Genomic DNA, 449,219 nt, shown 5'->3' with positions numbered 1-449,219 from the left:
CCAACCTGCTCACCGATGAGATTATTCAGACGGTGGCAGCTTCGCGGCGCTTTATGCCCCACTTCCACCTGCCGCTGCAAAGCGGGTCCGATAAGATTCTGGGTCTCATGCGTCGCCGCTACCGCCGGGCCCTCTACGCCGAGCGCGTGGCTCGCATCCGGGAGCTGATGCCTCACGCTGGTATCGGGGTCGACGTAATAGTGGGCTTTCCGGGCGAAACGGCGAGCGACTTTCAGGAAACATATAGCTTCCTGAATGAACTACCCGTCAGCTACCTGCACGTTTTTCCGTACTCGGAGCGGCCCAATACGCTGGCGCCCACCCTACCCGGCCGGGTGCCCGAGCGCGTGCGCACCGAGCGCACCACCCAGCTGCGCGGCCTCTCGGAAAAGAAAAAGCGTTTTTTTTACGAGCAGCACGTTGGCTTCGAAACCGAAGTATTGTTTGAAGATGATAGTACCGACGGCCGGGTGGAAGGCTACACGCCCAACTACATCCGGGTGGCGGCCAAATACGACCCGCTGCTGGTGGGTGAAATCCGGGCGCTCCGCCTCACCCAGGTCAACGCCCTGGGACTGATGGAGGCGGAGGAAGTAGGGCTGCTTGTCTGAACTGCTAAATCCGCGGTTCAGACAGCCCGTTGCAGCACGGCCACGAGCTGCTGCATAAGGGCTTGCTGCTCCAGCAAATGCTGATTGCGCTGCTCGGCCAGCGCCAACTGGTGCTGGAGGTGCTGGGTTTGCAGCGCCACCGCGAGGTAGTTGGCATCGGGCGAGGAAGGAGCAGCCGCACTAGCCAGCGCGGGAGCAGGCTGCACTGAGGCTCGCAATGGCTCGGACCGCTCAATAGGTACCGGCGTAGCAGCGACTACGGTCGGCGGTGCTGACGGGCTCACAACCGGCGCAACGGGTACTACCGGCACCTCTGCTACCGGCGCGGCAAATAAGCCAGCTATCGGTGGCATAACCACCGGGGTGGCTGGCGCCAGCGTCTCCTGTCCACTCATCATAGGTCCCTGGCCAAGCAGCAGCCAGTCTTTCGACACATTTGGGTAAGTTTCAAATACCTTACACAGCAGGTCGTAGCCGGGCTTATTCCGCTCATCTACCAAGTGTTGGATAACGGTGGCCGTCTTGTCTAGCGACTGCGCAAAGGCGTTTTTACTCAGCCCCAAATGCTGAATAAGTTGGGTAAAGCGTTGGCCGATGGATGCAGGAGCGGACATTTGCACAAATGAAAGGTTGCGCAAATGTATAAGCTTATCTGGTATCCCGCCTTCGCGAAGCAAGCCCGGCAACAGCCTGCCGCAATATTTCCCGGGGTTTTAAATCGGCGTAAGCAAACAAATAGTCGTCGGCCGGTGCCAGGTATCGGCCAGCAGCGAATATTTTACTACCTGAATATTACTCATACCGCAGGCTGTCAATCGGGTCGAGGGCTGCCGCTTTGCCCGCCGGGTACGAACCGGCCAGCAGGCCCACCGTTACGCAGATTGTCAGCCCCACTCCTACCCATAGCCAGGGCACCAGAAACGACTTGCTGCCCGCCAGCACAGCCACGCCATTGCCGGCCCCGATGCCCAGCATTATCCCCAGTGTGCCGCCCATTACGCAGATAACGATGGCCTCAATCAGGAATTGCAGGCGTATCTGGCGCGCCGTGGCTCCCAAGGCTTTGCGAATGCCGATTTCGCGGGTGCGCTCCGTTACCGACACCAGCATGATATTCATGAGCGCGATGCTGGCTCCGAGCAGCGCCAGAAAAGCTATCAGGCCACCGGCCAGGCGCATATTGCCGCTCAGCGAATCGAGGGTGCCGCTCAGCGAATCGGGGCTTTCAATCTCGAAGGAGTCTTCCTGCCCCAGGCGGTCGTTGCGCACGGCCCGCATCACGCCCGTGGCCTGGCTTTGCAAAAAGCCCAGGGAGCCCGCGCTGGGCGTGGCCGTTTTGATATCGTAGGTGAGCGCCCCGGTGCGGGGCAGCTGGTTGCCGGTTTCGAGCGGCACCAGCAGCAGGCGGTCGGCCCCGGAGCCGCCCATCGTGCTGCCGCTTTTTTCGAGCTGGCCCACCACCTGAAAGCGCTTGCCCAGCGCGTACACGTATTTGCCCACCGGGTTTACCTGCGGAAAGAGCTTGTCTTTCATTTCCTGGCCGATAATGGCCACGTTGGCCCCGGTATTCAGCTCCGACGGTGAAAAGGTGCGGCCCTGGGTGAGTGCGTAGCTCTGGATGCGCAGGTAGTTTTCATCGCCGGCAATCACCTGCATATTGGGGTTGGTTTTTTGGCCGTTGGCTTTGATTTCGGTGGCCCCGCTGATAAAGGCCGACAAGCCCACAATGGTACCGGGCTCGCGGCGGGTCAGCTCCTTTTTATAGAGCGTGGCCTGCAGGTAGCTGAGCGCTGGGTACTGCTTGCCCTGCACGCCGCCGCGCCGGAACCGATTACCATAGCCTTTAGCCTTGATTTCGAAGGCGTTGGCCCCGAGGCTGGCAAAGGTGTCGCCCAAGGAGTTGCGCATAGCGTCGATGGCCGTGAGAATGCCCACCAGCGCCATCAGCCCGATGCTCACGATGAGCGCCGTGAGGATGGTGCGCAGCAGATTGCCGGAGATAGAGCGCAGCGCCTCACGGATATTTTCCAGAAAAGTCATGGGATTGGGGTGAAAATGGCCAGCGATGTGAGAATGTGCGAAATTTTAATGGAAAGCTGAGCATGTAACCGTCATTTTCACATTTTACCCGTTTTTCACATTTCCCCATCAGAAAACCCGTACCTTGAACTACGGTTGCCACCGCCCCGTTTGGCGGTTAGCTCCTTAGTTAGCCCTCAAAAGTATGTTGCTGAAGCGTCTTGCCCTCTTGCTCGTGCTGCTGGCCCCGGCCCTGGCAGCCCGTGCCAACCACATTTTCATCCCAATGGATAACACCCAGAAAGAGCACCTCAAGGCTTACGGCCTGTGCTACTGGGCGTTGAGTAAGCAGATTGAGATTGACTGGCTGCTGAATTACCGGGGCGGCTCCTTCGCCTGCGAATCGCAGCCCAGCCTGGAAAATGAGTTGAACGTGCGCGGCATCACCTTCCAGGTTATCTCGGAGGCGCAGTACACCGGCATCCTGACCCAGATAGCCGACCCCAACGCCAATATGGATGTGATGAAGCTGGAGAAAGTACCCAAAATAGCAGTGTATACACCCAAAGGCAAGCAGCCCTGGGATGATGCCGTGACGATGGTGCTCACCTACGCCGAGATTCCGTACGACAAGATTTACGACGACGAGGTGCTCTCGGGCGTGCTGCCCAAGTACGACTGGCTGCACCTGCACCACGAGGATTTTACGGGCGAGTACGGCAAGTTTTACGCTGCCTACCGCTACGCGCCCTGGTACCAGCAGCAGGTGCGCGAGGCCGAGGCCGCTGCCAAGCGCAACAACTTCAAGAAAGTGAGCGAGATGAAGGCCGCCGAGGCCGTGAAGATGCAGGAGTTTATTGCCGGCGGCGGCTTTATGTTTGCCATGTGCTCGGCCACCGATAGCTACGATATTGCCCTGGCCGGCCTGGGCGTTGACATGGTGGCCGAGATGTACGACGGCGACCCGGCCGACCCCAATGCCCAGAGCAAGCTCAACTTCAACCGCACGCTGGCGTTCCAGAATTTTCAGCTCAAAACCAACCCGTTTGAGTACGAATACTCTAACATCGACATGCAGCCCAACGAGCGCGGCCTGTACGAGCAGAATGACTATTTTCAGCTCTTTACCTTCTCGGCCAAGTACGACCCGGTGCCGACCATGCTGACCCAGGACCACGAGAAAACCATCCACGGCTTCATGGGGCAGACGACGGCGTTCCGCAAAAGCCTCATCAAGCCCGATGTCATCATTATGGGCGAAACCAAGCAGGACGGCGAGGTACGCTACATGCACGGCACCCTCGGCAAAGGCACCTGGACGTTTTACGGCGGCCACGACCCCGAAGACTACCAGCACCTGGTGGGCGAAGAGCCCACCGACCTCTCGCTACACCCCAACTCGCCCGGCTACCGGCTGATTTTGAACAACGTACTGTTTCCGGCGGCCAAGAAAAAGAAGCAAAAAACCTAAGCGCAGGGTTACGCAGAGGGGGCAGAGTTTCGCAGAGTTTAGATGAACTACTCTGCGAAACTCTGCCCCTCTGCGTAACCCTGCGCTTATCCTTTAGCAGTCAGCGTAATATAGGGAATAATACATTCTTCCAGCGATACGCCACCGTGCTGGAACGTGTCCTTGTAGTAATTCACGTAGTAATTATAGTTATTCGGATAGGCGAAGAAATAGTCGCCGAGCGTGAACACATAAGCGGTGCTCACATTTTCGCGGGGCAGGAAAATGCTCTCCGGCTTGCGCACCACATAAATGTCGCGGCTTTCGTCGAAGCCCAGGTTGCGGCCGTGCTTGTAGCGCAGATTGGTGTTGGTATTGCGGTCGCCCACAATCTTATACGGGCGCTTTACCCGAATAGTACCGTGGTCGGTGGTGATGATGAGCTTGCCTTTTTTCTCGGCAATGGTTTGCAGCATCTCATACAGCGGCGAGTGCAGAAACCACGAGCGGGTGAGGCTGCGGTAGGCACTTTCATCGGCAGCGAGCTCGCGAATCATGGCCATATCGGTGCGGGCGTGCGAGAGCATGTCCACGAAGTTATAGACAATAACGTTGAGCTTATAGTTATTGTGCAGGTTGGCCATTTTACCCAGCAAGTCCTTGCCGGCCTGCAGGTTGGTTACCTTATTGTAGCTATGCTTGGCTTTCTGGTTGTTGCGCTGGAAGTTGATTTCCATGAACTCAGCCTCGTGCAGGTTTTTGCCTTCCTCGTCCTCGTCCCACACCCATAGGTTGGGGTATTTTTTCTGCACTTCACCGGGCATCATACCGGCAAATATAGAATTCCTTGCATATGCTGTCGTAGTAGGCAAGATGCTGTAGTACAGCTCTTCCGAATCGACGGTAAACAGCTCGGCGATAATTGGCTCCAGAATTTTCCACTGGTCGTAGCGCAGGTTGTCGATGAGCACGAAGTACACGGGCGTCTCGCCGGTCTGCTTCATCAGCGGGAAAACTTTCTCCTTGAAGAGCTGGTGCGACATGAGCGGCGCATCCTTGTCGCGGCCATTCACCCAGTCCTCGTAATTCTCAATAATGAAGCGGCCGAAGTAGTTGTTGGCCTCGTCCTTCTGCATGTTGAAGACTTCGGCCATGCTCTTGCCCTCGGTTTCGTTGATTTCCAACTCCCAGTACACGAGCTTTTTATACACATCGACCCACTCCGAAGGCGAGAGTCGGTCTGAAAGCTGCATCCCGAGCTGGCGAAAATCGCGCTGGTAGCCGGTATTGGTCGCCTCCGTTATTAAGCGCTTATTGTCCAGCACTTTCTTTACTGAAAGCAGAATCTGATTTGGGTTAACGGGCTTGATGAGGTAATCGGCGATTTTGGCCCCGATGGCCCCTTCCATAATATGCTCTTCCTCGCTTTTAGTAATCATCACGACGGGCACCGTGGGGCGCACCACCTTGATTTCGTTGAGGGTTTCGAGGCCGGTGAGGCCTGGCATGTTTTCGTCGAGAAATACTAGGTCGTAGGTATTTTCCTGCACTTCTTCCAGGGCATCGGCCCCGGAGTTGACGGGGGTAACGTCGTAGCCCTTCTCCTTTAAAAAGAGGATGTGCGGCTTCAGCAGGTCAATTTCGTCGTCGGCCCAAAGAATGGAGTAGCGTTGCATAGGCAAGGGCGCCGGGCGCTGGCGCGGCGGGAGGAAAGTAAATGGTAACAGTGGTAACGAACACGGCTGCTCCAATAGTATGCTGGAGGGCAGGGTCGCCGTAGCTTTACCGGAAAACCGGCGTTTAGGTTCGTACAAAGGCAAGTTAGTCGGCCGGTGGGCTGCAATCGTCGGCCAATCTGGCCGCACGAGCGTAGCTAAGCTCGAGCTTAGCGCTCTTACTATGAACAAGAAGAAGATTTTCAACGACCCGGTATATGGGTTCGTCACGGTGCCCACCGAGCTGCTGTTCGACCTTATTGAGCATCCGTACTTTCAGCGGCTGCGGCGCATTCAGCAGCTGGGGCTTACCAACTTTGTGTATCCGGGGGCGCTGCACACGCGCTTTCACCACGCGCTGGGGGCCATGCACCTGATGCAGCTGGCCCTGCGCACGCTAAAGGATAAGGGCGTGAAAATATCGGCGGCCGAGGGCGAAGCGGCCCAGATTGCCATTCTGCTGCACGACATTGGCCACGGGCCGCTGTCGCACGCCCTGGAAACGGCAATTTTTCAGGATATTCCGCACGAGCAGCTGTCACTCTACCTGATGGAGCGGCTCAACGAGCAGTTTCTGGGTAAGCTGAGCCTGGCAATGCAAATGTTTCAGGGCAGCTACGGGCGCGAGTTTTTTCATCAACTGGTTAGCTCGCAGCTCGATATGGACCGGCTCGACTACCTCAACCGCGACTCGTTCTACACCGGCGTGGCCGAGGGCCGGCCGGGTGCCGACCGTCTTATCAAGATGCTGCAAGTAGTAAACGAGCGCCTGGTGCTGGAAGAGAAAGCCGTGTACTCGGTCGAGAATTTTCTGGTGAGCCGCCGGCTGATGTACTGGCAAGTATATCTGCACAAAGCCGTTACGAGCGCCGAGCAAATGGTAATCCGCACCATGCAGCGGGCCCGCGACCTGGCGCGGGCCGGGGTAGCCGTGCCGGGCAGCAGCTGCCTTACCTACTTTCTGGGCCGCGCCGTTACGCTGGCCGAGTTTGAGCAGGATGCCAGCATTCTGGGCCGCTTTGTGCAACTCGACGACGTGGACATCTGGGCGGCCATCAAGGCCTGGGCCAGCCACGAGGACAAGGTGCTGAGCTTTCTGGCTCAAAGCCTGCTCAACCGCCAGCTCTTCAAAATCGTTATCAGCCCCGAGCCATATGACGATGATTTTCAGCTCGGTATTCTGGAGCTGATAACCGAGCACTTTAGCCTGCCCCCGCCGAGGCGCGCCAGCTAATGATAACCGGCCGCCTCAGCAACACCGCTTACGACCCAGCGAGCAACGAAACTATCAACATCCTGACCAAGCTCGGCAAAGTGGTCGATGTGATTGAAGCATCGGATTTACCTAATATTCGGGCCTTGAGCCAGAAAGTGCAGAAGTACTATATCTGCTACCCGAAGGAGATTTTGTAGGCACAAGAAGTTAGCAGGCTGCTTTTCGAAACAAACGTTATGCTGCGCTTGCCGAAGTATCTTGGTTGCTTCATCCATCGAACCTGCCAAGATGCTTCGGCAAGCGCAGCATGACGTTTGTTTATTAGTACGGGTAACTGCTCAATAAACCTTCCGTCTTCTACTTCTGCACGAATTTCTTGCGCAGCTCGGTTATCTGCTCCTTGAATTTCTTGTCCGAGTCGATGAGGTCGGACACCGTCTGCACCGAGTGGATGACCGTGGCGTGGTCGCGCCCCCGAAGTGGTAACCAATGGTTTTGAGCGAGTGACTGGTGTGCTCCTTGGTGAAGTACATGGCCACCTGCCGGGCCGTCACTATCTCTTTCTTGCGGGTTTTCTCTTTCAGCAAGCCCACTGCCACCCCGAAGTAGTCGGCCACGGTTTTCTGGATAAAATCGACATTGACCTCGGCTTCAACCTCCTCAATAATGTGGCGTAGCGCCTGCTTGGCCATTTCGAGGTCGATGTCACGGCGCGTCAACACGCTCTGGGCCAGCAAGGTAGTGAGTACGCCTTCCAGCTCACGCACGTTGGTAGGCACCGAATGGGCCAGGTACTCGACCACCTGCGGCGCGATTTCCATGCCGTCCTGCTGGGCCTTGTTCTGGATAATGGCGATGCGCGTCTCAAAGTCGGGGCTTTGCACGTCGGCCGTGAGGCCCCACTTAAAGCGCGACAACAGGCGGTCTTCCAGCCCGCTCAGCTCGCGTGGGGGGCGGTCGGAGGTCATCACAATTTGCCGGCCGCCCTGGTGCAAGTGGTTGAAGATGTGGAAGAACATCTCCTGCGTTTTGCCTTTATTGGCCAAAAACTGCACGTCGTCGAGAATAAGCACATCGACGAGCAGGTAGAAATTGGCAAAGTCCTGCACGGCATTGCGCTGCAGGCTTTCGATAAACTGGTTGGTAAACTTCTCGGCCGACACGTAGAGCACGAATTTCTCGGTATTCGTGGCCTTGATGTGGTTGCCGATGGCCTGCACGAGGTGCGTTTTGCCCAGGCCCACGCCACCGTACACCATCAGGGGATTGAAGGCGGTGGTACCGGGCTTGTTGGCCACGGCGAGCCCCGCTGAGCGCGCCAGTCGGTTGCAGTCGCCCTCCACGTAGTTCTCAAACGTGTAGGTAGTATTGAGCTGCGACGGCACAATGTTGCGGTCCATCGTTTTGGTCGCGTCAAAGGGGTTGCGCAGCGTGGTAGCCGCCAGCTGCGCTGCCGTGGCCGTGCCGCCACCGGGCACGAAGTGCCGGGTTGGCGGGGCCGAGCGGCTGGGTTGAATACCGCCGGGCGCGGTGCCGTAGTTGGGGCTGGGCCGGCCTTCCGGGGCGGGCGGGCCGTGGGCGGCCTTGCGAGCGGGCGGCAGGTGCATGGCTTTGGGCGGGGCCTGCGCGTTGCCCTGGTCTACTACCACGCTGTATTCAAGGCGGCCCTCAGGGCCCAGCTCCTGGTAGATGGCGCGCTTTAGCTCCTCTACGTAATGCTCTTCGAGAAACTCGTAGAAATAAACGCTGGGAACCTGAATAGTAAGCACCCGGCCTTGCAGCTCGACCGGCACCACGGGCTCAAACCACGTCCGGAAACTTTGCTCGCCCACCTCAGCGCGGATAACGCGCAGGCAACTGGCCCAGACGGTGCGGAAATCCTGCGACATGAGGTGAGAAAAAGCGAAACCAGACGAACGCCCGATGGCGAAAAAAAACCCTCCAAGTCGGGCCGGCTTAGTACCGGCCCGACTTGGGGGGACAAATTTGCGCATAAACCAGCAGACAAAAAAGCCGGCAAATGCTTGCTTATATCGGACGGCTAGCAGGTAGCGCTTACGGGTAGTACCAGCGCCCCGGTAGCCCGCACCGGTTGAGCTCCGCGCCGCAGCTCGTAATCAATACGGCCGAGGTTAATTCCGGACCAGCCCACCTGGTTTATAAGCGTTATGTGGCCATTGGGGCCGGTAATGGGCTCGGGAGCGGGCATAAAGGTGTGGGTGTGGCCGCCCAGAATGAGGTCGATGCCGCCCACCTGAGCCGCCAGCTTGCGGTCGTCAAGTTTTTCGCTCTCGTACTTATAGCCGAGGTGCGAGAGGCAGATAACCATGTCGCAGCGCTCGTGCTGGCGCAGCTGCTGCACCTGGGCTTTGGCCACGGCAACGGGGTCGAGGTACTGGGTGGTGCCGAAGTTTTTATCGGCCACCAGCCCTTTCAGCTCAATGCCCAGGCCAAACACGCCAATGCGGGCGCCGGCTTTCTCAAATACCTTGTAGGGCGCGAAGCGGCCAGCCAGCGGCGTGCCGCTGAAATCGTAGTTGGCAATGAGGAAAGGGAAGCCCGCGTTGGGCAGCTGCTTCTGCAAGCCCTCCAGGCCGTTGTCAAAATCGTGGTTGCCGAAGGTGGAGGCGTCGTACTTCATCCGGCTCATCAGCTTGTATTCCAGCTCGCCCAGAAAGAAGTTGAAATACGGCGTGCCCTGCCAGATGTCGCCCGAGTCGAGCAGCAGCACGTTGGGCTCCTGCCGGCGCACGCTGTCGATGAGCGCCTCGCGCCGGGCCATGCCGCCCAGTCCGGCCCACTGCGGGGCATTATCGGGAAAGGGTTCGATACGCGAGTGCATATCGTTGGTATGCAATATAACGAGCCGGGCGGGGCCGCTGGCGGCTTCCGCTACCAGGCTGGGGCCCAGCAGGCTCAGGCCCGCCGTGCTGAGCAAAGATTTCTGAAGAAAGTCGCGACGAATCATAACTCAGTTAGCAGTTGGCAATAAATGAATGCGCAGGCAACAAGCCGTAAGTATGCCAGGTGCAACAACTACCCCTGGCGAATCGCTCACTGTTAATTGCTTTTTACTCTTCCTTCGATAGTGGCCGTGACGGGCTGCCCGGCTTTGGTCAGCGCCCGAATATGGTCGGCAATGCAGGTGCGCAGCAACAGGCCGGTGTGGCGCAGGGTAGCCGCCTTCAGAAAGCTCATGTTGTCGCCGCCGCCGGCCAGGTAGTCCGAAACGGCAATAGTATACGTCTTATTCGGGTCAAACGGCTGGCCACCAATACGGATATCCTGGGGCTTCTTGTCGGGGCTCACGGTGTACGTAGCGCCCGAAACGGCCATTTTAATGGCCGCGGAATAGTCGAACAGCTGCTGCACCACCGGGCCGGGCGCATCGAGCACTACCAGCTCGTTCTCAAAAGGCATCAGCTCAAACACGTTGCCAAGTGTAATGGGCCCGGCGGGCAGCGGGGTGCGCATCCCGCCGTTGGTCATCACGCCCAGGTCAATCGTTTCGCCCTTGAAATACTGGCTGGCGGCGGTGCGCTGCAAGTCGGCCACGAAATTTACTAGGGTATTCTCGCCCGCATTTTTGGTAAGCGCTACCGGAGCCGAGCCTACTACTTCCTGCATCTGGCTGAGCACCTTATCGTGGTAGGGCTTGATGTAGTCGGCCGCACCGGCATCGGGCGCGATGCTATTGCCTATGGGCTGGCTGGTGCTGGGAGCCAGGTGGGCCGTAGCCTGGAGCGGGGCCCGCTGGCAAGCCGGGGCGAGCAGCATCCCACTGACGACCAGCAGTCCACGGCCGAAGACGAAGCGAAGAAAGAAAGACATGTGTTTTGTAGGCGCCGCCCCACCGTGGGGCTACCGGCTCGTTTGTTTGGTTAGGCTAAAGGAGAATTGTGCGTAGAGGTGAGTAACGCGACTGCTGATATTGTTAGAATTTATCCAGCCCGTGTCTGCTTCGTAGCGGACCAGCACCGCCGCCGGGTGGTTTTTGACCAGGTCGAATTCCAGACCCAGGCCACCGACCAACCCCTCCTGAAAGTGTCGGTAGTCGTCGCCGAGGTAGCTGGCAGTCCCGACACCCGACGTGGTAGCGGTGGTTTGCAGTCGCAGCGCATAGCCCAGCGTGCCGCCCAGCTCCAGGAACGGACGAACCAGGGCGGCGCGTTTCAACGTGTAGCGCAGCAGCACCGGCAGCTTCAGGTAACTAAAATCAGCCTGGTAGTTGGCGTTATACACGTAGCCATTCCCCGAGCTGGAGGCGTAGCTATTCGTCCCCGTATAGTGCTGCGTTTGATAGAGCAGCTCTAGCTCCAGCGTTAGTTGGCGGCTCAGGCTCGTCAGGGGCAGACCCAGTGCCAGCCCGCCGGTTAGCCCGCTGCTACTGCCAAAATCAACGTTGTAATTACTCACATCGCTGGAAGTACGCATCGTCGCGTTTTGATACCCTAGCACCAGCCCAAGCTGCGCTCTCAGCTTAGCAGCAGTCGCTCGAATGGAGTAAGCATCGCCCGGCTGACCTTGGCACTTATTGTAAGCCGCCACGGCCTGCGCCAAGGCAACGACAGTGTAGGGCAGCCGTGGCAGCAGCACCTGGGCTTGTAAGCAACCAGCCAGCGCCTGCGCCAGCGTTTGGCGGTAGATGCTCTTTGTTTCTTCGTATTTGCGCTTAAAACCATTTTCTTCCAGCTCCACCTGCTCCTGCTTTTGCACCAATTCGGTCAGCGGGAAGCTTGCCGTGGCAATGTAGTAGTGCGCAGCATCATCGCGCCAGCTATAAAAGCTAGCCGGGCCACTGACTTCCACCTGCATAAAAGCCGTGGGCGCGCTGCCGGCCGCCGCGCCGGGCAGGGCCAGGGCACGGTAGTGTAGCCCGGCGGCCGGGATTCCGTAGGCCCGCAACTGCGCCGGCCCGTAAGTGGTTACCTCAGCCGTGGGCGCGGGCCGGAACCGGCACTGCCGCCCGGCCAGGCGCAGGTCGCGCAAATCCACCTCGCCGCGCACCGTGTCGCCCGCGGGCCGCACCAGGTAGCCGGGCCGGAAGCTGCCCTGCGCCCGGCCGGTCAGCGGCCGCCCGGCGGTGAGTAACAAGAAAAAAAGAAGCAGGTAGCGAAGGGGCATAAGCATGGCGCTTGCTGGGAAACAGCTCCACAAAAATACGGGTAGAAATAACGTAGCAGCTCGGGAGCTACCGCCGTGGCCCCGGTGGCCGGGCGCGGGCGGGCCGAGCGATGACCGTTGGCTACGGTATCTTGCGGGCCGCTCAGCACCCGGCCGGCCGGTTCCGGGGCTCCCTATTCGTTATGCCCGACGCCTCTCCTTCTCCCACCTCGCCCGTTTCTTTTTCCGAGTTTGCCCCCGTCAGCACCGCTCAGTGGCAGGCGCAACTAACCCGCGAGCTGAAAGGCACCGACCCGGCCAGCCTGCGCTGGACGCTACCCGATGGCCTGGTAGCCGAGCCCTTTTACCACCGCGAGGCCCTGACGGCGCTGGGTGGGCCCCCGCCTCCGCTGCCGCCCCGCCCCGCCCCCTGCCGCAACGTGATAGCGCTGTCCGTACCGACCGGTGCCGATGGCCGCCTGCAAATTGAGCAGGGAGCCGATGCGCTGGCCCGCGGGGCCGATGGCCTGCATTTCGTAGTGAAGGGCGACCCCATGACCTTCGCCGTGGCCGAGCTGGCCGAGCGCTTGCCGCTGGCCAGCACCTGGCTGGGCTTTACGGTGCTCCAGGGTCCCGAGCAGCTGCTCGAAAGACTGAGCCTGGCCAGCAACGGGCAGCCGCTTCAGGGGTTTTTGCGCTTTACGCCACCAGCCGGGCCCGAGGGGGCCGAGCTGCCGATGTACCGGAGTACCCTGCGCGCCTGCCTGCTGCGCGCCCAAAGCTGGCCGGCATTTGCAGTGCTCTCCGTCAACGGGGCGTACTTTGGCAACAGAGGGGGCACGCTTACCCAGCAGCTGGCTTACAGCCTCAACACCGCCGTAACGCTACTGACCGAGCTACCCGATGAGGCCAGCGGCATTTCGGTGGCGCTGGTGGCGCGGGCCATTCACCTCGATTTTGCCGTGGGGCCAAGCTACTTTCCCGAAATTGCGCGGCTGCGGGCAGCCCGGCGGCTGTGGAGTACGCTGCTCCACGCCTTTGGCCTGCCCGCCACGGGAGCGGCCACGCTGCCCATTCATGCTACTACCTCAACCTGGGCGCAAACGACCCTCGACCCGCACACCAACCTGCTGCGACACACCACGGAAGCTATGAGCGCCTTGCTCGGCGGGGCCGACACGATTCAGGTGGCAGCCTTCGATTGCCTCTACCAGGCTCCCAACGAGTTTAGCGCCCGCCTGGCCCGCAACCTGCCGGTTATCCTGCGCCAGGAAGCTCACCTCGACTGGGTAGCCGACCCGGCGGCCGGCTCCTACTTTATCGAAACACTGACCGACGAGCTGGCCCGTGCCGCCTGGCTGGAGTTTCAGTCGCTTGAAGCACAAGGCGGTATGCTTGAGGCCCGCAGTCGGGCCCTCGAAGCCGTGAGCCAGGCCGGACTGGAAAAGTTTAAGCGGATTGCCGCCGGCCAGGATGTGGTGGTTGGGACCAACCGGTTTCAGAATCCTCAGGAAAAGTTTGAGTACCAGCCCAAGCAGCTGCTACGCTCGCGCGAGTTCGATACCACTCGGGCGACGTATCCGAGTGAGGTGCTACGCCTCGCTACGGCCCTACACTTCGAGCGACGTGCCAACCAGGATAAGCTGGCGGCCCTTGTGCTGCTGGGTGGTATTCAGGTAAACGAAGATATTGCAGCCGCCTTTCGGCAGATGCTGCACCCCCATGAGCAGCCAGCTACCAGCCCAGCCACCGCGCTGACTATTGACCCCGATTCTTACTCCGTATTATTTTCAACACCCGAGGAAGCTACGCTTATGTACGCCAGCCCCACCCAGTTTGAGCACCTGGCACGGGTGGTGCAGCAGGTGGCAGCAGGCCATGTCTTTGAGATTCCCTCGCTGGTCACCTCCGACCTGGCTACCCTGCTCGAAGCCGTGCGGGTCTTCAACTTCAAGGAATTTGTGGTCGAAGGCCACCGTACCGAGGAGGTGCTGGCCCGGCTGCAAGGCCGGTAGATTTTCGAGTAATTATGAATATTTTTTGACCAATAAGCACTTACCTCTGTGTTCAAACAAAAAGTTCTGAAAACCCCAATTAAGGATTTTCAGCTTGGAAATAATCTGGATGGTTACAGAAGAGATAAGCCACTAACCAAAGAGGATATAAAAGTCATTATTCAAGACAAACCTATTCAATTTATTATTGCTGATGTTGGGCATGAATTAGAAATAATTTCTAGCGACCAATGCTTTAATTTTTGGAAATATGAGGTTAAAAAGCACTTAGCAGACGCGTCAAAGCGTAATCGTCTGGAAGATTATCCTGATGAGTATCTTTATTTCGCCAGCAAATGGATAGCAGAGGATTCAAGTCCTATTATTTTGCTTGAGAAGCAGCATTAACTGAGCTGAATCTTTTCGGATAACCTATATTTAACATGCGCCCCGACTTTTCCACTATTCCCTACGATGCCGCCAGCCTGCCTGCGCCAGCCAAGCCCGCCGACTATCCTAATGCTGGCCCGGCCGTGTACACTGCCGCCGACGCCGCCCACCTGCCGCACCTGGGCTTCGGGGCGGGCATTGCGCCCTTCCTGCGCGGGCCCTACGCCAGCATGTACGTGCGCTCGCCCTGGACCGTGCGCCAGTACGCGGGTTTCTCCACGGCCGAAGAGTCTAACGCCTTTTACCGGCGCAACCTGGCCGGCGGGCAAAAGGGCCTGAGCGTGGCCTTTGACCTGGCTACGCACCGGGGCTACGACTCGGACCACCCCCGCGTGGTGGGCGACGTGGGCAAGGCCGGCGTGGCCATCGACTCGGTGGAGGATATGAAAATCCTGTTCGACCAGATTCCGCTGGGCGAAATGTCGGTGAGCATGACCATGAACGGGGCCGTGCTGCCGGTGCTGGCCTTCTTCATCGTGGCGGCCGAGGAGCAGGGCGTACCGGCCGAGAAGCTAACGGGCACCATTCAGAATGATATTCTGAAGGAGTTTATGGTGCGCAACACCTACATCTACCCGCCCGCGCCGAGCATGCGGCTCATTGCCGACATCTTCGCCTACACGGCGGCGCACATGCCGAAATTCAATAGCATTAGTATATCCGGTTATCACATGCACGAAGCCGGCGCCACCGCCGAGCTGGAGCTGGCCTATACCCTGGCCGACGGCTTGCAGTACGTGCGCGCCGGCCTGGCGGCGGGGCTGAAGATTGACGATTTTGCGCCGCGCCTCTCCTTTTTCTGGGGCATCGGCATGAACCATTTTCTGGAAATTGCCAAGCTGCGCGCCGGCCGCCTGCTCTGGGCCAAACTCCTCAAGCAGTTCGACTCCAAGAGCGAGAAAAGCCTGGCCCTGCGCACCCACTGCCAGACCTCGGGCTACTCCCTCACGGCCCAGGACCCGTTTAATAACGTGGCCCGCACTACTGTGGAGGCGATGGCCGCCGCGCTCGGCGGCACCCAGAGCCTGCACACCAATGCCCTGGACGAGGCCCTGGCTTTGCCCACCGATTTCTCGGCCCGCATCGCCCGCAACACCCAGCTCTACCTGCAGCACGAAACCGACATCACCAAAGTAGTGGACCCCTGGGGCGGCTCGTACTACGTGGAAAGCCTCACCGCCGACCTCGCCAACCAGGCCTGGGCGCTGATGGAGGAGGTGGAAGCCCTCGGCGGCATGGCCGCCGCCATCGAAACCGGCCTGCCCAAGCTCCGCATCGAGGAAGCCGCCGCCCGCAAGCAGTCGCGCATCGACACCGGCCAGGAAGTGATTGTGGGCGTGAACAAATACCCGGCGCCCGAAGGCGAGGCGCCCATCGATGTGCTGCAAATCGACAACGACGCGGTGCGCGAAAGCCAGGTAGCACGACTGCAAAAAATCCGCGCCGAGCGCGATAACGACGCTGTGCAGGCGGCGCTGGCGGCCCTCACGCAAGCTGCAAAAAGTGCCCCTGCGGTAGCAAGCGAAACTCCCGAAACAACTCAAAACTTACTCGCTCTGGCCGTGACTGCCGCCCGCGCCCGCGCCACCCTCGGCGAAATCTCCGACGCGCTCGAAGCAGCCTGGGGCCGCCACCAGGCCACCACCCGCACCGTGCAGGGCATCTACCAGCAAGGCATGACCGACAACGCCGACTTTGCCCAGGCCCGCCAGGCGGCCGAAGACTTCGCCGCCCGCGAGGGCCGCCGCCCCCGTATGCTGGTGGCCAAAATGGGCCAGGACGGCCACGACCGCGGCGCCAAAATCATCGCCACCTCCTTCGCCGACGTAGGCTTCGACGTAGACCTGGCGCCCCTCTTCCAAACTCCCGCCGAAGTAGCCCGCCAAGCCGTAGACAACGATGTGCACGTGGTGGGCGTGAGCAGCCTGGCCGCCGGCCACAACACGCTGCTGCCCCAGCTCATCCGGGAGCTGGCCGGCGAGGGCCGCCACGATATCCTCGTCATCGCCGGCGGCGTCATCCCGCCGCAGGATTACCAGCAGCTCTACGACGCGGGCGTGGCCGGGATATATGGGCCGGGCACGGTGATAGCCAAGGCTGCGCTAGAGATTTTGGGTAAGCTGGGGGCGTAATTAATTATGCAATCAAAGCATGTATAATTCAGTAATTATTGCGAGTAGTTTCCTATTGGGTTTAAGTGCTTGTAATTCTCAGAGAAATGAGAAGCCAAAGCCTCACTTTCAAATTAGAATTTCCGGAACTGGACTAGCTAATTTAAAGTCAGAAATATTTTCAAAGGGCAAACAAAAGTTTCTAATGTTTGGTGACCCAGCTCAGTTTATGTTTTTCAAAAATACGGATAGTATTTACTATCTGTTCCCACTTGGGGAAAAAAGCATATCTCAGCGCTTAGACACTACTAATATCGGATTAAATGAACAAATGACTTTTACTGTTCGGTTGTCTACTAATCATTTAGCAAACCACCCAAAATTAACTACAAAAACGATATTGCGTGTTGCATTGCTAGCCAATGGCAAAGTAGTACGTTCCGTGCATATCCCTACTGCGACTAATATCAGCAAAAACTCGACTACTCAAGATTCAACGGCAACTTTTACATTTAACTCAGGGGACATTTAATTTTAATTTGCAACTTATGAGTTAAGTATATAGTCAACAAGACCTTTCCTACTTGGCAGGCTTTTTTACCCCCTATACTGACGCGAGTTTAGGCGCAGCCGTAACTCGCGCCAGCGTAGGAAAGCCCTACTCCCGTGCATGAGGGAATAGGGCCTTACCAGCCGCCCAGCGGGCAAATTGCAATGGGGTTAGTCGCGGATTTTGGTGTGTCCTTCCATGGTATGCTCCAGGTTGAGGTCGTTGGCAGGCTCTTTTTTAAAGAAACTGCTGGCCTGGTCGCCGGCCGGGCCTTTGGCAATGGTAATACCACCATCGACCATGTAGAGAGCGCCCGTTACGTACGAGGCTTCGTCGGAGGCCAGGAACAGGTACACGTTGGCCACTTCTTCCGCTGTGCCGCGGCGGCCGGTGAGGACGGCCTGTTTGTTGGTTTTCTCCATTTTGCTGTCCATCGGGCCGGTTTCCTTGTGGGTCCAGGCCGTATCGATAGGGCCAGGACCCACGATGTTGCAGCGAACTCCAAACTCAGCCTGCTCGGCAGCGAGGCCCTTGGTGAAGGCAATGTTAAAGGCCTTGGTGCCGCCGTAGGCCGCATTTTGAGGAATGCCCAGCACCCCGGCTTCCGAGCCGGCCGTCACGATGTTGCCGTGCGTCTTTTGCAGCTCGGGCAGGGCGGCCTTCGACATCATAAACACCGTGCGGTTGTTGTGCCACAGCATGTAGTCAAAGGCCTCTTCGGAGTAGTCGGTCAGGTAGTTCGTTTCCACGAATACGCCGGCGTTGTTGATGAGAATATCCAGCTTACCAAACTCCTGCACGGCCAGCTTTACGCAGCCCTGGGCGGTGGCGTATTTGCCTAAGTCGCCTTCAAAAGCTACGGCGCGGCCGCCGGCTTTCACAATTTCGTCGGCCACCTTCTGCACCGGGTCTTCGGGCAGGCCGGCCACTACCACGGCGGCACCTTCCTTCGCAAATTTCTTGCTGATGGCCTCGCCAATACCGGTGCCGCCACCGGTCACAATAGCTACTTTTCCTTGCAGTCTGTTGCTCATAAGATAGTTTTTTCAAAAGATGACATACTGAACAGGCGCTAGATATATAGTCCAGGCCGGATGAAAGCCTTTTGGCGAGGCTTTTCCTACGCCCCTGCTCCTCAAGAGTTGCTACGGTTGGGCTTAGCAATTGCCAGGTGTACCCTTTGTAGCCTGCCCTCAAAACCAGACTTTAGCTCGTTTAGAGTCAAAGTATTATTTCCTGACTGACTAACTCATGGACCTTCAACTCACCAATAAAACTGCCCTCATCACGGGCTCGACGGGCGGCATTGGGCTGGCCATTGCCCAGCGTCTGGCGGCCGAAGGCGCGGCCGTTATCCTCACCGGCCGCACCGCTGCACGCATTGCCGAGGCCAAACAGGCCATTCTGAGCCGCACGCCGGGCGCCACGGTCAGCGGCGTGGCCGTCGATTTTGAGAAAGCCGACGAAGTAGAGAACCTCCTCCGGCAGGTACCTACGGTGGATATTCTCATCAACAACATCGGCATTTTTGAGCCCCGGCCGTTTGTCGAAATCACCGATGCCGAGTGGCTGCGCTTTTTTGAGGTGAACGTGCTGAGCGGGGTGCGGCTGGCGCGGCAGTACTTCCCGCTGATGCTCAAGCAGGGCTGGGGCGCATCTTGTTCATTTCGAGCGAGTCGGCCATCCAGACGCCGAGCGAGATGATACACTACGGCATGACCAAAACCGCCCAGCTGGCCGTGGCGCGCGGCCTGGCCGAGCTTACCAAAGGGACTCAGGTAACGGTGAACTCACTGCTGCCCGGCCCACGGCCTCGGAGGGAGTGGAGGAGTTTCTGAAGAAGATGGCTGGCACGGGAAAAACCCGCGAAGAGGCTGAGCACGAGTTTTTCCGCGATGCCCGGCCCTCGTCGCTGCTTCAGCGCTTTATCACGGTAGATGAGATTGCCAGCACGGCGGCTTACCTGGTGAGTCCGCTGGCGGCAGCTACTTCGGGTGCTTCGGTGCGCGCCGATGGCGGGCTGCTACGGCAGATTTAGCGCGGCTGGTAAAGCAGTGTCGCGTGGGCTTTGCGAGGCCGCGCGTGGGAAGGGTTGGCTCTTTCCACGCGCGGCCTCGCAAAGCCCACGCGACGAGAATTTTAGCTGGCAGCTGACTGAGCTACTGTTCCCTATTAAATAACATAGTATTTATTTAATATTTCATTGGTCTTAGCCTTCCTGCTCTTCGCCGCCGAGCAGCTTCCAGGCTACTTCGTTGCCTTGCTGGCCGGCGAGGTGCAGGGCGGTGAGGCCGCGCACGTCTTTGCGGGAGGCATCGGCCCCGGCTTCGAGCAAAATCTTTACCAGCTCATTTCGCCCAAAAAGCGTGGCAAACATGAGGGCCGTACCGCCGTTGCCGTTGGTGAGGTTGAGGTCGGCCCCGTGCTCAATGAGCAGGCGGGCGATGTCGGCGTAGCCCTTGAAGGCCACGCCCATTAGGGCCGAGTTGCCGCTGGCATCCTGCAGGTTGATATCGGCGCCGGCGTCCAGCAGCACTTTGGCTGCTTCGAGATGGTCGTCGTAAGTGGCCAGAATAAGAGCCGAATGGCCTTTGCCATTCTGGGCGTTGATGGCAACCTGCGGCTCTTGCAGCAGCTGCCTGAGCTGCGCTACATCGCCCCGGCGAGCGGCATCATACAGCAGGTCGGTGGGTTGAGTGGAAGTAAAAGACATGGTTTTTGAGGGTGATAGAGCCGGTAGGACAACCCAAAGCCGACGGATGTTTGATGAAAAAGCCAGCGTAGCCCACAGCAACAGGCTGTCCGACCTACGCCGACTCCTGGCCAGATGAGAGCTTGGTTTAATATATTATTTATTAAATATTACGAATGAGTGCGGCGTAAAACCGGACTACCTGCTGGTAAGCGGCCGGGCGCAGGCGCTCGTTGGTGCCGTGCAGGCTTTCGATGGCAGCCTGGTCCATTAATACGGGCATGAAGCGGTAGGTAGCCTGCGGGCAAAGCGCGGCGTAGGCGCGGGCATCGGTAGCCCCAACCACCACGTACGGGGCCACCAGCGCCTGCGGAAACACGCTTTTGATAGTGCGGTGCAGCGTTTGAAAGGCGGCATTGTCGGTGCCCGACACAGGCGAAGCGGCGCGCCCCTCGCCCAGCGCACTTACCTTGATTTCGGGGTCGCTGATAAGCTCCTTCACGCGGCGAATAACCGCGCCGACCGAGTCGCCGGGCAGCAGGCGAAAGTTGACGGTGGCTGTGGCCCGATGGGCAGCACGTTGTCTTTATCGCCGCCTCTGAATATAGTAGGCGCCGTGGTGGTGCGCAACGCCGCGTTGCCGGAAGGTGTCGCGGCCAGCGAGTTTTTTATCAGCGACCCAAACAGCCACTGATTGGCAAATACCAGCCGCTTGCCGAAGGGTACGGCCGAAGCCAGGTAGTCCAGTAGGCCGCTAACGCCGCCATCGAGGCGAGCCGGAAAGGGCTGGGCTTCGAGCCGGGCCACGGCCGCCGCCACCCGGCCCACGCTGGTGAGGGCCGGCGGCATCGACGAGTGCCCGCCCTGGCCGGTGGCCGACAGCTCCAGGCTGAGGTAGCCCTTCTCGCTCACGCCCACCAGCGCCACCGGCCGGGTGAGGCCGGCCACGCCGTCGGCTTTCACGAGGCCGCCTTCGTCAAGCACCAGCTCGAGCTGTGGATGCTGCTTTTGCAGCACGGCGGCCAGGGCGGCGGCTCCGCGCCGGCCCTGGGTTTCCTCATCGTGGCCGAAAGCCAGCAGCACCGTGCGCCGGGGCCGGAAGCCGGCCCGCAGGAGCGCCTCCACCGCTTCGAGCTGGCCCACGACGTTGAGCTTGTCATCGAGAGCACCGCGGCCGTAGAGGTAGCCGCCGGCCTGCTGCCCGGCAAAAGGCGGGCGCGTCCACTGGCTGTCTGTACCGGGCAGCACGGGCACTACGTCCTGGTGCGCCAGCAGCAGCAGCGGCTTCAGAGTCGGGTCGGTGCCGGGCCATTCGTAGAGCAGGCCGTAGCGGTTGACTTTTTGCAGCTTCAGCTGCTGATGCACCAACGGAAACGTGCGCCGCAAATAAGCCTGCAGCTGGCCGAAGGGCAATGTATCGGTTTCGCTATATAATGTGCGCGACACGGTAGCAAACCGCAGCGCGCCGGCCAGGTGAGCCACCGCCGAATCGGGCGATACGGCCACGGCCGGAGCGGCCGGCACGGGGGCAAGCTGGTGGTTGGGCAGGCGCAGGGTATTAACGAGCAGAACTGCCAGCAGCCCCAGCAAGGCACAAAGCAGAAACAGGAGAAAGCGACGCATAGGTCCGCAAGTTGCACCCAAAGCGCGTGTAGTAGCGCCCGCTAAAGCCAGGCACGCCAGTACTCGCGCCCTTACGCATTAGCACCTAAGCCAGCAGTCGCTTTACCCAAGCACTGATGCCAGGTAGCCGGGCCAGGCGCGTGCCCAGGTTCATGAGCCAGGGCCGGGTGCCCAGTAAGCGCATCAGCCGGTAGCTGTGGGCCAGCTGGGGCCCGAGCTGGCGTTGCAGCTGCTCGTCGTACTGGTGCATGAAGGCAGCGCTAAAGTCGTTTTGGGCTACGCAGGCCGCCGCCTGGGTAGCCGCCAGGATGCCGCTGCGAATGGCCAGGTCGATGCCGTGGCCCTGCAGGGGGTCGATAAGCGAGGCCGCGTCGCCGCACAGCATAAAGCGCGCCCCGCTAGCCGGGCGCTGCCGCCCGCCCCCATAGGCAGCCCAAACCCGCGTATCGGCCCCAGCTGCCGCGCCGCCCGGAAGCGGCCGGCCAGGGCCGGGTGGGTGGCCAGGTTTTCCAGCAGCAGCTTTTTAAGGTCAATTTTATGCCTCGAAACCAGCTCAGACAGCATGCCCAGGCCCACGTTGCAGCGCCCCTCGCCCACCGGAAACAGCCAGAGGTAGCCCGCCAGGTGGCTGCGGCTGAAGAAAAACTCGGTAGTGCCGGCCTCGGTGTCGGCCACATTTTCAAAGTAGGCGCGCACGCCGGCGCTGTGGTGAGCGCGGGCCAGGCGAGGCTCGGGCAGCAGCCGGCGGCCTACGGCCGAGTTAGCACCGTCGCAGCCTATCACCACCCGGCACGTGATGTCGGCCCCGCCGGCCAGCTGTAGGCGGGCGTAGTCGGGCAGTATACTCAGTTCTTTCAGCGTCGCGTTTTCGAGCACCACCGCATCGGTATGCTGCCGCACCAGCTGTAGCAGCGCTGCATCGAAGTGCAGCCGGGGGCTGTTAAAGGTTCGCAGCTTCCAGTGCAGGTAAAAGCTATGGCCACCGGGCGCCACCAGCCGGCTGCGGCGCACCTCGTCGCGGGGCGCAAGCTGCCACAGGGCAGCCACGTAGGCCGGGTCGAGCTGGCCCAGGGCCTTGAGCGCGTGGCCCGGAATAGCATCGCCGCAGATTTTATCGCGCGGAAAAGTGGCTTTATCCAGCAGCGCCACCCGCAGGCCGAAGCCGCGCAACGCCAGCGCGCACGCGGCTCCGGCGGGCCCGGCCCCCACAATGGCAACGTCGTACTCGGGAAAAGCTAAGGCGGAGCTACTGGACGTGGGCACGAAGTAAAGGTAGGCGATGCCCCGTTAATCAACTTTTTTACCTTGGCAGGTACACCCTTTTACCTGGTGTACTGCGTATAGTTTTTACCTCACCTTTGCCCCGGCCGACACCCCGATTAGCTGCCCCCGGCCGTTATGCCTGCGTATGGACGAATTCACCCCCGCCAACTATGGGCTCTCGGCGCCCCCGAAGCCAACCCTACCGCCGAAACCGATAACTCGCTGCCGCGGGCGGTGCTGCGGCCCGGCACGCACTTTCTGCTCGATGGCACCTGGCGCTTTGCCCTCGACTCGGCCGATATTGGCCTCACCGAAGAGTGGGCCCAGGGCTATGACTACACCTTTACCGCGCAGTGGCCGGGCTCCATTGAGGCCCACATTGCCCAGGCCCACGCCTCCGACAACCCGGCCGGCTGGCAGGATAAAGTTGTAGCCTGGTACGAGCGCGAGTTTCCGCTGCCCGAAGTGGCCGAGGACCGTCCGCGCTCGCTTATTCAGCTCACCTTCGGGGCCTGTGGCTACGAAACGCGGGTGTGGCTGAACGGGCACCTGCTGCGCACTATTGAGGGCGAAGAGGTGCACTACGGCGAGTACACTTCCTTTACCTACGAGCTGCCCGAAGACTTACTGCACCTCGTAAACCGCCTCACGGTGCGCATTGCCGATACGATGGATGCCGAAACAACCCGCGGCAAGCAGGAGTCGCACGTCTATAAGCGCGGGGGCATCTGGTACCAGACCTATACCGGGGCGGTGCGCTCGGTATGGCTCGAGTCGGTTGAGCGCAACCGCCTGCGCTCGCGGGTGGGCGTGGTAAGCGTGGTGGAAGACAAGCTGGTGCGCTTCAACCTGAGCCTGCGGATTCACGATGCCGGGCCGTACACCGTGCGCCTGCAGGTGTTCGAGCCCGACGCTGCGCCCGGCGAAGCGCCGCTGGCCAGCTCCGATTTTGCCATGGACCTGGCCGAGGGCCAGCACGAGCAGCGCCTCGTAGTGGAAGTACCCACTGCCGAGGTATGGTGCCCCGAGAACCCGCATCGCTACCGCCTGGTGGCCCAGCTTATCGACCAGACCGGCTACTCGGCCCAGATTGAGGCTCGCTTCGGGCTACGTAAGATTGAGGCCCGCGGCCGCAAGGTGTACCTCAACAACGAGCCGGTGTACCTCGATGGCATTCTGTACCAGCCCGGCACGGCCACCTTTGCCGAGATGCAGCGCCACATGCACGCCATGAAAGCCCTGGGCTGCAACCTGGTGCGGGTCCACATTGCCGGCATCGACCCCCGGATATATAACCTGGCCGATGAGTTGGGCTTGCTATTGTGGGTAGAAGTGCCCTCGCCCCATAGCTCTACCCCGCGCAGCCGCCAGAACCACCACGCCGAGCTGCTGCGCATGCTCACCCTGATAGAAACCCATCCCAGTATCATCATCTGGAGCCTGTATAACGAAGACTGGGGCTGCCAGGACATTGCCACCAATCCCGAAACCCGGCAGTACATCACCGAAACCTACCACTACATGCAAATTGCCCACCCGCAGTTTCTGGTAGTTGATAACGATGGCTGGCACCACATTTCCTATACCGGCCGCCTGAAGTCGGACCTGCTCACGGCCCACCTCTACACCCCCGACCTGGGCCGCTGGCGCGAGCTGCTCGACCGCCTTATCAACGGCGAGCTGGTGGGCACGGCCGCTTTTCCGCTGGTGGTCGGCGACCCGTTCTTCTACCGCCGCCAGGTTCCGCTGCTGGTAAGTGAGTGGGGCGGCTTTGGCTTTTCGGACTACGGCGGACCGGCCGACGCGGAGGCCCGCACCAACAGCATTCGGGCTTTCAAAGAAGAGCTGCGCAAGCGGCCCATTGCGGGCGACGTGTACACCCAGGCTACCAACATCGAAGACGAGCGCAACGGGCTGATTGGCTTTCACTCGGGCGAGCTGGAGGTACCGGCGGGGCTGCTCGACTCGCGCGGACCGGACCGGGGCTGCGCAGGGCCGGCGTAGACTCCGAACTCGAAGCTAAGAAGAACTCATTACTTGTTTAAATACAATTTAATCTAGCATTTAGCCAAGTAGAATCAATATTTTTCTTATAAATTTATAATAGCCGTGCAGCGTATATTTGTTGATTACGAACTGATTGGCAACTATATTTTGAATGGTGGACTTCTACAATACCACGATATTTGCAGCACAGGCGGTTAGTCCATTGAGTCAATCAGTCTCTACCGAAGAGCAGATAGCAGCCCTGCAACAAGCCTTGGCCAAAACCCAGGAAGCGCTGCATCAGGCCGAGCAGCGACTTAGCGAGCAGAATGCTACCTACTACGAAATCTTCAACCATCTTAAAGTAGAGATAGCCGTATTCGACGCCGACCACCGCTACTTGTTTGTAAATCAGCTGTGCTTTAGCGACCCTGAGCTACGCAAGTGGATTATCGGCAAGAACGATGTGGAGTATTGTGCCTACCGCCAACGGCCACCAGAGCTAGCCGCCCAGCGGCAGCTTCTCTTCCGGCAGGCTGTAGAGTCGCGTACGAGCGTAATGTGGGAAGAATCCCTACCCTCGCCGAAGGGGCAGCGCCAGCTAAGACGACAGTTTGTCCCGGTTTTTGGGCCCGATGGCGCGCTGCGCATGATGGTGGGCACTGGCCTCGACATCACTGCCCGCCGCGAGGCTGAGCATAAGCTGAGCGAGCAGCGCGAATTTTACGAGTTCATATTCGACCAGTTGCCCTGCGACATCGGGGTGTTCGACGCCGAGTTTCGCTACTTGTACGTGAACGCTGCGGGCATTAAAAATCCAGAGACCCGGGAGTGGGTTATCGGCAAAGACAACTTCGAGTACTGTGCCCGGTACAACCACCCGATGGCCCTGGCGGAAGGCCGCCACGCTCGCATGCGCCAGGCAGCAGAAGAGCGGCGGCTCGTCACGTTCGAGGAGACTTTTGTGCGTCCTACCGGCACGCGCCACCAATACCGCTGCCTGCAACCCGTGTTTAACCCCGACGGCACGCTAAACGTCATTGTGGCCTATGGCCTCGACATCACCGACCGGGTAGTGACCGAGCAGCAGCTGCGCCATGCCAAGCTGGCGGCCGAGTCGGCGGTGCGAGCCCGGGAGCTTTTTATGGCCAACATGAGCCACGAGATTCGGACCCCGATGAACGCCATTCTGGGTATGGGGCAGCTGCTGGCCAAAACCCCGCTCAACCCGGAGCAGGACAGCTACCGGCACGCCATCACGACCTCGGCCGAGCATTTACTGGTCATTATCAACGACATTCTGGACCTGTCGAAGCTGGAGGCGGGCAAGATGGTACTCGAGCAGGTAGGCTTTGAGCCGGTCCAGCTGCTGGCCGAAATTCAGCAAACCCTGCATTACAAGGCCGTCGAGAAAGGCTTGTGCCTGCAAACCTCGGTGGCGCCTGCTGTGCCTACCGTGCTGCTCGGCGATCCTTACCGCATTCGCCAGGTGCTGCTGAATCTGGCGGGCAATGCCATTAAGTTTACGGAAAGAGGCGGGGTGAGTATTGCCTGCGAGTATGTGAGCGGCACCACCGACGAGCCGGGGCAAACGGTGTTTCGGGTGAAGGACACCGGCATCGGCATCGAGCCGGTGTTTGTCAAGCATATCTTCAACGAGTTTAGCCAGGAAGACACTTCCGTGACGCGCAAGTTTGGGGGTACGGGCCTGGGACTGAGTATCAGCCGCAACCTGTTGCAGCTGATGGGCAGCGACATAGAGCTGGAAAGTGAAAAGAATAAGGGCACTCAGATGCAGTTTACCCTGCGCCTGCCAGTAGGCACTGCACAAGACCTCACGCCTACCGATGTGCTGCCGCCCGACAGCCCCATTCGCAAGGATTTGCGCAATAAGCGGGTACTGCTGGTAGAAGATAACCGCTTTAATAGGCAGATTGCCAAAACGTTTCTTAGCCACGCGCACATGCACGTCACCGAGGCCGAACACGGCGCCGAAGCCGTAGAGCTGGCCCAGGAGCAGGTTTTCGACCTCGTATTGATGGACATCCAGATGCCTGTGATGGACGGCTACGCGGCAACGGCCCTGCTACGCCTGCAGTTGGGCCTGAGCACCCCCATTGTGGCCCTCACGGCTAACGCCATCAAGGGTGAGCGCGAGAAATGCCTGGCCGCTGGTATGGATGGCTACCTGGCCAAGCCATTTAAAGAAGAAGAACTTCTCAAAATGGTGAGTGAGTGGGTATTGCAGCAGCCGCAGCCCAATTCGGCAGCAGCCGAGCCAGCCCCAAGCGTTGCACCTGATGGGGCACCAGTTGGAGGCAAGCGCTACGCGGTAGATGAGCTGCTGGAAATCGGGCAGGACGACCTCGAGTTTGTTGCCTTTATGCTGAAGACCTTTGCCGAGAGCTGCGAGGAGGCCGTGCAAAGCCTGAACCAAGGGATGCTGGACGAAGATATAACCCTACTGAAAACGACTGCCCACACCCTGCACCCCAGCCTGGTGCACCTGCGGGCACTGCACCTCGTGCCGCCCGTACTGGCGCTGGACAAGTGGGCCGGGCCCTTTCAGGCCGATACCCTACAGCCGCTGGTCGAAAAAATAAGCCTGCTGCTGACCGAGGTAGTAGCCGAGATAAGACACGATATGCAGGCATAAGCGCCCCAAAAACAGTTACTAATTTCGGGTGACCGCCTTTATGGGCCTCGGCAAAACGGTGCTAAATCTGGTCGCGGCTTCCCATCTTCATAGGTACGAGGCATGATTGAAACCCCTACCCGCCTCGCCGGGTTATCTTTGCAGCTACGTCCCCTGCGACGCAACTGCATATGCCCGAGATAACGATAGAAGCCGTCCGCCACGCCCTGAGCTTCGTGGAAGAGCCTGACCTGGGCCAGGATTTGATTACGCTCAATATGGTAGAAGACATCCGCGTCGAGGGGCGCGTGGTGTCGTTCACCGTGGTGCTCACCACGCCCGCCTGTCCGCTCAAGCAGCTCATCCACGATGCCTGCGAGCGGGCCGTGCACACCATGGTAGACAAAGACGCTGAGGTAGTTATCATGATGACCTCGCGCGTGACGACCATGCGCAACAACAACACCATTCTGCCCGGCGTGAAGAATATCATCGCCGTAGCTTCGGGCAAGGGCGGCGTGGGCAAAAGCACCGTGGCCGCTAACCTGGCCGTAGCGCTCGCGGCAATGGGCGCCAAAGTAGGCCTGGTCGACGCCGACATCTCGGGGCCGAGCATGCCCACCATGTTTGGGGTCGAAGATGCCCGGCCGCACGTGTTTCAGGGCGAAAACGGGAAGAACCTGATTCAGCCTATCGTCAAATATGGCGTGAAGCTGATGAGCATCGGCTTCCTGGCCCCGAGCGAAAACGCCATTGTGTGGCGCGGCCCTATGGCCTCGTCGGCCCTGAAGCAGTTTATTACGGAGGTCGACTGGGGCGAGCTGGATTACCTGCTGCTCGATTTGCCACCCGGCACGTCCGATATTCACCTTACCCTGGTGCAAACTGTGCCCGTGACCGGCGCTATCATCGTAACCACGCCGCAGCCCGTGGCGCTCATGGATGCCCAAAAGGGCTTGCAGATGTTCCGCCAGCCGCAAATCAACGTGCCGGTGCTGGGCATTATCGAAAACATGGCGTGGTTTACGCCCGCCGAGCTGCCCGACAACAAATACTACATTTTTGGACAGGGCGGCGGGCAGCGCCTGGCCGACAAGCACGAGGTGCCGCTGCTGGGCCAGCTGCCGCTGATTCAGGCGGTGCGCGAAGCCGGCGATGCCGGCCGGCCGGCCGTGCTGGCCGATGTGAATTCGCCGGAAGCCGGCACCTTCCGCGACCTGGCCGAGAGCCTGGCCCGGCAGGTAAGCATCCGCAACAACGTAGTGCCTAAAACCACTGTTGTCACAATGAACAGGTAGTAGAAAGCAGTGAACAATCGACGGTCTATTGACGGTTGAGTGTTTACTATCGGCTGCCTGCAAAGCTGCTCACTGCTTACTTGTTAACTGCTAACTGAAATGGAATCTGTTCTGTCCCGCGTTGAGCAAGCTCTGGATACGCTGCGGCCTTATCTGGCCACCGACGGTGGCAACGTGCGCGTGGCCGGTATTACGGAGGCCGGCGTACTGCAGCTGGAGTGGGAAGGCTCCTGCGGGGCCTGCCCCATGTCGCCGATGACCCGCGCCGGCCTCGAAGACACCGTGCGGCGCGCCGTGCCCGAAATTACGGCCGTGGAAGCCCGCTAGCTGCTGCCCGAACGTTTGTAATCGTTTGGCGCGCTGACATTACCAAGCACCCGACTGGCCCGAACGAGTAGTCTGGCCGCGGCACTGGTCTTTGTAAGCTCGGCGCGCCAAACGTTTTTTTTGTTATTTGCCAGCTACTTCCACCTGCCTTCCCCGCTATGCCCGCTTTGCCTGCCAATGACCCCAGCCTGCGCTCCTGGATTGATATTCGGCCGGGTGATGACTTTCCGATTCAGAATCTGCCTTTTGGGGTGATGGAAACGCCCGAATGGGGGCCGCGCGTGGCGGTGGCTATCGGGGCTATGCCCTCGATTTGTACGCTTGCGCCCAGCGCGGCTATTTCGAAACCATTGCCAATGATATACCCGCGTTGGGCAAAGCGCTGCCCAAGGTGTTTCGGCGGCGCTCGCTCAACGCTTTTTTGCGGCTGGGCCGGCCGGTGTGGCAAGCCGTGCGCGAGCGCGTAAGCGAGCTGCTTCGCCACGACAACCCTGCCCTGCGCGACGACGAAGAGGCCATTCGCGACTGCCTGCGCCGCCAGCGCGACGTAGCCATGCTGCGCCCAGTAAAGCCGACCAGCTACGTCGACTTTTATTCGAGCCTGGAGCACGCCACCAACGTGGGCAAGATGTTTCGGCCCGATAACCCGCTGCTGCCCAACTGGCGGCACCTGCCCATCGCTTACCACGGCCGCGCCAACTCTATCGTGGCAAGCGGCACCAACATTCGGCGGCCGCAGGGGCAGTACCGCGTGCCGGGCCAGGATGCCCCGGTTTTTGGCCCCACTCAGCAGCTCGACTTTGAGCTGGAAACGGCTTTCATCGTGGGGCAGGGCACAAACCTGGGTGATACACTACCGATTGAATATTCAGAAAATAATATATTTGGGCTGGTTTTGTTTAACGACTGGAGCGCCCGCGATATTCAGAGCTGGGAATACCAGCCGCTGGGGCCGTTTTTGGGCAAAAATTTCGCCAGCAGCGTGTCGCCCTGGGTGGTCACGCTCGATGCGCTGGCGCCCTTTCGGGTAGCGGGCCCGGCGCAGGAGCCCCTGCCCCTGCCCTACCTGCAAGGCGTGGGCGAGCAGCATTTCGACATTCAGCTCGAAGTGCTGCTCCAGCCAGCGGGCTCTGCTGAAGCCCCGTTCGTCATCAGCCACACCAATATGAAGTACTTGTATTGGAGCATAGCGCAGCAGCTCACCCACCAGGCCAGCAACGGCTGCCCGGTGGAGGCCGGCGATATCTATGCGTCCGGCACTATCAGCGGCCCCACGCCCGGCTCGTTGGGCTCGCTGCTGGAGCTGACGCAGCGCGGCACCCAGCCGCTGGCCCTGCCGGGCGGCTTGCAGCTTGGCTTTTTGCGCGATGGTGATACGGTTATCCTGCGCGGCTATGCCGAGCTCGAGGGCCTGCGCATCGGCCTTGGCGAAGTGCGCGGCACAGTGCTGCCAGCGGGAACGTTTTAATTAGGCCCGACGCCAAATCCTTTGTCATTGCGAGCGCAGCGCGGCAATCGCCCTAAAACGATGCCTGCACTACTCGTTTTGGGTAATTGTTTCGCATCGAATATTCTGATTGCGAAGCTGTTTAGGAAGTCAGTCAAAAGCCTTCCTGAGCGTCAGGCGCATCTGGCGTCCGCTTGTCGAAGCCTGACAACCTGTATTGTTTTTTGACTTCCTAAACAGCTTCTATTTCACATCGGGTAGTTTACTTCCGCCCAGCCACTATCTCATCTACTACCAGCGGGTCGAGCAGCGTGGTTGTATCGCCCAGATTCGAGGTTTCGCCTTCGGCTACCTTGCGCAGAATGCGGCGCATGATTTTACCCGAGCGGGTTTTGGGTAAGCCGCTTACCAGCTGAATTTTATCGGGCCTGGCGATACGGCCTATCTGCGCCACAACTGCTTCGATAATACTGGCCTCGGCACGTTGAATGTCGAGGTCGGTGGTGGGCACGCCGTGCTGGCAAATAACGTAGGCGTAGATGCCCTGGCCTTTTACGTCGTGCGGGTAGCCCACTACGGCGCTCTCCACCACAAACTCGCTTTCGTTGATAGCATTTTCGATTTCAGCGGTGCCGAAGCGGTGGCCGCTCACGTTTATCACGTCGTCGACGCGGCCGATGATGCGGTAGAGGCCGTTTTCGTCGCGCCGGGCGCCGTCGCCGGTGAAGTAATAGCCCGGATAAGGCTGAAAATACGTCTGACGGGCGCGCTCGTGGTCGCCCCAGGTAGTGCGAATCACGCCTGGCCAGCTCGCCTTGATGGCCAGGTAGCCTTCCTGGTTGTTGCCTGCTATCTCGGTACCCTCCTGATTTAACAAAACGGGTTGCACGCCGGGCAGCGGCAAGCCAGCGCGGGCGGGCACGCTGGGCGTGATGCCAGCCAGCGCCGAAATCATAATGCCGCCGGTTTCGGTCTGCCACCAGGTATCCACGATGGGACAGCGGCCTTTGCCTACGTGCTGGTAGTACCAGTGCCAGGCCTCCTCATTTATGGGCTCGCCCACCGAGCCCAGAATGCGCAGGCTGCTAAGCGAGTAAGCCAGTACGTGGTCGAGGGGTGCGGCCATGAGCGAGCGGATGGCCGTGGGCGCGGTATAAAAAATGGTGACGTGGTGCTTATCAATCACTTCCCAGAAGCGGCCCGGCGAGGGAAAGGTGGGCACGCCCTCGAACAGCAGGGTGGTGCTGCCGGCCAGCAGCGGCCCGTACAAGCCATAGGTATGGCCCGTTACCCAGCCAATATCAGCCGTACACCAGTACACGTCGTTCTCTTCGACCTGAAATACGTTGCGGAAGGTATAATCAGCCCACACCATGTAGCCGGCCTGGGTGTGCACCACGCCCTTGGGCTTGCCGGTGCTGCCGCTGGTGTAGAGAATAAACAGCGGGTCTTCGGCCGCCATCACTTCAGCGGGGCACTCCTTTTCAACCTCTTTTACCTCGTCGTGGTACCATACGTCGCGCCCTTGCTGCCACTGCACGGGCCAGCCGGTATGCTCCACCACAATAACCCGCCGCACCGAGGGGCAGCTTTGCAGCGCCTCGTCGACCACACTCTTGACGGGAATCTGCTTGGCGCCCCGGTTCAGGCCATCGGCAGTAAGCACGAAGGCCGCCTCGGCATCGTTGACGCGGTCGGCAATGGCCGTGGCCGAGAAGCCGGCAAATATCACTCCGTGTACCGCCCCAATGCGGGCGCAAGCCAGCACGGCAATGGCCAGCGCGGGTATCATGGGCAGGTAGAGCACCACGCGGTCACCCTTCTGCACCCCATTTTTCTTCAGCACATTGGCAAACTGGCACACCTGCTCGTGCAGTTCGCGGTAGGTCAGGCGCAGGTGGCGGGTTTTGGGGTCGTTGGGCTCGAAGATGATGGCCAGCTTGTTGGCGCGCTGCGCCAGGTGGCGGTCGAGGCAGTTCTCGGTGAGGTTGAGCGTGGCCCCGGCATACCAGGTGCTGGTGCCGGCCGGCGAAAACTCACCGCCACGCACGGAATCCCACTTTTTGCGCCAGGTAAACGGCTCGGCCGCCGCGGCCCAGAAGGCATCGGGGTCTTCAACAGATTGCCGGTAATCGGTGTAATATTCTTCGAGCGTGCGGGTGCGAATGGCAGACATATTCTTTGAGTTGGGAATTAGAAATGTAGAATTTTGAATCAGGAATCAGGAATTGATACTTCTCTACTCCTCCCGCTGTAGCAGCTCGCGCACTTTCTGCATCAGCTGGCGGGTGCTGAAAGGTTTGGGAATATACATATCGGCGCCGGCCTCGTAGCCCAGCTGCACGTCGGCGGGGTGGCTTTTGGCCGAGAGGAAGATGACCTTGGTAGCGGCCCGGTCGGGGAGCTGGCGCAGCTGGCGACACACCTGGTAGCCGTCCACGTCGGGCATCATCACGTCGAGCAGTACCAGGTCGTAGGGCGTCTGGCCGATGGCGGCCAGCGCCTCGGTGCCGTTGCGGGCAATGCCGACCTGGTAGCCATTCTTACGCATCAGAAACTCGAGCGACATCACAATATTGGGCTCATCGTCAACCAGAAGGATATGCGGAGGCTTCATAGCGGTTAGCGTAGTTGGCTTGAAATAAACGGGGCCGCCGGCTCGGCTACCAGCGGCAGTTCCACGAAAAAGCGTGCGCCCTGGCCGGGCGTGCTCTCGACCCAGAGGCGGCCCCGGTGCAGCTCGACAATCTTTTTGCTGATGGCCAGGCCCAGCCCCGTGCCGGCGGGCTTGCGCATGGTTTGGTTGCGGGCCTGAAAAAACTTGTCGAAAATGAGGTGCTGCTCGGGCAGCGCGATGCCACAGCCGTTGTCTTCCACGCACAGCAGCAGGGCATCGGCAGCGGGCCAGGCCAGCACCGCGATGCGGCCGGTGCCGTCGGCCGGACTAGCCTTCACGGCGTTCGAGAGCAGATTGATGAGCACCTGCATGAGGCGGTCGCGGTCGGCGGGCAGCGCGGGCAGCGCAGCCGGCACGTCGAGGCGCAGCTCGATGCCGCGCTCGCGGGCCAGCTGCTCCACAGCCTCGGCAGCTTCCTGCACCAGCTCGGCCAGCGCCAGCGGCGCACGGTTCAGGGTAGCCTGGCCGCTTTCGTAGCGCTCCAAATCGAGCACCAGCGTGATGAGGCGCGTCAGGCGCTCGGCCTCGCGGCCGATGGTGTGCTGAAAGCGCTGGCGCTCGTCGGCCTCCAGCTCGGGGTTGTCGGCCAGAATCTCGGCCAGCGCCCGGATGCTGGTGAGCGGCGTGCGCAGCTCGTGGGTAACGGTATAGAGAAACTCGTCTTTCTGCTGGTCGAGCACCTGGAGCTGGTCATAAGCCTGGCGCAGCTCGTCGGTGAGGCGCTGGAGCTGACGGCTTTGCTTTTGCAGCTGGCGGTTGGCTTCAAGCAGCAGCTGGCTTTCCCGCAAAATGCCCACCACGTTATCGTAGCTGATTTCTTCGGCCCCGCCACCGAAGCCAGCAGCAGGCGGGCCGAGGCGGGGCCGAGGGTACCGGCCAGCAGCTTTTCGGCGTAGAGCAGCAGGCGCGGGTCGGCGGCGGTGAGGCGGGCAGCTGGTAAGCCAGACAGCTCACTCTCAAATGCCAGCGCATCGGGGAAGCGCCCGGCGAAGGCGCGCAACGCCTGGTTGGTGCGCTTTTTCCCCAGAAAGCCCAGCAGCAGGGTGCGCACGTCGGGCAGCGGCGCCGGTCCCGGCCAGCCGGTTACTTCCTCAGCCAGGCTGCGGCGGGCAAATACGTCCACGAACACGTCGGCCTGGCGCAGCTCCAGCGCGGTGGGCGGCACGGCGAGCGACAAGCCCACGTAGCCGCCGATGTTGAAAAACCAGCTCCAGAACAGGCCGTGCGAGAGGTAGTCGAGCCCCGAGAGCCCGAACAGCGCGCCCGGCCGCAGCCAGCTCAGCCCGCCGACGCCGTTGGTCAGCAGCGAGGCGGGCAGCCGCCCCGGCCCCACCAGCGTGGGCACTACCAGCGTAAAAAACCACACTGCAAAGCCCGCCAGCAGCCCCAGCGTGGCTCCGCGCCGGGTGCCGCCCTTCCAGTACAAGCCGCCCAGCACCACGGGCATGAACTGCGCCACCGCCGCAAACGACACCAGCCCGGTATTGACCAGCGGCAGCTGCCGGCCCACAATGAGGTAGTAGCCGTAGGCCAGCGCCAGCACCAGCACCACTGCCAGCCGGCGGCTTTGCAGAGCAATGCGGCTGAGGTAGGCAAACCAGCGCCGCTGCGCCTCGGGCCGCACGGCCGGCACCCGCACCAGCCAGGGCATGAGCAGGTGGTTGCTGAGCATCACGCTCAAGGCCACGGTTTCGACGATTATCATGCTGCTGGCCGCCGAGAGGCCGCCCAGGTACGTGAGCAGCGCGAGCCACGAATGGCCGGCCGCCAGCGGCAGCGCCAGCACGAAGGTGTCGGCGTCGAGGCCGCGCCCGCCCAGCTTTAGCAAGCCACCAAAAGCAATGGGTAATACAAATATATTTATTATTAATAAATATAATGGAAACAGCCACATGGCCTTTCGCAGGTGGTCTTCGTCGACGTTTTCCACCACGGCCACCTGAAACTGGCGCGGCAGCAGCAGCACCGCCGACATGCTGAGGATGAGCAGCGTGAGCCACTCGGCGCTGCCCGTGCCCGCGCCGTGCAGGGTAAACAGCTGCCGCAGCGCCGGCACCGCCGCCGCCTGGTCGAAGAGGTCGGCCAGGCCGCCAAACAGGTAGTACGTTACGAATAAACCTACCAGCAGGAAGGCCAGCAGCTTTACCAGGCTTTCCAGGGCCACGGCCAGCACAATGCCCTCATGGCGCTCGGTGGCCTCCACCGAGCGCACCCCAAACAGCATGGTGAACACGGCCAGCGTAGCAGCCGTGAACAGCGCCGGGCCGTTGGCGTGGCCCCCGCCCCCACCCGTAAGCACCACGTAAGAGCTGGCAATAGCCTTGATTTGCAGGGCGATGTAGGGCACTATGCCCAACACGCACACCACCGTGGCCAGCGCGCCCAGCGCCGCGCTCTTGCCATAACGGGCCGAGATGAAGTCGGCAATGGAGGTGAGCCGCTGCTGCCGGCACACCCGGATGATTTTGCGCAGCACCAGCCACCAGGCCGGGGCAAGCAACCCCGGCCCCAGATAAATTCCTACGTAGCTCAGCCCCTGGTGGGCCGCCCGTCCCACCGAGCCGTAGTAGGCCCAGGCCGTGCAGTACACGGCCATACTCAGGGCGTACGCGTACGGATTGGCCACCAGGCTCTTACGGGCCGCCGACCGCCGCTCGGCGGTGTAGGCAACCCCGAAGAGTAAGGCCAGGTAGCCAAACGAAAAGAACAAGACCAGAAACTTGTTCACGAACTAACCAATTAATGAATAAAGTATGAATTTTGCGCAAGAAACCGCAGAAAAGTAGAACAGCTATTAAAACCTTTCACTCATTCTCCCACTCACCCATTGCCGCGCCGGGCCAGCCAGCTGGTGAGGGCGATAAGCAGCCCCCAGGCCAGCAGCACGTAGAGGTAAACGAGCGGAATACCTGCCAGCCGCCTGCTCTGGTCGAATACGCCCAGCAGCGGATAGGTGAGCAGCAGCGTAAACAGCAGCGCTACGAACAGCAGCCGCTGGCCGCGCTGGTCGGCCCGCGCCGCCGGGTCGGGAGAAAGGGTCTTGCGGCTCATGGGATAAGAGAAAGGAATAGCTGTTCGCTTAAAAACCCGCCGGACAAGCTGCCTGACGGGTTTTTAGATAGAAATCAGGCTGTTATCAGCTTCAGCTGTCCATCAGCTTCAGCTGTCCATCAGCTTCACGTTGCGGGTATCCTTCATCAGGGCCATGCCCACGAAGAAGCACAGGAGGGCGATGGTAACCGGGTAAACAAGCCCGAGCAGGCTGCTGTGCTCCTTCGCAAAGGTGCCGGCCGGCTGGGCCGTGGCCCACACGCCAATCCAGGTAGCTACCAACGGCACGAAGCCGCCAAATACGCCATTGCCAATGTGGTAGGGCAGCGAAAGGGAGGTGTAGCGCACGCTGGTCGGGAACAGCTCGACGAGGTAGGCGGCGATGGGACCGTACACCATCGTCACGAACAGCACCAGGATGAAGGTGAGTAGCGTAATCATGGGCACGTTGGGCGCGAGGGCTTTCATTACGGCGGGCACGGCCTTGCCGGCGGCGTCCACGGTGGCGGGGGTTATTTCGCTGAGCGGCCCGGCGTAGGCCTTGATACCGTAGAAAAGCGGAATAGTGAACAGCGCGCCGCAAATCATGCCCGTCATGATGATGCGCTTGCGGCCGATGCGGTCGGAGAGCGAGCCGAAGTACACGAACAGCGGCGTGGCCAGCACCATCGCAATTACCAGCGCCGTGCTGGAATCCATGAGGTCCATTTTCAGGGTAGCATTCATGAACGAGTAGGCGAAAAACTGGCTCGTGTAGAAGATGACGCCCTGGCCCATCGTGACGCCGAAAAGAGCGATGAGCACCAGGCGACGGTTCACCGGGTTCACAAACGAGTCGCGCAGCGGGCTCTTACTGGTGGTGCCGGTGGCCTTAGCCTTGGCAAACAGCGGCGACTCGTGCAGCTTCTTGCGGATGTAGTACGAGGCCACGACCAGGAAGCCCGAGAGCAGGAACGGCACGCGCCAGCCCCACTCCTTGAAGGCCGCTTCGCCCATGGCCTTGCGGGCTATCACAATCACCAGGATACTGAGAATAAGGCCGCCAGTGGCCGTAATCTGGATGAAGCTGGTGTAGTAGCCGCGCTTGCTGTCGGGGGCATACTCGGCCACGTAGGTGGCCGCACCGCCGTACTCGCCGCCCAGGGCCAGGCCCTGCAGCAGGCGCAGCACCACCACAATGAGCGGTGCCACGATGCCAATCTTGTCGTAGCTCGGGATGAGGCCGGTGATGAAAGTAGCCCCGCCCATAATCAGCAGCGTAACCAGGAAGGTGTACTTGCGCCCCACCATGTCGCCGATGCGCCCAAACACCACGGCGCCAAACGGCCGCACCACGAAGCCTACGCCAAATACCGCCAGAATACCCAGCAGGGTCTCCTCCGGCTTGCCCTTCGAGCCAAACAGCACCGGCCCGATAATAGCCGCCAGCGACCCAAATATATAGAAATCGTACCATTCAATAACCGTACCCACCGACGAGGCCGTGATGACCTGCCAGATGGTTTTGGTATCGACCTGGTTGTTATCATGCGCCGCCGGCGCATCCACGGCCGCACCATAGGCGGCGGGGTTCAGGCTTTGTTCCATGATGAAGGCTGGGAAATAGTGGCGAATGCGCTTGCGGGCGTTGTTTACAGGTAGACCTGGGTTTGCAGCGTTACCTCGGGGCGGTAGCGAATGCTGTTGACCGTGGCGGCGCCGTTATTGGCGGGCAGGAAGGTCTGGTCGCTGAAGTCGGGGCGGGCGCGGTAGTTGATGGTAATCTTGGCGTTGTGCCCGTCGAGGTAGAGGTTCAGGCCCGCGTCGTACACGTTCACGCCTTTGATGCTGCCATCGGTATCGAGCAGGCCATTGAGGCTATTGTGCAGATACGCCACGTAGGGCTGGAGCTTCATCTTGGGCCCGAGCAGGTTTTTGGGCAGCAGCACCCCGAGCTGCGTGTAGTAGCTCTGGCCGGTGCCGATGAGCGGCACGGCGTTGCCAACCAGGCCGGCCGAGGTAGTCGCGCCCGCCGCCAGGCCGTTGCCGGGGTTCATCAGGCCCACGTTGCGCACGTAGTTGGGCCCGAAGTTGTAGTTGTAATACACGCCGTATAACGTGACGGCCGTTTTAGAGGTCGTATCAATCGGCGCGTCGTAGAACACATCCACCCCGTAGAGGCGCACGTCGTGGGTGGTCGTGGTCGAGAACGGGTCGGCCGGAGCCGTGGTCGGGTACGCCGCCGGCCGCGAGTACGTGCCGCTGGGATTGTAGTGGAAGCCCGCCCCAATGTTGAGCACTTTCTTGGTGCCCAGGTAAGTGCCCGTCTGATAAGGCAGCAGGTTGGATTCTTTGTCGAAGAACTCGTAGTCGAAGTACCCCTGGTATATCTTATTGGTATTGCGGGGGTTGAAGGCCGCCACGTTGGTACGCAGCCCGGCCGGCGTGGCCGTAGGGGCCGCCAGGTTGCTCACAAACGGGTCGTCGATGGCCAGGCGGTAGTCGAAGCCTCCGATGCGGCCCTTGGCATATGCCCCATAAAGAAGCCGAACTGGTCGGTCTGGTCCAGGGTCGGGTAGTTGACGATGGGCAGGTCATACGTCATGATGTTTAGGGTACTGGCCTGCGTCATGCGCGAAATACCGACCTGGTAGTTGAGGCCCGCCCCCACGCTCAGGTACTTGTTGACGCGAAACTCGCCCGTAGCATTGTGCACGTAAAACGGCGCCCGCTTGGCCGGGCCATTGGGGTCGTTGGGCTCGCCCCCGCTGATGGTCGTCTGGTTTTCCATACCCATATCGAGCAGCAGCAGAAACCGGGGGTTCAGCTGGGCCAGCATAATGAGGCGGGTGCGCCGCAGCCCAAATGCCACCTGGTCGGATTTTGGCAGGCCGTCGCGCAGGGTATTGGAGTTGTTCTCGTTGTACTGCGCCCAGAACTGCGTCCAGGCAATAAAGCGCAGGTACTTCGAGCCATCGGCCGAAATATTCAACTTCATACCGGCCCCGTACGGCACCGATTTGTCGGGGGTGGGTGCCGACGGCGGCGGGGCGGGCGTGGCCGGCGGCGGGGGTGTGCCGGCTGCCGGCGGCGTAACCTGGGCGTGGACAGTGCCGGCTAGCAGCAGGCTGCCAAGAGCAAAGGCGTAGCGGGTGTTGGGCATGAATGAAAACTGACTAATGAAAAGAGAGCCGATTGCCCACCACCGGGTCCGGACGCAGGCAGTTCGGTCCGGCTAAGTAGCAGCCCGAACCGGCCGCCTGGTACCAGCGTGCAGTAGTTTTGCTAACTCACTATAGCTCGCCGGCCACTACCGCAGCGCGGTGGGCGGCCATTAGCGCGCGGCTGCTACGCTGCCCCGAAGCCCGCGCGCCGGGTTACGGGCGCTTCCAGCCATCGCCGCCGGGCGCCCAGCGCGCCAAAAAAGCCTCGCTCGCCCCAGCCAGACCAGTAGCGATAGCAAGTGAGCAAACCTATATCTGTTTAGCGACAAAGGCGGGCCAGCGGTACCTGAGGCCGCGGGCGGCCCCGCGCTACCCCGCCCGGAAGCGCTCCCAGCGTATCATCATGTATTTATCGCCCAGCTCGGTGACGACCAGCCCGGCGCTTTTCAGGTTCTCGGGCTTCTGAAAGAATTCGGCCAGCTCTTTTTGGTTGAGAATCTTGTACGTGGGGTGATAGTCGGTCTGGCGCGGGGCTTTCACGCCGTACTTCTTCACCCAGTTCATCACGCTGACGTGGCTCACGCCGAGCAGGCGCTCAATCTCGCGGTAGCTCACGCCCTCAATGTAGAGCTGCAAGGCCTTTACCACATAGTAGGGGTTTACCTCGCGCCCTACCTTGGCCACGGTGTAGTGATAGCCGCAGCTCTTGCACCGAAACCGCTGGCGCTCATTGATTACGCCGCTCTTGGTGGCTTCCTTCGAGTCGCACTTGGGGCAGGCGGGGGTAGTCATAGTGCAGAAGCTAGTTGTACCAACGGGTTCGCGGTCAGTTGGCGGCTCAAGGTATAGCTGATTAGCTGCAATCCGGGCGGGCTATTCCAAAATGAGTTGCCCCAGCGCCTCGACGGCCAAACCCAGGCAGCGCATATCGAGCCTGGACGATTGATAACCAGCCAGGTACCAGCCGCAAGAGAAAAAGCGTGTGTCTCATGCTGCTAAAGCTAGGTAGCTTTGGCGCCTTAACCCCACCCCGCTCCATGCCCGCCCCGCCTACCGCACCATTGCCCCGGCCGACCTTTCAGCCGCCGATTTTTACCAGTACCTTATCGGCGCGGTGGCGCCCCGGCCCATTGCGTTTGCCAGCACCATCTCGGCCGCGGGGCAGGTCAATCTGAGTCCGTTCAGCTTTTTCAACGTCATGAGCATGGACCCGCCCGTTCTGGTGTTTTCGCCCACCAGCCGGGGGCGCGACAACTCGCACAAGGATACCCTGCTAAACGTGCGCGCCGTGCCCGAGGTGGTGATTAATCTCTGCGACTACCCATTGGTAGAGCAGCTGTCGCTGGCCAGCGCCGAGTACCCGGCCGGGGTCAACGAGTTTGCCAAGGCCGGCCTCACCGAAGCGCCGTCGGACCGGGTGCGGCCGCCGCGCGTGGCCGAGTGCCCGGTGGCCTTCGAGTGCGTGGTGGAGCAGATTATCGCGCTCGGCGCCGGCCCCGGCCACGGCAACCTAGTGATTTGCCGCGTGGTGCAGGCCCACGTGCGCGAGGATATTCTGCTCGAAGGCCGGCCCGGCATCGACCCGCATAAGTACGAGGCCGTATCGCGCCTGGGTGGGGACTGGTACAGCCGCCTGCGCCCCGAAAACCTGTTTACCGTGGGCCGCCCCAACCGCCACCTGGGCATAGGCTTCGATGAGCTGCCCGAGCACATCCGCCACAGCGACCTGCTTACCGGCAACGACCTGGCCAAGCTCGCCAACGTGGAGCGCGCCGCCCTGCCCACGCCCGCCCAAATCGAGGAAATCAAAACCGAGCCGATGGTAGCGTATTTGCTCAACAAGTACCGTAGCGATACTGCCGAGCAGCAAAAGCAGCTGACCCTGCTGGCCCGGCAGTGGCTGGAAGAAGGCCGCGTGGCCGAGGCGTGGCGGGTGCTGCTGGGCTACTAATTTATTAATTCATCTTGAACACTTCACAGATTATTTTTTTCGTTGGAATTATCTGTAAAGTGAAAAGGCCTGCAATTTTCCAAGTAATATTTCCTACCTAAATCAGTGATATAAATTCTGAGCTGTTTTTCTGTATGATTAGCATTTGTCCAATCTTTTGCCTGCTTCTTAACGAGCTCAAAAGAAAAGCGAATATTTATTCTTACTTCATCACCGTTAAAAATAAGCCCTTCATAGGCCGAGAAATAATTTTGCTCAAACAGCCAGTTTAATCTTTGACTCAATTGAGTATAAATAGCCTCTTCTGATAACTGCGGCTGTCGCTGACTCAAAACAGAAACCAAATCCCACATTGGGGAATAATCTGTTTCTATTTCGTCTAGTATCCAGCAATCTACTAGCAAAACATTGTGGCTCATACTATACGCACAGCTACAGTTCCATTATCCCCTAATTCCGCACCGCAATCAGCAGCCCCAGTTCCTTGTACCGCATATTAAATTTCTTGGCAATGGCCGCATTCGTGAGCGAGCCTTTGTAGACGTACACGCCCGAGCGGAAATGCTCATTGGTAAACAGCGCCTCGTTGATGCCGCCGTGCTGGCTGATGTCTTGCAGGATGGGCGTGAAGATGTTGCTGAGCGCGTTGGTGGCGGTGCGGGGCACGCGGGAGGCAATGTTGGGCACGCAGTAGTGCACTACATCGTATTTTCTGAATACTGGCTTGCTGTGGCTGGTCAGCTCGCTGGTTTCGAAGCAGCCGCCCTGGTCGATGCTGATATCGATGATGATGGAACCCGGCGCCATGCTCGACACCATACTTTCGGGCACCATAAACGGAATGCGCCCTTCTTCCACGGCCAGCGCCCCAATAACCACATCGGCCCGCCGAATCTGCTGGCTCAGGGCAAAGGTATCGAGGGTGCTGGTGTAGAGCTGCGAGCCCAGGTTGTGCTTGAGGCGGCGCAGCTTATACAAGTGATTATCAAACACTTTTACCTCAGCTCCCAGGCCCAGCGCGGCGCGGGCGGCGTACTCGGCTACCGTGCCCGCGCCCAGGATGACGACCTGCGACGGCGGCACCCCCGTGATACCGCCCAGAATAATGCCTTTGCCCTCGTTGGAGCGGGCCAGGTACTCGGCGGCTACGAGCATTACCGTTGAGCCGGCGATTTCGCTCATGGCGCGCACGACGGGCCGGGCACCGCTGGGGTCTTTTATCAGCTCGAAGCCAATGGCGTTGACCTTTTTACGAGCCAGGGCATTGATAAATTCGGGCGTCATGGTACCCATTTGCAGGGCCGAGATGAGCGTTTGGCCGGGGCGCATCAGCTCAATCTCATCCATCATGGGCGGGGCCACTTTCAGGATAATATCGGCCTTATAAACTTCCTCGGTCGAGTAGGCAATGGTAGCGCCCGCCTCCGAATAGTCGTGGTCGGAAAACTTGCTGGGCTCGCCGGCCCCGCTTTCCAGCATTACTTCGTGGCCTTCGCTGATGAGGTGTACTACGGCTTCGGGCGTGAGCCCCAGCCGGTTTTCCTGCAAGGATATCTCCTTGGGCAGGCCAATGAAAAGCTTGCGCTTGCGCGTGTCCACGGCCAGCATCGACTCCTGGGTGAAGTAGGCGCGGCTCGTCGCCAAAGCGCCAAAGCCGGAGGGTAGCTGTTCGGCCATAACTTAATTTCAGTGGGCAGTGCGCAATGAATAGTGAGCAGCTTCTGGCTGCCAAATAGTCATTGTACACTGCTCACTGCTCACTGATAATTGATAATTGTCTTGATTCCGGGCCGGTTACCGACAGCTCCACGAGCAGCCGCTGCGAAGGCAACAGCCCCGTGACGCGGCTGGGCCATTCTATCAGGCAAAGATACCCCGAATCGAAGTACTCGGCTGCGCCCAGCCGGGCAGCTTCTTCTTCGGAGTCAACCCGATAAAAGTCGAAGTGGTAGATGGGCTGCCCACGGCCGTCACGGTATTCGTTGACGAGGGCGAAGGTGGGGCTGCTCACGTCGTCGTGCACGCCCAGCTCGGCGCACAGGGCGCGGATGAGCGTCGTTTTGCCCGCCCCCATCTCGCCCGCGAAGGCCACGATGGTCTGGCCCGATGCAGCAAGGGCCGCGGCGAGCTGCCGGGCGGCCGTGGGCACGGCCGCCAGCGCTGGTATTTCGAGGGTAAGAGAAGACATTTTTGCTTTATTTCCCGGTTGGTCGTCCTGCTGACGAAGGAAGCACGACGTTTTTTCGTAGCGCGCAAGGCATTTTTTAATGCATGCGGTCGTCGCGCACCGGCAGGTTTACGACAATCTCCCTTCGAGCCTGAGCAATTCCTGCAATCGGGCATCTACTTCGGCCGGGTCGCAGTATTCTTTGGCCAGGTCGACGTAGCTCACGAAGTGGCCCGCTTCGCTGGCCATCAGCTCATAATAAAACTGGCTAAGCTCAGGGTCACGGTCTTGCAGGTGCAGCCACAGCAGCTTAAAGCGCTCGCAGGAGCGCGCCTCGATAAGCGCCGACACCAGCAGCTGGTCGAGCAGCTGGCGCTCGCGCGGGCCACCCTTGCGGATGTGCGCCATGAGCTGCACCACGTACTCGTCGCGGCGCGGGCGGCCCAGCGGCAGGCTGCGCTTGCGCAGCTCCTGCACCACGCGCTCAAAATGGCTCCATTCTTCGGCTACCAGCAGGGTAAGCTCGTCAACCAGTCGCTCTTTTTCGGGGTAATGCACAATGAGCGAGATGCCGGTGCTGGCCGCCTTCTGCTCGCAATAGGCGTGGTCAACCAGGATTTCTTCGAGATTCTTACTGGCCAAATCTACCCAGCGCGGGTCGGTGTTGAGCTTGAGCTTAAGAATGGTTTTCTCTTTCATAACTGAGTAGCTACCCGTTTATTTAACCCTGAGCGATAAGCCGGCCAAGCGCGGCCGGCATTTAGCTAAAAAATCGCCACCGTACCCCAAACTGGAAACGGCGCGGATAGCCCGTGTAGTAAGGCGTGGTAAAATAGCCATTAGCGCCCAAGCCCTGGTTGAGGTAGGCCACTTTTATAAAGATGGAGGCGGAGCTGATATCGGCCGCCACAAAGGCATTGGCCACCGCATAGCCGCCCAGCTTAAACTGGTCCTGCACGTAAAACTGCTGGGTGCTGGGCGAGTAGCCGTAGCCCCGAAACTCCGACTGGTAATACACCTCGCCGCCCACCTGCGCAAACAAAGCGTGCCCGAACACCCGGCGCTGGTAATATACCCGCGACTCGGTAACGAAGGCCGGAATGCGTAGCCCCGCCGTGCGCGACGTTGCGGTGTCGCCGCCGGCGCCGTGCGTGTAGGTGGCCTGGTTATCGAAGTACACATTACCTACCCGGAAGCGGTGGCGCGCAAACGCGATAAGCAGCTGCTTGCTGGTGCTAAGCTGAGCCGGGACTCCCTGCTGGTTATAATATACCAAATTGTTAATATTAACCACGGCCGCGCTTAGCTCGATACGGTGGTCGGCCAGGAACGGCAGGCGCTGCTGCAGGCGCACGGTGAGCTGCTGGGTGGTTGTATTGGCGAAGGCCGCCGCCGTGTTGTCTGAGAGGTTATTCCACTGGTAGTGATTGCCGAAAAAGACCCGTTGGGTAAGGGTGGGCGAGTACGAATTGACCAGCGCCTCGGCCGATAAAGGACCGGTGCGGATGCGCCCGCGCAGCCAGTATTCGGCCCGTTGCCCACTACTTTTACCGCGCCATTGTCGAGCGGCAGATACTCGCCCGCTACCTCAATGGCGTAAATGGTGTGGTAGTTGAATGAGGCCGTGCCCCCAGAAAAAGCTGCCCGTAGTAGCGCGGCTTCACATTGAGGGTGTCGTTGGGCGAGTTGCCCACGGCTACGAGGCGTGGGTTGGTACCCGACCGGCCCACCGGCGTGCTTTTCTCTTCCAGCCAGGCATTGCGGTAGCGGCCATACACGTTGTACTCGATGCGCTCGGTGCGGCCGAGCAGGCCGAAGGTGTTTTCAATTTGCCGGTAAGTGGCGCGGTCGTTGGTAGCCGTGGGGTTGCGCAGGGCATTATCATAAAATAGCAGATTACCACTCCCGTCGCGCGGCAAAGCAGTATCGGTATAGCCATTGTACTGCCGCCGGATATCGAATACATGATAGGCGGTGAAGCCCTTAGTGAGTAGCCGATAAGTCTGGAGCAGGTGCACAGCGTCGCGGTCGTCGATGTTGTTGGCTGCCGTCAGGTACACCTGCTCGTTGCCGTAGTTGAAGAGTGAGTCAATAACCCCTCCCATCTTTTTTATACGGGCCTGCTCGGCCGCCGAGGGCTGGATACCGCCCTGCTCCCGCGTAGCCTGGCGGCTGGCCGAGTAGTTGGCCAGCAGGTGATAGCGACCACTCTCGTTTTGGTAGCGACCGAATATAGTAAAATTATTATGTTCTACCTGGGCGCTGGCGGCGCTGGTGGCCAGTATCTGGTTGGAGGCAATGCGTTCGTAATCAACCCCGATGCTGAAGTTCTTTTTCAGCGAGCGCGTGTAGCTTAGCTCGAATACCTGCTCGCCTGCCGAGCCCTGCACGTAGCGAAAAAAGGAATAGGGCGAGCGGCTGTCGTAGTACGGCACCTCGCTGGCTTCGCGCACGTTGCGGTCAAACACGTTGCGTCCGAAGCGGGCCCCGAGCTGTAGATTGGGCTGGTACAGCAGCGGCCGCGAAGCCGAGCCAAACACGCCCAGGTCTTGCTGAAACGTTGTATCGTGCGTCCAGAACCGCGCCTGCGGCCACTGCGTAAGCGTAGTATCGAGGGGCGTGCCGCCCACCGAGTCGCGCCGCACTTCGGCCTCGTAGATGACGCGGGTAGTCTTGGGGCCATAAACCGCTTTGGTCGAGTCGTCGACAATCTGGGCACGGCCGGCCAGGGTACTGGCCAGCACCAGCGTGAGCAGCAGCGTGAGCCAGCGGACTACGGCGAAGGAAGAAGAAACCATGTACAGAAAAAACACGCGGGGAGTAAGCCGGCGCCCCAGGCTCAACGCGTAAAGATACTAGGGCTGGGCGGGCGTCGTAGCGGCAGCCACCACGGCGGCCAGCCGGGCCGCGCCCGCGCCCAGCAACGCTACGCGCACCGGAATCGTGTAGAAGCGCAGCGCCCACCCGGCCGGCCGGCCCACAAACCTGGGGCCGTGCGCTCGCTTAGGCGGGTAGCGTCTTTTTCGGTGGTGAAAACAGGCCAGCCGGGCTGCCAGTACTTTTGCAGCGCCGCCAGGTCGGCTGGCTGAAACGCGTGGTGGTCGGGCAGGGCTTCGTGGTGCATAATGGTGTACCCCTGGCTTTCGAGGTAGCTGCGCAAAGGGCCGGGCTGGGCAATACCCGTGAGCAGCAGCGCCGGGCCGGGCCCGGGCGGCGGGCCCGGCTCCGCGCCCACCCATTCTGCCCCGACTTCTACCAATTCGGTAGCCAGCGGCACTGGCGCGGCGTAAGCATAGCTCGAAAACAAGATAACTGCCCTGGCCGGGCATAGCGCCGCACCTGAGCCTCGGCGGCAGCCTGGTCGTGGGCCGATAAGCCGGGCGGGCATTTGGTCAGGATAACGACATCGGCGCGGGCGGCCCCGGCGCGGGCTTCGCGCAAGCGGCCGGCGGGCAGCACAAAATCGGTGTAGAAAGGCCGGGCCAGCTCGGTGAGCAGAATATTGAGCGTGGGCCGCACGCGGCGGTGCTGGTACGCGTCGTCGAGCACCACGCAGGTCAGCTCGGGGTGGTGTTGGCGCAGCAGGTCGAGCCCCAGCTGGCGGTTTTCGGCCACCGCCACCGGCACGCGCTGGTGGTTGAACTCCTGGAAATACTGGCAGGGCTCATCCCCTATCGTGGCGGCTGAGTCGGCAAGCGTAGCCAGGCGCGGGCCTTTGGTCTGGCGGCCGTAGCCCCGGCTCAGAATAGCCGGCTGCTGGCCCTGACGCAGCAGCTCCTGCACCAGCCAGGCAACGTGGGGCGTTTTGCCGGTGCCGCCCACCCGCAGGTTGCCCACGCTGAGCAGCGGCACCCAGCCGGCGGCCGAGTGCTTGTAGCCGTGGTCGTAGAGCCAGTTGCGCCCGGCCAGCACGGCAGCGTATAGCCAAGAGAGCGGAAGAAGCAGCCAAGCCAGCCAGGAGGTAAGCATAGGGCAAAGGTCGGGCCGGCCACCGACCTTTGCCCTATGCCCGACTTCGCCACCCGCCTGCTTCAGCTATTTTCCACTTTTCCGCTGCCCGCCACTCCGCTGCCACTAGGTGTAGAAGCCCGCAGCTCTTACCAGGAGCCGGAGGTGCAGGACCTTATGCGGCGGTTTGCCCAGCGCTTTTACCGCGCTAATCACCAGCGCGTTGGCATTTTCGGCATCAATCCCGGCCGCTTCGGAGGCGGCCGAACCGGCATCTCGTTTACCGACCCGGTCGCGCTTAGCGATAGCTGCGGCATCACGCACAACCTTCCGCAAAAGCGCCGCGAGCTGTCGAGCGAGTTCGTGTATAACTTTATTGCGGAGCTGGGCGGCCCGGCCGGGTTTTACGACCACTTTTTCCTCAGCGCAGTGTACCCGCTGGAGCTGACGCGCGAAGGCAAAAACTACAATTATTACGATGCGCCGGCTATCATTAAAGCCCTGTGGCCCGACATGCTGCGCTCGCTTACCAGCCAGGCCGAGCGGCTAAACCTCCGCCGCGACGTGGCCGTAAGCCTGGGCCGCCGCAACGGCGAATTTCTGCAAAAGCTTAATAACGAGCTGGGTTTATTTGAGCGCATTGAAATTCTTGACCACCCGCGCTTTCTGATGCAGTACCGCCGCAAGCGGCTGGCCGAAAATGTGGCCAGGTATGTAGAAGTGCTGGGAAGTCTTGTTAGATAATTAATTATATCAAAACTATTATATTTATCAATTACTAGCTACCCCTTCCCTGCCTTCCGCTTTCGTGAGCTTGTTAACTGTTATTTGCTAAATGATAACTGTAAGAGACCTGGCCCGCCTGCTCGAAACCACGGCGCCCCTGGCCCACCAGGAAAGCTACGATAATGCCGGCCTGCAATGCGGCCTGCTCACGGCCGGAATCACCGGCGTACTCATTGCCCTCGACTGCACGCCGGCCGTGGTGGCCGAAGCGGCGCGGCGCGGCTGCAACGTGGTGCTATGCCACCACCCGGTCATTTTTCGGCCGCTCAGGCGCCTTACCGGCCAGGGCCTGGTAGAGCAAACCATTATGGCCGCGCTCAAGGCCGACGTAGCCATCTACGCGGCCCACACCAACCTCGACAACGTGCGCCAGGGCGTTAATGCCCGACTGGCCCAAAAGCTGGGGCTGGTCAACACCCGTATTCTGGCACCCAAAACCGGCACGCTGGGCCGACTCATCACGTACGTGCCCGACCAGGCCGATGCCGATGGCCAGCAGTTGTCAGACAAAGTATTGCAGGCATTATATACTGCCGGAGCGGGCCAGGTCGGCAATTACCGCGAGTGCAGCTTCCAAACGCCGGGCCTGGGCACCTTTACGCCGGGGCCGGCTCCCGCCCCACCATCGGCACCGAAAACGAGCCCGCCTCCGTAGCCGAAACCAAGGTTGAGGTGCTGCTGCCCCTGCACCGCCAAGCGGCCGTGCTGGCCGCACTGCGCCAAGCCCATCCGTATGAAGAAGTAGCCTACGAGCTGATAAAGCTCGAGAACGAGCACCAGGATGTGGGCGCGGGCCTGGTGGGCCACTTGCCTAAGGCGCTGAGTCCGCTCGATTTTCGCCAGCATCTGAAGGCCGTGCTGGGCGTGCCCGTGGTGAAGCACACGGCATTTGACAAACCCATTAAAAAAGTGGCGCTGTGCGGCGGCGCGGGCAGCTTCCTGACCGGCGCAGCCGTGGCGGCCGGCGCCGATGCCTACGTGACGGCCGATGTGAAATACCACGAGTTTTTTGCGCCCGAGGGCCGGCTGCTGCTCTGCGATGTGGGGCACTTTGAGAGCGAGCAATTTACGGGTGAGCTATTCCGCGATTTGCTGCTGGCAGCGTTCGGTCGTACTTTTGCGGTCTTATTCGCTGAAACCTCCACGAATCCCGTTCAGTATGACTGCTAATTCCGCCGCCGTGGTAAATCCGGCCGACGCGCCTATTTCCGCCAAGCTCGAAGCTTTACTCAACCTGCAACGCATTGATTCGCAGCTCGATGAGATTCGCCGTGTACGAGGCGACCTGCCCGAAGAAGTACGCGACCTCGAAGATGAGATTGCCGGTTACGAAGCCCGCGTAAAGCGCTTCGACGAAGAAATCAGCGGCCTGCAGGACCAGATTAAGCAGCGCAAAGCTGCTACGAAAGAGGCCGAAGGCCTCATCAAGCGCTACGAAGAGCAGCAAACCAACGTCCGCAACAACCGCGAGTACGAGGCTATTGCCAAAGAAGTAGAGCTGCAGCGCCTCGAAATCCAGATTTCGGACAAGAAAATCAAGGAGGCCCAGTACCTCATCGAGCAGCGCAACACCGAAGCCAACGTGACGCGCCTGCGCCTTGAGGAGCGCCGCAAAGACCTCGACACCAAGAAAAGCGAGCTCGACACCATCGTGGCCGAGAACGAAGCCGAAGAAAAGCAGCTCGTTGCGGAGCGCGAAACGGCTATTCAGCCCGTAGAAGCCCGCCTGCTGACAGCCTACGACCGCATTCGGGGCAACATGCGCAACCGCCTGGCGGTAGTGCTGGTGCGCCGCGATGCCTGCGGCGGCTGCTTCAACACGGTGCCCCCACAACGCCAGGCCGACATTATCTCGCACAAGAAAATCATCGTGTGCGAGCACTGCGGCCGCATTCTGGCCGATGTGGAAGGCCGGGCCGCGGTCAATGCCTAAGCTCTAGCTTGTATTTCAAAGAAAAGGAACGACTCCGGTCGTTCCTTTTTTTATCGCCCTTACATTTTGACGGAAATTACTGCCGAGATACGCCGTAGACTTCGCCAGGGCGCGTGGAGCGTAGTAGTGAGCCTGTTGGCCACTACGGCCGGCCTCAGTGCGCCACCTGGCGCCACCTGCCAGGCACTGGCCCCGCAGCCGCTACCCGATGCCGTACTAGCCCCGGAAACGCTTTCGCCCGCCGCCCGCCACGCCTACGCCGAGCTGCTGAAGCTGAAAGTGACCACCTGCCGCCAGTTGCTGGCGGCCGAGCCGGCCCGCGCCCCCGGCACGCTGCTGGTAGCCGACTGCGCTGATTTTGTAGAGCTTCTTATCAGCCAGGATGCCGGGCGCTACGAGGCCACGGTGGTGGCCCAGGACGCACGCCTGGCCATGCTGGCGCAAGCACCGGCCGGCGCCCTGCGCGACTACGCGCAGGCCGAAATCAGGCTACACCAGGCGTTGGCCCAGGTGGTGTTTCACCACGAGGTGCGCGGCGCCTGGAACCTGCGCCAGACTGCCCAGCTGGTGCAAGCGGCCGCGCAGCGCTACCCTACGTACCTACCTATTCGCAAAACCCTGGGACTATGCCAGTTTGGTATTGGCTCGCTGCCGGAGGGCTACCACTGGTTTTTGCGGCTGCTCGGCCTTAGCGGAGGCGTGGAGCAAGGCTTGCAAAACCTGGGCCGGGCGGCGGCGCAACCCCACGATTTCCAGCCCGAAAGCCAGATTTTGCTCGCGCTTATTCGGGAAGCATATTATAAAAAAGGTAATGAGAGCCTGTCATTAGTGCTAAGGCTGGCAAGCGAGCAGGCTGATAACTTACTCTTTAGCTACTTGGTTATCAGCCTGCAAAAGCGTCAGCACCACGGCGAACAGGCGCTGGCGGCCTACCGAACCCGGCCTACCGGCGCAGCCTACCTACCCCTGGCCTACCTGCACCACCTGGCCGCCGACCTACTGCTTTATCGCGGCGACTATGCCAGCTCCATCGCCGAAAACCAGCAGTTTCTGCACGAGTACCGGGGTGAATATTACCGCAAGGATGCGGCTTTTAAGCTTTACCTGGCCGCCTGGCTGGGTGGTGCTCCCGCGGCCGCGGCCGAACGGTATCGCCAGCAAATTAACCAGGTCGGGCCGCTTACTATTGAGGAAGATATCTACGCCCAGCGCTTTTACCACGACGCCCAGCTGCTCAACCCCGTGCTGACCCGCGCCCGGCTGCAAACCGATGGCGGCTACTATAACCAGGCACTGAGCACCTTGCAGCTATTTCACCCCACGCCCGCCACGCCCGTGCGCGACCAGCTTGAAGCGCCTTACCGCCGCGCCCGCGTGTGGGAAGGCCTGGGCCGCCTCGATTCGGCCCGGGCCGACTACCAGCTCACCCTGCGCCGGTCGGCCGCGCTGGGCGACCCCGCTTACTACTTCGCGCCGCAGTCCGCTTTGCAGCTCGGCTACCTGGCGCAGGCAGCCGGCCAGCTGTCAGCGGCCAAAGCCTATTTTGAGCAGGCGATGGCCTACCCCAGGCACGAATACAAAAACAGCACCGACCAGAAAGCCAAACTGGCTCTACGGGGGTTATAGTGGAAGCTTTATGTTGACCGTCCCACTCGCCAGCCTGCCCGCCGACTTCCGCGCCCGCGCCTTGCAGTGGGCGGCGCAGTTTCCACATTGTGCTTATTATGAGCCCAATAACCTACAGGCTTCGGCGGCTGGCACGTTTACGCGGCTGCTGGCGGTGGCTCCGGCGGCCCCCGGCGCGCCTACCTCCCTGGCCGAGTTGACGGCTTATCTGGACGGACCACCGCACCTGCCGCCACGCTGCGGCTTTTTAACATACGATATTAAAAATGAGATTGAAGCGCTACACAGTCACAATTTTTCCGGACTTAATTGGCCGGCGCTTCATTTCTTTTTGCCCGAAACCTGCTTGTACTGGCAGCCCGACAGCCTGCTGATTCAGGGCGCAGTGACTGACGTGCTGGCCGCGATTCTGGCTACCGAAGTGCCCTAGCCGCGCTGCCGGCCGTGCCGCCGCTACGCCCCCGAATGCCCCGCACCGACTACCTGCAAGCCGTGGCGCATGTGCGCGAGGACATCCTGAATGGCGAGGTTTATGAATTAAATCTGTGCCAGGAGTTTTACGCCGAAAACGTGCAGCTCGACCCGGTCGCCACTTTTTGGCGGCTCAATGAGGCCTCGCCGGCTCCCTACGCGGGCTTTTTGCGCTACCACGACCATTATTTGCTATGCGCGTCGCCTGAGCTATTCCTGGAGCATTACGAGCCCGCCATTATTCAGTCGCAGCCCATTAAAGGCACCCGGCGCCGCGGTGCCACGCCGGCCGATGATGAGCAGCAGCGCCTCACCCTGCTGCACGACGAAAAGGAGCGCGCCGAAAACCTGATGATAGTGGACCTCGTGCGCAACGACCTAGCCCGCGTGGCACGCACCGGCACCGTCGAAGTGACCGAACTCTTTGGCACCTACGGCTTTAAACAGGTTTGGCAATTGATTTCGACCGTGTCGGCTGAGCTACGGCCGGGCGTGGACCTGGCCGACATTCTGCGCGCTACTTTTCCGATGGGCTCGATGACGGGCGCGCCCAAAATCAGGGCCATGCAGCTTATTGAATATTACGAAGCCAGTCGGCGCGGACTCTACAGCGGCAGCTTCGGCTTTGTGTGGCCCGATGCCGAATTCGAGTTCAACGTCGTGATTCGCAGCCTGCAATACCGCGCCGATACCGGCTACCTCAGCCTGCAAGTCGGCTCGGCCATCACGTATGACTCCGTGCCGGAGCACGAATACCAGGAATGCCTGCTGAAAGCGCAGGGCGTGCTCGAAGCGCTGCAAACCAGCCTCAGCGGGACGTAAGTCCGGGCCAGGAACTAACCGCCACCTGCCATTCTGTCATTTTTTGTATCTTTGTTACCTGCCCCGCACCCGGCCGGGGCATCTTGCCTGCTATGTCTCAACCGCTCATTACGTTAGATTTTCTTGCTACTGCACCCGCACCCGACGCGTCGGCCCTGCCCACCGAGGTGCGCGTGAGCGCCGCCACCCGCACCGGCGCGGGCCGCAAGCTCTACATCGAGAGCTACGGCTGCCAGATGAACTTCTCGGATTCTGAAATCGTGTCCAGCATCCTGGCGGCGGAAGGCTTCGATACCACCGAAGACCTGGCTGCGGCCGACCTGGTGCTGCTCAATACCTGCTCCATCCGCGAGAAGGCCGAGCAGACGGTGCGCATGCGCCTCACCCAAATCAACTCGCATAAAAAGCGCCGGCCGGGCATGCTCGTGGGCGTGCTGGGCTGCATGGCCGAGCGCCTCAAAAGCCGTTTTTTGGAAGAAGAGAAAATCGTGGACCTCGTAGTGGGCCCCGACGCCTACCGGGACCTTCCCCAGCTCATTGCGCAGGTTGATGGGGGCCACAAGGCCGTCAACGTGCTGCTCAGCCGGGAAGAAACCTACGCCGACATCACGCCCGTGCGCCTCAACTCGAACGGCGTGTCGGCCTTTATTAGCATCATGCGCGGCTGCGACAATATGTGCTCGTTTTGCGTGGTGCCCTTCACGCGGGGCCGCGAGCGCAGCCGCGATGCCCACAGCATCGTGCAGGAAGCCCGCGACCTGGTGGCCGCTGGCTACAAGGAAGTTACCCTGCTCGGCCAGAACGTGGACAGCTACAAGTGGGCCAGCACCGATGGGCAGGAGCGCGTCAACTTTGCCCAGTTGCTGGAGCGCGTAGCGCTCGTGAGCCCGCAGCTGCGGGTGCGCTTTTCGACCTCGCACCCCAAGGATATTACCGACGAGGTGCTGCACACGATGGCGCGCCACGACAACATCTGCAAGTACCTGCATCTGCCCGCCCAGAGCGGCAACTCGCGCGTGCTGGCACTGATGAACCGGACCTACGACCGGGCCTGGTACGAGGAGCGCGTGGCGGCCGTGCGCCGCATCCTGGGCGACGACTGTGCCATCTCGACGGATATGATTGCCGGCTTCTGCTCCGAGACGGAAGAAGAGCATCAGGACACGCTGAGCCTTATCGACCATGTTCAATATGACATGGCTTATATGTTCTTTTATTCGGAGCGCCCTGGCACGCTGGCCGCCCGCAAGCTCGCCGATGACGTGCCGCTGGAAACCAAAAAACGCCGCCTTCAGGAAATAATCGACCGCCAGCAGGCGCACAGCCGTGCCCGCTACGAGCGCGGGGTCGGCCGCGTGCATCAGGTACTGGTCGAGAATTTCTCCAAGCGCTCGAAAGACGACCTCAGCGGCCGCAACAGCCAGAATCAGGTAGTAATTTTTCCGAAGCAAAATTTCCAGAAAGGCGACTACGTTAACGTACTGGTACACACTAACACCGGCGGCTCGCTACTGGGCGAGGCAGTACAAATCAGCTAACCTCTCTCCGTATGGATGTTAAATCTGACTTGCTGCCGGTGGGTGGCTTGGTCGCTTTTTAGTCATCCGCTTGGTATGGCGCCTGAATTTTCCTAAGAAATAAACTTCATGGACTGAGCTTATCAGGCTTAGTCTGGCTAATGACAAATCAAGAAATCCAATCCATCAAGCAGCGTTTCGGCATCATTGGTAATGCGTCGGCGCTGAACTACGCCATTCAGGTAGCCGCGCAGGTCGCGCCGACTGACATGACCGTGCTCATTACCGGCGAAAGCGGGTCGGGCAAGGAGTCGTTTTCTAAGATTATCCACGCCCTGTCGCCGCGCAAGCACGGGCAGTTTATCGCCATCAACTGCGGCGCCATTCCGGAAGGCACCATCGACTCGGAGCTGTTTGGACACGAAAAAGGCGCGTTCACGGGGCCAATGAAGCTCGCAAGGGCTATTTTGAAGTGACCGACGGCGGCACCATCTTTCTGGATGAGATTGCCGAAATGCCGCTGGGCACCCAGGCCCGCCTGCTGCGCGTGCTCGAAAATGGCGAGTTTATCCGGGTGGGCTCCAGCAAGGTGCAGAAAACCGATGTGCGCGTAGTAGCCGCCACCAACGTGAATCTGCTCGACCGGGTGCAGGCCGGCAAATTCCGCGAAGACTTGTACTATCGCCTTAACACAGTGCCGATTACGGTACCTCCGCTGCGCGAGCGCGGCGATGATATCTACCTGCTGTTCCGCAAGTTCACGGCTGACTTTTCGGAGAAACATAGAGTAAAACCTATATCTCTCACGCCCGACGCGGTCCGACTGCTCACGCGGTTTCGGTTTCCGGGCAACATTCGCCAACTCAAGAACCTGGCCGAGCAGATTTCGGTGCTGGAGTTGGAGCGTGAAGTTGATGCTGCCCGCCTGACTACCTATTTGCCGGCTGTCCAAACGTCGCTGTTGCCGGCCCTGCTGCCCGGCCACGGCACCGGCAATGACTTTAGTTCTTATTCGGAGCGCGATATTCTGTACCGGCTGCTGTTCGACATGCGCCGCGACATGACCGACCTCAAAAAAGTGGTGCTGGAGCTGGCCACCGGCAACCGCCCCGCCACTACTGATACCCAGGAGCTGCTGCGGCAGAACAGCCATTTATTCAACAACTTAAATGAGCCTGCGCCCTATCCGGCCCGGATGGCGCCACCGAAAACAACGGCTATTACCTGCCCGCCAGCCCGGCTGCGCCGCTGCGGGTAGATGTAAGCTCGGTCAGTAACTATGCCGACGAGGACGATACCGACCAGACGGAAGACATCTCGCACGAAACCGAGGAAGAGACCTTGTCGCTCGATGCAATTGAGAAAGAGATGATTCTCAAGGCCTTGAAAAAGCATCACAACAAGCGCAAATATGCTGCCCAAGACCTGGGCATCTCGGAGCGCACCCTCTACCGCAAGCTCAAGCAATATGACCTGGAATCGGCTTAAAACCACCCGTCGCCAGGCACTGAGCCTGCTGGCGCTGCCCTTGCTCCTGCTGAGCGGCTGCGGCGTGTATTCATTCAACGGCACCAACATCGACCCGGCGGTTAAGACGCTCTCCATTCAGACCTTCCAGAATACCGCGCCCAATGCGCCGGCGTATCTGTCTCAGCGCTTTACCGAAGATATTAAGGACTATTTTCAGCGTAATACCACCCTTAAGCTGGTGCCGCGCGATGGCGACCTACAATTTGAAGGTACTATTGTGGCCTACGACTTTGCCCCGGCGGCCATTCAGCAGGCCGGCGGACTGCCCAGCGCAGGTGCCAACCGCCTCACCATTCAGGTGCAGCTTCGCTTTACTAACACCAAGAATAATAAGCAGGACTTCGAGCAGACTTTCCAGAGCCAGCGCGATTTCGCTTCTACGCAGGATATTGCGTCCATAAACAACGATTTGGCATCGGTTCGCGAAATCACTCGCAATATTATCAGCGATATGTTCAACAAGTCGGTGGCCAACTGGTAGCGCTTAGCCCAGCTTATACTACTGAATACCAGCTACTGACTACCAAATACACTACTCCGCTCCCTCCTTCTCCCCGCATGACCCGCGCCTCGCTTTTACAGCTTCTAACCCATCCTTCGACTCTCAACGGGGCCGATACGCGTGCGTTGGAGCAGTTGGCTGAGGCCTTCCCCTACTGCCAAACGGCTCACCTGCTGCTGGCCAAAGCGGCGCACGACCAGAGCTCTATGCTGGCCGGCCAGCGCCTGCGCCGGGCCGCCACCTATGCCGCCGACCGCACGCACCTGCGCCAGCTGATAGAGCAGCCCGCCCCCTCAATAGCAGTAGCGGAGCCGGCACTTGCCGAAATACAGGCTCCACTCGCCATGCCCGAGCGGGTGGCAGCAGCGCCTGCGCCTGAGGAGGCCCCGGTCCTTACGCTTACTGCCCCGGAGAACGAGACTCTTACCGGGCAACCGCTCCTCGTCGCAGCGCCAACCGACCAGCCCGACCAGGTAATCGGGGAAGTAGCACCGGCTGCCTTACCCGAAGTAATAGCTGCTGAGCTACTGCCTGAGGCAGAGGAAGAGCTGCCGGCTCAGGCTCCGCCCATTCGCCCGCCGGCCGGGGCGCAGGTAGCCCGTTACGAGTTTGGGCTGGCCGATGAAGAACCGGCCGAGCTACTGGCTTACCGCCTGCCGGATCCAGTCGAGCCAGCTGGTATAAGTGCTGCTGCCACTGTGGCGGCCACTCCTGCGCTGCCTGCGTATAGTGGTGTGCCCGATGTAGGCTATGCCCCCACCGAGGGGAGCCAGCTGGGATTCTGCCTGGTGGCTCCCCTCCCCACTGACTTACTGCCCAGCGCCAGCCTGCCGCCCACTGGCGAGTTTTTTGAGCCCGATGGCCTTCTGCTGGCACACCTGGCAGCCCATCAGCTCCCAACGCTACCTAAGCCCAGCTCCCTCGACCTGATTAACAGCTTCTTGCAGCGCGCGCCGGCCCCGCAACGGCGCCGCGTAGCGCCGCTGCCCTCGGCTCCCGAGCCCGATGCCCAGGCCGACCTCTCGGTGCGCAGCACCCGCGCGGAGCCCGACCTGGCATCCGAAAGCCTGGCTAAAATATTGGCCCGCCAGGGAAAAAATGACCGCGCTATTGCAGTTTATGAGCGCCTCATGGTGAAACACCCAGAAAAAATGGCGTACTTTGCAGCCCAAATTGAATCTTTGCGCCCGTCGGCGTAGCTTTTACTTTTTTCCATGTACCTCGCGTTAGTCATTTTCATTCTGCTCGTGTGCTTCCTACTGGCCTTGGTAGTATTAGCTCAAAATCCTCAGGGCGGCGGCCTTAGCAGCCAGTTTGGTGCGAGCGGCACCGCCAACCTCATGGGCGTCAAGCGTACCGGCGACTTGCTGGAAAAACTAACCTGGGGCTTCGCCGTGGGCCTGATTGTATTATCGCTGGCTACCCACATGGTTGGCGGCGGCAGCAACGGCCCTATCCAGAGCGTCAACCAGCAGGCTGCCAAGAGAGCAGTTGTGCCAGTAGCCCCGGCTGCCCCGGCTTCGGCCCCTGGCGCGGGAGCACCGGCTGCCCAGCAGCCAGCCGCGCCGATAACGGCCCCACAGTCGGCCAAATAAGCAACTTTTAGTATATTTCCTCTCTAAGCCAGTGGCTCCGTTTCAGACGGGGTCACTGGCTTTTTGCTTGGTCGGCGGGCCGTTGGCCGGGCTGGTCTGCCAATCCGGCTAGTTGTGGCGCACATTCTGTCAGGTTTGGGCGGTTGGCACATTTCGTGTCAATCGCCGCAGCAGAAGTTCCGACTTCTTATTTATCCAAAACATCCATTTCCCTTTTCAACCAATGGCACTGAGCATTAAACCGCTGGCCGACCGCGTGGTCATTAAAGCCGCCGCCGCCGAAGCCACCACCAAGTCTGGCATCATCATCCCCGATACTGCCAAGGAGAAGCCCCAGCGTGGCGAAGTAGTAGCCGTAGGCGAAGGTCGCACTGCCGACAGCGGCAGTCTCATTAAGCCCCAGGTGAAAACCGGCGACCAGGTATTGTACGGCAAGTGGACCGGCACAGAAATTACCCTGGACGGCGAGGACTACCTCATCATGCAGGAGAAGGACATTCTGGCCGTTCTTTAAAGTTGAGGTGCTAAATGTGGCTAACTAGAAAGATGTACGGTTTTTACTAACTCTTACATTTCGCACAGCAGCCCATTTATCACATTTCAAAGCTTAACATCTTATTAACCTATCACTTAACCACCTAATGGCTAAGAACATTCAATTTGACACCGAAGGCCGCGACCGCTTGAAGCGCGGCGTGGATAAACTGGCGAACGCCGTTAAAGTAACGCTCGGGCCGAAAGGCCGCAACGTTATCATCGACAAGAAGTTCGGCGCGCCTTCTATCACCAAGGACGGCGTAACCGTAGCCAAGGAAATCGAGCTGCGCGACCCCATCGAGAACATGGGCGCCCAGCTGGTGAAGGAAGTAGCCAGCAAAACGGCCGACCAGGCCGGCGACGGCACCACTACGGCTACCGTACTGGCCCAGGCTATCTACACCGCCGGCTCGAAGAACGTGGCCGCCGGTGCTAACCCGATGGACCTCAAGCGCGGTATCGACAAGGCTGTGCAGGCCGTAGTGGCCAACCTGAAGGCCCAGTCGAAGCCGATTGCCAACAGCGCGGAGATTGCGCAGGTGGGTACCATCTCGGCCAACAACGACGCGGAAATCGGCAAGATGATTGCCGACGCGATGGATAAGGTTGGTAAAGAAGGTGTTATTACGGTTGAAGAAGCCCGGGGCACCGAAACCGAAGTAAAAACGGTTGAAGGCATGCAGTTCGACCGCGGCTACCTCTCGCCTTATTTCGTGACCAACCCCGAGAAGATGGAGACGGAGTTCGAGAACCCCTACATCCTCATCTACGACAAGAAGGTCAGCACCATGAAGGAGCTGCTGCCCGTGCTGGAGCAAGTGCTTCAGACTGGCAAGCCGCTGCTCATCATCTCGGAAGACGTGGATGGTGAGGCGCTGGCTACGCTGGTAGTAAACAAGCTGCGCGGCTCGCTGAAAATCGCGGCCGTGAAGGCTCCCGGCTTCGGCGACCGCCGCAAGGCCATGCTCGAAGACATCGCCACCCTCACGGGCGGTACGGTGATTTCGGAAGAGCGCGGCTACAAGCTGGAGAACGCTACCCTGGACTACCTCGGCACGGCGGAGAAAATCATCATCGACAAAGACAACACCACGATTGTCAACGGGAAAGGCCAGAAAGAAGATATCACCGCTCGCGTGAATCAGATTAAGGCCCAGATGGAAACTACCACCTCGGACTACGACAAGGAGAAGCTGCAAGAGCGCCTGGCCAAGCTGAGCGGTGGCGTTGCCATCCTCTACATCGGTGCCAGCACTGAGGTAGAAATGAAGGAGAAGAAAGACCGCGTGGACGATGCCCTGCACGCGACCCGCGCCGCCGTTGAGGAAGGCGTAGTACCCGGCGGTGGCGTGGCCCTGGTGCGCGCCATTGAGGCCCTCGACGCAGTGGTTACCCTGAACGGCGACGAGCGGACCGGCGTTAACATCATCCGCACGGCCCTGGAAGCTCCCCTGCGTACTATTGTGCAGAACGCCGGTGGCGAAGGCTCGGTAGTGGTGCAGAAGGTGCGCGATGGCAAAGGCGACTTTGGCTACAATGCCCGCGAGGACCGCTACGAAAACCTGACGGCCGCTGGTATCATCGACCCGACCAAAGTAACCCGCCTGGCGCTCGAGAACGCCGCTTCCATCGCCGGCCTGCTGCTGACGACCGAAGCCGTTATCTCGGACGAGCCCGAGCCTAAAGAAGCTGCTGGTGGCCACGGCGACGGTGGCATGGGCGGAATGGGTGGCATGGGCGGCATGATGTAGACCGCAGATTGAACGAATTTCGCAGATACGTCGGCTACGCAGACTGACTTTTGCTTTCGGTTCGTTTGAGATAGAAAAAGCCCCACCGGACGATGTCCGGCGGGGCTTTTTTATGCACTAGCGCGAAGCTACTCCGTCGTACTACTGGGCAGCGGGCGCCGGATAATTGCGGGCGTCCATCATCTTGGCCAGGCGACCGCTGAGCAGGAACAGAATGGCGGCGGCAACGGCAGCCGACACCACAAATACCATAAAGAAGTCGTAGAGATTCGTGATGTGAAAGCCCAGCACCGACGGCGCAGGGGCGGTCGATTTGGGGTCGGGATACAGGCTGCTCATGTAGCCGGCCAGGTAGTTGGCCGCCGCGTTGGCCAAGAACCACACGGCCATCAGCAGGGAGGCAAATTTGACCGGGGCCAGCTTATTGACCAGCGACAAGCCGATGGGCGACAGACACAGCTCGCCGGCCGAGTGCAGGAAGTACAGCATTACCAGGAAAAACATGCTCACCTTCACGCCGGGCTGGAGGTTGTGCACCCCGAAGCACATTACCAGGTAGCCAGCGGCCAACAGCGCCAAACCCATTGCCATTTTGACGGGCGAGGCCGGCTCGGCGCCGCGCTTACCCAGCGCAACCCAAACCATCGCCATGAGTGGCGCACCGGCCACGACGAAAATAGCATTCAGGTTTTGGAATATACTGGCCGGCAGGGTAACACCGAAGATAGTCCGGTTCATCTGCTCATCGGCGAAGAACGTGAGCGAGGCCGGTGCCTGCTCAAAGGCTGCCCAGAAAAATACGACGAAAAACGACACGATAAAGATGACCATGATGCCCTGGACGTCGGCTCCACTGAGTGATTTATCACTGAATATCATGAAGATAATCGCAACAAGAGCAATGCCAAGCAGCGGGGCAATAGTCGGGAACATGGCGGTATCAAGCCATAGAATACCCAGCACCAGCGCCAGTAGCACCGGCAGCAACGCATAAATTCCCTTCACTCCGCCCGAGTTAACCGGCGTGAGGCCCACCTGCTCGCCTTCGGGCGTGTGCAGGTATTTGCCTTTGCCCCAATTGAAAACGGCGGTACCGAGCAGCATGGCAATCCCGCAGGCCAAGAAGGCCCAGCGAAAGTCGCCGGGGTGTCCCGTATCACCTACCAGGCTGGTAATAGTATTGCCGATAAACGAACCCAGGTTGATGCCCATGTAGAAGATGGTGTAGGCCGCATCCTTACGGGTATCGGTGGTCGAGTAGAGCGAGCCTACCATGCTGGAGATATTAGGCTTAAAGAAGCCATTGCCCACAATCATGGTGCCCAGGCCAGCGTAAAGCAGCCAGTGACTAAGCTGATGCGTGCTGGCGGGCCCGTAGTTGCTGGCCGAAAAAAACAGCGTAAACTGCCCAATCGCCATCATCAGGCCGCCCACCGTTATGGAGCGCCGGTTGCCCCAGTAGCGGTCCGAGATAAAGCCGCCGATGAGCGGCGTGAGGTACACCAGGCTGGTATAGCCACCGTAGAACTTCGACGCGAACGCCTTGTCCATCATCATGGCTTTGGTGAGGAAGAGCACCAGCACGGCGCGCATGCCGTAGTAGCTGAAGCGCTCCCACATTTCGGTGGCAAACAGGAGGTAGAGGCCGCGCGGGTGGCTGCCCGAGGCCGTTTGGGGCGGTTGCGGGCGCAGGCTGGCGGTAGCAGGTTGCATGCAGAGAACGAAGAGGTAAAAGAAAAAGAAACGTAAATACCCTTTCCACACCGGGCGGGGGGTGGGTAAAGCTAAGAAAACTTTGGGTAATAGAGGAGCAAAGGCAGAGGCTTAACATATAGATTTCACTATATTAAGCCTTTCTCCACGGCCACAAACTCAATAGCTTTTGGCAGATATTGTGGGTGGGCATGATTGCCTAAAAACTGCTTTTTCTTTTAAGCAGACCAGTTTTTGAGCTTAAAAACTGACCGGACCCGGCCAGCCGCAAACGATTGCAGCGAAAATTCGCCAGAGCCCTTGTACATTTGTAGTACCATTCCACACTGTTCCCACCCACTTTTTGTTTCTCTGTTTCATGGCTGACCAAAAAGCAGTCGCTGCCCGCCTGGCCCCCTTAGGTTTTGTGCAGGCTCCGGCCCAGGCCCATCTCAACCTTACTCCCGCCGCGCTGGTGGAGCACGCGCTGCGCCGCCAGGAAGGCACACTTACCGATACCGGCGCGCTGATGGCCGACACTGGCCAGTTTACGGGCCGCTCGCCCAAAGACCGGTTTGTGGTAAAGGATGCCAACACCGCCGGCAGCGTGTGGTGGGGCGACATCAATATCGCCTTCGACCCCGCCCGCTTTGAGCAGCTGCACCAGAAAATGGTGGCTTACCTCGCCGATAAGGAAGTATTTGTGCGTGAAGCCTACGCCGGGGCCAATCCCGACTATCAGCTTAAGCTGCGCGTAGTAAATGAGCTGGCCTGGCACAACCTCTTCTGCTACAACATGTTTCTGCGGCCGGCGGCTGATGCCGACACGTCGTGGACGCCCGACTTCAGCATCATTTGTGCCCCCGGCTTTGAGGCCGACCCGGCCGTGGATGGCACCCGCCAGAAAAACTTCGCCATCATCGACTTCACCCGCAAGATGATTCTCATCGGCGGCACGGGCTATGCCGGCGAAATGAAAAAAGGCATATTCGGCGTATTGAATTATCTGTTGCCCCACGAGCACAACACGCTGGCCATGCACTGCTCGGCCAATGTGGGCCAGGACGGCGACACGGCCATTTTCTTTGGCCTCTCGGGCACTGGCAAAACGACTCTTTCGGCCGACCCGAACCGGGGACTTATCGGCGACGACGAGCACGGCTGGACGCCCGAGGCCGGCATCTTCAACTTCGAGGGCGGCTGCTACGCCAAGGTTATCGACCTGAGCCGCGCCAAGGAGCCCGAAATCTGGGATGCCATCCGCTTCGGCTCCATCGTGGAAAATACGCGGTTTCTGCCCGGCACGCACACGGTAGACTACGCCAATAAGTCGGTAACGGAGAACACGCGCACGGCCTATCCTATCCACTTCATTCCCAACTGTGTAGAGCCATCGGTAGGCAGCTCCCCGAAGAATATCTTCTTCCTTACGGCGGATGCTTTTGGGGTACTGCCGCCCATCAGCAAGCTTAGCAAGAGCCACGCCATGTACCACTTTATGTCGGGCTACACGGCAAAGGTAGCCGGCACCGAAATGGGCGTCACGGAGCCGCAAACCACGTTCTCGGCCTGTTTCGGGCAGGTATTTCTGCCGCTGCACCCTACCAAGTATGCCGAGATGCTGGGCCAGAAAATGGACGAGCATCCCGACATCAATGTGTGGCTGGTGAATACGGGCTGGACCGGCGGCAGCTACGGCGTAGGCCACCGCATGAAGCTGGGCTACACCCGGACCATGATTACGGCCGCCCTCGGCGGGGTGCTCAACGAGGTGAACTTCAAGAAGCATCCCATTTTTGGGGTGGAAGTGCCTGGGGCTGTGCCCGGCGTACCAAGCGAGATACTGGACCCGCGCAATACCTGGGCCGATAAAGAGGCCTACGACCAAACCGCTACGGAGCTGGCCGATAAGTTTGTTAAAAACTTTGAAAAATACGCCGACTTCGCCAACGCCGAGATTATGGCCGGCGCGCCCAAAGTTGCAGTAGTAGCTTAGCTGAGACAAGCAGCTAAAAAGGCTCCGCTGGCAATTGCTGGCGGAGCCTTTTTCAGTAAAAATTTACCAGGCAGTAGGCCAATGGGTCCTGATTTTAGCGCTCTTGCAGGAAGGATTCCAACCCAGGCTATTTCTCAGAGGTGGCTTTGGCAGGCTTGCCAGCCAGCTCACTCAGGTAGTGCTGCACCACCAGGGTAATGGAGGCGTACGACTCTTCGAGGCGAGCCAGGGCATCCTGGGGCGACATCCAGCGCACTTCCTCAATGTATTCCTCCGTTTGAGGCCGCATTACCGAGTCGTCGAGGCATTTCATCACGTACCAGCTCGTTTTTTTCAGCATTTTATTGCCTTTGTACGCATACGAGTGCCAGGTGCTGGGCAGCTTTTCGCCCAGCTCTACCTTGATATTGCACTCTTCCTCTACTTCCCGGATGGCACCGAGGGCCACATCCTCATCGCTTTTGAGCTTTCCTTTGGGCAGGTCCCATTTACCGAGGCGGTAAATCATGAGAACCTGTCCATCTTTCACTACCAGGCCACCGGCGGCCTTCGCAATCTTAAACTGGTCTTTGAGATGCAGAATAAGATTTTTCTTTTTGCGGGCGAGCATAGTGAGCGAATCCAGCTTTTTCAGCTTTTTCACTTCCATCAGCCGGAGCAGGCGGTCGAGAAAGGCCGGCGTGGCATCGCGCACCAGCACATCGCCTACCAAATCCTTGCTGGTGAAATCCTGGTCAGCCGCAAGCACGAGGTCATATTTATGCTTGTACACCTTGTCGCTGAGTTTTTTAATAATCAGCGGCACATCGTTGATGAAAACGTTCATCGGAAATTTCGAAAAGAAAAGAGTCTGCAATGGAATTATCCCCTTGCCAGTACCTGCCGCATACGGCTGGTAGCGCCGCAAGATACGGGGCCGCCGGTTTTTTGCCACACTAGCCAGCGGCGTTGCATCTTTGCCGCCGCTATGACGCGCATCGCCCTCCTCTCCGATACCCACGGCTATTTCGACGAGCGCCTGGCGCACCACCTGCGCGGTGCCAACGAGATATGGCACGCCGGCGATTTTGGCTCCTCAGAGCTGGTTTTGCAGCTGGCAGGGCTGGCCCCGGTATTTCGGGGCGTGTATGGCAACATCGACGGCACCGACGTGCGCTGCACTGAGCCGCTGGTGCAGGACTTCGCGGTAGAGGGCCTGCGGGTGCTCATGACGCACATTGGGGGCTACCCTGGGCACTATGCCCCGGCCGCGCGGCAGCTGCTGGCTCAGGCGCGGCCGGGGCTATTCGTATGCGGCCACTCGCATATTCTGCGTGTAATGCCCGACCCCAAGCTGCATCTGCTGACGCTGAACCCCGGCGCGGCGGGCCGGCACGGCTTTCATAAGGTGCGCACTATGTTGCGTTTCGGCATCGACCGGGGTAAGGTGGTGGAGATGCAGGCCATCGAACTGGGCCCGCGCACGGCGATAGCAGATACAGGCGTACGCTAAAAAGGCGTCCGGCCACAGAGCCGGACGCCTTTTTACTTACTTAGCCAGTAGCAGCCTACAGCGCGATTTCGGGCTTGGGATGCTCACCTTCCTGACCGTCGTTATTCACTGGCTTGGTTTCAGCCTCGGCAGCATCAAAACCTTCACCGCCGGTCTGGTTGGCTTCCGTAGCCTGATTTTCTTCGGGAGTTTTGCTTTCCAGCGCGTGCTTGGCACCTTCCACGAGGTTGTGGGCGGCTTCCTGTACGGCATCGGTGGCCTTTTCTACCAGGCTGCTGTGCGCTACGGCATCAACGGCATCGCTGGCTACGTGCTTTACTTTATCAGCAGCAGCGGAGGCGGCGTGGGCTACTTTGCTAAAGATGCCTTCCTCTTGCGCGGCCGCCTTATCTTTTTTGTTAGCCACTGAGGCATCGCTTTGGGCAGCCTCGTTTGGGGCAGCATGGCCAAAGCGCGATTTGAGCTCGTCCAAATCCACGTTTTTCAGCACGGGCGTACGCAGCAAGTTCTTGATTTTGCGCACTTCATTGTTGGCACGGGCAATGTTTTTGCGGTGCTTGCGCTTCAGACGGGTAACGGACATGATTTCCGGGGAAATGAGAGTTCTGGCAAATGAGGTGCAAAAATAAGGCTTTACTTTTGGAATTCCAAACCCTTTGCTTAATCCCTTGGCTTTAGCTCCTTCCCCCCTGCCGATTATCGACCTGCGCTCCGATACTGTGACGCGCCCTACCCCCGCCATGCTCGCTGCTATGCAGGCCGCCGTAGTCGGCGACGACGTGTACGAGGAAGACCCCACCGTGCGCGCGCTGGAAGAACCCCTGGCCGCCCGCTTCGGTATGGAAGCCGGCCTGTTCTGCCCTTCGGGCACCATGACCAACCAGCTGGCTATCATGGCCCACTGCGCGCCCGTTTCGGAGGTAATCTGCGAAGCCACGGCCCATGTGTACTTATGGGAAGTGGGCGGTATTATGCACCACGCCCGCGCCTCGGTGGCGCTGCTGCCCGGCGACCGGGGCCGTCTCACAGCCAGCCAGATAGCCGGGGCCATTCGCCCGGCTGGCAATATACACTACCCTACCACCCGGCTGGTGTGCCTCGAAAACACTCACAACCGCGGCGGTGGTAGCTGCTACGCCTGGAGCGACCTCGAAGAAATCGCGGCGTTTACCAAGGCAAACAAGCTGGCGCTGCACCTCGACGGCGCGCGCATCTTTAACGCGCTGGTAGCTACCGGCCAGCGCAGCGAAGACTACGGGCGGCTGTTCGACTCCATCTCGGTGTGCCTGAGCAAGGGGCTGGGCGCGCCGGTAGGCTCGGTGCTGCTGGGCTCGCAGGAGTTTATCAACGGCTGCAAGCGGCTGCGCAAATTATTTGGCGGTGGCTGGCGGCAGGCGGGCTACCTGGCAGCTGCCGGGCTCTATGCCCTGGAAAACAACGTGGCCCGGCTGGCTGATGACCACCGCCGCGCCGCGCAGCTGGCGGAGGCGCTACGCCCCCTGCCCTACGTGGCTGAAATTCTGGAGCCCGAAACCAACCTCGTTATTTTTCGCCTCGATGAAACCCGGCTGACCGTAGCTGATTTCCTGGCTCGCCTCGAAAGCCAGGGCATCAAGGCCAGCGGCTTTGGCGGGAGCTGGGTGCGCTTTGTGACCCACCTCGACGTGAGCCAGGAGCTGCTGGACCGGGTTATCGCGGCTTTGCCGGGGCTGGCTGGTTAGCCGGCTTTTATCAATCGTCCGGGGCTGCTTGCGTGCTCGCAGGCAGCTCCTACGTTTTTCTAATGGATTTATATAACGCCTTTTCTCTGCTGCTGGTGCTGGCAGCGGCTTTTGCCTACCTCAATCACCGCTTTCTTAAACTCCCTCCCGCCATCGGGTTGATGGTCTTAGGTTTGGTAGCCTCACTCGCGCTGGTGGGGCTGGCCCGACTGGGTGTTACGCCAGTGCTGGACCTGGCTCATGTGGTAGGCAAAATAGACTTCAGCGCCCTCGTGATGCAGGTGATGCTGGGGTTCCTGCTTTTCGCCGGCGCCATCCACGTCGATACCCGGCGGCTGGGGCGGCTGCGCTGGTCGGTGGGCACGCTGGCGCTTCTGGGTACCCCCCTGAGCACGGGGCTGGTGGGTGGGGCCATGTACTGGCTGCTGTCCTGGCTCGGGCTGCCTACGTCGCTGGTGTACTGCCTGCTGTTTGGGGCGCTCATCTCGCCCACCGACCCCGTGGCCGTGCTCAGCATTCTGACCAAAGCCAACATCGAGAAAGACCTGGAAATTAAGATTGTGGGCGAGTCGCTGTTCAACGACGGCGTGGGCGTGGTTCTGTTTGTGGTGCTGCTGGAAATGGCGCAGCCAGGCTCGCAGACTGTTACCATCGGTCATACACTACGCATTTTTACTCAGGAAGCGCTGGGCGGCGTAGCGCTGGGCACGGCGCTGGGGCTAGGCGCTGCCTGGCTGCTGCGCAGCATCAATAATTACCAGGTGGAGGTACTGATAACGCTGGCCTTGGTAGCCGGGGGCACGGCGCTGGCTCACTGCCTGCACACCTCGGGGCCGCTGGCGATGGTGATGGCCGGGCTACTGGTGGGCCACTTCAGCCGCCTGAGCCCGGTATGCTCAGATGAGTCGCAGGATTACGTGAATAAATTCTGGGAGCTGGTCGATGAGGTGCTCAATGCCGTGCTGTTTGTGCTGGTGGGCCTGCAGGCGCTGGTGCTACCCATTACGGGCCGCATAATTGGGGCAGGCGTGGCGGCCATTGGGGTGGTGCTGGCGGCGCGCCTGCTATCCGTATGGCTGCCGCTGGTGGGGCTGGGGCGCAGCGGCTTGTTTACGCCCTCGCAGCGGAGCGTGCCCATACTGACCTGGGGCGGGCTGCGCGGCGGGCTGTCGGTGGCGCTGGCGCTGAGCCTGCCAACTTCGGCGCCTCGCGAGCTGCTGGTGGGCATCACTTACGTTATTGTGGTATTTTCCATTATCGGGCAGGGGCTGACGATTGAGCCGCTGGTACGCTGGCTGGGGGTGAGCCGGCCGGCGGGGGCGCCCACCACGACCGGGTCGGAGTAGCGCTTTCAAGTCAGTTACGTATATAGTCAGGATGAATTTCTTCGTAATCGGCGACGTCCACGGCTGCCTGCACACGCTGCGGGAACTGCTCACGCACTGGCGGCCGGCGGAAGAAACCCTGGTGCAGCTCGGCGACCTCGTGGACCGCGGCAACTACTCGCCCGAAACCGTGGCGCTCTGCCGCCAGCTCAGTCAGGATTTTTCCGATAAAACGGTATTTCTGCAAGGCAACCACGACTGGGGCCTGGCCGCGCACCTGGGGCCCGACGGCCCCTACCGGGCCTGGCTGGGCTGGGGCGGCCGCGCTACCTTGAGGCAATACCAGCGACACCGCACCTGGCTGGCTGGGCACGCCGCCTGGCTGAGCCAGCGCCCGCTGTATTGGCGCAACGACCATCTCTTTTTCTCCCACGCCGGCATTGCCGACGTGCCCGACCCACTGGACCCTACCAGCAACGACGGCGTGCTGTGGCGGCGCGGCCCGTTACGCAACACTGGTTGCTTGCAGGTTGTTGGCCACACGCCCACCGCCAGCCACCGGCCCGAGCGCGACGAAACGGCCAACGCCATTTACCTCGACACCGGCGCAGCCGACGGCCATTTTCTCACCGCTCTGCGCCTGAGCGAAACCGGCGAGGTACTCGAAACTGTTGCTATTCACACCGCGCCAGAAGATATTTAGTCGTTTGGCAAAATTCAGTAGCGGCTAGCCTATCGTTGGCTGGCTATTGCACAATCTTATGTCTGACTCCACTTCTGAACCCCACTGGCACGCCGCCGCACTGGCCCACCTGCGCCAGGCCGACCCGATTCTGGCCCAGACCATTGCCCGCGTGGCCGGCCCGGTGCGCCCCGCCGCCCACGAAGACCTGTATCTGGCGCTGCTGCGCGCCATCGTAAGCCAGCAGATTTCGACCAAAGCAGCGGCGGCCATCTGGCGGCGCTTTACGGCGCTTTTTAGGCCCGACGGCTACCCCGAGCCGCGCGAGGTGCTGCGCCTGGAGGAGGATGAGCTGCGGGAAGCCGGCTTGTCGCGCCAAAAAATCGGCTACCTCAAGGCCATTGCCGACTACCAGGAGCGCGGCCTGCTCGACTACGAGCAGCTGAGCCAGCTCGACGAGGAAGCCTTCACGGCCCACCTCACCGCCATCAAAGGCGTGGGCCGGTGGACGGCCCAGATGCTGCAAATGTTTGCCCTCGACCAGCCCGATGTATTCAGCGAAGGCGACCTGGGCCTGCAAAACGCCATGCGCAAATGGTATAACCTGGAAGAAACCGGCCGGGCGCTGCAAAAGAAAATGCTGCTGCTGGCTGAGCCCTGGCGCCCCTACCGCTCACTGGCCTGCAAGTACCTGTGGAAGTCGCTCGACCCTACGCCACCCATCAACGCCGATTTGGGCTGGGAGTAACGTAGCGTAGACTCTGCGAGTCCGCGCGTTGCTTCGTTGAACAACGTTCCCACGCGCGGACTCGCAGAGTCCACGCTACGGCCGCCTATCTTTGGCTTTACGTTAAAGTTACCCCAACCTCTCCGACCTTTCCAATGGCCGACCCCCACGTAGCCGCCCACCCCACCCTCTCCAAAACCGAGCTGCTTGCCGCCAAAAACCAGGAAGCCCTGCTCGGCGGCGGCCAGGCCCGCATAGATGCCCAGCACAAAAAAGGCAAGCTCACCGCCCGCGAACGCATTGACCTGCTGCTCGATGAAGGCTCGTTCGAGGAAATCGGCAAGTTTGTAATGCACCGTGCCAAAGACTTTGGCCTCGATAAGGAATATTACCTCGGCGACGGCGTAGTGACCGGCTACGGCACCGTGCACGGCCGCTTGGTGTACGTTTTCTCGCAGGATTTCACGGTGTTTGGCGGCTCGCTGAGCGAAACGCACGCCGAAAAAATCGTCAAAATCATGGACCTGGCGATGAAGAACGGCGCACCGGTAATTGGCCTCAACGACTCGGGCGGTGCCCGCATCCAGGAGGGCGTGGTAAGCCTCGGCGGCTACGCCGACATCTTCTACAAGAATACGCTGGCTAGCGGCGTGGTGCCGCAGCTCTCGGCCATTATGGGGCCGTGCGCGGGCGGCGCGGTGTACTCGCCGGCCATTACGGACTTCATTCTGATGGTCGAAAACACGAGCTATATGTTCGTGACCGGCCCCAACGTGGTGAAGACCGTGACCCACGAAAATGTGACGAGCGAAGAGCTCGGCGGGGCCAGCACGCACTCGGCCAAGAGCGGCGTTACGCACTTCACGGCGCCTAATGAGGTAGCCATTATTCAGCAGCTCAAGCAATTGCTGAGCTACATGCCCCAGAACTGCGAGGAAACCGCGCCCGCCGTGGCTTATTCGCCGCAAGGCGATGAGAGCCGCCCGGCGCTTGATACACTCATTCCCGATAACGCCAACCAGCCCTACGACATCCGCGAGGTAATTGAGGGCCTGATTGATGCCGGCTCGTTCATGGAGGTGCACCAGAACTTCGCCGAGAACATCGTGGTGGGCTTCGCGCGGCTGGCCGGCCGCAGCATCGGCATCGTGGGCAACCAGCCGGCCGTGCTGGCCGGCGTGCTTGATATCAACGCCAGCACCAAAGCGGCGCGCTTCGTGCGCTTCTGCGACTCGTTTAATATCCCGCTGCTCGTGCTCGAAGATGTGCCCGGCTTTCTGCCCGGCACCGACCAGGAGTGGCGCGGCATCATCACCAACGGCGCCAAGCTGCTCTACGCCTTCTGCGAGGCTACCGTGCCGCGCATCACCGTCATTACCCGCAAGGCTTACGGCGGGGCGTACGATGTAATGAACAGCAAGCACATCGGGGCCGACCTCAACTTCGCCTGGCCCACCGCTGAAATTGCCGTGATGGGCGCCAAGGGCGCGGCCGAAATTATCTTCAAGCGCGAAATCGCGGCAGCCGAAGACCCTGAAGCCAAGCTCCAGGAAAAGGTAGACGAGTACCAGCAGAAATTCGCCACGCCTTACCGCGCCGCGCACCGGGGCTTCGTAGACGAAGTAATTATGCCTTCGCAAACCCGGCAGAAATTAATTCGCGCCTTTAAAATGCTGGAAAATAAAGTGGATACGCTGCCGCGCAAAAAGCACGGCAACATTCCGCTGTAATTCCTTCTTTAACGCAAAGTTTCGCGAAGTTGGGCGCGAAGTTTTGTAAAGCCGGCTTTTCCAGACTTCGCGCCCAACTTTGCGAAACTTTGCGTTAAATTCATCAATAGCTATGCGTCCCGAGTCCATTGCCTTTCTTGAGAAGTATCTGAATAACTCCTCCCCCACCGGCTTCGAGAAAGAAGGCCAGAAACTGTGGCTGGAGTACATTAAGCCCTACATCGATGAGTATTTTGTCGATACGTACGGCACGGTAGTCGGCGTAATTAATCCCGACGCGAAATACAAAGTCGTCATCGAGGCGCACGCCGATGAGATATCGTATTTCGTGAATTATATCACCAAGGAAGGCTACCTGTATCTGCGTCGCAATGGGGGCTCCGATGCGCTGGTGGCACCGAGCAAGCGGGTAAATATTTACGGCGAAAAAGGGATTGTAAAAGGCGTATTTGGGTGGCCTGCCATTCACGTGCGCAAGGTGGAGCAGGACAAGGCCCCAACCATTGAAACTATCTTCCTCGACTGCGGCGCCAGCAGTGCCGATGAGGTAGAGGAAATGGGTATCCACGTCGGCTCGGTGGTCACGTTCGAAGACGAGTTTACCGTGCTCAACGATAAGTACTACGTGGGCCGCGCGCTGGATAACCGCGTGGGCGGCTTCATGATAGCCGAAGTAGCCCGGATGCTGAAAGAGAATGGTAAAAAGCTGCCCTTCGGCCTCTACATCGTGAATGCGGTGCAGGAGGAAATTGGCCTGCGCGGGGCCGAGATGGTAGCGCATCGCATTAATCCCGACGTGGCGATAATTACGGACGTGACGCACGATACGCAGTCGCCGATGTACGAGAAGAAAACCAGCGGCGATATTTTCTGCGGTAAAGGCCCGGTTATCACCTACGGCCCGGCGGTGCAGAATAATCTGCGCGATTTGATTATTACCACCGCCAAGGAAACCGATATTCCATTTCAGCGCGCCGCCGCTACCCGCGCCACCGGCACCGATACCGATGCGTTTGCCTACTCGGGCTCGGGCGTAGCGTCGGCGCTTATCTCGCTGCCGCTGAAATACATGCACACCACCGTCGAAACAGTGCACCGCGATGATGTGGACAACGTGACACGCCTTATTTACGAAACGCTGCTGCGGATTGAGGACGGCCACGATTTTCGGTATTTCAGCTAATTCTCACTAGCGTTTATAGTTCCTAACAGCACGTCATGCTGGTTTAAATACTCCGGTGACGGTTTTTATTTACTCGCATGGCTTACAATTCGCATCAGCGATTGCGCACTGTAGTTGACCAAATGGGCAGGGAGGTACAGTATCCTTATCCCCGTTGCGCATTGTCTCGCTGGTGCCTTCCCAAACCGAGTTATTATTTGACTTGGGATTACAGAAGCAGGCGGCAGGCGTAACCAAGTTTTGTATTTACCCGCCATCTGCCCGCCACTCGGCCAGCGTAATCGGCGGCACCAAGAATTTTGATTTCGCTAAAATCAAGGCGGCTCAGCCAGATTTAATTATTGGCAATAAGGAAGAGAATTACCAAGAAGGCATTAATCAGCTAGCCCTTTCGTATCCGGTCTGGATGAGTAACGTGACAGATTTACCAGAGGCGCTTGATATGATTCGCCGCATCGGAGACATCACGGATAAATCCCGGCTTGCCGACCCACTTGCCTCCGCTATCGAACATTCGTTTGACAAGCTTAGGCCGGCTACCACATTGCTGCCAGCGGCCTATTTTATTTGGCGCAAACCTTATATGGTAGCGGCCAGCGACACATTTATCGACGCTATGCTGCGCCGGGCAGGCTTCTCCAATGCTTTTACGCACTTAGGCCGCTACCCCGAAGTGACGCCCGAGCAGCTAGCTAAAGCGGCGCCGACGCACATTTTTTTATCATCCGAGCCTTACCCGTTCAGCGAAAAGCACGTGGCTGAGTTTCAAACTATTTGTCCGGCCGCAAAAATTCAAGTTGTGGATGGGGAGCTTTTTAGCTGGTACGGCAGCCGACTGTTAGGGTCAGCAGCTTATTTTCAAACGCTGCAACCCGTGCGCAGCCCGGAATAAGCAGGCGCGCAATACCTTGCGGCGGCAACTCATTCCTACCCACTATGGACCAGCGCATCATCAATCTCTTCGACGAGTACACCCACCGCCCACTCTCGCGCAAGGAGTTTCTGGACCGCCTGCTGGTGCTGGCGGGCAGCGCGGCCCTGGCTACCACGGCCCTTTCGGTGCTGGAGCCTGGCTATGCCCGGGCGGCGACCATCTCGCCCCTGGCCGAAGATTTAGTGGAAGAAACTGTGACCTGGCCCGGCGACGGCGCTACCGTGAGCGGCTACCTGGTGCAGCCTAAGGGCAGGAAAAAGCGCGGCGCAGTAGTGGTAATTCACGAAAACCGGGGCCTCACGCCGCACATCAAAGATGTAACCCGGCGGGTGGCGCAGGCGGGCTACCTAGCGCTGGGCGTCGATGCGCTGTCGGTGGCGGGCGGTACGCCCACCGATGAGGACAAGGGCCGCGAATTAATCGGGCAGCTCGACCCGCAGAAAAACCTCCATAACTACCTCGCCGCCCTCACCTACCTGCGCGCCCGGTCCGAATGCAACGGCCGCACCGGCTGCGTAGGCTTCTGCTGGGGCGGCGGGCTGGCCAACCAGCTCGCGGTGCAAAACCCCAGGCTCAACGCCGCCGTAGCCTACTATGGCCAGCAGCCCAAGGCCGAAGACGTGCCCCAGATAAAAGCTAACGTGATGCTACACTACGCCGGCCTCGACGAGCGCATCGACGCCGGCATCCCGGCCTACGAAGCGGCCCTGAAAGCCGCGCACACTCCCTACGAGCTATTTGTGTACCAAGGCGTTAACCACGCGTTTAATAACGATACCTCACCGGCTCGCTACAATGCCGAGGCGGCTAAACTGGCCTGGGAGCGTACGTTACGGCTGTTTAAGGAAAAGCTGGGGTAAGGATAAAATTTGCATTCAGTGTCATTCAAGTTAATAGGGATATTTTAATAAAATATCCCTATACTTTACTATTATCCTCAAGGACTCAGTATTTTTTGATGACGGAATTTCTCTCCTTGATTTTGCACTTTGTGTTAATAGCTGGCTAATCAAAGTAAAAACTGGTTTATTATCTGATTTTGATTATTCATCAGACAAGTACACAGAAAACCCGGTTTTGCACCTTACAAAAATTGACAAGCATCATTATGAAATAAAGTCTGCATGGGCTGCAAATTATCCTGAAACGATTCTCGGTCCAGGCGAAATAACTCACTGCTTTGAATCATTTTTACGAGAACTTGACAGCCATATTCAACAGGCGTATGGGATTGCCATTGCCGATATGCGTTTTTTTGAGGCCCGTTAAAACCTCTTCTATTACAGCAACTTATCCGGCGTAATCGGCAGTTCTCTTATCCGCGTACCAGTAGCGTGGTACACCGCATTCGCAATAGCCGCGCTCACACCCACAATACCGATTTCGCCCAACCCTTTGGCACCCATCGGGTCGAGGTAGGTATCAGGCTGGTCGATGAAAAGCACGTCGATAGTGAGAGGCACATCGGCATTGACGGGCACATGATAGTTAGCCAGGTCGTGGTTGGTGATGCGGCCGAAGCGGTGGTCGAGCACAGCGTCTTCCATCAGCGCCAGCCCAATTGCCCAGGTGAGGGCACCGTATACCTGGCTGCGGGCAGTTTGGTGGTTCATAATGCGGCCCGCGTCGATGGCCGACACGATGCGGCTCATGCGCACCTCGCGGGTGTGGGCATTTACGCGCACCTCCACGAAAGTGGCGCAGAATGACTTGCCCGACTTCTCCCCTTTTTCCGGCACCTCGGGCGACTCGTGCGTGACTTCGAGCGCCGGCTGGCCGGCCTGGCGCAGCACGTCGCCATACACGCGGCTGGTGCCGGGGTGGCCGGCCAGGTACACTGTGCCGCCCTCCGCCACCAGGTCAGTAAGTTTAGCCTTGGCAAAGGGCGAGTCCGGCACACTAAACGCCAGATTAAGGAGCTGCTGCTTCAGCGCCACGCAGGTGTCGTGCACGGCCGCGCCAACCGAGGCCACGGTGTGCGAGCCGAACTGGCCCGGCGCCTCGGGGTAAGCTGCGTCGCCCAGCTCAAAGCGAATATTTTCGGGGGCCACGCCGCTGGCATCGGCGGCAATCTGGGTCATGACGGTGGCCGTGCCGGGGCCGACATCGGCCGTGGCACTCTGCACCAGCAGGGTACCATCGGGCAGCAGGCGGGCGCGGGCACTGGCCTTAGCCCGCGAGGCGTGGTAGATGCCCATCGCCAGGCCCTGACCCACCAGCCAGTCGCCGTCGCGGGTAGCGGCGGGCGCGGGGTTGCGCTTATTCCAGCCAAATTTTTCGGCGCCCTGGGCGTAGCACTCGCGCAGGTAGTTGCTGCTCCATGGCTTGTCGCCCTCAGGGTCTACCTCGGCAAAGTTTTTCAGGCGCAACGCCAGCGGGTCCATCTTCAGGGCGCAGGCCAGCTCATCCATCGCCGATTCGAGGGCGAACGAGCCGGTAGTCTCGCCAGGGCCGCGCGCCCAGGCGGGCGTGCTCATATCCAGCGGCACAAGGTGATACGTCAGCTCGGCATTGGGCAGCGGTAGCCCGACTTGGTGGGATGCAGAATGCGCTCGGTAAACTGCTCGTAGCGCGAAGTGGCCCCAAACGCCTCGTGCGACATGCCCACCAGCGTGCCATCGGCCTGCGCGCCCAGCGCTACCCGCTGCACCGAGCGCGGCCGGTAGCCCACCATGTTGAATTCCTGCTCGCGCTGGTTCACCACCTTCACCGGGCGGCCCACCACCTTCGCGCCGATGATTGCGGCCATCTCGGGCGGCCAGATGCGCGACGCGCCCCCAAATGCCCCGCCTACGAACGGCGAATGTACCTGCACGCTTTCCTTGGGCAGAGCCCAGAGCTTCATCAGGTCCTTTTGGGCCAGCGAGGGCGCCTGGGTTTTGTTCCAGACCGCCAGCTTATTACCCTGCCACTCGGCAATGGCGGCGTGCATCTCCATCGGGTTGTGCACCTGCAGCGGCGTCTGGTACTCGTGCGCTACTTGCACCGGGGCCGTTTTGTAGGCCTGGGGCTGGCCGCGGGTATAGTCCTTTTCCTTTTTGGGCTTGTAGCTGCTGGCTAAGCCCTTGGTGATATCAGTTTGCGGGGCGGTGTGCTCGTACTGCACGCGTACCAGCGCGGCAGCGTGCTGCGCCTGCTCCAGCGTACCCGCGATGGCCAGGGCTACCGGCTGGTTGCTGTAGTGAATTTCAGCGTCGAAAAACACCCGGAACTGCTGGCCCTCCACCCGCTCATCGGGCTGCGGATTTTCGTAGCCGGGCACTTTGGGCGAGTTCAGGTGCGACACGATGGCCAGTACGCCGGGGGCTTTGACCGCTTCGGCAGTATCGAGGTGCGTGATGCGGCCGGCGGCGATAGTGCTGGTAACCAGCACCCCGTGCACGCAGCCCGGCACTAAGTGCTCGGCGGCGTAACGAGCCTGGCCGGTAACTTTCTGACGGCCGTCGACGCGGCGGTGGGGTTGCCCAATCTGAGGAGTAGCAGACATAGTTTTACGCAAAGGCGGGCTACATCTACGCTATTTCAGACGGGGTGTTCGCCTGAGCTTACCTGGTGGTTGAGTTAAATTAACTTATAATATAAAAAATTTATATAAATAATTTATTAATAAAACTTTTATTCAAGTTAAAGGAGATGAACGTCATGCTTCGGCAAGCTCAGCATGACGTTCGTTTTTAATTTTCTAAAGTGCTTAATTGTAAGCAGGTAATCAAAAAACACAATTACAGCTGCCGGAAGCGGACTTCGAATGCCTCAATCTGCGTTTCGCTGCCCAGCACCAGGATAACATCGCCCGGCTCCAGGTTGTAATTCGCGTCCGGGCTCACGAGCAGGGCCCCGTTGTGCTGGCGCAGGCCGATAACCGTGGCACCGGTCAGCGAGCGGATATCCAGCTCGCGGATGCTGCGCCCGCGCAAATCCTGGCGCATCTGCTCATAGCTCAATTCTTCGAGGCGCAGCTTGTCGGCGCTCAGGCCCGAAATCATATCCAGAAACCGGATTACTTCGGGGCGCACCACCAGGTCGGCCATCTGCGAGCCGCCAATCTCGTCGGGCATCACCACCGAGTTGGCGCCAGCCGCAATCAGCTTGCGCTCCGACACTTTATGCGAAGCGCGGGCAATGATGTTGAGGCGCGGATTGAGTGCCCGCGCCGACAGCGCCACCGACATATTATCCGAGTCGTTGGGCAGCGCCGCGATGATGGCCGAGGCCCGCGCCACGCCGGCCTGCTCCAGCACGGGGTCCATGGTGGCATCGCCCAGCACCGAGAATATTTTGCCGCCGGCCACGCCGTCGCCGTCCACATCGACGCCGTTGCGGCCTTCGGTCAGCTCTTTTAGCAGCTGCTCGTTCAGCTCAATAACTACTACCCGCACGCTGTTGAGCAGCAGGCGCTGGTAAGCCTTGCGCCCGTTGCTGCCAAAGCCGCAGATAATAACGTGGCCGCTGAAGCGCTTGATTTCCTGGTCAGTACGGTACATATTGAATAATCGGCGCAGCTCCCCATCAAAGATAAACGTCGTGATTACCGAAACGAAGTAGGCAACGACTAGTAGGTTGTAGAGGATGTAGCAGCCCGTAAAGATGCGGCCAGCTTCCGAGAGCGGGCGCAGTTGCTCGTAGCCACCCGGCGAAACGGTAATCACGCTCATGTAGAACGCGTCGGCCATGTTAAAGTGCTCGATGCCCATGAAGCCAGCCAGGCCGATAAACAGGCTGGCCAGCGTCAGGGCAGCGGCGTATTTCAGACGAGTTAACTGGATGCGTTGTAGCATAAGCGGGAATAGCGGCCGTCTCCGATACTCCCGGAGACGACAAAAAATAAGCCCGACGAAGTTCGGGCTTATTTCTTCAGTTTCGCGCGCTCGCTACTGCGGCTTCACGGCAGCGGGCAGCGGCTTGCGGGGCAGCTTCTGGTCGCGCATGGCGGCATTGTACACGAAGGAGGCCACTACCACCGAGGCCTGCTTGAGGTCGTCGGGCACGAGGCGGTCGTAGGTATCCTGGTTGGAGTGGTGAGTACGGGAGAAGTAGTCGAGGCCATCCTGGATAAACTGAAAGCCCGGCAAGCCTACGGCGTCGAAGGAGATATGGTCGGTGCTGCCGGTGTTGCGCAAGGTTACGGTGCTGGCGCCCATATCAGCGAACGGCTGAAGCCAGGCGGTGAAAATCGGCTTCACGGCCTCGTTGCTCTGCGCGTAGATGCCCGGATTTTACCGCCGCCGTTATCGAGGTTAAAATACGCGGCCAGCTTCTCGTGGTCGGGCTTGAGCACCATGGTGGCCGGGTCGGCAAAGTGGTTTTTCACATAGTTGCGCGAGCCGTGCAGCCCCTCCTCCTCCTCACCCCAGAGCGCAACGCGAATGGTGCGGCGCGGCTTCAGGCCCGTAGCCTTCAGAATGCGCACGGCCTCCAGCATCACGGCGCAGCCGGCGGCATTGTCGGTGGCCCCGGTGGCGGCGTGCCACGAGTCGAGGTGGCCGCCGAGCATGACCACCTCGCTTTTGAGCTTTTTATCGGTTCCCGGAATTTCGGCCACTACGTTGTAGCCTTTCAAATCCTGGGTCTGGAAATGGGTTTTGGTTTCCATCTCAACTTCTACCGGCACGCCGGCATCCACGAGGCGAATCAGCCGCAGCTGGTCTTCGCTCGACATTTCCAGCTCGGGCAGCACGGGCTTGGCGTCGGCGGCATAGGGCGCGCCATTAGTGGTGAACACCGTACCATCGGAGCCCCGGCCGGGGCTGAGCACAGCAGCCGCCCCCTCAGCCAGCAGCATATCGCCCAGCTTCTGGCGAAGCTCGCGGGCGGCGAGCATGGCAGCGCGGCGGGCTTCAGGGTTAGCTTCGGCGGGGCGATTAGCGGCGGTAGGCGCGCCACCCGCAGGCGCGTCGGCCATTTTCTGCAACTCATCGGCGGTGAGGCGCTTGGCATCGGGCTCGAAGTTGGGCTGGGGCGGCGTGGCCACGGGCAGCAGCACAATTTTATCGCGCAGCTGGCCTTTATACTTCTCAAGGTCGGCTTCGGCCTTTACGTTTACATAAGCCACCTGCTTGCGCAGGCTGCCGCCGGTGCCGGGCGTCCAGGCCTTGGGCACGCCAATCATGGCGTGGTAGTACGGGGCCGTCATGGCCACGTAGCTCTTGTCGATGTCCCAGCCCCGGCCAAAGTCGCCCCAGGCTTCCACGTTGGCATTGGCCAGGCCGTAGTCGGTAAGGCGCTTCTTGGCCCAGGCGTTGGCGCGGGCCAGGCCTTCGGAGCCGGCTAGCCGCGGGCCGCATACGTCGGTCAGGTAAAAGGCCGTTTCCATCACCTTGGAGCGGTTTAGGCCTTCATCCTTGATTTTAGCCAGCGCGGCAGGGTCCGTTTTTTCGGGCGTTTGGGCCAGGGTAGGCGATACCAGTGCGCCGACTGCTACCAGCGTGAGCAGAAATTTTTGCATCCGAATGAGAATAGGGGTGAAGAAACAAGCTGAGACAACGTGTATAGACACGGCCTCCTACCTCAGCGTTGCGCCCAGCTTAGCCGCCGGCCGGCCGGGCTTCAGCTAAGCCCGGCTATAACCACCTGTCAACTACCGTCGTTAAGAAAAGCCCTTTCCACTTGTTTAAAAGCACTTTTACTATGGCAGAAACCCCAAAATACGCGCTCATTACGGGCGCTACCAGCGGCATTGGCCGCGAGCTGGCCAAGCTTTTCGCCCAGGATAAATACAACCTCGTCATCGTGGCCCGCCGCCAGGACGAGCTCGCGCAAACTGCCAATGAGCTAACGCAGCAGTACGGCGTCGAGGTCACGACCATAGCCAAAGACCTGTTTCAGCGCCAGGGTCCATTTGAGGTGTACGACGAAGTCAAAGCCAAGAGCATCCAGATTGAGGCCTTGGTGAATGACGCCGGCCAGGGCCAGTATGGGGAATTTACGACCACCGACATCAACCGCGAGCTTGATATTATTCAGCTCAATATCGGTGCCTACGTTACCCTCACCAAGCTATATCTGCAGGAAATGATAGCCCGCAAAAGCGGTAAAATCCTGCAGGTATCAAGCCTGGGGGCCGAGATTCCGGGGCCGCTGCAAGCAGTATACCACGGCACCAAGGCGTTTATTACGTCCTTCACTGAGGCGGTGTGTGAAGAAACCAAGAATAACGGCGTCACTATCACGATTTTAGAGCCGGGTGTCACCGACACCGACTTCTTTCACAAAGCCGATATGGAGCGCGCCAAACTGGTGGCTGAAGGCCCGAAAGCTGACCCCGCCACCGTGGCAAAAGATGGCTACGAAGCGCTGCTGGCTGGCCAGGACAAGGTTATCTCGGGCTTTATGAATAAGGTGCAGGGTCTTATCGGCAACGTGCTGCCTGATAAGGTCGTAGCGGCCATTCTGCACAAAGAAGCCGAGCCGGTAGACGGCAACGAAAGCGCCAGATAACCAGCGTCGACCCTACCTGAAACACACAAGCCCGACCACACTGGCTTGTCTTTACCCAAATCTCGTAGAGAAAGCGCCAGCCGATAGGCCGGCGCTTTTTTAGTGCTCTTCCGGGGCAACAGGGCGGCCAGCCGTACGCCTTCGGCTAAGTAGCGCAGGCTCACCAGCCCGAGCCAGAGCGTCTGCCAGCCTGGCGGTCCATCGCCGGTTCGGCCCAGGTGCCCACCCAGTCCAGCCAGGGCGTAGAATACCTCCCGCACGGTTCGAATGGGCCGCGTGCGCTGGCTGCGCAAGACCCGTAAATAGCTGGCTGATAGACCTGACGACTCAGCTGGTGCATCGGGTTGCTGGCGGCTATGCTCGCGCAGGTCCACTAGCGCCAGCGCCACCACGCTCAGCAAGGCCACCGCCGCAAACAGGCGTGGGGCGGTGTGCAGTTGCAAGCGCTCGGCACCCAGGCCCGTTTTCAGGGCTTTATGAAAGTCCTCGATGAGCCAGCGGCTGGCGTACTGTCGAGCCCGTTCCTGTGCTTGGGGGAAGCTGCTTATCACGTCGTCACACAGTAGGAGCCACTCCAGCTTACCGCCCGGCTCCCACACCCGTACTACGCTGGCAGCCACCGGTTCCCCTTTGCCCGTACTAGCGCCCGGCCGTTGGGGAGCGCGTAGCGCCAACACGGCACTGTAACTCACCTGCAGGCGCACCTGCCGGGCCGCTTGGCCCGGACGAGCACGCAAGGCCAGTTCCAGTTGCCCGGCACTAGGCTGCGCCCGGGCCACGGCAAAGAGCGTCGGCGGTGGCGCCTCAGATGGGGCGACCAAGCCCCGGTCTTGGGCGGCCCGGACTACAAAGCCCAGCCCCTGCTGTCGGCATTGGCGCAGATGCTCGTAAATATCCGCGCCGCGGTCCGCCACCACGACCCAGCGCCCAGCCGCCGGCGGTGAGCCAACCGCGCGCAGGCTGCGCGCCCACAGCGCGGACTCGCGCACCCGCCCCTGCCGGGGCCGGCTGCCGCCGTGGGGGTGCGCCTTCTCGGCCGCTGGCCGGGCCTGGCGCACGTAAAACTGCTGGTCGAGCAGCCCCAGCAAGGGCAGCGGTGGGCGCACCGCCCCCGCCGGTAGGTCGCTGGCTGGCCAACTGGCGGCCACCAACGAGTGCAGCAGTACGCCCTGCTCCCCGCTGGCCCCCGCCCCCACTGGTCCCAGGCCCGCCCGGCGGGCCGTGGCGGGGGCCCAGCGTAACTGGGTCGTGTCCTCGACCAGCAAATAGGTGCCGGCCTGCTGCAACTGCTGCTGAACTAATTGGCGGTGTGGCTCTTGCAGGATGTCGGGTGTGACGGCTGCCCCGCCCAGCAACTGGTAGGCGGCCTTGCTAGCGTAGGCCGACCCGGCCCCCAACTGCGGGATACTGGCCCCAGGCTGGCGGGCCCAGCCAGCTACTAGCGTACAGACGCGCCGCTGGCGGCGCACATCACCGAGCTGTACGGTCCCAAAATGCGTGCTGGCCCATTGCTGGGCATCACAAAATTGCTGAGAAATGCGCATCCCACGCCAACGCGTAGGGCACTAAAAAAGCGCCGGCCTACCGGCCGGCGCTTTCTCTACGAGATTTGGGTAAGGACAAGCCACACTGGCCGGGCTTGTGTGTACTAGCGAGAAACTATTCTACGCCTCCTTTTCGGACTCAGTCGACTTGGTAATCGCGTCCACAATAGCCTCCGAGATGCCGGTGCTACTGAAGCCACCGTCGTGCATCAGGTTTTGCATGGTCACGTAGCGCGTGAGGTCCGAAAACAGCGATACGCAGTAGTCGGCGCAGGCTTCGGCGGGCGCGTTGCCGAGCGGGGCCATGCGGTCGGCATACTCATAAAAGGCGTTGAAGCCGCTGATGCCGGTGCCGGCCGTAGTCTTGGTGGGCGACTGCGAGATGGTGTTCACGCGCACCTTTTTGAGGTGACCCAGACGCTGGCCGTAGCTGCGGGCAATGCTTTCGAGCACCGCCTTGGCCTGTGACATGTCGGTGTAGTCGAGGAATGCGCGCTGGGCGGCGATGTAGCTGAGCGCCACCACGCTGCCCCATTCGTTGAAGGCATCCTGCTTTTCGGCCACGGCCAGCATCTTGTGCAGCGACAGCGCTGATACGTCGAGCGTCTGCTGGAAGAATTTGTAGTCGAGGTCGCCGTAGCTCTTGTTCTTGCGAATGTTGGCGCTCATGCCAATCGAGTGCAGCAGGAAGTCGATTTTACCGCCAAAGTGACTTTGCGCCTCGGTAAAGAGCGTGCCCAGCTCCTCCACCGAAGTGGCATCGGCCGGGATAATCGGGGCGTCAATCTCGGCGGCCAGCACCTTGATTTCGCCCATGCGCATGGCCAGCGGCGCGTTGGTGAGCACAATGCGGGCACCTTCGGCGTGCGCCTTCTGGGCCACTTTCCAGGCAATGGATTGGGAATTGAGGGCGCCGGAAATGATGCCGACTTTGCCGGCGAGGAGGTTACTGGACATGAGGAATAGTCAGGTTAGCGCACAAAAGTAACGAAAATGTGAGGCTGTGCCCCTACCCAGCCACTGCCTCGCCGCGCAGCGCCAGCAGCTCGCGGGCGCTTTGCAGGGCGTTTTCGCTGGGCTTGGCGCCGGCAATCATGTGCGCGATTTCCTTGATGCGGTCTTCGGGCGAAAGCTGGCGGATACGGCTCACCGTACGGTCGGCGCGGTCTTCCTTGTACACGAAGTAGTGCGTGTCGCCGGCCGCCGCCATCTGCGGCAGGTGCGAGATGGCCACCAGCTGGTGCTTGTGGGCCATCTGCTGCATCATCCGGCCCACCTTCACCGCAATCTCACCGCTGATGCCGGTATCGATTTCGTCGAAGACTATCGTGGGCAGGGCCGTCTTGTCGGCCAGCATGTACTTGATGCACAGCATCAGGCGCGAAAACTCACCACCCGACGCGGCCTTGCTCAGGGTTTGCGGCTGGGCGCCTTTGTTTGCTGTAAATAGAATATTTACTATATCTGAGCCGCTGGCCGCCAGCGGGCCGGTTTTGTGCTCCACCACAATGCGGGCGTGCGGCATCCCGAGGTCGGCGAGCAGGGCGCTCAGCTCCTTTTCGAACTTCGGAAACGCCTTGCGGCGACTTTCCGAGAGCCGGGCCGCCTGGGTGGTCGCCTGCTTCAGCGCCGCGTCCGAGTCTTTGCGCAGGCGGGTTATTTCCTTGTCGAGATTCAGCACCGAGCCGACTTTCTGGCGCAGAGTTTCGCGGGTTTCGAGCAGGCCGGGCACGTCACGGCGCTGGTGCTTGCGCTGCAGGTTGTAGAGCACGGTGAGGCGGGCCTGCAATTCCTCGGCGCGGGCGGGGTCGCCCTCGGTGCGGCGCTCGGCAGTTTCTACCTCGTCGGCAATGTCGTGCAGCTCAATCAGGCAGCTTTCGAGGCGCTGGCGCAGCTCGCGAAACTGCTCGGAGTAGCCACTCACCTGCCCCAGCAGCGTCGAGGCGTCCTTCATGGTGCCGGTGGCGCAGGTTTCGCTGTCGCGCAGGCCATGCAGGGCCTGGCTGAGCTTGTACTTGATTTCCTCGGCGTGTTCCAGCTGCTTTACCTCCTGCTCCAGCGCGTCCTGGTCTTCTTTGTCGAGGCCGGCCTCTTCCAGCTCACTTAGCAGAAAGCTGTTGTAGTCCAACTCTTTACTAGCCTGCACCGACTGGTCTTCGAGGGCCTTGAGGTCGGTTTCGAGCTTGCGGTACTGGCGGTAGGCGTTGCCGTACTGCGTGCGCGTGGGCACCAGATTGGCGTAGAGGTCGAGCAGGTTGAGCTGAAACACGGCATCGCCCAGCAGCAGCGTATCGTGCTGCGAGTGAATATCCATGAGGTTGGCGCCAATCTTACGCAGGGCGTCCAGGGTCACGGGCGTGTCGTTGACAAAAGCCCGCGACTTGCCCGACGGGCTGATTTCGCGCCGCAGAATGCACTGCGTATCATAGTCCAGGTCTTCCGACTCGAATATATCCTGAAGTTGATAGTTCGTGATATCAAACTGGCCCTCAATCACGCACTTACGCTCGGTATTGAAGAGCATGCGCGAGTCGGCCCGGTTGCCCAGCAGCAGCCCGATGGCCCCGAGCATAATGGATTTGCCGGCCCCGGTTTCACCGGTAATAATATTGAGCAGCGGCGAAGGCCGCAGCTCCAGCTGCTCAATGAGCGCGTAATTCTGAATGCGTAAATCGACTAACATTTCTTCGACTCCTTGAATAACCGCAGTCATTGCGAGCAGAGTGCAGCAATGACAAACCAGCCCCCTTTATTGCTTAATAACTGTCTGATACTTAGCTAAATTTCCCGGGTCCACATCGGTGAGTAGCGCCACAAGCTGCTGCTTCTGCTGCGCATCGGTGCTGGTACGAAAGATATTGGTAATCTCATCAGCTTTGGCATCGAAGAAGGCCCGCAAAAACAACGTATTGGGGCGCACTGAATTGGCTTTCTGAATACCCGTGAGGGCAGCCATAATGGACGTGCGCGCCTCCTCAGGCTTCTCGATAAAAATATCCATTCCCTGCCGATAGTAAGCGTAGAGGCCGGTCCGGAAGGCTTCAAGCTGCGGGTCGGTCAGGTTATTGAGCAGCCAGTAGCGGTTGCGCGGACTAGCATCGGTCCACCCAGCATCCGACTCGCTGGTCAGCGTCTGGGTTGCTGAATACTGCAAAATAGTCCGCGCCTGGTCGTAATACGGTGTGCCGCCGAGCCGGGCAAAGGTATCCTGGTCGGTGCCGATAACTATGTAAGCATAAAAGGCCAGCAGCGACGACAGGTTATTGACGAAGTTACTGGGTGCAAAATCGAGCGGCGTCTGGGGCGTATAGTTAAAATTAAAACTACGGTCGTTGATATTCAGCAGGTTAGTTTCGTATCCAGTGCCATAAACCGGTCGCGTAGCAATGAGGCGCATGGTGGCTTGGTACGAGCCATTCTGCGGAACCGCCGTGATGCCTACAAAAACGCGCAGCTTAATGCGCTCCTCGGGCCGGTAAGTCTGGCGGGTCCAGGTGCGCGTGTTGAGGAAGGCAGTCATGTCCTTCTGCAGCTGCTGCACGAGCGTGGGGTCCGTAATTGTCACATTTTCCAGCGACACGGCCACCTGGGCGTTCAGCTCCTGCGCCTGGGCGGGGCGGGCCAGCATAGCCGTAGCCAGCAATCCGAACAGAAAGAATACTTTACGCATATACAGCGGTAAAACGAGTCAGAATAAGCGCTACCAGCGTGCGGGCCAGCTCGGTTTTGGCTTGTAGCTCAAAGCTACGCACCTCGCCGGCCCGGTCGAGCACGGTCACTTTATTAGTGTCGTGCCCAAAGCCAGCTCCGGCATCACGCAGGGAATTGAGTACTACCAGGTCGAAGTTTTTGCGGTGCAGCTTATCCTGGGCATGCGCCAGCTCGTTGGTAGTTTCCAACGCAAAACCGACTGCAAATTGTTCAGCCCGCTTGGTTTGACCGAGGGTAGCGGCAATGTCCACGTTTTTTACCAGCGTCAGCGTTAAGGTATCGCCGGCTTTCTTAATCTTTTCGGCGGCCACTGTCGCCGGTCGGTAGTCGGCCACGGCAGCGGCAAATACCCAGATATCGGCCAGCGGTGCGGCGGCCGCAGCCGCCTCATACATCTGGTGGGCCGTTTCGACGCGCAAGGTCGTTATCAGCGGGTTGGCTGGCGCGGGTAGCGCCGTTGGCCCGCTGATGAGCGTGACGGCCGCCCCGGTCGCGGCAAACGCTTCGGCCAGCGCGTAGCCCATTTTGCCCGTCGAGCGGTTGCCCAGAAAGCGCACCGGGTCCAGCGGTTCGTAGGTGGGGCCAGCGGTGAGGAGAACGCGCATCATATTCTATTAATTTTCACAATAGAACGTCATGCTTCGGCAAGCTTAGCATGACGTTCTATTTTTTATCCACAAAGAACTTCTCCAGCTCTGCCACCATCTGCTCGGGCTCCAGCATGCGGCCAGGGCCGCTGAGGCCGCTGGCCAGCTCCCCGCTGGGCGAGTCAAAGACGTGGTTGCCAAACGAGCGCAGGCGCTGGATATTCTGCGTCACGGCCGGGTGGGCGTACATGTCGAGGTCCATTGCCGGAGCCAGAAATACCGGGCAGCGGGCCGACAGGTACACGGCACTTAGCAGATTAGGACACAAGCCGTTAGCCAGCTGGCCGAGCGTGTTGGCACTGGCCGGGGCAATCAGGTAGGCATCGGCCCACAGGCCCAGCTCAACGTGGTTGTGCCACTGCCCGCTGGCCGCATCACGCAAAAAGCCCGTCAGGACGGGCTTTTTGGAGAGGGTACCTAAGGTAAGCGGCGTCACAAATGCGGCGGCAGCTTCGGTGAGAATAACCTGCACCTCGGCGCCGGCCTGCACCAGCAGGCGCACCAGCGGCGCGGCTTTGTAAGCGGCAATGCTGCCGCTTACGCCCAGCAGAATATGCCGTTTTTGCAATATTGATGGCACGCGGCTACCGGGTGATTGTTGGGGAGCAGTCATCAGACAAAACGGTTAACAATCGGCAAGCAACGGCCACCAGGCCACCTAGAACAGCTCGCGGGGAATAATTACCGGCGCGGCCTCGGGGGTTTCGTAGTGCAGCTCACCGGCGATAAACTCTTCGATAGCCTGGCTGGTAGGCTTGGGCTGACGCTCGTACTGCTTGCTGATTTCAATCTGCTCGCGGTTTTCGAATACTTCTTCGAGGTTATCGACGGTGGTCGCAAACTCGGCCAGGCGGTCGGCCAGCTCTTCTTTCAGCTTCACCGACAGCTGGTTGGCGCGCTTCGAGATGATGGAAATGGCCTCGTAGACGTTGTTTTTGTCGGTCGTGATGTCGGCCAGGTTGCGGGTGATGATGGAGGCGGAGGCGGGAGCTTTCATGAGAAATTACACTTCGTTAGAATAGATACTGAGTTGTTGGCTAGTGGCCCCGGCGGCCACCCCGGCCGCCCGACGACTGCGAGCGGGGCGCGGGGGCCGTGGCATTTACCTGCTCCACGGCGGCCTGCGCGGCAGCCTGGGCTTCGGGAATAGCTTTGAGGCGCTCCAGCTCGGCGCGGCTGTCGTCGTACATGGTTTGAGCCGTGCGCAGGTTTTTGCTCTGCGGATAGGTGTCGATGAAGTGCTGATAGAACGAGACGGCATCCAGGTAGCGCTCACGCTGCTTCGCTTCGATACTTTCCCTGGCCCAGGCATACTGGGCCGACAAGCGAATAAAGTCGGCCTGCTCGCCGTAAGCCGAGCCCGGAAACTGCGTCTCGAAGTTGCCGAGCGCCGTTACGGCTGCCTGGTTGTAGCGCAGCGCATAATACAGCTTGGCGCTCTGAAACGCCTTGTTTTCGAGCTTTTTCTGCAGCTCCTGCGACATGCTTTCCGCTTCCAGCCGGAACTGGCTGGTCGGATAAGTATTCAGGAAATCCTGAATAGTCTCGAGCGCCGTTACCGTGTTGGTTTGGTCGAGCTCGTAGCTGGGCGAGTCGCGAAACAGCGACTTGGCCCGCAAAAAGGAAGCCTCCTCGACCTGCGATGAGTTAGGGTACGTATCGATAAACTGCTTGAAGTAGTAGGCGCTCAATACGTAGTTGCGCTGCTTATAATTCGTGTTAGCGAAGTAAAACTGCGTTTTTTCAGCTTCCGGCCGGCCTTTAAGCAGCGGAATGAGCTCCTCAAGCAGCGCGCCCGAGCGGAAAAAGTCGCCACTATCGTAATACTTAATGGCAGCCTCGTACTTCTGGTTCACAGTGCCGCTTTTGAGTAGCTTCTGATAGCCCGTGCACGACCCCAGCGCAAGGGTGCCGGTGAGCAAGGCGGCGGTAATCAAACGAGAGAATTGCATACAAAGGGCAAAGGTACAAGTAAAACGACGCCCAAACCGCAGGTAGTTCCGCTACGGGCCCGCGAGGCGAGGAGCCCGAAACTTAGCGGGGGTTGCAGGCACAACGGGCCGTGCGGGCGCAGTCGGCTTTATTGGCGCGGTTTTGGGCCGGGCGGCGGGTCTGGAATGCGTTTTACCCCTGGCTTTTGAGCGGGTTTTTGACGCTTTCGACTTTGGCTTAGCTTTCGGCTTGCGGGTGAGGTCGGCGGCGAAATGCTTGCCGAAGACCACGCGGCGCGTAGGCCGCTCGGTTACCCGCCAGCGGTAGCCTTTCAGCTGCTTCACGTCATCTTTCAGCTCGTGCACGGGCGTGTAGCTGGCTTCAGGGTTGGTGAGCCAGGTAAGCTGCTTGATTTTATTATCAACAAAGCGCAGCCGCATGCTGGCCGACACCGACTTATTCATCCCGCTCAGCACGGTATCACCGTCGAGGGTAAAATACAGGCTTTCCGCATTACCCAGCACATCGATACGCGCCATCTGGCCCCGCCGGAAATACGCCACCATGTTGCGCCCCTTCACCTGGTTATGGTCCTGCACGGTGTCTTCCTGCACGGCAAAGGCATTGGAAAACAGGTTGGCCCGGTCGAGCTGCCCGCGCCGGAAGCGCAGATTCATCGAGTCGGACGTGAGCTGGTTGCGGGCCTGCCACACCACCGGGTCGCGGTTGAGGTAAATGATACTGTCCTGACGGTCGTAGGTGAGTGAGTCGCAGCGGCCCTGCATCTTACCCCGGAAAATCTGCACTTTGGGCCAGGCGTACAGAATGGGCCGCTGCACGGCGCGGCCCGGCCGGGTTTCGACGCTCAGCAGCGTATCAGCGGCCATATAGAGCGTGTCCTTGCCCGAGATGTTGCGCACCACCGGCCGCGAGCCAAAGAGCTTGGTGCGGCCCAGCGCCCGCCAGTAGCGGCCCTGGTCGCCGCGCAGCACCAGGTTGTCTTTCTTGGAAATAAGCGAGACGTGCCCCGTGGCAATGCCATAGAGCTTTACCTGGTCGTACACCAGCTGGTCGCCGCCGAGCAGGTAGCCGGGCGTGTCAATCTTGGCGTTGCGGGCAAAGTTAGATACGCGGGTGGTGGTATTGTACGTGCCTTTTTCGGCGTACAGGTCGCCCTGGGGGCTTTTAATGCGCGTCGGCCCATCGAAATAGGCAATCTTGGTAATGGTATTAAAAGTCAGCGTGTCGTTGCGCAGGTCGGTGGGCTGGCCCTGCTCATCGAGTGAAATCAGGTGCACGTCGCGCTTAAAAACAAATACTTTGCTATTAGTATCGTAAAAGCCCTGCTGGCTATCCAGGGTATTCTTCGGGTCCACGATGTGGCCGCCCACGGTGTAGAAAGCCGTTTTGCGGGTGAGGTCGTAGTCGAGCGCCGTAGTAGTGAGCGTCATGCGCGGGTCGTGCATCGTCACAACCTGGCCGGTCATGCGGGCCGTGCGCTTGTTGCCATCATAAAAGCCGTGGTCGCCGGTGATGGTCATGGTATCGCTCTGCACAATGCGCACATTGCTAAACGCCTCTATTTCATTGCGCTCCAGGTATTGGTAAGCCGAGTCGCAGTACAGAAAAACGTCCTGCTGCTTAAAGCTCACGTTGCCAATCAGCTTGCGGATTTTTACGCCGTTGAAGTCGCCGCCGCGCAGCTCGCGGGTGCCGGGCAGCAGCTCGACGGGTGCCCCTTTAACGGGCTGCGGGCGCGAACCAGGGCCAGCAGGAGTGGGCGGAGCGGCCGGGCGGTTTTGGGCCTGCAGCGCCCCAGCGGCAGCAGGAGCAGAATAGCTATGAGAAAACGGAGAAGCGGCATTCGGCCCAAAGTTACGGCGACGGGGCCGGGGCTAACGCGCATCTTTGCAATGTAGTGCTCCTCCCTCCTAATTTATGATGCTCGACCAGGTTCGCCAGTTTATCAGCCAGAACGCTCTTTTTAACCCCGAAACCGATACCGTGCTCGTCGCCGTGAGCGGCGGCCTCGACTCGGTGGTGCTGCTCGATGTGCTGCACCGGCTGGGTATGGAGCTGGCCGTGGCGCACTGCCACTTCGGCCTGCGGGGCGAAGAGGCCGACGCCGACGAGCAGTTTGTGCGCAAGCTGGCCAAGCAGTACGAAGTACCCTACTTCGCCGAGTTTTTTCAAACCAAAGCCTTTGCCGAGCGCGAAGGCATCTCGACCCAGATGGCCGCCCGGCTGCTGCGCTACCGCTGGTTTGAGCAGGTGCGGGCTACCAATGGCTACGCCGCGGTTGCCACCGCCCACCACCGCCGCGATGCCGCCGAAACCATGCTGCTCAACCTGACGCACGGCACCGGCCTGGCGGGCCTGCACGGCATCCGGGCCAAAAATGGCTACGTGGTGCGCCCGCTCCTGCCCTGCGCAAAGGACGACCTCTACGATTACCTGGTCGAGAACCGCCTTATCTGGCGCGAGGATGCCAGCAACGACAGCCCCGTGTACCAGCGCAACCGCCTGCGCCAGCAGGTGCTGCCCGTGCTGCGCGAAATCAACCCCAACCTCGACAACACGCTGGCCGCCACCGCCGAGCGCGTGGGCGGGGCCGAGGAAATCGTGCGGCGCTACGTTGAAGCACTGGCCGCCGAGGCGAGGCGAGACGAAGACGACGCGGTTTATCTCGACCTGGCCCCACTCACTGCCGCCGCTGCGCCGGCTTTGGTGCTGCACGAGCTGCTGCGCGAGTTTGGCTTTGCCTGGCCGGTGGTGAAGGAAATAGTGGCCGCCTTCGATGGGCCAGCCGGCCGGCAGTTCGACTCGCCCACGCACCGCCTGGTAAAGGACCGTGGTCGGCTCGTTATCACGCCGCGCCGCCTGGCGCAGTACGGTACGTTCCAGTTAGCTGAAGACCAGGAAGACTTATTGGCCGACGGCCTGCGCCTGCGCGCCACCAGGCACGATGGCGCAGGCTACGAGATTCCGCGCTCGCGCAGCACGGCCGCGCTGGATATGGATAAGCTAAAATTTCCGCTCACCCTGCGGCGCTGGCAGGAGGGCGACTGGTTTATGCCGCTGGGCATGAAAGGCAAAAAGCACCTGAGCGATTTTCTCATCGACCAGAAAGTACCGCTTAATCTCAAAGAGGAAGTGCGCGTGCTCACTTCGGCCGATGGCAAAATCTGCTGGGTGGTGGGCTGCCGCGTGGATGAGCGCTTTAAGGTAGAGAAAGCCACCATGCGCGTGCTGGCCGTGCAGCGGTTGTAGCCTGCACAAAACCAGACTTGCGAGCGGACCAAGTATATTTAAAATAATTTTTTTAATATATAAATTCTCAACTGCCAGCCGGAACTTCCTAAGCAGCAAAGCAATTGCTTGGCGTGTGCCTGCGGCTTTATTGGAAAAAGCTCCCTTTCGCGCCCTATCTTGCCCAAGATTAAGTGGGTTAGCTAAACTTTTAGCTACCTATAAACCAGCCCTCTTTCTTCTTTCTACAACTGGCTATGTCTCTTACCATTACCAACCTTTCCAAAACCTACGCCAACGGCACGCAGGCGCTGCGAGGCGTAAACCTGACGATTCCCACCGGCATGTTTGGCCTGCTCGGGCCCAATGGGGCGGGCAAAAGCTCCCTGATGCGCACCATCGCCACCTTGCAGGACGCCGATACGGGCAGCATTATGCTCGATAATATCGACGTGCTGCGCGATAAGGAGGCAGTGCGCCGGGTGCTGGGCTACCTGCCCCAGGAGTTTGGAGTATACCCCAAGGTGAGCGCCGAAGAGCTGCTCGACCATTTCGCGACCCTCAAAGGCATTGCCAACGGCCGCGAGCGCAAGGAGATGGTAGCAGCGCTACTGCACCAGACCAACCTCTACGACGTGCGCAAAAAGCACGTGGGCGGCTATTCGGGGGCATGAAGCAGCGCTTCGGTATTGCGCAGGCGCTGCTGGGCAATCCGCGCCTCATTATCGTGGATGAGCCCACGGCCGGCCTCGACCCCGCCGAGCGCAACCGCTTCCACAACCTGCTGAGCGAGATTGGCGAGAACATTATCGTTATTCTCAGTACCCACATTGTCAGTGATGTGAGCGACCTGTGCCGCAGCATGGCCATTATCAACAAGGGCGAAGTGCTGCTCACCGGCGACCCGCAAACGGTGATGAACGCGCTGCACGGTAAAATCTGGAAAAAGCTTATCGAGAAAGCCGAGCTCCCCAGCTTGCAGGCCAATCAGCGCGTGATAAGCTCGCGCCTGTTTGCGGGCAAAACGGTGGTACACGTGCTGGCCGACAGCGCACCGGGCGCGGGTTTGAGCAAGTCAGCCCCGACCTGGAAGACGTGTACTTTTCAGAAATTAAGAATTCAGAATTAGCAATTAAAAATTAAGGCCGCGCCAGCTTGACTACCTGCTAGTTAAGTCAATTTTTAATTCATAGTTTTTAATTCCAAGAACCATGTTCCTGCCTATACTCCTTTTTGAACTGAAGTACCGGTTGCGGCGGCCAGCCACCTGGATTTACTTTTTGCTGTTGGCGCTGCTCGCGGGCCTGCTCGTGACGGCGGCCGGCGGCGGCTTTGGCACCGGCGTGGGCGTGAGCCTGGGCGGCGACGGGCAGGCCGTAAAAATCAACGCGCCGTTTTCGGTCACCATCGTGCTGGGAGTGCTCAGCACGTTTGGTGTCATCGTGGCTTCGTCGCTGATGGCCAACCCTGTGTACCGCGACTTTGAGTACCGCACGCACCCGCTGTTCTACACCACTCCCATCACCAAGGCCGGCTACCTGGGCGGGCGGTTTGTGGGCTCTTTTCTGATTGCGGCGCTGGTATTTCTGGGCTTGGGGCTGGGCGCGGCGGTGGCGGGCGCAATGCCCTGGGTCGAGGCCGACCGCTTTCTGGCGCATACGCCGCCCGGTACGTATCTGTGGCCCTACCTGATTATTATCCTGCCCAACCTGCTGTTTAGCGGGCTATTTTCTTCACCACGGCCACGCTCACGCGCAATATTCTGAGCACCTACATCGGGTCGGTGGTGCTGTTGGTGGGCTACCTCATTGCCAGCTCATACCTCTCCGACCTCAAGAATGAGCATTTGGCGGCTACGCTTGATGCCTTTGGCCTCGGGGCCGTGGAGCTGACGACCCGCTACTGGACGGCCGCCGATAAAAATACGCGCCTGCTACCGCTCAGCTCGTTTGTGCTGCTCAACCGGGCCGTGTGGCTGGCGGTGGGGGTAGGCCTGCTCGCGTTTTGCTACGCCCGGTTCAGGTTCTCAGCTTTTGCTTCGGACAAAGCCCCCGGAAAGCGCAAAAATGCAGCGGCGACCGTGCTTGACGACGATACTGTAGTGCCAGCACTTGCCACGTTGCGGCTACCCCGCGTGGCGCAGGTGTTTACCACCTCTATGCACCTGCAGCAGTGGTGGAGCCTCACCAAGCTGGAATTTCGGGGCATCGTGCGGAACGTGTATTTCGCTGCCATTGTAGGGGCGGGCGTCATTTTTCTGCTTGCCACCTCCTCGCAGATTGGTAAAACCTTCGACACTACGACCTACCCCGTCACGGGTGAAGCAGTGAGCGTGCTCAGCGGCACATTCTTCCTGTTCCTGCTGATAATCATCATCTACTACAGCGGCGAGCTGGTGTGGCGCGAGCGCGAGGCCGGCGTGGCCCAGATTACCGATGCCGTGCCGGTGCCTACCTGGGTGCCGTTTATGAGCAAGCTGGCCGCCCTGGGCCTGGTGCAGGTGGTGCTGCTGATGGTGGTGCTGCTGTGCGGGCTGCTGGTGCAAACGGTGAAAGGGTATTTCCACTACGAAATCGGGCTGTACATCCAGGCGTTGTTTGGCCTGATGCTACCCTATTTGCTGCTGCTATGCGTGCTGGCCATGCTGGTGCAGGTGCTCGTGAACAACAAGTACCTGGGCTTCTTCGTGATGATATTATATTACTTAATCAATATATTTCGCGGGCAACTGGGCTTTACCCACCGGCTGCTGGCCTATGGCGGGGCACCCAGCGCGCCGCACTCCGACATGAACGGATACGGCCACTTCATGCCTGCTTTCTGGTGGACAAAGCTGTACTGGGTGGGCTGGGCTATTCTCTTTGTGCTGCTGGCCAATCTGCTTTGGGTGCGCGGCACCGACTCGAGCGGCCGCTGGGCCGAAGCGCGCCGACGCTGGGGCAGCAGCAGCACGCTGGCCGCTTTGGTGGGGCTAGTAATTGCCATCGGCACGGGCAGCTTTATTTACTATAACACCAATATTCTCAATCAGTACCGCACGCCCAAGCAGCAGGAAAAACTGCAAGTGCAGTACGAGCGCCAGTACCGTCGCCTCAAGGACGTGGCGCAGCCCCGCATCGTGGCCGTAGACCTGAATACCGACATCTTCCCAAGCACTAGGCGAGTGCATTTTCAGGGGCAGTTTATGCTGGTGAACAAGCACCCACGGCCCCTCGATACGGTGATTGTGAGTTTGCCCGCCGAGCAGCACCCGCGGCTGCGCCAGCTGGCCCTGGGCCAGCCCGGCACGGCCAGCCTGGTGCTGAATGACACGACCTCAGGTATCCGTCTGTACCGGCTGGCCAGGCCGCTGGCACCCGGCGACTCGCTACCGCTCACCATGAGCATCGACTACCGCGAGCTGGGTTTTCCAAACAGCGACTCGAACACCGACATCGTGTACAATGGCAGCTTCATCAGCTCCAATTACCTGCCCAGCCTGGGCTACCGCGAGAACGCCGAGCTGACCAACGACCAGACCCGCAAAAGCTACGGCCTCAAGCCGCGCCCGCGCATGGCACCGGTCAATAATTTGAAGGCCCGGCAGAATACATACATCAGCCAGGATGCGGACTGGATTCGGTTCCGCATTACGGTAAGTACCGAGGCCGACCAGACGGCCATCGCGCCGGGCTACCTGCAGAATGAATGGACGAAGGATGGCCGCCGCTATTTCACCTATGCCATGGACCGGCCGATGCTGAATTTCTACACCTTCCTCTCGGCCAGGTACCAGGAATACAAGGCCAACTGGGTTGATTCAGTGGGCCACCGCACCATCCCGATTACCATCTACTACCAGCCGGGCCACACCTACAACCTGGCCCGTATGGCAGCCGGTGCCCAGGCCGCGCTGGCATATTGCTCCAAGAACTTCTCACCCTACCAGCACCAGCAGGTGCGCATCCTGGAATTTCCGAACTACCAGCAGTTTGCCCAGAGCTTCGCCAATACGATTCCGTTTTCGGAGGCGATTGGCTTCATTGCCAAGGTTGACCCCAAAGACCCTGAAGACCTTGACTATCCGTTCTACGTGACGGCCCACGAGGTGGCGCACCAGTGGTGGGCGCACCAGGTAATCGGGGCAACGTGCAGGGTAGCACGCTCATGGTTGAGTCGATGGCGGAGTATTCGGCCTTCATGGTACTCAAGCACACGTTTGGCTACTACACCATGCAGAAATTCCTGAAAATTGACCAGCGGCGCTACCTGCAGGGCCGCGCCTTCGAGCGGAAGAAGGAGGTGCCGCTGGCCCTGGTCGAGAATCAGCAATACATTCACTACGGCAAGGGCTCGGTGGTGATGTACGCCTTGCAGGACTACATGGGCGAGCAAAAGCTCAATGCGGCCCTGCACGACTACGTGCACGCCGTGGCCTTCCAGGGCCCGCCCTACACCAACTCGACCGAGTTTATCAGCTACATCCGCCGGGCGGCACCCGACTCGCTTCAGCAGTTTATCACGGACAACTTCGACCGCATCACGCTTTACGAAAACCGTGTGACCGATGCCTCAGCTAAAAAGCTGCCCGATGGCCGCTACCAGGTCAACTTCACGGTGAAGAGCCAGAAGTTTTACGCCGACAGCACCGGCAACCAGCGGCCGGCCCCGAGCATGACTACATGCCCGTGGCCATTTTTCCCGCGCCGGGTCCCAGCAAGCAGCCCCTGCCGCCCCTACTGCTCATCAAGCGTCGCCTCGTGGCCGGCAACAACAAGCTGCAATTCGTGGTGGCCCAAAAGCCGGCCTCCGTGGCCGTAGACCCTTACCACGAGCTGATAGACCGGAACCTGGACGATAATACGAAAGAGGTGAAGCTGTAAGCGGTTCGGGCGCGGGCAACGTGCTCCTACCAATTTGGGCGTACTTTTACCGCGCCAGACTTGCTGGCACCGTTCCCTCCTACCCTTCATTTATTCTCATGAAAGTTACCGTAGTTGGGGCTGGCAATGTGGGCGCAACCTGCGCCGACGTGCTCGCCACCCGTGAAATTGCCAACGAAGTTGTACTGGTTGACATCAAGGAAGGCATTGCCGAAGGCAAAGCCCTCGATATCTGGCAGAAAGCGCCCATCATTGGGTACGATACCCGCACCGTAGGCGTTACCAACGACTACGCCCGCACCGCCGGCTCGGAAGTGGTAGTCATTACCTCGGGCCTGCCCCGCAAGCCCGGCATGAGCCGCGACGACCTGATTGCGACTAACGCCGGCATCGTAAAATCGGTAACCGAGCAGGTGGTGAAATATTCACCCAACGCTATTATTATCGTCGTATCGAACCCGCTCGACGTGATGACCTACCAGGCGCACCTCACCGCCAAGCTGCCCCGCGAAAAGGTGTTCGGCATGGCCGGTATCCTCGACACGGCCCGCTACCGCGCCTTCCTGGCCGAGGCCCTGAACGTGAGCCCCAAAGATATTCAGGCGGTGCTGATGGGCGGCCACGGCGACACCATGGTGCCGCTGCCCCGCTACACCACCGTGGGCGGTATTCCGGTTACGGAGCTGATTTCCAAAGACAAGCTGGACGCCATTGTGCAGCGCACCGCCGTAGGCGGCGGCGAGCTGGTAAAGCTCATGGGCACTTCGGCCTGGTACGCGCCTGGCGCGGCGGCCGCCCAAATGGTAGAAGCCATCGTGCGCGACCAGCGCCGGGTGTTCCCGGTGTGCCTCGAGCTGCAAGGCGAGTACGGCATCAACGGCGTGTACCTCGGCGCCCCGGTTATCCTGGGCAAAAACGGCGTGGAGCGCGTGATTGAATTGCAGCTCAACGACGAAGAGAAGGCAATGCTCGAAACCTCGCGCGGCCACGTGAAAGAGGTAATGGATGCGCTGGACAAGATGAGCGCTGCCCCGGCCGCGTAGGTTTGCCAGTAGTTTTTAACTGAGTGTGAAAAGCGGGTGGCCCGGGCCGCCCGCTTTTTTCGTTTTACCCCGCCCCCATGTCCGCCACCCTGCTCATCCAAACGGCCTTTATTGGCGACGTTATCCTGGCCACGGCGCTGGTTGAGTACCTGGCGCAGCACGAGCCGGGCCGGCCGCTCGATGTACTGGTGCGGCGCGGCAATGAAGGCTTGCTGGCTGGCAATCCGCACATTCGTCGCGTATTAATCTGGGATAAGAAAACCAGCAAGTACCCTAATCTGCTGCGCCTACTTAATCAGATTCGGCGGGAGAAATACGGCCGTGTGGTGACGCTGCAGCGCTTTGCCAGCACGGGGTTTCTCACGGCGTTTTCGGGCGCGGCCGAGCAGGTAGGCTTTGCCGAGAACCCATTCAGTCGGTTTTTCACGCGGCGCGTGCCGCACGTTATCGGCGATGGCACGCACGAGGTAACGCGCAACCTTTTTTTACTTAAAAATGAAAAATTAAAAATTAAAAATACGCGTGCTGAGTCAACAGAAAATGTAGGCTCAACACTCATTTTTAATTCTAAGCCTAAGCTCTACCCCACGCCCGCCGATGAGGCCGCCGCTGCAGCCTACGCAGCCGTGGGCGAATACCTCTGCCTGGCGCCCACTTCGGTATGGTTTACCAAGCAATACCCGGAGGAAAAGTGGCTGGAATTACTGGCCGCCCTGCCCGCCGATTTGCCGGTATACCTGCTCGGCGGCCCACCCGATACGGCGGCCTGCGAGCGGCTGGCGCAGGCCGCCAACCGACCGGGCGTGGTCAATCTATCAGGAAAATTATCCCTATTGGCTTCGGCGGCGCTGATGCGTGGGGCGGTGCTGAACTACGTGAACGACTCGGCCCCCCTCCACTTGTGCTCGGCCGTGGATGCGCCGGTGTGCGCTATTTTCTGCTCTACGGTGCCGGTGTTCGGGTTTGGGCCGCTGAGCACGTTTTCGCGCATTGTGGAGCATCCGGGGCCGCTGGCCTGCCGGCCGTGCGGGCTGCATGGGCACGCCCGCTGTCCGCTGGGTCATTTTCGCTGCGCACTGGAGATTGAAACGCCGCAACTGCTGGCGGCGCTGGCCGAGGCGCGCGCCTGGCGAATGAGGTAAAGCCCGCTAAGCCAGCAGCTCCCAGATGGCCCGCACGCTGAGGCTACCCATTATGAGTACCACCAGCCAGCCGGCGGCCAGCATCCAGCGCGGGTGGCGGTAGCTGCCCATGAGGCGGGGACTAGCGGCGGCTACGAGCACAATGGCGAGGGCTATGGGCAGTATCAGCCCGTTGATGGCGCCGGCAAAAATGAGCAGCTGAGTAGGCTTGCCAACCAGCACGAATATACTGGTTGACAACACGATAAACACCGAAATGCAGGCCCGCTCGTAGCGCTCGAATACGGGGTGAAACGTCTTGAAAAATGACACCGACGTGTAGGCGGCGCCCACCACGGAGGAAATGGCCGCGCTCCACAATATTATGCCGAATATGCGGAAGCCCACCTCGCCCGCCGCCGACCGGAACACCCCCGCCGCCGGGTTGTCGGCTTGCAGCACGGCCCCGTGGCTCAGCACCCCCACAATGGCCAGGAAGAGCACAAACCGCATAATGGTGGAAATAACGATGCCGCTGACGGCGCTGCGCGTCACTTCGGCCTGGCTACCAATGCCTTTTATACCGGCATCGAGCAGGCGGTGGGCGCCCGAAAACGTGATGTAGCCGCCCACCGTGCCGCCCACAATGGTGACAATGGCCGCCGCGCTTACCTTGGCCGGCAGCAGCGTGTGGTGCAGCGCCTGCAGCAGCGGCGGGTGCGCGCTGAAGGCAATTCCCAGCGTGAGCAGAATCTTAATCGTACCCAGAATCTTGGTAAAGCCGTCGAGCATCCTGCCGACTTCGCGCACCCAGAACAGCAGCAGCGCCACCCCGCAGCTGATAAGAGCGCCCTGCTCGTACGAGAGGCCGGTGAGCACATTCAGGCCCAGTCCGCAGCCGGCGATATTGCCGATATTGAAGGCGAAGCCGCCCAGAATAACCATACCCGCCAGGAAGTAGCCCAGCCCCGGCAGCAGGCGGTTGGCCAGGTCCTGCGCCCGCAACCCGCTCACCGTGAGTACGCGCCAGGTATTGAGCTGCGCGCCCACATCGAGCAGCACCGACACCAGAATAACAAACCCAAAGCTGGTGAGCAGCTGCTGGGTAAACACGGTAGTCTGGGTCAGAAAGCCGGGGCCGATGGACGAGTTGGCCATCAGAAAAGCAGCGCCCAGACTGGCTCCGCCGAGCGTACGAAACTTCAGCTTCATCGGGCGCTGGGCGCAACGGCGGGGGTAGCGCGCACCTCGATATTGGCCTGGGCCAGCGCCGTGCGCAGCTGCCGGGCAAAGTCCAGGGCGTGGGCCCCGTCGCCGTGCAGGCACACGGTATCGGCCCGGATGGCCACTTCCGGCCCCTGCTGGGTGCGCACCCAGCCGCCCTGCACCATGCGCAGCACCTGGGCAATGGCCGCGTCGGCGCTGGTAATGAGGGCGTCGGGCTGGCGGCGCGGCGTAAGTGTGCCGTCGCCCTGGTAGGTGCGGTCGGCAAATACCTCGTGCGCGGTTTTGAGGCCGATTTTTTCGCCAGCTTTGGTCAGCTCGGAGCCGGCCAGGCCGTAGAGCGTCAGCTCAGGCTGCACTTTATAAATGGCTTCGGCGATGCTCTCGGCTAACTTGGCATTGGTAGCGGCCATGTTGTAGAGCGCGCCGTGGGGCTTGAGGTGGTGCAGCTGGCCACCTTCGGCCCGCACCACGGCGGCCAGCGCCCCGAGCTGGTACACCGTCATATCGAAGGCTTCCTGGGGCGAAATGTCCAGGTTGCGGCGGCCAAAGCCTACCAGGTCGGGCAGGCCGGGGTGCGCGCCGATGGCCACGCCGTGGCGCAGGGCCAGCTGCACGGTCTGGCGCATCACGCCGGGGTCGCCGGCATGAAACCCGCAGGCGACGTTGGCAGAGGTGATAAGCGGCATTATTTCGGCGTCCTGGCCCAGCGTCCAGGCCCCGAAGCTTTCGCCCATATCACAGTTTAAATCGACAGAAGGCATGGTTACGCTAGGGGAAGATTACTATTCGGACTCGATGAGAAAGGGAGGCATAATATATTATTTATACTATATTATCCTCAGCTGAATGGCGCTGCTCAAGGCCCGCAGCCGCTGCTGCTGCGCAAGATACAGCGCCTGCGCCTCGGCGAGGGTAATTACCTGAAAGCGCAGGTGGATGCCGGGCAGCGCCTGCGCCAGGCGGCCCAAATCGGCCGAGATAACCTGGACCAGGCGTGGGTAGCCGCCGGTGGTCTGGCAATCGGCCAGCAGCACAATGGGCTGGCCCCCGGCCGGCACCTGCACCGTGCCAAACGTGACGGCGCTCGACAGCAGCTCGGCGGCGGTGTGCCGGGTGAGGGCCGGCCCACTCAGGCGGCAGCCCATGCGGTCAGTTTCAGTAGTTACGCCGAAAGTCTGCGCCCAGAAATTTTGCTGACTTTCGGGGGTAAACTGCTCATATTCCGGTCCGGGCAGCGCCCGCACCAGCAGCGCATCGGTAGGTTGGGCTCGGGGCTGGGCGGCATCGGCCCACCAGCTTGCTGCCGCCCAGCCACGGGGGTTTGCTGGCCGCAGCGCCGCAAACAGGTGCGCGCCGGTGGCCGACCACTCTCCTACCGGCAGCTCATCTCCGGCCCGCAAGGCCCGGCCCTGGAAACCACCCAGCGCGGCCCGCAGATACGTAGCGCGACTGCCCAGCACCATTGGCACGGCCACGCCGCCGGCTACGGCCAGATACGCCCGGCCACCCCGCGGCGGCGCATCAAATGTCAGGACCGTACCGGCCCGCACGGCCACCGGCCGGCTGGTGGGCACCGGCTGGCCGTTGATGCGGGCGGCCAGTTCGGCCCCGGTAAGGGCCAGCAACGCGTCCGTGTCAAAGCGCAGCGTGGGGCCGCGCAGCGTGCATTCGAGGCCGGCGGCAGTTTCGGGGTTGCCCACCAGCAGGTTGGCGGTGCATAGCGCCACGGCATCGAGCGCGCCGCTTACTACCAGCCCAGCCTGCTGGTAGCCAAACCGGCCCTGGTCCTGCACAGTGGTGAGCAACCCAGGTTTCAGCACGCTGATGCTCATGAGGCCAGCCGCTGAAACTCGGCCTCTGAAATAGATACAAAGCGCAGCCGCTGGCCCGCTTTCAATAAGCTGGGCTGGGCGCGGCCGGCATCGAACAGCCGCAGCGGCGTGCGCCCGATGAGCTGCCAGCCACCCGGCGTGGGCAGCGAATAGATGCCCGTTTGCATACCGGCAATGCCGACCGCGCCGGCCGGCACCAGCGGCCGGGGCTGGGCGCGGCGCGGGGTAGCCAGCTGCGCATCGAGCCCGCCGAGGTAGGGAAAGCCGGGCGCGAAACCAACCATGTACACCAGGTACTCGGCCTGGGCATGGAGGGCAATCACCTCTTCAGCTGTTACTTGCGCGTGCTGCGCCACCACCTCCAAATCGGGCCCGAACTCGCCGCCGTAGCAAACCGGTATTTCCACGAGCGCGCCGGGCGCATACTCGATGGCAGCAGCCCGGGCAGCCGGCAATAGGGCTTGCAGGCAGCTAGCTACCTGCTCGTAAGGTGGCAAATCACCGGCCTGCTGCAGCGCCCGACAATCGTAATACACCGTAAGCGTAGTGAAGGCCGGCACGTACTCGCGCAGGCCGGGTAGCGGGTGCTGGTCGAGCAGCCGGGCGAAGGCCTGAATGAGGCGGTGGGTAGCCGGGTCGATAGCCTGGCCGAGCTCCAGCACCAGGGCCGCGTCGCCGAGCGGATACATACGTAGGGGGCTGCGAGGTCAGGCATGCCGATAGCCGCTTAGTTTTGGGAATTATTCTTTAGCTGTTCTGCTAGTCAATGCCGGTTCACTTCCGTAAATATGGGGCGCTAAGCGGCCTGCTGCTCGCGGCCGCCTGCCAGCGGGCCGCCTACCCTACCACCAGCGCGCCGCCCGTAGTGCCCGGCGTGGCCCGCGAGCTGGCCGAGTTTCGCAAGCAAACCATCAGCCGCGTGCGGTATGAGGTGGAGCTGACGGTGCCCGCCGATAAAGCCGCCCCGGTGCGGGCGCAGGAAGCAGTGCAGTTTAATCTGCTGCATACCCACGCGCCCGTGCAGCTCGATTTTAAAGGCACCGCCGGCCAGCTGCACAGTCTCACTATTAATGGCCAGCCGGCCGCCATCGACTACCGGCAGGAACACCTGGTGCTGCCCGCCGCCGCGCTGCGCGCCGGCCACAACGTGGTACACATCGGCCTGGATGCCGGTGACTTATCGTTGAATCGCAATGCCGACTACCTCTACACGCTGCTCGTGCCCGACCGCGCCCGCACGGTGCTGCCGGTATTCGACCAGCCCAATCTGAAGGCGACTTTTACGCTGTCGCTCACCGTGCCGGCCGCCTGGCAGGCCGTAGCCAATGGGCCGCTGCACGACTCGATTCGCGTCGACGGGCAGAAAACCTACCATTTCCTGCCTTCCGACTCCATCAGCACCTATTTGTTTTCGTTTGCCGCCGGCCGGTTTACGCCGGTGCAGCGCCAGGTGGCGGGGCGCCCGATGAATTTCTATCACCGCGAAACGGACACGACCAAAATCCGGCTCAGCGTGCCCGTTATTTTTAAGCTGCACGGCGAGGCGCTGGCCTTTCTGGAAAATTACACCGGCCTCGCCTTTCCGTTTCAGAAGTTCGACTTTACGGCTATCCCCGACTTCCAGTACGGCGGCATGGAGCACGTCGGCAACATCGACTACAAAGCTTCTTCGCTGTTTCTGGATGAAGGCGCGACCAAGGACCAGCTGCTGGCCCGCCAGAATCTCATCGGCCACGAAACGGCCCACATGTGGTTTGGCGACCTCGTGACCATGCAGTGGTTCAACGACGTGTGGATGAAGGAGGTGTTTGCCAATTTCATGGCCGACAAGATGAACCCCGAGGCCTCGGCCGGCCCGGCGCAGCTGCTCAAGTTTGTCACCGACCACTACCCCACCGCCTACGCCGTGGACCGCACCGCAGGGGCCAACCCCATTCGGCAGCCGCTCGAAAACCTCCAGGATGCCGGCTCGCTCTACGGGAATATTATTTACCACAAAGCCCCTATTATGATGCGCCAGCTGGAGCGCCTGATGGGCGAAAAGCCGTTTCAGGAAGGCGTGCGTGAGTACCTCAAAAAGTACGCCCACGGCAACGCTACCTGGCCCGACCTCATCACTATTCTCGACGCCCACACGCCCGCCGACCTGCAAGCCTGGAACCAGGTGTGGGTAAACCAGCCCGGCCGGCCGGTGTTCGACTACGAGCTGACGCCCCAAGGAGGCCAGCCTACGCAGCTCGTTATCCGGCAGCACGCCGAAGATGGCTCAGACCGCCTCTGGCCCCAGCAGTTTGAGGTGTCGCTGATATACCCCGGCGGCCCCGTCGAGCTAACGGTAAATATGACGCAGCGCGCGGTGAGCCTGCCGCTGCCCGCCGGCCGGCCCGCTCCCAGCTACGTGCTGCTCAACTCGCAGGGGCTGGGCTACGGCGTGTTTCCGGTGGCCCCGCAGGCGGCCGATAACCTGGCCACGCTCACCGACCCGGTGGCCCGCGCCAGCACCTATATCGCGCTTTATGAGAATATGCTCAATGGCCGGGGCTACGCGCCGCGCCCACTACTCGACCGCTACCTCGCCCAAACCGCGCACGAAACCAACGACCTCAATATCAAGCTCCTCACCGGGCAGCTGAGCGATATTTACTGGAAATTCCTGAAGCCCGCCCAGCGCACGGCCCTGGCCCCGGCGATGGAAAAGGCGCTGTGGCAGGCCATGCTGCAGCAGACGCGGCCCGGCGAGCAGAAGCTGTATTTCAAGGCTTACCAGAGCATCGCGCTGACTCCGGAAGCCCAGGCGCGGCTCTACGACATCTGGCAGCGCCAGAAAGCGCCCGGCCTGGTGAAGCTCACGGAAGACGACTACACCGCGCTGGCCCTGGCGCTGGCCGTGCGCGACTACGCCGCCCCTCAACCCATTCTGACGCAGCAGCTGGCCCGCATTACCAACGTAGACCGCCGCCAGCGGCTGGAGTTTTTACTGCCGGCTCTCTCGCCCGACGTGGCCACGCGCGACGCCTTTTTTGCCTCGCTGAAGCAGGAGAAAAACCGCGAGAAGGAAGCCTGGGTGCAGAGCGCCCTCGGCTACCTGCACCACCCGCTGCGGGCGGCTACCTCAGAAAAATACCTGCCCGAAAGCCTGAATCTATTGGCCGAAATTCAGCTGACGGGCGATATATTTTTCCCGGCCGGCTGGCTCCAGAGCACCCTGGGCTACTACCAGACGCCCACGGCGGCCCGTACCGTGCGCGAGTTTCTGGCCGCGCACCCTGCTTATAATCGGCAGCTGCGGGCCAAGCTTTTGCAGGCGGCCGACGACCTGTTTCGGGCCGAAAAGCTGGCCATGTAGCGTGGACTCTGCGAGTCCGCGCGTGGTATTCACCTGAACGTTCTCACGCGCGGACTCGCAGAGTCCACGCTACGGGCGCGAACTTTGTTGCTTTCGTCGGTTACTAGCTACAATGTCTGATTACCATCAATTCGAATATCCCAACGGCATCCGGCTCTTGCACAAGGAGGTGCCGCACACCAAAATTGCGCACTGCGGCTTTTTGCTCGACATCGGCTCGCGCGATGAGCAGGTTCACCAACAGGGCCTGGCGCATTTCTGGGAGCACATGGCCTTCAAGGGCACGCACAAGCGCAAGTCGTTTCACATCCTCAACCGCCTCGAAACGGTGGGCGGCGAGCTGAATGCCTACACCACCAAGGAGAAAATCTGCTTCTACGCCACGCTGCTCAGCACCCATTTTGAGCGCGCTTTTGAATTACTTACCGACCTGACGTTCAACTCGATATTTCCCGAAAAGGAAGTAGAGAAAGAGCGCGGCGTGATTCTGGAGGAGATGAGCATGTACCAGGATGCGCCCGAAGATGCCATTATCGACGACTTCGACGCCGTTATCTACGGGCAGCACCCGCTGGGCATCAATATCCTGGGCACCCGCGAGAGTGTGAGCGGCTTTCAAACCGCTGATTTTCACACTTTCTACGATGAGAATGTGCGCACCGACCGGCTGGTATTCAGCTCCGTTAGCAACCTGTCCTTTAAAGAAGTGAAGCGGCTGGCCGACCGCTTTCTGGCGCCCATTCCGGCCCGGCTGGGGCCGCGCGAGCGCCTGCCCTTTGCGGGCTACGTGCGCCACGACCGCACCGAGCAGCGACCCATCTCGCAGGCCCACTGCCTGGTAGGCGGCCCCGCCTACCCACTCACCGACGAGCGCCGGGTGCCGTTTTTTATGCTCAATAATATCCTGGGTGGCCCCGGCATGAACTCGCGCCTCAACCTGGCCGTGCGCGAAAAATATGGCTTGGTCTATACTATCGACAGCAGCTATTCGCCCTACACCGACACCGGCTTATTTGGCATCTACTTCGGCACCGAGGCCAAGCAGCTCAGCCGCACCCTGGGCCTGGTGCAGAAAGAGCTGAAGCTACTGCGAGAGAAGGAATTGACTACCAGTCAGCTGCACGTAGCCAAAAACCAGCTCATGGGCCAGCTCGCCATGAGTGAGGAAAGCAACTCGGGCCTGATGCAGCTGCTGGGCAAAAGCACCCTCGACCTAGGCCGCGTAGAGCCGCTGAGCGAGATTTTCGAGCGTATCGAGCGCGTCTCCTCCACCGAGCTGCGCGAGCTGGCCAACGAGGTGCTGGCCGAGGCCAACCTGAGCATTTTGCAGTACGTGCCGGAGAAATAGCCATGGCGGCTATTCCAACTTTCGGCCACATAGGCCTGGCGCGACCGGGTGACTTATTTGCCTCGCGCCTCGACTTATCGCTACGTGGGCAGCACCGACCGCCGCGGGCCGGCGTGTGCGCCACTGTTGCACACGGCGCTGAAAGTATCATTTTGGCCGACCAATATGAGGATGATGAAATCCACGACGACTACTTCTGGTACGCGGGGCACGGTGGGCGCGATACCAAAACCGGCCGCCAGGTAGCCGACCAGGACCTCAACCACCGCAACCAGGCGCTGATGCGCAGCCAAGACACCGGGCGGCCCATCCGGGTTTTCCGGCGTATCGACGCGGCCCCGGCGGGCGGGCAGTTTCGCTACGAAGGCTTGTTTTATATAGTGAATTTTGAATATAAAGCGGGCAAGTCCGGGTTTGGGGTATACCGCTTTCGGCTAGAGCCGTGGCGGGCCAAGACAGACAACTAAGCAATGACCGACGACGCTATTCAGGACTACGCCAACGCCCACTCGGAGCCCGAGCCGCCGCTGCTGCACGCGCTCTGGCGCGAAACCCACTTGCAGCTGCTGATGCCGCGCATGGCCACCGGCCACTGGCAGGGCCGGCTGCTGAGTATGCTTTCGCACCTGCTGAAGCCCCGGCGGGTGCTGGAAATCGGCACCTTTACGGGCTACGCGACGCTGTGCCTGGCCGAAGGCTTACCTGCTGATGGCCAGCTGCATACCATTGAGATTAATCCTGAGCGTGAAAGCCGCATCCGGCGCTACGTGGCGGCTGCGGGGCTCACCGAGCGCGTGCAGCTGCACATTGGCGATGCGGCCGATGTTTTGGCGGGCTTGGTCGGCGAAGTGTGGGACTTAGTCTTTATTGACGCAGACAAGCTCCATAACAGCCGGTACTTTGAGCTGGTGGTCAACCAGCTGCGGCCGGGCGGGCTGCTCATCGTGGACAATGTGCTGTGGGGCGGCAAGGCATTAGCCGATTATCCGCTCAAAGCCAACGACCATGATACCCGCGCCGTACGTGCTTTTAATGAGCAAGTACAGCAGGACCCGCGCGTAGTGCCGCTGCTGCTGCCCGTGCGCGATGGCCTGCTGCTGCTGCGCAAAAAGTGAGCCGCCGCTTTTGCAGGCGCAGCCTGGTTAAAACAACCAAAAACGACAATAAAAAGCAAGTACTTATGCGTTTTTTACTTTTAACCGGGTTAATTTGGCTAGCGGCCTTTAGTGCCTTCGCGCAAAGTGCGGTGCGAGGCAAAGTGCTCGATGCCAAAGACCAAAGCCCGCTAATCGGAGCCAACGCGGTACTTATTCACCTGCCCGATTCGGTCCGTATCGGCTCGGCGGTAAATGCCGATGGCAGCTTTCAGATTGAAAACGTAACTCCCGGCCGCTATATATTCCTGGCTTCTTTCATTGGCTACCAGGAGCAGCGCCAGCCCGTAACGGTGCCGGCAGGCGGTGCGCCCGTAGAGCTGGGTACCATTGCAATGCAGGCCGGGGGCGTCGCCCTCAAAACGGTAGTGGTAACCGGCCAGGATGTGCAGGCCGTGCAGCACGGCGACACGACCAGCCTCAACGCCAAAGCGTTTAAGACAAACCCCGATGCCACGGCCGGCGACCTCATCACCAAGATGCCGGGCATCTCGGTCGATGCTACGGGCAAAACCCAGGCCCAGGGCGAGCAGGTGCAGCAGGTGCTCGTCGACGGCAAGCCCTTTTTCGGTACCGACCCCGACGCGGTGCTCAAAAACCTGCCCGCCGATGCCATCGACCGCGTCGAGATTTTCGACCAGCAGAGCGAGCAGAGTCGCTTTTCGGGCTTTAACGACGGCAACACTCAAAAGACGCTCAACATCATTACCAAGCCCTCCTTTCGGAACGGACAGTTTGGACGGGCAGTGGCGGGCGCGGGCCCTGACCGCTACCAGGCCAGCCTGAACCTCAACGACTTTCACGGCGACCGGCGCATGACGGTGCTGGCCCAGAGCAACAACGTAAACCAGCAGAACTTCGGCACCGACGACCTGCTGGGCGTGATTGGCAACTCGGCGGGCGGGGGCGGAGGCCGGGGCGGCGGAGGCGGAGGGGGCGGCGGAGGCTCCAGCGTCGGCAACTTTCTGGTGAGCCAGAACGGCGGTATCAGCACAACCACGGCGGGCGGCCTCAACTATTCGAATACCTGGGCTAAGAAAACAGAGCTAACGGGCAGCTACTTTTTCAACCATTCTAATAATACCCTCAACAGCACCACTTTGCGGCAGTTTGTGGGAGCCAACACGACCTACAACGAAACCTCGCTTTCGGGCAGCACCAACATCAACCACCGCGCCAATATCCGCCTCGACCAGAAAATCGACTCGATGACCTCGGTGCTGTTCCGGCCCCGGCTGTCGTGGCAGCAAAACGATGCCAGCAAAACCCTGAACGGCGTCACGTCCCTCAATGGCCTGACGCAGAGTCAGATTAACACGCTATATCAGTCGAATAACCAGGGTACCAACCCGGCCGGCGACCTGCTGCTGCGCCGGCGGCTGGGCCACCGTGCCGGGCGCACGCTCTCGCTCAGCCTCAACGGCTCGTACAACGCCCGCACCGGCACGTCTATTCTGAATACCACCAGCGTTGATACTACCAAAAGCCACTCCAGCGCCAACCTCAACCAACAGGCGCTGCTGAAGCAGCACAGCAATAGTATCGCGGGCAACCTGGCTTATACCGAGCCAGTGGGCAAGCACGCGCAGCTGCAGGCCAACTACGCCCTGAGCTACGCGCCAAATAACTCGGACAAGCGCACCTACGACTTTAATCCCGGCGACCGGCAGTACTCGCGGCTCGATACGGCACTAAGCAATGTATTCAATAATTACTATCTTACCCAGGGTGGCGGCCTGAGCTACCGCTACAATACGCGCAAGCTGCAGGCCTCGGTGGGCGCCAGCGCGCAGGTAGCGCGCCTGGAGGGCGACCAGACCTTTCCGCGGCCCGGCCCGGTTAACTATACTTTCTGGAACGTATTGCCCCAGGCCAACCTGATGTGGCGGCCCGACCGCTCGCACAACCTGCGCCTGTTTTACCGCACCAGCACCAACGCGCCGAGCCTGAACCAGCTGCAGGCTGTAGTCAACAACTCCAATCCCTTGCAGCTGACCATCGGTAATCCGGAGCTGCACCAGGAATATAACCACAGCTTTGTGGCCCGCTATACGTCGGCACGCGCCGACAAAAACAGTAACTTCTTTGCCTTTTTGTCGGGCAGCTATACCCAAAATCCCATCTCAAACCGCACGATTGTAGCGGCTCGCGACACCACGGTAGTGGTGCGCAATGGTACCGATGCCGGCCAGTCCCTGCGCCTACCCGCCGGCGGGCAGCTCACCCAGTCGACCAACCTGCAGCAGGAATACACGGTGCGGGCCGTGGCCAACTACGGCCGCCCGCTCGCGGTTATCAAGTCCAACATCAATGCCACGCTGGGGGCTACGCTCAGTCAGAACCCCGGCATTGTCAATAATGCCCTGAACTACGCCCGCACCCCGGCCCTGACCGGCGGCCTGGTGCTGAGCAGCAACGTGAGCCCGAAGCTGGACTTTACGCTCTCGTCGAACTCGACTCAGAGCTACGTGCGTAATACCCTCAGCAAGCAGCTTGATAACAGCTACTTCAACCAACTAACGCGCTTTAAGCTGAGCTGGATAGTGGGGCCGGGCATCTCGTTTCAGACTGATGTGGCCCATCAGCTCTACCGCGGCCTGAGCAGCAGCTACAACCAGAACTACGTGCTCTGGAACGCCTCTATCGGCAAGAAGGTATTTCCGGGCCAGCGCGGCGAAATCAAGCTCTACGCCTTCGATATTCTCAAGCAAAACCGCGCCATTCAGCGCAACGTGACGGAGGCGTATTACGAAGACGTGCAAACCACCGTGCTCCAGCAATATTTCATGCTGATGTTTACCTATAACATTCGCTCGGCCAACATGACGGCCCTGCCCACCGCGCCCGAAGAGCGGGGCGGCGGGCGGCGCGGCGGCTTTGAGGGCCGGCCCGGTGGCGGCCAGGGGGGCGGTCAGGGCGGCCCGCCCGGTGGCTTCGGCGGCCCGCCCGGCGGCTAGCCTTGGCGCTCGTTTTGCGTAATAAGGGAAGTTGGGGTGGCCGTGCGGGCTGCTACAGCCGCGTCGGCCGCCCTTTCACCTTCTCACTTTTTCCCCTAACTTGCCAGCTGTAGTTGAGAGGGAGCGTTGACTGACTTTACGTTATGAGAAAAATCTTACCCGTCTTGCTGCTGGGGCTGGCCAGCCGCCCGGCGCTGGCACTACCGGGCACCAGTGCGCCTATAGTACCCGCCACGCTCGACGTGGCGGGCCTGCACCTGACGCTCGACGCCGATGCCCGGCAGCTGATACAAGCCAAAGTGAATAGCCTGTGCCGCCACACCGCCTCGTTTGAGGCCCGCGTGGCACTGGCCGAGTCGGCTTTTCCGCTCATCGAGCAAGTGCTGGCTGAGGAAGGGATTCCGGCCGACTTCCGCTACCTCGTGCTGCAGGAGAGTGCACTGCAAGGCAACGCCGAAAGCGCCCACGGGGCCGTGGGCTACTGGCAGCTGAAGCGCGAAACGGCGCTGGGCCTGGGCCTGACCGTGAACAGCACCATTGACGAGCGCCGCCACCTGATAGCCAGCACCCGCGCCGCCGCCCGCTACCTCAATCGCAACAATGCCACGCTCCACAACTGGGCCAATGCGCTGCTCAGCTATAATACCGGCCTGGGCGGCGTGCGCCCCTTCACCCGGCCCGGCGACGCCGACGCTACCGAGCTGGCTTTCACCAGCCAGACCAATCAGTACCTGCTCGATTTTATAGCCCAGAAAGTAGCCTTTGAGCCGGCCTGTGCTCAGCAAACAGTGCCCTTCGTACCCTGGCGCGAGGTGCCCGCTGCCCCTGGCCAGAGCCTGGCCCAGCAAGCCGCGGCCCTCTCGGCCGACCCGGCCGCCGTGGCCCGGCTCAACCCCTGGCTGCTGACTGGCACCGTGCCGCAGGATGGCCGCCCGTACACCCTGCTGGTACCCTTGGCCACCGGCCCGCTCCTGGCGGTCAGTGCGGCCCCGACCCTACCCGCGGCGGCGCTTCCCGCCCCTACCTATCTGCGCATCAATGGGCTGAAAGCCTTGCTGGCCCAGCCCGGCGAATCGGCCGCGGCGCTGGCTCAGCGCGGCGGTGCCAGCCTGAGCTTTTTTCAGAAAGTAAACGAGCTGGCTGCCAACGAGGCCCCCGTTCCGGGTGAGCCGTACTTTTTTCAGCGAAAGAAGGAAGCATCCGAAGAAGATTACCACGTAGTGGCTCCCGGCCAGACGCTGGCCGCCGTGGCCCAGCACTACGGCGTGCTGCGCCGGTCGCTGCGCTTTTTCAATCGCCTGCCTACTGATGAGGCGGTGCGGCCGGGCCTCGTGCTCTGGCTCAGCCACGCCCGGCCCCGTACTATTGCCGCTGAGTACCAGCCGGTACCCTGTACGCGGCAGGTGGCAGCACGGCCCGCGCCCGAGCCGGAAGCCACTGCGCCCCAGCCCTACAACCCGGCCGACGACGAGGAGCTGGCAAGTATTAATGAGCTACCCACCGAAGTACCAGGGCCGCCCGTACAGCCGCTGCCTACCCAGCGCCCGGCCATACTGAGCGAAGGCTTACCCAGCCCCGACCCAGCGATAGCAATGGTGCGCCTGCCCACGTCGGCGGTTTTGCGTCCGGTGCCGGCCGCCGACTTCAGCCACCCTTACCTGGTAGCGCCCGGCGAAACTCTGTATGCGCTGGCCCGGCGCGTGGGTGTGCGCCCGGCCGAGCTGGCAGCCTGGAACAACCTTTCGCCCTCGACGCCCCTGCGCGCCGGCCAGCTGCTGCGCCTGAGCCCACCCGCTACCGAGCCCGAACCGACGGCCAGCAACGTCTCCAGCGGCGCTTATACCGTAGCGGCCGGCGACACCTTTTACAGCATTTCCCGGCGCTATGGCTGCACCGTGGCCCAGCTGCTGGCGCATAATGAGCGGGCTACGCCCACGCTGCGCGTAGGCGAAACGCTGCGGGTACCCATGCTATAGAAAATTCACTATATCAAAAGAGCCAGCTCATCAGGGATGAGCTGGCTCTTTTGATAGGCACAAGCTATTTGGAAGGTTATAAACCTGGCCAGGCTCGCAAGTCAGATGCGCGCTTAATCTTTTAGTGGATACCTTAGAATGGATACAGCCAAAAACCGTGGAGCATCAACGCGAGGTGATACTCCACTCAATTAGGTCAGTACCAGAATTTTCCCTAATCTAAGCTTAGCCCGGTTTACCAGGAGGAGATTACAATTGATTAAGTGCCACCGCCCGGTAGGCTGCGGCCCGGCCCACGGCGGCCTTCAGGTCGTCTTGCAGCGCGCGGCTGCTCAGGTGGTGCGGGTGCAGGTCGAGCAGGGTGCCATCTTCGGCAATGAGCACGGCGTCGGGCAGTCGCTCGATACTATAGGCCTGGCGGAGCGCCTGGTTGCGGCCGGGCAGCACGTAAGCTTGCGTTCCGGCCAGCGCCGGGCTGGCGCAGGCCACTGTTTGCTGCCAGCTGGTGGGCGAGTCGTCGAGCGCGGCCATTAGCACCACAATGGGCTGGCCGGCCAGGGCAGCCGTTAGCTCTTTCAGATAAGGCAGCTCACGCTGACCGGCCGGGTAGCGGCTATCCCAGAACATGAGGTACACCAGCTTACCCCGAAAGTCACTCAGGGAGAGCTCTTTGCCATCTACGGTACGCATAACCACGGGCGGGGCTGCGCTCCCGATAGCAAACGACTGGTGGTCGGCCAGGTCGGAACGCAGCTGCGCCACCCAGCCGGCTGGGGCCTGGGCCGTAGTCGCATAGGTCGTAAGCATGGCCTGGGCGTGGGCAACGTGGCCCTGCCGAATGGTTTCGAGCACGATGCGGCCTAGCACAACCGGGCGCGCGGCGGCGTGCAAAAGGTTATCACCCAAGCGGTAGCAAGTCGGAAAGTAGTCGGGGCTACTGGGCTGGTGCCCCGTGGCCCGCGCCTGGTAATGCACGTAGTCGAGCAAAAAATCCTGATAGTGCGCGTTGGTTACGGCCTGCTCATTGCCCGGCAGCAGGCCAGGCTCCTGCAAAAAAGTATAGTAACCGGGCGACAAATCGAGGCGCGGCTGGTCGGCTACGGTTTGCTCGCGCAGGTCGGCATACGTGAGGCGGTCCTCGGCGTAGGTATAGGTAATATCTGCTTCGGCATAGGCCTCAAAAGCGGGCGTAAACCGGCCGCGCCGGCTAGCTTGCTTCAACAAGTCCTGCTCATGGCTGCGCCGGTAATCCAGAAAAGAGAGGAACCCTTTTTCAGCCAGCTTTATATTCTCCGGCAACACCTGGTAATCGTCGTTGTTGAGAAAGCGCCGGCTCAGCTCCTGCAAGTAGTTGTTGGCCGCTGCGGCCGGGCGGTGCGCTGCGCCGTCGGCCGAGTCAAACTTACCGGTAGCGGCCAGGTCTTCAGCATTGCCGTGCAGCTCCAAGGCATCACCCGGCTCCAGAAAAACCGGTATTTCCTCGTCGCCGTAGCTAAGCTGGGCCAGCGTGGGGAGGGCCACCGGCACTGAAAGGCTAAAATCGCCATTGGGCTCGAGGTGCACCGCCCGCTGCTGCTCGTGGGTAGCCAGGGGCTGGCTCCACCAGGTCAGCAGCAGCTTTTCGGAGCCCGTATTGGTGAGGTGGCCGTGCAGCTCGGCGGTAGTTTGGGCAGCTACCGGGGCAGCCAGCAAGGTCAGGCCTGTCAGCCAGAGTGTTAGTGCTTTCATTAAGAAGAATGAGTAAGAGAAGCAACTACGGAGCGACGCCACTCGCTACCGCTTCCGACTACGTCATTCGGAGCGTAGACGTTCCCTTCGCCCGCGTATTTCCAAAATTGTCGCCAGCTTTGCAGCCGCAATTCACCCTTATCGGCCCCATGTCGCAGCACAAAGAAGTTAAGCTCGTTACCACCCATCAGATGCTTGCTATGAAGCAGCGGGGCGAAAAAATCTCCATGCTTACGGCCTATGACTACTCAATGGCCCAGATTCTGGACGGGGCGGGCGTAGATGTGCTGCTCGTCGGCGACTCGGCCTCCAACGTGATGGCGGGCCACGAAACCACTCTGCCTATCACCCTAGACCAGATGATATACCACGCCCAGAGCGTGGTACGGGCCGTAAAACGTGCTTTTGTGGTGGTCGATATGCCTTTTGGCTCGTATCAGGGCAACTCGTCGGAGGCACTGCGCTCGGCCATCCGCATTATGAAGGAAAGCGGTGGCCACGGCATAAAGCTCGAAGGCGGGGCCGAGATTAAAGATAGCATTATTAGAATATTAACGGCTGGTATTCCCGTTATGGGCCACCTCGGCCTCACGCCCCAGAGCATCTATAAATTCGGCACCTACAACGTGCGCGCCAAAGAAGATGCCGAAGCCCAGAAGCTGATTGAGGACGCCCACCTGCTCCAGGAAATCGGCTGCTTCGGCCTGGTACTCGAAAAAATACCCGCCGCGTTGGCCAAGCGCGTGGCCGAAGAGCTGACCATCCCGGTTATCGGCATCGGAGCCGGCCCCGATGTTGATGGCCAGGTGCTGGTAGTACACGATGTATTGGGCATCACCAAAGAATTCAAGCCCCGCTTCCTGCGGCGCTACGCCGAGCTGCACGATATCATGACGGAGGCCGTGCAGCACTACGTAGCTGACGTGAAGAGCCGCGAGTTTCCGAGCAAAGAGGAAGGGTATTAATGGCGAACCCAAAGTTTGGCTAAGATTCCCTGTCACGGGGAGCCAGCCAAACCATCCGTCGCTTATCCTTACCTTCGCTGGTAGCAAGCCAATCGTTTGGGTTATTGAATCCACAAGCCCGCGCCACCGCGGGTAGGCCGCTGGTTATCCTTTAGCGAACCGAATTACCTTTTCCGCAGCCCGCGCTGCGGCTTCTTTGCTGCGTGAATCGTCCGAACCTGTGGGCCGAAGGCCGGGAAATTATTTTTGAAGACAATCACCTGCTGGTGATTAATAAGCCGGCCGGCATTCTGGTGCAGGGCGACGAAACCGGCGACGAGCCGCTCTCCAACAAAGCAGCTGAGTACTTGAAATTCAAGTACAAAAAGCCTGGCGCGGCCTTCATCGGCGTGGCTCACCGCATCGACCGGCCGGTGTCGGGCATTGTGGTGCTGGCCAAAACGAGCAAAGCCCTGAGCCGCCTGAACGAGATGTTTCGCGACAGCCAGATGAAAAAAACCTACTGGGCGCTCACCGGCAAGCCCCCGGTGCCCGAGCAGGGCACCCTTATTCACTGGCTGGTGAAAGACCCCATGCGCAATGTCACCAAAGCCTACCCGGAGCGCCACGGCCAGGGCCAGCGCTCCGAGCTGAGCTACCAGCTGCTGGGCCCGGCCGCCAACCGCTACCTGCTGCAGGTGAACCCCATAACCGGCCGCCCGCACCAGATTCGGGTGCAGTTGGCCACCGGCCTGGGTACGCCCATCGTGGGCGACGTAAAATATGGTTTTCTGAATCCTTTGCCCGATGTGAGCATTGCGCTGCATGCCCGGCAGCTCGAAATTCAGCACCCGGTTACGAAAGAGGCAATGAAATTTGTGGCTCCCCTGCCCGACGCCCCGCACTGGGATGCGGCCCGGGCTTTTTACAGATAAGCCGGTAGCATACCGGCAAAAACAGCTGGCCCGCGTAATGGTCACCTGTCAACTTCAGGACCGTGTAACATTAGGGCATTGTGACGCATTTGGGCAATTTCGGTTAACCAACGGCCGTAATTTTGCCTTATTGATGAACTATGCCCACTGGAATAGATTGTGCGGGCGGCGTTAAGCTCACTCCATAAGTATTATACCGAATGGTTATTCTGGTTTTCTTCGTTGCCCACTACTACCTGTCGCTGTTTACCCAGACGTTTTACCTGCATCGCTACGCGGCGCATAAAATGTTCACGATGAACAAGTTCTGGGAGCGGTTTTTTTACCTATTCACTTATATCTGCCAGGGTAGCTCGTTTTTGTCGCCGCGTGCCTACGCGCTGCTGCACCGCATGCACCACGCCTACTCCGATACTGAGCTGGACCCGCACTCACCGCACTTCTCAAACAATGCGTTTGACATGATGTGGAAGACCAAGAATATTTACAACGACGTCGTAAACCACAAAAATGAGCTGGCTGAGCGCTTTGAAGGCGACATTCCGCAGTGGAAAGCGCTGGAGGCCTTTGGCGGCACGGCCATTTCGCGCCTCGGCTGGGGCACGGCTTACGTGCTGTTTTACATCAACTTTGCTACGGCCTGGTGGCAATACCTGCTGCTGCCGATTCACTTTCTGATGGGTCCGATTCACGGTGCCATCGTGAACTGGGGCGGCCACAAGTACGGCTACCAGAACTTCGATAACCATGATAAATCGAAGAATACGCTGGCGCTGGACTTTCTGGCCTTTGGTGAGCTGTTTCAGAACAACCACCACAAGCTGCCCATGCGCGTCAACTTCGGCGTGAAGTGGTGGGAGTTTGACCCCACCTACGTGGCTATCTGGACGCTTGATAAGGCCCGTATTATCAAGATTAAGCGCCGCAACGTGCAGCCCAAGCAGCGCGTCAAAAAGCTGGCGCAGGCTGCGTAAATTTCGCTAAACAAACAAGTAAAAGGCTGAAGTATCCCTTCGGCCTTTTTTATTGCGCTGACTCTCCGTACCTTTGCGGCCCCAAACAGGGAAATTATCCCTCACCCAGACGCACGAGCTGCGTCGCACAACCCCAAGGTTTATGGCAGTTAAAATCCGCCTCGCCCGCCGTGGCCGCAAAAAGGCCGCGACTTACGACATTGTAGTAGCTGATGCCCGCGCACCGCGCGATGGCCGCTTCGTTGAGAAGCTTGGTACCTACAACCCCAATACCAACCCCGCTACTATCGTTTACGACGCTGACCGGGCCTTTTACTGGGTGATGAACGGGGCCCAGCCCACCGAAACGGTACGGGCTATGCTGGCCTACCGCGGCGTACTGCTGCGTCGTCACCTTCAGCTTGGCGTTACTAAAGGCGCGCTGACCCAGGAAGTTGCCGACCAGCGCTACCAGGACTGGCTGAGCGAGAAAGACGCGAAAATCGAAGCCAAGAAAACCGGCCTCACCGACACCAAGGCCGAAGCCCGCAAGCAGCAGCTTGCCGCCGAAACTAAAGTGAAAGAGGCTCGGGCTACTGCGCTGGCCGCCAAGCAGGCTGCTGCGCTGGCTGCCGCTACCCCGCCGCTCCGGCTGAGGCAGCCGCAACCGAAGGCACCACGGAAACCGCCGAAACTTCGGCTGAAGCCGCTGCTTAAGCTGGCAGTGTAAGCTGTTAAAAAAGAACGTCATGTTGCGTAAGCGCAGCATGACGTTCTTTTTTAACAGCTTATTAATCAGCCATTTCACTAACTTTACTTATTGCTACGCATGACGCTCGACGAATGCTTTGAACTCGGCTTCATCGTGAAGCCCCACGGCCTCAAAGGCCAGCTGGTGACGCAGCTTGATGTAGACGACGCCGCTACGTACGACAAGCTGAAGACCGTGTACCTGGCCCTGCCCGCCGCGCCGGCCCGTCTAACGGCCTACCAGGTAGAGCGGGTAAATCCGCAGGGGGGCCTGCGTGTGCTGCTCAAGCTGCGCGGCATCGAGCGCATAGAGGAAGCCGAACCCTTGCGTGGTGGCAAGCTCTGGCTGCCGCTGAGCGAGCTGCCTAAGCTGGAAGGGGCGCAGTTTTATTTCCACGACGTTATTGGCTTTCAGGTAATTGATGCCACCGAAGGGCCACTGGGCATAGTGGAGAACTTCTACGAGCTGCCCCAGCAGGATGTATTAGCCATGCGCTATAAAGGCCAGGAAGTGCTGCTGCCGGTAGTGGATGAGCTGGTAAGCCACGCCGACATGGCAGCCAAGCAGCTGTTTGTGAACATGCCCGAAGGCTTGCTGGATATTTACATGAACCCCGGCGCGCATAAAAACCCCAACGAGGAGTAAGGCCGACTGTGCGCCGGCCAAGTAAGCCTTTAGCCTTTAGGGAAAACGGCCACAAAATCTGTGAAATTCGTTAAAATTCGTGCTACTCAGTGATTCGGTTCGATATTCTTACCTGCCAGCCGGCCCTGCTCGAAAGTCCGTTTGCGCATTCCATCGTGAAGCGGGCGCAGGACAAGGGACTAGCCGACATTCGGGTGCACGACCTGCGCGACTACGCCATCAACAAGCACGGCCAGCTCGACGACTACGTGTTTGGCGGCGGCGCGGGCATGGTGCTGCGCGTAGAGCCCATTGCCGCCTGGCTTGACGAGCTGCAAGCCCAGCGGCCCTACGATGCCATCATCTACCTCACGCCCGACGGCGAGACGCTGCGGCAGCCCCTGGCCAACCGCTTATCGCTGCTGGGCAATGTTATCCTGCTCTGCGGCCATTACAAAGGCGTTGACCAACGCATTCGCGACCACTACGTTACCCACGAAATCAGCCTCGGCGATTTCGTGATGAGCGGCGGCGAGCTGGGGGCAGCCGTGCTCGTCGATGCCGTGGTAAGGCTGCTGCCGGGCGTGCTGGGCAACGAAGAATCGGCCCTTTCCGACTCGTTTCAGGACGACCTGCTGGCCCGCCCGTGTACACCCGCCCGGCCGAGTGGCGCGGGCTGGCTGTGCCGGAAATCCTGCTTTCGGGCAACACGCCCAAGATTGAGGAGTGGCGGCACGAGCAGGCGCTGGCCCGCACCCAGGCGCGGCGGCCCGATTTGCTGAAAGAGTAGCTTGCCAAGAGCATGACGCTCTTTTAAGCTGATTACTACGGCTCACACTTGCATTTCTGCGCTTAATTTTCTATCTTTGCGCTCCGTTTCGCAAAATACCAATCCAGTAGGCAGCGGCGCTGTCTCTTCGTAATTCTTTTTTTCGCCATGAGCGTACTACTCGACTTCATCAATGCCGAAGGCCAGGAGCGCCGCGCCAGCTTTCCCAAGTTTGCTGCCGGTGACACCATTATCGTGCACGTAAAAATCCGCGAGGGCAACAAGGAGCGCATTCAGCAGTTCCAGGGCGTGGTTCTGCAGCGTCGTAACCCCAGCAGCAACGGCGAAACCTTCACCGTTCGCAAGATTTCCAACCAGATTGGTACCGAGCGTATCTTCCCGCTGCTGTCGCCCAACATCGACAAAATCGAAGTAATCCGTCGCGGCAAAGTACGTCGCGCTCGGCTGTTCTACCTGCGTGGCCTGTCGGGCAAAGCTGCTCGTATCAAAGAGCGTCGTCGCGACGTCGAGAAGGTAGCTGCCTAAGCTACGCTTTCCTCGCAAGCTATATAGCCGGTCTTCCTTCTGGAAGGCCGGCTTTTTTTGTGTTGTCTGGCCCGGCTCGCCCGGCAACGTTATCGGCAACGATTGCGCAGAAAAGTGTAGTGAGACCACGGCTTACCGAGTAGGTTTACGGGTGGCTAGCCGCAATTGAGCCTTCGCTGAAGCAGCGGCGCCGCTATTCTCTCGCTCCTATTCTGCACATGAATTCCCGTTTTTTATCCGTAGCGGCAGCCCTGGGCCTGCTCTCGCTGCTATGTTTGACGCTGCTTTCATTTATACCGGCCGCCCCCGCCAAAACAAGAGTGTATCTGATTGGCGACTCCACTATGGCCATCAAGCAGGTAAAGGCCTATCCCGAAACCGGTTGGGGAATGCCCTTCACGGTCTTTTTCGACGAAAGCGTAACCGTGGACAACCGGGCGCAGAATGGGCGCAGCACAAAAACGTTTTTGGCCGAGAACCGCTGGCAGCCCGTGGCCAGCGAGTTGCGTGAGGGCGACTACGTGTTCATCCAGTTTGGCCACAACGACGAGGTGCCGACCAAAGCCAGCTACACGCCGGAAGCTGATTTTACCGCCAACCTGAAGCGCTTTGTAGCCGAAACCCGCAGCCGCAAGGCGCAGCCGGTGCTGCTGACGCCGGTGGCCCGCCGCAAATTTGACGCAGCCGGCAAAGTTGAGGAAACCCACGCCGCCTACGCCGAGTTGGTGCGGGGCGTAGCCCGCGAAACGAATACGCCGCTTATCGACCTCGATGCGCGGAGCCAGGTGCTGCTGCAACAGTTCGGACCCGAAAATTCGAAGCTGCTATTCAATTACCTAGCGCCCGGTGAGCACCCCAACTACCCCGACGGCCGCGAAGACAATACGCACTTCAGCGAGCTGGGCGCTCGCCGCATGGCCGAGCTGGTGCTGGCCGATATCCGGGCCCTCAAGCTGGGCCTGGCCGAGCGCATCGTGCAGGGCACCGTGAAGCAAGCCGTCGACCCGCAAGCCCGTTAATTTATATATTTATAATATATGAAATTTAATATATTAAGCTCGTTTTTTAACAAGGCGGCTCCGCTGGCTTTATTCGGCTTGCTGGCGTTTGTGGCGGCCCCCGGCCCCTCATAAGACCAAGCTCTACCTGATTGGCGACTCCACGATGGCCAATAAAATCAGGGCTACGTTTCCGGAAACGGGCTGGGGAATGCCCTTCGGTACTTTTTTCGACAGCACGGTAGTCGTGGACAACCGCGCCCAAAATGGCCGCAGCACGCGCACCTTCCTGGCCGAAAACCGCTGGCAGCCGGTAGTGGAGGCATTACAACCCGGTGATTACGTGTTCATTCAGTTCGGACACAACGACGAGTCGCAGGACAAGCCCGACCGCTACACCACACCTGAAGACTACCGCCGCAACCTGGCGAAGTTTGTGACTGAGGCCCGCAGCAAAAAAGCCAACCCGATTCTGCTCACGCCGGTTTCGCGGCGGTATTTCGACAAGCAAGGGCACATCAAGGAAACGCACGTCGTGTACTCGGCCGCTACCATGGCAGTGGCCAAAGAGCTTAACGTGACGCTGGTAGACATGGACAAGCTGAGCCGGGACATGCTGCAGAAGTTAGGCGATGAGAACTCCAAGCTGCTGTTTATGCAGCTCGCCCCGGCGACCATCCCAACTACCCCCTGGGCCGCAACGATAACACCCACTTCAACGAGCTGGGAGCCCGCAAGATGGCCCAGCTGGTGGTAGCCGACCTGAAAGCCCAGCATGTGCCGCTGGCCGAAGAGCACCTGGCCCGACCCTTACCCAAAAATGCCGTTGCCACCCCAGCAGCGCCAACTCTCAGCCCACGACTCCCTAAATGAAAACGTTTTTTTTGCTGGCTGGCTTTGGCCTGAGTACAATTGCTGTCCGGGCCCAGTCTACGGGCCCACTTGTAGTGGCGGCCGATGGCAGCGGGCAGTTTCGCACCGTGCAGGCAGCCATAGATGCCGCTCCCAGCCAGTCGGCGGCGCCGGTTGTCATCCAGCTCAAAAAAGGCACTTACCACGAAAAGGTAGCTGTGCCGAGCCTGAAAACGCACCTCGTGCTGCGGGGCGACGACGCGGCTGGTACCATTATCACGTATGACGACCACGTGGGCATCAAGGACCTGACCACGCCGGCCTCGTACTCAGTATTGGTGCAGGCCAACGACTTTACGGCCGAAAACGTGACGTTTGAGAACACGGCCGGCTACAAGGCCGGGCAAGCCGTGGCCCTGAACGTGGAAGGCGACCGGGCCATTTTTCGGCACTGCCGCCTGGTGGGCAACCAGGATGTGCTGCTGCTGGCTACCGGCGGCAGCCGGCAATACTACCGCGACTGCTACATTGAGGGAACAACCGATTTTATTTTCGGGGCCAGCACCGGCGTGTTCGACCACTGCGTGATAAAGAGCAAGAAAAACTCGTTTGTGACGGCCGCTTCTACCCCGGCTGAGCAGCCGTACGGACTGGTATTCCTGAATTGCAAGCTAGTAGCCGACACCGCATTGGCTAAAAAAGTATACCTGGGCCGGCCCTGGCGGCCCAATGCCAAAGTAGTCTATATCAACTGCGAGCTGGGCAGCCACATTGTACCCGCCGGCTGGGACAACTGGAAAAATGCAGAGAACGAGAAAACTGCCTATTTTGCTGAGTATCACTCCACCGGCCCGGGGGCCCGGCCCGGCGCCCGTGTGCCGTGGTCGCACCAGCTCACAGCCAAGGAGGCCAAAGAATATAGCCTGAAGAATATTTTCAGCGGTATGGAGCCCTGGGTGGTGAAGAAGTAAGAATCTCCTTAGCTATCCTGCAACAGATGGTACCTTTGGATGGTCATTGCTTCTCTTCCCAATCCCTCCTACCCTATGCGTATTTCCCGGCTGGCCGACCAGCTAAGCGGCTCCGAAATTATTCGAATTGGCAATGCCGTGAGCGAACAGATTCGCCAGGGCGCAGCCATCTGCAACCTAACCATTGGCGATTTTGACCCCGCGCTGTTTCCGATTCCGGCCGGACTGCGTGAGGGCATAATGGCCGCTTATCAGGCGGGCCAGACCAACTACCCGCCGGCCGCCGGCACCGCCGACCTGCGCCAGGCCGCCGCCGATTTTCTGAAAACCCGCCTGGGCCTGAGCTATTCGCCGGCCGATGAGCTGCTGGTGGCCGGTGGCTCGCGCCCGCTCATCTACGCGGCTTATCTGGCCCTGGTAGACCCCGGTGACCGCGTAGTATTTCCGGTGCCATCGTGGAATAACAACCATTACTGCCACCTGTCGGGGCCGTGCAGGTAGCTGTGCCCACGCAGCCGGAGCACGATTTTATGCCCACGGCCGCCGAGCTGGCTCCGCAGCTGAAGGGCGCCACGCTGCTGGCTTTGTGCTCGCCGCTCAACCCCACGGGCACGGTGTTTACCAAGGAGGTTCTGGAGGAGATATGCGACCTGGTACTGGCTGAGAACCAGCGCCGCGGTCCGGATGAGAAGCCGCTCTATATTTTATACGACCAGATTTACTGGCTCCTGACCTTCGGGCAGACCCAGCATTTCGACCCGGTAAGCCTGCGCCCGGCCCTGCGCGACTACGTGGTATACATCGACGGCATTTCGAAGTGCTTTGCGGCTACCGGCGTGCGCGTAGGCTACTCATTCGGCCCCAAGCTGATTATTGAAAAGATGAAATCGCTGCTGGGCCACATCGGGGCCTGGGCGCCGAAGGCTGAGCAGGTAGCCACGGCGGCTTTCCTGCCCGAGACGGCGGCCGTCGACAGCTACCTGGCCGAGCTGAAAGGCGGCTTGCAAGCCAGCCTGGAGGCCGGCTATCATGGCCTGAAGGCCCTGCGTGCGCAAGGCTACCCGGTAGATGCCATTGCCCCGGCTGGCGCTATCTACCTCACCGCCAAGGTGGACGCACTGGGCCGCACCACGGCCACTGGCGAGGTACTGGCTACTACCAAAGAGATAACCTCCTACCTGCTCACCGAGGCCCAGCTAGCCGTAGTGCCATTCAGCGCCTTCGGTGCCGATGCCTCAGAGCCCTGGTTCCGGCTGTCGGTAGGGGCCGAGTCGCAGGATTCTATCCAGGCCGCACTGCCACGCTTGCAGGCCGCGTTGGATAAGCTTAAATAAGCCTCCCGGGCAGCGGAAATAAAAAAGCAGTTTCGGCAGGTGAAAGAACAAGTTGTTCTTTCACCTGCCGAAACTGCTTTTTGTAGGCAAAAAGTTGCGTTACCTATTCATCCGTAGCGGGTACTAGGGGCGTTTTAACGCCCGATTCGAACGGCATGCCCGCATCCTTGAGCTTGCCTTTACTACCGAGCACCAGGGCAATGGTAGCGGCCAGGCTGCTGGCCGCCACTACCCCGGCAACTACCGGATGCAGCGTGGCCCGGGTGTAGAGGCTGGTTTTCATTACGTGGCCGGGGTGATTGCCACGGACGCTGGCATGCGGGCCGTTGGGGCGGTGCAGCGAGCCGACCGGGTCCTGCGCCCGGGTTCCTGCCTGCTTTTGCTGGGCCACGCCGGTTTTGGCGTTCATCCAGTCGAGGGCACCCGGCGCAAACTTATTGATGGTGCTCAGCAGCTTGCCACCGCCCCCACGTAGATGTCGCGCACCGGGTGCGTAGCGGCGTGCAGAATCGCATTGGCTACTTCCTCCGGCGCATAAACCGGCGCGGGCAGCTTGGGCTTTTCCGACATGTAGTTGCGGGCGTGTTCCGGAAAGGGCGTATTGATGGCCGATGGCTTGATGAGCGTGACCGAGATGGGCGCTTTCTCATCGGCCATTTCGATGCGCAGAGCATCGGTAAACCCTTTCACGGCGTGCTTGCTGGAAGCGTACATTCCCTGGATAGGCACCGACACGTCGGACACCTCGCTGCCCAGGTTGATGAGCGCTCCGCCGTGCTTTTTGAGGAATTTAATAGCTTCGAGCGAGCCATTAACAATACCCCAGAAATTAGTATCATACAGGCGCTTAAAGTCTTCTAGGCTGCCTTGCTCCAGGCGGCCCCACATGCCCACGCCGGCATTGTTGACCCACGTATCGAAGCCCCCGAAATGAGCGCGGGCGGCTTCGGCTATGCGGCGCACGGAGGCCGGGTCGGCCACGTCGGCGGCCACGGTGGCTACGTGGCCGCCCAGCGACTGCGCCACCAGGTCGAGGTCGGTTTGGGAGCGGGCGGCGAGCACAAGGCGAGCCCCGGCCTTGGCAGCGGCACGGGCGGTAGCGAGGCCAATACCACTGGTGGCCCCGGTAATCACAATGACCTGTTGGTCGAGTGGCTTGAGTTTGATGGACATGCTGGAAAAGGAAGAGTAGAATTAAGACGGCTAGCCCCGCAAGGCGCAGGTACTGTACGAGCGCAGCCGCGAATAGATATGCTGAGCTTGAGCCGACGGGGCGCGCCTACCTTTGCCCCTCTATTCCTAACCCTACTTAATGGCGGATTCTTTTTCTCAAAAAACCCTGGCCCTGCTGGGCTCTACGGGCTCCATTGGCACGCAGGCGCTGGAGGTGGTACGCGAGCAGCAAGGCCGCTTTCGGGTGGCGGTGCTCACGGCCGGGCGGCAGTGGCAGCTGCTGGTGCAGCAGGCGCAGGAGTTCAGGCCGGCGGTAGTAGTTATCGGCGAGGAGTTTTACCGGGAGGTAAAAGCCGCCCTGGCCGGCCAGCCCGAAACCCAGGTGCTGGCCGGCGCGGCGGCCCTGGCCGAAGTGGTGCAGCGCCCCGAAGTAGACGTGGTGCTGACCGCCCTCGTTGGCTACGCGGGCCTGGTGCCTACGGTGGCCGCCATCCGGGCCGGCAAGGACATTGCCCTGGCCAACAAGGAAACGCTGGTGGTAGCCGGCGAGCTGATTACCAGCCTGGTGCAGCAGCACGGCGTGCAGCTGCTGCCCGTCGACTCGGAGCACTCGGCCATTTTTCAGTGCCTGGTGGGCGAGGCGCACAACCCCGTTGAGAAGATTATCCTGACGGCCTCGGGCGGACCATTCAGGGGCCGCAAAGCATCGGATTTATCCTATATTACAAAAGCCCAGGCGCTGAAGCATCCGAACTGGACGATGGGCGCCAAAATTACTATCGACTCGGCCACGCTCATGAACAAGGGCCTGGAAGTGATAGAAGCCAAATGGCTGTTTGGACTGCGCAACGAGCAGATTGACGTGGTGGTGCATCCGCAAAGCATTGTGCACTCGCTGGTGCAGTTTGAGGATGGCTCGCTGAAAGCGCAGCTGGGCCTGCCCGATATGAAGCTGCCCATTCAGTATGCGCTGGGCTACCCCGAGCGGCTGCGCAATGACTTTCCCCGGTTTTCGTTTCTGAACTACCCTACCCTCACCTTTGAGCCTCCCGACCAGGCCACGTTCCGGCACCTGCCGCTGGCCTTTGAGGCCATGCGGCGCGGCGGCACGGCCGCCTGCGTGCTCAATGCGGCTAATGAAGTGGCCGTAGCCGCTTTTTTGCAGGATAAGGTAAGCTTTCCGGGGATGGCCGAGGTAGTGGCCGAGTGCCTGCAACGGGTGCCGTATCTTGCAAGCCCAACTTTGGCCGACTATGCCGCTACTGACGCGGAAGCACGCCGGATTGCTTTTTCACTACTTAAAGATTAAGAAGTAAACCCTGAAAACTGCGTGCAAAGGGCAAGCTGCTCCCGCCCTTGCACGCAGTTTCAACGGTTGATTTATAATTTATAATTTTTAATTCTTTTCTTCTCCTTTGGAAATTCTCGTTATGATTGGCCAGCTGCTGCTAGGCCTCTCGCTACTGGTTGGCTTGCACGAATTTGGGCACTTTGCCTTCGCCAAGCTTTTTAAGATTCGGGTCATTAAGTTTTACATCTTTTTCGACTTTCTGTTTCCGCTGCCGCACGTCTGGAACTTCAGCTTGTTTAAGCGCAAGGTGGGCGAGACGGAGTATGGCATCGGCTGGTTTCCGCTGGGCGGCTACGTGGCCATCCACGGCATGGTAGATGAAACGCAGGATGCCGACGCCCTGGCCGGCCCCCCACAGCCCGACGAGTTTCGGAGCAAGCCCGCCTGGCAGCGGCTGCTGGTGATGCTGGGCGGCATTATTATGAACGTGCTTACGGGCATCGTCATTTTCTCGGCCCTCACTTACAAGCTCGGCGAAAGCTACCTGCCCGCCTCCGAGGCCCGCTACGGCGTGGTAACTACCAAGCTGGGCCGCGACATCGGCTTTCGCGACGGCGACCAGATTGTAAAAATCAACGGGCGGCCGTTTACCGAGTTCAACCAGGTGTACGACCCCAACGTGCTGCTCGGCAGCGAGAGCTACTACACCGTGGAGCGTAATGGCCAGCTGCTCGACCTGCCCAAGTTGCCCAAAACGTTTTTTGACCAGCTCAACAAGCAGGGCGACAGCCTCTTTGTGGAAGCGCGCTCGCCCTTCACGCTGGCCGAGGTGGTGCCCGGCAACCCCGCCGCCAAGGCCGGCATCAAGGTTGGCGACCGCATTACCCAGATTGGGGCTACGCCCATTCGCTACTACGACGAGTTGCTGCGCACGCTGCCCCGCTACAAGGGCCAGACTATTCCTATTACCGTAAGCCGGGCCGGCCAGACGCTGGCGCTGCCCGTAGCCGTCAGTGCGGCCGGCAAAATCGGAGTGCGCCCCAAGCCGGAGCTGAATTTCAGCACCCGCTACTATAGCCTGGGCCAGTCGGTGCCCCAGGGCACCAAGCAGGCCTTCAGCGTTATTACGCTGCAAGCCAAGGCTTTTGGCAAAATCCTGAAACGCGAGGCTTCGGCTTCGGAAAGCCTGGGTGGCCCCGTCGAAATTGCCCAGCAGTTTGGTGGCGTCTGGAACTGGCCGCACTTCTGGACCTTGGTCGGTACGCTGAGCATGGTGCTGGCCTTCATGAACCTGCTGCCCATTCCGGCCCTCGATGGCGGGCACGTATTATTCCTGCTCTACGAGATGATTCTGCGCCGCAAGCCGTCGGAGAAATTCCTGGAGAATGCCCAGCGCGTAGGCACGGTGCTGATTCTGGCGCTCATGGCGTATGTTATTGTGATTAAGCAGGTAATGAAGCTGTTTTAGGTAAGCCTCATTGCTTTTGGCAGTTGTCCTTGCAAGCTTTACGCTCGCAAGGACAACTGTTTTTCAGACCTTATCTGGCCAGATTCTCACCACCCTTATGCGCCGCCTTCCTCTGCTTCTCAGCCTGCTGCTCGGCCTGCCGGGCCTAGCGGGCACCCGCCATGCCTATCACACAAGCATTCTGGAGCTGCGCCTTAACCCCGAAAAGCAACAGGTAGAGCTGGCGCTGAAAGTCTTCACCGACGATTTCGCGCGGGCGCTTTCGCAGGGCCGGCCCAAGGCGGTAGACTTGCAGCAGCCCAGCGCGCTCCCCGTGGCCGAGCTGTACCTGCATCAGCATCTCAAGCTGAGTATTCCGGCTGCGCCCCGCCACCCCCGCCTGCCGCTCGACGTGCAGTTTATGGGCCTGCAAGCCGAAAAAGATGCGTATTGGCTCTACGCTAAGGTACCCCTGCCGCACCCCACGAAGGAGCTGCTCATTCAGCAGGAGATGCTGCTGGAGCTGTTCTCCGACCAGATGAATATCGTAAATGCGGAAGGCAACGGCAAGAAAATCAGCGCCCTACTTCGCAACGGGCACGAGGAGGAGGTGCTGAATTTTTAGAGTAAGTTCACTACCCCTTACTACTAACCTCCAGCCACTCACAGAATGGTCCGAGCGTGCGCAGGGCGGCTAGAATGTGCCCTTGGAAGTCAGCGGTACTGAGCTGGCGTACCTCCACATCGGGTAGCTGGCAGGATAGCAGAAACTGCTTGTGGCGCAGCCAGTCAGCCTCGGGGTGCGCAGCTTCGTAGCCGGGCGGCATCTTTTTTAGCTGCTCGCCGGCTAGGCCCTGCGGGAAGAACAGCCGGGCCGCTGGCGCGGCCAGCAGCGCGTGCAGGCCATCGGCTGCGTAATCAATCTCCTGGCGGATGGCCGCTACCTGCTCTTTGGTGGGCTCGTAGAGGCCGCCAGCCACGAGCGTCTGGCCGTGGGGCCCAATCTGCACGTAGCGACCAGGGCCGCCACCCTTTTTGCCACCCGCTGCGAAATAGGCCGAGAAGTGCGTTTTATACGGCACTTTTACTTTTGAAAAACGCACGTCGCGATATATTCTGAAAACACACTTCTTGGCATCCAGGCCGGCCAAAGCGGGCTCGTTGGCGGTCAGCTCACGCAGCCAGTAGGCTACGTCCTGCTCAAAGTCAACGCGTAAGCGGTCGTAGGTAGCTTTGTGGTCCTGAAACCAGGCGCGCTCGTTGTGGCGGGCCAGTTTTTCGAGAAAATCGAGGAGAGCAGCGGGATTCATGACTTAAAGATGCACCCTACAGGGGCTGACGAAGTGCCTTCGGGGCGAGCCAGGCTTGGTACTGTGTCTGGCTCGGCTGGCTGCCCGGCACGGTTTTTTCGTTCAGCCAGCTAAGTATCAACCCTCTGTTTTGCTCATGAACCGGCTGTTTTTCATCTTTCCGGCTTTTCTGTTTTTCATTCAGGCTGCGCGCGCCCAGCGGCCTACCGACCTTTGGTACTTTGGCCGCCAGGCCGGCTTGAGCTTTGCCAGCGGCACCCCTACTCCGCTGCTCGATGGTGCCATGACCACCTACGAGGGCTGCGCCACCGCCACTACCAGGCGCGGCGAGTTGCTCTTTTATACCGATGGCCAGACGGTGTGGAACCGCCAGCACCAGCCCATGCCCAGCGGCCGCCACCTTATGGGGTCGGGCAGCAGCACGCAGTCGGCCCTCATCGTACCAGACCCCGGCTCGGGCAATATTTTCTATATCTTTACCGTGGCCCCGCAGGGAGCCCCCGATGGCCTGCGCTACTCGGTAGTAGACATGACCCGCGACAACGGCCTCGGCGATGTGCCCCGCGCCAACCTGTTGCTCGTGACCCCGGTAGCCGAGAAGCTCACGGCCGTGCGCCACCCCAACGGCCACGACGTGTGGGTGCTGGCTCACCGCTGGAACTCCAATGCCTTTGTGGCCTACCTGGTGACGGCCGATGGCGTAGCCGGTAAGCCCGTGATGAGCAACGTGGGCAGCCTAAACGCCGGCCCCGGCCGCAACGCCATCGGGGCGCTCAAGTTTTCGCCCGATGGTACCAGGCTGGCCGCCGCCATCTGGCGCGAAAGCAACCGGTTTGAGGTGTACGACTTTGACCGCAATACCGGCAAGGTGAGCAATGCGCGCAGTTTCGGGCCCTACGCCGAGGCCTACGGTGTGGAGTTTTCGCCCGATGGCAGCAAGCTCTATGGCACCTGCAACGGCAACACCATGAGCAAAACTCCCAGCGTGAGTGAAACCCAGATAATTCAGATAGACCTCAAAACCAAGGCAGTGGTACCGGTAGGCCATTCCTCCAACCATAAAATCGGGGCGTTGCAGCGGGGGCCCGACGGCAAAATATACGTAGCCCGCGAAGACAACTCCTTTCTCGGCGTTATTGCCAGCCCCAATGTGAGCGGCCCGGCCTGCGGCTACGTCGACGATGGCCTCAAGCTGGGTGGGCGGCGCAGCAAGCTCGGGCTACCTGGCTTCGTGGTAGAGCCCTAGCCGCCCGCGGCCCGGCCAGCATCAAACAACCGCCCCGGCGGAACCCAATCCAGGCGGGTGTCATTATCTGGCTTACCGGCTTACTTTTGTCTAAAATCCGCTTATGAGAAATTCTTTTTCCGTGTCCCGTTTATTCATCCTGGCCTTTCTGGCACTGGCAGGCCTGCTCACTACCGCCTGCAAAAAGGATGCTGCCCCGGCCGATTACTCGGCCGCCGACAATGCCACCATTCAGAAGTACATAGCCGACAAGGCTATACCGAATGCCCAGCACCAGGCATCGGGCCTGTACTTTGTACCCGTAACCACAAACCCCACCGCAGCCAAGGTGGCGGTTGGCCAGACCGTGTCGGTGCTCTATACCGGCACCCTGCTCGATGGTACCGTCTTCGATGCGTCTTCCCAGAATGGTAATCTGCCCGTTACGTTCGTAGTGGGCAGCGGCCAGGTAATTCCCGGCTTCGATGAGGGCATTTCGCTGATGCGCATCGGCGAGAAAGCTACGCTGCTTATCCCCTCGGGCCTGGCCTACGGCTCGGCCGGGCGTGCTCCCAATATTCCGCCGAACTCCATTGTGCGCTTCGATGTAGAAGTAGTAGACTACGCCCCTATCGACGACGCACTCATCACGAAGTACATCGCCGATAATAAGATAACCAACGCACAGAAGCAGCCTTCGGGCCTGTATTTTGTGCCTACTACCACAAACCCCACCGGCACCCCGGCCACCGCAGGCAAAACGGCCTCGGTGCTCTACACGGGCATGCTGCTGAACGGAACCGTGTTTGATGCCTCCTCCCAGCACGGCAACACGCCCATCACGTTTGTAATTGGCAAAGGGCAGGTAATACCCGGCTTCGACGAAGGTATCTCCTTGATGCACAAGGGCGAAAAAGCCACGCTGCTTATCCCCTCGGGCCTGGCATATGGCCCCAGCGGCGCGGGTACCAGCGTACCGTCCAATACGGTCCTGCGCTTCGATGTGGAGCTGGTTGATGTGAACTAAGCTCGGCCGCCCTAAGCTGCCGGATAACTCAACGCCCCGCCGCTAGGAAGAAGCATTACGGCTTCCCTGGCGGCGGGGTGTTGAGTTATCCGGCAGTACCAGCTGAGACAGAAGGAGCGCTAGATTTGCTTAATTTTTATTTTTATAATATATCAATAGGTTATTTCTTACCAATCTTAAAACGCAGGAAGCCGAGGGCCAGGGAGGCGTACGGGTTGCTATCGGAGAAATAGCCCATTACGCTGCGGGTGCTGATACCCGCCTCCCACACCGGCGTCACGAGGGTGACGCCCAACGGCACATTCAGGTTATAGCCCGCGCCGCCGCTTACGCCAGTGCTCAGGCGCACCCAGCGAACGGGCTTGAAATCGAGGCCGGCTCCAATGAAGGTAGCCGGCAGGTTGCCAGCCACTTGGTTGAGGGGTACCGTTACGTCGAGGCCGGCCTCAAACAGCTCGGAGATGCGAACACCGCCGCCCAGCCGCAACTTGGTGGGCAGGCTGGCTTTGTGCTCCTGGGCTGCCTGGTAGGTAAAAAGCGTTTTTCCGGAATCGCCAAACTGGTTGACGATGCTCTTTACTACATCATACGTAGCCGTGCCACTATATTGCGGAAATGCCAGGTTCTGGTCAGTGGCCGTTACCACGTTGCCGGTCCAGCTCATCGAGCCAATATCGGTAATGGAAGCACCCAGCCGCACAACCTTGCCTATTTCAGTGGCCAGCCCCAGGTCGAAGCCGTTACCATGCCCCACCGGCTGCAAACCAGCGCCAGACTGATAGTTAAAGTTCGGGCTGCTGGCCAGGCTGCCGTAATTAATATTGAATACCGGCGAAAGCGATGAATAGGCCGACAGGCTGCCGCCCGTAATGCGCACATCGGCAATGCCCACGCCCTGAATGTAGCGGTAGCCCGCCCCGGCCGTGACTTTGATAACGCCCGGCACATCAAACACTTCGAGCCCGTAGCCGATGTTAAACTCGTTGGTAAGCGCCAGCTGCATCTGGGTGCCATCGAGGGCCGCTGAAAGCAGTGGCGGCGTGCTTTTGGCCGTGCCGTCGGCGGCGTAATACTGCTGCACAATGGCCGCGTTGCGGCCATTTATAATAAGGTCGGCGCTGTTTTGGTTGAGCGCTACGTGGCCGCTCAGCCGCTGATGCACCGATACGGCCAGGCCGCCCAGGCCCGCCGGCAGCGCTACGGCGAGCCCGAAAGCAGTAGCATCAGCGTTGATATTCAGCGCATTATTACTATTGAGATTAGCTACCAGCGACGTACGCTCGGTGGCCGTAAGCGCATCGCCGGAGTGTAGAATCAGCTTCTTGAATTGCGCGTTGGTGAGCGACTGCGAACCGGCCCCCACTCCTACCTCCCCGATAGTAAAGGCAATCAGGCTGTTGCCCTGACGGCCCAGGTTGGCCGGGTTGATACCCAATGACTGATAATCGAGGGCAAACGTGTTGGCCACGCCACCCGGCCGGTGGCCGAGAAGTTGCTTAGCTCGTTTTGAGCCAGCGCCGGCAAGGTGCTCAGCAGCCCGAGCGTAGCAAGCAGAGGGGAAAGGTGCTTCATAGATGGCAGCGGGATTGGGTAAAAAGGAAGCTGGAGCAGCAGCGTAGCGGCTGAATAGTAGCGCCAGGTGTGAACAAAAATACAGGTTCTGCCAGCCATTCGGTCTCAACGGGGAGTCTGGCTAACTACTTTCACCGCCTCCTGCTCCGTTTGACAATGCAGCGCTGGCACCGGGCCCGGTGCGTATTTTGCAGTCGTGCCTGCTCCTCCTCTTTCCCTTGCCGATTATGCTCAGGGCCTGCTGGCTGGGCAGCGCGGCGCCCTGGCTCGCGCCATCACCTTAGTAGAAAGCACCTTACCTGCTCACCAGCTGCTGGCTCAGCAGGTGCTGCAGGCGGTGCTGCCGCACACGGGCGCGGCCCTGCGGCTGGGCATTACCGGCGTGCCGGGTGTGGGCAAAAGTACCTTTATCGAAGCGCTGGGACTGTATCTGGTCGAAAAACTGGGTAAGAAGCTGGCCGTACTGGCCGTTGACCCCAGCTCGCCGCGCGGGGCGGCAGCATCCTGGGAGACAAGACCCGGATGCCGCAGTTGGCGGCGCACCCGCGGGCATTTATCCGGCCCTCGCCGGCCAGCGGCAGCCTCGGCGGCGTGGCCCGCGCTACCCGCGAGGCGCTGCTGCTGTGCGAGGCAGCGGGCTACGACGTCATTTTTGTCGAAACCGTGGGCGTGGGCCAGAGTGAGGTAGCCGTGCATGGCATGGTCGATTTCTTTTTGCTGCTACTGCTGGCCGGGGCCGGCGACGAGCTGCAGGGCGTGAAGCGCGGCATCATGGAAATGGCCGACGCGCTGCTCATTACCAAGGCCGACCACGGCAATGAGCAGGCCGCCCGCCGCGCCGCCCGCGACTACGAGGGAGCATTGCACCTGTTTCCGCCCGCCGCCTCGGGCTGGGCCGTGCCAGTGCGCACCTGCTCGGCTCTCAGCGGCGAGGGCCTGCCCGAAGCCTGGGAAGTGATAACCCAGTACGCGGCCCACACCCAGGCCAGCGGCTACTGGCAGCAGCGCCGCGCCCAGCAGCAGCTGCAGTGGCTGGAAGAAGCGGTGCGCCAGGCGCTGGAAGCGCAGTTTTACGGGCGGGTCGGCGTGCAGAGCGCACTGCCTGACGTGCGCGATGCGGTGGCTAGCGGGCAGCTCACGCCGTGGGCGGCGGCGGGCCAGCTGCTGAGTAACTCCGTTTAATGTTCGGCTGATGCTTACTCAAAATCACCAATCAATCGAACGTCTCCGTACACAGCAGTAAATATGTTTTGCTGAATATTAGTACCTACTCTCCCAATCCCGCCAGATTGCGACTGGTAATAAGGCATATAGGAGGTTGATAATAAGTATGTTCCTGTAGCATCCTGACCGTATAACTCAAGTCCGTATCCCACGCCCGTGTAGCCTAGCTTGGTGCCAAAGGGGTAATAATTCAGGGCCGGGAAATCTACCAACAGCTTACCAGGCACGGTGAAAACATAGGGAAGGCTAGCCGACGTCAGCCCTGTTACTTTCTGGCTTTCATAGACGATAGGGGCATTAAAGCTGGGATTAGCCAGCGACTGCATCGGATAATTCGCATGATTTTCGCCTACCCGCAGTACAACCCAGTATGTTGGATTAACTAGGTTGTGCATTGGCGAGCCTACCCGGTCAGATAGGTCCACGATAGCTACCTGCTTTATTACCCGGTCCAGCACCCGTATTTGCTTGCTTACCGTAGCAGTCTGTTTGTTAGCATTTTGCACCGTTAAGGTCAAGGTATAGGTGCCCGGCTTGGTATAGTAAAAACTTGGATTTGAGGTCGTCCGAAGGCTATCGTTTCCATAATCCCAGCGGTAGCCTACGGCATTCACCGACTGGTCGGTGAGGTATACATTATCGTAGGTCGCCACAGTCAGCACATCCGAGGCTGTATTGTCAGCAAAAGCAAATTTAGCCACAGGACCGGGCTGGCTGGGAGCAGGGTCTTTTTGGCAAGCGGCCAAGCCAAGAAGCAACAGCACGGAAATAGCATAACGGGCGCTCATAATCAATCCATTGAATGATACACGCACGCCATCCTCCGTTGGGCAGCTAGTGTACAGCGTTCGAATGTACAGCTTCAAACGTGACTAACCAATTAACTATTCATATTATTTCCCCGCCAGCTCGCTCAAATACACCTCCAGCATAGTATAGCCAGCGGGGCTGGCGGTGGCGCGGTCAGCAGCGTTCCGAGGGTTGAGCTTGTGGGCCGTTTCCCAGGCGTCGGGCATGCCATCGTGGTCGGTGTCGAGGGGTGCGGGAGCCTGCTTCAGCAAGGGCCAGGCGTTGCGCGAAACCGCGTAGGGCGTGCCGTGCGGGTAGCCACCCTGCACGTCGATGATGCGGCCGGTGCGGGTGCGCACCTCGCGCACCATACGCTGGTCGAGGGTATCGCGCAGAGGACGCACGGCGCCCGCGCCTTTCAGCACGCTTTCGTAGGCTTCGGCGGCCGTTTGGGTAGCTATAGGGCCGAAGTTGAACGGCGTTGTGACTTTGGAAAGGGCCGTATCGGCGCGGGTTCCGCCGTTCATGTCCACGCCGCGCCAGTTGTTGCGCGTTACTTCGGCACTGGCTTCCTGGTAGTTGCCGGCCAGGTAAAACTTCCCGTAGGGCAAGGGATTGTTGCCTTTATCAACTTTGTACGGATTGAGCACGCGGGTACGCACGGCTTCCTTGGTGCTGGGGCCGGGCTTATAATAGTTATTTACTATATTATAGTTTCCTCCTTCGCCGGCATACACGTTGTTTTCACCCCAGTCGTAGATGACGTTGTTGCGGAAGTCGCAGTTTTCGTAGCCGGCCGCGTGGGTGTAGCGGCTGCCATTAAAGCGCGGCGTGCGGCTGTTGCAGTGCACAAACAGGTTGTGGTGCATGCTGGCGTGCTGCCCGCCCCAGATGCCGCCGAAGCCGTGGTGCTCGAAGTCGGTATCGCCCTTCTCGTAGTGGTACGAGTAGTTGAGCGGCGGCCCGATAAGGTTCCAGCTCAGCGTGGTGCTGTCGCCCTCATACACCGAAAAAGCCTCGTCGGTACTCCAGCTCATGGAGCAGTGGTCGATGACGAGGCGGTGGTTGCGCAGGCCGCCGAAGGCATCGTCGCCACCCGCGCCATCCACAAAGCCCTGGTTCTGGTTTTTATCGCCCAGCCGAAACCGCATGAAGCGGACAATCACGTTCGTGGCTTTTATCTGCACCGTGTAATCGGCTAGGCAGATGCCCCCTCCTGGGGCCGTTTGGCCCGCAATGGTCGTGTTGGATTTGCTGATGGTGAGCGGCGAGAGCAAGTGGATAGTGCCCGATACCCGGAATACAATGGTGCGGCTCGGGGCCTTGGCTTCGCTCAGCTCCACAGCGTAGCGCAGGCTGCCGGGCTTGTTATCATCAAGCAGATTGGTAACTTCGAGCACCGTGGTGGGCACCGCGGCCGTGCCGCGCCCGCCCGTGGTGAAGCGCCCCGCCCCTTCGGCCCCTGGGAAAGCCAGCGGCGGGGCGGCCACGCCCGGCCCGCTCAGGCGCACGGCCCAGCTAGTGGCCATAGTGGCAAATAACAACCCATGGCGAAGCCCGAAGCCAATCAGCATAATCAAAGACAACAAAAAGTGGGGCTAAGGGCAGGCAACCTACCCGAAGGCCACAAATATGAGTAGCTGCACCGGGGCTCCCGGCGCGGGCGTGTTACTTTCTTTGCGCAATCGTTGTCGGCAACGTTGCCAGCGGCGGTGCGGGCGCGGCGCATTCTTTTACTATGGCTGATTCTACTTCTACCCCGGCGGCCGGCCCCCTGGCCGGCCCGAGCTTTACGCTGACTCTGGTAGCGCTGGCCGGCTACGTCGATGCGGTGAGCTACCTACGCTTTCAGGGGTTGTTCGTGTCGTTTATGAGCGGCAACACAACGTCGCTGGGCGTGGCCATTGCGCAGCAAAACGCGGCCAAAGCCGGCGAGTTGGCCGGTGTGGTGGGTTTATTCGTAGGGGGCGTGCTGCTGGGCACGCTGCTGCACTACCGCGCCGGCCGCTGGGGCAATACGTGTATTTTACTGCTGACTGCGGCCCTACTGCTGCTTGCCCATACCGGGCCGGCCGCTACTATTGCGGGCCTCACCCTGGGCATGGGCACGCTCAATGCCTCGGTGCATCAGGTGGGGCGCACCAAGGTCAGTCTCACGTTTGTGACGGGCACGCTGGTGCGCATGGGGACCGGCCTGGCCGACTGGCTGAGCGGGCGCGCGCCGGCGCAGGACTGGCTCTGGCCCGGCACGCTCTGGCTGGCTTTTCTGACCGGGGCGCTGAGCGGAGCCGCTACGCTGCGGCACCAACCCACGCGGGTACTGCTTGTGGCCGCCAGCCTAAGCCTGGCGCTGGCCCTGGTAGCGCGCCGCACGCGGGGCATCACGTAGGTTTATCGCATAACGAATGGCGAACCCTTGCTACCCGCGCCGGGACCGCACCGTGAGGTAGTCGAGGTAATATAAAATCTTCACCGACACGTTGTTATTATGCGCGGTATTTATAGTACTGGCCAGGTTGTCGAAGTAAAGCGGCGTGGCTTCGCTGCCCAGGATGCTGGTGCCACCCGCATTTTTCCACACCAGGCTCACCTGCGAGCCGGGCGCAAACCACCACACAAACGCCGCGTCGATATTGAAGGCGTTGAAGCTGGTGTCGTGGTTGCGGAAGTAGCCGGGCAGGTTCTCCTCCCCGCCGTTGGGGCTCAGGCGGGCGAAGCTCAGGTAATGCACGCTGCTGATGTAGTGCCGGGCGCGGAACGTGAGCGAGATGCGGTTGGTGAAGGTGTAGTTGGCGGCTAGCGTGTTGGTGTACGTCACCACCCGGCGGCGGCCCAGCAGCACGTCGGGCGTCAGGAGCGCGCTATAAAACTGGTCTATGGGCTGCGTCAAATCGAAGCCGTCGTTTACGTAGCCCATCTGGTTCACCTTCAAAGCATAATCGAAGGTATAGCGAAAATTTAATTTATCACTGACGCGGTAGCGCGGACTCAGGGTAAGGCCGTAGGCCAGGCGGCGGGGGCGCTCCACGCGGTTGTCGAGCGCGTAGGGCCGAATGCCGGCGTTAATATCGTAGGCCAGCTTTTTGCGGTAGTCCGACGATACAAACGCGCCCAGGTTCACGCTGCTCGGCACCCACACGTAGTACCCGCCCAGCGGCGCGGTGCGCGGCTCGTAAAAGTCGCGCCGCAAGGGGTCCACGTTCACATTGAAGCCGGTAGTCAGAAAGCTCTTGGTAAAGGTGGTGTTGGCACTGCCGTAGAAGCCGGTATTCTGATAGAGTAAGGGCTTGAATAAGAAGGAGTGATAAATGCCGGCCGAGGTATAGAGGTTGTTGACTTTCCAGAAGGGCTGGTACTTGTTGTAGCTCGCATTTACCGACTGCGACACGTTGTTATTGCCAAACAAGATGCCCAAATCGTTGGGGTTGTAGGTATCCGACTCGATGCCGTGGTCGACGTACCAGGTAAAGTTACCCGAGATTTTGCCGTAGTTGAGGTAGTATTTGTAGCCATTCTGGTCGTCAATCGGCGCCTCCGAATTCAGCGCCAGGCCGTGGCGCTGCGAGTAGTTGAGCTGACCGCTGAAGGCATGCTGGTTTTTCTTATCGACGAGCCGAAACAGGCCGGCCGTGACGTTGGCGTTATATGTCTGGCCGCCGCGCGTCACGTTGGTATTGATGAGCGACACGTACGAGTTGTGCGGCAGGCTCTGGTCGAGCACCACGATGTTGTAGTTGGTCAGCGGCTGGGTCAAAATCTGGCGCTGGCGGCCGCTAAGCGAGTCCTGCACCGTGGCGTAGCTGGCCGCCGACACGGCATTGAACACACCGATACCCAGGCCTTTACTGGTGCGCCCCGATACTTTGGTGGCATTGAGCAGGCGCGTTACCCCAGGGTTTTGGTATACAAATTCTCCCTTAGCCAAAAGCCCACCCTGCGCCTGGAGCACCGACACGTCGGCAAAGCCCATGGGTTGCGCGCCTATCCGGCGCGAGTAAAACAGCCCGCCCTTGTTAAAGAGCTCGGTGCCTTCGGTGAAAAAAGGCCGGTTTTCCGGGTATTGCACCTCAAAGGGCGAGAGGTTCAGCACCTGGTTGTCGCTGATAGTCTGGCCAAAATCGGGTATCAGCGTAGCGTCGAGCGTAAAGCTTTCGTTGATGCCCCATTTCAGGTCGGCGCCGCCGTTGAAGCTGGTAGTTGCGTTTTGCTTACCCAGCTCATTATAAGGATAATGATTGACGTAGGCGCTCACGTAGGGGGTGAGCGAGAGGCGCAGCGGCGGGTGCAGGTTTTCAAGATTAGTCAGCTCACCCCACTGGTTTACGAAGCCATCGACGGCCGGATTGATAGGATTCCAGGTAAACTGTTGGTTATCCCGCTTGCGCTGCCGCATAAACTGCAGGCCCCAGGTTTGCACCGGCGCCTGGGCAAAGCGGATGGCCGAGTATGGAATCCGGATTTCCACGCTCCAGCCCTTGCCGTCGGGCAGCGGGGCTACGCGGCTGTCCCACACGGCGTTCCAGGCGCCATCTTCGCCGTTGGCGGGCGAGTAGCGGGTGTCCATCTGCACGCCGGTACTCATTACGAAGAAGCCATACCCGTTGAGGTGGTCGCGGTAAGGGTCGAGAAAGATGGCGAAGAAATCGGTATTTCCGACGTTATCGCGCTGCGTCAGCTCGCGCCTGATGCTATCGGGGCTGGCCTCTATCATCTTGGCGCCCACGTACATCGCGGCATCATCGTAGAGTATGCGTACTTCGGTAGGCAGGCGCTCGGCGTGGCCGGGGTGCGGCCGGTACTCGGTAAACCGGCCCGCCACCGGGGCGGCCTGCCAGGCGGCCTCGTCGAGCAGGCCATCGAGCTTAATTGGAGCAGCTATGCGCTGGGCAGCTACCTGCCGGCGAACCCGAGCCGGCGCATTGGCCGGAAGCGACTGAGCAGCCAATGGCTCAGCAGTACCTAGCAATAAAAAACTCAGCAACAGCCATAAAACCCGTCGAAGAGCTAAAGCAGAAAACATGGCAGACAGGTGAAGAAAGGGTGTAGTGAGCCATAGACACCGGCCGAAGCGCTAGCGTTGTCTGAGTCACCCAGTATTTTTTGGCTCTTTGGGCTACGGCTGCTTTCTGAAAAACACGTCGCCACTCACCGATTCGAGCTTCACGAGCGGACCCGAGCCGCTGCCGTAGCTGCCGTGCAGCTCGTAGCCCACGTAGCTGTGCGCTTTCAGGTTACTGAACGTCACGGCCGGGTCGGCATACACCTCACCCGTAATGCTCTTCAGGCTGAGGTCGGCGCCCTGGGCCGGCGGCCAGCTCAGGTCTACATTGCCGCTTACGGTAATGGCTTCTACGGCACTGCTGCTCAGGTTATTCAGCTTTACATCGCCACTCACGCTACGTACCGCAATGGGGCCGGCCAGGCTGCTGAGCAGGAGGTCGCCGCTCACTGTTTTGGCGGTGAGCGCCCCGCTGAGGCCACTCACGTCGATGTCGCCGGTAAGGGTCGTGATACGCAGGGCCGTACCCACGGGCAAGGTTACCTCGTAGTCGATTTTCAGGCAATAGCTGTACTCACCCTGGTGGTAGCTGATGCTGGGCCGCAGCCCACCGGTTTTGCCCGAGCGGGTGTAGTCGCCGTGTACGCCTCCCGAAGAATTGGTGCGGCTGCCTTCCTGGCAGTCGCCGGTGTACTGGGTTTGGCGCAGCTTTTCTTCGTCGAGCTTTTCGACTACTGCCAGCTCCGGGCCCGCAGTTTCAGTAGTCAGGCGGTAGAGGTCGTTCTGCTGATTGTCGTTGATGCTCACCCTGGCGTGTATGCTCAAGCCTGCGCCCGGCCGCACCCGGATGGTATGGGCATATTTCAGGTCCAGCAGCACGCGTTGGCCGGCGGTCAGGTTAGCAGTTTGGGTTACGAGGCGCTGGGCCAGTACCGGGGCCAGACTGCTTAGCAGTAGCAGGGCGGCAAGTAAAAAACGGGGCATAAGACAGCTAAATCAAGGAGTGAGAAGATGGTAAGCAAGCAGCAGGCAGCACACACGGCTCCTACTTGGCTTTGCGCACGAAAATGTCGCCGCTGATACTCTTCAGCGAGAAGGTGGCGCCGCCGCCATTGGCGCGGCCTTCCACCGTTTGGCCGCCCACGTGGCGCAGGCCGTTGCCTCCGCTCAGGTTAAGGTCGAAGTCAGTATAGATTTCTCCCGATATAGAGCGCATCGACAGGCTCACTTTCGAGCTGGCGGGCAGTGTCACGTCCACGTCGCCACTCACCGACGAGATGGCGCTGGGCTGGCTGGGCGTGGCGCTGAACTGCACCTTAATGTCGCCGCTCACGGTATTGGCCACAATGGGGCCACTCACATTCAGCAGCCGTAAATCACCCGATTGCAGGCTGATTTCGATGCGGCCGGCCAAATCGCGCATGGTCAGGTCGTCGGCCCCGCCCCAGCCGCCCTGCGCAAAGGAAATGTCGGTCTGGCGCGGGAGGCGCACGGTGTAGTGGCCTTCGCTACGCCCCGTTTTCGAGATGCGAATGGTATTGTCGGCCCCGGCGGTCACCGCCAGGCCCAGGCGGGTATTGTCGCTACCGCCGTTATAGATAGGCCGCAATCCATTAGCCAGGGCAGGCGGTGCCTCAAAATGGCCCGAGCCGTGAATCAGCACCTCGTCGCCGTCATAGCCCTCTACTGTCACGTCGCTGCCGCGCATGTCGAGCACCACCTTGCGGTTGGTCGGGCTACTGAATTTCATTTTGTACTCCTGAGCGCGCAACGACGCGGGCAGGGCCAGGCCGAAGGCCAGCAGCGGAATTAAGGCAAATTTTTTCATGATAGGTAAAAGCGAAAGGAGTGTGAGGCAGGCCGTAAAGCAGCGTGGCACGCCGCTCCCCACCCGCTGCCAAAGCCTGCGCGGTGGGAGTATCCGAATCGGCGTGCCACGCCGATTCGGATAATATTAAAATTATTGAATATTAAATCAACTGCCCTAGCCCGCTTTCAGCCTGCTGCCGCACGGCCGGAAGCACTTCGGGCTGGCGGGCCAGCTCCTCAAGCTGCGGCACGGCGCGCTTTTCGCGCAGGGTCACCAGGGCATCGATGAGGGTAATCTGCACGTTGGGGTCGGTTTGCAGCGGCAGGGCTTCAACCAGCGCCGGCCCTACGCGGGGTCGGCCCGCAGGCGCACCAGCGCCTCGCAGGCGGCCAGCCGCACATTGGGGTTCGGGTCAGTGTCCAGGGTATGAATGAGGGTGAGCACGGCCGGGTCGTTGGGCTCCACTACCATTGCCGGTGCCTGGCTCACCAGCTGCAGGCGCTCGCTGGCCGTAGCCGGCTGCTGCCGCGCCGCCGCCAGCCGCACCGATAAGGTAGCCTGCTGGGGCTGAGCAGCCTGGGTATTCTGTGCCAGCGGCGGGGCCACCGGCCCGCCGCGCAGTAGCAGCCCCAGCACTGCCCCCACTGCCACCAGCGCTACGCTGGCCGCTACGCGCAGCCACTGTTGCGTAGCAGCCAGCACCCGCTGCGGGCCCGGCTTCTCCTCTTGCATGGCGGCGCTTTGCAGCGGCTGGCCGCCCCGTGCGGCCGTCAGCCCGGTCGGCGAAGCTGCGGCCAGCTTCGCCTTTTCCTCGTGCAGCAGGGCCTGAAAATCGTCGCGCATAGTCAGCGGCGGCAGCTCGGCGGGTAGCGCGTCGAGGTCGTTGAAGAGCTGGCGCAGCTCGGCCAGCTCGGCCTGGCAGGCCGGGCACGCGGGCAGATGCGCGGCCAGGTGCGCCGCCTCGGGCGGCAACGGCCGGCCATCGGCCAGGTCGGGCAGCCAGGCCCGCAGCTCAGCACAGGCCGGGTCGGTAAGGTGAGAATCGTTAGAGAAGCTCATTGTTAATTGTTAATTGTTAATTGTTAATTGTTAATTGTTAATTGTTAATTGTTAATTGTTAATTGTTTAGCTTAAATAAATCTTTCTTAGCGCATCCAGGGCTCGGTGGGCTTTGACTCGCGCCGCGCCGGCCGTACAGCCCAGCTGCTCGCTGATTTCGGCGTAGTCGAAGCCCTGGAAGCGGTGCAGCAGCAGCACTTCGCGCTGGGCGGCCGGCAGCAGGCCGAGCGCTTCGTGCAGGGCCTGCTGCTGGTCGGTAGTCACCCGCTGGGCCTGGGCGGCGCGGCCGTGAACAGCGGTTTTTTCCACTTCTTCCAGGTTGGCGGTAGGGCGCTGGCGCTGGTAGTGGTCGGCCCACACGTGGCGGGCCAGCTGATACACCCAGGCCCGAAAGGGTTGGCCCGGCTGGTAGCTGGCGCGGTAGCGCAGCACCCGCACAAATACATTCTGGGTCAGGTCCTGGGCCAGGTCGCGGTCACCGTTGGCCAGGCGGGCCAGGAAGCCAAACAGCGGCCCGTGGTAGCGCTCAAACAGCCCGGTTAGCTGGTCGAGGTCGCCGGCCTGCACCTGGGCCATCAGGGCTTCATCGCTGAGCAAAGTAGCGGTGGCAGGCGGCATGGGGGCGACGTTAAAAAGGTCAAGAAAAGTAGGTTTTGCAGGGAGTACCGGCGAAGCAGCCATTCGTTACAACGTGGTTACAGTTTTTTCAGGAAAACCAGCAATGAGGTGGCTGGCCCATAAAAAAGGGGTCGGTTGCCTGCTATCCAGACAACCGACCCCCTTTTTTATGGACTAATTTACAAGCAGTTAATTCTCGTCAATATTAATGTTGTAGGTTGACGACTTGCCTTTGCCGTCGGCGGGCTGGTTCAGCAGCTTACGGTAGCGCGCTACCTGGGCCGGCGTGAGGGCTTTGCCATTTACCCGACCGCCCTTCTCGTTGAGCTGAAAGGAAAAGCTGCGGTCATTCTGGCCAATCAGGCCGTCGCGGCGCAGCGCCTCGCGTAGCTCACCGGTTTTGGGAGCTGGCGGAGCCGGGGGCGGGGGTGGTGCTTGGGGAGAAAACGGGGCCAGGGGAGCCAGGGGTGCCCGCGGCAGCCGCGGCCCACGGGGCAACCGGCCCGCGGGCCATCCAGCGCCCGTAACTCGGCTTCGTCGGCGGCAATGCGGGCCCGTAGCTCGGCGCGACGCGCATCGGCTTCGGCCCGGTTGGCATCGCGCTCGGCCTGGCGGGCGGCGTCTTCACCTGCCGGCAGGTTGCCCTGCCCGTCGGCCCGCAGGTGGTACAGCTCGCCACGCTTGCGGAACTCGATATGCACGCGCGAGTCAACGTGGCTGGCCGCGGCGCTGTTCAGGTTAAAGTGGAACTCCTTGAACTCACGGCCGTCGTCGGACCACCGCAGCCTGGCGCTGCTTTTATCCAGCTTGCGCAGCTCCTGCTCCATTTGCTGGCGCTGGTCGGCAGTCAGGTCCGGGTTGCGCAGCGTTTCACGCAAACTACGGCGGGCGCTTTCCAAGGCCTGGCGGGCTACGCCATCGGCCGAGAAATTAAAGCTGAACGACTGATTTTCGGGCTGCTCAAGACGTTCTAGCCTCATTGGCCGCTCGATGCGCGTTAGCCCATCGCGCGGGTCGGGCACACGCACTACTTCTACGGTTTTCGCCACTTTGCCGTGCTTGGCTTTCTTGCCAGGGGCGGTGGTTTCGACGGGCTGCCCATCTACCAGCAAGCTTACGACGCGGCCTTTTTTATCTTTTTCCAGCACTACCGTGCTGGCTCCGCGCCGGGGCGGTCCCTGCCGAAACCGATGTGGCCGGTCATCGGCTTGGGCGTCCTGGTCATCGTTAAGCTGCACGCGCACTGTCTTTTCGATGCGCCGAACCGTATCGCCCGGAGCCGGAGGAGCGGGTGGCACAGCTGGCGGAGCGGGTGGCACAGCAACAGTTACTTTGCGGCGGGTGGTGTCGGCAGGGCTGGCCAGGGTGCCCGTGGGCGCAGCTTGTCCTTTGCCCGGCGTGGTAGCATGGTGCTCGGGGCTGGCGGCCAGCACCACGCCCGTGCTCAGGCCCAGCAGCCCTAATATGGTCAGAAAACCAGCTAGTAGCCCCTCGCCTACCGTGGGGGCCTGGGGCCGGCCTAACGCCAGCCGCCGTACCCGCGCCAGCAGTGAGCCCCGCCCCCTACGCCCGTCGCCGCCAGCGCCAGGCGCGGCGCCGCTTCTATTTCCAGCTCGGCCAGGGCCGCCAAGGCACGGGCCACCCGCAGGCGGTCGCCGCCGCAGAGGGCAGCGGCCTGGTCGTCGCAGCAGTTTTCGCGCTCGGCCCGCAGGCAGCTGGCCATAAACCACACCGCCGGATGGTAGAAAAACAGCACCTCGACCACGGCCAGGCCCAGGTTTAGCAAATAGTCGCGCCGCGCTATATGCGCTACTTCATGCGCCAGCAAGGCTTCGAGCAGCGCCGGGCTCAGGCCCGCTACTGCGCCCAGCGGCAGCAGTACCACGGGCCGCAGATGCCCCAGCACCAGCGGGCCGGCCACCCGCGCCGATTCGAGCAGGGCCACCGGCCGGCGTAGGCCGGCCCGGTGGGCCAGCGCCGTCAGGCGCTGCTGCCAGTCGGAGCCCAGGGCCCGCGTACCGGTGCGGCGCAAGCGCCCCGCGTAGAGTAAGCCGCCCAGTAGCCGGCCGCCCATTAAGAGCAAGCCTAGCAGCCAGGCCGCTACCAGCACCGGCAGGTAAGGCTCGCAGCGATGACCAGCCACGCGCAGCCAGGCCGCCGGGGCCAGACGGGCCGGAGCAGCCAGTAGCTGCGAAGCTGCCGCCCCTGACTGCACAGAATATTCATGATAATTAATATTAGACTTATGCAACCGGGGGCCGGCGGGAGCCGCCACCGTGTACGACACTATTGCTGGCTGCACCACCGGCGCTTGCTGGTAGTAAAACCCGAAGGTGCCGGCCACCACGAGCGCCAGCATGGCCAGCGCGCCGGCTGCCACCGTGTAGCGCAGCTCGGCGCGCTGGCGGCGCAGCAGCGGCAGCACGCCGGCCAGCACCAGCGCCAGCACGGCCCCCTGCCACAGCGAGTGCAGCAGCGCGTAGCCCAACGCCCGCACCAGGGCGGGCGATAATACTTCTCTAAGCAGCGGGAGCGTCGTCATGGGGAGTAGCGGTTGACTGGTTAGCATTTTGAATCTCAATATCATTGAGCAGGCGTCGAATCTGGGCCAGCTCATCGGGCGAGGTGCGGCGGTGGCCCAGTGCCTGCATTACCAGCTTCAGAGCCGAGCCGCCGAAGGTGGCTTCCACGAAGCGGTCGAGCAGCAGGCCCTGGGTATCCTGCTCGCGCACGGCCGCCCGGTAAATGTGACTGCGGCCTTCATCGTCGCGCTGTACCAGCCCCTTTTCCAGCATCAACTGCATGATTTTCAGGGTGGTGGTATAGCCAACTTCGCGGTGCTGGCTCAGCTGCTCATTTACGGTGCGCACAGTAGCCGGGCCGTGCTGCCAGAGCACGTGCAGAATCTCCAGCTCGGAGTCCGTAGGTTTGGGGGGCGCTTTCGGCATAGGATAAGGCAAAAAGTTTCGTACGAATAATTTCGTAGACCAAAGATTATATGAGAGACTTCGTACTTGCAAAAGCAATGTACGACAAATTTCGTATAACAAAGCAATACCCTGGTAATCAGCCGTATTATTTTCTTATGGGCCGTGTACTTTCTGCCGCCGTTGTCAGGCGAAAGTGAGCTGCGGGCTTTCCGACGGCTGTCCGCTTGTTACCGGAACGGCTGGCGCACACGACAAGCGGACAGCCAGCGAAAAGCCCGCAGCTCACTTTCGCCCCAATCCGGGAACTGCTCTAGCTGTAAAAAGAAGCGTTCCACTTCGCGCCTGGTTAGTTGCTGCCTTGCTTGCGCGTCAGCGTAACGCGCGCCCGCTGGCAGATGCCACCCACCGGCGGGTTGAATTTTGACACGCTCACCCGCCCCTTGCGTACCTGCGGAAACTCGCTCATCAGGCGGTCGAGGATACGGTGGGCCAGGTGCTCCAGGAGGCGGGCCGGGCGCTGCATCTCTTCGAGCACGAGCCGGTAAAGCACCTCGTAATTAACGGTTTCGGCCAGCTTATCGGAGGCGCCGGCCGCGTGCAGGTCGGTTTTCAGGTACAGGTCGATGCCGTACTTATTACCGATTTTCTGCTCCTCATCATAGTAGCCGTGAAAGGCAAAAAATTCGAGTCCTTCAAGTGCAATCTGGCCCATCTGTCTGAACCGCGGATTTATCGGATTCGTCAGATTAACCGGATTTTGGTGACGAATCCTTTCGCGGCCCTAAAAATAAAGGGCTGCCCGTTGGGCAGCCCTGCTTGCGTCATCAAAAAAAAGAGCTACCGGACTAAAAGCGCACTGACGTCACCAAAATCCGATTTAATCCGATAAATCCGCGGTCTAGATTTCGTCAAAAAACGACTTCTCCCCTATCGGCTCAGGCTGCGCCGCCATGCCGGGATGAGTAGTACGCTCGGGCTGCTGAATTTCGGGGCGGCCGGGGCCGATAGGGCTGATTTCGGGGCGCGCTGGCTCCACATAGGGCGAGGGCGGCGAGGGCACCGTTTCGGGGCCGGGCTGGTCGATGCGCGGCGCGGGCGCAATACCAGGGTTTTCGGCCGGCGCTTGGGGGCGCTCGATATCGGGGCGGGGGCCCGGCCGGGGTCGGGCTGCTGGCCCGGCTTGGGGTTGTAGGCCCCAGGCGCGGCCGCTGCGCGGGGTGCGTCCTGCCCGGCGCGGGCAGCGGGGGCAGCACTTGGGGCAGCAGCGGGTGCCGAAGCAACGGCCACTGCCGAAGGGCGGGAAGAAGCAGTCGTGACGTTCATATCGGAGGCAGGGCTAGGTTCGGGCGCGGCCGCTTCATCGGGCCGCTTTACCTGTACGCTGCCGGCCCGCGAAAGGATAGCCGCCGAGCCATTTTTGGGGCGGGTTCGGGCGCGCTCCACTTTTTCGAGGGCATCGGAGGCCAGGTGGTGCAGGTCACGCACCAGCGCATCGAGCTGCTGCTCAAGGCGCTGGCACTCCTGCCCCAGGCCACCAACCTCCTTCTGCATATCGGCTACGGTGCTGGTGGCGGTCTGGTAGGCTTCTTCCACAATGGCGCGGGCGCGCTGGCGGGCTTCCGCCAGTGTTTGTTCGGCCAGCAGCTGGGCCTCACGGCGGCGCAGGTCGGCATCGCGCTGGGCCTGCTCGGTAATGGAGTTGCCGGTGTCTTCGGCGGTTTTCAGGGTGCGGTAGAGCGAGCTTTCCACCTCGCGCATCTTCTGCACATCCTGCTGGGCATGCTCCAGCTTGAGGCGCAGCTCGCGGTTTTCGTCGCCCATGCGCTCCCACTGCTGCGAAATCATGGTCAGAAACGCCTGCACTTCGTCTTTGTCAACGCCCCGAAAGGATTTTTCAAACGTCTTCTGCCGGATATCGAGGGCGGTAATTTTCATAAATTCAGGGAGCAAATAACAAGGAGCGGGTGATTACGAATACCTAATGAGGGCAGCGCAATAGTAAAAGCGGAACCTCAGCCCGTGCGCCGCGCACAAAAACTGTTCCTACTCACTGCCCACCGCAACCTGCCACACGGCCAGGCTTCGGTCATCGCTGCACGAAACTAGCCGATGCGGGTTGCCCGGCCAAACCAATTTATTGACCGACGTGCCGTGGCCGGCCGTGCGGGCCCGGTCGAGCACCCGCAGCAGAGCCAGACTGGCAGGGTCCCAGAGCTTGATGCTCTTATCGAGCGAGCAGCTGGCCAGGTAGCGCCCATCGCCGCTAAAAGCCAGGTGATTGATAGCGTACATGTGGGCTACTATACTATCGGCCAGCGCGTAATCCTGGGTAGTATCGTAGCGCCGCAGGTGCGCATCGCGGCCGGCCGCCAGCAGGTGGCGGCCATCGGGAGTATAGGTCAGCGTGAAAACGGAATTGGTCGCTTCGGCCAGCGAGGTTTTTATTTCCAGCGAGTCGGGGTCCAGCACGTAAACCTTCCAGTCGGAGCTGCCCACGGCCAGCTCGTGGCGGCCTTCGTGCAGGGCCAGGCAGCGCAGGCTTTTAGCGCTTAGGCGCAGCAGGTGCTCAAGCCGGAAGTCGGACCCGCGCAGCACGGCCAGCGTGCCATCACCCAGGGCGCAGTACAGGCGCTGGCGCGTTTCCGAATATACTATATCGAAGATGGCCACCGGCGGCAGCGCCGTGGCGAAGGCGAGTGTTTTGCTCGGCAGGTCAATAGCCTGCACGCCCTGAAAATTGTGCCCCAGCAGCAGCAGCCCGCGGCCGGGCAGCTCGCACAGGGCATACACCGAATTTTCGACCCGCGCCAGCAGCTCGCCGTCGGCTTCGGGCCGGGCGCTATCCCAGGCCACTACCATGCCATCGGCGCTGCCCGAAAAGATACGGTCGGAGTCGGGCCGGCCGGCCAGCGCGTACACCGCGTCGCGGTGCCCGGCCAGGGTGCCGGAACGGTGCGCGGTGGGGCGAAGCGGCGGAGTAGTAGCGAGCATAACTCCCCAAAGGTCGGGCGCCGCGGCGGTATGCGCTTTAGCCGGGGCCGCCCTACCTTCGCCACTGCTCGTTTCGTTATGCCGCTTCACGCTATTACCGCCCTTGCCGGCGGCGTTCACCTGGGCCTCTGGCACCTCACCGAAGCGCCGGCCGCGCTCTGGCTTCAGCTCACCGATGCCCCGGCCTACGTGCCGCTGCTGCCCGCCCGCGCCGATGGCTTGCGCCAGGCGCAGTGGCTGGCCGGCCGGGTGCTGGTGCAACAGCTGCTGGCGGCTACTGCCACCCCGGTTTTACCGCTGCGCAATGATGCGGCCGGCCGGCCCTTTCTGGCCGGGCCCGGCCGGCCGGCCGCCGTATCGCTATCGCACTCCGGTGAGTGGGTGGCGGCACTGCTGGCTCCGCCCGGTACGGCCGTCGGCATCGATGTAGAAATAGTGCGCGCGAAGGCCCAGCGCATTGCGCGCAAATTCCTAAACCAGCACGAAGTAGCGGCTTTACCTGCTATTTCGATAGCAAGCTCCTGCCCGTCCGAGGCTGCGCTTGAGCTATTCAGCTTGTTGTGGAGCGCCAAGGAAACGCTTTATAAGCTGGCGGGCCGCCGGGGCATTATCTTCCGCGAAAACCTGCTGCTCGACCTGCCGGCTGGGCCCTGGCCGATACCCGGCCTGCTGTCCGCCAGGCTGAGCTTAGCCACGGGCATTTCCCGGCACCAGATTTGTTATCTTCGGCCGGCAGCCGGCTACGTGCTCACGTACTGCTACCAGCTTGCTTCTTCCTAAATCCTTTACCCGGCGCTGGCCCATATCTTCTCTGCTCCTTTCTACCCTCGTCATGTCTTTTTGTAAACTTCCGGCGTTGCTGGCTACTGCCCTGCTGCTGGCTACCGTCACAGTGGGCACCGCCCGCGCTCAGGGAACCGTGGGTGATTTTACGGTGCAAAAAAACGGCGGGGCAGTGCCTCGCTGAGTGCCTACAATGGCCAGAAGGCAGTAGTAGTCATCTTTCTGAACCCGGCCTGCGCCTACACGCGCCTCTACCGGGAGCGCCTGACGGCCCTGCACAGCGCGTATGGCGGCCGGGGCGTGGAGTTTATGTTTGTTAATGTGCCCATCAACCTCGACACGAACGAGGGCGGCGGGGTGGCGCGCTGGCTACTTTCACCGACGATGGCGCCGCCAGCACCGCGCTGGGCGTGAGCAAGACCACCGAGGCCGTGGTGCTCCAGCCCACCGGCTCGGGCTTTGCGGTGCGCTACCGGGGCGCTATCGACGATAACCCCAGGTAGCCAGCGGTGTGCAGCAAGCTTACCTGCACCAGGTACTGGATAACCTGCTGGCCGGCCGGCCGGCCGGCGTAGCCGACAAGCGCGCCGCCGGCTGCCTCATCAAGCGGTAATTCCTATAGAAACCGGGTTATGAGCGCATCGGCCCGGCCGCTGGCTCAATCGGCCGGCGCTAGTTCCAGGCCCAGCGCTTTTACGTCGACCCAGTAAATATCGCCCAGCCCATTGCCGGGGCTAGTAAGCCGGTGGTGCAGCTGGACGGCCGTTTCGGGCTGCGCGGGAGGTGCAAAAGGGAGACTACGGGCGCTGGCAAAGAAAAACGCCTTGCCATCGCGGGTTATTTTAGGCGAAAACTCGATGCTCGACGAGCTAAACGGCATGGGCAGGCGGTGGGCCGGCTGCCACTGGCCGTGGCGGCGATACGCCAGGTAGAGGTCGGCATTGCGCAGGTCGGCCGGGCGGCCCGCCATAAAAATTAGGAACCGCTCCTGCGGGTCAATAAACGGCTCGTATTCGTGCCCCGCCGTATTAATGGCCGGCCCCAGGTTTTCGGCGGCGCCAAAGCCCGTGCCCTGCGGGGCGCAGCGGTAAAAGTCGGAGCCTCCCTGCCCACCCGGCCGCTTCGAGCCAAAATACAATGCCCCTGGTCGGTAAGCGTGGGGTAATACTCATCTGCTGCGCTATTAACCGGGGCGGGCAGATGCTCGGGGCGCCCCAGCCGGTGCGCGTGCGGTGCACGCGCCAGATATCGGTGTCGCGGCGGGCCGAGTCGCCGGCCTGTACCGGCCGGTACGACATAAAATAAAGCGTGCGGCCGTCGCGCGTGAAAAACGGGTCCGCATCCATGTAGCGGCCCGAAAAAGGCGCCACTACCGGGGCAGTCCACTGCCCCTGGCGGCGGTACGAAAAGCACAGCGTCCAAGTGCTCATGTCGGGCGCGCTTTTCAGAAAGCACAGCGTATCGCCGCTCGCCGTGAAGGCCGGGTGCGACTCATACTCGCCGGTGCTGATAACGCCGGGCGCAAAAATCTGCGGCTGCTGGGGCGGCACGGGCTCGCCCGGCAACACCAGTGAGCCTACTCCCAGGCAACTAAGCAGCATAGCGACGCGCCTCATTCAATTACCGGATTACGCAGCCAAAAAGGTTGAGCTGCTCACCTAAAGCTACGGTGCCGCAGGGCTTTAGTGCTAATTTTCGTCGGTATCGGGGCCCAGCTCGTCCTGCTCAAGTAAAATGGCCAGCAGCTGCGACACCTCGGCTGCCTTGGCCGGCTCCTGCAATTTCTCGAAGCCAACCTGCAGGTTGCGCATGCCACGGCGCACGATATCGAGATGAGTGCAAGGCTCGTAAAACGACTCCTGCGAGGTGATGCCGAGCTGGCCCACGTAGTGCTCGATATCTGATTTTGACAATATAACCCCCGGTTGTAGCAGTTGATGTAGAATGGCAGAACGGGCTTATCGTGCTCATCCTTAAACAGCTGGTAGGTAAGTACGAATAAATTGGGCAGGTTTACGCCAAAAACCGGCAGGTTGAGCCGTTGCGCCACAAGCAGGTAGATAACGCCCAGCGACAGCGGGTTGCCGCGCTTGGTTTCGAGCACCCGGTGCAGCATGGAGTTGGCCGGCGAGTGAAAGTGCTGGGTATTAGCCGAAAACTTATGGTTGCGAAAGATGACGTGGTTGAGTATCTGCACCTGGTCGGCGGGGTGCATCTCGGGGCGCAATAACGTCCAGGCCTCGAAGCGCAGCTGCTCAATGGCCCGGTTAAGCGCCTGTAAGTCAGCATCGGGATACTGATACGAATTGAGCAGCCACATGCCTTCGAGCAGGTCGTGCCCGCCCGAGTCGCGCCACACGCGCAGGCGCTGCTGCACCCCCTCAAACTGAAGCTGGTGAATGAGGTCTTCGAGCCGCTGCTGCTGCTGGGGGTCGAGCGTTTCTTCCCACGACTCTTCGAGGAACGGAATAATGGCCTCGCCCAGATTCTGGATTTCTCCCTGAATCTGAGGCGCAATTTCCGGGTCGTCGAGCAGCGAGATAAGGGCTTTGATTTCGTTGGTAGTCATGCAGGCAAATTCAGCCCCTGGCGGGTGGCGGGGCTGAATTTAACACCAAAAAGCACCTTTTTTGTTCAGCTCGCCAGCCCCGGACTTTCTCATCGCCCTAACTCGCCAGTTGATAAGCCGTTAGCGCCCGAGGTTGGTTTTAGCCATTTCGAGCAGCTCGCTGCCGCGGCCGTTCATCAGCGCTTTGAGGGCGTACAGGCCAAAGCCCTCGGCTTGCGCGGCGTCGATGCTGGGCGGCATGCTCAGCTCCTGGCGCTTCACCACGGCATCTATTATTACGGGGCCGTCGTGGGCCAGGGCCTCGCGCAGGGCACTTTCCAGCTGGGCCGGGTCGCTCACGCGCAAGCCTTTGATGCCGGCCGCTTCGGCCAGGCGGCCGAAATCGGGGTTGTCCATACTGGTGCCGTACTCGAGAGTACCGGCCGCTTTCATTTCCAGCTCCACAAAGCCATAGGCGCTGTTATTGAAGATGATAACCTTAACCGGAACCTTTAGTTGCCGCAGGGTCATCAGCTCGCTCAGCAGCATGGTGAAGCCGCCGTCGCCGCACAACGCCACTACCTGCCGGCCCGGAAAAGCCAGCGCCGCTCCAATTGCCTGCGACAAGGCCCCGGCCATGCTGCCGTGCACGAAGGAGCCTACCAGGCGGCGGCGGCCATTCATGTGCAGGTACCGGGCAGCCCAGATAGTGGGCGTACCCACATCGCAGGTAAAAATGGCATCATCGGTAGCCAGCTCGTCGAGCAGGCGGGCTACGTATTGCGGGTGCAGGCTGGTATCGCCGGCCTCGCCGGTGGCCAGCTCGGCCAGGTGCTGCTCATCCTGCTGATGGCGCTGCCGGGCCTCTTTCAGATGCGCATCACTGCTGCGGGCTCGCAGCAGCGGCAGCAGCTGGCGCACCGTCTCGCCCACCGAGCCGTGCAGGCCCACCTCTACGCGGGTGCGGCGGCCCAGGTGCAGCGGCCGGGTATCGACCTGCACCACGCGGGCATCGTCGGGGAAGAACTGGCGGTAGGGAAAATCGGTGCCCAGCATCAGGATACCATCGGCCTCCATCAGGGCGTGGTAGCCGGCGGGCATGCCCAGCAAGCCGGTCAGGCCCACGTCAAACGGATTATTGGGCTCGACGCATTCCTTGCCGCGCAGGGCGTGTACCACGGGCGCCTGCAGTGCCCCGGCTATCTGCAACAGCTCGGCGTGCGAGCCCGCGCAGCCGATGCCGGCCAGAATCGTGACTTTCCCGCAGTCGTTGAGCAGCAGCGCAGCCCTGGCCAGCTGGGTTTCGGCGGGGCGCAGGGCGCTTTCGTGGCCCAGGCTGGGCAGGCGCGGCGCGGGCGCTTCGGCCTTGAGGTGGGCTACGTCGCCCGGAATAACTACCACGCCTACCCCACCCAGCCCCAGCGCTGCCTGAATGGCCGACTCAATAACGCGCACCGCCTGGTCGGGCCCGGCAATCACTTCGCAGTAATGGCTGCACTCCCGAAAAATGCGCTCGGGATGCGTTTCCTGAAAATAGCCACTGCCGATTTCGGCGCTCGGAATCTGGGCGGCGATGGCCAGCACCGGCACGCGCGAGCGATGGCAATCAAATAAGCCATTGAGCAGATGCGTGTTGCCCGGCCCGCACGAGCCGGCGCACACGGCCAGCCCGCCCGTCAGAAACGCTTCGGCCCCGGCCGCAAACGCCCCGGCTTCCTCGTGCCGCACCTGCACAAACTCGATGCCCTCGCGGGTCCGGATAGCATCGGTGATGCCATTGAGCGAATCGCCCACCAGGCCAAACACGCGCTTGACTCCAGCAGCTTGCAGGGTATCGACAAGGATTTCGGAAATGGATTTCTGGGACATAAGATAAGCCTGGCAGGAGCGGTCAAAAGCGGCTTTCAGGCTTACGGACGTGAGCGTCTTTGCGTTCCGACCGTATAGGCAATTCTTCCTACTTCATTTGAAATGCTATGAATCGTTTAGAAGGAAAAACCGCCGTTATCACCGGCGCCGCACGTGGCATCGGCCGTGCCATTGCCGTGGCTTATGCCCGCGAGGGGCCGCCATTATGGGCATCGACCTGGCCGCCGAAGTCAGCCACACCACGGATTACCCGGCCGCCACGCCCGCCGACCTGGCCGAAACCCAGCGCCTGGTAGAGGCCGAAGGTGGTCGGTTCGTTCCGGTTACACTCGATATCCGCAACGTTGAGGCGCTGCGGGCAGCCGCCCGGCAAGCTCAGGAAATATTCGGAAAAATTGATATTCTGGTTGCCAATGCGGGCATCCAGGTGTTTAGGCCGCTGCTGGCCATGACCGACGACCACTGGCACGATGTCATCGACACCAACCTGACCGGCACGGCCAATACCGTGCGCGCTTTTGCCCCGCTCATGGCCGAGCGCAACCAGGGCAGCATTATCGTTACGGCTTCGGGCCAGGGCAAGAAAGGCTTCCGCCACGGCAGCAGCTACGCGGCTTCTAAATGGGGCATTATCGGGTTTATGAAATCGGCCGCCATCGACCTGGGCCAGCACCATATCACGGTAAACGCCCTGGTGCCCGGCCTCATTGCCACGGCCATGACCATGAACGACACCCGCCTGCGCGAGGCGTATCAGGACTACCGCTCCGACCCGCCCGAACACCTTACTACTGAGGAGGTAGCCAAAGTGCGGGGCCAGCGCACCGCCATGCGCCTGCCCTGGCTCGCCCCCGAAGACCTGGCCCCGATGGCGGTATTTCTGGCCTCCGACGAAGCCCGTCACATCAGCGGCGCCAGCTTCGACGTAGATGCCGGCGACAGCGCTCTGTTCACGGCTTAGACTTCACAAAGGCTTCACAAGCAAATAAAAAGCTCCCTGCATTCGCCCTCTGGTCGAGGTTTCGCGTATGGGTTTCTGGTAGTTTTTTAGCGGTCGTCAGGCCACTTTATTTCCCACTTTTTTTTGTATGGCTGCTTCCCAATTTCTCTTCGCCACCGGCATCGAAAACAGTTACCCAACCATTCAGAACGGCAAGGTGCGCCAGGACGAGATGGAAAAATGTGGGCACTACAAGTTCTGGCAAAAGGACTTTGACCTGGTGCAGGAGCTGGGTATTGAAGTGCTGCGCTATGGCCCGCCCATTCATACTACCTGGACGGGACCGGGCAAATACAACTGGGATTTTGCCGATGTGACCTTCAACGACCTGCTGCGGCGCAATATCCTGCCCATCGTGGACTTATGCCACTTTGGGGTGCCCGACTGGCTGGGCAACTTTCAGAATCCTGATTTTCCGGCGCTGTTTGCGCAATATGCCAGCGATTTTGCCAAGCGCTTTCCGTGGGTACAGCTCTACACGCCGGTGAATGAGATGTACATCTGCGCCGAGTTTTCGGCCCTATACGGCTGGTGGAACGAGCAGCTTAGCAGCGATAAGGCATTCGTAACGGCCCTCAAAAACATCGTCAAAGCCAATGTACTGGCCATGCACGCCATTCTGGCGGTGCGGCCCGATGCGCTGTTTATTCAAAGCGAATCATCGGAGTATTTTCATGCTTCTAACCCGCAATCCATTAAGCCGGCAGAAATTCTGAATGCCAAGCGCTTTCTGTCGCTGGACCTGAACTACGGGCGGCGCGTTGATTCCGATATGTATGAGTATCTGCTCGATAACGGCATGACGCGCGACGAGTACCACTTCTTTCTGGATAATAATCTCAAGCACCAGTGCATTATGGGCAACGATTATTACCGGACCAATGAGCACCGCGTGCGGGCCGATGGCAGCACCGTGGCATCAGGCGAAATATATGGCTACCACGTTATTACGACCCAGTACCACGACCGCTACCAGCTGCCGGTGATGCACACCGAAACCAATCTCTGGCAGGGCCCCAACGGCGACGAGGCCGTGTTCTGGCTCTGGAAAGAATGGGCCAACGTGCTGCGCGTGCGCAACGACGGCGTGCCTATCGTAGGCTTTACCTGGTATTCGCTCACCGACCAGGTAGACTGGGATACGGCGCTGCGGGAAAACAGCAATAACAACAACCCCTTGGGCTCTACGACTTAAACCGTAATATCCGGCCCGTGGGCGAAGCCTATAAGAAACTCATCAGCCAGTGGAAAGAAGTGCTGCCTACCCAGACTGCCTGCCTGCAAATGCCCATCATTATGCCGCAGGAGAGCAACGATGCCTGGGCCAAACAGCAGAAAGCGGCGGCCCAGCAAGTGCTGAGTCAGCCGGGCTCTTCCAACGCTAATACGTCGCTGCAAGACCTGCATTAAGCTACATAGCTTGGCCTCCGCGAGCTGGCTCATACTACCGTTTCAATGTACCACCCTCGAACTCTCCGGGTTCGCGTTACATCTCCCCTATTATGCGTTTTCAGGATAAAGTAGTCATCATCACGGGCGGGGCCAGCGGCATCGGCCTGGCCATTGCCAAGCGAATGGGCTCGGAAGGAGCCCGTATTGTGCTGGCCGACATCAACCAGGATAATCTAAACAGCGCCGCGCCTGAAGTAAAAACTGCGGGCGCGCCCGATGTGCTGACCTGCATGTGCAATGTGGCCCAGGAAGACCAGGTAATTGCTACGGTGCAGGCCACACTGGCCAAGTTTGGCCGCCTCGATGTGGTGGTAAATAACGCCGGCCTTATGCAGTTTAAAGCCCTTGATGAGCTCACCGGCGACGACTGGCTGCGGGTGCTGAGCGTCGATTTGCTGGGGCATTTTACTTCACCAAGCAGGCTTTTCTGAATATGAAGCCGGGCGGAAATATTGTGAATGTGGCGAGTATCCATGCCATCGCCACCGAGGCGCTGGTGGCGCCCTACGCGGCGGCCAAAGCTGCCGTGCTCTCGCTTACCCGCTCGTCGGTGATTGAGGGCAAGCCCAAAGGCATCCGCACCAACGTGGTGCTGCCGGGCGCCATCGACACGCCCATGCTCTGGAATAATCCCAACGTAAAATCGGGCGTCGAGAAAATCAACCCCACCGACGTAGGCAAGCCCGAAGACATCGCCGCCGCCGTCGCCTACCTGGCCTCCGACGATGCCGCCTTTGTCGAAGGCGCCGAGGTGCGGGTAGATGGCGGCCGGCTCGACCACTTGTAGTGGCTTGCGCTTATTATATCCACTATTCATTAATAGTGAATTTTTAATAACGAAGAAAGAACGTCATGCTTCGACAAGCTCAGCATGACGTTCTTTCTTTACAACAGTTTGATAAACAAGCAGTAAATCTTGAAGTGTTTTGGGTACGCCAATGCAAGATTAGCGCGGTTTCGGAGTCGCTGGTCAAGTAGCGCGGACTAAAAGTCCGCGCTACTTGACCAGCCTTACCCTGATTCCGAAAACGCTTTAACTGCTTTTACTAGCTTACCCAACCCGGCAAACTGCGCTGGCAGCTTAAAACTCCAGGAATACCGGCCCCGGCCCGGCTTTCGGGACTTTGTAGGTCTTTAAAAAAGCTTTTAATGCGGCCGGGTCGTGCTCAAAGGCCAGCACCTCGGCCGCCAGCTGCCTGATTTTCTGTTCCAGCTGCGCTTTTTGCCGGGCATAGTCATAGTCCATCGCGGCGGGCGTGGGCGTATAATAATAAGGTTTCCCAGTGAAGCCCGACAGGATTTCCTGCTCCCGGAACATGGCTTCGTCCAGCTCGCGGGCCTGCTCTTTCAGCAGCTTATTGTAGTAGCGCAGCTGGTCTTCGGCCAGGTTTTCGAGGTGGGTCTGGTCGATGCGCTGCAATTCGAGCTGGAGCCGAAGCAGCGTCAGCAGCTCGTTGGCTTCGTAGGCGGTCGTCACCTGCTTCATCAGCTCGGTTTTGCGGGCTTTTTCGGTCTCATCGGGTTCGAGGTCGGGGTGCAAAGCCTTCACCAGGTCGCGGTAGAGCGTACGTACGGCCTGGGTAATATTTTGCTCCTCGGCCTGTTTTTTCTCTTCGGCCGCCTGCTGCCTGGGGCTTTTCTTCCGGCTGGCCCGCCGCTCGGCGCGCTCGGCTTCTTGCTGCTCGTAGGCGGCCTGCTCAGTGGCCATTTTCTGGTGCAGGTAAGCCTGAAACTTTTCGGGCGTGCTCACATCGGCATCAGCGTCGAACTCGATGCCAAACTGCCGGCTGAACAGCTGCTTCATCATCTCGGCCGTTTGGGCATCGGCCGCAGCAGCTTCTTCGGGCGTTTCGGGCTCCTCGTACTTATCGAAGATGGGTTGCAGGTCGGGATGGCCCTTTTGCAGCAGGTCGTAGCAGCCATCGAGCAGCAGCGACACGATTTTCGTCCGCTCGCCTTTGGTCAGCTTATACGTGTCGTGGGCGCGGTCGAGCATACGCACCAGGTCGGCCCGCACCTCGTTGTGTCGGGCCTGCAGGGGTCGGTACTCGTTCTGCACGCGCTGGCGCAGCCGGGTCGCCGCTTCCCGAAACTCGGCCACGTCTTTTTCCAGCTTGGAAATGCGCTTGGTGAGGCGGTTGAACTCCTTCTGCGCCTTGGAAAGCGCCGGGTTATCGGCGCTGGTCGTTGGAATGTGTACGAGTTGGGGCTTGGGAGCAGCAGGTTTTTTAGCCATAAGGCAGAAGAGTAAGACAGCTTCAGCGCAAGCAAACTTACGGATAGACTTGCTTTTTTTGCTGATAAAAAGCCTAGTGCCGCGTAGGTTCTTTATTGCTTATAGGCGCGGTACGGACTTGCCGCTGGCGCGGCAGTGGAAGCACAGCCTATACGGTAATTTGGGGTAGTACTGGCTATTACTGGCGCGAGTTTAGCGCAGCGTAACTCGTGCCTTGCTTTCGGGGGAGGCTGTGCCTCCCACAGAACGAGCTAGCCGAACGGCCCCAGCGGCACGGTCCCGCTTTGCCGCTAGCGCGGCAGTGGAGGTGCAACCTCCACTTAATAGTCGGCACGAGTTACGGCTTCGCCTAAACTCGCGCCAGTTAATGGGGATTAAACAAGGCTATTTATTACGTTTTGATTTCTTTCAAAAATAATTTGCTCTTTACCAGCCGCTCAGCATTTTGCGTTGGGCCAATAGTTTGGTAGTAACAGAGTAACGAAGGAATATAAGTACAGAACAATAAAGCAAGTATTTTATTAACCCAATCAGAGGATACCGTACTAATAATTCTACCCTTGCCAGAAAAGAAAAAAGCCCAAAGTAAAAAACAGCACAAGATAGAGCAGTATGCTATAGTGAGGTAATCTGGCTTGATATCTAACTCAACACGCACGTCCTCACCTCCTAGTATTCTTCCTTTAACTGTTGGGTATATAGGACTAAATCTTCCTCCTCCACCGTGTCTTCTCAGCGAAAACTCATTGGCTGAAGTCTGAACTTCGTAAGCCCTGCCTTTAAATATCCAAAATCCAGACTCCAGACTTCTAATACTGTCAATGCTTTCGTAAATAGCCTGAAGCGTCAATGAAGACTTGTATGTTTTGTTTATTCTAAAAAGCATGATGCTTCAGATGAAATAATATTTACTATACTGCTAATCGCACCTAATTAACGCCCACGTTATACGCCTTCTCAATTGGACATCTTTGCGCTTCAGCATTGAACGATACTTGGATAAGTCGCTTCTATATGGCGCGGACGCCGAAACGTATATCCACACGGAGAATTACTGTAAGTGCAGCGTTGTCCTTTGTTAAACAGCAGAGTGCTAGCTCATGACTTGTGCTAGCTCATATATAGCTAATTAATGATAAAAGCGGTTAATCCCTGATTACGCCAAGCTTCTGATAGCTGGCGTAATTTCTTTAACTCATCATCCGATTTGACAGTTATTAGATAGGCTGCCTCTTCTCCTGTGTCTTTGAATACAACTGTTATTTTACCATTACCTGAGAGGGCCGCACGCCTACCAGGTACTACTTGACCGCTATATCCATCTGTATTAACCACAATACTTTTGAGTTTATTTAAAAATATTTCTTGTGGCCCAATCAGTAATAACTGTTCATTCAAAGCAATAACCTCCGCAATCTTTGGGTAGTAAATACCTGCCCATTTTTTAGAAGATAGCAGGCCCAGAACAATCTGTATACTTGTAAAAGCTCCAAGGGTAATCAAAGATAATTTGAATATTGTAAAGTTCTTAACGATTCGTGCACCGAAGATTGTGAACGCAGAAGCACAGTTTATTACTAAACAAGCTGTATCCAGATTTTTAGCCCACTCTTTTTTTTTGGCGCGTGCAGCTAAATAAACAGTAGGTTCCATTTCTCACACCTGAATAACCCCCACGTTATACGCCTTCTCAATCGGCGCATGGTTAGCAGCCGAAATTCCCTCCGAAATAACCTTGCGCGTTTCGAGCGGGTCAATTACCGCATCGACCCACAGCCGGGCCGCCGCGTAGTAAGGCGATAATTGTTCTTCGTAGCGGGCTTTGATGCGGTCGAGCAGTTCCTTTTCGGCTTCGGGGTGATGACTTCCCCTTTGGCTTTCAACGACGCTACCTGGATTTGCAGCAGGGTATTAGCCGCGGCTGCGCCGCTCATTACGGCGAGCTGGGCAGTGGGCCAGGCCACGATGAGGCGCGGGTCGTAGGCCTTGCCGCACATGGCGTAGTTGCCGGCGCCGTAGCTATTACCAACCACGACCGTGAACTTGGGCACCACCGAGTTGGCCATGGCATTTACCATCTTGGCGCCGTCCTTGATAATACCGCCCTGCTCGCTGGCCGAGCCCACCATAAAGCCCGACACGTCGTGTAGAAATACCAGCGGGATGCGCTTCTGGTTACAGTTCATGATGAAGCGGGCCGCCTTGTCGGCCGAGTCGGAGTAGATGACGCCGCCCATCTGCATGCCGGTTTTCTTGCTTTTTACAATCTTGCGTTGGTTGGCCACGATGCCCACGGCCCAGCCGTCGATGCGGGCGAGGCCGCAGAGCAGCGTCTGGCCGTACAGGTCCTTATAGGGCTCAAACTCCGAGTTATCGACCAGCCGATTGATGATTTCCATCATATCGTAGGGCTTGGCGCGGTCGCTGGGCAGCAGGCCGTAGATTTCCTGCTCGGCCAGCCGGGGCGCGGTGGGCGTAGCCCGGCTAAAGCCGGCGCTGGGCTGCGCCCCCATCTTGTCGAAAATGTTGCGGATATGGTCGAGCGCCTCCTCATCAGTGTCGAACTTGTAGTCCGTTACGCCCGACACCTCGGAGTGCATGGCCGCGCCGCCCAGGGCCTCGTTGTCGATAGTTTCGCCGATGGCTGATTTCACCAGGTATGAGCCGGCCAGGAATACCGAGCCCGTGCCGTTTACTATCATGGCCTCGTCGCTCATAATGGGCAGGTAGGCCCCGCCTGCCACGCATGGCCCCATAATGGCCGAAATCTGCACGATGCCCATTGAGGACATCACCGCGTTGTTGCGAAAGATGCGGCCGAAGTGCTCCTTGTCCGGAAAAATCTCGTCCTGCATGGGCAGGTACACGCCCGCCGAATCGACGAGGTAGATAATCGGCAGTTTATTCTCGATGCTGATTTCCTGGGCACGCAGGTTTTTCTTGGCGGTGATGGGAAACCACGCGCCGGCCTTCACCGTGGCGTCGTTGGCCACTACCACGCACTGCCGGCCCTGCACGTAGCCGATGACCACGACCACGCCGCCGCCGGGGCAGCCACCTTCCTCCTTGTACATGCCCTCGCCGGCGAAAGCACCGATTTCGACTTGGGCCGCGCCATTATCTAGTAAATACGCTATACGTTCGCGGGCTGTGAGCTTGCCCTTGGCTTTGTGGGCGGCAATGCGCTTCTCGCCCCGCCGAGGGCCACGCGGGTCAGCTTCTGGCTGAGCTGGAAAGAGAGTTGCTTGAGCTGGTCTTCGTTGCGGTTGAACTCGACGTTCATAAAAGTAAAACTGGGTGGGATGGGGTAGAAAGTGTAGGGAGGCTAAGAATCAGTCGTGGCGCAGAACTTAAAAACCCGCCTTTGCGGGGCGGGTTTCAAAGGTAAAAGGTAAATCGGTGCCCGGCTATTTTACTACGGCCGGCGTCGTGCTCACCTGCTTGGTCTGGGTGGTCACGGTGCCATCGGGAGTCTTGGTGGTTTCCTGCTTGGTCTTATCCTTGCCGCCGCCAAATACCGAGAAGTGGACGTAGCGCTTGGGATTGGCCTTCATGTCAGTAATCAGCGCGTTGGAGCTGGCTGCCGTGGCATTCAGGTTATTATAGAGCGTCGTGTCGTTGATGAGCTTGCCGAGCGAGCCTTTCTGGTCAGTCAGGGCGGTACTCACGCCCTTCAGCGAGGTTTGAGCTTCGGCCAGGGTTTTGTTCAGGTTGCGCAGTGTGGGGCCAACCGGCGCGGTTTTGATGGAGTCCGACAGCTGGGTGAAGTTGTTGGCGATGCGGTCGAGCTTGGCCGTGCTTTTGTTGAGGGCTGCGCTCATGTGAGCCAGGTTGCGGGTAATCTCGTTGATATTGGCCTGGTTGGAGGTAATAAGCTTTTGCAGCGCCTCAGTGCTGGCGCGGGCGCTGAGCAGCGTGCCCTGAATGTTGGTCTGGGCATCCTTGTTGAGAAAGCCGTTGATGTGGGCCAGCGTGGCCCCCACCGTATCGAGCACGGGCAGGGCCTTGGCCTGAAACGCGTCGGCAATACCGATAGCCGTGGTCGTTTGCAGGGTCTCTCCACCATGAAACTGCTTGCTGTTCTTGCCAAGCAGCAACGTAATCGTTTTGGAGCCCAGTAGCGAGCCGCTGAGGCCGGCTTTAGTCGAGTCGCCAAGGGTAATACCCTTTTCCATTTCCAGGGAAGCCCGGATATCATTATTCTTATCGGGCTGAAGCTCCAGGTTCTTTACCTGCCCTACTTTGATACCATTGAGGATAACCGGTGCTCCTACGTTAAGGCCGTCCACATTGGGGTAAATGGCATAGTAGGTGCGGTCGCTGGAGAGCAGGTTGCTGCCCCGCAGAAAGTTGAACCCTACAGCGAGGGCCACCAATGCCACTACGGCCAGGAGGCCCACTTTTATTTCTTTAGACACAGGAAAGTAATATTAATGCGAGAGTACGCCGACGATTAGATGAATTGCCGGGCCTGAATGGTTGCGTGCAGGCCCTTATTTAAGGACCTTAACGGCAAACCCCGGCCGTATGTTAGGCCTGTCGGAAAGCGGAGGCGCATCTTACTCAGCCCGAATACCCTCCAGGTCGCGCTTATACGCCCGAAATGCCTGGTAGATACCGCCCGCAATAGCCTGCTGGCCGGCCCGGTCGTTGAGGTAGCTTTCCTCCTTACGGTCGGTCAGAAAGCCGGCCTCGACGAGCACCGAGGGCATAGTTGACTTCCACAGCACCAGGAAGCCGGCCTGCTTTACGCCCCGCGAGCTGCGCCCCACATCGGTGCGAAACTGGTGGTCGATGCGCTGGGCCAGGCGCAGGGAATTTGTAATATATGCGCTTTGAAAAAGGGAAAAAAGTATGTGCGACTGCGGCGAGCGCGGGTCGAAGCCGTCGTAGCGCTTTTTATAGTCCTTCTCCTGCAGGATTACGGAGTTTTCGCGCTGGGCTACACTTAGATTGGCGTCGGTTTTGTGCAGGCCCATTGTCCAGACCTCCGTGCCGTGCGAGCCTTTGGGCCCGGCATTGCAGTGCACCGAGATGAAGAGGTCGGCGTGGTTACGATTGGCGATAGCCGCCCGCTCGTCAAGCTCCACAAACACGTCGGTTTTGCGGGTGTAGATAACCCGCACATCGGGCTGGCCATCCGAAATCTGGCGGCCCAGGTCTTTGATGATAGCCAGCGCCACGTCAGCCTCGTGGGCATCGGCCCCATTGCAGCCGATGTCTTTGCCGCCGTGGCCGGCATCAAGGACCACCGTGCGCAGGCGGTAGCGGTACGGGCAGCACCGGGGCGGGCCGCCGAGTCGCCGGCCGGCCGGGCCGGCCGCAACGGCGCCCGGGTAGCGAGCGAGTCCTGGGCGTTCAGTACCGGGCACTGCGCACTCAGCAGCATACAGGTCAAAGCAATAATCCGCACGTTGGTCGTTGGGGAAAAAACAGGCCGATGGCAACCCTTTAGAGGGTAATCGGCCTCTTATCTTTGTGTTAAGCCTCAAAAGTAATTCGCTCAGTGGCTTTATTTAATTTGGCTTTTTCCTACGCTGTTTTTCCGGGCCTTTTTTGGCGCCGCTGGGCGCTACCGGGCGCTTTGAGCTTGTGCCTGTGGGTGCTGGGCGGCCTCTCTACGGCCCACGCCCAAACCACTACCGACTCGACCCGCACGCCTAATGCGCGCCGGCCTGGCTCGGTACCGACGCAGCCGGTGCGCAACCTCAACTTCGACCGCAACGCCCCGCAGAGCCCGCCGCCTCCCGGTGTGCAGAACACGGGCCGCCCCGACGTGCCCGACGTGTCGCGCAAGCCGGCCCCGAGCCTGACGCCCGATAGCACGGGCCTGCTCGCCGATACCAGCCGCCGCGCCCGGCGCAGCCGCGACTCGCTCAACCTGGTAGTGCTGCGCCGCCGCAGCCAAGTAGAAACCACGGTAAAATATGCCGCCAAAGACTCGATTCAGTTCGACGTAGCCACCAAGATTGCCCGGCTCTACACCAAATCAACGGTCGATTATGGAAAGATGAGCATTAAGGCTGCCTACATTATCGTCAACTATGGCACCAGCACGGTGCAGGCAATAGGCCGCCGCGACTCGGTAAAAAACAAGATGGAAGACCAGCCGCTGTTTAAAGATGCGGAAGGCACCTATTCGGCGGGCACTATCAACTACAACTTCAAAACCAGGAAGGGGAAGATTGCCGAGGTCGTGACGCAGCAGGGCGAGGGCTATATCCACGCCGAGGTAGTGAAAAAGCTGCCCGACAACGACTTTTTTGGCCTGCACGGGCGCTATACCACCTGCAACCTGGCTCATCCGCACTTCTACATCGAGGCCGGCCGCATGAAGGTGATACCCGGCCAAAAAGTGATTACCGGGCCTTTTCACATGGTAATTGCCGACGTGCCGCTGCCGATAGGGCTGCCGTTTGGCTATTTTCCCACGCCGCACAACGGGCGCGGGTCGGGCTTCATCATCCCCACGTTCGGGCAGGGCGTGCAGCGCGGCTACTCGCTCACGAATGGCGGCTACTACTGGGCTCCCAACGACTACATTGGCCTGCGCGTGACCGGCGACATCTACGCCGGCAACGCCGACCGCTTTGGCGGCTACGGCCTGGCCACCGAGCTTACCTACCGCAAGCGCTATAAATACCAGGGCAGCTTCCGCTTTACCTATGCGCAGCAGCCGGTGTCTCCCATTCTCAACACCTCTACTACGGTGGGCGGCACGGGCTCTGAGGGGCTCTACTCTAATTCCGTTAATACCTTCTGGATAAGCTGGAGCCACTCGCCTACCCCACTGCCGGGCGGGGGCGTATTCTCGGCCAGCGTGCAGGCGGGCAGCAGCTCCTACAACAAGGTAAATACGCTCAATCCGCGGCAGCTGCTATCGGCTACCTTCAACTCAACTATCAGCTACAGCAAAACCTCGCGGCGGCTGCCCATCAACTACTCTATTCAGCTGGCCCAGAGCCAGAACGTGCAAACCGGCGTGATGGACTTTACGCTGCCTTCGCTCAACGTGGGCGTGGCCCGTCAGTATCCGTACCAATGGCTGGGCCTTCAGCCCAGCGGCCGATTTTACGAGCAGTTTGCCATCAGCTACAACCTCGTGGCCCAGAACCGCATCAGCAGCCTGGTGCCGGCCCACACGCTATCGGCCGATGTGCCGCTGCTGGGTGGCAGCACCACCGCCTACAACATTCCGGTGGGCTTTAAAAACATCGGCCAGCTGCTGCGCAATGCCCAGAATGGCTTGCAGCACCAGTTTCAGATTACCCTGCCCTCAGCCACCGTGCTCAGTCGCCACATCCAGATTCAGCCTTCCATCAACTACGGCGAAACCTGGTACCTGCAGAAGCTGCAATACAATTATCTGCCAACTATCCGCGCCGTTAAAGTGGATACCATATCCCCGGCTTTTGAGCGGGCCTACTCCTACTCGGGAAACGTATCGGCTTCTACCAACTTCTATGGCCTGGTGCAGATTAAGGGCGACCACTACATCAAGGCTATTCGCCACAAAGTATCGCCGAGCATCAGCTACTCCTTCTCGCCCGACCTGGCCAAGAACTCGAAGTACGATGCCTTTGTGGGCGGTCAGGGCACTTACGAAAGTCTTTCCTCTGCTTATACCAGCCGCCTGCTCGACCCCCGGCAGTTTTCGCGCTACCAGGGCGTGTATGGGGTGCCCGCCAGCGCCCGCGTAAGCCAGGTGAGCCTGAGCGTGCAGAACCAGATTGAGATGAAGGTGCGCAACAGCCGCGACACGACCGGCACCAACCCCTACAGGAAAGTAAGCCTGGCCGACGGCATCGACCTGAACCTAAGCTACAACTTTGCCGCCGACTCGCTGCGGCTATCGCCGCTCAACCTGGGCTACCGGGTGCAGATTGCCAAGAAGCTTAACGTAGTGGCCAGCAGCTCGTTTTCCTTCTATCAGCGCGACTCCACCGGGCGCACGCTCAACCGCTACCTCTTTGAGCAAAGCAAGGTGCGCCTGGCCCGCCTGCTCAATGCCAACCTGAGCCTGGGCTACCAGTTTAACCCCGCTGCCCGCCCCAAAAGCAAGGCCAATATTCCGCGGGCCGTGGCACCCAGCAACGACCCCGTGCTGGGCTCGCCGCTGCCCCAGGCCATTTATGCCGACTATATAGATTTTGACATTCCCTGGGAAGCCAGCGTGCAGTACACGGCCAGCTACAATACGGCACCGGCCCCCATCAGGCCAGTGCTATATAATAGCATTCCACTATTGTCAGGTCATTCCATCTCGGCCGTCGGTTCTATTAAGCTCACACCCAACCTACGCCTGAGTACTCAGCTTAACTACGACTTAGTACACAACACCTTTGCCTATCCTACTGTCAATTTCTACCGCGACCTGCACTGCTGGCAGGTGTCGGGCATGTGGATACCAGTGGGACTATATCGGGGCTACAACTTCACCATCGCCGCCAAGAGCAGCCTGCTGCAAGACCTGAAGCTGAACCGCAACAAGACGACTCTAAATAGATAATTTTTTAATTATTAATTTTTTAATGGTTAATAGTTAATAGTTAATTTCTTTCAGAGCTATTGAACGAAATTAACCATTAATCATTAACGAATTAACCATTAACGAATTATTTTCCCCCAAACTCAAACACCACTTCGCGCACAAACATGTCGCCGTCGGGGCGCAGGATGGCGAGGTTGCTGATTTCCAGCTCCAGGTTGAACGTCTGGTTATTCAGAAACTGCAATACGGGGCCCAGCAGCTCGGGCGTAGTATCGTGCAGGGCCAGCGAAACATGGGGCAGCCACAGGTCGGGGGCGCTAAACTTGTCGGTGCGCGAGCACAGCGGCGCGGCCACCTGCAGCACGCGGTGGTGCAGCAGGTTGAGGTCGTCGGAGCGTAGTACCGGAATGTGAATCACGGGGTTATCGCCCGGAAACATCCCCAGCCCGGTTGTATGAGCCACAAAGGGCTTGGTGGTGCGCGCAATTTCCTGCAGTGCCGCCTTCAGAATTTCGAGGTCGGCGGGCTCTACAATCTGATACGTCAGGTGCGGCTCGGGCGTGGCCTGCACATCGGTCAGGCCAAACTTCGTTTCCAGGCTTTTGATAAGCGTATTGATGTGGTCGGAAGCTGGAGACGGCAGCAGCGAGGTAATAGCAAGCATAGCGCAAAAAGCGAATCGGAAAAGGAAAAAGCGCGGGAAAGCCGGGGCTACCGGCCTCAAAGCTACTGGGCGTGGCGGAAGTTCGAGTCGGCAGGGGCCAAATAATATATATCATTCACTATACTACACTCTGCAACTAGGGTTATCATAAGTCAGGAATGAGGACGGCTGGCCCCTGTACGGGCAGCGGGGGAAGAGGGTTAAGCCGGAGGCAACCCCAACCGGTAGCTTTTGCGTTAGCAGAGGCTCAGCTTAGTCCCGTGCCTGACTCTTCCCTCTCCCCCGCTGCTACTCACGCGCGCCCCTGGGGCCGCTGGATTTTATTTGCACTGGCACTACTCATAGCGGCCGCCCTGGCTTGGCTCAGGTGGGGCCTCGACCCCTGGCTGCGCCGCAAGCTCGAAAAGCAGGTGGCTACCCAAACCCACGGCCAGTACGCGCTATCCGTGGCCGGCCTCCGCACCCGGCTACTGGCGCGCACGCTGCACCTGCGCGGCGTGGCGCTGCGCCCTGCCACCTCCACCCTGGCTGATACGCTACCGCGCCTCAGCCTGCAGCTCGCCCGCCTCGACCTGAGCGGCGTGAGCTTGCTGGCGGTGCTGCGCCACCAAACCGTTCCTATCGACAGCCTGACGCTTGACTCGCTGCGGGTGCAGGTGGCGGCGCTGGCCCGGCGGCCAGCCCCCATCCTTCCCCACCGCTGTTTCGGCAGCATCCGCTGCGGCTCGGCTACCTGGCGCTGCGCCGGGTGGGCGGCAGCTTTGGGCCGGCAGCCGCCCCGATTGGTCGGCTGGCCACCGCCGATATCAGCGCCCGCGACCTGCTCTTTACCTCGGCCGGGGCGGCCGATACGCAGCGTCTGGCGTTTGCTGCTGCCTGGCAGGCAATGCTGCACGGGCCGGCCGGCCAGCTAGGCGGGCACAGGATTACCGCGCAGCTGATTCATTTTTCGAGCGATAAGCACCTCTTTCAACTTGATTCGCTGTGCATTGCGCCGCCCGCGCCCGGCCAGGGCAAGCCGGGCGCAGTGCGGGTGGCTTTTAGCCTGCCGCGCTTGCAGGTGCTGGGCCTGCAGGCGGCTCACTGGCAGCACCTGCGCCGATTCCGGGCCGACTCGGCGCGGCTGAGCAATCCCAGCCTGACGTTTCGGCCGCCGGCCCAGGCCCCGCCGCCGCTCTGGAAGCTGCTGGCGCCGCTGTTTCGGCAGGCCGACCTCCGGCAGCTTGCCATAGCCAACGGCTACCTGGCCGTGGCCGGCGTGAAGGAGGGCCCGGCCGTGCGGCACGTTTTCGCCCTGGGCCGTAGCATCCGCGTCGATTCGGCTGCCGAGCAGGATGGGTCACGGCGTGTGCTGTACGCCCGCGGCTGGACGGGCCGCACCGGACGCATAACAGCCGTGTTTATGGCCCCGCTCTACCCGGCCAGCATCGGGCATCTATTTTTGAATACCGAGCACCAGGCCCTGCGGCTGACCGATTTAGCCGTGCGCCCCACCCTCACCCCGGCCCAGCTTAATATACGCAGCGGCTACCAGCTTACGCAGCTCACAGCCCACATTGCGGAGCTGAACGGGCAGGGCGTCGATTTTTACCAGCTCTCCGACAACAGCCACCTGCGCGTGGCGCGGGTAGTTGCCGAGCGCCCTTACCTGAAGCTGAGCAGCGACGGGCGCGGGCCGATAAACTCGCAACCTTCTATTCTGACGCCCGAGGCGATGCGAAAGCTACACGCGCACCTTGATGTGCGACGGCTGGACCTGCGCAATGGTACTATCGCGGCTTCTTATCGCAGTCCGCGTACGCCGCTGATAGGCACTTGCACTATAAATCGCCTGAACGCGACGCTGCGCAACGTCAGCAACGACCCACGCCACATGACCATGGCGCAGCCGCTTACAGGCTCGGCTACGGCCTACATTGAAAACCGCTGCCGGGCGCAGGTGCAGCTTACTACGTCGCTGCTCGACCCGCAGGGCCGCCAGCATCTGTGGGGCAGCTTTGGGCCGGCAGCGCTGGCTATCCTCAACCCCATTATGAAGCCCACGCGGCTGATTGAGTTCAAAAGCGGTGATGTGCAGCGCATTACCTTCGACGAGCACCTCGACCGCCAGCACATCACGGGCCAGATGCGGGCAACGTACAGCGGCCTAAAATTTGAGTTTCTGGGCTACAAGCAAGGTGAAGTAAAAAAGACGCTGCTGGGCCGCGTCAAGAGCGGCGTGGTCAACGGTCTGGTTATCCGCGACCAGAACCCGCGCCCCGACGGGCGCTTCGTGGTAGGCCAGCTGACCTCGCGGCGCGAATTGCAGTTTTCAGTGTTCACGGCCTGGCGGCAGGGCTTGCTCAGCGGCTTGCTCAACAGCGCTGGCGTGCCCACCAAGCTGGCACAGAAATACAGCGAGTCGTCGGACAAAGGGCCGCTGCCGGCGCACTAGCAACACCCCTTTCCTGGTCCCCGGGCTTTACTCATCGTCATCCTTGCGCTTGGGGGTGAGTTGCAGAAAAGCGCCGCGCCGGGGCGCGGGCATGGCCGACTGCTCGCCTTTCACCGACTTCCAGACTACTTCATTGAGGTCGAGGTCGGGTACGGCATCTTCGTGCGCAAAATCAAATTTGGCCGACCGCTCGGCGCTGCGGTTCCAGGCAGTGTTGCGGGTATCGAGGGACACCTGGGCAGCTTTGGCCTGGTAAGGAGTCGCGTTGGGCGCAGCCTGGAAGAGGCCGAATAGCGGGCGGGCCGCCGCGTCGTACTGGCTCATGGGCGGCAGGCCCAGCAGCAGCTCGATAGTGCGCATCACGCCGGCCGTGGTGTAGAGCGTGTGGTCTACGGCCTGGCGGCGCACGTAGGGGCCGATGACCAGAGCCGGCGAGCGGTGGGCGTCGATGTGGTCGGGGCCGTTCTGGGCATCATCCTCCAGTACAAAAATGACCGACTCGCCCCAGATACGGCTGTGGGCAATGTGCTCCACGAGCTGCCCCAGCGCCAGGTCGTTGTCGGCTACGGCCGAAACCGGGCTGACCTTGCCCAGCCGCTGCCCGCTGGTGTGGTCGTTGCTGAGCCGGATAGTGCTGAGCTGCGGCACCTTGCCCACGGCCAGCAGCGAGTCGAAGTCCTGTGCCCAGATGCGCACCCGCTCCACGTCTTTTACATCCAGGTCAAAGCCCGGCGACCTGGGGCAAACGTGCCCGCGCAGCGACTTAAGGGGCGTTTTGCCCAGTTCCGCAAACTCGCCGTAGGTGCGGTAGCTGAGGCCTGCGCGCTGGCAGTAGTCCCAGATGAAGCCGTCGCGCGGGTAGGCAATTTTGCGGGTACCCTCGAAGTCGTAGGTGCCCCCGCGCCCGCCGTAGCTGATGGGCCACGACTTCTCCACGTAGTCGGTGGCGTAGGCGGCGGTGCTCCAGTTGTGGCCATCGGCGCTCACCTCGGCATTCACGTAAAAGTTGTCGAGCAGCACAAAGTCGCGGGCCAGGGCGTGGTGGTTGGGCGTCACTTTGCGCGGAAAAATGCAAAGCGAGGAGTCACCCTCGCCTTCGCGCACATCGCCAAAAATCTGGTCGTAAGTCCGGTTTTCTTTGATGATGTAGAAGACGTGCTTGATGGGCGACTTCTCGCCCGCCCGGCGCGGCACGGGGTTGCCGGCCTCGCCGAGCGCCAGCTTTTCACGCTCCTTGGTGAAGGGCGTATTGGCGTACACCTGCTGCGAATAGCTTTTCAGCCGCGCCGCGTCGGGCACCGGAATAAAGGAGAGCGTGCCAATAAACAGGCTGCCGATGTACTGCACCGGCCCATCGGCCAGGCCGTTGCCGAGGTGGTGGCCGCTGCTGTCGGTTTTCTTCACCGGCTGCGGGCCGCCGGGGTTGGCCTGGCTAGAAAAGCCTTTGCCATTGGCTACCAATAGCTTGCTGCCCAGCGTACGCACGCAGGTAGGGTACCAGCCAGTCGGGATAAAGCCCCTGGCCGCGCTGTGACCGGGATGGCTCACGTCGAATACGGCCAGGCAGTTATTATCCGCATTGGCGATATATAACGTTTTCTCATCCGCGGCCAGGGCCAGGCCGTTGGTGGTAGAGCCGGTGAGGCGCGTGGGGTAGAGCGCAGTGGCGATGGTTTCGAGCACCTTCCAGCTCTTCACATCAACCACCGAAACGGAGTTATCGTTGGCATTGGCCACGAATAGGTAGCGCCCGTTGCGGCTCTGAATCAACTCATTGGGGTGGCTGCCAGTGGCCAGCGTAGCCCGGATGCGGCCGGTGGCGCGGTCGTAGGCCAGCAGCTTGTCGCCGCCCCACAGCGTAGCATAAACCGTCTTATTATCTGCCGATAGCAGGCAGCCATAGGCCTCGTAGCCCAGCTTTACGCGCCGCAGGGTGCGCCCGGTTTTCAGGTCGAGCACGTAGAGCGTGCTGTCTTCCTTCGTAACGGTGTAGAGGCGCTGCCCGGCGGCGTCTACGGCAATGCCGGCAGGGCTGATTTTGGCCTTGGGCCAGGCCGGGCCGAGGCGCAGCGTATCGGGCGCGCCGAGCTTGCGGCCAGCCGTAGGATAAGCCAGAATAATATTGTCGTTGCCGCCCGAGGCGTAGAGGCGGTCGCCCTTCGCGCTGAATGCCAAGCCATACCAAGCCTTTCCAATGGGGCGCTCATCGAGCAGCTTTTCAGTGACCGGGTCAACGAGCTGGAGCTTTTGCTTGCCCTGGCCGTTGTTCGTAACGGCCAGCATCTTGCCGCCCGGGGCCAGCTGCATATTCAGCGGCAGGTCGCCGAGGGACAGCGCGGTACCAGCCGGCGTGAGCGACCAGCCATTGGGCAGCAGTATTTTCCGGGCCTGGGGGTCATTGGTGGGCCGCTGAGCCTGGGCCACGCCCGTGAGCAAGGCCAGAGCAGCAAGGAAGAGCACGCGCTTCATAGCAGGAAGGTAAAATTGGCAATGCGCAAAGGTCTGCCCGCCAGGTGACTTCCGGGTTAAGCCATTGTTAAGTGAGCCGGCCGCCGGCCAGCATCGTCCGGCACAAAGCAGACTACAGAAGGTAATGCAAAATATTTAACATATATTATTTTTTAATATTAAAAAGCCTGAAAGCGTAACTGCCATTAGTTCTCAAAATGTGAGTCCGAGCATAGTTGTGGCGGCCGCATCGGTGCGGCGGGCTACTTTGTCTTTGATATAGACCTCGTTGCGGTCTACAAATTCTTTGACTTCGGCCCGCAGGATGACACGGGGCACGGGCAGATAATCGAAGCCCAGCGAGTAGCCCGTGGTGTGCAGGCCGCCCACCCGCGTGGGGGCCAGCACCCCGCTCGGGTCATGGTAGTATTCGACGCGGCCCACCAGGCCGGCGCGCTCCCAGAGGCGGCGGCGTACGATAAGCACCCCGCCCTGCCAGGCGTCGTAGCCGCCCTTGCCATCGAGCTTTTCCTGCCAGCCCGTGTCGTAGGCGGCGGCAATTTTCCACTTTTTGGAAGGGTCGTAGGTGAGGTAAAAATCGTGAAAATAGCGCAGGCGTATGCCCAGCGAGTCGGGCACATTGCGGCCCTCTCCTACAAAAGTGCTGGAGTTGAAGAGTAGCTTGGCACTGGGCCGAAACTGGATTTGGGTGCCCACAGCCTCATTCTGGTTGTGGTCGCGGATAACCTGCCAGCCGTTGACGGCCAGCACCGAAAACAGCCACTTCTTGCCCTTGTCATAGGTGAGCTTGGCCCCGGTCTCGTAGTAGGGGCAGTTATCGGCCATGATGGAGCGCGTCAGGGTGAGGTTATCGCGCGAGTTGGGGCCTTCCAGGCCAATGTGCGAGAGGAAGATACCTGCATCGAGCCACAGGCTTTTAGCCACGCGCACGCCGCCCCAGGCTTCGTAGATATTTTTGAATACGCCCGGCTCGGCGGCGTAGTTGGCATCGGGGTACGTGCCGGTCTGGATGGCAAACGTGCCGCGCACCCGGTCGCTGGTGTAGCGCGCGCCAAGCAGCGCCAGGTTCACGGCAATCTGGTTGTGCAGGTTTTCGGAGTAAATAAAGCCGGGCCGCTGCAAGCTCGCCGGGTTGTTGAAATCATAGCCGTAGTACACGCCCACGTAGCCAAAAAACTCGGGCTTGGGGTCGGCCTTGGCCGTGTCGGCTGCGGCGGCAGCAGTGGGCGCAGCCGCGGTGGCCGTGGGCGCGGCGGGCGGCGCCGTGGTGGTAGTACTGGTAGGCGCCGGCGGAACCGTTTGGGCCAGGCCGGGCAGCAGGAAAGCCGTGCTGAGCAGCGCGGTGGCAAAAACTCGGATAGAAACGGGCATAGGCGCTTATTCGCGGGTGAGGTGTAATTCGGGGCGCTCGGGGATAAGCAGCGGAATATTTTCGATGGTGAGCGAGGAGTTATCCAGCCCAAAGCTTTCCTGCTGGCTGGCTCCCAGCCAGCGCAGCACGCCAGCCAGCCGGGCCACCAGCCGCTGCCAGCTGGTCAGCGACTGCGCGTAGGGCAAGGTGCGGTTCAGAATAACGAACTGGAAATCGCCCACCACGTCCTGGTCGCGCAGCGAGTTGTAGCGCGAGGTGATGTCGACCTCCTTGCTCTGGACCAAATCCGTGACCACCTGCCGGAACATATAGTTAATAGCGTGGTCGACCCGGAAGCCCAGGTGAAACTCAATACGCACCAGGTCGTCGGGCAAGATAGTGTCGACGTGGTAAGTCTTCGTATAAGGCTCATCAGTCGTTACGATGTGGATAAGATAGTACACATCGGCCCGCTTGGGGCTTTTCTGAAAAATGCTGTGCGTAATGCCGCGCTCAATCTGGTTCGGGTCTACCGAATCGGTGAGGTACACGAGGTGAGTGGCAAACTTGGGCACCGACTCATCCCGGCTCAGCTCCTTAAGCAGGGGCAGCCAGTCGGCCAGCGGCACGTATTTGACAAAAGCCTCGCGCAGGCGCTGGCCCTGAATCCAGCTTACCATCACGGCCAGCAGCACCAGGCTCATGAGTACGCTCACGTAGCCGCCTTCGGGAAATTTGCGCAGGTTGGCAATCAGAAACGAGCCTTCGACGGTGAAATACACCAGCAGCAGCAAGCCAATCCAGACCGGGCTAACCCGGCGCAGGTACAAAAAGAAGGCCAGCAGCACCGTGGTCATAAGCATGGTAAAGGTGATGGCCAGGCCGTAAGCCGCTTCCATATTCGAGCTTTCGCGGAAGTGCAGCACCACGCCCACGCAGCCCGCGCACAGCAGCCAGTTGAGCGAGGGCACGTAGGCCTGGCCGCGCAATTCAGTGGGGTACGAAACCTTTACCTTAGGCCAGAAATTGAGCCGTAGCGCCTCAATGATAAGCGTGTACGAGCCCGAAATGAGCGCCTGCGAGGCAATGATGGTAGCCAGCGTGCACAGCCCGATGGCCGGCAGCAGGCCCCAGGCCGGTATCATGGCAAAGAAGGGGTTGCTGTCGCCGAGCGGCTTGCCCATATGCTGGAGCAGCCACGCGCCCTGCCCCAGGTAGTTGAGCACCAGGCATATTTTTACAAACGTCCACGACACGTAGATATTCGGCCGGCCCACGTGGCCCATGTCGGCATACAGCGCCTCGGCCCCGGTGCTGCACAGGAAAATAGAACCCAGCAGCCAGAAGCCACCCGGAATAGTGGCCAGCATGTGCAGGGCGTAGTACGGATTGAAGGCCCGCAAAATGCTCAAATCGTGCAGCATAAACTGCACACCCAGCACGGCTATCATACTGAAGAACAAGAGCATGACCGGCCCGAATAGCTTACCGATTATGGCTGTGCCGAACTGCTGAATGGCAAACAGCCCCACCAGGATAGCCAGCACAATAGGCACCGTATGCAGGTGCGGACGCAGAATCCGCAGCCCCTCAATGGCCGACGATACCGAGATGGGCGGCGTGATGACCCCATCGGCGAGCAGCGCCGCCGCCCCCACGATGGCCGGCAGGTAGAGGTACTTGAAATTGAGCCGTTGCAGCAGGGCATAGAGCGACAAAATGCCGCCCTCACCGTTGTTGTCGGCCCGCATGGCAATGAGCACGTACTTGATGGTCGTGAGTAAGGTAAGCGTCCAGATAATGGCCGATACGGTGCCGAGCACCACGTCTTCGGTCACGGGCCGGCCCTCAAACACGCCCCGCACGGTGTAGAGCGGCGAGGTACCAATGTCGCCGTACACAATGCCGAGGGCGATAAGCGTACCGGCCGCTGAGGCCCCGGCTTTTAACGCCTGGTGACCACCGGGCTCGTCAACGGCCGGCAGAGTAGAAGGAGGAGAAGTTTGCATAGCCAGGCTGCTAGAGTAGTTCGTCAGCGGATGTCCGGCACTTGCCGGCCGAGCTTCCTACGGCCGTTGCTGGCGGAGGTTGACGGCAGAATAGCAACCATCAGTCTGCCGGAACGAACAACCCGGCTCTAACCTGAGGCGCACTGGCCGGCTTAGCTACAGTTCATAACTTGTTCATTTCTGAGCAAAGGCTTGCAAAAAGCTTAAAAAAAATAAGCTTCTTATATATTAGAAAAAGTCGATGCCTTACCTCTGGCTCCGGGTGCGGCAGCTTACTATCCAGTTACTATCCCACCGCTACAGGCGAAAGTTGACGGCGAAGATGAGCCGGTTCTCGTAGTCGCGCAGGTCGGGCACGTAATGGGCCGGCAGGGGCTGGTCGGCATAGCCGCTGGGCGAGGTGGTGCCGCCCGGCCCGGCGAAATAGGGCACGTTGGCCGAGCGGTGCAGGTACTCCACCCGAAAGGTGACGTAGTCGCTCGGCATCACATCGAACGTAGCGGTTGCCTCTTTGGCCGTGAGCTTGCTGGCATCGGTATCGGTGAAGCCGACCACCGACGGGTTGAAGCTGAGGTAGCGCGAGGGATTCTTCACAAAGCCCACGCGGGTAGTCAGGGCCAGCTTATTCTTGGCAAACCAGATGCGGTTGGCCAGCGACGAGCCCACCATGTAGTTGTCGGCCCGCTTTACCTCATTGCCGGCGGCATCGGTACCGCTCTGGAAGCCGTAGTGCGTATTCAGACTAAACGCGGCCTGGGTAATGCCGCGCAGCGGGCCCTTCTTGTCTTTGTGGTAATAGCGCGCCACAATGGAGTTGTCGTGGTGAAAGCGCTGGATATTGGGGTAGGCCGCCCGGCCCACCGCGAGGCTGTCGGGGCCGGGGCGCGAATCATTGCCGTAGTAAAAATTAGCCACCAGCTGGATATTTTCACTGGGCCGGTAGTAGTTCGAGTTGCCCAGCGCCGGGCGGTTATTAAGCGTGTTATAGGTCTGCCAGCCATTCATCAGCCACAGCTCGGTCTTGAAGTTTTTGGCCGGATAAAACTGCGCCCGCGCCCCCTGAAAGTAGAAGGGCGTAAAATCGCAGACCAGCGAGCGCTGGTAGCTCCAGTTTTCCTGGGTCACGTAGCTTTCCAGGCCGATGTAGCTCATGAAAATACCCAGCTCCAGGTTCAGGCCGTAGGCTACGTTGAAGTGGTAGCCGGCCGCCGCCTCGCGGATGTACTTGAGGTTATTGGTGGTGATGCCGGTGCCCACGTTCACGCCGTTGGCCCCGATGGTCGAGCCCGTGTTGCGCCCGCGCAGCACCGAGGCGTCGGTTTCCTGCACCAAGTTCAGCATCGAGCCGGTTTGCAGCCACAGCCGGCCGATAATATTCTTGTAATTGCTCTCGATACCGATGCTGGCCAGCGCCAGCGAAAACTCCTGGGTGCGGCCCGTCACGGCCGAAATCGTCTGGGTATGGTCGAGCGGATTGGCGAAGTTGTAGTTGTAGTAGCCATCCAGAAAAGTGGTGGCCGTGAGCACGGTTTCGCCCGCCTGGTCCTTAAACTGGAGCGGAAAATTCTGCTGGCGGTTCTGGCCATTGACCCAACTCAGGTCCATGCCGGCGAAGGGCACTTTGGCGGTAGCCGTGTCAGTTTTAGTGGGTACCCCTGCCTGAAGGGTAGCCGGGCGGCGGGCAGCAGGTTCGGCAGTCTGAGCCAGGGCTGCCTTACTGGCAAATAGGCCGACCAGGAGGCAGCAGGCAAAGCGGTTATTCATCGGGTGCTGGAATAGTGTAGTGCCCCTATTGCCAATTCCAGCCCTTAATTAAATAATCACTAAATTTTTCCCTATAAAATACTGATTAACAGTATTTTAAATTTATTGGCTACAATACACTTGCTGAAACAGTATTTTTAGTCGGGTCATTTTGACCCGGCCAATGTTCAGAATAGCTTGCTTTAAACTCCGGCACTAATCCCGAACCCGCCGAAATTCTTTCGGCTTCCCACGAGTTTTAAGCAAGTCACCCGGCCGGCGAACTTCATGCTGGCTGCCCGGATAGACCGGGCCGGGCCGTACCTTTGCACCGCCACTGGTATGGAGCGGGCTAGCCGTTTAGCCTACTCTTCCACCGCGTCTTGCTCGCTTACAGTGGCCGCAACCGGCCCCGCCATGATTTCCATTTCAAATCACAGACGTCAAAATACCTTATCACTCTGGAATACAAAAACGATACTCAGTCATCAGTAAGGCTATTTTTATCTTCAGAAGACTGACACAATAGTACAGAAAAATACAAAACAGACTGACTGATGACTGACTAAATTCAGATGAATTGCGTATAAGGTGAACATGTCTAGCACCCCAAAACCGCGCTAATGTCACTTAAAGTCATCACTCGAAACCTAGACAGCAAAGGATTCGAAAACGTATATGTACAGTATGCTCACAATGGGACAAGTAAACGCTTTCCTGTTGGTGAAAATGGCTTAAAAGTCCAGCGTGGTGGCATGGAGGATGGGCGACTTGTAAAGTGCGCAGGGGCAGCCTGGAAAGAGCATAACGCAAGCATCGTTGATGGAAACGAGGCGATTGATACCACGAAGTCCCAACTCACACGCATAATCCGCCGCTACTCGGAGGATAACGGAACGGTACCCACCCCCGAAGTATTAGAAGAACTGTGGAAGGCCCCTAAAAATGCCAAAGGTTCGCCGGGGGCGAAAGTCACTTTCTGGCAGCTATTCAAGGATTACGAGGCCGTACTGAAAGCAAAAGTCAAGAAAGGCACTGACGGACATAAAGATGGCTACAACACGGCACGAGGCTTAAAACCGCTAGGTACCCTACTACTAGAGTTTGAGAGAGCCCACGGAATAAAATTGACGCTTGCCAGCTTCGATTTTGCGCTCATGACCCGGTTCAACGACTTCATGCTTGAACAAGGCCACCTCAACAGTACGACTAAAACCCGCATAGCAAGGCTCAAGGCATTGCTCAATTACTTCGTGCAGATGGGTGTAAGTAAGCATGTTGCGTTTCGAGAGTACAAGCGAGATAAAACCCATAAAGACGCACCTAAGAATCAACGAATAGTAGCTCTAAATGAGCAAGAATTAGCTGAGTGGCTCGCCCTAGAACTTGACTGCAAGCATTTGCGGTACGCCCGAGCCTTGTTCTCGCTAGCTTGCGCTACAGGTTTGCGCTTTTCGGATGTTACCCGCGTTGGCCCTCACTGCATTAATAACGACGCCATCCAAATTGTCACGCGGAAGACAGGGGACACGCTCACAATACCTTTGAATTGGCTGAGTCGCAAGGTACTAGCAGAATACCCGGACGGAATGCGAGCGACGGACCTAGGTAAGTACAACGCTCGCCTTGTGGCACTGGGCGAAATGTGCCCTTCCCTACATAATGCTTTCACTCGCACGGCTTTCAGTGGAAATGCTCGTGTAGTTGACGAAAGTAAAAATCGTAAGTACCAGTACCTTAGTAGCCACGTAGGGCGCAAGACGTTTGTTACCCGGTGCCTTATGGATGGAATTCCAGAATTTAAGATTCGTAGGTGGACAGGCCACAAAAATTTGGAAAGTTTCGCCCGCTACGTAGATAATGAAATCGGGGAGGCCGATATAATGAGCCGTTTCAAATATGTAGAATTACCAAAAATTTCGTAAACGCTTGCCCTACAATATTTTAGGGGGTACCCCACGGGGCGGGGTCGCGGATACACGGCCCCGGAGGGGTACCCTATATTGTTACTATGAGCACCGGGCCGCAGATAACGGTGTCATCATCTTCTACGCTATAAGTATAGCCCGTTGCTTTTGCCAATGCGAGCATACCTAGCTCATTGGGCTCGCCCTCGTGGTCAGCAATAGTATAGGCGACAAATCCGGGACCGCATGCCTGCACGTCGATAAGGTGAGGAGGACAGCCAAGCTCCTCGACCACTCGGCTAGTAACGCGAGCAAAGCCGGTGGGTGTGCTGGGTAATTCAAACCCATCAGGCGAAATATCACGCGGCGGCTGGCCTGGAGCATAAAAAATAACTTTCATAGCGCTTACAACGACAACAAATAACTTCACTGCAACACTGCGCTAGCCTTCACTCTATCCACAAGCTCAGCGAGTTTAGCAGGAGTCCTAATATCGCATTCCCAAATGGTAATATGCTGCCAACCCAAATTTTGGATAGCCTCTTTTGCCTCAGCGTCCCGAGCAACGTTTCTGTCAAACTTACCCTGCCAATATAGGACGTTACTACTAGGAAAAGTAGCGCGTTTACAGTCGGGGTGGCGGTGCCAAAAGCATCCGTGCACAAAGATGGCTATTCGCCGAGAAGGCAAAATGATATCAGGTGAGCCCGGAAGTTGTTTGGCGTTTAACCTATATCGAAGCCCAGCGGCAAAAAGCGCCCTTCGAACTGCCAATTCTGGGGTTGTGTCTTTGGATTTGACGCGAGCCATAACCTCTGACCGTGTCATGGCTTTCTCACCGCCCAGCGGCAACTTCGATTTTGAGGCTAGGGTCCGTTTCAAAACGGTCAATGATTGAGTTGTATCGCTCTATTAGTTCCTCAATTCGGCTATGGCGGCCTGTCCGGTCGAAAAGTCCTCTTTCGTGGATGTTCGCCACAATGAACTGTATGAAGTCAATCACTTCAACACGTTCTTCAATTCCTAGTTCGTTCGCCAAGTCGCTCGCTAGCCCAACCCCGTTGTCAATTGTAACAATCAGGGGCTTACGGTTCGCAGCTAGGTTCTCGCGGCATTTTATGAGCAAGGCTTCGGATGGCCGGGTTGTCACGTGTATGCTGACGTCGCCAATATCGAAGTCCCCAGTTCTGCCGTGCTCTTGGTCATTATTACTAGAACTATTATGAGTTATGGTACCGGCTCCCATAACCATATCTAGTTTAGCCCCAACCAAGTGCTGCATTATAGTGCCCAGATACTTAACCCCGGTGACAAGTCGTTGTCGCTTGACTGCCTGCTCCGTCACATCACGGATGATAGTTTTGATGCTCTGTGAAGCATCAAGACTCAACGTAAAGGGAGTGGCGTCGAAATAGTCCTGTATCTTACCTATCCAGAACTGTTCCACCTCGTCCCAATCAATCGGAGCAAAGCTGCCATAGTCATTGAGAAACTCAACGTAGGCACGCATATTATCAATGCTTCCTCGGCTTGTTCTACCTCCTTCGCTCGACAAAGGGCGGTCGATTCCATAACCAAGCAAAATCTTCTTGAGATTCGGCCCGCCGAGTCCTTTTACTTGGCCGCCTCGGTCGGCTAGAAAGTCGTTGGGGTTGATGGGTACTTCTGCGCCCTGAAAGGCTCTGCTTAATTGCAAGGCAACGCTTAAAGGGCCTTTCGTGTTAAATCTACTTTCTTGGTAGAACCGTTCTAGTGCTTCTCTCATGTTAGTTGGCCATTACAGCTAGTTCAGCCGGGTTTACTTGAGCAACTTGCTCGTTTGCGGCTAGTATGGGCTCGAACAGATTGGCGGCCAGATGTCGCACTACGGGTACTGCTACACCGTCCCCAGCGAGATGGTAAGCATCATTGTAATTTGCTGGCAAGATGTAGTTATCGTCTAGGCCCATAAGCCGTGCCCCCTCTCTAGGCGATAGCAACCTTGATTCGGTGTGGTTTCCTTCAACGATAAGGATTACCTGCCGGGAAGACCCGCCAGAAGGCGTACGCAAACAGCCTGAGATATCGTCAAAGCGCACCTCGGCACGTTGCACCCTGGCACCCTGACCATCTGGCCTCATACGCCGATAGATACCTCCTACCATCCTTTGCCCTGTTTGACGAGCCTGGGCAACTTTCGCTAGATTGACTTGACTCATCATAGCCAATAGGTTCTGTGTTTCCTGCTGGCTGTGCAAGTTTACTCCTTGAGGGTTTTCTTCGATTATATCAATAAAGTTCTCCGGCCGTTGCGGAGGCGCTGGCAAGTTCCACCAAATCCATTGCTCACGCACTCCTGGGGCAAGCCGATTATAGGCGCTTACAATTGATGTAGGATGCCAAGCGGTATTATGGGCCGTATCGCGTAACGCTTGAGGTATGGCTATGTCCTGACGAACCCCAATAATAAACAGTCTTTTGCGCGATTGAGGAACGAACAACTGAGCATCTATGACAAGCGGCCCAAAGCGGTAGCCAAGGCCCGCAAATGCCCCGGCAATTGCAGAGAAGTCCCTGCCCTCATGCGAAGTAATCGCCCCTACTACATTTTCAAATATTACCAGTTTGGGGGCTCGGTTCTCTTGGGCTAACTGGTGCATTAGCGCGATGTATCGCCAAAAAGTGCCCGAGCGTGTCATTACCTCAGCATCGGGCAACCCTAGCCCACCACCGTTACCCGCCAACGATAAGTCCTGGCAGGGCGAGGATGCCCATGCAAGGTCAGCAGCCCCTGGCAGGTCTTGCGTTGTCACATTGGCAATATCGCCAACAAGCAAGTCGTCAGCCCCCCAGTTAGCCGCATAAGTTGCGCCCTTCATTTCATCGAAATCATTGGCGAAAAGGCATTGCCAACCTGGCCCGAGACCAGCGCGAGCCATACCGCCACCGGCAAAAAATTCATAGAACGCAGGCATAACCTCAATAACTTTAAATGCTAATAAATGAGAATACTTTCAGCACTCGCACCATGTAAAACTAAACACTTTAGTGCGGTTTAAGTCAATCCGGCAGTGTGCTGCACACAACAAGAACCCATAACCTTCAATAATGCAAGCCATTGGTTTGTTCGTGCCCCAATTTTTGGATTCCCCTTTTACAAGCACCCGCCGTCACAGCAGTAAGTACCTACACATCTGCCCTTGCAGACGACTTACCCCACACAGCTCGTAGAAGAGCACCCTTGGATAAATAGAACATTTCGACTGTGGACAACTGCGGCATCGTATCCCTGACCATACTTATTAGGATTAGGTCAGGGATACGATGAGCCTGCGGAAGCATATCGATTCGCCCCCATCCGTTCGGGGCCACTTTTCTTTTCAAGTCTGACCAAGCGTTCAGCTTGCGTTCTCGCTACTTGGAAGACATATGTCAATTGAGCACTGTCATAGATGTTGCCATAAGCAACAAATCAGCCCGAGATAGTTTGACGGTGAAGTTGGCTCCCTGCCTCCCCTTCCCACCATAGGGACTAACCATCTACAGCTTTATCAGCTCGTGAACAGGCATTTCTAGGGCCTCTGCTAGCGAAAACAATAGGTCTAGCCCTGTAGATGTAGTACCCTTTTCAATTCGTTGAACTGCTGGCTTAGAGATGTTAGCGATATCGGCTAGGGCCTGCTGACTAAGGTTGCGTTCATCACGCAACCTACGCAGGCGCAGACCGAAGGCAACTAAACCAGCTTTGTTGCGAATCACGCTGCAAGCTGGAAAAGTAAAACAGCACCTTTAGCATACGATTGGATGCCAAATCACACCGCGCTCCATATATTTACCGAGTAAAAAGTCCTCGCTTGCTGCTCTGGTACCAGCCATATAGTTAAGAATTTATTTGTGCTGGCGGAGCAATAGCAGGAACATCTTTGCAAAAGTCACGAGGTCGGGAGCAGCCTAACGAGTCGATTTTGACCCTTAAATGCTTCAAGCTACCACGACTACTTCATAATTCCTTTCTGTTTAACCATGTACCAAAAGTTTAATTTTCTAGTATTGATACTTGTTCTTTTATCTATTCAACAAACCAAGGCGCAGCACGTCTATAAAAGCGGGCTATTTTCTTATAGCATTAATATACCTAAAGGCTATAGAATACGCAGAGCCAATGAATCACTTGACGAGAACAGAAAGCGTACTACCAGCCTAGTAGCAAGCGATAGTGTAGTTAATTTGAATAATTCGACTTATAATGTTACCGACTGGAATCAAGTTATTGTATCAGCAGAATCCTTAGCAATGTTTCCTCGAATGCCTACAATCGATGAGCTTAATGAATCTTCAGTAAAAGATTTAGCTAGCTCGGTGGCAGAGGGCGAAATTGTAAATGAATCTAAAAAGGTTATAGACTTGAACGGACTGAAGGCGCTGGATATACGATGCAAAACAATAGCAGAGGAAGGGAAAATAAGCAATGAGTATTGTATTATAATGCTAATTCAAAACAAAAATGTTTTTCGTATAATAGCAACAGAGCGCTCGCATGTCCCAGCCTCGAAGGCAGAGCGTTCAGGGAACATGGAGCAGGGCATAGAGTGTGTCCACTCTTTCGCTTTCCTTGCTAAGAAAAACTCCCCTACCCTGCCTAAGTCTAGTTCTAAGCAAGTTCTGCGAAGTAAACAGATTAGGATTAGGTAACAATAATTACATGGCAAGTTCAAATCGCCCTTAAGTTCGAATATTATCTAATTGACAAAATAATAACCATACAGCCTGTGCGAAAAATCCTTTACGCTGTACTTGCGCTTATTTTCCTTTATGCGATGGTCAAGGATTTATACACCGGCCGCTCCCCGGAAGCGCTCGCCCACAGAGCCTGTGATTGTTGGTCAGAGCTTAAGTTGATATCCAATACTACCGCAAGGGCGAATAAGGCAGATGAATGCTACCGAGTAACTCAGCAAGCGCAGTCCGACCTTCGGGATATGGGCATTAGCAAGGATTGGAATGACCAGCAAGTGAAGCAGGCAGAAGCCGAATTTGATGCTGTTTACAGCAACTGTACTGGTGATACTGGCAGTCCGGTTTCCTCGTCGGACTCTCAGCCATTACCCGAAGTAGCACACGCGGTGGATACCTCACCTAACGCTGTAGAGACCACTTCGCCCCCGGTTGAGTCTTATTCTGCTCCGCTTCCTCCCCACGAAGACGAGCCTCAAGCAAGCCACACAACGCACGCATTTTCCGACATATTTCCTGAAATAGAACGGGCCAGGATATTTAACGTGTCGATGAATACTACCCAAGCTACCGCTCAATTGGTGCTTCACAGCGACAGTTCTATTGTTGGCGTTATGGTTTATAATGCCAACAGTGTTGACCATTCGGAGCACCGCATAACAGGGCACTACAATTCGGATGGAACAATTTCACTCAATGAGTACACTAGTAGTGAAACTGAAAAAGAGTTGGTTTGCAAACTTGCTCGGAAAGGTGACTGCTTCGAGGGAGACGGTAAAAACCTAATGAATGACGTAGTATCCGTTAGTGTTTGCTTACGCGAATAACGTAGCTATTTCATTCAAGCATAAATTCTAGCACGATAGCCCTATCGTACCCCTGCCCATACTTATTAGGATTAGGTCAGGGGTACGATGAGCCTACCGGAACATCTCTATCCGGGCCTTACGCTCCGGTGTTGGCGCTCCTTGATAATCGAGCGCATACAGCATGAATAGCGCTTTCCATGACCATTCATCTGGCGCTCTCACTTCTTGGCTTATATGTACTAGCTGAGCCCAATCCTGTGCATTGCCACGAGCAACAAACCGTAAAACCGCATTTTTAGCTTCGGCTCGGTTTCGCCAATCGGATGTGTCATCTTGAATGCATTGGGGCCGCCTGACTAGTGACTCGTTAGAGAAATCGGCAAATTCCAGAAGTGTTACGGTTTCGCTCTTGCGGTTACGGTTAGCATCGTAGTAGTATTTGCCTAGTACTCGGAACGTGAACGTATCGCCCACAGCAACGCGGAAGATGTTACCTAGCGCCTGTATATCGTTCAGGTCTGTTATGCTCACAAGGAACTTGCTTAGGTAACGGCTACTCAACCGAACTTCGACCCGCTCCACGAGCTGGCTTAAATCGAACCCATTTTGGGCGTAGTAAGCCGATATGTAGTCTTTGCCCCGGACAGTGATTTCCGGGCTTTTCGGATAGAAAACCACTTGCTTACCACTACCCTTATTTCCCTTTAGGCTATTGCCAAAAATATATTCCGACCCGTTTAAAAGGCTGCATTTTTGCTGGTGACGCAAGGGGCCGTACTTCGCATTTGGATTCATGGCAATGAACGTGGAATGCCGATACAAATCGGACATCGTACGTAATAGCGGCGCGTCCAATTGAAAATCGGATGCTATTTCCAAATAGCTGATGCCCTTTGCAATCAGAGGCAAATTTTCCTGTATTTGGCACCAGTAATTCGCCCAGCCAGGCGCTGTATAAAATACTTCATTTGCGAAGCTTAGACGAATACTTTCGCTTTGCCCATTTTGTCGGCAATCGGTGCTTAAGGTAGCAACATGCCCCCATCAATCCAGATAGCCCAGCTATGCATGTAATACTTTTCAAGCTTGGCAACATACCGCAGTTCAATAGCAGGAGTTACAGCGTAGGTGTTTCCGGCTAGCGGATAGTTTAGGGTAATGTATTTATGATTAAAGGGAATTGCAGACCCGCTAACGAGTTGTAACGTTAGGCGGTCGATAGTGAGAATTGTTTTCAATTTGTGGTAATCGCAAAGGCCGGGAACATGTGAGGAGTTTCCGGCTCATCGGTTATTCAGCCTTTTTAAGGGGCTGCGAAGCCGTGTAAGCTTCTAGGTAAGCGCGGACTATGCTTGATAGTGTTTCATCGCCCTGGTGGGCGATTTGATATGCCCTACTGAGCAAGTGAGCTGGGATGCGGATATGCAAGCGACGATTATTTAATTTCACGGTGTAGGATTTCCCGTAAATAGTGGGCACGAGCAGACGTGCACCCATTTTTGTATCGGCGGCAACTCCAATCCCACGAAATGATGTATTCGCTACGCTTGTGGGCCTCCAATCTGGCCGCTATGACCTATCCCTTGGTTAATCGCCCCGCGTAGAGCATTGCGTTTACTGTCTAGGCTACTTCTGAAGCCATATTTACCGCGTGCTATGGCAGTGTTAAACACTCTATAACGGGCATAATAGTACATTAAAGTACCATTTACCTGTATTAGGGGAGGGTGCAATTATCCTAGAACATCGGTTGCCCGGACACGCAGTAATGGACGCTTATTGGTGTTAGCGTTGATGTTAGTAGCAGGCAGTTCTTTGCTTGCTATCATGCTGTATACCTTTTGTTTATTTACGCCGAGTTGCTCGGCCACTTGCTTTACTGACAACAGTATTTCACCTTGTGGCCCAGTAGCTTTTCGTATCGCCTCTTGGTGGTGTTTAGTACTATCCTCCTCCCGACGCTGCCAATCGGCATCTATTACAAAACCCGCTACAGTCACACTAATGCAGCTAAAAGCATCTGCTAGCTGCTGTAGCTGCTGCCGAGCTACGGCAAAACTGAGCGTTGTGTAATAATGCGCCAGGATGGGAGCCAATTCCTGGGGCTGAATCTTTCCGAGTACGTGTAATGTTTCACGGATGCGCTGTTGGTGGATATCTGTCATGTAGATGAGCCTGCTTGGGCCTTTACTTGCGTTGGTGGGTAGTTTCGAACTGCGGGGTATACACTTGGGGAACGCATTTGTGACCTCCCCCACGATGTTTTTTTGAGCCTGCGCTAACTGGTGCTCGCGGCTAAATATACCCGTATGGGTAATGCGACGAAAACAAATCCACTTTGAACCGCAAAGCGATAAGGACGGGCTGGAGTAGTAAGCAGTACCTTTGTGGCATGAATGCCTAGTGCCGAAAACCTACGTTATAGGCCCTAAATTGACTGAATACTGACTGACCAGGGCGAAAAGCCCTCCTATTGGCTGTAAACGCCTATAAAATGATTTCCATTTCCGACCTCGACTTCCATTTTGGCTCGCGCACCCTCTACGATGGGGCCAGCCTGCACATCAAACCCAAGGATAAAATTGGCCTGGTAGGCCTGAACGGCACCGGCAAATCGACCTTGCTGCGCCTGCTCGTGGGCGAGTACAAGCCCGACGGTGGCTCCATCTCCATGAGCAAAGACGTAAGCCTGGGCTTCCTGAACCAGGACTTGCTGAGCTACGACTCGCACGAGTCTATCCTGGTGGTGGCCATGCAGGCCTTTGCCGAGGCGCTCGAATTGCAGAAGAAAATCGACGAGATTCTGCTCAAGTTTGAAACCGACTATACCGATGACCTGGTCGATAAGCTCGCCAACCTGCAGGAGCGCTTTGAAGCGCTGGGTGGCTACACCATGCAGTCGAAGGCCGAAGAGATTCTCGAAGGCCTGGGTTTCTCGACCGATGACTTGCAGAAGCCGCTCAAGACCTTTTCGGGCGGCTGGCGCATGCGCGTGATGCTGGCCAAAATTCTGCTGCAACAGCCTTCCCTCCTACTGCTCGACGAGCCCACCAACCACCTGGACTTGCCGAGTATCAAGTGGATTGAGAACTACCTGGCGGGCTACGAGGGCGCGGTAATTATTGTGAGCCACGACCGCGAATTCCTAGACGGCACCACTAATACCACCGTGGAGGTGAGCGGCGGCAAGCTGCACCCCTACGCCGGCAACTACTCGTTCTACCAGGAAGAGAAGGTGTTGCGCACCGAGATTCAGCAGGGCGCCTACGACAACCAGCAGGCGGCCATCAAGCAGGCCGAGCGCTTTATCGAGCGCTTTAAGGCCAGCGCCAGCAAGGCCAAGCAGGCCCAGAGCCGCGTGAAGGCGCTCGACAAGCTGGAGCGCATCGAGGCGGTGGCGCCCGACGCGGCCAAGGTAAACTTCAAGTTCACCTTCACGCAGCAGCCCGGCCGCCACATCCTGCGCATGGAGCACGTAGGCAAAAGCTACGGCGACAAGCTCATCTTCCGCGATACGCACGTGCACATCGAGCGGGGCGATAAAATCGCGCTCATCGGGGCCAACGGCAAAGGCAAATCGACGCTGATGCGCCTCGTGGCCGGCGCCGAAACGCCCTCCGCGGGCAAGCACCAGCTGGGCCACAACGTCATTATGGCCTTCTACGCCCAGCACCAGCTCGAAAGCCTGACCATCGACAACGAGATTATTCAGGAAATGAACGAGGCGGGCTCGAAGCGCAACGAGATGGAATTGCGCGGCGTGCTGGGCTCGTTCCTGTTCACGGGCGATGATGTATATAAGAAAATCAAGGTATTGAGCGGCGGCGAGAAAAGCCGCGTGGCGCTGGCCAAAACCCTGATTTCGGAAGCCAACTTCCTGCTGCTCGACGAACCGACCAACCACCTGGATATGCAGTCGGTCAACATCCTGATTCAGGCGTTGGAGCAGTACGAGGGCACGTTTATCGTCATCAGCCACGACCGCTACTTTGTGGAGAACGTGGCCACTAAAATCTGGTACATCGAGGATTTCCAGCTCAAGGAATACCCCGGCACCTACCACGAGTACGAGCAGTGGCAGGACGAGCGCGAGAAAGCCGCCAAAAAAGCCGGCCTCCCCAGCCCCTCGGCCGCCAAGCCCGCCCCCAAGCCGGAGCCTAAAGCCGACCCTACTCCCGCCAAAACGCCCTCGCCCGACCAAAAGAAAGCCCTGCGCGAAATAGCCGAGGTAGAAGCCAGCATCGACAAGCTGGAAAAGGAGCTGGCCATTTACGAAAAGCAATTGGCCGACCCTAAAATCTACCAGAATGCTTCGCAGCTAAAAGATACCACCCTCAAATTTGAGCAAACCAAAAAGGAATTGGCGCGCCAGAACGACCGTTGGGAAATGCTGGCTGAGATGTAATTTGAAAGCCAGGTAAATTGAAAGCCTTTCCAGAAGCAATTGCTTTTGGAAAGGCTTTTTTATCGTCTACAATTTCTGGCCTGCCAATGTAACGGCATTCATCTATTACTGGCTTAATTTTATTGCTATAGTGCAATAGTATTCTTCTAATAATCTATTGCTACTCATCATATTGGCAAATCGCTGTTGCCAGAAGTTTAGTCTATCAGTTTGAACTTGCCTTTACTTGTGAATGCTGTCTACAGCCAAAAAATAAGGAAGCTATATATAACAATAAAAACATTGCCGTTGGAACGATGAAAGCCAAATAATTAAAAAGTTCTATAGGTACTGCGGTCATTCGCCTAACGAGAGGTGAAGCCAATAAAAAGAAGCATATAAAGTCTAGTGCCAACACTTTTGATGTTCTTATTTTATTGCGATTAATACAGGTAATTACTAAGCCAGCAACAGCTAAAAAAGCAAAAAATTGGTCGATATTTCCAAAGTCAAATAAGGTAAACGCCAGCCAACTAAAAAATGGCAGAGCAATCATTTGACCCATCAGCATAATTAGGAGATAAAATAATACTGCAACTGTTATATAGACCTTTTGCTGCGTCAACATCTACTATTCGTTGCTAATACTTTAATAGTCCCATTTTTAGATGAGATAAAATACAGAGCTCACTCAAACCTACAATGCTACCTGCAAATTACTGGCAGCATTTTGATTGTGATTAATCAGAGATGTTGCAAGCAATGACAATTAAGCCATAGTATTGAATATTGACTCCTCCTTCCAGCAAGTGGGTAAAATAGGAGTGGCGCAGCATATATAAAGAAATCGGCCGGCAAATACCTGCGCGCTCGACAGCCAGTGCCGAGCTTAGAGCCTGTCTAGGAAAGCGAAAATTTTCTGGTAAGCGTCTTTCAGCTCATTCGCACTGGGGCTATGCTGGCCTTCGGGCACAAACAGCACTTCATTTTTCTTCGGCTCCTGTTTGAGCAGCGCCACGAATTTTTCAAACGTTACGGGCGGAACCTGGTCGTCCTTACCACCTTGCCAGATAAAAAAGGGTGGGTCGTTTTTATCGAAATACGTGATGGGCTCGAATTTGCGGATGTATTCTTTAGGCGCATAGTCGGTAGTTTCCGGGAAAAGCGCGACGCCGATTGCCTTCATTACCGGCACGTCGTTGCTCATAAACACTTTCTCGACTACGTCCAGGCCATCGACCGGCCCCGAAAAATTAACTACGGCGGCAATTTTAAGGCCGCTGGATAATTTAAGCGGATAAGTCGGGTCGTTGGCCGTTACCGCTACCAGGCTGGCAATGTGCGCCCCGGCCGAAAATCCCGAAACCACTATCTTATCCAGGTTCAGCCGATAAGTTGCGTTATTGGCTTTTAAAAAATTCAGGGCGTACGTTAAATCTTCTGAGGCAATGGGAATACCGCGTTTGATACGATAATTCATATTCACCACATTCAGTCCTTTTTTCAAATACGGCTGAATGTATCTTTCCTCTTTCGACTTGTCGCTCACATAATACCCGCCGCCGTGCAGGAAAACGATGGTCAGGTTTTTATTTCCCAGCTTCTGTGCGTCCTTGGAAAGATAAATGTCCATCGTTTCTTCCTTATCGGTGCCATAGGCTACATCCTTGGTTATTGAATAAGTCGTTGTTAGCTGCTCGGGGGTTTTATCAGCCAGCGAAGCCAGCTTAGGCGTGCAGGCACTTACGGCCAACGAAATAGCGAAGCTGAGAGAGAGGATATTCTTGTTCATGGAAAGGCTATGCGCTGGGTCGTAGAAAGGTAGACCTCAGCCGTTTTCAAGCTACCGGGGCGGGCAGGTACCGGGTGCCACGAATATAAGGGCCGATTCCCTAGCCAGGAGTTGGGCCTGGGCGCCAGCCACCAGCAGGGGCAGCCTGCAGGCGCCCGGCCCGGCAACTGAATGGGCCGTGCGTAACGTTGTAGTATCGTTCAACGGCTCGTGAAGCAACGCTTCGCGCTACTACCTTATGCGTTTTCGTCTTCTTTGCCTTTCGGTGCTGGCTACGGCCTGCGTGCCCCTGGGCACTCCCATCACCAACCCCAACCTGCCTGCCAGCCAGCAGCAGAAACCCGCCGAGTATTACGCTGACCGCACCCTGCGCTACCAGGACTACATCTATGACCCCAGCGTGCGCAGCGTGCAGTGCTACGTACCCACCGGGCAGGCCAACGGCATCTTCAACCCGCCCATTGTGCCCCTGAGCCAGGACCAGCCCGTGACGCTGGAGTTTGACGTGCTGGGCGAGCAGGCGCCGCGCCTCACGGCCAAGCTTATTCACTGCGACCTGAACTGGACGCCCTCCCAGCTCACCGACATGCAGTTTTTGAGCGAGATAAACGAGTTTACGCTCACAAATTACCAGACTTCCGTTAATACCAAGACGCCCTACTACCACTACACCCTGCAGGTGCCCCGCGTAAAAATCAGCGGCAACTACCTGCTGCTGGTGCAGAATCAGGCGGGCGTGCCGCTGGTTTCGCGCCGGATGCTGGTGTATGAAAATCAGGTAGTTGCTACGCTCCAGCAAGGTATTCCGGCCGGCGGCCTGGATGCCCGCTATGCTTATCAGCAGCTCGATTTTATCATCAACTACAGCGCCGTGGAGCTGGTGAACCCGGCCGCCGAGGTGAAGGTGGTGCTGCGCCAGAACTACCGCTGGGACAATGCCCACTACAACCTCGCGCCCACCTTCGTGCGCGATGCCGAGCGCCGGCTCGAATACCAGTATATCAACTACGAGAACGCCTTTCCGGGCCTGAGTGAATATAGGTATTTTGATATGCGTTCACTACAGGCCAACGGCCTGGGGGTGTCACGACTGCTGCGCCAGACCAACCCCGTGCAGGTAGAGTTGATGGAAGAAACGACCCGCAATGGCCTCACCTATAATCAGTACATTGATGCTAACGGTCAGCGCGTATTCGAAAACCGGGAGTATGGCAACGGCGCCTACAACGGCGACTATGCCCAGGTAACGTTCAACCTAAAAGCGCCGCAGCCTGCGCCCGGTCCGGTGTACGTATTCGGGGCCCTCAGCGACTGGCAGCTGCGCGATGAGTTCCGGCTGACGTACGACTCGACGCAGCAGCGCTACACTGGCCGCGCACTACTCAAGCAGGGGTATTACAACTACAGCTATGCCGTGGCCCCCAGGCGGGCAGGCGGCGTGCCCGATGAAGTATACTTCGAAGGCACCCATACCGAAACGGAGAATTTCTACGACCTGCTGGTATACTACCGCCCGCCGGGCACCCGTACCGACCTGCTCATCGCCTACCAGGCCCTCGACCTCAATAAGCGCTAAGCACCGGCTGCCCTCGCCATAAAGCCGTGTTACCCGCAATCCGGGCGGCACGGCTTTTGCGTATATCGTCCCGAATTACTAACAAATGTTAGCCAAATAAATTAGCACTCAAGTACTTAAACCCCGCCTTCTTTAATTAGACTTAATTTCACGCTTTTAGCCTACTAAATCACGGAATATTAGGCTAGATTTTTCTTGCCAAAATTTTTAGCTTAGCAATCTTTTTTGTATCTTTGGCTATGCGTAAGACCCAGCTCCCGACCCCTCTGCCCGTGCAGCAGTTTGCCCGCTGCATCGACGACACTGCCCGCCCCACCGGCTACATTGGTGACTGGCCCCAGGCCGGCCGGGTGTACCCGGTGCGGGTGCTGCCCCATGTGCGCACCGGCAAAAAGCAGGTGCACGTACTAGGCTTTTATGCCGAGCGGCCCTACGGTGCCTTTGCAGCCCACCGCTTTGAGGAAGTAGCTACCCTGTGGATGAACTAGCGCCGTTGCCAAAGACGGCAGCCCGCCCCAGCCAAGTTGTACGCAGGCTTACAAACCGCGCTAAGGCTGAATAGTCAACAATGCTGCGGGTTGATTAACCGGAGTAACAGCAAGAGCCCGCTGCACTAAGTGCAGCGGGCTCTTGCTGTTACAATATCTTACTTTATCTATATTATCACCTGCGCGGCTACGTCGAACGTGGCGGCTGGTGGCTTGGGGTGCATTTCGGCCAGCGCAGCCACTACGATTTCGGCAATGGCCAGGTCACGGGCCCGCTTGTCGTTGGCGGGTATCACATACCACGGGCATTCGGCCGTGGAGGTAGCGGCCAGGGCCTCTTGGTAAGCGACCTGATAGCCCTCCCACAGCTGCCGCTCCTTAAGGTCGCCGGGCTCAAATTTCCAGCGCTTCTTGGGGTTGTCTAGGCGGGCCTGCAGGCGGGTAGCCTGCTCTTCTTTCGATATATGCAGAAAAAACTTCAGTATCCGGGTACCGCTGTGGGTGAGCAGCTGCTCAAAATGGACAATATCCTGGTAGCGCTGTTGCCAGACGAAGGGCTCGACGAGCCCATGCACCCGCGTTACCAGCACGTCTTCGTAGTGTGAGCGGTTGAACACGCCGATGTGCCCCCGCCCCGGCGTACGCTGGTGGATGCGCCACAGAAAATCGTGATTCAGCTCCTCGCTGCTGGGCTGCTTAAATGCCGCTACTTCAACGCCGGCCGGGTTTACGCCCGTGAGCAGTACCCGAATGGCTCCGTCCTTCCCACCCGTGTCCATGGCCTGAAACACCAGCAGCAGGCTACGGTGGTGTTCGGCATAGAGCTTTTCCTGGTAGTCGCTAAGCTGTTCGCGTAGCTCATCCAGGCGCTTATCGACCTTCTTTTTGTGGTCAAATGGCTCATTATTAGCCGGGTCGATATCGGCAAGGCGCAGAGGTTTGCCGGGCTGCACAAGCACGGCGGGCGTAGTAGCGGAGGGGGCAGATGCCATAGAAAAGTGACAAAAAAAACGGCCAATAACAGCCGCCGGTTTATTAAACGAAAAAGCACGTTGGCAACGTTGTATAAATAAGCTGCTGGCTGCCAACAGCCGTTCTTTCTGGCGCTGAATTTGCACTTTCCAGCTGTCTCCATCCTGACTTTTCGCCATGACTAATCTTCCCCGCTTTTTTCGTCGGCTGGCCGTTACGCTCGGGCTGCCGACCCTGCTGCTGGGCACAGTAGCCTTGCCCCCTAATGCCCAGGCCCAGACCCTCGCCACTGACGTGCCGGCCAGCCAGGCCGAAGGCATCATCCGCGAGATTACCGATGCCGTGGGCTTGCAGCCGCGCTTCGAGCTGCGGGCTACTACCCAGGTCGATAATGCGGCCGCCGTGGTGTACGATGGCCGCCGCTACCTGCTTTATAACCCGAAGTTTCTGGCGGCCGTGAACCGGGCCGGCCACACCGATTGGGCCGGCATCAGCATTCTGGCCCACGAAATGGGCCACCATCTCAACGGCCACACCCTGCGCGCCGGGGGCTCGCAGCCGCAGGATGAGCTGGAGGCCGATGAGTTCTCCGGCTTTGTGCTGCGCCGCCTCGGGGCCAGTCTGGCCCAGGCCCAGGCGGCAATGGCCGCCGTGTCGCCCGAGGCGAGCTCGGCTACGCACCCTGGCCGCGCCCCGCGCCTGGCCGCCATCAGCCGGGGCTGGAACCGCGCCACGGCCCAGATTGTGGCCAGCACCCAGGCCGGCACTTCGCAGCCCTCCGCACAGCCTATCGCTATTGCACCCCGTCCGGTGCAGCTCAGCGCCCCGGCCAGCTACGAAGACGCGGCAGAGTCAACTCCTGTGGCCCTGGCCAGCAGCACCAGCGCGGCCCCGGTGCGCGTGGTAGGTCAGCTTACTTTTCGCGACAACCCCGAGGTGCCTTTTTACCTCACCAGCTCGCTGAATGTAGTGCGCCTGGCCGATGAAAGCAGCGCCGCCGAGGATAACGCAGTGCGCGATGCCGAAGTAGTGGGCCACCTGCGCCGCACCGGCAACGCGGCCTTTCCCTTCGTACTCGAAGACGGACAGCAGCGCCCGCTGTTTGTAACTCCCCGCGGCGACGTGTATAACCAGGCCGGCCAGCGCGTAGCCAAGCTGCACGACTAAAATCAGTGAGCAGTTAGTAGTGAGCAGTGAACAATGAGCCTGGCCTCAACTGTTCACTGCTCACTACTAACTGCTCACTGATTTATAATGCCCGAATTACCCGAAGTCGAAACCTATCGCCGCTTTATCGATGAGGTGGCCGTGGGCCAGACGATTACCGGCCTTGAGGTGCGCGACGCCCACGTGCTGGCCGTGCCCGAAGACGAGCTGCGCACCGCCCTGCTGGGCCGTACCATCACGGGCACCGGCCGGCTGGGCAAAAACTGCTTTCTAAAGCTGGATAACAGCCGCCTGCTGGTGCTGCATTTTGGCATGACCGGCGACATTGGCGCCTACCGCGACGAAGCCGACGCCCCGCGCTTTACCCGCGTAGCCTGGCAGCTGAGCGACTCGGGCTTAAATCTCGCGTTTATTGACCCGCGCAAGTTTGGCCGCATCCGGCTGGCCGATAGTGTCGAAGCCTACCAGAAAGCCAAAAAGCTAGGCCCCGACGCGTTGCAAATAACCGCCGCCGAGCTGCACCAGAAGCTCAGCCGCCGCAAGGTGTTTGTAAAGCCGCTGCTGCTCGACCAAAGCCTCACCGCCGGCCTCGGCAACTGGATAGTGGACGAGGTATTATTCCAGGCTAAGATTCACCCGGAGCGCGCTGGCGCCTCACTAGTAGTGACCGAAACCGAGGCCCTGCACGCGGCTATACAAGAGGTACTTAACACTGCTATTCAACACGAAGCCAACTACAAGCATTTCCCGAAGAAATTCCTGATTCATGCCCGCGAATGGGACGACTCGGCCACGCCGGGCAGCGATGCCCATACGTTTTGCCCGCGCCATGCGAGAGTAAAAATTGAGAAATATTATGTCGGCGGGCGAGCCACTTACACCTGCCCAAAATGCCAGCCTGCGCCAGTTTCAATGCATATTACCGAGGCTGCCCCCAAAAATAAAAATGCCTGAACACGCCCCAAATCCGATAATGAGCACTAGCAGCATACTTAAAAGATAAGGCGCTGGCCCCACTTTGTCAGGACCTTGACCAATATGCGTTAAAGCCAGTACCAGATTCACCAGTGCCTGACCCAGATAGATGAAGCCAAACATGAAAAGGGCAGAATCAGCATTAACTTTTGTAGCTAGCCCCAGCACAATAGCGGTAGTCAACAAAATCAACAGATTATTGCGAATAATGCTGTTAAAAGTGGGCTTTTTCATCAGCTGGCAAGGCTACGTTTAATTTGTACATTCTTGGCTATCAACTAAGTAAGTCGCCGCACATACTCCAATCTATTAGTAATAGAACCAGGCCAATAAGCAGGATTATCAAACAACCGTTTCATTCAGGCTTATTAGATGATACGCTATTATTTCCAGCTGTTTTCCATTAGATAATTCCTAGGCGCTCACCGCGTAGCTCTTCCAGCCGCGCCAGCTTTTCCTGGTCGCGGTAAAAAATATTCATCGTTTCGAACGGAATAATTTTCAGGTCCTTGCTCACGATGTGCACGCAGGATTTTTTCACGGCCCGCACGTCGAAATTCCAGGCGTCCATGAATTGCAGAATAATTATCCGGAATAAATTATCGTAGCCCAGATTGGGTGCCGACACCTGCGGCAGGCAGCATAGCAGCTGGTTGATTTCGGGCACTACCGTATCTACCGTATTGGCGGTGCTAAATAATTTCAGCATATGCTGGCGCAGGCGCGGGTCGCGCTCGTACACAATGGTATTGCCCCCGCTCTGGAGCAGGTCGGCGGGGTCGACGTAGCGGGTGAGCGGGAAAACTTCGCCGTCGATTTTGAGCGCGTAGGCCATCGCCAGCGCGTCGGGATTGCAGGGCACGGGCAGCAGGTCGGCGGCCGTGAAAACCGGGCTTTGGTCGATGATGCCCTGGCGCACTTCGGTGAGCGAAAACGAGTCGGTTTCGGGGTTAAAATTGTCGAGCCGGCCAGCGGCCTGCGTGGGCTGAAACGTAACGCCGCGCACGCAGCGCTGCTTCAGCGCGTAGTCGATAATGTCGCCCATCTCATCGTCGTTCAGCCCTTTTTGCAAGGTCACGACCAGGGTGGTGCTGAGGTTGTATTTATTTAGATTAGCAATTGCCTGCTGGCGCACTTCGCGCAGGTCGCGGCCGCGCATGGTGAGCAGCACGTTTTCGCGGAACGAGTCGAACTGCAAATACACCTCGAATGCGCCCGCGTAGGTGGCCAGCCGCGCTACAAACGCCTCATCCTTGGCTAGCCGCACGCCGTTGGTATTCACCATCAGGTGCTTGATAGGCTTGCGCTTGCACATATCCAGAATTTCCCAGAACTGCGGGTGCAGCGTGGGCTCGCCGCCCGAAATCTGTACCACGTCGGGCTCGCCTTCGTTGGCCACTACTAGGTCGAGCATCGCCTCTATTTCTTCGAGCGTGCGGTGGCGGCCGTAGGTGGGGCTGCTTTCGGCGTAGCAGGTGGGGCAGGTGAGGTTGCAGCGGTCCGTCACCTCAATTACGGTGAGGCAGGAATGCTGCTCGTGGTCGGTGCAGAGGCCGCAGTCGTAGGGGCAGCCGTAGTGCGTAGCCATGTTGAAGCGGCGCGGCGTCTCGCTGGGCTTCACGTAGTTGCGGATGCTTTTATAATACTCAATGTCAGTGGCGATGCGCACCTTTTGCCGCCCGTGCTCAGGGCAGCGCTTGAGCATGAACACGTTGCCGTCCTCAAATACAATCTTGGCTTCAATGCGCCTCAGGCACTGCGGGCACAGGCTCAGGGTGAAGTCGTAGTAGATGTAGGGACGTTCGGGCATGATAGATTAGGCAGTGAGATGCTTGGTCAAAAGGCTTTTTTCTTCCTCAGTGAGCTGGTCAGTGCGCAAGTAAATGGTAGCTTTATCAGGCAGTTTTAAGGCATAATAACCTGCTTGAAGTCTGATGCTTTTGAATATTTTAAATTGAATTATTGATTCAGCGTCATCTTCTTGAAATTTTAATCTTCCCTCCTCCACCTGCACTGTAAAATTGAGTAGTTGAAATAGTGTTGGCCGAAGAGCAATAATCAGGAGTGGCTTAAGCGTGTAGTAAATACCATACAAGAAACAGAAGCCTCCGTACGCGACCATTGACCTATGCGCATTGAAGTAAAATTGCACTCCCGTGCCAATTATAAGCGGCCCACCAATCAAGCGCATTATTTTAATCCAAGTTGTCTGGCCTAAGTAATACTCACGCAAAAACAGTCTAATACGTTCTGATTTACTTAGTATTTGCTGTGACATGTCTGTTTTAAAAAGACTTCTTAAGTTGCTAAGTACCAATTGGTAAATAGTTTATGTTAAAAAAGAACGTCATGCTGAACGCAGTGAAGCATCTCTACCGCGTAACCAACTCTAAACGTTGAGATTACTCTCGTGATAGAGATGCTTCGACAAGCTCAGCATGACGTTCTTGATACCCTAAACTAATTAGCGACGGGTACTTACGTCAATTTCTTTTGAATATTTTTCTATTCTTTCCATGCTATTAAAACACTATTACTGTAAAATCAAAATTACGGCGGTGGTCTATTATAGGGTGTTTTCCGTATAAGGCTGATGGTCACAACAATTCATTATTGTGCAAAATGCACCAGCGACCAACTTCGCCGCAACGGTAGCAAGCAAGGGCAGCCGAAATACCAGTGCAAAGCCTGCGGCTACCAAGGGCTGTTCGTGCCGGCTGCTGTTCGCAAAGCTGCCCAATACGCGCAGGTCGATGCCCTATTGCTAGAGCGCAATTCGCAACGCAGCATTGCGCGGGTAACTGGCGTAGCACGCAGGACGATTGCCAAGCGGATAAAAAAAAGCAGTCCTGCCAGCGCCGCCACTGCCTCGCTTGCGGCCTAAAAAGGCGCAGAAAAAACGGTGGGAAGCCCTGGAATTAGATGAGAGGTGGACGTTTGTAGGGTGTAAGAGGCGAAAGGTCTGGCTGTGGCTAGTCGTAGAACGTGCTAGCCGGCGTATTGTCGGCTGGACGTTGGGTAGCCGGGGCGAAGCCCCACTGCGACGCTTGTGGGCAGCCTTGCCACGGCGCTACCGCCGCCCCTGTTGGTAGTTCACGGACCTCTGGAAAGCCTACGCCAAGGTGTTGCCCCGCTGGCAACACCGACCCTGCCCAAAAGGCGAAGGGCAAACTAGCATCGTCGAAGCCCTCAACTGTTCGCTCCGCCAGCGCTGTGGCGTATTGGGGCGAAAGTCCTGTTCTTTCAGCAAGTCGCTCGCTATGCACACGGCGCGCATTAAACTCGTCATTGATAATTATAACCTCACCCTCAAATAGACCACCGCCAAAATTACTAACGTGCTATTATAGAGACAGTAATCCCCGAAATACTTCCGTATCCACCACCGCTACCTTTGGAAACTCAATTGCCCGCAACGGCAGAAAGTCGCGGTCGTGGCTGACGATGCACACGGCATTGGCGGCAATGGCACAGTCCACGAATTTATTGTCGTCGGGGTCGTGTAGCAGGTTGAAGCGAAAGCGCGGCGTAACGCGCTCCAGATTTGCCAGATTTTCCAGCGTCATCATCGTATCATAGAAATACTGGTCGCCCATTTGCCGGGCTATTATCTCACCATATTCCAGTAGAATTTCCGTAGTTACGCACAGCGTAAAACGCTTATCCAGCAGGGCATCAAAAAACCCAGCGATAACGGGAGCGCGGCGAGATGGAAACGAGCAGCACATTGGTATCCAGCACAATCTTGAGCATGGCTTATTGTGGCTGAGGCGGCGAACTACTACGCATTTTGGTGCGTAGAAATTCTTCCATTGTGTCGTCAGTCCATCCTTTTTCTTTCCAAACCTGGTCGGCACGACGGGTCAGCTTTTCGGCAAAATACCGCGCTAGCAAATGCTTAATCTCTACTAAGTCTGCCTCAGGCAAGTCGCGCGAATAAAGTCGTAGCAACTCCAATTGCAGATTGCTGAAGCGGGGCGAAGTTTCGGGAATCGGTTGCATAGCGTTTCTCACTAAATTAAACGGCCTAATGTACTTCCAACGCGGCACTTGCCTCACGAGTGCCCTGCCGCCACCACCCCAAACATAATACCCCAGCCCCGCCACGCAATCCCACTGTATCGCCGTGAGGCCCAGGCCCGGCAGAGATTCAGAGACGCCACCAGCTGGCAGGGAAGCCGCTTGGCCCGCCTTACCGCAAGGCTTGCTGCACTTCATAGGCGGTTATCTGGTGTGGATAATTGGCGTAATAAATATTATCCTCATTGAGGCGATACCCTTTGGCAAGTGCTTGCCCAGCAGTGTGCAGGTACTGGCTTGCCTGCTGTATATTGCCCAGCTTGCGGTAAGTTAAGCCTAGGTAATAATTTGCTTCCGGATGGTTGGTATATTGCTGCAGGCACTGCTTTAAGTATGCTGTAGCCTGCGCGTATTTTTTTAGCTCAAACGCTAAAACGCCTGCATAAAAAAGGGTATTGAAATGCACGTCGCCCTTGCCCGCAGCACCTTTTTGCAGGCGCATATCCTGCTGAAAATCAGCTTCGGCCAAGGCATAGTTTTTTAATTCCAAATTACTTATGCCCTCGAAGAAAGGATACGTATGGTCCATTTCCCGGCCGGCCGGGTTGATGCGTGCCGCACCTTGAAAATCAAGAATTGCTCCTTCGTAATCTTTAGTAAAAATGCACTTAAGAAAACCCCGGTAAGCTAACCAGCGCGGTGGGTCCAGGGCCACGGCTTTGTTTTCCAGCGCAAACGCCTCCTCGTAGCGGCCATCTTTGATGAGTGGCACGGCCTTTTGCTGATACGCCACGGCAATGTTGGGGCAGATAGCAATCAGGCTGTCGCAGTACTGCGTCCAGCGGGGGTCGTTGTAGCTAAACCGCTGCGCACCCCGGTCGATATACCGGGCTATTAGCGTATCCTGATACTGCCGATTGGTGCAATCTGCGGCTGGCTGAAGTTGCTGGCGCACCTGGGCCAGGCTCAGGCGGGCCACGGCCAGCAAGCTAAGGCACCATAGCAACGACTTCCCCATTTTTCATTTTAAAAGTCAGGTAGGCGATATAATTGACTGAACCGGGACTTTTAGCCACCTGCCACTCCGTAAGGGTTTGTAAAAATGCGTAGAGTGCCTCTACTAATTCGGGCTGAAAGACGGTCTGCTGATAGCTGGCATCCGTTTGCAGCACCTGCGTGCGCGGCAGCCGGTGGCCCGCACAGTTGATAATGAAGCGAAACGTGACGTAGCCGGTGCCGGCATACTGCTGTTTTTGTAGCTTTAAAAATGCCTGTGCCTCGCGCAGCAGCGTATCGGAACTCCGTGGATACTTGCCCTCCACGCTGTAGTAGTGCGCGACCAGTGCTTTAGAGCAGGCAGCATTTGAGATACTTGTGGTGTCCATATACTGCTGGCCGGCCACCGTAATGCGTTGACTTATTCCGGGAAAACCAGCCAGCAAAATCACCAGCAAAATCACGTATTTCATCTATTGCCAGCAAGATAGTCCGGTGCTTAGTTGCGCGCAAGAATCGGCAGCTTCCGACCCCATAGCCAAATATAGTATCCCAGCCCCGCTACGCAAGCCCACTGTATCGCCGTGAGGCCCAGGCCCGGCAGCGCCACTGTGGGCTTAAGAAATTCCACCAATAAGCGAAACAGGAGGTACGCGCTCAAAAACAGCTCGAAGCGGCGGCCATTGGGCAGCGGCTGGCGGCGCCCCAGCAGCCAAAGCAGGCAGGCCAGCAGCGCCAGAAACCCGATTTCGTACAAGTTGGTGGGGTGCCGCCGGATGCCGTCGCCAAAATCTATTCCCCAGGGCAGGCGCGTGGCAGTGCCGAAGGTGCCGTCTTCAAGGCCGCTGAAGTGGCAGCCGAGCCGGCCGATGGCCAGCCCCAGCGCCAGCGGAAATACCATGAGGTCGCCGCTGCTGGCCCGGATGCCGAGGCGCTTTTTGGTCAACTCCACCCCTATTAGGCCGCCCAGAAAGCCGCCCACGATGGTTTTGTTAGTGGTGTAATAGAGCCAGCCGCCGGGCGGGTGCAACAGCAACGCCGGGTGCTCAAGCAGGCCCAGCAGACGCGAGCCGACCAGGGCGCCGGTGGCGGCACCCACAAATATCCACTGCCGGCCCTGGTCGCTGATGCGGTCGGCAGTGCGGGCGCGCAGGGCGGTATAGAAGCGGTAGCCCAGCGAGTAGGCCAGCACCTCGCACAGCAGGTGCACAGGCAGATGGAAGTTGCCCCAGGCCAGCTCAACGGGGTAGCGCATGGGGCGCAAGGTATGTCTGAACCGCGGATTTATCGAATTACTCGGATTCGCCGGATTTTGTGGATGATTAGGGTTGTCTGAACGGCGGATTTGTCGGATTACCCGGATTTTGATGACGTGAAAAAGGCCGCCCAAGCGGGCGGCCTTTCGAAGGTGGCGGTGAGAAAGAGCCAATCGTAATCGTCACCAAAATCCGACGAATCCGACGAATCCGCGGTTCAGACAAACTACCGGCCTACCATGGCCATCATGGCTGCGGGGTAGCGGGTGCCGGCGGCGGCACCGGGCGGCAGCAGCTCATCGAGGTGGCGCAGCTCGTCGGGGCTCAGCGTCACAGTAAGCGCGCCGACGTTTTCTTCGAGGTGTTTCACGCGTTTGGTGCCGGGAATGGGCGCCAGGTCGTCGCCCTGGGCTAGCACCCAGGCCAACGCCAATTGACTGGCCGTTACGCCTTTTTGCTGCGCCAGCTCGCGCAAGTGGCTTACCAGGCGCAGGTTTTTGGCGAAGTTCTCACCCTGAAAGCGCGGTGAATGGCGGCGGTAGTCATCGGGCGCAAAGTCTTCGAAGCGCTGAATTTCGCCGGTCAGGAACCCCCGACCCAGCGGTGAATAGGGTACTAATCCTATATGCAGCTCGCGCAGCGTGGGCAGAATCTCCTGCTCCACATCGCGGCTCCACAGGCTGTACTCGGTTTGCAGCGCCGAGATGGGGTGCGTGGCGTGAGCCCGCCGGATAGTGTCGGCACCGGCTTCGCTCAAGCCCAGAAAGCGCACTTTCCCTTCTTCCACGAGCCGGCTCATGGCCCCTACTGTTTCCTCAATGGGTACGGTGGGGTCTACACGGTGCTGATAATACAGGTCGATGTGGTCGGTGCCGAGGCGCTGGAGGCTGCCCTCACAGGCCTGCCGCACATACTCAGGGCGCCCGCTTATGCCGCGCCGGCTGGGGTCGTTGGGGTCGCGCACGATGCCAAACTTGGTAGCCAGCACCACGCGCTGGCGGCGCGTTTTGTCTTCTTTGAAGAAGCGGCCCAGCAGCTCCTCGTTGGTGAAGGGACCATACATGTCGGAGGTATCGAAGAAGTTAACTTCGAGCTCCAGGGCGCGGGCCAGGGTGCGCAGGCTTTCGGCATCGTCGGGCTGGCCGTAGAAATCGGACATGCCCATGCAGCCGAGGCCGAGCGCAGAAACGCTGAGGCCGGAATGGCCTAGTTGGCGGGTTTGCATAGGAAAAAGGGAAAGGACAGGCTAGTAATTGGGGTTTTCGCGGAAGGAGACTCCGCAGCGTAACGTCAGCTATTAACTCGCAAAGTCCCTTTTTGATTTAGCAGCGGGCCGCTTACCTGCGCAGCACCTGGCGGCGCCTACGCCGCCCGAAGCCGCCGGATGCGGCCGTACCTTTGCGGCATGAAAAAACTGCTGCTTTTGCCGCTGGGTGCGGCGCTCGGATTGCTGAGCCTGGGGCTGCCGGGCTGTGGAAACAAAACCGCAACTACGACCGAAGCCGCCGCGCCCGCCCGGCAGGCCCGCGCCCTCGAAGACAGCCTGATGGCCCACCACGAGCAGGCCATGAGCCAGACTGAGCAGCTTTTTGCCCTCAAAGCCCAGCTGCTGGCGGCCAAAGTACCGGCCAACGCGCCGGTCATCAGCAAGATGCAGGCCGCCGACCACGCCATGATGACCTGGATGCACACCTACCAGGCCCCCGACAGCACCGCGCCGGCCCCCAGCGTCTGGCTTACCTGCAAGACCAGCGCAAGCAGCTCACGGGCATTGAGCACCAGCTGCGTACGGCCCTCGATTCGGCCCAGGCAACGCTGCACCGGGCTACCGCGCCCGTAGCACCCGCCGCCAAGCCGGCCCCCACGGCCAGGTAGCGTCGGGCGGGCGGCAGGCGAACGACCGGCCGCCCCGCGCGGTTTACCAAGCAGGGCCGCCCTGGTAGCCTTGCTGTTTTTTACTCCCCTTTGTATGTTCCTCAAACTTCTGCCCCTGGCAACGCTGCTGGCGCTGGCCGGCTGCGGCGCTGATGATACCACCAGCTTTGGTGCCGATGCGCAGTCTGCCAGCACCGCTACCCTACCCTACATCGGCAATTCGGAGCGGCAGGCCGTACCCGGCCACGATTCCGTGACGGTACACGCCACGGTGCCGGCCTTCCGCCTGCACGACCAGGATGGCCGGCTGGTGACCAATCAAACCCTGGCGGGCAAGGTCTATATTACCGATTTCTTCTTCGCCACCTGCCCCGGCATCTGCCCCAAAATGCAGAGCGAGCTGCTGAAAGTATATAAGCAGTACGCCGCTAACCCGAATGTGGTGTTCGTCTCGCACACCATCGACCCTGAGCACGATAGCCTGCCCGTGCTGCGCGATTATGCCCGCCGCCTGGGCGTGGCCTCGCCCACCAGCACCTGGCGCTTTGTGCGCGCCAGCCGCGATACCGCCTACGCCCTGGCCAAAGCTTACTTTACCGGGGCCATGCCCGATGCCCAGGCCCCCGGCGGCATCGCCCACGCCGGCACCTTCGCCCTCGTCGACGACCAGGGCCACGTGCGGGGCCTCTACGATGGCCTCAACCCCCAGGAAACCACTAAGCTGCTCGAAGAGCTGCCCGTGCTGCTGGCCGAAGTAAAGGCCCGACGCAGGACGGCATCTTTGTAATATATTATTTTTATTATATATTACAGATTACAGATTATTGCAAAGCTACTTTTCCCCGCTGTTAGTCAAACGTGTATGTAAGGGTGACCACGAATAACTACCAACGACCAACCGCTTTATGTCTTTCGCTACCCTTACTCCTTTCCTGCTGCTTGGCCTGCTGGCGCTGCCCGGCTGCTTCACCAATAAGGGGCACCAGGGAGAGCGCCTATACGGGCAGCACTGTGCCAGCTGCCACGGCGAGCAGGGCGAGGGCATCGGGCAGCTGGTGCCGCCGCTGGCGGGCTCCGACTACCTGGCCCGGCACCCCGGGCAGCTGGCCTGCATTGTGCGCCAGGGCTTAAAGGGGCCCATCGTGGTAAATGGCGTGGCCTACAACCAGCTGATGCTGGGCGTGCAGGATACGACCACCCACCGCAAGCTCTCGCCGGCCCAGATTACCAACCTGCTGAACTATATCGAAACGCATTGGGGCAACCACCCTGGCCCCGCCGGAGCCCGCACCATTGCGGGCACGGAGACCGAGCTGCACACCTGTGGCGAGCGCTAGGTTACCTTTGTTTCAGGCTTTGCCTGCTGAATTGCCCCTTGTGAGCTGCCGGGACTGGTTTACCCGGCACCCGCTACTGGCAATCGGCCCCTACTACCTACCAACGGACAACGAGCAACTAATTCTTATTTCCCCATGGGTCTCTTTGACTTTCTAAAAAACAAACCTGAATCGGCCCCGGCCACGCCGTCGGCCCCGCCGGCGACGAGGCCGGCGCTGCTGCCAAGACCGGCCCGCGCTATCAGGGCTCCAAGTACGTAGCCCCAATTGAGCCTGCCCCGGTGATGCCGCCCCTGTCGGGGATGCAGGCCCCGCCCCCCGTACCCGAATTCCCGTTTGAGCCGCAAAACGTGCTCGAGCACCTGCTGCTGCTGGCCCCGGTTGATGAGAATGCCCGCCCGGCGTTTTACCAGGCGCTGCTTCAGGAGAATATTCTGATGGTGCTGGCCCCCGACGAGACTATCGGCACCGGCGAAGTGCAGCTAACCGAAGGCCAGCAGATTCAGCTGCAGGTGCTGCAGGATGGCCGCCTGCCCATCTTCACTTCCGAGGCCCGGCTCAGCGATGGCAACATGGACGCCAGCGCCATTGCCTGGGTAGCGATTCCGGGCCAAGCCTTTTTTGGCATGACTCAGGGGCAGGACTGCGTGCTGAATCCTTTCTCGCCCGCCGGCAAGCTGCTGCCCGCCGCCGAGATTCAGGCCCTGCTGTCGGGCCAGCTCACCCAGGGCGGGGGCCTGCCCGCAGATGCGCAGGTAGTGCTCAGCGCCCCCGAGCTGCCCGAGGGCCTGGCCGGGTCACTGACCGAGTTTGGAGCTGGCAATGCCGACATCCGGGCCATTTACGTGGCCCAGATGCAGCTGGCCGGCGACACCAGCCAGCCTCCGCGCCTGCTGCTGGGCTTCGACACCATCAGCCACGACCCCGAGTTTATGCAGCAGCTGGGGCCGGCGCTCGAAGGCCGCACGGGCAGCTTCCAGCACGTCGATTTGATGCTGCTCGACCTGACCTCCGACGAAGGTGTGAATCCGTATTTCCGCCAGCCCGAAGTGCAGCCCCTGTACGTGGCATAAGCTCGCAACCGGTTTTCTAAACCAAGAAGGTCAGGCTGCCTGGGGCAGCCTGACCTTCTTGGTTTATTTTCCAGGGCACCGGCCCGGCTAGACTACTACGGTGGCCTGCTCCTCGGCGGCCTCCTGGCGCTTTAAAAACCTCCTGAATAGCGGCTGCAGCCCTACATAGAGCGCCAGAACTACCGGGATGGCAGCCACAAGCCAAATCATGAGGGCCCCCAGCTCGGCACGCCAGAGCAGGTGCAGTACGTGGCTCCAGCCATTCACCTTTACCATCGTTTTAATCTGGGCCATGCTGAGGTGAGCTACCTCGTGGCCGTGCCCCAGCAGCGTAGCGCCCCAGCGCAGAAAAGGCAGCAGAATAAGGATTTGCACCGGGCTCAGCAGGTGGCACACCAGCTGCATGGCCGCCACGTTGAGCCGCAGCTTTAGGGCTACGGCCGTGCTCACGAGCGTGGTGATGCCAAAGGTGGGTGCCAGCCCGAAAGCCACGCCCAGGCCCGCCGTAAGGGCCAGGCTGCTGGGCTTGAGGCCGGCCTTGAGCAAGCTCATGAAGGGGTCAATCAGGCGGCGCTGAATCCAGGTGCGGGGCGGGGGCTCGGGCAGGGCCCGCACCCCGGTGGCGGAGATGGAAGTAATAGTCATGCGTAACTAGCCCAGGGAATACGTGTTTAGTAGCGCGCCTGCCCGGTGGGCAGCCGTGCTTTCCCGACAGCCGCCCTTTGTACCGAGTCTGGCGCAAAATGTTGTCGGACCAGCAGTAAGTACCTCATGTCCAAGACCTCAACTTTACCTGGCGCTCCTTCGCGCCGCCATTTTCCGTGGTGGCTGGAGCTATGGCTGCTCCTGCGCCGCGCCGCCCGCGAGCTGGCCGCCAACGACCCGCTGCGGCTCGGCGCGGCCACGGCCTTCTTTACGTCGTTTGCGCTGCCGCCCATTCTCATCATTCTGGTGCAGCTGCTGGGCTCGGTGTACTCGGCGCACGGTGCCCGCGTGCTGCTGCTTACCAAGCTGGGCGAGCTGATTGGCAGCACCGCTACCGGCCTAGTGGGCCAGACCGTGCACAACGTGGCTCATGCCAGCCGCAACCGGGTTATTAGCTGGCTGGGCTTTGCGTTTTTAGTTTTTATTGCCACTACGCTCTTTACCATTATTCAGCACTCGCTCAACCAATTGTGGCACGTGCGGCCCCAGCGGCAGCTCAGCCAGGTATCGGTGGCTCTGCGCGAGCGGGTGCGCTCGGCGGGCGTGCTGCTGGCCACGGCGGCGCTGTCGATACTGGCTTTTTCGGCCGATGCGGCGCTGGCCATCTTCGCCGATTTTGTATCCGACTTTGACCCTACGTTTGCCTTTTACGTGCTTTGGGTGCTGAATCTGGTGGTGAGTCTGCTCATCCTGGCGGCGTGGTGTGGCTTCGTGTTCCGCACCCTGAGCGCGGCCAAAGTACCGTGGCCGGCCGTACGCCGCGGGGCCCTGCTCACGGCCGTGCTTATTGAGTTGGGCGAGCGGGTGCTGGGCCAGCTGCTGGTAGCGCGCGACCTCGGCCCCATCTACGGCCCGGCCGCCAGCTCAGTGCTGGTGTTGCTGTTTGTGTTTTACTCGGCCATGATTTTCTACTATGGCGCGGCCTTCACCAAAGCCTATGCCCACCATGTCGGCCTGGATATTCGGCCCAAGAAAACCGCCGTGCGTTACCGCCTGGTGAATGTAGCGGAGCAGCTTACTGGTTAAGTGATTAGTGGCTAACGGTTAACAGCTAGCAGTTCTGAGCGTGGCGAGTCAGCCACCGTAGGTTACCACCCAACGATAACCATCATTAATCATTAACCACTAATCATTAACCATTACTCCCGACCTTTGCCGGATGCAAGCTGACTCTGCCGTTCCGGCCTCTTTTTCTGATTTTAATCTTTCGCCTGAATTACTGCAAGGCCTGGCCGAGCTGAATTTTACCCAGCCTACGCCCGTGCAGGCACTGGTACTTCAGCCCGCGCTCGACGGGCAGGACGTGGCCGGGCAGGCGCCCACCGGCTCGGGCAAAACCGCCGCTTATGGCCTGGCAATTCTGGCTCAGGTAGACCCCGGCGCCAAAGCGGTACAGGCCATCGTGCTGGTGCCGGCCCGCGAGCTGGCGCTGCAAGTGCGCGAGGCGCTTAAAGGCCTGGGCAAATACATCCCCGCCCCCGGCCTGCGCGTGGCCGCACTCTACGGCGGCCACGCCATGCGCGACGAAGTGCAGACCTTGCAGCAGACGCCGCACATAGTAGTGGCTACGCCCGGCCGCCTGCTCGACCACCTCGAAAAGCGCAACATCATCCCTAACCAGCTGAAAGTATTGGTATTGGACGAGGTGGACAAGCTGCTCGACCTGAAGTTTCAGGAGGAAATGGCAACTATCATCAGCCGCCTGCCGCGCCGCCGTCAAACGCTGCTGTTTTCGGCTACCATGCCCGATAAGGTAATGGCGCTGGTGCGCGAATACCTCACCCGCCCCCGCATGCTCACTGCCGCCGGTGGCATCAACGGGGAGATAACCGGCGCGGCCCTGCCCGCTTCGCTTACCCTGCGCGGCCATGTCCTCAATGCCGTGGAGGATAAGCCGGCCGCGCTCTACCACCTGCTTCAGCAGCCCGAGACGGGCCAGACGCTCATCTTTGCCAACACCCGCGACAAGGTGCAGGAGCTGGCGCAGTTTCTGCGCGGCCGGGGTGTGGCGGCCGAGGTGCTGCACGGAAAGCTGCCCCAGCCCGAGCGCGACAAGGCCCTGATGAAGCTGCGTAACAACTCGGCCCAGGCGCTGGTAGCCACCGATGTAGCGGCCCGTGGCCTCGACGTGCCGGCCCTCGACACGGTTATTCAATACGACCTGCCGCACGATGCCGAAACCTTTCAGCACCGGGCCGGCCGCACGGCGCGGGCCGGCGTAGCCGGCACGGCCCACCTGCTGGCCACCCCGCCCGAGCAAGCCCGCGTGCAGGCCTGGCCCAGCGCCCAGGGTGCCCAGTGGAAGCGCCTGGTGCCGCCGCCCATGCCCCCGCCAACGCCGCCAACAAGGTGCCGCGCCCCGAAACAGTGACGCTGCACGTCACGGCCGGCAAAAAGCACAAAGTGAGCGCCCACGACCTCGTCGGCGCCTTCGTGAAAGTCGGCGGGCTTGAGCACCACACGGTGGGCCGCATCGAGGTGTTCGACTTCTATTCCTACGTGGCTGTGCCGCGCAAGCAAGCGGCTGAGCTGATAGAGAAATTGAACGGCGCCAAGATAAAGGGCGTGAAAGTGCGCGTGACGGAGGTGGCTTAAAGCAAGCTTTTTTCTATGCCCATCGTCCGCAAGCCAGGTGACTGCCTGGCTTGCGAGCGATGGGCTTTAGCGCTGCGGCGGCTTCGACATCGAAAAGGGCGCATCTTCTATCCCGATGCCCCGCGCTTTATTGGGCTGGCTGCCCATTTCAAATTCCAGGGTCGCGCCCTGCACCAATTCCCGGTGGCTGAGCCAGTTGCGGGTATATTCCTGACCATTAACAGTCAAGCGGTTGATATAACGGATTTCGGCATTATTGGCGGGCGCACTTAGTACTACATCGTGGCCGCCGGGCAGGTGGAGCGTAGCTTTCGGAAAGAGCGGCGCGCCGAGCACGTACTGGTCGGTGGCGGGGCACACCGGGTAGAAGCCCAGCGCCGAAAACACGTACCAGGCCGAGGTCTGGCCGTTGTCCTCATCGCCGCAATAGCCGTCGGGGTAGGCTGGTACAGGCGATTCAACGCTTCGCGTACCCAGTACTGGGCTTTCCAGGGCTGGCCGGCGTAGTTATAAAGATAAATCAGGTGCTGGGCGGGCTGGTTGCCATGGGCATACTGCCCCATGTGGGCCACCTGCATCTCCCGGATTTCGTGGATAACCTCCCCATAGTAGGAGGCATCGAAAGTAGGCGGCAGGGTAAATACGGTATCGAGGGTAGCCAGAAACTGCTGGCGGCCACCCATCAGGTTCATCAGGCCCTGTACATCGTGAAAGACCGACCAGGTATAGTGCCAGGCATTACCCTCAGTAAAAGCATCGCCCCACTTAAAGGGATTGAAGGGCGTCTGAAAAGTGCCGTTCTGGTTGCGGCCCCGCATCAGGCCTGTCTCTTTGTCGAAGAGCTTGCGGTAGTTCTGGCTGCGCTGCGTATAGAGGGTGATTTCCTTTTGCGGGCGCTTTAATGCCCTGGCCAGCTGCGCAATGGCAAAATCGTCGTACGCATATTCGAGGGTGCGGGCCGCGCTCTCGTTAATTTTGACATCGTAGGGCACGTAGCCGAGCTTGTTGTAATAGTCGACGCCGGCGCGCCCTACCGCCGTGAGCGGCCCGGCGTGGTTAGCATCCTTGATGAGCGCCTCGTAGAGCGTGTTGGCATCGCGGGCATCGGCGGGGCGCACGCCCTTGAGGTAGGCATCGGCCACCACGGCGGCCGAGTTGTTGCCCACCATCACGTTGCGGTAGCCGGGGCTGGCCCATTCGGGCAGCCAGCCGCCCTCGCGGTAGTCGTTGGCGAGGCCGGCCTGCATGTGGGCATTTTCCTCAGGATAAAGCAGATTCAGGAGTGGAAACAAGGCCCGGAACGTGTCCCAAACGCCCGTATCGGTGTAGAGGTAGCCGGGCAGCACCTGCCCGTTGAAGGGGCTGTAGTGCACGGGTTGGCCGGCCGCATCCAGCTCATAAAAGCGGCGCGGGAACAACAGCGCCCGGTACAGGCACGAGTAGAAGGTGCGCTGCTGCTCGGCACTGCCGCCAGCTAGTTCGACCCGGCCCAGCATCTGGTTCCAGGCGGCCTGGCCCTTTTGCTTTACTGTCTCAAAATCATCAGTACCAATCTCCTGGAGGTTGCGCTCGGCCTGCTCGGCGCTGATAAAAGAAGAGGCTACCCGGGCCTGCACCTGCTGGCCCTTTCGCGTGCGAAAGCTTACGGTGGCGCTTACGTGGTCGGCCGTGAGCTCAGCAGCCCCGGCAACGGCGGCCTTCCCATTGAATAGCTGCGCGCTGCGAAAGGGCTGGTCAAACTCTACTACGAAGTAGTTGCGAAAATTGGCGGGCACGCCACCCCGGTTTTTCGTGGTGTAGCCAATGAGGCGGTTCTGGCCCGGCAGCACTTTGATAAACGAGCCTTTATCAAGCGCATCAACGACGACGTATGCGCTGTCGGAGCGCGGAAACGTGAAGCGAAAGCGAACTGCCCGCTCTGTGGGTGTCAGCTCGGTGGTGACATCATAATCAGCCAGATAGACGCTATAATAATAAGGCCGGGCCACTTCAGCCTTATGCGAAAACCAACTGGCGCGCTCCTCTTCGTCTACTTTTAGGCGCCCCGTACCGGGCAACAGGGCAAACTGGCCGTAGTCGTTCATCCAGGGCGAAGGCTGGTGGGTTTGCTTAAAGCCCCGGATTTTGTCGGCTCCGTACTGGTAGGCCCAGCCGTTGCCCATTTTGCCGGTTTGCGGCATCCAGCAGTTCATACCCCAGGGCCGCGCAATGGCCGGGTACGTATTGCCGTTGGAAAACTCGGGCTTCGAGTCGGTGCCCATCAGCGGGTTTACCAGGTCGGCAGGGGTCTGCGCCCGGCCGACCTGGGCAGTTAACAAAACGCCCAGACCGAGCAGCACAAAGAGTTTAAGCATAGAAAGCGGGCATCTGAAACGATTAGCTTGCTCAGGACCGGTGAGCTCGCAGGCCGCGATGACCTGCGCAATACATAGTAAATTTGCTATTTTTTGCCGCTGGTAATTCCCGGCCAGGTATCGGTGCGGAAGGGCACGGCCGGCAAGCCTTCGGTATTGTACAGGTTGCCCGTCGGGTTGTCGGCCCAGTCGTAGCGCACAGCTACGGGGGCCGCCACCTGGCTGCTTTGCACAACTACCTCCGTGCCCGCCAGTCGGGCCGTGGCCCAGTAAAATATATGGTCGGCTCCGGCTACGGCAAATCCTTGCAGGGCGGGGCCACCTTTGGCCAGCAGGCCCGCGCCGGTGTGGGCAAACTTCAGGCGGACGGCCGGGCCGGCGGTGGTCATACCCACGTAAGTGGGGCCGCTGGACACCACTTTTGCGTCGCCGTATACCACATGGCGGGCTGCCAGGGCCAGGCGGCGGCCCACTTCCTGCTTGTTGTGGGGGTGAATGTCGGCCGCGTCGCCGATATCAATGGTGGTGGCCATGCCGGTGCGAGGCAGCCGCAGGGCCAGCGCCTGCGCCTCCCGCAGCTCGGCCCAGTCCGACTCGCTGGGCTGAGGCTGGGTGGGCCGCCAGTTGGCCAGCTGCACAAACAGAAAGGGCAGCTCGGTGCCCCAGTGCTGGCGCCAGTCGGCAATAAGAGCCGGAAAAAGGGTGCGGTACTGCTCGGCCCGCTCCACGTTGCTTTCGCCCTGATACCAGATTACGCCCGTGAGTGCCAGCGGCTGGAGCGGCGCAATCATGCCATTGTAGAGGGCCGTGGGCTGCATTTGGGGGCCACCTGGCAGGGAGGAGTCGGTATGGATGTCGGCAGTTTTATGCATAAAATCGGCAACCCGCGCCTCAAACTCCGGAAAATGCCGGAGGCCTTCGGCGCTAGTCCAGGCCTCGGCGGGCGTGCCGCCCCAGCTGCTCACCACCACCCCCACCGGCACCTGATACCGCTGCCAGAGATTGCGGGCAAAAAAGTAGCTCACTGCCGAAAACTGCGCCACCGTAGCCGGGCTGCATACCTGCCAGCCGCTGCCGCTCACGTCGGCCTGCGGCTGGTAGGCCACGGCCGGGCTCACGGTAAAAAACCGGATGCGCGGCCAGGTAGCCGCCGCTATTTCCTGGTCGGCCTGCTGCACGGGCTGGTAGCCGTTGGGGTTGCTATCCTTCACCTTAAACTGCATATTCGACTGCCCCGAGGCCAGCCACACATCGCCGAGCAGCACATCCGTCAGCTCCAGGGTATTCTGGCCTTTGACCGTGATAGTGTACGGCCCGCCCGCGGGCATAGCCGGCAGCGTGACCTGCCAGCGGCCGGTCGTATCGGGCGCAGTAGCCCGATAGGTCTTCCCCAGAAAGCTGACGCTGACAGCCTCGCCCGGCGCGGCCCAGCCCCAGAGCGGCAGCGGCTGATTGCGCTGCAGCACCATATGGCTGCTCACCAGCGCGGGCAGGCGTACGGTAGCGTGGGCGGCTGATAGGGCCAGGCCGGTCAGGCAGACTATAGCGGCCAGCTTATTACGAAACATAAAAATGGGAACGAAAAAAGTATGGGTGCCGCCGGGACGAAGGTCGGGCCGGTAAGTCAATTAGCTCAGGTAATTTTTAGCAAAAGCCGCTACCAGCCCGCTGGCAAAAGTCTTTTGCCGGGCGGGGCATTCAAAAACGAATACCTTGTGGGCTCGTTTCTGAAACATCCTGCCCATATGGCCATTCCCACCTCCTCCTCTCCCACCCAGCTCGCCAGCGCGGCGGGCGCTGCTACCGAAATTCCGCGCTATACGTCGGCCCTGAGCGCCGTGACGACCTTGTTTTTTCTCTGGGGCTTTATTACCTCGCTCAACGACATTCTCATACCGTATCTGAAAGCCATTTTTCAGTTGTCCTACACCCAGGCCAACCTGATTAACCTGTGCTTTTTCGGAGCATATTTTCTGATGAGCATCCCGGCCGGCAAGCTGGTAGCGCGGGTGGGCTACCAGCGCGGTATGCTGCTGGGCTTTGTGGTAGCGGCCGTGGGGGCCTTTCTTTTTTACCCGGCGGCCGCTCAGCGGGCGTATCCGCTGTTTCTAGGGGCGCTGTTTGTGCTGGCATCGGGCATTACGCTACTGCAAGTGGCCGCCAACCCCTACGTGGCCATTCTGGGGCCGCCGGCTTCGGCTTCGGCCCGCCTCACACTCACGCAGGCATTCAACTCGGTGGGCACCACGCTCGGGCCGGTACTGGGCAGCGCCTTTCTGCTCAGCCGCCTGCCCGCCCTGAATACTGCTACTACGGCAGCCAGCATTGATGTGCGGGCAGTGCAGCTGCCCTACCTGGTAATTGGTAGTATGCTGCTGCTCATCAGCTTGCTGCTGAGCCGGGTAAACTTGCCCCAGCTCATACCGGCCGAAGAGGAAGCGCTGGCCGCCAGCCACCGCCGCGCCTGGCACTACCGCCACCTGATGCTGGGCGTACTAGGCATTTTTGCCTATGTGGGCGCCGAGGTAGCTATCGGCTCGCACCTGGTAAGCTACCTGGCCCTGCCCAGCGTGCTGGGCCTTGCTCCGCAGGCGGCGGGCCAGAAAGTCGCCTTTTACTGGGGGGCAGCCATGGTTGGGCGCTTCGCCGGGGCCTACCTGCTGCAAAAATTCTCTCCTACCAAGCTACTGGCTTTCAACGCGGCGGGTGCTATAGCGCTTATTCTCCTCTCCATCAGCTCGACCGGCGCGCTGGCAATGTGGAGCCTGCTGGCAGTGGGCCTGATGAACTCCCTCATGTTCTCGACCATCTTCACACTGGCCGTAGCTGGCCTGGGCCGGCACACTGAGGAGGCTTCCGGGCTGCTGTGTACTGCTATCGTGGGCGGGGCGCTGGTGCCGGTGCTGTTCGGGGCCGTGGCCGATGGGCCGGGTTTGCGCTGGGCCTTGGTGCTGCCGATGCTCTGCTACCTCTACATCGGCTGGTATGGGCTGCGCGGTAGCCGGCCGGCCGCCGTGGTGGCACCTGCTCCCTTTTTGTACTAAAATAAAGCGAAAGCTAGCCGACTGCCTGCGGACCCGGCACGGCCCCGAGGGGCAAGGAAAGGCCGGTTGCAGCCTCCGGGTTTGCTGAAAGTAGCGCTACCCGTACCTCCTTGCTCGTGGCGCGGCAGCGCAAGTTCCGACGGAACTATTGCGGCGAAAATACGGTCGGGTTCACTAGCGGGCGCACCCGTACTTTTGTAGCCTATGAAGTTTACTGTTGGTCAGATAGCCCAGGTAGTGGGCGGCACCGTAGAGGGCGACGCAAACGCCGCTGTTTCGAGCCTGGCAAAAATTGAAGAAGCCGGCGCGGGCGCGCTGGCCTTCCTGGCAAATGCCAAGTACGAATCCTTTTTGTACACTACGGGTGCTACCGCAGTGATGGTCAGCCCCGAGCTGGTGCTGCGCCAGCCCGTGAGCGCGGCCCTCATCCGGGTGGCCGACCCTTACCTGGCCTTTACCAGGTTGCTTGAATTTTACCAGCAGGCAACCCGCACGGGCCGACGGGGTGTCGAGCAGCCGGCCTTTATGGGCGAGGGCTCTACTATCGGTACCGGGCATTACCGGGGCGCTTTTTCGTATATCGGCGAAGGCTGCGTACTGGGCGACGATGTGCTTATATTCCCCCACGCCTATATTGGCGACCGGGTCACAATTGGCCAGGGCACTGTTATTCATGCCGGGGCCAAGATTTATGCCGATACGGTTATTGGCAGCTACTGTGTAGTAAAGGCCGGGGCAGTAGTGGGCACCGATGGCTTTGGCTTTGCTCCCCAGCCCGACGGCTCCTACAAGGCTATTCCGCAGATTGGCAACGTGGTGCTGGAAGACTTTGTGAGCATCGGGGCCAATGCCACCATCGACTGCGCCACGCTGGGCTCCACGGTAGTGCGGCAGGGCAGTAAAATCGACAACCTCGTGCAGCTGGCCCACAACGTCGAGATTGGCCGCCACACCGTAGTAGCCGCCCAAACGGGCATTGCCGGCTCGGCAAAAGTGGGCGACTACTGCGTACTGGCCGGCCAGGTGGGCATGGCGGGCCACATCTCGCTGGCCAACAAAACAACCGTGACGGCGCAGTCAGGCGTCGGCAAAACGGTGAAGCAGGAAGGTACCATTCTACAGGGCTCTACGGCCTTCGATTTCAAGCAGAACCAACGGGCCCAGGTCACCTTCCGCCGGCTACCCGAGCTCGAACAGCGCGTGGCTCAGCTCGAGAAGGCGCAAAGCACGCCGGAAAAGCTTTAGCTTTGCACCGGCTTAGTTGTCAGTTGCTAGTTGTCAGTTGTTGGCTGCCCGTTGTCGGCAGGGTAAAAAGCGGCGTAAGCAGCCTGTCTTTCAACCCACTGCTTACGCGGCGTATCCCTACCTGATAACTGACAGCTAGCAACTGACAACTCGAAAAATGAACGATAAACAACACACTATCAAGGCGCCCGTAACGGTACGGGGTATTGGTCTGCACACCGGCGCGGAAGCAACCATGACGTTTTGCCCTGCTCCGGTGGGCCACGGCTATAAGTTTCAGCGCGTCGACTTGCCCGGCCAGCCCCTCGTCGATGCCGACGTCGATAACGTGGTAGACCTTTCGCGCGGCACTACCATTGAGCAGAATGGGGCCCGCGTCAATACCGTAGAGCACACCCTGGCCGCCCTGGTCGGCCTGCAGCTCGACAACGTGCTCATTCAGCTCAGCGGCCCCGAGCCCCCCATCATGGATGGCTCGTCGTACGAGTTTATCCGGGCCCTGAACTCGGTAGGCTACGAAGAGCAGAACGCGCTGCGCAACTATTACGAGATTCCGGATACCATCCGCTACATCGACAGCGCCCGCGGCGTGGAGATTGCCGCCCTGCCGCTGGCCGACTACCGCCTCACGGTGATGGTCGACTACAACTCGCCGGTGCTGGGCTCGCAGCACGCCACGCTCACCGACATCGGGCAGTTCAGCGATGAGATTGCCTCGTCGCGCACGTTCTGCTTTCTGCACGAGCTGGAGCAGCTCTACAAATCGAACCTGATTAAGGGCGGCGACCTCTCCAATGCCATTGTGGTGGTAGACCGCGTGGTGGGCGAAGACGAGCTCGACGAGCTGGCCGCCATGCTGGGTAAGCCCAAGGTATCGGTGAAGAAGGAAGGCATCCTCAACAACGTGGACCTGCGCCACAAAAATGAGCCGGCCCGCCACAAGCTGCTCGACCTCGTGGGCGACCTCGCCCTGGTGGGCCGCCCCTTAAAAGGCCAGATTCTGGCCGCCCGCCCCGGCCACGCCGCCAACGTGGCCTTTGCCAAGCGCATCAAAAAGAAGATGCTCGAAGGCAACACCAGCCCCGTGCCGGTGTACGACCCCAGCCGCGAGCCGGTAATGGACATCAACCGCATCATGCAGGTGCTGCCCCACCGCTACCCGTTTCTGCTGCTCGACAAGGTGATTCACCTCGACTCGCAGATGGTGACGGCCGTGAAGAACGTGACCATGAATGAGCCTTTTTTCCAGGGCCATTTTCCGGGTAACCCCGTGATGCCTGGTGTGCTTCAGGTAGAGGCCATGGCCCAGACCGGCGGCATTCTGGTGATGAACACGGTGCCCGACCCCGAAAACTACTGGCAGTACTTTCTGGGCATCGAAAATTGCCGCTTCCGCAAAAAGGTGTTGCCCGGCGATACCATTATCTTCCACTGCCAGCTTACCTCGCCCATCAAGCGCGGCATCGCCAAGATGAAAGGGCAGGCCTTCGTGAATGGCAAAGTGGTAATGGATGCCGAAATGAGCGCCGCCATCGTTCGCAAGGATAACGTGTAGTCATTTAACATTTACCAATTAACATTTAACAGCCGTTCTTTTTGCCTTGCTTTCTGGACGATGTGGAATGTTCTTTCAAAAGTTGTTAATTGTTAACTGTTAATTGTTAATTGAAAAAATGATTTCCCCTCTCGCTCATATCCACCCTGCCGCCCGGCTTGCGCCGGGAGTTACCGTCGAACCGTTTACTACTATTTATGGTGACGTGGAGATTGGCGAAAACACCTGGATTGGGCCAAATGTGACCATCATGGACGGCGCCCGCATCGGGGCCAACTGTCAGATATTTCCGGGTGCTGTCATATCGGGGATACCCAGGATTTGAAATTTGCCGGCGAGATAACCACGGCCCATATCGGCGACTACACGGTGCTGCGCGAGTGCGTGACCGTGAACCGAGGCACCATAGACCGCGGCCGCACGGTGGTGGGCAGCCACTGCCTGTTGCAAGCCTACGTGCATATTGCCCACGATTGCCTGGTGGGCGACCACTGCGTTATCTCCAACGCGACGCAGATGGCGGGCCATGTGCAGGTGGGCGACTGGGCCATTATCGGCGGCACCACGGCTATTCATCAGTTTACAAATATAGGCTCCCACGCATTTATTGCCGGCGGCTCGCTGGTTCGTAAAGACGTGCCGCCTTTCGTAAAAGCTGCCCGCGAGCCGCTGGCCTACGCCGGCGTCAACTCAGTAGGGCTGCGCCGCCGGGGCTTCAGCGAAACCCAGGTAAACTCTATTCATGAGCTGTACCGGGCCTTGTATCTCAGCGGCTTACCCATGACCGATTCGCTGAGCCGCATTGAAGTAGAGCTGCCGCCCTCGCCCGAGCGCGACCAGATAGTGGAGTTTGTGCGGGCCGCCGCGCGCGGCATCATTAAGGGTCCAAGCCGCGGCAGCTTGCCAGAAGAAGGCGCCGAATAATGTATCTCAACGCCCAGGGCCTGGGCCGCCGCTACGGCCGGCAATGGATTTTCCGGCAGCTCAGCTACAACTTCCGCCCTGGCACCGCCACGGCTATTCTCGGCCCCAACGGGGCGGGCAAAAGCACCCTGCTCAGCATTCTGGCCGGGCAGCTCTTGCCTACTGAAGGCCAGGTAGCCTATTCGCTGGCCGGGCAGCCGGTGGCGGCCACCGAAGTGCCGCGCCACCTCGCCTACTGCGCCCCCTACCTGGAGCTGCCCGAAGACTTTACCCTGCTGGAGCTGCTGGCGTTTCATACCCGCCTCAAGCCGCTGCGGCCAGGGCTCACGGTAGCCGGCCTGGTCGACATTATGTACCTGCACAAAGCGCGGCACCAGGCAGTGCGCACGTTTTCGTCGGGGATGAAGCAGCGCCTTAAGCTGGGAATGGCCCTGTACGCGGCGGCTCCGCTGCTGCTGCTCGACGAGCCCACTACCAACCTCGACGCCCAGGGCGCGGCCTGGTATCAGGAGCACGTAGCCCAGGTGCGCGATGCGGGCCGCCTGGTTGTTGTTTCCTCCAACGTACCGGCCGAATACAGCTTTTGTGAAGCCCAGATACGCATCACCGACTTTCAGTAAGGATGGGCGGCTTATTTCTGGGCTATTCCAACGTGCTTAGCTGCCTTATGCCTGCCGCTACCAAACTTATCTGTGCCTCCAGGCCCAGGCGTACCTGGCTGCTGAGCGGGCAGCCGCTTTCAAAAGCGAATACTACCAGGGCGAAGTAGTGGCGATGGCTACTGTCAGCAATGAGCACCCGCTGACGACTCTCACCGTTGGCATCGCGCTCAACATTGCCCTACGCGAGCGTGGCTGCACCGTGCGGGCCACTACTATGCGCCTGCTGTGAAGAAAAACGGCCTCTGCCCGAGCATAAGGTATAGGCCTTTGACGCGTTTAAGGGACTGGAGGCCGTGGTACCACTGCCAGCCACCGGGGTAGAGCTGGCGCTGGCCGACATTTACTGCGTGGGGCCGCTTACTCGCTAAAGTGAGCCGGGGCCAAACTATTGCCAGCAGCCCGCCAACCCATTTCGGTGTTGGCCGTATCTTCGCTCTACGCTTAAAAACCCTTTTACCTCCCCTCTACTGCCCTCTTTGCTATGCGACAGTACGATAACCTTGACGACGACGAGCTCGACGACGAAGATAAGCTCGATACCTTTGCCCGCACTGGCGGCGCTAAAACGCACGGCACCGGCGAAGACCAGCTTTCGGCCAAATACGCCGATTACCTGATGTGGCGCGACACGGGCTCTTCGCACGACGAAGCCCTCGACCTTGCGTCGATGACCGAAGAGGAATTTGCGACCGCCGAAGCGGCCGAAGACCCTGACGGCAGCAGCGGCCTGGCTCCCCTCGACGAGGAGGACGACCTCGACGCCGAAGACGATGATGACCTTTTTGGAAGCTCTCCGCGGGGCCGCAGCCGGGGCGACGACTACGACAGCGACTTTTGATAATAGATAATAGGTAATAAGTAACGGGCAATATATTATGTTTATCATAATATATTGCCCGTTACTTATTACCTATTGCTGATAGAGCCCGTCGCGCTGCGCCCGGTGGAAGCCCCAGCCGTTGGCGGCGCTCATCTGCATCTCAAACAGTACTTTGTGGGTGGCGTAATCGACCTCAATAATCTTGCCGCCCAGGCCATTGCCGTTGGGTACCTGGTAGCCGGGGCAGAACATGATGTGATTGGTAGCCGGCAGAAACTGTACCCGCGATACAATAGCTGAATAGGTATCCTCGCCCCGCTCCTTGCCATACGTCCATACTTGCTGCACAGTGCGCCGAATAGGGTCGATGTGGTACTGCACGGCCCGGCTGTAGTGCTCGGGGCATTGTGGATAAAGTTGCGATTGGTACCGTTATCAAACAGCAGCAGGTCGCCGTTGGGCATCGGCACGGTAGAATGCTGATACCAGTTCCACTCAAAGTCGGGGTGGTTGGCCGAGCCGTTTACCACCGCCGTATCGGTAATGGCCTGGCCGCTGGCATCGAGTGGGGTTAGCAGCAGCTGGCTCAGGTCCTGGCCCTGGTGGTTGAGGCCCCATCCCCGGTGCGGGGCCAGCAGCCACTTTACGTGGTTGTCGTAGGTGAGCTTGACCACTGCCTGGTAGCGGGCCGACACCACAATGGTATTATCAGAAGCATCATAAAACAGCGCATTTACGTGGGCCCAGTCGGTGGGGTCGGGCTCCAGGGCGTGACGGGTTTCATTCAGGCTCTGCTTGAGGTCCCACTCCTGCACTACGCGGTTGGCGTGGCGGTCTATCTCCACGATATAATCTTCGTTGGTGGGGCTGCCGTCGGGGTGGGTGCTGCCCACTTTACTTACTGATACCAGAAAATTGCCATCGGGCTTCTCATACATTTCGTGGTGGAAGGTGTAGCCGGGCAAGCTCCACTGATTTACTATATTGCCCAGGGGCGATACCTCGTACAAGCCACTCGTGTTTTTATCGCCAAAGTAGAAGTTACCATTCTGAAGCCGGGCGATGCCGCAATCGTACGAAAGCTGGTTTAAGACCGGGTGGCTACTGTAGTCGAGCAGCCACCGGATGTCGCCGTAGTTGTCCACGATAAGCGGCACCTGCGGGTTGGAGGCGCTGAAGTTGCTGACCAGCGTAAAATTGCCACCCAGCGGTACGGTTGGCGCAGTAGTTACGGTAATGGCGGTGGGCATAGCGGGCGGTAGCGCGCCCGTGTGGATGGTAAGAGTAGTATCGGCGAGGGCCAGCCCCTGGGCATCGGTCAGCTGCACGTCTACTTTGTTATCGAAGTCGGCATAAAGCCCCAGAATGGGCACCGAATGAGTAGTACCGCTGTCGTCGAACTGCTGCACCACGTCGGAGTCGGCGCCGTGCTTGCCGTGTACTACCAGCCTGGTGCGGCCCGCCACCGGATAGGCAAAGGAAAGCTGCGCCGCCAGGGGCGCATAGCCCGTTGGGTTAACCACTACCGCGCCGGGCGCCAGCGCCAGCTGCGCCGTAATATGGACAGCTGGTTGGGGAGTTACCTCTTCGTGGTGGCAACCAGCCAGCGCTATTGCGCCTATTGCCAGCGTTGCATAATAGAACTTCATGTGCAGAAAAGAATAGTGTTTGGGTAGGTAGTGTGCCCGAAAGCACAGACCGCAAGACACTGGCTTCTCGGCAAAGTTTAATAAGGGTAGTAAGAATATTCTAACACATAGTTTCTTCATGAATAATTGTAGCTGATAATGAGCTAATAATGTTTTTAAGGGTCATTAAATGAATTTTTAATGCATTGGCTAGACTGTCTTATAACGCAAAAAGCGCCTGCGGCACGAGGCCGCAGGCGCTTTCTACTTCATTAATAACTAATAAATATCCTATTTGCCGCCAAATACGCGCTTGAGGATGGCAGTGGACTGCGCGGCCGGGTTCTGACGGATTTTGGCTTCCTGCTGGGCCAGCAGAATAAAGAGGCCATCGACCGTTTCCTTGGTTACGTAGTCGGTGAGGTTGGTGCTGGCGGGCGTCATGAGCGGAATCTTGTTGTAGCGCTCGATGAGCTTGCTGTAGGCCGCGTTGGCCCCTACCTGGTCGAGGCTCTGCACGATGCTGGGGCGCAGCGCCGCGTTGAGGGCCGCCTCCGAGTTTTTGCGCAACAGCTGGGTGGCGGCGTCTTTCTGCGAGCTGGTCACGAGCGAGAGCGCGTCGGTGAGGGTCAGCTGCTGCACGGCGTTCAGAAAGATATCCTTGGCCTGGGGCGCGGCGGCTTCGGCGGCGCGGTTGAGCAGGTTGGTGGCCTGCTCCACGGCCTGCTTTCCCAGGGGCAGGGCGCCGAGCGTGGTAGCCACCAGCTGCGCATCGGGCGGAAACTGAATGCGGATATCGTCGTTCAGGTTAAAGCCATCGGGCTCGGAAGCAAACGCCACGGCTTTGGTAACGCCGGTAGTGAGCGCTTCGCGCAGGCCGCTGGCCGCTTCGGCCTGCGTGAGCGGGGCTACCGGGGCGGCAGCCGGCGTAGCGACGGTCGTCGATTTGGGGGTCGTCGTGGTAGTTTTTTTGGCCGTAGTCGCCTTCGCGGGTGCTTTCTTTACAACCGTTGCTTTCTTGGTAGTCGTTTTCTTGGTAGTTTGGGCCAGGGCCGGCACGGCAGCCAGCAACGCCACCAGAAGGAAGAGGTTTTTCATATTTACCTAAAAAAAGAAAATGCGCGGCCTAAAAAACCAGACGGCCGACGTGGCTGTCCTGCAAGCATCGCGCTGCAAAGTTCTCTACAAAACCCTGCCAAACTATTCAGGCTATCCTCATGTACGTTGAAATAATGACAATCGGCGACGAGCTGCTCTATGGGCAGGTCGTAGATACCAACTCAGCCTTTATGGGCCAGCAGCTCGGCAGCCTGGGGCTGCGCGTGCGCCAGATTACGAGCGTGAGCGACCGCGCCGACGAGATAGTGGCGGCCCTCGACCAAGCCCGGCAGCGGGTGAAGGTCATCCTGACCACCGGTGGCCTCGGCCCCACCAAGGACGACCTCACCAAGCACGTACTGGCCCGCTACTTCGGCCGCGAGCTGGTGCTGCACGAGCCCACCCTGCGCCACGTGGAAGAAATATTCAAACGCTTCAACCGGCCCATGCTCGACGTGAACCGCCAGCAGGCCCTGGTGCCGGCCGGCTGCGAGGTGCTGCCCAACGCCGTGGGCACCGCGCCTGGCATGTGGCTGGAGGATGGCGGCACGGTATTTATCAGTATGCCCGGCGTACCGTTTGAGATGAAAAAGCTGATGACCGACCAGGTGCTACCTCGCCTCCAGGCGAAGTTTCAGCTGGCACCCATCGAGCACGTAGTAATCATGACGGCTGGGCTGGGCGAGTCGTTTCTGGCCGAGAAAATCAAGGACTGGGAGGCCGCCCTGCCGGCCAACGTGAAGCTGGCTTACCTGCCCAGCCTGGGCAGCGTGCGCCTGCGTCTCACCGGCACCGCCGACGATGAGCCGAACCTGCGTGACCGCATGCTAAAGCTACTGCCTGCTCTGCGTGAGCACATTGGCAGCTATATATTCGCCGAAGAAGATATTTCGCTCGAAGTAGCGGTGGGCCGGCTGCTGCAAGCGAAAGGCTGGCAGCTCGGCACCGCCGAAAGCTGCACCGGCGGCGCGGTGGCCCAGCGCATTACCAGCGTACCGGGCAGCTCGGCCTATTTCCGGGGCAGCGTGGTGGCCTATGATAACGACCTGAAAGAAAGCCTGCTGGGCGTGAATGCCGAAACACTGGGCCAGCACGGCGCGGTGAGTGAGCCCACCGTGCGCGAGATGGCCGAGGGTGCCCGCGCCCGCCTGGGCTGCGACGTGGCCCTGGCCACCAGCGGCATTGCCGGCCCCGGCGGCGGCACGCCTCTCAAGCCGGTGGGTACTATCTGTATTGCCTGCGCCACCCCGGCCGGCACCGTGAGCCGGCAGTTCAGCGTCGACCGCGGCCGGCAGACCAACATCGAGTACACCACCCAGGCCGTACTCATCCTGCTGTGGCAGCAGCTGGCCGGGCACCACGAAGCCGCACTGCTGAAGGTGTGATGCTCTTACAAGAACAACTTTAAGAATTTGTCCCAAAACCAGCTCCTCTCGACCTGCATCAGCTTGGTGAGCAGCTTATCGGATGCTGTGGCGAGCTGTTGAATATCGGTTAGCGTGGAATGGAAAGCTTGGTATTCAACATCGGCAGCATCGCCGGGCAGGTTAGCCAATTGGTCGAGCGACCGCTTCATCTGGTCCAATTCGCGGCGCTTTCGAGCCCGGATGATGCAGCGCGTCACTTGCAACATGTCTTTCTCGGCCACAAAAAACTCGCGGCGCTCACCAAGCCGTAGTTCCTTATAAATCAGCCCCCAGTCGAGCAGCTCGCGGACCGTCATGCTGGCATTGCCACGCGAGATGGTGAGCTGGGCCATAATGTCCTCGGTACTGAGCGCCTTCGGGCTTACCAGCAGCAGGGCATGAACCTGCGCCAGGGTTTTGCTCACGCCCCAGCTCGTGGCCGAAACGCCCCAGAGGTGAATAAATTGGGCCTTGGCTTCAGCTAAGCTTGGAGGCGAAGTAGCAGGCGTATCATCAAAAGTCATAGAGTTAACCATCAATGAGATGCATTTCTTTCAACAAGTCTTTCATAGCCGACTCGCAGGTAAAATAGGTAAAGTTAAACCCCTCGTCGAGCAGCCGTTGCGGATAGACTTTGCGACTTTTGAGAATAAGTTCGGTTTCCGTATGCAGCACGAAAGCCCCCACCTCCAGCAGCCACCGGGGCTGGGGCAATTGCAACGGAGGGTGTAGATAATTGGCTATCAGGGAATTAAATTCCCAGTTGGGCAGGGGGTACGGAGCACACACGTTCACAGGCCCGCTTAAGCACTCAGTTTGTGCGATAAACTCAATTGCCCGGCAGAAATCGGCTATATGCAGCCAGCTAATCCATTGCTGGCCCGAGCCTTGTGGCGAGCATAGGCCCCAACGAGCCAGTCGGGCCATCACCGGAAATGCCCCACCGTCAGGCCCCAACACAATTGAAGTACGCAGCGCCACTTTGCGCGTTGCCGGCGTTGGGCACGCTTCCAGCGCTGCCTCCCAAGCCTTGGCCACTGATACCGAAAACCCAGTGCCTATCTGCCCGGCGGCCTCCGTATTAGCAGGTTGGCTACCTACTGTATGAGCATAGATAGTTGCAGTAGAAGAGTTTAGCCAAACCCGCGGAGGCTGCTGGCAGGCGGCAATAGCAGCCCCCAGCACGGTGGTACTGTCGAAGCGGCTAGCCAAAATCTGCTGGCGATTGGCAGGCGTGTAGCGACAATCGACCGTGCGGCCAGCCAAGTTTACCAGCAAATCGGCCCCTTCCAGCTCCTGTGCCCACGGGCCTAGCGTTCGAGCATCCCAGCGAACGTCGCCCACACCAGTACGACTGATACTGATGACCTGGAAGCCAAGCCGTTGGAAATGAACGCCCAAATGACGGCCTAAAAAACCATTGCCGCCCGCGATAACAAGTTTGGGTGTACGCATGAGGTAAGGAAATAGCCGCAGACACCTGAATCAGCGTCTGTATGCCAGATAAAACGGGCCGATATATCATATGTTTCAGAAATAATTGAAAGTTCTTATAAAAATTTGAGGAAGCCCGCCTGCGCGGCAGCTGGCGCGTGCGGCCGCACCTGCACCTCGACCTGACGGTGCGGCAGCTGTGGAGCCCCGTGCGCTCGGCCCGCGACATCCGCCTCGACCTGCAAACGCCCACCGCGCACGTAGCCTCTATCCTGACTACGCCCGTGCAAAGCCTGGCCAGCGGCCTGAGCGTACGCTATTTATTCTAGCGCGGTTTGGAAGTCGCTGGACTGTAGCGCGGACTTTCAGTCCGCCAGTAGGCCGGAGGCGGGCGGACTGAAAGTCCGCGCTACTTGCCCGGCCGTACAATGACTCCGCAATTGCGCTAGGAAGCTATGTGAGTTGGCTGAAAATTGCTGGCAGATGAGGCGTCGGCCAGTGTGCCGATTAATTCGAGCACGGTCGGGTTGTTTTTCAGCTATAGCCCCACCAAGCGGAAGAGGGCAGCTCGGTGCCGTAGGCGCGGCTGCCGCTCACGGCTTCGAACTGCATCAGGTTTTGTTGGCGCAGGGCGGCGATGGTCATGAGCGCAAAGCTGCTATTGCGGGGCAAAGGAGCTGGCCAGCTGCTGAAACACCCTAGCCAGGTCGGGAGCCGCCCCGCGCCGCCCGGGCAAGCCGGGCGGCCAGTCGTCGATGGAATAAAAAATGGCAGACCGGTGTTGCCAGTAGCCCAGCTTACCAGCTTAAATGCGCGGGCTGCCGGACGAGCCACGCAGAAGCCGGCGAGAACGCCGGACGGGCGATTTGCTGAGAAAAAAATTATTTTTAGTAAACAAAACACTGTCCGGCTTCCTTAATCGCAAGCTCGTCAGTGCGCTAATCCGAACCCAAAGTAAGCTGGCTGCCCTTTGCCAGCATCTTTTGCCGGCGCCTCCCAAACCCAGACAGTATTTGCTGGTAATTTGTCCGGCTTTTCAGTTTTTTGGCGAGCGTCCACGATAGCTGCCTGCCCCTATATAGCGAATTTTATTTTTTCAAACCCTAGCTACTCATTTTTTTTGCAATGGCTGAAGACCACAACAAGCACGCTCCCGCATCCAACACCACAGAGCATTTCATGAACGACCCGTCGGCGGCAAAATGTCCGTTTCTGGCGGGCACACTGCCGCAGCAAACGGCCGGAGGCGGCCCCCGCAACCGCGACTGGTGGCCCAACCAGCTGCCGCTCAATATCCTGCGCCAGCAGTCGGCCCTGTCGAACCCAATGGACGCCAGCTTTAGCTACGTGGAGGAGTTTAAGAAGCTGGACCTGAATGCCGTGAAGCAGGACCTGTTTGAGCTGATGACCACCTCGCAGGACTGGTGGCCGGCCGACTACGGCCACTACGGGCCCTTCTTTATTCGTATGGCCTGGCACAGCGCCGGCACCTACCGCATTGCCGACGGCCGCGGGGGCGCGGGGCGGGTATGCAGCGCTTTGCCCCGCTCAACAGCTGGCCCGACAACGCCAACCTCGACAAAGCCCGCCTGCTGCTGTGGCCCATCAAGCAGAAATACGGCGAGCAGATTTCGTGGGCCGACCTCATGATTCTGGCTGGCAACTGCGCCCTTGAGTCAATGGGCCTTAAGCCGTTTGGCTATTCGGGAGGCCGCGCCGACGTATGGGAGCCGATGGAAGACGTGTACTGGGGCTCGGAGCGGGTGTGGCTGGGCGACAAGCGCTACACCGGCGACCGCCAGCTGGAAAACCCGCTGGCCGCCGTGCAGATGGGCCTTATCTACGTGAACCCGGAAGGCCCCAACGGCAACCCGAACCCCCTGGGCTCGGCCCGCGATATCCGCGAAACCTTCGGTCGCATGGCCATGAACGACGAAGAAACGGTGGCCCTGATTGCGGGCGGCCACACCTTCGGCAAAACCCACGGCGCAGCCGACCCCGCCCAGTACATTGCCCACGAGCCCGCCGCAGCGGGCATTGAGCAGCAGGGCAAAGGCTGGCTGAACTCGTACGGCACCGGCAATGCCGATAACACCATCACGAGCGGCCTGGAAGGCGCCTGGACCTCCACACCCACCAAGTGGGGCAATGCCTACTTCGACAACCTCTTCGGCTACGAGTGGGAGCTGACCAAGAGCCCGGCCGGCGCGCACCAGTGGAAGCCTAAAAACAACGGCGGCTCCGGCACCATCCCCGACGCCCACGACCCGAGCAAGTCGCACGCGCCGTTTATGCTGACCTCGGACATCGCCCTGCGCGAAGACCCGATTTATGAGAAAATCTCGCGTCGCTTCCACGCCAACCCCGACGAGTTTGCCGATGCCTTCAGCCGGGCCTGGTTCAAGCTCACGCACCGCGATATGGGTCCGTTGTCGCGCTACGTAGGGCCCGAGGTACCCAGCGAAGTGCTCATCTGGCAAGACCCCATTCCGGCGGCCGACTACGCCCCGATTGACAAAGCCGACATCGTGGCGCTGAAAGCCCGGCTGCTGGCCTGTGGCCTCTCGGGCTCGCAGCTCATTCGCACGGCCTGGGCTTCGGCTTCCACGTTCCGGGGCTCCGACAAGCGCGGCGGAGCCAATGGCGCCCGCATCCGGCTGGCCCCCAGAAATACTGGGATGCCAACAACCCGGCCGAGCTGTCGAACGTGCTCGACGTGCTGGCCGGCATCCAGAACGAGTTTAACGCCGCGCAAAGCGGGGGCAAGCGCGTGTCGCTGGCCGACCTCATTGTGCTGGGCGGTGCCGCTGCCATCGAGCAGGCGGCCAAAGATGGTGGCTACCAAGTGCAGGTGCCCTTCCACCCTGGCCGCACCGACGCCACGCACGAGCAAACCGATGTGCAGTCGTTTGCCGCGCTGGAGCCGCACGCCGACGGCTTCCGCAACTATCTCAGTGCTAACCACGAAGCCTCTCCCGAGGCGATGCTCATCGACCGGGCACAGCTGCTCACCCTTACTGCCCCGAGTTAACGGTGCTGGTGGGCGGCCTGCGGGTGCTGAACACCAACTACGACGGCTCGAACCACGGTGTCTTCACCGACCGGCCGGGCACGCTCAGCAACGACTTCTTCCTGAACCTGCTCGACATGGGCACCACCTGGCAGGCGACCTCCGAGGCCGACCAGGTGTTTGAGGGCCGCGACCGCAAAACCAATGTGGTGAAATGGACCGGCACCCGCGTTGACCTGATTTTCGGCTCCAACTCGGAGCTGCGCGCCATCTCCGAAGTATACGGCACTCACAAAGCCGGCCCGAAATTCGTGCGCGACTTCGTGGCCGCCTGGGCCAAGGTAATGGACGCCGACCGCTTCGACCTGGTGCAAGCGTAAGGCTGAGTAAGCGGGCAACGTCCGGCTGAAGACAACGCCGCTCCGGCAACGGGGCGGCGTTTTTTTATACTTTTTTGGGGCTGTTTAGTCGGCTGAAACAGGATGAGGACCAAGCCCGAATTGGCGACGGGCGAGGACTGCCCCAGGCCCGGCTGCTCAGCTGGCCGGGGCGCAAAGCCCGGCGACTAACGCCGGCTTCAGCGGCGGCCCAGGTACGGGTAATTGCCTTGGCTATTAAACCAGAAGCTGCCACCAAGTGTCCAGCTAAGGCTTTTTACTGCCATAAAGCCAGCTGCTTCATTACAAAACTGCCCCGTACGCCAGGCAGCACATCTGCCCAGGCAGCCGGCCCGGAACGAAGCCTGGCGCTGGCAGCTTGTAAAGGAAGGATGCCCAACTTTTGTGGCAGTTGCCCGCAAACCCACCTGCGAGTTAAGCTGTATTCCACCTGGATTTCCGTTTACCCAACTAACCTTACCCTAATGGCTACCCAGGAAAATTCTTCGGACCAGAACGGACACGATACGTCCGCCAATGCAACCGGCACCTCCGTCAACGGCGGGGGCTCGTCGCAAGACCAGCGCACTGCCAGTGGCGAAACCGCCCAGACCCTGACCACCCGCCAGGGTCATCCCGTTTCCAACAACCAGAACCTGCGCACCGTGGGCAGCCGCGGCCCGGCTACCCTGGAGAACTACCAGTTCATTGAGAAAATCAGCCACTTCGACCGCGAGCGCATCCCCGAGCGTGTGGTGCACGCCCGCGGCGCCGGCGCCCACGGCGTATTTGAGGCCTACGGCACGGTAGGCGGCGAGCCCATTGCGAAATACACCCGTGCCAAGCTGTTCAATACCAAGGGTAAAGAGACGCCGGTGTTCGTGCGCTTCTCGACGGTGGGCCACGGTGGCCACTCGCCCGAAACCCTGCGCGACCCGCGCGGCTTTGCGGTGAAATTCTACACCGAAGACGGCAACTGGGACCTGGTGGGCAACAACCTGAAGGTATTCTTCATCCGTGACGCCATCAAGTTTCCCGACCTGATTCACTCGCAGAAGCCCGACCCGGTGTTTAACCGCCAGACTGGTCAGCGCATCTTCGACTTTATCGCTAACACCCCGGAAGCTATGCACATGGTGAGCTTCCTGTTCTCGCCCTGGGGCATTCCGGCCAACTACCGCCAGATGCAGGGCTCGGGCGTGAACACCTACAAGTGGGTGAACGCGCAGGGCGAAGCCGTGCTGGTGAAATACCACTGGGAGCCCCAGCAGGGCATTAAAAACCTGACCGCCCCCGAAGCCGAAGCTATTCAGGCCAAGAACTTCAACCACGCCACTCAGGACCTATACGACAACATCAAGAAAGGCAATTTCCCAAAATGGGAGCTGTGTGTGCAGATTATGTCGGACGACGAGCACCCCGAGCTGGACTTCGACCCGCTCGACGATACCAAAATCTGGCCCGAAGACAAGTTCCCCTTCCTGCCCGTAGGCATGATGACGCTGAACCGCAACCCCGAAAACTACTTTGCTGAGGTAGAGCAGGTGGCCTTCGGCACCGGCGTACTGGTAGACGGCCTCGATTTCTCGGACGACAAGATGCTACAGGGCCGCACGTTCTCGTATTCGGATACCCAGCGCTACCGCGTGGGCCCCAATTACCTGCAGTTGCCCATCAACGCGCCCAAAAAACATGTGGCCACCAACCAGCGCGACGGCCAGATGACGTACCACGTAGATGCGGCCCCCGGCCAGAACCTGCACGTCAACTACGAGCCCAGCAGCCTGAACGGCCTTAAAGAGTCGCCCGCGCAGGGCCCCGACCACACGCCGAGCTACGCCGCCAAGCTGGTGCGCCAGACTATCGACCGCACCAACAACTTCGGGCAGGCCGGCGACCGCTACCGCAAGCACGAAGACTGGGAGCGCAACGACCTCATCAACAACATGGTGGGTGCGCTGACCGATGCCGAGCCGGTGATTCAGGACAAGATGATTGAGCTGTGCACCAACTGCGACGCCGATTGGGGCCGCCGCCTGGCCGAAGGCATCAAAGCGGCCAAAGCCAACATGCAAGCCGAAGGCAGCAACCAGTACAACGAGCGCGAGGCTACCCAGGCCGTAGCACAGGCTGAGGAAATGGCCCATGACGCCAAGCCCTACTAGTTCCATAAAAAGGAACCAGCAAAAAACGCCACCCCGGCAACGGGTTGGCGTTTTTATTGCGGGCTAAGCTGCGCTCCGCGTACCGCTGCGGGAACTTCCCGCTCCGCTTCTCCCCCACCAAACTCCTCCGCTACAAAGGCCTGCGCGTAGGCTTTTACCTGCTCGCGCACGGCCCGAAACTGCGCCAGTATCTCGTCCTCGCTGCCGGTAGCTTTGGCCGGGTCGGGGAAGTTATGGTGCCGCTTTTTGGCGAGAGATGGAAACACCGGGCACACCTCATTGGCATGGTCGCACACCGTAAGCACGTAGTCGAAAGGCACCTGGGCATACTCCTGCACGTGGTTGCTGGTATGCTGGCTGATGTTTACGCCATCTTCGGCCATCACGCGCACGGCGCGGGGATTGAGGCCGTGGACCTCTACCCCAGCCGAATAGACGCGCGCTTTCTCACCTAGCAATCGCTGGAGGTAGCCGTGCAGCAGCTGGCTGCGGCACGAGTTGCCGGTGCAAAGCACCAATATGTTTTTGGGGTGCGAATTCATTAGGCTCATATTATACAGTAAAAAATTGCTACTTGCCGCCGTACCAGCGCCGGCGCAGCCCGAACGCGACCTTCACCAGCGCGATGAGCGCGGGCACCTCAATCAGCGGGCCGATAACGCCTGCTCGAAGTTGTTGCCGGTGGCCGTGAACCAGGAAAATCCAGCGGGTGAAGCCCCGGTCGAGACCCGACAGCTTTTTATCGGCTACGGCCCCACCGGGCGGCCGGGCTAGCGGGTTAACTCCCATAGTATAAAGGATATATTATACCCCAACCAGCCCGCTACGCCGCTCCAGCAGCAGCGTATCGCGCCACACGCCGGCCAGGCGGCCGATGCGCTCGCGGCGGCCCACCACCCGAAAGCCGGCCGCCTCGTGCAGCCGCACACTGGCCCCATTTTCGGGGAAGATACCGGCCTGCAGCATCCACAGGCCCTGGGCTTCGGCCCCGGCCACGAGGGCGGCCAGCAGCTGCCGGCCCACGCCTTGGCCCCGGGCTTCGGCGGCTACGTACACGCTTACTTCGGCCACACCGGCGTACACGCAGCGGCCCGATACGGAGGTGAGCGCGGCCCAGCCCAGCACCTGGCCCGTTGCTTCGTCGAGCGCCACCAACCGGCTGTGGGCCAGGTGGCTGCTATCCCATTCCTCCCAGGCAGGCGCTTCGGTTTGGAAGGTGGCATGGCCAGTAGCAATACCTTGCTGGTAAATGGCCCGGACCTGCGGCCAGTGCGCGGCAGTCAGCGGCTGCAATAACATAGTATTATTACTATAAGTAAAACCAATTAGCAGCACCCACCGCCCGGCGTGCAGGCCGGCGCTTCGGCCAGTACAAACGGCATGGGCGCGGCCTGGTGTAGCTCGGCCGGGGCGGCCGGCGCAATGCAGCACTGCCCGGCCGCCCCGGCCTGGTCGTATTCGGCCTGGTAGCGCGGGTCGTTGAACTCCGCGTCTTCGTGGAAATAATAGACTTCCCACTCCACGCCGTCGGGGTCGTTGACCCAGAACTTGTCTTGCTTGGCATAGCAGCAGCTGGTGCCCATTTCTTCGCGCTGCACCAATCCTGCCTGGCGGGCGGTGGCGAGGCGCTCGTCCAGCTCCTGCACGGTTTCGACCTGGAAGCCCAGGTGCCCGAAGTTGCTGGCTACCCGCCCCGCGTTCTCCACAAACGAGATAATGAGCGAGGGCTTGTCGAGGACGTACTTGGCGTAGCCGCGCCGGATTTTGGCTGCCGGCTGCCCAAAGAAAGCCGTGTAAAAATTGACCGTAGCGGCCAGGTCAGACACGTACAGCGAGACGTGCATCCGGGGAAAAACAGCGTTATCCATGACGACAAAAGCTTAAGAAGGTGAGAGTTAAGACTAGCAGCCGCAGGCCTCGCCGGGGCCGCACGCCGGGCTGGCAACCGCAGCGGCAAAGAAGCCCGCGAACTGCTGCTGCACCTGCTGCAATAAGCTGGTATTTAGGCAATAACAAACCATTAGTCCGTCGATTTCGCCGCGAATCAAATCCAGCGCTTTCAACTCCTGCAAGTGCTGCGACACGGTAGTGCGCGCGAGGGGCAGCTCAGCGGCGATATCGCCCGAGATGCAGGTTTGCCTGCTGGCCAGCAGCTGAATGATGGCCACCCGCGCCGGGTGTGCCAAGGCCTTGGCTACCCGTGCCAGTTGCTGCTGCTCATCGGTGAAAGGGGCGGTTTTGGCGTATGTCATCGCTACAGAATAATGTATGACGCAAACATACGACATATATTAAAAAAAGTACCCGAGCGCTGAAAACTATTCGTATTATTTCCTTCAATGCTAGCTATGGGGCTGCTTTTTTTCGTGCTGCGAGCTGCTCACTGCCAGGCACTACCAGTTGCAGGCACTGCCGGGCCGCGCAGGCAGCCGGCCGCAGGAACCAGTAGAAAAAACTGCCTCTACTGGTGGGTAAGTGCCTAACAGCCCTAAGCTTTAGGGCTGATAAATTCGATTTGCTTGGGAGGAAAAACCATGCTGACCAAGCTGTTTAGCCTGGCTTGGGTACTGCGAACTTTCTTTTTAATTGGCATCTGCCGATAATCAAACTTAGTTAAAGCAGCTACTTCTTCATCGGCCGTACGATTTCTAAGGTGTGATTCCAGAAAAAAGGTACTAATGACGCTATTCCACTCCGCTTTGGTACTCCAGTAATGTCCGATATAAGGTCTTGCCTCGTGAAGCGGGTAAGTCTCATGCAACGCTACGGATAACGCAAACTGCTCGATGAGCCGCGGGGTAACCTGCTGCTCGCATAGCTCGTCGCAGATGCTCAGCGCTAACTTAATTGCGGCCATATTTTGTGAGGCAGGGATGCCAACCACCCCCGCGTTCCACATAGAAAGCTGCTTATGCATGGTGATACCCCCAAAAGACCGGTCTTTAACCTGCTGCCACATGCGGCGCTCCGTCTTACTGGCAAGGCTACTCAAGGCGCCTTCTACTTCGTGCATGAACGCCACTCCATTAGCCAACTCCTGGCTAAGGTAGCTCAATGAGCCATGCAGAAAAGTATCGGTATCTAAATAGATAATATGCTCTCCCGCATACTGCTGCGCCGTATATTCCAACGCCTTAATCTTAACCCGCCAAAAGAACTTAAATTTCCCTTGCCATTCCTGAAGGGTAGCGGCCGGTATTGCCTGCACGGTTACAATCGATGCCAGGTGCTGATACAAATCAGGGGCATCAGTAATAACTGTAATGCCAGTTAGAAAATGGCTGTTTTTTCTTAAAAATGACAAGATGGAAAAATTAGCCTGGAAATGGTTCTGTATAGTATTACCAAATACTAAGTATAGAAGTCGCATGGCGTAGGAACTTGAATTGTTGCGTTGATAGCACCGAAATTCTGAGGCGGCCGAAAGCAATTGGCACCAAGAAATAAAAACGAAGATAAGCTAAGCTAAAAGGTAGTGAAGCTTGGTTTCGAGCGGGCTACGGGCACCCGAGTCGGAATGCCGCCGCCACGTATTGTCTCAGTGCAGGTACTCAGCTAATCGTCGGGTCGGGGTACAGATTGGCTGGTGCGGACAGCCGGCTCAACCCCGGCAGCCCGCCCGGTACTCGGAGTTGGAATCCGCTCTAGTTTACTCCCTCTTAGTACCTTACGCCTAAAATTATCTTCTATGCAAAAAGGCCGCCTGGAGGCATTCAGCGATGGTGTACTCGCTATTATCCTCACTATCATGGTGCTGGAGATTAAGGTACCGCACGGCGATGATTTCACGGCTCTGAAGCCGCTGCTGCCTATTTGCCTGAGCTACGTGCTGAGCTTTATTTACGTGGGCATTTATTGGAACAACCACCATCACCTGCTTAGCAGCGCCCGGCAGATTAGCGGCGGCGTGCTGTGGGCCAATCTGCACCTGCTGTTCTGGCTCTCGCTCACGCCGTTTGCCACCGGCTGGATGGGGGAAAATCACTTTGCCCCGGCCACGCTGGCCGTGTATGGGGTAGTGCTGCTGGGCTCGGGCATCGCGTATTTTATGCTGCAAAACTGCCTGATTGCCGTCAATGGCCCCGCCTCGCCGCTGGCCCACGCCCTGGGGCACGACTGGAAGGGTAAGGTCTCGCTGGTGCTCTACGGCGCCGGCATCGGCAGCAGCTTTGTGCTGCCCTGGCTGGCCGGGGCCGCCTACGTGGCCGTGGCCCTCATGTGGCTGGTGCCCGACCCGCGCATTGAGCGGGTGCTGCAAGACCACCCGAAACCCGAAGCACAAAACCAGCTATAAGCCTGAATAGGCTGTCGGACGCAGAAATGTGATGTCGGTATGCGACACGTTGTGCTGGTACTGGGGCAGAGCCTTTAGCCTCAGCCATTCGGGGTCGCTGCTGAAGGCTTTCCAGTGCGCCTCACGGTCAGGCATACTGTTGAAAGAAGTCATATACATTAGGTTTGGCATTTTGGAGCCAAAAACTACCTCGCCGTAGAAGATGCCATTAAAGCCCAGGCGGTCGAACAGCCTGATTTCGCCACCGGCGTTAAACATCCGCACTTTGGTGCGGAACAGCTTTTCGCTGGCGCCTTCGTAGCTGCGCAGCTCATATACCCGCTCGCTGGGGGGCGCGTCGAGTTTAGGGGCAGTAAGAGCGGGCATCTCGTCGAAAGCCTTTAGGAAGATGGTTTGCTGCCGCCCATAGGCGGGGCTGGTGTAAGGGGCATTTTCGTAGCTGCCGCCGGCGGCCAGCAGTTTGGGGGCCGTTTCCCGGGCCACGCTTTCCCACTGCTTCAACGATGCAAAGGGCGTGAAAACGTAAATCCTTCTGTCGGCCGCCGTGTCGTTGCCAATCGGCTTAAAAACGCCGATGGTCGGGAGGCCGGCCGCGCGCATAGCTGGCAGGTACTGCTGCCGTAAAAAGCTATCGACCAGCGCTTCCTGCCGGGCAGTTTTCAGGTGGTAGATTTTTAGCTCAAAATAAGCCGGGCGAGGGCCCGCGGAACGGGCCATCACTTTACTACCTGCCAGAAACAAACACAGGGAGGCCAGCACCAACAGAATAAGCTGCTTTTTCATAAGTAGTGCCGAACACCAGCGGCCGGCAGCTAAAAGTAGCATCCAGTACGAAGTAAAGGAAATAATTGATTAACATAGTAAAATAAATATATTTAATAAATATACGTCAGAACACCCCAGCAACTTAAAGAAAATTTACTTTTTGCTATCATTGACAACAAACGTTTGTTAGTTTTGCAACCAGAAGCTTCCCATCCCTCAGCTCTCCGCACTCATGCTTTTTCAACCCGAAATTGAGCGGCTTCCGCTGCCGCAGCTGCGGGCGTTGCAAAACGTCCGCCTTCAGGAGCAGGTCGCTTACCTGGCGGCGCGGGTGCCATTTTACCAGCGCAAGTTTGCCGAGGCGGGTATTAATCCGGCCACGTTCCAGGGGCTGGCAGACTTACCCAAGCTGGGCTTCACTAAGAAAACGGATTTTCGGGACAACTACCCCTTCGGCCTGTTTGCCGTGCCCGAAGCGGAGGTGGCGCGGCTGCATTGCTCCAGCGGTACCACGGGCAAGGCCACGGTGGTAGGCTACACGGCCGGCGACCTGGGTATTTTCGCCGAGGTAGTGGCCCGCTCGCTGGCAGCAGCCGGCTGCCAGCCGGGCATGAAGCTGCAGAATGCCTACGGCTACGGCCTGTTTACGGGCGGCCTGGGCATTCACTACGGTGCCGAGAAGCTGGGGCTGACCGTGATTCCGGTATCGGGCGGCAGCACCGACCGGCAGCTACAGCTTTTGCAGGATTTCCGGCCCGAAATCATCTGCGCTACGCCCTCCTACGCCCAGGTGCTGGCCGAGGAGCTGCAGCGGCGCGGCATAGCCCCGGAAGCCATCAACCTGAAGCTGGCCGTACTCGGCGCCGAGCCCTGGACTGAGGCCATCCGCCAGCAGGTGCAGGCCGGGCTGCACGTAGCGGCCACCAATATATATGGCCTGAGCGAGATACTCGGCCCCGGTATCTCGCAGGAAGACGTGGACGAGCGCGGCACCGGCAGCTACATCTGGGAAGACCATTTTTACCCCGAGGTGGTAGACAAGGACACCGGCGAGCCGGTGGCGGAGGGCGAGCTGGGCGTGCTGGTTTTCAGCACACTCACCAAAAAAGCCATGCCCATTCTGCGCTACTGGACGGGCGACATCACCAACATCTACTACGACCACTCGGTGAAGCGCACCCACGTAAAAATGGGCCCGATTCGGGGCCGCGCCGACGATATGCTCATCATTCGGGGGTGAATTTCTTCCCCACGCAGGTCGAGGATATCATCAGCCAGCTGGCCCACGTCAGCCCCTACTACCAGGTGGTGGCCACCCGGCGCGGCAGCCTCGACGAAGTGGAAGTAAGCGTAGAAGTAGCTGAGCCCCTGCTGCGCGAGCTGGGACTGGCCACCACCCCCCTCACCGCCGAGCACGTGCAGCAGCACGACAGCCTGCGCCAGCTCCAGGGCCTGTTTGCCAAGAAAATAAAGGACAATATCGGCCTCAGCATGCGGGTACAGCTGCTGGGCTGCGGGCAATTGCCGCGCAGCGAGGGCGGCAAGCTGAGCCGGGTGAAGGACTTGCGCGAGCTGAAGTAAAGAATCAGAAAACGTTGGTCATGGAGAGCGCAGCGAAGCATCTCGTTCGCGTCATTGGGTTAGTAACTCTAACGTCAGTTCGCGAGATGCTCCGCTCCGCATGACCAACGAGTATTATAGATTAAGTATTTGTAGATGAGCCGCTTTCATACCTTAAAAATCAAGAGCATCACCCGCGAAACGCCCGATTGCGTGTCGCTGGCCTTCGAGGTGCCGGCCGGGCTGCGCGAAACGTTTCGCTACCTGCCCGGCCAGTACCTGACCCTGCGCCGCGAGCACCAGGGCGAAGACTTACGGCGCAGCTACTCCATTTGCAGCAGTCCGCTGGATGATGAATGGCGGGTGGCCATCAAGAAGGTGCCTGAGGGCCGCTTCTCCACCCTGGCCGTGGAGGGCCTGCACCCCGGCGACACCCTCGACGTGCTGCCGCCGCAGGGCCGCTTCACCCCTGCCCTGCACCCCAGCCACACCAAGCGCTACGCGCTGTTTGCGGCCGGCAGCGGCATCACGCCCCTGCTCAGCATTGCCCGCACAGTGCTGCTGACCGAGCCGGGCAGCCACGTGTATCTGGTGTACGGCAACCGGGGACGCAACTCCATTATTTTCAAGGAACAGATTGAGGGACTGAAGAATAAATTTCTGGGCCGGCTGAGCGTGTTCCACATCCTGAGCCGCGAGCAGGGCGAGAGCGACCTGTTTTTTGGGCGGGTAGACTACGCCAAGACGGCCCAGCTGCTGCGCCAGCTCATCCCGGCCAGTCAGCTCGACGAGGCGTTTATCTGCGGTCCCGAAGAGATGATTCACGGCGTGCAGCAGGCGCTGACGGAGGCCGGCGTCGCGTCGGGGAATATTCACTTTGAGCTATTTGCCTCGGCGGGCAGTGCCACGGCGAAAGCCGCCCCGCGCCGCGCCGCGGGCGAAGACGACCAGAAAAGCCAGGTTACGCTGCGCCTCGACGGCCGCGCTTACCGCCTCGACATGTCGTATTACGGCGATACCGTGCTCGACGCGGCGCTGGCCGCCGGTATCGATGCGCCCTACTCGTGCAAAAACGGGATGTGCAGCACCTGCCTGGCCCGCGTGACGAGCGGCACCACCGCCATGGACGTAAACTATTCGCTCTCAGCCGATGAAATAGCCAAAGGCTATGTCCTGACCTGCCAGGCCCGGCCTACTACGCCGGAGGTCACGGTAGATTTTGACCAGTAGGTACTAGCGCCGCCTTTGCCGGCTGCCGCTGAACGACCAGCTGCGGACTACAAAGTCCGCGCTGCTAGTTACTTTTGTCTTACGCTAAACTAACACTCGTTAGTTTTTGTTATCCGCTCATGGAAACGCTCGCTCCCACCCCCGAAGAACAATTTCAGGCCCGCATCGACGCCGACATCCGCATCGAGCCCAAAGACTGGATGCCTGAGGCGTATCGCAAGACCCTCATCCGGCAGATTTCGCAACACGCGCACTCCGAGCTGGTGGGTATGCTGCCCGAAGGCAACTGGATAACCCGCGCCCCTTCGCTCAAGCGCAAGTCCATTTTGCTGGCCAAGGTGCAGGACGAGGCAGGCCACGGCCTCTACCTCTACAGCGCCGCCGAAACGCTGGGCACCTCGCGCGAGCAGATGCTGGCCGACCTGCACTCGGGCAAGGCCAAGTACAGCAGCATCTTCAACTACCCCACCCTGAGCTGGGCTGATATGGGCTGCGTGGGCTGGCTCGTGGACGGGGCGGCCATCCTGAACCAGGTGCCGCTGTGCCGCACCTCGTACGGCCCGTACGCGCGGGCTATGGTGCGGGTGTGCAAGGAAGAGAGCTTCCACCAGCGCCAGGGCTTTGAGATTATGCAGACGCTGTGCGAGGGCGCGCCGGCTCAGAAGGAGATGGCCCAGGAGGCCCTTAACCGCTGGTGGTGGCCCACGCTGATGATGTTTGGCCCCAAGGATAGCGAGTCGCCCAACACCGAGCAGAGTATGAAGTGGCGCATCAAGCGCTTTACCAACGACGAGCTGCGCCAGAAATTCGTGGACATGATGGTGCCCCAGGCCGAGTTTCTGGGCCTGACCGTGCCCGACGAGAAAGTAAAGTGGAACGAGGAGCGCCAAGCCTACGACTTCGGCGAGGTGAACTGGGAAGAGTTCTGGGCCGTGGTAAAAGGCAACGGCCTCTGCAACCACGAGCGCCTGCAAGCCCGCGTGCAGGCCCACGAGGAAGGCGCCTGGGTACGCGAGGCAGCGCTGGCCCACGCCGGGAAGCGCAAGGCACGCGAAACGGTGGCGGCGTAAGCAGCAACGAACATCGTGCAGCGCGCAGCGAAGCAACCCAACGATTTTTCAGAAAATGAACAACTCCGAATGGCCTCTGTGGGAGGTCTTTATCCGCAGCAAGCAGGGGCTCGACCACAAGCACGTGGGTAGCCTGCACGCCGCCGACGCGGCAATGGCCGTGCAGAACGCCCGCGACGTGTATACCCGCCGCCTCGAAGGCGTAAGCATCTGGGTAGTGGAGTCGAAGCACATCCACGCTTCCAACCCCGATGAGGCGGCCGAGTTTTTCGACCCGGCGGCCGATAAAGTGTACCGGCACCCCACGTTCTACGACGTGCCGGATTCCATTAAACACATGTAAGCCCGCGGGTTATGGCAGCTACTCAGTCTGAAATCCCCACCGCTCCGGCGGCGGCTCCGGCCGCCAACCCGCTGTTTCCGCTCGTGTTGCAGCTGGCCGATACCAGCCTTATCCTCGCGCACCGCCTCTCCGAATGGTGCGGGCACGGCCCCGTGCTGGAGCAGGATTTGGCGCTGGCCAACATTGCCCTCGATTTGCTAGGTGAGGCCCGTAGCTACTACCAGTACGCCGCCGAGCTCGAAGGCCAGGGCCGCACCGAGGATGACCTGGCCTACCTGCGCTCGGCCGTGGAGTACCGCAACCCGCTGCTGGTAGAGCAGCCCAACGGCGACTTTGCGCACACCATCGTCCGGCAGTTCTTGTTTGATAATTTTCACTATCACTTACTTAAAGAGCTACAAAGCGGCCCGGATGCCCGACTGGCCGCCATTGCCGAGAAGTCGGTCAAGGAAGCCGCCTACCACCTCAAGTGGAGCTCCGAATGGCTGATTCGCCTCGGCGACGGTACGCCCGAGAGCCGGCAGCACCTCGATAAAGCTATTGCCACACTCTGGCGCTTCGCCGGCGAGCTGACCACGCCCACCGCGCTCGAAACGAACTTACAGGAACTGGGGCTGCTGCCCGAGTACGCCGCCCTGCTGCCCGCTATGCAGGCGCACGCGGCGCATGTGCTGGCCGAGGCCACCGTGCCCCTGCCCGCCGCGCCCTTCGCGCAGCAGGGCGGCAAGAGCGGCCGCCACTCCGAGCACCTGGGCTACCTGCTGGCCGAGCTGCAATACCTGCAACGCACCTACCCCGGCCTGACGTGGTAACTACCTCCTCCCCAGCGCCTACCGAAGCCCGAATCTGGCAGCTGCTGGAAGAGGTGAGCGACCCCGAAGTGCCCGTACTGAGCATTCTGGACCTGGGCATCGTACGGGCCGTGGCGGTGGACGGCGAGCATATTACCGTTACCATCACCCCGACTTACTCGGGCTGCCCGGCCATGAGCGCCATCGCCACCGACATCCGGCTGCGGCTGCTGGCCGAGGGCTACCGGCAGGTAACTATCCACAACCAGATAAGCCCGGCCTGGACCACCGACTGGATGAGCCAGGCGGGCCGCGCCAAGCTCGAAGCCTACGGCATTGCGCCGCCCATTGATGGCACGGCCAGCGGCCACGTCCTCAACTTATTTGGCCAGGATACCGCCGTACGCTGCCCGCTCTGCAAGTCGGCCCACACGCACCTGGTCAGCCAGTTTGGCTCAACAGCCTGCAAGGCCCTGTATCAGTGCGACGACTGCCGCGAGCCGTTCGATTACTTTAAATGCCACGCTTAGCTCTTTCCATGTCCGACACCGCCCTGCTTTACTCTTTTGCCGACGGCGTGGCCACGCTCACGCTCAATCGCCCCGACGTCTTCAACAGCATCAACAAGCCGCTGGCGCTGGCCTTGCAGCAGCGGCTGCGCGCATGCCAGGCCGATGCCAGCGTACGGGCCGTAGTGCTCACGGGCACGGGCCGCGCCTTCTGCGCCGGGCAGGACCTGGCAGAAATAACCGGGCCGAACGCGCCCGATGTGTCGGAAATTGTGGAGCAGCACTACAACCCGATTATTCTGCTTATTCGGGAGCTGGAAAAGCCCGTCATCGCGGCCGTGAATGGCGTAGCGGCCGGGGCGGGCGCCAACATTGCCCTGGCCTGCGATATCGTGGTGGCCCGGCAGTCGGCCGCGTTCATTCAGGCGTTCAGCAAGATTGGCCTGGTGCCCGACAGCGGCGGCACCTACTTTCTGCCGCGCCTCGTGGGCCTGCAGCGCGCCAGCGCCCTCATGCTGACCGGCGACAAGGTAAGCGGCGCCGAGGCCGTGCAGATGGGCATGATTTACAAGGCGTTTGCTGATGAGACTTTCGACCAGGAAGTACTCGCGCTGGCCCACAAGATGGCCCACCTGCCCACCAAAGGCCTGGCTTACACCAAGCAGCTGCTCAACCACACGTTTGCCAACGACGTGGCCCAGCAGCTGCGTGCCGAGGGCGACTACCAGCTGCGCGCCGGCCACACCGCCGACTACCGCGAGGGCGTAGCCGCCTTCCTGGCCAAGCGTCAGCCCACCTTTACCGGCCAGTAGATTTTAAATGTGGAAGATGTGAGAATGTGGAAGATGTAAAAAATCATCTGCAATCCGCATTTTCTCATTTCTCACCTCTTCGCATCTCCCACATTATCAAAATGACCATTGGAATTATCGGCAGCGGCGCGATGGGCGCGGGCATTGCTCAGGTGGTGGCCACGGCTGGCCACGCGGTGCGCCTGCTCGACCAGAATGCCGCGGCCCTCGAAAAGGCTACGGCTGGCATCGCCGCCAGCCTGCGCAAGCTGGCCGAAAAAGGCAAGCTGACCACCGAAGCGGCCGGGGCGGCCATTGCCCGCCTGCATCCCACGGCCAGCATGGCCGACTTTGCCGACTGCGAGCTGGTTGTGGAAGCCATTGTGGAAGACCTGGCGGTGAAGCAGCAGGTTTTCCGGCAGCTCGAAAATATAGTAAATTCTGAATGTATTCTGGCCACGAATACGTCGTCCCTCTCGGTTACGTCGATTGCGGCGGCCTGCCTGCGGCCGGAGCGCTTCGTGGGCATTCATTTTTTCAACCCGGCCCCGCTCATGCAGCTGGTGGAGGTGATTCCGGCAGTGCAAACCCGCCCCGGACTGGCCGATGACATTAAGGCGCTGGTGGCCAGCTGGGGTAAGCGCCCGGTGCTGGCCCAGGACACGCCCGGCTTTATCGTGAACCGCGTGGCGCGGCCTTTCTACGGCGAGGCCATTCGGATTCTGGAAGAAGGCATTGCCGACATCGCCACTATCGACTGGGCCCTGACCGAGCTGGGCGGCTTCCGCATGGGGCCGTTTGCCCTGATGGACTTTATCGGCCACGACGTCAACTATCGAGTCACGGAGTCGGTGTTCACCGCCTTTTTCTACGACCCGCGCTACCGCCCCTCCTTCACCCAGAAGCGCTTGTTTGAGGCCGGCTACTACGGCCGCAAGGCCGGGCGCGGCTTCTACGACTATGCGCCCGGCGCCGCGCAGCCCACGCCGAACCGCGATGCGGCGCTGGGCCAGCGCATTCTGCACCGGGTACTGGCCATGCTCATCAACGAGGCCGCCGAGGCGCTGCACCTGCGCGTGGCGTCAGCCCCCGACCTGGAGCTGGCCATGACCACCGGCGTGAACTACCCCAAAGGCCTGCTGGCCTGGGCCGACGAGCTGGGGCCGGCCCAGGTGCTGGCTACGCTCGACGACCTCTACCACGACTACCACGACGACCGCTACCGCGCCAGCGTGCTGCTGCGGCGCTTGGCCCGCGAAAACCGGTATTTTCTGACGCATGAGCCCATTCCCGCCGTCCGCTAGCTCAACCGCCGAGGCCGTGAAAGCCCTCATGCTCGGCCAGGACGCCTTCAGCCAGCTGCTGGGCCTGTGCGTGGACGAGGTCGGCCCCGGCTACTGCCGCCTGCATTTCGCAGTGCGGCCCGACATGCTCAACGGCTTCGGGGCCCTGCACGGCGGCGTCACGTTTTCGGCGGCCGATACGGCGTTTGCTTTTGCCTGCAACAGCCACGGCCGCCAGAGCGTGGGGCTCAGCGTAACCGCCGATTACCTCGAAGCCGGCCGGGTGGGCGACGTGCTCACAGTGGAAGCCCGGGAGGTGAGTCTCAAGCATAAAATCGGCGTGTACCAGGTGCGCGTAACCAACCAGCTGGGTGCGGAACTGCTGCTTTTCAAGGGCACGGCCTACCGCACCAGTCACGAAATCCTGCCTAAAACCTCATGAACGAAGCTTATATCATCGACGGCGTGCGCACGCCCATCGGCAACTTTGGCGGCACCCTGGCCGCCGTGCGCCCCGACGACCTGGCCGCCCACACCATCCGCGAGCTGCTCAGGCGCCACCCCGACACTGACCCGGCCGCCGTAGCCGACGTTATCCTGGGCTGCGCCAACCAGGCCGGCGAAGACAACCGCAACGTGGCCCGCATGGCGGCGCTGCTGGCCGGCCTGCCTTATTCTGTACCCGGCGAAACCCTGAACCGCCTGTGCGCCAGTGGCCTGTCGGCAGGTATTGCGGCCGCCCGCGCCATCCGTAGCGGCGATGGCGACCTGTTCGTGGCCGGCGGCGTCGAGAACATGACCCGCGCCCCGTTCGTCATGTCGAAGCCCTCCAAGGCATTCGGCACCGACTCGCAGATGGCCGATTCGAGCTTCGGCTGGCGGTTCATCAACCCCGCCCTACAGGCGCAGTACGGCACCGACGCGATGGGCGAAACCGCGGAGAATCTGGTAGACCAGTACCACATCAGCCGCGAAGACCAGGATAAGTTTGCGCTGGTCTCGCAGCAGAAAGCCGCCGCTGCCCAGCAGCGCGGCCGCTTCGCCGCCGAGATTGCGCCCGTGGCCATTCCGCAGCGCAAGGGCGAGCCGCTGCTGTTTGCTGAGGACGAATTTCTGAAGCCCGATACGTCGCTCACTGGCTTGGCCAAGCTGCGTCCGGCCTTCCGCAAAACCGGCGGCACCGTGACGGCTGGTAACGCCTCGGGCCTCAACGACGGCGCCGCCGCCCTGCTGCTGGCTTCGGAGGAAGGCATCAAGCAGCACAGCCTCACGCCCAAAGCCCGCATCGTGGCAATGGGCGTGGCCGGCGTCGAGCCCCGCATCATGGGCATCGGGCCGGTGCCGGCCAGCCAGCAGGCATTGAAAAAGGCCGGCCTCACCCTAAACGACATCGATATTATTGAGCTCAACGAGGCCTTTGCCGCGCAGTCGCTGGCCTGCATCCGCGCCTTCGGCCTGGCCGACGACGACCCGCGCCTCAACCCCAACGGCGGGGCCATTGCGCTGGGCCACCCGCTCGGTATGAGCGGCGCCCGCCTGCTCAATACCGCTGCCATCGAGCTACACGAGCAGCAGAAGCGCTACGCGCTGGTCACGATGTGCATTGGCGTAGGCCAGGGCTACGCCGTGATTATCGAGCGCGTGTAGCGTGGACGCTGCGAGTCCGCGCGTTTGAACGACTGATTTTTCCTACTCCTACCCCCGCGCGGACTCGCAGCGTCCACGCTACAGGCCCACCCTGCTATGACACCCACCCTCGAAAACTACACCCTTGGCCGCTGGTCGCCCGGCGGCTCCGACCCGCACGAGCTGCGCGATGCCAGCACCGGCGAAGTCATTGCCCTGGCCAATACCGAAGGCTTTGACTTCGAGCAGATTCTGGCCTACGGCCGCCGCGTGGGCAACCCCGCCCTGCGCCGGATGACTTTTCACGAGCGCGGCCGGATGCTCAAGGCGCTGGCTTTTCACTTGCAGGAAAAGAAGGAGATTTTCTACGAGCTGAGCTACCGCTCGGGGCGACGCGCGCCGATTCGTGGATTGACATCGAGGGCGGCATCGGCAACCTGTTTGCCAACGCCTCGCTGCGGCGCAAGTTTCCCGACAAGCCGTTCTACGTGGAGGGTGAGCCGGTGGGCCTCTCCAAGGGCGGCACGTTCATGGCCCAGCACCTGCTGGTGCCCCGCGAGGGCGTGGCCGTGCACATCAACGCCTACAACTTCCCCATCTGGGGGATGCTGGAGAAAATCGCCGTCAACCTACTGGCCGGCATGCCGGCCGTGGTGAAGCCCGCCGTGCCCAGCGCCTACCTCACCGAGGCCGTGGTGCGCGAGATTATCGCCAGCGGCATCCTGCCCGAAGGTGCTTTGCAGCTCGTGGTGGGCTCGGGCCAGGGTATTCTCGACCACGTCACGTACCAGGATGTGGTGACCTTTACCGGCTCGGCGGCTACCGGCGCCCGGCTGCGCGCCCATCCGCGCATTATCAGCGAGGCGGTGCCGTTTACCCTCGAAGCCGACTCGCTCAACGCCGCCGTGCTCGGCCCCGACGCCCAGCCCGGCACGCCCGAGTTTGACCTCTTTATCAAGGAGGTGCGCAAGGAGATGACGGCCAAGTGCGGGCAGAAATGCACCGCCATCCGCCGCGCCATCGTGCCCGCCGAGCTGCTCGAAGACGTGCAGATTGCGTTGGGTAAGGCGCTGGCCCAAACCACCATCGGCCACCCGCAGGCCGAGGGCGTGCGCATGGGCGCGCTGGCTGGCCGCGAGCAGGCCGAGCGCCTGCGCGAGCAGGTACGCAAGCTGGCCAAGAACACCCCCATCGTATACGGTGACCTCGACAACGTCGAAGTTCTGGGTAAAGAGCGCGGGGCCGACGCGGCCAAGGGCGCGTTCATCTCGCCTATCGTACTGCGCAATGACCACCCCTTCCGGCACCTCGACAGCCACGAGCTGGAAGCCTTCGGGCCGGTCGTGACCCTGATGCCCTACCACAACTTGGGCGAGGCCACCCAGCTCGCCAACCTCGGTAAGGGCTCGCTGGTGTGCTCGCTGGCTACCAACGACCCGCGCACAGCCCAGGAGTTTGTGCTGGGCGCGGCCACTCACCACGGCCGTATTCTGGTGCTCAACGGCGAGATGGCCAGGGAGAGCACCGGCCACGGCTCGCCGCTGCCCCAGCTCGTGCACGGCGGCCCCGGCCGGGCCGGCGGCGGCCAGGAGATGGGTGGCATCCGGGGCGTCGAGCACTTCATGCAGCGCGTGGCCCTGCAAGGCTCGCCGAGCATGCTGACGGCCATTACGGAAGTGTACCAGACCGGCGCCAAAACGGTGGAGTACGACAAGCACCCCTTCCAGCGCTACTTTGAGGAGCTGGAAATCGGCGAAACCTACACCACGCATAAGCACACCGTCACGGAGGCCGACATCAGCGCCTTTGCCGGCATTTCGGGCGATAATTTCTACGCCCACGTCGACGCAACCTCACTGGAAGGCACGCTCTTCACCGGCCGCGTGGCCCACGGCTACTACGTGCTCAGCAAGGCAGCCGGCATGTTCGTTGACCCGCGCAAAGGCCCCGTTTTGCTGAACTACGGCCTCGACGAGTGTCGCTTCACCAAGCCCGTGTACCCCGGCACTACCATCGGCGTGACGCTCACGGTGAAGGAGAAAATCGGCCAGGAAAAGCGCGATGAAACCGACATCGCCAAGGGCATCGTGCGCTGGCTCGTGACGGTAAAAGACGAAAACGGCGACACCGTGGCCGTAGCTACCATTCTGACGATGGTAAAGAAGAAAAACCAAGGATAATTTATTCGTATTTCAATTTAAAAAGAACGTCATGCTGAGCTTGCCGAAGCATGATGTTCTTTTTAACAACCTTGTGAAACCTCGCTTTACCTGGCGAAACCTTGCGCTATGAGCAACCTCACCGCCGGCCACGTCACGGCCGCCACCGATGCCGCCGGCATCTCCACCATCACGTTTTTCCACCCCGCTCACAACTCCCTGCCGAGCGCTATTCTGGCCCAGCTAGCCCGCACCATCACCGAAGCTGGCCAGGCTGAAGCCACCAAAGTAATTATCCTGCAAAGCGAGGGCGAGCGCACGTTCTGCGCCGGGGCTAGCTTCGACGAGCTACGCGCCGTGGCCGATGCGGCCCAGGGGCTAGCGTTTTTTTCCGGCTTCGCGCACGTTATCAACGCCTGCCGCACCAGCCCCAAGCTCATTATCGGCCGGGTGCAGGGCAAGGCTGTGGGCGGCGGCGTGGGCCTGGCCGCTGCTACCGACTACTGCCTGGCCACTACCCACGCGGCCGTGAAGCTCAGCGAGCTGGCCGTGGGCATTGGCCCCTTCGTAGTCGGCCCGGCCGTGGAGCGCAAAATCGGTGCCTCTGCCTTCGGCCAGCTGGCCATTGATGCCACGCAGTTTCGCTCGGCCGAGTGGGCCGCCAGCCACGGCCTCTACGCCGAAGTATTGCCCGACCTGGCTAGCCTCGACGCGGCCGTGCAGGCCCTAGCCCAGCGCCTGGCTGCTAGCTCCCCCAATGCCATGCGCGAGCTGAAACAAGTGCTCTGGGCTGGCACCGAGCACTGGGATACCCTGCTCATTGAGCGTGCTGCCATTAGCGGCCGGCTGGTGCTTTCGGAGTTCACGCGGGCGGCTATTGGATGATTAAAACAGTGCCATGCGGCTATATCTTTGGCCCGTTGCACGGTTATTCCACCTCACCTCGGCAAGTCCTTAAAAAGACGAAACCCCGGCTGTTGGACCAACCGGGGTTTCAAAGAAGCAGGTGGTTCAGCACCTAACTTCTTTCTCCAACATGAGAGATAAACGTGCAAAGGCGGATTTTGTGCTTCGGTTCAGCTTCCGCATACCCCCTGAGCTGGCAAAATGGCTCGTGGGGCTTCTAATGAGTGGTGGCGCCCTGTCGGCTGCCATTCATTGGATTAAGTAAGGCAAGGGCCGGGCCGCAAGGTTCGGCCCTTGTTTTATCTTAACTGTGACAAATATACAGGTTGCGGATGGAAATGGTTGTCACAAAAAAGCTTAAGAAGCCAAATTACTAGGCAAGCAGGATTCGCTTTTCGGGCAGTCGTTCTGGGTAGTGGTCGCAAACGATTTCCCGCAGAATCTGCATATCCTTTGGACAGGTATGCGCAAAGCCTTGCCAATTTATTATTCTGACCTCGTCAGGCATTTCAACAAGTCCGGTTATAGAATCTAAAAAGGCATCCCAATTAGCTCCGTAGAAATCCGGAAATTCAAGCTTCTGCTTGAATACTTCGTGTACTGCCTCCTTAGTCTTGCAGCCATCTATGTCAATTATCATAGCTCAAATTATTTTACATAATTATCAATTAATAATCACAGTGCCGTATCCAGCACCTCGTCGCCATCATCAGCCATTGTTTTGGCTAGCTTCTCAATGTTGAGGCTTCTCGCGCTGGCGTCGAAAATCTCGCGGTAGGTGCCGCGCTTTTCGTAAAGCTCGTGGTGGGTGCCGCTTTCCACGGCTTCGCCTTTTTTCATCACGTAGATGCAGTCGGAATCCACAATCTGGGCGAGGCTGTGGGAGATGATGACCACCGTGCGGCCCTGCTTGATGGCGTCGAGGCTGTTCTTGATTTGCTCGGTGGCGATGGCGTCGAGGCTGGCGGTGGGCTCGTCGAGGAAGATGATGGGCGGGTTTTTGAGGAAGAGCCGGGCGATGGCAATGCGCTGCTGCTGGCCACCCAAGAGCTGCTGCGCGTCGCTGAGGTAGCCTTTGGGCAGATCCAGAATCTGGTCGTGGAAGTAGGCCTGGCGGGCGGCGGCTTCAATCTCGGCCTGGGTAGCGTTGAAGTTTCCGTAACGGATATTCTCCTCGATAGTGCCTTTGAAAATATGGTTTTTCTGGAGCACCAGGCCGATTTGCTGGCGCAGGGCGGGCGTGTCGTATTCGCTTAGAGGCTGCCCATCGAGGAACACGCCGCCGTTGTCGGGGCGGTAAAACTCGCAGAGCAGATTGATAATCGTGCTTTTGCCGGCGCCGCTGAGGCCCACTAGGGCCGTGGTTTTGCCGGCTTCGATAGTCAGGCTCACGTCGTGCAGCGCGGCCGTGCCGCTGGGGTAGGTGAAGTTGACATGGCGCAGCTCAAAGCGGCCGTAGAGGTGCGCGGGACGCAGCGGGCCGGGGCGCTCGGTCTGGTCGTCGGCGTCGAGGATAGCGAAAAAGCCCTCGGCGTAGGTCAGGGCCTCGTTCATCTCGTCGTAGATGCGGTGCAGCTGGCGGATGGGCGCCGACACGTTATTGAACAGCAGCACGTGAAACATGATAGCCCCGATACTCATCTGGCCGGCCAGCACGAGGTAGGCGGTGAGCACGATGATGGCTACTACGCCGATTTGCTCGAAAAACGACTTGAGGCCATCGTAGCGGAAGTTGGTTTTGCGGGTTTGGAGTTGCGCATCCTCCAAGCGATTTTGCACAGCAAACTGCTTATGGCTCTCGTAGGCCTCGCGCACGAAGCTCTTTATCACCACAATGCTGTCGATGATGCTGATGAGACCATGATTTTTTTCTTCCCGCAGGCTGCGCAGCATACGGCGGGTGCCGTTGAGGCGGTCGGCCTGCCGGTAGCTCAGCCAGAAGTAGACGGGCAAAATGGACGTAGCTACAAGTCCTACCCATTTGTTGGCTAAAAACATGACGACCAGCGCCACACTGGCATTGGCAAAGAGCGGCAGGATGTCGATGAAAAAGTTCTGAACCAGCTTCATCAGGCTTTCCACCCCCCGGTCAATACGGGTCTGAAGGCGGCCAGTCTGGTTTTCGCCTTCCGAGAAAAACCCCAGCTGGTAGCCCAGGATTTTACTAACGGCGGCTTCGGCCAGCGCCCCGGATACGCTGATGCGAATTTTTTCGCCGTAGTATTTCTGGCCGAAGGTAATGCCGGTGTTTAGCAGCTCTTTAGCCAGCAGCACCGTGCTCACCCAAATCAGCATTTGCCAGCCCTGCGCCAGCCCCAGGCCCTTGTTGAGTAAGCCCTGCACGGTGTCAACGGTGTAGCGCAGCACAAACGGGTTGACCTGGGCGGCCAGCGAGCCCACCAGCGTAAGTAGCAGTGTGCTGACAACCAGGCGGCGGTAAGGCTGCACAAATGGCAGCAGGCGTTGAATAATTTGCCAGAGGCTCATGGAAGACGGGGAGGAGTAGGCCACGACAGAAAGGCTGCTCCGGGCGTGGGGTAGCAGACCTTTTCGGGTCAGTGCTATACGTAAACTCGGCAATTGGCGCAGTTATTGAAACGCTACCCTCAAGCTCACCCTACCTTTTATAGGGCTTGCTTATAGTTTTAACCCTCTTTTTATTATGTCCAAACTCCTTTCTTTGACGGCGGGGGCAGCGCTAGTAGCGCTTGCGACAGCCCCGACAGCCCACGCCCAAACTATCAAATTTGGCCTCAAGGCTGGTGGTAGTCTTTCCAATCTATCCGGCAATCTTACCAACCAGAGCCAGTACAACAACCGCTTAGGCTTTCAGGCCGGCGCCATGCTCAACTTTGGGCTCGCCAACGACATGTTTTCCATTCAGCCCGAAGTGCTGTATTCCCAGAAAGGATTTAAATACGCTGACCAGCAATATACTACGGCGCTTGGCACCTATCACAACACGGGGAGCGTGCGCTACGACTACCTCGACGTGCCGGTGCTCGTGCGGCTCAAAGTCGGCAGCGTATTCTTCGAAGCTGGGCCTCAGTACAGCTACCTGATGAATATCTCGACCGACCGCACCCAAACCTATAATGGCAGCGTGGTTGGGACCGCCGGCTCGGGTACTACCGACCTGAGCAACGTCAACCGCAACGAAATTGGCTACGTCGGCGGCCTGGGCTTTCAATCGAAACAGGGCTTTTTGCTGGGCCTGCGCTACAATGGCGCGTTCACGGACTTTGCCAAAGATGGCTACAGCAACAATGATTTCAAAAATGCCCGCAATTCCGTATTTCAGGCCTATATCGGCTTTCTACTGGGCGGCAAGTAACGCCTGTTCTTAAATAAAGAAATAGCAAAAGCCGCTTGTTCGAACGAACAGGCGGCTTTTTCATAGCTATTTCCGATTTGGCTCCCCGCAGCCAGGAGTTGAGGGCAACACAAGCTGGCCGGCGACTTTACCCGCATTAACACCAGTTCCCACCGCCGGGCACCAGCTTAAAATATTCATCTTTCTGCATATTACAAGCTGGTGCCCGCCGCACAACGGCCTAAGCACGCGCAAGAAATTTTTAAGTCCGGTTTCCCCCTCAAAAAAAGCCCTGACCTTTCGGGGCCAGGGCTTTTTGAGGAATAACGACGAGCGGCAGGAGTGGCTTAGCTATCCGTTTTGGTTTTAATTTTCAGATTGCCATCCTTTTCCTTCATCTTGCCCTCCGGCAGCATCTCAGCTCCGCGCTGGCGGCGGTTAGCTTCCAGGGTTTGCATTTGGGTAAATTGCTCGGGCGTGAGGATAGCTTTAAGCTGGTCTTCGTACTTGCTCCGGTTGGCCTGCATTTGCGTGCGCAGTTGGGCACGGTCGGCGGTACCGGCTTGCATCTGGGCGCGCATAGCCATCATTTCCTGGTCGCGGGCCAATAAGATAGGCTGCACTTTGGCCGACTGGTCGGCACTCAGGCCCAGCTGCTTGGTGAGGCCCTGCATTTGGCGGGCCGCCATTTCTTTGGGGGTGCGTTGAGGACGCCCTTCCTCCTGGGCCGCAGCGGCAGTAGCCGACAGCGCAAATGCCAGTAGGGGCAACAAAAACTTCTTCATAGAAAATTTGCAGAAAAAAAGTGAAAAGCCGGGGCCAGCACCCTTTAGGTTAGATGCCGGCCCGGCCAGATAGTTTAGCGGCGATACTGAGCTTCCCAGCGGGCGCGCTCCTGGGGCGTTACGCGGTGGCCCTGGTCATACCCGTAGTTGTGGCCCTGCTCCCAGTTGCGGCGCTCCTCGCGGGTCACCTGGTGGTTGCGGTCGAAGCCATAATTTTTATTACGGTCGAAATGGTCATTGGCCTGGCGGTTGTCAGCCCGGTCGTTGCGGTGCTGGTCATTGCCGCGAACCTGGCCTTGCTGCATAGCGCGGCGGTCTTGCTGTCCCCGGTTGTCATCGCGGTGAGCATTATCATCGCGATGACCGGGGTCCTGCTGGACGCGGCTATCACGGCCGCGGTCATTAAAAGGAGTAGCGAAAGCGCCGGTGCTAGTAAGCAGCGTGGCAGTAGCCAGGGCGGCAAACAGGAAAGATTTCATGACAAGGAGGAATAGGAAGTGAAAAGAATAAAATGAGCAATCAGGCAGCCGCCGGTGGCCTGAACCCCAGCGGCTGGTTGGTTACAGCTTTGCAAACGAGTAGCCAGAATTATAGTTGGCGCGCCCGCTTTAGGATTCTACTTCTCAAACCCCGACCAACGCCTCAATTGTGCCGCCCGAAACTACTAGCTACGAAACCCACTAAGTAAGTCGGCTGTCTTCACTTTTATCATGTTTCAACGCTACCTTAGTTTATGATGCGCTTCCACCTAAGCTTACGTTCTCGGCCATTCGCTGTCGAAACTAGCTTGCATGGGCGGTGTACATACTGGGTGCCCCTGCTAAAGAACGCCAAGCCGATGGGCGAACGGTTAGATGTGGCAGCAATAGTATTTGGGTAGGTGATGGGCAGTCCTATAACTTTTCTCTGTCAACAAGCTGGCGACCGGCGCGCTGGGTTATCGTCCCTTTTCTGCTTTTTATTTATGCGCAAACTGTGCGCAATGAGCTACGTGCTTCAGCCGCAATTTCGCGAGGAGAAACAATAATTCTTTTGGCAGTTCCAGTCGGTATTTGGCTTATTTACAAGCTAATTGCCAGCAGTTTTGCTACTGATTTTGACGATACTAACTTCTATCTGTATAAGAAGTCAGGCACGGAGCAAATTCCGCTTAGCCAAGTCAATAAAATTAAATTCACTATGTTTCGAGTGGGCTATCAGCATTACTGGAAAATAGGCTACATCGACGCGGCCGACCAGCAACAGTTTGTACGCATACTTCCTGGCGTTCAGCTACAAGCTTTTGAAAATGCAGTGCGTCAGAAAAACCCCAGGGTTGAGGTAAGCAATTGGTCAAGTTCATTCGACCTCGACCAGTAGACTAGCAATCAAGTACCGCTTTAATTGATAATGCCCCCGCCCAGCCCGCCGGTGCGGGGGCGTTTAGCTTCTGCCTACCTTTGCGGCTCCAAACTCCCTCCCACCCCACCCTACGTTTTTAAGACCCCCAGCCCCCGAATTATGGCCCGAGTGGAAATGACGATGCCCAAGATGGGCGAATCCATCATGGAAGGCACCGTGCTGAAATGGCTCAAGCAAGTTGGCGATACCATTGAGCAAGATGAGTCGGTATTAGAAGTAGCTACCGATAAGGTAGATACTGAAGTGCCCGCCCTGTACGCCGGCACGCTGGCCGAAATCCTGGTGCAGGAAGGCCAGGTAGTAGCCGTGGGCGCGCCCATTGCCATTGTCGAGACGGATGCCGCTGCGACCGCGGCTCAAAACACCGACGACCTGGAAGAAGCCAGCGCCAACCCGCCCGTAACTGAGCCCGACCGCGTACCCGCGCTGCCTACCCCGCCGGCGGGCGATGAAAGCGTACCCTACCTGCCGGGCCCTGGCACGCCGGTAGCGGCTCCTGAGCCCGCAGGTGCCCAGCATCCGGTGCAGGAAGGCCGTTTCTACTCACCGCTGGTGCTCAGCATTGCCCGCGAGGAAGGCGTGAGCATGGCCGACCTCGAGCGCCTGCCCGGCACCGGCCAGGAAGGCCGCGTAACTAAAAAAGATATTCTCGACTACGTAGCCAATGGCAAGCAGCCGCTGGTACCGGCAGTTCCGGCGCATGCCGCGCCGGTGGCCCAGCCTGCCCCGGCTGAGCCCAAGGCAGCACCGCAACTCGCGCCTGCTCCTGCTGCTCCCAAGCCACAGGCCGCCAGTGCTACGGCCAAGCCCGCGCCGTCGGTATCGGGCAGCCAGGAGTTGGTGGAGATGGACCGCATGCGCAAGATGATTGCGCAGCGAATGGTCGATTCCAAGCGTATTTCGCCGCACGTTACGAGCTTCGTGGAGGCCGATGTAACCGAGCTGGTGAACTGGCGCAACAAGCACAAGGATGCCTATAAGAAGCGCGAAGGCGAAAATCTCACCTTTACGCCCATCTTCATTCAGGCAGTGGCGCGCGCCATCCAGGACTACCCCAACATCAACGTATCGGTAGACGGCGATTATATAATCAAGAAGCGTGATATTAACATCGGCGTGGCGGTAGCGCTGCCGTCGGGCAACCTCATCGTGCCGGTTATTCACAATGCCGACCAGCTTAACCTCAACGGCCTGAGCAAGAAGGTGAACGACTTGGCCAACCGCGCCCGTCAGAATAAGCTCAAGCCCGAAGACCTCGAAGGCGGCACGTACACGCTCAGTAATGTGGGCTCGTTTGGCAACGTAATGGGCACTCCCATTATCATGCAGCCGCAGGTGGCCATCATGGCCGTGGGAGCCATCAAGAAAAAGCCCGCCGTTATCGAAACGCCCCAGGGCGACCTAATCGGTATCCGACACTTTATGTTCCTGAGTCACAGCTACGACCATCGCGTGGTCGATGGCTCGCTCGGCGGCATGTTTGTGCGCAAGGTGGCCGATTACCTCGAGCAGTTCGACCCCAATACGGCAGTATAATTTAGTAGTCAGCAATCAAAAAAGAACGTCCTGCTCAACTGGCGTCCCCTTGTCGAAGCGGATGCCAGCTGAGCAGGACGTTCTGCGGTAATTACAGCTTACCCAATACGCATGAAAAACATCCTTTTTATCGCTACCCTGGCCATTTCGCTGGGCCTTATCGTCTTTCTCTACCAGCGCCTGCTGTCTACTGAGGCCGCCCTCAAAACGGCCGAGCAGCATTTTGCCGCCTGCCAGCAGGTCACGTTTCAGCTACAGGCCCAGCTGAGCGCCGACGAAAAAAGCGCGGCGGCCCACTCGACCACCGCGCCTTCGGTACTGCGCTAAAATTAGTATTTGTTAGTTGCTTTTCTTCGTTGCTGGTCAATCCGTTAAGCTTAATGAACGACGGAAATCAGCTACCCCCTAAAGAGCCTACATCATCGATTTCTGCCCCAGCAGCATAAAGAGGAAGGCGTACTGCCGGGCCACGTCGTGTAGCGCCTTGAAGCGACCCGATGCCCCGCCGTGGCCGGCATCCATGTCGGTATGCAGCAGCAGCAGGTTGTTATCGGTTTTAGTGGCCCGCAGCTTGGCTACCCACTTCGCGGGCTCGAAGTATTGCACCTGCGAGTCGTGCAAGCCTGTAAGGACCAGCATGTTGGGGTATTTCTGGGCCTTTACGTTGTCGTAGGGCGAGTACGAGAGCATGTAGTCGTAGTACTTTTTATCGGCCGGGTTGCCCCACTGGTCGTACTCGCCGGTGGTGAGCGGAATGCTGGCGTCCGACATGGTCGTAACAACATCCACAAATGGCACTTCGGCGATAACGCCTTTATATAGGTCGGGGCGCATATTCACTATTGCGCCCATCAGCAGGCCGCCGGCGCTGCCGCCCTCGGCAAACAGCTTGGCGGGCGACGTGAATTTGTCCTTGACAAGAAACAGCGAGCAGTCGATAAAATCGGTAAACGAGTTTTTCTTGTGCAGCATGCGGCCATCTTCAAACCACTTGCGGCCCAGCTCCTGCCCGCCCCGGATATTGCACAGCGCGTAGGCAAAGCCGCGGTTGAGCAAACTCAGCCGCGCCGAGGAAAAAGTCGGGTCCATGGAGATGCCGTACGAGCCGTAGGCATATTGCAGCAACGGCCCGGTACCGTCCTTCTTAAAGCCTTTTTTGTACACCACCGTCATCGGAATCGTTTTGCCGTCGCGGGCCGTCACGAAGTAGCGCTCCGTCACGTAGTCCTCCTTGTTAAAGCCACCCAGCACCGGCTGCTCTTTGAGCAGCGTAAGCTTGTGCGTAGCCATGTTGTAGTCGTAGGTAGTGGCAGGCGTGGTAAACGAGGTGTAGGTCAGGCGCAGCGTTGGGGTATCAAACTCGGGGTTGGCCCCGATGTATGTAGTGTACGCCAGCTCACGAAACGGGACAATATGGCCCACCTCGTCCGAGAAGTTGATGACGCGCATCTCGCGCAGTCCTTCGGCCCGCTCGTTGAGTACCAGGTGGTCTTTGAAGAGCTCCATCTGCTCGATGAAAACGTCTTCGCGCTCCGGCACCACGTCTTCCCACTGGCCCTTGCCGGTGTTGGTAAGCGGCGCGGCCATGACCCGAAAGTTGGGAGCCTCCCAGTTGGTAAGAATGTAGAACTGCCCGTTGGCATCCTGCACTTCGTACAGGTGGTCGGGCTCGCGCTTCAGAAACACCCTAAACTCACCGGCCGGCTTGTTGGCCTCCAGATAGAGATACTCCGACGACAGCGAGCTGTGCAGCGTAATGCCGATGTAGCGGCGTGATTTGCTGCGCTCAATGCCCACCCCGAAGGTGTTATCCTTCTCCTCATACACCAGCACATCGTGGCTGGGGTCGGTGCCCAGCGTGTGCCGATACACCTGAAAGGCCAGCAGAGTAGTCACGTCCTTTTTGGCGTAGAAAACCGTCTTGTTGTCGGCAGCCCACACGGCCGAGCCGGCCGTATTGGCAATTTTCTCGGGGTAGAGCTTGCCGGTTTTCAGGTTCTTGAAGCGCAGCGTGTAAAGCCGGCGGCTTACACTGTCGACACCGTAGGCCAGCGTCTGGTTGTCGTCGCTTACTGCGTAGCCGCCAATGGCGAAGTACGACTTGCCCTGGCCCATCTCGTTGCCGTTGAGCATCACTTCCTCGGGCCCCTGCTGGGAGCCCTCCTTGCGGCAGTAGAGCGGGTACTCGCCGCCAGTTTCGTAGCGGGTGTAGTAGTAGTAGCCGTGGTCACGGTAGGGCACCGAGGCATCCTGCTCCTTAATGCGGCCTTTCATCTCGTTGAAAAGCTTCTCCTCCAAAGGCTTAACGGCAGACATTTGCTGCTCAGTGTACGCGTTTTCGCTTTTCAGGTAGTCGAGCACCTGCGGGTTTTCGCGCTCGTTGAGCCAGTAGTAATTATCGGTGCGGGTACCGTTGGGCGAGACGAGCTCTTTGGCTTTAACCGTGGCAATGGGCGGATTGGTCATAGTAGCAGCAGGCGCAGTCTGGGCCTGCGCCGACAATGTCGCCAGACTAATCAGGCAGCTAAGCCAGCATGAGTAACGTGCTTTCATGGACAAGAACATAATTAACTACCTCAAAGAAACGGCTAGAAATTTGATTTTGGTTGATTAAAGTGTTAAAATGCTTATCACGGTAAGTGGGTAAAGTCAACTTACCAGCCCGGCCATCTTGCATAGAATTAAGCTACCAAAGCCACCTATGGCTACCGCACGGCGGACGGCCTGGCGCTACAGCAGGCGGCGAATTGCTTGTCGGTAATTGAATTTATCCGTTAGACCATTGTGCCCGGCTGCGGGTATGATAAGCAACTGCGAGCCAGTAGCGCAAAGAGCCTTCAGCCGCAGGGAAGAGGCATACGGAATAACCTGGTCGCGGTCGCCGTGCACCAGCATCAGCGGGCACTTGAGCCGCGTTACGAACTCATTGGTAGGCAGCGGATAGCGTAGCAGCAAGTTTGGCAGCAACGGCCAAACTGGAATGGTGTGCGCCGCCATATCGGTCATGCTGTAATAAGGTGCATGGAGGAGGAGCAACTTGGGCTGATGCCGGGTTGCCAGCCAAGCGGCCGGGCCGGTGCCCAACGAATAGCCGGCAATCACGACCGTATTTTCGGCATAGCGGCTAGCAACTTGCTGGTAGGCAGCCTCTACATCATTTAGCAATTGGGCCTGGCTCGTAATCGTACCCTGGCTTTTGCCATAGCCACGGTAATCCAGCATAAATACGTCATAGCCAAGCTGCTGATAAACCGGAGCCAGCCGGCCCCAATCAGCCAGCGAGCCTGCATTGCCATGCAGGAAGAAAACTAGCCCTTTCGCCGCATCTGCCTTAAACAGCAGTCCGTTTAAAGGAATGCCATCGGCGGATATTATAGTATATTCTATATATTTACCAGGAAAACCAAACTTATAAGCAGCAGGTAGCCGCTGCGGATAAAAGAGGAGTGTTTCCTGCTTAACGTACAGCCAGGCGCACCCTAACACGTAGAGTATCAGCAACACTCCTGTGCCCCTCAGCAAAAAAAACTTCATCCGCAACGTAGTAACGTCCTTCCTTAAATTGACCGACCAGCCTGTCCGGCGTGCATAATGTCCTGAGCACGCCGGGCAAGCTGGTACGGCGTTGTTACAGCGCTTTCAGTGCCTGCTCCAGGGTCGCAATTTTGGCTTCGGCATCGGCCAGCTTCTGGCGCTCGCGCTCCAGCACGTCGGGCTTGGCATTGGCCACGAACTTCTCGTTGCTCAGCTTCTTAGACACCGAGTCGCGGAAGCCGGTGGCGTAGCCCAGCTCTTTTTCTAGGCGGGCGCGCTCGGCTACGGCATCTACCTGCATGTCGAGCGGCACAAAAAACTCGCTGCTGCCCTGCACGAAGCTGACCGCCCCGGCCGGCGCTTCCTGGGCAAACGATAAGTCGCTGAGGTTGGCCAGCTTGCGCACTAGCGGCTCGTAGGCCAGGATAGCGGCCTGGTCGTCGGTTTTCACCGCCAGTGTCAATTGCTTTACCGGACCAAGGTTTTTCTGGTTGCGCACGTTGCGCACCCCGGCCACGATGGCCAGCGCCTTGTCCATCCCGGCCAGGGTATCGGCGCTGTCGGCGGGGGCGGTCACTTTGGGCCAGTGAGCCACGGTTACGTAGTCTTTGGGGCCGCGCTCGGCCAGCTCGTGCCACAGCTCTTCGGTGATGAAGGGCATGAACGGGTGCAGCAGCTTGAGCAGCGTTTCGAGGAAGCCTACGGTGGCACGCAGCGTTTCGGCATCAATCGGGTGCTGGTAGGCCGGCTTCACCATTTCGAGGTAGAGCGCGCAGAAGTCATCCCACACCAGTTTATACACAGTCAGCAGCGCGTCGCTCATCCGAAACTTGTCGAAGTGCTCGTCGAGCACCGCTACGGCTTCGGCCAGCCTAGCCTCAAACCAACTCACTGCCTGCGCATTAGCAAAGGGCAGCGTGTTATCCACTTCCCAACCTTTCACTAAGCGGAAGGCGTTCCAGAGCTTGTTGTTGAAGTTGCGTCCCTGGTCAATCAGCTTCTGGTCGTAGAACAAGTCATTGCCGGCGGGCGACGAGAACAGCATCCCGGTCCGTACCGCGTCGGCCCCGAAATCACGGATGAGGTCAAGCGGGTCGGGCGAGTTGCCGAGCTGCTTGCTCATTTTCCTGCCCTGCGCATCGCGCACAATACCAGTGAGGTACACGTTTTTGAAAGGCACCTCCCTGCGGTATTCCAAGCCGGCCATAATCATGCGCGCTACCCAGAAGAACAGGATTTCGGGGGCCGTTACGAGGTCGTTGGTCGGGTAGAAGTAGTTGATGTCGGCGTTGTCGGGGTCGTCGAAGCCATCGAACACCGAAATTGGCCAGAGCCACGACGAAAACCAGGTATCGAGCACGTCCTCGTCCTGGCGCAGGTCGCTGGCTTGCAGGTCGTTGTTGCCGGTTTGCTCACGGGCCAGCTGCACGGCTTCGGCTTCATGCTGGGCTACTACAAACGAGCCATCGGGCAGGTAATAGGCCGGAATGCGCTGGCCCCACCACAGTTGGCGCGAGATGCACCAGTCGCGCACGTTCTCCATCCACACCCGGTACATGTTCTTGAACTTAGGCGGGTGCAGCTTGATGGTGTCATTTTCCACCACTTCGAGCGCGGGCTTGGCAAGGTGCTCCATTTTCAGGAACCACTGCAAGCTCAGCTTGGGCTCAATTACGGCCCCGGTGCGCTCCGAGGTCTGCACGATGCTGGCGTACTCCTCGACTTTATCGAGCAGGCCGGCTTCCTGCAAATCCTTCACGATGTTGCGGCGGGCCGCAAACCGGTCCTGGCCCACGTACAACTCGGCCTTTTCGTTCAGCGTGCCGTTATCGTTCAGAATATCAATAACCGGCAGGTTGTGTTTCAGGCCCAACTCGTAGTCATTCAGGTCGTGGGCCGGCGTCACTTTCAGGGCGCCCGTACCGAAGTCCACCGTCACGTACTCATCCTGAATAACCGGAATTTCGCGGCCCAGCAGCGGGATGCGCACGCGCTGCCCGGCCAGGTCGTGGTAGCGCGGGTCGGTGGGGTTCACGGCCACGGCCACGTCGGCCATGATAGTTTCGGGACGCGAGGTAGCCACCGTGAGGAAGCGGCCGGGCTGGCCCACCACTTCGTAGCGCAGGTGGTACATCCTGGCCTGGGTATCCTTAGCAATCACTTCCTCGTCGGAGATAGCGGTGCCGCCCAGCGGGTCCCAGTTCACCATGCGCACGCCCCGGTATATTAGACCTTTCCTATATAAGTCCACGAACACGCGCAGCACGGCCTCGGTCAGCTTGGGCTCCATCGTGAAGCGCGTGCGGCTCCAGTCGCAGGAGGCGCCGAGCTGCTTCAGCTGCTCCAGAATGATGCCGCCGTATTTCTCCTTCCAGGCCCAGGCGTGGGTCAGGAAATCTTCGCGGCTCAGGTCTTTCTTGTTGATTCCCTGCTCCTTGAGCATGGCCACTACCTTGGCCTCGGTAGCGATGCTGGCGTGGTCGGTGCCGGGCACCCAGCAGGCTTCTTTGCCCTGCATCCGGGCGCGGCGCACCAGTACGTCCTGGATGGTATTGTTGAGCATGTGGCCCATATGCAGCACGCCCGTCACGTTGGGCGGCGGAATAACCACGGTGTAGGGCTGCTTGCGGGGGTTGGGTTTGGCTTGGAAAAAGCCCTGCTCCTGCCAGCGCTGGTACCATTTGGCTTCAACGTCGGCGGGCGAGTAAGTTTTGGCGAGGGACATTAGGTCGGGGGTCTGCTACTAGGTGGCAAAAGTACGGCAGCCTAGTAGCTGTTAGTCATGACAGCTGAATTAAGCACTTCGCAGCTTGACCAAATTAAATACAACTTGTTGTTCGAGGTCAGATACTGGCAATACGTCGGAACCGCCTAGTGCTTCAATGAATAAAAGTGCTCCTAGCTGTAGCATACGCCAAGTTCTCTCTCCCGTCTTATCACCTCTTTGCTGTGAGTTTGTAATTTCAGTATCGTACAATAGGCTACCCGTTAAGCGATGCTCTAAGGTTGCTATCTTCTGCAATCGCTCAGTTTCGCTACCAGTTTGGTCAGTATCCCGAATGATATCAGCACATGCCTGTGCTTTCACCGCCTGACCAGCATCCACACGAAGTTTCCACTCTAAAGCTAATGTTAGCTCAACCCATGTCCAGAGGTTGTAGTTGTTCTTAAATGTTATATCATTGAGAAGCTCACACACCTGGAGGCTTAAAGCTGGCTGCTCATGCACATATAAAAGGTAAGCTAAATTTTTTGCCCGTTCTAAAGGGTCAGAGGCAGTGGACTTGAAATTTTTAGCTAGACTTGTTGCTAAACGGGCAATTTTTGGTTGGCCAGACATTTGGGAAGCAACTGCTGCAAATACTGCTCTCTTGGCTTCGATTGGTACTTCCATAAAGAAAAGACTGGTTTTAATTACCGCAAATTAGCGTGTAGGATTCCACTGGCTTATTGCGGATTCGCGCTACGATTAATCTGATGCCCCTCTCCTTCCCCTCACCCACCGCCGCGCGCGACGACCTCGACGGCCTGCTGCTGCTCGGCGGTCAGCCCACCGTCGAAAACCTGGTGGCGGCCTACAGCCAAGGGGTTTTTCCGTGGCCGGTGCCGGGGTGGCCGCTGGCCTGGTTTTGCCCGCCGCGCCGGGGCATTTTGCGGCTGGCTAGCCTGCACGTGGGCCGCAGCCTGGCGCGGGCGCAGCGGCAGTCGCTGTGGCGCATCAGCTTCGACGAAGCCTTTGGGCAGGTCATGCGGGCGTGCCAGGCCCAGCCGCGCCCCGGCCAGGATGGCACCTGGATAACGCCGCAGCTGGTGCGCGGCTATGAAGCGCTTCACGCCGCCGGCCACGCCCACAGCGTGGAGGTATGGGAGGGCGACGAGCTGGTGGGCGGCCTATACGGCGTAGCCGTGCAAGGCGTATTTGCGGGCGAAAGCATGTTTCACCACCGGCCCAATGCCTCGAAGTTGGCGGTGCTAGCGCTAGCCGGGCAGCTGCGAATGCGCGGGGCCAGCTTCGTTGATATTCAGCAGCTGACGCCGCACATGGCGGCACTGGGCGCGGAGGAAGTGTCGCGGGACGAATTTTTGCAAATGCTGTCAGCGGAGCAATCGGCCACCCGCCATCTGTTTTAAACAAGGGTGCCAGGCAGTTACTATTTCGTCTTAAACGATTTCACTAAGAAAACCAGTAGCGGAATAAAAATAATACCTAGTATTACTGGCAGAAACCAAGTGCCAAGGCCATCCGCTTGTTTACATGCAGTTTGAATTGTTCTAAATGTAATTATTCCAAAAATAACGACGATACCACCTTTCAAATACCGAATTAGTCTGGTCGCATTAGTATATTGCTGAGCTGCTTTTTCCTTTGTTATAGCAACTGGATAATTGAAGACATTGGGCGATTTATTTAATATCGTTAATGCGCTAAATAGCACCGTCGCTAGCAACGGCAACACCACAATGGAGCTTTTATCGCCAAGCATGTTTACGTTGCCGGCTCCATTGTAATGGATGGGTACCGACGCCGGTAGCTTGTTGTAATTGGCTAGCAGCAGTATCCAAATTGCGGCCACCGCCAGATAGCCGAGCGCCTCTATTACTTTGTCGGATACGGATAGCTCTAGCTTAATTTTTGGCCGTTCCATAGGTGCTGCGCTTTGTATGTGCGGTATTTAAACCTCTTTTTCAACTAAGCGCCGGTTTTGTGGGGCCGATTACCAGACCTTTAACTGCGAGAAACCTTCGCTTACCAAACCAATAGTGGCCAGTAAGCGAAGGTAATCGATCGAGCTTAGGCTACGCCGCCTTGTGCAGCCACTGCTGCTTCTGGGTCAGGCGCTCGCGGCTTTCGCGGTGGTCGGGGTCGTCTACGCAGCAGTCGACGGGGCACACGGCGGCGCACTGCGGCTCCTCGTGGAAGCCCACGCACTCAGTGCACTTATCGGTCACGATGTAGTAGTACTCGTTGGATACCGGCTTTTGGGGGTCGGTACCGCCGGCCAGCTTGCCATCGATGGTCTGTACTTCTTTCAGGGTGGTGCCATCGGCCCAGCGCCACTGGGCGCCGCCCTCGTAGATGGCCGTATTGGGGCATTCCGGTTCGCAGGCACCACAGTTGATGCACTCGTCGGTTATCATGATGGCCATTGCCGTCGTCTCCTTATGCTAGTGAGTAATTTTGCTTGGTCAAAGCTGCCCGGCTGTACGTAAAAGTGCCGGGCCTGGCTGGTTTGAACCCTCAAAGGTACATTTTCAATGTGGCAAATAGGGAGAATGTGAAAATGCGGGAAATGGCAAATGAGCTAAATACCCCCTTTAGGCCGCTGGCTTTTTCTACATCTCCCACATTTTCACATTCTTCTCATTTTATTTAATGCTGAATCATTCTGCCCGCCTCGCTGCTTTCGCTGCTTTGGGCCGCCGCCTCGCTACTCTTTCCGAAGACGAAATACTGGGCCTGGCCGACCGCGCCCGCAACCAGAATGCCTGGTTCGACCTGCCCAACGTGCGCACCGCCATTGGTGGCGTGGCCCACCTACTCGAAGAGCCCCTACTTACGCGCTGGGCCGGCCGCTACCGCGCCGAGCCCACCACGCCGCGCAAAGTAGGTGTGGTGATGGCCGGCAACATTCCGCTGGTGGGCTTTCACGACCTGCTGTGTGTGCTGCTCAGCGGCCACACGCTGCTGGCCAAGCTCAGTAAGGATGATACCCTGCTCATGCTGTGGATTATCAAGGAGCTGACTGAGATTGAGCCTGCTTTTGCCGAGCGCATTCAGGTAGTGGAGCGGCTCAACGCGGCCGATGCCTTTATCGCTACCGGCTCGGACAATACGGCGCGCTACTTCGAGTTTTATTTCAAGAGCCGGCCGCACATTATCCGGCGCAACCGCACGAGCCTGGCCATCATCACGGGCCACGAAACGGCCGACGAGCTGGCCGCGCTGGGCCCCGATGTGGTGCAGTACTACGGCCTGGGCTGCCGCAACGTGAGCAAGCTCTACGTGCCCGAGGGCTACGACTTCGTGCCCCTGCTCGACGCCTGGCAGCCCTGGCACCAGGTGCTCAACCACCACAAGTACCAGAATAATTACGACTACAACAAGAGCATTATGCTCGTGAACGCCGTGCCGCATTTCGACAACGGCTTTTTGCTGCTCACCGAGAGTGCGGCGCTCGTGTCGCCCATCTCGGTGCTGCATTACAGCTACTACGCCCAGGAAATCGACCTGCTCGACCAGCTCACTGATGTGGCGGCCCAGACGCAGGCCCTCGTGTCGGCGGGCGGGCGATATCCGGGCTCGGTACCATTTGGCCAGGCGCAGTTTCCGGGCGTGGCCGACTACGCCGATGGCATCGACACGATGGAATTTTTAGCGGCCGAATTGTAAACCGAACCGGCTTAAACTTGGTACAATAACGACGCCGCTACCTGGGTAGCTAGGCCTTCCGCTCTATTATTCACCTCCCGCTAGTACTATCTTATGTTTGCCCCCAGCACCGACCAGCCCGTTGAAACCATTGAAAAAGAAACGATTCCAACCCTCCACTTTGCCGCTGAGGATGTCCTGACTGATAAGGCCGCGCGTGAGCGCCGCCGCGTCGATGCCGAACGCGCCTGCGTGCTGGGCAATGCCCACCACGGCAAGCTGGATATTTTCTTTCAAACCGCCGATGGCCAAACCAAGCGCGTCCAAACCGCCGTGTGGGGCGCTCACCCCGAGTACCTGAGCCTGAAAGCCGGCATCACGCTGCCGCTGCGGGCCGTGCTGGGATTCGATTTTTATTAAGTCTGGACCGCGGATTTATCGGATTCGTCGGACTACCCGGATTTTGTGGACGATTCTTATTTGTTTGCTTTAGCTGAAAAGGCCACCCAATTGGGTGGCCTTTCTTACGTCCACAAAATCCGGGTAATCCGATAAATCCGCGGTCTAGACTACACCAAAGCCAGCGTGCGGGCAATCATGCGGTCCATGATATCGCCGGCATTTTTGGCAAACTCACCGGTGGCGCGGTTGGCTACGATAGCGTTGAGGCTAAGCACCTCGTGGCCCAGCAGCTGGCCCAGGGCGTAGTAGCCGGCGGTTTCCATCTCGAAGTTGCTGAGACGGAAGTCACCCTCCGGGCTTTGGTGGCGGAAGCCCTGCAGGCGCGCCATGTAGTCGGGCTGGCGCAGGTCGAGGCGCAGGCGGCGGCCCTGCGGGCCATAAAAGCCGGGGCAGGTCACGGTGTTGCCGATGAGCATATCGCCGGCCAGCTGCTCGCGCAGCAGGTCGGAGCCGCGCACCACGTAGGGGCAAAGGGCAACGCCAGGGTTTGCTGCAAGTCTTTGGCTACCTGGGTTTCGAGGCCGGTTTCCATGAGCGGATAAAACTGCATCAGCGTATCGAGGCCCACGGCATGCTGCGTGGCCAGCATGGAACCCACCGGCACATCGGCCTGCAGGCTACCGCTTGTACCCAGCCGGATAATGCGCAGGCTCAGCCGCTCCTCCACGGGCCGCACCGTGCGGGAGAGAAAGTCGATATTGACGAGCGCATCGAGCTCATTCAGTACAATATCTATATTATCGGTACCCATGCCGGTGCTCAGCACCGTCAGGCGCTTGCCCCGGTAGTAGCCGACGTGGGTTACAAACTCGCGGTGCGTGCCCTCAAACTCGATGGAATCGAAGTGCCGGCTCACCTGCGCCACCCGCGCCGGGTCGCCCACGGTCAGAATGGTATCGGAAATATGGTCGGGCAGCAGATTGAGATGATAAATCGTGCCGTCAGGATTCAGAATAAGCTCGGACTCGGGAATCATGTTTTTAATTAAAAATTAAAAAAGAAGAATTAAAAATGAGCAAAAAAGCCACTGCAATTCGGGTAAAGAAACAGGCGCAATTTTTAATTTCTCATTTCTCATTTTTAATTTTAAAAGAGGCCAGCCCCTGCGCGGGGTGTAGTGGTTGCTGAGTTTGGGATACGTGCCGGTGCCATCGTAGGGGCGCTTGTCGGGGTGCTCGGCGCAGGCTTCGGAGCAGGCGCCGTCGAGGAGCGTACCGCAGCTTTCGCAAAGCGGCAGGTGGGCGTTGCAGTGCGGGTTGGCGCAGTTGATGAGCCGGGCCGAGGGCTGCTGGCAGTGGTGGCAGCGGGCGATAATGCTAGGGTTGACCCGGTTGACATCTACAGCCACGCGGTTATCAAACACGTAGCACTGGCCCTCAAAGTCCTCCCCGCCCGCCTCTATGCCGTATTTGATAATGCCGCCGTGCAGCTGGTACACGTTTTCAAAGCCCTGCTCGAGCAGAAAAGCGGTAGCTTTCTCACACTTCACGCCGCCGGTGCAGTAAGTCAGAATTTTTTTATCCTGAAACTCGCGCAGGCGCTCAACACGCTCGGGAAAGTCACGGAAGTTCTCCATATCCAGCGTCACGGCGTTTTTGAAGCGGCCGAGGTTGTACTCATAATCGGAGCGCACATCTACCACCACCACGTCGTCCTGGTCCTTCAGGGCTTTAAACTCCTGGGGGCTCAGGTGCTGGCCGGTTTTTTCGTAGGGCCGCACGTGGTGCAGGCTGCTGTGCACGATTTCGGGCTTCACCCGAACATGCAGCTTTTGGAATGTATGCCCGGCCGCCTCATCTAGCTTAAATTCCAGCGCGGCAAAGCGCGGGTCGGCTTTCACGGCAGCCATGTAGGCGGCGCAGCTTTCGCGCGTACCCGACACGGTGCCATTCAGCCCTTCGGCGGCCACAATGATGCGCCCGCGCAAATCCAGCGCCAGACACAGCCGATGATGCTCGTCGCGAAACTGCTCGGGGTCGGCGAGCGGGGTATAGCAATAATAAAGAAGGACCTGATACATATTTAGTTAGGAGTTAAATGTTAGGAGTCAGGAGTTAGCCGTTTTGAGAGGAGCTCTAATTTGAAAACTCCTAACTTTTAACTCCTACCCTTTCTCACACTTTCACCGCCGGGTTGCCGAATACCGTTTGGCCAGCGGGCACGTCGGCCACTACCACCGAGCCGGCGCCCACGCGGGCCTTGTCGCCCACTTTTACGCCGGCCACCAGCACGGCTCCCGCGCCCACAAACGCATTGCTGCCCACGCTGGCTCCTACCCCAATCTGGGCGCCGCTACCAAGCTGGGCATAGTCGCCCACGGCAGCGCTGCCTTCGACCACGGCGTTGGGGCCAATGAGCACGCCTTCACCGACCTTGGCAGTGGCCGCGATTACGGCATTGGGACCCACATAATTACCATGCCCCAGCTCGGCGTGTATCGACACGCTGGCCCGCTGATGGATGCTGTTTACGGGCACCACCTCATACTCATCGCGCAGCATCTTGGTGAGGCTGCGGCGGCTGGCCGCATCTTCGGTGGCAACGAACACTTCGCACTTTTTGCCCAGCAGCTTCAGCAGCTCGCCGTCGTCGGTGTTGCCCATTACGGGCACGTCGAGCAGTTCGGTGTTGTGCAGCTTGGGGTCATCATCGAGCAGACAGTAAACTACTACATCGTTTGACAAAAAAGCATCCAAAGCGGCCGTTCCCACGGCCTGAGCGCCGAGAATGATAACAGGGTTTTCCATAAGCAGGCAAAGGTACGACCGGGATAAAGTAAGCCGAAAGGATTGTACCGAAGTCGTTGCCGCGTGGGCCAGCCTGGGGCTCACTCTGCCAGGCCTGCTTTGCTCAGCAGAGCGCGGGCGTAGTCGTTTTGCAGCAGCAGCAGCAGCAGCCAGGGCAGCAGTACGGCCCGGTAGCGGTGCAGGGTGCCCAGGTTGGGAGTACTCAGGCCAATAAAGGCGGCCAGCAGCAGGCAGTACACCACCAGCACCACTACTAACGCAACCGGCAGCCGGCCGACCCGCCCATTCCAGCCGGCGGCAAAGGCGAGCAGCAGCAAGGCCACCAGCGCTACGTTTTCCAGGGCCGCCAGCAGGTACAGCGGCCGGGCCGATTCGCCGAGCCAGGGCCGCACCAGCACCTGCCCCACGGCCTGCGGCGCATGGCGCAACAGGCCCAGGGGCGTGGGCTGCCAATCGGCATATACAAGGTGCGGCCGGCCCTGCGAGGTTAGCACGCCGTGCTGATAGTTTTTATTTACTTCCAGGCTGAAATAGCTTGGCTCCAGGTAGCGGCCGCCCACCAGCATGGCCGTGCTGCCACCAGCGGCAATGAGTAGTAACACGGTGCCGGCCTGCGCCGGCCACCGGCCATTCAGCCAGCCGCGCCCGGTAGCCAGCTGCACCAGCGCCAAGGCCACCAGCCCGCCAAATAGCGGCAGGGCAAAGAAGTAGCGCATCCGGAACAGCACCCACGCAAGCAGCCCACCCAGTACCACGCTGCCGGCCAGCTGCCAGCCGGGCACCGGCCGGCGGCCATACACGCCTGCCAGCACCAGAGCGGCGAGGCCAGCGCTGGCACCGATGAGCACCGTTTCCTTGTTAATACCGGCCGACCACCACAGCACCGAAGGCCACAGCAGCCAGGCCACTAAGCCAGCTCCGCGGGGCGTAGTCGGAAATACCTGGCTCAACACCCGGACCAGCTCCCAGCAGGCTATATAGCAAAAAAAGCTTAAATACAGCGCATTAAGCCATAAGGCTCCGCCAGAGCCCAGATTCAGTAAGCCCAACAGCTTACTAAAGAAGAGCGTATTTGACATGCTGTGCGTGGTCATCACTTCTCCGTGCGCGTGCACGGTCAGGCTTTGCCAGCGCTCAAAGGCGGCTGCCGGGTTGGCCCAGAAATCCGTCGTCAGCCCTTGGGCCCAGTAGCTTACTCCGCGCGCATCAGGCCCCGGCCAGTAGCCGGCAATGGCCGTTAGCACTAGGCGCAGAGCCAAGGTAAGCAGCAGCCAGCGCCGGAGCACGGGTGTACCAGCACGGTACTCGCGCCGCAGCCACCAGCCGGCGAGGGCCAGCAGCAGCACGTTCAGGAGCAGCGCAGTAAGCAGCTTCATCGGTTGATAAGCGACTTAGCCCCGCCGCCAAGCAGCCGCCCGCCAATGGCGCAGTGCAGGCAGCGACGCGGCTGGCAATAGCCTTTATGCATAGCCAGCAGGCCCTGTGAATCAGCCGCGGTGCGGTGCTCAAAGCCGAGATTCTGGTAAAGGTCGGTGTATTGATTGTGCTCGACGGGCAGCTCACTCAGCAGGGCTACGCTGCTTTCGACCAGCGCAGGCTGGCCCACCTGGCGGGCGTAGGCCACCCGCAGGGGCACCACCACGTTGGTAATGAGCAGGGCAATGCTGCTTTTGCCCAGGCCCGGCACCTTGCCCGGCCGGCCGGGCCGAAAATGCGTCTGCCAGTAGGCCGGAGCGGGCGCACTCCCAAAAAATTCTGTGAGAGCGGCTACGCTGCCGGCCGTAAGCAGCGCATCGAACAAGGCCGGGCGGCGGTGCAGCAACCCCACCAGCTGCCCCAGCCGCACGGCCGGGAAGTTGGCGGGCCGCAATCTCAGATAATTCCACTCGTGGGCAGCCAACGCGCTGGGGCCCAAGCTATACTTATGACGCAGAAACTCGTGCTCCTGCCGCAAGTCGGCCAGGTAGTCGTCGCCGGCGGTTGCTTCGTCTCCCACTAAAAAGCCGGCCTGCCCGAATAGCAGCGCCTCCAGCTGCCGGGCATCGTGACGGTGCCGGCGCACTACGGGCAGCGGCACGGCCTTGGCCAGGCGAGCCAGCGGCTCGCTGTTTTTCTGGAAGCCAAAAGCCGCCATCAGGGCATGGTAGGCTGTGGCTTCCCAGTCGTGCTCCAGGTGCGCGTGCAGCTCGGCCAGCATATCGGCTTTTTGCTCTATTCTTTCCAGTAAAGCCCGCTCGGTCATCATAGTGCGCACTACTTGCGGCACCTGGGGCAGCAGCGGGGCGCAGGGCAGCGGGGCCGCAGCGGGGGCCTGTACCAGCGCTTCGTAGCGGCCCAGCAAGTCGGGAGCCAGGCGCGGAGCCAAGGCCAGCGCCGGAATGAGGCTGCCATTGGTGCGGTAGATGTCGGCGTCGGCGGTGTGCACTACGTGCAGTACCACCTGGTCGTACTTGGCATCGGTCTGGTGGCGGTGGCGCTGCCAGTCGGAGGCCCGCAGGTGAATCTCCACGGCGCCGTTCCACTCCACCTCGCCCAGGCGCAGGCGGGCATTCAGGAAATCAGGGCCGGCATCGGCGTTGCGCTGGCCGGGGCGCAGCACCTGGATTTCCTCTCCCGAAGTAGTGCGCAGGTCAGCTTTATCGAAGTACTGGTGCTGCCAGACGTAGTGCAGGAAATCTTCGCGCATAGCGGGCTAATCATAAAAACCGTCTGTCATTGCGAGCAGAGCGACGCAATCGCACCAGAACGAGCCGTTCGGGTTTGTTGTGGTGCGATTGCGTCGCAAGCTCGCAATGACAGACGGTTTTTCCCAGGCTATCCCAGTCCGGAACCTAGCGCAGGTCTACCACCTTCACGCCCTTGTGCGCATTCTTATCAAACGCAAACGTGGTTGCCGATACCGGCACGTTGGGCTTGAAATTCTTGAGGGTGAACGTGGTACGCGTCCCGTTTTTCTTAAACGTCTTCACGCTGTGGATGGCATGGTCGGCCGTGCCCACTACTATTTGCACCTTAAACACGTCGTTCTTCCGGTCTTCCGGCGACAGCTCAATAAGGTCGCTGGTGACACCGGCATCCTTCAAGGATTTTACATAGACATATTTATACCCTTTTTTGTACATATTGTACATTTGGGCCGGCGACATATCCTGGTTCGTGGGGTCCGATTCGGAGATATTCACCTCGTTCTCGTTTTTGAGATAAGTCCAGGTCGTTTTGCCGTCGTTGATGACCTCCTGGCCGCTGGCGGTGAGGTGGTATTTCTGGCCGCTCACGGTTACGTCGCCGGTCAGGTTTTGCTTGAGCTTGGCGGCGGGGTTTTCCAGGGTTTGGGTAAAGCTGGCCTGAAACGACTTGAGCGCCGTGTACTTGGCGCTCACGGCATCGAGAATCTTACCGGCTTTGGGGTCTTGCTGGGCAGCGGCGGGCAGCGCGAGCGAGGCGGCCAGCGCCAGCAGGGAGAAGTGCTTGGTCATAAAAGTAAAAAAAGCCCGGCCGTTTGGCGCCGGACAGAGCCTGATACGCAAAAGCGGGGCCAAAAGACTAACGTAGCGCGGACTCTGTGAGTCCGCGCATTCGCGTAGTATCGTCCGCCTGCTACCCCGCGCGGACTCACAGAGTCCACGCTACTTCACCAGCGTGTTCAGCAGCTGCTCCAGCTGATATTCATCGGGAATGAGCACGGCGCGGGCCTTGCTGCCCTCAAAGGGACCAACAATACCGGCCTGCTGAAGCTGGTCCATAAGGCGGCCCGAGCGGTTGTAGCCCAGCTTCAGCTTGCGCTGAATAAGCGAGGTAGAGCCCTGCTGGTGCAGCACAATGCAGCGGGCAGCTTCAGCAAACATCGAGTCACGGTCGCTGGGGTCCATCTCTTCCTGGCCGCTGCCATCGTCGCCGTCGGCGCCGGCTACTTCGGGCAGCAGGTAGGCATCGGCGTAGCCCTGCTGCTCGCCGATATAGTCGCAGAGGCGGTCGACCTCGGGCGTGTCGATAAAGGCGCACTGCACCCGAATCAGGTCGGAGCCAGCCGAGAACAGCATGTCGCCCTGCCCGATGAGCTGGTCGGCCCCGCCGGTGTCGAGGATGGTACGCGAGTCGATTTTACTGGTCACCTTGAAGGAAATCCGGCAGGGGAAGTTGGCCTTGATGATACCGGTAATAACGTTGACCGACGGGCGCTGGGTAGCCACAATGAGGTGAATACCAATAGCACGGGCCAGCTGGGCCAGGCGGGCAATGGGCGTTTCTACTTCCTTGCCGGCCGTCATCATCAGGTCGGCCAGCTCGTCAATTACCAGCACGATGAAAGGCAGAAAGCGGTGGCCCTTCTTGGGGTTGAGCCGCCGCTCTACAAACTTGAGGTTGTATTCCTTGAGGTTGCGGCAGCCGGCCTCCTTGAGCAGGTCGTAGCGCCGGTCCATCTCCATACAGAGCGAGTTCAGGGTATTGACCACCTTCTTCGTATCCGTGATAATGGCTTCCTCCGTGTCGGGCAGCTTGGCCAGGAAGTGGCGCTCAATCTTGTTGAAGATGCTCAGCTCCACCTTCTTGGGGTCGACCAGCACAAACTTGAGCTGGGCCGGGTGGCGCTTGTAGAGCAGCGAGGCCAGGATGACGTTCAGGCCCACCGACTTGCCCTGGCCCGTGGCCCCGGCCATGAGCAGGTGGGGCATCTTGGCCAGGTCGGCCACAAACACCTCGTTAGTAATAGTGCGGCCGAAGGCCACCGGCAGGTCCATCTCGGTGCGGGCAAACTTCTCGCTGCCCAGCACCGAGCGAATGCTGACCATCTCCTTCTTGGTATTCGGCACCTCAATGCCGATGGTGCCCTTGCCCGGAATGGGGGCGATAATGCGAATGCCTAACGCAGCCAGACTCAGGGCAATGTCATCTTCCAGGCTCTTGATTTTGGAGATGCGTACGCCGGCTTCGGGCACAATCTCGTAGAGCGTCACCGTGGGCCCGATAGTGGCTTTGATGCTGGCAATGGTAATGCCATAATGCCCCAGGGTTTCCACAATGCGGTCCTTATTGGCTTCCAGCTCCTCCTTGGTTACCTGCGCCTTGGCCACGCCGTAGTCGTTGAGCAGCTCCAGCGTCGGAAACTGGTAGCGCGAAAGGTCGAGCGTGGGGTCGTAGTTCACGTCGGGCATTACATCCGCGTCCAGGTCCTCGTCGGCCACGGCGGCGATATCGGCCCCCGCGTTGGGGTCCAGGTCATCGCGGCTCGGCACTGTTAGTTCGAGGGGTTTAACGGTAGCATCGGGCAGCGTCGGGCGGGCAGCCGGCAGCGGGCTATCGGCCAGGTCGGCCATGGAGAGCGGGGTCGGAATGCTGGCTGCAACCGGCGCGGACGCTACCTCCGGCTCGGCCTCGGGCAGCTCAAACGAGAACGAGGGGCCGCTGGCTGCTGAGGCCGCCACCGCGGGTATAACCGGGGCCGTAGTCAGCGGAGCGGTGGCCAGGGCCACCTCCCCCACCGCGCCGGTAAGCGTCGCGCCGGGCAGCGCTTCCGGCTCAGCTTCGGGCATGGCTACTACCTCAAAGCTGGCGGCGGGTGCCGGCGCTTTGAGCGGGCTGGTCCGCGGTGGGGCCGGCTCGAACTCGGGCTCGCGGGTAGGCACGGGTTCCGGGCGGGCGGGCTTAGCGGGGCGTTGGGCCGCGGCTACGGGTGCAACGACTTCCGCCGCGTCAGCTTCGGTGCTCTCTTCGTCTTCCTCCTTATCGCCCAGGCTCAGGTTGAGGCTGGTGACGTTGAAGAAGAACACCACGAACATAATCAGCCCAAACGCCAGCAGCAGCACCGTACCCCAGCCGATGAGCGAGTCAAGCCAGAGCGCCAGCTCATAGCCGCTGCCGCCGCTTAGCCAGTCCAGCCGATGCGCCAAGGCCGGGTCGGTGCCGGGCTGCGCCATCTGCACTACCACGTAGCCCAGCAAGGTACTGACCCACAGCATAGTAAACAAGCCCAAAGCCAGCACATAGCTTACCGAGCCCGCCGCCCGCCGGAACACGATTTTATAGCCCAGAAAGAAGACTATCGGAATCAGCGCGTAGGAAGCCAGGCCAAAGCCCCGGTAAATCAGCTTTTCGGAAAGCCAGGCCCCGAGCAGGCCCAGCCAGTTGCCCGACTCCTGCCCGGCTTCCTTCACCGGCACGGTACCCAGGGCCGCTACTACGCTCTGGTCGGCACGGCCGCTGAGCAGAAAAGAGGTAAAGGCGATGGTCAGATACAGCGAGCCGAGCAGCAGCCCAAACCCGATGAGCAGGTGAAAGCGGCGGTCGTGCAGAATAGCCGTTAGCTGGCTTACGCCCGGCAAAGGACCGCGCGGAGCCGCAACGGCCTGCGCCCGGGCACGGGCGGCCGGGGCCTTGGCCGGGGCAGCGGCCGGAGCCGGACCGGGGGCCGGGCGGGGCATATTGCCCCGCGCCGGACGCGGGCCGCCATTGTCGGCGGGCGGCACCGGGCGGTTGGTGGCAGCGGGGCCACCAGGCGGATTTCGATAATTATTGGTAGCCATGCGCGGGCAAACAGAAAGGTCAAATCTACGCCAGCGAAGCCGTTTTTGACCATGCTGCACTGCGTATGATAAGCTGTACTATAACTACCAGCCTAAAACTTGCGTCTAGTGTCGGCGACACTTTTACCGGCAGCATTCTCCCTCATGACTATCCCTCCCAGCATTGTGCGGCACCCAAACGGCCTAGCCTACTGCATTACCGAATACGTGCCGGCCGAGCACTGGCTACGCACTACCTGGCAAGGCTTCGTGTCACCGGCCGATGCCGAAAAAGGGGCGCTGGCCGCGCTGGAGCCGCTGGGCCTGCAGGCTATCCCGTACCTGCTCAACGATAACAGCCAAATCCAGGGGCCGTGGTTCGATTCGGCGGCCTGGCTGCAGCACGTATGGGCCCCGCAGGCCAATCGGCTGGGCCTACGCTACGTGGCGCACGTAGCCCAGCCCCACACCGAAGGCGACCTGGGTGCCCTGCTCCGGCACGACCCGTTTGCCGGGCAGTTTGAGCTTCAGATATTTTCGACGATGGAGCAGGCCAAAGGCTGGCTGCACGACTGCCAGCGCCGCGATTCGCTTTATCCGGCCTCTACCGCGAGCCAGGGGCCGGGCCAGCCGGCGGAGGTAGCGTAGCCGCCCCTGCCCTGGCGCTGGGCCCGTATAAATGCAAGCGCCAATAGGCCTGCGAGTCGTCGAAAACACCCAGTAGCTGCAACCCGCTTTCCTCGGGGTGCGCCAGGCGCACGGCCGAGAGCACGTAGCGCCCCCCCAGCTGCCGAAAAGCGGCGGTATCGAAAGCCCAGTGCTGCACCTGCCGCACCGCCGGCAGCTTACCAAACAGATAGCTTCGTCCCAGCTCAGCCGACATCACGTAGCAGCGGTTGCCCCAGGCATCGAAGTACGTGGCCAGGGCCGGGCTTTTGGCCAGCTCGCCGGCGATGAGCGGGCGAAAGGCATGCTTGTAAGCCAGCGGGTAAAGCGTCTGGTACGAGTCGAGGGTATAAAAGCCGTTGAGCTGAGCCACGGCCGGAGGCAGCCCCAGGCACACCACCCGGTAAGCGGGCGGGCGCGTTTTATTTTTACTATATATAAAATTCTTAACCTGATAAAATAGCCCCGGCGCCACGAACGCGGCGTACGAAGGGGCATCGGGCCGGGGCCGCCCGGCCAGGGCGCGTACATTATTGGTAAACTCCGGGTTGGCAGCCAGGGCGGGCAGCAGCTGTAGCCCCACCAGCGCCAGGGCCAGCCGGCCCGGCGGCAGGTGCCGCAGGGCCAGCACCAGCACCAAAACCCAGGGCAGCGCCAGCAGAAAATAGAATCGACTAAGTGTAAATGCGTGCAGCAACGGCAGCTGCGCCTGGAGCCGTATCGACAGCTGCGGCAGGAAGGCTGCCAGCAGGCAAAGCGCAGCAATGCCCGCGAGCAGGCCGGCTACCTGCCGGCTCAGCTGCCGGCGCTGCGGTGCGGCCTGCCGCGCCAAGGCAATAGCCACTGCCAGTATAATACCACCCTTGAAAAAGGGGCTGGCGTGGTAGTGCCCCAGCCAGAATAGCTGCCCCGCTTCCCGCAGGCCTACTCCTACGCCCTGGGGCAACAGGCGGGCCAGGTCAAACTCCTGGCGATGGGGAACAAACGATTTGGCAATCAGGGTAGTATAAAAAAGCTGCCACTCTACCAGCACGTAGCTCAGCAGCAGCACCAACAAGCCCCCTGCCCCGCGACGGGTGGCAGCCCCCGCCGCCGGCCCACGCCGGGCCAGGTCGACCAGCAGGGCCACGGCCCACGCCACCGCTATAAACGGCCCCACCAGTACAAACGACGACCACCAGGGCAGCGCCACCAGGACCAGCCAATCGGGCCAGCGAGCCGACCCATCGCGCAGGCGCAGCGCCGTGCGCAGCAGCAGCGGCTGGCCCAGCACACTCAGCCCGAAGATGCTGTAGGCCGGCAGCACCGCCCACAGCAGCGCCACTGCCGCAGCCAGGCTCCGCTGCTCGGGCCGCGGCAGGCCGTAGCCGCGCAGCAGCGCATACATCCCCAGCAAGGCTACTACGCGCACCAGGGCCTCGTGCAGCAGATAGGCGGCCAGCGGCGAGTGGGGCAGCAGGTGAAAAACCAGCACGGTCACACTTAGCCCCGAGCGCAGGGCCTCGCGGGGCAGGCCGTTCATGATGGGCGGCACCAGCGCGCCCGGCCCGTGCGCCAGGGCCAGGTGCAGCTTGGTCAGCAGGTGCACCCACACCACCTCGCCCTCCAGGTTGTCATGCACCAGCACGAAGGTGTGCGGGCCCAGCACGGCCAGCGGCACCAGAAACAGGAAAAGCCCCAGCAAGGCCCAGGTAAGCGGCTTCAGCATGGCCCTAGCTGCGCGGATGAAACTCCGTCATGACCTGCCGCAGGTAGTCGCGGTCGAGGTGAGTGTAGATTTCGGTGGTCGTGATGGAGGCATGGCCCAGCATTTCCTGCACTGCCCGCAGGTCGGCCCCGCCTTCGAGCAGGTGCGTAGCAAAGGAGTGCCGCAGCGTGTGCGGACTAATAGTCTGGCGCAGCCCGGCCAGCTCGGCCAGCTTTTTAATGGTCGTAAACACCGTGATGCGCGAGAGCTGCTTGCCGCGCATACTCAGAAACACAATATCCTCGTTGCCCGGCTGCACCACCAGGTGCTGGCGCACGCCGCCGAGGTAAAAGTGCAGGTGCTTCACAGCTTCGCGCCCAATCGGCACCAGCCGCTCCTTATTACCCTTGCCCAGCACCCGCATAAAGCCCTGCTCAAAATAGAGGTTTGAGAGCTTCAGGTCGCAGAGCTCGCTCACGCGCAGGCCCGAAGAATAGAGCACCTCCAGTACGGCTCGGCTGCGCAGGCCCTCGCTGGTGCTGAGGTCGATAGCGCCAAGCAGATTTTCGATATCGGGATACGAAAGCGTGTCGGGCAGGTGGCGGCCGGCCTTGGGCGACTCCAGCGTATCGGTAGGGTCGATTCTGAGCAGGTCTTCCATGATGAGAAACTCATAGAAGGCCTTGATGCCCGAGAGCGTCCGCGCCTGCGAGGTCGACGATAACCCCAGCTCGGTGAGGGCGGCCAGAAAATCGCGCAGCAGGCGCGTAGTTACTTGCAGCGGGCCAGCCTTGAGCTTTTCCAGCTCCAGCCACTGCTGTAGCTTACGCACGTCGCGCACGTAGGCTTCGACCGAGTTGGGCGAGAGCGATTTTTCGAGGCGCAGGTAGCCGTCAAATTGTTTTATAGCTTGCGGCCAATTCATGGGGAATGCAAAAACGTCGATTCTGGCGAGCGCAGCGCTGCAATCGCCGCAGAACAATTCTGCCCGAACAAGACTACCACAAACGTAGTCGCTCTGCGGCGATTGCCCCGCCGCACGCGCAATGACGGAAATTTTATTAAGTTATATGAATATCTTACTTCTCAACGGCCCTAACCTCAACCTGCTGGGCCGGCGCGAGCCCCACATTTACGGCACACGCTCGTTCGAAGACTTTTTGCCCGAGCTGCAGGCTGATTTTCCCGACCTCACCCTCACCTCGTTTCAGAGCAACCACGAGGGCGCGCTCCTCGACCGCCTGCACGCGGCGGCCGGCTGGGGCGAGGCCGGCACTGAAGCCGCCAGCCAGGCCGTGGTGCTGAACGCCGGCGGCTTTACGCACACCAGCGTGGCGCTCGGCGATGCCGTAGCGGCCGCGGCCGGCGCGGGGCTGCCCGTAATTGAGGTGCATCTGAGCAACCTGGCCGGCCGCGAAGACTTTCGCCACCAAAGCTTTATCGGCAAGCACTGCGTGGGCAGCATCGCCGGCTTCGGGCTCGAAAGCTACCGCCTGGCGCTGCACTACCTGCTTAGCCAGCGGCCGCGGCCGGTGGGCTTCCGTCGGTAGTAGCTGGCGGAACTAAATTGCAAATGGGTTTCTGGCCGGAACTACTTAACCGCTCGGTGCAAGCTAGCGGCGACTGTAAATTTGCCGGAAGTATCTGTCAACATTGAGTTCTTTCTGCGTGCAACACCCGTTACTTTCGGTCCGCTCGGGCCTGCTGCTACTTTTACTGGGGGCCCTACCGCTGCTGGCTGCGGCCCAAAGCACCTGCCTGCTGGTACCCGTGCCCCTGGCCCAGCGCGTGCAGCAAGCCGCCTTGGTAGTAGAGGCCCGCGTCAGCAGCCAGCAGCCCGAGCAGGGCGTCAATGGTCATATCGTAACCCGCAGCACACTCGACGTATTTAAGGTATTCCGGGGGCAGCTGCCCGCCGGGCCTTTGAGCCTGCTTACCGTGGGCGGCACGCTGGGAACCCAGCGCGAAGTTGCCAGCGGCACGCTGCAACTGCAAGCGGGCCAACAGGGCATTTTTATGCTCGAAGCCGACCCGACCCAGCCGGGCGAGCTGCGGGCTTATGCCGGCCCGCAGGGTTTTATCCGGTACGACCTGACTACCCTCACAGCATCGGAGCCATTCGGGCAGTACGACAATATTAGAAATAATCTATATAATGCGATAATCGCCAGCGCCGGCACCACATACCAGGAGCTGCAAGCCAATAGCAGCCTGTCCGGAGCCGCCAGCCAGCGGGCTACCCGCCGCCAGACGAGCGCCCTGCAAGCCGTGGCCCCAACCATCAGCAGCTTTTCGCCGACAGCGGTGACGGCGGGCACGAGCACCAGCACGTCGAGCAGCTCTACGGGCGTGCTCACTATTACGGGCAGCGGCTTCGGGGCCGCGCGTGGCACCGGCTACGTGCAGTTTCCCAACGCCGACGATGGCGGAACAAGCTACACCCAGCCCCTGCCCAGCGACTACCTGAGCTGGACCGACAACCAGATTGTGGTGCGCGTGCCGTCGGAAAGTGCGTCGGGCAACACAGCCGGCACCGGCCAGTTTCAGGTAGCCCTCGACAACACGGGTACGCTGGTGGCCACCAGCCCCAGCGCGCTTACGGTAACTTATGCGCTTATCAACGTTAATTCGAGCGGTACTACCTACCGCGTGCATCTTATCGGTACCGACGGCATGGGCGGCTATACGCTGCAATACGCCAGCAGCTTTCCGGCCGTGGCCAAGCCCGCGTTTGAGCAGGCCCTCACCAGCTGGCACTGCCAGACCGGCATGAACCGCACCATGAGCACTACGCCGGCCCCCAGCGATGTAGCAGCCCGCGACGGCGTGAACGTGGTGCGCTTTGCGGGGAGCGCCGAGCTGGGCACCGGCGTGTTGGGCGTCACGTACTCTTACTACAGTGGCTGCACCGGCAGCAGTACCAACTTTCGGCTCGATGAAACCGACTATTCGTACACGCCCGTGCCCATTCCGGCGAACCCGAATGCCACCCCACCCACCCGGCTTACAACTGGCACTACGACCCGACCACGCAGCCCAGCTTTCAGGAATATGATTTCCCGAGCGTAGCCCTGCACGAGCAGGGCCACGGCGAGCAGCTTACTCACATCATCTCCAGTACGGGGGTTATGAACTACGCCATTGCCAACGGCGAGGCCAAGCGCACGCTGGACGGACCAACTGATATTGCGGGCGGCAAGGACGTTATTGCTTACAGCACCAGTATTGCGCCAGCTCAGCTGTGCACCAGTATGGCCTTCACGCCCAGCACTGCCGGCTGCCCGCTGCCGGTGGTGCTGATGACCTTTACGGCCCACTACCAGCCCGGCCAGGGCACGCTCGTGAACTGGACCACGGCTTCGGAGCAGCAAAGCGCCGCCTTTATCGTAGAGAGCCAGGACGACCAGCCGGGCAGTGCCTGGCAGCCCGTGGTGCGCGTGGCGGCGGCCGGCACTACGCCTAGCCTGCACCAGTACAGTGCCCGCGATGCCCGGCCCCTGGCCGGCACCCGCGCTTACCGCCTGCGCCAGCTCGACCTCGATGGGCACGTAGCTTTTTCGCCGGAGGTGATGGTAGCAGGGGTGGCTACCGAGCTGGTTGCTTATCCAAACCCGGCGGCGGGCACCATTCACCTGAGCGGACCGCTGGCTGCCGGTGCCACGGCGCAGGTACGCCTGCTCGATGCCACGGGCCGCTGCCTGGCTACCCTGCGTGCTCCGGCCGGGCAGGCCGCTTTCGACCTGCCGCTGGCCGGGGTGCCCACCGGCCTTTACCTGCTGGAATGGACGGGCGGCCCCAGCGCCTGCCACCTGCGGCTGGAGGTGACAAAGTAGCCCAGCTCGCACAAAAAGGCATATTCTGCCAACCGTAGCACGCTTTTGCTGCTGCCATTCGTTGCCCAGGGCACTTCGCACCGCTTTTCATCGCCCTACCTTTGCCCCATGGCAACCCTCCCGACTTATACCTTCAATCCCGGTCCTTCGGCAGTGTATCCCGAAGTGCGCCAGTATCTGGCCGATGCCTTTGAGGAAGGCTGGCTATCGGTTCCGCACCGCTCCGAGCGCTTCACGGGCCTGGTGCGCCACTGCCTCGACCAGGCCCGCCTCAAGCTCAATATCCCGCAGGACTATACCATTCTGTTTACCTCGTCGGCTACCGAGTGCTGGGAAATTCTGGCCCAGAGCCTGACCCCACGCCGCTCGTTTCACCTCTACAACGGGTCGTTTGGGCAAAAGTGGTTTGACTATGCCCGTGCCCTGCGGCCCGGCTGCACCGGCCTGCGCTTCGACCTCAACGACGTGCCCGACCCGGCCACCCTGCCCTTCAACGCGGAGGAAACTGACCTGGTTTGCATAACCCAGAACGAAACCAGCACGGCCACCCAGTTGCGCGACAGCTTCATTCTCAATACATTTAACCGCCTTGGCCCCGCACTGCTGGCCGTCGATGCCACGTCGTCGCTGGGCGGCGTAGCGCTTAAATTCATAAAAGCAGATATTTGGTACGCCTCGGTGCAGAAGTGCCTGGGCTTGCCCGCCGGCCTCGGCCTACTAGTGCTCTCGCCGCGCGCCGTGGCCCGCGCCCGCGAGGTGGGCGATAACGCGCACTACAACAGCCTGAACGCGATGGTGAAGCAGATGCTCAACTATCAGACTACCCACACGCCCAATGTGCTGGGCATCTACCTGCTGAGCCGCGTGCTGCAAGCCCGCGATACTATTAAAACCATCGCGCCGCACCTGCATGAGCGCGCCCAGAAGCTCTACGACTACTTCGAACAGGTGCAGCCGCTGGGCCTGCGCCCACTCGTGGAGAACCTCGACGCCCGCTCCACTACCGTTATCGGCCTGCAGGGCCCGGCGGCTCTCGTGGAGGAAGTGAAGCGCCGCGCCCGCGACGAGGCCGGCCTGCACCTGGGCTCGGGCTACGGCGACCACAAGGCCACCAGCCTGCGCATTGCCAACTTCCCGGCCGTGCCCGATGCGGCGTTTGAGGCGCTGGTGCAGTTCTTTGAAGGTATCCGCGCATGATAACGCTGTTTACCGATGGGTCGAGCCGGGGCAATCCCGGCCCCGGCGGCTACGGCACCATCCTGCGCTACGGCCCCACGAAAAGGAGCTGAGCCAGGGCTTCCGCCGCACCACCAACAACCGCATGGAGCTGCTGGCCGTGATTGTGGGCCTGGAAGCCGTAACGCGCCCCGAAATTCCCATCCTAGTCGTGTCCGACTCCAAGTACGTGGTCGATGCTGTGGAAAAAAAGTGGGTGTTCAATTGGGCCCAGAAGCCCGATTTCGGCAAAAAAGCCAACGAGGACCTGTGGCGCCGTTTCCTGCGCGTGTACCAAAACCGGAAGGTTTCCTTCAAGTGGATAAAAGGCCACGCCGGCCACGCCGAAAATGAGCGCTGCGACGTGCTGGCCGTGCAGAGCGCGCTCGGCAAAGGGCTGCTGGTGGATGAGGGGTATGAGGCGCAGGGGTAGCTTTAAAATATTTACATATAACATTAATATTTTTAAATTATCTACCTCTAATGAATACACTCAAGAATACACTGCTGGAATTGCAGTACCAATACAGCAAATTATTTGTAATAAGTATTCCAAGAAGAAGTTTTTATTACGAGATTTCAGACAATCAATTCATTGCTTCTAATACGTCCAGGAATACTCTTATCTCCATTGTTTTCACCGCATTCGCAAGCTTGCTACTGCTATCAGGCATAATCGAGCTTTGTAGCAAACAGGTGAATATTACTACTGATTTTGTAGTAGTATTTTTTCTTGTTCATCCAATTATTGGCCTTCTGGCCTTCAGACAATTTTTATGGCTAGTAAATGGAACGGAGGAATTAATTGTTGAAAATCATCTTATCACATTAAAAAGAAAAGGTACCTTTTGGATTAAATCCAACTCTTACCAGCTTGATAGTATTGATTTTGTCCGAAAGTTAGATTGGAGTAATTTACCACTCTATGATAAAATACAGTTTAATATTCGACTTAATTTATTACTGATTTTCAAAATGACAACAGGTGAAATATCTTTTAATTATCAAGATAAAGAAATATTTTTCTTTAGTAATTTATTAGAAAATGAGAAATTGTTAGTAGTAGACCAGATTGTAAGACTCAAGCATCTTTCACAAAAGGCACTATAACTCTCAAAATTTCTATCACCACTTAGCGCGAGTTTGGCCAGCCAAGAATTATTCATGCAGCCCCGCCTCGAAACGCTTTCTGAAACCCTGCTGGCCGGCCAGCGCCAGTGCCTGTCGCTGCTGGCCGACACGACGGCTACGCTTTGGCGAGATTTCGGGCAGCGGCTGCGGGCGCGGCCGTTTGCCAGTGGCTCCGCGCGGTATTCAGTGCAGGTGTACGACGCGACTTATTTCCGTTCGTTTCGCCCCGAGGCGACCTTTGAGAAGTGGGCCGCCGTGGCCGTGGCCCACCCGCAAGAAGTGCCTGTCGATTTAGAGCTGCTGGTGTTGCCGGCCGGCCGCTACGCCGTATTTGACTATAAAGGCCCCGCCAGCGGCGGCCCTACCGTGTTTCGCTACATCCTGCTGGACTGGCTCCCGGCCTCGGCCTACGAGCTGGACGACCGCCCCCATTTTGAGGTGCTGAGTGCCCACTATCGCCCCGACGACCCGGCTGCCGAGGAAGAAATCTGGATTCCGGTGAAGCCTCGTGCGACGCCCCTTATTTCGAACCTTCCCCTTGGCTAACGACTATTTCCAATTTCAGCAGTTCCGCATCGAGCAAGCTGCCTGTGCCCAGAAGGTGAGCACCGATGCCTGCCTGCTTGGCGCCGTGGCCGACCTTCGCGCAGCCACCCGCGTGCTGGATATTGGCACCGGGACCGGCCTGCTGGCCCTGATGGCCGCCCAGCGGGCGCCCCAGGCCACGATTGAAGCAATCGAGATTGACCCGGCCGCCGCCGCCCAGGCGGCGGCCAACGTGGCGGCCAGCCCCTGGCCCAACCGCGTGGCCGTGCGGCCGCTGAGTCTGGCGGCTTACGCGGCCAGCCAGCCGGCGCCTTTCAGCCATATTATCTGCAACCCGCCGTTTTTTCGGCGCAGCCTGGCCCCGCCCGTAGCGGCCCGCGCCACGGCACGCCACGAAAGCGCGGACTCGCTCCCATTTGGCGAGCTTATCGGCTTCGCGGCAAGCCACCTGCTCCCAGGCGGCTCGCTCACGGTGCTGCTGCCCCCACCCGAGATGCAGCAGTTTGCCGGCGAAGCGCGGGCCGGCGGCCTGGCCGAGCAGGCCCGGCTGACGGTGCGGCACCGGCCGGGCGGGCGCGCTACGCGCTGCATCAGCCAGCTTGGGGCCAATTGCCCGGCCGCAGTGCCCGAGGCAAAGCTGATTATTCAAACAGCCAATGGCACTTATTCGGAAGCCTTTCGGGCGTTGCTGGCGGGGTTTTATCTGGCACTGTAGCGTGGGGCTTCGCCGTTTGCGCTACGCCGTTTTTACGGCGGCCGCGGCTTGCAGACCTAGCTCTGCTATAGCCTGCTCGCGCATGAGGTACTTCTGAATTTTGCCGGTCACCGTCATCGGGAAGCTGTCTACAAACTTCCAGAAGGCCGGGATTTTATTGGTGGCAATGCGGTTTTGGCAGAACGCGGCAATGTCGGTGCCGGAGGCAGTGTGGCCGTCTTTGAGCTTTACCCAGGCCATTACTTCTTCGCCATAGCGCAGGCTGGGCACGCCAATTACCTGCACGTCGGCTACGGCCGGGTGGGTATAGAGAAACTCCTCGACCTCACGCGGGTAGATATTATCGCCTCCTCTCAAAATCAGGTCTTTGATGCGGCCCACAATGTTGAGGTAGCCCTCGGCATCGATGGTGGCCAGGTCGCCGGTGTGCATCCAGCGGGCGCCGTCGATGGCCGCAGCCGTGGCCAGTGGGTTTTCCCAGTAGCCGAGCATCACCGAGTAGCCGCGGGTGCACAGCTCGCCGGGCATGCCACGCGGCACGAGGTGGCCGGTTTCGGGGTCAATTACTTTTACTTCGAGGTGGGGGTGCACGTGGCCCACCGTACTCACGCGCTTATCCAGCGGGTCGTCGATGTAGCTTTGGGCCGATACGGGCGAGGTTTCGGTCATGCCATAGCAAATAGTGACTTGGCGCATGTTCAGGCGGGTTTGCACCTGCTTCATTACCTCCTCGGGGCAGGGCGAGCCGGCCATTACCCCGGTGCGTAGCGAGCTAAAATCGAAGGAGTTAAACTCCGGATGCTCCAGCTCGGCAATGAACATCGTGGGTACCCCGTAGAGCGAAGTGCAGCGTTCGTCCTGCACGGTACGCAGGGCCGCCAGCGCCTCAAATGCCTCCGATGGAATGACCATGCAGGCCCCGTGCGACACGCAGGCCAGGTTGCCAATCACCATGCCAAAGCAATGGTAGAACGGCACCGGAATGCACACCCGGTCGGCTTCGGTATAGCGCAGCGTTTCGCCGATGAAGAAGCCGTTATTCAGAATATTATGGTGCGAGAGCGTAGCTCCCTTCGGGAAGCCGGTGGTGCCGCTGGTATACTGAATATTGATAGGGTCGTCGAACTGCAAGCTGGCTTCGCGGGTGGCCAGCGCCTCGTCGGCGATGGCCGTGCCGCTGGCCAGCAGGGTTTCCCAGTCGTCTTCGAGCACCACGACATGCTCAAGGGCCGGGCACTCGGCACGCACGCTGGCCAGCAGGTGCACGTAGCTGGTTTGGCGAAACTTAGCGGCCAGCAACAGTACTCGGCAGCCCGATTGGTTAAGCGCATGCTTCAGCTCTTCGGCCCGGTAGGCAGGGTTGATATTGACCAGAATAGCCCCCACCCGCGCCGAGCCAAACTGCGTGATAACCCACTCGGCGCGGTTGGGCGCCCATAAGCCCACGCGGTCGCCGGCCGCCACGCCGAGCGCCAGCAGGCCCTTGGCTAGCCGCGTCGTCTGGGCCCACAATTCCTGATAAGTAGCCCGGTAGCTTTGGTGAACCACTACCAGAGCCTCCTGCTCGGGAAAGCGGGCTACCGTGCGCCGAAGGTTTTCACCAATGGTATCGCCCAGCATCGGCGTGGTGCTGGGGCCGCTGAGGTAGGATAGCGCGGGGGAATTCATGGGATATAACAGCTAAAAGGCAGGCCAAGGTAGCGTTTCTAATCTAATCTATTCTGGCCAAAGAAACTGCGCTCCGGCTCAGGCTAAAGCAGTTCCCGTAGCTGCCCCAGCTTTTCGCCGTGCAGGGCGGCCAGCAGGTCGGCTTCGAGGGTGCCAAACTCGGCGGCGAGGTAGTGGCGCTGCACCTGGCCGCCCACCAGCACGGTCGCCTCGTCGGCCACCTCGGTGAGCGTGCTCAGGATGTGCGAGGTGAGCAATATGCCGGTGCCCCGGTCGCGCAGGCGCCGAAGAATTTCCTTGAGCAGCAGGTTGGCTTCGAGGTCGAGGCCGTTGAAAGGCTCATCCAGAATCAGATAAGGAAAGTCCTGCACCAGCACGGCCAGCAGGGCGAGCTTTTTCTTCATGCCGGCCGAGTATTCGTCGGCGTACTGGTTGAGGGGCAGCTCCAGTAGCTGGTTCCAGCCGCGCAGGTCGGGGACGGGCCGGCCGCGGGCCTGCGCGCAAAATTCTACGTATTCGCGCCCCGTCAGGCGCGGGTAGAAGTATGGCTCGTAGGGCACCAGGCCCGTGACCTCGCGCACCAGCCGGGTTGTTTCGGTGGCGCGCACCCGCCCGGCAAAGTCTTTTTCCAGGCCGTAGAGGCAGTTGATGAGCGTGGTTTTGCCCGCGCCGTTCGCCCCCACCAACCCGTGAATAGTGCCCGGCCGCACGGCCAGGCTCACCCCGCGCAGCACCTGATGCCGGCCGTAGGCTTTGCGTAAGTCGCTAATCTCCAGCATCCGGTAGCGGCGATGAGTAGTGGTTGGTTTCCAGCACGGCCCGCAGCCGGCGCTGGCTTTGCCACACCAGCCCGCCGGCTATTGCCAGCAGCAGCGGCGGGTAAGCCGGGTGCCAGGCCCCGAGCAGGCTCACGGCCAGCACCAGCCCCTGCGTGGTGCGAATATGGCTGGCGTTGGGGTAAAACGCATATTTACTGAGTATAAGCAGCGTGAGCAGCAGCAGCCAGAACAGCCCCACCGCCAGCGCCGCGCCCCAGCCCGCCGTTCCGGCCCCCAGCAGCGCCAGGAAGGGCGCGGCCGTGAGCGCCCCGTAGCCCAATCCCAGCGCCAGCCGCCGCCGCAAAAACTGGCGCGGGGTGCGCAGGGCCAGGGCCAGCATCGTGGGCGGCTCGGGGGTGGCGTAGCCGGCGCCCACCACCAGCAGCCAGACCAGCAGGGCCGCCACCGGCACCCCCGGCGCGGCGCGCTGCCAAGTAGCTCCACCCAGCAGCAGCGGCCACAGCCACAAGCCTTTACTGGCGCGCATACCGCCTACCCACTCAAAGGCCTCGCTGCGAAACGGACTGCGCCAGCGGTGCCGCGTGGCGTCGTCGGCGCGCCCGGGCGGAACCCAGGCCACCAACGGCGCCAGCCCCAGCGTCAGTGCGGCCGGCCCCCGGCCCGCCGGGCCAGCAGCCCCAGCACGACAAACATAGATAAAATACCATATTCTACCGCCAGCCAGCGCCGGCAGTCGGGCGCCGCGATGGCCAGAAACCGGGCATCGGCCCGCCGCCGGTGCGCCCCCAGAATGCTGGCCGCCGTGAGCAGCGGCACCAGCCAGCGCCCCACCGGGTGGCCGCCCAGGGTAACCAGCGCCTGGAGCAGGCCCAGCCCCAGCAGCGGCCCCACCAGCACCAGCCGCAGCCAGCCGATTTCGCGCAGCAGCCGGCCCAACAGGCGCAGCCGCAGCCCCAGGTAAGCGTGCAGCGCCAAGCCTCCAGCTACGGGTTCCATACGGCGCTACGCGGGAAATGGCTCCACCAGCGTTTCCTCCTCCGTGAAAGCAATGCCGTAGTCGGTCGCCAGCTCGTCCAGAATGGGCTCGTAAAGGTCAGCAGTGGTCGGAATAACGACGCCCCGGCCCGCAACTTCGCCCCGTGCCAGGCGGCGCACGGCCATGCCCAGGGGCAGGCCCACGGTTTTGGCCATCGCGGTGTGCAGGGCATCGTCGCCCAGCACCACCAGCGAGGACGTAAGCCGCTTGCTTTCAGCCCCCAGCTCAAAGTCAAACCGGTGCTGCATCACTATCATGTCGCGGTCGTGGGGCTCCAGCTGCCATTTCTCGGCCAGCAGGTGTTCCAGCAGCTGCGCGGGCGTGGCATTGGCGCGGCCCACGGGCTTTTGCTCGAAAATACCCAGCCAGACCAGGCGCTCCAGCTCGGGGCCGTGAGGGTCCAGGCCCAGGTAATCGGCGGTGAGCGCGGCCAGCGACTGCCCGGCGGCGGGCCACTGCGGCAGGTAGCCGGCCACCACGTCGTGCCAGGTGCGGGTGGCCGCGTTGTCGAGGCGCACGCCGTCGTCGGTAAGGCCCAGGCGCACCAGCGCGTGCCAGGCGGCGCAGTAGCCCAGCCGCCGCAGCGTGCCGCGCCGGATGCTTGGGATGCCGTCGAGCCCGTATGGCGCGCGGTAGCTGAGCGAGTCGCGGTTGGCATAGCCCTCAAACGTGCCGTGGCCGGGCACGTGAATTTCCTCGGTGCGGGCAAAAAGCTGCTGGTACGGAATGACCCGCAGGTGGTTATCCTGCCAGTACTTGGCCGTGCTTTGGCCGGCCAGCACCACGTTGCGCGGGTTCCAGGTAAACTTGTAGCGCCAGGGGTTGTCGCCCTCCGAGGCGGGGTCGAGCAGCCCGCCGCAGTACGAGGTAAAGGCCGTCAGGCGCCCGCCCTGCGCCCGAATGTGGGCGATGGCCCGCATGGCCGACATATGGTCGAGGCCGGGGTCAAGGCCGCTTTCCATCAGAAAAACCAAACCGGCCGCTGCCGCCGCCGCGTGCAGGGCCTGCACTTCAGGGCTCACGTAGCTGGCCGTGGCCAGGTGGCGGCCAAAATCGAGGCAGGCCTGCGCCACTACCGGGTGCAGAAACGCCGGCAGCATCGAGATAACTACGTCGGCCTCGGCTACCAGCTCGCGCAGCTGCGCCACGTTTTGCGCGTCGCAAGGCACGGCGCGGGCGTACTGCGAGTGCGCGGCCAGCACGGGGCCAGGTGGGCCGGCTGGGCATCGGCCACGGTCAGAAACCAGCGCTCGGCCGGGGCGTGGCGCAGAATATAGGTAATAAGCGATGAAGCCGAGCGGCCGGCCCGAGCAAGAGCAAACGGGTGGGTGGGGTCATGGCGGCAAAAGTACACCGGCCAGGGAAGGCAACGTTTGGCAGCCAGCCCTGGCCGGGCTTTTCACAGCAACTCCAAAATGCCGGATTACTCCCTTTCTTTGTCGCCCCATTTTCAACCCCGCCGCCATGGCTGCCTCCTCCTCTATCGAAGCTCCCTCTACGCTACGCCAGCTTACCCTACGCTACCACGAGCTGACCACCCCCGACCAGCTGACGCCCACCGAGCGCCAGGTATGGGACGCCGCCCGCGCCGCCACGGCCCATTCCTATGCCCCGTACTCGCACTTCCATGTAGGGGCCGCCCTGCTCTTGGCCGATGGCCGCCTCGTGCAGGGAACCAACCAGGAAAATGCGGCGTATCCTTCTGGCCTGTGCGCCGAGCGCACGGCTTTGTTTGGGCTGGCGGGGAGCCGGCCCAGCCCCCCGCCGCTCATTGTGGGCATGTCGGTAGCGGGCCGGCCGGCCACCGGCGATTTCGGCGCCGCCCTGCCCTGCGGGGCCTGCCGCCAGGTGATGCTCGAATACGAGATGCGGCAGGGCCAGCCCATCTGGCTGCTGCTGCCCAGCACTACCGGCACCGTGCTGCGCTTCGAGCGCCTGGTCGATTTGCTACCATTCCATTTTTCTTCGGATGACCTGCCGGTCAGAGCTTAGCGCAAACGCCTTAACTAGCTGGGTCTGGCTAAAGAACGTGCTGCTTCCCGGCGTTCAGCACTGATGTACTTTAAACCAGGTTTTCTTTTTTCCCTTCTCTACTATGTCTCCCCGTCTTATTCTTCAGCTAGCGGCGCTACTCGGCGCCCTCACCGTGGCTATCGGGGCCTTCGGGGCACACGGCCTGCGGCCTATGCTAGAGGCCAATGGCCGCCTCGACACCTTCGAAACGGCCGTGCGCTACCAGTTTTACCACGTGCTGGCGCTGCTGGCGGTGGGCGTGCTGGCCGTGGCCCGGCCCGAGCTGCGCGACCCGCTCGACACCACGGCGGCGCTGTGGCTGGGTGGCATCCTCATTTTCAGCGGGGCGCTCTACGCTATCTGCTTCACGGGCATCACCAGGTTTGGGGCGGTAGCCCCGCTGGGCGGCCTGCTGCTGATTGCCGGCTGGATTCGCCTGCTGCTGGCCGTAAGTAAATTATAAATTTACTATATAGAGCACATAAAAAATACCCCGACCGTAACAGCCGGGGTATTTTTTATGTGGCTTGCACCCAGCGGCGGCTTACTTGCTCGAAGCCGTGGCAGCTTCTTTCACCTCGCCTACCAGCGAAACGGTGGTGCTGCCACCGGCCGAGTTCGAGTCGATAGTCAGCACTTTGGTTTGCATGCCCATCTTGCCAGCCGAGTTGAACTTGGCTGAGATGGTACCGGTTTTGCCGGGCTGCACGGGCTCCTTGGTCCACGAAGGCGTGGTGCAGCCGCAGCTTACGCCGATGTTGGAAATTACGAGCGGCTGGGTGCCGGTGTTCTTGAATTTAAATACGTGGTCGACCACGTCGCCCTGTTTGATGGTACCGAAGTCGTACTTCACCTCCATAAACTCAATCTGGGGGCCAGCCGGCTTGGCGGTGGCTTTGGCAGGCTTGGCAGCCTGGGCGTGGGCAGCAGTGCCCGCAAACGTGAGGCCCAGGGCCAGCAGCAGCATCTTCGTCATGACAGGGTAAAAGTTAAAAAGGGTTGTTGAGAGTAAACAAATTTAAGCGATAAGTTGGCCTTGGCAAATCTACGGCCAAACTAGCGCCGCTAGCTGGAGGCCCGGTGAAGCTACCCCCACAAACCTCCGGGCTAGCTTTTGAATTCCTTAGAATACGGAAATTGCCGCGAAGCCTTCCGCATAATCACCGTAATAATGCTGCCGGTATCGGAGCCCAGGCCACGCCCGAGGCTTTTGTCGTATTTCCACAGCAGCTCGCCCGTTTTCCCATCATGGATATTGATGCTGAGCTTGCCGGTATTGGTCGAGCCGCTGAAACCCACCACCATGGTCATGGCGATAGCCGCGCCGTTGGAGAAGGGCTGCGAGCTTTCAAACGTACCCGAGATAATTCCATCAACCCCCAGCAGCTGGGCTAGCTCTTCCATCGTCATGGTCGGCAGCTTTTCGGCCGTAATGTTATTTTTAGCCAGCAAGGCATTGGTTTTGGCGATATCCTGCACGTCTACCGATATGTCCTTGTCCTGCTTTTGCTTCAGGAAATAGGATTGCAGCGCGCTTTGGACATTCAGTCCTTCGCGCTGCTCCAGCTGGTGCACTCCTTCGGCTCCGCCATTTTTGGCCACTTCATTAGGCCGCAGCGACAAGGTGGCCTTAAAAGGCAGGATGGCTAATACTTTGTGGTCTTTGGCCAGCTCTTTAAACTTGGGACTGGTATAAATCTCACGGGTTTGAGCCGATGCCGCGCCCGCCGTAAGCAGCAGCGCGAAAACTAATAAAAGGTGCTTCATAAAAGTCGCAGAAAAAAGAATGGAATGAAAAGTGAAAGTGCGGCTCGAAAGTACGTGCTCCAGCCGCAATAACTCTACTTCCCAATCACTTATTTATTCAAGTGCCTCAACCTCGCCTTCGGACAGCAGTCGCCGCTGAAAATTGAGCAGAAACAGCCGCTCCGACGCCCGCGTGATGGCCGTGTAAAGCCAGCGCGCAAACTCGCCGCCCACCGGCTCGTCGGGCTTAAGAAAGCCGTGGTCGACAAACACGGCCTGCCACTGGCCGCCCTGGGCCTTGTGGCAGGTGAGAGCGTAGGCAAATTTTATCTGCAAGGCGTTGAGGTACGGGTCTTTGCGCATCTCAGCATTGCGCTCGCTCTTTTTGGTAAGGTGGGCGTAGTCGGCCAGAATCTCCTGGTAAAGCTTCTCGTTCTGGTCGCGCGGCAGCGAGGGGCTTTCGGTATGCAGCGTGTCGAGCAGCAGTTTGACTTCCATCTCGGGCTCGTCGGGGTAGTCGACCAGCCGCACCCGCGCCTGGGCAAAGCGGCAGCCAAACATTTCTTCGCGCCGAACTATCTTCTTGATTTCCAAAAAGTCGCCGTTCGCCAGAAAGCCAATTTCCGACTCCTTGGGCAGCCAGAAATAGTTGTTGCGCACCACCATGATGTAGTCGCCGGCCTCAATCTCCTCCTCCGCCTCAAACAGCGTGCGTCGAATGAGCTGATTATACTGATTGGCGTTGCGATTGGAGCGGCAAATGATAGTCGTGTTCTCGTGCCCGAAGTTGCGGTAGGCCCAGCGCAGGCCGTCTTCCAGCTTGTCGCCGCCCATCTTGAACATGTCCTTGAAGCCCTTGGTATGCAGCTGAATGTTAGGCGCTTCCTGACGCAGCTCCTCACGCAGCTCGGTGGCGTTTACCAGAATGCCGGATGCCTCGGCCTGGCGCATTACCTGACGCAGCTCCACGCCATCGACGCGGGCGCGGAAGCGGTGGGCCAGCAGCTCGGGGTCGAGGGCCGGGCTTAGCAGCTGGCCCACCGGCGGCAGCTGCGCCGTATCGCCGATGAGCAGCAGCCGGTTAGTCGATTTCTCAAACACGAAGCCCATGAGGTCATCGAGCAAGCCATTCTCACCGAAGGCTTTCTCGTCCGAAATCATGGAGGCCTCATCCACGATAAAGAGCGTCTCTTCCTGGCGGTTGGGCTGGCGCTGAAAGCTGAGGCGCTCGCTGGGCGAGCCGCTGGTTTGCCGGTATATTTTCTTGTGAATGGTACTGGCCGGCACACCCGCGTAGGCGCTCATCACCTTGGCGGCGCGGCCGGTGGGCGCCATCAGGGCATAGCGGCGCTGCATGCGGCCCAGCCACTGCACCAGGGCGCTCACCACGGTGGTTTTGCCGGTGCCGGCGTAGCCGCGCAGCACGAACACCTTACGCCCCGGCAGCTGGTCGCGCAAAAACTCGTCGAGCTGCACGAATAACTCGGCCTGGTCGTCGGTCGGCTCAAATGGGAAATAGTCGCGAACGGACGGATATCTAGTAGTGAGCAATGAACAGGGAGCAATGAACAGTTAAAAAATCAGGCGCGGCGCTGGTGCGCAGAATTGCGCACAAAATGCGACATAGCTCTTGGCAGTCTTGATGTAATGATTCAAAAAGCCTAGAGTCCAAGTATCCGGCGGCGTAAAGCAATCGCAACCAATAACTGGTTTCGCGAGCCTCTTTGTAAGCAATGGAAATCTTACTTGTAAAATCGGCTTTTGATATTGCGCCAGTGGCTTCTTCCGAATTTGCTCCGATGGATGTACCAGACCTTACGAGCTGCTTAGAGACAATATACTCTTTTTCCGTCACCTGCAAATGTCGATGCAGCTTCATAATGCGAACCGCAAAGTCAAAAGACTTTTTCAACAAAGGTCTATCCATAAAAATTGCTCACTGTTCACTAGTAGCTTGAGCTTGTGGCGGCTACACGCAAGCCGACGTCGAATAAAAACTGCTCACTGTTCACTACTAACTGCTCACTGTCTACTAACTGCTCACTGTTTCTATCACCGCCATCGTGGCTGAGGCTTTGGCAATCAGCACGTCATCGCACCACACTTCGGCCTCGCAAAAGTGCAGGCGCCGGCCAGCTTTCAACACCCAGCCGATGGCTTTGATGTGCTGGCCCACGCCGGGGTGCAGGTAGCTCACTTTCAGGTCGGACGTAACCACGCCGACGCCTTCGGGCACGAGCGTAATGGAGGCGAAGCCGGCCGCCAGGTCGGCCATCGTAGCTACTAGGCCCCCGTGGGCAAAGCCGCGCTGCTGCTGGTGCTGCTGGCCCAGCGCCAGCTCAGCCTCGACGCGGCCGGGCTCGATGCGGGTGAGGTCGGCCCCGATGAGGTGCATAAAGTACTGGCGCTTCAGCTTTTCGCGGATGCGGGTTGCGAGGTCGGTAACGGAAGTAGATTCAACTGGCTGCATAAGTAGCCCAAAGATACCGGCCTGGCCCGCGTACCGGCATTTAGGCGGCAGTTGGGCAAGCACGGCAAATAGTGATACCCCTACGCAGTAAGTTTGCGTAAAGGCAGCCGGCTATCCGGGTTTTCCTATTCTTTATGTCTGGCACTGCTATTCAAAATAACAGCTCATTACTAACTCCTTACAGTGGCCTGGTGCGGGTGCGGGTAGGCGGCCTGCTGGTTCGCAACGGCGCCATCCTGCTGGCAGCCCACCGGGGTCTGTTGCCCAATAACGCCCCCTTCTGGTCGCCGCCAGGCGGGGGCTGGGCCTTTGGCGAAAGTTTAAAAGAAGCGTTGCAGCGCGAATTTCTGGAAGAAACCGGCTTGCGGGTACGGGTAAACCGGCAGCTGCACCTGCACGAGTTCCGGCGCGATGAGCTGCAAGCCCTGGAAATTTTCTTTGAGGTACTTGCCGAAGACCCCAGTGCCACGCCGCAGCTGGGCCACGACCCCGAGCACGCCCCCGGCCAGCAGCTGCTCAGTGAGCTGGCCTGGCTTACTCCGCGCCAGCTGCTGGCGCTGCCGCTGCTGCAGATACATCCGGTGCTGCGGGGCCTGCTCAGCACCGACGACGTTTTTGTGCCGCAGGTACTGCTGAGCTAACTTCCCCGCCGGCAACCAGCACGCAGGCCCTAATTTTACTCCGTGCCTGCCTCTCCTCTCCTGCCCGCTCCCGAAACGCTGCGCCTGCGCGACGACACCTTCGACCCAACCAACCCGACGGCTTACCAGTTGTATGCGCTGGCAGGCCCTGGCCGCCTGCGCGTGGCGGCGCTCGACATTGCCCGCCAGAAGGTAGTAGCTTTCGACGACCTGGCCCTTTCCTCGCTGGCTGAGCTGCCCGCCGTGGCTGCCGACCACGAATTGCTCAGCCAACCCGGCTGGGCCCGCCTGCGGCTGGCCCTGGCCGGGCGGGGCTGCTCGCTGCTGCCAGCTCCCCTCTACCGGCCCGGCGATGAGGCGGCCTACCTGGGCCTGCACTACGAGCTGGCTGCTACCGAGGAGGCCTTGGCCTACGTGCTGCACCTGCCGGCCCCGGCTACCGATATGGTGAGCTTATTTGCCGCCCCCACGCAGCTGGTAGCCTGGCTGCAGCAGGTACACGGCCCTGGCGCCCGCCTCCTGCCCCTGGCCAGCGCCCTGCTCGGGGGGCTGCTGCACCAGCGCGGACCGGGCCCCGCCCCGCGCCAGCTTTACCTGAGCCTGGGCGACCAGGAGCTAACGGCCATTGTGCTCGGCAGCCAGCTGGAATTCTGCAACTCCTTTGCCGTCAGCACCGCCGAGGATGTGGTGTATTTTACCATCCTCGTTATGCAGGAGCTGGGCCTCAACCCCGACCAGGATGCCGTCACTATCTGGGGTGAGCTGACCAGCGACTCGGCTACGTTTACCCTGCTCAGCACCTACCTGCGCAATCTGCGCTTTGGCACCCGCCCCTTCGGGCTGCAGTATTTTTATTATTTGAATGAAATTGCGGAGTACCGCCACTTCGACTTATTCAGCCTTGCCTTTTGTGAATGATTAAGCTCAGACATACATTAAATATATCATATGTTTAATGTATGCAAACACCGCCTCAAATCCATTAGCTCTTTCCGCGCTACGTTTACATGAAAAGAATCGCGCTGTTTCCCGGCTCCTTCGACCCGTTTACCAATGGTCATCTCGATGTGGTGCGGCGCGGCGTGGGGCTGTTTGATGAGCTGATTATTGCCATTGGCACCAACAGCAGCAAGCAGCGCTACCTGCCCGCCGACTGGCTGATAGCGCAGCTGCAAACGCTGTTTCAGCACGAGCCGCGCGTGTTGGTGCGTAGCTACCGGGCCTGACCACCGACTTTGCCCGCGAAACCGGGGCCCGCTACCTGCTGCGCGGCCTGCGCAACACGCTCGACTTCGAGTACGAAAATGCCATTGCGCAAGCCAACCGCCAGCTCAACCCCGAGCTGGAAACGGTGTTCCTCATTACCTCGCCGCTGCTGGCGGCCGTCAGCAGCACCATTATTCGCGAAATTCACCGCTTCGGCGGCGATGTAGCCCCCTTTGTGCCGTTTGACCTACCAGCATTAACATAGATTTTTTCATATAGTTAAAAGCCCCCGGCCCACCTCCGCATCTGGAGTGAGCCGGGGGCTTTTAAGCTAACCCTTTGGTTGCCTAGCGCTCCATGGCCTTCATAGGGTCGATGCGGTCGGCTTTGAAGTACTGCATGGCGATGAGCGAGGTGATGACGCCCGACATGGCCCCCATCAGCACGATGGCCAGCGCGGCCACGGTTACCGACAGGCTCAGGTTGAAATCGGAGCCAAACAGGTTTTCCACCTGCGTCATATCCAGCGAATGCGGCATTATGATGGTGAGCACAATAAAGAACAGCCCCAGAATGGCCGATGCAACCAGCCCGGTAATAATACCCGTGCCGTAGCCGCCCAGATACGGCATTTTTTCCCCATAAACGTGGCGCAGGTGCCGAATAGCCAGCACCGAGCCCATTACCAGAATCAGCACGTCGAGACTGCCGGCCTCTACGTGTGAGAAGAAGCCCAATAGCGCCGCAATGAGCGTGTAAGCGCACAGCACTGCCGCCGTCATTAGTCCGTACCGGACACCATTCTGTTCGGGGTAGGCAAAGCTTGAGCAGGAGCGGAAAGCGAAGTAGTAGCCATGAAAAAGAAGGATGAGAGGTGAGAAAAAAGGCAGTACCCGGGCCGGATGGCCCAGCTATATACAATACTGCTTTGAACCTGCGTAAGTTATGACAGAGCACGGCACAAATTGCTACTTTGGGGCGTTCTCGGGAGCAAGGGCGTGCGGCGGCGTATTTTTGCGTAGTTTTTTGGTTTCTTACTCTGGCTTAGATGATTTCCACGACCAACGTGAGCTTGCGCTACGGCAAGCGGGTACTGTTTGAAGACGTAACGGTAAAGTTTTTACCCGGCAACTGCTACGGCCTCATTGGGGCCAACGGGGCGGGTAAATCTACCTTTCTGAAAATTTTATCGGGCGAGCTGGAGCCCAATACCGGCTCGGTAGAGATGCCTGCCGGCCAACGCCTGGCGGTGCTGAAGCAGAACCAGTTTGCCTACGACGACCAGCAGGTGCTGCAAACCGTTATTCAGGGCCACCAACGCCTGTGGGCCGTTATGAGCGAAAAGGACGCGCTCTACGCCAAGGCCGACTTCAGCGACGCCGACGGCGAGCGTGCCGCCGTGCTCGAAGGCGAGTTTGCCGACCTCGAAGGCTGGAACGCGGACTACGAGGCCGCCGAGCTGCTGAGCGGCCTCGGCATTACGGAAGACAAGCACTACGCGCTGATGTCGGACCTCGGCGCTTCGGAAAAAGTGCGCGTGCTGCTGGCCCAGGCCCTTTTTGGCAACCCCGACGTGCTGCTGCTCGACGAGCCTACCAACAACCTCGACGCCGAGAGCGTACTCTGGCTCGAAAACTTCCTCGATAACTTCCAGAATACGGTGATTGTGGTAAGCCACGACCGCCACTTCCTCGATGCCGTGTGCAACTACATGGCCGACCTGGACTTTTCGAAAATCACGATGTACCCCGGCAACTACGGCTTCTGGTACGAGAGCAGCCAGCTGGCCCTGCGCCAGCGCCAGGACGTGAACAAGAAAACCGAGGACAAGCGCAAGGAGCTGGAAGAGTTTGTGCGGCGCTTCTCGGCCAATGCCTCGAAGAGCAAGCAGGCTACCAGCCGCCAGAAGCTGCTGCAAAAGCTGACCCTGGAAGAAATCAAGCCGTCATCGCGCCGCTACCCCTACATCGCCTTTAAGCCCGAGCGCGAAGCCGGCAACCAGCTGCTGACCGTGGAGGGCGTGGCCAAAAAGGTCGATGGGCAGTCGGTGCTGAAAAACGTGTCGTTCACGCTCGATAAGGGCGATAAAATTGCCATCGTGGGCCGCGACGACCGGGCTGCTTCGCTGCTGTTCGATATTTTGTTTGGCGAAGCCCGGGCCGATAAAGGCACCTATAGCTGGGGCACAACCATCACGCCGAGCTATTTTCCCAAGGAAAACAGCGCCTACTTCCAGGCCGATAATATGAACCTGGTTGACTGGCTGCGCCAGTACTCGGTAGAGAAGGACGAGAGCTTTGTGCGCGGCTGGCTGGGCCGCATGCTGTTTTCGGGCGAGGAGTCGCAGAAAAAACCCAACGTGTTGAGCGGCGGCGAAAAAGTGCGCTGCATGCTCAGCAAGATGATGCTGGAAAGCGGCAATGTGCTCGTGCTCGACGACCCCACCAACCACCTCGACCTGGAAAGTATTCAGGCCCTGAACAATGGGCTGAAGGATTTTACCGGCTCCATCATCTTTGCCTCACACGACTTGCAGTTTATTGAAACGGTGGCCAACCGCATCATCGAGCTCACGCCCGAAGGTATCATCGACCGCCGCATGAACTACGAGGAATACCTGGCCGATGAAACCCTGAAAGCTCAGCGCCAGAAAATGTACCAACTGGCTTAAAATCCAGAATTAAGCAGATGCTTTTGGGAGTTTCGTCTAGTAAACCGGGCTTCTTCATCCTTTCTTTTCGCCTCTCCGCTAATTTTCATTCATGAAACGTCTGCTTCTTCCTTTTTTGCTGGGTGCCGTAGCGCTGCTGGCACCCGGCCGCAGCCTGGCCCAGGACAAGCCGGTGCTGAATACCGCCCCTCCCGGCACTGCGCCGGCACCCGGTCAGCTCATGACCGCGCCTACCGATACCACTTCGCGGCGCCCCTACTCGCCGCGGCCTGCTTATTCACCCCCCAGCAGCATGGACCCCCAGCCCACGCCCTACAGCCCCTCGGGCCTGGAGCTGCCCGGCCGCGAGCAAGCCCGCAAGGCTGCCCAGCAGCACGCTGAACAATATACAAAATTGTTTATATACTCGGGGTGGGCCTGGGCTACAGCTCTTTATATGGATTTAGTAATTTTAATCTGAGCGTTTCCCCGGCGCTTGGCTACCGCGTAACCGACCGGCTTTCAATTGGACCGGGTATCAGCTACGCCTATAATTACTACGGTCAGAACAACGGCAATGGCACAAGCAACAGCGTGAGTACCAGCAGCTTCGGCGTGAAGGTATTTGCACAGCTCATGGTTATCGACCACTTTTTCCTACACGCCGAGTACGAGTCGACCAAGGCAGAATTCCTGGTTGTTGACCAGTACAACAATTACGTGGGCACCGTGTCGCGCCAGGTGCAGACGCCGCTGGCCGGTATTGGCTACCGCTCACAAATTAGCAGCCGGGCCGCTGCCGATATCGTGGTGCTCTACAATTTTCAGGATAACTATAATAGCATTTATCCAAACCCGGTTATTCGCTTTAACTTCCTGTTTAATATAGGCCGCTAGCCAAGCGTTTTAGCTACGACCAAAGAAAACCCCCGCTGTTAGGACAGCGGGGTTTTTTATATAGAAGCAGGAGCGCCGGTACCTATACCGGGTTACGACCGCTGATAACGCGCAACAAGATGGCAATAATAGCAATTACTAACAGAATGTGTAGCAGGTTGTTACCTGCCAAACCAGTGCCCAGCACGCCGAAAAAGCCCAGAGCCCAGATGATGATGAGGATGACGGCGATGATATACAACAGATTGCCCATGAGTGAAAAGGAAAGAATGGAAGTGAAAAGGTGTGCGTAAGCCGGGGCAGCTTACGGGGTTTGTACGGCAGGAATAGAAAAAGGATGAAGTTGTGTACAAAATTTTTGCCCAACCCGGCCAAACTTTTCGGTAGCCAGTAGCTTTGCCGGGCGGCGGTTCCCTGGCCGGCCGTTTGTTTTTACCCTTTTACTCTCCCACCCATGAACGTTGCCGTTATTGGCTCGGGCACGATGGGCAATGGCATTGCCCACGTTTTTGCCCAGCACGGTTTTGCTGTTTCTCTCATCGATATTAACCAGCCGGCCCTCGACCGGGCGCTGGGCACTATCACCAAAAATCTCGACCGCCAGGTAGCCAAGGCTACTCTTAGTGAAGACGACAAAGCGGCTACCCTGGGCCGCCTGCGCACCTTCACGAGCCTGGCCGAAGGCGTGGCGGGCGTGGAGCTGGTAGTAGAGGCCGCCACCGAAAATGTGGACCTCAAGCTCCAGATTTTTCGCGACCTCGACCAGCACGCGCCGGCCGACGCTATTCTGGCCAGCAACACGTCGTCGATTTCGATTACCAAAATCGCGGCCGTAACCAAGCGCCCGTCCCAGGTTATCGGGATGCACTTCATGAACCCGGTGCCCGTGATGAAACTGGTAGAAGTAATCAGGGGCTATGCCACGTCCGATGAGGTGACGCAGCGCGTCATGGAGTTGTCGCGCCAGCTCGGCAAAACCCCTACCGAAGTCAACGACTACCCCGGCTTCGTGGCCAACCGCATCCTGATGCCGATGATAAACGAGGCCATTATCAGCCTTTTCGAAGGCGTGGCCGGCGTGGCGGAAATCGACACGGTGATGAAGCTGGGCATGGCCCACCCGATGGGGCCGCTGCAGCTGGCCGACTTTATCGGCCTCGACGTGTGCCTGGCCATTTTGCGGGTGCTGCACGAAGGCCTCGGCAACCCCAAGTATGCCCCCTGCCCGCTGCTGGTAAACATGGTAATGGCCGGCCGCCTGGGCGTGAAGTCAGGCGAGGGCTTCTATCAGTACACGGCGGGCTCCAAAGACCTGCTAGTGGCTCCACGCTTCGCTCGGTAGCAAACATAGTATTTTCTCTATACAAAAGCTCGCCGTTAACTTTAGCGGCGGGCTTTTTACTGCGTGAGTAGTGCAGCTTGTAATGCGCCGCGCTGCGGCTGTGCCGGCTTCAAATTTGAACAACCTCAACCGCATCTGCGTTATTTCAGCACGCTGCTAGCAAAACGGCGAAATAAAACTACTCTGCGCAAATCCGCGATTTTTATGGAACAAGCAACATTTGGGGCCGGCTGCTTTTGGTGCGTCGAGGCCGTTTTTCAAAATTTGAAGGGCGTGGAGAAAGTGGTTTCCGGCTACGCCGGGGCCGCATCAAAAACCCTACCTACAAGGAGGTATGCAGCGGCCTGACCGGCCACGCCGAGGTAATTGCTATCACCTTCGACCCCGCTGTTATCAGCTATACCGAGCTGCTCGAAATTTTCTGGAAAACCCATGACCCGACGACCCTCAACCGCCAGGGCAACGACACGGGCACGCAGTACCGCTCGGTTATTTATTACCACAACGACGAGCAGAAGCAGCTCGCCGAGGAGTATAAAAAGAAGCTCAACGACGGCCACGCCTTCCCCAACCCCGTGGTAACGGAAATCACGGCCGCGCCCGAGTTTTACCCCGCTGAGAATTACCACCAGAATTATTTCAACCTGCACGGCCACGAGCCCTACTGCCAGTTTGTGGCCAAGCCCAAAGTGGACAAGGTGAAGGCGCTGTTTGGGGAAAAGCTGAAGGCTGGAGTGGCGTAAGTATGGCTTGACTTATAGAAGCTGTTTAGGAAGTAGGCGAGCGACCAATTCTGCGCAGCAGTAGCACGGTAAAGGCCAGCCAGTGAAACGCCAGCCAGGTATGCAGGCAGGTTTCAAAGCGCACGAGTAGCGTTTTGAAGCCGTCGAGCCAGGCGTTGAGTTGCTCAATAACCTGTCGGCGGCGGTAGAGTTCGGGGTCAAACAGGGTATCATCGTCGATTTGCCAGTCGGCCGAACGCCGGTTGCGCGGGATGTTGACCTCAATATCGCGGTGGGCACAGGCCTGGCGTAAGCTGTTGACATCAAAGGCTTTGTCGGCGTTCAGAAACAAGCCTTGCAGGCACAGGTCCGCCTGCTCCAACGTTTGGCAAAGCTCGCCAAAGACGGCTTCCAGCTCAAACGTATCGTGGTGCTGCCCGGCCTGGGGCGTGGCCAGGGCCAGCGGCTGGCCCTGGTTGTCGGCCAGGAACAGGGCGTTGGTGGTGCGCGCCGCTTTGCGGCCCTGGTAGCCCACGGCCACCCCGCCGTTCTTGGCCGGTGTGTGGCTGCCGTCGAGTTGCACGCTGGAGAGGTCGAGCAAGCGGCGGTGTAGGCGCAAGAGCGTCAGCCACAGCTTTTTCCAGGCCCCTTGTTTGCTCCAGGTGTGGAAATGATAGTACACCCCCTGCCAACTCAGGGGCTCGCCGCTGAATAGGGCGGCCACCGGTAGCCAGCGCCACTGACAGCCGGTTTTGAGTTTGTAGAGAATGGCGCCCACCACCTCGGCCGGAGCCACGCGCCGCCGCCGGCCCTGGCTGGGAAAGGGTAAATAGGGCAGTAGCCAGGTCACGATGATATCTTTGGAGAGGACTTCCACGGGCAGGCGTAAGAAACTTGGTTGGGTCGCACCCCAAATTTCTCTCCGCCGTGGGAGTCTTTTTTGTTTCCAGCCTACTTCCTAAACAGCTTCATAAAAAAGCTCGCTAGCTAGCGGGCTTTTTTATTTATAAGTCAAGCCGTTTAGGAAGTACACGAAAATTAGCGCGAATTCTGAGTCAGTGTACGGGTTCTGTTCTTGCGTTCGCCTCACCCCCGGCCCCCTCTCCGAAAAGGAGAGGGGGAGCCAGTCTGGCAAAAAACGTACACTGACCCAGAAGCCGCGCTAAAAAGGACGTCATGCTTCGACAAGCATAGCATGGCGTTCAAGACTGCATTTTTGACTTCCTAAACAGCTTCTGTAACTAGTGCTTGTAGTTCGATTATTTATACCGAAACCCCGAAGTCGCGCAGCGCATCATTCAAACTCGTTTTCAAATCAGTGCTCGGCTTGCGCTGGCCGATGATAAGCGCACACGGCACCTGGTACTCACCGGCCGGGAAATGCTTGGGAATGGTGCCCGGAATGACGACCGAGCGCGGCGGCACGTAGCCTTTGTATTCCTTGGGCGTGGCGCCCGTTACGTCAATGATTTTGGTGCTGCCCGTGATGGTAACGCCCGCGCCGATGACGGCTTCCTTGCCAATGCGGCAGCCTTCGACCAGGATGCAGCGTGAGCCGATAAAGGCTCCATCTTCGATGATGACGGGCGCGGCCTGCACGGGCTCCAGCACGCCGCCCAGGCCCACGCCGCCGCTCAGGTGCACATGCTTGCCTACCTGGGCGCAGGAGCCCACCGTGGCCCAGGTATCGACCATCGTGCCCTCGCCCACGTAGGCGCCGATGTTGGTGTAGCTGGGCATAAGGATAACGCCGGGGCCAGGTAAGCGCCGTAGCGGGCCACGGCAGGCGGCACCACGCGCACTTTCTGGCTGGCGTAGTCGGTTTTGAGGGCCATCTTGTCGTAATATTCGAATGGACCAACCTCCTGGGTGCTCATCTGGCGCAGCGGGAAGTAGAGGATAACCGCCTTCTTCACCCACTCATTTATCGTCCACTCGCCGCCATCCTCGGTGGGCGGCTCGGCTACCCGCAGGTGGCCTTTGTCGAGGTCTTCAATGGTATGCTCAATGGCCAGCTGGGTATCGTGCTGGTCGAGCAGGGTGCGGTCGGCCCAGGCTGCTTCAATGGCCTGTTGGGCAGCAAAGCGGTCGAGTACTGGGCTGTGGTGAATGGTGGTGTCCATGAGAAGGGGTAGATAATTGAGCACAAAACTAGCATCTTTGAGGGCAGGTCGGTTACTTGCCCGGCCGGGCTTTCTTTCGCTACGCCCCTCATGGTCGCTGCCCCTTCCTCGCCCAGGCGGTTCCTGCTTGCCTCCGTGCTCAAGCCCGTAGACGATACCCGGATGCGAGGCAAGTTTGCCCAAACCCTGCTCGCCGAGCCCCTTACCGAAGTGCACATAGCCGGCCGCGGTACCGCCGGCGACCTGCCTCAGTCGCTGGCTCAGGATTCTTCGCGGCTTCATCACCACCGCATTTTTGGGGGCTCGCGGCTGAGCCTGAACCGTCTGGCTGCCCAAGGGCGCTACTGGCGCCTGCTACGGGGCTGCGGCCCGACTTGGTAATCGTGCACGCGCCCGAGCTGCTGCCGCTTACGCTGCTGTGGCAGGCGCTGAGGCGCGGCCGGCAGTTTGCCTACGACATCCGCGAAAACTACGCCCTCAACGTAGGCACTCAACGGTATATAGCGGTTTTACAAAGCGCTTATTGGTCACCGGCCTGCGCTGGGTAGAAGGTGCGGCGGCCCGCCGGGCCGCCGCGGTTTTTCTGGCCGAGGCCAGCTACGCCGACGAGCTGCCCTTTTTAAAAAAGCTGCCTCCTGAACGCGTTTTACTGCTCGAAAACAAGTATCAGCCGGCCCCCGACGAAGTGCTGCCAACTACCCCCTGCCCCATGCCAGCCGCCGCAGAGCCGTTACGGCTGCTGTTTTCGGGCACCATATCGGAGCTGAACGGCGTGAGGGAGGCTATTGCGCTGGCCCAGGCATTGCCGCAGCACTGGCCGGCCGGGGTGGAGCTAACCATCATGGGGTTCTGTCAGCAGCCTGCTTTACTGGCCGAGCTGCGGCGGCTGGCGCAGCAATTATCAGCGCCGCCGCTTCGGCTTACGCTTATTGCGGGGGCCGAGCCGGTCCCGCACAGTCGCATTGTGGCCGCAATCGGGCAAAGCCACTTCGGGCTGCTGGCTTACCGGCCTCACCCCAGTACCGCCCGCTGCCGGCCCACCAAGCTTTTCGAGTATCTGGCCCACGGACTACCCGTGCTGGTAGCCGACAATCCCATCTGGACCAGCATAGTGCAGGCACATGGGGCAGGGCTGACAATTAATTTCAGGGACGCGCCCCGAGCGGCGGCAACCGTAGCAGCGGCGCTGTCAACGGCTGTATTTTACCCCGCCGGCATCCCGGCCGACGAAGTGCTGTGGGCAAGTGAAGGCAAAAAATTAGGGCATATGCTGAAAACCCTCGGGCCAGGCCCGACCTTTGCGGCCCTTTCGCGTAGCCCTAGTTGAGCAAGAGCTAAACAGCTGCCACCGGATTTCAAGTAAATGTATCTTACTTGCAAGTCGGTTCATGGCTGATTTTCTGAACCATCGCTCTTCCTACCCACCCCTTTCCTACCCCTTCAATGGCTTCTGCTACCACCCTGCGCCACTCCGAGATTGCCGGCGTCGGCCACTACGTTCCCGACCGCGTTGTCAAGAACGCCGACCTCGAACAGCTCATGGAAACCACCGATGCCTGGATTCAGGAGCGGACCGGCATTCAGGAGCGACGCTGGTTTGAGGAAGGCAAGGATACTACTGCCGGCATGGGGGCCGAAGCCGCCCGCCGCGCCCTCGCCGCGGCCGGCCTCACCCCCGATGATGTGCAGCTGATTGTATTTGCCACGCTTTCGCCCGATTATTTTTTTCCGGGCTCGGGCGTACTCATGCAGCGCGAGCTGGGTATTAAGAATACGATTCCGGCCCTCGATGTGCGCAACCAGTGCTCGGGCTTTGTTTATGGCTTGTCGGTGGCCGACCAGTTTGTGCGCACCGGCATGTACGATACCGTGCTCGTGGTAGGCTCCGAAATTCACTCTTCGGGCCTCGACAAAAGCACGCGCGGCCGGGCCGTGTCGGTTATTTTCGGCGATGGTGCCGGGGCAGTGGTGCTGCGCCCCTCTTCGCACGAAGGCCACGGCATTCTCAGCACGCACCTGCACGCGCAGGGCGAGTTTGCCGAGGAGCTGATTGTGAAGGAGCCGGGCTCAAACCGCGAGGGCCGCGTGAACTACGCCATGGCCCACGAGCCCGATATGTACCCGTACATGAACGGCCAGAATGTGTTTAAGCACGCCGTGGTGCGCTTCCCGCAGGTTATCAAGGAAGCGCTTGACCAGAACGGCTACCAGGCCCAGGATATTGACATGCTCATACCGCACCAGGCCAACCTGCGCATTACGCAGTACGTGCAGCAAAAAATGGGGCTGCCCGACGACAAGGTGTTCAGCAATATTCAACGCTACGGCAATACCACGGCGGCCAGCATTCCTATTGCGCTCAGCGAGGCCGTGCAGGCCGGCCGCATTAAGCGCGGCGACCTGGTGTGCCTGGCTGCTTTCGGCTCGGGCTTCACCTGGGCTTCGGCGTTGATTAAGTGGTAACTTTTCATTTAACAGGTATCCATTAACAGTTAACATCCTGGCTTTCGGCGGGCGGCGGCCTATCATCTGAATTGTTAAATGATAAATGTTAAATGTTAATTGTTAAATGACAATTACGGAGGAAAACTACCTTAAAACCATCTATAAGCTGGCGGAGGTAGAGCCAGGGCAGGGAGTGAGCACCAACCGCATTGCGGCTGCCCTGGTAACCCGTGCCGCTTCGGTAACGGATATGCTGCGGCGGCTAGCCGAAAAAGGGCTGCTCGAATATGAAAAGTACCGGGGCGTGCGCCTCACCCCGGAAGGCCGGCGGCTGGCGCTGCTCACCGTGCGCAAACACCGGCTCTGGGAAGTATTTCTGGTGCAGCAGCTGGGCTTCAGCTGGGATGAGGTGCACGAGGTGGCCGAAGAGCTGGAGCACGTACAGTCGCCGCTACTGATGCAGCGCCTCGATGCGTTTTTGAATTTTCCGACCCTCGACCCCCACGGCGACCCCATTCCGGCCGAGGATGGAGCCATGCGCCGCCCCTGCATCGCCTGCTCACCGACCTGAGCCTGGATGAGTGCGGCACGCTTGCGGCCCTTAAAGACACTTCGGCGCCCTTCCTGCAATACCTGGACAAGGTCGGCCTGCACCTCGGCGCGCAGGTGCGGATACTCGCTAAAGTAGCCTTCGACAACTCGCTGGAGCTACGCGTCAATCGCGACCGGATGGTGCTGATTTCGGCCGAAGCAGGCAAGAATCTGTACGTTACATAAAATTTTATATAAATATCTATTAATTAAATATGCTTGCAGGAAGGCCGTCCTGCTCATCTGGCGCCCGCTTGTCGAAACATGACATTCAACCTTTTCTAGAGGGGTTTGCAAGTCAGGATACAGGTTGAGCGGGGCAGGCTGCCGGGGCTGAACCGAGTGTCCGCTCGTTGTTCACGCCACTTGTTCTGGTAAAGAGCGGGCTGCCGGCTAAACCCCGGCAGCCTGCCCCGTACACTAACTTGGAAATCGCTCTAACGCGTGCGTTTTGCCATTCTATTAACCATCCTAACTCCTAGTGCAGACGTTTATTGCTGATACTATTGTGGCCCTCTCCACTCCGCCCGGCGCAGGTGCCCTGGCCGTGGTGCGCTTATCGGGGCCGGATGCCATTCGGATTACGCAGGCCCTGTTCTCGAAGAAAAATCTGGCCGCCCAGCCCGGCCACACCCTGCACTACGGCACGCTGCGCGACCCGGAGAGCCACGCCGTGCTCGATGAGGTGGTGGTGGCGCTGTATCGCGGGCCGCGCTCTTACACCCGCGAAGACGTGGTGGAAATCTCGGGGCACGGCTCCGACTTTATTGTGCGCCAGATAATGGCCGCGCTGCTGCGCCAGGGCGCCCGGCTGGCGGAAGCCGGCGAGTTTACCAAGCGCGCCTTTCTGAGCGGGGCGCTCGACCTGGCCCAGGCCGAAGCCGTGGCCGACCTGATTGCAGCCGACTCGGCCCTGTCGCACCAGGTGGCCCTAAACCAGCTGCGGGGCGGCTTTTCGGATGAGCTGCGCGGCCTGCGGGCCCGGCTTGTGCAGTTTGCGGCCCTGCTGGAGCTGGAGCTGGACTTTGGCGAAGAGGACGTGGAATTTGCCGACCGCACCAGCCTGGGGCGGCTGCTGGCCGAGGTGCAGGGCGTGGTAGCCGGGCTGCTACGCTCGTTTGAGCTGGGCAATGTGATTAAAAACGGCATCACAACAGTAATTGCCGGGCGGCCCAACGCCGGCAAATCGACCCTGCTCAATGCACTGCTGCGGGAAGAGCGGGCTATTGTATCGGCCACGCCGGGCACTACCCGCGATTTTATTGAGGATGAGGTAACTATCGACAGCCTGCGTTTCCGCTTTGTGGATACGGCCGGCCTGCGCGACAACCCGGCCGACGAGGTAGAGGCCATCGGCGTGCGGCGCACCCGCGAGCGCATCGGCCAGGCGGCACTGCTGCTTTATGTATTCGACCTCACTGAGCTGACGCCCGCCGAAGTGCAGGCCGACATTGCCGAGCTAACGGCCTCCCTGCCCAGCCTGCCTGTGCTAGCCGTGGGCAACAAGCTTGACCTGGCCGCGCCGGCACAGCTGGCAGCCTTTGACGAGTGGAGCAGTGAAAAACAGGAAGTAGCCCTTATTTCGGCAGGTCAGCGCCGGGGGCTTGAGGAGCTGCAAGCCGCGCTGCTGGCGCAGGTGCGCGGCGCGGGGCTGGCCGGCACCGGCACCAGCACCATCGTAACCAATGTGCGCCACGCCCGCGCCCTCGAAGTAGCAGTGCAGCACCTGGGCGCCGTGCGCGAGGGCCTCGGCCTGGGGCGCGGCACCGAGCTGCTGGCGGCCGACCTGCGCCACGTCCTGGCCGCGCTGGGCGAGATAACGGGCGAAGTTTCGTCGGACGACCTACTGACGAGCATTTTTACCCAATTCTGCATTGGAAAATGAGCCGGCTGGCCAAAAATCGTCGCAAACGTTGCCAGTCCACTTCCGGGGCCAAACTGTGCCACTTCCGGAAACCTCCCTTGGCTCACAGTTGTAGTATACCTGGCACTTGTCGGACAAAAATTTCCCGGCTTACCGCCTGCGCCGTAGCTTCGCGCCCGAAATAGGCTGCTACTTTAATTCCCCTATCCTACCCAACCAATGGCAGAAACTGCTGAACTCATCCTCGACGGCAAGTCTATCACGTTGCCCGTTTTTGAGGGCACCGAGCACGAAAAGGCTTTCGACATCGGCAAGCTGCGTGACCAGACCGGCTACGTAACCCTCGATTCGGGCTATAAAAACACTGGCGCTACCAAGTCGGCTATCACTTTCCTCGACGGCGAAGAAGGCATTCTGCGCTACCGGGGCTATCCTATCGAGCAGCTGGCCGAGAAGTCGAGCTTCCTGGAAGTAGCCTACCTGCTGATATATGGCACGCTGCCAACCGAGGCGCAGCTCAAGGAATTCAGCGGTCAGATTACCAAGCACACGCTGGTGCACGAGGATATCCGCAAGATTTTCGACGGCTTCCCCAGCAGCACCCACCCCATGGCCATCCTGAGCAGCCTTACCTGCGCGCTCACCGGCTTTTACCCCGAAAGCATTAACCCCAACCAGAGCACGGAGGAAATCGACCTGACCATCGTGCGGCTGATGGCCAAGATGAGCACCATCGCGGCCTGGACGTACAAGAACTCGGTGGGCCACCCGCTCAACTACCCGCGCAACGACCTCGACTACTGCGCCAACTTCCTGTACATGATGTTCAGCTTCCCGACCGAGAAGTATGAAGTCAACCCCGTGGTAGTGAGCGCTATCAACAAGTTGCTTATTCTGCACGCCGACCACGAGCAGAACTGCTCGACCAGCACCGTGCGTCTCGTGGGCTCGGCCAATGCCAGCCTCTACGGCTCGGTATCGGCGGGCATCAACGCGCTGTGGGGCCGCTGCACGGCGGGGCCAACCAGGAAGTGATTGAGATGCTCGAAGCCATCGAAAAGGACGGCGGCGACACCAGCAAGTTTATCGCCAAGGCCAAGGACAAGAACGACCCGTTCCGCCTCATGGGCTTTGGTCACCGCGTGTACAAGAACTTCGACCCCCGCGCTAAAATCATTAAGGTAGCTGCCGACGAAGTGCTGAAGGCCCTGGGCCTCGAAGACAGCCCGCTGCTGAAAATAGCCCAGGAGCTGGAGCAAGCGGCGCTTACCGACCAGTATTTCATCGACCGCAAGCTCTACCCGAACGTGGATTTCTACTCGGGCATCATCTACAAGGCGCTGGGTATTCCGACCGATATGTTCACGGTGCTGTTTGCCCTGGGCCGCCTGCCCGGCTGGATTGCCCAGTGGAAAGAGATGCGCGAGAACAAGGAGCCCATTGGCCGCCCGCGCCAGATTTATGTGGGCGAAGGCGAGCGCGACTACGTCGGCATTGCCGAGCGCGCATAAGCCTGCTTTTTGGTTATTCGATTTTAGTCAGCCTGCCTTGCGGTGGGCTGACTTTTTTTGCCCCTACCCTACTACGACCATCTGACCAGCGCTGAAAGCGCCGTGAACAGAAGTCAGCAGTTATATTACTTAAAACCTATATTACGACCATCCCCTTTGGTGCAGCTGGCCCCGCTACGGGAGCCAGCTGCGCCAAGGTGTGGCCGTGCTGCTAGAGCCGGTGGGCCGTGAAGTTGGCCCGCAGCTGCTGGTAGGCCACGCGCTGGTCGGGGTACAGCAAGTCGTTGAGGGCTTGCTCGTAGCTGAGCTGGGCAGCGGCCATCTGGGCATCGCGGTCGGCGGCCGGGGCCCCTACCAGCGACAGCTCCAGCTCGCGGCGGTCGTTGAGGTACTGCAGGTGCAGGCGCTTGACCCGTACGTACTGGCCCTCGTTGAGGTGAATGCGGTGAGCCAGCGCCTGAGTAAGCGTGGTAGCCCGTACCTGAATAGCTTTCGGATACTCTTCGCCGGGCTTAGTAGTCGGGGCACCGGTGAGGCCTACTGTAAGAAAGGCCGCTGCAAATAGGTGGTTCATGGGTGAAAAAAGTGTGGAGGTGAAAAAATGACATGCTAGCAGCGTTCGGAGCCTGGATGTGTGCGGGGCGGCTGCCGGAACTGTTCCAAACGTACGCTAACTTTTCAATTAGGACTAAACAAGGTGATTTTAGCACTTTTTTAATCAAGGTATTTTTTCATCTTATCACAAATTCCTCATTTTCGAGCAGTTATCTATTTTAAAAAAAGCCAGCCTTCAGGCAAAAAAAATGCCCGCACTTCGGCGGGCACTACGGTTTATTTGAAAAATGCAATAAAAAATTTACTTCTTTAAAGCCTTGCTTTAAGTAAAAATGTCGGAATTGGATGCTCAGCCAACGTACATAAAGCTTTACTTGAAGGTTATATTTTATAGAATTCGCAGCTCAATTCGGCGATTTTGGGCCCGGTGGGCCTCCGAATCATTGGCTACAAGGGGCTTGCTCTCGCCGTAGCCCTGGGCGCGCAGGCGGTTGGCGGGTACGCCGTGGGCAGTGAGGTAGCTCAGCACGGCCTGAGCCCGGCGCTGGCTCAGGCTGAGGTTGGTAGCAGGCTGGCCCACGTTGTCGGTGTGGCCGGCTACTTCCACGCGCAGGCTGGCATCCTGGTGCAGAAACTCGACCAGGCGGTCGAGCTCGGTGCGCGAGCGGGGCTTGAGGATAGCCTGGTTGGAATCGAAAAACAGGTTGTTCAGTACCGCGCTCCGGCCACTTTTGGCCGGGTCGAGGTAGATGTCGAGCGTCAGCGGGTCAAACTTTTGCTGGTTGGAATAATCAAAACTCAGGCTTTTGAGCAGGTAGCCGGGCGCGGTAGCGTACATGGCGTAGGCACGGCCTTCGTTGAGCACGGCCGTGTACTCGCCGGTTTCGGCATCGGAATATACCTGCTGCGTCAGGGCGTTGGTTTTAAGGTCGAACAGCCGTACTACGGCATTGAGCGGCTTTTTCGTAACGGCATCGAAGACGCGCCCCTGGGTGTAGGTGCTAGTTTCGCGGGCGCGGGCGCTGGCCGGGGCTTCGCTGCCGTAGAGCAGAATAACCGGGGGCAGGTTGGCCGCCTCGCCGGGCCTGGGCGGCTCGGTGCGGGTGCAGTACACGCGCTTATTATCCGAAGAGATAAAAATGGAGGCTTCGCTGGCGAAAGTATTGAGCGGGTAGCCGAGGTTGCGCGGCGGGCTCCACTGGCCTTTATCATCCTGCTCGGAGCGGAAGATATCGGCATTACCCAACCCCACGAGGCCTGTAGAGCTGTAGTAGAGGGTGGTGCCGCTGGCATGAATAAACGGCGCCAGGTCGTCGCGGCTGGTGTTGATGGGCGCGCCCACGTTGCGGGCCGGACCCCAGGCATCGTCGTCGCCAATAGTACTTACATATATATCAAAGCCCCCGAGCCCGCCCCCGCGGTTGGAGGCAAAGTAGAGCGTGCGGCCATCGGCCGAAAGGGAGGGCTGCGAGTCCCAGTTTTTAGAGTTAACGAGCAAGCCCAGGTTGCGCGGGGCCGTCCACTGGTTGCCGCGTCGGTGCGAGATGTAGAGGTCGCAGTCGCCGACCCCGCCGGCCCGGCCGCAGCTCGTGAATACCAGCGTTTTGCCATCGCCCGAGATGGTAGCCGCGCCTTCGTTCTCGCGCGAGTTAATGACCGGAGATATGGACTGCGGCACCCCAAATTTGCCCTCGGCATCGACGGCGCTGATGAGCACATCCTCGTTTTCCTGGCCGCGCAGCTCGGGGTTGCGCCGCACCGTGAACAGCAGAAACCGGTTATCGGCGGTCAGCACCGGAAAGTACTGGTCGCGAAACTGGTTGAGCGGGGCCGGCAGCCGCTCGGGCGCAGGGCCGGTCGGGTGCGCCATGGCCTCGGCAGCATAGTCGCAGTTCTGGAGCTGTAGCTGGGCGTAGGCAACCTGGGTGGGGCTATTGGGCTTGGTTTGTAAATAATTGGTGTAGGCCGTGCGGATGGTGGCGTAGTCGCCCACCTCCGCGGCCAGCTTGCCCAGGATAAGGTAATCGGCCGCCCGGGCAGGCTCAACGGGCAGCTTGCCGAGGCCCTGCTTATACGCTTCGAAAGCCCCGGCATGGTCGCCGAGCGTGAGCTGCAGCGACGCCTTGCGCAAAAACGGCTCGCCGAGGTCGGGAAACTTCTCCGTCAATTGCTGCCACACCAGCAGCGCCTGCTGGGGCTGCCGGTCTTTGTAATACAGGCTCTGCGCCTTTTCATACAGGCTGCGGGCCTTGCCGTCGGTGATGGAAGCAGGTACTTGCTGGGCCAGAATGGGCGTAGCGGCCAGACAAAGTACAAGGCCGGAGCCTAACAGAAGCTTGGATAACATAGCGAAATACTAATTCTTTAACCAGCAGAAAAGGACGTCATGCAGCGGGCAACATAGCTGTCTGCTTGCGTCGTATAGGTTGTACAACGCTGCAAACGGGCGGCTGTGTTGCGCGCAGCATAACGTCCTTTTTTTTTCAGGTATGACCCTGGAATAAAGCTACGGAATGTCGAGGTACTTGTGGGTTTGCAGCGACACCTGCCAGCGCGGGTTGGCCTTCACGTAGTCGATGAGGGCGGGCGTCATGCGGGCGGCGCGGCTCCACTCGGGCTGCAGGTAGAGGCGCGTGGTGGACGGTACCAGCGCCGCGTGCTCTTCGGCCCACTTGAAGTCGCTTTCGTTGAACACAATGATTTTCAGCTCATCGGCGTGGGCCAGCACGTCGGGGCGTGGGGCCTTGAATTTTTTGGGCGACACGCATATCCAGTCCCAGCTGCCCGAGAGCGGGTGGGCGCCGCTGGTTTCAATCCAGGTTTTAAATCCGGCTGCTTGCAGCGCCTCGGTGAGCGGGGCGCAGTTGTGCATCAGCGGCTCGCCGCCCGTGACGACGACGTGGCGGCCGGGGTGCGCGCTGGCGGCGGCCACGAGCGCGGCCACGGCCTGGCGCGGGTGCGCGTCGGCATCCCACGACTCCTTCACGTCGCACCACACGCAGCCCACATCGCAGCCGCCGAGGCGAATAAAGTAGGCCGCCCGCCCGGTGTTAAAGCCTTCGCCCTGAATAGTATAAAACTGCTCCATTACTGGAAGGATTGAACCAGCAACGAGCGTATTCTCTCCCGGCGCAAGTATGGGCAGCTGAGTAAGTAAATCGGTAACGGCAGACATAAGCAAAACAAAAAAGGGCGCGACTAACGTCAACGCCCGGAGCGCGACCGGGGGTTCCGGCCACTCAAATTTACGCACCGTAGCGTGGATTCGGCGAGTCTGCGCGTAGAACGACCCACGCGCGGACTCGCCGAGTCCACGCTACTATTTCGGATATACCTCGCCTTTGGCAGCGCGCAGCGTGTTCAGCAGCAGCATGGCGATGGTCATCGGGCCCACGCCGCCCGGCACGGGCGTGATGCGCGACGCCAGCGGCGCTACCTCGCCGAAGTTAACGTCACCCTTCAGCGCGTAGCCGCTCTTCCTGTTGGCGTCAGTCACGCGCGTGGTGCCCACGTCGATAACCACGGCGCCGGGCTTCACCATATCGGCCGTTACGAACTCGGGCCGGCCGATGGCTGCCACGATGATATCGGCCTGCCGCACGATTTCGGGCAGGTTCTTCGTGCGCGAGTGGCATAAAGTAACGGTGCAATTTGCGGTTTCCAAGTTCTTGGCCAACAGAATACTAACCGGGGTTCCCACGATGTTGCTGCGTCCGATAACCACGCAATGCTGGCCGCTGGTTTTGATGCCCTGGCGGGCCATCAGCTCCACAATGCCCGAGGGCGTGGCGGGCAGCAGGGCAGGCAGGCCGGCCACCATGCGGCCCAGGTTCATGGGGTGAAAGCCGTCCACGTCCTTCTCCGGCCGGATGGCCTCAATCACCTTCTCCGGGTCGATATGCTTGGGCAGTGGCAGCTGCACGATGAAGCCATCGATGTCACCGTCCTCATTCAGCGCGGCCACCTGGGCCAGCAGCGCAGCCTCGGTGATGTCGTCTTCGAAGCGCAGCAGCGTACTGGCAAAGCCCACACGCTCGCAGGCGAGCACCTTGTTGCGCACGTAGGTTTCGGAGCCGCCGTCGTGGCCCACCAGGATGGCGGCCAGGTGAGGCACCTTGCGGCCGGCGGCTTTCAGCGCCTCGACTTCGGCGGCGATTTCAACTTTGATGTCCTCGGCGGTTTGCTTGCCATCGATGAGGTGAGCAGTGGCGTTTTCCGAATGTGGCATTTGGTTGGGTTGTGAGTTGTAAAATAGTAGGTAGCGTCGGCCTCGTCATACGTTGCTGCTCTAGCGCATAACGAGGCCGGCGTGCGCGGGGTGCTGGCAGATACTGGCGAGCAGCTCATTGCTGAGGGTCTGCGCCTGCCTAATATTGTTAAAAATGAATATTATCCGCCGCTTATATCCTAAAGAATTGACGCTGTTGAGTAAAATATCGGGAGCACGCGGTACATGTGAAGTTGCTTTACATCAACCACGCTACCGTAGAGGTCGGGGTTTTGGTGAATGGTTTCAAGGTTGTCTTCCACTGTGGGCAGGTGGTTGCTCTCGTCGCTCAAGGCTTGGGTATCGCGCCGTAGCATTAAGGCGGATTAGCGTAAAGTTGCTTTCTCCAGGCGCTGGGCCAAAGAATCGGGCAAGACCGGCGCGGGCCGGGGTAGCATGTAGCAAAGAGCCCGTGCTAGCCACCAGGCACAGCCATAAACGCAAGCCAGAACATGGTCATCGCCTGAGTATGTTTTTACCAGGAGCTTTACACTCCTTTTCCAGCGCTAGCCTACTCAATTTCATAAACTTGAAAATCGCGATTAATCGCATACCTTGGCGGCTCAAATTTCACCTCACTATTCACAAAACCTCTTTTTCACTTTATGGAAAACCAATCCTCAGGAATCTTAATCGGCGTAAGTGGCCTGTTCTACATGGCGATTTTCATCCTCGTGTACGCTGGCTTGTGGAAGCTTTTTGTGAAAGCTGGCAAACCCGGCTGGGCGTGCCTCGTGCCCATCTACAATATTATTGTGATGCACGAGATTATCGGGCGGGAAGTCTGGAAAATTGTTCTGTACTTGATTCCACTCGTCAACATCTACTTTTTCATCACGCTCTACGTAAGCCTTGCCAAGTCTTATGGCAAAACCGGAATTGGCAACTACCTGGCACTGATTTTTTTAAGCTTTATCATGATTCCCCTGTGGGGCTTTTCGGATGAAGTGCGCTACGTAGGGCCCAGTGAGGGACCAGCGGCTAGCAGCAGCTACAGCAGCATACCCTCTACCTACTAGTCTTAGCTGGCTGGCCTATTAAGAGAGGGCCGGCTTCCTTACGGAAGCCGGCCCTTTTTTATCAGTCAATCTTGAGCACCGCCAGAAACGCTTCCTGCGGAATCTCGACCGAGCCCACCGAGCGCATCCGCTTCTTGCCTTCCTTCTGCTTTTCGAGCAGCTTGCGCTTGCGGCTGATGTCGCCGCCGTAGCACTTGGCAATTACGTTTTTGCGCAGGGCCTTCACGGTTTCGCGGGCAATGATTTTCTGGCCAATGCTGGCCTGAATGGCGATGTCGAACATCTGGCGGGGCAGCAGCTCGCGCAGCTTCTCGCAGAGGCGTTTGCCCCACTCGTAGCTTTTGGAGCGGTGCACGATGGCCGAGAGCGCGTCCACCTTCTCGCCGTTGAGCATCACGTCGAGCTTCACCATGTCCGACTCGCGGTAGCCAATCAGCTCATAGTCGAGCGAGGCGTAGCCGCGGCTGATGGTTTTGAGCTTGTCGAAGAAGTCGAACACGATTTCCGACAGCGGCAGCTCGAAGCTCATCTCCACGCGCTCGCTCGTCAGGTACGACTGCCCTTTGATGATGCCGCGCTTTTCCATGCAGAGCGTGATAATCGGCCCCACGTACTCAGCCGCCGTAATAATCTGCGCCTTGATGTAGGGCTCCTCGATGAGCTTAATCAGGTTCGGCTCCGGCATTTCGGACGGCGCGTTGATGACGAGCTGCTGGTCTTTGGTGCCAATGGCGTGAAACTGCACGCTCGGCACGGTGGTGATGACCGTCATGTTGAACTCGCGCTCGAGGCGCTCCTGCACGATTTCCATGTGCAGCATCCCCAGGAAGCCGCAGCGGAAGCCGAAGCCCAACGCCACCGACGTTTCGGGCTCCCATACCAACGAGGCGTCGTTGAGCTGCAGCTTTTCCATGCTCGAGCGCAGCTCTTCGTACTCGGTAGTATCGACCGGATAGATACCGGCAAATACCATCGGCTTCACGTCGGCAAAGCCGTGAATGGCCTCGGCCGTGGGGTTGTGGACGTGCGTAATCGTGTCGCCTACCTTCACTTCCCGCGCTTCCTTGATGCCCGAGATGAGGTAGCCCACGTTGCCGGCGCTCATTTCGGGACGCGGCTCCTGGTTGAGGCCCAGGATACCGATTTCGTCGGCGCCGTACTCCTTGCCCGTGGCCATGAACTTCACCTTGTCGCCTTTGCGCATGGTGCCGTTCTTGATGCGGAACAGCACTTCGATGCCCCGGTACGAGTTGAATACCGAGTCGAAAATCAGGGCTTGCAGCGGCGCGTTCGGGTCGCCGACCGGCGCCGGAATCCGGTCGCAGATAGCGTTCAAAATTGCCTCGATGCCGATGCCCGCCTTGCCTGAGGCGTGGATAATGTCTTCCGGCTTGCAGCCGATGAGGTCCACTATTTCGTCGGTCACTTCCTCCAGCATGGCGTGCGGGAGGTCGATTTTGTTGAGTACCGGAATGATTTCCAGGTCGGCCCCGATAGCGAGGTAGAGGTTAGAAATCGTTTGAGCTTCAATGCCCTGCGAAGCGTCCACAATCAGCAGCGCGCCCTCGCAAGCGGCAATACTGCGGCTCACCTCATAGCTAAAGTCGACGTGACCAGGCGTATCAATCAGGTTAAGCGTGTAGGTTTCCCCTTTGTAGGGAAACTGCATCTGGATAGCGTGGCTCTTGATGGTGATGCCCCGCTCGCGCTCCAGGTCCATGTTGTCGAGCAGCTGGGCCTGCATGTCGCGCTTAGCCACGGTGCTCGTGAACTCCAGGAGCCGGTCGGCCAGGGTACTTTTCCCGTGGTCGATGTGGGCAATGATGCAAAAATTTCGAATATTCTTCAACGGAGGGCGGTTTTTGGCAGCACGAAGATACGGCCAATTCGCGGAGGGCGTATGTTTGAGCCTGGCTCCACTCCTTACCTTTTTCCCCTTTTTCCCCTTGCTCCCCACTGCACCTGCCACCCCCAACCCCGTAGCACTGGCTACGCGCAGCAAGTTTACGACGGTGTTTATCAATGCCACGGCCTGCTACCTGCTGGCCTACCTGGTGGTGCGGCTGGTAAGCCAGGCCACCCTGGTGTATATGGGCCGGCAGGCGGGCATTCCGGGCACCTGGGACATAAGCGGTGTGCACTTTTTACTGGCCGACGGCGGCTGGCGGCGCGATACCGTGCTGGCCGTATACTGCCCTGGGCCGGCCGCCATTGCCGGCATGGCGGCGGTGGCTTTCCTGCTCTTCTGGAAGTGGCAGCGCCACCGCCGGGGCCTGGCCAAGTTGCTGCTGCTGTGGCTTATCTTCCATGCCACAAACGCTATACTCGGCGGTCTGCTGGCCGATACCATCACGCAATCGGGCTCGTGGTTTGTGCCCAACTGGCTGCTGGGAGCGGGTACCTGGCCCAGTACGGTGCTGGGGCTGCTTTTTGGGGCGGTGCAGCTTGCGCTGGGGTCGATGGCCGCTATTCCATTTTTACTGGCTCAGGACTCGCGCACGGTGCTGCAATTCGACCACCGGCCCCAGCTGGTACGCTACACCATTCTGGGGCCGTGGCTGGCAGGCTCGACCCTGCTGGCCGTAGCGGCCATTCCGCACCTGGGCCTGAACGAAGTGCTGCACTTTGGCACTATGGGGCTACTGCTTATTCCGCTGGCGCAGGGAGTAGCCGAGGAGTCATTCACCTTTAAGAAGGTGCTGCCCAGCCCTACGCGCGTATCCTGGGTGCTGGCGGGCCTGGCCCTGCTGGGGTTATTGGCCTGGCGGCTGGCGCTGGGTGGGCCGGTGGCGGTGCATTAGCTATAAGGCCTATTGACTGAAAATGGAGCACTTGGCGCAGACTCGAAGTTGCGCTACAGTAGCGCGGACTTTTAGTCCGCGAGTTAGTAGGCCTGGTACTGGCGAACTAAAAGTCCGCGCTACTTACCCGGCCGTACGCTAACTCCGAAATCGCGCTAGCTTTCAAGTCCATCTGGCTGGGCTATAAATCCGTTTTTGCCCACTCAGTAAGTAGCCGGTCTCAAACAGATGGCCGGGCCTGCTAGTTAGGAGCGTGGAGGTCTATCATTCATCTTCTTTTTCCTATCTTTCCTTATGGGTATTACCCTTGCTCAAGCGCAGGCCGCCATTCAGGCCGCGCACCAGAAATCGCTCGCGATGGGCGTAAAAATGAATATCGCCATCGTTGATGCCGGGGCCAACCTCGTGGCCTTCGCCCGCATGGACGATGCCTGGCTGGGCTCGCTCGACATCTCCATTAAGAAAGCCAAGACGGCCCGCTTCTTCGACATGCCTACCGGCGCTATCGGCGGCCTTTCGCAGCCCGGCGGCCCGCTCTACAATATTGAGCACTCCAATGGTGGCCTCATTACCTTCCCCGGCGGCCTGCCAATCAAGGACGGCAGCGGCATGGTTATCGGTGCTATCGGCGTCTCGGGCAGCACCGTGGAAGACGACCACGCCGTAGCTGAGGCCGGCGCGCAGGCGGTGAAGGGGTAATAAATGCGGAACTATGTTGACAAAAACGCCCCTGCGCCGTAGCGCAGGGGCGTTTTTTCGTTTATTTTTAGCGGTTTAACTGCTGCTCTATGCCACTCTTTACGCCTGCTTGGCTATCTGCTAACATTTCAGGTCTCCTACCTGCAATGCAACAGGTATTCCAGCGCTGGTTACTACGGCAATCGGCTAACTCTTTAGCGTTTGACTTTCCTTATCAAAGCCTTCCATCGTCCTCCCGGCTCAGCTATGAACTGGTAGACTGGCTAAATTTTCCGATTTATCTAACCCTTTTTGCGGACGACCCCTCGCCATTCGTTGACACGCGCTTTAAGGAACGGAGTGCGCTGGAAATGTATGCGGTGGCATTGCTCACGGAATTACGGTTTTCCAGGAAGCACGGCGCCTGCGACTGGCTCGTGCGCCGCCGCTCCGACGAGCAGGCTATTGGCATACTGCACTTATATGAGCTTAACCACGAAATAGTTAACAACCAGCCTGCACCCTGCGTCGTCGGCATGTCGCTGGCTGCGCCCTTTCGCCAGCAGGGCTATGGCCTCGAAGCATTTCACCAGTTGCTGGCACACACCGCCAGCTTGTTTGGCCGCACGGAAGCGCGGGCGCTGACTGCCGCCAGCAACCTGGCCGCCCAGCAGGTACTGCGTAAAAGCAGCTTTATCCTACTGGAAGAATATCCGGCGACGCCCCTACAAGAAGCCATGCAGCTATGGCTGCGCCACCTCCTTTCGCGCTACTAACGAACGCGGCCTGCCCCGGCCGACCTCGCCGGGGCTTTTTCGTACCTTCGCGTACGTTTTCCACTCTTACGGTCGCGGACTAAAAGTCCGCGCTACTGCCCTATGCATCCCGCCCCGTTGCCCCGTACAAGCCTAAAAACCACGTTCGCATCGTCACGGCCGCCGCGCTGTTTGATGGCCACGACGCGGCCATTAATATCATGCGCCGCATTATTCAGAGCAGCGGCGCGGAGGTTATTCACCTGGGGCACAACCGCTCGGTACAGGAAATCGTGGACTGCGCCATTCAGGAAGATGCCCAGGCCATTGCCATTACCAGCTACCAGGGCGGGCACAACGAGTACTTCAAGTACATGTTTGACCTCTTGAAGGAGCGCGGCGCGGGCCACATCAAGATATTCGGCGGGGGTGGCGGCGTTATTCTGCCTACCGAGATTGCCGAGCTGCAAGGCTACGGCATCACCCGCCTCTACTCGCCCGATGATGGCCGTTCGATGGGCTTGCAAGGCATGATTAACGACCTGCTGGAAAAGAGCGACTTTCCCACCGGCCAGCACCTCAACGGCGAGGTAACGCACGTCAAGGAGAAAGATGCCCGCAGCATCGGCCGCCTGATTTCGGCCGCCGAGAACTTCCCCGAGGAGTTTGAGCGGGTAAAAGGCCAGCTGATTACGGATTTTCAGCAAAAGGAAAACAACGATACGCAACTGCTGACGCCGGGCGCCAAGCAGGGAGCGCCTATCCTGGGCATCACCGGCACGGGTGGCGCGGGCAAGTCGAGCCTGGTCGATGAGCTGGTGCGGCGCTTTCTGCTCGACTTCCCCGACAAGACGCTGGCCATCATCTCAGTAGACCCCAGCAAGCGCAAAACCGGCGGCGCGCTGCTCGGCGACCGCATCCGGATGAACGCCATCAACAGCCCCAGAGTGTACATGCGCTCGCTGGCCACCCGCCAGAGCAACCTCGCCCTCAGCCGCTACGTGCAGGACGCGGTGGACGTGGTGCGGGCCGCCGATTTTGACCTCATCATTCTGGAAACCAGCGGCATCGGGCAGAGCGATACCGAAATCATCGAGCATTCCGACGTGAGCCTCTACGTGATGACGCCCGAGTACGGCGCGGCCACGCAGCTCGAAAAGATTGACATGCTGGACTTTGCCGACGTTATCGCGCTCAATAAGTTCGACAAGCGCGGCGGCCTCGACGCCCTGCGCGACGTGCGCAAGCAGTACCAGCGCAACCACCAGCGCTGGGATTCGCCGCTGGAGGAAATGCCGGTTTTCGGCACCATCGCCTCGCAGTTCAACGACCCCGGCATGAACCGGCTCTACCGCGCCATTCTGCACACGCTGGAAGAAAAGACGGGCGCGCAGTTCGCCTCGCACCTGGAAACCAGCGGGGAAATATCTGAAAAAGTATATATTATACCACCGAGCCGCACCCGCTACCTCTCCGAGATTGCCGAAACCAACCGCGCCTACGACAAGCGCGTGAGCGAGCAGGTGAACATGGCCGAAGTGGCGGGCGCGTTTGCCAAGCTGGAAGAATACTACCGCGACGAAAAGCACTCGTCGGGCAGCATGGTGGGCGAGTTTACCAAGGAGAAGGAAAAGGCCCTGCGCCGCCTGGACGCCGACGCCCAGGCCATACTGGAAAACTGGACTGCCACGCTCCAGAACTACCGCAACCCCGAGTACGTGTACAAGGTGCGCGACAAGGAGATTCGCGTTAAAACGCACACTACCTCGCTGTCGGGCAACGAGATACCCAAGGTAGCAGTGCCGCGCTACTCGGGCTGGGGCGACCGCCTGCGCTGGGCCATGCAGGAGAATTTCCCCGGTGAGTTTCCGTACACGGCGGGCGTGTTCCCATTCAAGCGCGAGGGCGAAGACCCCACCCGCATGTTTGCCGGCGAAGGCGGGCCGGAGCGCACCAACCGGCGCTTCCACTACGTGAGCAAGGGCTTGCCCGCCAAGCGCCTGAGCACGGCCTTCGACTCGGTGACGCTCTACGGCGAAGACCCCGACCACCGGCCCGACATCTACGGCAAAATCGGTAACGCGGGCGTCAGCATCGCCTGCCTCGACGATGCCAAGAAGCTCTACTCGGGCTTCGACCTCTCGCACCCGGCCACGTCGGTGAGCATGACTATCAATGGTCCGGCGGCTACCCTAGCGGCGTTTTTCATGAACGCGGCCATCGACCAGAACTGCGAGAAGTACATCCACCAAAACGGCCTCGAAGCCGAGGTGGACGCCAAAATTGACCAGATTTTTGCCGCTAAAAAGCAGCCCCGCCCCCGCTACCAGGGCGAGCTGCCCGAAGGCAACAACGGCCTGGGCCTGCTTCTGCTGGGCGTAACCGGCGAAGACGTGTTGCCCGCCGACGTGTACCAGCAAATCAAGGCCACGACGCTGACCCAGGTGCGTGGCACCGTGCAGGCCGACATTCTGAAGGAAGACCAGGCCCAGAACACCTGCATTTTCAGCACCGAGTTTGCGCTGCGCCTGATGGGCGACGTGCAGGAGTATTTCATCCGCAACGCGGTGCGTAACTTCTACTCGGTCAGCATCTCGGGCTACCACATTGCCGAGGCCGGGGCCAACCCGATTACCCAGCTGGCGCTCACGCTCTCCAACGGCTTCACCTTCGTGGAGTACTACGTGAGCCGGGGCATGCACATCAACGACTTCGCGCCCAACCTGTCGTTCTTCTTCTCCAACGGCATCGACCCCGAGTACGCCGTTATTGGGCGGGTGGCGCGCCGCATCTGGGCCAAGGCCATGAAGCTGAAGTACGGCGCCAACGCCCGCAGCCAGATGTTGAAGTACCACATCCAGACCTCGGGCCGCTCGCTGCACGCCCAGGAAATTGATTTCAACGACATCCGCACCACGTTGCAGGCGCTCTACGCCATCTACGACAACTGCAACAGCCTGCATACCAACGCCTACGACGAGGCCATTACCACCCCCACTGAGGAAAGCGTGCGCCGCGCCATGGCCATTCAGCTCATCATCAACCGCGAGCTGGGGCTGGCCAAAAACGAAAACCCGCTGCAAGGCTCGTTCATCATCGAGGAGCTGACCGACCTGGTGGAAGAAGCGGTGTTGCTCGAATTTGACCGCATCACGGAGCGCGGCGGCGTGCTCGGCGCCATGGAAACCATGTACCAGCGCGGCAAAATCCAGGAGGAAAGCCTGCACTACGAGATGCTGAAACACACCGGCGAATACCCGATTATCGGCGTCAATACCTTCCTCTCGTCCAAGGGCTCGCCCACGGTCATCCCGGCCGAAGTCATCCGCGCCACGGAGGAGGAAAAGCAGTACCAGATTACGATGCTCGAAGCCCTGCACGCCCGCAACGCCGCCGCTACCCCCGCCGCCCTGAAGCGCTTGCAGCAAATCGCCGTGCAGAATGGCAACCTCTTCGCGGAGCTAATGGAAACGGTGAAAACCTGCTCCTTAGGTCAGGTTACGAACGCGCTGTTTGAGGTCGGCGGGCAGTATCGGCGGAATATGTAATAGGAGTCATTTTATTCAAGAAATAACATCACCTCCATTTTGTCACTTTGATGGAAGCAGCTAAGATTCAGGAGCAACTTGAAAGCAACCGTAGGTCGGTAGCGTTCGATAGCTACGACATAACTGTAAGACAGTTGTTCGATATGGTTTCAGAATCTCTTATTGATGTGACGCCAGAATATCAAAGACATTTTATTTGGGATGAAACAAGGCAATCGAACCTTATCGAATCTATCTTTTTGGGTATACCTGTGCCGAGCTTATTCATGGCAACAAACAAGGATTCTACTTGGGAGGTCATTGATGGTTTACAACGTCTGACGACTATTGTCAACTTTGTCGGCGACGACAACACAATCAAACGAGTAAATCCAAAATGCCAAAAGCTAGAGTTGGAAGGTCTTGATAGATTAAGCACTATTAATGGGCTTAAATTTGAAAGCCTACCAAAATCATTGCAGTTATTATTCCAAACTAGACCTATTAGAATAACCGTACTAAATGATAGAAGCGACTATAATACTCGTTACGACTTGTTTGAGCGCCTCAATACAGGAGGTGTAATTTTACACCCGCAAGAAATCAGGAACTGTGTTTATTTAGGTGAATTCAATGATTTTCTCAAAAAATGTGCAGAAAATACTGATTTTCTTTCCGTGATAAAACTCACAAAAAACGCAGAAAGGACTGGGAATATCGAAGAGCTTGTATTGAAATTTTTTGCTTACTATGAAGACAGGTCTTTATTCCAGCATAGTGTGAAAGAATTTTTAAATGATTACATGTCCAAAAAGACAAAATCTTTTAAAAACGAGAAAGAGCTACGAAAAATTTTTGAAAAAACCTTCGCAAATTTGAATAAGGCTTTACCAAAAGGCGTTGTAAGAGGCACACGAACCAATGTTACTCCTTTGGTCCTTTACGAAGCAATTGCAGTCGGTGCAGCAGATGCAATAAATTCGGGTAAGAGTTTAAATAGCTCAAAGCTCATTAAGTTACTTGACGATATTAACTTGAATAAGTTAACAACAGGAGCCACAAACTCTAAGACGAAGCTTGCTCAACGTATTAATTATGTAAGTGAACGTGCTACATGAGCTTTTCAACTGTCAGGGCTAATGCCAGAAGCCGCTTCAATGAAACACAGATTTATTTAAATCACATAATTAGGTTGGAGCCTAACGACCCACAGATAGTTCCTTCTCTTGAGTTAAAAATAATGAGAGGTCTATTCCAGGTCCAGTTATACGCTTGTCTGGAAAAAACTATTAATGATGTTATTGAACAGGCCCTGAGAAATATTTCAGCTAAACAGGTAAAAAATTCTCACTACATTTTACCATTTAGCGTAATCTCGCTTTACAATAAGCTAAAATCAATAAAGGACAGCGGTTATGATAAATTTTTTCTGAAATCAACCGAATTATTTTCAGAAATTTCTAATAGCAATACGGTATCCATTAATGAAACAATGTTTTCTAGTACGCTGCAGAACGTATGGGCAAAAACTATTGAAGAAGTAGTAAAGGCATTTGGAATAAAAGGATATTCTATACCCTTATCTTCTAGAGTAACAGTAGATGAACTTGTCGATAAGCGTAATGCGGTAGCTCACGGACGTGAAAGCGCCTCAACTATAGGTGAAAGACAAAGAGCTCAAGTACTTGCCTCTAAAATGACTGTTATCTCTACTGTCACAAGTGAAATAATTGATTTATTCGACACATATTGTACAACGAATGGATTTATTAAACCAGCAGCCAAAAAGTATTACTAATTTTACAAGTTAACACTATAGTCATTTTCACAGCTTCTGCCGCCTCTTCTGCGACGGAGTGGGCGTGGGGCGGGCGTAACTCACTCATCCCAAACTGGCGCGAGTTTAACTCGTGACTAACTATGAGGTGGAGGTTGCACCTCCATTGTCGCGCTAGCGACACGCGGCGGTAGGCGAGGCTAGCGACATAGCTGAAACGAACGAAGCCCGTAGTCGGCGAGCTACGGGCTTCGTTCGTTTCAGCTAGGGACGAGTGATAGTCACGAATCGTATCACCATCGTATCATGAGCGGCGGTGCTGGCCTACTTTTGTGGTATTGCCGAACACCTACACACCGTAGAGATAATGCTGGATTGTAGCCTGTTAGGTACTTTGAGCAAGCTCGACCGCTTTGATGCTTCGTGGTCGGCCATTGAGCGACAGCAGGGCCAGAGCTTAAAGCAGCTAAAAGCCATTGCTACCGTGCGGAGCGTGGGTGCTTCTACCCGCATCGAGGCCTCGCGGATGAGCGACGAGGAAGTAGAAGTTTTGCTGCGCAACACGGACATTACCAAGTTCGAAGACTGGGATTCGCAGGAGGTAGTAGGCTATTTTCAGGTACTGGATTTGGTTTCCGAATCGTATGCCGACATCGACATCACGGAAAATAGCATCAAAGGGCTGCATACCACGAGGCGCAGTAGCGCTGCTTCGACAAGCTCCGCAGGACGTTCTTTTATCTGGTTTCTAATTTAAGAAACAAGTCTATTACATACTACTCATTTTACCTTTCATTTTGCCCTGCCCCATCTTCATGTCCTGCACTTTGCCGTCCAGCATCACGCGCTGGCCATCGTGCAGCATCATCGACTTGCCGTCGGCCATCATCACGTTGCCGTCGGTCATTACCTTGGTGCCGTTGTTCATGGTCATGGTTTCGGTGAGTGGCATGGCTTTGCCTTCTTGCATGCGCATCATTTTGCCGTCGCGCATCATCACGTAGTCTTCCATACCACGGCTGTGCATCTTCTTGTCTTTCGTGGGCATATGGCCTTCTTCTTGCGCGACAGGAGTTTGGGCGTGGGCCAGTGAGATAGTGCAGACCACTACGAGGGCAGGAGCAAATTTCAGGAACAGGTTCATAAACTTAAGGGCTAAAGAGGTAGCGAAAGACTACCCTACTGCTTGAAACGCATTAGCCGTTACAGCGTTGCGCGCATTTAGGTCTGGGCCTTGGCCTGGCCCGGCGCCGGGGTGCAGATTATCGGCTCCGAAGCCCGCTGTTTCGGGCAGGGCCACGTACGTTGATGCAGGGTTCCTACCCTCGCGCCAGCTTAGGAGCGGCGGACACAGCAGCGGCTTTGGTCAAGCGGTCAGGCTTGCGGCTGAATCAGGAAAAATGCCCGCTTGCCCCTACCTGCTACGCCCCATGGCACTTCTTGTACTTTTTGCCGCTGCTGCAGGGGCACGGGTCGTTGCGGCCGATTTTGGGGAGCACCTGCCGGGGCTGCAAGCGAGCGGCATGCTCGCGCCGGAGCTGAGCGTAGCGGGCCTCCTCCTGCGCCCGGCGCTCGGCAATGGCGGTAGCATCGGGATGAAAGGGCGAGTAGTTGTCGGGGTCTTCGCGCAGCTGCTGGTAGCGGGTGAAGATATCGGGAGTAGGCAGCAGCGGCTGCGACTCGTGAAAATCAATGTCGTCGGCCCCGCCGCTAATGCTCTCATCCACCAGGCCCAGGCGGTGCAGCTCCCGGATTTCCGGTTCCAGCTCACGTAGGCCCGCATCCTGTACGTCGGCTAGCAGGCCGCCCAGGTAGCTGTCCAGCTCGTAGCCATAGGCGCCTGCATCAGTCGGGAAAAGCTGAGCAGCCTGGTCGGCGTGTGCGATAATGTGGCGCAGGTACTGTTGCAAAAACGCGCTGATGGCGGGCCGAAGCTCGGGCTGCTCGCGCGCCAGCCGCGCCACGGCGTCCGACACTACCAGCCGGTGCATCAGCAGCAGCTGCGGGTCTTGCAGCAGGGCCAATAGCTCGGGCAGGCGCTTTTGGCCGGCGTGGGCCAGCAGACCCGGCACCTCCTCAAACACGTTGTCGCCGAACCAGAAATCGGTACTCGCCGCGTCGAGGCGCAGCAGGCGGCGGTACACATCCAGGGCCTCGGGGCGCGTAGCTCGTGCAGCAGGTAGAGCGCGTGGAAGAAATAGAACGTATCCAGCCAGCTGGTGTCCATCAGCTTACCCGCCTGAAAGTCGGTCAACGCGGCATCGATTATTTTCAGCAGCTCGGGCACGGCCGTTTCCGGCCCGAGCGCCAGGATTTCGCGCAGCCCGGCATCATGGATGAAATAGTCACGCTCAAAAAGCTGCTCGAATACCGGGTGTGCAAACGTGGGTCGGGTCATCAAAAAATGGTTTGGGAGAGAAAACGGCCGGCGCACTGCCCTTGGCAAGTATCAGTTGTAAATGTAAGGCAATGCTAAGGCAGCGGGCAACGAGTACTTTGGCAACGGGCTGAGTACCGCACGGCGAGATACGGCTGCACCTAAACTCCCGCCAGTCCAGGCCATTTTTATCATCAATTGCCTTCACTGACAAGACTTACAATATGGGCCGCATACGAAAGCCGCTACGGAAGTAGCGCCAGCACTTCGGCCAGGCTGGCTACTTGCTCAAACTGCACGCCGGCCAGCTCGGCCTCGGGCACGTGCTCGTGAATCCAGTTGGCGTGGTAGGGCACATGGATGGCGCGGTAGCCGAGGCCAGCCACGGGCAGAATATCAGATTTGAGGGAGTTGCCAATCATCACGAAGCTTTCGGGCGTGGCCCGGTAGCGCCGGAAGAGACGGCGGTAGGTAGCCGGGTCTTTCTCACTCACAATTTCGACGTGGTCGAATAGCTCGCCGAGGCCCGAGCGGGCCAGCTTGGCTTCTTGGTCGAACAGGTCGCCTTTGGTGAGCAGCATCAGGTGATGGCCGCGCTGGCGCAGGGCCGGCAGCACCTCGGCCACGCCCGGCAGCAGCTCGATGGAGAAGCGCAGCAGCTCTTTGCCCAGGTCAAGAATCTGCTGCATCTCGGTGGCCGTCACGGCGCCGTTGGTTAGCTGAATGGCAGTTTCTATCATCGAGAGCGTCAGGGCTTTGGCCCCGTAGCCGTAGTACTGCATGTTGTGCCGCTGAATGGCGTAGAGCCGGGCATGAAGCGCAGCGGGGTCGCCGCAGCGGGCCAGGATACTGAAAAACGTGGCCTCTACCCGGTCGAAGTGCGGCTGGTTGGGCCAGAGGGTATCGTCGGCGTCGAAGGCAATGAGCAAAGGAATGGGCACGGCTTTTTTCATTCAAAGAACGGCATGCGCAGCCTCGCAAGGCAGTCTGCACGCATTGCGAGGTTCGTGCAACAACTCTGTGACGATGCTTCGCAGGGCCCTGCATGCCGTTCTTTGTAAGTAGAAATAAGAAAAATGAAACACCAAATTGACCTGGCCAGCTGGAACCGGCGCGAGCATTTTGCCTTTTTCTCCGCTTTTGAAGAGCCATTTTTTGGCTTGGTAGCCACCGTTGACTGCACCCGCGCGCTGGCGGAAGCCAAACGGCAGAGCATACCCTTTTTTCTATATTACCTGCACCGGGCCTTGCAGGCGGTTAACCAGGTAGAGGCCTTGCGCTACCGCATCGAGGAGGGGCAGGTGTATTGCTACGACCGCATCCATGCCTCGGCTACCATTGGGCGGGCCGACCACACGTTCGGGTTTTCCTTTATCGAGCAGCACCGCGAGCTAGCCGATTTTATACCGGGCGCGCTAGCCGAAATCGCGGCCGTGCAGGCTAGCGAGGGCCTGCGCCTGAGCGACACCACGAGCCGACCCGACGTGATTCACTTTTCAGCCATTCCGTGGGCGCGCTTCACGGGCCTTACCCACGCCCGCAGCTTTAGCTACCCGACAGCTGCCCCAAGATTTCGGTGGGCCAGACCTATAGCGAAGGCGCGGCTACCCTGATGCCGGTGGCCATCAACGTGCACCACGGCCTGGCCGATGGCTACCACGTGGGGCAGTTTCTGGCCGCGTTTCAGGAGCAGCTGGGCTAGGGCCAGCTTACTTAGGCTGCTGGTTTTCCAGCTCGGCCTTGCTGTGCCACTGAATGGCGAAGTAGCCCACCGGGGCCTGGCTGGTATTAGTGAAGGCGTGGGGCACGTTGGCGCGCATCACTATTACATCGCCGGCCGCGGCCGGGTACGAGGTTTTGTCAATCAGCATCTGGCCGTTGCCCTGGGTCATTAGAATGAGCTCTTCGGCGCGGTGCGTGTGCGGCAGGTGGCTGGCCCGACCCGGATTGAGCACGGTAGCGTGCACATCGAAGCGCGGAAACATCGAGGTGGGCCGGTTGAACACCGGCCGGGTTTCGCCCTTCTCGGTTTTGGTGAGCGGCAGGGCCGGCCAGTCGCGCAGAAAAGAGCCGCCCCCGGCCTGGCCCCGCGCCGCATCGACCCCGTCAACCGAGCTGAATTTCAGGCACCAGTAGCGCACCGGCGCGGCGCTGGTATTGCGCAGCGCGGGCTGCTCGCCGGCCATTGCCAGCAGCAGGCCGCCGGGGCTCAGGGTTTTGGTAGAGTCGTGCAGCGTTACGGCCAGCTGGCCTTGCTGAACCACCAGTAGCTCTTCAGCGGTGGCAGGCCGGGGGCGGCTGGCCTGGCCGGCGGGTAGCAGCACGGTCGTTATCTCCAGCTCTTTCAGGTCGAGGGTGCTGCCTTTCAGCACCTGCTGCGTAGTAAGCGTGCGGCCAGACTTCGCCGGCGCCGGCGCATGGTACACGGCCGCGGGTAACGTATCGGCGGGCAGGGCGAGGCTGGTAGTAGCCAGCGCAGCCAGGGCCATTATGGGGAAATGCATAGCAGGAAAAATTCAGAAATAGTTTAAAGCGCTTGCCAGCTAGCCGTTTCCAGCTTGCCTACTGCCAGAAACACGCATACCCCCACAAAGGCGCTCATCGGGCAGCAAGTACGGAGATAAACGCGGCTTGTAGCGATGCTTTCCGCTTTGCTAGCCAGCAAAAGCCTTTGCAGGAACCCCAGCCATCCTTACGCACGCTCACCAGCCAGGCTGGGGCAAACTTTCCACGGGTCGAAGCGGTAGATATGCCGCCCCACTATCAGCTTTAACCGAACGGCTTCCGGCCGCCGGGCGGGCTTTTCCACTTCCTCAAGCAGCAATTCATGACCATTACCATTGCCCCCAACTCGGCTCAGCCGCTCACCGTCAACCGCCTCGGCTACGGCACCATGCGCCTCACCGGGCCTCAGATATGGGGCGAGCCGGCCGACCGGCCGCAGGCGCTCGAAATTTTGAAAGCTGCCGTGGCCAGCGGCGTTAACTTTCTCGACACGGCCGACTATTACGGCGACGACGTGACGAACCGCCTGATTTTCGAGGCGCTGCACCCCTACTCCACCGACCTGGTAATCTGCACGAAAGTGGGCGCCACCCGCCGGCCCGATGCCAGCTGGGTGCCCTTTAATACGCCCGCCAACCTGCGCACCAGCATTGAGAACAACTTGCGCACCCTGCGCCAGGAGCAGGTGCAGCTCGTGCATCTGCGGCTGATGGGCAACAGCGCCGTGCCGCTCGAAGAGCAGTTGGGAGCCATGTTTGAGATGCAAAAAGAAGGCAAGATTCAGCACGTGGGCCTGAGCAACGTGAGCCGCGAAGAGCTGGAAACCGGCCTTCGGCTGGGCGAAATAGCCACCGTTGAGAATATGTACGGCTACGCCCAGCGCACCACCCTTCGCGAAGGCCACGGCGAAACCCGGGGCGGCGAGGAAGTGCTGGCGCTGTGCGAGCAGCACGGCATTCCGCTGATACCGTTTTTCTCGCTCATCCACGGCCTGCCCAAGTCGGGCGACAAGCTGGCCGAGCTGTCCCGGCAGCGCGGCGTAACCACCGCCCAGCTCAATATTGCCTGGCTGCTACATAAGTCGCCGGTACTGCTGCCTATTCCGGGCACGTCGTCGCTGGCGCATTTGCGCGAAAACCTGGCCGCAGCCGCTATTCAGCTCACGCCGGAGGATATGGCGTACCTGGGCTAGCCGCTTTTTCGGCTTAAACTTGCGCTGGCCGGCCACTTCCCCAAGGCCGGCCAGCCTTGCCCGATGAAACTTACCCGAACGTTATGCTACGCCGCCGCGCTGCTACTGGGCGGCCCGGCTGCTTATGCCCAGGCTCCCAGCGGGTGGAACAATAAGCAGTGCGCGGTAGTGCTGACCTACGACGATGCCATCGACGTGGACCTCGATAACGTGGTGCCGGCACTCGACTCGGCGCGGCTGCGGGGTACGTTCTACCTAATTGGCTCTTCGCCAGTGGTGGCGCACCGGCTGGGCGAGTGGCGCCAGGCCGCCCGGCACGGGCATGAGCTGGGCAACCACGCCTTGATGCATCCCTGCGATGGCAGCCTGCCCGGCCGGGGCTTTGTAACGCCCGACAACGACCTGAGCAAGTACACCGTGAGCCGGGCGGTGAGCGAAATCAGGGCTAATAATACCCTGCTGAATGCCATTGACGGAAAAACGGCCCGCACCTTTGCCTACCCCTGCGGCGACCGCCAGATTGGCGGGGTCAACTTCTACGAGCAGCTGCGCCAGGATTTTGTGGCGGCACGGGGCATTACGCCCGGTATGCAGACCGCCGCGCAGGTCGACCTCGATAATATTGACTGTTACATGATTAACGGCCAGTCGGGTGAATACCTGATTGGCCTGGTGAAGCAGGCCCGGCAGTCGCACACGCTGCTGGTATTTCTGTTTCATGGCGTGGGCGGCGGCCACGGCCTCAACGTGAGCCTGCCGGCACACCGCCAGCTGCTGCGCTACCTCCAGGCCAATCAGAAAGACATTTGGGTGGCGCCGATGGTGGAGGTGGCCGAAAAGATTAAAGCCGCCCGGCCGCCAGCCGCTAAATAAGCTGCCTGATGTCGCCTGGGCCGCCCGCACATAGTATTATCACTATGTATAGCCGGCTTTTTTCATTTTCCTGTCTGATGGTATTTTAGCCTCATGAAACGCAGACTCTGGGGCAAGCTGCTGGCGGTGCTGCTGGCCGCACCGGCCCACTTATTACAAGCCCAGTCGCTGACCGGCGTATGGCAGGGCGTAGAAACCAAGCCGGGCGAAAAGCACTATTGGCCGGCCGTGCTGCGGGTGCAAACCGGCAAAGGCGAAAGCCTGTTTGGGGTGCTGTACCAGGAAGTGGGCGAGCAGCCCGCCATCACGGTTACGTTTCAGATGGATGGCACGCCCACGCCCGACGGCCTGCAGCTGGAGCACGTACGCAAGCTGAGCGAAACCGGCCGCTCGCCCTTTTCGGGCTGGTGCGCGGGGCTATTAGCTTCAGCTACGATGCCACGGAGGAAAAGCTGACCGGCCACGCCACCTATCGCCCGATGCTGGACTGCGATACGGGCGAGTTTACGTTTTACCGCATCAAGCTGAAGTCGGCCGCCACGGTGCCAGCCGGGGCGCTAAGCAGCCTGCGGGTATCGGGCCGCAGCGTGCGCTGGTTTGCCGATGCTGAGCTGAAGCACCCGCTGGCTACCGGCAACACCTACCGCACCAGGCTCAGCAAAACCACCACCTTTTACCTCACGCAGGGCTTTTACCCAACTGCCGAAAGCCCGGTGGTGCCCATCACGATTCGGGTGGCGGGCAAGGCTGCGGCTCCCCACCCCACCTTTAAGCCGGCACCCGTGCCTCCCGCTCCTGCGCGCCCCGACACAGTGCGGCCCAGGCCAGCGGCCCCGGCACTTGTAGCGCCCGCGCCGGTAGTGCTGCCCACTGTATTATTTAAACTCGCCACGGCCGAGCTGCTGCCCGAAGCCGCCCCGGCCCTCGACCAGCTGGCCGCCGAGCTGAAAGCCCGGCCCACCCTGCGCCTGCGCATAGCCGGGCACACCGACCGCGTCGGCGAGCCGCAAAAAAACCAGCTGTTATCGGAGCAGCGCGCCGCTGCCGTGAAGGATTATCTGGTAAAAGCCGGCGTGGCAGCCGAGCGCATCAGCACCGTTGGCTACGGCGACGCGCGGCCGCTATATCCCTCGCCCGATGCCCGCAACCGCCGCGTGGAAGTGGAGGAAGTGAAGTAGCCCACCGCAAAATAGCGTTAGACCTACCAGCCTGGCATTGAAGCGGTAGTAAGAATACTATAAGTACGGCAGCCTTACTGAGCGGATACCGGCTCGCAGTCGCAGAGCACCTCGCGGGTGGCGGGCGGCACCCGGTAGTCGGGCTGTGATACCTCTTTCATATATACTACTGACAGGTGGCGCAGGGGCGGGTGGGCGGGGTTTTCGTGCCAGATGCGCAGCAGGTAGTTGCAGTAGTAGCCCCGCATCCAGGTATTATTGATAAATAAATAATTTTCTGAATATTTGCGCCAGCGGTCGTTTTTAAACAAAGACACCACGGCGGCCGGCTTTACGTAGCTCACAGGCGCGCCGCCGCGGTTGAGGTCGAGCACCTTGCCGGCCGTAGTGGTGCCTTCCAGCACGTACCAGCCATCATCTTTAAAGACTGTGGGCGCAAACATCCCCCAGTGCTGGTCGACGCGAAACAGGTAGCCAAACCAGCGCGTGGGCTCCGACATCCACCGGCCTGCGGGGCCGGCCACGTCATCAAGATTCCACCAGCAAACGTAGAAGAAAACGCTGAAAACGAAGCCGTCGCGCACTGCCCGCCAGAGCTTTACCCGGCCGGGCGGCAGGGGCCGCGTGCGCTCGATGCGGAGCTGCCAGGGACTTTGCCAGGCCGGCAGGCGCGCGTGCCAGCGCCGGGCGCGCTCGGCGTGCGGCACCAGGCGGCGGGTAAGCCAGTCGAGCGCCAAGGGTGGCAGCAGCCCCAGCACCGATACTATATTAATAATAAAGAATATTCCCACAAACAGCGTGAGGCTGATACCCAGGTGAAAGCCCACGAGCACGCCGATGACGAGCAGCCGCCACCACTTCACCCCAAAGGGAATGAACAAGGCCACCGGCAGCAGCAGTTCGATATACCAGGTAGTGAAAGTGAGCACCCGTAGCAGGTCGGGGTGCGGATAAAGCAGGCGCCCGCCCGGCAGCAGCAGCTGGTCGAGGCTAAGGGCGTAGTAGAGGGCGGTACCGTCGTGGGTCCATTCGGGGCCGCTTTTGAGCAGGGCCGTACACCAGTACACCAGCGCCAGCTGCCCGATGTAGGCCACGGTAGCAGCGCTGCAATAGTCGTAGCGCTCGGGAGCCGGCTCCGCGCGCGCATCCCAGGACCACACCCGCCCCCAGGGCAGAAAGAAGCCCCAGAACAGCAGCATCCGCAGCAGGTCGTCGCCGCCCTGGTTGATGAGCGGATTGCGGTTTTGCAGCGACACCAGCAATATCCACGAGGCCAGCGTAGCCAGGCGCGTGTGGTAGCCCAGCAGCAACGCCCCGGCCACTACCGCCGCCAGGCAAAAAAGCACGGCCTGCACCTGCCACAGGCCACTGGCCGCGTGCAGCGAAAACTGGTAGGCAGTCCAGACATGGTCGAACAGCACCGCCACGGGCAGTACGCCCTTATTAGAATAATGGGCCTCCAGGTCGGTGCTGCGAATGGCCAGGTCGAGCACCAGCAACGCGGCCGTACCCATCCGCAACAGCGCCAACGCTCGCAAATCGAGCACAAACGGCCGCCGTATTATCTGCCAAAGGCTGTGCATAAGGGCTCAGGTACCAAACCAACAAGGCGAAAAGGTAGCCCCGGACGGGTTTTCCTTTTCGCCTTGTGGCAATTAATCAGTTAAAAAATCTTAGCGCTGGGTCGAGCCGCCGCCGGTCGAGCCCGAGGTGCTGCCCGAGGTAGTGCTGCTACCGCTACCCGACCTGCTGCCGTGCGAGCGGCCTTTGCCCCGGTGGCCGCCCGAGGAAGAGCTGCCGCTGGTTGAGCCGCCCATACGCGAGCCCGACGTCGAGCCCATCGAAGAGCCCGAAGTGGAACCCGAGGTGCTCATGCCGCTGCCCGAAGTGGAGCCCGAGGTGCTCATGCCGCTACCCGAAGTGGAGCCCGAGGTTGAGCCCATCGAAGAGCCGGAAGTGGAACCCGACGTGCTGCCGCCAGTTTGAGCGCAGGCGGTGCCGGTGGTAAATGCGAATGCGAGCGCGAGGGCGCTACCTACAAAAATGTGCTTTTTCATGGTTGGTAAGAGGAAAAGGTGAAAGGTGAAAAAGGTGATTTACTGACCGGTGGAGCCGCCAGCAGCTCCGCCCGTGCTACCGCCGCCGGCCGTGGTGCCTGCGCCGCTGCCGGCACCCGACATGGACCCGCCCGCGGTGGAGCCGCCACCGGCCGTTGAGCCGCTGCCGCCCGCCGTGCTGCTGCCAGCCGTAGAGCCGCTGCCGCCCATGCTGCCAGCCGTAGAGGCCGAGGCCGTAGAATCGTTGCCCATGCTGGTATCGGCGCCGGTGCCGGTGCCGGTACCGCTATTGCTGGAAGTGCCGCTGGTGGAGCCACTGCCGTCTTTGTTATTGCTGCTGCAGCCGCCGAGCAAAGTAGCCCCGAAGACTAATGCTGCCAGCGTGAGTTGAGAGGTGAGTTTAGGCATGAGAGGAAAAAAATGAATGGTACTACTGCCTGCTTATACGTCAAGGTGTTGGGCAACAACGACGCGAAAAGCGCGTATTTTTTCAGGGGAACTACGTAGCGACAAATACGTAAATATGCTCTTACTCAATGACAACAGCTACTCGCCGTAAACCCGTAAGCGGGCTCCGCGTTACGGTAGCAGGCTTTGCTCTCTGTTACGCACCTCTAATGGCTACCATTCTTTTCGACGGCGTCTGCAACCTGTGCAACGGCTTTGTACAGTTCGTTATTCGCCACGACCCGCAGGGCCGCTTCCGCTTTGCCGCCCTGCAAAGCGCTGCTGGCCAGGCCCTGCTGGCCGCGCACGGCGTGGCCGCCGCCAGTGCCCTGGCCAGCCCCGAATCGGTTATCCTGGTAGAGAATGACCAGGTGTACTCGCATTCGGCGGCGGTGCTGCGCATTGCCGGGCAGCTGGGCTGGCCCTGGCGCCTGGCGGGCGCGGGCTGGCTGCTGCCCGGCGCCTGGCGCGATGGCCTGTACCGCTACGTAGCGCGCCATCGCTACCGCTGGTTTGGCCGGCAGGAAAGCTGCCTGCTCCCGACACCCGCCTTGAAACAGCGGTTTTTGTAGCTCGTTACCGGCCCGCCGGGCTGCCGGCCGCTACTACCGCGCCACCTGTATGAGCTACGCCCGTGCCGCGGGCGGGTAGCCTAAGCGGCCCAGCTTTATCTTTGCCGGCCACTCTTGCTGCATGACGCTTCCTTACCTGCTAACCCTTCCCAGTCACGGCGCAGCCGACAGCGGCCGGCTCACCGTAGCTGAAGACGGCCAGCTTCCTTTTGCCGTGAAGCGCACCTACTGGATAACGGAGGTACCCGCCGGCCGGGTGCGGGGCCGCCACGCGCACCATACCCTCGAGCAATTATTAGTGGCCGTACACGGGCGCATTGACCTCGTGATGCAGGCTGAAGGCGAAGAGCCGCTGCGCTTTTGCCTCAGCCAGCCCACCCAGGCCCTTTACCTGCCGCCGCACTGCTGGCCCGAAATCCACTTTGGGCCGGGAGCGGTACTGCTATGCCTGGCCTCGCAGCCCTACGACCCAGCCGATTATATTCATGAGTAGCCGCAGGGCCTGGCGGGCCGCGGCCCACTGTCGGCGCCGCAGCGCATGGCCCAGCTCGTAGCGCACCCGCCGGGCCAGCGCGCGTAGCTCGGCCGGCGTGCGGCACAGCGCCAGCGCCTTTTCACACACCCGCAGCGTGGAGGCCAGGTAAGGGTCGTGGGCGCGGGTTACCTGGGCGCTCATACTGCGCGGATGCCGGCGCTTGCGGGTCGTTACGGCATCCTGATACTGAAAGCGCCAGTCGCGACTGGCCCGCACCCAGAAGTCGAAGTCTTCGTAGCTTAGGGTTTCGTCGTAGCCCCCCAAAGCCAGCAGCGTAGCCCGGCGCATGAGCATAGTAGGGGTACTGATAAAATAGCGCGTCAGCACGTCCGTAAAAACCCAGCCGCTCGCCGGCTGCGGCTGCAGGCGCCCGGTTCTGGCCGGCCGGTGGTGCAACCCCAGCATCTCGCCGGCTTCGCCGATAAGCTCACAGTTGGAATACACCAGGCCATAATCGGGGGCAGCTGCCGAAACAGGGCTACCTGCTGGCTCAGGCGCTGGGGCAGCAGCACGTCATCGGTTGCAAAGTCGACCACAAACTCGCCCTGGCTTTGCAAGAAAGCCTGGTTGAAGGCGCGGCAGTTGCCCAGGTTTTCGGGCAGCAGCAGCAAGTGCCAGGCGGGGTTGTGCTGCGCATATTCCTGCAGAATGGCCGGGCTGCCATCGGTGCTGCCATTATCCACGAGCCAGACCTCCAGCGCCGCGTAGTCCTGAGCCAGCACCGAGTCGAGGGCTTCGCGCAGGTAGGGCGCGTGGTTATGGCATAATGCCACAACCGTCACAAGCGGCAGAGCAGATGCTATATGACTTACAGTATTACCCATTTACTAATTACCCATAAGAGAAAGTTATTTCCAAATGTACCAAGCTCCACAAGCCAGCACGAGCACTCCATAGCGGGCGGCATGAGCCAGCACCAGCCCGTGCAGGCCGAACATGGGGAGCAGGCCGGCCAGCAATGCCACGTAGAGCGCCGCCGAGGCAGCCTGCACAGCCAGGTAAGGCCAGGTTCGGGCACGCGCCAGCAGCTGATACAGAAATACCCAGCTTAAAAACTTGGCCCAATCGCCAAGCAGCTGGGGCGCCAGCAGGTCGCGGGCTGCCAGCAGGCGAGGAGCAAACAACAGCGGCAGCAGTATATCCCGAAAAGCATATATTAATCCAAGTCCGGCGGCCAGTCCGGCGGCCAGCAGGCCCAGCACTGCTCCCAGGTAGCGGCGGGCCTGCGCCGGCTGAGCCACCAGCGCCGCCAGTCGGGGATAAAATACCGTACTAAGCAGCGCCGTGACCACCAGCGTATAGTTGTCGGATAGCTTCGCAACGGCCTGCCACAGGTCGGTTTGGGCAGGCGCAAAGTGGGCCATCAGCCAGGCCCGCACGGCATAATCGACGGCCCGGCCAAACAGCAGCGCCCCGGCGGCCATCAGCACAAACCGCAACAGGCCGCGCTGGGCGGCCGAACTGGGCCACTGCAAGCCCAATCCCCGCAGCAGGCCGGCCCGCCTGGCTGCTAGCAGGGCCAGCGGCACCGTCAGCGCCTGCCCGACCACATAAGCCAGCAGCACACGCGGCAGCGGCCAGCCGGCAGCCAGCGCCCCGGCCGCTGCCGCCGTACCCAGCAAGCTTAGCGCTACTGACTGGGCCACGTAGGCCCCGCGGCGGCCCGCAGCCAATAACGCAGTGCTTAGCAGCGCCTGCCCCATCACCAGCAGCATTGCCCCGGTAAATACTCCAACGTGGCCGACTGACCACAGCTTGCCGCCAGTAGCCAGCAGCACCGCTCCCGCGGCCAGGCCGATGACCGTGGTCAGGAGCAAGGCAGCCCCCAGCCAGGCCCGGTAGCGCCCCGAGCCGGGCCGCAACGGAGCGAGCCGGGCCGTGGCACCCACCTGCACCCCGTCGGTGGGTAGGGCTCCAAATAAGGCCATCAGGTTTTGAAACTGGGCGAGTTGGGTAAGCCCACCGGCTCCTCCGTAAAGAGCCACCAGCTTATTAAACACCAGCGCGCCGGCGGCCCGCGCTGCGACGGCGGCACCCGTGCCCAGCGAACTACGCACGAAGCCTTGCCAGATAGCGCGAACAGAGGTAGCCATAAGGCAAAGGTCGTAGGCAGGCATTAAGCACAGCTACCAACTACCAGCCAACAGCTGAATACTTAACGTACTACACAAATGGGTAATAACTCACTCGTATTTACTCATTTATGCAATGCATTAACTTATAGGGCCTTCTCCCAGCTTAACCTTACTCCGGCTACGCCACCCAGGTGGCGCTTGAAGCGCAGCAGGGGCTCATTTGGCCCAGTGGGCAGCGTGGAGGTGCCCAGGTCAACTACCCGCAGGCCGGAGGCACGGGCATAGGTGTGCAGGCTTTCATTGAGCAGCACAACCGGGCTCAGGTGATTTTCGGCCCTGGGGCTGGCCGGGTAAAAATTGTACAGCACTTCGCTGCTCACCTGGATGGCGATGGTCAGGGCCACCCAGTCGCCGCCCGGCTTGCGCACCGAAAACAGCAGGTGCTGGCCAGGGAAAGCCTGAAACAACTCCTGCACCTGGGCCAGGGGCAACGACAGCGACGCACCCCGCTCCTGCCGGCAGGCCGCAATGAAGTCGTAGGCCAAAGGCAAAATCAGGGGGGCTCCTGCTCGGGTACGAGGCCTTGCTGGCGGCAGCGGCGCAGCCGGCGGCGCTCGCTGGGGTGCAGGTGCGCCTCGTAGTCGCGGGAAGCGTCCAAGTAGTAATTCTGCTCGGCCAGGGGCACGGTGTAGTGGCGCTGGCGCAGCGCTTCGGCCAGTAGCGCGGCTCCGGCGGGGTCGTAGCAAAACGGGTAGCCGCGCATATGCAGCGTGCGCTGCCCGCGCTGGCGCAGGGCAGCCTCGGCCGTGGCGAGCAGCAGGTGCAGGGCGGCCAGCGGCACCCCGGCCGCCAGCTGCACGGCTCCGAAGGGGCCCGGCCCGGCGAGCTGGCCCGGCGCGGGCCTAAAAAATCGGGCACTATAAATAGCTGCGCCACGCTGAGGCCAACGCTTTCATCTTCCAGATAAAAGCTGAGCACCAGGCTTGCTCCCTGCAACGCCTGATGCGCCGGCTCGAGGTACAGAAACGAGGCAAAGGCCAGCGGCCGGCGTGGCCCGGCCGGCGGTTGTGCGGGCGGGGCTTCGGCGGCGTATACGGCCCAGCCAGGCAGGGGCGGCGGGAAACTATCGGTTTTCACAAGGCTATCGGGCAGGGCAAAGTACGGCAGCAGCCGGCAGCAATTTGTTTTTCGGACTGCACCTTGCAGTGCTATTTGCTTTTTTACCCTCGCTTTAATGACTCCTAACGGTTCGACGACGGCCGCTTCCAACCTTCCGGCTTCTTCCAAGGCCGCTATGGCCCGCACTGGCCCCGGCCCGGCGGGCTCCAGCCGGGAGGCCCGGCGCCAGGCCCTGTACCAGAACGTGGGCCAGCACCCCGGCACGCTGCACGTGCCGCCCGAGTCCCTGAAGCCCCGCCTCTTTCTGATGTCGTACGACGAGAACGTGCATGAGGAAGCCGAATATACCGACCGCTACGACGAGCTGCTGGACTATCTGCGCGGGCATCCCGAGTTGAAGCACTGGATTGACGTGCGCGGCTACGGCGACCTGCCGCTGATGGAGCGCCTCATGACGGATTTTGGCCTGCACCCCCTGCAAATGGAGGATGTGCTCGGCGATTATCAGCGGGCCAAGGTGGAGGTGTTCGACGATAATCGCCTTTTTCTGGTATCGCGCATGACTGAGTTTACGGCCGACCTGACGGTGCACGACGACCAGCTCTCCATCTTTACCGGGCCCAACTACGTGCTTTCGTTTCAGGACGATTACGACGACTGCCTGGAAGTGCTGCGCACCCGCATCCGGGCCAATTTCAGCCAGCTGCGGCGTAAGTCCAGCGGCTACCTGGCCTACGCGCTCACCGATGTGGTGCTCGACCACTACTACCCTACCATGGCGGCCATTGGCGATTATATTGAGGAGCTGGAGCTGAGCATCTTCAACGAGCGGCGCGAGCGCCGCCTGCTCAACCGGATTCTGCGCATCAAAAAAGATGTAGTGCGCTTTCGCCGCCTCGTGTATCCCGAGCGCGATAAAATGTCGGAGATTCTGCGCCTGCCCGATGAAGTAGTACCCGAAGAGCTCAAGGTATTTTACCGCGATGCCTACGACCACGCCATTCAGGCCCTGGACCTGGCCGAGAGCTACCGCGACAACATTTCCTCGCTGGCCGACCTTTTCCTCTCCGACCAGAGCAACCGCATGAACGAGGTAATGAAGGTGCTGACTATCATCAGCTCCATCTTTATTCCGCTCAGCTTTGTGGTGGGCCTCTACGGCATGAACTTTCAGCACGATGATGGCCACGGCCACCTGATGCCCCTGAATATGCCCGAGCTGTACTCACCGCTGGGCTACCCTGTTTTGCTGCTGGTGCTTACGCTGATTGTACTGGGGCAGCTTTATTATTTCTGGCGCAAGGGCTGGCTGAGCAGCGACTAGCCGCGTACGCTGGCGGGCCAGCCAGAGTCAACTGCCTGTATTCATGCATCATTCACTGGTTGCGCGCCAACTTGGAGTATAAACTGAATACTCTATGAAAACGCCGGCGCTCCTGCTAAGTCTGCTGCTGTTGGTGCTGTTGCTGCCACCAGCCGGGCACGGCGCGCACCAACGCCCCCACTACCTCACGGGCGGTACGCTACCTCTCACGCCCAAGCTGCTGCCCGTGCGCGTGCTGCGCACGCCGTATGCAGCCCAGCAGCACAAGCTGGTGCGGGCCGTGAGATATGCGAAGAGGAAGGAAAGCCGAAGCGCATTCCATACCGAGCACAGCCCAGTATAGCCTGCTCGTCGGCCTGCTCTCCCGCTGCCCTACCGGGTGGCGGGGCCGTAATCCTCACCCGGCACGGGTTGCGGGGGCGCCGCAGCGGCACTGCTGGCAGGCAACGCGACCTGCCAGCCCTGAGCCATGGCCGCCAGGCCGGAGTAGCTGGTAAGGTCAAACTGACAGGGCACTACCGACACAAACCCTTCGGCCAGAGCAGCTTCGTCGGTGTCGAGGCCCAGGTCCTGGTTCACAAACTCGCCCAGCAGCCAGTAATAAGGGCGGCGGTAGGGGTCGTGGCGCTGCTCAAAGCTCTCCTGCCACTTGGCGCGGGCCTGGCGCGCCAGCCGGATGCCCTGAATTGGCCCGGCCGAATTTTTGGGAATATTCACGTTCAGCGCCGTGCCGGCCGGAACGCCGTGCGCCAGCGCCTGTCGGCACACCTCCAGCACCCAGGGGCCCACGTGCGAAAAGTCGGCGTCATCACCGTATTCGCAGAGTGAAAAGCCAATGGCCGGCAGCCCTTCAATGGCCGCCTCGATGGCCGCCGACATAGTGCCCGAGTACAGCACGTTCACCGACGAGTTGGAGCCGTGGTTGATGCCCGACACTACGAGGTCGGGCCGTCGGTCTTTCAGTATATAGTGCTTTGCTATTTTTACACAATCGGCCGGCGTACCGGTGCAGGCATAGGCTTCCACATCGGAGCCGAAAAGGGTTGATTTGTCGAGCCGCAGCGGGTGGCCGATAGTAATGGCATGGCCCATGCCCGACTGCGGGCTGGCCGGAGCCACCACCACTATTTCAGCGCTTAGCTCGCGCATGAGGCGCACCAGGTGCGCAATGCCGGGCGCCGTCAGGCTGTCGTCGTTGGAGATAAGGATGAGGGGGCGGGAAGACATAAAGCGGGAAAAGGGAATTTGGCCGGGCACCGACCACAGTCGGTGCCGCTCACGGCCGGCAAAGGTACCTTCGCCCTATGTTCTTGGCCTCCCTCCTACTCGCTACCTCGCTCATGACCGCCGCCCCCGCCCCGCGTTTCAGTACGCCCTTCGAGCGCGACCCGCAGCACAACACCACCGCCACCTATGCCGAGTGCATCGGCTTTTATAAAGAGCTGGCCGCCGCCTACCCGGCTACCATGCAGCTGCGCGAGGCTGGCCCCACCGACAGCGGCCAGCCCCTGCACGAGGTCGTGCTTTCGGCCGATGGCACCTTTGAGCCGGCCGCCAGCCGGGCCAAGGGCCGGCCGGTGCTGTTCATCCAAAACGGCATTCACCCCGGCGAGCCCGAGGGCATCGACGCCAGCATGATGCTGGCCCGCAACCTGCTGCGCGAGCAGCGTTTTCTGGCACTGCTCGGCAAGGTTACGGTCGTCATCGTGCCGGTGTACAACGTGGATGGGATGCTCAACCGCAACTCCACTACCCGCGTGAACCAGAACGGGCCGCAGGCATACGGCTTCCGGGGCAATGCCCGGCACCTCGACCTCAACCGCGACTACGTAAAGCAGGACTCGCGCAATGCGCGCTCGTTTGCGGCGCTGTTTGGCAAGTGGCGGCCCGAGCTATTCGTGGAAACGCATACTTCCAACGGGGCCGACTACCAGTACACCATGACGCTCATTCCGACTCAGCCCGATAAGCTGGGGCCGGTGCTGGGCGCCTATCTGCAAGACAAGCTGCTGCCGGCCTTGTACCAGGGCATGGACCAGAAAAAGTGGCCCATGACGCCCTACGTCGACTTTGAGGGCGAAACACCCGAGAGCGGCCTGCGCGCCTTCCTGGAAAGTCCGCGCTACTCTACCGGCTACGCGGCCTTGTTCAACACCATCGGCTTCATGCCCGAAACGCACATGCTGAAGGCGTTTGGCCCGCGCGTGCAGGCCACCTACGACCTGCTGCTCACTTACCTCGAAACCGTGGCCGCCCAGGCACCCGCCCTGCTCGCCGCCCGCGCTGAGGCCGACCGGGCGCTGGCCGCCCAAACGCAGTTTCCGCTGGCCTGGGCGCTCACCGACACGGCCACCACTACGGTGCAGTTCAGGGGCTACGAGGCGGGGCACAAGCCCAGCGCCGTGAGCGGGCAGCCGCGCCTGTATTATGACCGCACCCGGCCCTACGTCCGGCCAGTGAAGTACTACAACACGGCCCGCGCTACGGCTACGGCCACCGCGCCGGTGGCCTATGTCATTCCGGCCGCCTGGGGCGAAGCGGTCGAAAACCTGCGCCGCAACGGCGTAGTGCTGCACCCTCTCGCGCAGCCCCTTACCGGGCCGGCCGAGGTGTATACTATCGGCGATTTTAAAACTACCCCCCGGCCCTACGAGGGCCACTACCTGCACAGCCAGGTGAGGCTGCTGACTACCCCGGAGCCTCACGCAACGCTGGCCGCCGGCGACTACCTGGCCGTGCTGGCCGAGCAAGGCCCGGCCGCCCGCTACCTCGTGCAGGCCCTGGAGCCGCAGGCCACCGACTCCTTCTTCGCCTGGGGCTTTTTCGATAGCATCCTGCAGCAGAAAGAGCATTATTCCGACTATGTATTCGAAGACCTGGCGGCCGAGTTTCTAGCCCGGAACCCCGCCGTGCGCCAGCAGCTGGAAGCCGCTAAAAAGACCGATGCCGCCCTAGCCGCCAGCGGCCCGGCGCAGCTGGAGTGGGTGTACCAGCACTCGCCCTACGCCGAGGCCGGCTACCGCCGCTACCCGGTGCTGCGCTGGCTGGGCGCAGTACCCCGGTAGATGCCTGCGCCTGCCAGGCCGGTACACCTGCCAGCAGCAAAAAGCCCCGGACGCCTTACCAGCGCCGGGGCTTTTATATTAATAATTTACTATATTTATGCGGCCGTATCGGGCGCCATCTTCTGCAGAATATCGTGCCCCATTTTATCGCGCTTGGTGGTGAGGTAGCTCTGGTTGTGCTTGTTGGGCACAATTTCGATGGGTACGGTTTCGGTTACTTCGAGGCCGTAGCCGAGCAGGCCGGTGCGCTTTTTGGGGTTGTTGGTGAGCAGGCGCATCTGCCGGATGCCAAGGTCGCGCAAAATAGCCGCGCCCACGCCGTAGTCGCGCTCGTCGCCCCGGAAACCCAGGTCTTCGTTGGCTTGCACGGTATCGCGGCCGGCCTCCTGCAGCTTGTAGGCTTTCAGCTTATTGAGCAGCCCAATGCCGCGGCCTTCCTGGTTCATGTAGATGATGGCCCCGCGGCCCTCCCGGTCAATCTGCTGCATAGCCTTGTGCAGCTGCGGGCCGCAGTCGCAGCGGCACGAGCCGAAGATATCGCCGGTAATGCACGAGCTGTGCACGCGCACCAGCACCGGCTCCGGGCCGGAAATATCCCCTTTTACCAACGCCAGATGCTGCACCCCATTGGAGCGCTGCGTGTAGGCATAGAGGTCGAAGTCGCCAAACTGGGTGGGCATCTTCACCGTGATTTCGCGCTGAATAAGGCTTTCCTGGGCCAGGCGGTACTTGATGAGGTCCTGCACCGAAATCAGCTTCAGCCCCCACTGCTCGGCTACGAGGCGCAGGTCGGGCAGGCGGGCCATCTCCCCGTCTTCCTTCAAAATCTCGACCAGCACGCCGGCCGGCTCGAAGCCCGCCAGGCGCGCCAAATCGACCGCAGCCTCGGTATGGCCGGCACGGCGCAGCACCCCTTCCTTGCGGGCTTTGAGCGGAAATATATGGCCGGGCTTACCCAAATCCTCCGCCTTCGTTGCCGGGTCGATAAGGGCCAGGATGGTCTTGGAGCGGTCGGAAGCCGAGATGCCGGTGGTCACGCCGTTGGTCAGCAAATCGACGCTTACTGTGAAGGGCGTGGCGTGCAGGGCCGTGTTGCGGCCCACCATCAGGTCGAGGCCCAGCTCGTCGCAGCGCTCAGCGGTGAGGGGGGCGCACACGAGGCCGCGGCCGTGGGTGGCCATAAAATTGATAACCTCGGGCGTGGCCGAGCGGGCCGCGCAGATGAAATCGCCCTCGTTTTCGCGGTCTTCGTCGTCGACAACGATAATGACCTTGCCGGCGCGAATGTCTTCGATGGCCGATTCAATGGTGTCTAGCATGGTATTCGCAAAAAAAACCCGCACGTCATGCTTCAGTAAGCGGACGCCCGATGAGGCATAACGTTCTATAAAATTCTAGGTGCTTAACAATTATCCCGAAACAAGTTCTCAAGCTGTCGTGTGGCCGCGGCCCAGTCGTAGGTTTCGGCTACAAAGGTGCGCCCGGCGGCGGCAAGCCGGGCAGCGGCCGGCTCATCGGCCAGCAGGCTGCTTAGGGCATCGGCCAGGGCCGGCGCACCTTCGGCCACGAGCAGCTGCCGGCCCGGCTCTCCGCGCAAGGCATTGTTGGCCAGTGGGGTAGTCACGCAGGGCAGCTGCATGGCCATGGCTTCGAGTAGCTTGTTTTGGAGGCCCGTGCCCACGCGCATCGGCGCTACAAATACCCGCGCCTGGGCGTAGGCGGTGCGGATATCGGGCAGCCAGCCGCTCACTTCCACGCCGGGGCGGCGGGCCAGCGCCTGCACCCTGGGCGCGGGCGTGGTACCGGCTACCAACAGCCGGGCGCCGGGGTGGCGTTGCTGCACGAGGGGCAAAATGTCATCGGCCAGAAAGCAGGCAGCGTCTACATTAGGATAGTAGCCCATGTTGCCGCAAAAGAGCAGGTCGTGGGTTTTGGCAGCCGGCGGCCGGGGCTGAAAGTAGTCGAGCGCAATGCCATTAGGCACCACCGTAATCTGCTGGTGCTGCGGGTGCCGGATAAGCTGGCGGTCCTGGTCGCTGATAATGGTATGGTGCCGAAACCAGCCAAACGCCTCGGCTTCGTAAGCCGCCAGCCGGCGGGCTTCCAGGGCCAGTGCCGGGCGCTGCCAGGCCGGGGCCGTAGCCAGGCGCCGGGCCACCCCGGCCGAGAATACGTCCATGTAATCGAGGGTCATGGCTACCCGGCCGGCGTGGGGGCGCAGGTATTCGGCCATCCGGATGAGCTGGCAGTACACATGGTCGGGCCGAAAATCAGCCAGCAGCTTATCTACCAGGCGCTGCGCACCGGCTTCGTAAAAGTAGCCCACTTGCAAGGGCCGCCCGGCAATGGCCAGAGCCTGCGCCAGCCCCCGGCCCCGCGCCAGCCGGCCCAGCCGGTGCACCTGCAGCCCACCCCGGCACAGCGGGCGCACGGCCGCCAGTGCGGCATCGGGCACCACTTCATCGCTGAGGGCCAGCAGGCAGATTGTGTGGCCCTGAGCAGCCAGGTAGCGCAGCTGGTGAAACGCCCGCAGCTTGTCGCCCTTGTCGAGCGGATACGGAAAGCGCGAAAGCAGTACAAGTAGGCGCATAGCGTTACTGCGGCGTAGCAGCCAGCGTGCCGGGCCGCACGGGCGGGCCCAGCACCTGGCGGTAGAGGTCGGTCAGGCGCTGCGTTACCTGGCAGGTGTCGTATTCGGCGTGGGCCGTGCGGGCAGCTTCGCGGCCGAGCGCCGCCAGCGGCAGCCGGCCGTGGTAATAGTCGCGTAGGGCCTGCTGCCAGGCGGCGGCGCCATCGCGCAGCAGCATATTTTCGTCGTTGCGCGCCGCAATGCCCTCGGCTCCCAGCGTGGTGCTGAGCACGGGCTTGCCCAGCGCCAGGCCTTCAACCAGCTTTACGCGCATGCCGCCGCCGCTGAGCAGCGGCACCAGCATCAGCTCGTAGTGCTGCATAAAGGCCGCGGCCGACGCCACGAAGCCATGCACATAGACATTATCCTGCCCCGGCGCCCGCCCGACCAGGGTGGCCGGCGGATGCGAGCCGGCAATGTGCAGCTCCAGTTCGGGCAGCTCGGCGTGGGCCTGGGGCCATACTTCCCGCAAAAACCAGTCGAGGCCTTCGAGGTTGGGCAGCCAGTTGAGCGAGCCGATGACAAAGAGCGTGCGCGGCTGGGGCGGCGCAGCAGCCGGCTGCCAGCGGCTGAGGTCGAAGCTGGCCGGAATAAATGTAATCGGGGCCTCACACCCCATGCTGCGCAGGCGCTGGGCATCCTGCTCGGTGATGGCCGCTACGGCGCTAAAGCGCGGCAGCTCGGCCCGCTCGTACTGCGCCAGCCGGCCAGACAGCTCCTGTAAGTACCATTTTTTTAGTGGATTGCCGGCCCGGGCGGCCAGCATCTGCCAGATAGTATATTCTATATTATGCGCCCGCAAAACCAGTGGGGGCAGACGTAGCTGAGTGTCGGCAGCGGCCTGGTGCAACAGCCCGAGGTAGGGCGCTACCTGCGTGCCCTCAAACTGGATGATATCAACACTCTCTTGTCGCAGAACTTCGAGCAGCCCGGCCAGCAAATCGGGGCTGACAAACCGCTCGATATTATAAGGCTGCCGGCTAAAAAGCAGGTTTTTGAGGGCTACCAGCGGCCGGATTCGCGTGTCCACGTCTACCACTACCAGGCGCACATTGGGCCCCAGATGGGCCAGCGCATCGGCGGGCTGGTAGTGCTTGGGGGTGTTAGCAGCCAGCACCGTTACCCGGTGCCCGGCCTGGGCCAGTCCGCGGGCCGTTTCGTACATGGCAATCGCCCCGCCATCGTGCGGCGGATACGGAACGCGCGGACAAAGTTGCAGAATGTGCATTAGCGGCAAAGATACGCCTGGCCTACGCTGGCGTGGGCATCGTTTGAATGGCTTGCTGCACGGCCTGCCACAGCACGTCGGCACTGCGGGCCCACGAAAAGCGGGCTGCGTTGGCCAGGCCGGCGGCTTGCAGCCGGGCGCGCAGGGCCGCGTCGCGGCTTAGCTGCGTGAGGGCCGCAGCTATCTCGGCGGGCTGGGCAGGGTCGCAGAGCAGGGCGCTGCCGGGGCCGCCAGCCACCTCGGGCAGCGACGATACCGTGGAGGTAACTACCGGGCAGCCGCTGGCCTGCGCCTCCACCACCGGCAAGCCAAACCCTTCAAAGAAAGGCACATACACGGTAGCCAGCGCGGCGGCATACAAGCCGGCCAGCTCGGGCTCGCCTACCCGGCCTGTGAAGTCCACGGCCGCCTGCACGGCCGGGGGCAGGCTTTTATAAGCCGCGAAAATAGGTCCGGCCCGCCACGCCTCGCGCCCCACAATCAGCAGCTTGGTGGGGTCGCTTTCTCCGGCCTGCGCCTTAAATAGCGCAAACGCCCGCAGCAGGTTGCCCAGGTTTTTTCGCTGGTGCAGCGCCCCCACAAACAAAAAATATGGCTGCCCCTGGCTAAACCTGTCCCGCACTGCTCCTTGCGCTTCGGCCGACTGCGGCTGAAAATGCGCGGCCGGGGCGTTGTAAGCTACCTTGATGCCACTGGCTGCTACGCCATACTGCCGCGCAATATCCTCCCGCGTGGCTTCCGACACGGCCACCAGCTGCTCCACGGCGCGGGCAAAGCGCGGAATAAAGTAGGCATAGTAGCGCCGTATCAGGGCGTGCATGTCGGCGGGCCGATGAATGTAGGCCAGGTCGTGGAGCACCATCACGCGCGGTACGCTGGTACCCAGCACCGTAAAGCCCTCGGGCGAGAGCAGCGCCGCCGGGCGGTGCTGCCGCAGCCACCAGGCCACGGCGCCTTCGTACCAGGCTATCATCAGGAGCGGGTGCCGCGCCGGGGGGTGCAGCACGTGCGGCACTACGTTGGGCCCAAACAGATAGGCCGGGTCATAGGCCCGGTCAAAAAGAAAGTGAAACGTGCACTCGGGCTGCTGCTGCACCAGCTGCCGCAAGGTTTCGGCCGTGAAGCGGCCCAGGCCCTCGAGCTGGCCGCCGGGCAATAAAAAACGGGTGGTAACGGCTATCTGCATTCCTACTAACTCATTATTTTGCCGCAGCGGCCACTGCTCAGCTTATTTAAACTGCTGATGCACCGCCTGAATCTGGGTTTCGTTGCCGAGCACCAGCAGTACATCGCCGGCCACGGGGCGGTAGTCGGCGGCGGGGCTTACTTCCAGCTCGCCGCTTTCGCCCCGGCGCAGGGCAATCACGGTGGCTCCGCTGCGCGAGCGCACGTCGAGCTCCCGGATGCTCTGGCCGCGCAGGCTGGGCTTAAGCTCGCCAAACGACAGCTCTTCGAGGCGCAGCTTGTTGGGGTCGAGGCCCGAAATCATGTCCAGAAAGCGAATTACTTCGGGCCGGATGACGAGGTTGGCCATATGGGAGCCGCCGATTTCATCGGGCATCACCACCGAGTTGGCGCCGGCCGAAATGAGCTTGCTGACGCTGCTGCGGGCGCTGGCGCGGGCAATAATGAGCACGTTGGGGTTCAGCTCGCGGGCAGTGAGCGCCACAAACACGTTGTCGGCGTCTTTGGGCAGGGCCGTAATGAGGGCGCGCGCATGCTCGATGCCGGCCTGGCGCAGGGCGCCCTCACTGGTGGCATCGCCAAACACGGCCGGAATCCGGTGGCCGATGGCGTTGTTGGCCGCCGTCAGCAGCTCCTGGCTTTGCTCCACTACCACGGCACGGGTGCCGCTGTGGCGCAGCTCGTCGTAGGCCTTGAAGCCATTGCGCCCGAAGCCGCAGACAATGACGTGGTCACGAAAGCTCTTGATTTCCTGGTCGGTGCGAATCATGCGAAAAAGGTGGCGCAGCTCGCCATCAAAAATATAGGTAGTGAGCACCGACACGAGGTAGGCCACTATCAACAAGTTAAATAATATATAAAAAGAGGTGAATAATCGACCCACATCAGACAGCGGATGCACCTCCCCAAAGCCCACCGTGGAGGCGGTTATCACCGTCATGTAAAAGGCGTCGATAAAGCCGTAGTGCTCCAGCGTCATGAAGCCCGCCACGCCCACTACAAAGCTGAGGACCAGCAGGCCCAAGGCCAGCCACAGGCGCGAAAGGTCGAGTTGTTTAAGCATTAAGCGGTCGGACTGAGGAAGGCAGCATCTTGTCAGGGTTGTGAAAAATGATTCTTTCACCTGACAAGATGCTTGCCTCTGTCAGTACACAAATAAGTTTAGGCCCCGCGCGCTACTACCGTGCCAAGCATCTGGGCCAGCTGGTTGTCGAGCTTGGTGAGCTCATTATACCGCAGCAGCGCGTTAAGCTGGTCATTGTCATCGAGGCGGGTGTCGTTGAGCTGGGCCAGGCACTGCTGGCGCTCGCGCTGCACGTGGCACTTGTTGAGGCGCAGGATGGCGTTATCGCAAGCCAGTTGAATTAAATTGAGCTCGGTGGGCACATAAATATCCTTGATACGCCAGTTGGGGCTGAGGTCGTAGCGCTCGGTGGCAAAATCGGCCAGCAGGCTCCGGATGGCAGCGTCGGGGTGGTGGGCCAGCAGGCGCAAATCGGGCAGCTGGCCCTGTAAAAACTGCTCCCGGCACTCGCTCCAGAGCTGGGCGTAGAGCGGCGTACGCAGCGGCGTGCCGTCGAGCTGGCTCAGTAAATAATGCGCTACCGTTACCTCGGGCTGCACCTCGTGCGGGCCGTAGAGCACCAGGAGCCGCAATACGGCCTGCTCGCACTGCATGAGCACATCGAGCGGCTGGCCCAGGTCGCTGGCATCAGCAGCGCTACTGCTGAGACTGCCGGCCATTGCCTCCGAGCCGCCCGACACGCCATACATGGCTTCTTCGGCTTCTTCTTCGGCTGTGAGCGCCCGGCGCGGGGCGGCGGTTGGGGCAGGCGGCACGGCGGGCGGCTGCGAGCCGCCCCTACCTTCGGGCCGGGTTTTCAGCAGCTTATTGTATTCGGTGATAATGACCTGTTCCTCAAAGCCGAACACGCTGGCCGTCTGCTGCAAAAACACCTGGCGCTTGAGGCCGTCGGGCACCTTGGCAATGCTTTGGAGCACCTCCCGAATGGCCTCAGCCTTCTTCACCGGGTCGTGGCTGGCCTCGCGGGCTACGAGCGTAGTTTTGAAGGCGATAAAGTCCTGGCTTTGCTGCTCTATATAATCCGCAAAGCGCTGGTCGCCCACCTTACGGATGTAGCTGTCGGGGTCTTCGCCATCGGGAAAGAGCACTACGCGCACGTTCAGGCCACCTTCGAGCAGCAGGTCGATGCCCCGCAGACTGGCCTTGATACCGGCCGCATCACCGTCATACAGCACCGTCACATTGTCGGTGTAGCGCTTAATAAGGCGAATCTGGCCCTCCGTGAGCGAGGTACCCGACGAAGCGACCACGTTCCGGATACCGCCCTGGTGCAAACTCAGCACGTCGAGGTAGCCCTCCACGAGGTAGCACAGCTCCTGGTTGCGAATGGGCTGCCGGGCCTGGTAGAGCCCGTAAAGAACATCTGATTTATGATATATTTCCGACTCGGGCGAGTTGAGGTACTTCGCCATCTTGTCGTCGCGCTTCAGCGTGCGCGCCCCAAAGCCCACCACGCGGCCGCTCACGTTGTGAATCGGGAACATCACGCGGCCCCGGAACCGGTCGTAGCGCCGGCCGGTGTCGTGGCCCTGGTCGTCTTCGCGCCTGATGACGAGGCCGGTTTTTTCGAGATATTTCTGCTCGTAGCCGGCCGTTGTGGCACTTTTGAGCAGGTCGTCCCATTGGTCGAGCGAGTAGCCCAGCTCGAAGGTCTGGATGGTGGTCAGGTTCAGGCCGCGCTCCTTGAGGTAGCCGTAGCCGATGCTCATGCCCTCCTCCGTATTTTGCAGCAGGCGATGATAATGGTCTTTGGCCCAGTTAGATACGATATACTGTGAGTCGCGCTCATTCTGGGCAAGCTGCTCTTCGGGTGTACGCTCCTCTTCTTCGGGCACGGCCACGCCGTACTTTTTGGCCAGCGCCCGCAGGGCTTCGGGGTAGCTGCTGCCCTCCACGTCCATCACAAACTGGATAATGCCGCCGGCCTTACCGCAGCCAAAGCATTTGTACAGGCCCTTGCTCGGGTTTACCGAAAACGACGGCGACTTTTCGTTGTGAAACGGGCAGCAGGCCCAGTAATTCTGGCCCTGGCGCTTGAGCTGCACGTAGTCGCCCACCACCTCCAGAATATCGGCGGTATGAATAATCTGGTCAACGGTTTCTTTGGGGATGCGGGCCACGGGCAGAAGTTAGAACGTCAAATTTACACCCGTACCGGAGCGAAGCGGTGACCAGGCGGCCCTAAACTGGCGCGAGGGGACTACACCGCTTTAAACTCGGGCCAGTTTAGGGTCAGTCAACTTTTAGCGGGTAGCATTGGTTAAATCCATTCCTATCCTTTGTGTATTACTAATGGCAGATTCTCTTAAGCAAGTCGCCTTTTCAGTGCTCGATTTAGCGCCCATTTTGGCCGGCGCTACCCCTACTGATACCTTTCGCAACACCCTGCACCTGGCGCAGGCCGTCGAAAAGCTGGGCTATACCCGCTTCTGGCTTTCCGAGCATCACAACATGGCCAGCGTGGCCAGCTCTTCGCCGGTGGTGCTGATTGGCTACGTCGCGGGTGGCACTACCACGCTGCGCGTGGGCTCGGGCGGCATTATGCTGCCCAACCACGCCCCGCTGGTGGTGGCCGAGCAAATGGGCACGCTGGCCACGCTCTACCCCGGCCGTATCGACCTGGGCCTGGGCCGCGCGCCGGGCTCCGACCAGGTCACGGCCCAGGCCATCCGGGGCAGCCGCTTCGGCGGGGCGCAGGATTTTCCGCGCGACATTCAGCAGCTGCAAGCCTATTTCTCGGCCAGCAACAGCAGCAGCACGGTTCGGGCCATTCCGGGCGAGGGCCTGGAGATTCCGATTTACATCCTGGGCTCCAGCACCGATAGTGCTTACCTGGCGGCGGCGCTAGGCTTGCCCTACGCCTTTGCCAGCCACTTTGCGCCGGGCCAGCTGCTGGCCGCGCTGGAGATTTACCGGCAGAATTTCCGTCCCTCGGCCACCCTGGCCCAGCCCTACGTCATTGCTTGCGTAAACGTGATTGCCGCCGATACCGACGAGCACGCCGCTTACCTCTCCACCTCGCTCCAGCAGTTTATGCAGAGCGTCGTCACGGGCCGGCCGGCACCGCTGCAACCGCCCGTCGAGTCGATGCGCCCGCTGTGGGTACCCGGCGGCCAGCAGGCCGTGCAGCAGATGCTGGCCTATTCTTTCGTGGGCAGCCAGGATACGATTCAGCAGGACTTGCAGGAGTTTATCGCCCAAACCCAGGTCGATGAGCTGATGGCCACGACCAACATTTTCGACCAGGAGGCGCGCATTCACTCGTATCAGCTGCTGGCCGGGGCGCTGCAAGCGCTGGCCCCACAGCCGGCCGGCGAGCTGGCTTTGCGCTAGCCCTGGCGAAGCCGGGCATTTTGCCAAAAAACTTGCATCTTTGCGCAACTCCCGGCGGCTGAACTTAGTTAGCAGCCCAAGCAGGGAGGGCGCGAACCCTCCCTGCCGGCTAATCGGTTACTGGTGTAGCAGCACGTACATGCTGCTGGCTACCAGCACCCAACGACTAAGTTGCATCAGCAGCCTAGTTGGGAGCCTGACGAAGATTATGATATAATCCTCGTCGCTGTTTGGTTTTTTCTCCATAGTTCTACAGACTTGATGGGGAGAATAAACACCCACTTCGAAGCCCGTGGCTGCAACCACGGGCTTCGCCTTTTTCTAGCAGAAGCTATCGAAAGACACCGTGGTTGGCGGGAGACTACCCTGACAGTATTACAAAACTAGCACTATAGCGCTAATTCTTTGAGTTCGGGCATGGTAGCAACCGAACGATATCACGCGCGGACACACAGAGCCCACGCTACCGGGTTTCGTACCTTTGCTCTAATTACAACCAGCCCAGCAAATGCCCGCGTACCGCCCCAAGAGCTTGAAAAAAAGTGGCAAGACCACTGGCAGCAGCACAATACCTTCCGCGCCGACAACGATTCCTCGAAGCCCAAATATTACGTACTTGATATGTTTCCCTACCCCTCCGGGGCGGGGCTGCACGTGGGGCACCCGCTGGGCTACATCGCCTCCGACATCGTGGCACGCTACCAGCGCCTGCAAGGCCACAACGTGCTGCACCCGATGGGCTTCGACTCGTTTGGCCTGCCTGCTGAGCAGTACGCCATCCAAACCGGCCAGCACCCGGCCGTGACCACCGAGAAGAACATCGAAACCTACATCCGGCAGCTCCAGCAGCTGGGTTTCAGCTACGACTGGGAGCGTGAGGTGCGCACCTCCGAACCCGACTACTACAAGTGGACGCAGTGGATTTTCCTCAAGCTCTTCAATAGCTGGTATAACCTCGACACCGACCGCGCCGAGCACATCCGCACCTTGCAGGAGAAGTTTGCCGCCAGCGGCAGCGCCGGCATCCGCGCGGCTGGCGAAGCCGAGGACCGCCACGACTTCACGGCCGGCCAGTGGCAGAGCTTCACCGAGAAGCAGAAGCTCGCCGCCATTCTCCCCTATCGGCTGGCGTATCAGCAGGATACCTACGTGAACTGGTGCGCCGCGCTGGGCACCGTGCTCAGCAACGACGAGGTAAAAGACGGCCTTTCGGAGCGCGGCGGCTACCCCGTGGAGCGCCGCCTCATGCCGCAGTGGAACCTGCGCATCACGGCCTACGCCGACCGTCTGCTCAAGGGCCTCGATACCCTCGACTGGCCCGACGCCGTGAAGGAGATGCAGCGCAACTGGATTGGCAAAAGCATCGGGGCCGAGGTTACCTTCCCGGTGCAGGGCCACGAAGGCACTGTTATTAAGGTGTATACTACCCGCGTCGATACCATCTACGGGGCTACCTTCCTGGTGCTAGCCCCGAGCACGAGCTGGTCGATACCCTCACCACGCCCGCCCAGCGCGAGGCGGTGGATGAGTACATCGCCGCCACCAAGCGCCGCTCAGAGCGCGACCGTATGGCCGACGTCAAAACCGTGTCGGGCGTGTTTACCGGCGCCTATGGTCTGAACCCGGTTAACAACGAGCCCGTACCCATCTGGCTGGCCGACTACGTGCTGGCCGGCTACGGCACCGGCGCCGTGATGGCCGTGCCCAGCGGCGACCAGCGCGACTACCTCTTTGCCAAGCACTTCGACCTCCCTATCCCGGCCATTTCGGACGCCCAAAAGGACCTCGACCAGCAGGCCGACCCCACCAAGGAGGGCCGCTACATCAACTCGGGCATCGTCAACGGCCTTAGCTACAAGGAAGCCACCGCCACCCTCATCGCCTACCTCGAAGACAAAGGCCTCGGCAAGGGCAAGGTGAATTTCCGCCTGCGCGACGCCATCTTCGGCCGCCAGCGCTACTGGGGCGAGCCCATCCCGATTTATTACAAGGACGGCACCGCCTACGGCGTGGCCGAAGCCGACCTACCCCTCGTCCTCCCCGAAATCGACGAGTACAAGCCCACCGAAACTGGCGAGCCGCCCCTGGGCCGCGCCAAAGACTGGAAGTACAAGGGCCAGTACGAGTTCGAGCTGAGCACCATGCCCGGCTGGGCCGGCTCCAGCTGGTACTACCTCCGCTACATGGACCCGCACAACGCCGACCGCTTCGTATCCGAAGAAGCCGAGCAGTACTGGGGCCAGGTAGACCTTTACATGGGCGGCGCCGAGCACGCCACCGGACACCTACTCTACTCCCGCTTCTGGTACATGTTCCTCAAGGACTTGGGCCTGGTCACGCACAGCGAGCCGTTCCAGAAACTAATAAATCAGGGGATGATTTTGGGCGTTTCGGAAAAAATTAAAAGAGGCGGCATAACTACTTCAGGAGGTACTGCTGCGGCATCTGCGAATAATGCACACGTATTTACTAAAGGAGAATACTACCGACACGTTATGAGCAATGATTTAATCATCGTTTATACCAGTGCTGATGTGCAAGTGCCAATTGGCGAAGTTGGTACTATTGCTTCTCTCGCTTCAACTATTGAAACGCACGTCCCTATCCAATTCACAGATAATAACACCATGAACGTTAGTCAAATGATTGACTACATGAAGTGGACTAAGGAAGAGAGACATGCGCTTTTCGTTTGTGAAAATGGATTTCATCAATTCGCATTTTCTAGCGAAGACCAAGGATATCACCACTTAAATTTCTATACTGTCACAGACCATCATAACGAACACAATAGAACTGTGATGTTGGGTGAACGTAGTAGTGAGGAAGCCTCTCCAGCTCTGTTTAAAACTCGGCCAGAAGTCGAGAAAATGTCGAAGTCGAAATACAACGTCGTGAACCCCGACGTGTTGATTGACAAATTCGGCGCGGACGCCCTGCGCCTCTACGAAATGTTCCTCGGCCCGCTGGAGCAGTTCAAGCCCTGGAATACCAACGGCATCAGCGGCGTGGCGACGTTCCTCAAGAAGTTCTGGCGGCTTTTCCACCCCGAAGACGGCGCGCTGGCTGTGACTGACGAGCCGGCCAGCCCCGCCGAACTGAAGGCCCTGCACCGCGTCATCCAGAAGGTGGCCCAGGATATTGAGAAGTTCAGCTTCAACACCAGCGTCAGCACCTTCATGATTGCCGTGAACGAGCTAACGGCCCTCGGCACCCACAAGCGCGCCATCCTGGAGCCGCTGGTTATCCTGCTCTCGCCCTTCGCCCCCCACCTGGCCGAAGAGCTGTGGGAGGAGTTGGGCCACGCCTCCGGCAGCATCAGCCAGGCCGCCTACCCCGAGTTCCGCGAAGAATACCTGGTGGAAGCTAATGTGACCTACCCCGTGGCCCTCAACGGCAAGGTGCGCGACCAGCGCCAGTTTGCCGCCACTGCCACCGCCGCCGAAATCGAAACCGCGATTCTGGAATCGGATTTTCTGAGCCGCTTCGGCGAGGGCAAAGCAGTCAAAAAAGTGGTCGTAGTGCCCGGCCGTATGGTAAACGTGGTGGTGTAAATGACTAGAAAAAAGAACGTCATGCTCATCTGGCGTCCGCTTGTCGAAGCATCTCTACCGCGCTGTTCGGGTATCGTTCGGTAGAGATGCTTCGACAAGCGGACGCCAGATGAGCATGACGTTCTGATTATGACTGAAGCATAAAAAAAGTCCGATTAGCAGCGGGCATTTTTATTTTCACAGCAATCCGTTTTCGCGTAATAGCTCGTCGCGCTCGCTATCCGAAATAGATTCCTGTTCAGATTTATCATAAATCGTGAGCAGGAATACCGTTTCGCCGATGATTTTAACGCAGGTAATTACCCTGGCGCCCCCGCTTTTACCTTTGTTTTTGGCGGCAATGCTCATGCGCACCTTGTAGCAGTCGCGGCCCAATGGCTCGCCGGTTTGCGGGGCTTCTTCCAACTCATCCAGAAGCGCCGCAAAGTCAGCTTTGAATGTCGCATATTTCTTGCCCAGCCGCTTACCGGGGCGGCGGAAGCTGTCGGTGATGACTATTTTAAAGCTCATTCAGAAAGTCGCGAGCGTCCTGCAAGTTGATTTTTCCCTGCTGATGCAGCTCCACTTCGTGGAGCGCCTCGCGGAAATCATCAATCCACTCCTGCTGCGCAGGCGTGTACTGCCTGGGCTTGGCTGGGGCTACGGTTTTGGTTTTAATAGCAAACGGCAGCGCTTTCAGCACTTTCAGCAAAGGCGCAAGCTGCTCATCGGGTACAGTTAGAATGACCTGGCTCATAGTGCAAGATACAAGTAGCTGGTACTTACAAGCAGCGCTCGGCGTAAGTTCAGCCGAGCGCTGCTTGTAAGTACCAGCTACAAAGTTCGCCTTACTGTCCGCCCGCCGTGCTGCCCATCGCCGAGCCTTTGGGCATCAGGTACTTATTATACCAGCTTAGGTAGCGCACGTAGCGGTCCTTGACGTAGCTGGGCGTCGTGACGCCGTGAAACTGACCGGGATAAATAACCAATTGCGTGGGCACATTCAGACTTTTGAGGGCCTGGTACATCTGCTCGGTGTTGAGCAGGGGCACGTTAAAATCCTTCTCGCCGCACACGAAGAGCGTGGGCGTGTGAATTTTATCGGCATGGTAGAAAGGGTACGACACACGCATATATACATCAGGGTTTTTCCAGGGGGTGCCCAGCTCGGTTTCGTAGTCGCGGATGTACTGGTCGGTGCCGTAGCCGGCCAGCACGTTGGCGATGCTGGCGCCGCTGACGGCCGCCTTGAAGCGCTGGTCGCGGGCGATAACCTGGTCGGTCATGATGCCGCCGTAGCTCCAGCCGCCCACGCCGAGGCGCTCGGGGTCGGCCAGGCCCTGCGCCACGGCGTAGTCTACCACGGCCAGCACGTCGTCGGTGTCCTTGTTGCCCCAGTCGGCGTAGATGGCCTTGCTGTATTCCAGGCCCCGGCCCGAGCTGCCGCGCGGGTTGGCCACTACCACAGCGTAGCCATTGGCAGCAAAGTATTGCCACTCAAACGAAAAGCCGTAGCCAAACTGCGCCACCGGCCCGCCGTGAATGCGCAGAATGGTGGGGTATTTACGCCCGGCCTGGTAGCCAACTGGCTTGATGAGGAAGCCGCTCACCAGCGTACCGTCCTTGCTCTTGGCCTGAATGGGCTCGACTGCCCCAGCGATACCCCTTTCAGCCAGGTATCATTTTGCCGGGAAAGCGGACGCAGCGCACCTTTTTTATCCAGGGCAAATACCTCGTTGGGCTGCTGGGGCTGGCTGCTGAGCACGGTTAGCTGGCCGTTGCGGGCCAGGTCGTAAGCACCAATTTCGCGCGGGCCGGCCAGCACCTTTTCTATTTTCCCTCCCGCAGCCGGCACCCGCATTAAGGACTCGGCGCGGTCGTCTTCGAGCAGAAAATACACGTTTTTGCCATCGGCCGACCACTGCGGATGCGTGGTATTGCGGTCGAGGCCGGCCGTGAGGGCGCGGGCCTGGCCGCCAGCCACCTCCACTACCATCAGCTGGTGCAGGGCGTACACGAGCTGCTCCTTGGGGCCGCCCTGTACGAAGGCGATGCGGCGGCCATCGGGGCTCCAGGCGGGGCGGCTACCGTAGTTGGGCGCGCTCTCGGGCACGTCGGTTGTCAGCAGCGGCCGGGCCGTGGCGCCGGGCTGCGCGTCGATAAGAAAGAGGTCGTAATTGTCGTGGCGGTCGGGGTCTGGCCCGCGCTTACTGCTGAAAACGAGCTGCTTGCTATCGGGGCTCCAGGCCGGCAGGTGCTCATCGTACGGGCCCGGCGTAAGGTTGGTGAGGCGGCGCGTGGCTACGTCGAACACGTAGAGATGCTGGCGCTGGTTGTTTAAGTAGCCCTCCACGTCTTGCTTGAACTGAAAGCGGTCGATGACGATGGGCGGCGCGGTTTTCTTCCTGGCCTTTTGGGCGCCGGTGAGCGAGTCGGGGTCAGGGTCTTTAATAATGAGCGCGATGCGCTGGCCATCGGGGCTCCAGATATAATCCGATACGCTGCCCTTAAGCTTGGTTACTTTCTCGGCTTCGCCGCCGGCACGGTTCAGCAGCCAGAGCTGGGCGTTGCCGCTTTCTTCCTCGTTGCGGCCCGAGATGAAGCTCAGGTACTTGCCATCGGGGCTGAAGCGCGGGCGGCTCTCACTGGCCGGGTTGGTAGTGACGCGCAGGTTTTGCGAGCCATCGGTGCGGGCCATCCAAATATCGGCATCGCGCTTGTCGGTGATTGTGTCTACGCGCGTGACCGTGTAGGCTACCCACGCTCCATCGGGCGAAAGATTAGGGTCGGCCACGTCCCGCATTCGGGCCAGGTCAGTGAGGTTGAGCGGGCGCGGTGCGGTTTGGGCCAGAGTGGCCAGCGGCAGGGCCAGCGCCGTGAGGAAGGGGAAGACGTTTTTCATAAGGATGCGGTAGAAAGACGTAGTTGCGCGCGTAGAGACGCATCTTGGTGTCTTAACGTCGAATGTCAGCTGAATAGCGCGGACGACGAGACGCAAAGATGCATCTCTACATACAATGCCCCTATCTTGCTGCCATGCTTTCACCTTCCGAATACGACCAGCTCGATGGCCTGAGAATGGCCGCCCTCGTGCGCAGCGGCCAGCTCACGGCCGCCGAGCTGTGCCAGGCTGCTATTGCCCGCGCCGAAGCTGTCAATCCGCAGATTAACGCCATTATTCTTCCCCTATTCGAGCAGGCTCAACAGCGTGCCAACGCCGGGCTGCCGACCGGCCCGTTCGGCGGCGTGCCGTTTTTGCTGAAAGACTTCGGAGCGGCCTATGCCGGTGTGCCCCAGACGGCGGGCAGCCGCGCCTTGCGCCAGTTTGTACCCACCGAAGATGCTGAGCTGGTGCGCCGCTGGCAGGCGGCGGGCGTCAATATCCTGGGCAAAACCAACACGCCCGAGTTTGCCCTGATGGGCGTAACCGAGCCCGCGCTTTATGGGCCTACCCGCAACCCCTGGAACTTGCAGCACACCCCCGGCGGCAGCAGCGGCGGTTCGGCCGCGGCCGTAGCGGCGGGCATCGTGCCCGTAGCGGGGGCCGGTGATGGCGGCGGCTCCATCCGGATTCCGGCGGCCTGCTGCGGGCTATTCGGGCTGAAGCCCAGCCGCGGGCGCGTGCCCACCGGCCCCGAGCAAGGCGAGAAGTGGCAGGGCGCGGCCGTCGAGCACGTACTCACGCGCTCGGTGCGCGACAGCGCGGCCCTGCTCGATGCCACCCAGGGGCCAGACGTGGGCGCCCCGTACTTTCTTCCCCAGCCCGAGCGGCCTTACCTCGAAGAAGTTAGCCGCCCGCCCGGCCGCCTGCGCATTGCCTTTACCCTCGACCATCCCCTGGGCCGGCCGCTGCACCCGGAGTGCGCCGCGGCGGTGCGCGACGCCGCCCACCTGCTCGCAAGCCTGGGCCATGAGGTGGCCGAAGTACCGCTGCCCTTCGACGGCCGGGCCGTGTCGACGGCCTTTCTCATGCTGTATTTTGGCGAGACCGGCGCCAGCATCGCCGGCCTGGCGGCAGTGCTGGGCCGCCCGGCCCGGCCCGCCGATGTGGAGCCCACCACCTGGCTGCTGGGTTTGCTGGGCCGCACCTACTCGGCGGCCGACTTTGCCGCCGCCCGCCATACCTGGAACGACAGCGCCCGCTGCATGGGCCGGTTTCACCAAGCCTACGACCTGCTGCTGACGCCCACGCTCGCCACGCCGCCCGTGCACATTGGCGAGCTGCAACCCAAGCCCTTCGAGCAGAAGCTGCTGAAAGTGGTAAATACGTTTGGATTGGGCGGCCTCATCCGGCGCTCGGGAATCGTGGAGAAGCTGGCCGAGCAGAGTCTCGAAAAAACCCCTTATACGCAGTTGGCTAACCTCACGGGTCAGCCCGCCATGTCGGTGCCTCTGCACTGGACGGCCGATGGCCTACCCTGCGGGGTGCAGCTCATTGCCCGCCTCGGGGCTGAAGACGTGCTCTTCCGCCTGGCCGGGCAGCTGGAGCAGGCGCGGCCGTGGTTCAACCGGCGGCCGGCGGCCCTCACGCTCTGACCCCTTCACTAAAAACAGGAGCAGGGGGTAAGTGCCACGATTGCATCTTTGTGCCTCCCATCTCCATCTTTCTTCTTTCCTACGCTACTTCAGTTGATGATTTCTCTACCTTTTCGCGGGGCCGTCGCCACGCGCACCCTCGGCCCGCTGGGCCTCTGGCTGCTGCTGGGGCTAGCCCTGCCGCTGGCCGGCACGGCCCAATCTACCACTACCGCGCCAAGCATCACCAGCAGCGCCGCCGACGCGGCCGGGCCTTTATTAACCCCCACGCAGTTTCTGGGCTATGAGCTGGGCAGTCAGTTCACTCCGCAGGCCGAGGTGCTGCGCTACGCGGCGCACGTCGTGGCACACTCACCGGGCCGGATGCGCGTCACGCCCTACGGCAAAACCTACGAGAAGCGCACTCTGGAAGTCATTGAAATCGGCAACCCCGAAAACTTTGGCCGACTAGCCGACATTCAGCAAAACGACCGCCGGCTGGCCAGCCTCGAAAGCGGCACGGCCAGCCGCCAGCTGCCGGCCGTGGCCTGGCTCAGCTACAATGTGCACGGCAACGAGGCCGTAAGCTCGGAGGCGGTGATGCAGGTGCTTTACGACCTGGCCAACCCGCAGGACCAGCAAATGCAGGACTGGCTCAAGAATACGGTGGTCATCATCGACCCCTGTGTGAACCCCGACGGCCACGACCGCTACGTGAACTGGTACAACCGCGTCCGCAACCAAACCCCTAATGCCGGCCCCGACTCGTGGGAGCACCACGAGCCCTGGCCCGGCGGGCGCTACAACCACTACTACTTCGACCTGAACCGCGACTGGGCCTGGCAAACCCAGCAGGAAAGCCGCCAGCGTATTGTACTTTATAACAAGTGGCTGCCCCAGGTCCATGCCGACTTTCACGAGATGGGGCCCAACAACTCGTATTACTTTTCGCCGGCCGCTAAGCCTTATCATGCCGATATAACGCCCTGGCAGCGGCAGTTCCAGAACGTGATTGGCGACTACAACCGGGCCACGTTCGATAAAAATAACTGGCTCTACTTCACCCGCGAGGTGTACGACCTCTACGCGCCCACCTACGGCGATACCTGGCCCAGCTTCAACGGCGCCATTGGCATGACCTATGAGCAGGGAGGCGGCAGCCCGGCCGGCGTGGCCTATGCCCGCACCGAGGGCGATACCCTCACGCTGGCCCAGCGCATTGCCCACCACCATGCCGCCAGCCGCGCCACTGTCCAGGCCACCGCCGAGCGCCACGACGATTTGCTGCGTGAGTTCCAGGCCTACTTCACCAACGCCAAAACCAAGCCCGGCGGCACCTACAAAACCTACGTGCTGGCCTCGGGCAACGACCCCGGCCAGCTGCGGATGCTCACGCAGTACCTCGACCGCCAGCAAATCAGCTACGGCTTTGCGCCCAGGAGCCTCAAAACCAACGGCTACAGCTATGCTAGCGGCAAAACCGAGCCGGTAGAAGTGCAGCCGCACGACGTGCTCGTGAGCATGTATCAGCCTAAGTCAACACTCGTGAAAGTGCTGTTTGAGCCCCGCCCGCAGCTCGAAGACTCGCTTACCTACGATATTACCTCCTGGGCGCTCCCCTACTCGTTTGGGGTAAAAGCCTACGCCCTCACCCAGCGCCTCGACGCCAGCGGCCCCACCCCAAGCCCGGCTACGGTAAAAGGCAGCGCCGCTGCGCCTACCGACAAGCCCTACGCCTACCTGGCCCGCTGGAATAACCTCCAGGATGTGCGCTTCCTCAGTAAGCTGCTCCAGCAGAAAGTGAAAATACGCTTTGCCGAGCAGGCTTTTGAGGCCGAAGGCCAGAAATATGCGCCCGGCACGCTCATCATCACGCGCACCGGCAACGAGGCGCTGGGAGCCAAGCTCGACCAGCTGGTGCGGGCGCAGGCCGATTCGGCGGGCACGGTGGTACAAGCCGTAAAATCGGGCTTTTCGACCACCGGCCACGACCTGGGCTCGGGCACGGTGCACTTCGTGAAGCAGCCCACCGTGGCCGTAGTGGCCGGCCCCGGCATCGATGCCACGGCCTTTGGCGAAGTGTGGCATTTCTTTGAGCAGCAGATTGGCTACCCGATTACGGTGCTGGGCACCGATTACCTGAGCCGAGTGAATATGTCGAAAATCGACGTGCTCATTCTGCCCGATGGCAATTACCAGGATATTTACCCCGCCCCGGCCCTCGAAAGCCTCAAGGCCTGGGTGCGGGGCGGCGGCAAGCTCATCGCCCTCGAAGGCGCCATGAAATTTCTGGCCAATAAGAAGGATTTCCTGCTCAAGGGTAAAGCAGCCGATTCAGTCGCCCTCAAAAAAGCGGAGGTCATCAACCCCTACCTACCCCTGCGCCGCTACGGCAGCGCCGAGCGCGAAGGCACGCAGGAACAGGCGCTGGGCACCATCTACCGCGTGCAGCTCGACAATACGCACCCACTGGCTTTTGGCTACGGCGATACCTACCCGGCGCTTATCCGCACGCCGCTCAGCTACCGGTTTTTGGGCAAAGGCGGCTGGAATGTGGGCGTCATTAAAAAGAACGGCTATTATGCCGGCTTCTCGGGCAGCAAAGCCCGTAAGGAGCTGGTCGATACCTTCGTGCTGGGCGAGCAGGACCTGGGGCGCGGCCAGGTTATCTACCTCGGCGACAACCCCTTATTCCGGGCTTTCTGGCAGAGCGGCAAGCTGCTGTTTGGCAACGCCGTCTTCCTGGTCGGCCAGTAGTAGTAGCTAGAAAAACCGTCAGGCAGCCTGTAAATAAGCGCAGCCTGACGGTTTTTTTACGCCCGGAAACGGACATATACTCTATAATTTACTTTATTTCCTGGCGCAGCTCGGCGCGCAATGCTTTGGGAAGCGCCGCCACAATGAGCTGGTACGAATCGGTCAGCCACTCGCGCAGCTGGGCATCGCTGGCCCCGGTTCCAATGAGCACCGTGTTCCAGTGTTTCTTATTCATGTGAAAGCCGGGCAGCACGTAGTCGAAGCGCTCACGCAGCTCGCTGGCGTGCTCGGGGTCGCACTTCACGTTGAAACTGGCAAAAGTCTGCAAATCGGTGAGGGCAAATATCTTACCGCCAACCTTAAACACCAGTGTATCAGGACCAAAGGGGGTTTCCTCCGTGGTACCGGGCAGGCCAAGGCAGAAGTCGCGGTACTCTTCGATATTCATCGCCGCGGGGTTCTAGCGGATAAACCAGCGGTAAAGCAGCACACACAAGCCCACCAGAAACATCGCCATGCTCAGCTTATTGATAAAGTGCATGGTGCGCAGGTTGAAGTTGGACTTGCGGCTCGGGTCGTTCTTGCGAAAGAAGTAGCCGAGTGCCGGGCCGAGGTTAAAAAGGTTTTTACCGTTCATAAAAGAGGGCAAGGTTGAGTATGGCAAAGTAACACCGGCCGCGGCGGAAAGATTGTTGACCAAGCGCTTTTCTTCCGGCCTACGCGCCCCACTCTGCCCGGCCAGCTAGCTTTGCGCCCTGCTGGCAGCCCCGCTCCTTTTCCACTACTATGAAACGCTATTATTCCAACCTCACCGTGCAGGTGCTCACGGCCATTGTGCTGGGAGTAGTAGTCGGGGGCTTGTTTCCGCACTTCGGCGCAGCGCTTAAGCCAGTGGCCGACACGTTTATCAACCTCATTAAGATGTTGATTGCGCCCATTATTTTTCTCACGGTAGTGCTGGGCATTGCCGGCATGGGCAGCCTGAAGAAAGTTGGCCGCGTGGGCGGCAAAGCCCTGCTTTACTTTGAGCTAGTAACCACTCTGGCGCTGGCAATTGGCATTGCGGCCGCCAATATCACCCAGCCGGGCACGGGCGTGCAGGCTACCGCGCAGGCTGCTCTCCACGACAGCAAGCAAGCGACCGAAGCCGCCAAGTTTACTACCCAGGCCGGTGAGCTGAACTGGGTCGAGTTTATCACTCACATTGTGCCCACCAACGTAGTCGAAGCATTCGCCAAAGGCGATATATTGCAAGTGCTATTATTTGCAGTATTATTCGGCCTGGCCCTCAACCGCCTGGGCGAGTCGGCTCAGCCCCTGGTCAAAACGTTCGACCGGCTCTCGCACGCCATGTTTGGGGTGCTGGGCATTGTGATGAAACTGGCTCCGCTGGGGGCGTTTGGCGGCATGGCTTTCACCATCGGCAAGTACGGGCTAGCCACCCTGCTACCGCTGGGCAAGCTCATGCTGGTAGTGTACCTCACCATGTTCCTGTTCATTTTTGGGGTACTAAACCTGATTTTACGCGCTTACCAGCTGCGGCTGGGGCCGTACCTGGGCTTTATCAAGGAAGAGATTCTGCTGGTGCTGGGCACCTCATCGTCCGAGTCGGCGCTGCCGCGCATGATTGACAAAATGGAGCGCTACGGCTGCTCGCGCTCGGTGGCGGGGCTGGTTATTCCTACCGGCTACTCCTTCAATCTGGATGGCACCTCCATTTATCTTTCCATTGCGGTTATCTTTCTGGCACAGGCCTTTAACATTCCGCTCTCGCTTACGCAGCAGCTATCGCTCATTGCCGTGCTGGTGGTCACGAGCAAGGGTGCGGCGGGGGTCACGGGCTCGGGCTTTATCGTGCTGGCTTCCACGCTGGCGGCTACCAAAACCATTCCGGTAGAGAGCGTGGCGCTGCTGCTGGGCGTCGACCGCTTTATGAGTGAGGCCCGCGCTATTACCAATGTTATCGGCAATGGCGTGGCTACGCTCATCATCGCCAAAAGCGAAGGCGAGTTTGACGAAGCCCGCCATCAGCTGGCGCTGCAGGGCCACGCGGTGCCCGAGGAGCTGCGCCCCGAGCCGGTGGCCGAGCTGCCGCGCATCCTGAAGCCCCATGAACAGGAGCCAGGCCAGGACTGATTTCCCTACCCCAGCTTTGCCTACGCCGAACGTGTATCTTAGTCAGATGAAAAATAGCGTCACGCTTCTGCTGCTCAGCGCCGCGTTCGCCGCCCAGGCCCAAACCACGCCGCCCGAAGCGTCGGCGGTGCAGCAAGCCATCACAACGTTTTTCAACGGGATGCGGCGCGGCGATAGCACTCTGGTACGAAGTACCCTCGCCCCGGCCGCCGTGTTTCACACCCTGGGCGAGCACGCTGGCCAGCCCACTGTGCAGCTCGAAAACGTAAATGCCTTCTTAAAGGCCGTCGGCACGCCCCACGCCGAAAGCTGGGACGAGCGCGTGCAGTTCGAGCGCGTACTTATTGACGCCAACCTGGCCAGCGTGTGGGCACCCTATGAGTTTTACCTGGGCAGCAAGTTCAGTCACTGCGGCTACGATTCCTTTCAACTAGTGAAGCTGGCGGACGGCTGGAAAATCGCGCATATTATCGATACGCGCCGCAAGGAGAAGTGCCGCTAGCCCTTCAACTATATGGAATCAAAACGCTATCCCCGCCAGCTTTCGCGCGGCGCCAATAATGCGGCCATCGCCCTTTCCGAAACGGAAGTTGGTAAGCTTTTCAGCGACGATACACGCTCCGATATTGGCTCAGAAGCGGAGAAAATGCGCTTCGCCAATGCCGTGAATGGATTAGTAGTCCGCTTTCATCGCCTGGAAACCAATCAGGCCCTGGCCGCCGACATGCTGGTAATGGAGCGCATCTACCCGCTCGATTTCCGGGCCTATGAGGTAGAAATGCGCGAAATCTGGTTCGACGTTTTCACTGACGAGCTGCTAGCCCTGCACACTGCCGGCTTCGTACACCACGATTTGCAGCGCCCCAGCAATCTGCCCGGCGAGCGCTTCGACAATATCCTGCTCACGCAACAAGGCTTGCGGCTGATTGACGTCGGCATTTCCGTGTTGCAGCGGCAGGTTGGCGAGCCGTTTTTCAACGCCTACGTGCAGCGGGAGTTGGAAGAGCTGGCTCGGTTTCGGGAGTTTTTTTTGGGACGGTAAGACATCAATCGCCCAAAGCTACCAATCCACAATTAGCTGCAAAAGCTTCCTTTATAATGCTGGCTAGGTTAGGAATGGCTGCTGTGATAGCAGGTGTTAGCACGTCCAACTTTTGACGGACGTTCTGACTATTCCAACGAAAATGGCCGTAATAGTCAAGGTGTTTTTCAATAATTTTTAGGTCCCGAGCTTTCTCAAACTCCTCGTATTAAATTCCACCGGCATAATTTAAGCCTGGGGCTTGCATAGGTTTTTCGTCGGGGATAAAATTAAAATCAAGCATATTTAATACCTAAACTTCGGCAGGTATTACTTCCTTCTCAATCCATTTTCCATCCTCGCGCATTAGCTCAATCAGCTCATCCACGGCGCGTTCTTCGGGTACGGCTTTTTTGATAACTTCCTGGCCGCGGTAGAGGGCGATTTTACCTTTGCCGACGCCCACGTAGCCGTAGTCGGCGTCGGCCATTTCGCCGGGGCCGTTCACGATGCAGCCCATAATGCCGATTTTGATGCCCTTGAGGTGGTCGGTGCGCTTGCGAATCATGGCCGTAGTTTCCTGCAAGTCGAAGAGCGTGCGGCCGCAGCTGGGACAGCTGATGTACTCGGTTTTGCTCATGCGGGTGCGGGCCGCCTGCAAAACTCCGAAGCTCAATTGGTTGAGGCCCGAAATTGTATCGAGGTACATTTCCTTGCTTTGCGCGGGCAGCAACTCCGTGCGCAGAACTATCCCGTCGCCAAGGCCATCGATTAGCAAGCCTCCGATATCGGTAGCGGCATCGAGCTGGGTTTGCGCTACTGCCTGGGCGGGGTAGCTGCGGAATACTACTACCGGGCAGGTAACCTGACTAGTAAGCAGCTCGAAGAAAGCGCGGCGTAGCTCGGGCAGGGCATGAGCATTCGTAGTATCCAGCACCAGTACCAGCGTTGCGTCAGCGTGCAGGTGGCGCAGCAAAGAGGCATCGAGCGTGTCGAGGCTGAGTAGCAGGAAGTTGAGCTGCGGATGACGCGGCTGCTCGTTGAGATATCTGTCGACGGTCATCACCGGGTAGTGATGGGGGCGCTGGCCGGCGTCGAGCCAGGCAGTGTACGTTACAATTTCCTTCAAGCCATTGGGCAGCATGAAGGGCACTGGCCGCTCGCCGGTATAGATGTAGTCGGCCCCCTGGTCCGACATCTGAAACTTGTCGAGAAAGGGTGAGTACAGGTGGCCGGCGGCGCGCAGGTCGGCATAGTCGAGCTGATGCGCCAGGCGCGACAAATCGACAATAACGCGCGGCACGTTGAGGCCACCAAAGTTCAGTACCTCGTGCGTAGCGCGGCGCTGGTATTGAAACGGGTTGAGGGGCTCCTCGCCCGCCAGCGGCCTGATGGGCCGGGCCTGGGCGGCGCGGTCTACGTAGCGATTAATGAGCATACGCGCTACGGGCGCTTCGGCCTCGGGGGCTTCGGTCAGGCTGACGCGCACAGTATCGCCCAGGCCGTCTTCGAGCAGTGTGCCGATACCCACGGCCGACTTAATGCGGCCATCCTCGGCTTCGCCGGCTTCGGTTACGCCCAGGTGCAGCGGGTAGGGCTGCAAGCCTTCTTCGTCGAGCTTTTGCACCAGCAGGCGGTAGGCCTGCACCATTACCTGGGTGTTGCTGGCCTTCATGCTGAGCACCACGTCGTAGTAGTTTTCCTCTTCGCAGAGCCGCAAAAACTCCAGGGCCGACTCCACCATGCCCAGCGGCGTATCGCCGTAGCGACTCAGAATGCGGTCGGAGAGCGAGCCGTGGTTGGTGCCAATGCGCATGGCCGTGCCGTACTGCTTGCAAATCTTCACCAGCGGCCGAAACCGCTCCCGGATGCGCTCAACCTCGGCGGCGTAGCTGGAATCGGAATACTCTATTTCCTCAAATTTCTTTTTATCGGCGTAGTTGCCGGGGTTCACGCGCACTTTCTCCACGATGCGGGCGGCCAGCTCGGCGGCGTTGGGCGTAAAGTGGATGTCGGCAATCAAGGGCACGTTGCAGCCCCGAGCCCGCAGCTCCTTCTTGATTTCGAGCAGGTTTTGTGCCTCCTTCACGCTGGGCGCGGTGATGCGAACGTACTCGCAGCCGGCGTCTACCATGCGCAGCGTTTGGGCCACCGAGCCGAGCGTGTCCATGGTATCGACCGTGGTCATGCTCTGCACCCGAATGGGATAGTCGCCGCCCAGCGGTACGCCGCCAATATTTACTACCCGCGCCACGCGGCGCTTGTACTCAGTCAGGCTAGGGCAATATATCTTATTCATAACGCAAAAGGCTAGGGCCGGCGACTACTCACCGGGGCCGTATGCAAAGGTACGGCAACCACTCAGCGCCAGCTTAAGTCCACCATCTGCCTAATGGACAGGATATATATTAAATTATCTATATAAGCAATACTTACAACCAAACCCCCATGCATAGCTGGCAACCTTCTTGCACAACGTTCTGATGGACAAAGAACTGTAGCGTTTACGGCACTACCCTGCTTGTTCGCCCAGCTGCTTGCGCAGGCGCTGCACTTCGTGCTCCAATTCCAGGTTGCGGAAAGTGACCTTGGCTTCGAGGTCGGCATAGGAGTTTTGTAGCTGCTCCTGCAGCTGGCGCATTTCGGTCACGTCGGTATTGGTGCCAAGCCAGCGAATGGTGTGGCCCTGCTCATCACGAACGGGCATGGCGCGGGTCAAAAACCAGCGGTACTGGCCATCGTGGCCCCGCAGCGGAAACGTCAGCTCCCAGGGTTGGCCCATCGTCCAGGCGTTACTCACGAAGTCTATTACCACCTGGAGATGGTCCGGATGGTGGACCTTTTCCCAGCCCCAGCCTTCCATTTCGGCCAGGTTGGTACCCGTGTAGTCGTACCAGCGCTTGTTGTACCAATAGATATGGCCATCGGGCCGGGCCATCCACGAAAGCTGGGCCACGTTATCGGCCAGCGTCGTAAACTCCGACTCGCGCTCCAGCAGCTGCTCGCTGGCCAGCTTCTGGTCGTGGATGTCGGTGCAGGTCCCAAACCACGTCGTGACGTTGCCGGCCGCATCGCGCCGGGGCAGCGCCTGCCCAGAAACCACCGGTACCCACCGGCTTTAGACTTAAAGCGGTACTCTATCTCGTAGTCGTTGCCGGTGGCCAGCGAATGCCCCCACACCTGGCGGGCGCGGGCGCGGTCGTCGGGGTGCAGCAGGTTGTTCCACATATCGGGCCCCAGGCTATCGGCCAGCGTATAGCCGGTGTAGTCAATCCAGCGCTGATTGAAATAAGTATGAAAGCCGGCCGGGTCAGTTATCCAGACCAGCTGCGGAATAAAGTCGGCCAGAAATTGAAATTCTTCCTCTTTTTTCTGAGAAGAATCAGGCAGGGCATCTGAATGAGTCACGGCTACAAAAGCTAGGAAAGCTACCAGAATAATATACTAAACGGGGGCTCAGGGCCGGTCGAGCTGCATTTCCAACCCGGAGCTGAAATAGAGGTTTAGCTGACTGCGGGCCCCATCGGCCGTGCGGCGCAGGCGCGTCACGAGGGCACGAATTTCCTCCGACGGGAAGCTCAGCCGCAGGTAAGGGCGATTGAGCAGCTCATCGCGCGACACGGCCCAGCTACCAGTTTCGCTCAGCATGGGCGCAACCAGCTGCAACAGGTCGTCGCTGAGCAGCAGGCTGGTAGCTTGCGCCAACGCACTGTCGGGGTCGGCCTGGTTTACTACGCGGTGCGCCACGCGCCATGCGCCGGCCAGGTAATTGTCGGGGACTTCCTGTAGGTTTATGTCGAGTAATAAATCGGACATCAGGCAACTGAAAACCACAGCTTAAGGCTGGCTTTCCACAATGACTTCTCTATACTGAGAGAAGCAGCTGCAACGCGTTTTTGGTTGAGCTTTCCCCTAACGCAGGCCGGTAAAAATGGGTTTCTGGCGGCGCTATTTAGCGTTAACAAACTACGTAAGGCATTACAAATTAATGATTTTACTTTTACGCTTTCGTACCCACAAGTCCTGGCTCTTCGCCGGCAGCCCGCTTTCTTAGCCAACCCACCAGCTCTCGCGTATAGCCTATAATCGTTGGCTTTTTTACCCATGAAATATTTCTCGCTTCCTTCTGATTTACCCGGCCAGGTAGCCAGGGCCGCCCGCCAAACCGGCCTGCGCGCCTGGCAAACCGGCCGCTTGTTTCGACAGGTAGCGCAGCGGGCACTCGATGCCGTGCAGGACGTACTACGGGCCGAAATTCAGAGTGGCCACGCGCGGCTGGTTGCCGATTTTCTGGCTGATAAGGCCCTGCCCACCGCCCGGGCGCTGCTGCTGGAGCGCATGGCGGCCCGGCTGCTGCTGCGTATCGGCCTGCGGGGGGCCTTTATGACAAATATCGCGGGCTGGGTGCTGCCCTTTGTGCTCGAAAAGCTTTTTCAGGCGGCGCGGGCCAGCGGCCTGCTTGCCCGCCTCGAAGCCAACCCCACCGTTTCGGAGGCCCTCAGCCGCCTCGACGAGCTTCGCCAGGCGGCGGCCCGGCTCCTTTTTCCGGACGGCGAAACCGAGGCCCGCGTGCTCACCGATGAGGAGGCTGCGGCGCTGCTTCAGCAGCCAGTTAAAAAGCTCACCGCGCAGAGTATGCCGTAAGAAGCCTATCCCAGCTTGTTAGTGAGGGCACAGGCCAGGTAGCCCGGAATTAGCATTTGCCCTAATAGCCTCTGCTTAGGTAAATCTGATTTTCGAGAGGCTCGCCGGTCTGGAGCCGGGATAAATTGCGCAGCAGCTGGTCAATTTTGCCTTCGGCCTCATAGGGCTGGCCACCGCCCGTGTGCTGGGTGAGCAGCACGTTGGGCATTGTCCAGAATGGATGGCTGGCCGGCAGGGGCTCGGTAGCGGTTACGTCCAGCACGGCTCCGCCGAGCCAGCCGGCTTGCAGGCTGAGCAGTAAAGCAGCTTCGTCGGTAGTAGTGCCACGCCCCACACTGGCGTAGAGGCTGCCAGCCGGCAAGGCGGCAAATAGCTCGGCGGTAAAGAAATTAACAGCACTACCCGGTAAGCAATTAATTACCAAATCGGTAACAGGCAGGGCGGCCAGCAGCTCGGCGCGCGAGTGCAGCTCGGCGCGCGGGCTCGTACGCGCCAGCAGCCGCACCTGGCAGCCAAAGCCGCTGAGCTGCTGCCGCACAGCCTGCCCAATAGCTCCGGCTCCCAGCACCACCACCCGCTTGCCCCGCAGCAGCCCGGTGCGGCTCCGGATGGGCGCCCCTACCCAGCGGGCTTCGGCCTGCAGCCGTAGCAGCTCGGGCAAGGCCCGGTAGTAAGCCAGCACGCCGGCTACCATTGTTTCGGCGCAGGGCCAGGCAAAGTAATCGCCCATGTTGGCAACCGGCGCGGCCACCGCCAGGCCCTGGTAGCGGTCGAAGCCCGCCGATTCGAGCTGCCACAGCTTTAAATAGGGCAAAGAACCAGCGGCCAGCCACGCGGGCGGCGGATTACCGAATACCACTTCGGCAGCTTCAAAGGCAAGGCGCTGCTGCTCGGTCGGCAGGTCGGCGGCCAGTAGTGCCTGGTAGCCTGCCGGCAGCTGCGCCTGCAAATATGCCCAGGCAGCCGGCTTTAACTCTGAATAAATAAATAATTTCATACATTAACTATCTATTTTATCGCCCCAAAGTGGGCGGCTACCAAACGCAAACAGCTCTTCCAGATAGCAGTATCTGGAAGAGCTGTTTGGCCCGGCTATGAGTAGCCGACGGTTTAGCGGGCCAGGGTATCCTCGCCCCGGTTGTTATTTTTCAAATCTTCCTCGGGCGTAGTGCTGGAGCCCAGCAGTTGCCCGGCAGCGGCCAGCAGCGCTTCACTGAGCTTCTCGACGTGCAGGCGGGTATTGCCCTCGGCAAAGTGCGCTACGCGCTTGGTTTCAGTGCCAAGGTGGTGTACCAGGCGGCCTACCTGCTCGCCGTCGTAGGTGCCGCCGTGCAAGAGCGCCTTCAGCGATTGCAGGTCAACTACCAGCTGATGAAACTCGGGATTAGCGGCTTCTTTTAAGTCTTCAATCCAGCGCTGCAGCTGGTTATCGATACCGGCGCGGCTAGCTTCCTCGTTCAGGTTGCCGGTTAGCAGCTTTACAGCGCCTTCCAGATGTACTTGGTGTTGAACTTCTTTCTTTTCCATGAGTGCGCAAATAGTAATGGGTGGGCAAGCCAGGCAGCCTGCCTACCTGCCAAACGCAAGGCGGGCCGTGGAGGTTAGGCTTAGCCCAATAAAAAACCCTGCCGGCAGCCGGCAGGGTTTTTTATTGGGCTAAAAACGATTACTCGATTTTGCTCATGCGCTCTTTTACTGCCTCCAGGGCTACGCGCATGTTTACGATGTCGGCGCGGGCGGCTTCCTGCTCTTTCAGGTTGCTATCTACTTGGTTGTTAAGCTGCTGCAACTCAGCGGCATTGGCTGCCAGCTGCTGCTGAATTTCCAGCTTGCGCGCTTTGTTGCGCTCGATATCCTTCTTGATGGCATCGGCCTTGCTGATAACCGACATGTGGTTGTTCTGCGAGGTTACCAGGGCCTTTTCGGCATCGGTAATCTGCGCTACCAGGTCTTCGCGGTACATCGAGCGGGCAAAGTCTTTGAGGTATTTCTCAGCCGACTTCCACTGCGTGGGTGTTGAAGCCTGGCCCAGATAGGCATTACCCAGGTCGATGCTCCACCATACGCCGGTGCCGGTTGGCAGGGCATCTACGCGGCTAATAACACGTACCGGCGTGGGCGAAATATCCGGAATCGTTACGCCATCCATCGTAATGATTCCTTTATTGTTTTTCACTTTACCGGGAAACTGCTCGTTCAACTGCTTTAGCCAGGCGGCCTCTACCCGCTTGTTATCGAGTTGCAGGCTTACGCGCTGGCCTTTGCGGGGAATATTGTTGATGTTCTGGTCCGACTCGTCAACGGGGGAGCGCTGAGCCGACACTTGCAAGGCCCCCAGCAGGAGCAGGAAGACGAAAAGTAGGTTTTTAGTCATCGGTAGGAAAGATGGGTAACTAGTAGAAAAACAAAAGAAATGAGCCGAGGTAGTATTCCGACTGCCCAAATTTAAGCAGCCTGACGCAACTGATTATGAGGTCTGGTATTTTTTTTTGCCGCGTTTATTTTTTCTTGAATTAATCCTATGAGGATAAGGAGTGATTTTACTCTTAACAAAAGGTCATTTGAGCGGTTTCAAACCCTATGTCACAGCTTACTATCTGCCGCTCCGAGCACTTCAACGCGGCCCATCGCCTACACAACCCGGCCTGGAATGAGGCCCGCAATCAGCAGGTGTTTGGCAAATGCAACAATCCGAACTACCACGGCCACAACTACAACCTGACGGTGCGCCTCACCGGCGAAATTGACCCGGAAACGGGTTATGTTTTTGACCTGAAGCAGCTTAGCGACATCATAAAATCTGAGATACTGAATCGTTTCGACCACCGCAACCTAAACCTCGATACCGAAGATTTTCGGGAACTCAACCCGACGGCTGAAAATATTGCCGTTGTCATTTGGCGGCGGCTGCGGGCGGCGCTCCCGGCCACGCTCAAGCTGGCCGTGACGCTCCACGAAACCGACCGTAATTTTGTGGAATACTATGGAGAATAAACCTGCCGGCCCACCGGCCCCCGCCGCAGTCGCGCGGGCTACCGACCTCGGTCCGGATGCTCACCTGCCAGCCGGCCTGCGCACCCCGCTACGAGCCGATGCCTTTGCCCGTACCGACGACGAAAAAATTACGGCTATCAGCGGCCACTTCCACGCTATTATGCAGGAGCTGGGCCTCGACCTGACCGATGACAGCCTGGCTGGCACGCCCCGGCGCGTGGCCAAAATGTTTGTGCAGGAATGGTTTAAGGGCCTCAACCCCGAGCATCGGCCCGAGGTGCGGCTGTTTGACAACCGCTACCAGTACCAGCAGCTGCTGATAGAGCGCGACATTACGCTGTTTTCGTGCTGTGAGCACCATTTTGTGCCCATCATCGGCAAGGCGCACATAGCTTACCTGCCCGGTGAGCACGTCGTAGGCCTCAGCAAGCTCAACCGGGTGGTGCAGTATTATGCCCGTCGGCCGCAGGTACAGGAGCGTCTCACCCGGCAGGTGGCCGAGCACCTGCGCCAGAGCCTGGGCACCGACGACGTGGCCGTGCTCATCGAAGCCGACCACCTGTGCGTGATGAGCCGCGGCGTAAACGACACGAGCAGCTCGACCATCACCAGCGAGTACGGGGGCAGGTTTTTGGAAGACAGCACTTTGCGCAATGAGTTTTTGCGGCAGATTGGAAAGTAATTTTTAATGATTAATTGCTTAGTGGTCAATGATTAATGATTTTTAAGAGCTGACCAGAGATTAACCATTAACCATTGAAAAATTAACCATTAGCATGAAAATCCTCATCACCGGCGGCACGGGCATGATTGGGCAGCGGCTGGCCGAACTGCTGATTGATAGCGGGCACGAGGTAGGACTGCTTACCCGCGACCTACACAAAGCCAGTCACTTCCGGCTGTTTGGTTGGGACCCCCAGGGCGGCACCATCGACCCCGCCGCGGTGCCCTACGCCGACTGCATCGTGAACTTGGCCGGCAGCAGCGTGGCGGAGGGCAAGTGGACCACCGAGCGCAAGCACGACATCATTCGCTCGCGCCTCGATGGGCTGGAGCTGCTGTACCGTGAGCTAGCTAAGCCCGGCCACCACGTCCAAACGCTGCTATCTGCCTCGGCCATAGGCGTGTATGGCGACCGGGGAGCGGAAATGCTTTATGAAGACTCGCCCATTGCGGCCCCCGGCGACGACTTCCTCGCCGATGTGGTGGTGCAATGGGAAGCCGCTGCCCGGCGCATCGGCGAGCTGGGGCCCCGGGTGGTGCTGCCCCGCATCGGTATTGTGCTCAGCCCCGAGGGCGGGGCGCTGGTGCCCATTGCCAAAACCATTCGCTACGGGGCCGGGGCCCCGCTGGGCTCGGGCCGGCAGTACATGAGCTGGATTCATCTGGATGACCTGTGCCACCTGCTGGTGCATATGCTGGAAGAGGCGCAGTGGCAGGGCGAGTACAACGCCGTAGCTCCCAACCCGGTCACCAACCAGGAGTTTACCGCAACGCTGGCCCAGGTAATGCACCGGCCGCTACTGCTGCCCAAGGTGCCGGCGTTCGGCCTGAAGCTGGCGATGGGCGAGATGAGCGAGATTGTGCTCGGCTCGCAGCGCGTGAGCGCCGACAAGGTCTTAAGCCAGGGCTTTGTGTATGAGTACCCCGAGGTTAAAGCGGCCCTGCAATCGTTTTACCAGGAAAGCTGATACCTCTTTTATTCGCTTAAAATAAACTCAGTAGCTTCCCGCAAATCGGCTACGCGGGGGTGTAGGCCAGGGGTTCGGCCGGCCCCACCAGGATGCCGCGCACGCCCAGCTTCGCCCCGGCCGCCATATCGCGGGCGCGGTCGCCCACCAGCCAGCACCGGGCCGGGTCGAGCTGAAAGCGGGCCACTGCTTTTTCGAGCATGCCCGAGTCGGGCTTACGGGAAATAGACTCGCTGACGGATGGATGGCTTTCGGAATAATATATTGAATCTACTATATTACCACATGCCTGCTGCAAGATGTGGTGGCAGGCCAGCACCTCGGCCGGCGTGTAAAGCCCCTTGGCAATGCCAGCCTGATTGGTTACCACAATGAGGTAGTAGCCCGCCGCCTTGAGGCGCGCCAGGCTCTCGGGCACGCCAGGGCAGATGCGGAAGCGCTCGGGCGTGAAGACGTAGTCGCCCATTTCTTCGTTGAGCACGCCATCACGGTCCAGGAACACGGCTTTATTCATATAAGTACGTTTATTTTACAGCTTCGCCCATCTAAAAACAAAGCTATTCGCTAATTACTCATGGCCAGCAGCCCTTCTCCTATGCGCGTTGCTATTATTGGCGGCGGCCTCACCGGCCTCACGCTGGCGTATTACTTACAAAAAGCGGGCGTGGCCTACGACTTGTTTGAGGCGAGCGGCCGGCCGGGCGGCAACCTCTATTCGCCTCTTACGCCGGAGGGCTATCAGCTGGAGGCCGGCCCTAACTCCTTGCTGCTAAGCGCCGAGCTGGAAGAATTAGTGACCGAGCTTGGCCTGCAAAGCCCCATCCAGGAAGCGGCTCCGGTAAGCCAGCACCGCTACGTGCTGCGGCGCGGCCGGTACCAAGCCCTGCCGGCCTCGCCGCCCGCGCTGGTAAGCAGCAATTTTTTCAGCCTGAAAACCAAGCTGCGCCTGCTGGCCGAACTGTTGCGCCGCCCCGCGCCGCCCGTGCCGGGCGAAACCGTGGCCGCCTTTTTTGAGCGGCACTTCGGGGCCGAAGTAGTGCAGTATGCCGTCAATCCATTTGTCGCCGGAATTTATGCCGGCGACCCGGCCGAGCTGCTGCTCTCCCTTACTTTTCCGCAGCTGGCGGCGCTCGAAACCCAGCACGGCTCGCTGCTGCGCGGCCTGGCCAAAGGCCCAAAAGCTGCGCGCCGCCGCACTATTACGCTGCGAGGCGGCGTGCAGGCCCTCACCGATGCGCTTGCCGCCAAGCTCACCAACTACCACCCGGATTGCCGGATTACCGCCATCGGGTTACCAGCTAAAAATAAGTACTGCCTGACCACCCAGCCGCCCCGGCCGGCCGCCCTTGCGCCCTACTCGCAGCTGGCGCTGGCGCTGCCGGCCTACGCGGCGGCCCCGCTGCTGCGCCCGCACTTTGCGGCCGCCGCCGAAGCCCTGGCGGCCGTGCGCTACCCGCCCATGACCCTGGTATATTCGGCCTACGACCGGGCGGCCGTGACGCACCCGCTCGCGGGCTTCGGGGCGCTGAATCCGAAGGCAGAAAACACTTATTCGGCGGGAGCCATCTGGACCAGCTCCCTTTTCCCCGACCGCGTGCCGGCCGGGCAGGTTCTCTTTACCAGCTTTGTGGGTGGGGCGCAGTTTGCCCGCCAGGCGCAGGAGCCGGAAGCCGCGCAGCTGGCTGCCGTGCACCACGAGCTGAGCCGGCTTTACGGCATTGAGGGTGCACCGCGCTGGCAGGGCCGTTACTACTGGCCGCAGAGCATTCCGCAGTTCGACCAGTACCTGGCGACGGCGCGGGCCGCCGTGGCCCCGCTGGCGGCCCAGGGAATTGTGGCCGTAGCCAACTGGCAAGCCGGCGTAAGCGTGCCCGACTGTATCAAGTACGCCCGTCAGCTGGCCGGGCAGTTAGCCGCAAATAAGTAGCCGCCAGCTCTATTCCTTCCCCGTTGGCTGCTAATAATTCGCCGACAGCCAGCTGGTGAGGCAACCCTATTGCCACGCTCCTTATCTTTGCCTGTGATGAGTACTATGGCCGCCGGGTTAGTCTTAATTCCGACGTACAATGAGCGGGAAAATGTGGAGCTTATTCTGCGGGCCGTTTTTGCGCTGCCGAAGAATTTTCACGTCCTGATAATTGACGACGGCTCGCCCGACGGCACGGGCGCGGTTGTGCGCGGGCTACTGGCTGAGTTTGCGGGCCGCCTTTTTCTGGAAGAGCGCGCGGGCAAGCAAGGCCTGGGTACGGCCTATATTTTTGGTTTCCGGTGGGCATTGGCGCGGGGCTATGACTATGTGTTTGAGATGGATGCGGACTTCTCGCACAACCCGCAGGATTTGCTGCGCCTGCACGAAGCCTGCGCCGTGCAAGGCTACGACCTGGCCATCGGCTCGCGCTACAGCGATGGCGTCAACGTCGTGAACTGGCCCATGAGCCGGGTACTGATGTCGTATTTTGCCTCCAAGTATGTGCGCTTTATCACGAGCATGCCCATCCATGATGCCACGGCGGGGTTTAAGTGCTACTCGGCGCGGGTGCTGCGCGCCATCGACCTGAGCCGGATTCATTTCGTGGGCTACGCCTTTCAGATTGAGATGAAGTGGCTGACCTACCGCCTGGGCTTTCACATCAAGGAGGTGCCCATCATCTTCACCGACCGCACCCGGGGGCAGTCCAAAATGTCGAAGGGCATTTTTAAGGAGGCGCTCTTTGGCGTCGTTCAGATGAAGCTCAGCAGCTGGATTCATCCGCCGCGCCGCACCGACAACTCCCCCAGGGTCAGCCAGCTATCGCGCCGGCGCAGTAGCGCTTACCGCCACGCGGGCAGTTTTTTCGTATCTGAGGCAGCCTTATGCTGCCGGATGGAAAACACGCCCCTGTTCTGGATTTTATTCAATCTATTTATAATCGGGCTTTTACTGCTCGATTTACTGGTGCTGAACCGCCGAGCCCACGCCGTAAAGCTCGGCGAGGCACTGGGCTGGAGCGCCTTCTGGATTACGCTTTCGCTGTGCTTCAACTTTTTGGTGTACCGCACTATGGGCCACGAGGCCGGCCTGCAATGGCTAACGGGCTACCTCATCGAAAAGGCCCTGAGCGTAGATAACCTGTTTGTATTCCTGCTCATTTTCACCTACTTTAAGGTACCCGCCGAGTATCAGCACCGCATACTGTTCTGGGGCGTGCTGGGGGCACTGGTGCTGCGCGGAATATTTATTCTGGCGGGGGCCGCGCTGCTGGTAAAATTTCATTTTTTACTTTACATACTAGGCGCTTTTCTAGTATACACCGGCATTCGCATGGCCCTGAGCGGCAGCGATGAGCCCGAAATCGACCCCAACAACAATCCGGTAGTGCGGCTGCTGAGCCGGCGCCTGCCCATCACGCGGCAGCTTGATGGCGGCCGGTTTTTTACCCGGCGCGATGGCCTGCGCTTCGCCACGCCCCTGCTGGTGGTGCTGGTGATGATAGAAACTACCGACGTGGTTTTTGCAGCCGATTCTATCCCGGCTATTCTGGCCGTTTCGCGCAATACGTTCGTGGTATATACCTCCAATGTATTTGCGCTGCTGGGGCTGCGGGCGCTGTATTTTGCCCTGGCCAGCCTCATGACGCTCTTTCACTACCTGCACTATGGGCTGGCGCTTATTTTGGTTTTTATCGGTGGCAAGCTGCTGACCGACGACCTTTTGCGCGTGCAGTTTAACCGGGAGCTACCCATGCCGGTTTCACTGGGCGTGGTAGGCCTGCTGCTGCTGGGCTCCATTGGCGCCTCGCTGCTGTGGCCCCGGAAAAACGGGTAATGGCCGCTTTACGCTGCCCGCCAAGCAGTATAAGCTACTACCCCGCTGCCACTACTACCCGCTACTTACTCATCACCCATTCGTCATTACCTTGAATCAACTTGCTGAACATCTGGTGCAAGGCTTCAGCCAAACGCCGAAGACCTTGTCGTCCAAATATTTCTACGATGCAGCCGGCAGCCGGCTGTTTCAGCAGATAATGAGCCTGCCCGAGTATTACCCTACGCGTACGGAGCTGGGTATTTTTCAGGAGCAGGGCGCGGCAATCGGGCAGGCGCTGGCAGCGGGTGCTGCCAGCGGGCAGCCCCTGGCCGTAGTGGAACTGGGGGCGGGCGACGGGTTAAAAACCAAGCTACTACTGCGTGAGCTGCTTGCCCAGCCGGTAGCGCTCACCTACGTGCCGGTTGATATCTCTCCCTCCGCTATTGAAGAGCTGACCAGCTCGCTGCAACAGGAGCTGCCCGGCCTGACCACCGAGCCGCTGGTAGCCGAGTACGGGGAAGCGCTCACGGCGCTGGCTGCGCAGCCGGGGGCAAAGGCCGTGCTGTTTCTGGGCTCCAACATCGGCAATTTCGCGCCCGCCGAGCAGCTCGACTTTCTGCGCAACCTGGCCCGGCCGCTCACCCCGGCCGACCGCCTGCTGGTGGGCTTCGACCTGCGTAAAGACCCCCGCCGCATTCGGGCGGCTTATGACGATGCCCAGGGCATCACGGCTGAGTTTAACTTCAACCTGCTGCGCCGCCTCAATGCCGAAGCCGGGACTGATTTTCGGCTCGAAGACTGGCAGCATTTCCCTGACTATGACCCCGCCACCGGGGCCATGCGCTCGTGGCTGGTGAGCCGCCGCGCCCAGACCGTGCGCGTGGCGGAGCCGGCCGGCCAGACTTTTGAAATAGCGGCCTGGGAGGCTATTCAAACTGAAAGCTCATTCAAGTTTACCCTGCCTCAGATTACGGGGCTGGCTGCGGGCGCCGGCCTGCGCGTAGTGCAGGTCTTCCAGGATGCGGCCGGCGACTTCGCCGACGTGGTGCTGGCCGTGGCCGGGTAAGGTCGTAATTTTGTATCCAATCAAACAAGTAGAACGTCATGCCGAGCGTAGCGAAGCATGACGTTCTATTTTAAGTAGATGCAATCTATAAAATCCCATCTTCGCCCTACCCTGCTGTTAGCTTATCCCGTGGTGCTCAGCCAGCTCGGCCATATACTGGTGGGCGTGTGCGACTCGGTGATGGTGGGCCACCTCGGCAAGCTGCCGCTCGACGCCGTAGGCATGGGCGTGAGCTCAACCACGCTGCTGCTGGTGCTGGGCCTGGGTATCAGTATGGGCGCGGTGCCGCGCGTGGCAGCCGCCAACGGGCGCGGCGATAAGGAGGCGCTGGGCCGGCTGCTGGTGGGCACCGTATGGCTGAATACGCTGGTGGGCGTGCTGCTGGCCGGCTTCAGCCAGCTGCTGCCCCACCTGCACCAGGCACCCGAGGTGGTGGCGCTGGCCACTCCCTGGGTGCGCGTAGTGGGCCTGTCGCTGCTGCCGCTGATGGTGTTTCAGGGCTTTCGCGAGTGGGCCGAAGGGCTGGGGCTGACCCGCCAGGCCATGCAGCTCTCCATTGCCGCCAATGTGCTCAATGCCCTGCTGTGCTATGCCCTTATTTTCGGCCATTTCGGGGCCCCACGCCTGGGGCTGATGGGCGCAGCCTGGGCCACGCTCATTGCCCGCATCGGCATGGCCCTGCTGATGGCGCAATTTGTATTGCGCACCCAGCTGCTACGGGCCAAGCGCCCGGCCACTATGGCCGAGTGGCTACGGCCCGGCCTGGCCGAGCTGCGCGGGCAGCTGGCGCTGGGCCTGCCCATCGGCGTGCAAATGATGCTCGAAGTAGGCGCATTCAGCTTTTCATTTTTAATGATTGGCTGGCTTGGCGTTACGCCCCAGGCGGCCCACCAGATTGCCATAAACGTGGCCTCGGTGACCTATATGGCCGCCACGGGCATTGCGGCGGCGGCTACCATTCGGGTGGGCAACCTGCGCGGCAGCGGCGATATGGCCGGGGCCCGGCAGGCCGGCTTTGCTGCCTACTGGCTGGCGTTTGGGTTTATGGGCACAATGGGCCTGCTGCTGGTGGTGTTGCGGCATAGTATTCCTTCTTTTTATAATACCGACCCGGCCGTGGTAGCGCAGGCGGCCACGCTGCTGGCCATTGCGGCCGGCTTTCAGGTATCTGATGGCTTGCAGGTGGTGGGCCTGGGTGCCCTGCGGGCCTCGAAGACGTGAAGGTGCCCTCGGTGGTAGCCCTGCTGGCTTACTGGGCCATTGCCCTGCCGCTGGGCTACGGCCTGGGCTTTGGGTGGGGGCTGGGGGCGCCGGGCATCTGGCTGGGCCTGCTCACGGGCCTGAGCCTGGTAGCCGGCGTGCTGCTGCTGCGCTTTCGCCGCGAAAGCCAGCCGGGCAACCCGCCTGCCAAAGCTAGCAGCCCCGCGCAAGCGCTTATCAAGGCGGAAGAATTGCTGGTGCTGGGCCAGCCAGCTGGCTAATTGCGGAACTCAGAGCCAGGTGGCAGTTGTCAGGGAGGCACTGGTTTACCAGCAGCACGGGCCCTACCCGCTGCTTTTATTTCTACCCTTACAACTTCTTCATGCGCATCACCTGGCCTGAAATTTTGTTAATAGCCCTTTGCGCAACCGGCCCGGCCGCCGCGCAGCAGGTGAAGCTGCCGGCTGGGGCCATCCGTTGGTCGGCCAACCGCCCGCTCACCGTGGCTGATTTTAAAGGACGGCCCAAAACGAGCGATGGCCACGCCGCGCTCACCTCGGCCAACATCAACACCGGGGCTACCTGCCACGCCAACGTGTTTTCGGGCACGGCCCAGGCCAGCTTCGACCCGGCTACGTCGTGGGTGCGCGACCCAGCCCGCATGACGCCCGCCCTGCTGCGCCACGAGCAGCTGCACTTCGATATTGCCGAGGTATATGCCCGCCGCCTGCGTCAGCAGCTAGGCGCGCTGCGGGTTGCCTGCGACCAGCTGGGTACTACCTTCGACCGCGTAAGCCAGGCGGCCTACTCGGCCTGGCAGCAGGCCGAAGATGCCTACGACCGCGATACCAACCACGGCCTCCTGCACGAGCGCCAGGCCCAATGGGAAGCCCAGGTGCAGCAGCAGCTCCGCGAGCTGGCCCCTTTTGCCGAAAAAGATGCCTGAGCAACCTGCTGCTGACTTGATAAGCGTAGCTGATTTTGAGCGGGTTGCTCTGCACGTGGGCACCATTGTGGAAGCCCGTGAGTTTCCGCAGGCCCGCCGCCCGGCCTACCAGCTGCTCATTGACTTTGGCCCCGCAATCGGCCTGAAAAAATCGAGCGCCCAGCTCACGCATCATTACACGCCCGCTACGCTGCAGGGCCGGCAGGTGCTGGCCGTGCTCAATTTTCCGCCCCGCCAGATTGGTCCATTCCGCTCGGAAGTGCTGGTGCTCGGGGCCCCGATGCTGATGGCCACACGGTGCTCGTGGCCGTGGCCGCGCCAGTGCCCAATGGCAGCCGTATTTACTGAGTTGCGGCGCGCTACGGATGCTTCACCGTGGGCTGGCCGCCCATGCGCTTTTGCTGGGCATCAAGCGAGTCGATAACGGCGGCATAAATATCGTCCAGGTCTTTTTTGTGGGAAGCGTAGTAGTAATAGCTGCGCTGAAAAGAAGAATCCTCTTCGGCGATACCGTAGTGCCAGAGTATGTCGCGCTGCATGCTTAGAAACTGCGCCCGGCTGGAATCGGGCGAAAAGCGGCCCGATTCCAGCCGGGCTTCCAGCAGATGAAACCGGATAAGCAGGCTAACCATCTGCTGCTTGGTCAGTAGCTTAGGTGGGGGTTGCACCTCTTCGGGGCGGGCACAGCTACCCAGGGCCAGTAGCAGGCCCAGAGCCGGAATAAAGGAGGTCAGCGGCGATTTCACCCCCAAAAATAGCTCCGCGCCGTAGCTTCGTCTCTCAGCCTGCCCACCATGCCGCCCGCCGCCCCGCCATCTGCCCAGCTTCCTGCCAGCCTTACGGCGCTGGTGCGCCGCCTGCGTCACCTCGAAATAAGAATGCGCCAGGCAGTTGAGGCCCAGCTGCAGGGCAATTTCGGCTCAGTATTTCGGGGCAACGGCCTGGAGTTTGACGACGTGCGCCTCTATCAGTATGGCGATGAGGTGCGGGCTATTGACTGGGCCGTGAGCAGCAAGGGCCACGGCACCTTTGTAAAAACCTACAAGGAAGAGCGCGAGCAGCAGGTGCTGGTTGCCCTCGACGTGAGCGCCTCGCAGCGCGTGGGCGGCGGCCCCGCCGGCAGCCAGTGCAAGCTCGACCTGGGGCGCGACCTGGCCGGGGTGCTGGCGCTGGCCGCCGCCCGCCAGGATTCGGCGCTGGGAATGCTGGCTTTTTCGGACCAGAAAGAGCTGTACCTGCCCCCGCCAAGGGCTTGCGGGCGGCCTACGCCCTGCTGCAACGCCTCTATGGGCTGCGGCCGGCCTCGGAGCATACCAGCCTGAGCGCGGGTATCCGCCAGCTGCTGGGCCTGCTGCGCCGGCGCAGCCTGGTTATTCTTATCTCCGACTTTATCGACGAGAGCTACGAGCGGGAGCTTAGCATGCTGGCCCGGCAGCACGACCTGGTAGTGGTGCAGCTGGTGGCGCCGCAGGAAGCCGCTTTTCCGGCGCTGGGCATTGTGCCTCTGCGCGATGCCGAAACCGGCCTGCTGCGCTGGGTCGACACGTCGGCCCCGGCTTTCCAGAGCCAGTACCGGGCCCAGACCGAAGCCCGGCAGCTGGCCCTGCGCACCCTGTGCCGCCGCCAGCGCGTGAGCCTGCTGCTGCTGCGTACCGACGAAGACTTTGTGCCGCAGCTGGTGGGGCTGTTTCGGCAGCGGCGAAGATAAATTATGTTTTTAATATATAATGAAACAACTATATTATGCCGTTTGCGCTCCTGTCGGCGGCTTGCCCTGCTGCTTGGGGTAAGTACCGGTGTGGGCATAAGCGGGGCCGCAGCGGCCAGCGGGCCGGTGGGGCGGTTTTCGCGGGCCGTGGTGGAGGTTGGCCAGCCCTTCGACTACGTGCTGAGCTACGCCCACGACCCGGCCGAGGAGGTTATTTTCCCCGACTCGCTGGCGGCCTTTGGCTCGTTTGAGTACGTAGGGCGGCGCTGGCTGCCTACCCGCACCGAAAACGGCCGGAGCTTCGACCAGGCGGTGTACCGGCTGCGGACGTTCTCGCTGGCCCCGGTTCAGGCCCTGCAGCTGCCCGTGCTGGTCTTGCACGAAGCCGGTGATACGCTGCGGCTGCTGCCACCGGCTACGCAGGTGCGCCTGCACCGCGTGGCCCCTACCCTCTTCACATCCGAGCATGCGGGGCTGCCCCGGCTGCGCACCAATTATCAGCCCCTGCCCCTGCCGGCAGCGTTTAACTATCCATTCTGGCTGGCGGGCCTGGCGGGTGCCCTGGCGCTGGCCGGCGTGGCGTGGGCCCTTTACGGCCGGCGCTGGCGCCAGCGCTATAGCCGCTACAAGCGCCGCAAAAACCACCTGTATTTTCTGACGCAGTTTGCCCGCAACGCCGAACGCTTTACGCTATCCCGGTCGGCCCCGCTCGTGGAGCGTACGGTAGTACTCTGGAAAAACTATCTTTCCAGCCTCGAAAATACCAACCTCAGCTCTCTCACTACAAAGGAGTTAACCCAGTATTTCCAAAATAACGAAGACGTGCGCCGCGCGCTACGGACCACCGACCGCGTTGTGTATGGCAACCTGCTCAGCGAAGATGCGCAGGAGGTTGACGCCGCCTTTCAGCGCCTGCGCGATTTTGCCGAGCGCCAGTATGAGGTACTCCTGAATGGCCAATAGCTGACGGCCGCACAGGGCTTGGATTAGGTGAGGCCAGCCGTAATTTTGCTTATTCACCAGTACTTACCCCACTAGCAGCAGCATGCCTTATCTCGTAGCACTTACCGGCGCGGGCGTATCGGCCGAGAGCGGCATCCGTACGTTTCGCGACACCAATGGCCTCTGGGAAGAGCATCGTATCGAGGACGTAGCAACGCCCGAGGCCTTTGCCCGCAACCCGGCGCTGGTGCTCGATTTTTATAACAAGCGCCGCGCGCAGGCCCGCACCGTAGCACCCAATGCGGCCCACCTGGCCCTTGCCGGCTTTGAGCAGGCGCCGGGCTGGACGGTCAGCATTATTACGCAAAATGTGGATGACCTGCACGAGCGGGCCGGCTCTACGCAGGTGCTGCACCTGCACGGTATGCTGACTAAAATGCGCTCGGTGAAAAGCGAAACCACCGTTTTTGACTGTCCGGGCGACATTGAGGTGGGCGACCTGGCCCCGACGGCGGCCAGCTGCGCCCGCACATCGTGTGGTTTGGCGAAATGGTGCCTGCCATTGAGGAAGCCGCCGAGCTGGTGGCTACCGCCGATGTGCTGCTCGTTGTGGGCACTTCCCTGCAGGTGTACCCGGCGGCCGGGCTGCTGCACTACGCGCCCGCTGGCTGCCCGGTGTACGTTATCGACCCGCACCAGCCCGAGGTAAGCGGTCGCCGCCACGTACAATATGTGGTGCAGCCGGCAAGCATCGGCGTGCCGCAGGTGCTGCAGGAAATTGGGAATAAGTAACTGCTGACTCCCACCTCTGCTACCGGTACTGGTAAAGAATTCCGGTATCAAAAGGCGTCCAGAGGCTGGCTTTCTGGCCACTCACCTTCAAGCCGTTATTTGTCCAGGTGTTGCAGGTATTGAGGATGCTGTAGCGGTTGTTGGCTTCGTAGAACGCATCGTGAGCGGCGTAGCTGTGGCCGGGCAGCCAGGTAAACTGGCCGGCGGCATCGCGACGGAAGCTTTTTTGAATATAGGCAATCAGCTGCTGGTATTGCGTGGGCGTGAGGTGCAGCGCTACGCACTCGGGACCGGGCTGCAGGTCGGCCTCGCGATAGAAGGTGGTGTGCATGGCCGAAGTACTCAGCCAGAAGCCAGCCTTGATAGCCGTACTGGCTTTGAGCTGTGCCCAGGTTGGGGTATCGAGATAAAACCCCTTATCGCCCCACCCGATGCCGATATAGTGATAACTCGTATCGGCGGCCTGGGTGTTGCCATACGGCAGCTGCTGGCTCCAGTCGATAAACCGGGTTCTGACGGGCAGCACCAGGTCGGTATGCACCCCGTTGGAGTAGATAAACAGCGGGATGGTGGCCGGCTCCGTAGTCGGCTGCTTGGCCACCGGAATACGCGACAGCACATACGCCGAGCCCAGATACAAGCCCACGGCCCCGACCAGCGCACCCACCGTGCAGGCAGTTATTTTGAGCGATTTGCGCAGCAAAGGTGACATAAGCAGTGGTAGTTTTACTGCTAGTACGCTATTTCACTAAAAGTAACCCGCGCCGCAGCGCGCTTTGCCGGCCCAATGGCTCAGCCTTTCGAAGAAGAAGTTTATGCCATTCCGGCCAGATACCGGCAGATGGAGAATACCCACATCCTGTTCTGGCTACTCAAAGACATCAGCTGGTGCATGGTCTGGAAACCACTGGGAATCTTGATGATAGCACCTACGCTGGGTATTGCCCTGGTCATTGCCTGGCGCACCCGCACCCTCAAGGCGGAGCTGGCCCACAACCTGGCCATTGTATTCTGGATTTCAGCTAACTCTTACTGGATGCTCAGCGAGTTTTTTGGCTTCGACACGGTGCGCATCGGCACCATTACGGACGGTAAGCACCTGTCTATCATTCCGTTTGGTATCGGGTTAGCCATTCTGGCGTATTACTACCTCGTGCAGAAACCACAGGAAAAGCGAGCGGCGCAGGTGGCTACGCTGTGAAATAACCAATTGAAAAAGAACGTCCTGCTCATCTGGCGGCCGCTTGTTGAAGCAGGACGTTCTTTCTATATAAACCGCCTTTTTACCACAACTGATGCACGAGCGGCCGAATCATCCGGTCGTAAATACCGCGCACGGCCGCCATCTGCTCACTTGTCAGAGTCGGCAGCTCTTCTGTTTTCAGGTTGGAAAGCAGCTGCTCGGGCCTGGATGCACCCGGAATAATGCAGCTTACCTCCGGAAACATCAGTATCCAGCGCAGGGCTAGGGGGCTAGCTGTGGCTGGCCAGGGAAGACCTTTTTCAACTCCTCAACTGCCGCCAGACCGGTGTTGTAGTCCACGCCCGCGAAGGTTTCGCCCTTATCGAACGCCGCACCGTCGCGGTTGAAATTACGGTGGTCGTCTTTGTTGAAAGTCGTTTGGGGCGAAAACTTACCCGTGAGCAGCCCGCTGGCCAGCGGCACCCGCACAATCAGGCCAACATTGCGCCGCTGCGCCTCCTTGAAAAACAGCTCGGCCGGCCGCTGCCGAAACATATTGAAAATCACCTGTACGGTAGTCACGTTCGGGTATTCGATGGCCTTGAGGCCCTCCTCCACTTTCTCCACGCTCACGCCCAGGTTAAGAATTTTGCCTTCCGCTTTGAGGCGGTCAAACAGCTCAAATATCTCGGGTCGGTAATATACTTCGGTGGGCGGGCAGTGCAGCTGCACAAGGTCGAGGGCATCGAGCTGCATGTTGCGCAAGCTGTCTTCGACGAAGCCGCGTAGCGCGGCGGGCTGGTAGGCGTCGGCCGTGTGGGGCTGCAAGCGCCGGCCGCACTTGGTAGCGACAATTATCCGCTCGCCCGAGCGACTGCGTACGAGCCGGCCCACCGCTTTTTCGCTTTCCCCATCGCCATACACGTCGGCCGTGTCGATGAAGTTGATGCCTGCATCCACGGCGGCATTCAGAATATGGTCGGCATTGGCATGGCTGAATGGCTCGCCCCACTTGCCGCCCACCTGCCAGGTGCCAAGGCTAATTTCAGATATGGAGAAGCCGGTTTTGCCAAGAGTGCGGTAGTTCATAAGAATTGAAAAAGTGATTATTCCCTAACTCCTATTGCCGCCGCAAGTTGCATCCGTGGTACTAAAGTCGTTTACTAACTGGCGCGAGTTTAGGCGCAGCCGTAACTCGTGCCGATTATACTGTGGAGGTTGTACCTCCACTGCCGTGCCAGCGGCAAGGCGGGACCGCGCCGCTGGCTTCGTTCTACTACATCGTTCTATGGGAGGCACAGCCTCCCCCGAAAACCTGTCACGAGTTACGGCTTCGCCTAAACTCGTGACAGGTTTAGAGTGTAATGTCATTTAGAGTCTATCCGAAAAATAAGAGGGAGTGTCGCCAGATGGTGTTGGCGCAGGCCAAGTGCAAGAACGCTTCATAATTGGCCACTTTCTTTTCCCAGCGGATGAGCAAGCGGCGAAAGCGGTGGAACCAGGCATGGGTGCGCTCGACGACCCAGCGGCGGGCACGGTAATGCGGGGTCCGGCACTTGTCAGCTTCTTCGCCCCGGCCCAGGATGTGGACGCGGTAGCCCCAGCGGGCCAGCAGGCGGCGAATGGCCTCGGCATCGTAGCCCTTATCGGCGCAGAAACCGGGCGCAAAATCGCCTTCGGCCGGTGGGGGCAGCACGGGCATCGAGCCGAGCACGGCCTGCACCTGAGTGACTTCGTGTACGTTGGCCCCGGTGACGGCCACGCCAATGGGTAGGCCCTGGGCTTCGGTCAGCACGTGGCGCTTGACGCCGCCCTTGCCCCGGTCGGTGGGGTTGGGGCCAACGGCCTCGCCGCCAAGCGGGGCCTTGGTCTGGCAGGCGTCGAGGCACTGCCAGTCCCAGTCCAGGCGGCCTTCGGCCTGCAGCTGGACCAACCCGCTGGTCCAGAGTTGCTTGAACACCCCAGCACGGGTCCACTCCTGGAACCGGTCATGGACCGTGGAGGCCGCCCCCAGGCACCGCGGCAGGGCTTTCCACTGCATCCCCGTACACAAAATGTAGTACATGGCGAAGAACATCTGGCGGTCACAGGCACGTGGCCGGCCCCGCTGGCCAAGGCCGCCGGGCACGGCCGGCAGCAGCGGCTCGACGGCGGCCCACAAGGCCGGCGAGGGCAAAAAATCGGCATGAATCGTAGCTTCGTAGTCGGTTGTAGTCGGACGCAACGGGAATCTTGCAAGGTGTGGTAACCCCAAAATTCTCGCGTCTGGCTACAACTTTCTTATTTTTCGGATAGGCTCTTAGCTCGTTTTTTAGTCGTGCAATTATTTCTTGAATAGTCATTGAGATAGAGCAAAAACGGCCGCCCCGGTTTCCCCAGGCGGCCGTTAAAATAATCAGCAATAACGATATTTACACTGCCACGCCCTGCGCCTGCAGCTTAATCAAATTCAGAGCCGAGCCGGCTTTAAACCAGCCAATCTGGCCTTCGTTGTAGGTGTGGTTGACGGTGATGAGGTCGGTGTCGCCGTCGGAGTGGCGCAGGCGCACTTGTAGCGGCTGGCCGGGAGCGAAGCTCGTGAGGCCCAGGATGTCAATCTGGTCATCTTCTTCGATAAGGTCGTAGTCGGCCTTATTGGCGAAGGTGAGAGCCAGCATCCCCTGCTTCTTGAGGTTGGTTTCATGAATCCGGGCGAAGCTTTTCACCAGCACGGCGCGCACGCCAAGGTGGCGGGGCTCCATGGCGGCGTGCTCGCGCGAGCTGCCTTCGCCATAATTCTCATCGCCTACCACAATCGAGCCGATGCCTATGCTCTTGAGCACGCGGGCGGCCTGGGGTACCGGCACGTAGGGCGAGCCCTGAGTACCGCTGTCCTTCACGGCGTTGGTTTCGCCGGTGTAGGCGTTGGTGGCGCCGATGAGCATGTTATTGGAAATATTATCCAGGTGGCCACGGAACTTAAGCCACGGGCCGGCCATGCTGATGTGGTCGGTGGTGCACTTGCCGAGCGCCTTGATGAGCACCCGCAGGCCCAGCAGGTCAGTACCTTCCCAGGGCTTGAAGGGCTCCAGCAGCTGGAGACGGTCCGAGTTACGGTCTACCAACACCTGCACGGTGCTGCCATCGGCCGCCGGGGCCTGGAAGCCCGCGTCTTCTACGGCAAAGCCGGCCGGGGGCAGCTCTACGCCGGTAGGCTCATCAAATTTCACCGCGCCGTTTTTGCCGGGCAGCGTGTCGGTGAGCGGGTTAAAGGTCAGGCTGCCGGCGATGGCAAACGCCGTTACGATTTCGGGCGAAGCCACGAACGCGTGCGTGTTCGGGTTGCCGTCGTTGCGCTTGGCAAAATTACGGTTGAAGCTCGTAATGATAGAGTTACGGCGCTTGGGGTCGTCGGTGTGGCGGGCCCACTGGCCGATGCACGGCCCGCAGGCATTAGCCAGCACCACGCCGCCCATCTCGGCGAAGGTGTCGAGCAGGCCGTCGCGGGCCACGGTGTAGCGCACCTGCTCCGAGCCGGGCGTGATGGTAAACTCAGCGGCTACGTGCAGGCCCTTGTCCACGGCCTGCTTGGCAATGCTGGCGGCGCGGGTAATGTCTTCGTAGCTGGAGTTGGTGCACGAGCCGATGAGGCCCACTTCCAGCTTCTCGGGCCAGCCGTGCTCTTTTACGGCGGCGGCAAACTCCGAAATCGGCCAGGCGGCGTCGGGCGTAAACGGGCCGTTCACGTAAGGCTCCAGGGTATTGAGGTCAATCTCGATGAGCTGGTCGTAGAAATTGGCCGGGTTGGCGTACACCTCGTCGTCGGCGCGCAGGTGCTGGGCCACGCCTTTCGCCATGTCGGCAATGTCGGCGCGGTCGGTGCTGCGCAGGTAGTCGCCCATCTTTTCATCGTAGCCGAATACCGAGGTGGTAGCCCCGATTTCGGCGCCCATGTTGCAGATGGTGCCTTTGCCGGTGGCGCTCAGGCTTTCCGCGCCTTCGCCGAAATACTCCACAATGGCGCCGGTGCCGCCTTTTACGGTCAGAATACCAGCTACTTTCAGAATCACGTCTTTGGCCGAGGTCCAGCCGCTCATCTTGCCGGTCAGCTTCACGCCAATCACCTTCGGGAACTTCAGCTCCCAGGGCATCCCGGCCATTACGTCCACGGCATCGGCGCCGCCCACGCCAATGGCAATCATGCCCAGGCCACCCGCGTTGGGGGTGTGCGAGTCGGTGCCAATCATCATACCGCCGGGGAAGGCGTAGTTTTCGAGCACTACCTGGTGAATAATGCCCGCGCCCGGTTTCCAGAAGCCAATGCCGTATTTATTCGAAACCGATGCCAGAAAATCGTAGACTTCCTTGTTCTCGTCGTTGGCCACGGCGAGGTCTTCGGTGGCCCCGTCCTTAGCCTGAATAAGGTGGTCGCAGTGTACGGTGGAGGGAACGGCCGTTTTGTCCTTGCCGGCCTGCATAAATTGCAGCAGCGCCATCTGGGCAGTGGCATCCTGCATGGCTACGCGGTCAGGGGTAAAATCGACGTAGCTTATGCCGCGCTGGTAGGAAGCGCCGACTTTGCCCCCGTAGAGGTGAGCATAAAGGATTTTTTCGGTGAGCGTGAGCGGCCGGCCGACGGCCGTGCGGGCGGCTTCGATGCGCGCGCCGAGGCCCGCGTACACGGCCCGAATCATATCAAGGTCAAACGCCATAAGGAGGAGAGTGGGGTTGTTAGCTTAGGCGCAAAAGTAACTGGCAGCCCAGGCAAATTGGTAGTATCCGGTTGATTTAGGAGTGTACTTAGAAATCTTCCAAATAGAATGCTGGTTGGAGAGGCACGCTGTGCGACTTTTACGCCGATTCGGCACGAAGCAGCCACCTCTTATAACCAAGTGGCGCCGGTGCTAGTTTTGGCGGTTCTACTTTGCTTTTATGAAATCTCTCTGTTTGGTCTTTCTGGCAGCTACGCTGCTGGCCGGCTGCAACTCGTCTACCACTTCGGGCTCGGGCGCAGCGGGTGCCACTTCGGCCGCCGCGCTGCTCACACCCGGCCCCTGGCGCGGCGAACTGGCCACGCAGGGCCAGAAAATTCCGTTTTTATTCGAGGTAAAAACGGAGGCCGGCAAGCCCGTAGTGTACCTTGTTAATAAAGGGCTAAACGGCGAAGAGCGCCTGCGCTGCGACGAAATCTCGGCGGCCGGCGACTCGACAACGATTAAGCTGCACGTATTTGATGCGGCGCTGGTGGTGCGCGCCGATGGCCAGGATAAGCTGAAAGGCGTGTGGGTGAAATACGACAGCAAGACGCCATATCGGGTGCCGCTGGTGGCTACCGCGGGCGCGCAGCCACTTTTTGCTGGGGCAGATAGTAAAAATGCAGGAAGCTTTTCCGGAACCTGGAAAGTTGTTTTTGCTGACAAAGCTGATAACTCCTCTTATCCTGCGGTTGGAATTTTCCAACAAAAAGGTGCAGAGGCAACTGGCACTTTCCTAACCACTACGGGAGATTATCGCTACTTAAGTGGGCAGGTATTGGGCAGCACTATACGAATGAGCACTTTTGATGGTAGCCACGCTTTCTTATTCACTGGCGAACGCCTGTCGAAAGAAACAGTGCAAAAAGAAGTAACAGTAATTGATGCAGTAACTAAGGTCCCTGTTGCTTTATCAAGTGAAAAATATAGCGACGAAATCACGGGTGACTACTACTCCGGCAAATCGGGCCACGAAACCTGGACGGCTACCCTCGACCCCAAGGCCAAGCTGCCCGACGCCGACACGCTCACCTACCTGCGCAAGGGCGAGTCGCGGCTGAATTTCAAGTTTCCGAGCATCGTGGCGGGCAGCAGCATCTCCCCTACCGACCCCAAGTACCGGGGCAAGGTGGTAGTGCTGCAAATTCTGGGCTCGTGGTGCCCCAACTGCATGGACGAAACCACTTACCTCGCGCCCTGGTACGAGCAGAATAAGGCGCGCGGCGTGGAGATTATCGGCCTGGGCTACGAGCGCAGCTCTGACTACCAGCAGGCGGCCAGCCGTTTGCAAAAGATGAAGCAGCGCTTCAACATCGGCTACGACCTGGCCGTGGCGGGCGTGTCGAACAAAGACTCGGTGGCCAGGTCGCTGCCGCAGCTGGCGAAGTTTCTGGGTTTCCCAACCACCATTTTTCTGGATAAAAAAGGCGTGGTGCGTAGCATCCGCACCGGCTTTTCGGGGCCGGGCACGGGGCAGTATTACGAGGAAGAAAAAGCCCACTTTAACCGCACGGTGGACAAGCTGCTGAAAGAATAGCGAGCAGCAGTTAAGACACTACACGAAACATTCATCTTCGCGCACCGTTTTAAGCGCCACTGTCCGGCTCGCGGATGGTGGCGCTTTTGTTATGGAGCGTCCTGAAAGCTTTTAATGTAGGATTTAGCACAGTTTCCAAGACAGTGGAGGGTGCGGGCTGCAGGCCAAGCTCTACCCCACCTGGGAACCGCGTTAGCTTTTTCGACCTGGCAATTTGAAAAGCCAGAATTTTCACATTATATTCATTAATGACTATATTCTCCCGCCGCGCGTTGCGCCCCACTACGCTGCTTTTGCTGTTGCCGCTGGCCAGCGCTACGCCGGCCAGGCCAGCCAAACCGATTGGGGTCATTCCTTACCTGAATACGCCGCTGCAAGGCGCTCAGCCCGACCCGCAGGTGATTGCTCAGTTTGGGATGTACAATAATCCCAGGCTGCAAGCTTACATCACGCAGCAGGGCAAGCGCATGACGGCCATTTCGGACCGGCCCGGTGACTACGGTTTTACCATTGTCGATTCGCCGGTTATCAACGCCTTTGCCACGCCCGATGGGCACGTGTACTTCACGCGGGGCATCATGGCCTATTTCAACGACGAGGCGCAGTTTACCGGTGTGCTGGGCCACGAGCTGGGCCACATTACGGCGCAGCACGGCAAAAAGCAGCAAACACGCTCCACGATTACCGGCATCGGGATGCTGCTGGGCTCGGTGCTGGCTCCGCAGGTGATGCAGTCAGTTGGCGGAATTGCGCAGCAGGTAGTGGGCCTGGGGATGCTGAAATACAGCCGCAACGATGAAAATGAGGCCGATGGCCTGGGCGTTAAGTACTCGACCAAAGTTGGCTACGATGCCTCGCACATGGCCAGTTTTTTCCAGACCCTGGAGCGCACCGAGCAGCAGAGTGGCAGCAGCGTTCCCACGTTTCTTTCTACGCACCCCAACTCGGCCGACCGCTACCAGCGCGTGAAAGGGCTGGCCGCGCAGGCCAGGCAATCGCTGGGCAAAACCACGCTGCTGGTAAACCGCGACAGCTACCTGCGCTCCATCGAAGGGCTGCCCTTCGGCGATGACCCACGCCAGGGCTTCGTGGAAAGCGGCGTGTTTTATCATCCTGAGCTGAAATTTCGCTTCCCCATTCCGGCGGGCTGGAAATCGGAGAACTCGCCCGAGCAGTTTCAGATGTCGGAGCCCAACGGCAAGGCGCTGCTGGCCTTTACGGGCGTCAGCGGCAGCTCGCTGGACGAGGCGGCCCAAACCCTGGCCAAGCAAATCGGCGTAACGGCCGGCAACGTGCAGCGTACCACTATCAACGGGTTCCCGGCCCTCACCTTTGAAGGCGACCAGGCCGCTTCGCAGAGCCAGGCCACGCCGGCCCATGTGCAGAGCTACATCTTGCAGGATGGCAAGTCGCTGTTTGCTTTTGTGGGGTTGGCTACGGCCGCCTCCTTTAGCACCTACGCGCCGCAGTTTGCCAGCGCCGTGCAGGGCTACCAGCGCCTTACCGAGGCCAGCAAGCTCAACCGGCAGGCAGAGCGCATTCATATAAAGCAGGCCCCGGCCGCTACCACGCTTTCGCAGGCCCTCACGGCCAACGGCGTGCCCGCCAAACGCCTCGAAGAAGTCGCTATTATTAATGGGATGCAGCTAACTGACCGCCTGCCGGCCGGCACCTTGTTTAAGGTGGTAGGCAGGTAGACCTACTCGTTGCCAAACACCCTGGCTTCTGCCTGGTCTACCCGAAAGAGGAGGGCTATCCCTGCTTTTTGATGCCTTCTGCTCTTTATGTACTTGTGCAGAGGTAACCAAGCAGTCATTAAAGAACGTCCGGCTGACCGACAGGAAGCCTCGCTACCGCTCCCATTGAATGGACCCGGATGAAGCGGCAGAGATGCTTCGACAAGTGGACGCCGAAGTAACATATAATAAATATATAATATTATTATTAACATTAACCTGGAGCGGTTTTGGAATCAGTGAACAGCCGCGTAAACTAACGTGCGGACTGAAAGTCCGCCCTACGATACCATGACTAAGAGGCTGAAGCTGAATATTGGATGAGCTATAAATAATTTTTAATCAGGAGCTTATTGTTTCAATGCCATCTACCGTAGAAGGGGTAGCGGTGGCAGTGGCAACCGCTTTTGACTCTTTTAGCCCCAAGCCGTATGAAAAATATCCTGGTTCCTACCGATTTCTCGCCCGAGGCTCATCATGCCTATGAGGTGGCTTTGCAGCTAGCCAAGCATACAGGCGGCAACGTGACGCTGCTTTATGTGCTGGAAGGCCAGGAACCCACGGAAACGGGCAATTTCAGCACATTTGGCGCACCCGTTCACGGCGGCATCATGCCCAACAGCGGCGGCGGCAACAGTGGTATGCAGGGGCTCTTTGTGCTGAAATTGATGCAGGCCACCAAGCACCGGATGCACATACTGAAAGACGAGGCCGCCACCCTGGCCGCCGACGTGCCGGTACAGGATACGGTAGAAGTGGCCGACCTCAGCGATGGCATTCTGAGGGCCATTCAGAAACACGGCAGCGACCTGGTGGTGATGGGTGTGCAAAACCACGGGGGCACCGAGAACTTCTTTCTGGGCTCGCATGTCGAGCGCACTATTCGCCTGGCTCCCTGCCCGGTACTGGCCGTGAAGCCGCCGCAAGCCGCCTTCGACATGCGCACCATCGTTTTTCCATCGGACTTTTCGGCCGATGCCGATAGTGCTTTTGCGGGCCTGCAACCCGTGCTGACGGCTTTCCCAGACGCTACCCTGCACCTGTTGCACGTAGCCACGAATGGTAATGATGAGGCAACCAAACAGCAGATGCAGGTATTTGCCAAGCGCCATCAGCTCACGCATTGCCAGGTAGCCTCGATAAATGCCGATGAGATAAGCACGGGTATCGAGCAGTATGCCCAGCAGGTACAGGCCAGCCTGGTAGTACTGCCCACGTATCACCACTCCGGCCTGAGCAGCTTCCTGCACGCCGGCATTGCTGATATCGTGGCCACACATGCCCTGCCACCCGTACTGACCTACCACTTTATGCAGCCCGGCGCGTAACGGCCGGCCGTAAGTACCTAGGCCACTGGCACAGGTACTTACAGCATTTTTTTAGGCGAAGTATGGGATGACGTATTGGGAACTGCTCCAACTGCGGCGCATTGCCTACTTGCGCGTGCCCAAAAATGCGACCAGCGCGGCCAGCTCCTTTTTAGAAACCACCCCGCCATAGGCGGGCATGTTGCCGCCGCCGTTCACGATGCGGATTTCCAGCTCGCCGGGCGTGAGGCGGCGGCCCACCTCCGTTAGCTCGGGCCGCGCCGGCCGCCGTGGCCGTCGATGAGGTGGCAGTAGAGGCAGCCTTTGTTGTAAAATAACGCGCTGCCGGCCACTACCTGCGGGTCGCTGGAATGCACGAGCCCAGCCGTGAGCGGCTGGGCCGTAAACTTGGGCGACCACGGTGCCTGCTCGCCCAGCAGCAGCAGTGCCCCTACAAACACCACTACGCACAACGAGCCAAACACCGCCCAGGGCCGCCGCAACGGGCTGCGCTCGCCCGCGTTCGACACGAAGGGCAGCGCCAGCAGCCCTATCACGGTGAGGATAGGACCGATAAAAATGACGTAGGACTCTATTTTGGCGGGCATGAGCGCAAAAAGCGCGAACACGGGCAGCAGGTACCAGTCGGGGGCCGGGTTGGTGTTGATGGTGGCCGGCGAGGGCGGCGTGGTTAGCTCAGGCGGGCCATACAGCAGGGCCAGCCCGAAGATGCTGAGGATAACGACGGCCCCAAACAGCGTGTCGCGCCAGGCAGCATTGGGCCAGAAGGGCACGCCCACTTTCTTCAGCATGGCCTGGTACCACTGCCGGTAGGTTTTGGGGTCGACGGGCCGGCCAGCCACCGGCGGCTCCGATACGCCGTTGCGGATAACCAGGTAGAGGTGAAAGCCCACCAGCCCCAGCAGCAGCCCCGGGAACAGCAGCGTGTGGTAAGAGTAAAACCGGCTCAGCGACTGCCCACCGATGGTATCGCCGCCCAGCAGCAGCCGCGCCACGTAGGTGCCGATAACCGGAATGCGCCCCACCTGCTCGGCCGCCACCACCGCCGACCACACGCCATTGGAATCCCAGCGCAGCAGCTGCCCGGTGAAGCCCATCGCCAGGGTCAGAAACAGCAGAAATACCCCGCTTATCCAGCTCATCTCCCGCGGAAACTTGTAGGAGGCCGTGATGTACACCCGCATCATATGTACGCCCACCAGCAGCACCATGCCCGACGCCCCGAAGTAATGGATGGCCCGCAGCGTGCGCCCAAACACCGCCTGGTGGGTAATAAACTGTAGCGACTGATAGGCTTCCGACGAGGTAGGCTGGTAAAGCAGCGTGAGGGCTAACCCCGTAACCACCTGCAGGATAAGACAAAACATCGCCGCACTCCCAAACACGTAGCTCCACTTGGCCCCCGGCGGTACCAGGTGCCGGGCCAGCGGCATAATCGTATCCGAAATCCCCAGACGGTCGTCCAGCCAGGCCCCGATAGAGCGTAAAATCTTCATGGGCGGCGCGGGTCAGGAGGCGGTGATATCGGTGATGGGAATGGGAGCCGTGAGCAGCTCCACATCGTGGCCGGAAATCCGGATGTGGTACTGCGTGAGGCCGCGCGGTGGCGGGCCGGCAGCCACGCTCCCATCCTTGTAATAGATGCCACCGTGGCAGGGACACATAAACAGGCCCGCGCCCGGCTCCCAGCGCACCGGGCAGCCAAGGTGGGCGCAGTTGACCGAGAAGGCCGTGAACGCCGTGGCCGAGTCGCGCCGCAGCCATGCTGCCGACTCGCTCGATACCCCTGACCACGCTACCGGGTTGGCATTCTCAAACTTGACGAGATGCGTCGAGCCGATGTCAAAATCGGCCAGCGTGCCCACCTTGCGCCAGGTTTGGGGGTCGGCCTGGAGCAGCGGGGCCAGCAGCGCGCTCACCACGGGCACGCCCACGGCCAGCGCGGCCACACCGCCCAGCCCCAGGCTCAGCTTTACCAGAAAATCGCGGCGCGGCTCATCTTCGGCAGTCGGGCCGGGAGCAGTATTGTCGGTTTCACTCATGGCGTAGAATGGAAATCCAGCCCCCCAGGGCAATGGCAAAAATGAGCAGCCCCGCTACCAGGATTACCCAGGTAGTGAGCAGCCCCCAAAAGATAAAGGCGAGCCCCATCGCCAGAAAAAACGGCCAGTACGTGGGCTTCGGCAGCTTTTCCGGGCGGGCCTTGGGCCACTCGGCAGGCGGCGGGGCAGCATTAGCTTCGGACATAGAAATAAATGGTCATAAGTAAATCGTTCTCAGGACAACCCTACCGCGCCTCACCCCACCAAAGCCGCCGCTGAAACTGTTTCCTGCTCCGCCCCAAAGTACCGCGCCAGCAAAAACACACAGCCGCTCAGGTAGATGAAGCAGCATGGAACCCACATAATCAGCCCCGCCAGCTGCTGGTCGTCGGCCAGGCTGAGGCCCCAGGCATTCGTGGCGTAGTCGGGGGCCAGGCTGGCAGTGCCGCACCAGGAGGCGCGGGCGTAATGCTGGTAGGTATCGGCCGGGGCGAAAGTAAGGAGCAGCCCCAGCAGTGAGCAGGCTACGCAGGCCGTAAACAGGTACCCCACCCCTGCCAGCGGGTGTAGGTGCTGCGCCGGCACCGGCCCAAACAGCGGCCAGCTAAACAGCGCCCCCGCCAGCAGCATCGCGCCCGCGTGCAGCACGGGCAAGGGGTTGAATACGTTTTGCATAGCAGTAAATGAGGCATCGAATACGGCCGGCACGTGCAGCCCCCACATAATGCCCACGCCCGCGCCCCAGGCCAGCCACTCGCGCCCGCGCAGCCAACCCGAAAACCGGGCCAGCCCCGCTCGGCGGCCGGCACCGGCTGCGGCGGCAGGCCCAGTACCAGCAGCGGCCCGCTCAGCAGCAGCACCACGATGTGTACCACCATGTGGGCGCTGAACAGCGCGTGCATTCCCAGGTAGTGCAGCGGCGACAGCTCGGCCAGCGCAAACAGCGCCAGCCCCGCGAAATACACCCCACCCCGCGCTTGCCAGCGCCCGCCAGCCAGCCAGTAGTAGGCCGCCGCCAAGCCCGTTACCAGCAAAAGCAGCCCGGGCTGAAATACCACTGCCACCAGACGGACGTATTCATGAGCCAAAATGGGTAAAGTGAGGCAATACATAAACCACCGAAAACACCACTGCCCACACGATGTCCACAAAGTGCCAGTAGATACCTACTGCACTGAGCACGGATAAGTTGGGCTGATTGAAATCGCCGGCAAAGGCCCGACCCACCAAGATACTGAGCACCACCAGCCCGGCCAGCATGTGCAGCCCGTGAAAGCCGGTGAGCGTAAAAAAGCTGGTACCAAAGGTGTTGCTGGCAATGTCGACGTGCCGGGCAAACAGCCCCCGAAACTCCCGTGCCTGCCCCAGCAGAAACAGCGCCCCCAGCCCGATAGTGGCCAGTAGCCAGCCCTTGAGCCGGCCCGGTGCCCCTTGTCGGTAGCTGGCTTCGGCCCGCATATAGGTAAAGCTGCTGGCAAAGAGCAGCACCGTAAACCCGCCCGTGCTACGCAGGTCGAGCGCCGCCAGCTGCTGCTGCCGGAAACCCGGCGCGAGCGAAAAATAGACGAAAGCCATGAGCAGTGACGCGAAAAATATCGTCTCGGTCGCTACTACCAGCTTAATCAACAGACTGTTCTCTTTCATGGTAGCCTTCTTTTTTACCGGGTTTAAGCCAATCTGCGTCGCCGGGGCGCTTGAGGTCGCGGAAGGGGCGGGCGCTGCGCACGGGCACCACGCGGTCAAAATTCTGCAGCGGCGGTGGCGAGGCGGTGCTCCACTCCAGCGTAAACGCGTCCCAGGGGTCGGAGGTGGCGGCCGGCCCGCTTCGGATGGCCTTTATTACCATATATACCAGCAGCAGCGTAGCCGCTCCCATCAGGAAGCCGCCGATGGTCGAAACCATGTTTAGGGTGCCCCAGCCGGGCATGTTGGGGTAGGTGTACACGCGGCGCGGCATGCCCAGGGTGCCCAGCACGTGCTGCACCAGAAAAGTACCATTGAAGCCAATAACGAATAGCCAGAAAAACCAGCTACCCAGCCGCTCACTCAGCTGCCGCCCGCTCATCTTCGGAAACCAGTAGAACAAGCCCGCCAGCAGCCCAAACAGGGTGCCCCGATAAATACGTAGTGGATGTGCGCCACCACAAAATACGTGTCCGTGAGCTGCAGGTCAATCGGCACGATGGCGAAGGCGATGCCGCTCAGCCCGCCAATCGTAAACTCGACCAGAAAAGCCACCGCGAATTTCATGGCCGTGGAAAAGCGCAGCGAGCCGCCGTGCATCGTAGCTAGCCAGTTGAAGATTTTGATGCCCGTCGGGATGCCGATGAGCATACTGCTGGCCGAAAAAAAGCCGTTGACCACGTTGCCCAGGCCCACCGCCAGCATGTGGTGAATCCAGACACCAAAAGCCAGTAAGCCAATGGCTATGCCCGAGCCCACGATGAAGGAATAGCCAAAAATCGGCTTGCGCGAAAACACCGCAAACACCTCCGACAGGATGCCGAACGAAGGCAGGATAACGATATATACTTCCGGGTGCCCAAACAGCCAGAACAGGTGCTGCCACAGCAGCGCCGAGCCGCCCGCATGCACGTCGAAGAAGTGCGCGTGCAACTGCCGGTCAAGCAGCAGCATGGCCAGCGCCGCGTTCAGGGCCGGAAACGAAAAGATGATGAGAAACGAGTCAATCAGCATCATCCATACGAAAACGGGCAGCTGCTTGAGGCCCATGCCCGGCACCCGATAGCGCAGAATGGTAACTACAAAATTGCAGGCTGCCGATACGGTGCCGATGCCGGCCAGCAGCAGTCCTGCGCAGTAGTAGTCGATGCCCGGCCTGAAGGAATAGTTATACTGATTGAGCGGGGCGTAGTTGAACCACCCCGCATCGGGTGCGCCGCCCGCCAGAAAGCTGAAATACAGCAGCAGTCCGCCAAAAAATGTTACCCACAAACTCAGCGCGTTCAGGCGGGGAAAAGCCATCTCGTTGGCCCCAATCATAAGCGGCACGAGGTAGGTGGCAAAGCCAAAAATGGCGGGCATGGCCACGAAGAATATCATCGTGGTGCCGTGCATGGTAAAGAGCTGGTTGTAGATTTCCGGCCCCATAAACGTGTTTTTGGGTACCGCCAGCTGCACCCGCATAAGCAGGACTTCGACCCCGCCGATGAGCATAAACAGCAGCGCCACCCAGAGGTACATAATCCCAATCTGCTTGTGGTCGACCGATGAAATCCACTGCAGCAGGCCCTGGTCGCCCCCAAGGTCGAGGTCGGGCAGCGCTTCGGCGGGTTCGGGCACCAGTACGGGTTGCGCAGCCATAACTTATTTTAGTTGAGTTAAATACGCGGTCAGCGCCTGAATGCTGTCGCGGCCAAAAATGAACCGGGGCATGTGCGCGCCCGGCTTCACGGCCTGCGGGTCGGTGAGCCAGCGGGTCACGTTTTGGGGCGTGTTCGGGAGCAGGCCCGCCAGCATGGTGCTCCGGCTGCCAAAGTGTGTGAGGTCGGGCCCCTGCTGGCCGGCGGCGAGCGTGCCCCGCACCTGGTGGCAGCTGCTACAGGCGTAATGCGCAAACAGTGCCCCGCCCACGCGGGCCAGCGAATCGGAAGGGGCGGCCACCGCAGGCCGCGCCGCCGCCTGCAGCCACCGGGCGTAGTCGGCGGGCGTCTGGGCCACCACCCGGATACGCATCCAGGCGTGCTGCTGGCCGCAAAACTCGCTGCACGCTCCCTCATAAATTCCTGGTTTTTTGATGGTTACCCATACGTGGTTGCGCAAGCCGGGTATCAGGTCCATCTTCAGGCCGAACGAGGGCACCCACCAGTCGTGTACCACATCGGCCGAGGTGCCCAACACTAGCAGCCGCTGGCCCACGGGCAGGTGCACTTCATTGGCTGTCTGCACGTTCGTGCCCGGATACCTAAACTCCCACCACCACTGATGGCCCGTGATAAGCACCACCGGAGTTGTGGTGCCGGCGGGCGGCAGAATGGCGCTGGTCGTGGTAATGGTCAGAAAAAAGAAGCCGACTACCAGCACCGTTGGCCCGCCAATCATGAGCATTTCCAACCTGAGGTTGGTCGATTCCTGCTTCGGCTCGATGCCATTGCCCTTATCCCGAAACTTCAGCGACGTGTACACGACCAGGTAAGTCACCAGCAGCAGCACGGCCAGCGCCGCCACTATGAAGTAAGTGTCGAGCCGATTTAGCCGCGCGGCCTCCTGGGTAGCCGCCGAGAAAATAGAGCGCATAAAGGCAATGGAACAGTGGTTAGGACGCTTGCCAACAGCGACTAGACAATAGCAAGGAACAATGCATACCAGGCACACCCAGAATCGGCCGGTCAATATTTAATTAACTTGTTGATTTCAAACGTTATATCAACCCATTCATCTCTCATATGGAGTAAGCTCCCGTACCGGAATGCGAAGGCCAATCTCACTTTTTCTGCCTCACTCTATTTGCTAAGGCGTTGCTGGTGATACGTCAGCAACGCCGGAAAACATAGCTACTATTTAATATTCATTAAACAAACACCACCCGCTCGGGCACAAGAAAACTATGCTGACTGCGATTAGCATGACTGCCCGGTTTACACACATGTTATGTCCTGTTGCTTGGCAGCTTCACCGTAACGGGCTGCCTTTTGAAGCGGCAGGTGAGTTTACGAGTGACACGCTTGAAGTGAGTACGCAAAGCCCAAGGTTTGTGTTCGAGGCATTTCATTGCGAACGGCACTTTTAGCCAGCGCCTGCGCCCGGCACTATGCGCCTGGCCAATCACCCGCAGCAAAATGCTCCGGGCCAGCCGCTGTAGCAAAGCACGGCCGGGCTAAATGCGGGGTAGCTCGTGGCGGGTGAGGGCGTGCTCCACAGTACCGGTGTGGCGGGTAGCTTGCGGCTCAACGAGCATAATCCAGGTTTCTTCGCGCGCGTGGGGGCGGTGCTCTACCCGCGGGGCACAACCAGGATTTCCCCCGCGTTGAGCACCGCCGTGGGCTGGTCGCGGAAGTCAATGTGAAGCTGGCCCTTTATGACGATAAATAACTCATCTTCGGCCTCGTGCTGGTGCCAGATAAATTCCCCCTGTACTTTGGCCAGCTTAATGTGCTGGTCGTTGAGGTCAGCTACGATGTGCGGGTGCCAGTGGCCGGTAAAGCACCCAAATTTTTCGGTGAGATTAATAACCTGCATAGGAGTGTCATTGACGGAACCAGAAATCGGGTATTGTTCGGCAGAGCTACGCCTGACGTTCTTTCAGCAGCTTGCTAATGCAGGAGCAGCGCAATAGTCAAACGGCCTTATTTACCGCTAAGCTGGGCGCTGGTTTTCAGCGTGAAGGTCTGGAAGGTATCGCCGCCTCCGCGCATGGCTCCGCTGCGCATACCACCGCCGTAGCCACCACCGCGCATGCCACCCCCGTAGCCACCACCATACCCGCCGCGCTGCGGGCCAACTACGCTCATATCGGAAGACTGGCTGCTGGTACCGGCGGGCACTTTCGGCCGCTGGCCAGCCACCCACACGCCCACCGTGGCCGCCTGGCCGCTGGCCAGCGCCGGCACCCGGCGATAAATGAGCCGCAGCGGCACCGCCAGCTCGTAAATCAGGTTGTTGCGGCTATCAATACCCAGGGCAGCTTTCACCCCCAGCTTCGATTCTGAATCGGTCAGGACCGGCTCTTTGCTGCCTCTGTAATTGAGCAGCTCCATTTCGTGGTCACCGGCAATGGCTTCGCGCAGGCGGGTAATGTGCTCGGCCTGGCGCTCAGCGGCCGATGGGCCCATAGCTCCCACGGGCCGCTCGGCCGGACCCTTGATAGAGTTCAGGTCGATGGCCAGTGGGAAGCGCACGCCCAGCTGCTGCTGGTTGCGGCCGGTCGAGTCGAGCCACACGATGGTGCCCAGGTACACGAGCTTGGCCTGGGTAGGCATGTCGTTGGCTTTCAGACGCACATACACGTAGCGGGCATCGTTGAGCACCTGGTACTGCAAGTGGCTGTTCGAATCGTACTGCAGCGAGTCGGTCCACTCAGTGGCCCGCCCGTCGATGGTGGGCATTGTTTCTACGTAGCGGCTGGGCGCTTTGCTGGCAATGACAGGCTGCTGCTTGCCGGCATCAGTTTGCGCCGCCTTTTGGGAGGCGGCACAGCTAGTGAGGTAGACAGCAGGCAACAGAAGAAGCAAGGACGGTGACAGACGCATAACGCAGGGGTAGGATATAAAGCACAAAGCTACGCGCTGGCTGTAAGCAGCCGATGAAACGTTGGGCTAGGCAAACCGGGCGTAGCGGCGCTTGCGCCGCCAGGCGCGCACCGCGCCAAAGGCAGCCAGCAGCACCAGCGGCGCACCCAGGTTGAGCAGCTGCCAGGGCCGGCGGTGGTCGGCCAGCTGCACTTTATCGAGGGGGCGCAGCGTAATTTGCTTGCCACGCACGGCGATGAGGCCGGTTTCGTCGAGCAGATAGTCGGTGGCATTGAGAATCAGCTCGCGGTTGGCAAACTCGGTGCTCGAAAGCCGGTCGTAGCCCAGGCGCATGGGCCGGCCCGATTTTGGGTCCACGTCGTTGCGCAGAAAATCGCCATCCGAGATAACGAGCAGCTTGCTGGGCTGGGCATTCGGGTTCTGGTCGGGCTGATAGTGCATGGTACCCGGCTCTACCCTATTGGCAAACAGCGAGCGGAACTTGCCTTCGAGCAGGTAGCCCACCGACTGGTAGCTGTTCTGATAAAGTTTCGGATTAGGCTCCAGCCGGGCGTCGTTGAAGTTAATGGGTACCGGCGCGGGTAGGCGGCGCGTGTAGCGCGAGGTCGTCATGAGCGAGGTTTTACGGATGCCGACGGCCTTCACCGTGTCGATATTACCCACGAATTTCAGATATACCGCATCCAGATTCCGGGTTATCGGGTTGGGGCTAAAGCGGTTGACCAGCGGATAGAGCTGCCAGGGCAGCGGCTCAATCTTGGGCTTGTTGCCGGTCATGCCCGTCACGAGCGGAATCTGCCCGCAGTTGAGGTCGAGCAGCATATTCGGGTTTAGCCGAACGCCGTAGCGAAAGAATAAATCGTCGAGGTTAAGGTCGTAGGGTGTGGCCAGCGCCGCGCCGTTGCGGCTCACGCTGTCGAGGTCGGTGCGCAGGGCATCCACAAAAAACAACGCCCGGCCGCCGTGCGTGATAAACTGGTCGAGCCGAAACTTTTCCTCCTCCGAATACGGCCCGGTTGGCTTGGCCACCACTACCGCGTCGAGGTTGCCGCGCAGGTCCTTTACCTGACTCAGGTTCACGCGGAACACGTCGTAGTTCTGGCTCCAGGCGGTCAGGATGTCGGCCATCTCGGCATTAGGCAGCTCGCCGTGGCCCGTAACAATACCCAGCCGGCGGCGCGCGCCGCCGGGCGGCGCTACCTGGCGGATGGTGCTGGCCAGCTCATATTCTAACCCTTCTATACTCTGATTGAGGCGCTCCTCGGGCGCGGCTACCTGGCTGCCGCGCAGCAGCAGCACGTTGCGGCTCTGGCCGCCGGCCTGCACCACGGCCCACGGGAAGATAATTTTCTCGACCCGCTTGCCATTCTCGTTGGCTCCCAGGTTGGTGGGTTTCAGCCCTTTCTTGAAAAGCGTTTCGTAGAATTTGTTACGCCCCGCCTCGGTGCCGGCCGCGCTGGGGTCGATGAACACGAAGTTGAGGTTGCCGCCGCCGTACACCTGAAACTCGTTGAGCGTTTCGCGCACGCCCTGCTCTAGACGGCGGAAAGTAGGCGGAAAATCGCCGGCCAGGTACACCGTGATAGTTACCGGCTGTTTCAGATTGCTGAGCAGCTGCTTGGTGGCCGGCGACATGGTATAGCGTTTTTCCTCCGTCAAATCGACCCGGAAAAAGAAATACTGCGCCACAAAATTGAGCACCAGCAAGCCGCCGATAATGGCGGCAAAGCGCAGCAAGTCCTGGCGCTTGCGCGAGGTGGCAGGAGCCGGCAGAGAAGTGGGAGTCGGTTCCATGCTTACCAGGTGCGGCTGCGGAGGGCCAGCCGCGTACCCAGCAGGGCTACGGCTACCACGGTGAGAAAATAGAGTACGTCGCGCGAGTCAATTAGTCCCTTGCTGAGGTCGCGGTAGTGCGCCGCAATGCCAAGCTGGCTCACATAGTAGGCCGGTGCGCCATCGAGCACAGAAGCCAGCGAGTCGAAGCCGGTGTAGACTAAGAAACAGGCCACTACGGCCAGCACGAAGGCGATAATCTGGTCGCGCGTGAGGGCCGAAGCCAGCACTCCCAGCGCCGAAAACACCGCCGCCAGTAGTGCCAGCCCCAGGTACGAGCCCACCGTGGCGGCCGAGTCGATGTTGCCGGGCGGCGAGCCCAGCTTGTACACCGAGAAATAGTAGAGTAGCGTCGGAATGAGCGCCAGCAGCGCCAATAATAGGCAGGCCATATATTTACCACCCACTATCTGCCCATCAGTGAGCGGGCGCGTGAGCAGCAGCTCAATCGTGCCCGCCTTTTTCTCCTCGGCAAAGGTGCGCATGGTGATGGCCGGAATCAGCAGCAAGAAGAGCCACGGTGCCAGGTTGAACAGCGATTGCAGGTCGGCGTAGCCATAGTCGAGCACGCTGCTGTCGGGAAAAACCCAGACAAACAGCCCGGTCGCCACCAGAAACACGCCGATGACGACGTAAGCCACCGGCGAGTTGAGGAAGGCGTTGAATTCTTTTCTTAGGATGGTGAGCATAGGGAGTAATGTGGAAAATATGGCCGATGTGGAAATGTGCAAATTGGTACCGGCAGCCTCACTGGGTGCTACAGTTGCTCCCACAGCCGATTAATCGGACGGGCATTTTCACATTTCTCACCTTTCTCACATCTTCACATTTAAAAAATCACTTCGTCAATTCCCCGAATACTGCTTCCAGGCTCTGCTGCTCCTGGCGCAGGCCCAGCAGCAGCCAGCCCTGCTCCACGGCCAGGCGCGACACGGCGGCGCGCACATCGGTGCCCGGCGCGGTGCGGATGAGCACCACGCCCGGCCCAGCGGTTTCCACGCCGCGCACGCCCGACAGGGCGGCCAGCGGCGCGGTGGCTACGGCGCCTTCAAACTCGGCGCGGAGCACGGTTTCGCCGGCGGCGCGGGCGGCCAGCTCGGCCACGGGCGCGTCGGCTACCAGCCTGCCCGGCTGATGATGACGACCCGCGAGCACAGGGCCGTGACTTCGGGCAGAATGTGGGTGCTGAAAATGACCGTCTTATCGGCCCCCAGCTCGCGGATGAGCTGGCGGATTTCGCCAATCTGGTTGGGGTCGAGGCCCGTGGTGGGCTCGTCGAGAATCAGTACTTCAGGGTCGTGCACCAGCGCCTGCGCCAGGCCCACGCGCTGGCGGTAGCCTTTGCTGAGCGCCCCGATTTGCTTGTTCTGCTCGCGGGTGAGTCCCACTTTGCTGATAAGCTGGGCCACGCGCTGGCGCAGCCCGCGGCCTTTGAGGCCATGCACCGAGCCGATGAATTCGAGGTACTCGTGCACGTACATGTCGAGGTAGAGCGGATTATGCTCGGGCAGGTAGCCCACGCGGCGGCGCACGGCGAGGGGGTCTTGCTGCACGTCGAAGCCCGCTATGCGCACCGTACCAGCCGTGGGCGGCAGGTAGCCGAGCGCAATTTTCATGGTCGTGCTCTTGCCCGCGCCATTGGGGCCGAGAAAGCCCACGATTTCGCCCTTATCGGCCCGGAAGCTGATATCGTCCACGGCATGTTGGGTGCCGTAGGTTTTAAGCAGGTGGTCGACTTCTACCATGGCTATTTTACCTGCGCCGGGCGCATCTGGATTTCCGAAATCATGGTAGCCTGCGGGGCTTCGAGGGCGTGCACAATGGCGGCGGCAATATCCTCGGGCTGCATCTTGTGCGGGTCGGGCTGCTGGCCGGGCTGCGCTCCGTTGAAGTTGGTTTCGACCGAGCCCGGCATGACGCAGGTGACGCGGATGCCATCGGGCCGCAGCTCCTTAAATAAGGCATCGGAGAAGCCCCGCACGGCATATTTGGTGGCGCAGTAGCCGGCCAGGCTGGCCGTACCGGCCGTAGCCGCCAGTGAGGCTACGTTAATAATATGGCCTTCGTGCTGTTTTTTTATGACGGGCAGCACAGCTCGGGTACAGTAAAACAGGCCATGTACGTTGGTATCGAACATGGCATGCCAGTCTTCCGACTTAAACCCATCGACCGGCCCGAAAATGCCCACGCCGGCGTTGTTGACCAGGATGTGAACGTCGGGGCCCAGCTCGCGCAGCGTGTTGGTAAGGGCTTCGGCCACGGCATGCTCGTCGCGCACATCGCAGGCAAAAAACTGGAAACGGTCGTGGTCGAGCCCTTCGGGCGTGGTGCGGCCCCAGCCGGCTACGGCGGCCCCGCGAGCCAGCAGCGCTTCGGCTGTGGCGCGGCCAATACCGGTACTGACGCCGGTGATGATGGCAACTTTCCCGCTCAGGTTCATAATTTCAGGCAAAATTTGACGGATGCGACTGCTGATGTACGTACAAAGTAACGCGCTGGCTGCGCTGCGCCCCGCGGCAGCCGTACTGGCCGCCGGCCTGGCCCTGGCCGCCTGCGGGCCCGACCACAGTACCGACTGCCTCAAAAGCAACGGCACCGTGATAACGCAGCGCCGGGCCCTCGACCGCCGCCTGTCCACCGTAACGGTGTACGATAATGTGGACCTCACCATCGTGCCCGACACCGCCACCTACGCCGAAGTGCGGGCCGGCGAGCACATAATTGATGACATCACATTCTCCACGCCGCTGGGGCCCCAGAAGCTGATTATTGCCAATACAAGCCGCTGCAACTGGGTGCGCAGCTACGATACGCCCCGGCAGGTGCGCCTGCACGTAGCGGCCAACCACGGGCATTTCATTATTGAGCAGTACGGCTACGGCCTCATCAACAACGAGGGCCAGTGGGCGCAGGATACGCTGTTTCTGCGCCTCTGGAGCACCGGCGACATCAACATGAACGTGCGCTCCACCTACCTCTACACCGATATATACGACGCTGGCGATATGACCCTGAGCGGCACGGCGGAAGATTTTCACCCCAACCTGGGCAGCAACGGCTTTTTACTGGCCAGCGGGCTCGACGCCCGGTACTGCTACTTTCTTACCTACCGCGAGTGGATAGGCGACGCCCACGTGCGCGTGCGCCAGAACCTGGGGGGCACGCTCAACGGCACGGGCCGTTTTTTTTACACGGGTACGCCCAGCCTCATCGACGTGAAGGGCCCCGACGCCGGCAACCTGATTAAGGAGTAGGATAGTACGACTTCTTCACACCAAATCGCCGAGCTGCGGCCGGATAATAATTTCTTCGACCACCGCCTGGGGCGAGAGCCGGAATGCGCCGAGCACGGCTGCCGCCACATCGGCCGGGTCGATAAAGCGCTCGGGCGGCACTGCTACCCCATCCCAGCTGCGGGTAAGCGTGGCGCCGGGCAGCACGGCCGTTACGCGCAGGCCCTGGGCTTTTACTTCCTCGCGCAGGGTTTTGGTGTAGCCCAGCAGGGCAAACTTGGCTACGCCATACGAGCCGCCGTTGGGGTAGGGCATGATGCTGGCTGTGGAGCAGATGGTAAAAATGTGCCCGCGCCCCTGGGCCAGCAGCGTGGGCAGCAGCGCCCGCGTTACATCGTAGGCACTCAATAAGTTACTGTCTAACAGCTCACGCAGCCTTGAGCCATCGGCGGGCTCGTCCTGGAACCGGCCGGGCACGTAGGCCCCGGCATTGTTGATGAGCGCGGCCAGCGGCTGGCCCAGCCCCAGCACAAACTCGGCAAAGCGCCGGCAGTCGGCCACCTGGCTGAGGTCGGCGGGCAAGGTATGCAGCGGCTGGCCGGGGCAGGCAGCGGCCAGGGCGGCCAAATCGGTAGGGCTACGGGCGCAGGTAGCCACCGTAAACCCCGCCGCTAAAAAACTCATTACCAAAGCCCGACCTATGCCCTGGCTACCGCCCGTTATCACTACTAGCTCCACTGCTGAGACCACTATTTTCCGGATTTATACGTAAGACGCGCAAAGATGCCCCACTGCGGCCCGCCGTGGCTAAGCTGGCCGGTATAGGCGACCTCATTTTCTTCTTCTATGTTCAAAATTTTCGGCTCTTTCGTTTTATTTCTGTACAACATGGTGGCGCGCGCCGAGCGGCTGAAAGTACTCTGGCGGCGCTTTTTTGAAGAAGCCACGCTCATCGGTGTCAATTCTATCTTTATTGTGGGCATTGTATCGGCCTTCATCGGGGCGGTAACCTGCATCCAGATTGCCTACAACCTCACCAATCCGCTTATTCCGAAGTCGACCATCGGCTACATGGTGCGCGAAATGACCATTCTGGAGCTGGCGCCTACCATCACGAGCATCGTGCTGGCTGGTAAGGTCGGGTCGTCTATCGCGGGCGGGCTGGGCACCATGCGCATCACCGAGCAGATTTCGGCCCTCGAAGTGATGGGCATTAATGCTACCTCATATCTTGTGCTGCCACGCATTCTGGCGGCTATGCTTATGTTTCCGCTGCTCGTTATTCTGGCTATGGCGCTCAGCATTCTGGGCGGCTACATCGCCGGCACGCTCTCCGGCGTAATGGCTCCGCAGGATTACATTGAAGGTATTCGTACCGATTTCATTCCGTATAACATCTTTTTTGCCCTTATTAAAGCCGTGGTTTTTGCCTTCCTGGTGTCGGGCATTTCGGCTTACAAGGGGTTTTATACTGAGGGCGGCGCCCTGGAAGTAGGCGCAGCCAGCACGTCGGCCGTTACCAACTCCATTATTGCTATTCTGGTGGCCGACTACGTGCTGGCGGCTATTCTGCTGTAAATTTCGTTTTTCGCAATCTGTTTTTCGTTTTTCGGGGTTAGGCTTATTGGGCGTAGTACTGAACTTGCGAAAAACGGACAGCAAAAAACGAGAAACGAACCTATATGATTGAAATATCCAACCTCGAAAAGTCGTTTGATGGCAACCAAGTGCTGAAAGGCATTAGCTGCACCCTCGAAACGGGCAAGTGCAACCTGCTGCTGGGCGGCTCAGGCACGGGCAAAAGCGTGCTGCTCTCCTGCGTAGTGGGGCTGATGAAGCCCGACCTGGGCTCCATTACCTTCGATGGCACGGTATATACCAATTCCAAGGTGGACATTCGCCAGGAGATTCGGCGCAAAATCGGCATGCTGTTTCAGGGCTCGGCGCTGTTCGACTCGATGACGGTGGCCAAGAACGTGGAGTTTCCGCTGCAAATGCTCACGCCCGACATGAGCGAGGAAGAGCGCCGCGACCGCGTGGAGTTTTGCCTTAAGCGCGTAGGCCTCGAAAATGCGGGCAACAAGATGCCCTCCGAAATTTCGGGCGGCATGAAAAAGCGCGTGGGTATTGCCCGTGCCATTGCCCCCAATTGTACCTATCTGTTTTGCGACGAGCCCAACTCGGGCCTCGACCCAGCCACCAGCATCAAGATTGACGAGCTGATTTACGAAATCACGCACGAGTACAACATCACCACGGCCATCATCACCCACGATATGAACTCGGTAGTGGGTATCGGCGACCATATTATTTTTCTGCACCAGGGCAAAAAGCTCTGGGATGGTGACAAGGAGCACATCCTGAATGCCGACGTGCCGGAGCTGCGCGAGTTTATCTTCAGCTCGTCGCTGGTGCGCGCCGCCAAGCGCGTGGAAGAAGAAGATGGTCCCCAGGGCCTCGAACACCTGGCTGCCGAGCCGCTATCAGAGGTGTAAAAATAGTATATTTACTATATTAAGAACCTCACCTAGTTCGCTGGTGGGGTTCTTTTTTTGCTGCCAAATAGCAGCTGCATATAAAATCTGGGTTGGCGGAGCCGGGCCCGCAGGTCGATGTCCACAAACATCATTGAGAGGGTTTCGGCCAGCGTAGGGTTGGTAGCGGCGCGGTTGGCGACAAAGTTGAACAAGCTGGGAAAGCTCAGCAGCCGCTGCAGGGCGTAGCTCACGCGCAGCTCCTGGCCCAGGCGGTTATACACGGCCTTGTCGTAGCCACTCAGCAAGCCGGCGCTGAAATCAGCCTGTGCCACGGCCCGCCCGGCCCAGTCGGCGGCGTGCCGGCCGCTGACCATGGCATGCGAGATGCCTTCGCCCGAAAACGGGTCGATGAGCGAAGCAGCATCGCCGAGCAGCAGGTAGCTATCGCCCGACAGCGTCCGGCGCTTCGAGCCCAGGGGCAGCCCGAAGCCGCGCACCGGCCCCAGGCGCTCGGCGTGGGCAAAGCGCGGGGCCAGGGTGGGATGAGTAGCCAGTATCTCATCGAGGCGCTGGCGCAGGTTTACTTTCCGGTCTGTCACAGCTTTTGAGAGCATTCCTACGCCTACGTTGGCCTGGCCGTGGGGCAGTGGGAAAATCCAGAGGTAGCCGGGCAGAAACTCTTTAATAAAGTGCAGCTCAATAAAATTGTCGGGGCTAAGGCCAGCTACGTTGCGGTAGTAAGAGCGCAGGCCGGCCGAATGGTGCGCGGGGTCGAGCGCGTGGCCCGCCACCTTGCGGGTAAATTCCGACTGCGCGCCATTGGCCACCAGGAGCAGCCGGCAGGCAGCTACTACCTGGCCGGCTTTGTCAAACAGCTGCCAGCCGTCGGCGGTGCGCTCAGTGCGGGCGACGTCCACATTTTCGCGAAAATCAATCTCGGGCCGGCGACGCACTTCTTCGACCAGAAAATTATCAAAATCGGCCCGCTTGGCTACGTGGCCGGCCGGCTGGTCGGTGGCTTTGTCGAAGCGGGGCTTGAACGGCACATGCAGGCGGCGGCCGTTGGGCGCATAGAAGTCGATGCCCCAGCTGGGCACCTGCATGGGCGAGGCAGTCAGCTGAGCCGGCAGGGCGGCACCCAGGCGCCTCAACTCCACTAACACTTTCGTGCTCAGCGCATCGCCGCATATTTTATCGCGCGGAAAGGTGGCCTTATCAAGCAGCAGGCAGTGGTGGCCGGCACGGGCCAGGTGCAGGGCTGCCGTGGCCCCGCCTGGTCCGGCGCCCAAAATACAGATAGCAGTCATCGTAAAGTAAGCAGCAGCTTGCTGCGTGGCCGGCAAGCTGTCAGCTACAAAGAACGGACAGCCGGCTAAGCTTGCCCTACGCTACTTTCGCAGTATGAATCAGACTCTCGCCGGAAAAGTAGCCCTCATCACCGGGGCCTCCAAAGGAATTGGCCGCGCCATTGCCACGCTATTTGCCCAGCAGGGCGCGCAGGTAGCGTTTACGTATCTCTCATCGGTAGAAAAAGGCCAGGCACTGGAAGCCGAGCTGGCTGCCCACGGCAGTAAGGTGAAAGGCTACCGTTCCGACGCCTCCGACTATGCCCAGGCCGAGCAGCTGGTAGATGAGGTGGTGAAAGAATTCGGAAAACTCGATATTCTGGTCAACAACGCCGGCATCACCCAGGATGGCCTGCTCATGCGCATGAGCGAGGCGCAGTGGGACAACGTCCTCACCGTAAACTTAAAATCAGTCTTCAATCTCACCAAAGCCGCCACTAAGCCCATGATGCGCGCCAAAACCGGCTCCATCATCAACATGACGTCGGTGGTCGGCATCAAAGGCAATGCGGGCCAGGCCAACTACGCCGCCAGCAAAGCCGGCATCATCGGCTTTACCAAGTCGGTGGCCCTGGAGCTGGGCTCGCGTAACATCCGCTGCAATGCCATCGCGCCCGGCTTTATCGAAACCGAAATGACCGACGCGCTCGACCAGAAGCAGGTGGAAGAGTGGCGCAAGGCTATCCCGCTCAAGCGCGGCGGCTCGCCCGAGGACGTGGCGAAGGCTACGGCTTTTCTGGCTTCGGACGATTCGGCGTATATCACCGGGCAGGTGCTGCAAGTGGATGGCGGCATGCTGACGTAGGCCGAATCATGGTTACGCCCGAGGAGCACGCTGCACATGATACCGCTGCTGAGAAGAAGATTATTAGCGACGTGGAAAAGTATGGGTTTCACGTCGCCATAATTCCCGGTGATGGTTACTCACCTGCTTTTGCGTACACCATCGGTTTGTTCAAAGCCTACGGATACCCAGAGTTGATTTGCTTTGGTTTAAATCAGGACTTGCTGCATTCGGTACTTTGGTCGGGTAAAGAATTGCTGGACAAGCAGCCCAGACCCGACCAATGTATTGGCTACCCCGATTTTATTGGCGACTATAACGTGCGGTTTTTAACCGTGGATAGAGATTGGTACGGCTACTATTTTGGCTACGGCATCTGGTTTAATCAAGGCATAGATTTTCCAGCACTGCAAATTGTGTGGCCCGATAAGCAGGCACTTTATCCTTGGGAAGAAGGCTTCAACCCTGCCTGGAAAGCTGGTCAGCCATTGCTTGACCGCAATCTGGATTTCAGGTTTCGGGAGGAACGCAACGTAGCCGTATTTACCACTCAGCAGGTATTAGATGGCTTACCTATTTTGCGCGTCATCCATGAAGCTGATGGAGACTGGCAATTTCTGTGCGATACCACGTATGTGCTGGACGACTTGAAAATCGTAGCGTTGGAACAATTGACGAAGCGCGACCCGACTATCAACGAGTTATTTCAACTCAATTATGGCTGGCAAGCCCGACGAGTAGTCAAAGCTGCTGAATGGCAGGAAGAGGAGTATGCAGCAGCAGAAGCGGACGAGGAAGAAGAAACCGCCGATTAATATGCCCTTACCACTTAAGCCGCTGTTTTTCTCGCTTGCAATAGCTGCCGCGGCCGGCTCCCTTGCCTACCCGCGCCTAACCAGCAAGCTCCACCGCTGGCAGACTACCCGCAAGGCCACGGCCACCGTAGCCCAACTATCCCCTACCCTGCACGAGGGCGACCTCATTTTTCACACGTCCCAGTCGGCTCAAAGCCAAGCCATTCAACTGGCTACGCACTCGTCCTACAGCCACTGCGGCCTGCTTTATAAAACCAACGGCGAGTGGCAGGTCTTCGAGGCGGTGCAGCCGGTGAAGCTGACGCCGCTGGCGCGCTGGGCGGCGCGGGGCAGGGTGGGCATTTCGTGGTGAAGCGGTTGCGTGATGCGGCTACAACGCTAACTCCGAAGGCATTGGGACAGCTGCGAGCCGCAGGCCAGCCGATGTTGGGCCGCGACTACGACTTGGCCTTCAATTGGTCAGATAAGCAGATTTACTGCTCGGAGCTGATTTGGAAAGTGTACGACCGGGGCCTGCACCGGCAGCTGGGGCAGTTGCAGCACCTGCGCGACTTCGACCTGACGAACCCCGCCGTGCAAGCCAAGCTGCGCGAACGGTACGGAAATGAATTACCGCTGAATGAGCCAGTTATCTTGCCAGCCAGCGTATTTGGTAGCGCAGAACTAGTGACAGTGGTGAAACGTTGAGGCGGCTAGGACGTGCCATTCAGCTTAACATAGGATAAATATCATGAGTAGAAAACGCACTTTCTGCCTATTATTTTGCCTGAATGCCTTGGCTTCATCTGCCCAGACTACCCAAGCCGCATTTTCTTTGCCGCCCGAAAGCATTACCTATCAGCATAATCAACTAGCGGCTAGTGATTTAAAGCGCGACAACAAACTGAATCAATACACCAAGTATGATTTTAGTTCGCTATGGTTAAAAACCCCAAACGCCGCAGTTGTGGGTTTTATAGGCCCGGCTTGCCAGCGACTACGCGTTAAAATTTTGACCGTGCAGCGGGATGCCGCTAACCCTGCGCGCTACCAACTGATGGGCAAAACAAAGGTTGCCGGGCGCGTAAGCACCTTTAGCGGCGTGCTGGTAATAAGGCAAATTCGGGAACTCCGGCAACTAGCCACCCGCGTTGATGAAACTGTGTCCCCAGCCCGGCAAGAGGGTATATTACTGGCAGATTATGAGTTACGTGAAAACGCCGCTCAGTCAAAATCCGGTATCTTTAGGGGAGTAGTAGAGACCGACTGGTTTGTTGACAAGTCGGGCCGCCTGAAATACGACGATATCCGCACCACGGACAGGTTTTGCAACAATCAATTTTTAGGTAGCTGGACGAGCTATACATCCGGAAAAGCCCTGCGTTGTAACTGGGGTGACTACCGTATTCCTAACTCGGGCGATTTTGACATTGGGATGGGAGAATTCAGCCCGGCTGACAAATACTTGGCTGCTGGCTGGCAGGATATGCGTGACTGTACGTTTGTAAACACTAATAGAGCACGCTCAGCCGCCGCGTGCAAGCGTGAGGCACAGATTTGGTGGAAGTAGCCCCACCCCCTTGCAGGAGCGCGAATCGGAACGTAGCGTGCGACAGTTGCCGTTAGCACGCAGCTACCGCTACTTCACACGCATCTTTGTGGGCGCGTGCCGATTGGCGGGCTTTTTCGTTTCTTGCTTCGCGCTGGCCTCTAGGCGCGCTTCTGCTCTTGCTCTCTACTGCTTATTCTCCCTGGTTTATTCTGCTTTGCCTGGCCATGGGCACGGGCTACGCGGCGCTGCTTTATTCGGCTAAGTCGCCGTGGAGCCGGACCGTTAACTACGCGCTGGCGGGGCTGCGCTTTGTAGTCGTCAGTTTTCTGTGCTTTCTACTGTTGTCGCCGTTTATCAGGGCTACCACTACGCATACCGAAGCCCCAACAGTAGTAGTAGCGGTCGATAACTCGCAGTCGGTAAGCTTATTTACACCCAAAGCGAACTTAGCGCAGCTTACCACGGGCCTGCCGCAGCTAGCGGCCACCTTGCGCGCCAAAGGCTTTCGGGTCGAAACCCGGACGCTGACCAAAGCCACTGTCGCACCCGACTCGCTGCGCTTCACCGCCGACCGCACCGACCTCAATAAGCTGCTCAGCGATAGCCACGAGGCCAACGCCGAGCGCAACCTGGCCGGCGTAGTGCTGGTGAGCGACGGACTGGTAAACCAGGGCCAGGAGCCGCAGTTCTCGGAGTTTAACTTCCCGATTTTCAGCGTGGCGCTGGGCGATACAATTGCGAAGAAAGACCTACGCCTTACTGATTTGGTGTATAATCGCGTGGCGTTCAGCGGCAATAAATTTCCCCTGGAAGCTGAAATCAGCTACGAGGGCTACGCCGGCGGCGCGGCAACCGTGGAAGTGCGCGAGGGCGGCCGGATACTCGAAACCCGGCGCGTAGCCCTGCCCGCCGGCCGCCAGCGGGTGCGCACCACCTTTCAGCTCACCGCGCCCGCGCCGGGCAAGCGCCGCTACGAAGTGCGCGTAGTGCCGCAGGCCGGCGAGTTTACGGCCCTCAATAACGGGCGCACAGCCTTTATTGAGATTGTAAAAGGCAAGCTGCGGGTGCTGCTGGCCGCCGCCGCCCCGCACCCCGACCTCAAGGCCCTCCGGGCCGCTATTCTGGCCAATAATAACTTTGAGCTCACCCTGAGTATTGCTGGCGTGGGCGCGCCGCTACCCGCCGGCACCACCTTCGATGTGGCGGTGCTGCACCAGCTGCCGGCGCACGATGGCCTGGGCCAGGACCTGCTGGCGCGGGTACGGGCAGCCCACGTACCAACGCTCTATGTGCTGGGCGCACAGTCCGATTTTAACGCTTATAACCAATTAAATGCCGGCCTGAATGTGCAGCCGCGCGGCTCGCAAACCGACGAGGTGACGCCCCTGCCCAACCCCGGCTTCGCCCGCTTTCCACTTGATGAGGAAACCCGGCTGCGTTTTGCTCAATACCCACCGGCGACAGTACCGTTTGGCGAGCTGCGGCTGGGCAGCGGCGCGGAGGCGGCCCTGTGGCAGCAAGTCGGCCGGCTGCCTACCCAAAAGCCGCTGCTGGTTTTTAGCAGTGCAGCCGGTACCGGGCCCCGCACGGCCACGCTCCTGGCCGAAAATACCTGGCAGTGGCGCTTGCAGGAAGCCATCGCCCACGACGACCATCCCGAAGCCTACGACCGTCTCATTAGCCGCACACTGCAGCTGCTGACCCAGAACGCCAACAAAAAGCGTCTCGACGTGTACCCGACGCAGGATGCCTTTGGCACCCAGGACGACGTAACGCTGAGCGCCGAAACGTACAACGCGGTTTTCGAGCGCATCTACGACCAGAAAATTACTCTTACGCTCACCGACTCGGCCCGCAAGGCGCGCACCATCACCTTTGCCAATGCCGCCGATGGCTCGCCGCTGCACCTGGGGCCGCTGCCGGCCGGCCTCTACCGCTACCAGGCCCGCGCCACCCTCGGCGGCCAGGCCCAGCAGGCCAGCGGCGAATTGCTGGTGCAGAATCAACCCTCGAAGCTCAGGACTCGAAAGCCGACCACCGCCTGCTGGCGCAGCTCAGCCGCCGCAGCGGCGGCCGGCTCTATTACCCCAGTCAGCTAGACAAGCTGGCACAGGATATAGCAAAAGGCAATTATAAGCCTCTGCTTTCCAGCGAAGAAGATTTAAAAGACCTGATTAATTTAAAGTGGTTATTTTTCGCCTTGGTGGCGCTGCTGGCGGCCGAATGGGCAACTCGCAAATACCAGGGCGGGGTGTAAATTTAGCTGCTATGCAAGTTTATTATTTTTTACTATATAAGGTTTGGCGAGTAATGCAACTGAGCAGGCAGCGAGGAAGATTTTGGCGGGGTGAAAGCCTAACCGAGGCGACGGCTAGCACAATGGTGTTTATTTGGTCTAACTGGGTGCTGGTGGGGATATTGATGACATCGAAAATTCCTTATTTCAGTAATTCTCTTAAATCGGTTACTACCGAATACTGCGTAGTTTCTATTGGCATAGCTGGTTTTATATTTATTTATTATCTACACAAGCGCTTGCTAAAATCAGCACCTTACCAAGCCTTTGCAATCACCTTTCCGAACTATTCCAGATTAAAAAATTTATTGTTTAATTTTTTAATTTTTAGCTTATTACTCAGCTTATACGGCAGCCCTTGGGTAGCTGCCAAATGGCTTTTTCATTAGCCTCTATTGTCTTAAAATGCGCTACGTCCTCCTCAACAAGCCCTACGAGGTCCTCACCCAGTTTACGGATGAGCACGGCCGGTCCACGCTCAAGGATTTCGTGGCCGTGCCCAACGTGTATCCGGTGGGCCGGCTCGACTTCGACAGTGAAGGGCTTTTATTATTAACGGACGACAAGCAGCTGCAGCACCGCCTCAGTGACCCGCGCTACAAGGTGCCCAAAACCTACTGGGCGCAGGTAGAGGGCCGGCCTACTGAAGCGGCACTGCAGCAGCTGCGCGAGGGCGTGCAAATCAAGGAAGGCTTTACGCTGCCCGCCGAAGCGCGGGAACTGCCCGAGCAGGAAACTACCGACCTGTGGCCGCGCAACCCGCCCATCCGCTACCGGGCGAGCATCCCGACGAGCTGGCTCGAAATTACCATCTCGCAGGGCATGAACCGGCAGGTACGCAAGATGTGCGCCGCCGTGGGCCTGCCCTGCCTGCGGCTGGTGCGCCAAGCCCTGGGCGACCTGCGCCTCTACGACCTGCAGCCCGGCACCTGGCGCGAGCTGACCGACGAAGAAGCCCTGGCCCTGCGCGGACTGGCCGGCGCCGGCAGCCGCTCCAGCCAGCCTTACCGCCGTCCGGCACCCGCTTCGACTCCACACGGGCGCCCTGGCCCGCGCCGCCCCCGCCCCTGATGCTGCGCCGGCTTATCGTATTTTTGCTAGGTATAGTCGCACTGCTCAACGTGGTGGTGGCCCTCCATGCCTGGCGCTTTACGCACTTTACGACCACGCCAGGGCCGCGCACCCGCAACCCGGAAAAGCTACCAGTAGCCGAAAAAATCAAGCTTATTCTCACCGGGCTGCAAAATCCGAAGCCCGTTAATCTCGCGCCGCCGGATTTTCCTTATGAGAACGTGACGCTGCGCAGCCCCAACGGCCGGCTCGGTGCCTGGTATAGTGGCGTGCCGGCGGCACACGGCACGGTGGTGCTCTGCCACGGCTACACCAGCGACAAGTCGCGGCTTCGGCCCGAGGCGGCCTATTTTCGGCAGCTTGGCTACTCGGTGCTGCTGCTCGACTTTAGCGGCAATGGCGCCTCCGAGGGCTACCAAACCACCATTGGCTACCGCGAGGCCGACGATGTAGCGGCCGCTTTTCGCTGGGCGCAGGCCCGGCAGCCGGGTGCGCCCGTGGTGCTTTACGGCGTAAGCATGGGCGCGGTAGCCATTCTGCGGGCCGAGGCCGAGCTGGGCCTGCGGCCCACGGCCAATATTGTGGAGTGCCCTTACGGTAGCATGCTGCAAACGGCTAAAAACCGCTTCGTGTCGATGCACCTGCCGCCCTTCCCTCTGGCTAACCTATTGGTTTTCTGGGGCAGCGTGGAGAATGGCTACTGGGCATTTAGCCTGAACGCGGGCGAGTACGCCCACCATGTTGCTACTCCTACCCTACTGCTGTGGGGCACTGCCGACCCGCGCGTGACGCGCGCCGAAACCGACACCATCTTTACTCACCTAGCCGGGCCCAAGCAGCGGGTCAATTTCCTAGGCTCTGGCCACGAGCCATATTGGCACAAGCATCCGGGGCAGTGGCGGGGCGTGATAAGCCGGTTTTTGTGCACAGAAATTAACAACTAAAAAGAGGGTCATACCGCATTTTGCGCGGCATGACCCTCTTTTAACAGGAGCCCGGAGCTTCTACCGGCTCCTAATGCGCGGCCAGCTCACGGCCGGTAGTGAGGTCGTCGGCGTAGTGCGTGTGTGAGGCGCGGTAGGTGCGCTCGAATATCAGCGGGAAGATGAACAGCGTGAGGATAGTACCCGTGAGCAGGCCGCCGATAACCACAATAGCCAGGGGCTTGGATGTTTCGGAGCCGATGCCCGTGCTGAGGGCCGCCGGCATTAGGCCGATGATAGCCATCAGGGCCGTCATTACTACCGGCCGCACGCGCGAGGCCACGCCTTCCGACAAGCTACGGTCGAGGCTCATCTTATTGAGCATGTTCTGCTTAAAGACGCTGATAAGAATAACGCCGTTCTGAATACAGATACCAAACAGGGCGATGAAGCCGATACCAGCCGAAATCGAGAAGTTGGTGTGCGTAATGAGCAGCATCGCAATGCCCCCGATGAGCGCAAACGGCACGTTGAGCAGCACCAGTCCGGCATCTTTGAGGTTGCCAAAGAGAATAAACAGGATGAAGAAAATAAGCGCCAGTGAGATAGGCACTACCTGCGCCAGCCGTTGCGAGGCCCGGCGCTGGTTCTCGAAGTCGCCGGTCCATTTCATGGAGTAGCCTTTGGGCAGCACCACTACTTTATTCACTTTCTCCTGCGCTTCGGCGATGGCCGAACCAAGGTCGCGGCCCCGCACCGAAAATTTCACGGCCGAGAAGCGCGTGTTGTCGTCGCGGTAAATCAGGCTGGGACCGGTTACCTGCTTGATGTCGGCTATCTCGTTGAGGGGCACAGTTTTGCCCGCTTGCGTAGGCACCATAAGCGACGAAATCTGGGCCGGGCTTTCGCGGAACTGCGGCTCGTAGCGCACCCGAATCGGGAATTTGCGCTCGCCTTCGTACATCTGGCTGGCCTGCTTGCCGCCCACTGCCATTTCAAGCACGGCGTTGGCGTCGCTTTTACTGACGCCGTAGCTGGCCATGCGGCGCTCGTCGAGGTCGGCGTGCAGCTCGGGCTGGCCGATGTTGCGCAGCAGGCCCAGGTCGTCGATGCCGTCCACTTTTTGCAGTATCTCATATACCTGACGGGCTTTGCCTTCCATCAGCTTGAGGTCGGTACCATATATCTTAACGGCGATACTTCCCTTCACGCCCGACGCGGCTTCTTCCACGTTGTCGGTGATGGGCTGCGAGAAGTTGAAGTCGACGCCCGGAAAACGGTTTAGCTTTTCCTGCATCCGCTCGATAAGCGCCTCCCGGTAAGCCTTGTGCTTCATGTTCTTCTGTACCTCATCGGTGTGCTTTATCTGCACCAGAAACTCGTTGTTGTAGAAGCCCGTAGGGTCGGTACCATCGTTGGGCCGGCCGGTCTGGCTTACTACGTCGCTCACTTCGGGAAAGCTGATGAATACGCGCCGCATCTCGTTGCAGAGCTTATTCGACGCATCGAGCGAGATGCTGAGCGGCAGCTGCGCCCGTACGTAAATGGAGCCCTCATTCAGCTCGGGCAAAAACTCGGTACCCAGAAACTGGTACATGCCGATGCCTACCACCACGGCCGCCGCCGCTGCCAGCAGACTGGCGGTTTTATGAATATATGTAAAATCGAATACATTTTTTGCGCCCTTGCTGATAGCCCGCACGAAGAAGTTGTCTTTCTCGCGCACGTTCTTGCGCAGCAGAATCGAAGCCAGCACCGGCACCAGGGTCAGCGTAAAAATCAGCGCGCCGAGCAGCGCAAAGCCCAGCGTCCAGGCCAGGGGGGAAAATACTTTGCCTTCCACTTTCTCAAACGAGAAAATCGGCAGCAACGCGGTGATAATGATGGCCTTGGCAAAGAAGATGGATTTACCCATATCGCGGCCGGTTTTCTTGATGATGCCCAGCTTGGCCAGCTTGTTGAAGCGCTCCATGCCCACCTCGTGGGCTTTGTGGTCGAGCGCCACAAAGAGCCCTTCCACCATTACCACGGCCCCGTCGATGATGATACCGAAGTCGATAGCGCCCATGCTGAGCAGGTTGGCACTCATGCCTTTAAGACGCAGGCAGATAAAGGCAAACAGCAGCGCCAGCGGAATAATGATGCTCACAATGACCGTAGTGCGCCAGTCGGCCATGAACAGGAACACAATCACCGTCACGAAAATCATACCCTCGGTGAGGTTGTGAATAACGGTTTCAGTCGAGAAGTCAATCAGGTTCTGGCGGTTGTAAAACGTGCTGATTTTCACGTCGGCCGGCAGAATCTTGTCGTTCAGCAGCTCTACCTTGGCTTGCAGCAGCTTGATAACTTCCGACGGGTTTTCGCCTTTGCGCATTACCACAATACCTTCCACCATGTCGTCGTTCAGGCCCCGGCCCACGCGGCCCAGGCGGGGCAGGGCCGCTTCGGCTACCTGCGCCACGTCTTTCACCAGAATCGGCGCGCCGTTCACGTTCTTGATGACCGTGTTATTAATGTCCGAGATATTATTCAGCAGGCCAATGCCGCGCACCACGTAGTTCTGCTGGCCCTCGTTTATCACGTCGCCGCCCACGTTGATGTTGGAGCGCTGCACGGCGGTGTACAGGTCGAGCGGCGTGAGGCCAAAATCCTGCAGCTTGCTGGGGTCTACCGATATCTCGTAGCTCTTTACCTCGCCACCGAAGCTGTTCACGTCGGCCACGCCGGGCACGGCCTTCAGGTTGCGCTCTACTACCCAGTCCTGAATGGTTTTCAGCTCGCGGGTCGATTTATCGTTTGATGCCAGCGTGTAGCGAAAAATCTCCCCCGTCGGGCCGTACGGCGGCTGCACCTCGGGCGCCGCGCCTTCGGGCAGGTCGGCCCCGGCCAGCAGGTTGTTGACCTGCACGCGGGCAAAGGCGTCGTCTACGCCATCATCGAAAATCACCTTCACCACCGACAGGCTAAAGAGCGTGGTCGAGCGCACGCTGGTTTTCTTCTGCACGGGGTTGAGCGCGATTTCAATGGGCGCCGTCACAAACTTCTCAATCTCCTCGGCCGAGCGGCCGGGCCACTGCGTGATGATGGTGATTTCGGTGTTCGTTACGTCCGGAAAGGCCTCGATGGGCGTATTCCGGTAGCTCACCACACCGGCAATAATTGCCGCCAGCGTGAGCAGAAAAATAAAGCCCTTGTTCTTGAGCGAAAAGGCAATAATGCCTTGGATAAACTTATTCATTTAGCAAGTATCATTTACCATTTAACAGTTGCTTTTCAGCTCTTTATCACCGCCCATCTACAACGCGCTGGCTGTGGCAGTACACCACAGCGCATGGGCTGTTAACCGGCAGATGATACCTGTTAAATGACAGTTAGTCATTCAGCTCGTCGTACACGAGCAGTTGGTTTTTGGTAACGATAATATCGCCGGCCTTAAGATTGCCGCTCACGTAGCTCACGTCGCCCACCGTCTTCACCACTTTCACCGGGCGGGTATCGACCTCCGTCCGGCTTTTATACACCAGCACAAAATGCTGGTCTTTGTCGAAAATCACGGCGTTGGCCGGCACGGCCAGCTCCTTTTGGTTTTCGGTATTGAGAATGTGTACCTGGGCGTACATCTCGGGCTTGAGCAGGTAGCCGGGGTTGGGCAGCCGAATGCGCACTTTCAGGGCTTTGCTGTCGGGGTCGAGCACATTGAACACCTTGTCGACCACGCCGTGGAAGTGCTTATCGGGGTACGAGAGCGTGGTAATGTCGGCCTGGTAGCCCAGCTTCACGTTGGCAATGTCCGACTCAAATACGTTGGCCAGCACCCATACCTGGTCGAGGTCGGCGATGGTAAAAAAGCCGTCGGCGTCGGTGTTGGCATTGGTGTACTGCATGCCCTGGGTTACATTCTTGTCGGTAATAAAGCCCGATATCGGGGCCTTAATAGTGTAATGCCCATCGCGCGACACCCCATAGATACCCAGCTGCTTATTGGTTTTGCCGAGGTTGCTCTGCGCTTTGCGCAGCTCTTCGCGGGCCAACACCACGTCGCGCTCGGCCGCCAGACCAGCTTTAAACTGGTCTTCGGCTACCGACAGGTTTTTCTGGGCAATCGCCAGGTCGGTGCCGGCCGTGCTGTTCTGGTTCTGCACGTCGGCAATCTCGCCCGAGCGCACCACGGCCAGCACCTGGCCCTTGGTAACGTGGTCGCCCAGCTCTACATTAAGCTTTTCGACTATTCCGCCTACCAGCGGGAATACTTTGGCGGTTTTGTCGCCATTGGTTTTCACCTGGCCCGAAAACGACTGCTCGCTGCGCATGGGCTCCAGGCGCACAGTATCGAAGGCCAGCTCCTTAAGGGTCTGGTCAGAAAGCGAGAATTTCTTGGCGGTTTTTGGTTCCTCTTTCGTCGTAGATTCCGACTTGGAGCAGGCCCCCAGGCCCAGGGTCAGCAACAGAAAATAAGCAGCACGATTCATGAATAGTAAGTAGTGGCAAGCGCCGGCTTCCGAAAGCACAGGCCCTTGTCCTTCGAGGCTAGGGAGAAAGAATTATTCGGCGCGGAAGAACGTGCGCCCGGTAGAAAGATTGATAATCTCAAAGGCTCGCATCCGGTTGGCGCGCAGCGTATTGAGCTGAATAACGTTGTTTTTGTACGCCTCGTAAAAATCCAGATATTCTACCACACTGATAAGGCGCTTGGTATAGCTCTGCTCAATGTTGTCGATGAGGCGTGCAAAGGGCGTGGTGTCGCGGCTGGTGTGCTGGTAGAGGTCGTCCTGGCGCAGGGCTACCTGGTAGGCCTCGTGCACATCGCGGCGCACCACCAGCTGCTGCTGGGCAGCCTGGGCCTGTGCGTTGCTTATCTGGGCTTTAGCGGCCTGAATATTACCCTGGTTACGGTTAAACAAGGGCACCGCAACTCCCAGGGTCAGGGAGTTATAGTTATTGATGTAGGAGCCCAGACGGTCGTAGCTGTAGCCAACGGCGAGGTCGGGCGTGGCCACGGCCCGCTGCAGGCGCAGATTCAGCTCCTGGCGCTGCACCTCGGCCCGGCGGGCTAGCAGGTCGGCGCGGCGAGCTACGGCCGTGTCGGTCAGCTGCGTTTCGGAGTAGGTGTTCAGCGAGAGGTCGCGCACACGGTTGGGGTCAACCACCGGCTGATAAGCCGAGCGGGTCGAATCGCGCAGCAGCACATGCAGGTCGGCATGGCCATTAGCCTGCTCGGTTATCAGGCCCAGCCGCTCGCTTTGCAGGGTAAAGAGAAACGCCTTGAGCCGGATAACCTCTTTGAGCGCAATGTTACCCTTCTCGTACTGGCTCTGGTAGAGGTCGACAGTGTGCTGAAGCTGGGGTATTTCAGTATCGTACACGCGCAGGGTCTGCTGCCGGAAGTACACGTCGTAAAACGTGGTACGCAGCTGAAAGCGTAGGTTGCGCACCAGGTCTTCGAGGTTGAAGGTTTCGACCACGGCTGCCTGCTGGGCAGCTTTGCCTGCTGCGCGCCGGCGGCCCGCCAGCGCAAACAGCTGCTGTACCTGAAACGCCACCTGGTTCTGTTGGCCCGCGCCATCAGGCTCCTGCCGATGAATCGACTGCTGTATAATATTCTGGTCCAGCGATATAGTCGGGTTGTCAATGAGCTTTGCCTGCACCGCCAGGGCCTGCGCCGCTGTGATGTTGTAGCGCTGGGCCAGCAGCTGCAGGTTGTTTTGCACGAAGCGCTGCTCGGCATCGGGCAGCGTCAGGCGTACGGTGTCTACAACTGGCTGCGCTAAGGCCTGGGTGGCAAAAAGCAGTAAAAAAGCAGGGATTCTACTTATGGAGCTAAGTCGATTTCCCTTTAGATGTAAATCGTTCTGCGTAGTCACGGCTAAGCTTGGTTTTGGGTTAGCTCACAAAGCTATCTTAAAGCCAGCATATTTTATTCATCTAAATTACACCTACATTAGAATCGAATTAGTATTGGATTAGAACGAGATTAGAAAATATTTTCAGATGCCAAAAAAGCCCCAGTCAAGCAGACTGGGGGCTTTTTAATTAATTGGAGCTGGATGCCTTACTTGTGGCGCTCTCGCTCCTGCTTGCTGCTATATACCCACTCGTATACTGCCGGCAAAATAAGCAGCGACAACAGCGTCGCGGTTATCAGGCCGCCAATAACGACGATAGCCAGCGGCTTCTGGGTTTCGGAACCAATGCCGTGGCTAAGGGCAGCGGGTAACAGCCCGAGCGAAGCCATGAGCGCCGTCATCATTACCGGGCGCAGTCGTGACCGGGCCCCATCTTTAATCGCCTGCACCAGGGGCATACCCTCGCGCATATTCTGGCGGAATTTGTTGACCAGAATTACCCCATCCTGAGTGGCTACGCCGAAGAGCGCGATAAAGCCCACGCCGGCCGATATAGAGAAGTTAACGCCCGTTAGCAGTAGCGCCGCTATACCCCCAATGAGGGCAAACGGCACGTTGAGCAGCACCAGCACCGAATCGAGGACGTTGCCAAAGGAAATAAACAGGATAAAGAAGATAGCCAGGATACTGATAGGCACCACGATGGAGAGCTGCCGCTGGGCGCGCTCCTGGTTTTCAAACTCACCGTTCCAACCCGTTGCGTAGCCTTTGGGCAGCTTTACATTAGCCGCAACCAGTTTTTGAGCTTCGGCAATAGTCGAGCCCAGGTCGCGGCCCCGAACCGAGAATTTGATGGCAATAAAGCGAGAGTTATTTTCCCGATAAATGAAGGCCGGGCCGGCTACGTTTTCAATCTTCGCAATTTCCTGAAGCTTGATTTTACCGCCGCTCAGATTTGGCACCGTGAGGTCGCCAATCTGGTCGGGGGTCGAACGATACGGAATATCGTAGCGCAGGCGCAGGTCGAATTTACGCTCTCCTTCAAACACCTGGCTCACGGCCTTGCCGCCGATTGCCATCTCAATAACCGCGTTGGCATCGGCAGCGCTCACGCCAAACTGCGCCATCTTATCAGGGTCCAGAGTAATGTGCAGCTCGGGCTGGCCAAGGTTTCGGAAGATACCAAGGTCTTCAACCCCTCTTACCTTTTTTAGCTGCGCATAGACTTCATCGGCTTTTTTATCTAGGAAATTGAGGTCATCGCCCGTAATCTTTACGGCCATGGAGCCTTTTACCCCCGATACCGCTTCCTCCACGTTGTCGGAAATCGGCTGGGAAAAGTTAAAGTCAACCCCACGGTAGTGACTAAGCTTTTTTTGCATCTCCGCAATTAGCTCGTCCTTGGTAATCTTACGCTTCCACTGCTCGGCCGGGTACAAATCGACGAAGAACTCCTGGTTGAAGAAGCCCGTGGCATCGGTACCGTCGTTGGGGCGGCCGGTCTGCGAAATCACGCCCCGCACCTCCGGGTACTGCTCAAAATCCTGCCGGAACTGCTTGGTAAAATGGTATGAGTCTTCCAGGCTGATGCTCAGCGGCATGGAAGCCCGCACGTAGATACTGCCCTCATTCAGGTGGGGCAAAAACTCCGTCCCGACGAAGTGAAAGGCACCAATGCCGGCAATAAGCGCCAGCAGTGCGGTAAGCATAGCCGTGCGCGGGTTGCCCATTACCTTATCGAGCAAGGGAGCATAGTTGCGGTTCAGAAACTCGATAAGCGGATTATGCCGCTCGCGCACATTCTTCTTCAGCAGGATGGAAGACAGCACTGGCACCAGCGTAAGCGCCAGCAGCAAGGCACCCAGCAGCGCAAACCCGAGGGTAAAGGCCAACGGGGAGAACAGCTTTCCCTCTACTTTCTGAAAGGAGAAGATGGGAATCAGAGCCGTCACGATAATGAGTTTGGACGTGAAGATGGATTTACCCATCTCCGTACCCGTGTGCAGAATCTTGCTCAGCTTGGCGCGCTTGTTGAATTCCTCCATGCCCTCGTGCTCGGCCCAATGGGCCAGCATCACAAAGAGCCCTTCCACCATTACCACGGCCCCGTCGATAATAATACCGAAGTCGATGGCCCCGATACTGAGCAGATTGGCCGTCATGCCCTTCCAGCGCATCAGGATAAAGGCGAAGAGCAGCGCCAGTGGGATAACCATTGCAACGGTTATCGTAGTGCGCCAGTCGGCCAGAAAAATCAGCAGAATAATGGTTACCAGCGTGATACCCATTGCCACGTTTTCACCCACCGTATGCAGCGTATGCTCGTTGAGCTCGGTACGGTCGTAAAATACCTTGAGGCGTACATCACCGGGCAGCACGGTGGTATTCAGGTAGTCTACCTTGGCTTCGAGCAGGGGCAGCACGGCGCCCGGGTTTTCACCCTTGCGCATGAGCACGATACCTTCCACTACATCGTCGTGGTCGTCGCGGCCCACAATGCCAAGCTGCGGCAGGTTAGAGGTGTGTACGGTACCGATGTTGCGGACCAGCACCGGCACGCCATTCACATTTTTAATGATAATCTTCTCGATATCAGCCACGTTTTTCACAATGCCAATACCGCGTACCACAAACGCCTGCTGGCCTTCCCGCACAATGTCACCACCCACGTTCACGTTGGCCCGCTGCAAGGCCTGAAATACGTCGAGAGCCGTCAAACCATATTTGGTTAGCAATGGGGGTGTTACTGCCACCTCGTACGTTTTTACCTTACCGCCGAAGCTAACGACGTCGCCCACCCCCGGCACCGCCTTAAGGTTTTTTTCAATTACCCAATCCTCCAGCGTTTTAAGCTCGGTGGCCGTTTTTGTTTTCGAAACAAGGGTGAAACGGTAGATTTCCCCGGTCGGGCCGGTAGGTGGCTGCACCCCAGCGGTCACTCCATCGGGCAGGTTCACGTTAGCCAGCTTTTGAGCGGCTTCCATGCGAGCGTTGAAGTTATCGGCTCCATCCTCAAACACAATCTTGATGAAGGAGAGACCAAAGAGGTTGATGGAGCGAATGACCGTTTTGCGGCTTATCGAGTTCATCTCCGTCTCAATCGGAATGGAAATGAAGCGCTCTACTTCTTCGGCCGAGCGGCCGGGCCACTGCGTAATAATTACCACTTCCGTGTTCGTCACATCGGGGTAAGCCTCTACCGGGGTATAGTAGAAACTCACTGCCCCTGCTATAACTACCAGTGCCGTGATAAAGAAAATGATATAGGGATGCTTCAGCGAGAAACCGATGAGGCCTTTTATGAATTTGTTCATTGTTAACTGGTTGTCAGTTGTTGGTTGGCAGTTGCCAGGCAATGCCGGGCCAGCGGCTCACGGAGCCGGGGCGAGGCTTTTGGCTTCGGCTGCCCGTTGCGCAGCAGTTGCCGGCAGCCGGCAATGAGCAGCCGGAAGCCGGCAACTAAAAACTAATCCGTCAAATCGTTGAAGAGTAACAGACTACCTTCCGTGACCACTTGGTCACCATCTTTAAGATTACCCGTTACATAGGTATATTCTGGTGTTGAGCGCACCACATTAACCGGCACTACTGCGTATTTGCGGGGCGCAGTCTGCTTTACTACGAAGTATTTATCCTTGCTAAAAATCACCGATTTGGGATTAAGCGCGAGGTTCTTGCCCGAATTTTCGAGGTGCAGGCTCACCGTGCAGAACATATCAGGCTTCAGGAGGCCCCCGGATTGGGTAATTCTACCCGGGCTTGCAGTACCCGCGTATCGGCATCAACTACGTTCGAGATATTGGTGATGGTACCCGAGAATTTTTTGTCGGGGTAAGCCAGCGCTGTGATATCTACTTGCTGCCCAATGCGCAAGGCCGAAATATCAGTTTCGTAGATATTGAACAGAATCCAGACCCTGCTTAGGTCCGAGATAGTGAAAAGGGGCGTCGAGTTATCGGGCCGCAACTGCATGTTGGGGTTCACGTTGCGGGCTACAACAAACCCGCTAACCGGGGCTTTTACTTCGTAAACCGGCTTGGCAGTACCGCTGCTACTGGCTCCGTAAAGCTTCAGAATCTGCTGGGTACGGTTCAGGGCCGACTGTGCCTTAACCAGTCCTTCACGGGCGGCAATCAAATCTGACTGCGAAGCGAAGTTGGTTTTGTATAGCTGCTCGGTGTTGTTGGCATTACGCTGCGCCAGCGCGAAATCGCTTTTGGCCGCATTAAAGTCGTTAAGGTAGCCGCTTACGTCGGCACTTTGCACGCGGGCCAGGGCCTGCCCCTGCTGCACATGCGCACCCAACGTAGCCGACACGTCGAGTACATTACCACTCACCACCGGAAATACCTGGTCAACGCGGCGCTGGTCATAGCTTACTTTACCAGTAAAGCGCAGGTCATCAGCCAAATTACGCGTCATTACCGTATCAGTGCGGTAGGTTGACTCCGTGTCCTTGCTATTGGTAGGAAGCTCAGCTTTTTTCTCGCTGCAGGCGGGCAGGCTTAGTATTGGTGCTGCCAGCACAGCTGTGATAAGCAAGCGAAAGGGCGTTTTTTGAAACACGTTCATTTGGGTACGTAGAGAATTAGAAGGACGTAATCAGCCGGCAGGCTAAAACCCTTTCTTGCTTCTTAGTTAATTAAAATACTTTGGCGTTGGTGGCGAAATTGACCTGCTGCTCGCTTTGCAGCAGGCGGCTGCTTATATCGATAAGCCCCAGCTGCGCCTCTTTGTAGGCCCGGAACTTGTCGATGAAGCTTACCAGGTCGATAAGGCGGCGATTGTAGTCGGCGACTGCGTCGCGGCTTACGTTGGCCGTACGGGCCAGGTAATCGGGGGTAATACTGCGTCGCAAGGTGATAGCACGCTGCAACTGCTCATAGGCCGCCGCTACATCCTGCTCCACCTGTAAATGCACCGCATTCAATGCAAAGCCTGACTGCTGAATACCAATCTTAGCTGCTTGAATATTGCCCTGGTTACGGTTGGCAATCGGCAGGTCGATGGCCGATTGCAGGCCGAAGTAATGCGCATAGGTGCTGCCCTGACTGGCGTAGTCGGCGCCTACCAGGAGCTTGGGAATAGCCAGCGAATGCTGTACGGCCAGATTTTGCTGGGTATAAACCGTTTGCTGGGTAGCCGCCCGCAGGTCGGGGCGCAACGCAAAGGCCTGCGTCTCCAGATAAGTCAGGTCTGGTACCACAGCCGGGGCATCGGGCAGGAACTCTACTCCTTCGGGCGATACGAACACGGAACCCGGCGCGGCCAGCAGTACGCGCAGGGTGGCCTGGTCCTGAGTAAGCTGGTTGAGCAGGTCGCTGCGGTCACGTTCCAGGCTTTGCTGCTCTAGTTCAAGGCGGGTTACCTCATAAGAAGCCACAACCCCAGCCGCAGCCGCTCGCGGAAAGCGGCCAGCAGGCGGCCCAGCTGAACGCGCTCCTGCTCGGTAAAGCCCAGCTTACGGCGCTCGGCTGCTACGTTATAAAACGATTGCACCAGCTGAAAGCGGGCCTGACGCAGCAGGTCTTCAAATGCAGCCTGCTGCACCGAAACCCCCGTGCGCGAAAGTTGCACGAGCTTACTGCGTCGGCCAGATATATCAATAAGCTGCTGAATCTGAGCCAAAAAGGTGCCGCCAGTGGGGTTCGTCGGGTCAGTCTGCTTGTTCAGTGGGAAGAAGGTCTTCGTATTTGGGTTGTAGGCGTTCACCTCCATCTGGAGGTTAGGGTTATCCCGCAGCAATGCCTGCCGGATAGCCGCGTTTGCCACGTCGATGTTAAAATGCTGAGCCAGCAGCTGAAAGTTGGCCTGCATAAATCGCGCCTGAGCCTGGTCGAGCGTTACACGCAGCGTATCGGTAGGAATGGCGGTTGCCGCAGCCCCGGTCGGCAAACCCATCTCGATAGGATACTTGTTCAGCCCACCGCCGCCTCCCGCAGCCGAAGCGCCGGTAGCCGAGGCACCTGGGGCAGCAAGTGCCCCCGCAGGCGCTGCCAGTCGGCCCGCGCCCGTGCTGGGAGCAGCATTGGTGGGGGTAGCGGCGGGCATGCCGGTAGCGGCCGGGCTAGAGGCCGCCCCACCGGGGCTTGTGAGGGGGTACCCGGCTGGCCAAATGTAGGCGTGGCGGCAGGCTGCCCCGGTAGCTGGGCCGGGCTGGTAGTACCTCTGGCGGCGCCCGGCTGCTGGCCGGTTGCCGCTGGGGTGGTAGCTGGCGTTGTAACGGCTGGTAAGGGGGCGCCGGTAGCCGGCCGGGCGGCATTAGGTTGCGGCATCTGAGCCCAGCTCGCTACCGCCGTTAAGCTTATTCCCCCGGCAGTTGCCAGGATTCGAAAAACAGAAATTTGAAAACGCATAACGGGTAAATCTGCTGCTTAGGAACTTTGAAGGGAAGCTGTTGCGTGCCCTCCGTCAAAAGCAGTAGTCTATAATTAAGAAACAAAGGTCCGACCAATACATTAGGTCAGAATTAGAAGGGCATTAGAAATCGATTAGAAAGATGAATTCACGCGACTTTTTGCTTGGCGCCCTCTTAGCTAACAAATACTAGCTCGGCTACTGTTCCCCTTCCAGGCTCCGAGCGCAACGTAAGTAGGCCACCATGCAGGCTGGCAATGCGCTGGGCCAGCGGCAGCCCTACTCCATGCCCGGCTACTCCGCGCACGGCAGTAGCCCGAAAAAAAGGCTGGAATACCTGTGCCAGGTCATCGGCCGCAATACCCATTCCGGTATCAGCTACCCGCACAATGCGTTCTCCACCGGCCAGACAGCGCAAGCTAAGCAGCACCCGCTGGTCACCGGCCGAATATTTCAGTGCGTTATCAACCAAATTGCCTAACGCCCGCACTAAAAGCCCACGATGGCCGAACACAACAAAATCGGCAGGGTCGGCAGGCAAATCGGCCAGGTCGCCCAAGTCAACCTGAATCCGCGCGCGTTGAGCCGGGGCCACGGCTTCGCGCACCTCCCAAAGGAGCTCGTCCAGACGCACTTCATCAGTCAGCGGCACTGCTTCTTCGGCTTGGGCCAGGTCCAGCAGATTATTAATTAACGCCTTTAGCTGTTGCAGCTCTCCTAGCACCGATGCCACGCCTTCCCGATATGCCTCCGGCGGCCGGGCGCGCGCCAACAGCACCTGAAGCTCCCCGATACTAGCCGTAAGCGGCGTACGTAGCTCGTGCGAGGCATTGCGCACAAAGGCCCGCTGGCCCTCAAAGCTAGCTTCGAGCCGCTCCAGCAGCCGGTTGAAGGTGCGGGCCAGGCGCGTCAGGTCATCGCGCTCGCTGGTACGCAGAAAGCCCTCATCTACCCGCTGGTGCAGGTCGTGCGCCGTGATGCGGTCTACCTGGTCATTAAGGGCGGCTATGGGAGCCAGCGCCCGGCCGGCAAAGCCCCGGCCTACTCCATAGATGACCAGTAGGCTAGCCACATATATTATTCCCATTATGGAAGCCAGGCTTTTCAGCCGCCGCTTGCCATACATATTTTCGGCCGCCGCTACAATAATATAATCGCCCTGGTTATCCTGATAAAATAGCCCAACTGCCTGCCGCTGCCCCAGCTGAAAATACACTTCCTTGTTAGTAACGATGCGGGCCAGGATGGCATCCGACAGCCGCACGCGCTCATCCTCCGCCACAAAGCGCACCTGGCCTTTGGCGTCGTACACCTGCAAAATCTCGTTGGTGAGCGATTGCAGGTATTTCTTTTCGAAGGCGCGGAAGGCGCTGGCGCGCATCTCGTCTTTTTCGAGGTAGATATACCCCGTCACCTGCGCCCGCTCGCGCAGCCGCTGCCGAAACTCCCGCTCCGAGGTAGTCATCTGCAGCACAAAAACCATCGCCAGCACCCCCAGCAGCAGCACGGCCACTACGCCCAGAAAGAGCCAGGTAAGCCGGTTTCGGATAGTCATATTATACTTTTACTATATTATAAATAATTAATACCACTGCGAAATCCTGCGCTACTCGCCTCAGCCTCCAGCTGCTGGCTGCTTATTCTTCACGCAGCACGTACCCCATACCTACTACCGTATGAATCAGCTTTTTATCGAATCCCTTGTCAATTTTATTGCGCAGGTAATTGACGTACACATCAATCACGTTGGAACCGGTATCGAATGAGTCTTCCCAGATATGCTCCGCAATTTCGCCCCGGCTCAGCACGCGCCCCTGATGACGCAGCAGCAGCTCAAGCAGGTTGAATTCGCGGGCAGTGAGCTTAATGGGCTGGCCGGCCCGAACGACCTTTTTGGCAGCAGTATCCACCGTCAAATCTCCCAGACTCAGCTGGTTGCCCTTGGCCGAACGCCGGTCGCGGCGGCGCGTAAGTGCCCGCACCCGCGCCAGCAGCTCCACAAAGTCGAAGGGCTTTACCAGGTAGTCGTCGGCGCCGCCATCAAAGCCCAGCAGCTTATCCTGGGTTGTGCCTAGCGCCGTAAGCATCAGGATAGGCAGCTCCTGGTCCTGGGCGCGCACGGCCTTCAGCACTTCCAGCCCGCTTTGGCCGGGTAAAATCACGTCCAGAATCAACAGGTCAAACTCCTGCTCCAGCGCCAGCCGCTGGCCAAAAGTTCCATCATAGGCTACTTCTACCTCGTAGCCTTCTTCCTCCAGCCCCCGCCGGATAAAGGCCGAAACCTTGGGCTCATCTTCGACCAGCAGAATTTTAATTGACATAGAATGCAAAGTAACGGTGGGGTTTAGAGATGCCTGGCATTACCAAGACAATACTATATTTAGCCCGACTAACGTTAGTGCATTTTCCTACCCCAACTGCCCTATGAACAACTACTTACTCGGCTTGCTGCTGGTTCCCGGCTTGGCACTGGCTCAAACTCAGACTACGGCCACTTACCCCTACCTGATAAAAGGAAAAATCGGGAAGCTAAACGCACCGGCCAAAGTGTACTTAATGACCGGCTTGCAACCGACCGACTCGGCCACGCTGCGCCAGGGCCAATTTGAATTCAAGGGCACCACCCCTTTTCCGCAGTAGGCCACCCTGGTGCTGGAGCGCCAGGGCCGGCTGCAATCAGGCTGGCAAAAGAAACAGTTTGGAGGCAAAATGGCAACGGTATACGTTGAATCGCCCGACCGCATCCGCTTGTTTCTGGAGCCTGGCCCGGTGGTGGTTAACAGTGCCGATTCGATGCGCACAGCCCGCCTCACCGGCGGCCCGCTCACGGCCGACTACCTGCGCATAAATGAGGTAACCAAGCCGATAGCCAAGAAGGCTAATACTAGTAAGTCGCAAGCGGAATTTGATGCCATTAGCAAGGAATATGCGCAAGCCTACCTGGTTTTTGTCAAGTCCCACCCTACCTCCTGGGTAAGCCTGGAAGCTTTGCAGTATGCGCGCCAGATGAATCCGCCCCAGTACGCGGAGGTAGCACCTCTCTATGCCGCCCTCACCCCGGCCCAGCGTGCCAGTCCGCCCGGCAAGTTCTACGGCGACATGCTAGCCGGCCTGAAAGCCACCGCCATTGGTGCGCAGGCGCCCGCCTTCACCCAAACCACGCCCGATGGCAAACAGGTATCGCTGGCCGATTACCGGGGCAAATATGTATTAGTGGATTTTTGGGCTAGCTGGTGCACGCCCTGCCGCGCTGAAAACCCCAACGTGCTCAAAGCCTACGAAGCCTTTAAGGTGCGCAACTTTGAGGTACTGGGCGTGTCGCTCGATGACGAAAAAAGCCGCGAAAAGTGAGTCAAGGCCATTGCCGATGACCACCTGCCCTGGACGCAGGTATCGGAACTACGCGGCTTCGACGGCACCACGGCCCAGCAATACGGGATAAAATCTATTCCGCAGAACTTTCTTATCGACCCGCAGGGCAAAATCGTGGCTACTAACCTGCGTGGCGACGATATTCAAGCTACCCTGGCGCGCTTTATCAAGTAAGTGGTGAGCTGCCTGGGCCTACGGCTAGTCGTCTTCGTAATCGAGGCCCAGGCAGCTGTTGAGGGCCTGCTGCAGCTCGCTGGCAGCGTGTAGCTGACCAGCCTTCCGGCTTACTATCAAGCCTTTGCGATATACCTGCTCGGCCTCATCTTTCTTGCCAAAGCCTTCGAGCAGCTTGCCGGCGTGGTAATAAGTACCCACGTAATCGGGGTGCCCGGTCAGCAGCTTCTGGTAAAATTCCCAGGCCCGCAGCGGCTCGGCCGCCCGGTACTCGGTGGCCAGGGCGTAGATGGTGAAGGCATCGTTGGGGTCTTCTTCGTAAAAAGCTAACAGTTGCTGTAAGCGGCTGGGGGTACTCATGGGAAGGGTTTTGGCTATCTTTGGGACGAAATTGCGACGTGCGCGCCGCATTCGGGTTTATAACGGGGCCGAAAGGCCTTTTCAGGCTTGGCAACTGTTATGCAAGCCGACTACTTTTGTATTCTCTTCTCACCCTAACCTTGCTTAGATGAAGTTTCTGGTTTGCATCTCTAACGTACCCGACACAACCACCAAAATTACCTTTACGCCCGATAATAAGGAGTTTAACAAGGCCGGGGTGCAGTTTGTGATTAACCCCTGGGACGAATACGCCCTGACCCGCGCCATCGAGCTGAAAGAGGCGGCCGGCAGCGGCACCGTAACCGTCTTAAATGTAGGCGAAGCCGACACGGAGCCCAACATTCGGAAAGCGCTGGCCATCGGCGCCGACGACGCCATTCGGGTAAATGCCGCCCGAAGGATGCGTTTTTCGTGGCCGAGCAAATCGCGGCTATCGCCAAAGAAGGCGCCTACGACATCATTCTGATGGGCAAGGAAAGCATTGACTATAATGGCTTTCAGGTGCACGGCATGGTGGGCGAGCTGCTCGGCATCCCAACCGTGGCCCCGGCTATGAAGCTGGATATGAGCGGCAACACTGCCACCCTGGAGCGCGAGATTGAGGGCGGCAAGGAGATAGTGAGCGTCAATACGCCCTTCGTGGCCTCGTGCCAGCAGCCCATGTGCGAGCCCCGCATTCCCAATATGCGCGGCATTATGACGGCCCGCACCAAGCCCCTGAAAGTAGTAGCTGCTACCGGCGACGCGGCCCGCACCCAGGTGCAGGAGTACGCCCTGCCCCCAAGAAGCAGGGCGTGAAGCTGATACCCGCCGAAAGCGCCGGCGACCTCATCAAGCTGCTGCGCAACGAAGCGAAAGTAATATAAGGAGAGTTATGAGTTAAAAGTCAGGAGTCAGGGGTGGCCGCTCGTCCATCCCAAGCTCAGACTGGCAACTCCTAACTCCTAACTTTTAACTTATAACTCCCAAAAGATGTCAGTTTTAGTAGTAGTGGAATGCGATAAGGGTGAAGTAAAGAAATCTTCGCTCGAAGTGGCTACGTATGGCGCGCAGCTTGCAGCGCAGCTCGGCACCAGCGCTACGGCCATTGCCGTGGGCGAAGCCTCCGACGCCAGTCTTGCCAGGCTCGGCGAGCAAGGCATTACCAAAGTGCTCTATGACAAGGAGCCGCGCCTGAAGGATTTCGTAAACAATGCGTACACCAAGCTTATTGCCACGGCGGCTCAGCAGGAAGATGCCAAGGTAATTGTGCTGGCCAACAGCAACATCGGTGCTACTGTGGGTTCGCGCTTGTCCATCCGGCTGCAAGCCTCGCTGGCGACCAACGTGGTAGAGCTCCCCAAAACCGACGGTGGCCAGTTTACGGTAAAGCGGGGCGCCTTCTCGGGCAAAGCCTTTTCGGATGTAGTGCTGAGCGGTGAGCGCAAGATTATCGCCGTTAAAAAGAACTCCATCGAAGCCCAGCACGAGGCCGGCAAAACGGCCGAGGTAGTCGCTTTTGCCGCTCAGCTCTCCGATGCGGATTTTGCCGATGCGCCCAAGCAGGTAGTGATGCAGGACCAGGCCGGCGGCATTTTGCTGCCCGAAGCCGAGCGCGTCGTATCAGGCGGCCGGGGCATGAAAGGCCCCGAAAACTGGCATCTTATCGAAGACCTGGCCAAAGCGCTGGGCGCGGCCACGGCCTGCTCGAAGCCGGTATCGGACGTGGATTGGCGTCCGCACCACGAGCACGTGGGGCAGACAGGCATCACAGTATCGCCAAATTTATATATTGCTTGTGGCATTTCGGGCGCGATTCAGCACCTGGCGGGCGTCAACTCCTCGAAGGTTATTGTGGTCATCAACAAAGACCCGGAAGCCCCGTTCTTCAAAGCTGCCGACTACGGTATTGTGGGCGATGTATTTGACGTATTGCCTAAGCTGACAGCAGCGGTAAAAGCGCTGGGGTAAGGCGCGTTGCTAGGCCAGTAACGTCATGGTGGGCTTGCAAAGCAGCTTGTTCGCGCTGTCGGGTCATGCATCCGGCAGTTCGGACAAGCTGCTTTGCAAGCTCAGCATGACGTTCTTATTTCGTATTTTACGTCAAATTCAGCTTTTTTTGTGAGCCGTTTCCGGCCGTACTCGCTTTATTTGTCGTACGGAAAGCATCGCTTTTATTTACCAAGAATTCAAGTCCCCGAGACCCTTGAAAAAAATACCCCTCGAAATTCTGGGCCTGTCCTCCTCGCAGTCGCAATCCGGCTCCTTTGCCCTTATCCTGGGCGAGAAGCATGGCAACCGCCGCCTGCCGATTATCATCGGCATGTTTGAGGCCCAGAGCATTGCCATCCAGATTGAGAAAATCAGCCCCAACCGGCCCCTCACGCACGACCTGTTCAAGGCGTTTGCCGAGCATGTGCACGTCACTATTATTGAAGTAGTTATCTCCGACCTCAAGGAAGGCGTATTTTATTCGCGCATCGTGTGCTCCGACGGGGCTACCACCTTTGAGATTGATGCCCGGCCTTCCGATGCCATTGCGATTGGCCTGCGCTTCGGAGTGCCCATTTTTACGGTAGAAAGTGTGCTCAGTGAAGCCGGCATCATCCTCTCCGACCTCGACGAGGCGGGCGAAGAAGAAGAGGATGACGACGACCACGATGAGGACGAAGAGGAGAGCGAAAGTGAGGCCCCGCGCGCGGCCAAAGCCACCGAGCCCCGCGAGCCCAGCGGGCAGGTGTCGCTCGACGAGCTGACCAAGATGCTGGCGCAGGCACTGGAAAAAGAAGACTACGAAAAAGCCGCCAAGATTCGGGATGAGCTGAACAAGCGCAACGGCTAGCCACTACAGCTGAAAATGTGCTGAATGGAAAAATGGGATGCTGTGGACGTTTTTACTTAACGCGGCAGCTTTTACCACTTCGCATTCAGCACATTTTTACGTTTATATTATTCGATATTTAGCTTATGTCGTTATCCGTATCGCAGCGGGGGCAGGATATGCCCGTTTCGCCCTTTCGCAAGCTGGCCCCGTTTGCCGAAGCTGCCCGTCAACAGGGCAAAAAAGTCTATCAGCTTAATATTGGTCAGCCCGATATCGCCACCCCGCCGAGCATGTTTGAGGCCGTGCGCAAGGCCGATATTCGGGTGCTGGCCTATAGCAATGGCGCGGGCACCGACAGCTACCGGCAGAAGCTGACTGCCTACTACCACCGCGCCGGCATTGAGGTAGCCACCGGGGAAATACTGGTGACGACGGCCGGCAGCGAGGCTATCCTGTTTGCGCTGCTCACCTGCCTGAACCCCGGCGACGAGCTGATAGTGCCAGAACCCTTTTATGGAGCGTACACGGCCTTCGCTATTGCGGCGGGCGTGCATATTGTAACCGTGACGGCCACTATTGACAACGGCTTTGCCCTGCCGCCGCTAGCTGATTTTGAAGCAGTTATTACGCCCCGTACCAAGGCTATTCTGCTGTGCAACCCGAATAACCCTACGGGCTACGTGTATAGCCGCGCCGAGCTGGAAGCCTTGCTCCAGCTGTGCCGTCAGCACCAGCTGTTTCTGCTCTCGGATGAGGCCTACCGCGAATATTGCTACGACGGCGCCCGCGCTACCAGCGCCCTCAACCTGGCGGGCGGCGAGCCCTATGTAGTGGTGCTGGATACCATCTCGAAGCGCTACAGCGCCTGCGGGGCGCGGGTAGGCTCGCTCGTGACGCGTAACAAAGACGTGTTTCAGGCCGCCTTTCACTTTGCCCAGATGCGTATTAGTCCGCCCGGCCTGGGCATGCTGCTGGGCGAGGCCGCAGTTGCCCTGCCCGAAAGCTATTTTGACGAAAACCGCGCGGAGTATCAGGCCCGCCGCGACCTGGCCGTGCGCCGCCTGCAAGCCATGCCCGGTGTGCAGTGCCCGGTGCCCGGCGGCGCTTTCTATGTAATGGCCCACCTGCCCGTAGACGATGCCGAGCGCTTTGGCGAATGGCTGCTGACCGATTTCAGCTATAAAAACCAGACGCTGATGCTGTCACCAGCCAATGGCTTTTACCAAACGCCGGACTTGGGCCGCCAGCAAGTGCGCCTTGCCTATATATTGAATTTACAAGACCTTGATGCAGCCTTGACGTGCCTGGAGCATGCTTTGCTGATTTACCCGGGCCGCACGTTGGTGCCCAGTACTATCGCCGAGCCGGAAGCAATTGCGCAGTAAATATCTGATTTTCAGATGCATGCCGTTGTTTTTAGTTGAATAATAGACAAAGTATTGATTGTACAAGTAATATTATCAATACTTTAGCCGAGGAATTACGTCTGTACCCTGCGCCTTATTTCACTTTGCATGCCGTCACCCGCTCTGCCGCCCGCCACCGCCACTCACGACTACTCGGCCCCATGCGCCTGTGGCACTGGATAAACGCTGCCCTGGTGTCGGGCCAGCTGCTAACGATTCTTTTCCAGAAGGTTATCGTCAACGCCCGAGGAGCCGTTCCGGAGTTTCAGCAGGCTTTCAGCAAGGGTGGCGGCAACCTTACCGAGCAGCAGGGCCGGGCGATGGCTCACGTCATCAGCGAGCGCATCTGGCACTGGCACATCTGGATTGGCCTTACGCTGGCGGCTTTCTGGCTGTTCTGGACTGTGATGCAGGCCCTGGACCCAGCGGGCCGCCGCTTTGGGGCACGGCTGATGGCCGCGGCGCGGCGCTTTAAGCTGGCGGCCCCGGCCGAGCACGCCGATGCCCGCCATGCGTTGTTCGCCAAACTCACTTACGCCGCGTTTTACCTGTTTATTACCACGATGGTAGTAACTGGCCTTGCCCTGACCTGGGCCGATGATGTACCCTGGCTGCACCGCCTGGAGCATACGGCCTCGGAAATACATAATGTAACCATGTATCTGATAATCGGCTACATTGTACTGCATGTGGTCGGCGTAGTGTGGTCAGAAATCACCGAAGACCAGGGGCTCGTTTCCCGCATGGTAAGTGGCACCGTGGACCCGCGCACGCCGCGCGACTATTAACAAACATTCGTTAGGGTGGCGCGTATGGAAGTAACTTTGTAGGGCGTACTCCTCTCCCACCCGCCTTTCCATGCTCAAGACGAAGAAATCGGTTAAGCGTGAGCTGATTCTGGCCGAAGCAGCCAAGCTTTTCAAAGACCGTGGATATAGTGGAACCTCTATGCGTGACCTGGCTGGCCAGGTTGGCATGGAGGCCGCAAGCATGTACAATCACATCAAGTCGAAAGACGAGCTGCTGGATACTATCTGCTTTCGGATTTCGGACACGTATATCTCGCAGCTAGCTGCTATCGAGCACACTGGCATTTCGTACAGCGAGAAGATAAAGGCCCTCGTGCGCCTGCATATCCGCCTGATGGTGGAGGACGGGGCCGCCGTATCGGTAGCCAATCATGATTGGAAATACCTGCCCGAACCTCGGCTGACGGAGTTTAAGCAGGCACGTAAGAGTTATGAGAAAGGCTTTGCCGCGCTCATCGAGGCTGGGATAGCGGCGGGTGAGTTTCGGCCGGTAAATGCCTCGGTAGCCTTGTTTACGGTGCTGTCGGCAGTGCGCTGGGTGGAGCTCTGGTACAGGCCCGGCCGTGGCCTAACGGCCGAAGAGCTGGAAAATAATATCATTACCGTTTTGCTGGGTGGCCTGGAGCTACATTAGGCACCCCATACCTGACTACTACGCGAGGCCACTACCGGCAGCTGAAAGGCTAGCCGGCTTAAGCTCCTCCCTGCACATACTGACGCGCAGGGAGGAGCTTTACCTTCCGCTAACGCGCTACAACGGTGTAGCGAAAGTCGGTTCCCAGCCACGGCCGGAACGGCAGCGTCTTACCGGCCGCGCCCGTGGGGCGCGGCGCAGGATAAGGCTGCTGGGCGCTCGGCAGGCCCGCCAGGAATTCGAGATGCCGCTCAATCAAGAGCGAAGAGGCAAGTAGGGTAGGTTCGTTTGTCATAGCGATAGAGAGAGTGGCAGATTTAATTAACCGGTAAGGGATAATCTGCTACTAAGCTACTATTCAATACCCTACGCTACCAAGCAAATAGCATAAAAATCAGTATTTTCTGCACAAAATCGCTACCAGTCGTCTTTTTGCTGCGGCCACTACGTAGCACTTGCAGGTTATCAGTTAAGTAGCGTGTTCTAGCTGAATCCTCCTTGTGAGCAATCCTCTTTCACTACGAAGCTGATTTGGAAGGTGGAGCCGAAGCGGGCTGCCGGCTTTTTCGCCAGTTGTGCGCTCGTTGCTGAACACATGGCGCGAACGACGAGCGGACAGCCGGCTCAACCCCTGCGGCCCATCATGTAAAATATTTTCTAACAGGTAGTTAGCAAAATAAGGTCTGGATAGCTGTCTGCTGCTTTTAACCGACGAATCCCGTTGTAAGCACTTGACTTACAACGGGATTCGTCGGTTAAAAGCAGAGAGGATGGGATTCGAACCCACGATAACCTTTTGGGCTATACACACTTTCCAGGCGTGCTCCTTCGACCACTCGGACACCTCTCTGAATGGGGCTGCAAAGATAGGGCGGAAAGGTGATGAGGTAATCGCCTGCGCTGGCAAAAAGTGCATTGCGGACCCGCAACGGAAATAGACTATCGGCAGCAACCAGCTGTTACAGCGTGATTTCGCCGCGCAAATCCTGTGCGAGTTGCTGGCGAATTTGAGCTTCGGGCAAGCCCAGGCCGAGGACAAACATGAGTTTGGTAATAGCCGCTTCGGTGGTGATGTCGTCGCCACCGATAACCCCGAGGCTACTAAGCCGGGCACTGGTTTCGTAACGCCCCTGAATTACGCGGCCTTCTTCGCACTGGCTTACGTTCAGGATAAATACCCCGCGCTGCTGGGCTTTCTCGAGGCAGGCCAGAAACCAAGGTGCAGTGGGCGCATTGCCCGAGCCGTAGGTTTCGAGCACGCAGCCACGCAGGCCCGGCACGCCCAGCACCGCTTCGACCACGGCAGCCGTGATGCCGGGGAAAAGCCGCAGCACGGCGACCTTTTCTTCGAGC

The 449,219-nt window shown here is 59.5% G+C and carries 426 protein-coding genes, 1 tRNA gene and 28 pseudogenes (2 of these 455 running past the window's edge); 224 read left to right on the top strand and 231 right to left on the bottom strand.

Annotated elements, in window-relative coordinates:
- A protein-coding gene (gene mtaB, locus GKZ67_RS06820) for a tRNA (N(6)-L-threonylcarbamoyladenosine(37)-C(2))-methylthiotransferase MtaB (protein ID WP_173241678.1) crosses the window boundary here: on the top strand, positions 1 to 611 show its final stretch. 730 nt of this gene lie to the left of the window's left edge; the window shows 611 of its 1,341 coding nt (coding positions 731-1,341); its start codon lies off the left edge, out of view; the stop codon is at positions 609 to 611.
- A gap of 17 nt (positions 612 to 628) precedes the next feature.
- Here the strand turns inward: mtaB and GKZ67_RS06815 are convergent, their stop codons facing one another.
- Both GKZ67_RS06815 and GKZ67_RS06810 read right to left on the bottom strand, forming a co-directional pair.
- The gene (locus GKZ67_RS06815; RefSeq protein WP_173241677.1) at positions 629 to 1,225 is read right to left on the bottom strand and encodes a helix-turn-helix transcriptional regulator; all 597 of its coding nucleotides are present in this window, start codon (positions 1,223 to 1,225) and stop codon (positions 629 to 631) included.
- Positions 1,226 to 1,403: 178 nt separating this feature from the next.
- Positions 1,404 to 2,651, bottom strand: a complete 1,248-nt coding sequence (locus tag GKZ67_RS06810; RefSeq protein WP_151088399.1) for an ABC transporter permease — start codon at positions 2,649 to 2,651, stop codon at positions 1,404 to 1,406.
- 184 nt (positions 2,652 to 2,835) lie between these two features.
- Between GKZ67_RS06810 and GKZ67_RS06805 the strand changes: the two genes are divergently transcribed.
- Positions 2,836 to 4,101, top strand: a complete 1,266-nt coding sequence (locus tag GKZ67_RS06805; RefSeq protein WP_173241676.1) for an asparagine synthetase B — start codon at positions 2,836 to 2,838, stop codon at positions 4,099 to 4,101.
- Positions 4,102 to 4,187: 86 nt separating this feature from the next.
- Here the strand turns inward: GKZ67_RS06805 and GKZ67_RS06800 are convergent, their stop codons facing one another.
- Entirely contained in the window at positions 4,188 to 5,756 is a 1,569-nt protein-coding gene (locus tag GKZ67_RS06800; RefSeq protein ID WP_173241675.1) for a PglZ domain-containing protein, read from the bottom strand.
- A 223-nt stretch (positions 5,757 to 5,979) separates the two neighbouring features.
- Between GKZ67_RS06800 and GKZ67_RS06795 the strand changes: the two are divergent.
- Positions 5,980 to 7,208: pseudogene (locus GKZ67_RS06795) on the top strand (HD domain-containing protein).
- A gap of 160 nt (positions 7,209 to 7,368) precedes the next feature.
- Here GKZ67_RS06795 and dnaA read toward each other — a convergent pair.
- The 4 genes and pseudogenes from dnaA to GKZ67_RS06775 form a co-directional block, all read right to left on the bottom strand.
- Positions 7,369 to 8,900 (bottom strand): annotated as a pseudogene (gene dnaA, locus GKZ67_RS06790) (chromosomal replication initiator protein DnaA).
- A 152-nt stretch (positions 8,901 to 9,052) separates the two neighbouring features.
- The gene (locus GKZ67_RS06785) at positions 9,053 to 9,979 is read right to left on the bottom strand and encodes a bifunctional metallophosphatase/5'-nucleotidase (protein WP_173241674.1); all 927 of its coding nucleotides are present in this window, start codon (positions 9,977 to 9,979) and stop codon (positions 9,053 to 9,055) included.
- Between the two features lie 92 nt (positions 9,980 to 10,071).
- Positions 10,072 to 10,842, bottom strand: coding sequence for a 5'-nucleotidase C-terminal domain-containing protein (locus GKZ67_RS06780; RefSeq protein ID WP_254245106.1), 771 nt, complete (start codon positions 10,840 to 10,842; stop codon positions 10,072 to 10,074).
- Positions 10,843 to 10,872: 30 nt separating this feature from the next.
- Positions 10,873 to 12,105, bottom strand: coding sequence for a porin family protein (locus GKZ67_RS06775; protein WP_173241673.1), 1,233 nt, complete (start codon positions 12,103 to 12,105; stop codon positions 10,873 to 10,875).
- Positions 12,106 to 12,317: 212 nt separating this feature from the next.
- On the opposite strand from GKZ67_RS06775, the gene GKZ67_RS06770 reads away from it, so the two are divergent.
- The 4 genes from GKZ67_RS06770 to GKZ67_RS06755 are packed head-to-tail and all read left to right on the top strand — an operon-like array spanning position 12,318 to position 17,201.
- Positions 12,318 to 14,129, top strand: coding sequence for a methylmalonyl-CoA mutase family protein (locus GKZ67_RS06770; RefSeq protein WP_173241672.1), 1,812 nt, complete (start codon positions 12,318 to 12,320; stop codon positions 14,127 to 14,129).
- Positions 14,130 to 14,177: 48 nt separating this feature from the next.
- On the top strand, positions 14,178 to 14,516 hold the full coding sequence (locus GKZ67_RS06765) for a hypothetical protein (protein ID WP_173241671.1): 339 nt from the start codon (positions 14,178 to 14,180) through the stop codon (positions 14,514 to 14,516).
- A 35-nt stretch (positions 14,517 to 14,551) separates the two neighbouring features.
- Entirely contained in the window at positions 14,552 to 16,690 is a 2,139-nt protein-coding gene (gene scpA, locus GKZ67_RS06760) for a methylmalonyl-CoA mutase (RefSeq protein WP_173241670.1), read from the top strand.
- Between the two features lie 19 nt (positions 16,691 to 16,709).
- Positions 16,710 to 17,201, top strand: a complete 492-nt coding sequence (locus GKZ67_RS06755; protein WP_173241669.1) for a hypothetical protein — start codon at positions 16,710 to 16,712, stop codon at positions 17,199 to 17,201.
- A 188-nt stretch (positions 17,202 to 17,389) separates the two neighbouring features.
- On the opposite strand, the gene GKZ67_RS06750 is transcribed toward GKZ67_RS06755, so the two are convergent.
- The gene (locus GKZ67_RS06750) at positions 17,390 to 18,253 is read right to left on the bottom strand and encodes an SDR family NAD(P)-dependent oxidoreductase (protein ID WP_173241668.1); all 864 of its coding nucleotides are present in this window, start codon (positions 18,251 to 18,253) and stop codon (positions 17,390 to 17,392) included.
- A 217-nt stretch (positions 18,254 to 18,470) separates the two neighbouring features.
- On the opposite strand from GKZ67_RS06750, the pseudogene GKZ67_RS22505 reads away from it, so the two are divergent.
- Both GKZ67_RS22505 and GKZ67_RS22495 read left to right on the top strand, forming a co-directional pair.
- Positions 18,471 to 19,057, top strand: a pseudogene (locus GKZ67_RS22505) (SDR family NAD(P)-dependent oxidoreductase).
- Entirely contained in the window at positions 19,042 to 19,257 is a 216-nt protein-coding gene (locus GKZ67_RS22495; RefSeq protein ID WP_217278703.1) for an SDR family oxidoreductase, read from the top strand. Before GKZ67_RS22505 ends, GKZ67_RS22495 begins: the two are co-directional and overlap by 16 nt.
- A 171-nt stretch (positions 19,258 to 19,428) precedes the next feature.
- On the opposite strand, the gene GKZ67_RS06740 is transcribed toward GKZ67_RS22495, so the two are convergent.
- From GKZ67_RS06740 to GKZ67_RS06725, 5 genes are all read right to left on the bottom strand, one after another.
- A complete protein-coding gene (locus GKZ67_RS06740; protein ID WP_173241667.1) occupies positions 19,429 to 19,932 on the bottom strand; it encodes an ankyrin repeat domain-containing protein in 504 nt (167 codons plus the stop codon).
- A gap of 142 nt (positions 19,933 to 20,074) precedes the next feature.
- Entirely contained in the window at positions 20,075 to 20,413 is a 339-nt protein-coding gene (locus GKZ67_RS23150; protein ID WP_254245104.1) for a M20/M25/M40 family metallo-hydrolase, read from the bottom strand.
- A complete protein-coding gene (locus GKZ67_RS06735; RefSeq protein WP_254245103.1) occupies positions 20,410 to 21,534 on the bottom strand; it encodes a M20/M25/M40 family metallo-hydrolase in 1,125 nt (374 codons plus the stop codon). Before GKZ67_RS06735 ends, GKZ67_RS23150 begins: the two co-directional genes overlap by 4 nt.
- An 85-nt stretch (positions 21,535 to 21,619) precedes the next feature.
- Positions 21,620 to 21,919 (bottom strand): NAD(P)/FAD-dependent oxidoreductase, encoded by a 300-nt coding sequence (locus GKZ67_RS06730; RefSeq protein WP_173241666.1) that lies wholly within the window; start codon positions 21,917 to 21,919, stop codon positions 21,620 to 21,622.
- On the bottom strand, positions 21,811 to 22,797 hold the full coding sequence (locus GKZ67_RS06725) for an NAD(P)/FAD-dependent oxidoreductase (RefSeq protein WP_173241665.1): 987 nt from the start codon (positions 22,795 to 22,797) through the stop codon (positions 21,811 to 21,813). Before GKZ67_RS06725 ends, GKZ67_RS06730 begins: the two co-directional genes overlap by 109 nt.
- 135 nt (positions 22,798 to 22,932) lie before the next feature.
- Here GKZ67_RS06725 and GKZ67_RS06720 point away from each other — a divergent pair, with 135 nt between their 5' ends.
- The 5 genes from GKZ67_RS06720 to fahA all read left to right on the top strand — a co-directional run bounded on the left by GKZ67_RS06720 (position 22,933) and on the right by fahA (position 30,511).
- On the top strand, positions 22,933 to 24,801 hold the full coding sequence (locus GKZ67_RS06720) for a sugar-binding domain-containing protein (RefSeq protein WP_173241664.1): 1,869 nt from the start codon (positions 22,933 to 22,935) through the stop codon (positions 24,799 to 24,801).
- A 154-nt stretch (positions 24,802 to 24,955) separates the two neighbouring features.
- Positions 24,956 to 27,439 (top strand): response regulator, encoded by a 2,484-nt coding sequence (locus GKZ67_RS06715; RefSeq protein WP_173241663.1) that lies wholly within the window; start codon positions 24,956 to 24,958, stop codon positions 27,437 to 27,439.
- A 170-nt stretch (positions 27,440 to 27,609) separates the two neighbouring features.
- The gene (locus GKZ67_RS06710; RefSeq protein WP_173241662.1) at positions 27,610 to 28,716 is read left to right on the top strand and encodes an Mrp/NBP35 family ATP-binding protein; all 1,107 of its coding nucleotides are present in this window, start codon (positions 27,610 to 27,612) and stop codon (positions 28,714 to 28,716) included.
- A 99-nt stretch (positions 28,717 to 28,815) separates the two neighbouring features.
- Positions 28,816 to 29,043: a NifU family protein gene (locus GKZ67_RS06705; protein WP_151088381.1), complete on the top strand. Its 228-nt coding sequence runs from the start codon at positions 28,816 to 28,818 to the stop codon at positions 29,041 to 29,043.
- Between the two features lie 268 nt (positions 29,044 to 29,311).
- Positions 29,312 to 30,511 (top strand): fumarylacetoacetase, encoded by a 1,200-nt coding sequence (gene fahA / locus GKZ67_RS06700; protein WP_317172257.1) that lies wholly within the window; start codon positions 29,312 to 29,314, stop codon positions 30,509 to 30,511.
- A gap of 241 nt (positions 30,512 to 30,752) precedes the next feature.
- On the opposite strand, the gene acs is transcribed toward fahA, so the two are convergent.
- The 9 genes from acs to GKZ67_RS06660 form a co-directional block, all read right to left on the bottom strand.
- Positions 30,753 to 32,666: an acetate--CoA ligase gene (acs, locus tag GKZ67_RS06695; RefSeq protein ID WP_173241661.1), complete on the bottom strand. Its 1,914-nt coding sequence runs from the start codon at positions 32,664 to 32,666 to the stop codon at positions 30,753 to 30,755.
- Positions 32,667 to 32,729: 63 nt separating this feature from the next.
- Positions 32,730 to 33,107, bottom strand: coding sequence for a response regulator transcription factor (locus tag GKZ67_RS06690; protein ID WP_173241660.1), 378 nt, complete (start codon positions 33,105 to 33,107; stop codon positions 32,730 to 32,732).
- Positions 33,108 to 33,112: 5 nt separating this feature from the next.
- Complete coding sequence (locus tag GKZ67_RS23145) at positions 33,113 to 33,778, bottom strand: sensor histidine kinase (RefSeq protein WP_254245218.1); 666 nt, start codon at positions 33,776 to 33,778, stop codon at positions 33,113 to 33,115.
- Positions 33,679 to 35,895 (bottom strand): sodium:solute symporter family protein, encoded by a 2,217-nt coding sequence (locus GKZ67_RS06685; protein WP_254245102.1) that lies wholly within the window; start codon positions 35,893 to 35,895, stop codon positions 33,679 to 33,681. The genes GKZ67_RS23145 and GKZ67_RS06685 overlap by 100 nt, the downstream gene beginning before the upstream one ends.
- Before the next feature lie 92 nt (positions 35,896 to 35,987).
- Positions 35,988 to 36,218 (bottom strand): hypothetical protein, encoded by a 231-nt coding sequence (locus GKZ67_RS06680; protein WP_173241659.1) that lies wholly within the window; start codon positions 36,216 to 36,218, stop codon positions 35,988 to 35,990.
- A gap of 108 nt (positions 36,219 to 36,326) precedes the next feature.
- Positions 36,327 to 37,805 (bottom strand): MFS transporter, encoded by a 1,479-nt coding sequence (locus tag GKZ67_RS06675; RefSeq protein ID WP_173241658.1) that lies wholly within the window; start codon positions 37,803 to 37,805, stop codon positions 36,327 to 36,329.
- A gap of 44 nt (positions 37,806 to 37,849) precedes the next feature.
- Entirely contained in the window at positions 37,850 to 38,671 is an 822-nt protein-coding gene (locus GKZ67_RS06670) for a hypothetical protein (protein ID WP_173241657.1), read from the bottom strand.
- Positions 38,668 to 39,360, bottom strand: coding sequence for a hypothetical protein (locus GKZ67_RS06665; RefSeq protein ID WP_173241656.1), 693 nt, complete (start codon positions 39,358 to 39,360; stop codon positions 38,668 to 38,670). Before GKZ67_RS06665 ends, GKZ67_RS06670 begins: the two co-directional genes overlap by 4 nt.
- Positions 39,361 to 39,730: 370 nt before the next feature.
- Entirely contained in the window at positions 39,731 to 40,153 is a 423-nt protein-coding gene (locus GKZ67_RS06660; RefSeq protein ID WP_173241655.1) for an IS1 family transposase, read from the bottom strand.
- A 322-nt stretch (positions 40,154 to 40,475) separates the two neighbouring features.
- Between GKZ67_RS06660 and GKZ67_RS06655 the strand changes: the two genes are divergently transcribed.
- The gene (locus GKZ67_RS06655; protein ID WP_254245101.1) at positions 40,476 to 41,312 is read left to right on the top strand and encodes a flavin reductase family protein; all 837 of its coding nucleotides are present in this window, start codon (positions 40,476 to 40,478) and stop codon (positions 41,310 to 41,312) included.
- Positions 41,313 to 41,335: 23 nt separating this feature from the next.
- Here the strand turns inward: GKZ67_RS06655 and GKZ67_RS06650 are convergent, their stop codons facing one another.
- The 8 genes from GKZ67_RS06650 to lpxK form a co-directional block, all read right to left on the bottom strand.
- Positions 41,336 to 41,731 (bottom strand): hypothetical protein, encoded by a 396-nt coding sequence (locus tag GKZ67_RS06650; protein WP_173241654.1) that lies wholly within the window; start codon positions 41,729 to 41,731, stop codon positions 41,336 to 41,338.
- 31 nt (positions 41,732 to 41,762) lie between these two features.
- Positions 41,763 to 42,989, bottom strand: coding sequence for an alanine dehydrogenase (locus tag GKZ67_RS06645; RefSeq protein WP_151088377.1), 1,227 nt, complete (start codon positions 42,987 to 42,989; stop codon positions 41,763 to 41,765).
- Between the two features lie 73 nt (positions 42,990 to 43,062).
- Positions 43,063 to 43,500: a tRNA (adenosine(37)-N6)-threonylcarbamoyltransferase complex ATPase subunit type 1 TsaE gene (tsaE, locus tag GKZ67_RS06640; RefSeq protein WP_173241653.1), complete on the bottom strand. Its 438-nt coding sequence runs from the start codon at positions 43,498 to 43,500 to the stop codon at positions 43,063 to 43,065.
- A 108-nt stretch (positions 43,501 to 43,608) separates the two neighbouring features.
- Positions 43,609 to 44,178: a tRNA-(ms[2]io[6]A)-hydroxylase gene (locus GKZ67_RS06635; protein WP_317172255.1), complete on the bottom strand. Its 570-nt coding sequence runs from the start codon at positions 44,176 to 44,178 to the stop codon at positions 43,609 to 43,611.
- Between the two features lie 61 nt (positions 44,179 to 44,239).
- Positions 44,240 to 44,956 carry a putative porin gene (locus GKZ67_RS06630; protein ID WP_254245217.1) on the bottom strand — a complete coding sequence of 239 codons (717 nt, stop codon included), beginning with the start codon at positions 44,954 to 44,956 and terminating at the stop codon, positions 44,240 to 44,242.
- Positions 44,957 to 45,062: 106 nt separating this feature from the next.
- Positions 45,063 to 46,277 (bottom strand): putative porin, encoded by a 1,215-nt coding sequence (locus GKZ67_RS06625; RefSeq protein WP_173241652.1) that lies wholly within the window; start codon positions 46,275 to 46,277, stop codon positions 45,063 to 45,065.
- 128 nt (positions 46,278 to 46,405) lie between these two features.
- Positions 46,406 to 46,756 carry a tetraacyldisaccharide 4'-kinase gene (locus tag GKZ67_RS06620; RefSeq protein ID WP_173241651.1) on the bottom strand — a complete coding sequence of 117 codons (351 nt, stop codon included), beginning with the start codon at positions 46,754 to 46,756 and terminating at the stop codon, positions 46,406 to 46,408.
- Complete coding sequence (gene lpxK, locus GKZ67_RS06615) at positions 46,732 to 47,448, bottom strand: tetraacyldisaccharide 4'-kinase (RefSeq protein ID WP_173241650.1); 717 nt, start codon at positions 47,446 to 47,448, stop codon at positions 46,732 to 46,734. The genes GKZ67_RS06620 and lpxK overlap by 25 nt, the downstream gene beginning before the upstream one ends.
- 36 nt (positions 47,449 to 47,484) lie before the next feature.
- Here lpxK and GKZ67_RS06610 point away from each other — a divergent pair, with 36 nt between their 5' ends.
- From GKZ67_RS06610 to groL, 14 genes and pseudogenes are all read left to right on the top strand, one after another.
- Positions 47,485 to 48,171, top strand: coding sequence for a uracil-DNA glycosylase family protein (locus tag GKZ67_RS06610; protein WP_173241649.1), 687 nt, complete (start codon positions 47,485 to 47,487; stop codon positions 48,169 to 48,171).
- A gap of 91 nt (positions 48,172 to 48,262) precedes the next feature.
- The gene (locus GKZ67_RS24435) at positions 48,263 to 48,868 is read left to right on the top strand and encodes a Nif3-like dinuclear metal center hexameric protein (protein WP_317172254.1); all 606 of its coding nucleotides are present in this window, start codon (positions 48,263 to 48,265) and stop codon (positions 48,866 to 48,868) included.
- On the top strand, positions 48,778 to 49,383 hold the full coding sequence (locus GKZ67_RS24430) for a Nif3-like dinuclear metal center hexameric protein (protein WP_317172253.1): 606 nt from the start codon (positions 48,778 to 48,780) through the stop codon (positions 49,381 to 49,383). The genes GKZ67_RS24435 and GKZ67_RS24430 overlap by 91 nt, the downstream gene beginning before the upstream one ends.
- A complete protein-coding gene (locus tag GKZ67_RS06600; protein ID WP_173241648.1) occupies positions 49,373 to 50,146 on the top strand; it encodes a zinc ribbon domain-containing protein in 774 nt (257 codons plus the stop codon). Before GKZ67_RS24430 ends, GKZ67_RS06600 begins: the two co-directional genes overlap by 11 nt.
- Before the next feature lie 66 nt (positions 50,147 to 50,212).
- Positions 50,213 to 51,772 (top strand): DUF3808 domain-containing protein, encoded by a 1,560-nt coding sequence (locus GKZ67_RS06595; RefSeq protein ID WP_173241647.1) that lies wholly within the window; start codon positions 50,213 to 50,215, stop codon positions 51,770 to 51,772.
- A 10-nt stretch (positions 51,773 to 51,782) separates the two neighbouring features.
- Complete coding sequence (locus GKZ67_RS06590; protein ID WP_173241646.1) at positions 51,783 to 52,202, top strand: hypothetical protein; 420 nt, start codon at positions 51,783 to 51,785, stop codon at positions 52,200 to 52,202.
- 35 nt (positions 52,203 to 52,237) lie between these two features.
- Complete coding sequence (locus tag GKZ67_RS06585) at positions 52,238 to 53,065, top strand: anthranilate synthase component I family protein (protein ID WP_173241645.1); 828 nt, start codon at positions 52,238 to 52,240, stop codon at positions 53,063 to 53,065.
- Positions 53,066 to 53,157: 92 nt separating this feature from the next.
- On the top strand, positions 53,158 to 54,603 hold the full coding sequence (gene miaB / locus GKZ67_RS06580; protein ID WP_173241644.1) for a tRNA (N6-isopentenyl adenosine(37)-C2)-methylthiotransferase MiaB: 1,446 nt from the start codon (positions 53,158 to 53,160) through the stop codon (positions 54,601 to 54,603).
- Positions 54,604 to 54,743: 140 nt separating this feature from the next.
- Positions 54,744 to 56,070, top strand: a pseudogene (locus GKZ67_RS06575) (sigma-54 interaction domain-containing protein).
- Positions 56,051 to 56,593: an LptE family protein gene (locus GKZ67_RS06565; protein WP_254245100.1), complete on the top strand. Its 543-nt coding sequence runs from the start codon at positions 56,051 to 56,053 to the stop codon at positions 56,591 to 56,593. Before GKZ67_RS06575 ends, GKZ67_RS06565 begins: the two are co-directional and overlap by 20 nt.
- Before the next feature lie 77 nt (positions 56,594 to 56,670).
- Entirely contained in the window at positions 56,671 to 57,813 is a 1,143-nt protein-coding gene (locus GKZ67_RS06560; RefSeq protein ID WP_173241643.1) for a hypothetical protein, read from the top strand.
- Positions 57,814 to 57,828: 15 nt separating this feature from the next.
- The gene (gene secG / locus GKZ67_RS06555) at positions 57,829 to 58,209 is read left to right on the top strand and encodes a preprotein translocase subunit SecG (RefSeq protein ID WP_173241642.1); all 381 of its coding nucleotides are present in this window, start codon (positions 57,829 to 57,831) and stop codon (positions 58,207 to 58,209) included.
- A 223-nt stretch (positions 58,210 to 58,432) separates the two neighbouring features.
- On the top strand, positions 58,433 to 58,723 hold the full coding sequence (gene groES, locus GKZ67_RS06550) for a co-chaperone GroES (protein ID WP_197487401.1): 291 nt from the start codon (positions 58,433 to 58,435) through the stop codon (positions 58,721 to 58,723).
- A 127-nt stretch (positions 58,724 to 58,850) separates the two neighbouring features.
- Complete coding sequence (groL, locus tag GKZ67_RS06545; RefSeq protein ID WP_173241641.1) at positions 58,851 to 60,497, top strand: chaperonin GroEL; 1,647 nt, start codon at positions 58,851 to 58,853, stop codon at positions 60,495 to 60,497.
- Between the two features lie 141 nt (positions 60,498 to 60,638).
- Here groL and GKZ67_RS06540 read toward each other — a convergent pair whose 3' ends face one another.
- Positions 60,639 to 62,210 carry a peptide MFS transporter gene (locus tag GKZ67_RS06540; RefSeq protein ID WP_173241640.1) on the bottom strand — a complete coding sequence of 524 codons (1,572 nt, stop codon included), beginning with the start codon at positions 62,208 to 62,210 and terminating at the stop codon, positions 60,639 to 60,641.
- Positions 62,211 to 62,568: 358 nt separating this feature from the next.
- Here GKZ67_RS06540 and pckA point away from each other — a divergent pair, with 358 nt between their 5' ends.
- Positions 62,569 to 64,185 (top strand): phosphoenolpyruvate carboxykinase (ATP), encoded by a 1,617-nt coding sequence (pckA, locus tag GKZ67_RS06535; protein WP_173241639.1) that lies wholly within the window; start codon positions 62,569 to 62,571, stop codon positions 64,183 to 64,185.
- Positions 64,186 to 64,312: 127 nt separating this feature from the next.
- Here pckA and GKZ67_RS06530 read toward each other — a convergent pair whose 3' ends face one another.
- On the bottom strand, positions 64,313 to 65,011 hold the full coding sequence (locus GKZ67_RS06530) for an NUDIX hydrolase (protein ID WP_173241638.1): 699 nt from the start codon (positions 65,009 to 65,011) through the stop codon (positions 64,313 to 64,315).
- 141 nt (positions 65,012 to 65,152) lie between these two features.
- On the opposite strand from GKZ67_RS06530, the gene GKZ67_RS06525 reads away from it, so the two are divergent.
- Positions 65,153 to 65,677 carry a metallophosphoesterase family protein gene (locus tag GKZ67_RS06525; RefSeq protein WP_173241637.1) on the top strand — a complete coding sequence of 175 codons (525 nt, stop codon included), beginning with the start codon at positions 65,153 to 65,155 and terminating at the stop codon, positions 65,675 to 65,677.
- A gap of 55 nt (positions 65,678 to 65,732) precedes the next feature.
- Here the strand turns inward: GKZ67_RS06525 and GKZ67_RS06520 are convergent, their stop codons facing one another.
- The gene (locus GKZ67_RS06520) at positions 65,733 to 66,260 is read right to left on the bottom strand and encodes a hypothetical protein (RefSeq protein ID WP_173240508.1); all 528 of its coding nucleotides are present in this window, start codon (positions 66,258 to 66,260) and stop codon (positions 65,733 to 65,735) included.
- An 85-nt stretch (positions 66,261 to 66,345) separates the two neighbouring features.
- On the opposite strand from GKZ67_RS06520, the gene GKZ67_RS06515 reads away from it, so the two are divergent.
- From GKZ67_RS06515 to GKZ67_RS06480, 8 genes are all read left to right on the top strand, one after another.
- Positions 66,346 to 67,398 carry a GntG family PLP-dependent aldolase gene (locus GKZ67_RS06515; RefSeq protein WP_317172252.1) on the top strand — a complete coding sequence of 351 codons (1,053 nt, stop codon included), beginning with the start codon at positions 66,346 to 66,348 and terminating at the stop codon, positions 67,396 to 67,398.
- A gap of 62 nt (positions 67,399 to 67,460) precedes the next feature.
- Positions 67,461 to 68,744 (top strand): cation:proton antiporter, encoded by a 1,284-nt coding sequence (locus tag GKZ67_RS06510; RefSeq protein ID WP_173241636.1) that lies wholly within the window; start codon positions 67,461 to 67,463, stop codon positions 68,742 to 68,744.
- 31 nt (positions 68,745 to 68,775) lie between these two features.
- Positions 68,776 to 69,426 (top strand): metallophosphoesterase, encoded by a 651-nt coding sequence (locus GKZ67_RS06505; protein WP_173241635.1) that lies wholly within the window; start codon positions 68,776 to 68,778, stop codon positions 69,424 to 69,426.
- 58 nt (positions 69,427 to 69,484) lie between these two features.
- Positions 69,485 to 70,153, top strand: a complete 669-nt coding sequence (locus tag GKZ67_RS06500) for a DNA-3-methyladenine glycosylase family protein (protein ID WP_173241634.1) — start codon at positions 69,485 to 69,487, stop codon at positions 70,151 to 70,153.
- 134 nt (positions 70,154 to 70,287) lie between these two features.
- On the top strand, positions 70,288 to 71,862 hold the full coding sequence (locus tag GKZ67_RS06495) for an acyl-CoA carboxylase subunit beta (RefSeq protein ID WP_173241633.1): 1,575 nt from the start codon (positions 70,288 to 70,290) through the stop codon (positions 71,860 to 71,862).
- Positions 71,863 to 71,974: 112 nt separating this feature from the next.
- Complete coding sequence (locus GKZ67_RS06490; RefSeq protein ID WP_173241632.1) at positions 71,975 to 73,045, top strand: M42 family metallopeptidase; 1,071 nt, start codon at positions 71,975 to 71,977, stop codon at positions 73,043 to 73,045.
- 154 nt (positions 73,046 to 73,199) lie between these two features.
- Entirely contained in the window at positions 73,200 to 73,937 is a 738-nt protein-coding gene (locus tag GKZ67_RS06485) for a helical backbone metal receptor (protein WP_173241631.1), read from the top strand.
- 44 nt (positions 73,938 to 73,981) lie between these two features.
- Positions 73,982 to 74,839 carry a dienelactone hydrolase family protein gene (locus GKZ67_RS06480; protein WP_173241630.1) on the top strand — a complete coding sequence of 286 codons (858 nt, stop codon included), beginning with the start codon at positions 73,982 to 73,984 and terminating at the stop codon, positions 74,837 to 74,839.
- A gap of 420 nt (positions 74,840 to 75,259) precedes the next feature.
- Here GKZ67_RS06480 and GKZ67_RS23140 read toward each other — a convergent pair whose 3' ends face one another.
- The 5 genes from GKZ67_RS23140 to GKZ67_RS06465 all read right to left on the bottom strand — a co-directional run bounded on the left by GKZ67_RS23140 (position 75,260) and on the right by GKZ67_RS06465 (position 80,424).
- Complete coding sequence (locus GKZ67_RS23140) at positions 75,260 to 76,456, bottom strand: xanthine dehydrogenase family protein molybdopterin-binding subunit (protein WP_254245099.1); 1,197 nt, start codon at positions 76,454 to 76,456, stop codon at positions 75,260 to 75,262.
- 23 nt (positions 76,457 to 76,479) lie between these two features.
- Entirely contained in the window at positions 76,480 to 77,466 is a 987-nt protein-coding gene (locus GKZ67_RS23135; protein WP_254245098.1) for a xanthine dehydrogenase family protein molybdopterin-binding subunit, read from the bottom strand.
- Positions 77,467 to 77,701: 235 nt separating this feature from the next.
- Complete coding sequence (locus GKZ67_RS06470; protein ID WP_173241629.1) at positions 77,702 to 78,757, bottom strand: potassium channel family protein; 1,056 nt, start codon at positions 78,755 to 78,757, stop codon at positions 77,702 to 77,704.
- A gap of 93 nt (positions 78,758 to 78,850) precedes the next feature.
- Positions 78,851 to 79,120, bottom strand: coding sequence for a M28 family peptidase (locus GKZ67_RS23130; RefSeq protein ID WP_254245097.1), 270 nt, complete (start codon positions 79,118 to 79,120; stop codon positions 78,851 to 78,853).
- Between the two features lie 38 nt (positions 79,121 to 79,158).
- Positions 79,159 to 80,424, bottom strand: coding sequence for a M20/M25/M40 family metallo-hydrolase (locus GKZ67_RS06465; RefSeq protein WP_254245096.1), 1,266 nt, complete (start codon positions 80,422 to 80,424; stop codon positions 79,159 to 79,161).
- A gap of 182 nt (positions 80,425 to 80,606) precedes the next feature.
- Here GKZ67_RS06465 and GKZ67_RS06460 point away from each other — a divergent pair, with 182 nt between their 5' ends.
- Positions 80,607 to 81,416: an SDR family NAD(P)-dependent oxidoreductase gene (locus GKZ67_RS06460; RefSeq protein WP_173241628.1), complete on the top strand. Its 810-nt coding sequence runs from the start codon at positions 80,607 to 80,609 to the stop codon at positions 81,414 to 81,416.
- A gap of 185 nt (positions 81,417 to 81,601) precedes the next feature.
- On the opposite strand, the pseudogene GKZ67_RS23125 reads toward GKZ67_RS06460, so the two are convergent.
- The 9 genes and pseudogenes from GKZ67_RS23125 to GKZ67_RS06420 all read right to left on the bottom strand — a co-directional run.
- Positions 81,602 to 82,960, bottom strand: a pseudogene (locus tag GKZ67_RS23125) (IS4 family transposase); the annotation flags it as partial.
- Between the two features lie 120 nt (positions 82,961 to 83,080).
- The gene (locus tag GKZ67_RS06455) at positions 83,081 to 83,917 is read right to left on the bottom strand and encodes an enoyl-ACP reductase (RefSeq protein WP_173241627.1); all 837 of its coding nucleotides are present in this window, start codon (positions 83,915 to 83,917) and stop codon (positions 83,081 to 83,083) included.
- Between the two features lie 52 nt (positions 83,918 to 83,969).
- A complete protein-coding gene (gene recN / locus GKZ67_RS06450) occupies positions 83,970 to 85,643 on the bottom strand; it encodes a DNA repair protein RecN (RefSeq protein ID WP_173246504.1) in 1,674 nt (557 codons plus the stop codon).
- A 66-nt stretch (positions 85,644 to 85,709) separates the two neighbouring features.
- Positions 85,710 to 86,630, bottom strand: coding sequence for a DUF4835 family protein (locus GKZ67_RS06445; RefSeq protein ID WP_173241626.1), 921 nt, complete (start codon positions 86,628 to 86,630; stop codon positions 85,710 to 85,712).
- Positions 86,623 to 87,279: a phosphopantothenoylcysteine decarboxylase gene (locus GKZ67_RS24425; protein WP_317172251.1), complete on the bottom strand. Its 657-nt coding sequence runs from the start codon at positions 87,277 to 87,279 to the stop codon at positions 86,623 to 86,625. The genes GKZ67_RS06445 and GKZ67_RS24425 overlap by 8 nt, the downstream gene beginning before the upstream one ends.
- A 55-nt stretch (positions 87,280 to 87,334) precedes the next feature.
- The gene (locus GKZ67_RS24420) at positions 87,335 to 87,931 is read right to left on the bottom strand and encodes a flavoprotein (RefSeq protein WP_173241625.1); all 597 of its coding nucleotides are present in this window, start codon (positions 87,929 to 87,931) and stop codon (positions 87,335 to 87,337) included.
- Positions 87,932 to 87,976: 45 nt separating this feature from the next.
- Positions 87,977 to 88,315 (bottom strand): DNA-directed RNA polymerase subunit omega, encoded by a 339-nt coding sequence (locus GKZ67_RS06430; RefSeq protein WP_151088343.1) that lies wholly within the window; start codon positions 88,313 to 88,315, stop codon positions 87,977 to 87,979.
- 40 nt (positions 88,316 to 88,355) lie between these two features.
- Complete coding sequence (locus GKZ67_RS06425; protein WP_173241624.1) at positions 88,356 to 89,270, bottom strand: outer membrane protein assembly factor BamD; 915 nt, start codon at positions 89,268 to 89,270, stop codon at positions 88,356 to 88,358.
- 51 nt (positions 89,271 to 89,321) lie between these two features.
- Positions 89,322 to 90,902 carry an OstA-like protein gene (locus tag GKZ67_RS06420; protein ID WP_173241623.1) on the bottom strand — a complete coding sequence of 527 codons (1,581 nt, stop codon included), beginning with the start codon at positions 90,900 to 90,902 and terminating at the stop codon, positions 89,322 to 89,324.
- A 286-nt stretch (positions 90,903 to 91,188) separates the two neighbouring features.
- Here GKZ67_RS06420 and tilS point away from each other — a divergent pair, with 286 nt between their 5' ends.
- The 7 genes and pseudogenes from tilS (at position 91,189) to GKZ67_RS06395 (ending at position 99,546) form a co-directional block, all read left to right on the top strand.
- Positions 91,189 to 92,520 (top strand): tRNA lysidine(34) synthetase TilS, encoded by a 1,332-nt coding sequence (tilS, locus tag GKZ67_RS06415; protein ID WP_254245095.1) that lies wholly within the window; start codon positions 91,189 to 91,191, stop codon positions 92,518 to 92,520.
- Between the two features lie 236 nt (positions 92,521 to 92,756).
- Positions 92,757 to 93,642 (top strand): annotated as a pseudogene (locus GKZ67_RS06410) (ABC transporter ATP-binding protein).
- Between the two features lie 68 nt (positions 93,643 to 93,710).
- A complete protein-coding gene (locus GKZ67_RS23115; protein ID WP_254245094.1) occupies positions 93,711 to 94,265 on the top strand; it encodes an ABC transporter permease in 555 nt (184 codons plus the stop codon).
- Between the two features lie 17 nt (positions 94,266 to 94,282).
- Complete coding sequence (locus GKZ67_RS06405; protein WP_254245093.1) at positions 94,283 to 96,727, top strand: ABC transporter permease; 2,445 nt, start codon at positions 94,283 to 94,285, stop codon at positions 96,725 to 96,727.
- On the top strand, positions 96,679 to 97,299 hold the full coding sequence (locus tag GKZ67_RS23110) for a hypothetical protein (RefSeq protein ID WP_254245092.1): 621 nt from the start codon (positions 96,679 to 96,681) through the stop codon (positions 97,297 to 97,299). Before GKZ67_RS06405 ends, GKZ67_RS23110 begins: the two co-directional genes overlap by 49 nt.
- Positions 97,300 to 97,459: 160 nt before the next feature.
- Complete coding sequence (mdh, locus tag GKZ67_RS06400) at positions 97,460 to 98,404, top strand: malate dehydrogenase (RefSeq protein ID WP_151088338.1); 945 nt, start codon at positions 97,460 to 97,462, stop codon at positions 98,402 to 98,404.
- Between the two features lie 77 nt (positions 98,405 to 98,481).
- On the top strand, positions 98,482 to 99,546 hold the full coding sequence (locus GKZ67_RS06395; protein WP_173241622.1) for a glycosyltransferase family 9 protein: 1,065 nt from the start codon (positions 98,482 to 98,484) through the stop codon (positions 99,544 to 99,546).
- A 6-nt stretch (positions 99,547 to 99,552) separates the two neighbouring features.
- Here GKZ67_RS06395 and GKZ67_RS06390 read toward each other — a convergent pair whose 3' ends face one another.
- The 4 genes from GKZ67_RS06390 to pxpB form a co-directional block, all read right to left on the bottom strand.
- Positions 99,553 to 100,737 carry an NRAMP family divalent metal transporter gene (locus tag GKZ67_RS06390; RefSeq protein WP_173241621.1) on the bottom strand — a complete coding sequence of 395 codons (1,185 nt, stop codon included), beginning with the start codon at positions 100,735 to 100,737 and terminating at the stop codon, positions 99,553 to 99,555.
- Entirely contained in the window at positions 100,734 to 101,486 is a 753-nt protein-coding gene (locus GKZ67_RS06385; protein ID WP_317172250.1) for a 5-oxoprolinase subunit PxpA, read from the bottom strand. Before GKZ67_RS06385 ends, GKZ67_RS06390 begins: the two co-directional genes overlap by 4 nt.
- A gap of 93 nt (positions 101,487 to 101,579) precedes the next feature.
- The gene (locus GKZ67_RS06380; protein WP_173241619.1) at positions 101,580 to 102,584 is read right to left on the bottom strand and encodes a biotin-dependent carboxyltransferase family protein; all 1,005 of its coding nucleotides are present in this window, start codon (positions 102,582 to 102,584) and stop codon (positions 101,580 to 101,582) included.
- Entirely contained in the window at positions 102,581 to 103,273 is a 693-nt protein-coding gene (gene pxpB, locus GKZ67_RS06375) for a 5-oxoprolinase subunit PxpB (RefSeq protein ID WP_173241618.1), read from the bottom strand. Before pxpB ends, GKZ67_RS06380 begins: the two co-directional genes overlap by 4 nt.
- A gap of 77 nt (positions 103,274 to 103,350) precedes the next feature.
- Between pxpB and GKZ67_RS06370 the strand changes: the two genes are divergently transcribed.
- The 6 genes from GKZ67_RS06370 to GKZ67_RS06345 all read left to right on the top strand — a co-directional run bounded on the left by GKZ67_RS06370 (position 103,351) and on the right by GKZ67_RS06345 (position 113,365).
- Positions 103,351 to 105,930: a M1 family aminopeptidase gene (locus GKZ67_RS06370; protein WP_173241617.1), complete on the top strand. Its 2,580-nt coding sequence runs from the start codon at positions 103,351 to 103,353 to the stop codon at positions 105,928 to 105,930.
- Between the two features lie 112 nt (positions 105,931 to 106,042).
- The gene (locus GKZ67_RS06365) at positions 106,043 to 107,278 is read left to right on the top strand and encodes a M16 family metallopeptidase (protein ID WP_173241616.1); all 1,236 of its coding nucleotides are present in this window, start codon (positions 106,043 to 106,045) and stop codon (positions 107,276 to 107,278) included.
- A gap of 2 nt (positions 107,279 to 107,280) precedes the next feature.
- Positions 107,281 to 107,745 (top strand): YDG/SRA domain-containing protein, encoded by a 465-nt coding sequence (locus GKZ67_RS06360; protein ID WP_173241615.1) that lies wholly within the window; start codon positions 107,281 to 107,283, stop codon positions 107,743 to 107,745.
- Positions 107,746 to 107,748: 3 nt separating this feature from the next.
- Positions 107,749 to 108,393, top strand: coding sequence for an O-methyltransferase (locus GKZ67_RS06355; RefSeq protein WP_173241614.1), 645 nt, complete (start codon positions 107,749 to 107,751; stop codon positions 108,391 to 108,393).
- Between the two features lie 131 nt (positions 108,394 to 108,524).
- Positions 108,525 to 111,389, top strand: a complete 2,865-nt coding sequence (locus tag GKZ67_RS06350) for a TonB-dependent receptor (RefSeq protein ID WP_173241613.1) — start codon at positions 108,525 to 108,527, stop codon at positions 111,387 to 111,389.
- A 143-nt stretch (positions 111,390 to 111,532) separates the two neighbouring features.
- The gene (locus GKZ67_RS06345; protein WP_173241612.1) at positions 111,533 to 113,365 is read left to right on the top strand and encodes a LysM peptidoglycan-binding domain-containing protein; all 1,833 of its coding nucleotides are present in this window, start codon (positions 111,533 to 111,535) and stop codon (positions 113,363 to 113,365) included.
- A 249-nt stretch (positions 113,366 to 113,614) separates the two neighbouring features.
- On the opposite strand, the gene GKZ67_RS06340 is transcribed toward GKZ67_RS06345, so the two are convergent.
- Positions 113,615 to 115,093 carry a TlpA family protein disulfide reductase gene (locus tag GKZ67_RS06340; RefSeq protein WP_173241611.1) on the bottom strand — a complete coding sequence of 493 codons (1,479 nt, stop codon included), beginning with the start codon at positions 115,091 to 115,093 and terminating at the stop codon, positions 113,615 to 113,617.
- A gap of 149 nt (positions 115,094 to 115,242) precedes the next feature.
- Here GKZ67_RS06340 and panB point away from each other — a divergent pair, with 149 nt between their 5' ends.
- The 13 genes and pseudogenes from panB to GKZ67_RS06285 all read left to right on the top strand — a co-directional run bounded on the left by panB (position 115,243) and on the right by GKZ67_RS06285 (position 124,770).
- Positions 115,243 to 116,058, top strand: coding sequence for a 3-methyl-2-oxobutanoate hydroxymethyltransferase (gene panB, locus GKZ67_RS06335; RefSeq protein ID WP_173241610.1), 816 nt, complete (start codon positions 115,243 to 115,245; stop codon positions 116,056 to 116,058).
- A gap of 203 nt (positions 116,059 to 116,261) precedes the next feature.
- On the top strand, positions 116,262 to 116,972 hold the full coding sequence (locus GKZ67_RS06330; RefSeq protein WP_173241609.1) for an RluA family pseudouridine synthase: 711 nt from the start codon (positions 116,262 to 116,264) through the stop codon (positions 116,970 to 116,972).
- Between the two features lie 200 nt (positions 116,973 to 117,172).
- Positions 117,173 to 117,946, top strand: a complete 774-nt coding sequence (locus tag GKZ67_RS06325) for an acyl-CoA desaturase (protein WP_173241608.1) — start codon at positions 117,173 to 117,175, stop codon at positions 117,944 to 117,946.
- 142 nt (positions 117,947 to 118,088) lie between these two features.
- A complete protein-coding gene (locus tag GKZ67_RS06320; protein WP_173241607.1) occupies positions 118,089 to 118,655 on the top strand; it encodes a 30S ribosomal protein S16 in 567 nt (188 codons plus the stop codon).
- A 99-nt stretch (positions 118,656 to 118,754) separates the two neighbouring features.
- The gene (gene rimM / locus GKZ67_RS06315) at positions 118,755 to 119,321 is read left to right on the top strand and encodes a ribosome maturation factor RimM (protein WP_173241606.1); all 567 of its coding nucleotides are present in this window, start codon (positions 118,755 to 118,757) and stop codon (positions 119,319 to 119,321) included.
- 92 nt (positions 119,322 to 119,413) lie between these two features.
- Positions 119,414 to 120,090, top strand: a pseudogene (trmD, locus tag GKZ67_RS06310) (tRNA (guanosine(37)-N1)-methyltransferase TrmD).
- Between the two features lie 147 nt (positions 120,091 to 120,237).
- Positions 120,238 to 120,615, top strand: coding sequence for a 50S ribosomal protein L19 (gene rplS / locus GKZ67_RS06305; protein WP_151088317.1), 378 nt, complete (start codon positions 120,238 to 120,240; stop codon positions 120,613 to 120,615).
- A 218-nt stretch (positions 120,616 to 120,833) separates the two neighbouring features.
- Positions 120,834 to 121,634 (top strand): rhamnogalacturonan acetylesterase, encoded by an 801-nt coding sequence (locus GKZ67_RS06300; protein WP_173241605.1) that lies wholly within the window; start codon positions 120,834 to 120,836, stop codon positions 121,632 to 121,634.
- Between the two features lie 88 nt (positions 121,635 to 121,722).
- Positions 121,723 to 122,370, top strand: a complete 648-nt coding sequence (locus GKZ67_RS06295) for a rhamnogalacturonan acetylesterase (protein ID WP_254245091.1) — start codon at positions 121,723 to 121,725, stop codon at positions 122,368 to 122,370.
- Positions 122,352 to 122,486 (top strand): hypothetical protein, encoded by a 135-nt coding sequence (locus GKZ67_RS24105; protein WP_262889636.1) that lies wholly within the window; start codon positions 122,352 to 122,354, stop codon positions 122,484 to 122,486. The genes GKZ67_RS06295 and GKZ67_RS24105 overlap by 19 nt, the downstream gene beginning before the upstream one ends.
- Positions 122,483 to 123,436 carry a pectinesterase family protein gene (locus GKZ67_RS06290; RefSeq protein WP_173241604.1) on the top strand — a complete coding sequence of 318 codons (954 nt, stop codon included), beginning with the start codon at positions 122,483 to 122,485 and terminating at the stop codon, positions 123,434 to 123,436. Before GKZ67_RS24105 ends, GKZ67_RS06290 begins: the two co-directional genes overlap by 4 nt.
- 75 nt (positions 123,437 to 123,511) lie before the next feature.
- Positions 123,512 to 123,937, top strand: coding sequence for an aminotransferase class I/II-fold pyridoxal phosphate-dependent enzyme (locus GKZ67_RS23105; protein ID WP_254245090.1), 426 nt, complete (start codon positions 123,512 to 123,514; stop codon positions 123,935 to 123,937).
- A 2-nt stretch (positions 123,938 to 123,939) separates the two neighbouring features.
- Entirely contained in the window at positions 123,940 to 124,770 is an 831-nt protein-coding gene (locus GKZ67_RS06285; protein WP_254245089.1) for a pyridoxal phosphate-dependent aminotransferase, read from the top strand.
- 103 nt (positions 124,771 to 124,873) lie between these two features.
- Here the strand turns inward: GKZ67_RS06285 and GKZ67_RS23100 are convergent, their stop codons facing one another.
- On the bottom strand, positions 124,874 to 125,179 hold the full coding sequence (locus tag GKZ67_RS23100) for a hypothetical protein (RefSeq protein ID WP_254245088.1): 306 nt from the start codon (positions 125,177 to 125,179) through the stop codon (positions 124,874 to 124,876).
- A 38-nt stretch (positions 125,180 to 125,217) separates the two neighbouring features.
- Positions 125,218 to 125,943: an SDR family oxidoreductase gene (locus tag GKZ67_RS06280; RefSeq protein ID WP_254245087.1), complete on the bottom strand. Its 726-nt coding sequence runs from the start codon at positions 125,941 to 125,943 to the stop codon at positions 125,218 to 125,220.
- A 139-nt stretch (positions 125,944 to 126,082) separates the two neighbouring features.
- On the opposite strand from GKZ67_RS06280, the gene GKZ67_RS06275 reads away from it, so the two are divergent.
- The 3 genes from GKZ67_RS06275 (at position 126,083) to GKZ67_RS06265 (ending at position 129,306) form a co-directional block, all read left to right on the top strand.
- Positions 126,083 to 127,252 carry a 1-deoxy-D-xylulose-5-phosphate reductoisomerase gene (locus tag GKZ67_RS06275; protein WP_173241603.1) on the top strand — a complete coding sequence of 390 codons (1,170 nt, stop codon included), beginning with the start codon at positions 126,083 to 126,085 and terminating at the stop codon, positions 127,250 to 127,252.
- A gap of 106 nt (positions 127,253 to 127,358) precedes the next feature.
- Positions 127,359 to 128,702 carry an RIP metalloprotease RseP gene (rseP, locus tag GKZ67_RS06270; protein WP_254245086.1) on the top strand — a complete coding sequence of 448 codons (1,344 nt, stop codon included), beginning with the start codon at positions 127,359 to 127,361 and terminating at the stop codon, positions 128,700 to 128,702.
- A 97-nt stretch (positions 128,703 to 128,799) separates the two neighbouring features.
- Positions 128,800 to 129,306 carry a DUF6702 family protein gene (locus tag GKZ67_RS06265; protein WP_173241602.1) on the top strand — a complete coding sequence of 169 codons (507 nt, stop codon included), beginning with the start codon at positions 128,800 to 128,802 and terminating at the stop codon, positions 129,304 to 129,306.
- A gap of 10 nt (positions 129,307 to 129,316) precedes the next feature.
- Here the strand turns inward: GKZ67_RS06265 and GKZ67_RS06260 are convergent, their stop codons facing one another.
- Positions 129,317 to 129,991, bottom strand: a complete 675-nt coding sequence (locus GKZ67_RS06260; RefSeq protein WP_173241601.1) for a DUF2461 domain-containing protein — start codon at positions 129,989 to 129,991, stop codon at positions 129,317 to 129,319.
- 136 nt (positions 129,992 to 130,127) lie between these two features.
- On the opposite strand from GKZ67_RS06260, the gene GKZ67_RS06255 reads away from it, so the two are divergent.
- Both GKZ67_RS06255 and GKZ67_RS06250 read left to right on the top strand, forming a co-directional pair.
- Positions 130,128 to 131,237: a YncE family protein gene (locus tag GKZ67_RS06255; RefSeq protein WP_173241600.1), complete on the top strand. Its 1,110-nt coding sequence runs from the start codon at positions 130,128 to 130,130 to the stop codon at positions 131,235 to 131,237.
- A gap of 121 nt (positions 131,238 to 131,358) precedes the next feature.
- A complete protein-coding gene (locus tag GKZ67_RS06250; protein ID WP_173241599.1) occupies positions 131,359 to 132,243 on the top strand; it encodes an FKBP-type peptidyl-prolyl cis-trans isomerase in 885 nt (294 codons plus the stop codon).
- Positions 132,244 to 132,403: 160 nt separating this feature from the next.
- Here GKZ67_RS06250 and GKZ67_RS06245 read toward each other — a convergent pair whose 3' ends face one another.
- Positions 132,404 to 133,711 (bottom strand): DUF5723 family protein, encoded by a 1,308-nt coding sequence (locus GKZ67_RS06245; RefSeq protein ID WP_173241598.1) that lies wholly within the window; start codon positions 133,709 to 133,711, stop codon positions 132,404 to 132,406.
- A gap of 300 nt (positions 133,712 to 134,011) precedes the next feature.
- Here GKZ67_RS06245 and meaB point away from each other — a divergent pair.
- Positions 134,012 to 134,997 (top strand): annotated as a pseudogene (meaB, locus tag GKZ67_RS06240) (methylmalonyl Co-A mutase-associated GTPase MeaB).
- A 14-nt stretch (positions 134,998 to 135,011) separates the two neighbouring features.
- Here meaB and GKZ67_RS06235 read toward each other — a convergent pair.
- Both GKZ67_RS06235 and GKZ67_RS06230 read right to left on the bottom strand, forming a co-directional pair.
- Complete coding sequence (locus GKZ67_RS06235) at positions 135,012 to 135,827, bottom strand: PKD domain-containing protein (RefSeq protein ID WP_173241597.1); 816 nt, start codon at positions 135,825 to 135,827, stop codon at positions 135,012 to 135,014.
- A 105-nt stretch (positions 135,828 to 135,932) separates the two neighbouring features.
- On the bottom strand, positions 135,933 to 137,357 hold the full coding sequence (locus tag GKZ67_RS06230) for a polysaccharide lyase family 1 protein (RefSeq protein WP_173241596.1): 1,425 nt from the start codon (positions 137,355 to 137,357) through the stop codon (positions 135,933 to 135,935).
- 209 nt (positions 137,358 to 137,566) lie between these two features.
- On the opposite strand from GKZ67_RS06230, the gene GKZ67_RS06225 reads away from it, so the two are divergent.
- Positions 137,567 to 138,217, top strand: coding sequence for a YoaK family protein (locus GKZ67_RS06225; RefSeq protein ID WP_173241595.1), 651 nt, complete (start codon positions 137,567 to 137,569; stop codon positions 138,215 to 138,217).
- A 30-nt stretch (positions 138,218 to 138,247) separates the two neighbouring features.
- Here the strand turns inward: GKZ67_RS06225 and GKZ67_RS06220 are convergent, their stop codons facing one another.
- From GKZ67_RS06220 to GKZ67_RS06165, 12 genes are all read right to left on the bottom strand, one after another.
- A complete protein-coding gene (locus tag GKZ67_RS06220; RefSeq protein ID WP_173241594.1) occupies positions 138,248 to 140,848 on the bottom strand; it encodes a DUF5916 domain-containing protein in 2,601 nt (866 codons plus the stop codon).
- Positions 140,849 to 140,941: 93 nt separating this feature from the next.
- Positions 140,942 to 141,811 (bottom strand): DUF4097 family beta strand repeat-containing protein, encoded by an 870-nt coding sequence (locus GKZ67_RS06215; protein WP_173241593.1) that lies wholly within the window; start codon positions 141,809 to 141,811, stop codon positions 140,942 to 140,944.
- A gap of 61 nt (positions 141,812 to 141,872) precedes the next feature.
- Complete coding sequence (locus GKZ67_RS06210) at positions 141,873 to 142,655, bottom strand: DUF4097 family beta strand repeat-containing protein (RefSeq protein ID WP_173241592.1); 783 nt, start codon at positions 142,653 to 142,655, stop codon at positions 141,873 to 141,875.
- Positions 142,656 to 142,797: 142 nt separating this feature from the next.
- Positions 142,798 to 142,956 carry a HEAT repeat domain-containing protein gene (locus tag GKZ67_RS06205; protein WP_254245215.1) on the bottom strand — a complete coding sequence of 53 codons (159 nt, stop codon included), beginning with the start codon at positions 142,954 to 142,956 and terminating at the stop codon, positions 142,798 to 142,800.
- A 26-nt stretch (positions 142,957 to 142,982) separates the two neighbouring features.
- Complete coding sequence (locus tag GKZ67_RS06200) at positions 142,983 to 143,696, bottom strand: zf-HC2 domain-containing protein (RefSeq protein ID WP_173241591.1); 714 nt, start codon at positions 143,694 to 143,696, stop codon at positions 142,983 to 142,985.
- A 66-nt stretch (positions 143,697 to 143,762) separates the two neighbouring features.
- On the bottom strand, positions 143,763 to 144,314 hold the full coding sequence (locus tag GKZ67_RS06195; RefSeq protein WP_173241590.1) for an RNA polymerase sigma factor: 552 nt from the start codon (positions 144,312 to 144,314) through the stop codon (positions 143,763 to 143,765).
- Between the two features lie 359 nt (positions 144,315 to 144,673).
- On the bottom strand, positions 144,674 to 145,750 hold the full coding sequence (locus GKZ67_RS06190) for a hypothetical protein (RefSeq protein ID WP_173241589.1): 1,077 nt from the start codon (positions 145,748 to 145,750) through the stop codon (positions 144,674 to 144,676).
- Positions 145,751 to 145,833: 83 nt separating this feature from the next.
- Positions 145,834 to 146,856, bottom strand: coding sequence for a M56 family metallopeptidase (locus tag GKZ67_RS06185; protein WP_173241588.1), 1,023 nt, complete (start codon positions 146,854 to 146,856; stop codon positions 145,834 to 145,836).
- Positions 146,834 to 147,262, bottom strand: coding sequence for a BlaI/MecI/CopY family transcriptional regulator (locus tag GKZ67_RS06180; protein ID WP_173241587.1), 429 nt, complete (start codon positions 147,260 to 147,262; stop codon positions 146,834 to 146,836). The genes GKZ67_RS06185 and GKZ67_RS06180 overlap by 23 nt, the downstream gene beginning before the upstream one ends.
- A 328-nt stretch (positions 147,263 to 147,590) precedes the next feature.
- A complete protein-coding gene (gene folB / locus GKZ67_RS06175) occupies positions 147,591 to 147,956 on the bottom strand; it encodes a dihydroneopterin aldolase (protein WP_151088295.1) in 366 nt (121 codons plus the stop codon).
- A gap of 215 nt (positions 147,957 to 148,171) precedes the next feature.
- The gene (locus GKZ67_RS06170) at positions 148,172 to 149,179 is read right to left on the bottom strand and encodes a DivIVA domain-containing protein (RefSeq protein ID WP_173241586.1); all 1,008 of its coding nucleotides are present in this window, start codon (positions 149,177 to 149,179) and stop codon (positions 148,172 to 148,174) included.
- 108 nt (positions 149,180 to 149,287) lie between these two features.
- A complete protein-coding gene (locus GKZ67_RS06165; RefSeq protein WP_173241585.1) occupies positions 149,288 to 150,235 on the bottom strand; it encodes a WD40 repeat domain-containing protein in 948 nt (315 codons plus the stop codon).
- A gap of 78 nt (positions 150,236 to 150,313) precedes the next feature.
- On the opposite strand from GKZ67_RS06165, the gene GKZ67_RS06160 reads away from it, so the two are divergent.
- Both GKZ67_RS06160 and GKZ67_RS24100 read left to right on the top strand, forming a co-directional pair.
- Positions 150,314 to 151,015 carry a 4'-phosphopantetheinyl transferase family protein gene (locus GKZ67_RS06160; RefSeq protein ID WP_173241584.1) on the top strand — a complete coding sequence of 234 codons (702 nt, stop codon included), beginning with the start codon at positions 150,314 to 150,316 and terminating at the stop codon, positions 151,013 to 151,015.
- Positions 151,016 to 151,067: 52 nt separating this feature from the next.
- Entirely contained in the window at positions 151,068 to 151,202 is a 135-nt protein-coding gene (locus tag GKZ67_RS24100; RefSeq protein ID WP_262889635.1) for a hypothetical protein, read from the top strand.
- 474 nt (positions 151,203 to 151,676) lie between these two features.
- Here GKZ67_RS24100 and GKZ67_RS06155 read toward each other — a convergent pair whose 3' ends face one another.
- From GKZ67_RS06155 to poxB, 4 genes are all read right to left on the bottom strand, one after another.
- The gene (locus tag GKZ67_RS06155) at positions 151,677 to 151,988 is read right to left on the bottom strand and encodes a hypothetical protein (RefSeq protein WP_173241583.1); all 312 of its coding nucleotides are present in this window, start codon (positions 151,986 to 151,988) and stop codon (positions 151,677 to 151,679) included.
- 58 nt (positions 151,989 to 152,046) lie between these two features.
- The gene (locus tag GKZ67_RS06150; protein WP_173241582.1) at positions 152,047 to 152,619 is read right to left on the bottom strand and encodes a PD40 domain-containing protein; all 573 of its coding nucleotides are present in this window, start codon (positions 152,617 to 152,619) and stop codon (positions 152,047 to 152,049) included.
- 53 nt (positions 152,620 to 152,672) lie between these two features.
- Positions 152,673 to 153,587 carry a transglutaminase-like domain-containing protein gene (locus GKZ67_RS06145; RefSeq protein WP_317172249.1) on the bottom strand — a complete coding sequence of 305 codons (915 nt, stop codon included), beginning with the start codon at positions 153,585 to 153,587 and terminating at the stop codon, positions 152,673 to 152,675.
- Between the two features lie 120 nt (positions 153,588 to 153,707).
- Positions 153,708 to 155,435 carry a ubiquinone-dependent pyruvate dehydrogenase gene (gene poxB / locus GKZ67_RS06140; RefSeq protein WP_173241581.1) on the bottom strand — a complete coding sequence of 576 codons (1,728 nt, stop codon included), beginning with the start codon at positions 155,433 to 155,435 and terminating at the stop codon, positions 153,708 to 153,710.
- 205 nt (positions 155,436 to 155,640) lie between these two features.
- Here poxB and GKZ67_RS06135 point away from each other — a divergent pair, with 205 nt between their 5' ends.
- The 4 genes and pseudogenes from GKZ67_RS06135 (at position 155,641) to GKZ67_RS25030 (ending at position 158,674) form a co-directional block, all read left to right on the top strand.
- On the top strand, positions 155,641 to 156,396 hold the full coding sequence (locus GKZ67_RS06135) for an SDR family NAD(P)-dependent oxidoreductase (protein ID WP_217278702.1): 756 nt from the start codon (positions 155,641 to 155,643) through the stop codon (positions 156,394 to 156,396).
- Between the two features lie 127 nt (positions 156,397 to 156,523).
- Complete coding sequence (locus tag GKZ67_RS06130) at positions 156,524 to 157,630, top strand: family 1 glycosylhydrolase (RefSeq protein ID WP_217278701.1); 1,107 nt, start codon at positions 156,524 to 156,526, stop codon at positions 157,628 to 157,630.
- A 17-nt stretch (positions 157,631 to 157,647) separates the two neighbouring features.
- The gene (locus tag GKZ67_RS22490; RefSeq protein ID WP_217278700.1) at positions 157,648 to 157,845 is read left to right on the top strand and encodes a hypothetical protein; all 198 of its coding nucleotides are present in this window, start codon (positions 157,648 to 157,650) and stop codon (positions 157,843 to 157,845) included.
- Between the two features lie 92 nt (positions 157,846 to 157,937).
- Positions 157,938 to 158,674 (top strand): annotated as a pseudogene (locus GKZ67_RS25030) (SDR family NAD(P)-dependent oxidoreductase).
- A gap of 294 nt (positions 158,675 to 158,968) precedes the next feature.
- On the opposite strand, the gene GKZ67_RS06120 reads toward GKZ67_RS25030, so the two are convergent.
- The 6 genes and pseudogenes from GKZ67_RS06120 to GKZ67_RS06095 form a co-directional block, all read right to left on the bottom strand.
- Positions 158,969 to 160,123 (bottom strand): J domain-containing protein, encoded by a 1,155-nt coding sequence (locus tag GKZ67_RS06120; protein ID WP_173241580.1) that lies wholly within the window; start codon positions 160,121 to 160,123, stop codon positions 158,969 to 158,971.
- Between the two features lie 391 nt (positions 160,124 to 160,514).
- On the bottom strand, positions 160,515 to 160,973 hold the full coding sequence (locus tag GKZ67_RS06115) for a hypothetical protein (protein ID WP_173241579.1): 459 nt from the start codon (positions 160,971 to 160,973) through the stop codon (positions 160,515 to 160,517).
- 275 nt (positions 160,974 to 161,248) lie between these two features.
- Positions 161,249 to 161,776 carry a hypothetical protein gene (locus GKZ67_RS06110; RefSeq protein WP_173241578.1) on the bottom strand — a complete coding sequence of 176 codons (528 nt, stop codon included), beginning with the start codon at positions 161,774 to 161,776 and terminating at the stop codon, positions 161,249 to 161,251.
- A 3-nt stretch (positions 161,777 to 161,779) separates the two neighbouring features.
- A pseudogene (locus tag GKZ67_RS06105) lies at positions 161,780 to 163,406 on the bottom strand (acyl-CoA carboxylase subunit beta).
- 124 nt (positions 163,407 to 163,530) lie between these two features.
- Positions 163,531 to 164,541 (bottom strand): MlaD family protein, encoded by a 1,011-nt coding sequence (locus GKZ67_RS06100; protein ID WP_173241577.1) that lies wholly within the window; start codon positions 164,539 to 164,541, stop codon positions 163,531 to 163,533.
- Positions 164,542 to 164,682: 141 nt separating this feature from the next.
- Entirely contained in the window at positions 164,683 to 165,495 is an 813-nt protein-coding gene (locus GKZ67_RS06095; RefSeq protein WP_173241576.1) for an N-acetylmuramoyl-L-alanine amidase, read from the bottom strand.
- A gap of 212 nt (positions 165,496 to 165,707) precedes the next feature.
- Here GKZ67_RS06095 and GKZ67_RS06090 point away from each other — a divergent pair, with 212 nt between their 5' ends.
- Entirely contained in the window at positions 165,708 to 168,632 is a 2,925-nt protein-coding gene (locus tag GKZ67_RS06090) for a putative LPS assembly protein LptD (protein WP_173241575.1), read from the top strand.
- A 106-nt stretch (positions 168,633 to 168,738) separates the two neighbouring features.
- Here GKZ67_RS06090 and GKZ67_RS06085 read toward each other — a convergent pair whose 3' ends face one another.
- Positions 168,739 to 169,278: a 2'-5' RNA ligase family protein gene (locus tag GKZ67_RS06085; RefSeq protein ID WP_173241574.1), complete on the bottom strand. Its 540-nt coding sequence runs from the start codon at positions 169,276 to 169,278 to the stop codon at positions 168,739 to 168,741.
- A gap of 748 nt (positions 169,279 to 170,026) precedes the next feature.
- On the opposite strand from GKZ67_RS06085, the gene GKZ67_RS06080 reads away from it, so the two are divergent.
- On the top strand, positions 170,027 to 171,712 hold the full coding sequence (locus GKZ67_RS06080; RefSeq protein WP_173241573.1) for a hypothetical protein: 1,686 nt from the start codon (positions 170,027 to 170,029) through the stop codon (positions 171,710 to 171,712).
- 27 nt (positions 171,713 to 171,739) lie between these two features.
- Here GKZ67_RS06080 and GKZ67_RS06075 read toward each other — a convergent pair whose 3' ends face one another.
- From GKZ67_RS06075 to GKZ67_RS06060, 4 genes are all read right to left on the bottom strand, one after another.
- Positions 171,740 to 174,181: a bifunctional YncE family protein/alkaline phosphatase family protein gene (locus GKZ67_RS06075; RefSeq protein ID WP_173241572.1), complete on the bottom strand. Its 2,442-nt coding sequence runs from the start codon at positions 174,179 to 174,181 to the stop codon at positions 171,740 to 171,742.
- Between the two features lie 192 nt (positions 174,182 to 174,373).
- Positions 174,374 to 175,552, bottom strand: coding sequence for a porin (locus GKZ67_RS06070; protein WP_173241571.1), 1,179 nt, complete (start codon positions 175,550 to 175,552; stop codon positions 174,374 to 174,376).
- 6 nt (positions 175,553 to 175,558) lie between these two features.
- On the bottom strand, positions 175,559 to 177,541 hold the full coding sequence (locus tag GKZ67_RS06065) for a KUP/HAK/KT family potassium transporter (RefSeq protein ID WP_173241570.1): 1,983 nt from the start codon (positions 177,539 to 177,541) through the stop codon (positions 175,559 to 175,561).
- A gap of 297 nt (positions 177,542 to 177,838) precedes the next feature.
- Entirely contained in the window at positions 177,839 to 179,305 is a 1,467-nt protein-coding gene (locus tag GKZ67_RS06060; RefSeq protein WP_173241569.1) for an outer membrane beta-barrel protein, read from the bottom strand.
- A 602-nt stretch (positions 179,306 to 179,907) separates the two neighbouring features.
- Between GKZ67_RS06060 and GKZ67_RS06055 the strand changes: the two genes are divergently transcribed.
- Entirely contained in the window at positions 179,908 to 181,209 is a 1,302-nt protein-coding gene (locus GKZ67_RS06055; protein WP_173241568.1) for a tyrosine-type recombinase/integrase, read from the top strand.
- 73 nt (positions 181,210 to 181,282) lie between these two features.
- Here GKZ67_RS06055 and GKZ67_RS06050 read toward each other — a convergent pair whose 3' ends face one another.
- The 5 genes from GKZ67_RS06050 to GKZ67_RS25025 all read right to left on the bottom strand — a co-directional run bounded on the left by GKZ67_RS06050 (position 181,283) and on the right by GKZ67_RS25025 (position 184,929).
- Positions 181,283 to 181,591, bottom strand: a complete 309-nt coding sequence (locus GKZ67_RS06050) for a hypothetical protein (RefSeq protein WP_173241567.1) — start codon at positions 181,589 to 181,591, stop codon at positions 181,283 to 181,285.
- Between the two features lie 26 nt (positions 181,592 to 181,617).
- Positions 181,618 to 182,001, bottom strand: a complete 384-nt coding sequence (locus tag GKZ67_RS06045) for a very short patch repair endonuclease (RefSeq protein ID WP_254245214.1) — start codon at positions 181,999 to 182,001, stop codon at positions 181,618 to 181,620.
- 25 nt (positions 182,002 to 182,026) lie between these two features.
- Positions 182,027 to 182,956, bottom strand: a complete 930-nt coding sequence (locus GKZ67_RS06040) for a DUF4928 family protein (RefSeq protein ID WP_173241566.1) — start codon at positions 182,954 to 182,956, stop codon at positions 182,027 to 182,029.
- A gap of 1 nt (position 182,957) precedes the next feature.
- A complete protein-coding gene (locus GKZ67_RS06035) occupies positions 182,958 to 184,145 on the bottom strand; it encodes a DNA cytosine methyltransferase (protein WP_173241565.1) in 1,188 nt (395 codons plus the stop codon).
- A gap of 565 nt (positions 184,146 to 184,710) precedes the next feature.
- Entirely contained in the window at positions 184,711 to 184,929 is a 219-nt protein-coding gene (locus tag GKZ67_RS25025) for a helix-turn-helix domain-containing protein (RefSeq protein WP_217278699.1), read from the bottom strand.
- A 264-nt stretch (positions 184,930 to 185,193) separates the two neighbouring features.
- Here GKZ67_RS25025 and GKZ67_RS06025 point away from each other — a divergent pair, with 264 nt between their 5' ends.
- Both GKZ67_RS06025 and GKZ67_RS06020 read left to right on the top strand, forming a co-directional pair.
- Positions 185,194 to 185,862 (top strand): hypothetical protein, encoded by a 669-nt coding sequence (locus tag GKZ67_RS06025; protein ID WP_173241564.1) that lies wholly within the window; start codon positions 185,194 to 185,196, stop codon positions 185,860 to 185,862.
- A gap of 77 nt (positions 185,863 to 185,939) precedes the next feature.
- The gene (locus tag GKZ67_RS06020) at positions 185,940 to 186,731 is read left to right on the top strand and encodes a hypothetical protein (protein ID WP_173241563.1); all 792 of its coding nucleotides are present in this window, start codon (positions 185,940 to 185,942) and stop codon (positions 186,729 to 186,731) included.
- Positions 186,732 to 186,824: 93 nt separating this feature from the next.
- Here GKZ67_RS06020 and GKZ67_RS06015 read toward each other — a convergent pair whose 3' ends face one another.
- Positions 186,825 to 187,622, bottom strand: a complete 798-nt coding sequence (locus GKZ67_RS06015; RefSeq protein ID WP_173241562.1) for a hypothetical protein — start codon at positions 187,620 to 187,622, stop codon at positions 186,825 to 186,827.
- 824 nt (positions 187,623 to 188,446) lie between these two features.
- On the bottom strand, positions 188,447 to 188,878 hold the full coding sequence (locus GKZ67_RS06010; protein ID WP_173241561.1) for a helix-turn-helix domain-containing protein: 432 nt from the start codon (positions 188,876 to 188,878) through the stop codon (positions 188,447 to 188,449).
- Between the two features lie 329 nt (positions 188,879 to 189,207).
- On the opposite strand from GKZ67_RS06010, the gene GKZ67_RS06005 reads away from it, so the two are divergent.
- On the top strand, positions 189,208 to 191,118 hold the full coding sequence (locus GKZ67_RS06005; protein WP_173241560.1) for an ABC-F family ATP-binding cassette domain-containing protein: 1,911 nt from the start codon (positions 189,208 to 189,210) through the stop codon (positions 191,116 to 191,118).
- Positions 191,119 to 191,323: 205 nt separating this feature from the next.
- On the opposite strand, the gene GKZ67_RS06000 is transcribed toward GKZ67_RS06005, so the two are convergent.
- Together GKZ67_RS06000 and GKZ67_RS05995 are read right to left on the bottom strand one after the other, a co-directional pair.
- On the bottom strand, positions 191,324 to 191,668 hold the full coding sequence (locus GKZ67_RS06000) for a hypothetical protein (protein ID WP_173241559.1): 345 nt from the start codon (positions 191,666 to 191,668) through the stop codon (positions 191,324 to 191,326).
- Between the two features lie 318 nt (positions 191,669 to 191,986).
- Complete coding sequence (locus GKZ67_RS05995; protein ID WP_173241558.1) at positions 191,987 to 192,889, bottom strand: alpha/beta hydrolase; 903 nt, start codon at positions 192,887 to 192,889, stop codon at positions 191,987 to 191,989.
- Between the two features lie 238 nt (positions 192,890 to 193,127).
- On the opposite strand from GKZ67_RS05995, the gene GKZ67_RS05990 reads away from it, so the two are divergent.
- Both GKZ67_RS05990 and GKZ67_RS05985 read left to right on the top strand, forming a co-directional pair.
- On the top strand, positions 193,128 to 194,465 hold the full coding sequence (locus GKZ67_RS05990) for a DUF5103 domain-containing protein (RefSeq protein WP_173241557.1): 1,338 nt from the start codon (positions 193,128 to 193,130) through the stop codon (positions 194,463 to 194,465).
- Between the two features lie 239 nt (positions 194,466 to 194,704).
- Positions 194,705 to 194,953 carry a hypothetical protein gene (locus GKZ67_RS05985; RefSeq protein ID WP_151088270.1) on the top strand — a complete coding sequence of 83 codons (249 nt, stop codon included), beginning with the start codon at positions 194,705 to 194,707 and terminating at the stop codon, positions 194,951 to 194,953.
- Positions 194,954 to 195,120: 167 nt separating this feature from the next.
- Here the strand turns inward: GKZ67_RS05985 and GKZ67_RS05980 are convergent, their stop codons facing one another.
- Positions 195,121 to 195,945, bottom strand: a complete 825-nt coding sequence (locus GKZ67_RS05980; protein ID WP_217278698.1) for a polyphosphate kinase 2 family protein — start codon at positions 195,943 to 195,945, stop codon at positions 195,121 to 195,123.
- 157 nt (positions 195,946 to 196,102) lie between these two features.
- On the opposite strand from GKZ67_RS05980, the gene GKZ67_RS05975 reads away from it, so the two are divergent.
- Both GKZ67_RS05975 and mutM read left to right on the top strand, forming a co-directional pair.
- Complete coding sequence (locus GKZ67_RS05975; protein ID WP_173241555.1) at positions 196,103 to 197,092, top strand: membrane-binding protein; 990 nt, start codon at positions 196,103 to 196,105, stop codon at positions 197,090 to 197,092.
- A gap of 87 nt (positions 197,093 to 197,179) precedes the next feature.
- Entirely contained in the window at positions 197,180 to 198,046 is an 867-nt protein-coding gene (gene mutM, locus GKZ67_RS05970) for a DNA-formamidopyrimidine glycosylase (RefSeq protein ID WP_173241554.1), read from the top strand.
- Here the strand turns inward: mutM and GKZ67_RS05965 are convergent.
- The 3 genes from GKZ67_RS05965 to GKZ67_RS05955 all read right to left on the bottom strand — a co-directional run bounded on the left by GKZ67_RS05965 (position 198,002) and on the right by GKZ67_RS05955 (position 200,345).
- Positions 198,002 to 198,301: a hypothetical protein gene (locus GKZ67_RS05965; RefSeq protein WP_173241553.1), complete on the bottom strand. Its 300-nt coding sequence runs from the start codon at positions 198,299 to 198,301 to the stop codon at positions 198,002 to 198,004. The two genes, mutM and GKZ67_RS05965, sit on opposite strands and share 45 nt — an antisense overlap.
- A gap of 169 nt (positions 198,302 to 198,470) precedes the next feature.
- Positions 198,471 to 199,877, bottom strand: coding sequence for a radical SAM protein (locus GKZ67_RS05960; RefSeq protein WP_173241552.1), 1,407 nt, complete (start codon positions 199,875 to 199,877; stop codon positions 198,471 to 198,473).
- A gap of 6 nt (positions 199,878 to 199,883) precedes the next feature.
- Positions 199,884 to 200,345 carry a hypothetical protein gene (locus GKZ67_RS05955; protein WP_173241551.1) on the bottom strand — a complete coding sequence of 154 codons (462 nt, stop codon included), beginning with the start codon at positions 200,343 to 200,345 and terminating at the stop codon, positions 199,884 to 199,886.
- A 595-nt stretch (positions 200,346 to 200,940) separates the two neighbouring features.
- On the opposite strand from GKZ67_RS05955, the pseudogene GKZ67_RS25020 reads away from it, so the two are divergent.
- Positions 200,941 to 201,384: pseudogene (locus GKZ67_RS25020) on the top strand (IS1 family transposase).
- 27 nt (positions 201,385 to 201,411) lie between these two features.
- Here GKZ67_RS25020 and GKZ67_RS05940 read toward each other — a convergent pair.
- From GKZ67_RS05940 to GKZ67_RS05915, 6 genes are all read right to left on the bottom strand, one after another.
- Complete coding sequence (locus GKZ67_RS05940; RefSeq protein WP_254245083.1) at positions 201,412 to 201,795, bottom strand: putative toxin-antitoxin system toxin component, PIN family; 384 nt, start codon at positions 201,793 to 201,795, stop codon at positions 201,412 to 201,414.
- A gap of 28 nt (positions 201,796 to 201,823) precedes the next feature.
- A complete protein-coding gene (locus GKZ67_RS05935; RefSeq protein ID WP_173241550.1) occupies positions 201,824 to 202,069 on the bottom strand; it encodes a hypothetical protein in 246 nt (81 codons plus the stop codon).
- A 190-nt stretch (positions 202,070 to 202,259) separates the two neighbouring features.
- Positions 202,260 to 202,880, bottom strand: a complete 621-nt coding sequence (locus tag GKZ67_RS05930) for a tetratricopeptide repeat protein (protein ID WP_173241549.1) — start codon at positions 202,878 to 202,880, stop codon at positions 202,260 to 202,262.
- 196 nt (positions 202,881 to 203,076) lie between these two features.
- On the bottom strand, positions 203,077 to 203,556 hold the full coding sequence (locus GKZ67_RS05925) for a hypothetical protein (protein ID WP_173241548.1): 480 nt from the start codon (positions 203,554 to 203,556) through the stop codon (positions 203,077 to 203,079).
- Positions 203,557 to 203,582: 26 nt separating this feature from the next.
- Positions 203,583 to 204,338 carry a prolipoprotein diacylglyceryl transferase gene (locus GKZ67_RS05920; RefSeq protein WP_173241547.1) on the bottom strand — a complete coding sequence of 252 codons (756 nt, stop codon included), beginning with the start codon at positions 204,336 to 204,338 and terminating at the stop codon, positions 203,583 to 203,585.
- A gap of 227 nt (positions 204,339 to 204,565) precedes the next feature.
- Entirely contained in the window at positions 204,566 to 205,564 is a 999-nt protein-coding gene (locus GKZ67_RS05915) for an aldo/keto reductase (protein WP_173241546.1), read from the bottom strand.
- Positions 205,565 to 205,744: 180 nt separating this feature from the next.
- Here GKZ67_RS05915 and GKZ67_RS05910 point away from each other — a divergent pair, with 180 nt between their 5' ends.
- The 4 genes from GKZ67_RS05910 to GKZ67_RS05895 all read left to right on the top strand — a co-directional run bounded on the left by GKZ67_RS05910 (position 205,745) and on the right by GKZ67_RS05895 (position 208,624).
- Positions 205,745 to 206,179, top strand: a complete 435-nt coding sequence (locus GKZ67_RS05910; RefSeq protein ID WP_173241545.1) for a hypothetical protein — start codon at positions 205,745 to 205,747, stop codon at positions 206,177 to 206,179.
- Positions 206,180 to 206,308: 129 nt separating this feature from the next.
- Positions 206,309 to 207,001 (top strand): SCO family protein, encoded by a 693-nt coding sequence (locus GKZ67_RS05905; protein WP_173241544.1) that lies wholly within the window; start codon positions 206,309 to 206,311, stop codon positions 206,999 to 207,001.
- A gap of 118 nt (positions 207,002 to 207,119) precedes the next feature.
- Positions 207,120 to 207,551 carry a c-type cytochrome gene (locus GKZ67_RS05900; protein WP_173241543.1) on the top strand — a complete coding sequence of 144 codons (432 nt, stop codon included), beginning with the start codon at positions 207,120 to 207,122 and terminating at the stop codon, positions 207,549 to 207,551.
- Positions 207,552 to 207,835: 284 nt separating this feature from the next.
- Positions 207,836 to 208,624, top strand: coding sequence for an enhanced serine sensitivity protein SseB C-terminal domain-containing protein (locus tag GKZ67_RS05895; protein ID WP_254245213.1), 789 nt, complete (start codon positions 207,836 to 207,838; stop codon positions 208,622 to 208,624).
- A gap of 87 nt (positions 208,625 to 208,711) precedes the next feature.
- Here the strand turns inward: GKZ67_RS05895 and GKZ67_RS05890 are convergent, their stop codons facing one another.
- A complete protein-coding gene (locus GKZ67_RS05890) occupies positions 208,712 to 209,269 on the bottom strand; it encodes a DUF2062 domain-containing protein (RefSeq protein ID WP_173241541.1) in 558 nt (185 codons plus the stop codon).
- A 126-nt stretch (positions 209,270 to 209,395) separates the two neighbouring features.
- On the opposite strand from GKZ67_RS05890, the gene GKZ67_RS05885 reads away from it, so the two are divergent.
- From GKZ67_RS05885 to GKZ67_RS05875, 3 genes are all read left to right on the top strand, one after another.
- Positions 209,396 to 210,355 carry a YihY/virulence factor BrkB family protein gene (locus tag GKZ67_RS05885; protein WP_173241540.1) on the top strand — a complete coding sequence of 320 codons (960 nt, stop codon included), beginning with the start codon at positions 209,396 to 209,398 and terminating at the stop codon, positions 210,353 to 210,355.
- Between the two features lie 133 nt (positions 210,356 to 210,488).
- Positions 210,489 to 211,700, top strand: a complete 1,212-nt coding sequence (locus GKZ67_RS05880) for a DEAD/DEAH box helicase (RefSeq protein WP_173241539.1) — start codon at positions 210,489 to 210,491, stop codon at positions 211,698 to 211,700.
- Positions 211,679 to 211,924 (top strand): DbpA RNA binding domain-containing protein, encoded by a 246-nt coding sequence (locus GKZ67_RS05875; protein WP_173241538.1) that lies wholly within the window; start codon positions 211,679 to 211,681, stop codon positions 211,922 to 211,924. Before GKZ67_RS05880 ends, GKZ67_RS05875 begins: the two co-directional genes overlap by 22 nt.
- A 66-nt stretch (positions 211,925 to 211,990) precedes the next feature.
- On the opposite strand, the pseudogene GKZ67_RS05870 reads toward GKZ67_RS05875, so the two are convergent.
- Both GKZ67_RS05870 and GKZ67_RS05865 read right to left on the bottom strand, forming a co-directional pair.
- Positions 211,991 to 214,278 (bottom strand): annotated as a pseudogene (locus GKZ67_RS05870) (GH92 family glycosyl hydrolase).
- 86 nt (positions 214,279 to 214,364) lie between these two features.
- Positions 214,365 to 215,846, bottom strand: coding sequence for a sialate O-acetylesterase (locus GKZ67_RS05865; RefSeq protein WP_173241537.1), 1,482 nt, complete (start codon positions 215,844 to 215,846; stop codon positions 214,365 to 214,367).
- Positions 215,847 to 216,023: 177 nt separating this feature from the next.
- On the opposite strand from GKZ67_RS05865, the gene GKZ67_RS05860 reads away from it, so the two are divergent.
- The 6 genes and pseudogenes from GKZ67_RS05860 to GKZ67_RS05835 all read left to right on the top strand — a co-directional run bounded on the left by GKZ67_RS05860 (position 216,024) and on the right by GKZ67_RS05835 (position 222,546).
- Positions 216,024 to 217,322, top strand: coding sequence for a sugar MFS transporter (locus GKZ67_RS05860; protein ID WP_173241536.1), 1,299 nt, complete (start codon positions 216,024 to 216,026; stop codon positions 217,320 to 217,322).
- A gap of 204 nt (positions 217,323 to 217,526) precedes the next feature.
- A complete protein-coding gene (lpxD, locus tag GKZ67_RS05855) occupies positions 217,527 to 218,567 on the top strand; it encodes a UDP-3-O-(3-hydroxymyristoyl)glucosamine N-acyltransferase (protein WP_173241535.1) in 1,041 nt (346 codons plus the stop codon).
- A 157-nt stretch (positions 218,568 to 218,724) separates the two neighbouring features.
- Positions 218,725 to 220,122, top strand: coding sequence for a bifunctional UDP-3-O-[3-hydroxymyristoyl] N-acetylglucosamine deacetylase/3-hydroxyacyl-ACP dehydratase (locus GKZ67_RS05850; protein ID WP_151088248.1), 1,398 nt, complete (start codon positions 218,725 to 218,727; stop codon positions 220,120 to 220,122).
- 118 nt (positions 220,123 to 220,240) lie between these two features.
- A pseudogene (lpxA, locus tag GKZ67_RS05845) lies at positions 220,241 to 221,046 on the top strand (acyl-ACP--UDP-N-acetylglucosamine O-acyltransferase).
- On the top strand, positions 221,046 to 221,666 hold the full coding sequence (locus tag GKZ67_RS05840; protein ID WP_173241534.1) for an ATP-binding cassette domain-containing protein: 621 nt from the start codon (positions 221,046 to 221,048) through the stop codon (positions 221,664 to 221,666). The pseudogene lpxA and the gene GKZ67_RS05840 overlap by 1 nt, the downstream one beginning before the upstream one ends.
- 523 nt (positions 221,667 to 222,189) lie before the next feature.
- Positions 222,190 to 222,546 carry a hypothetical protein gene (locus tag GKZ67_RS05835; protein WP_173241533.1) on the top strand — a complete coding sequence of 119 codons (357 nt, stop codon included), beginning with the start codon at positions 222,190 to 222,192 and terminating at the stop codon, positions 222,544 to 222,546.
- A 72-nt stretch (positions 222,547 to 222,618) separates the two neighbouring features.
- Here GKZ67_RS05835 and GKZ67_RS05830 read toward each other — a convergent pair.
- Both GKZ67_RS05830 and GKZ67_RS05825 read right to left on the bottom strand, forming a co-directional pair.
- Positions 222,619 to 224,177: pseudogene (locus tag GKZ67_RS05830) on the bottom strand (aryl-sulfate sulfotransferase).
- A 270-nt stretch (positions 224,178 to 224,447) separates the two neighbouring features.
- Positions 224,448 to 225,254 carry a DUF4197 domain-containing protein gene (locus tag GKZ67_RS05825; protein ID WP_173241531.1) on the bottom strand — a complete coding sequence of 269 codons (807 nt, stop codon included), beginning with the start codon at positions 225,252 to 225,254 and terminating at the stop codon, positions 224,448 to 224,450.
- 119 nt (positions 225,255 to 225,373) lie between these two features.
- Here GKZ67_RS05825 and GKZ67_RS05820 point away from each other — a divergent pair, with 119 nt between their 5' ends.
- Positions 225,374 to 226,639, top strand: coding sequence for a competence/damage-inducible protein A (locus GKZ67_RS05820; protein WP_173241530.1), 1,266 nt, complete (start codon positions 225,374 to 225,376; stop codon positions 226,637 to 226,639).
- A 5-nt stretch (positions 226,640 to 226,644) separates the two neighbouring features.
- Here the strand turns inward: GKZ67_RS05820 and GKZ67_RS05815 are convergent, their stop codons facing one another.
- Entirely contained in the window at positions 226,645 to 227,184 is a 540-nt protein-coding gene (locus GKZ67_RS05815; protein WP_254245082.1) for a GbsR/MarR family transcriptional regulator, read from the bottom strand.
- Positions 227,185 to 227,188: 4 nt separating this feature from the next.
- Positions 227,189 to 228,115, bottom strand: a complete 927-nt coding sequence (locus GKZ67_RS05810) for a TIGR01777 family oxidoreductase (RefSeq protein WP_173241529.1) — start codon at positions 228,113 to 228,115, stop codon at positions 227,189 to 227,191.
- 137 nt (positions 228,116 to 228,252) lie between these two features.
- Here GKZ67_RS05810 and GKZ67_RS05805 point away from each other — a divergent pair, with 137 nt between their 5' ends.
- Positions 228,253 to 228,423 carry a hypothetical protein gene (locus GKZ67_RS05805; RefSeq protein WP_173241528.1) on the top strand — a complete coding sequence of 57 codons (171 nt, stop codon included), beginning with the start codon at positions 228,253 to 228,255 and terminating at the stop codon, positions 228,421 to 228,423.
- Positions 228,424 to 228,628: 205 nt separating this feature from the next.
- On the opposite strand, the gene GKZ67_RS05800 is transcribed toward GKZ67_RS05805, so the two are convergent.
- Entirely contained in the window at positions 228,629 to 228,928 is a 300-nt protein-coding gene (locus GKZ67_RS05800; RefSeq protein ID WP_173241527.1) for a hypothetical protein, read from the bottom strand.
- A 345-nt stretch (positions 228,929 to 229,273) separates the two neighbouring features.
- Here GKZ67_RS05800 and katG point away from each other — a divergent pair.
- Together katG and GKZ67_RS05790 are read left to right on the top strand one after the other, a co-directional pair.
- Positions 229,274 to 231,484: pseudogene (katG, locus tag GKZ67_RS05795) on the top strand (catalase/peroxidase HPI).
- Positions 231,485 to 231,966: 482 nt separating this feature from the next.
- Positions 231,967 to 233,646, top strand: coding sequence for a catalase (locus GKZ67_RS05790; protein WP_173241526.1), 1,680 nt, complete (start codon positions 231,967 to 231,969; stop codon positions 233,644 to 233,646).
- 53 nt (positions 233,647 to 233,699) lie between these two features.
- Here the strand turns inward: GKZ67_RS05790 and GKZ67_RS05785 are convergent, their stop codons facing one another.
- The 6 genes from GKZ67_RS05785 to GKZ67_RS05760 form a co-directional block, all read right to left on the bottom strand.
- Complete coding sequence (locus GKZ67_RS05785) at positions 233,700 to 234,197, bottom strand: arsenate reductase ArsC (protein ID WP_254245081.1); 498 nt, start codon at positions 234,195 to 234,197, stop codon at positions 233,700 to 233,702.
- Between the two features lie 19 nt (positions 234,198 to 234,216).
- Complete coding sequence (locus GKZ67_RS25015; RefSeq protein ID WP_173240506.1) at positions 234,217 to 234,435, bottom strand: hypothetical protein; 219 nt, start codon at positions 234,433 to 234,435, stop codon at positions 234,217 to 234,219.
- A gap of 15 nt (positions 234,436 to 234,450) precedes the next feature.
- Positions 234,451 to 234,945 (bottom strand): GNAT family N-acetyltransferase, encoded by a 495-nt coding sequence (locus GKZ67_RS05775; RefSeq protein ID WP_173241525.1) that lies wholly within the window; start codon positions 234,943 to 234,945, stop codon positions 234,451 to 234,453.
- Between the two features lie 26 nt (positions 234,946 to 234,971).
- On the bottom strand, positions 234,972 to 235,514 hold the full coding sequence (locus GKZ67_RS05770; RefSeq protein WP_173241524.1) for an ArsI/CadI family heavy metal resistance metalloenzyme: 543 nt from the start codon (positions 235,512 to 235,514) through the stop codon (positions 234,972 to 234,974).
- A gap of 33 nt (positions 235,515 to 235,547) precedes the next feature.
- Positions 235,548 to 235,898, bottom strand: a complete 351-nt coding sequence (locus GKZ67_RS05765; protein ID WP_173241523.1) for an ArsR/SmtB family transcription factor — start codon at positions 235,896 to 235,898, stop codon at positions 235,548 to 235,550.
- A gap of 236 nt (positions 235,899 to 236,134) precedes the next feature.
- Entirely contained in the window at positions 236,135 to 237,016 is an 882-nt protein-coding gene (locus GKZ67_RS05760) for a hypothetical protein (RefSeq protein WP_173241522.1), read from the bottom strand.
- Between the two features lie 318 nt (positions 237,017 to 237,334).
- On the opposite strand from GKZ67_RS05760, the gene GKZ67_RS05755 reads away from it, so the two are divergent.
- Entirely contained in the window at positions 237,335 to 237,940 is a 606-nt protein-coding gene (locus tag GKZ67_RS05755; RefSeq protein WP_173241521.1) for a TMEM175 family protein, read from the top strand.
- On the opposite strand, the gene GKZ67_RS05750 is transcribed toward GKZ67_RS05755, so the two are convergent.
- Positions 237,935 to 238,723, bottom strand: coding sequence for an NIPSNAP family protein (locus tag GKZ67_RS05750; protein ID WP_173241520.1), 789 nt, complete (start codon positions 238,721 to 238,723; stop codon positions 237,935 to 237,937). The genes GKZ67_RS05755 and GKZ67_RS05750 overlap by 6 nt on opposite strands.
- 214 nt (positions 238,724 to 238,937) lie before the next feature.
- Here GKZ67_RS05750 and GKZ67_RS05745 point away from each other — a divergent pair, with 214 nt between their 5' ends.
- The 11 genes from GKZ67_RS05745 (at position 238,938) to pcaF (ending at position 247,929) form a co-directional block, all read left to right on the top strand.
- Entirely contained in the window at positions 238,938 to 239,945 is a 1,008-nt protein-coding gene (locus GKZ67_RS05745) for a phenylacetate--CoA ligase family protein (RefSeq protein WP_217278697.1), read from the top strand.
- Positions 239,942 to 240,286, top strand: coding sequence for a hypothetical protein (locus GKZ67_RS22480; protein WP_217278696.1), 345 nt, complete (start codon positions 239,942 to 239,944; stop codon positions 240,284 to 240,286). Before GKZ67_RS05745 ends, GKZ67_RS22480 begins: the two co-directional genes overlap by 4 nt.
- 135 nt (positions 240,287 to 240,421) lie before the next feature.
- Complete coding sequence (gene paaE, locus GKZ67_RS05740; protein WP_173241519.1) at positions 240,422 to 241,495, top strand: 1,2-phenylacetyl-CoA epoxidase subunit PaaE; 1,074 nt, start codon at positions 240,422 to 240,424, stop codon at positions 241,493 to 241,495.
- Between the two features lie 119 nt (positions 241,496 to 241,614).
- On the top strand, positions 241,615 to 242,565 hold the full coding sequence (gene paaA, locus GKZ67_RS05735) for a 1,2-phenylacetyl-CoA epoxidase subunit PaaA (RefSeq protein WP_173241518.1): 951 nt from the start codon (positions 241,615 to 241,617) through the stop codon (positions 242,563 to 242,565).
- Between the two features lie 55 nt (positions 242,566 to 242,620).
- A complete protein-coding gene (gene paaB / locus GKZ67_RS05730; protein WP_133655299.1) occupies positions 242,621 to 242,908 on the top strand; it encodes a 1,2-phenylacetyl-CoA epoxidase subunit PaaB in 288 nt (95 codons plus the stop codon).
- Between the two features lie 11 nt (positions 242,909 to 242,919).
- The gene (gene paaC, locus GKZ67_RS05725; RefSeq protein ID WP_173241517.1) at positions 242,920 to 243,720 is read left to right on the top strand and encodes a 1,2-phenylacetyl-CoA epoxidase subunit PaaC; all 801 of its coding nucleotides are present in this window, start codon (positions 242,920 to 242,922) and stop codon (positions 243,718 to 243,720) included.
- A complete protein-coding gene (paaD, locus tag GKZ67_RS05720) occupies positions 243,714 to 244,229 on the top strand; it encodes a 1,2-phenylacetyl-CoA epoxidase subunit PaaD (RefSeq protein WP_173241516.1) in 516 nt (171 codons plus the stop codon). Before paaC ends, paaD begins: the two co-directional genes overlap by 7 nt.
- An 8-nt stretch (positions 244,230 to 244,237) precedes the next feature.
- Positions 244,238 to 245,020 carry an enoyl-CoA hydratase-related protein gene (locus GKZ67_RS05715; RefSeq protein ID WP_173241515.1) on the top strand — a complete coding sequence of 261 codons (783 nt, stop codon included), beginning with the start codon at positions 244,238 to 244,240 and terminating at the stop codon, positions 245,018 to 245,020.
- 101 nt (positions 245,021 to 245,121) lie between these two features.
- Complete coding sequence (locus tag GKZ67_RS05710) at positions 245,122 to 246,303, top strand: 3-hydroxyacyl-CoA dehydrogenase NAD-binding domain-containing protein (RefSeq protein ID WP_173241514.1); 1,182 nt, start codon at positions 245,122 to 245,124, stop codon at positions 246,301 to 246,303.
- Between the two features lie 16 nt (positions 246,304 to 246,319).
- Positions 246,320 to 246,724, top strand: coding sequence for a hotdog fold thioesterase (locus tag GKZ67_RS05705; RefSeq protein WP_254245080.1), 405 nt, complete (start codon positions 246,320 to 246,322; stop codon positions 246,722 to 246,724).
- Entirely contained in the window at positions 246,721 to 247,929 is a 1,209-nt protein-coding gene (gene pcaF / locus GKZ67_RS05700) for a 3-oxoadipyl-CoA thiolase (protein ID WP_173241512.1), read from the top strand. The genes GKZ67_RS05705 and pcaF overlap by 4 nt, the downstream gene beginning before the upstream one ends.
- A gap of 78 nt (positions 247,930 to 248,007) precedes the next feature.
- On the opposite strand, the gene GKZ67_RS22475 is transcribed toward pcaF, so the two are convergent.
- A complete protein-coding gene (locus GKZ67_RS22475; protein WP_217278695.1) occupies positions 248,008 to 248,250 on the bottom strand; it encodes a hypothetical protein in 243 nt (80 codons plus the stop codon).
- Positions 248,251 to 248,318: 68 nt separating this feature from the next.
- Between GKZ67_RS22475 and paaZ the strand changes: the two genes are divergently transcribed.
- Positions 248,319 to 250,088 (top strand): phenylacetic acid degradation bifunctional protein PaaZ, encoded by a 1,770-nt coding sequence (paaZ, locus tag GKZ67_RS05695; protein ID WP_317172296.1) that lies wholly within the window; start codon positions 248,319 to 248,321, stop codon positions 250,086 to 250,088.
- A gap of 108 nt (positions 250,089 to 250,196) precedes the next feature.
- Entirely contained in the window at positions 250,197 to 250,952 is a 756-nt protein-coding gene (locus GKZ67_RS05690; protein ID WP_173241511.1) for an enoyl-CoA hydratase/isomerase family protein, read from the top strand.
- A 394-nt stretch (positions 250,953 to 251,346) separates the two neighbouring features.
- Here GKZ67_RS05690 and GKZ67_RS05685 read toward each other — a convergent pair whose 3' ends face one another.
- A complete protein-coding gene (locus GKZ67_RS05685) occupies positions 251,347 to 251,613 on the bottom strand; it encodes a barstar family protein (RefSeq protein ID WP_173241510.1) in 267 nt (88 codons plus the stop codon).
- Between the two features lie 35 nt (positions 251,614 to 251,648).
- Positions 251,649 to 253,460 (bottom strand): ABC transporter ATP-binding protein, encoded by a 1,812-nt coding sequence (locus GKZ67_RS05680; protein WP_173241509.1) that lies wholly within the window; start codon positions 253,458 to 253,460, stop codon positions 251,649 to 251,651.
- A gap of 175 nt (positions 253,461 to 253,635) precedes the next feature.
- Between GKZ67_RS05680 and GKZ67_RS05675 the strand changes: the two genes are divergently transcribed.
- A complete protein-coding gene (locus GKZ67_RS05675) occupies positions 253,636 to 254,307 on the top strand; it encodes a porin family protein (protein WP_173241508.1) in 672 nt (223 codons plus the stop codon).
- A 326-nt stretch (positions 254,308 to 254,633) separates the two neighbouring features.
- On the opposite strand, the gene GKZ67_RS05670 is transcribed toward GKZ67_RS05675, so the two are convergent.
- Positions 254,634 to 255,071: a hypothetical protein gene (locus tag GKZ67_RS05670; protein WP_173241507.1), complete on the bottom strand. Its 438-nt coding sequence runs from the start codon at positions 255,069 to 255,071 to the stop codon at positions 254,634 to 254,636.
- Between the two features lie 74 nt (positions 255,072 to 255,145).
- Positions 255,146 to 255,550, bottom strand: a complete 405-nt coding sequence (locus GKZ67_RS05665) for a hypothetical protein (RefSeq protein ID WP_173241506.1) — start codon at positions 255,548 to 255,550, stop codon at positions 255,146 to 255,148.
- A 319-nt stretch (positions 255,551 to 255,869) separates the two neighbouring features.
- Between GKZ67_RS05665 and GKZ67_RS05660 the strand changes: the two genes are divergently transcribed.
- From GKZ67_RS05660 to GKZ67_RS05650, 3 genes are all read left to right on the top strand, one after another.
- Positions 255,870 to 256,430 (top strand): hypothetical protein, encoded by a 561-nt coding sequence (locus GKZ67_RS05660; RefSeq protein ID WP_173241505.1) that lies wholly within the window; start codon positions 255,870 to 255,872, stop codon positions 256,428 to 256,430.
- A 141-nt stretch (positions 256,431 to 256,571) separates the two neighbouring features.
- Complete coding sequence (locus GKZ67_RS05655; protein ID WP_173241504.1) at positions 256,572 to 258,008, top strand: dihydrolipoamide acetyltransferase family protein; 1,437 nt, start codon at positions 256,572 to 256,574, stop codon at positions 258,006 to 258,008.
- Between the two features lie 111 nt (positions 258,009 to 258,119).
- Positions 258,120 to 258,335: a hypothetical protein gene (locus tag GKZ67_RS05650; protein ID WP_173241503.1), complete on the top strand. Its 216-nt coding sequence runs from the start codon at positions 258,120 to 258,122 to the stop codon at positions 258,333 to 258,335.
- Positions 258,336 to 258,422: 87 nt separating this feature from the next.
- Here the strand turns inward: GKZ67_RS05650 and GKZ67_RS05645 are convergent, their stop codons facing one another.
- The 4 genes from GKZ67_RS05645 to GKZ67_RS05630 all read right to left on the bottom strand — a co-directional run bounded on the left by GKZ67_RS05645 (position 258,423) and on the right by GKZ67_RS05630 (position 264,936).
- Complete coding sequence (locus GKZ67_RS05645) at positions 258,423 to 260,474, bottom strand: S9 family peptidase (protein WP_173241502.1); 2,052 nt, start codon at positions 260,472 to 260,474, stop codon at positions 258,423 to 258,425.
- 264 nt (positions 260,475 to 260,738) lie between these two features.
- On the bottom strand, positions 260,739 to 261,542 hold the full coding sequence (locus GKZ67_RS23080; protein WP_173241501.1) for an alpha/beta hydrolase: 804 nt from the start codon (positions 261,540 to 261,542) through the stop codon (positions 260,739 to 260,741).
- A 94-nt stretch (positions 261,543 to 261,636) separates the two neighbouring features.
- Positions 261,637 to 264,267, bottom strand: a complete 2,631-nt coding sequence (locus GKZ67_RS05635) for a valine--tRNA ligase (RefSeq protein WP_173241500.1) — start codon at positions 264,265 to 264,267, stop codon at positions 261,637 to 261,639.
- Between the two features lie 69 nt (positions 264,268 to 264,336).
- Positions 264,337 to 264,936, bottom strand: a complete 600-nt coding sequence (locus GKZ67_RS05630; protein ID WP_173241499.1) for a DUF6707 family protein — start codon at positions 264,934 to 264,936, stop codon at positions 264,337 to 264,339.
- A gap of 83 nt (positions 264,937 to 265,019) precedes the next feature.
- Between GKZ67_RS05630 and aat the strand changes: the two genes are divergently transcribed.
- Positions 265,020 to 265,673, top strand: a complete 654-nt coding sequence (gene aat, locus GKZ67_RS05625) for a leucyl/phenylalanyl-tRNA--protein transferase (protein ID WP_173241498.1) — start codon at positions 265,020 to 265,022, stop codon at positions 265,671 to 265,673.
- A gap of 20 nt (positions 265,674 to 265,693) precedes the next feature.
- Here aat and GKZ67_RS05620 read toward each other — a convergent pair whose 3' ends face one another.
- Both GKZ67_RS05620 and GKZ67_RS05615 read right to left on the bottom strand, forming a co-directional pair.
- Positions 265,694 to 266,188: a DUF1648 domain-containing protein gene (locus GKZ67_RS05620; RefSeq protein WP_173241497.1), complete on the bottom strand. Its 495-nt coding sequence runs from the start codon at positions 266,186 to 266,188 to the stop codon at positions 265,694 to 265,696.
- A gap of 151 nt (positions 266,189 to 266,339) precedes the next feature.
- Positions 266,340 to 266,690, bottom strand: coding sequence for a 4Fe-4S binding protein (locus GKZ67_RS05615; protein WP_151088204.1), 351 nt, complete (start codon positions 266,688 to 266,690; stop codon positions 266,340 to 266,342).
- A 226-nt stretch (positions 266,691 to 266,916) separates the two neighbouring features.
- Here GKZ67_RS05615 and GKZ67_RS05610 point away from each other — a divergent pair, with 226 nt between their 5' ends.
- Together GKZ67_RS05610 and GKZ67_RS05605 are read left to right on the top strand one after the other, a co-directional pair.
- Positions 266,917 to 267,933 (top strand): acyl-CoA reductase, encoded by a 1,017-nt coding sequence (locus tag GKZ67_RS05610; RefSeq protein ID WP_317172248.1) that lies wholly within the window; start codon positions 266,917 to 266,919, stop codon positions 267,931 to 267,933.
- Between the two features lie 93 nt (positions 267,934 to 268,026).
- On the top strand, positions 268,027 to 268,332 hold the full coding sequence (locus GKZ67_RS05605; protein WP_173241496.1) for a hypothetical protein: 306 nt from the start codon (positions 268,027 to 268,029) through the stop codon (positions 268,330 to 268,332).
- Between the two features lie 149 nt (positions 268,333 to 268,481).
- On the opposite strand, the gene GKZ67_RS24415 is transcribed toward GKZ67_RS05605, so the two are convergent.
- The 8 genes from GKZ67_RS24415 to GKZ67_RS05570 form a co-directional block, all read right to left on the bottom strand.
- Complete coding sequence (locus GKZ67_RS24415; protein WP_317172247.1) at positions 268,482 to 268,835, bottom strand: hypothetical protein; 354 nt, start codon at positions 268,833 to 268,835, stop codon at positions 268,482 to 268,484.
- A complete protein-coding gene (locus GKZ67_RS05600) occupies positions 268,769 to 269,350 on the bottom strand; it encodes a hypothetical protein (RefSeq protein WP_317172246.1) in 582 nt (193 codons plus the stop codon). Before GKZ67_RS05600 ends, GKZ67_RS24415 begins: the two co-directional genes overlap by 67 nt.
- Before the next feature lie 15 nt (positions 269,351 to 269,365).
- The gene (locus tag GKZ67_RS05595; RefSeq protein ID WP_173241495.1) at positions 269,366 to 270,394 is read right to left on the bottom strand and encodes a rhodanese-related sulfurtransferase; all 1,029 of its coding nucleotides are present in this window, start codon (positions 270,392 to 270,394) and stop codon (positions 269,366 to 269,368) included.
- A 94-nt stretch (positions 270,395 to 270,488) separates the two neighbouring features.
- A complete protein-coding gene (locus GKZ67_RS05590) occupies positions 270,489 to 271,121 on the bottom strand; it encodes a DapH/DapD/GlmU-related protein (RefSeq protein WP_173241494.1) in 633 nt (210 codons plus the stop codon).
- 80 nt (positions 271,122 to 271,201) lie between these two features.
- Positions 271,202 to 272,497: a hypothetical protein gene (locus GKZ67_RS05585; RefSeq protein WP_173241493.1), complete on the bottom strand. Its 1,296-nt coding sequence runs from the start codon at positions 272,495 to 272,497 to the stop codon at positions 271,202 to 271,204.
- The gene (locus tag GKZ67_RS05580) at positions 272,494 to 273,807 is read right to left on the bottom strand and encodes a DUF2851 family protein (protein ID WP_173241492.1); all 1,314 of its coding nucleotides are present in this window, start codon (positions 273,805 to 273,807) and stop codon (positions 272,494 to 272,496) included. Before GKZ67_RS05580 ends, GKZ67_RS05585 begins: the two co-directional genes overlap by 4 nt.
- A 145-nt stretch (positions 273,808 to 273,952) precedes the next feature.
- Positions 273,953 to 274,597: a LolA family protein gene (locus GKZ67_RS05575; protein ID WP_173241491.1), complete on the bottom strand. Its 645-nt coding sequence runs from the start codon at positions 274,595 to 274,597 to the stop codon at positions 273,953 to 273,955.
- 150 nt (positions 274,598 to 274,747) lie between these two features.
- Positions 274,748 to 277,642, bottom strand: coding sequence for a DNA translocase FtsK (locus GKZ67_RS05570; RefSeq protein ID WP_217278693.1), 2,895 nt, complete (start codon positions 277,640 to 277,642; stop codon positions 274,748 to 274,750).
- 144 nt (positions 277,643 to 277,786) lie between these two features.
- Here GKZ67_RS05570 and GKZ67_RS05565 point away from each other — a divergent pair, with 144 nt between their 5' ends.
- Positions 277,787 to 278,269 (top strand): hypothetical protein, encoded by a 483-nt coding sequence (locus GKZ67_RS05565; protein ID WP_173241489.1) that lies wholly within the window; start codon positions 277,787 to 277,789, stop codon positions 278,267 to 278,269.
- On the opposite strand, the gene GKZ67_RS05560 is transcribed toward GKZ67_RS05565, so the two are convergent.
- Both GKZ67_RS05560 and xerD read right to left on the bottom strand, forming a co-directional pair.
- Positions 278,226 to 279,995: a DUF6044 family protein gene (locus GKZ67_RS05560; protein ID WP_173241488.1), complete on the bottom strand. Its 1,770-nt coding sequence runs from the start codon at positions 279,993 to 279,995 to the stop codon at positions 278,226 to 278,228. The two genes, GKZ67_RS05565 and GKZ67_RS05560, sit on opposite strands and share 44 nt — an antisense overlap.
- A 4-nt stretch (positions 279,996 to 279,999) precedes the next feature.
- The gene (xerD, locus tag GKZ67_RS05555; RefSeq protein WP_173241487.1) at positions 280,000 to 280,899 is read right to left on the bottom strand and encodes a site-specific tyrosine recombinase XerD; all 900 of its coding nucleotides are present in this window, start codon (positions 280,897 to 280,899) and stop codon (positions 280,000 to 280,002) included.
- 145 nt (positions 280,900 to 281,044) lie between these two features.
- On the opposite strand from xerD, the gene GKZ67_RS05550 reads away from it, so the two are divergent.
- From GKZ67_RS05550 to GKZ67_RS05515, 8 genes and pseudogenes are all read left to right on the top strand, one after another.
- Positions 281,045 to 281,524: a type II 3-dehydroquinate dehydratase gene (locus GKZ67_RS05550; protein WP_173241486.1), complete on the top strand. Its 480-nt coding sequence runs from the start codon at positions 281,045 to 281,047 to the stop codon at positions 281,522 to 281,524.
- Positions 281,525 to 281,642: 118 nt separating this feature from the next.
- Positions 281,643 to 283,043, top strand: a complete 1,401-nt coding sequence (locus GKZ67_RS05545) for an IPT/TIG domain-containing protein (protein WP_173241485.1) — start codon at positions 281,643 to 281,645, stop codon at positions 283,041 to 283,043.
- A gap of 59 nt (positions 283,044 to 283,102) precedes the next feature.
- A complete protein-coding gene (locus GKZ67_RS05540) occupies positions 283,103 to 283,807 on the top strand; it encodes a T9SS type A sorting domain-containing protein (RefSeq protein ID WP_173241484.1) in 705 nt (234 codons plus the stop codon).
- A 108-nt stretch (positions 283,808 to 283,915) separates the two neighbouring features.
- On the top strand, positions 283,916 to 285,004 hold the full coding sequence (locus tag GKZ67_RS05535; protein ID WP_173241483.1) for an aminotransferase class V-fold PLP-dependent enzyme: 1,089 nt from the start codon (positions 283,916 to 283,918) through the stop codon (positions 285,002 to 285,004).
- Positions 285,001 to 285,455 (top strand): annotated as a pseudogene (locus GKZ67_RS05530) (ribonuclease H). The gene GKZ67_RS05535 and the pseudogene GKZ67_RS05530 overlap by 4 nt, the downstream one beginning before the upstream one ends.
- A gap of 50 nt (positions 285,456 to 285,505) precedes the next feature.
- Positions 285,506 to 286,132, top strand: a complete 627-nt coding sequence (locus GKZ67_RS05525) for a hypothetical protein (RefSeq protein WP_173241482.1) — start codon at positions 285,506 to 285,508, stop codon at positions 286,130 to 286,132.
- A gap of 54 nt (positions 286,133 to 286,186) precedes the next feature.
- Positions 286,187 to 286,699 (top strand): GyrI-like domain-containing protein, encoded by a 513-nt coding sequence (locus GKZ67_RS05520; RefSeq protein WP_173241481.1) that lies wholly within the window; start codon positions 286,187 to 286,189, stop codon positions 286,697 to 286,699.
- Positions 286,692 to 287,414, top strand: a complete 723-nt coding sequence (locus tag GKZ67_RS05515) for a tRNA1(Val) (adenine(37)-N6)-methyltransferase (RefSeq protein ID WP_173241480.1) — start codon at positions 286,692 to 286,694, stop codon at positions 287,412 to 287,414. Before GKZ67_RS05520 ends, GKZ67_RS05515 begins: the two co-directional genes overlap by 8 nt.
- Before the next feature lie 21 nt (positions 287,415 to 287,435).
- Here GKZ67_RS05515 and GKZ67_RS05510 read toward each other — a convergent pair whose 3' ends face one another.
- From GKZ67_RS05510 to GKZ67_RS23075, 6 genes are all read right to left on the bottom strand, one after another.
- Positions 287,436 to 289,082 carry an AMP-binding protein gene (locus GKZ67_RS05510; protein WP_173241479.1) on the bottom strand — a complete coding sequence of 549 codons (1,647 nt, stop codon included), beginning with the start codon at positions 289,080 to 289,082 and terminating at the stop codon, positions 287,436 to 287,438.
- Between the two features lie 83 nt (positions 289,083 to 289,165).
- Positions 289,166 to 289,861: an ATP-binding cassette domain-containing protein gene (locus tag GKZ67_RS05505; protein WP_173241478.1), complete on the bottom strand. Its 696-nt coding sequence runs from the start codon at positions 289,859 to 289,861 to the stop codon at positions 289,166 to 289,168.
- On the bottom strand, positions 289,848 to 290,483 hold the full coding sequence (locus GKZ67_RS05500; protein WP_173241477.1) for a hypothetical protein: 636 nt from the start codon (positions 290,481 to 290,483) through the stop codon (positions 289,848 to 289,850). Before GKZ67_RS05500 ends, GKZ67_RS05505 begins: the two co-directional genes overlap by 14 nt.
- Positions 290,484 to 290,500: 17 nt before the next feature.
- The gene (locus GKZ67_RS05495) at positions 290,501 to 290,857 is read right to left on the bottom strand and encodes a hypothetical protein (protein ID WP_173241476.1); all 357 of its coding nucleotides are present in this window, start codon (positions 290,855 to 290,857) and stop codon (positions 290,501 to 290,503) included.
- Between the two features lie 6 nt (positions 290,858 to 290,863).
- Positions 290,864 to 292,099, bottom strand: a complete 1,236-nt coding sequence (locus tag GKZ67_RS05490; protein WP_254245079.1) for a saccharopine dehydrogenase C-terminal domain-containing protein — start codon at positions 292,097 to 292,099, stop codon at positions 290,864 to 290,866.
- Positions 292,021 to 292,251 carry a hypothetical protein gene (locus GKZ67_RS23075; protein WP_254245078.1) on the bottom strand — a complete coding sequence of 77 codons (231 nt, stop codon included), beginning with the start codon at positions 292,249 to 292,251 and terminating at the stop codon, positions 292,021 to 292,023. Before GKZ67_RS23075 ends, GKZ67_RS05490 begins: the two co-directional genes overlap by 79 nt.
- A gap of 110 nt (positions 292,252 to 292,361) precedes the next feature.
- Here GKZ67_RS23075 and GKZ67_RS05485 point away from each other — a divergent pair, with 110 nt between their 5' ends.
- Positions 292,362 to 292,889: a cytidine deaminase gene (locus GKZ67_RS05485; RefSeq protein WP_173241475.1), complete on the top strand. Its 528-nt coding sequence runs from the start codon at positions 292,362 to 292,364 to the stop codon at positions 292,887 to 292,889.
- 103 nt (positions 292,890 to 292,992) lie between these two features.
- On the top strand, positions 292,993 to 293,373 hold the full coding sequence (locus GKZ67_RS05480) for a DUF423 domain-containing protein (protein ID WP_173241474.1): 381 nt from the start codon (positions 292,993 to 292,995) through the stop codon (positions 293,371 to 293,373).
- An 81-nt stretch (positions 293,374 to 293,454) separates the two neighbouring features.
- Here GKZ67_RS05480 and GKZ67_RS05475 read toward each other — a convergent pair whose 3' ends face one another.
- The 5 genes from GKZ67_RS05475 to GKZ67_RS05455 form a co-directional block, all read right to left on the bottom strand.
- Positions 293,455 to 293,886 (bottom strand): DUF1573 domain-containing protein, encoded by a 432-nt coding sequence (locus GKZ67_RS05475; RefSeq protein ID WP_173241473.1) that lies wholly within the window; start codon positions 293,884 to 293,886, stop codon positions 293,455 to 293,457.
- 131 nt (positions 293,887 to 294,017) lie between these two features.
- A complete protein-coding gene (locus tag GKZ67_RS05470; protein WP_173241472.1) occupies positions 294,018 to 294,677 on the bottom strand; it encodes a hypothetical protein in 660 nt (219 codons plus the stop codon).
- A 93-nt stretch (positions 294,678 to 294,770) separates the two neighbouring features.
- Entirely contained in the window at positions 294,771 to 296,207 is a 1,437-nt protein-coding gene (locus GKZ67_RS05465; protein WP_173241471.1) for an ATP-dependent RecD-like DNA helicase, read from the bottom strand.
- Positions 296,194 to 296,583, bottom strand: coding sequence for a four helix bundle protein (locus GKZ67_RS05460; protein ID WP_173241470.1), 390 nt, complete (start codon positions 296,581 to 296,583; stop codon positions 296,194 to 296,196). Before GKZ67_RS05460 ends, GKZ67_RS05465 begins: the two co-directional genes overlap by 14 nt.
- 105 nt (positions 296,584 to 296,688) lie before the next feature.
- Positions 296,689 to 297,126, bottom strand: coding sequence for a PaaI family thioesterase (locus GKZ67_RS05455; RefSeq protein WP_173241469.1), 438 nt, complete (start codon positions 297,124 to 297,126; stop codon positions 296,689 to 296,691).
- Between the two features lie 134 nt (positions 297,127 to 297,260).
- Between GKZ67_RS05455 and GKZ67_RS05450 the strand changes: the two genes are divergently transcribed.
- The 3 genes and pseudogenes from GKZ67_RS05450 (at position 297,261) to coaD (ending at position 299,238) form a co-directional block, all read left to right on the top strand.
- Entirely contained in the window at positions 297,261 to 297,767 is a 507-nt protein-coding gene (locus tag GKZ67_RS05450) for an NUDIX domain-containing protein (RefSeq protein ID WP_173241468.1), read from the top strand.
- A gap of 42 nt (positions 297,768 to 297,809) precedes the next feature.
- The gene (locus GKZ67_RS05445; protein ID WP_173241467.1) at positions 297,810 to 298,685 is read left to right on the top strand and encodes a DUF3822 family protein; all 876 of its coding nucleotides are present in this window, start codon (positions 297,810 to 297,812) and stop codon (positions 298,683 to 298,685) included.
- Positions 298,686 to 298,774: 89 nt separating this feature from the next.
- Positions 298,775 to 299,238: pseudogene (coaD, locus tag GKZ67_RS05440) on the top strand (pantetheine-phosphate adenylyltransferase).
- Between the two features lie 82 nt (positions 299,239 to 299,320).
- Here coaD and GKZ67_RS05435 read toward each other — a convergent pair.
- Positions 299,321 to 299,755, bottom strand: a complete 435-nt coding sequence (locus tag GKZ67_RS05435; RefSeq protein WP_173241466.1) for a hypothetical protein — start codon at positions 299,753 to 299,755, stop codon at positions 299,321 to 299,323.
- Positions 299,756 to 300,021: 266 nt separating this feature from the next.
- Between GKZ67_RS05435 and GKZ67_RS05430 the strand changes: the two genes are divergently transcribed.
- The 3 genes from GKZ67_RS05430 (at position 300,022) to GKZ67_RS05420 (ending at position 302,520) form a co-directional block, all read left to right on the top strand.
- Positions 300,022 to 301,644, top strand: a complete 1,623-nt coding sequence (locus tag GKZ67_RS05430; RefSeq protein ID WP_173241465.1) for an ABC-F family ATP-binding cassette domain-containing protein — start codon at positions 300,022 to 300,024, stop codon at positions 301,642 to 301,644.
- Positions 301,645 to 301,735: 91 nt separating this feature from the next.
- Positions 301,736 to 302,104: a hypothetical protein gene (locus GKZ67_RS05425; protein ID WP_173241464.1), complete on the top strand. Its 369-nt coding sequence runs from the start codon at positions 301,736 to 301,738 to the stop codon at positions 302,102 to 302,104.
- Positions 302,056 to 302,520, top strand: coding sequence for an outer membrane protein (locus GKZ67_RS05420; RefSeq protein WP_173241463.1), 465 nt, complete (start codon positions 302,056 to 302,058; stop codon positions 302,518 to 302,520). The genes GKZ67_RS05425 and GKZ67_RS05420 overlap by 49 nt, the downstream gene beginning before the upstream one ends.
- 82 nt (positions 302,521 to 302,602) lie before the next feature.
- Here GKZ67_RS05420 and GKZ67_RS05415 read toward each other — a convergent pair whose 3' ends face one another.
- Positions 302,603 to 302,773: a lmo0937 family membrane protein gene (locus tag GKZ67_RS05415; protein WP_173241462.1), complete on the bottom strand. Its 171-nt coding sequence runs from the start codon at positions 302,771 to 302,773 to the stop codon at positions 302,603 to 302,605.
- Positions 302,774 to 302,974: 201 nt separating this feature from the next.
- Between GKZ67_RS05415 and GKZ67_RS05410 the strand changes: the two genes are divergently transcribed.
- Both GKZ67_RS05410 and msrA read left to right on the top strand, forming a co-directional pair.
- The gene (locus tag GKZ67_RS05410; protein ID WP_173241461.1) at positions 302,975 to 303,862 is read left to right on the top strand and encodes a 3-hydroxyacyl-CoA dehydrogenase family protein; all 888 of its coding nucleotides are present in this window, start codon (positions 302,975 to 302,977) and stop codon (positions 303,860 to 303,862) included.
- Between the two features lie 204 nt (positions 303,863 to 304,066).
- Positions 304,067 to 304,605: pseudogene (gene msrA, locus GKZ67_RS05405) on the top strand (peptide-methionine (S)-S-oxide reductase MsrA).
- A gap of 25 nt (positions 304,606 to 304,630) precedes the next feature.
- Here msrA and GKZ67_RS05400 read toward each other — a convergent pair.
- Both GKZ67_RS05400 and GKZ67_RS05395 read right to left on the bottom strand, forming a co-directional pair.
- Positions 304,631 to 305,461, bottom strand: a complete 831-nt coding sequence (locus GKZ67_RS05400) for an IS5 family transposase (protein WP_410505028.1) — start codon at positions 305,459 to 305,461, stop codon at positions 304,631 to 304,633.
- Between the two features lie 386 nt (positions 305,462 to 305,847).
- Positions 305,848 to 306,707 (bottom strand): annotated as a pseudogene (locus tag GKZ67_RS05395) (2,3,4,5-tetrahydropyridine-2,6-dicarboxylate N-succinyltransferase).
- Positions 306,708 to 306,842: 135 nt separating this feature from the next.
- Between GKZ67_RS05395 and GKZ67_RS05390 the strand changes: the two are divergent.
- The 8 genes and pseudogenes from GKZ67_RS05390 to GKZ67_RS05360 all read left to right on the top strand — a co-directional run bounded on the left by GKZ67_RS05390 (position 306,843) and on the right by GKZ67_RS05360 (position 313,118).
- Positions 306,843 to 307,088, top strand: a complete 246-nt coding sequence (locus tag GKZ67_RS05390; RefSeq protein ID WP_173241460.1) for a hypothetical protein — start codon at positions 306,843 to 306,845, stop codon at positions 307,086 to 307,088.
- Positions 307,082 to 307,255, top strand: coding sequence for a hypothetical protein (locus tag GKZ67_RS05385; protein WP_173241459.1), 174 nt, complete (start codon positions 307,082 to 307,084; stop codon positions 307,253 to 307,255). The genes GKZ67_RS05390 and GKZ67_RS05385 overlap by 7 nt, the downstream gene beginning before the upstream one ends.
- Positions 307,231 to 308,034 carry a hypothetical protein gene (locus GKZ67_RS05380; RefSeq protein ID WP_173241458.1) on the top strand — a complete coding sequence of 268 codons (804 nt, stop codon included), beginning with the start codon at positions 307,231 to 307,233 and terminating at the stop codon, positions 308,032 to 308,034. The genes GKZ67_RS05385 and GKZ67_RS05380 overlap by 25 nt, the downstream gene beginning before the upstream one ends.
- A 116-nt stretch (positions 308,035 to 308,150) precedes the next feature.
- The gene (locus tag GKZ67_RS05375; RefSeq protein ID WP_173241457.1) at positions 308,151 to 309,170 is read left to right on the top strand and encodes a 3-oxoacyl-ACP synthase III family protein; all 1,020 of its coding nucleotides are present in this window, start codon (positions 308,151 to 308,153) and stop codon (positions 309,168 to 309,170) included.
- Positions 309,171 to 309,276: 106 nt separating this feature from the next.
- Complete coding sequence (locus GKZ67_RS05370) at positions 309,277 to 309,723, top strand: metal-dependent transcriptional regulator (RefSeq protein WP_317172245.1); 447 nt, start codon at positions 309,277 to 309,279, stop codon at positions 309,721 to 309,723.
- Positions 309,699 to 309,929 carry a FeoA family protein gene (locus GKZ67_RS24410; protein ID WP_317172295.1) on the top strand — a complete coding sequence of 77 codons (231 nt, stop codon included), beginning with the start codon at positions 309,699 to 309,701 and terminating at the stop codon, positions 309,927 to 309,929. The genes GKZ67_RS05370 and GKZ67_RS24410 overlap by 25 nt, the downstream gene beginning before the upstream one ends.
- Positions 309,930 to 310,224: 295 nt before the next feature.
- On the top strand, positions 310,225 to 311,628 hold the full coding sequence (gene mnmE / locus GKZ67_RS05365; protein WP_173241456.1) for a tRNA uridine-5-carboxymethylaminomethyl(34) synthesis GTPase MnmE: 1,404 nt from the start codon (positions 310,225 to 310,227) through the stop codon (positions 311,626 to 311,628).
- 198 nt (positions 311,629 to 311,826) lie between these two features.
- Positions 311,827 to 313,118, top strand: a pseudogene (locus GKZ67_RS05360) (citrate synthase).
- Between the two features lie 211 nt (positions 313,119 to 313,329).
- Here the strand turns inward: GKZ67_RS05360 and GKZ67_RS05355 are convergent.
- From GKZ67_RS05355 to GKZ67_RS05335, 5 genes are all read right to left on the bottom strand, one after another.
- Positions 313,330 to 313,692, bottom strand: a complete 363-nt coding sequence (locus GKZ67_RS05355; protein WP_151088159.1) for a hypothetical protein — start codon at positions 313,690 to 313,692, stop codon at positions 313,330 to 313,332.
- 369 nt (positions 313,693 to 314,061) lie between these two features.
- The gene (locus tag GKZ67_RS05350) at positions 314,062 to 316,020 is read right to left on the bottom strand and encodes an OmpA family protein (protein ID WP_173241455.1); all 1,959 of its coding nucleotides are present in this window, start codon (positions 316,018 to 316,020) and stop codon (positions 314,062 to 314,064) included.
- Between the two features lie 159 nt (positions 316,021 to 316,179).
- Positions 316,180 to 316,761 carry a 7-carboxy-7-deazaguanine synthase QueE gene (locus GKZ67_RS05345; RefSeq protein ID WP_217278692.1) on the bottom strand — a complete coding sequence of 194 codons (582 nt, stop codon included), beginning with the start codon at positions 316,759 to 316,761 and terminating at the stop codon, positions 316,180 to 316,182.
- Between the two features lie 231 nt (positions 316,762 to 316,992).
- Positions 316,993 to 317,901: a bifunctional 5,10-methylenetetrahydrofolate dehydrogenase/5,10-methenyltetrahydrofolate cyclohydrolase gene (locus tag GKZ67_RS05340; RefSeq protein WP_173241453.1), complete on the bottom strand. Its 909-nt coding sequence runs from the start codon at positions 317,899 to 317,901 to the stop codon at positions 316,993 to 316,995.
- A gap of 179 nt (positions 317,902 to 318,080) precedes the next feature.
- Positions 318,081 to 318,257 carry a hypothetical protein gene (locus tag GKZ67_RS05335; protein WP_173241452.1) on the bottom strand — a complete coding sequence of 59 codons (177 nt, stop codon included), beginning with the start codon at positions 318,255 to 318,257 and terminating at the stop codon, positions 318,081 to 318,083.
- Positions 318,258 to 318,545: 288 nt separating this feature from the next.
- Between GKZ67_RS05335 and GKZ67_RS05330 the strand changes: the two genes are divergently transcribed.
- Entirely contained in the window at positions 318,546 to 318,959 is a 414-nt protein-coding gene (locus GKZ67_RS05330) for a DUF5684 domain-containing protein (RefSeq protein WP_173241451.1), read from the top strand.
- A 61-nt stretch (positions 318,960 to 319,020) separates the two neighbouring features.
- Here the strand turns inward: GKZ67_RS05330 and lepA are convergent, their stop codons facing one another.
- Entirely contained in the window at positions 319,021 to 320,808 is a 1,788-nt protein-coding gene (gene lepA, locus GKZ67_RS05325) for a translation elongation factor 4 (protein ID WP_173241450.1), read from the bottom strand.
- Between the two features lie 97 nt (positions 320,809 to 320,905).
- Between lepA and GKZ67_RS05320 the strand changes: the two genes are divergently transcribed.
- The 7 genes from GKZ67_RS05320 (at position 320,906) to GKZ67_RS05290 (ending at position 329,254) form a co-directional block, all read left to right on the top strand.
- Positions 320,906 to 321,760, top strand: a complete 855-nt coding sequence (locus tag GKZ67_RS05320) for a hypothetical protein (protein WP_173241449.1) — start codon at positions 320,906 to 320,908, stop codon at positions 321,758 to 321,760.
- Between the two features lie 294 nt (positions 321,761 to 322,054).
- Positions 322,055 to 322,459 (top strand): GlcG/HbpS family heme-binding protein, encoded by a 405-nt coding sequence (locus GKZ67_RS05315; RefSeq protein WP_173241448.1) that lies wholly within the window; start codon positions 322,055 to 322,057, stop codon positions 322,457 to 322,459.
- 416 nt (positions 322,460 to 322,875) lie between these two features.
- Positions 322,876 to 323,214 carry a GNAT family N-acetyltransferase gene (locus GKZ67_RS05310; RefSeq protein ID WP_173241447.1) on the top strand — a complete coding sequence of 113 codons (339 nt, stop codon included), beginning with the start codon at positions 322,876 to 322,878 and terminating at the stop codon, positions 323,212 to 323,214.
- A gap of 95 nt (positions 323,215 to 323,309) precedes the next feature.
- The gene (locus GKZ67_RS05305; protein WP_173246476.1) at positions 323,310 to 326,741 is read left to right on the top strand and encodes a methylmalonyl-CoA mutase family protein; all 3,432 of its coding nucleotides are present in this window, start codon (positions 323,310 to 323,312) and stop codon (positions 326,739 to 326,741) included.
- A gap of 50 nt (positions 326,742 to 326,791) precedes the next feature.
- A complete protein-coding gene (locus tag GKZ67_RS05300; protein WP_173246473.1) occupies positions 326,792 to 327,838 on the top strand; it encodes a DUF262 domain-containing protein in 1,047 nt (348 codons plus the stop codon).
- Between the two features lie 74 nt (positions 327,839 to 327,912).
- On the top strand, positions 327,913 to 328,518 hold the full coding sequence (locus tag GKZ67_RS05295) for an MAE_28990/MAE_18760 family HEPN-like nuclease (protein WP_173241446.1): 606 nt from the start codon (positions 327,913 to 327,915) through the stop codon (positions 328,516 to 328,518).
- 373 nt (positions 328,519 to 328,891) lie between these two features.
- Positions 328,892 to 329,254 (top strand): hypothetical protein, encoded by a 363-nt coding sequence (locus GKZ67_RS05290; protein ID WP_217278690.1) that lies wholly within the window; start codon positions 328,892 to 328,894, stop codon positions 329,252 to 329,254.
- A gap of 12 nt (positions 329,255 to 329,266) precedes the next feature.
- On the opposite strand, the gene GKZ67_RS05285 is transcribed toward GKZ67_RS05290, so the two are convergent.
- Entirely contained in the window at positions 329,267 to 329,641 is a 375-nt protein-coding gene (locus GKZ67_RS05285) for a DUF6799 domain-containing protein (RefSeq protein ID WP_173241445.1), read from the bottom strand.
- 277 nt (positions 329,642 to 329,918) lie between these two features.
- Positions 329,919 to 330,641 (bottom strand): YecA family protein, encoded by a 723-nt coding sequence (locus GKZ67_RS22465; protein WP_217278689.1) that lies wholly within the window; start codon positions 330,639 to 330,641, stop codon positions 329,919 to 329,921.
- Between the two features lie 26 nt (positions 330,642 to 330,667).
- Here GKZ67_RS22465 and GKZ67_RS05275 point away from each other — a divergent pair, with 26 nt between their 5' ends.
- Complete coding sequence (locus GKZ67_RS05275; protein ID WP_173241444.1) at positions 330,668 to 330,973, top strand: hypothetical protein; 306 nt, start codon at positions 330,668 to 330,670, stop codon at positions 330,971 to 330,973.
- A gap of 146 nt (positions 330,974 to 331,119) precedes the next feature.
- On the opposite strand, the gene GKZ67_RS05270 is transcribed toward GKZ67_RS05275, so the two are convergent.
- Positions 331,120 to 331,827 (bottom strand): HAD family hydrolase, encoded by a 708-nt coding sequence (locus GKZ67_RS05270; RefSeq protein ID WP_173241443.1) that lies wholly within the window; start codon positions 331,825 to 331,827, stop codon positions 331,120 to 331,122.
- A gap of 123 nt (positions 331,828 to 331,950) precedes the next feature.
- On the opposite strand from GKZ67_RS05270, the gene GKZ67_RS05265 reads away from it, so the two are divergent.
- Both GKZ67_RS05265 and GKZ67_RS23070 read left to right on the top strand, forming a co-directional pair.
- Positions 331,951 to 332,487 carry a CatA-like O-acetyltransferase gene (locus GKZ67_RS05265; protein ID WP_254245076.1) on the top strand — a complete coding sequence of 179 codons (537 nt, stop codon included), beginning with the start codon at positions 331,951 to 331,953 and terminating at the stop codon, positions 332,485 to 332,487.
- Positions 332,451 to 332,576 (top strand): CatA-like O-acetyltransferase, encoded by a 126-nt coding sequence (locus tag GKZ67_RS23070; protein ID WP_254245075.1) that lies wholly within the window; start codon positions 332,451 to 332,453, stop codon positions 332,574 to 332,576. Before GKZ67_RS05265 ends, GKZ67_RS23070 begins: the two co-directional genes overlap by 37 nt.
- Positions 332,577 to 332,583: 7 nt before the next feature.
- Here GKZ67_RS23070 and GKZ67_RS05260 read toward each other — a convergent pair whose 3' ends face one another.
- Entirely contained in the window at positions 332,584 to 333,378 is a 795-nt protein-coding gene (locus GKZ67_RS05260; protein WP_173241442.1) for a cupin domain-containing protein, read from the bottom strand.
- A 323-nt stretch (positions 333,379 to 333,701) separates the two neighbouring features.
- Here GKZ67_RS05260 and GKZ67_RS05255 point away from each other — a divergent pair, with 323 nt between their 5' ends.
- From GKZ67_RS05255 to GKZ67_RS05240, 4 genes are all read left to right on the top strand, one after another.
- Complete coding sequence (locus GKZ67_RS05255) at positions 333,702 to 334,571, top strand: aldo/keto reductase (protein ID WP_173241441.1); 870 nt, start codon at positions 333,702 to 333,704, stop codon at positions 334,569 to 334,571.
- 63 nt (positions 334,572 to 334,634) lie between these two features.
- Positions 334,635 to 335,444: a polysaccharide deacetylase family protein gene (locus GKZ67_RS05250; protein ID WP_173241440.1), complete on the top strand. Its 810-nt coding sequence runs from the start codon at positions 334,635 to 334,637 to the stop codon at positions 335,442 to 335,444.
- A 93-nt stretch (positions 335,445 to 335,537) separates the two neighbouring features.
- Positions 335,538 to 335,900 (top strand): hypothetical protein, encoded by a 363-nt coding sequence (locus GKZ67_RS05245; protein WP_173241439.1) that lies wholly within the window; start codon positions 335,538 to 335,540, stop codon positions 335,898 to 335,900.
- A complete protein-coding gene (locus GKZ67_RS05240; RefSeq protein ID WP_173241438.1) occupies positions 335,852 to 336,622 on the top strand; it encodes an OmpA family protein in 771 nt (256 codons plus the stop codon). The genes GKZ67_RS05245 and GKZ67_RS05240 overlap by 49 nt, the downstream gene beginning before the upstream one ends.
- A 74-nt stretch (positions 336,623 to 336,696) precedes the next feature.
- Here the strand turns inward: GKZ67_RS05240 and GKZ67_RS05235 are convergent, their stop codons facing one another.
- From GKZ67_RS05235 to GKZ67_RS05225, 3 genes are all read right to left on the bottom strand, one after another.
- A complete protein-coding gene (locus GKZ67_RS05235) occupies positions 336,697 to 338,205 on the bottom strand; it encodes an HTTM domain-containing protein (RefSeq protein ID WP_173241437.1) in 1,509 nt (502 codons plus the stop codon).
- 90 nt (positions 338,206 to 338,295) lie between these two features.
- Positions 338,296 to 338,679, bottom strand: a complete 384-nt coding sequence (locus tag GKZ67_RS05230; protein WP_173241436.1) for a hypothetical protein — start codon at positions 338,677 to 338,679, stop codon at positions 338,296 to 338,298.
- 39 nt (positions 338,680 to 338,718) lie between these two features.
- On the bottom strand, positions 338,719 to 339,087 hold the full coding sequence (locus tag GKZ67_RS05225) for a hypothetical protein (protein ID WP_173241435.1): 369 nt from the start codon (positions 339,085 to 339,087) through the stop codon (positions 338,719 to 338,721).
- 209 nt (positions 339,088 to 339,296) lie between these two features.
- Here GKZ67_RS05225 and GKZ67_RS05220 point away from each other — a divergent pair, with 209 nt between their 5' ends.
- A complete protein-coding gene (locus GKZ67_RS05220; protein WP_173241434.1) occupies positions 339,297 to 339,698 on the top strand; it encodes a thiol-disulfide oxidoreductase DCC family protein in 402 nt (133 codons plus the stop codon).
- Between the two features lie 121 nt (positions 339,699 to 339,819).
- Positions 339,820 to 340,191, top strand: a complete 372-nt coding sequence (locus GKZ67_RS05215; protein ID WP_151088139.1) for a sugar 3,4-ketoisomerase — start codon at positions 339,820 to 339,822, stop codon at positions 340,189 to 340,191.
- Here the strand turns inward: GKZ67_RS05215 and GKZ67_RS05210 are convergent.
- The 5 genes from GKZ67_RS05210 to GKZ67_RS05190 form a co-directional block, all read right to left on the bottom strand.
- Entirely contained in the window at positions 340,141 to 340,560 is a 420-nt protein-coding gene (locus GKZ67_RS05210) for a hypothetical protein (protein ID WP_173241433.1), read from the bottom strand. The genes GKZ67_RS05215 and GKZ67_RS05210 overlap by 51 nt on opposite strands.
- Positions 340,554 to 341,006 (bottom strand): glycosyltransferase family A protein, encoded by a 453-nt coding sequence (locus GKZ67_RS05205; protein WP_173241432.1) that lies wholly within the window; start codon positions 341,004 to 341,006, stop codon positions 340,554 to 340,556. Before GKZ67_RS05205 ends, GKZ67_RS05210 begins: the two co-directional genes overlap by 7 nt.
- 75 nt (positions 341,007 to 341,081) lie before the next feature.
- Positions 341,082 to 342,326 (bottom strand): hypothetical protein, encoded by a 1,245-nt coding sequence (locus GKZ67_RS05200; RefSeq protein WP_173241431.1) that lies wholly within the window; start codon positions 342,324 to 342,326, stop codon positions 341,082 to 341,084.
- Positions 342,327 to 342,451: 125 nt separating this feature from the next.
- The gene (locus tag GKZ67_RS05195) at positions 342,452 to 342,853 is read right to left on the bottom strand and encodes a GNAT family N-acetyltransferase (protein WP_173241430.1); all 402 of its coding nucleotides are present in this window, start codon (positions 342,851 to 342,853) and stop codon (positions 342,452 to 342,454) included.
- Positions 342,854 to 342,861: 8 nt separating this feature from the next.
- Entirely contained in the window at positions 342,862 to 343,167 is a 306-nt protein-coding gene (locus GKZ67_RS05190) for a hypothetical protein (protein WP_173241429.1), read from the bottom strand.
- A 375-nt stretch (positions 343,168 to 343,542) separates the two neighbouring features.
- Between GKZ67_RS05190 and corA the strand changes: the two genes are divergently transcribed.
- Both corA and GKZ67_RS05180 read left to right on the top strand, forming a co-directional pair.
- A complete protein-coding gene (gene corA, locus GKZ67_RS05185; protein WP_173241428.1) occupies positions 343,543 to 344,751 on the top strand; it encodes a magnesium/cobalt transporter CorA in 1,209 nt (402 codons plus the stop codon).
- 94 nt (positions 344,752 to 344,845) lie between these two features.
- On the top strand, positions 344,846 to 345,094 hold the full coding sequence (locus tag GKZ67_RS05180) for a hypothetical protein (RefSeq protein WP_173241427.1): 249 nt from the start codon (positions 344,846 to 344,848) through the stop codon (positions 345,092 to 345,094).
- A 29-nt stretch (positions 345,095 to 345,123) separates the two neighbouring features.
- On the opposite strand, the gene surE is transcribed toward GKZ67_RS05180, so the two are convergent.
- On the bottom strand, positions 345,124 to 345,978 hold the full coding sequence (gene surE / locus GKZ67_RS05175; RefSeq protein WP_173241426.1) for a 5'/3'-nucleotidase SurE: 855 nt from the start codon (positions 345,976 to 345,978) through the stop codon (positions 345,124 to 345,126).
- A gap of 77 nt (positions 345,979 to 346,055) precedes the next feature.
- On the opposite strand from surE, the gene GKZ67_RS05170 reads away from it, so the two are divergent.
- Complete coding sequence (locus GKZ67_RS05170; RefSeq protein ID WP_173241425.1) at positions 346,056 to 347,816, top strand: M14 family metallopeptidase; 1,761 nt, start codon at positions 346,056 to 346,058, stop codon at positions 347,814 to 347,816.
- 95 nt (positions 347,817 to 347,911) lie between these two features.
- Here GKZ67_RS05170 and GKZ67_RS05165 read toward each other — a convergent pair whose 3' ends face one another.
- The 6 genes from GKZ67_RS05165 to dnaG all read right to left on the bottom strand — a co-directional run bounded on the left by GKZ67_RS05165 (position 347,912) and on the right by dnaG (position 356,062).
- Positions 347,912 to 349,135, bottom strand: a complete 1,224-nt coding sequence (locus GKZ67_RS05165) for a bifunctional 3,4-dihydroxy-2-butanone-4-phosphate synthase/GTP cyclohydrolase II (protein WP_173241424.1) — start codon at positions 349,133 to 349,135, stop codon at positions 347,912 to 347,914.
- A gap of 83 nt (positions 349,136 to 349,218) precedes the next feature.
- Complete coding sequence (locus tag GKZ67_RS05160; protein ID WP_173241423.1) at positions 349,219 to 350,406, bottom strand: glycosyltransferase; 1,188 nt, start codon at positions 350,404 to 350,406, stop codon at positions 349,219 to 349,221.
- Positions 350,407 to 350,410: 4 nt separating this feature from the next.
- Positions 350,411 to 351,673 (bottom strand): glycosyltransferase family 4 protein, encoded by a 1,263-nt coding sequence (locus GKZ67_RS05155; protein ID WP_173241422.1) that lies wholly within the window; start codon positions 351,671 to 351,673, stop codon positions 350,411 to 350,413.
- A gap of 22 nt (positions 351,674 to 351,695) precedes the next feature.
- Positions 351,696 to 352,859, bottom strand: a complete 1,164-nt coding sequence (locus GKZ67_RS05150) for a glycosyltransferase family 4 protein (protein WP_173241421.1) — start codon at positions 352,857 to 352,859, stop codon at positions 351,696 to 351,698.
- A gap of 42 nt (positions 352,860 to 352,901) precedes the next feature.
- Entirely contained in the window at positions 352,902 to 353,921 is a 1,020-nt protein-coding gene (locus GKZ67_RS05145; protein ID WP_173241420.1) for a potassium channel family protein, read from the bottom strand.
- A gap of 98 nt (positions 353,922 to 354,019) precedes the next feature.
- Positions 354,020 to 356,062, bottom strand: coding sequence for a DNA primase (dnaG, locus tag GKZ67_RS05140; protein WP_173241419.1), 2,043 nt, complete (start codon positions 356,060 to 356,062; stop codon positions 354,020 to 354,022).
- A 172-nt stretch (positions 356,063 to 356,234) separates the two neighbouring features.
- Between dnaG and GKZ67_RS05135 the strand changes: the two genes are divergently transcribed.
- From GKZ67_RS05135 to GKZ67_RS25010, 3 genes and pseudogenes are all read left to right on the top strand, one after another.
- Positions 356,235 to 357,275 (top strand): LLM class flavin-dependent oxidoreductase, encoded by a 1,041-nt coding sequence (locus GKZ67_RS05135; RefSeq protein WP_173241418.1) that lies wholly within the window; start codon positions 356,235 to 356,237, stop codon positions 357,273 to 357,275.
- A gap of 489 nt (positions 357,276 to 357,764) precedes the next feature.
- Positions 357,765 to 360,403 (top strand): annotated as a pseudogene (locus tag GKZ67_RS24405) (leucine--tRNA ligase); the annotation flags it as partial.
- Entirely contained in the window at positions 360,404 to 360,829 is a 426-nt protein-coding gene (locus GKZ67_RS25010) for a class I tRNA ligase family protein (protein WP_410505059.1), read from the top strand.
- A gap of 177 nt (positions 360,830 to 361,006) precedes the next feature.
- Here the strand turns inward: GKZ67_RS25010 and GKZ67_RS05120 are convergent, their stop codons facing one another.
- From GKZ67_RS05120 to GKZ67_RS23060, 4 genes are all read right to left on the bottom strand, one after another.
- A complete protein-coding gene (locus GKZ67_RS05120; RefSeq protein ID WP_173241415.1) occupies positions 361,007 to 361,339 on the bottom strand; it encodes a type II toxin-antitoxin system RelE/ParE family toxin in 333 nt (110 codons plus the stop codon).
- A complete protein-coding gene (locus GKZ67_RS05115) occupies positions 361,329 to 361,565 on the bottom strand; it encodes a hypothetical protein (RefSeq protein ID WP_173241414.1) in 237 nt (78 codons plus the stop codon). The genes GKZ67_RS05120 and GKZ67_RS05115 overlap by 11 nt, the downstream gene beginning before the upstream one ends.
- Before the next feature lie 91 nt (positions 361,566 to 361,656).
- Positions 361,657 to 362,418: an alpha/beta hydrolase family protein gene (locus tag GKZ67_RS23065; RefSeq protein ID WP_254245074.1), complete on the bottom strand. Its 762-nt coding sequence runs from the start codon at positions 362,416 to 362,418 to the stop codon at positions 361,657 to 361,659.
- Positions 362,415 to 363,710: a TolB family protein gene (locus tag GKZ67_RS23060; RefSeq protein ID WP_254245073.1), complete on the bottom strand. Its 1,296-nt coding sequence runs from the start codon at positions 363,708 to 363,710 to the stop codon at positions 362,415 to 362,417. The genes GKZ67_RS23065 and GKZ67_RS23060 overlap by 4 nt, the downstream gene beginning before the upstream one ends.
- Before the next feature lie 134 nt (positions 363,711 to 363,844).
- Here GKZ67_RS23060 and GKZ67_RS05105 point away from each other — a divergent pair, with 134 nt between their 5' ends.
- Both GKZ67_RS05105 and GKZ67_RS05100 read left to right on the top strand, forming a co-directional pair.
- A complete protein-coding gene (locus GKZ67_RS05105) occupies positions 363,845 to 365,344 on the top strand; it encodes an amidase (protein WP_173241413.1) in 1,500 nt (499 codons plus the stop codon).
- Positions 365,345 to 365,440: 96 nt separating this feature from the next.
- Positions 365,441 to 368,080: a M14 metallopeptidase family protein gene (locus GKZ67_RS05100; protein ID WP_173241412.1), complete on the top strand. Its 2,640-nt coding sequence runs from the start codon at positions 365,441 to 365,443 to the stop codon at positions 368,078 to 368,080.
- Positions 368,081 to 368,168: 88 nt separating this feature from the next.
- On the opposite strand, the gene GKZ67_RS05095 is transcribed toward GKZ67_RS05100, so the two are convergent.
- Entirely contained in the window at positions 368,169 to 368,528 is a 360-nt protein-coding gene (locus tag GKZ67_RS05095) for an MmcQ/YjbR family DNA-binding protein (protein ID WP_173241411.1), read from the bottom strand.
- A 12-nt stretch (positions 368,529 to 368,540) separates the two neighbouring features.
- Entirely contained in the window at positions 368,541 to 368,717 is a 177-nt protein-coding gene (locus GKZ67_RS05090; RefSeq protein ID WP_173241410.1) for a DUF6728 family protein, read from the bottom strand.
- Positions 368,718 to 368,866: 149 nt separating this feature from the next.
- Between GKZ67_RS05090 and GKZ67_RS05085 the strand changes: the two genes are divergently transcribed.
- The 3 genes from GKZ67_RS05085 to GKZ67_RS05075 are packed head-to-tail and all read left to right on the top strand — an operon-like array spanning position 368,867 to position 371,258.
- A complete protein-coding gene (locus GKZ67_RS05085; RefSeq protein ID WP_173241409.1) occupies positions 368,867 to 370,216 on the top strand; it encodes a dicarboxylate/amino acid:cation symporter in 1,350 nt (449 codons plus the stop codon).
- A 16-nt stretch (positions 370,217 to 370,232) separates the two neighbouring features.
- A complete protein-coding gene (locus tag GKZ67_RS05080; RefSeq protein ID WP_173241408.1) occupies positions 370,233 to 370,718 on the top strand; it encodes a nuclear transport factor 2 family protein in 486 nt (161 codons plus the stop codon).
- Positions 370,719 to 370,730: 12 nt separating this feature from the next.
- On the top strand, positions 370,731 to 371,258 hold the full coding sequence (locus GKZ67_RS05075) for a hypothetical protein (protein WP_173241407.1): 528 nt from the start codon (positions 370,731 to 370,733) through the stop codon (positions 371,256 to 371,258).
- 292 nt (positions 371,259 to 371,550) lie between these two features.
- Here the strand turns inward: GKZ67_RS05075 and ispG are convergent, their stop codons facing one another.
- The 4 genes and pseudogenes from ispG to GKZ67_RS05055 all read right to left on the bottom strand — a co-directional run bounded on the left by ispG (position 371,551) and on the right by GKZ67_RS05055 (position 375,053).
- On the bottom strand, positions 371,551 to 373,536 hold the full coding sequence (gene ispG, locus GKZ67_RS05070) for a (E)-4-hydroxy-3-methylbut-2-enyl-diphosphate synthase (protein ID WP_173241406.1): 1,986 nt from the start codon (positions 373,534 to 373,536) through the stop codon (positions 371,551 to 371,553).
- Positions 373,537 to 373,749: 213 nt separating this feature from the next.
- Positions 373,750 to 374,340 (bottom strand): PAS domain-containing protein, encoded by a 591-nt coding sequence (locus tag GKZ67_RS05065; RefSeq protein ID WP_254245072.1) that lies wholly within the window; start codon positions 374,338 to 374,340, stop codon positions 373,750 to 373,752.
- A 35-nt stretch (positions 374,341 to 374,375) separates the two neighbouring features.
- A pseudogene (locus GKZ67_RS25005) lies at positions 374,376 to 374,645 on the bottom strand (PAS domain-containing protein); the annotation flags it as partial.
- A gap of 48 nt (positions 374,646 to 374,693) precedes the next feature.
- Positions 374,694 to 375,053, bottom strand: a complete 360-nt coding sequence (locus GKZ67_RS05055; RefSeq protein ID WP_173241405.1) for a hypothetical protein — start codon at positions 375,051 to 375,053, stop codon at positions 374,694 to 374,696.
- 288 nt (positions 375,054 to 375,341) lie between these two features.
- Between GKZ67_RS05055 and GKZ67_RS05050 the strand changes: the two genes are divergently transcribed.
- Entirely contained in the window at positions 375,342 to 375,881 is a 540-nt protein-coding gene (locus GKZ67_RS05050) for a hypothetical protein (protein ID WP_173241404.1), read from the top strand.
- 61 nt (positions 375,882 to 375,942) lie between these two features.
- Here the strand turns inward: GKZ67_RS05050 and GKZ67_RS05045 are convergent, their stop codons facing one another.
- The 3 genes from GKZ67_RS05045 to GKZ67_RS05035 all read right to left on the bottom strand — a co-directional run bounded on the left by GKZ67_RS05045 (position 375,943) and on the right by GKZ67_RS05035 (position 378,255).
- A complete protein-coding gene (locus GKZ67_RS05045; protein WP_317172244.1) occupies positions 375,943 to 376,830 on the bottom strand; it encodes a D-2-hydroxyacid dehydrogenase in 888 nt (295 codons plus the stop codon).
- 161 nt (positions 376,831 to 376,991) lie between these two features.
- A complete protein-coding gene (locus GKZ67_RS05040; RefSeq protein WP_151088108.1) occupies positions 376,992 to 377,408 on the bottom strand; it encodes a hypothetical protein in 417 nt (138 codons plus the stop codon).
- 139 nt (positions 377,409 to 377,547) lie between these two features.
- Positions 377,548 to 378,255, bottom strand: a complete 708-nt coding sequence (locus tag GKZ67_RS05035; protein ID WP_151088107.1) for a hypothetical protein — start codon at positions 378,253 to 378,255, stop codon at positions 377,548 to 377,550.
- Between the two features lie 206 nt (positions 378,256 to 378,461).
- Between GKZ67_RS05035 and GKZ67_RS05030 the strand changes: the two genes are divergently transcribed.
- The 3 genes from GKZ67_RS05030 (at position 378,462) to GKZ67_RS05020 (ending at position 380,566) form a co-directional block, all read left to right on the top strand.
- On the top strand, positions 378,462 to 378,875 hold the full coding sequence (locus tag GKZ67_RS05030; protein WP_173241402.1) for a 6-pyruvoyl trahydropterin synthase family protein: 414 nt from the start codon (positions 378,462 to 378,464) through the stop codon (positions 378,873 to 378,875).
- Positions 378,865 to 379,557 carry a GTP cyclohydrolase I FolE gene (gene folE / locus GKZ67_RS05025; RefSeq protein WP_173241401.1) on the top strand — a complete coding sequence of 231 codons (693 nt, stop codon included), beginning with the start codon at positions 378,865 to 378,867 and terminating at the stop codon, positions 379,555 to 379,557. The genes GKZ67_RS05030 and folE overlap by 11 nt, the downstream gene beginning before the upstream one ends.
- Positions 379,558 to 379,651: 94 nt before the next feature.
- Positions 379,652 to 380,566 carry a TIGR01777 family oxidoreductase gene (locus GKZ67_RS05020; protein WP_254245071.1) on the top strand — a complete coding sequence of 305 codons (915 nt, stop codon included), beginning with the start codon at positions 379,652 to 379,654 and terminating at the stop codon, positions 380,564 to 380,566.
- Positions 380,567 to 380,615: 49 nt separating this feature from the next.
- Here the strand turns inward: GKZ67_RS05020 and GKZ67_RS05015 are convergent, their stop codons facing one another.
- Positions 380,616 to 381,080 (bottom strand): D-glycero-alpha-D-manno-heptose-1,7-bisphosphate 7-phosphatase, encoded by a 465-nt coding sequence (locus tag GKZ67_RS05015; RefSeq protein ID WP_254245070.1) that lies wholly within the window; start codon positions 381,078 to 381,080, stop codon positions 380,616 to 380,618.
- 81 nt (positions 381,081 to 381,161) lie between these two features.
- Between GKZ67_RS05015 and hemG the strand changes: the two genes are divergently transcribed.
- The 8 genes and pseudogenes from hemG (at position 381,162) to GKZ67_RS04980 (ending at position 387,989) form a co-directional block, all read left to right on the top strand.
- Entirely contained in the window at positions 381,162 to 382,493 is a 1,332-nt protein-coding gene (gene hemG / locus GKZ67_RS05010) for a protoporphyrinogen oxidase (RefSeq protein WP_173241400.1), read from the top strand.
- 105 nt (positions 382,494 to 382,598) lie between these two features.
- Positions 382,599 to 383,309, top strand: a pseudogene (locus tag GKZ67_RS05005) (polyprenol monophosphomannose synthase); the annotation flags it as partial.
- Entirely contained in the window at positions 383,292 to 384,371 is a 1,080-nt protein-coding gene (locus GKZ67_RS05000; RefSeq protein ID WP_317172293.1) for a TerC family protein, read from the top strand. The pseudogene GKZ67_RS05005 and the gene GKZ67_RS05000, both read left to right, overlap by 18 nt.
- A 91-nt stretch (positions 384,372 to 384,462) precedes the next feature.
- A complete protein-coding gene (gene egtD, locus GKZ67_RS04995) occupies positions 384,463 to 385,419 on the top strand; it encodes an L-histidine N(alpha)-methyltransferase (protein WP_173241399.1) in 957 nt (318 codons plus the stop codon).
- Between the two features lie 78 nt (positions 385,420 to 385,497).
- A complete protein-coding gene (locus GKZ67_RS04990; protein WP_254245069.1) occupies positions 385,498 to 386,640 on the top strand; it encodes an MATE family efflux transporter in 1,143 nt (380 codons plus the stop codon).
- Positions 386,637 to 386,900: a hypothetical protein gene (locus tag GKZ67_RS23055; RefSeq protein ID WP_254245068.1), complete on the top strand. Its 264-nt coding sequence runs from the start codon at positions 386,637 to 386,639 to the stop codon at positions 386,898 to 386,900. Before GKZ67_RS04990 ends, GKZ67_RS23055 begins: the two co-directional genes overlap by 4 nt.
- Positions 386,901 to 387,001: 101 nt before the next feature.
- Positions 387,002 to 387,565 carry a DUF922 domain-containing protein gene (locus GKZ67_RS04985; RefSeq protein WP_173241398.1) on the top strand — a complete coding sequence of 188 codons (564 nt, stop codon included), beginning with the start codon at positions 387,002 to 387,004 and terminating at the stop codon, positions 387,563 to 387,565.
- Positions 387,558 to 387,989: a tRNA-binding protein gene (locus GKZ67_RS04980; protein WP_317172243.1), complete on the top strand. Its 432-nt coding sequence runs from the start codon at positions 387,558 to 387,560 to the stop codon at positions 387,987 to 387,989. Before GKZ67_RS04985 ends, GKZ67_RS04980 begins: the two co-directional genes overlap by 8 nt.
- Here the strand turns inward: GKZ67_RS04980 and GKZ67_RS04975 are convergent.
- A complete protein-coding gene (locus tag GKZ67_RS04975) occupies positions 387,925 to 388,311 on the bottom strand; it encodes a DUF4296 domain-containing protein (protein WP_173241397.1) in 387 nt (128 codons plus the stop codon). The genes GKZ67_RS04980 and GKZ67_RS04975 overlap by 65 nt on opposite strands.
- A 48-nt stretch (positions 388,312 to 388,359) precedes the next feature.
- On the opposite strand from GKZ67_RS04975, the gene GKZ67_RS23050 reads away from it, so the two are divergent.
- From GKZ67_RS23050 to GKZ67_RS24390, 5 genes and pseudogenes are all read left to right on the top strand, one after another.
- Positions 388,360 to 388,887 (top strand): DUF58 domain-containing protein, encoded by a 528-nt coding sequence (locus tag GKZ67_RS23050; RefSeq protein WP_254245067.1) that lies wholly within the window; start codon positions 388,360 to 388,362, stop codon positions 388,885 to 388,887.
- Positions 388,818 to 389,273 carry a hypothetical protein gene (locus tag GKZ67_RS23045; protein ID WP_254245066.1) on the top strand — a complete coding sequence of 152 codons (456 nt, stop codon included), beginning with the start codon at positions 388,818 to 388,820 and terminating at the stop codon, positions 389,271 to 389,273. Before GKZ67_RS23050 ends, GKZ67_RS23045 begins: the two co-directional genes overlap by 70 nt.
- A 42-nt stretch (positions 389,274 to 389,315) precedes the next feature.
- Entirely contained in the window at positions 389,316 to 390,236 is a 921-nt protein-coding gene (locus GKZ67_RS04965) for a hypothetical protein (protein ID WP_173241396.1), read from the top strand.
- A gap of 82 nt (positions 390,237 to 390,318) precedes the next feature.
- Positions 390,319 to 390,618: pseudogene (locus tag GKZ67_RS24395) on the top strand (Sir2 family NAD-dependent protein deacetylase); the annotation flags it as partial.
- 146 nt (positions 390,619 to 390,764) lie between these two features.
- On the top strand, positions 390,765 to 391,007 hold the full coding sequence (locus GKZ67_RS24390; protein ID WP_317172242.1) for a hypothetical protein: 243 nt from the start codon (positions 390,765 to 390,767) through the stop codon (positions 391,005 to 391,007).
- Between the two features lie 19 nt (positions 391,008 to 391,026).
- Here GKZ67_RS24390 and GKZ67_RS04955 read toward each other — a convergent pair whose 3' ends face one another.
- Positions 391,027 to 391,719 (bottom strand): TIGR02117 family protein, encoded by a 693-nt coding sequence (locus tag GKZ67_RS04955; protein ID WP_173241395.1) that lies wholly within the window; start codon positions 391,717 to 391,719, stop codon positions 391,027 to 391,029.
- Between the two features lie 75 nt (positions 391,720 to 391,794).
- On the opposite strand from GKZ67_RS04955, the gene GKZ67_RS04950 reads away from it, so the two are divergent.
- A complete protein-coding gene (locus GKZ67_RS04950; protein WP_217278687.1) occupies positions 391,795 to 392,208 on the top strand; it encodes a hypothetical protein in 414 nt (137 codons plus the stop codon).
- Between the two features lie 82 nt (positions 392,209 to 392,290).
- On the opposite strand, the pseudogene GKZ67_RS04945 reads toward GKZ67_RS04950, so the two are convergent.
- The 3 genes and pseudogenes from GKZ67_RS04945 to GKZ67_RS04935 form a co-directional block, all read right to left on the bottom strand.
- A pseudogene (locus GKZ67_RS04945) lies at positions 392,291 to 393,279 on the bottom strand (aldo/keto reductase).
- Between the two features lie 289 nt (positions 393,280 to 393,568).
- Positions 393,569 to 394,381 (bottom strand): IS5 family transposase, encoded by an 813-nt coding sequence (locus tag GKZ67_RS04940; protein ID WP_410505058.1) that lies wholly within the window; start codon positions 394,379 to 394,381, stop codon positions 393,569 to 393,571.
- A 220-nt stretch (positions 394,382 to 394,601) separates the two neighbouring features.
- The gene (locus tag GKZ67_RS04935) at positions 394,602 to 396,881 is read right to left on the bottom strand and encodes an aconitate hydratase (protein ID WP_173241394.1); all 2,280 of its coding nucleotides are present in this window, start codon (positions 396,879 to 396,881) and stop codon (positions 394,602 to 394,604) included.
- A gap of 220 nt (positions 396,882 to 397,101) precedes the next feature.
- Between GKZ67_RS04935 and GKZ67_RS04930 the strand changes: the two genes are divergently transcribed.
- The 3 genes from GKZ67_RS04930 (at position 397,102) to GKZ67_RS04920 (ending at position 401,524) form a co-directional block, all read left to right on the top strand.
- Positions 397,102 to 398,460: a peroxiredoxin family protein gene (locus GKZ67_RS04930; RefSeq protein ID WP_173241393.1), complete on the top strand. Its 1,359-nt coding sequence runs from the start codon at positions 397,102 to 397,104 to the stop codon at positions 398,458 to 398,460.
- Positions 398,461 to 398,708: 248 nt separating this feature from the next.
- Entirely contained in the window at positions 398,709 to 400,157 is a 1,449-nt protein-coding gene (locus tag GKZ67_RS04925; protein ID WP_173241392.1) for a M48 family metalloprotease, read from the top strand.
- A 470-nt stretch (positions 400,158 to 400,627) separates the two neighbouring features.
- A complete protein-coding gene (locus GKZ67_RS04920) occupies positions 400,628 to 401,524 on the top strand; it encodes a universal stress protein (RefSeq protein ID WP_173241391.1) in 897 nt (298 codons plus the stop codon).
- A gap of 105 nt (positions 401,525 to 401,629) precedes the next feature.
- Here GKZ67_RS04920 and GKZ67_RS22455 read toward each other — a convergent pair whose 3' ends face one another.
- The 16 genes and pseudogenes from GKZ67_RS22455 to GKZ67_RS04850 form a co-directional block, all read right to left on the bottom strand.
- On the bottom strand, positions 401,630 to 401,764 hold the full coding sequence (locus GKZ67_RS22455) for a c-type cytochrome (protein ID WP_217278686.1): 135 nt from the start codon (positions 401,762 to 401,764) through the stop codon (positions 401,630 to 401,632).
- Between the two features lie 5 nt (positions 401,765 to 401,769).
- Positions 401,770 to 403,020, bottom strand: a complete 1,251-nt coding sequence (locus GKZ67_RS04915; protein WP_217278685.1) for a cytochrome b — start codon at positions 403,018 to 403,020, stop codon at positions 401,770 to 401,772.
- Positions 403,021 to 403,032: 12 nt separating this feature from the next.
- Complete coding sequence (locus GKZ67_RS04910; protein ID WP_173241390.1) at positions 403,033 to 403,566, bottom strand: ubiquinol-cytochrome c reductase iron-sulfur subunit; 534 nt, start codon at positions 403,564 to 403,566, stop codon at positions 403,033 to 403,035.
- Positions 403,559 to 403,771 (bottom strand): hypothetical protein, encoded by a 213-nt coding sequence (locus tag GKZ67_RS04905; protein ID WP_173241389.1) that lies wholly within the window; start codon positions 403,769 to 403,771, stop codon positions 403,559 to 403,561. The genes GKZ67_RS04910 and GKZ67_RS04905 overlap by 8 nt, the downstream gene beginning before the upstream one ends.
- A 50-nt stretch (positions 403,772 to 403,821) precedes the next feature.
- Positions 403,822 to 404,289: a cytochrome c oxidase assembly protein gene (locus tag GKZ67_RS23040; protein WP_410505044.1), complete on the bottom strand. Its 468-nt coding sequence runs from the start codon at positions 404,287 to 404,289 to the stop codon at positions 403,822 to 403,824.
- 134 nt (positions 404,290 to 404,423) lie between these two features.
- A pseudogene (locus tag GKZ67_RS25000) lies at positions 404,424 to 404,678 on the bottom strand (hypothetical protein); the annotation flags it as partial.
- Positions 404,644 to 405,141 (bottom strand): heme-copper oxidase subunit III, encoded by a 498-nt coding sequence (locus tag GKZ67_RS04890; protein WP_254245064.1) that lies wholly within the window; start codon positions 405,139 to 405,141, stop codon positions 404,644 to 404,646. The pseudogene GKZ67_RS25000 and the gene GKZ67_RS04890, both read right to left, overlap by 35 nt.
- Before the next feature lie 43 nt (positions 405,142 to 405,184).
- Positions 405,185 to 406,743: pseudogene (locus tag GKZ67_RS04885) on the bottom strand (cbb3-type cytochrome c oxidase subunit I).
- A 150-nt stretch (positions 406,744 to 406,893) separates the two neighbouring features.
- Entirely contained in the window at positions 406,894 to 407,823 is a 930-nt protein-coding gene (coxB, locus tag GKZ67_RS04880; protein ID WP_173241385.1) for a cytochrome c oxidase subunit II, read from the bottom strand.
- 696 nt (positions 407,824 to 408,519) lie between these two features.
- A complete protein-coding gene (locus tag GKZ67_RS04875; protein WP_317172241.1) occupies positions 408,520 to 408,765 on the bottom strand; it encodes a cupin domain-containing protein in 246 nt (81 codons plus the stop codon).
- Between the two features lie 107 nt (positions 408,766 to 408,872).
- Positions 408,873 to 409,745 carry a hypothetical protein gene (locus tag GKZ67_RS22450; protein WP_217278684.1) on the bottom strand — a complete coding sequence of 291 codons (873 nt, stop codon included), beginning with the start codon at positions 409,743 to 409,745 and terminating at the stop codon, positions 408,873 to 408,875.
- A gap of 96 nt (positions 409,746 to 409,841) precedes the next feature.
- Positions 409,842 to 411,569 carry a gliding motility-associated ABC transporter substrate-binding protein GldG gene (gldG, locus tag GKZ67_RS04865; RefSeq protein WP_173241384.1) on the bottom strand — a complete coding sequence of 576 codons (1,728 nt, stop codon included), beginning with the start codon at positions 411,567 to 411,569 and terminating at the stop codon, positions 409,842 to 409,844.
- Between the two features lie 2 nt (positions 411,570 to 411,571).
- The gene (gene gldF / locus GKZ67_RS04860) at positions 411,572 to 412,297 is read right to left on the bottom strand and encodes a gliding motility-associated ABC transporter permease subunit GldF (protein WP_173241383.1); all 726 of its coding nucleotides are present in this window, start codon (positions 412,295 to 412,297) and stop codon (positions 411,572 to 411,574) included.
- A 148-nt stretch (positions 412,298 to 412,445) separates the two neighbouring features.
- Entirely contained in the window at positions 412,446 to 412,763 is a 318-nt protein-coding gene (locus GKZ67_RS24995) for a hypothetical protein (protein ID WP_410505043.1), read from the bottom strand.
- Positions 412,724 to 413,353: an ATP-binding cassette domain-containing protein gene (locus tag GKZ67_RS04855; RefSeq protein ID WP_410505042.1), complete on the bottom strand. Its 630-nt coding sequence runs from the start codon at positions 413,351 to 413,353 to the stop codon at positions 412,724 to 412,726. The genes GKZ67_RS24995 and GKZ67_RS04855 overlap by 40 nt, the downstream gene beginning before the upstream one ends.
- A 2-nt stretch (positions 413,354 to 413,355) precedes the next feature.
- A complete protein-coding gene (locus GKZ67_RS04850; protein WP_173241382.1) occupies positions 413,356 to 414,048 on the bottom strand; it encodes an SDR family oxidoreductase in 693 nt (230 codons plus the stop codon).
- A gap of 34 nt (positions 414,049 to 414,082) precedes the next feature.
- Between GKZ67_RS04850 and GKZ67_RS04845 the strand changes: the two genes are divergently transcribed.
- The gene (locus tag GKZ67_RS04845; RefSeq protein WP_173241381.1) at positions 414,083 to 414,862 is read left to right on the top strand and encodes a GIN domain-containing protein; all 780 of its coding nucleotides are present in this window, start codon (positions 414,083 to 414,085) and stop codon (positions 414,860 to 414,862) included.
- Positions 414,863 to 414,877: 15 nt separating this feature from the next.
- Here GKZ67_RS04845 and GKZ67_RS04840 read toward each other — a convergent pair whose 3' ends face one another.
- A complete protein-coding gene (locus GKZ67_RS04840; RefSeq protein ID WP_254245063.1) occupies positions 414,878 to 415,525 on the bottom strand; it encodes an SDR family oxidoreductase in 648 nt (215 codons plus the stop codon).
- 162 nt (positions 415,526 to 415,687) lie between these two features.
- On the opposite strand from GKZ67_RS04840, the gene GKZ67_RS04835 reads away from it, so the two are divergent.
- Together GKZ67_RS04835 and GKZ67_RS04830 are read left to right on the top strand one after the other, a co-directional pair.
- On the top strand, positions 415,688 to 416,419 hold the full coding sequence (locus GKZ67_RS04835; protein WP_173241379.1) for an MlaE family ABC transporter permease: 732 nt from the start codon (positions 415,688 to 415,690) through the stop codon (positions 416,417 to 416,419).
- Between the two features lie 104 nt (positions 416,420 to 416,523).
- Complete coding sequence (locus GKZ67_RS04830) at positions 416,524 to 417,336, top strand: ABC transporter ATP-binding protein (protein ID WP_173241378.1); 813 nt, start codon at positions 416,524 to 416,526, stop codon at positions 417,334 to 417,336.
- A gap of 32 nt (positions 417,337 to 417,368) precedes the next feature.
- Here the strand turns inward: GKZ67_RS04830 and GKZ67_RS04825 are convergent, their stop codons facing one another.
- Complete coding sequence (locus tag GKZ67_RS04825) at positions 417,369 to 418,625, bottom strand: NAD(P)/FAD-dependent oxidoreductase (protein ID WP_173241377.1); 1,257 nt, start codon at positions 418,623 to 418,625, stop codon at positions 417,369 to 417,371.
- A gap of 94 nt (positions 418,626 to 418,719) precedes the next feature.
- On the opposite strand from GKZ67_RS04825, the gene fabG reads away from it, so the two are divergent.
- The 9 genes from fabG to GKZ67_RS04785 all read left to right on the top strand — a co-directional run bounded on the left by fabG (position 418,720) and on the right by GKZ67_RS04785 (position 426,105).
- Positions 418,720 to 419,469, top strand: a complete 750-nt coding sequence (fabG, locus tag GKZ67_RS04820) for a 3-oxoacyl-[acyl-carrier-protein] reductase (RefSeq protein ID WP_173241376.1) — start codon at positions 418,720 to 418,722, stop codon at positions 419,467 to 419,469.
- Positions 419,470 to 419,477: 8 nt separating this feature from the next.
- Positions 419,478 to 420,263, top strand: coding sequence for a DUF4262 domain-containing protein (locus GKZ67_RS04815; RefSeq protein WP_173241375.1), 786 nt, complete (start codon positions 419,478 to 419,480; stop codon positions 420,261 to 420,263).
- Between the two features lies 1 nt (position 420,264).
- Positions 420,265 to 420,615, top strand: a complete 351-nt coding sequence (locus GKZ67_RS22445) for a YiiX/YebB-like N1pC/P60 family cysteine hydrolase (RefSeq protein ID WP_217278683.1) — start codon at positions 420,265 to 420,267, stop codon at positions 420,613 to 420,615.
- Positions 420,528 to 420,950 (top strand): YiiX/YebB-like N1pC/P60 family cysteine hydrolase, encoded by a 423-nt coding sequence (locus GKZ67_RS22440; RefSeq protein ID WP_317172240.1) that lies wholly within the window; start codon positions 420,528 to 420,530, stop codon positions 420,948 to 420,950. Before GKZ67_RS22445 ends, GKZ67_RS22440 begins: the two co-directional genes overlap by 88 nt.
- A gap of 88 nt (positions 420,951 to 421,038) precedes the next feature.
- Complete coding sequence (locus GKZ67_RS04805; protein ID WP_173241374.1) at positions 421,039 to 421,812, top strand: hypothetical protein; 774 nt, start codon at positions 421,039 to 421,041, stop codon at positions 421,810 to 421,812.
- A gap of 158 nt (positions 421,813 to 421,970) precedes the next feature.
- A complete protein-coding gene (locus tag GKZ67_RS04800) occupies positions 421,971 to 423,893 on the top strand; it encodes a VWA domain-containing protein (RefSeq protein WP_173241373.1) in 1,923 nt (640 codons plus the stop codon).
- 85 nt (positions 423,894 to 423,978) lie between these two features.
- On the top strand, positions 423,979 to 424,479 hold the full coding sequence (locus GKZ67_RS04795; protein WP_173241372.1) for a hypothetical protein: 501 nt from the start codon (positions 423,979 to 423,981) through the stop codon (positions 424,477 to 424,479).
- A 16-nt stretch (positions 424,480 to 424,495) separates the two neighbouring features.
- Complete coding sequence (locus tag GKZ67_RS04790; RefSeq protein ID WP_173241371.1) at positions 424,496 to 425,161, top strand: pseudouridine synthase; 666 nt, start codon at positions 424,496 to 424,498, stop codon at positions 425,159 to 425,161.
- Complete coding sequence (locus GKZ67_RS04785; RefSeq protein WP_173241370.1) at positions 425,161 to 426,105, top strand: alpha/beta hydrolase; 945 nt, start codon at positions 425,161 to 425,163, stop codon at positions 426,103 to 426,105. The genes GKZ67_RS04790 and GKZ67_RS04785 overlap by 1 nt, the downstream gene beginning before the upstream one ends.
- Before the next feature lie 70 nt (positions 426,106 to 426,175).
- Here GKZ67_RS04785 and GKZ67_RS04780 read toward each other — a convergent pair whose 3' ends face one another.
- The 10 genes from GKZ67_RS04780 to GKZ67_RS04735 form a co-directional block, all read right to left on the bottom strand.
- Positions 426,176 to 429,325 carry an efflux RND transporter permease subunit gene (locus GKZ67_RS04780; protein ID WP_173241369.1) on the bottom strand — a complete coding sequence of 1,050 codons (3,150 nt, stop codon included), beginning with the start codon at positions 429,323 to 429,325 and terminating at the stop codon, positions 426,176 to 426,178.
- Between the two features lie 133 nt (positions 429,326 to 429,458).
- Entirely contained in the window at positions 429,459 to 430,556 is a 1,098-nt protein-coding gene (locus GKZ67_RS04775) for an efflux RND transporter periplasmic adaptor subunit (RefSeq protein ID WP_173241368.1), read from the bottom strand.
- 72 nt (positions 430,557 to 430,628) lie between these two features.
- The gene (locus GKZ67_RS04770) at positions 430,629 to 431,948 is read right to left on the bottom strand and encodes a TolC family protein (protein WP_173241367.1); all 1,320 of its coding nucleotides are present in this window, start codon (positions 431,946 to 431,948) and stop codon (positions 430,629 to 430,631) included.
- A 188-nt stretch (positions 431,949 to 432,136) separates the two neighbouring features.
- Entirely contained in the window at positions 432,137 to 435,244 is a 3,108-nt protein-coding gene (locus GKZ67_RS04765; RefSeq protein WP_173241366.1) for an efflux RND transporter permease subunit, read from the bottom strand.
- Between the two features lie 152 nt (positions 435,245 to 435,396).
- Positions 435,397 to 435,645 (bottom strand): efflux RND transporter periplasmic adaptor subunit, encoded by a 249-nt coding sequence (locus GKZ67_RS04760; protein WP_173241365.1) that lies wholly within the window; start codon positions 435,643 to 435,645, stop codon positions 435,397 to 435,399.
- An 8-nt stretch (positions 435,646 to 435,653) separates the two neighbouring features.
- Positions 435,654 to 436,502, bottom strand: coding sequence for an efflux RND transporter periplasmic adaptor subunit (locus GKZ67_RS04755; protein WP_173241364.1), 849 nt, complete (start codon positions 436,500 to 436,502; stop codon positions 435,654 to 435,656).
- Between the two features lie 70 nt (positions 436,503 to 436,572).
- A complete protein-coding gene (locus tag GKZ67_RS04750; RefSeq protein ID WP_173241363.1) occupies positions 436,573 to 437,313 on the bottom strand; it encodes a TolC family protein in 741 nt (246 codons plus the stop codon).
- Complete coding sequence (locus GKZ67_RS04745; RefSeq protein WP_173241362.1) at positions 437,295 to 437,981, bottom strand: TolC family protein; 687 nt, start codon at positions 437,979 to 437,981, stop codon at positions 437,295 to 437,297. Before GKZ67_RS04745 ends, GKZ67_RS04750 begins: the two co-directional genes overlap by 19 nt.
- Before the next feature lie 481 nt (positions 437,982 to 438,462).
- Positions 438,463 to 439,842: a sensor histidine kinase gene (locus GKZ67_RS04740; RefSeq protein WP_173241361.1), complete on the bottom strand. Its 1,380-nt coding sequence runs from the start codon at positions 439,840 to 439,842 to the stop codon at positions 438,463 to 438,465.
- An 82-nt stretch (positions 439,843 to 439,924) separates the two neighbouring features.
- Positions 439,925 to 440,602, bottom strand: a complete 678-nt coding sequence (locus GKZ67_RS04735; protein ID WP_173246455.1) for a response regulator transcription factor — start codon at positions 440,600 to 440,602, stop codon at positions 439,925 to 439,927.
- A gap of 109 nt (positions 440,603 to 440,711) precedes the next feature.
- Between GKZ67_RS04735 and GKZ67_RS04730 the strand changes: the two genes are divergently transcribed.
- Together GKZ67_RS04730 and GKZ67_RS04725 are read left to right on the top strand one after the other, a co-directional pair.
- Positions 440,712 to 440,927 (top strand): DUF4369 domain-containing protein, encoded by a 216-nt coding sequence (locus GKZ67_RS04730; RefSeq protein ID WP_173241360.1) that lies wholly within the window; start codon positions 440,712 to 440,714, stop codon positions 440,925 to 440,927.
- Between the two features lie 69 nt (positions 440,928 to 440,996).
- The gene (locus GKZ67_RS04725; RefSeq protein ID WP_173241359.1) at positions 440,997 to 441,638 is read left to right on the top strand and encodes a peroxiredoxin family protein; all 642 of its coding nucleotides are present in this window, start codon (positions 440,997 to 440,999) and stop codon (positions 441,636 to 441,638) included.
- A gap of 219 nt (positions 441,639 to 441,857) precedes the next feature.
- Here the strand turns inward: GKZ67_RS04725 and GKZ67_RS04720 are convergent, their stop codons facing one another.
- Positions 441,858 to 442,193, bottom strand: a complete 336-nt coding sequence (locus GKZ67_RS04720) for a tetratricopeptide repeat protein (protein WP_173241358.1) — start codon at positions 442,191 to 442,193, stop codon at positions 441,858 to 441,860.
- 148 nt (positions 442,194 to 442,341) lie between these two features.
- On the opposite strand from GKZ67_RS04720, the pseudogene GKZ67_RS04715 reads away from it, so the two are divergent.
- The 6 genes and pseudogenes from GKZ67_RS04715 (at position 442,342) to GKZ67_RS04690 (ending at position 447,866) form a co-directional block, all read left to right on the top strand.
- Positions 442,342 to 443,080, top strand: a pseudogene (locus tag GKZ67_RS04715) (electron transfer flavoprotein subunit beta/FixA family protein).
- Between the two features lie 106 nt (positions 443,081 to 443,186).
- Positions 443,187 to 444,164 (top strand): electron transfer flavoprotein subunit alpha/FixB family protein, encoded by a 978-nt coding sequence (locus GKZ67_RS04710; protein WP_173241357.1) that lies wholly within the window; start codon positions 443,187 to 443,189, stop codon positions 444,162 to 444,164.
- A 235-nt stretch (positions 444,165 to 444,399) separates the two neighbouring features.
- Positions 444,400 to 445,035 carry a bifunctional nuclease family protein gene (locus GKZ67_RS04705; RefSeq protein WP_173241356.1) on the top strand — a complete coding sequence of 212 codons (636 nt, stop codon included), beginning with the start codon at positions 444,400 to 444,402 and terminating at the stop codon, positions 445,033 to 445,035.
- Between the two features lie 125 nt (positions 445,036 to 445,160).
- Complete coding sequence (locus GKZ67_RS04700; protein WP_173241355.1) at positions 445,161 to 446,402, top strand: pyridoxal phosphate-dependent aminotransferase; 1,242 nt, start codon at positions 445,161 to 445,163, stop codon at positions 446,400 to 446,402.
- A gap of 125 nt (positions 446,403 to 446,527) precedes the next feature.
- On the top strand, positions 446,528 to 447,211 hold the full coding sequence (locus GKZ67_RS04695) for a cytochrome b/b6 domain-containing protein (protein ID WP_173241354.1): 684 nt from the start codon (positions 446,528 to 446,530) through the stop codon (positions 447,209 to 447,211).
- A gap of 70 nt (positions 447,212 to 447,281) precedes the next feature.
- Complete coding sequence (locus GKZ67_RS04690) at positions 447,282 to 447,866, top strand: TetR/AcrR family transcriptional regulator (protein ID WP_173241353.1); 585 nt, start codon at positions 447,282 to 447,284, stop codon at positions 447,864 to 447,866.
- Between the two features lie 109 nt (positions 447,867 to 447,975).
- On the opposite strand, the gene GKZ67_RS04685 is transcribed toward GKZ67_RS04690, so the two are convergent.
- The 3 genes from GKZ67_RS04685 to GKZ67_RS04675 form a co-directional block, all read right to left on the bottom strand.
- The gene (locus GKZ67_RS04685) at positions 447,976 to 448,161 is read right to left on the bottom strand and encodes a hypothetical protein (protein WP_173241352.1); all 186 of its coding nucleotides are present in this window, start codon (positions 448,159 to 448,161) and stop codon (positions 447,976 to 447,978) included.
- 467 nt (positions 448,162 to 448,628) lie between these two features.
- A tRNA-Ser gene (locus tag GKZ67_RS04680) sits at positions 448,629 to 448,716 on the bottom strand.
- Positions 448,717 to 448,825: 109 nt separating this feature from the next.
- Positions 448,826 to 449,219 carry the 3' portion of an asparaginase gene (locus tag GKZ67_RS04675; protein WP_173241351.1) on the bottom strand. 689 nt of this gene lie beyond the right edge of the window, so 394 of the gene's 1,083 nt are visible here — the last part of the coding sequence; the start codon falls outside the window, past its right edge — the gene reads right to left on this strand; its stop codon occupies positions 448,826 to 448,828.

Source organism: Hymenobacter sp. BRD67, from assembly GCF_013256425.1.
GTDB lineage: Bacteria > Bacteroidota > Bacteroidia > Cytophagales > Hymenobacteraceae > Hymenobacter.
Note: the sequence above shows the minus strand (reverse complement) of the source record. Positions and strands in the feature narration are given on the sequence as shown.

Excerpts from the sequence above, each read along its gene's own strand:
- GKZ67_RS04980 (WP_317172243.1), top strand. The coding sequence starts at position 387,558 with ATGCCTGAGCAACCTGCTGCTGACTTGATAAGCGTAGCTGATTTTGAG.
- GKZ67_RS05270 (WP_173241443.1), bottom strand. The coding sequence starts at position 331,827 with ATGAAAAAAGCCGTGCCCATTCCTTTGCTCATTGCCTTCGACGCCGAC.
- GKZ67_RS24390 (WP_317172242.1), top strand. The coding sequence starts at position 390,765 with ATGGTGCCTGCCATTGAGGAAGCCGCCGAGCTGGTGGCTACCGCCGAT.
- xerD (WP_173241487.1), bottom strand. The coding sequence starts at position 280,899 with ATGAATTGGCCGCAAGCTATAAAACAATTTGACGGCTACCTGCGCCTC.
- GKZ67_RS05815 (WP_254245082.1), bottom strand. The coding sequence starts at position 227,184 with ATGACTTTTGATGATACGCCTGCTACTTCGCCTCCAAGCTTAGCTGAA.
- GKZ67_RS05370 (WP_317172245.1), top strand. The coding sequence starts at position 309,277 with ATGACAATTACGGAGGAAAACTACCTTAAAACCATCTATAAGCTGGCG.
- GKZ67_RS05435 (WP_173241466.1), bottom strand. The coding sequence starts at position 299,755 with ATGACGGCGGCAGTGCTGTGCGCTTACACGCTCATTGCGGCGCTATTG.
- GKZ67_RS05410 (WP_173241461.1), top strand. The coding sequence starts at position 302,975 with ATGAACGTTGCCGTTATTGGCTCGGGCACGATGGGCAATGGCATTGCC.
- GKZ67_RS23060 (WP_254245073.1), bottom strand. The coding sequence starts at position 363,710 with ATGAAAAACGTCTTCCCCTTCCTCACGGCGCTGGCCCTGCCGCTGGCC.
- GKZ67_RS05350 (WP_173241455.1), bottom strand. The coding sequence starts at position 316,020 with ATGTTATCCAAGCTTCTGTTAGGCTCCGGCCTTGTACTTTGTCTGGCC.
- GKZ67_RS06075 (WP_173241572.1), bottom strand. The coding sequence starts at position 174,181 with ATGAAGCGCGTGCTCTTCCTTGCTGCTCTGGCCTTGCTCACGGGCGTG.
- GKZ67_RS05840 (WP_173241534.1), top strand. The coding sequence starts at position 221,046 with ATGTATCTCAACGCCCAGGGCCTGGGCCGCCGCTACGGCCGGCAATGG.
- GKZ67_RS05215 (WP_151088139.1), top strand. The coding sequence starts at position 339,820 with ATGACGCTTCCTTACCTGCTAACCCTTCCCAGTCACGGCGCAGCCGAC.
- GKZ67_RS05265 (WP_254245076.1), top strand. The coding sequence starts at position 331,951 with ATGAAACACCAAATTGACCTGGCCAGCTGGAACCGGCGCGAGCATTTT.
- GKZ67_RS06565 (WP_254245100.1), top strand. The coding sequence starts at position 56,051 with ATGACCTGGAATCGGCTTAAAACCACCCGTCGCCAGGCACTGAGCCTG.
- GKZ67_RS05850 (WP_151088248.1), top strand. The coding sequence starts at position 218,725 with ATGAACGATAAACAACACACTATCAAGGCGCCCGTAACGGTACGGGGT.
- GKZ67_RS06260 (WP_173241601.1), bottom strand. The coding sequence starts at position 129,991 with ATGAATCCCGCTGCTCTCCTCGATTTTCTCGAAAAACTGGCCCGCCAC.
- GKZ67_RS06680 (WP_173241659.1), bottom strand. The coding sequence starts at position 36,218 with ATGAGCCGCAAGACCCTTTCTCCCGACCCGGCGGCGCGGGCCGACCAG.
- GKZ67_RS05115 (WP_173241414.1), bottom strand. The coding sequence starts at position 361,565 with ATGAGCCAGGTCATTCTAACTGTACCCGATGAGCAGCTTGCGCCTTTG.
- GKZ67_RS23040 (WP_410505044.1), bottom strand. The coding sequence starts at position 404,289 with ATGTGGGGGCTGCACGTGCCGGCCGTATTCGATGCCTCATTTACTGCT.
- GKZ67_RS05765 (WP_173241523.1), bottom strand. The coding sequence starts at position 235,898 with ATGACATACGCCAAAACCGCCCCTTTCACCGATGAGCAGCAGCAACTG.
- GKZ67_RS05665 (WP_173241506.1), bottom strand. The coding sequence starts at position 255,550 with ATGAAATCTTTCCTGTTTGCCGCCCTGGCTACTGCCACGCTGCTTACT.
- GKZ67_RS05550 (WP_173241486.1), top strand. The coding sequence starts at position 281,045 with ATGAATATCTTACTTCTCAACGGCCCTAACCTCAACCTGCTGGGCCGG.
- GKZ67_RS05040 (WP_151088108.1), bottom strand. The coding sequence starts at position 377,408 with ATGGAAAAGAAAGAAGTTCAACACCAAGTACATCTGGAAGGCGCTGTA.
- paaE (WP_173241519.1), top strand. The coding sequence starts at position 240,422 with ATGAGCCGCTTTCATACCTTAAAAATCAAGAGCATCACCCGCGAAACG.
- GKZ67_RS05650 (WP_173241503.1), top strand. The coding sequence starts at position 258,120 with ATGAAAAACATCCTTTTTATCGCTACCCTGGCCATTTCGCTGGGCCTT.
- acs (WP_173241661.1), bottom strand. The coding sequence starts at position 32,666 with ATGTCTGCCATTCGCACCCGCACGCTCGAAGAATATTACACCGATTAC.
- GKZ67_RS05285 (WP_173241445.1), bottom strand. The coding sequence starts at position 329,641 with ATGAACCTGTTCCTGAAATTTGCTCCTGCCCTCGTAGTGGTCTGCACT.
- GKZ67_RS05090 (WP_173241410.1), bottom strand. The coding sequence starts at position 368,717 with ATGAACGGTAAAAACCTTTTTAACCTCGGCCCGGCACTCGGCTACTTC.
- GKZ67_RS23080 (WP_173241501.1), bottom strand. The coding sequence starts at position 261,542 with ATGAAGTTTTTTTTGCTGAGGGGCACAGGAGTGTTGCTGATACTCTAC.
- GKZ67_RS06065 (WP_173241570.1), bottom strand. The coding sequence starts at position 177,541 with ATGCAAACTTCTCCTCCTTCTACTCTGCCGGCCGTTGACGAGCCCGGT.
- GKZ67_RS05225 (WP_173241435.1), bottom strand. The coding sequence starts at position 339,087 with ATGCCTAAACTCACCTCTCAACTCACGCTGGCAGCATTAGTCTTCGGG.
- GKZ67_RS23110 (WP_254245092.1), top strand. The coding sequence starts at position 96,679 with ATGGTACTCAAGCACACGTTTGGCTACTACACCATGCAGAAATTCCTG.
- GKZ67_RS04815 (WP_173241375.1), top strand. The coding sequence starts at position 419,478 with ATGGTTACGCCCGAGGAGCACGCTGCACATGATACCGCTGCTGAGAAG.
- GKZ67_RS04730 (WP_173241360.1), top strand. The coding sequence starts at position 440,712 with ATGAACAACTACTTACTCGGCTTGCTGCTGGTTCCCGGCTTGGCACTG.
- GKZ67_RS06215 (WP_173241593.1), bottom strand. The coding sequence starts at position 141,811 with ATGCCCCGTTTTTTACTTGCCGCCCTGCTACTGCTAAGCAGTCTGGCC.
- pckA (WP_173241639.1), top strand. The coding sequence starts at position 62,569 with ATGGCTGACCAAAAAGCAGTCGCTGCCCGCCTGGCCCCCTTAGGTTTT.
- mdh (WP_151088338.1), top strand. The coding sequence starts at position 97,460 with ATGAAAGTTACCGTAGTTGGGGCTGGCAATGTGGGCGCAACCTGCGCC.
- GKZ67_RS04755 (WP_173241364.1), bottom strand. The coding sequence starts at position 436,502 with ATGAACGTGTTTCAAAAAACGCCCTTTCGCTTGCTTATCACAGCTGTG.
- GKZ67_RS05315 (WP_173241448.1), top strand. The coding sequence starts at position 322,055 with ATGGGTATTACCCTTGCTCAAGCGCAGGCCGCCATTCAGGCCGCGCAC.
- GKZ67_RS06005 (WP_173241560.1), top strand. The coding sequence starts at position 189,208 with ATGATTTCCATTTCCGACCTCGACTTCCATTTTGGCTCGCGCACCCTC.
- GKZ67_RS05585 (WP_173241493.1), bottom strand. The coding sequence starts at position 272,497 with ATGAAGCTGCTTACTGCGCTGCTCCTGAACGTGCTGCTGCTGGCCCTC.
- GKZ67_RS05075 (WP_173241407.1), top strand. The coding sequence starts at position 370,731 with ATGGAATCAAAACGCTATCCCCGCCAGCTTTCGCGCGGCGCCAATAAT.
- GKZ67_RS04845 (WP_173241381.1), top strand. The coding sequence starts at position 414,083 with ATGTACGTACAAAGTAACGCGCTGGCTGCGCTGCGCCCCGCGGCAGCC.
- GKZ67_RS04685 (WP_173241352.1), bottom strand. The coding sequence starts at position 448,161 with ATGACAAACGAACCTACCCTACTTGCCTCTTCGCTCTTGATTGAGCGG.
- GKZ67_RS06180 (WP_173241587.1), bottom strand. The coding sequence starts at position 147,262 with ATGCCGAAAGCGCCCCCCAAACCTACGGACTCCGAGCTGGAGATTCTG.
- GKZ67_RS06740 (WP_173241667.1), bottom strand. The coding sequence starts at position 19,932 with ATGTCTTTTACTTCCACTCAACCCACCGACCTGCTGTATGATGCCGCT.
- GKZ67_RS06540 (WP_173241640.1), bottom strand. The coding sequence starts at position 62,210 with ATGCAACCTGCTACCGCCAGCCTGCGCCCGCAACCGCCCCAAACGGCC.
- GKZ67_RS06505 (WP_173241635.1), top strand. The coding sequence starts at position 68,776 with ATGAATTTCTTCGTAATCGGCGACGTCCACGGCTGCCTGCACACGCTG.
- GKZ67_RS06365 (WP_173241616.1), top strand. The coding sequence starts at position 106,043 with ATGTCTGATTACCATCAATTCGAATATCCCAACGGCATCCGGCTCTTG.
- GKZ67_RS06085 (WP_173241574.1), bottom strand. The coding sequence starts at position 169,278 with ATGCTTGCTATTACCTCGCTGCTGCCGTCTCCAGCTTCCGACCACATC.
- GKZ67_RS05450 (WP_173241468.1), top strand. The coding sequence starts at position 297,261 with ATGTCTGGCACTGCTATTCAAAATAACAGCTCATTACTAACTCCTTAC.
- GKZ67_RS06755 (WP_173241669.1), top strand. The coding sequence starts at position 16,710 with ATGTATAATTCAGTAATTATTGCGAGTAGTTTCCTATTGGGTTTAAGT.
- GKZ67_RS04910 (WP_173241390.1), bottom strand. The coding sequence starts at position 403,566 with ATGAGTGAAACCGACAATACTGCTCCCGGCCCGACTGCCGAAGATGAG.
- GKZ67_RS04700 (WP_173241355.1), top strand. The coding sequence starts at position 445,161 with ATGTCGTTATCCGTATCGCAGCGGGGGCAGGATATGCCCGTTTCGCCC.
- GKZ67_RS05860 (WP_173241536.1), top strand. The coding sequence starts at position 216,024 with ATGGCCATTCCCACCTCCTCCTCTCCCACCCAGCTCGCCAGCGCGGCG.
- GKZ67_RS06430 (WP_151088343.1), bottom strand. The coding sequence starts at position 88,315 with ATGAAAGCTCCCGCCTCCGCCTCCATCATCACCCGCAACCTGGCCGAC.
- GKZ67_RS05895 (WP_254245213.1), top strand. The coding sequence starts at position 207,836 with ATGCCGCCCCTGTCGGGGATGCAGGCCCCGCCCCCCGTACCCGAATTC.
- GKZ67_RS06815 (WP_173241677.1), bottom strand. The coding sequence starts at position 1,225 with ATGTCCGCTCCTGCATCCATCGGCCAACGCTTTACCCAACTTATTCAG.
- GKZ67_RS05300 (WP_173246473.1), top strand. The coding sequence starts at position 326,792 with ATGGAAGCAGCTAAGATTCAGGAGCAACTTGAAAGCAACCGTAGGTCG.
- GKZ67_RS05575 (WP_173241491.1), bottom strand. The coding sequence starts at position 274,597 with ATGACCAAGCACTTCTCCCTGCTGGCGCTGGCCGCCTCGCTCGCGCTG.
- GKZ67_RS06155 (WP_173241583.1), bottom strand. The coding sequence starts at position 151,988 with ATGGCGGGCCGCCCGGCCGACCTGCGCAATGCCGACCTCTACCTGGCG.
- GKZ67_RS05570 (WP_217278693.1), bottom strand. The coding sequence starts at position 277,642 with ATGGCTACCAATAATTATCGAAATCCGCCTGGTGGCCCCGCTGCCACC.
- GKZ67_RS04710 (WP_173241357.1), top strand. The coding sequence starts at position 443,187 with ATGTCAGTTTTAGTAGTAGTGGAATGCGATAAGGGTGAAGTAAAGAAA.
- GKZ67_RS06510 (WP_173241636.1), top strand. The coding sequence starts at position 67,461 with ATGGATTTATATAACGCCTTTTCTCTGCTGCTGGTGCTGGCAGCGGCT.
- GKZ67_RS06360 (WP_173241615.1), top strand. The coding sequence starts at position 107,281 with ATGGCGGCTATTCCAACTTTCGGCCACATAGGCCTGGCGCGACCGGGT.
- GKZ67_RS05690 (WP_173241511.1), top strand. The coding sequence starts at position 250,197 with ATGAGCAACCTCACCGCCGGCCACGTCACGGCCGCCACCGATGCCGCC.
- GKZ67_RS06120 (WP_173241580.1), bottom strand. The coding sequence starts at position 160,123 with ATGGCTAAAAAACCTGCTGCTCCCAAGCCCCAACTCGTACACATTCCA.
- GKZ67_RS05495 (WP_173241476.1), bottom strand. The coding sequence starts at position 290,857 with ATGGAACCCGTAGCTGGAGGCTTGGCGCTGCACGCTTACCTGGGGCTG.
- GKZ67_RS06255 (WP_173241600.1), top strand. The coding sequence starts at position 130,128 with ATGAACCGGCTGTTTTTCATCTTTCCGGCTTTTCTGTTTTTCATTCAG.
- GKZ67_RS05470 (WP_173241472.1), bottom strand. The coding sequence starts at position 294,677 with ATGAAGCACCTTTTATTAGTTTTCGCGCTGCTGCTTACGGCGGGCGCG.
- GKZ67_RS04955 (WP_173241395.1), bottom strand. The coding sequence starts at position 391,719 with ATGTCACCTTTGCTGCGCAAATCGCTCAAAATAACTGCCTGCACGGTG.
- GKZ67_RS05455 (WP_173241469.1), bottom strand. The coding sequence starts at position 297,126 with ATGCAGCCAGTTGAATCTACTTCCGTTACCGACCTCGCAACCCGCATC.
- GKZ67_RS04930 (WP_173241393.1), top strand. The coding sequence starts at position 397,102 with ATGAAATCTCTCTGTTTGGTCTTTCTGGCAGCTACGCTGCTGGCCGGC.
- poxB (WP_173241581.1), bottom strand. The coding sequence starts at position 155,435 with ATGTCCCAGAAATCCATTTCCGAAATCCTTGTCGATACCCTGCAAGCT.
- GKZ67_RS06810 (WP_151088399.1), bottom strand. The coding sequence starts at position 2,651 with ATGACTTTTCTGGAAAATATCCGTGAGGCGCTGCGCTCTATCTCCGGC.
- GKZ67_RS05610 (WP_317172248.1), top strand. The coding sequence starts at position 266,917 with ATGCTGAATCATTCTGCCCGCCTCGCTGCTTTCGCTGCTTTGGGCCGC.
- GKZ67_RS05580 (WP_173241492.1), bottom strand. The coding sequence starts at position 273,807 with ATGCGCGAAGATTTCCTGCACTACGTCTGGCAGCACCAGTACTTCGAT.
- GKZ67_RS05480 (WP_173241474.1), top strand. The coding sequence starts at position 292,993 with ATGTCTCCCCGTCTTATTCTTCAGCTAGCGGCGCTACTCGGCGCCCTC.
- paaC (WP_173241517.1), top strand. The coding sequence starts at position 242,920 with ATGGCAGCTACTCAGTCTGAAATCCCCACCGCTCCGGCGGCGGCTCCG.
- miaB (WP_173241644.1), top strand. The coding sequence starts at position 53,158 with ATGTCTCAACCGCTCATTACGTTAGATTTTCTTGCTACTGCACCCGCA.
- pcaF (WP_173241512.1), top strand. The coding sequence starts at position 246,721 with ATGAACGAAGCTTATATCATCGACGGCGTGCGCACGCCCATCGGCAAC.
- GKZ67_RS05235 (WP_173241437.1), bottom strand. The coding sequence starts at position 338,205 with ATGCACAGCCTTTGGCAGATAATACGGCGGCCGTTTGTGCTCGATTTG.
- folE (WP_173241401.1), top strand. The coding sequence starts at position 378,865 with ATGGAGAATAAACCTGCCGGCCCACCGGCCCCCGCCGCAGTCGCGCGG.
- GKZ67_RS04920 (WP_173241391.1), top strand. The coding sequence starts at position 400,628 with ATGAAAAATATCCTGGTTCCTACCGATTTCTCGCCCGAGGCTCATCAT.
- paaB (WP_133655299.1), top strand. The coding sequence starts at position 242,621 with ATGAACAACTCCGAATGGCCTCTGTGGGAGGTCTTTATCCGCAGCAAG.
- tilS (WP_254245095.1), top strand. The coding sequence starts at position 91,189 with ATGATGCTCGACCAGGTTCGCCAGTTTATCAGCCAGAACGCTCTTTTT.
- GKZ67_RS05475 (WP_173241473.1), bottom strand. The coding sequence starts at position 293,886 with ATGACGAAGATGCTGCTGCTGGCCCTGGGCCTCACGTTTGCGGGCACT.
- GKZ67_RS06660 (WP_173241655.1), bottom strand. The coding sequence starts at position 40,153 with ATGACTACCCCCGCCTGCCCCAAGTGCGACTCGAAGGAAGCCACCAAG.
- GKZ67_RS04915 (WP_217278685.1), bottom strand. The coding sequence starts at position 403,020 with ATGAAGATTTTACGCTCTATCGGGGCCTGGCTGGACGACCGTCTGGGG.
- GKZ67_RS05710 (WP_173241514.1), top strand. The coding sequence starts at position 245,122 with ATGACCATTGGAATTATCGGCAGCGGCGCGATGGGCGCGGGCATTGCT.
- GKZ67_RS05230 (WP_173241436.1), bottom strand. The coding sequence starts at position 338,679 with ATGAAAAAGCACATTTTTGTAGGTAGCGCCCTCGCGCTCGCATTCGCA.
- GKZ67_RS05790 (WP_173241526.1), top strand. The coding sequence starts at position 231,967 with ATGGCTACCCAGGAAAATTCTTCGGACCAGAACGGACACGATACGTCC.
- GKZ67_RS06785 (WP_173241674.1), bottom strand. The coding sequence starts at position 9,979 with ATGATTCGTCGCGACTTTCTTCAGAAATCTTTGCTCAGCACGGCGGGC.
- GKZ67_RS05520 (WP_173241481.1), top strand. The coding sequence starts at position 286,187 with ATGCAGCCCCGCCTCGAAACGCTTTCTGAAACCCTGCTGGCCGGCCAG.
- GKZ67_RS06000 (WP_173241559.1), bottom strand. The coding sequence starts at position 191,668 with ATGCTGATGGGTCAAATGATTGCTCTGCCATTTTTTAGTTGGCTGGCG.
- paaA (WP_173241518.1), top strand. The coding sequence starts at position 241,615 with ATGGAAACGCTCGCTCCCACCCCCGAAGAACAATTTCAGGCCCGCATC.
- GKZ67_RS05935 (WP_173241550.1), bottom strand. The coding sequence starts at position 202,069 with ATGCAACCGATTCCCGAAACTTCGCCCCGCTTCAGCAATCTGCAATTG.
- GKZ67_RS05680 (WP_173241509.1), bottom strand. The coding sequence starts at position 253,460 with ATGAGCCTCTGGCAAATTATTCAACGCCTGCTGCCATTTGTGCAGCCT.
- GKZ67_RS04850 (WP_173241382.1), bottom strand. The coding sequence starts at position 414,048 with ATGAACCTGAGCGGGAAAGTTGCCATCATCACCGGCGTCAGTACCGGT.
- GKZ67_RS05925 (WP_173241548.1), bottom strand. The coding sequence starts at position 203,556 with ATGAAATACGTGATTTTGCTGGTGATTTTGCTGGCTGGTTTTCCCGGA.
- GKZ67_RS23135 (WP_254245098.1), bottom strand. The coding sequence starts at position 77,466 with ATGTCTGCTACTCCTCAGATTGGGCAACCCCACCGCCGCGTCGACGGC.
- GKZ67_RS04775 (WP_173241368.1), bottom strand. The coding sequence starts at position 430,556 with ATGAATCGTGCTGCTTATTTTCTGTTGCTGACCCTGGGCCTGGGGGCC.
- gldG (WP_173241384.1), bottom strand. The coding sequence starts at position 411,569 with ATGGAACCGACTCCCACTTCTCTGCCGGCTCCTGCCACCTCGCGCAAG.
- GKZ67_RS04690 (WP_173241353.1), top strand. The coding sequence starts at position 447,282 with ATGCTCAAGACGAAGAAATCGGTTAAGCGTGAGCTGATTCTGGCCGAA.
- GKZ67_RS06480 (WP_173241630.1), top strand. The coding sequence starts at position 73,982 with ATGGACCAGCGCATCATCAATCTCTTCGACGAGTACACCCACCGCCCA.
- GKZ67_RS05095 (WP_173241411.1), bottom strand. The coding sequence starts at position 368,528 with ATGAATATCGAAGAGTACCGCGACTTCTGCCTTGGCCTGCCCGGTACC.
- GKZ67_RS23115 (WP_254245094.1), top strand. The coding sequence starts at position 93,711 with ATGTTCCTGCCTATACTCCTTTTTGAACTGAAGTACCGGTTGCGGCGG.
- GKZ67_RS05900 (WP_173241543.1), top strand. The coding sequence starts at position 207,120 with ATGTCTTTCGCTACCCTTACTCCTTTCCTGCTGCTTGGCCTGCTGGCG.
- tsaE (WP_173241653.1), bottom strand. The coding sequence starts at position 43,500 with ATGTCTTCTCTTACCCTCGAAATACCAGCGCTGGCGGCCGTGCCCACG.
- GKZ67_RS05245 (WP_173241439.1), top strand. The coding sequence starts at position 335,538 with ATGAAACGCAGACTCTGGGGCAAGCTGCTGGCGGTGCTGCTGGCCGCA.
- GKZ67_RS06585 (WP_173241645.1), top strand. The coding sequence starts at position 52,238 with ATGCCCCGCACCGACTACCTGCAAGCCGTGGCGCATGTGCGCGAGGAC.
- GKZ67_RS05085 (WP_173241409.1), top strand. The coding sequence starts at position 368,867 with ATGAAACGCTATTATTCCAACCTCACCGTGCAGGTGCTCACGGCCATT.
- GKZ67_RS06395 (WP_173241622.1), top strand. The coding sequence starts at position 98,482 with ATGTCCGCCACCCTGCTCATCCAAACGGCCTTTATTGGCGACGTTATC.
- GKZ67_RS06355 (WP_173241614.1), top strand. The coding sequence starts at position 107,749 with ATGACCGACGACGCTATTCAGGACTACGCCAACGCCCACTCGGAGCCC.
- GKZ67_RS06800 (WP_173241675.1), bottom strand. The coding sequence starts at position 5,756 with ATGCAACGCTACTCCATTCTTTGGGCCGACGACGAAATTGACCTGCTG.
- GKZ67_RS06220 (WP_173241594.1), bottom strand. The coding sequence starts at position 140,848 with ATGTTTTCTGCTTTAGCTCTTCGACGGGTTTTATGGCTGTTGCTGAGT.
- GKZ67_RS04890 (WP_254245064.1), bottom strand. The coding sequence starts at position 405,141 with ATGGCTTTCGTCTATTTTTCGCTCGCGCCGGGTTTCCGGCAGCAGCAG.
- GKZ67_RS05605 (WP_173241496.1), top strand. The coding sequence starts at position 268,027 with ATGTTTGCCCCCAGCACCGACCAGCCCGTTGAAACCATTGAAAAAGAA.
- GKZ67_RS05685 (WP_173241510.1), bottom strand. The coding sequence starts at position 251,613 with ATGATAATTGACATAGATGGCTGCAAGACTAAGGAGGCAGTACACGAA.
- GKZ67_RS05670 (WP_173241507.1), bottom strand. The coding sequence starts at position 255,071 with ATGAAGAAGTTTTTGTTGCCCCTACTGGCATTTGCGCTGTCGGCTACT.
- GKZ67_RS04905 (WP_173241389.1), bottom strand. The coding sequence starts at position 403,771 with ATGTCCGAAGCTAATGCTGCCCCGCCGCCTGCCGAGTGGCCCAAGGCC.
- GKZ67_RS06600 (WP_173241648.1), top strand. The coding sequence starts at position 49,373 with ATGACTGCTAATTCCGCCGCCGTGGTAAATCCGGCCGACGCGCCTATT.
- GKZ67_RS06390 (WP_173241621.1), bottom strand. The coding sequence starts at position 100,737 with ATGAAGCTGAAGTTTCGTACGCTCGGCGGAGCCAGTCTGGGCGCTGCT.
- ispG (WP_173241406.1), bottom strand. The coding sequence starts at position 373,536 with ATGAATAAGATATATTGCCCTAGCCTGACTGAGTACAAGCGCCGCGTG.
- GKZ67_RS05055 (WP_173241405.1), bottom strand. The coding sequence starts at position 375,053 with ATGTCCGATTTATTACTCGACATAAACCTACAGGAAGTCCCCGACAAT.
- GKZ67_RS06025 (WP_173241564.1), top strand. The coding sequence starts at position 185,194 with ATGTACCAAAAGTTTAATTTTCTAGTATTGATACTTGTTCTTTTATCT.
- GKZ67_RS05425 (WP_173241464.1), top strand. The coding sequence starts at position 301,736 with ATGAAACGTCTGCTTCTTCCTTTTTTGCTGGGTGCCGTAGCGCTGCTG.
- GKZ67_RS05120 (WP_173241415.1), bottom strand. The coding sequence starts at position 361,339 with ATGAGCTTTAAAATAGTCATCACCGACAGCTTCCGCCGCCCCGGTAAG.
- GKZ67_RS04825 (WP_173241377.1), bottom strand. The coding sequence starts at position 418,625 with ATGACTGCTATCTGTATTTTGGGCGCCGGACCAGGCGGGGCCACGGCA.
- groL (WP_173241641.1), top strand. The coding sequence starts at position 58,851 with ATGGCTAAGAACATTCAATTTGACACCGAAGGCCGCGACCGCTTGAAG.
- corA (WP_173241428.1), top strand. The coding sequence starts at position 343,543 with ATGACTCCTAACGGTTCGACGACGGCCGCTTCCAACCTTCCGGCTTCT.
- GKZ67_RS05835 (WP_173241533.1), top strand. The coding sequence starts at position 222,190 with ATGCGACAGTACGATAACCTTGACGACGACGAGCTCGACGACGAAGAT.
- GKZ67_RS06455 (WP_173241627.1), bottom strand. The coding sequence starts at position 83,917 with ATGTCCAGTAACCTCCTCGCCGGCAAAGTCGGCATCATTTCCGGCGCC.
- GKZ67_RS05760 (WP_173241522.1), bottom strand. The coding sequence starts at position 237,016 with ATGCGACTTCTATACTTAGTATTTGGTAATACTATACAGAACCATTTC.
- GKZ67_RS05330 (WP_173241451.1), top strand. The coding sequence starts at position 318,546 with ATGGAAAACCAATCCTCAGGAATCTTAATCGGCGTAAGTGGCCTGTTC.
- GKZ67_RS06300 (WP_173241605.1), top strand. The coding sequence starts at position 120,834 with ATGAATTCCCGTTTTTTATCCGTAGCGGCAGCCCTGGGCCTGCTCTCG.
- GKZ67_RS06705 (WP_151088381.1), top strand. The coding sequence starts at position 28,816 with ATGGAATCTGTTCTGTCCCGCGTTGAGCAAGCTCTGGATACGCTGCGG.
- GKZ67_RS06495 (WP_173241633.1), top strand. The coding sequence starts at position 70,288 with ATGGCCGACCCCCACGTAGCCGCCCACCCCACCCTCTCCAAAACCGAG.
- GKZ67_RS23140 (WP_254245099.1), bottom strand. The coding sequence starts at position 76,456 with ATGAGCACGCCCGCCTGGGCGCGCGGCCCTGGCGAGACTACCGGCTCG.
- GKZ67_RS06425 (WP_173241624.1), bottom strand. The coding sequence starts at position 89,270 with ATGCAATTCTCTCGTTTGATTACCGCCGCCTTGCTCACCGGCACCCTT.
- GKZ67_RS24100 (WP_262889635.1), top strand. The coding sequence starts at position 151,068 with ATGTCTTTTTGTAAACTTCCGGCGTTGCTGGCTACTGCCCTGCTGCTG.
- secG (WP_173241642.1), top strand. The coding sequence starts at position 57,829 with ATGTACCTCGCGTTAGTCATTTTCATTCTGCTCGTGTGCTTCCTACTG.
- GKZ67_RS05820 (WP_173241530.1), top strand. The coding sequence starts at position 225,374 with ATGTACGTTGAAATAATGACAATCGGCGACGAGCTGCTCTATGGGCAG.
- GKZ67_RS04720 (WP_173241358.1), bottom strand. The coding sequence starts at position 442,193 with ATGAGTACCCCCAGCCGCTTACAGCAACTGTTAGCTTTTTACGAAGAA.
- GKZ67_RS06805 (WP_173241676.1), top strand. The coding sequence starts at position 2,836 with ATGTTGCTGAAGCGTCTTGCCCTCTTGCTCGTGCTGCTGGCCCCGGCC.
- GKZ67_RS06710 (WP_173241662.1), top strand. The coding sequence starts at position 27,610 with ATGCCCGAGATAACGATAGAAGCCGTCCGCCACGCCCTGAGCTTCGTG.
- GKZ67_RS05220 (WP_173241434.1), top strand. The coding sequence starts at position 339,297 with ATGGCTACCATTCTTTTCGACGGCGTCTGCAACCTGTGCAACGGCTTT.
- GKZ67_RS05965 (WP_173241553.1), bottom strand. The coding sequence starts at position 198,301 with ATGAAAAAGCCCACTTTTAACAGCATTATTCGCAATAATCTGTTGATT.
- GKZ67_RS06385 (WP_317172250.1), bottom strand. The coding sequence starts at position 101,486 with ATGGGCGAAAGCTTCGGGGCCTGGACGCTGGGCCAGGACGCCGAAATA.
- GKZ67_RS05905 (WP_173241544.1), top strand. The coding sequence starts at position 206,309 with ATGTTCCTCAAACTTCTGCCCCTGGCAACGCTGCTGGCGCTGGCCGGC.
- GKZ67_RS05910 (WP_173241545.1), top strand. The coding sequence starts at position 205,745 with ATGAAAAAACTGCTGCTTTTGCCGCTGGGTGCGGCGCTCGGATTGCTG.
- folB (WP_151088295.1), bottom strand. The coding sequence starts at position 147,956 with ATGGGCCAGATTGCACTTGAAGGACTCGAATTTTTTGCCTTTCACGGC.
- GKZ67_RS06070 (WP_173241571.1), bottom strand. The coding sequence starts at position 175,552 with ATGCCCGTTTCTATCCGAGTTTTTGCCACCGCGCTGCTCAGCACGGCT.
- fahA (WP_317172257.1), top strand. The coding sequence starts at position 29,312 with ATGGGGGCCGCGCGTGGCGGTGGCTATCGGGGCTATGCCCTCGATTTG.
- GKZ67_RS06715 (WP_173241663.1), top strand. The coding sequence starts at position 24,956 with ATGGTGGACTTCTACAATACCACGATATTTGCAGCACAGGCGGTTAGT.
- GKZ67_RS05990 (WP_173241557.1), top strand. The coding sequence starts at position 193,128 with ATGCGTTTTCGTCTTCTTTGCCTTTCGGTGCTGGCTACGGCCTGCGTG.
- GKZ67_RS06720 (WP_173241664.1), top strand. The coding sequence starts at position 22,933 with ATGCCTGCGTATGGACGAATTCACCCCCGCCAACTATGGGCTCTCGGC.
- GKZ67_RS06750 (WP_173241668.1), bottom strand. The coding sequence starts at position 18,253 with ATGAGCAACAGACTGCAAGGAAAAGTAGCTATTGTGACCGGTGGCGGC.
- GKZ67_RS06265 (WP_173241602.1), top strand. The coding sequence starts at position 128,800 with ATGCGCCGCCTTCCTCTGCTTCTCAGCCTGCTGCTCGGCCTGCCGGGC.
- GKZ67_RS05675 (WP_173241508.1), top strand. The coding sequence starts at position 253,636 with ATGTCCAAACTCCTTTCTTTGACGGCGGGGGCAGCGCTAGTAGCGCTT.
- GKZ67_RS06530 (WP_173241638.1), bottom strand. The coding sequence starts at position 65,011 with ATGAACGTTTTCATCAACGATGTGCCGCTGATTATTAAAAAACTCAGC.
- GKZ67_RS05810 (WP_173241529.1), bottom strand. The coding sequence starts at position 228,115 with ATGCGTACACCCAAACTTGTTATCGCGGGCGGCAATGGTTTTTTAGGC.
- GKZ67_RS06045 (WP_254245214.1), bottom strand. The coding sequence starts at position 182,001 with ATGGCTCGCGTCAAATCCAAAGACACAACCCCAGAATTGGCAGTTCGA.
- GKZ67_RS05565 (WP_173241489.1), top strand. The coding sequence starts at position 277,787 with ATGACTATCCCTCCCAGCATTGTGCGGCACCCAAACGGCCTAGCCTAC.
- lpxK (WP_173241650.1), bottom strand. The coding sequence starts at position 47,448 with ATGCTTACCTCCTGGCTGGCTTGGCTGCTTCTTCCGCTCTCTTGGCTA.
- GKZ67_RS05150 (WP_173241421.1), bottom strand. The coding sequence starts at position 352,859 with ATGCAGATAGCCGTTACCACCCGTTTTTTATTGCCCGGCGGCCAGCTC.
- GKZ67_RS05505 (WP_173241478.1), bottom strand. The coding sequence starts at position 289,861 with ATGCTGGAGATTAGCGACTTACGCAAAGCCTACGGCCGGCATCAGGTG.
- GKZ67_RS06150 (WP_173241582.1), bottom strand. The coding sequence starts at position 152,619 with ATGCTGCTTAGTTGCCTGGGAGTAGGCTCACTGGTGTTGCCGGGCGAG.
- GKZ67_RS05160 (WP_173241423.1), bottom strand. The coding sequence starts at position 350,406 with ATGCGCCTACTTGTACTGCTTTCGCGCTTTCCGTATCCGCTCGACAAG.
- GKZ67_RS06060 (WP_173241569.1), bottom strand. The coding sequence starts at position 179,305 with ATGAATAACCGCTTTGCCTGCTGCCTCCTGGTCGGCCTATTTGCCAGT.
- GKZ67_RS05430 (WP_173241465.1), top strand. The coding sequence starts at position 300,022 with ATGATTTCCACGACCAACGTGAGCTTGCGCTACGGCAAGCGGGTACTG.
- GKZ67_RS05155 (WP_173241422.1), bottom strand. The coding sequence starts at position 351,673 with ATGCACATTCTGCAACTTTGTCCGCGCGTTCCGTATCCGCCGCACGAT.
- GKZ67_RS05920 (WP_173241547.1), bottom strand. The coding sequence starts at position 204,338 with ATGCGCTACCCCGTTGAGCTGGCCTGGGGCAACTTCCATCTGCCTGTG.
- GKZ67_RS05880 (WP_173241539.1), top strand. The coding sequence starts at position 210,489 with ATGCAAGCTGACTCTGCCGTTCCGGCCTCTTTTTCTGATTTTAATCTT.
- GKZ67_RS05655 (WP_173241504.1), top strand. The coding sequence starts at position 256,572 with ATGGCCCGAGTGGAAATGACGATGCCCAAGATGGGCGAATCCATCATG.
- fabG (WP_173241376.1), top strand. The coding sequence starts at position 418,720 with ATGAATCAGACTCTCGCCGGAAAAGTAGCCCTCATCACCGGGGCCTCC.
- GKZ67_RS05770 (WP_173241524.1), bottom strand. The coding sequence starts at position 235,514 with ATGGATAACGCTGTTTTTCCCCGGATGCACGTCTCGCTGTACGTGTCT.
- GKZ67_RS06780 (WP_254245106.1), bottom strand. The coding sequence starts at position 10,842 with ATGTCTTTCTTTCTTCGCTTCGTCTTCGGCCGTGGACTGCTGGTCGTC.
- GKZ67_RS06345 (WP_173241612.1), top strand. The coding sequence starts at position 111,533 with ATGAGAAAAATCTTACCCGTCTTGCTGCTGGGGCTGGCCAGCCGCCCG.
- GKZ67_RS23100 (WP_254245088.1), bottom strand. The coding sequence starts at position 125,179 with ATGAACGCCAAAACCGGCGTGGCCCAGCAAAAGCAGGCAGGAACCCGG.
- GKZ67_RS04875 (WP_317172241.1), bottom strand. The coding sequence starts at position 408,765 with ATGCAGGTTATTAATCTCACCGAAAAATTTGGGTGCTTTACCGGCCAC.
- GKZ67_RS05535 (WP_173241483.1), top strand. The coding sequence starts at position 283,916 with ATGGCAACCCTCCCGACTTATACCTTCAATCCCGGTCCTTCGGCAGTG.
- GKZ67_RS06050 (WP_173241567.1), bottom strand. The coding sequence starts at position 181,591 with ATGAAAGTTATTTTTTATGCTCCAGGCCAGCCGCCGCGTGATATTTCG.
- GKZ67_RS05035 (WP_151088107.1), bottom strand. The coding sequence starts at position 378,255 with ATGACTAAAAACCTACTTTTCGTCTTCCTGCTCCTGCTGGGGGCCTTG.
- GKZ67_RS06185 (WP_173241588.1), bottom strand. The coding sequence starts at position 146,856 with ATGACGACGCTCCCGCTGCTTAGAGAAGTATTATCGCCCGCCCTGGTG.
- GKZ67_RS24425 (WP_317172251.1), bottom strand. The coding sequence starts at position 87,279 with ATGATGCGCGTTCTCCTCACCGCTGGCCCCACCTACGAACCGCTGGAC.
- GKZ67_RS06135 (WP_217278702.1), top strand. The coding sequence starts at position 155,641 with ATGGGCATCGACCTGGCCGCCGAAGTCAGCCACACCACGGATTACCCG.
- GKZ67_RS04760 (WP_173241365.1), bottom strand. The coding sequence starts at position 435,645 with ATGTTCTGCACGGTGAGCCTGCACCTCGAAAATTCGGGCAAGAACCTC.
- GKZ67_RS06690 (WP_173241660.1), bottom strand. The coding sequence starts at position 33,107 with ATGAAGCCTCCGCATATCCTTCTGGTTGACGATGAGCCCAATATTGTG.
- GKZ67_RS06130 (WP_217278701.1), top strand. The coding sequence starts at position 156,524 with ATGGCTGCTTCCCAATTTCTCTTCGCCACCGGCATCGAAAACAGTTAC.
- surE (WP_173241426.1), bottom strand. The coding sequence starts at position 345,978 with ATGTCTTCCCGCCCCCTCATCCTTATCTCCAACGACGACAGCCTGACG.
- GKZ67_RS06280 (WP_254245087.1), bottom strand. The coding sequence starts at position 125,943 with ATGTCCATCAAACTCAAGCCACTCGACCAACAGGTCATTGTGATTACC.
- GKZ67_RS04990 (WP_254245069.1), top strand. The coding sequence starts at position 385,498 with ATGCAATCTATAAAATCCCATCTTCGCCCTACCCTGCTGTTAGCTTAT.
- GKZ67_RS04935 (WP_173241394.1), bottom strand. The coding sequence starts at position 396,881 with ATGGCGTTTGACCTTGATATGATTCGGGCCGTGTACGCGGGCCTCGGC.
- GKZ67_RS05745 (WP_217278697.1), top strand. The coding sequence starts at position 238,938 with ATGCTTTTTCAACCCGAAATTGAGCGGCTTCCGCTGCCGCAGCTGCGG.
- GKZ67_RS06320 (WP_173241607.1), top strand. The coding sequence starts at position 118,089 with ATGGCAGTTAAAATCCGCCTCGCCCGCCGTGGCCGCAAAAAGGCCGCG.
- GKZ67_RS06055 (WP_173241568.1), top strand. The coding sequence starts at position 179,908 with ATGTCACTTAAAGTCATCACTCGAAACCTAGACAGCAAAGGATTCGAA.
- GKZ67_RS06675 (WP_173241658.1), bottom strand. The coding sequence starts at position 37,805 with ATGGAACAAAGCCTGAACCCCGCCGCCTATGGTGCGGCCGTGGATGCG.
- GKZ67_RS06490 (WP_173241632.1), top strand. The coding sequence starts at position 71,975 with ATGCGTCCCGAGTCCATTGCCTTTCTTGAGAAGTATCTGAATAACTCC.
- GKZ67_RS06200 (WP_173241591.1), bottom strand. The coding sequence starts at position 143,696 with ATGAGCTTCTCTAACGATTCTCACCTTACCGACCCGGCCTGTGCTGAG.
- panB (WP_173241610.1), top strand. The coding sequence starts at position 115,243 with ATGTCGCAGCACAAAGAAGTTAAGCTCGTTACCACCCATCAGATGCTT.
- GKZ67_RS05100 (WP_173241412.1), top strand. The coding sequence starts at position 365,441 with ATGATTTCTCTACCTTTTCGCGGGGCCGTCGCCACGCGCACCCTCGGC.
- GKZ67_RS05200 (WP_173241431.1), bottom strand. The coding sequence starts at position 342,326 with ATGGCTACCTCTGTTCGCGCTATCTGGCAAGGCTTCGTGCGTAGTTCG.
- GKZ67_RS05250 (WP_173241440.1), top strand. The coding sequence starts at position 334,635 with ATGAAACTTACCCGAACGTTATGCTACGCCGCCGCGCTGCTACTGGGC.
- GKZ67_RS06635 (WP_317172255.1), bottom strand. The coding sequence starts at position 44,178 with ATGAAAGAGAAAACCATTCTTAAGCTCAAGCTCAACACCGACCCGCGC.
- GKZ67_RS06380 (WP_173241619.1), bottom strand. The coding sequence starts at position 102,584 with ATGAGCATCAGCGTGCTGAAACCTGGGTTGCTCACCACTGTGCAGGAC.
- GKZ67_RS05975 (WP_173241555.1), top strand. The coding sequence starts at position 196,103 with ATGACTAATCTTCCCCGCTTTTTTCGTCGGCTGGCCGTTACGCTCGGG.
- GKZ67_RS06520 (WP_173240508.1), bottom strand. The coding sequence starts at position 66,260 with ATGTCCGTTACCCGTCTGAAGCGCAAGCACCGCAAAAACATTGCCCGT.
- GKZ67_RS05145 (WP_173241420.1), bottom strand. The coding sequence starts at position 353,921 with ATGCTTAAACAACTCGACCTTTCGCGCCTGTGGCTGGCCTTGGGCCTG.
- GKZ67_RS04830 (WP_173241378.1), top strand. The coding sequence starts at position 416,524 with ATGATTGAAATATCCAACCTCGAAAAGTCGTTTGATGGCAACCAAGTG.
- GKZ67_RS05645 (WP_173241502.1), bottom strand. The coding sequence starts at position 260,474 with ATGACCAATCCGCCCATTGCCACGGTTAAAGCCAAAGAGCTCGTCTCG.
- GKZ67_RS05460 (WP_173241470.1), bottom strand. The coding sequence starts at position 296,583 with ATGGATAGACCTTTGTTGAAAAAGTCTTTTGACTTTGCGGTTCGCATT.
- GKZ67_RS05615 (WP_151088204.1), bottom strand. The coding sequence starts at position 266,690 with ATGGCCATCATGATAACCGACGAGTGCATCAACTGTGGTGCCTGCGAA.
- scpA (WP_173241670.1), top strand. The coding sequence starts at position 14,552 with ATGCGCCCCGACTTTTCCACTATTCCCTACGATGCCGCCAGCCTGCCT.
- GKZ67_RS23130 (WP_254245097.1), bottom strand. The coding sequence starts at position 79,120 with ATGGGCGCCAGCACCGTAACCTTGCGCAACACCGGCAGCACCGACCAT.
- GKZ67_RS04765 (WP_173241366.1), bottom strand. The coding sequence starts at position 435,244 with ATGAACAAATTCATAAAAGGCCTCATCGGTTTCTCGCTGAAGCATCCC.
- GKZ67_RS05715 (WP_173241515.1), top strand. The coding sequence starts at position 244,238 with ATGTCCGACACCGCCCTGCTTTACTCTTTTGCCGACGGCGTGGCCACG.
- rplS (WP_151088317.1), top strand. The coding sequence starts at position 120,238 with ATGAGCGTACTACTCGACTTCATCAATGCCGAAGGCCAGGAGCGCCGC.
- GKZ67_RS05105 (WP_173241413.1), top strand. The coding sequence starts at position 363,845 with ATGCTTTCACCTTCCGAATACGACCAGCTCGATGGCCTGAGAATGGCC.
- pxpB (WP_173241618.1), bottom strand. The coding sequence starts at position 103,273 with ATGTATCCGCTCGGCGACGCGGCCCTGGTGCTGGAGCTCGGCCAGGCT.
- GKZ67_RS06035 (WP_173241565.1), bottom strand. The coding sequence starts at position 184,145 with ATGCCTGCGTTCTATGAATTTTTTGCCGGTGGCGGTATGGCTCGCGCT.
- GKZ67_RS05020 (WP_254245071.1), top strand. The coding sequence starts at position 379,652 with ATGAAAATCCTCATCACCGGCGGCACGGGCATGATTGGGCAGCGGCTG.
- GKZ67_RS06650 (WP_173241654.1), bottom strand. The coding sequence starts at position 41,731 with ATGAGCCACAATGTTTTGCTAGTAGATTGCTGGATACTAGACGAAATA.
- GKZ67_RS04855 (WP_410505042.1), bottom strand. The coding sequence starts at position 413,353 with ATGGTAGAAGTCGACCACCTGCTTAAAACCTACGGCACCCAACATGCC.
- GKZ67_RS04780 (WP_173241369.1), bottom strand. The coding sequence starts at position 429,325 with ATGAATAAGTTTATCCAAGGCATTATTGCCTTTTCGCTCAAGAACAAG.
- GKZ67_RS06010 (WP_173241561.1), bottom strand. The coding sequence starts at position 188,878 with ATGACAGATATCCACCAACAGCGCATCCGTGAAACATTACACGTACTC.
- GKZ67_RS06500 (WP_173241634.1), top strand. The coding sequence starts at position 69,485 with ATGTCTGACTCCACTTCTGAACCCCACTGGCACGCCGCCGCACTGGCC.
- GKZ67_RS05865 (WP_173241537.1), bottom strand. The coding sequence starts at position 215,846 with ATGTTTCGTAATAAGCTGGCCGCTATAGTCTGCCTGACCGGCCTGGCC.
- groES (WP_197487401.1), top strand. The coding sequence starts at position 58,433 with ATGGCACTGAGCATTAAACCGCTGGCCGACCGCGTGGTCATTAAAGCC.
- GKZ67_RS06225 (WP_173241595.1), top strand. The coding sequence starts at position 137,567 with ATGGCTGATTCTACTTCTACCCCGGCGGCCGGCCCCCTGGCCGGCCCG.
- GKZ67_RS05590 (WP_173241494.1), bottom strand. The coding sequence starts at position 271,121 with ATGGAAAACCCTGTTATCATTCTCGGCGCTCAGGCCGTGGGAACGGCC.
- GKZ67_RS24435 (WP_317172254.1), top strand. The coding sequence starts at position 48,263 with ATGATAACTGTAAGAGACCTGGCCCGCCTGCTCGAAACCACGGCGCCC.
- GKZ67_RS05985 (WP_151088270.1), top strand. The coding sequence starts at position 194,705 with ATGCGTAAGACCCAGCTCCCGACCCCTCTGCCCGTGCAGCAGTTTGCC.
- GKZ67_RS06040 (WP_173241566.1), bottom strand. The coding sequence starts at position 182,956 with ATGAGAGAAGCACTAGAACGGTTCTACCAAGAAAGTAGATTTAACACG.
- GKZ67_RS06195 (WP_173241590.1), bottom strand. The coding sequence starts at position 144,314 with ATGCCGCCTGCCACCGCTACTTTGCTCAGCGATGAAGCCCTGATGGCC.
- GKZ67_RS06340 (WP_173241611.1), bottom strand. The coding sequence starts at position 115,093 with ATGAAAGCACTAACACTCTGGCTGACAGGCCTGACCTTGCTGGCTGCC.
- GKZ67_RS05595 (WP_173241495.1), bottom strand. The coding sequence starts at position 270,394 with ATGTATCAGGTCCTTCTTTATTATTGCTATACCCCGCTCGCCGACCCC.
- GKZ67_RS05630 (WP_173241499.1), bottom strand. The coding sequence starts at position 264,936 with ATGGAAGTACCAATCGAAGCCAAGAGAGCAGTATTTGCAGCAGTTGCT.
- GKZ67_RS05335 (WP_173241452.1), bottom strand. The coding sequence starts at position 318,257 with ATGCTACGGCGCGATACCCAAGCCTTGAGCGACGAGAGCAACCACCTG.
- GKZ67_RS05755 (WP_173241521.1), top strand. The coding sequence starts at position 237,335 with ATGCAAAAAGGCCGCCTGGAGGCATTCAGCGATGGTGTACTCGCTATT.
- GKZ67_RS22445 (WP_217278683.1), top strand. The coding sequence starts at position 420,265 with ATGCCCTTACCACTTAAGCCGCTGTTTTTCTCGCTTGCAATAGCTGCC.
- GKZ67_RS05620 (WP_173241497.1), bottom strand. The coding sequence starts at position 266,188 with ATGGAACGGCCAAAAATTAAGCTAGAGCTATCCGTATCCGACAAAGTA.
- GKZ67_RS05940 (WP_254245083.1), bottom strand. The coding sequence starts at position 201,795 with ATGTGCTGCTCGTTTCCATCTCGCCGCGCTCCCGTTATCGCTGGGTTT.
- GKZ67_RS06645 (WP_151088377.1), bottom strand. The coding sequence starts at position 42,989 with ATGGCCGAACAGCTACCCTCCGGCTTTGGCGCTTTGGCGACGAGCCGC.
- GKZ67_RS05015 (WP_254245070.1), bottom strand. The coding sequence starts at position 381,080 with ATGAATAAAGCCGTGTTCCTGGACCGTGATGGCGTGCTCAACGAAGAA.
- GKZ67_RS23105 (WP_254245090.1), top strand. The coding sequence starts at position 123,512 with ATGCGTATTTCCCGGCTGGCCGACCAGCTAAGCGGCTCCGAAATTATT.
- GKZ67_RS06665 (WP_173241656.1), bottom strand. The coding sequence starts at position 39,360 with ATGCCCAACACCCGCTACGCCTTTGCTCTTGGCAGCCTGCTGCTAGCC.
- GKZ67_RS05825 (WP_173241531.1), bottom strand. The coding sequence starts at position 225,254 with ATGAAAAACCTCTTCCTTCTGGTGGCGTTGCTGGCTGCCGTGCCGGCC.
- GKZ67_RS05000 (WP_317172293.1), top strand. The coding sequence starts at position 383,292 with ATGAAGCTCAGCAGCTGGATTCATCCGCCGCGCCGCACCGACAACTCC.
- coxB (WP_173241385.1), bottom strand. The coding sequence starts at position 407,823 with ATGCGCTCTATTTTCTCGGCGGCTACCCAGGAGGCCGCGCGGCTAAAT.
- GKZ67_RS05345 (WP_217278692.1), bottom strand. The coding sequence starts at position 316,761 with ATGGAGCAGTTTTATACTATTCAGGGCGAAGGCTTTAACACCGGGCGG.
- GKZ67_RS05600 (WP_317172246.1), bottom strand. The coding sequence starts at position 269,350 with ATGATTCCCGAGTCCGAGCTTATTCTGAATCCTGACGGCACGATTTAT.
- GKZ67_RS04835 (WP_173241379.1), top strand. The coding sequence starts at position 415,688 with ATGTTCAAAATTTTCGGCTCTTTCGTTTTATTTCTGTACAACATGGTG.
- GKZ67_RS05340 (WP_173241453.1), bottom strand. The coding sequence starts at position 317,901 with ATGCCACATTCGGAAAACGCCACTGCTCACCTCATCGATGGCAAGCAA.
- GKZ67_RS05885 (WP_173241540.1), top strand. The coding sequence starts at position 209,396 with ATGTCCAAGACCTCAACTTTACCTGGCGCTCCTTCGCGCCGCCATTTT.
- GKZ67_RS05030 (WP_173241402.1), top strand. The coding sequence starts at position 378,462 with ATGTCACAGCTTACTATCTGCCGCTCCGAGCACTTCAACGCGGCCCAT.
- aat (WP_173241498.1), top strand. The coding sequence starts at position 265,020 with ATGCCCCTCTCCTTCCCCTCACCCACCGCCGCGCGCGACGACCTCGAC.
- GKZ67_RS04745 (WP_173241362.1), bottom strand. The coding sequence starts at position 437,981 with ATGCCCGCCGCTACCCCCACCAATGCTGCTCCCAGCACGGGCGCGGGC.
- GKZ67_RS06230 (WP_173241596.1), bottom strand. The coding sequence starts at position 137,357 with ATGGCCACTAGCTGGGCCGTGCGCCTGAGCGGGCCGGGCGTGGCCGCC.
- GKZ67_RS06560 (WP_173241643.1), top strand. The coding sequence starts at position 56,671 with ATGACCCGCGCCTCGCTTTTACAGCTTCTAACCCATCCTTCGACTCTC.
- GKZ67_RS06210 (WP_173241592.1), bottom strand. The coding sequence starts at position 142,655 with ATGAAAAAATTTGCCTTAATTCCGCTGCTGGCCTTCGGCCTGGCCCTG.
- lpxD (WP_173241535.1), top strand. The coding sequence starts at position 217,527 with ATGAAGTTTACTGTTGGTCAGATAGCCCAGGTAGTGGGCGGCACCGTA.
- GKZ67_RS05890 (WP_173241541.1), bottom strand. The coding sequence starts at position 209,269 with ATGACTATTACTTCCATCTCCGCCACCGGGGTGCGGGCCCTGCCCGAG.
- GKZ67_RS06110 (WP_173241578.1), bottom strand. The coding sequence starts at position 161,776 with ATGGAACCTACTGTTTATTTAGCTGCACGCGCCAAAAAAAAAGAGTGG.
- GKZ67_RS05510 (WP_173241479.1), bottom strand. The coding sequence starts at position 289,082 with ATGAATTCCCCCGCGCTATCCTACCTCAGCGGCCCCAGCACCACGCCG.
- GKZ67_RS06445 (WP_173241626.1), bottom strand. The coding sequence starts at position 86,630 with ATGCGTAAAGTATTCTTTCTGTTCGGATTGCTGGCTACGGCTATGCTG.
- GKZ67_RS04840 (WP_254245063.1), bottom strand. The coding sequence starts at position 415,525 with ATGAGTTTTTTAGCGGCGGGGTTTACGGTGGCTACCTGCGCCCGTAGC.
- GKZ67_RS06235 (WP_173241597.1), bottom strand. The coding sequence starts at position 135,827 with ATGAGCGCCCGTTATGCTATTTCCGTGCTGTTGCTTCTTGGCTTGGCC.
- mutM (WP_173241554.1), top strand. The coding sequence starts at position 197,180 with ATGCCCGAATTACCCGAAGTCGAAACCTATCGCCGCTTTATCGATGAG.
- GKZ67_RS05050 (WP_173241404.1), top strand. The coding sequence starts at position 375,342 with ATGAAATATTTCTCGCTTCCTTCTGATTTACCCGGCCAGGTAGCCAGG.
- GKZ67_RS04925 (WP_173241392.1), top strand. The coding sequence starts at position 398,709 with ATGACTATATTCTCCCGCCGCGCGTTGCGCCCCACTACGCTGCTTTTG.
- GKZ67_RS04950 (WP_217278687.1), top strand. The coding sequence starts at position 391,795 with ATGGCTCAGCCTTTCGAAGAAGAAGTTTATGCCATTCCGGCCAGATAC.
- GKZ67_RS06160 (WP_173241584.1), top strand. The coding sequence starts at position 150,314 with ATGCCGCTTCACGCTATTACCGCCCTTGCCGGCGGCGTTCACCTGGGC.
- GKZ67_RS05255 (WP_173241441.1), top strand. The coding sequence starts at position 333,702 with ATGACCATTACCATTGCCCCCAACTCGGCTCAGCCGCTCACCGTCAAC.
- GKZ67_RS06145 (WP_317172249.1), bottom strand. The coding sequence starts at position 153,587 with ATGACTACCAACGAAATCAAAGCCCTTATCTCGCTGCTCGACGACCCG.
- GKZ67_RS06370 (WP_173241617.1), top strand. The coding sequence starts at position 103,351 with ATGCCGGTTCACTTCCGTAAATATGGGGCGCTAAGCGGCCTGCTGCTC.
- GKZ67_RS05355 (WP_151088159.1), bottom strand. The coding sequence starts at position 313,692 with ATGAACCACCTATTTGCAGCGGCCTTTCTTACAGTAGGCCTCACCGGT.
- GKZ67_RS05955 (WP_173241551.1), bottom strand. The coding sequence starts at position 200,345 with ATGTCACAGCAAATACTAAGTAAATCAGAACGTATTAGACTGTTTTTG.
- GKZ67_RS05750 (WP_173241520.1), bottom strand. The coding sequence starts at position 238,723 with ATGAAAAAGCAGCTTATTCTGTTGGTGCTGGCCTCCCTGTGTTTGTTT.
- GKZ67_RS06465 (WP_254245096.1), bottom strand. The coding sequence starts at position 80,424 with ATGCAAAAATTTCTGCTCACGCTGGTAGCAGTCGGCGCACTGGTATCG.
- GKZ67_RS05785 (WP_254245081.1), bottom strand. The coding sequence starts at position 234,197 with ATGAGCCTAATGAATTCGCACCCCAAAAACATATTGGTGCTTTGCACC.
- GKZ67_RS06730 (WP_173241666.1), bottom strand. The coding sequence starts at position 21,919 with ATGCTGTGCGGCGACGCGGCCTCGCTTATCGACCCCCTGCAGGGCCAC.
- GKZ67_RS06610 (WP_173241649.1), top strand. The coding sequence starts at position 47,485 with ATGCCCGACTTCGCCACCCGCCTGCTTCAGCTATTTTCCACTTTTCCG.
- GKZ67_RS06525 (WP_173241637.1), top strand. The coding sequence starts at position 65,153 with ATGACGCGCATCGCCCTCCTCTCCGATACCCACGGCTATTTCGACGAG.
- GKZ67_RS04790 (WP_173241371.1), top strand. The coding sequence starts at position 424,496 with ATGCGCTACGTCCTCCTCAACAAGCCCTACGAGGTCCTCACCCAGTTT.
- GKZ67_RS05540 (WP_173241484.1), top strand. The coding sequence starts at position 283,103 with ATGAACTACGCCATTGCCAACGGCGAGGCCAAGCGCACGCTGGACGGA.
- GKZ67_RS06735 (WP_254245103.1), bottom strand. The coding sequence starts at position 21,534 with ATGCGTCGCTTTCTCCTGTTTCTGCTTTGTGCCTTGCTGGGGCTGCTG.
- GKZ67_RS05135 (WP_173241418.1), top strand. The coding sequence starts at position 356,235 with ATGGCAGATTCTCTTAAGCAAGTCGCCTTTTCAGTGCTCGATTTAGCG.
- GKZ67_RS05180 (WP_173241427.1), top strand. The coding sequence starts at position 344,846 with ATGAAAACGCCGGCGCTCCTGCTAAGTCTGCTGCTGTTGGTGCTGTTG.
- GKZ67_RS24105 (WP_262889636.1), top strand. The coding sequence starts at position 122,352 with ATGGCCCAGCTGGTGGTAGCCGACCTGAAAGCCCAGCATGTGCCGCTG.
- GKZ67_RS04725 (WP_173241359.1), top strand. The coding sequence starts at position 440,997 with ATGGCAACGGTATACGTTGAATCGCCCGACCGCATCCGCTTGTTTCTG.
- hemG (WP_173241400.1), top strand. The coding sequence starts at position 381,162 with ATGCGCGTTGCTATTATTGGCGGCGGCCTCACCGGCCTCACGCTGGCG.
- GKZ67_RS05995 (WP_173241558.1), bottom strand. The coding sequence starts at position 192,889 with ATGAACAAGAATATCCTCTCTCTCAGCTTCGCTATTTCGTTGGCCGTA.
- GKZ67_RS06170 (WP_173241586.1), bottom strand. The coding sequence starts at position 149,179 with ATGAAAATTACCGCCCTCGATATCCGGCAGAAGACGTTTGAAAAATCC.
- GKZ67_RS24420 (WP_173241625.1), bottom strand. The coding sequence starts at position 87,931 with ATGACTGCTCCCCAACAATCACCCGGTAGCCGCGTGCCATCAATATTG.
- GKZ67_RS05560 (WP_173241488.1), bottom strand. The coding sequence starts at position 279,995 with ATGCTGAAGCCGCTTACCTGGGCCTTGCTGGGGCTTTTCCTGTTTCTG.
- GKZ67_RS05960 (WP_173241552.1), bottom strand. The coding sequence starts at position 199,877 with ATGCCCGAACGTCCCTACATCTACTACGACTTCACCCTGAGCCTGTGC.
- GKZ67_RS05775 (WP_173241525.1), bottom strand. The coding sequence starts at position 234,945 with ATGTTATTGCAGCCGCTGACTGCCGCGCACTGGCCGCAGGTCCGGGCC.
- GKZ67_RS05525 (WP_173241482.1), top strand. The coding sequence starts at position 285,506 with ATGAATACACTCAAGAATACACTGCTGGAATTGCAGTACCAATACAGC.
- GKZ67_RS04985 (WP_173241398.1), top strand. The coding sequence starts at position 387,002 with ATGCGCATCACCTGGCCTGAAATTTTGTTAATAGCCCTTTGCGCAACC.
- GKZ67_RS23050 (WP_254245067.1), top strand. The coding sequence starts at position 388,360 with ATGCCGCCCGCCGCCCCGCCATCTGCCCAGCTTCCTGCCAGCCTTACG.
- GKZ67_RS05260 (WP_173241442.1), bottom strand. The coding sequence starts at position 333,378 with ATGCATTTCCCCATAATGGCCCTGGCTGCGCTGGCTACTACCAGCCTC.
- rimM (WP_173241606.1), top strand. The coding sequence starts at position 118,755 with ATGACGCTCGACGAATGCTTTGAACTCGGCTTCATCGTGAAGCCCCAC.
- gldF (WP_173241383.1), bottom strand. The coding sequence starts at position 412,297 with ATGCTCACCATCCTAAGAAAAGAATTCAACGCCTTCCTCAACTCGCCG.
- GKZ67_RS04785 (WP_173241370.1), top strand. The coding sequence starts at position 425,161 with ATGCTGCGCCGGCTTATCGTATTTTTGCTAGGTATAGTCGCACTGCTC.
- GKZ67_RS06590 (WP_173241646.1), top strand. The coding sequence starts at position 51,783 with ATGTTGACCGTCCCACTCGCCAGCCTGCCCGCCGACTTCCGCGCCCGC.
- GKZ67_RS06275 (WP_173241603.1), top strand. The coding sequence starts at position 126,083 with ATGGCGGATTCTTTTTCTCAAAAAACCCTGGCCCTGCTGGGCTCTACG.
- GKZ67_RS06470 (WP_173241629.1), bottom strand. The coding sequence starts at position 78,757 with ATGCTACAACGCATCCAGTTAACTCGTCTGAAATACGCCGCTGCCCTG.
- GKZ67_RS05170 (WP_173241425.1), top strand. The coding sequence starts at position 346,056 with ATGTTCTTGGCCTCCCTCCTACTCGCTACCTCGCTCATGACCGCCGCC.
- GKZ67_RS06325 (WP_173241608.1), top strand. The coding sequence starts at position 117,173 with ATGGTTATTCTGGTTTTCTTCGTTGCCCACTACTACCTGTCGCTGTTT.
- GKZ67_RS06460 (WP_173241628.1), top strand. The coding sequence starts at position 80,607 with ATGGCAGAAACCCCAAAATACGCGCTCATTACGGGCGCTACCAGCGGC.
- GKZ67_RS05415 (WP_173241462.1), bottom strand. The coding sequence starts at position 302,773 with ATGGGCAATCTGTTGTATATCATCGCCGTCATCCTCATCATCATCTGG.
- GKZ67_RS05165 (WP_173241424.1), bottom strand. The coding sequence starts at position 349,135 with ATGCTAGACACCATTGAATCGGCCATCGAAGACATTCGCGCCGGCAAG.
- GKZ67_RS05485 (WP_173241475.1), top strand. The coding sequence starts at position 292,362 with ATGGCTGCCTCCTCCTCTATCGAAGCTCCCTCTACGCTACGCCAGCTT.
- GKZ67_RS25015 (WP_173240506.1), bottom strand. The coding sequence starts at position 234,435 with ATGGGAGTTAACCCGCTAGCCCGGCCGCCCGGTGGGGCCGTAGCCGAT.
- GKZ67_RS05915 (WP_173241546.1), bottom strand. The coding sequence starts at position 205,564 with ATGCAAACCCGCCAACTAGGCCATTCCGGCCTCAGCGTTTCTGCGCTC.
- GKZ67_RS05635 (WP_173241500.1), bottom strand. The coding sequence starts at position 264,267 with ATGTCCCTCGCCAAAACTTACTCGCCCGCCGACGTTGAAGCCAAATGG.
- recN (WP_173246504.1), bottom strand. The coding sequence starts at position 85,643 with ATGTTAGTCGATTTACGCATTCAGAATTACGCGCTCATTGAGCAGCTG.
- GKZ67_RS05980 (WP_217278698.1), bottom strand. The coding sequence starts at position 195,945 with ATGGCATCTGCCCCCTCCGCTACTACGCCCGCCGTGCTTGTGCAGCCC.
- GKZ67_RS04740 (WP_173241361.1), bottom strand. The coding sequence starts at position 439,842 with ATGACTATCCGAAACCGGCTTACCTGGCTCTTTCTGGGCGTAGTGGCC.
- GKZ67_RS06290 (WP_173241604.1), top strand. The coding sequence starts at position 122,483 with ATGAAAACGTTTTTTTTGCTGGCTGGCTTTGGCCTGAGTACAATTGCT.
- GKZ67_RS05375 (WP_173241457.1), top strand. The coding sequence starts at position 308,151 with ATGGCTTCTGCTACCACCCTGCGCCACTCCGAGATTGCCGGCGTCGGC.
- GKZ67_RS06770 (WP_173241672.1), top strand. The coding sequence starts at position 12,318 with ATGCCCGACGCCTCTCCTTCTCCCACCTCGCCCGTTTCTTTTTCCGAG.
- GKZ67_RS06165 (WP_173241585.1), bottom strand. The coding sequence starts at position 150,235 with ATGCTCGCTACTACTCCGCCGCTTCGCCCCACCGCGCACCGTTCCGGC.
- GKZ67_RS06625 (WP_173241652.1), bottom strand. The coding sequence starts at position 46,277 with ATGGTTTCTTCTTCCTTCGCCGTAGTCCGCTGGCTCACGCTGCTGCTC.